Genomic DNA, 449,497 nt, shown 5'->3' on the forward strand with positions numbered 1-449,497 from the left:
TGCGCACGAAACTTGTGACAGGGACAGGACACCGGTCACAGGGGAGCGTCAGGGGCGCGGCGGGCCGGGGCACGCCGGTCAGCCCGACTCGTCGGCGAGGGCCGCCTCGAGCGTGTCGTGGACGCTGAAGACCGCGTCCGCCCCGGTGATTTCGAACACGCGTGCCACCACCGGCTGCATCCCGGCGAGCGCCACGCCGCCACCGGCGGCCTCGGCCTTCAGGCGCGCCCCGAGGAGCACGTTCAGCCCCGTGGAGTCACAGAACTCAAGGCGCGTGCAGTCGATGACCAGGCGCTTGAACCCCTTGGCGAGACAGTCCTCCAGAGGCTCGCGCAACAGATCGGCGGTGTGGTGATCCAACTCACCCGCCGGGGTCACGACGGCACTGGGGCCCTCTTCCCGCACCTCCACCAGAAGCCGGCCAGACTGTGCGCTGCCGACCGTCCCGCGGTCCATGCCGTCTCTCTCTCCCGACGTCGTGGCTGTTGCTGACGCCCTCGAACACTACGCCTTCCTCACACACTCCGACACCCGAACAACCACACACAAACGGACATATGCCCGCAGAACGCACTTGCGGTCGACTCACGGAAGCGGGTAGGCCTAGTAAGGACACGTAACCGACACGGCCGGCTTTGGAGGCGCCGCACACCGCAGTGCACGTACTGGCTCCGGCAGCCATATGCCGAGAACGATGGAGGACATCATGTCACCCCGGCTCGACGCATCGCGTACCCCGAAAGCGACGTCGACACCCCCTCCGGAACATCTGGATCCCATCGAGCAGGACGAGACGCTCGTCACACCCGACGACCTTCTCTCCGGACTTCCGGACATCCCCCCGTACGAGGAAGTCGACGCGGTCGACGCACGGGCCCTGTCGAAGACCCTCTTCGAGCGGCTGGAGTCGCTGGAGGAAGGCACCCCCGAGTACTCGTACGTCCGCAACACGCTCGTCGAACTGAACCTGGCGCTGGTCAAGTTCGCCGCCTCCCGCTTCCGCTCCCGCAGCGAGCCGATGGAGGACATCATCCAGGTCGGCACCATCGGCCTGATCAAGGCGATCGACCGCTTCGAGCTGTCCCGCGGTGTCGAGTTCCCCACGTTCGCGATGCCGACCATCATCGGCGAGATCAAGCGCTTCTTCCGTGACACCTCGTGGTCCGTGCGCGTGCCGCGCCGGCTCCAGGAACTGCGGCTCGACCTGGCCAAGGCCGGTGACGAGCTGGCGCAGAAGCTGGACCGCGCCCCGACGGTGCACGAACTGGCCGAGCGGCTCGGCATCACCAACGACGAGGTCGTCGAGGGCATGGCCGCGTCCAACGCCTACACCGCCTCCTCGCTGGACGCCCAGCCGGAGGAGGACGACTCCGAGGGCGCGCTCGCGGACCGCATCGGCTACGAGGACCACGGACTCGAAGGCATCGAGTACGTCGAGTCGTTGAAGCCGCTCATCGCGGAACTCCCGCCCCGCGACCGGAAGATCCTGTCGCTGCGGTTCGTCGCCGGCATGACCCAGTCGGAGATCGGCGAGGAACTCGGCATCTCGCAGATGCACGTCTCGCGGCTGCTGTCGCGGACGCTGGTGCGGCTGCGCAAGGGGCTGACGGTCGAGGAGTGAGCCTCACCGGGTGATCGTGTCCTTCGGGGGCGGGCCTCAGGGCCCGCCCCCAGGCGCGTGCCGCCGCCCGTCGCTCACCCGTTGAGGATCAGCGCCGCCGTCGGGACGAGCGGAGCCGTCAGGCTCACGGCCCAGTAGGTGCGCGGCGTGAGCGCCGTCCGGCGCCGCAGCGGCGTGTTGGCGAGCCACCAGATCAGCCCGTACAGCGTCACGACGGGGACGACGATCACGAGCCAGAGGGCCATGCCGTCGTTCTCCGTGGGTTCCCGCTTGGTCCAGCCGAGCGCGGCCAGCGGCCCGTTGACCGTGACGTACCAGAGCAGCCAGAACGGCACCACGCCCGGGACGCCGAGCAGCAGGTTCACCAGAAGCGGTGCCGGCCAGTGCCTCGCCATTCGTTCCCGCCCTCTCACACCACGCGCACCCCGCGCCGCCACACCCCGCTCACCAGCGGCACGCCCGGCCGGTAGGCGAGGTGGACGTGGCTCGGCGCGTCCAGGAGCACCAGGTCGGCGCAGGCGCCCGGGGTGAGGCGGCCGACGTCGGTGCGGCGCAGGGCCGCGGCGCCGCCCGCGGTGGCCGACCAGACGGCCTCGTCCGGGGTCATCCCCATGTCCCGTACGGCGAGCGCGACGCAGAACGGCACGGACGAGGTGAAGGACGAGCCGGGGTTGCAGTCCGTGGACAGCGCGACCGTCACGCCCGCGTCCAGCAGCCGCCGGGCGTCCGGCCATGCGGCCCGCGTGGAGAACTCGGCGCCGGGCAGCAGCGTCGCAACCGTCCGGCTGTGCGCCAGGGCGTCGACGTCCGCGTCGGTGAGGTGGGTGCAGTGGTCGGCGCTGGCCGCGTCGAGTTCGACGGCGAGCTGCACGCCGGGGCCGTGCGAGAGCTGGTTGGCGTGGATGCGCGGGTGCAGCCCCCTGGCCTTGCCCGCGGTGAGGATCGCGCGGGCCTGGTCGCCGTCGAAGGCGCCCTGCTCGCAGAAGACGTCGATCCAGCGGGCGTGCGGCGCGCAGGCGTCGAGCATCTCGCCGGTGACCAGGGCGACGTAGCCGGCCGGGTCGTCCGCGTGGTCCGGCGGGACGATGTGGGCGCCGAGGTAGGTGACCTCGTCGGTGTGGGCGGCGGCGATGCGCAGGGCGCGGGCCTCGTCCTCGACGGTCAGGCCGTAGCCCGACTTCGTCTCGAACGTGGTGGTGCCCTGGCGGAGGGCCTCGGCGAGGTAACGGGTGACGTTGGCCTCCAGTTCCCCGTCGCTCGCCGCGCGGGTGGCCGCGACCGTGGTGCGGATGCCGCCGGCGCTGTACGGGCGGCCCGACATGCGGGCGTTGAACTCCTGCGTCCGGTCGCCCGCGAAGACGAGGTGGGAGTGGGAGTCGACGAAGCCGGGGAGGACGGCCCGGCCGCCGGCGTCGACCCGGTTGTCAGTGGCGGGTGCTTTCCTGTGATCACCGGTCCACACGACGCGGTCGCCCTCGATGGCGACCGCCGCGTCGTGGACCAGTCCGAGGGGGGAACCGTCACCGAGGGAGGGGTCGTTGGTGACCAGGGCGGCGATGTTGGTGATGAGTGTGCTCGCGGTGCTCGCGGAGTGGGCGGGGCTGACGGTCGTCGCGTTGCTCATGGCGTCCTTGGTGGCCTGGTCGGCGGTGGGGTCGGGTGCGGGGGCGGAGCCGGGCCACGCGGGCGGGCGGCCCGGGGTCATCCGCGCAGGGCTGCGACGGCTTCGGCGAGGGCCCGCGGCACGTCCGGCACGAGCGTGTGCGCCCCGTCCCGTACGACGTGCCGGCCTGCCACGACCGTATGCGACACGTCCGCTGCCGACGCGGCGAATACGGCCGTCTCGGCCCCGAGCCGCGGAAGCGGCCCTGCCGTCCTGACCGAGTCGAGGGCGATCGTCGTGAAGTCGGCGAGCCCACCGGGCTCCAGGGTGCCCGCCTCGTTCCAGCCGAGGGCGGCGTGGCCGTCGGCGGTCGCGGCCCGCAGCAGGGCGGCGGCCGTCCAGTGGCCCCGGGTGCGGGTGCGCAGGCGCTCGTTCAGCTCCATCGCCCGCGCCTCCTCCAGCAGGTCGATCACGGCGTGGCTGTCGGAGCCGAGGCTGAGCGGGGAGCCCTCGTTCTGCAGGGCGGCGGCGGGTCCGATGCCGTCGGCCAGGTCGCGCTCGGTCGTCGGGCACATGCAGGTGCCGGTGGAGCTGGCGCCGATGAGGGAGATGTCCTCGGCGGTCAGGTGGGTGTTGTGGACGCCGGTGGTGCGCGGCCCGAGGACGCCGTGCAGGGCGAGGAGCTGGGTGGGGGTGCAGCCGTGCGCTTCCCGGCAGGCGTCGTTCTCGGCGGTCTGCTCGGACAGGTGCACGTGGAGCGGGGCCCGCCGCTCCTCGGCCCACCGGGCGACGGTCTCCAGCTGGCCGGCGGGCACGGCCCGCACCGAGTGGATGGCCGCACCGATCCGTGCGTGGTCCCGTTCCTTGAGAAGTGAACAGCGTGCGGCCCAGGTGTCGGCGTCCCCGTCGGAGAAGCGGAGCTGGTGCCGGTTGGGCGGCTGCCCGAAGCCGGAGGAGAGGTAGGCGGTGTCGAGGAGGGTGATCCGGATGCCGGCGTCGGCGGCGGCCGCGATCAGGGCCTCGCCCATGGCGTTGGGGTCGGCGTAGGGGGTGCCGCCGGGGGCGTGGTGGACGTAGTGGAACTCGCCGACGGCGGTGATGCCGGCCAGGGCCATCTCGGCGTACACCGCGCGGGCCAGGGCGTGGTAGCTCTCCGGGGTCAGCCGGTCGGCGACGGAGTACATGACCTCGCGCCAGGTCCAGAAGGTGCCGGAGCCGACCTGGGCGGTGCCGCGCAGGGCCCGGTGGAAGGCGTGGCTGTGGGCGTTGGCCAGTCCGGGGAGGGTCAGGCCGCGCAGGGGTTCGGCGCCGGGGGGCGGGGCGGTCACCCCGGTCCGGACGGCGGTGATGCGGCCGCCGGCGGTGTCCAGGGCGACGCCCGGCTCGACGTGGGTGCCGAGCCAGGCGTGTTCCAGCCAGTACGTCTGCGTCACCTGCACGCGAGTCCTTCCAGTACGTCGGCGAGGGCGAGCACTCCGGCCACGCAGTCGTCCTCGGCGGCGAACTCGGCCGGGGAGTGCGAGACGCCCGTGGGGTTGCGCACGAACAGCATGGCGGTCGGGACGCTCCCGGAGAGGATGCCGGCGTCGTGTCCGGCGCCCGTGCCGAGGACGGGGACGGTGAGCTGCGGGTCCCGGTCCTTGCCGAGGATGCGGGCGAGTTCGTCACGCAGGGCGTGGTCGAACTCGACGACGGGGGTGAACGACTCCCGGGTGACCGCGAGTTCGGCCCCGTGGGCGGCGGCGTACTCCCCCGCGGCCCTCCGCACCCCGGCGACCACGGCGTCCAGGCTGTCCTGGTCGGCGGCGCGCGAGTCGAGCCAGCCGCGCACCAGGGAGGGGATGGCGTTGACGCCGTTCGGCTCCACGGCGACCTTGCCGAAGGTGGCGACGGCGCCTGCGAGTTGGGCCTCGCGGCGGGCGGCGAGGACGGTCTCGGCGTAGGCGAGCATGGGGTCGCGCCGGTCGGCGAGCCGGGTGGTGCCGGCGTGGTTGGCCTCGCCGGCGAAGTCGAACCGCCACCGGCCGTGCGGCCAGATCGCGCTGGCGATGCCGAGCCGGTCACCGGACAGGTCCAGGGCCCGGCCCTGCTCGACGTGGAGTTCGACGAAGGCGCCGATGCGGGCGAGCCGTTCGGGGTCGGGCCCGATGGCTTCCGGGTCGTGGCCGGCGGCCTCCATGGCCCGGGGCAGGGTGGTGCCGTCCCCGTCGGTCAGCCGGTGGGCGTCCGCGACGGTGAGCTGCCCGGCGGTGAGCCGGGAGCCGACGCAGGCGAGGCCGAACCGGGCGCCCTCCTCGTCACCGAAGTTGACGATGCCGAGCGGCCTGGTGGGCTCCGCTCCCCTGGCCCGGAGTTCGTCGAGGGCGGCGAAGGACGACACCACACCCAGGGGTCCGTCGAAGGCGCCGCCGTCGGGGACGGAGTCCAGGTGCGACCCGGTGACGACGGCGTCGCCGCGGGCGGGGTCGCCGAGCCAGGCCCACTGGTTGCCGTTGCGGTCGGTCTCGTAGGTCAGCCCGCGGGACTCGGCCTGCTCCTTGAACCAGGCCCGGCAGTCCAGGTCGGCGCCGGTCCAGGCGAAGCGGCGGTAGCCGCCGGAGGCGGAGCTGCGGCCGATCGGCAGCAGCTCCGCCCACATGCTGTGGAAGGTCACGCCTGGTCACCCTCGCGCATCGGGACGCGGACCCCGCGCTCGGCGGCGACGGACTCGGCGATGTCGTACCCGGCGTCGACGTGCCGGATGACGCCCATGCCGGGGTCGTTGGTCAGGACGCGGCGGATCTTCTCCCCGGCGAGCGGGGTGCCGTCGGCCACGGTCACCTGCCCGGCGTGGATCGACCGCCCCATGCCGACGCCGCCGCCGTGGTGGAGGGAGACCCAGGAGGCCCCGGAGGCCACGTTGACCATGGCGTTGAGCAGCGGCCAGTCGGCGATGGCGTCGGAGCCGTCGAGCATGGCCTCGGTCTCCCGGTAGGGGGAGGCGACGGAGCCGCAGTCGAGGTGGTCGCGGCCGATGACGACCGGGGCGGCCAGCTCGCCGCTCGCGACCATGTCGTTGAACCGCTCGCCGGCCTTGTCGCGCTCGCCGTAGCCGAGCCAGCAGATGCGGGCGGGCAGGCCCTGGAAGTGGACCCGCTCCCCGGCCATCTTGATCCAGCGGGCCAGGGACTCGTTCTCCGGGAAGAGGTCGAGGATCGCCTTGTCGGTCTTGGCGATGTCGGAGGCCTCGCCGGACAGGGCGGCCCAGCGGAAGGGGCCCTTGCCCTCGCAGAACAGGGGGCGGATGTAGGCGGGGACGAAGCCGGGGAAGGCGAACGCCCGGTCGTACCCGGCGAGCTGGGCCTCGCCGCGGATGGAGTTGCCGTAGTCGAAGACCTCGGCGCCGGCGTCCTGGAAGCCGACCATGGCCTCGACGTGCCGGGCCATGGACTCGCGGGCGCGGGTGGTGAAGCCGGCCGGGTCCTTGGCGGCGGCCTCGGCCATGTCCTCGAAGGCGATGCCGACAGGCAGGTAGGCCAGCGGGTCGTGCGCCGAGGTCTGGTCGGTGACGATGTCGATGGGCGCGCCCATGGCGAGGAGTTGCGGGACCAGTTCGGCGGCGTTGCCGAGGACGCCGATGGACAGCGGGCGGCGGGCCTCGCGGGCCTCGGTCGCCAGGGCGAGGGCGTGGTCGAGGCTGTCGGCCTTCACGTCCAGGTAGCGGTGCTCGATGCGGCGCTCGATGGCGCGCGGGTCGCAGTCGACGCACAGGGCGACGCCGTCGTTCATCGTCACGGCGAGGGGCTGGGCGCCGCCCATGCCGCCGAGGCCGGCGGTCAGGGTGATCGTGCCGGCGAGGGTGCCGCCGAACTTCTTCGCCGCGACGGCGGCGAAGGTCTCGTAGGTGCCCTGGAGGATGCCCTGGGTGCCGATGTAGATCCAGGAGCCGGCGGTCATCTGGCCGTACATGGTCAGGCCGAGCTGCTCCAGGCGGCGGAACTCCTCCCAGTTGGCCCAGTCGCCGACCAGGTTGGAGTTGGCGATGAGGACGCGCGGGGCCCACTCGTGGGTCTGCATGACGCCGACCGGGCGGCCGGACTGCACCAGCATGGTCTCGTCCTGCTTCAGGCCCTGCAGCGTGCGGACCATCGCGTCGAAGGAGCGCCAGTCGCGGGCCGCCTTGCCGGTGCCGCCGTAGACGACGAGCTGGTCGGGGTGTTCGGCGACCTCCGGGTCGAGGTTGTTCTGCAGCATCCGCAGGGCGGCTTCCTGCTGCCATCCGAGGGCGCTCGGTTCCGTGCCGCGCGGCGCTCGGACGGGGCGGGGTCCGGACATGGTCTGCCTCCTGGGGGTCTCCCGGCGGATGTTGCTGCTTCTATTCACATCCTGAACTTATGAATAAGGCTAGTCAATACATCAGGGGGTCGGCGCGGCCGCGGGGTGGATGTTTGGCTGGACGCATGGGTGCACACAGGGAAACGGACGAGGCGGACGGCTCAGGGGCCGGGCGGGCGGCCCGGCGGGACGAGGCGGTGCGGGCCGCGGTGGAGCAGGGGCTGCTGGGGCCGGACCGGCCCCTGGTGGGACTGCTGGACGTCGCCGGCATCCGGGAGTCGGCGGCGGAGCTGCGGGCGGCGTTCGAGGCGGTGACCGCGCCGGGCACGCCCGTGCTGCACGCCTTCGCGGTGAAGGCGACCCCGCTGGTGCCGGTGCTGCGGCTGCTGCGGGACGAGGGCGTCGGCGCGGAGGTCGCGAGCCCCGGCGAGCTCGCGCTGGCCCGGGCGGCGGGAGTGCCGGCGGAGATGACCGTGCTCGACTCGCCCGCCAAGACACCGGCCGAACTGCGCGAGGCGCTGGACCTGGGCATCGCGGTCAACGCGGACAACCCGCAGGAGCTGGCGCGCATCGACGCGCTGATGCGCACGCGGCCCGGCCGCTCCCCGCTCGGGATCCGGGTCAATCCCCAGGTCGGCGGGGGTGCCATCGAGGCGCTGTCCACGGCGACGGCCACGTCCAAGTTCGGGGTGGCGCTGCGGGACGAGGGGGCGCGGGAGTGGGTCGTCCGGGCGTATCTGGACCGGCCGTGGCTGACCCGGCTGCACACGCACACCGGCTCCCAGGGGGTCCCGCTGTCGCTGATGGCCCGGGGCGTGGCGGAGGCGTACGCGCTGGCGGAGGAGATCAACGGCAGGGCCGGGCGGCGGCAGGTCGACACGCTCGACATCGGCGGCGGACTGCCGGTCAACTTCGCGTCGGAGGCGACGACACCGACGTACGCGCAGTACGCGCGGATGCTGGCCGGGGAGGTGCCGGGGCTGTTCGACGGGCGGTACGGGCTGGTCACCGAGTTCGGGCGGTCCCTGATGGCGAAGCACGGGACGGTGGTGGCCCGGGTCGAGTACGCGAAGACCTCGGGCGGGCGGGCGGTGGCGGTGACGCACGCCGGGGTGCAGGTGGCGGCGCGGACGGTGTACGCGCCGGGCAGCTGGCCGCTGCGGATCGCGGCGTACGACGCGAAGGGCCGGGTCAAGGAGGGGCCGGCCGTGGTGCAGGACGTCGCCGGTCCGGCCTGTTTCGCGGGGGACCTGCTGGCGCAGGGGCGGTCCATGCCGCTGCTGGAACAGGGGGACTACGCGGCGGCGCTGGACACGGGGGCGTACTACTTCGCGCACCACTACGGGTACAACTCGCTGGTGCGGCCCGGGGTGTACGGGTTCTGGCCCGGGGGGCGGTTCGCGGTGGTGCGGGAGGCGCAGACCGTGGCGGAGGTCGTCGCGGAGTCCGGCGGGGCGCAGGTGGACGCGTTGGCCTGAGTGCCGTGGGAGCGGGGTGGGAGTGCCGTGGCGGGGTGGCCGCGGGGGCGTGGGGGCTGATCGCGCGGTTCCCCGCGCCCCCGAGGCGGCGTGTCCCCGCCGTCGATCAGACGAGGGCCGGCGCCTTCCTCCGCGTTCCGCCGGGGGCCGGGCTCTTCCTCCGCGTTCCGCCGGGGGCCGGGCTCTTTCTGCGCGTGCCGCCCGGGGCCGCGTCGCCCGCCGCGATGCCCGTGCTGCGGAACGCCTTGACCCGCTTGCCCGTCGGGCGGGCCACCCCCGCGCGCAGCCAGTCCACGCGGACCCACAGCAGTACCTCGTCGGCGCGTTCCCGGCGGCCCAGCCAGGCCGCCTTCACCCACAGGCCCACGGCGCAGCCGGCCATCAGCATGCCGCCCGCCGCGGGCAGCACGAGGGAGGTGCCCAGGGCGGCCAGGAAGGCCAGGAGCAGCCACCAGCGGTGCGCGCGGCGCCAGTTGCGTGCCGTGACCGCCCGGTCCTGGAGCACGTCGTGCTTGGCGGCGCGGGCCGCCGAGGCGGCCAGGGCCGTGTAGCGCTTGCGGCGCGCCACGGCGACCACGGCCGCGGCCACGAGGAAGAGGGCCGCCCCCGTCAGCACGCCGATCCGGCGGCCGGTGAGCCCTTCGGGCAGCAGGCCGACGCCGGCCGCCAGGACCCCCAGCCACCACAGCGGGGCGGCACCCGCCCGCACGACGACGGCCACCCGGGCCAGTCCATGTCCTCCGCGCATGTCGATCAGCCTCCGTCCGGTACCCGAAGCGTCTGAAGAGTGTTGTAGGAGAAGGACGTTAGCGGCGCAACGTGAGACGAGGATGAGAAGCCGGGAGCGGGCGCCGTCAGTCGACGAACAGGCCCCGTGCCGCCGCCTTGGCGTCGAACTCCTCCAGCCGGGCCTGGGCGTCGGGCAGGTCGTCGCACATGGCCTCCAGCAGCACCCGGCCCAGCAGCATCGGGGCGCAGGCCGTGTCGAAGGCGAGGCCGGTGCCGACGGCGGCGGGGAGGAGCAGGTCGGACACCTTGGCGACGGGGGCGAAGGCGGAGTCGGCGACCGTGACGACGGTCAGGCCGGTCTCCCTGGCGTGCGCGAGGGCGTCGACGACCTCGCGGGGATGCCGGGGAAGGGCGAAGCACAGCAGCGCCGAGGCACCGGCGCGGACGGCGGCGTCGACGCGGTCGGCGAGCATCGTGCCGCCCTCGTTGAGGAGCCGCACGTCGGGGTGGACCTTGGCGGCGAAGTAGGCGAAGCCGTGGGCCTGGGCGGCCGCCGCCCGCAGGCCCAGGACGGGCAGCGGACGGGAGGCCGCGAGCAGACGCCCCGCCCGTCGCACCGGCCCGGGGTCGGCCAGTGCCTCCGCCAGGTGCCGCAGGTTCTCGATCTCGGCCTCGACGGCCTGCTGGTACTCGTTGGCCGTCCCGGTCTCCCCCGTGGGTTCCACGGGGGAGACCTCGCGCAGGTGGCGGCGCAGGGCGGGGTAGCCGTCGAAGCCGAGGGCGACGGCGAAGCGGGTCACGGAGGGCTGGCTGACACCGGCCAGCTCGGCGAGTTCCACGCTCGACAGGAACGGCACGTCGGCGGCGCGGCGCACCATGCTGTGCGCGATGCGCCGCTGGGTCGGCGTCAGCCGGTGCCCCTCGAAGAGCGCCTGCAGCCGCGCGGCAGGGCTGTCGGTCGCGCTCATGGCGTGCTCCCCCTCGCCTATTCAGTAGCTGAGGATTCTGCATGAGCATATGCAGGGCGGCAAGCGGCGGCGGGCCCGGCGGTGCCGCGGCTGCCGCGCGGACCCGGGCCGGGGCGGCCCCCGCACCGGCAGCCCACCGCCCCGACAGGGGGGCTAACCCCAGTGCGGCCCCCGGCCCGGCTCCCTACCGTGAACGGTATGAGCGGAATCGACGCCCGGGACACCGAGCTGAAGAAGGAACTCGCCGCCACGCTGCACGCCCGCAGCGAGCTGGGCGAGGAGTTCGAGCCGGCGCTGGTGGACTCGTTCCTGGAGAAGGTCGACCAGCGGATCGACGGGGCCGTGGAGCGCCGGGTGCGCCGGCAGCTGGCCGAGCAGCAGATGCAGGAGGCCCGGGACTCCCGGACGCCGAGGGCGACGGACACCTGGGGCGAGCGCTTCGGCTTCGGGATCGTCTCCCTCGTCCTCGCGGTGCCGCTGTCCGCGATCGGCGGGGGCGTGGCCCAGCTGCCCGGTCTGCTCACCGCCTGGGCGGGCATCGTCGGGGTCAATGTCGTGCAGGCCGTCCGGACCAACCCGGGCCTGTTCGGCCGCCGCGCGTCCTCCCGCGGGAGCGACTGGGAGGACTGAGGGCGCCCGGCGGTCAGGCCTGCCGCGTCGGCAGGGCCACGATCTGCCGCAGGTTGACCCGGCGCGGCCGGCTCGTGGCATAGGCGACGAGGTCGGCCAGTTCCTCGGCCGACAGCGCGCCCACCGCGTCCAGCATGCCCTCCACTTGCCGGGACAGCTCCGCGTCTGAGATGTGGGTGCGCAGCTCGCTCTCGACGAAACCGGGCTCGATGTTGGTGACCCGGACGTCCCGCGGCCCGAACTCCCCGCGCAGGGCCTCCGACAGGTAGGTGACGGCCGCCTTGGTGGCGCCGTACACCGCGTAGTTCGGGAAGCTCATGTGCGCGGCGACCGACGAGATGTTGACCAGGTCGGCGCTGCGGCCGGCCTCCGCCGCGCCCACCAGGTCGGCGGTGAAGGCGCCGGTGACGCGCAGCACCCCGGCGACGTTGGTGTCGAGCATCCGCTGCCACTCGTCGGCGCGCCGGGCGTCGACGGGGTGCGGCAGCATCACGCCGGCGGCGTTCACGACCAGGTCGGCGGGTCCGTACGCGGCGTGGATCCGCTCGACGGCGTCGGCGACGGACCTCTCGTCGGTGACGTCCGCGGCGACGGCCAGGGCCTGCCCGCCGTCGGCCCGGATCTTCCCGGCGAGGGCCGCCAGGCGTTCCTCGCGCCGGGCCAGCAGCGCCACCCGGGCGCCCTCGGCGGCCAGCAGCACCGCGACGGCCTCGCCGATGCCGCTCGCGGCTCCGGTCACGACGGCGGTGCGGCCGGCCAGGTTCTCGTACGCCATGGGATCTCTCCTCGGTGGGGCCGGGGCCTGTCCCCGGCTTCGCCCACCACGTTCGGCCGGATCGGCCGCCGTACCCAGGGCGACGGTTTTCCTGGGTCCGGCAGTACCAGGTTCGCCGGGCCCCGGGCGCCTACCCTCGAAGGCATGGACGGAGAACTGGGAGACTTCCTGCGCTCGCGCCGTGCCCGGATCCGCCCGGAGGAGGTGGGGCTGCCCTCCTACGGCCGCCGCCGCGTCCCGGGGCTGCGCCGCGAGGAGGTGGCGCAGCTGGCGGGGGTGAGCGTCGACTACTACGTGCGCCTGGAGCAGAGCAGGGGGCCCGGCGGCCCTTCCCGGACCAAGGCGGGGGGCGTCTCCGACGCCGTGCTGGACGCGATCGCCCGAGTGCTGCGGCTGGATCCGGCCGAGCGGGAGTACCTGCGGGCGGTGGCCCGGCCGCACCGGCACGGCGGGAGCGGTCCGGTCGTCTCCGGCGTGCGCCCGGGGGTCCGGCTGATCCTGGACGGCATGGACCGCAACCCGGCCTACGTGCTGGACCACCGGATGACCGTCCTCGCCTGGAACGCCCTAGCGGACGCCCTGCTCGGCTTCGAGGGGACCGGCCCCGGGGACCGCAGCCTGCCGCGCCGGCTCTTCCTCGACCCGGCCTCCCGCGACCTGCACCCGCGCTGGTCCGCGATCGCCGAGCAGACGGTGGCGCATCTGCGCCTGAACGCGGGTCACCATCCGGGCGACGCGGCCCTCGGCGAGCTCGTCGGGGAACTGACCCGGGACAGCGAGGACTTCCGCCGCCTGTGGGCCGACCACCCCGTCGCGCCCTGCGACCACGGCGTGAAACACCTGCGGCACCCCGTCGCGGGTCCGCTCACCCTTCCGTACGAGACGCTCACCGTCCCGTCGGCCCCGGACCGGACGATCGTGGTCTACACCCCGGAACCGGGCTCGGAGACGGCGGAGCGCCTTGCGCTGCTGGGGAGTTGGGCGACCAGCCGTACCGGCTGACGGCGGCGCGTGCGGCGGGGCGCGGTGAAGGGATTGCGCGGGGACCGCCGCACCCCCGTGAACGGGGGGCGGGACGACGGCGGTCCCCGCGAAGGACGCGGACCTGGTCAGGGCCGGGCCCCCGCGTCCGTGGCGTCGGTGGAGGTCCGGGAGCCGCTCCGGAGGTCCGTGACGCCTACGGCGCCGGCCGGGGCGGGGAGCCGCTCCCGCCCTGCCGACAACCACCACTGTGCAGGGCCCGTGTTAAGCGGGTGCTGCGCCGACGTGACGCCCTCGTACCACTTGCGCGACGCCCGCGAAGATCGCGGACGTCACACGTTCACCCGGTACGCGGGCCGTTCACCTCGCGTCGGCCGTCACTTCCCGCCGCGGGCGAGGAACGACAGCAGGTCCTGCCGGCTGACCACCCCGGTGGGCTTGCCCTCGACCAGGACGATCGCCGCGTCGGCCTTGCCGAGCACGGCCATCAGGTCCGCGACCGGCTCACCGGAGCCGACCTGCGGCAGCGGGGCGGACATGTGCTTCTCCAGCGGGTCGTCCAGCGAGGCGCTCTTGCTGAACAGGGCGTCCAGCAGTTCGCGTTCGACGACGGACCCGACGACCTCGGCGGCCATCACGTCCGGGTGCCCGGCACCCGGCTTGACGACCGGCATCTGCGAGACGCCGTACTCGCGCAGCACGTCGATGGCCTGACCGACCGTCTCCTCCGGGTGCATGTGGACGAGGGAGGGCATGCGGTCGCCCTCCTTGTCGGCGAGGACGTCGCCGACGCGGGCGCTCGGTCCGGTGTCCTCCAGGAAGCCGTAGTCGGCCATCCACTCGTCGTTGAAGATCTTGCTGAGGTAGCCGCGTCCGCTGTCCGGCAGCAGCACCACCACGACGTCGTCCTCGCCGAGCCGCGCGGCGACCTCCAGCGCGGCGACGACCGCCATGCCGCAGGAGCCGCCGACCAGCAGGCCCTCCTCCTTGGCCAGGCGGCGGGTCATCTGGAAGGAGTCCTTGTCGGACACGGCGACGATCTCGTCCGCGACGGTGCGGTCGTAGGCGGTGGGCCAGAAGTCCTCACCGACGCCCTCGACGAGGTACGGGCGGCCGGAGCCGCCGGAGTAGACGGAGCCCTCCGGGTCGGCGCCGATGACCTTCACCCTGCCGTCGCTGGCCTCCTTGAGGTAGCGGCCGGTGCCGGAGATGGTGCCGCCGGTGCCGACGCCCGCGACGAAGTGGGTGATCTTCCCCTCCGTCTGCTCCCACAGCTCGGGACCGGTGGAGTGGTAGTGGGAGAGCGGGTTGTTCGGGTTGGAGTACTGGTCGGGCTTCCAGGCACCGGGCGTCTCACGGACCAGCCGGTCGGAGACGTTGTAGTAGGAGTCCGGGTGCTCGGGGTCCACCGCGGTGGGGCACACCACGACCTCGGCGCCGTAGGCGCGCAGCACGTTGATCTTGTCGGTGCTCACCTTGTCGGGGCACACGAAGATGCACTTGTACCCCTTCTGCTGGGCCACGATGGCCAGGCCCACGCCGGTGTTGCCGCTGGTGGGCTCGACGATCGTGCCGCCGGGCTTGAGCGCGCCGCTCTCCTCGGCCGCCTCGATCATGCGCAGGGCGATGCGGTCCTTCACCGAACCGCCGGGGTTGAAGTACTCCACCTTGGCCAGGACGGTCGCCCTGATGCCCTTGGTCACGCTGTTGAGCCTCACCAGCGGGGTGTTGCCGACGAGGCTGATCATCGAGTCGTGAAATCGCACCGTTGTCTCCGGATGCCGCAAAAGTTTCGGTCGTAGTGGTGCCGCCAGCCTATGACCTCGCCGTCGCCCGTGACGGTCGTTCACTCCCCGTTGAGATTCGGCGACCCCCTGTACGGGGCAAGCACTGGGTACGGGTTCGAGGAGGTGGCGGCGACGCATGTCGAACATGTCGAGGGCGAGGGTGGCCCGGCGGATCGCGGCCGGCGCCGCGTACGGCGGCGGCGGGATCGGTCTGGCCGGGGCGGCCACCGTGGGGCTGGTGCTGGCGGAGGTCCAGCTGGCCCGGCGCCGGGTGGGCAACGGCACGTCGGGGCACGTGCCGAACGCGGACGGGCTGTACGGCCGCACGTACGCCGTCTCCTCCGAGCTGCCGCCGCTGCGGCTGACCATGCTGGGTGACTCCACGGCCGCCGGGCAGGGCGTGCACCGGGCCGGGCAGACCCCGGGGGCGCTGCTCGCCGCGGGTGTCGCGGCACTGGCGGAGCGTCCGGTGGAGCTGCGCACGGTCGCGCTGCCGGGGGCCCGGTCGGACGACCTGGACCGCCAGGTGGCCCTGGTGCTGGCCGGCCCCGGCCCGGTGCCCGACATCTGCGTGATCATGATCGGCGCCAACGACGTCACCCACCGCATGCCCCCGACCCGCTCGGTGCGCTGTCTGGCGTCGGCGGTGCGGCGGCTGCGCACGGCCGGTGCGGAGGTCGTCGTGGGCACCTGTCCCGACCTGGGCACCATCGAGCCGGTCCGGCAGCCGCTGCGCTGGCTGGCCAGACGGGCCTCCCGCCAGCTGGCGGCCGCCCAGACGATCGGCGTGATCGAGCAGGGCGGCCGCACGGTGTCCCTGGGCGACCTGCTGGGCCCGGAGTTCGCCGAGAACCCGCGGGAGCTGTTCGGCCCGGACTACTACCACCCGTCCGCCGAGGGCTATGCGACGGCGGCGATGGCGGTCCTGCCGACGGTCTGCGCCGCGCTCGGCCTGTGGCCGGCCGACGAGGAGCGTCCGGACGCCTCCCGCCGCGAGGGCTTCCTGCCGGTGGCGCGGGCGGCCGCGGAGGCCGCCGCGGAGGCCGGCACGGAGGTCGCGGCGGCGATGCCCACCGGCCCGCGGGGCCCGTGGGCCCTGCTCAAGCGGCGGCGCCGCCGCCGGGTGCCCGAGCAGGAACCGGCGCCCGCCACGCCCACGGTCTGACGTCCGGGCGGCCACCGGGACAAAGCAAGCGCTTAGAAAACTGCGGCCAGGGTCACACCGCGACACCCGTGACCCAGCCCATACGTACGGGTAACTTCCCAGTCAGCCCCGCCAGACCACCCGGTACGTCAATGGAGCCGTGATGCCCGAAGCCGTGATCGTCTCAGCCGCCCGCTCCCCCATCGGCCGCGCCGTCAAGGGCTCCCTCAAGGACCTCCGCCCGGACGACCTCGCCGCCACGATCGTCCAGGCCGCCCTCGCCAAGGTCCCCGAGCTGGACCCGAAGGACATCGACGACCTGATGCTGGGCTGCGGCCTGCCCGGCGGCGAGCAGGGCCACAACCTCGGCCGCATCGTCGCGGTGCAGATGGGCATGGACCACCTGCCGGGCTGCACCGTCACCCGGTACTGCTCGTCCTCCCTGCAGACCTCCCGCATGGCCCTGCACGCCATCAAGGCGGGCGAGGGCGACGTCTTCATCTCCGCGGGCGTCGAGATGGTCTCCCGCTACGCCCACGGCAGCTCCGACATGCCGGGCACCCACAACCCGCTCTTCGCCGAGGCCGAGGCCCGCACCGCCGCCACCGCCCAGTCGGAGGGCTCCACCTGGCACGACCCGCGCGAGGACGGCCTGCTGCCCGACCCGTACATCGCGATGGGCCAGACCGCAGAGAACCTGGCCCGCGCCAAGGGCGTCACCCGCCAGGACATGGACGAGTTCGGCGTCCGCTCGCAGAACCTCGCCGAGGAGGCCATCAAGAACGGCTTCTGGGAGCGCGAGATCACCCCGGTGACGCTGCCCGACGGCACGGTCGTCGCCAAGGACGACGGCCCCCGCGCGGGCGTGACCCTGGAGGGCGTGCAGGGCCTGAAGCCGGTCTTCCGCCCCGACGGCATGGTCACCGCCGGCAACTGCTGCCCGCTGAACGACGGCGCCGCCGCGCTCGTGATCATGTCGGACACCAAGGCCCGCGAGCTCGGCCTCACCCCGCTCGCCCGGATCGTCTCGACCGGCGTCTCCGGCCTCTCCCCCGAGATCATGGGCCTCGGCCCGGTGGAGGCGAGCAAGCAGGCCCTGCGCCGGGCCGGGCTGACCATCGGCGACATCGACCTCGTGGAGATCAACGAGGCGTTCGCCGCCCAGGTGATCCCCTCCTACCGCGACCTGGACATCCCGCTGGAGAAGCTGAACGTCAACGGCGGCGCCATCGCCGTCGGCCACCCCTTCGGCATGACCGGCGCCCGCATCACCACCACGCTCATCAACTCGCTGCAGTTCCACGACAAGCAGTTCGGCCTGGAGACCATGTGCGTCGGCGGCGGCCAGGGCATGGCCATGGTCATCGAGCGCCTCAGCTGAGCGCCGCACCGTAGCCGCCTCGGCACCCACCGTGAGGGCGTGGCCCAGAACCCGGGAAACCCCTGGGTTCTGGGCCGTTTTGTGATCCAATCTCCCCCAGGATGTGACCTATCTCCCTCTGCCCAGGCAGAAGCCCAGGTCACGGCAGCCCCACCCCCTCCCCCGAGACCGAAGCCCTGTCCGTTTCGTGACGTTACGCACTGACAGATGGTTAGTCCGCCCTTCAAGCTGATGTAGGAAGTCGGGGGTCGACTTTGAACCGGGAGTACGTCAGTGAGCGCCATGCCGATCGCGTTGCTGGTCACCACGGCCGCCACGGGCGCCGTGGGCGTCGCCGTCCTGCGCACCGTTCTGCAGCTGCGCCGGCAGGTCGCGGCCCTGCACACCGCGCTGGCCGAGAACCGCGCCGCCACCACACGCGCCCTGCTGCCCGCCGCCCGTAACGCCGACACCGACGAGATACGGGCCGCGGTCGCCGCGGCGCTCGCCGAGGAGCGGGAGCGGGAGCTCGCCGAGGCGCGGGCCTTCTGGGCCGCCCAGGAGGCGCGTGACGCCTCGGACGCGCCGTCCCTGCTGGGCCTGGCCGAGACCGATCTGTTCCTGCCCCGGCAGGCCGACTTCGCGGGCCTGGAACCGGTCGCCGAGTCCGGCGCCGACACCGACACCGACGAGCCGAGCGTGCGGGACACGCCCTCCGAGTCCGCCGAGCTGGCCGCGGCCCGTCGCCGCCACCCCTCCCACCCGGACTTCGTGCCGAACCCGTCGCCGGTCGCGGGCGACCACGAGCGCACGGTGGCCACCCTGGAGGAGCTGGCCGCCTCCCGGGTCCAGCTCACCGACGTCCGCCCGGGCCCCCTGGGCACCCTGGACGTCTACGTCTTCGCCGACGGCACGACCCTGTGCATGACGCCGGGGCACCGCGAGACGGCGGAGCGTCTGGCGGCGGCCCTGCGCGCGGGCGAGACCCCGACCCTGCTGGGCGGCTCGGGCATCTCCGGCGCGTACACGCTGACGTTCGAGTGCGGCGAGGAGAACGTCTACATCTTGGCGGACCGGGTCATCGCGTCGCTGTAGGGACCCGACCCGTCAGGGGCGCGGTCACACCCCGGCCCGCTTCTGGGCCTCCTCGACCAGCCGCACCGCCTCGTCGACCTCGGCGTCACCGGGAACCACCACGGCCAGATCGTGCGCGGCGACCATGATCTGATCTGCGGCCGCGAACATCCCCGCGTCCGGCATCTCCCGGGGCTCCATGCCCTCCAGGACCTGCGCCCTGCGAGCCAGCTCCCGGGCCAGCCCGAGAGCCTCGGCCGCAGCGCCCCGCTGCAGCCGGCTCTGGGGCGCGGCCCTCAAACGATCGGCGAAGTGATCCACCGCACGGGTCAGAGGCTTCGTATCCACCACGCCGCGAGCGTACGCGTCGTACCGGGACTGTTGCCAACGGGCGAACACTCAGGCACGGTGACCTGAAGGACCGGCTTACATCCCAGCGTCCGGAGGCGCCGATGTCCCAAGTCTTCTCCGAAGAGACCCACCGCAACATGCTCGCCCGCATCCCCCACTGCACCGGTCGTGAGATCTCCGACTGGTTGCGCACCGTCGAAGAAGGCCCGGCACTCTTCCGTTTCGAGGAAAAGGTCAGCTGGCTCCGGCACGAACACAACCTGGCGTACGGCCACGCCAAGGCGATCATTCACGAGTACGACCTGAGGAGGGCGGCGCGCAAACTGCTCTAGGCGCGCAACCGCTCCGGGCGCGCGCCCGCCCGGACGACGACGAAGGGCCCCGGCCGGAGCCGGGGCCCTGCGCGCACGACGGGTCGGAGGACTAGTCGTTGCTGTTGAGGATCGAGATGAGCCTCAGGAACTCGAGGTAGATCCAGACCAGCGTCAGCGTCAGGCCGAAGGCGGCGAGCCAGGCCTCCTCGCGCGGGGCGCCGTAGGCGACGCCGTCCTCGACCTGCTTGAAGTCCAGGGCGAGGAAGCAGGCACCGAGGATGATGCCGATGACGCCGAAGACGACACCGAGGGCACCGCTGCGGAAGCCGAGGCCGTCACCGCCGCCGAACACCGCGAACAGCAGGTTCACGGTCATCAGCAGGATGAAGCCGAGCGCGGCCGCCATCACGAAGCCGTAGAAGCGGCGGTTGACGCGGATCCAGCCGGCCTTGTAGGCGATCAGCACACCGGCGAAGACCGCCATGGTGCCGATCACGGCCTGCATGGCAGCACCGTCGGCGATGCGGTTGTCGACGATGTTGGACACCACGCCGAGGAAGACACCCTCGAACGCGGCGTACGTCAGGATCAGCGCGGGCGAGGCCTTGCGCTTGAAGGACTGGACGAACGCCAGGACCATGCCGATCAGCGCGGCGCCGATGCCGATGCCGTAGCTGCGGCTGATGTTGGCGTCGTCGACCGGCAGCAGGGCCCAGGAGAGCGCCGCGGTGAGGACGAGCACGCCGAGCGTGGTCGCCGTGCGCAGGACGACGTCGTCGATGGTCATCCGGCCGGTGGTGGCCGGGGCCTGCGGCGGCGCGCCGAACTGCTGGTCCTGCTGGGCGTAAGGGTTCTGCGCGTAAGGGTTCTGCGCGTACGGGTTGCCCGTCGGCTGCTGCGCGTACGGGTTGCCCTGGGTGGCGACAGCGGGACCCCCGGCCTGCGGCGCGGTGTTGAAGCCCGCGTAGCCGTTGTCGCGGCTGAACCCCCGTCGCGAGAAGACCGGGTTTCTGCTCCTCATTTCACTCCTCCATGGCCACACTGCGTGGCCTTGGCTCAAGAGTAATAGGTAGGCAAAGGAATGACCCTACTGCTTGGGGAGGATCTTTCCCTCGTCGTGCAGCGCAACACGCTACGCCGCTTGCTGATTCCCCTCACCGGAGGGGGTCATTCACCCTCAGGCCAGGGGGAAGCCCGTGTACGCCTCCGCGAGGTCCGTTTCGGCGGCGCGGGAGGAGGCGATCCGTTCCAGCCGGGCGAGCTGGAGCCGGTCCTCGAAGGGCGTGGCCCCGGGGAGGCGGTGCAGCAGGGTCGTCATGTCGTAGGAGAACCGCTCGGCCTGCCAGATCCGGCGCAGGCAGGTGGCGGAGTAGGAGTCGAGCAGCTCGGGTGAGCCGGTCTGCTCCAGGTGGACGAGGGCCCGGGCGAAGGTGACGACGTCGCCGACGGCGAGGTTCAGCCCCTTCGCGCCGGTCGGCGGGACGATGTGTGCGGCGTCGCCGGCCAGGAAGAGGCGGCCGTGGCGCATGGGCTCGTGGACGAAGGAGCGCATGGGGGTGACCGACTTCTGGGTGATCGGGCCGCGCGCCAGGCGCCAGGCGTCGGCGGTCTCGAAGCGGCGCTCCAGCTCGTCCCAGATCTCCTTGTCGCCCCAGGCCCCCGCGTCGGTGCCGTCGGGCACCTGGAGGTAGAGGCGGGAGACGGACGGCGAGCGCATGGAGAGCAGGGCGAAGCCGCGGTCGTGGCGGGCGTAGACCAGCTCGTCGTGGGAGGGCGGCACGTCGGCGAGGATGCCGAGCCAGCCGAAGGGGTACGTCCGTTCGAATACTCGGGTGAGCTCAGCGGGGATCGCCCGGCGGGAGACACCCCAGAAGCCGTCGCAGCCGACGACGTAGGAGCACTCCAGGACGTCCTCGCGGCCCTGGTGCCGGAAGCGAACGCGCGGGGCGTCCGTGTCCACGCCCTCGACGGCCAGTGCCTCCGCCTCGAACAGCAGCGGGCCGCCCTCCTCCAGCTGGAGGGCGATGAGGTCCTTGCAGACCTCGGTCTGGGCGTAGACCGTCACGGACCGGCCGCCGGTGAGGCCGGGGAAGTCGACGCGGTGGCGCCTGCGGTCGAAGCGGAGTTCGATGCCGTCGTGGCGCAGGCCCTCGCGGTCCATGCGCGCACCGGCGCCGGCCGCGCGCAGCACGTCCACCGTGCCCTGCTCCAGGATCCCGGCGCGCTGCCGCCGCTCGACGTAGGCGCGGTCGTGGGTCTCCAGGACGACCGCGTCGATTCCGGCGTTGCGGAGGAGCCGGGCGAGGAGGAGGCCGGCGGGTCCCGCTCCGATGATGCCGACGGTGGTGCGCATCGGGCGCCTACTCTCTCGGGTCCCCGGGGCCCGTCCTTTGTTCGCCTGGTGAAAAATAGTTCACTGCATTCCGGTGTGAGTTTCCGACGGCATGCGGCCGCTGTCAACGGGCATGCGGTGAACAGTCAAAGGAACGGTGCAGGGGTCGGAAGGTGCCCGGAGCCGGACTCGAACCGGCACGCCCGCGAAGGGGCAGCGAGGTTTAAGCTCGCCGTGTCTGCATTCCACCATCCGGGCAGGCCATGGGCTCCGCAACGAGGTTCCGAGACTATCGGGACGGATCCCCCGAACAGCGGAAGGGCGGACCGATGTTGTCTTATTTTATTGACGTCTGAGGGTGCATCAGCACACGGAACGCGCCATCCGCACTTGCCACCAGCCTTACGTGTGCTGGTCGGCGGCGTATGCGGAATGACGGAATTTCACCGCCCGAACGAGGGCACACCACCTGTTCTCGACAGCCGGAAGCACCGGTTCCCGACACGGGACCTCCGTCGGGGGCGTTCGTCATTCCCAGGTATGACACCGCACCGCTCCGTCAGACCCGAGTCGCCCCCCAGAACCAGAACTACGGGTGACTACACGGCGGCATCGGACCCGGACGATGGAAGACGTCCTTCCAGCACACCGCCGTCCGACAGGAGTCCCATCCCGTGACCACCGCATCCCTCGCCGACCGGGCCACCACCGTGGCCGCGCGCGCCACGGATCTGTCGAAGATCTACGGACAGGGTGAGACCCAGGTGGTCGCCCTGGACCGCGTCTCCGTCGACTTCCGGCAGGCCGAGTTCACCGCGATCATGGGCCCCTCCGGCTCCGGCAAGTCGACCCTGATGCACTGCGTGGCCGGTCTCGACACCTTCTCCTCCGGGTCGGTGCGCATCGGGGACACCGAGCTGGGCTCCCTGAAGGACAAGCAGCTCACCAAGCTGCGCCGCGACAAGATCGGCTTCATCTTCCAGGCCTTCAACCTGCTGCCGACCCTGACGGCCCTGGAGAACATCACCCTTCCGATGGACATCGCGGGCCGCAAGCCGGACAAGCAGTGGGTCGACTCGGTGATCCGCATGGTCGGTCTCGCCGACCGGCTGAGCCACCGCCCCGCCCAGCTCTCCGGCGGGCAGCAGCAGCGCGTCGCCGTGGCACGGGCGCTCGCCTCCCGGCCCGAGATCATCTTCGGGGACGAGCCCACCGGCAACCTCGACTCCCGCTCCGGCGCCGAGGTGCTGGGCTTCCTGCGCAACTCCGTGCGGGAGATGGGCCAGACGGTGGTGATGGTGACCCACGACCCCGTGGCCGCGGCCTACGCGGACCGGGTGGTCTTCCTGGCGGACGGCCGGATCGTCGACGAGATGCACCGGCCGACGGCCGACTCGGTCCTGGACCGCATGAAGGAGTTCGACGCCAAGGGCCGCACCAGCTGATCCCCCGTCAGGACCGACAGGACTGAGAACCGCCACCATGTTCCGTACCGCCTTGCGCAACGTCCTCGCGCACAAGGCCCGGCTGCTGATGACCGTGCTCGCCGTGATGCTCGGCGTCGCGTTCGTCTCCGGCACCCTGGTCTTCGCCGACACCCTCTCCAACGCCTTCCGCAACCAGTCGGCGAAGAGCTACGACGACGTCGCCGTCTCCGTCAGCTCGTACGCCGACCCGGACAACCCGAAGGAGGAGCCGGGCCTGACCGGCAAGGTCCTCGACGAGATCGCCGCCGTGAACGGCGTAGCCGGGGTGTACGGCCGCGTCGAGGGCTTCGCCGGGGTCGCCGACCCCGACGGCAAGCTCATCGGCGTCGGCTGGTCCAACAAGGGCTCCAACTTCGCCCCCGGCAAGGACGGCAAGGACCCCGCCTACACCTTCACCGACGGCTCCGGCCCGGTGAAGGACGACCAGGTCGCCCTGGACGAGGAAACCGCCGCCAAGGGCGAGTACCGGGTCGGCGACCGGGTGCGCGTCGCGACCAACGGCCCGGTGAAGGAGTACACCCTCAGCGGGGTGTTCACCACCGAGGACGGCGCCGTCAACGCCGGCGGCAGCCTCGTCCTCTTCGACACCGCCGTCGCCCAGAAGCAGTACCTCTCGCCCGGCTACTTCGAGAGCGCCACCGTCACCGCCGCCCCCGGCGCGCACGACAAGAGGATCCTGGACGCGGTGAAGCCGCTGCTGCCGGACACCGCCGAGGCGCAGACCGGTCAGGCGCTCGCCGACGAACAGGCCGAGCAGATCGAACAGGGCATGGGCAACCTCAAGCAGGTCCTGCTCGGCTTCGCGGGCATCGCGCTCTTCGTCGGGATCTTCCTGATCTCCAACACCTTCACGATGCTGGTCGCCCAGCGCACCAAGGAGATCGCTCTGATGCGCGCCGTCGGCGCGTCCCGCCGGCAGATCACCCGCTCGGTGCTCGCCGAGGCCGCGCTGGTGGGCCTGGTCGCCTCGGCCGTCGGATTCGTCCTCGGCATCGGTCTGGCGGTCGGACTGCGCTCCGGCATGGCCGCGTTCGACATGAAGATGCCGGACGGTCCACTGGTCCTGTCCGCCACGCCGGTCCTCGCGGCGTTCGCGGTGGGTGTGCTGATCACGGTGTTCGCCGCCTGGCTGCCCGGCCGCCGGGCCGCGAAGATCCCGCCGGTGGCGGCCATGAACAGCGTCCACGCGGTCGCCACCACCAAGTCGCTGGTGCTGCGCAACTCCATCGGCGCGTTGGTCACCGCCCTGGGCGCGGCGGGGATCGTGGCGGGTGCCTCGACCGGCGGTGACGAAGGCCGCGTGTACATCGGGGCGGGCGCGTTCCTCGCGCTGGTCGGCGTGATCATCCTGATCCCGCTGCTGTCCCGGCCCGTGATCGCGCTCGTCCGTCCGCTGCTCGTCGGCCCGTTCGGAGTGGCGGGCAAGCTCGCCGGCCAGAACGCGGTCCGCAACCCGCGCCGCACCGGAGCCACCGCCTCGGCGCTGGCGATCGGGCTGACGCTGGTGACCGGCCTGTCGGTGCTCGGCGTCACGGTCGGCACGGCCATCGACAAGATGACCACCGATAACATCAAGGCCGACTACATGGTCTCGATGGCCAACGGCGGTCACCTCGACCGGTCCGCGCTGACGGCGCTGGCGAAGGCCGAGGGCGTCTTGGCCCTCTCGCCGCAGCAGGACGCCTACTTCAAGGTCGGCGGCGACGACTTCGTGTCCGCCTCGGCCGTCACCCCGGGCGACATCGAGAAGGTCCTGACCGTCGACGTCGTCAGCGGCAGCGCGGACTCGCTCGCCCAGGGCCGGATCGCGGTCGCCGAGAAGACCGCGAAGAGCCGCGGCTGGAAGACCGGCGACACCGTCCCCGTCACCTTCGGCGACGACAAGAAGGCCACTTTGACGGTCGGCGCCGTCTACAAGGACAGCGAGTTCCTCTCCCCCGTCCTCATCGACCGGAAGATCGTGGACCGGCACGAGACGACGCCGTCCATCGTGCAGATCTTCGTGAAGATCGACGGCGGCCAGACCGCGGCGAACGAGCAGGTCCTCGTCGACGCGCTGGGCGACAACCCGGCGATCACCGTGATGGACAAGCAGGACATCCGCAACGAGTTCGGCGGCGCCATCAACACCCTGCTGAACGTGATGTACGGCCTGCTGGCGATGGCCCTGATCATCGCGGTGCTGGGCGTCGTCAACACCCTGGCCATGTCGGTCTTCGAACGGCAGCAGGAGATCGGCATGCTGCGCGCCATCGGTCTGGACCGGCGCCGGGTGAAGCGGATGGTCCGGCTGGAGGCCGTGGTCATCTCGGTGTTCGGCGCGGTGGTCGGCATCGGTCTCGGGGCGTTCCTCGGCTGGGCCATCGGCGAGACCTTCGCCGACCAGATCCCGGGCTACGCGCTGGTCCTGCCCTGGGACCGGATCGGGATCTTCCTGGTGCTGGCCGGTCTGGTGGGCGTCCTGGCCGCGATGTGGCCGGCTCGCAACGCCGCCCGGCTGAACATGCTGAACGCGATCAAGGCCGAGTGACCTCGCCGCGCAGCGGCACACCGAAGGGCCGGGATCCCCGCGACGGGGATCCCGGCCCTTCTGCCGCCGCGGACGGGTCAACCGCGACCGGGCGCACCCCAGGTGCGGGCCCTCAACGGCATCCCGGAGGCGCCCGATTCCGGCGTCCGCACGGCCAGGACCTGGTTGACGCCGATGCGGTTGCGCTCGAAGGCCACGGCCGAGGCGGCCATGTAGAGGCGCCAGACGCGGGCGCGGCCGGGGCTGGTCAGCTCGACGGCCCGCGCCCAGTCGGCCTCCAGGCGGGACACCCACCGGCGCAGGGTGAGCGCGTAGTGCTCGCGGATCGACTCCACGTCGCGCACCTCGAACCCGGCGCGCTCCAGCTGCGTGACGGTACTGCCGAGCGGCTGGAGCTCACCGTCGGGGAAGACGTAGGAGTCGATGAACGCGTCGACGCGGTAGGCCGTCTCGTCGCGTTGCGGGCGGCGGGCGATCTGGTGGTTCAGCAGCCGTCCGCCGGGCTTGAGCAGGTCGTACAGGTCGGCGGCGTACTCCAGGTAGCGGTCGGCGCCGACGTGTTCGGCCATGCCGATGGAGGAGATCGCGTCGTACGGCCCGTCGCGGACGTCGCGGTAGTCCTGGACGCGGATCTCGACCTTGTCGGTGAGGCCCTCGTCGGCGACGCGCTTGCGGGCGTACGCGGCCTGTTCCTGGGAGAGGGTGACGCCGACGACGTGCACGCCGTGCTCGCGGGCGGCGTGGACGGCCATCGAGCCCCAGCCGCAGCCCACGTCGAGCAGCCGCTGACCCGGCTTCAGGTCCAGCTTGCGGCAGACCAGTTCGAGCTTGTCGTGCTGGGCCTGTTCGAGGGTGGCGTCCGGGGCGGGCCAGTAGGCGCAGGAGTACACCATGGACGGGCCCAGGACGATCTCGTAGAAGTCGTTGCCGACGTCGTAGTGGTGGCTGATGGCGCGTCTGTCGGTGCGCTTGGTGTGCACGTGGCGGCGGGGGCTGCGGGTCTCCTCGCGCGGCGGGGCGGGGGGCAGCGGGGATCCGGCCAGCCTGACGAGTCCGCGGACGGCGGCGCGGACCTCGGGGTCGCGCAGGGCCTGGGCGAGGGTGCGGGCGTCCTCGCCGCGCTCCCAGATCAGTCCGGACAGCAGGTCGAGGGTGGTGTAGAGGTCGCCCTCGATGTCCAGGTCGCCCGCCACCCAGGCGCGGGCCAGGCCCAGTTCGCCGGGCTTCCACAGCAGGCGGCGCAGGGCGCGGCGGTTGCGCACGACCAGGATCGGCGCGCCCGGCGGGCCCGCCTGCGAACCGTCCCAGGCGCGGATGCGCACGGGAAGCGGTACGTCCAGCACCTGTGCGAAGAGACCCTGCAGCCGCTGCGCGGCGTCTGCCATGGTGTACACCTCCGTGACGGAGATCCCGGAATGTCGACACCACGTAAACACCTGTGCGGCCCCGGCGCAGTCCCCCACGCGCGTCACGACTGGGCAAACCCTGGGAGGGCGTACGCCACCGCGATCGATCGGCTCAGCCCCCGGCCCCCGGGGGGCGTCCGTCGGGGCCTTGTACGTCCGGCGGCGCACGACGAAGGGCCTCCCGCACCACGGACGGTGGGAGGCCCTTCGGCCGGACGGTAACGGACCGGAGGTCAGGAGGCCTTGGCCTTCTCCTCGGTCTTCTCCTTCGGCGCGGCGGCGACCGGGGCCGGCTTGGCGGCCTCGTAGAACTCCTCGCGCGGCGTCTCGATGGCGCCGAGCGAGACGACCTCGCGCTTGAGGAACATGCCCAGGGTCCAGTCGGCGAAGACGCGGATCTTGCGGTTCCACGTCGGCATCGCCAGGCCGTGGTAGCCGCGGTGCATGTACCAGGCGAGACGGCCCTTGAGCTTGATCTTCATCTTGCCCATGACGATCATCGCGACGCCCTTGTGGAGGCCGAGACCGGCCACCGCGCCCTTGTTGGCGTGCGCGTACTCCTTCTGCGGGAAGCCCCGCATGCCGGAGAGCACGTTGTCACCGAGCACCTTGGCCTGGCGCAGGGCGTGCTGGGCGTTCGGCGGGCACCAGGCGTTCTCGTTGCCGGCCTTGCGGGCCGCGAGGTCCGGGACCTGGGCGTTGTCGCCGGCGGCCCAGATGTAGTCGGTGCCCTGGACCTGGAGGGTCGGGGTGCAGTCGACGTGGCCGCGCGGGCCGAGGGGCAGGCCGTAGCGGGACAGGACCGGGTTGGGCTTGACGCCGGCGGTCCAGACGATGGTGTTGGAGTCGACCTCGAGGCCGTTCTTCAGGACCACGTGGCCGTCGACGCAGGAGTCCATGGAGGTCGACAGGTAGACCTCGACCCCGCGGCCCTCCAGGTGCTCCTTGCCGTACTTGCCGAGCTTGGGACCCACCTCGGGGAGGATCTTGTCGGCGGCGTCGACGAGGATGAAGCGCATGTCCTCGCGGGACACGTTCTTGTAGTACTTGGCCGCGTCGCGGGCCATGTCCTCGACTTCGCCGATGGTCTCGGCACCGGCGAACCCGCCGCCCACGAAGACGAAGGTGAGGGCCTTGCGGCGGATCTCCTCGTCGGTGGTGGAGTCGGCCTTGTCCAGCTGCTCCAGGACGTGGTTGCGCAGGCCGATGGCCTCCTCGATGCCCTTCATGCCGATGCCCTGCTCGGCGAGGCCGGGGATCGGGAAGGTGCGGGAGACCGCGCCGAGCGCGACCACCAGGTAGTCGAAGGGCAGCTCGTAGGCCTCGCCGACCAGCGGGGAGACCGTGGCGACCTTGCGGTCCTGGTCGATGGTGGTGACCCGGCCGGTGAGGACCTCCGCCTTGGGCAGCACGCGTCGCAGCGGGACGACGACGTGGCGAGGGGAGATGTTGCCGGCGGCGGCTTCGGGGAGGAAGGGCTGGTAGGTCATGTACGACCGGGGGTCGACGACCGTGACGGTCGCCTCGCCGTAACGCATCTTCTTGAGGATGCGCCGAGCTGCGTACAGGCCTACGTACCCACCGCCTACTACGAGGATCCTGGGACGCTCCGTGGTGCTCATGCCATCGAGTATCCACCCGCCTGAGGGGGGTACCTCGTGCGCCCCTTCACAAGCTTGTGGAGGGGATGTGCTATCCTCCGCCGCCCGCGTGATCCACGTCATGGTGACAAGTGGGAGCGTTTGTGCACGGCCGACCGTTGTCAATGCCGCGTGAGCTGCCTCTCTGAGTCACAGGAGGGTCTGTGAGGCCCCCTCGGAGGGTCGCTCCGGGGGCCTTCCCGGCACCCTCCATACCATGCTTCTGAACATGTTCAAGGGGCTGTTCGGTCCCCGGACGGGTCAACCGGGCCCTTCCGATCGCCCGCAGGGGCCGAATTCCTTGTGAAGAACTTCACGAACTTTCTCGGCGGGCTGTCTCCGGGGGGTCCCCACGGGCCCCCCGGACCCGCTCATTCGTGATCCATGCCTGCTCAGAAGCGGGCTACGCCACCGACCACGCGATGCCGTCGAGGATGTCGTGCTCGCTGACGACGACCTCCTCCGCACCGGTCCGCTCCATGATCGACAGGAGGACCAGGGCCCCCGCCCCGATGACGTCGACCCGGCCCGGGTGCAGGGAGGGCACGGCCGCGCGCTCGGCGTGGGTGGAGCGCAGCAGCCACTCGGTGATCTCCCGGACCTTCGCACGGGAGACCCGGGAGTGGTGGATGGCCTCGGAGTCGTACGCGGGCAGCTCCTGGGCGATCGCCGACACGGTCGTCACCGAGCCGGCCAGGCCGACCAGGGTGCGCGCCTCGCCCAGCGGGACCGTCTCCCCGGCCAGGTCCAGAGCGGCCTCGATGTCGGCCCGCATCGCGGCGATCTGCTCCCCGGACGGCGGGTCGCTCACCACGCCGTCCCGGACCAGGTGCCGCTCGGTCATGCGCACGCAGCCGATGTCCACCGAGCGCGCCGCGCGGACCCGGTCGTCACCGACGACGAACTCGGTCGAGCCGCCGCCGATGTCCACCACCAGGTAGGGCGTGGGCAGGTGGTCCCGCCCGGCCAGCTCCCTGGTGGCGCCGGTGAAGGAGAACTCGGCCTCCTGGTCCCCGGAGATCACCTCGGGCTCGACGCCCAGGATGTCCAGCACCCCACGCACGAACTCGTCCCGGTTCCCGGCGTCACGGGAGGCGGAGGTGGCGACGAAGCGCAGCCGCTCCGCCCCGTGCTCCTTGATGATCCCGGCGTACTCGCGGCAGGCCGCGAAGGTCCGCTGGAGCGCCTCGGGGGCGAGCCGGCCGGTGCGGTCGACGCCCTGCCCGAGCCGGACGATCGTCATCCGGCGGTCCAGGTCGGTCAGCTCGCCGGTGGCCGGGTCGGCGTCGGCGACCAGCAGCCGGATGGAGTTCGTACCGCAGTCCACGGCGGCGACACGGGTCACTGGGCGTCCTCCTCGGCCGTCGTCACGCACGCGCCCTTGCGCCACCACTCCGGCAGCATGGCCAGCGCCTCGTCGCCCAGCGGGTTCACGCCCGGGCCCGCGGCCAGCGAGTGGGCCACCAGGACGTGCAGGCACTTCACCCGGTCCGGCATGCCGCCGGCGCTCGGGAAGTTCTTCAGCTCCTCGATCTCGTCACGGCGCCGGACGTAGTCCTCGTGCGCCGCCCGGTAGGCCGCCGCCAGCTCCGGGTCCGAGGCCAGCCGCTCGGTCATCTCCTTCATCACGCCGTTCGCCTCCAGCGTGCCGATCGCGGAGTTCGCCTTCGGGCACGTCAGGTAGTACAGCGTGGGGAACGGCGTGCCGTCCGGCAGCCGCGGGGCCGTCTCGACGACGTCGGGCTGTCCGCAGGGGCAGCGGTGCGCGATGGCCCGCAGGCCGCGCGGGGGCCGACCGAGCTGCTGCTTGAAGGCCTCGACGTCCGCGTCGGTGGGCTCGGTGCGCGGGGTGGTCGGCGGGGGCGTTTCCATGACTGTCTTCAGGCTGTCTTTCTCTGGGTGTTCCGCTGGGTCACTGGGGCGCGTCACTGGTCGGAGGCGTCGGCCTTGTCGACCCCGTCCCAGACATTGGCGTACCAGGGGCGGTCGGCCGCCCCGAGGTCGGTGCGCGACTGCTTCGCCGCGTGCGGGTCGATCACGATGAAGCCCGTCTCCCCCGGCATGACGTAGTGCAGCCGCCGGCGGATCTGCTGCTCGGCGTACGCGTCGTCCTGCCAGCGCGCCTTGAGGTCGCGCAGGTGCTCGACCCGCTCGCGGGCCTGCTGCTGCTCGCGCCGCAGGTCCTCGATCTCGGCGCGCTGGGAGACGTACTGCCGCATCGGATAGGCCAGGGCCACGATGAGCGAGCACATCACCAGGGCGAGCAGCGCGGCCCGGCCGGTCAGCCGGGAGCGGCGGGCCTGCCGCTTGGTCTGCGAACGGTAGACCCGGGCCGCGGTCTGCTCACCGAGCAGCCGGATCCTGGTCGCGGTGGAGAACCGGTCCCGGTCCTTCACGGCCATGTCTGTCCGCCTCCCGCTGCACCGTCATACGCGCGTACGTCCCCGGACACGGTACGGGACCGAGTACGGGGACGTACGTACGACGCTGCCTCGAACGGGTCGGGCCTTTCGCGGTCAGCCCTTGAAGCGCGGGAACGCGCTGCGGCCGGCGTAGACCGCGGCGTCGTCGAGGATCTCCTCGATGCGCAGCAGCTGGTTGTACTTGGCGACGCGCTCGGAGCGGGCCGGGGCGCCGGTCTTGATCTGGCCGCAGTTGGTGGCGACGGCCAGGTCGGCGATGGTGACGTCCTCGGTCTCGCCGGAGCGGTGGGACATCATGCACTTGAAGCCGTTGCGCTGGGCCAGCTCCACGGCGTCCAGGGTCTCGGTGAGCGAGCCGATCTGGTTGACCTTGACCAGCAGGGCGTTGGCCGCGCCCTCCTCGATGCCGCGGGCCAGGCGCTCGGGGTTGGTGACGAACAGGTCGTCGCCGACGAGCTGGACCTTGTCGCCGAGCTTGTCGGTGATGGTCTTCCAGCCCTCCCAGTCGTCCTCGAACAGCGGGTCCTCGATGGACACGAGCGGGTACGCGTCGACGAGCTCCGCGTAGTACTCGGTCATCTCGGCCGCCGAGCGCTCCTTGCCCTCGAAGGTGTAGACGCCGTCCTTGTAGAACTCGGAGGCGGCGACGTCGAGCGCCAGGGCGATCTGCTCGCCCGGGGTGTAGCCGGCTTCCTTGATGGCCTCGAGGATGAGGTCGAGGGCCTCGCGGTTGGAGCCGAGGTTCGGGGCGAAGCCGCCCTCGTCGCCGAGGCCGGTGGCCAGGCCCTTGCTCTTCAGGACCTTCTTCAGCGTGTGGTAGACCTCGGCGCCCCAGCGCAGGGCCTCGGAGAAGGACTCCGCGCCGATCGGGGCGATCATGAACTCCTGGATGTCCACGTTGGAGTCGGCGTGCGAGCCGCCGTTCAGGATGTTCATCATCGGCACCGGCAGCAGGTGCGCGTTCGGGCCGCCCAGGTAGCGGAACAGCGGCAGGTCGGACGCCTCGGAGGCGGCGTGGGCGACGGCCAGCGAGACGCCGAGGATGGCGTTGGCGCCGAGGGAGCCCTTGTTGTCGGTGGCGTCCAGGTCGAACATCGCCTGGTCGATCAGACGCTGCTCGGTGGCGTCGTAGCCGACGAGCTCCGGGCCGATCTGCTCGATGACCGCGAGGACGGCCTTCTCCACACCCTTGCCGAGGTAGCGGTTCGAGTCGCCGTCGCGGAGCTCGATGGCCTCGAAGGCGCCCGTGGAGGCGCCGGACGGGACGGCGGCACGACCGGTGCTGCCGTCGTCGAGGCCGACCTCGACCTCGACCGTGGGGTTGCCTCGGGAGTCCAGGATTTCCCGGGCTACGACGACGTCGATGGACGGCACGAGCATCTCCTTCTTCATGTGACGCGGGTACGCGGGTCGCGTGGACCCGGCGGGGTGCGGGCCGGTGGCTCGCGACATGAGCCTAACCGGCTCCGGGCGATCGGCCACCGGGTCGCCCACCCCATGGACAGAACCGAGAGTAAATTGTTTCCGAACGGAACAAAGCCGGTTCGCCACATCCGGCCGAAACCTCCGCCGACGGCCCGGCCGGAAAACACCCCGCCCCGGCGTGTACGGCAACACGCCGGGGCGGAGAGCCCGTGGGGACGGGGGTGGGCCGCTGCTTACTTCAGGTGCAGCTGCTGGCCCGGGTAGATGAGGTTGGCGTCCTCGACGATGTCCTTGTTCAGCTGGAAGAGCCGCTCCCAGCCGCCCTTGACCTTCTCCTCGGCCGCGATCGAGCTGAGGGTGTCGCCCTTGGCGACCTTGTACTCGCCGTCGCCCTTCTTGACCTTCTTGCCGGTCGGGGTGGTGACGGTCTTCTTGGCGGCCGGGCGCTCGTCGGAGCGGGAGGCCGGCTGCTGCTGGGTCTCGCGGGTCTCGGTGCTCTGCTGGCTCTGGCTCTGGCTCTGGCTCTGCGAGGAGCTGCCGGAGTCGGTGGAGCCGCCGCCGGTGTAGCCGGCGCTGGACAGGCCCTTGCCGCAGACCGGCCAGGCACCCTTGCCCTGGCCCGCGAGGACCTTCTCGGCGATCTCGATCTGCTGGGCCTTGGTGGCCTGGTCGGCGGTGGAGGCGTACTTGGTGCCGCCGTAGCCGGCCCAGGTGGAGGCGGAGAACTGCAGACCGCCGTAGTAGCCGTTGCCGGTGTTGATGGACCAGTTGCCGCCGGACTCGCACTGGGCGACGGCGTCCCACTCGGACGCGGTGGCGGCGGAGGCGTTGCCGGCCGCCATCAGCGGGGCGGCGACGGCGGCACCGGTGACACCGGCGATGGCGATGGCGCGAGTGGCCTTGGACGGACGGCGGTGCGTGCCCTTGCCGGAAAACAGCATGGAGAGATCCCCTCACCGACGCCTGCGAGGTGAGCTGTCGGGTTCGGGCCGGTTGAGTTGCCCGGCCGCGTCCCTCACGGGACACGGCTTCACCCCAAGCCCTTCCGGCCAACCGGCCGGTCGGGCACCTACCTTGGGTCCCCCGCTCCTGCCTACGGCGCTTGACGCGACGACTGTTCCCGGGCGGCCGCTGGCAGGATTCGGCGTTGCGGCAGCCGGGGCTCGCGGTGACGAGCGATCACGACCGTAGACAGGTGATCCGCCGAATTTCAAAGACGATCAGGGCTTCTGAGATCTATCTCTCACCGCTCTTATATGGGACATTCAGTGCGAAACACGGCGTGAACTCGCGTGGTTTCGGGGCGACTTCCACCGCCGTTTCCGCACTGCCCGAACGACTACCTCTCGCCCGCTTCGTCCGCTTGACCAGGCGTCTGACCGGCGACGACGGCGGCCTCGCCGCCCTCGGCGGCCTGCTCGTCCCCGGCGGCCTGTTCCTGCCATGCGCCGCTGATCCGGAGGGAGTCGGCGATGGACCAGGCGTCGTCGCCGACACCCACGATGTAGGCACCTTCGGACGCCTCGCCGGCCGCCGCGTCGTCGCGCGCCGCATGCCGGCCCGTGGAGCCGGCCGCGGACCCGTCCGCGGATCCGGTGCCCTCGTCGGCGCTGGGGCCGCGATGCCGGCCGGAGCCGGTGTCCGCGAGGCCGGAAGAGCCGCCGTCCGGGCGGGAGTTGCCGGACGCCTCGGCCTCAGGGGACGCCGACGGCGAGCCGCCGGACCCCTCCCGCGCCGAGGGCGAGGAGGAGGCCTCGGGCGACTTGTCGGACTTGGCGGATTCGTCCGGAGCTGCCGACGGACCGTCAGACGGCGCGCCGGACGGGGAAGCCGACGGGGACGCGGTGGACGGAGAGGGCGAGGAGGACCCGGACGGATCCAGCGAGTCGAGCAGCCCGGACGAGCCGGACGAGCCGGATGAAGCGGAGTCACCGGACGAACCGGACTCGCCGGCCCGGTCCGGCGCGCCCTGCTCGAGACCGGAGAGCAGTCCGCAGGTGCGCCACGCGCCGACCCCCTGGTCGGCGAGGATTCTCTCCGCCACGGCTATCTGCTGGGAGCGGCTGGCCAGGTCGGCGCTCGCGGCGTATTCGAGGCCGCCGTGGTTCTCCCAGTCCTCCTGGGACAGCGCGAGGCCGCCGTAGTAGCCGTTGCCGCTGTTCTGGCTCCACGCGCCGCCCGTCTCGCAGTCCGCGACCCGGTCCCAGGTCGAGCCGTCCGCCGCACTGGCACCGGAGGCCCCGAGGAGCGGGATCGCGATGGCGGAGCCGGTCACTCCGGCCGCGACGAGGAGTGCCGGAGCCTGGCGGGGGCGACGGTGCCGACCGTTCCCGGAGAGCATACGGAGACCTTTCGCGAGACAGCAGTGACCCGCTGGCCGGGCGTCCCGGCCGCGTTGATGGGTGAACGTATCGGCAGACGATCACTTGTCACAAGTTCATGCCGCGCAGATCACGTGAAGATCACATTCCTGAGGGTGTGTCACCTGGACACGGGCGTGAACTCCACCGGCAGGGTCCGCAGGCCGCGCATGATGAGCCCGCCGCGCCACCTCAGCTCCTCCGGGTCCGCCGCGAGACGGAGGTCCGGCAGGCGCGTGAGGAGGGTGGCGAGCGCCGTCTGGCCCTCCAGACGGGCGAGCGGGGCGCCCAGGCAGTAGTGGATGCCGTGGCCGTAGCCGAGGTGCTGGTTGTCGCGCCGGGACAGGTCGAGCACGTCCGGATCGGCGAACCGCTCCGGGTCCCGGTCGGCGGCGGCCAGGACGACCAGGACCGGGTCGCCCGCGTCGATCCGCTGCCCGCCGAGGGTGAGCGGCTGCGTGGCGAACCGCCAGGTGGCGAGCTCGACGGGGCCGTCGTAACGCAGGAGTTCCTCGACGCCGGTCTCCAGCAGGCCACTCTCCCCCGCGGCGAGGGAGGCCTGCAGGCGGGCGCGCTGCCCGGGGTGGGTGAGCAGGGCGTAGGTACCGTTGCCGATCAGGTTCACGGTCGTCTCGAAGCCGGCGAAGAGCAGGATGAAGGCCATGGCCGCGGCCTCGTTCTCGGTGAGGTGCTCGCCGTGGTCGGAGGCGCGGATCAGGCCGGAGATGAGGTCCTCGCCCGGGCCGGGTTCGGCGGGGAGCGCCTCCCGCTTGCGGTGGATGAGGTCGGCGAGGTAGCCGCGCATCTTCTTCACCGACCGGGCCACCCCGCCGCGCGGGCCGCCCTGGTGACGGATCATCATGCCCGCCCAGTCGCGGAAGTCGTCCTGGTCCTCGCGGGGGACGCCGAGCAGGTCGCAGATGGCGTAGATGGGCAGCGGGAAGGCGAACTCGTGGATGAGGTCGGCGCCGCCCTTCCCGGCGAACCCGTCGATGAGCCGGTCGGTGAGCTCCTGCACCCGCGGCGCGAACTCGGCGACCCGGCGGGGCGTGAACGCCTTCGACACGAGCCGCCGCAGCCGGGTGTGGTCCGGCGGGTCGATGTTGAGCAGGTGCGTCATCAGCTCGGCCTTGCGCTCCCCGGGGATCCCCGTCTTGCCCTTGGCGTGCGCGGGTTCGTCGTGGTGCGCCGGGTTCTTGGAGAGCCGGGGGTCGGCGAGGGTCTGCTTGGCGTCGGCGTAGCGCGTGACCAGCCAGGCCTCGACGCCGCTCGGGAGCCGGGTCCGGTGCACGGGGCTGTGCTCGCGCAGCCAGGCGTAGGCGGGGTAGGGGTCGCTCGCGAACTCCCAGGTGAACAGGTCGGGGGCGGGGGCCGGGGCGGGCGGGCTGGGCTGGGGCTGGTCGGTCACGCTCCGACCGTATCCGGCCCGCCGGCCCCGTCCTGTCCGGGTCCGCTCAGCCCTCCGCCTGCCGGATCGCGTCCCGGTAGGCGCGCGCCGCCGCTCTCAGGGCCGCCTCGGGGTCCACGCCCTCCGCCTCAGCGCGGACGGCCAGGGCCAGCAGCTCGTAGCCGATGCCCTCGACGGGCGGCAGCGGTATGTCCAGACCGGCTGTGCGGGCCCGGGAGGCCAGCTTGGCCGCGAGGGCCAGGCCGGGCTGGCCCAGCGGGACGCCCTCGGTGACGGACGTGCGCCGCTTCTCGACGGCCTTGGTGCGCAGCCAGTGCTCCTTGACCTCCTCGGGGGTCGTGGCCGTCGCGTCGCCGAAGACGTGCGGGTGGCGGTGGATCAGCTTGGCGACGATGCCGCCGGCCACGTCGTCGACGGAGAACGGCTCGTCGGGGTCCTCCTCCGCGATGCGGGCATGGAAGACCACCTGGAGCAGGACGTCACCGAGCTCCTCGCGCAGTTCGTCGCGGTCGCCCTCCTCGATCGCCTCGACGAGTTCGTACGCCTCCTCGATGCCGTACTTGGCCAGTCCCTTGTGGGTCTGCTGGGAGGACCAGGGGCATTCGGTGCGGATGCGGTCCATGACCTGGACGAGGTCGAGCAGGCGGGCGCCCGGCAGGTCGTAGGAGGCGGGCAGCAGCTCCAGCTCGGGCATCGTGAGGCGGCCGCCGCCGGCCAGGCGCGCCAGGCCGTCGGTGAGGGCCGGCTCGCCCTCGCCCGTCGCCACGACGACCACCGTGCGGCCGCCGGCGCAGGCGTCGACGAGCTCCTGCGCGGTCGGGGACGACTCCTCGACCGCGATCCCCGCCTCGCGCAGATAGGGCAGCTGCGGATGGGCGCCGTCCGCGCACAGCACCCGGTCGGCCGCGTGCAGGGCCTGCCAGGCGGGCCAGGACAGCAGGCCGGGGGCGACGCGGTGGCTGGTGGTGAGCAGGACGATGCGGCCCGCCGCGGCCGCGTCGGGGGCGGCCGGCCGGGGGCCCGGGGTGGCTTCGGGACTGTTGGCGTTCACGGTTCGAAGCTATCCCACGCCGCCGACGGGGCCCGGGGTTGTCCACAGGCCTCGCGCGGGGCCTGTGGACGTCACGTCCGCGGGAGGGGCCGGCCGGGCCCTACATGCTCTGCGGCCGGTTCTGCGCCGCCGTCACGTCCCGCACCCACGGCGTCCGGGCGTCGGCGAGGCTGCTCTTCTTGGCGTCCCAGGTGCCGTACCGGGGGTTGAGGTCGACGTCCAGTTTCTCGGAGGCCTCGGACAGGGCCGTCCAGAACTCGGGACGGGTGGTGTCGGTGCCCAGCTTCTCGGCGAGCTTCTGCGCCTCCAGCTGGAGGCGGAGGTTCTCCTCCAGGCGCTGCGGCGGGATGCCGTACTGCTGCAGCCAGGTCGTCTCCAGCGCCTCGGGGCCGCCGGCCTGCTGCTCCAGGCCGGACCGCATCTTCTGGATCTCCTTGCGGCTGACGGTCACACCGGCGTCCGCGGCGGCGCGATGCAGCACCCGGTCGAGGACCATGGTCTGCAGGGTGTCGCGGGTGAGCGTGCCGGTCCTGGCGACGGCCTGCTGGTACTGGGCGTCGTCACGCACGGCGGCCCGCTGGGCCGCGCGGACCTCTCCGACCCGCTCCTCCAGCTGGGAGACGGTGATCCGCTGCCCGCCGACCACGGCCGCCGCGCCGGGATGCGCGTCGTTCCCGCAGGCGGTGAGCAGCGGCACCGCGGCGATCGCGGCGGTGAGCAGGAGCGCGGTGCGACGGCGGCGGTGCAAGGAGACCTCCCGAGGAGATTGTGCGACGGTGCACAAAGTCTTGCGGTGATCGATGGTAGGCAGTGGCCAGGCTCTGGCCAACCCATTCGACCAACGATTCACCGGGACTTCCGGCACCGCCGCGCCCGCTTCGCGTCCCCGCTCAGCCGCGGACCTGCCCCAGCCACTGCAGCGTCCTGCGGATCTCGGCGCCGAGCGGGTGGCCGGGGCCGTGGGTGCGCTCCACGTCGTGCAGCAGGCGGGCCAGCGTGTCGTGCGCGGCACCGCGGTCGCCGAGGGCGAGCAGGAGGTGCCCGATACGGCGGCGGACGTCGTGCGCGAGCTCGGGGCCGCCCGCGGCGACGTACTGGTTCTCGTAGTACGGCAGCACCGCCCGGTACTCGGCGAGCGCCGCCGCCGGTTCGCCGAGCTGTTCGAGGCACTGGGCGGCCTCGTACCGGAAGCGCAGGGCCTGCGGGTCGGCCTGGCCGGCCTCGGCGGCGCGTTCCCCGGCGAGGCGGCGCAGCTCGGGCAGGGCGCGGCGGAACTGTCCGTCGTCCAGGAGCGTGGCCGCGTACTGCTTGCGCAGGGTGCGCACCACCGGGGAGTGCTCGCCGTGCTGCTCCGCCGCGGCGGGCAGGATCGCGCCGAGGATGTCGACGGCCTGGGTGATGCGGCCCTCCCCGAGGAGGCGTTTGACCTCGTCGACGGCGCGGGCGATGTCCGTCTTCCCCGCGGCCTCGGCGACGGGCGCGGCGGGCGGCGCCGGCTGGGGCGCCGGGGTGCGGGCCCGGTCCGGCCAGGGGGCGTGCGGGCGCAGGAAGGGGCGGGTGGGATCGAGGGGCGCTCCGGTGGGTGTGCCGCGCGCGGGCAGCAGCGGTTCCAAGTGCTCGTAGACCTCCTGTGCGGAGGCGGGCCGGTGCTGCGGGTCCTTGGCGAGCAGGCGCAGGACGAGGGTCTCCAGGGCTTCGGGGACCTCGGGACGCAGGCGGCGCACCGGCAGTGGCGGCTCGTACAGGTGCCGGTGCAGGACGCCGAGCGCCGTGGAGCCGGAGAAGGGCACGTCCCCGCTGAGCAGTTCGTGCAGGACGACGCCGAGGGCGTACAGGTCCGTGTACGGGCCGACCGCGCCGCCCATCGCCTGTTCCGGGGCCATGTAGGCGGGCGAGCCGATGGGGGTGCCGGTGTGCGTGAGGCGGGTGGTGTCGGACTCCATGACGGAGGCGACGCCCAGGTCCAGCACGGTGACCGCGCCGTCCTGCTTCACCATCACGTTCCGCGGCTTGAGGTCGCGGTGGACGATCGGCACGGCGTGCACGGCGCTGAGCACGGCGCACAGCTGCGCCGCGACCGCGACCGCCCACGGCCAGGGGTACGGGTTCCGCTCGGCGAGGTGCCCGGCGAGGTCGGCGCCGTCGATGTACTGCATGACGAGGAACAGTTCCTCGCCCTCACTGCCCGCGTCGTGCACCGTGACCAGGCCGGGGTGGTCGACCTGTGCGGTCACCCGGCACTCGCGCACGAACCGGCGGCGCAGTTCCTCCGCGTCCTGGCCGGCCACCTTGTCGGGGCGCAGCAGCTTCACCGCCACGCGCCGGTCGAGGCGCTGGTCGTACGCCGTCCAGACCTGCCCCATGCCGCCCTGTCCGAGGATCGTGGACAGTTCGTAGCGGCCGGCGACGACGCGTCCCGCCGCGCCGGTCACCTGCCGCCCTCGCGATCGCCGCCCCGCGGGCCGTCGCCTTCCTGGCGGCGCAGGTAGTCGCTGAGTTCGTCGAGTTCGGCGCGGACCTGGTCGATGCGGGCGGGGGCCGGGTGCTGCGGGGCCGGGGGCGGCTGGAGCGGGGCCGGGCCCACGGGCGTGGCGTCGCGGGGCACGGGGGTGTGCTGCGCGGGAGGCTGCGGGACGGGCGTGGACGCCGGGGGGTACGACGAACCGGGGTGCGGATAGCCGTACGGCGTGTGGACGGTCGGCGCGTGGACGGTCGGCGCGTGGGGCGAGGCCGGGTAGCCGGTGAACTGCCGCCGCTCGCCCTGGTGGCCGATGTCCACGATCAGGAAGTAGATGGAGGCGGCCGCGCCGAGCAGCAGGATCAGCCCCAGGGCGACATCGCTGCGCACGTCGTCCTCCGGCAGGGTGCCGACCACGACGAAACAGGTGATGGACAGCGGCAGCGTGACCCAGGCCAGCACCCAGTCCAGGGCGCGGCCGCGCAGGACGGCCACCCGGAACAGCGGGGCGCAGGCCAGCACCCCGCACGTGAGGAGACCGGCTGCGGCGAACAGCACGCGCAGGGAGATGACCGTTGCCGCGCTGCGGGGAGGCGGCGCCGCGCCGTGGCCGTACATGACTGCTCCTGGACCGGTGTAGCCGATGGGGACGGATGTGCGAGTGACAGAGCCCGTTGGGAGTCCGAGCGTATAGCCCGACACGGAGAACCGGTCACGGGTTGTACCGAACCGTTGTCGTGCAGATCACCAGGGCTCCGCCGCAGGGCGTGCACAGCCCCGCAGAGGGCGTGCCGCAGCCGGACGTCGGGCTCCGCGTGCGCCGCGGGGTCGCGCTCCGGCGCACCCCCCCAAGCAGAGGCGCGAACTGACCGGCGCTCAGGTGAAACAGGGCACCGGCCTCAGGCCGCCGGGCACCTCGACGTCGCCCTGGGCGCCGAAGGGCGGGCCGGTCCAGCGGCGCCGGCGGGGCAGCGGGGCGGCCACCGTTATGGACGCCGGGGAGATGAGGGCGTTGGCCGAGCGGGGCGATGGCCGAGCGGGACGACAGCCGAGCGGAACGACGGCCGAGCAGGGCGATGGCCGAGCAGGGCGACGACCGAGCGGGACGACAGCCGATCAGGTCCGTGGCCGGGCCGGCCCGGGCGCGCACGCGCAGCCACGGGGCGCGCCGCGGCCGTTGGGGCGTACCAGGGCGACGCACCTCGCGGAGAGCCTCCGGCGCCCGGGCGTTGTCGCGCGCACCGGCGCGGGACGGGGTCTCAGCCGCCGCACTGCCGCAGCATCGTCTCCTTGTCCGCTGACGTCACGGGCAGGTCGTACTTGAGCGACACCTGGGCGAAGCGCACCGAGTAGGCGCAGCGGATCCGCTTGTCGGGAGGCAGCCAGGACGCCGGACCGGAGTCACCCTTCGCGCTGTTGGTCGGTCCGTCCACCGGGACGAGGTTGAGCGGATCGTTGGCGATGGACTCCCGCTTGTCCTTCGTCCAGCGCGAGGCGCCCATCTGCCAGTCGTAGGACAGCGGCATGACGTGGTCTATCTGGACCTTGATGGCCTGCGACTTGGTCCACTCGATGACCTTGCCGGTGTACGGGTCGTGCAGCGTCATGGACGTGACGACGCAGTCGGATCCCCTCCGGAAGCGCAGGTCCCGGCCGTCGCGCTTGAGGAGGTCGTTGCGCGAGTCGCAGCCGTTGTGGGACCAGGGGACCTCGCGCGGGGCCGAGTCCATCCAGGCGTAGCCGAACTCGTCCCTGTCGTACCCCGTCCTGGGGCCGCGGCCCTTCGTGGCCACCTTCTCGATGAGGGCGCGTGCCCTCGCCCTGTCCTCGGTCGACGTGATCGCCGCCAGCCCCGGCTTGGTGCCGTCGGGGTTGTCCAGCGGGCTCACGGCACGGCCGTCGCCGGCGGCCGGGGCGCCGGATCCGGAGGCTCCGCCGCCGTCCGCCGGAGGTTCCAGTCCCTCGCAGCCGCTCAGCGCCGCACCGGCGACCACCATGGCGACGGCCAACGCCGCCCCGCCCCTCAGACGCGTCACCTGCGCCCCTCCCCTGCTTGCCTGTTCCGCCCGCGCTCGGACGGCCTGTGCCAGGTCCCACGGTAGCGAGGTAGAGGTTCAGACCACACCGGGCCCAAAGGGGCACTCCGCGCGTATCGGCAACGCGCGCGTCAGACCTTGCCTATCCCCAGCGTCGTCTCGGAGGGCAGCAGACCTGACGCCAGTACGGCGACCCAGTAGTCGCCCAGCAGTCCGGCGAGGCGGTCGACGCCGTCCGGGCCGAGCGACTGCCAGGGCCCGGCGGCCAGTTGATCGGTGTGCTCCTCCACCTGCCGACGCAGGGCGCGGCCCGCCTCCGTGGCCGCGCCGTCCGCGTCGACCAGCCCCCGGGCAGCCAGCCGGTCGCGCGCGGCGGCCCATTCGGCGGGGCTCCAGCCCCGGCTCGCGAAGCGCTCCTCGGACGCGGCCCCTATCGCCGCGAAGGAGACGAGCGCCTCCACCGGATCCAGGCCGGCCACGAGCAGGGCCGCGAGGTGGCCGTCACCGCGGTGCTCGCGCAGAATCGTCGCGGCGTGCCACAACTGCAGGTGCGGTGCCCGCGGCCAGGGCAGCGCCGCGTTGGCGGCGGCCAGTGGACGCCCGGCCGTCCCGGCCGCCTCGGCGGCGCGGCGGGCCAGGGCGGCGGCCTCCGCCAGCTCCGAACTGTCCACCCGGTCGCCGAACAGGGCGCGCCAGGCCCGGTCGACCGCCCGCGACCGCGCCTGGAGCACCGCGCCGGGACGCGCGATGCGCCACGCCGGCTCGATGTGCGCGGCGACCATGCGCGGGCTGAAGCTGTAGAAGGCCGAGGCGACCTGCCGGGGGCCGGCCTCGCCCAACGGGGCGGCACGGTAGGGGAAGTAGCTCGGCCAGCGCTCCGCCGTGCCGTACCCGAGGGCGGCGGCCTCCTCGAACGCCTCCGGCGCGTAGTACAGCACCGCGTGCAGGGGCTCCAGCAGGTGCCACATCTGCCGGACGCGAGCGGGCTCGACGCGCGCGTCCGGCGCTACCGCGCGCTCGCCGCCCGCCTCAGGCGCCTCACGCTCAGGCCCCTCACGGGTCTCGCGCATCTCGCCGGCATGCTCCGCCATGACCTGCCTCCGCTCCCCGGCCCACCGCACAACTTGACACTGACAAGATTGCGCGCCGAGACGGCAACTTGTCAATGCCTAGATTCGGCGTAGGCTCCTGACCATGAGTTCCGGCAAGGCTTCGCCGAAGAAGTCCTCAGCAGACGGGGACGGCCCCGGCGGCCGTCCGTATCACCATGGAGACCTGCGCCGCGCCATCCTCACCGCCGCCCTCGACGTCATCGCGGCGGACGGCCCCCTGGGCCTCAGCCTGCGCGACCTTGCCCGGCGCGCGGGCGTCTCGCACGCCGCGCCCGCCCACCACTTCAAGGACCGTGCCGGACTGCTCACGGCGATCGCTGCCGAGGGTTTCGGGCTGCTCGCGACCGCGCTCGGGGAGGCCGCTGACCTCAAGGAGGCGGGTGTGCGCTACGTGCGCTTCGCGCGGGAGCACCCCGCGCACTTCCAGGTGATGTTCACGCCCGAGCTGCTGCGCACCGGCGATCTGGAACTGGCCACGGCTCGCGCCCTCGCGGGTGACGCCCTGCGGGAGGCGGTGGCCACCGTGCCCTCCGAGGGCCGCGGCACCGACGCCCGGCTCGCCGGGGTCGCCGCCTGGTCCCTGGCCCACGGCTTCGCGACGCTCCTCCTCGGCCACAACCTGGACGGCCCGGTGGACGACCGGGATCCCGAGGATGTGTTCAGGGAGCTGGCGGCGATGCTGTTCCGCCACGGCGGGTAGCCCGCCGCCCCGGACGTCGCTGTCCGCGCGAGGCCCCCGGCGGGCGCACTTCGAGTGCCGGGACCGGCGGGACGCACCCCGGATGCGCCACCCTCGAAGGCCCCGGCCCCATCACCTCGACGGGCCTGCCGCCCGGACAGACCCGTCACCCCGGTGGTCACGGTCATCACGACAGGCCCCTCGACAGACCCATCACTCCGGCAGACCCCTCACCACGACGGACCCGTCACCTCGCTGGTCACGTCACCACGACAGACCCGTCCACCCCGGTGGTCACGTCACCACGACAGACCCGTCACCCCGGTGGTCACGCCACCCCGGCAGACCCGTCCCCTCAGGACCCCAGCACCGACGTCAGGAACTCCCCGACCCACGCCAGCAGTTCCCGGCCGACCAGCGGCTTCCCGCCCACCTTCGCCGTCTTCGGGCGCGGCACCAGCACCTGGTGCGCGGCCGGCTTGATGACGGCCCCCGGGTACAGCCGCTTGAGCCGCAGCTCCTGCGACTCGCGCAACTCCACCGGCGCGAAGCGGATGTTGGTACCCTGCAGCACGATCTCGCCGACGCCGCACGCCCGCGCGAACATCCGCAGCCCGGCGACGAGCAGCAGGTTCTCCACGGGTTCGGGCAGCTTGCCGTAGCGGTCGACGAGTTCCTCGCGGACCGCCTTGATGTCCTCCTCCGAGTTGGCGGAGGCGATGGCCCGGTAGGCCTGGAGGCGCAGGCGCTCGCCCGGCGCGTAGTCGTGCGGCACGTGCGCGTCGACGGGCAGCTCGATCTTGACCTCGAGCGGCTGCTCCTCCTCGATCTCGCCGGTCTCCAGCTGGCGCCGGTAGTCCGCGACGGCCTCGCCGACCATCCGCACGTACAGGTCGAAGCCGACGCCCGCGATGTGGCCGGACTGCTCGCCGCCGAGGAGGTTGCCCGCGCCGCGGATCTCCAGGTCCTTCATGGCGACGTACATGCCCGCGCCCATCTCCGTGTGCTGGGCGATGGTCGCGAGCCGCTCGTGGGCGGTCTCGGTCAGCGGCTTCTCCGGCGGGTAGAGGAAGTAGGCGTAGCCGCGCTCGCGGCCCCGGCCGACCCGGCCGCGCAGCTGGTGCAGCTGGGACAGGCCGAAGTTGTCGCCGCGCTCCACGATCAGGGTGTTGGCGTTGGAGATGTCGATGCCGGACTCCACGATCGTCGTGGAGACGAGCACGTCGAACTTCTTCTCCCAGAAGTCGACGACGACCTTCTCCAGGGCCGACTCGGACATCTGGCCGTGGGCGGTGGCGATGCGTGCCTCGGGGACGATCTCGCGCAGCCGGGCGGCGGCCCGGTCGATGGACTCGACACGGTTGTGGATGTAGAAGACCTGGCCCTCGCGCAGCAGTTCGCGGCGGATGGCGGCACCGATCTGCTTCTCCTCGTAGGGGCCGACGAAGGTCAGCACCGGGTGGCGCTCCTCCGGCGGGGTGGTGATGGTCGACATCTCGCGGATGCCGGTGACCGCCATCTCCAGGGTCCGGGGGATGGGCGTCGCGGACATGGTCAGCACGTCGACGTTGGCGCGCAGCTTCTTCAGCTGCTCCTTGTGCTCGACGCCGAAGCGCTGCTCCTCGTCGACGATGACCAGGCCGAGGTCCTTGAACTTCGTCTCGGAGGAGAACAGCCGGTGCGTGCCGATGACGATGTCGACGGAGCCCTCGCGCAGGCCCTCCAGGACCGCCTTGGCCTCGGTGTCGGTCTGGAAGCGGGACAGCGCCTTCACGTTCACGGGGAACTGGGCGTACCGCTCGCTGAACGTGCCGAAGTGCTGCTGCACCAGCAGGGTCGTGGGCACCAGCACGGCGACCTGCTTGCCGTCCTGGACGGCCTTGAAGGCGGCCCTGACCGCGATCTCGGTCTTGCCGTAGCCGACGTCGCCGCAGATCAGGCGGTCCATGGGGATCGACTTCTCCATGTCCTCCTTGACCTCGGCGATGGTGGTGAGCTGGTCGGGCGTCTCCGCGTAGGGGAAGGCGTCCTCCAGCTCGCGCTGCCAGGGCGTGTCCGGCCCGAAGGCGTGCCCGGGGGCGGCCATGCGGGCGCTGTAGAGCTTGATGAGGTCGGCGGCGATCTCCTTGACGGCCTTCTTCGCGCGGGCCTTGGTCTTCGTCCAGTCGGCGCCGCCCAGGCGGTGCAGCGTGGGCGCCTCGCCGCCGACGTACTTGGTGATCTGCTCCAGCTGGTCGGTGGGGATGTACAGCCGGTCGCCGGGCTGGCCGCGCTTGGCGGGGGCGTACTCGACGACCAGGTACTCGCGGGTGGCGCCCTGCACGGTGCGCTGGACCATCTCGATGTAGCGGCCCACGCCGTGCTGTTCGTGGACGATGTAGTCGCCCGGCTCCAGGGTGAGCGGGTCGATGGTCTTCCGGCGGCGGGCCGGCATCCGGGCGCCCTCACGGCCGGATGCCTTCTGCCCGGTCAGGTCGGTCTCGGTGAGGACGGCGAGTCTGAGGGCCGGGTCGACGAAGCCGTGCTCGATCGACCCGCACGCGACGTGCACGAGCGACGGGGAGATCTCGCCGAGGTCCCCGTCGAGGCGGGCGGCGATGCCCTCGCCGCCGAGCACCTCGACCGTACGGGCGGCGGGGCCGTGTCCCTCGGTGACGAACACCGTGCGCCAGCCGTCGGCGAGCCAGCCCTTGGTGTCGGCGAGGGCCTTGGCGGTGTCGCCGCGGTAGGTCTCCGGGGCGTGCATGCCGAGCTTGAGGGTGTCCGCGTCGAGCTCTTCGTCGGCGGCGAACGGCGACACCGACCACCACATCATGTCCAGCTCGCGGGCCCGGTCCCGCACGTCCGCGATGGACCACAGGGAGGCCGCGCCCACGTCGATGGGCGCTTCCCCGCCGCCCGCGGTGGCCGCCCAGGAGGCCTGCAGGAACTCCTGCGAGGTGGCGACCAGGTCGGAGGCGCGGGTGCGGACCCGCTCGGGGTCGCACACCACGGCCATGGCGCCCTTGGGCAGCACGTCCAGCAGCAGCTCCATGTCGTCGACGAGGACCGGGGCGAGGGACTCCATGCCCTCGACGGCGATGCCCTCGGCGATCTTGCCGAGCAGCTCGCCCAGCTCGGGGTGGTCCTCGGCCAGGGCACGGGCGCGGGCGCGGACGTCCTCGGTGAGGAGCAGCTCGCGGCAGGGCGGCGCCCACAGGCCGTGCTCGGCGATCTCCAGGGACCGCTGGTCGGCGACCTTGAAGTAGCGGATCTCCTCGATGTCGTCGCCCCAGAACTCGATGCGCAGGGGGTGTTCCTCGGTGGGCGGGAACACGTCGAGGATGCCGCCGCGCACGGCGAACTCGCCGCGCTTCTCCACCAGCTCCACGCGCGCGTAGGCGGCGGCCGCGAGGGCTTCGACGACCTCGTTCAGGTCGGCGCTCTGCCCGGTCCGCAGGGCGACAGGCTCCAGGTCGCCCAGGCCCTTGACCTGCGGCTGGAGCACGGAGCGGACGGGCGCCACGACGACGGAGACGGGGCCGGTCTCGGGGTCGTCGGGGCGGGGGTGGGCCAGGCGGCGCAGCACGGCCAGGCGGCGGCCGACGGTGTCGCTGCGGGGGCTGAGCCGCTCGTGCGGGAGCGTCTCCCACGAGGGGTACTCCACGACGCCCTCGGGCGGCAGGAGGGAGCGCAGGGCCGCGGCCAGGTCCTCCGCCTCGCGGCCGGTCGCCGTCACCGCCAGCACCGGGCGGCCCGTGTCCCGGGCCAGGGCGGCCACCGCGAAAGGGCGGGCCGCGGGCGGGCCGACCAGGTCGACGTGCATGCGGTTGCCGTCTGCCGCCGCGCTGATCGCTTCGGCGAGGGCGGCGTCCTTGACGACGGCGTCGAGCAGACCGTGCAGGCTCATGGGGGGTGCTTTCCGTCCAGGGGTGGGCAACACGACTGGCCCGACGCGCGCCGCGGGCCGGGGGTCTCCAGCGTACGTCGCCGCGCGGCCCGGCGCCGGGGCCTGGGGACGGCGCCCCGGGGTGTGGGGTGCTCGGCGTGGTCGTCGCGGAAAGCAACCGGCGCCGGAAGTCCACCAGGACTTTCCGGCGCCGGTTCCCCCGCAACCCCCGTGTGCGGTGGTCCCCCGGTGACTACTCCGTCGCGATCGCGTTCAGCACGTTCATCCGGCCCGCCCGGAACGCCGGGATCAGTGCCGCGAACAGGCCCACGAACGCCGAGCCGACGAAGACGCCGATGATGGTCGGCCAGGGGATGTCCAGGACCATCAGGCCCTCCAGCGCGAGCAGCTGCTGCGCGGTGGCGCCCCAGCCCATGCCCAGACCGAGGCCCAGGAGGGCGCCGAAGAGGGCGATGACGACCGACTCCATGCGGATCATGCGGCGCAGCTGGCGGCGGGAGAGGCCGATCGCCCGCATCAGGCCGATCTCCCGGGTGCGCTCCACCACCGACAGGGCCAGGGTGTTCACCACGCCCAGGACGGCGACGATGATCGCCAGGGCCAGCAGGCCGTAGATCATGTTGAGCAGCTGGCCGATCTGGTCCTTCAGGGCGTCCTTGTAGTCGGTCTGGTCGCGCACGGTGTACTGCGGGTAGTCGTGCAGGGCCGACTTCAGGGACGTGTAGGCGGCGTCCTGCTGCCCCTCCTTGGCCGTGGCGAAGACCAGCGAGTCCAGCGGCATCTTGTCGGCCGGGACGTACTTGGCCATCGTCGAGATGGACGTGTACATCGCGCCCGCGTCGATCACGACGTCACTGCTGGTGATGGCCCGGACCGTGAGGTCGGCCGCTGAGCCGTCCCTGAAGGCCACCTTGATCTTCGAGCCGAGCGTGATGCCGTGGTCCTCGGCGAACTTCTCGTGCACGGACATCGAGTCGGGCTTGTAGGCGTCGGTGAGCTTGCCGGTGACGGTCTCGGTGCGCAGGTCGGTCGCGTACGAGGGGTCGGCCGCCGTGATCGCCGTGTCCTTCAGGGTCTTGCCGTCGGGGGTGGTGAAGTCGGCCTCGGTCCACTTGTACTCGGTGATCCGCTCCAGCTCCGTCGTCGCCTTCATGGCCTTGACCGCCTGGGGGGTGATCAGCTGGCCGCTGTCGGACTGGACGATGAAGTCCGTGCCGACGGTCTTGTCGAGCTGGTCGGTGGCGGAGGCCACCATGGAGGAGCCGACCACGGACAGGCACGCCACCAGGGCGAGACCGATCATCAGGGCGGCACCCGTGGCGCCGGTGCGGCGCGGGTTGCGCAGGGCGTTGCGCTCGGCCATGCGGCCCACGGGCCCGAACGCCCGCAGCAGGACCGCGCCGAGGACGCGGACCACCGCGCCGGCGAGCAGCGGGCCGATGACGACGAAGCCGATCAGCGACAGCACCACGCCGATGCCGAGCCACAGCGAGCCGTCCGTGGCCTTGTCGGCCGACCCCGCCAGGTACAGGGCGAAGGCGCCGCCGGCGGTGAGGACCGTGCCGATGATGCCGCGGATCCAGCCGGCCTTGGCGTCCGCCGGGGCACCGGCGTCGCGCAGGGCCGCCATCGGGGAGATCTTGCCGGCGCGCCGGGCGGGCAGGTAGGCGGCGAGCACGGTGACGATCACGCCGAGGACGAGACCGACCACGGGGGTCGTCCAGGCCACGGTGAGGTCGTCGGTGGACAGTTCCATGCCCATCTGGCCCATGAGCTTCATCAGGCCGACGGCGAGGCCGACGCCCGCGCCCACGCCGAGCACGGATCCGACGAGGCCGAGCAGCAGCGCCTCGGCGAGCACCGAGCGGTTGACCTGCTTGCGGGAGGAGCCGATGGCCCGCATCAGGCCGATCTCGCGGGTGCGCTGGGCGACCAGCATGGAGAAGGTGTTGATGATCAGGAAGATGCCGACGAGGAAGGCGATCCCGGCGAAGCCGAGCATCGCGTACTTCATGACGTTCATGAAGCCCTCGACGTCCTTCTGGTTGGCGTCGGCGGTCTCCTTCGCGGTCTTGACCTGGAAGTCGCCGCCGAGTTCGGCCGTGACGTTCTTCTTCAGCTGTGCGTCGCTGACGCCGGCGGCGGCGGTGACGTTGACGTTGGTGTAGACGCCGCCCTCGCCGACCAGGGCCTGCTGGGCGGTCTTCGTGTCGAGGTAGAAGATCGCGGCGCCGGGGTTGGTGACGGTGAAGTCGGCGATGCCGGAGATCTTCGCCTCGTGCGTGCCGACCGCGCTGATCACGCCGATCTCGTCACCGAGCTTCAGACCGTGCTTGTCGGCGGTGTCGGCGTCGACCATGATCTGGTCGGCGCCCTTGGGGGCCGCACCGGAGGTGATCTTCATGGTGCGGGCGTCGTTGGCGTTCCAGCTGCCGACGACGGTCGGGGCGCCGCTGGAGGGCGAGAGGCTGTCCTTGTCGGCGTCGACGACGGTGACCGACGTGGAGAACACCGTGCCCTCGGCGGACTTCACGCCCTGGGCCTTGCGGACCTCCGCGAGCACGGAGGCCGGCATGACCGGCGGCCTGCCGTTGTCGGCGGTCGTCTCACCGCTGTCGGAGGCGCCCTTGGCGCTGACCGTCACGTCGGAGGAGGTGGCCGCGAAGAGCTTGTCGAACGTGGTCGACATGGTGTCGGTGAAGACGAGCGTCCCGCAGACGAAGCCCACCGACAGCAGGACGGCGATCGCCGACAGGGCCATGCGTCCCTTGTGCGCGAAGAAGTTGCGCATGGAGGTCTTCATGACGGTCATGACGTGCGCCCCCGGGCGTCGAAGTCCTTCATGCGGTCCAGGACGGCCTCGGCGGTGGGCTTGAACATCTCGTCGACGATGCGGCCGTCGGCGAGGTAGAGCACCCGGTCCGCGTAGCTGGCGGCGACCGGGTCGTGGGTGACCATGACGATGGTCTGGCCGAGCTCGGTCACGGAGCGGCGCAGGAAGCCGAGGACCTCGGCGCCGGCGCGCGAGTCGAGGTTTCCGGTCGGCTCGTCGCCGAAGATGATCTCCGGCCGGGCGGCGAGCGCCCTGGCCACGGCGACGCGCTGCTGCTGGCCGCCGGAGAGCTGGGTGGGCCGGTGCTTGAGCCGGTCGGCGAGCCCGACGGTCTCCACGACCCGCGCGAGCCACTGCTTGTCCGGCTTGCGGCCCGCGATGTCCATGGGCAACGTGATGTTCTCGAGGGCGTTCAGCGTCGGCAGCAGGTTGAACGCCTGGAAGATGAACCCGATCCGGTCCCGGCGCAGCTGCGTGAGCTTCTTGTCCTTCAGGCCGGTGATCTCGGTCTCGTCCAGGTAGATCTGCCCGCTGGTGACGGTGTCGAGCCCGGCGAGGCAGTGCATCAGCGTGGACTTGCCGGAGCCGGAGGGGCCCATGATCGCGGTGAACTGGCCGCGTGCGATGTCCACGTCGACGTGGTCGAGGGCGACGACCCGGGTCTCCCCGGACCCGTACGCCTTCACGACCTGCCGCGCCCGCGCGGCAACGGCCGTTCGCCCTCCAGTACCCCCGTGCCTGGGAATGGTCACAGCCGAAGTCACGGTATGTCTCCTATATCGGTCAGCAGATGGTGAAAGCGGTCGCCTGGCCGGCACCCGCGGTGTGCGTTGCCGGACCACGGAACCGTCCGGCGCGCCTCGAGTCTCCCTGCGGGGAGGGGTCCCGCGCCCTGGTGTTCAGCGCAGTCTTTTGCTGTGGAAAACCCCACCCCCGCCGGTGTGCGAACCACCCCCCGGCGGCGTAAAGCCAGGTTAAGGAACGCCCCGCGCGCGTCTCGTCCTCCGCCGGTACGAACCCTCCCCAGGTCGTAGTACGGAGGTACCCCTAGGGGCAGTCCACCGAAGGGCGGAGTCCGTCTCAGGGTCGGCTCATCCCCTCGGCCCACCGAGGTTCCACCCTCCCGCGACGTCAGGGTCAAGTGGGAAGCTGTCCGCGGCAGGTAGCTGCAAGGGGCAAACAGACAGCAGGGGGAGGAACCCGGGGTGGGCGGCACCGGTTCGGCAGCGCAGGAGACCGCACGTCCCGTCGCGACCGGCCGGCGCGGCGCCGTGGTGGCCGCGCTGATGCTCTCGATGGCGCTGGCGGCGCTGGACTCCACCATCGTCTCGACCGCCGTCCCGCAGATCGTCGGGGACCTCGGCGGCTTCTCGGTCTTCTCCTGGCTGTTCTCCGGCTATCTGCTGGCCGTGACCGTCACACTGCCCGTCTACGGCAAGCTCTCCGACACCTTCGGGCGCAAGCCGGTGCTGATCGTGGGCTCGGTGCTCTTCCTGCTCGGCTCGCTGCTGTGCGCGCTGGCCTGGAACATGGGGGCGCTCATCGCCTTCCGCATCGTGCAGGGCCTGGGCGGCGGCGCCCTGCAGGGCACGGTGCAGACCCTGGCCGCCGACCTGTACCCGCTGAAGGACCGGCCCAGGATCCAGGCGAAGCTGTCCACGGTGTGGGCGGTGTCGGCGGTGGCCGGTCCCGGGCTCGGCGGGGTGCTCGCCGCGTACGCGGACTGGCGCTGGATCTTCCTGGTCAACCTGCCGGTGGGCGCGGTCGCGCTGTGGCTGATCGTGCGTCACCTGCACGAGCCGGAGCGGGAGAACGCCCCGCACGCGCGCGTGGACTGGGCGGGCGCGCTCGCGGTGTTCGCCTGTGGCGGGGTGCTGCTGACGGCCCTGGTGCAGGGCGGGGTGGCGTGGCCGTGGCTGTCGGCGCCCTCGCTGGCCCTGTTCGGCACGGGTCTCGCGCTGGTGGCGGTGGTGGTGCTGGTGGAGCGCCGCGCCGCGGAGCCGATCATCCCGGGCTGGGTGTGGCGGCGCCGGACGATCGCCGCGGTCAACCTGGCCCTGGGCGCGCTGGGGTTGCTGATGGTCGCGCCGACGGTCTTCCTGCCCACCTACGCGCAGTCGGTGCTGGGCCTGGCGCCCGTGGCCGCCGGATTCGTGCTGTCGGTATGGACGTTGAGCTGGCCGGTGTCGGCGGCGCTGAGCCAGCACGTGTACCGCAGGATCGGCTTCCGCCGCACCGCGATGCTGGGCATCGGGGCGGCCGCGCTGATCCTGCTGGCGTTCCCCTTCCTGCCCTATCCCGGGCAGGCGTGGCAGCCGACGCTGCTGATGCTGCTGCTGGGGGCCGCCCTGGGCCTGTTCCAGCTGCCGCTGATCGTCGGGGTGCAGTCGACGGTGGGCTGGGCGGAGCGCGGGACGACGACCGCGTCCGTGCTGTTCTGCCGCCAGACCGGCCAGACGATCGGCGCGGCCGTCTTCGGCGCGGTCGCCAACGGGGTGCTGGCCGCCCGGCTCGGCGGCGCGGGCGACCTGGACTCGGTGACCCGGGCGCTCGGCTCGGGCACGGCGCCGGAGGCGACCAGGCGGGCGATCGCCGACGCGGTGCACGCCGTCTACCTGGGCGCCTCGGGCGCGGCGGCGCTGGCGTTCCTGGTGCTGCTGTTCCTCGCGCCCAGGAAATTCCCGGTGCTCAAGGACTGACCGTCCGTAGGCTCCGGCCCATGCTGACCCTGGAACGGCTGCGCGCCGATCACGCGGATGCCCTGCTGGCCTTCGAGCGGGAGAACCGCGCGTACTTCGCGCGCACGGTCCCCGACCGCGGGGACGCCTACTTCACACCGGACGGGTTCGCCGCACGCCACCGGGCGCTGCTGGACGAGCAGCACGCGCGCGTGTGCCACTTCCACGTCCTGCTGGAGGACGACGTGCTGATCGGCCGGGTGAACCTGATGGACGCGGCGGGCGGCACGGCCGAACTCGGCTACCGCGTCGGCGAGCGCGCGGCGGGCCGGGGTGTGGCGACGGCCGCCGTCGCCCGGATGTGCCGGCTGGCCGCCGCCGCGTACGGGCTGACGTCCCTCACCGCGCGGACGACCCTGGACAACCCCGCCTCCATGAAGGTCCTGACCCGCAACGGCTTCCTGCCCGTCGGGGAGACGACCCTGAGCGGCCGGCCCGGAGTGCTCTACGCGCGGCGGGAGTTGACCGACACCCCGCCCCCGGCACCCGGAAGCGAGGGTTAACGCGGGTAACACCCGAGGTCACGAAGGTAAGCGCATACCGACCAATCAGTTTGTCCAAACCCTCGCGCAGCCCCGGTACTCCGCAGTAACGTGCGTGGCCGCCCGCCCCCCACCTCCCTGCGGTCCGCCGCACCGGATCCGACCCGCGCGAGGAGCACCGGGATGTCCTACGACCCGCCGCCGTCCCATCCGTACCCACCGCCGGACTCGTCACCGCCGTACGGCACCTACCCCTGGGTGCCGCGGCAGGACAGCGAACCGGCCGCGCGGCGTCCCCAGCGCCACGCCGCCCCCGGGCACCACAGCGACCTGCGGCTCCTGCGCAGCGCCTACCGCTGGCAGCGGCGCGTGGCCACGCTCACGGCCCTCGGCTACTTCGTCCTGTTCCTCATCCTGTCGGCGTTCGCCCCGTCGCTGATGACGAGCACCGTCACCGACGGCCTGCCCACCGGCCTGCTGCTCGCGCTGATCCAGGTCCCGGTGACCTGGCTGGCGATCGCCCTGTACGAGCAGACGGCCCGCCGCCGCGTCGACCCGATCGCGGACCGGATCCGCAGGCAGGCCGCGCTGGACACCAAGCGGGAGGCGACCCGGTGACCACCGAGTTCAGCGGGAACGCCCAGGCGATGTCCCTGGTCGGCTTCTCCGCCGTCGCCACCGTCACGCTGCTGCTGTGCGTGATGACCGGCCCCGACCGCGACGACCTGGACGAGTTCTACACCGGCTACGGCTCCCTTTCGCCCATGCGCAACGGCCTGGCGATCGCCGGCGACTACATCTCCGCCGCGACCGTCCTCGGCACCGGCGGCGTCATCGCCCTGTTCGGCTACGACGGCACCGTCCTGGCCCTGAGCACGGCCCTGTCGCTGATGCTGCTGATGTTCCTGCTGGCCGAACCGCTGCGCAACGCGGGCCGGTTCACCATGGGCGACGCGCTGACCCGCCGGACGCCCGGACGCGCCGTGCGGATCGCGGCCTGCGCGGTGACCCTGGCGGCGCTCATGCCGCTGATGCTGGTCCAACTGGCCGGGACCGGGCAGCTGATGGCGTTCATCCTCGGCTTCTCCGGCGAGTCGCTGCAGACGGGCTGCATCATCGGCGTGGGCGCCCTGATGATCAGCTACGCGGCGATCGGCGGCATGAAGGGCACCGCCCTCATCCAGATCCTGAAGATCGTGATGCTGCTCGGCTCCGGTCTGGTGGTCTCCGTGCTGATCCTCGATCGCTTCGACTGGAACCCGGGGGCACTGTTCGCCGCGGCCGCCGAGAACAGTGGCGTCGGCTCGGCGTTCCTCTCGTCCGGCCTGCAGTTCTCCGGCGGCCCCAGCCCCGGCCTGGACATGATCACCTCGCATCTGACGATCGTCCTCGGCGGCGCCTGCCTGCCCCACGTCACCATGCGCATGTACACCGCCTCCAGCGCCCGGCAGGTGCGGCGGTCCATGTCCTGGGCCGTGTCCGGCGTGGCCCTGTTCGTGCTGGTCATCACGGTCGTCGGCTTCGGCGCGACCGCGCTGGTCGGGCGCGCGGTGATCGCCCAGGTCGACCCGCAGGGCAACACGGCCTACCTGCTCGGCTCACAGGCGGCGTTCGGCGCCGACGTGTCGGCGGCGGAGACGTTCCTGTTCACCACCGTCACCACGGCCGTGTTCCTCACGCTGCTCGCCTCCGTCGCCGGCATGATCCTCGCCTGCGCCAACTCCCTCGCGCACGACGTGTTCGCGGCCCGGGTGCGGGAGATGTCCCCGCGCCGGGAGATGCTCCTGGCCCGCGTCTCGGCGCTGGCGGTGGGCGTGTGCGCGATCGTGCTGGCCACCCTCGTCCAGCACCGCAGCCTGCAGCCCCTGGTGACGCTGTCGTTCTGCCTGGGCGCCTCGGCCGTAGCGCCCGCGCTGGTCTACAGCCTCTTCTGGCGCCGCTACACCCGGGCGGGCCTGCTCAGCACCCTCATCGGCGGCTCGCTGGCCGTGCTGCTGCTGATGCCGGGCACCAATCTGGTCTCCGGCTCACCGGTCTCCGCCTTCCCCGAGGCGGACTTCAACTGGTTCCCGTTCACCACCACGGGCCTGCTCTCCATCCCCCTGGGCTTCGCCTGCGGCTGGCTCGGCACGATGGCCTCCGGCCGCCGCAAGTCGGAGGAGCAGCGGCATCAGTACGAGGCGGTGGAGGCCTGGATCCTGGCGGGCGCGGTGCGCAGGGAGGACTAGGCGGGCCGGCACCGCCTCACCGGCCCAACGCCTCACCGGCCCGACGGCCCGCGAGTGTTCACTCCGCCGCCTGCCCCGCCCATGCCGCCAGGCTGCTGTGCACATGGTCGATGTGAGCGCGCACGCCGTCCAGCTGGTCGGCGTGCGCGCGCAGCAGCCGTCGTGTCTCGCACTCGACCGCTTCCGCCCGGGCCCGGGCCCCGGCCAGCAGCTGTGCCGCACGTGCGTCGGCCTCTTCCGCCAGGCCGCGGGCCTCGGTCTCACCGTCGGCGAGGGCCTGCTCCGCCTCGGACAGTGCCTCTTCGGCGCGCGCCAGTTCCTCCGCGTACCGGACGTCGAGCGCGGCCGCCCGCTCGGCCTCCTCGCGCTCGGCCGCATCCCACCGCTCGGCATGTTCCTTCGCCTGCTCGGCGAGCATCCCGGAGGTGCGCTGCCGCATCTCCCGCAGCGCGGCCAGTGCCTCACCGCGCTGTTCCCCGGCCGCGCGCCCGGCCTCGCCCCGGATGTCGTCGGCCTCGGCACGTGCCGCGAGCAGCCGCTGCCGGGCCCGTTCACCGGCGTCGGCGCGCACGGCGTCGGCGCGCGCCCGTGCGGACTCGCGCACGCCGGCCGCCGACGCCCGCGCCGCTTCCACCTGTTGACGCGCCTGCCGACGCGCCCCCTCCCGGACCGCCGCGGCCTCCTGCTCCCCGAGTTCGAGAAGCCGGCGGGCCCGCTCCCCCAGCGTCTCGTAGGTCTGCGGCCGCAACCGCGCCACCGCGTTCCGCAACCGCCCCAGTTCCTCGTCCATCCGCCGGGCGAGCACGGTCAGCCGGGCGGCCCGCTCCCAGGCCGCGTCACGGTCCGCGGAAAGGGCCTCGGCGCAGGCGTCGACCTGTTCGGGACGGTAACCGCGCCCCCGCACGACCGGGAAGCCGTACGGGGACACCGAAGCGCTGCTCATCCTGGGGCCCCTCTCCACCACACCGACGCGACGCGAAACCGCCCGGGAACGGGACGATTTCGCGCACATCTTGGTGGATCAGACGGAAGTGTGCATAACGCGACACTCCGCACCGGGGTCACGGGCCCCGTCCGGCCCGGGCGGCCGTCAGCCCCACGTCGTGCCGGCGGGCTCCTGGACGGTCGTGTTGATGCGGTTGAACAGGTTCGTCAGCGCGATGGTGAGGATCAGCCCCGCCAGCTCCTTCTCGTCGAAGTGGTCGGCCACCTCGTCCCACAGGGCGTCCGGCACGGACTCCCCCGAGAGGTCCGCCAGCCGCGTCATCGCCTCGGCCAGCCGCAGCGCGGCCCGTTCGGTGTCCGAGAAGAAGGGCGCGTGCCGCCAGGCGGCGACGGCCGCGATGCGCTCCTCGCTCACCCCGGCCTTGCGGAGATTGACGGTGTGCCCGTGCACGCAGGCACCGCAGCCGTTGATCTGGCTGGCGCGCAGCCCGGCGAACTCCGCCACGTCCTGCCGCAGACCGCTCTCCCCGATCGCCTGCGACAGGGCGCCGATGCCCTTCATCGCGGCGGGAAGGACGAACGCCGGGTTCTTCATCCGTGCCTGCATGGTCTCTGCCTCCTGTGTCGGCGGTGCGTCGCTGTCACTGCACTGACGGAGCGAAGGAGGACGGTGTGACAGCCCGGCGGAGAAAAATCTCGTACCCGCGGGAAAAGAGCCGGGCCCGGTCGTACGAACGACCGGGCCCGGCTCCTCACGGCACGTCCGCCGTCACGGCGTCACGGCCTCACGACGTCACGGCGTCACAGCGTCACAGCAAGCCGTCCCACATCTGCTCCAGCAGCACCGACCACCAGCTCTCCGGCGAGCCGAGCGCCGCCGGGTCCAGCGCGGCCAGCTGCGCCTGGAAGTCGACCGTCCAGCGGCCCGCCTGCTCCTGGTTCAGGCCGAACCTGAGCCGCCACATCCGGCCGAGCAGCGCCAGACACCGCGCGAACTCCGGCAGCCCGGTGTTCACGAACTGCGGCGGCACGGGCGCCCCGCCCGGCCCGGCCTCCACCGGCACGGCGACGATGTTGGCGGTGCCGTACTGCACGCAGATCGCCTTGCCGAAGTCGCTGCCCATCACCAGGTACGAGCCCGCGTCCGAGGCCGGCTGCACACCGCGCTCGGCCGCCAGCTCCGCCAGCGTCGGCACGGGCCTGCCCGGCTGCGCCTGCGCCCAGAAGAACGGGCCCATGTCCAGCGGCAGCCCGGCAGCGACCAGCGTGTGCGCCACCACCGGCGGCACGCCCTGCCGGGACACGGCCGCCTGCTCGAACCGGAACACCCCCGGCCCGAACGCCGCCGCCAGCTCCTGCGCGATGGCCTCCGGCGGGATCGGCGGCACCGCCTGCACCGGCGGCAGCGGGGCCCGCACCGGCGCCGGACGCGCCGGCCCGTCCGCCACCTGGTGCAACTCGCCCTGGTGGACCAGCAGTTGCTGCATGCCCTGCTGCCGGCTCGCGTGGTCCGTGCCGTACGGCGCGATCGACGTGATCCGCGCCTGCGGCCACTGCTCCCGGATCATCCGCGCGCAGTACGCGCCCGGCAGCTCGCACGACTCCAGCTCGGTGTGCAGCTCCAGCACCTGGTCCGGCGGCACGTTCATGGCGCGCAGCTCGTGGAAGATCTGCCACTCCGGGTGCGGCGTGCCCGGCGCGGAACGCCGGATCAGCTGCTGCTCGGAACCGTCCTGCGCGCGGTAGCGCAGCACGGCCTGGTAGCCGGGGCCGACGGTCGGCTGCCCGGTGGGCTGCTGCGGGTAGCCGTACGCCGGGGGCTGCCCGGGCACGGGCTGACCGGGCGGCGGCGGCATGGCGCCGGGCGGCATCGCACCCGGCACCCCACCGTGCGGCGCCGGCGGCATGCCGGGGGCGCCCGGCGCGGCGGGGGGTGCGCCGGGGGCCTGCGGCGGCGGAGGCACGCCGGGGCCGCCCGCGGGGGGCGTGGCCAGCATGGTCTCCGCGTGGTGCACGGGCCCCGGACCGCCGGGCACGCCGGGAGCACCCGGCGGCTGCGGCGCGCCGGGCCGGCCGGGCGGAGCGGGCGGAGCGGGCGCGCCGGGTGCCTGCGGGGCGGGAGCCTGCGGCGCACCGAGCGCACCCGGCACACCGGGAGGCCCCGGCGGCTGCGGAGGCCGAGGCCCACCCGGACCCATCCGGCCGGGGTCGGCGAACATCGTGGCGGCGTGGTGAACTCCGCCGGGCGGCGTCCCGCCGGGAGCACCGGGCGCGCCGGGCGGATTCGGGACGCCCGGCGGCTGCGGCGCACCTGGACCACCGGGCGCGCCGGGCGCGTTCGCGGCCCCGGGAGGCTGCGGCGCACCCGGCCCGGAGGGGGCCCCGGGCAGACCCTGACCGCCGTGGCCGCCGAGGCCACCAGGCCCGCCGGGAGCTCCGGGACCACCAGGCCCGCCGGGGGCTTGAGAACCTCCCGGTCCTCCCGGTCCTCCCGGTCCTTCGGGTCCGAGCGCCGACACCATCTGCGTGGGCACGTAACCGCCCGCCGGCGTACCCGGCGCGCCGGGCCCCGACGGCGGAGGCGTGTCGCCCGGCCGCGCACCCGGCGTGCCCGGGGCACCCGGCGGTGGCGGCGTGGCCGGACCCGCACCCCGGCTGCGTCCCGGCGGCGGGGTCGCCTTGCTGGTCACCGCGTCGGCGATGTCCCCGGCGCTCGGCGCGGCGGCCCCCGGCCCGGCCGGCGGCTGCGGCACACCGGCGGGACCGGCGGGACCAGAGGACCCACCGGGCACACCGGCACCCCCGGGCCCCTGCGGATACCCGTACGGCGGGCCGCCCTGCGTGGGCGGAAGCGCGCTGCCGTGCGGCACACCGCCCGGCGGCGTACCCGGCCCGCCGGACGCGGCAGCCCCGGGCGCGTGGCCGTACCCCGGCCCCTCGGCCGCCGCCGCACCGGGCGCGTTCGGATCGTCGACCGCCGGCGACAGCGCCGTCGGCGGAAGCTGACTGCCGCCCGCCATGAGGGCCGTCTTCGCGTCGGGCGTCGTCGACGGCGGCGTACCCCCGTCGCTCTCGCTCAGCGGCGGCGCGAACACCGTCGCGGGCAGCGGTACGGAACGGTCGTCACCGGCATCGCCGTTGGTGTCCGTACCCGCCCACGGAGTCGCCCCGGCAGGCGCACCCGGGGCAGCCGGGCCGGCAGGGACTGCCGGAGCGTCCGGCGCACCCGGCACCTCCGGAACCCCGGACGCGTCCGACGCGACCCCCGCGTCACTCCCCCCGGCGGCCGGCCACGACGCGCCGCTGTCCGGCGCGGCAGGGGCACCCTCACGACCCGGGGCACCCACGGAGGCGCTCCCCGGGGCACCCACAGAGGCACCCTCCGAGGCACCCCCACCGCCGGACGTCGCCGTCCGGCGGTCCGGGATCCCCAGCTTGTCCGCCGCGTCCTGCAACCACTCCGGCGGAGTCAGCAGGAACGACGTCTGGTTCAGATCCACCCGCGCGGGCGCCGGCGCCGGCTCGTCCGCCGCGTCGGAACGGCCGTACTCCTCCTCGTACCGGCGGATCACCTCACCCACCGGCAGCCCGGGCCACAGCGTCGCCTCCCCGCTGTCCCGCGCGATCACCAGCCGCTGCGCGCCGCCGTCCGACCGCGGCCCGTCCGCCCGGTCCTCGGCCCACACCACGAACCCGAGGTCGAACTCCCGCACCCGCACCTCACGATGCTGGTACGACGGCACGTCCCCGTTGATCCACTCTTCCGCGCGCTCCTGCGCCTGTGCGAAGGTCACCATCGCCGCGTCACTCCCCCATACCCGGGGACGGCACCGCGTCCACCGGCACCACACGCGCGAACCCGCCGTCCACCATCAGGTTCGCCACCGTCTCCAACTCCGGCGGATTGCCGGCCAGCCGCGACAGGAAGACGTCGAAGTCGTCCCCGCACGGCAGCAGCAGCCGCTCCACCCGCTCCGCAGGCGGCAGCGAGGGATCCACGTCCCGCGCGTCGTCGTACGCGCAGAACCACACCGAACCGATCCGCTCGCCCTTCACCTTCACCGCGAGCAACCCGCCCTGGACGAAGGAGATCCCCAGGTAGTCCTTGGTGAGATGGTCACGCAGACACTTGTTCACGTACACCAGGTCGTTGACCGCCGCCTCGTCGCGGACCGTGAAGAACGGCTGGTCGACCAGCAGCCCCAGCTCCGCGTCGAGCGCGGCACCCACCGGCGCGCAGCCGCCCGCCGCCTTCAGGAACGACCGGTACGCCCCCGGCAGCCGATACCCCAGCTCCTCCTCGACGCCCTGCACCTGCGACTCCGTCACCGCCACACCCGACTTCGGCAGCCCGAAGTGCGCCGGACGCGTCTCCTGCAACGGCCGCGTCCCCCGCTTGGCGTGGTCGACACCCGACGTGGCCACCCCACCGTGGTGCCGCAGCAGCGCCTTCACCTCGACCGGGACCAGCTCCAGCCGCCGCGAGCCCGCCACGTGGTGCCATGTCCAGCCGTGCGGCGTCGCCACCGCCGGCACCGTGTCCCACAGCTCGTGCCCGGACGCCGCCAGCGCCGTGTTCGCCGACACGTAGTCGGTCAGCCGCAACTCGTCGACACCGAAGCCCTCCGGCGGCTCCGCGATCTCCGCGGCCGCACGCGCATAGGGCGAGAAGTCGGGGTAACCGCGCTCGTCCACCCGTACCCCTCTCGGGTGACGGGCCGCCCGGACCGGATCCGGGAAATGCACGACCTGCCCGGCGTAGGCCGCGTTCGGCGGCGCGGCTTGTTGCCCGAGCCGACCTGTCGTCATGGCGGTTGCCCCCTGCGGCACTCTGTACGACCCGTATTGACCACCCTTGGCGCACTACGGCCCGTATCGACTGTCACGTCCACTGTCTCGACTGCTGTGCGCCGCGGCGCACTTCACCGCACGCGCCCACCTCACGGATCACCCTCCGGTTCACTGCATCGATCTCCGAACGGATCACCGCATCGCCCGCGGTGCCGACAGCCTATGCGGTACGACGACACCGGTCACCGGCACCGGCCCGCACCCCCTTCCGCTTCCGTGACCAGGCGTCACCCCACCGTGACGGCACGCCCCGCTACGGGCGTGTCGCCCCGCCCCAGCTTCCGCACGAGCCACGGCATTTGGCAGTCTGTGACCTCCCGGGGGATGCACGGAGGGGAAGACGATCATGAACGCGACACAGACGGGACCCCACACGGGCCGGTCCGCCGACCCACGAAACGGCGCCCCACGCGCCGGCGACCCCCGCAACGCCGACCCGCGAACCGCCGACCCGCGAGCCGGCGACCCCCGCATCGGCTGGAGCGCCACCGAGGCCCCCCACGCCCCCGTCCTCCGCCACCGCCGCGACGGCATCCTCCCCACCGTCGCCGCCGCCCTCTCCGTCCGCGGCGCCACCCTCACCGGCACCGCCGCCCGCGGCGACACACCCCCCGCCCTCCACCCCCTCGTCCAGGACTTCCTCGACACCCTCACCAGCGACCAACGCGACCGCTTCACCGGCCGCTGCGCCGAAACCATCCTCATCTCCCGCCACATCGCCGCAGCCGACGCCGCCCGCAGCAAACGCGCCGCACGCAAACCCATGACCAACGGCGAGGCACGCAAAGCCCTCAAGCAGGCCAAACTCACCGCCCGCCGCATCCGCGAGGACGGCGACCCCCTCCACGGCAGCTTCGCCGCCCCCTGCCGCGCCTGCACCGCGCTCAGCGCCCACTTCGGCGTCCGCATAGTCGACCCGACACCCCGGAACTGACGCCCGGGCACCCCCATCCCCACCCCCCGCACGACCAGACACCCCGGCACGCCCACCCCACACACACGCGCGCCACCCCATGACCTCGACGAGACGAAGGGCAGATGCACACCGACCGCACCTCGACCACCCGCTTCGCCGTACCCGTCGACGCGGCCCTGCGCGCCGCCGGCTGGCAACCCGGACGCTGGGACATCAAACAAGCCGAGATCTGGGCCGACGCCCTGCGCGACCACGTCTCACCCGCCGGCCACCGCCACACCGTCTTCCCCGCCGCCGTCGAGGCCTGGGCCGAATTCGGCGGACTCCGCATCACCCCGACCGGCCCGGGCCGCCAGGTCGCCCCCGCGGCCCTCCACCTCGACCCGCTCCACGGCCTCCACATGGCCCGCACCCTCGGCGACCTCGGCCGCGCCCTCGGCACCGAGGTCTGCCCCCTCGGCACCGAGACCGACCACCAGGCACTCCTCGCCATCGACAGCGACGGCCGCGCCTACGCCCTCGACCACACCGGCGACTGGTACCTCGGCACCGACATCGACCAGGCCCTGACCACCCTCATCACCGGCGCCGCACCCGCCCGGCTCACCACCGGCTGAGCCGGGCCCCGGAAACAGCCCCGGCTACGACGCCGGAATCACCGCCGACACCCGGAAACCCCCCGCGTCCGTCGGCCCCGACACGAACACCCCGCCCAGCGCCGACACCCGCTCCTTCATCCCCACCAGCCCGTTCCCCCCGGACGGCAACCCCGCCGACGACGCCGCCCCCTCCCCCGGCGGCTCGTTCTCCACCTGCATCGCGATCTCCGACACCCGATGCGCCAGCCGCACGTACGTCTTCGCCCCCGCCGCGTGCTTGTGGACGTTCGTCAGCGCCTCCTGCACCACCCGGTACGCCGTCTGCTCCACCTCCGGCGCGTACGACCGGGCATCCCCCTCCACCGACAGGTCGACCACCATCCCCGCAGCGGCCGACTGCCCCACCAGCTCCTCGATCTCCGCCAGACACGGACCCTCGTCGTCCGCCGTCCGCGAAGCCGCCGCCGCCGCGGCCACCCCCACCGCCGCCAGCGGCGCCGACGCCGCCCGCACCCGCCGCTCGTCCCCGCCACTGCGCAGCACCCCGAGCATCTCCCGCAACTCGGTCAGCGCCTGCCGCCCCATGTCCCCCACCAGCGCGGCGTTCTTCACCGCCTTCTCGGGATCCTTCCGCGCCACCGCCTGCAACGCCGCCGCGTGCACCACCATCAGACTCACCCGGTGCGCGACCACGTCGTGCATCTCCCGGGCGATCCGCGTCCGCTCCTCGTTCCGGGCCCACTCGGCCCGCTCCTCCGCCCGCTCGGCCAGCAACTGCAGCTCCCGCTCCAGGCTGTCCGCCCGCTCCCGCAGACTCTCCATCAGCCGCCGCCGGGCCCCCACGTACAGCCCGAGCAGCACCGGAGGCGCGGTGAAGCCCAGCGACATCGTGATCGCCGCGAACGGCACGAACCAGTCACCCAGGTCCAGATCCCCGCGGACCATGTCCTGCCGCGTCTTCACGAACGTCACGATGAGCGTCCCCACCAGCGACATCCCCGCCAGTGAGGCGATGATCCGCCGCGGCAGCTCCGCCGCGGCGAGCGTGTACAGGCCCACAATGCCCAGCAGGAAACCCATCTGGGCCGGCGTGATGGCGATCGACACCAGCACCACGGCGATCGGCCACCGCCGCCGCACGACCAGCACGGCACCGGCCAGCACACCGAACACCACTCCCGCCGCGACCGGGACCCCCGCGTCCCTGGCGAACGGAATCCCTTCCAGCCCGCACTCCAGCGCGGACACCACGGCCAGACTGATATCGAACACGGCACTGCGCCGCCTGGCCCACCACCACGGCCCTCCCCGGGCCGTCACATGGTCTTCCCCCGTCGCGGTCATGCCTCCAGCCTACGGGCGCCCACCGCCGGTTTTCCGGTGAGTTTCCCGGACCGGCCCCCACCACACTCCGTGACCGATCGACCGCGAAACCACCCGATATCCCTCGAACTGCTGAACCGCTCACCGTTCGACCCCGGAACCCTCCATTCCGCCCGGACGGTATGTGTATGACACATGCCACCGGCAAATACACCGACTTCGAGGGCTTGCGAGAACGGGCGAGCCCCCGCCCGCCTGGACGAAACGCCCGAACGCCAAGGACGACCTCCGCGAGAGGGCGAGGGAGCTACGGCTCCAGGGTTGGACAGCGATCGGCGACCTGTCACCAAGAGAGCTTTTCCTGGCCGGTGTCGTTCTCTACTGGGCCGAGGGCAGCAAGGACAAGATGCACGGTCGGCAGCGCCGCGAGAACCTTCAGTTCATCAACAGCGACCCGAACGTCGTTCGCTTCTACCTGCGCTGGCTGGAGTCACTGGGCGTCGAACGCGAGCGCCTCCGGTTCCGCGTCTACATCCACGAGTCCGCTGACGTGGCGGCAGCCGAGAACTTCTGGGCCGAACTCGTCGGCCCGGACGCCGCAACCTTCCAGCGCACCCCACTGAAGAGGCACAACCCCAGAACCGTCCGCAAGAACGTCGGCGACTCCTATCGAGGCTGCTTGGCCATCTACGTAACCAGGAGCGCCGAGTTGTACCGTCGCATGGAAGGCGCCTGGTACGGCATAGTAGGGGCTGACTCCGCGGCCGATCTACCAAATCGGACATAGCGGTAATCCCGGGTCGTCTAAGGGCAAGACGTCAGATTTTGGTTCTGATCATGGGGGTTCGAGTCCTCCCCCGGGAGCCCATGCTCGGTTCGGGTCCTGACTGGCAAGCCCAGTCAGGACCCGCACTCATGTCGCCCCCAAAACCCCCCGGTATCCTGCGGATGTCACCCCCACCCCATCCACAGCCGAAGGGCATCCCGTGAGCGCCAACCGCCCGGCAGCCGTCGTCGTTCTCGCAGCGGGTGAGGGCACCCGTATGAAGTCGGCCACACCCAAGGTCCTGCACGAGCTCTGCGGTCGCAGTCTCGTCGGGCACGTGCTCGCCGCCGCGGGCGAGCTGGACCCCGAGCACCTGGTCGTCGTGGTCGGCCACGCGCGCGAGAAGGTCACCGCCCACCTCGGCGAGATCGCCCCCGGCGTGCGCACCGCGGTGCAGGCGGAGCAGAACGGCACGGGGCACGCCGTGCGGATGGGCCTGGAGGAGCTGGGCGGGTCCGTCGACGGGACGGTCGTGGTCGTGTGCGGGGACACCCCCCTGCTGACCGGCGCCACCCTGCGGGCCCTCGCCGAGACGCACTCCGCCGACGGCAACGCGGTCACCGTGCTGACCGCCGAGGTGCCGGACGCGACGGGCTACGGCCGGATCGTGCGGGACGAGGCCACCGGTGCCGTCACCGCGATCGTCGAGCACAAGGACGCCACGGACGCCCAGCGGTCGATCCGTGAGATCAACTCGGGTGTGTTCGCGTTCGACGGCCGGCTGCTCTCCGACGCGCTGAAGAAGGTGCGGACGGACAACAGCCAGGGCGAGGAGTACCTGACCGATGTGCTGGGGATCCTGCGGGAGGCCGGGCACCGGGTGGGTGCGTCGGTGGCCGGGGATCACCGGGAGATCGCCGGCATCAACAACCGGGTGCAGCTGTCGGAGGCGCGCCGGATCCTGAACGACCGGCTGCTGAACGCGGCGATGCTCGCCGGTGTGACCGTCGTCGATCCGGCCACGACCTGGGTCGACGTCACCGTGACGTTCGAGCAGGACGCGGTCGTGCACCCGGGTACGCAGCTGCACGGCTCGACGCACCTCGGTGAGGGAGCGGAGGTCGGTCCGAACGCGCGGTTGAAGGACACCCTGGTCGGGGCCGGTGCGCGCGTCGACAACACGGTGGCCGACGGCGCGGAGGTGGGCCCGGAGGCGACGGTCGGGCCGTACGCGTACCTGCGTCCGGGTACCCGTCTGGGTGCCAAGGGCAAGATCGGTACGTACGTGGAGACGAAGAACGCCGCCATCGGTGAGGGGACGAAGGTGCCTCACCTGTCGTACGTGGGTGACGCGACGATCGGTGAGTACACGAACATCGGTGCCGCGAGCGTGTTCGTGAACTACGACGGTCAGGAGAAGCACCACACGACGGTCGGGTCGCACTGCCGGACCGGTTCGGACAACATGTTTGTGGCGCCTGTCACGGTCGGGGACGGTGCGTACACCGCCGCCGGGTCCGTGATCACGAAGGACGTGCCGCCCGGTTCGCTGGCCGTGGCCCGTGGTCAGCAGCGGAATATCGAGGGTTGGGTGGCTCGTAAGCGTCCGGGCAGTGCTGCCGCGAAGGCGGCGGAGGCGGCGTTCCGGGAGCCGGCCGACGAGGGGTGACCGGAAACCGGTGCCTCAAACACGGCGTACGGTGATAAGTGCACACCCGCACCCCCACCAGCTGAGACGGCCTCCGGCAAGCCGGCTGCGAGGTCTCTCGACACCCAGCTGCGACACCTCTGAGGAGACAGTGCTGTGACCGGGATCAAGACGACCGGCGAGAAGAAGATGATGTTCTTCTCCGGCCGCGCCCACCCCGAGCTTGCGGAGGAGGTCGCCCAACAGCTGGGTGTCGGGGTCGTCCCGACGAAGGCCTTCGACTTCGCCAACGGTGAGATCTATGTGCGTTATCAGGAGTCGGCGCGGGGTGCCGACTGTTTCCTGATCCAGAGCCACACGGCGCCGATCAACAAGTGGATCATGGAGCAGTTGATCATGATCGACGCGCTGAAGCGTGCGTCGGCCCGCTCCATCACGGTCATCGTGCCGTTCTACGGTTACGCGCGGCAGGACAAGAAGCACCGTGGGCGTGAACCGATCTCGGCGCGTCTGATCGCGGACATGATGAAGACCGCGGGTGCGGACCGGATCCTGACGGTGGATCTGCACACGGACCAGATCCAGGGCTTCTTCGACGGTCCGGTGGACCACCTGTTCGCGCTGCCGCTGCTGGCGGACTACGTGGGCCGGAAGGTGGACCGGGAGAAGCTGACGGTCGTGTCGCCGGACGCGGGCCGGGTGCGGGTCGCGGACCGCTGGTGCGACCGGCTGGGCGCGCCGCTGGCGATCGTGCACAAGCGCCGGGACAAGGACGTCGCGAACCAGGTCACCGTCCACGAGGTCGTGGGTGAGGTGAAGGGTCGCGTGTGTGTCCTGGTGGACGACATGATCGACACGGGTGGGACGATCTGTGCCGCGGCGGACGCGTTGTTCGCGCACGGTGCGGAGGACGTGATCGTGACGGCGACGCACGGTGTGCTGTCGGGTCCGGCGGCGGACCGGCTGAAGAACTCGCGGGTGAGTGAGTTCGTGTTCACGAACACGCTGCCGACGCCGTCGGAGCTGGGCCGGGACCTGGACAAGATCTCGGTGCTGTCGATCGCGCCGACGATCGCGAGCGCGGTGCGTGAGGTGTTCGAGGACGGTTCGGTGACGAGCCTGTTCGACGAGCAGTAGGGGTCCCTGGTGGGGCTTGTGTAGATCGTTTTGGGTGCGGCCTCCGGGTCCGAGTAGACTGCTGCAGTTGCTCGGCGAGGGAGGCCGTTCCCGTTGTTTGGCGGGATGCGGCGGTCCGTTATCGACGCGCTCTTCGTAGCAGGCCGTTCGTGGCCGGGTGACCACGTCCGTTTCTGACTTCGAGGAGTGAGTGTTATGTCCGAGGTGAAGATCTCCGCCGCCACGCGCACCGAGTTCGGCAAGGGTGCCGCGCGCCGCATCCGTCGTGAGGACAAGGTTCCGGGTGTTCTGTACGGGCACGGTTCGGACCCGATCCACCTGACGCTGCCGGGTCACGACCTGCTGCTGGCGCTGCGTACGCCGAACGTCCTGATCGCGCTGGACATCGACGGCAAGACCAACGAGCTGGCGATCCCGAAGGCCGTGCAGCGTGACCCGCTGAAGGGCTTCCTGGAGCACGTGGACCTGCAGCTGGTCCAGCGTGGCGAGAAGGTCACGGTCGAGATCCCGGTGCAGACCGAGGGTGAGCTGGCCCCGGGCGGCAACCTGCTGGAGCACGTGCTGAACGCGCTGCCGGTCGAGGCCGAGGCGACGCACATCCCCGAGTCGGTGACGGTGTCGGTGGAGGGTCTGGAGGCCGGTGCCTCGATCCTGGCCAAGGACATCACGCTGCCGAAGGGCACGACGCTGGCCGTCGAGGAGGACGCGGTCGTCCTTCAGGTGCTGGCCGCGCAGGCCGAGGAGGCCCCGGAGGGCGAGGAGGCCGCTGGGGACGAGGCCGCCGAGGCCTGATCCTCTTCGTCGTCGTTTCGTCGGCCGCTGTTCCCGTGCGGGGCAGCGGCCGACGCGTATGAAGGAGACATGGACGTGACGACCGATGCCGCCGCTCCCTGGCTGATCGTGGGGCTGGGCAATCCGGGGCCGGAGTACGCGGGCAACCGGCACAACGTGGGCTTCATGGTGGCCGATCTGCTGGCGGAGCGGGTCGGGGGGAGGTTCAAGCGGGCCGGGCGGGCGCAGGCGCAGGTGGTCGAGGGGCGGATCGGGCCGCCGGGGCCGTTGAACCGGCGGGTGATCCTGGCGAAGCCGATGTCGTACATGAACCTGTCGGGCGGTCCGGTGAACGCGCTGCGGGACTTCTACAAGGTGCCGGTGGCGCATGTGGTGGCGGTGCACGACGAGCTGGACATCGACTACGGGACGCTGCGGCTGAAGCTGGGGGGCGGCGACAACGGGCACAACGGTCTGAAGTCGATGACGAAGGCGTTCGGGGCGGACTACCACCGGGTGCGGTTCGGGATCGGGCGGCCGCCGGGGCGGATGCCGGTGGCGGATTTCGTGCTGAAGGATTTCTCGCCGGCGGAGCGCAAGGAGCTGGACTACTTCGTGGACCGGGCGGCGGACGCGGTGGAGTGTCTGGTGATCGAGGGGCTGGAGCGGGCGCAAAGCACGTACAACTCCTGACTTGTCGCCCGGTGAGGTTGACGGGCCGTTGAGGCATGGCCAATGATCCCGGCCATGCCTGCCCATGCCGTCTCCTCTCGTCCGGTCGCGGCCGTCGTGCTGCGGTGCGGACGGTTCGCCGTGATGGGCGTGGTGGCGGTGCTGATCCTGATCGCCGGGGTGTGGGCGTCGTGGGGTACGGCGCAGCACGTGATGCTGACGAAGGGCCGTGAGCAGGGCACGGTCGATGTGGCGCGGTGCGGGGAGCGGTCCTGCTGGGGCCGGTTCGCGCCGCGGACGGCGGGGGCGCAGCCGCGGGCGCGGGTGGTGCTGGAGCGGTCGGTCGCGGTGGAGCAGGGCCGGACGTACACGGTGGTGCTGAAGCCGGGCGGTGCCGAGGCGGTGCGGTCGGGGCCGGCGGGTGTGCTGTACGCGTGGGTCCCGCTGGGTGGCGCGTTGTTGCTGGCGTCGGTCGTGGTGGCGGGTGGGTTGCTGCGGACGCGGGCGGCGTGGGTGCTGGGTCTGTCGGGTGTGGCGTTGCTGACCGCGGCTTTCGTGACCGTCTGAGGGGTCGGGGCGTTCTCCAGGTCTGTGGAGGGGCCCGAGTGTTGTGCGTTCGTGATTGACGTGCGGTCGGGCGAGGCTGGAAGCTGAGCCGCCCCCTCCACATCTTCCCGTCACTTCTCGAAGATGGACGACTTCCCGATGCGAACCCTCTCCCGCTGCGGCGCTGTGTGCGCCGCCGCCTCCGCGGTCCTCCTGCTCGCTCCCGCCGCGCACGCCACCCCGCCCGGTGACAACGGCACGGTCAAGATCCATGACGCCACGACGGGCGAGGAGCTGCGCCGCAACGAGCCGCACGTGTGCACGTTCTACCTGGACGCCTTCGGTTTCGACGGCGGTCAGCAGGTCGACTGGCACATCGACGCGATCCCGCCGAGCGAGAACAAGGGACAGACGGTGAAGTCGGGTGCCCTGACGCTGGACGGCGAGGGGCACGGCCGCAGCGCGGACCTGTCGCTGCCCGACGGGCACTACAAGCTGTTCTGGAACTTCGACGGCGAGAAGGGCGCGGCGAAGCACAAGGTGTTCTGGACGGACTGCGGGGACGAGGCGCCCGGTGGTGGGACGCCGTCCGGGTCGGCGTCCGGGTCGCCGTCGTCCGGGGCGTCCGAGGCTCCGTCGGGCGAACCGGGTGAGCCGGGTGCGTCGGTGTCTCCGGGCGCGTCGGCGGGCGCGGGTGCGTCGTCGTCGCCGTCCCCGCAGGGCGTCGCCGGCGGTGATCTGGCCGAGACGGGCAGCGGGGCGCCGGTGGGCCTGCTGTCGGGTGTGGCGGCGGTGCTGCTGGCGGCCGGCGGGTTCCTGGTGTTCCGTCGCCGGCAGGCGGGTCGCGGCTGAGGTGTGACATGAGCGGTGCCCCCGAGCCGTGTGCGGCTCGGGGGCACTGTTCGTGTGCGGGGCCGGTTCAGCCGGTGTTGCGCAGGCCGGCCGCCACGCCGTTGACGGTGAGGAGCAGGGCGCGGGCGAGCAGCGGGTCGGGGGTCTCGCCCGCGGCGGCCGTGTCGCGCTGCCGCTTGAGCAGGGCGACCTGGAGGTAGGAGATGGGGTCGAGGTAGGCGTCGCGGATGGCGAAGGTCTGCTTGAGGACGGGGGCGGCGTCCAGCAGTTCGTTCTCGCCGGTGACGCGGAGGACCTCGGCGACGGTCAGCTCGTGTTCGGCCTTGATGGTGTCGAAGACGTGCTTGAGGTCGTCGGGGACGAGGGTGTCGACGTAGTGCTGGGCGATCCGCAGGTCGGTCTTGGCGAGGGTCATCTCGACGTTGGAGACGAAGTTGCGGAAGAAGTGCCACTGCTCGTACATCTCGTCGAGGACGGTGTCGAGGCCGGCCTCGCGCAGGGCCTTGAGGCCGGAGCCGACGCCGAACCAGCCGGGGACGATCTGCCGGGACTGGGTCCAGCCGAACACCCAGGGGATGGCGCGCAGGCCGTCGAGCGAGACGCCGGAGCCGGGGCGGCGGGAGGGCCGGGAGCCCAGGTGCAGGTCGGCGAGCTGGTCCACCGGTGTCGACGCGAGGAAGTACGTCGGCAGGTCGGGGTCCTCGACGAGGCGGCGGTAGGCGGCGTGGGCGGCGTCGGAGACGACGTCCATCGCGGCGTCCCAGCGGGCGAGGGCCTCGGTGGACTGGCGGGGCGCGGTGTGCAGGGCGGAGGCCTGCAGGGTGGCGGCGACCGTCAGTTCCAGGTTCTCCCGGGCCAGGGACGGGATGAGGTACTTGTCGGAGATGACCTCGCCCTGCTCGGTCACCTTGATCTCGCCCTCCAGGGTGCCCCAGGGCTGGGCGAGGATGGCGTCGTGGGTGGGGCCGCCGCCGCGGCCGACGGTGCCGCCGCGGCCGTGGAAGAGGCGCAGGCGGACGCCGTAGCGGTGGGCGACGTCGCGCAGGCGGCGCTGGGCGCGGTGGATCTCCCACTGGCTGGTGGTGATGCCGCCGAACTTGGAGGAGTCGGAGTAGCCGAGCATGACCTCCTGGACGTCTCCGCGCAGCGCGACCAGGCGCCGGTAGGAGGGGTCGGAGAGCATGTCCTCCAGGATGGTGTCGGCGGCCTTGAGCTCGTCGGTGGTCTCCAGCAGCGGCACGATGCCGATCTTGGCCCAGCCGGCGTGCAGGTCGATGAGGCCGGCCTCGCGGGCGAGGACGGCGGCGGCGAAGACGTCGTCGGCGCCCTGGCACATGGAGATGATGTAGGACTCGATGACCTCGGGTCCGAAGACCTCCAGGGCCTTCTTGACGGTCTGGAAGACGCCGAGGGTCTTCTCGCCGGGCGCGTCGACGGGCGCGGGGGTGGGGGCGAGGGGCCGGCGGGACCTGAGCTCCTTGGCGAGGAGCTTGGCACGGTACTCGCGGGGCATGTCGGCGTAGCGCCAGGATTCCTCGCCGAGGCGGTCGAAGAGCTGGCCGAGGGCGTGGTGGTGGGCGTCGGCGTGTTCGCGGACGTCCATGGTGGCGAGCTGGAGGCCGAAGGCGGCGAGGGTGCGGATGGTGCGGGCGAGGCGGCCGTCGGCGAAGAGGCCGCCGCGGTGGGCGCGCAGGGAGTCCTGGATGATCCGCAGGTCGGCGAGGAGTTCGCCGGTGCCGAGGTAGTCGCGGCCCTCGACGTGCTGGGTGCCCTCGGCGAGGCGCTTCTTGGTGTTCTCCAGCTTCTGCCGGATGCAGGTGGCCTTGAGCCGGTAGGGCTCCTCGGCGTTGAGGCGCTTGTAGCGGGGGCTGATCTCGGGGAGGTTCTCCAGGTCGGTCTGGAGGGAGGTCAGCAGTTCCTCGGTGGCGCCGGCGTAGCGGATGGAGTTGGACAGGAAGCCGCGGAGCTCGTCGATGGTCTCCAGGGCGTCGTTGATGCCGTGCTCGTGCTGGAGGATGAGGATGTCCCAGGTCACCTGGGGGGTGACGTTGGGGTTGCCGTCGCGGTCGCCGCCGATCCAGGTGCCGAAGGTGAGGGGGCGGGTGTCGTCGGGGAGCTTGACACCGGCGCGCTCCAGCTCGGCGGTGAGGTCCTCCAGGACGTCGCCGACGGCGCCGGCGTGGAGTTCGTCGAGGTAGTAGATGGCGTTGCGGGCCTCGTCGGCGGGCTCCGGGCGTACGACGCGCAGTTCGTCGGTCTGCCAGACGAGGTCGATGTTCTCGGCCAGGCGGATGTCGAGGCGGCGGCGGTCGGACTCGATGACCGGGGTCTCCAGGAGCGCGGCGATGCGCCGGAGCTTGTTGAGGACCGACCGGCGCGCGGCTTCGGTGGGGTGGGCCGTGAAGACGGGCCGGACGTTGAGGTTGCGGACCGTCTCGCGCAGGTGTTCGGGGTCGGCGTCCTTGAGGCGGTCGGCGGTGCGGGCGAGGAGGCCGCCCTCGGCGGCGCGGCGGGCGCGCAGCTCGCGGCCGCGGTGGACCTGCTCGGTGACGTTGGCCAGGTGGAAGTAGGTGGAGAAGGCGCGGACCAGCTTGGCCGCGGTGTCGAGTTCGGTGCCGCGCAGCAGCTCGGCGGCGGCCTCGCCGTCCTCTCGGGTGAGGCGGCGGACCTTCTCGACGAGGTCCAGCAGCTCGGGGCCCTCCTGCCGGACGAGGGTCTCTCCGAGGAGGTCGCCCAGGCGGCGGATGTCGGCACGCAGCTCGCTGCTCGTCGTCGTGGTCTGGTCGTCGGCACTGCTCACAGGTGCGGCTCCTTGCAGTGTTGAAGCTCGTCTGGGAGGGAACCCGGACGGCGTCTCGCGCGGCGGGCGCCGCTTACGGGGCCGGACGTCCGGGAAGAAATCAGAGCGGACCGCGCTGTCCGACCGACTCAAGGATAGGTGTCGGCCGGGACGCGCAGGCTGTCGGGCTCTTGCCGCGAAGCGACGCACTGCCATACTTACGATGCCGTAGGTTACGGAACCGTAGGAAGCACGGCACGGATTCCCGTGGCCCGGCGACTCCTTCTCCATCCACATACCCCCCAGGGGACGCGTATGACCAGTAGTTCCGACGTGATCGAGGACGCCGCGAAGGCGCCCGGTCAGCCCATCGACGCCGCAGCGGAATCCGCCACGCTGGGCGGCGAGAAGAAGCGGTCCATCGAGCAGATCGCCCTCCTCATCTTCATCATCGTCCCGTTCCTCGCGCTGCTGGCGGCCGTGCCGCTGGCGTGGGGATGGGGAGTGAGCTGGCTGGACCTCGGTCTGCTGGTCTTCTTCTACTACCTGGGGTGCCACGGCATCACGATCGGGTTCCACCGCCACTTCACGCACGGGTCCTTCAAGGCGAAGCGGCCGTTGAAGATCGCGCTGGCGATCGCGGGATCGATGGCGGTCGAGGGGCCGCTGGTGCGCTGGGTGGCCGACCACCGCAAGCACCACAAGTTCTCCGACGCGGAGGGCGACCCGCACTCGCCGTGGCGGTTCGGCGAGACCCTGCCGGCCCTGATGAAGGGCCTGTGGTGGGCGCACATCGGGTGGATGTTCGACGAGGAGCAGACGCCGCAGGAGAAGTACGCCCCGGACCTGATCAAGGACAAGACGCTGCGTGCGATCTCCCGCCAGTTCGTGCTGTGGACGGTGGTGTCGCTGGCGCTGCCGCCGCTGATCGGTGGTCTGGTGACGATGTCCTGGTGGGGCGCCTTCACGGGCTTCTTCTGGGGTTCGCTCGTCCGGGTGGCGCTGCTGCACCACGTGACCTGGTCGATCAACTCGATCTGCCACGCGGTCGGCAAGCGCCCCTTCAAGTCGCGTGACCGCTCGGGCAACGTGTGGTGGCTGGCGGTCCTGTCGTGCGGCGAGTCCTGGCACAACCTGCACCACGCCGACCCGACCTCGGCGCGGCACGGTGTGATGCGCGGCCAGCTCGACTCCTCGGCCCGGCTGATCCGCTGGTTCGAGATGGCCGGGTGGGCGTACGACGTGCGGTGGCCGTCACGCTCGCGTATCGATTCTCGGCGTACCACCGGGGAAGGCGGCTCCCGGCGCGGGAAGGAGCCCGTCGAGGCGGCATGATGGTCGCTGTGGCGACCGACTCGAGCAGCACCCCCAGCAATGACAAGCCGCGGCGAGCGCGTCGCACCCGGATGACCGGTGCCGAGCGCCGCCAGCAGCTGCTGGAGATCGGTCGCACGCTCTTCGCCGCCAAGGGGTTCGAGGGCACGTCGGTGGAGGAGATCGCGGCGAAGGCCGGGGTCTCCAAGCCGGTGGTCTACGAGCACTTCGGCGGCAAGGAAGGGCTGTACGCGGTCGTGGTGGACCGCGAGATGCGCCGCCTGCTGGACATGGTGACCAGCTCCCTCACGGCCGGTCACCCGCGCGAGCTGTGCGAGCAGGCGGCGTTCGCGCTGCTGGACTACATCGAGGAGTACACGGACGGGTTCCGCATCCTGGTCCGTGACTCGCCCATCCCCCAGTCCACCGGGTCGTTCGCCTCGCTGATCTCGGACATCGCCACCCAGGTGGAGGACATCCTGGGCCGCGAGTTCAAGAGCCGGGGCTTCGACCCCAAGCTGGCGCCGCTGTACGCCCAGGCCCTGGTCGGGATGGTCGCCCTGACCGGCCAGTGGTGGCTGGACGTGCGCAAGCCGAGGAAGGCCGAGGTGGCCGCGCACCTGGTGAACCTGGCGTGGCACGGCCTGGACGGCCTGGAGGCCAAGCCGCACCTGATAGGGCGCCGCAAGGCCTGAGCCGGCCGGGCGCCGCAAGGCTCCGGCACCTCCTCGGCGCCGTCGTGCGCGTCCTCGTCACCCACCCGGGCCGCACGGGCCGGGCGGCGGTCAGGCCCGCCGCGCCACGGCGAAGATCCGCCGGAACGGGAACGGCGTGCCGTGCGGTCCGGCCGGATAGGCCTCGCGCAGGGCCTCCCGGTACGCGGCGAGGAAGTCCTCGCGGGCCTCGGGCTCGTCGGCGAGCGCGCTCAGCACGGGCCGCAGGCCGGTCCCCTTCACCCAGTCCAGCACCGGGTCCTCGCCCTGCAGCAGATGCAGGTACGTCGTCTCCCACACGTCGGCGGCGCAGCCCAGCGCCGTCAGCCGCTCGTGGTAGGCCGCGGGGGTGAGCACGGCGCCGGCGTGGCGCAGGGTGCCCGCGAGCCGGTCGCGCCAGCGCGGTGACTCGGCGAGTGCGCGCATCAGCCGGTGGCTGGGGGCGTCGAAGTTGCCGGGCACCTGGAAGGCGAGGATCCCACCGGGCTTCAGCCCGGCGACCCAGTCGGCGAAGCGTTCGGCGTGCCCGGGCACCCACTGCAGGGTGGCGTTGCTGACGATCAGGTCATACGGCTCGCCGGGCGTCCAGGTGCGGGCGTCGGCGGGGGTGAAGTCGAGGTGTCCGCCGCCCGGGGTCGGGCCCTCGTGATGGACGTGGGCCCGGTCGAGCATCTCGGGCGAGTTGTCGTAGCCGGTGATCCGGGCGGTGGGCCAGCGGGCGGCGAGCAGCGCGGTGACGTTGCCGGGGCCGCAGCCGAGGTCGGCGATGCGGGCCGGCTCGTCCGGCAGGCCGGGGACGCGGGCGAGGAGATCGGCGAAGGGCCGGGCGCGGGGGCTGGCGTGGCGCAGGTACTGCGCGGGGTCCCAGGTGGGGTCGGCGGCGGGGGGCATGGATCCTCCTGTGTCCTTCGAGGCGGCCGGGCAAGGGCACGGACAGGCGCACACCCAGCGTGATCCGCAAGGTATCTCGATGTCAAGATAATGGACATCAAGAGACTCTACGTCGACACAACCACTACACTGATCGTCATGGAGGACGAGGTCGACCGGCTGGTCGCAGCATGGCGCCGGGAGCGCCCGGACCTCGACGTGGAACCGCTCGAGGTGCTCAGCCGTGTGAGCAGGCTGGCCCGGCATCTGGACCGGGCCCGCCGCCTGGCCTTCTCGGAGCACGGCCTGGAGCCGTGGGAGTTCGACGTCCTCACGGCCCTGCGCCGCGCGGGCACGCCGTACCAGCTCTCGCCCGGGCAGCTCCTGACCCAGACGCTGGTCACCTCCGGCACGATGACCAACCGCATCGACCGCCTGGCGAAGAAGGGCCTGGTGGAACGGCTGCCCGACCCCAGCGACCGCCGGGGCGTGCTCGTCCGGCTCACGGACGAGGGCAGGGACCGCGCGGACCAGGCCCTGGCGGGTCTGCTGGACCAGGAGCGCGCGATCCTCGCCGAGCTCAGCCGGGCCCAGCGCGGCGAACTGGCCGGGCTGCTACGCCAGCTGACCGCCCCGTTCGACAACATCCCCGGCTAGGTCGACGGGCCCGACCCCGGCCCGCCGGGCCAGGGCCACGGCGGCGAGCGTGGAGTGCACCCCGAGCTTGCCCAGGACGTTCTGCATATGGGTCCGCACGGTGTGCGGGGACAGATACAGGCGCTCGGCGACGGCCTTGCGCCCCAGCCCCGCCACCATGCACCGCAGCACTTCCCGCTCACGCGGCGTGAGGGACTCCACCAGCCGCTCGCTCTCCGTGCGGTGCTTGCGGGCGGCGGTGAGCTCCCGCAGGACACCGGTGAGCAGGGCCGGCGGCAGATGCGTCTCGTCCCGCAGCACGCCCCGGATGACGGTGAGCAGCCGGGACAGCGAGCAGTCCTTGGCGACCCAGCCGGAAGCACCGGCCTGCAGTGCGAGCGCGGCCCGCCGGGGGTCGTCCTTCTCGGCCAGCACGACGATCCGCACGTTCGGCTGCGCGGAGCGCACGCCCGTGACGAGGGATATGCCGTCCACGAGCCCGTCCTCGTTGCCCTCCTGCACGGGGACGGCCGGGCGTGCGCCCGGCACCTTGCCGCCCAGGTCGGCGTCGACGAGCAGCACGTCGAACCGGCGCCCCTCGGCGACCGCGCGCTCCAGGCTGCGCAGCGCGGCGGGACCGCTGCCGGCGGCGGAGACGTCGACGTCGGGCTCGGCGGCCAGGGCCGCGGCGAGTGACTCGGCGAAGATGCGGTGGTCGTCGACGACCAGGACTCGGATGCGAACCACGAAACCCCCTTACCCGAGCTCTTGAAGAGCAGGGGATACCCGTCGGGAGTCGACCCGCGCGGGTACGACCCCGGAGTGTGCCGTCGGCTGCGCCTGTCCGTCCGTCCTTGCCGCAGCCGACCCGGGTCGCCGCAGCCGCACGGCCGCCGCCGTGCAGGAACCGCTACCCCCACTCCGGGCGTCGTACCCGGCTGTCTCGCCCCCTGATCGGCACCGGCCCCCACCGGTGCTGTTCATCAGGGTACGGGCGGGGGCCCGGAGCGGAAGGTTATTTGCAGAACTGACTGTCCGGCGCGTTTATGGTGTGCCGCATGTTCCGTCTTGAGACAGAAGTCGACAAAGCCCGACGTGATCTGCTCCGTACGCGCCTGCGGGACACGAACACAGCCGCCTCTCCGGTCCTGCGCGCCCTGCGCGGGACGCCGGACGAACGGGAGGTTCCGTTGCACGTGTGGGCTGTGAACGACTCGGACGGCGAACTGGCCGGCGGCCTGGTCGGCCACACCTGGGCGACCTGGCTCCACGTCACGTACCTGTGGGTGGACGAACGCCACCGGGGCCGGGGGCTGGGCGCCCGGCTGCTCGCCCGGGCGGAGCACACCGCCGCGCGGGAACGCGCCTGCCGCTCGTCCCGCCTGGAGACCTGGGACTTCCAGGCCCCGCGCTTTTATCAGAAGCAGGGCTACGAAGTGGTGTGCGTGGTGCCGGACTATCCGCCGGGGATCACGGAGTACACGCTGGTGAAGAGGCTGTGCCGGCCCACCTCCTGATCATCGCGGGCGGGCGTCCGGATAGCGTGGGTTCGCAGTCACCCCCCACGTCAACGGGAGCACACAGTGAACCGCCCCGCCCGGCTCGTGACAGCCGCGCTCACCGCATCCGCAGCCCTGCTGCTGACCGCCTGCGGCTCGGGGGGAGGTGACGGATCGTCGTCCGACGCGATCGCCGGCGCGGACGCGGGCCGGAAGCCGTCGGCTCCACCCTCGGCGTCTGCTGAGGCGGACGGGGTGGGACGGCCGGAGATCGAGCTGCCCTCGGACATGAAGCTGGTCTTCGAGGGACAGCGGACCGGCGACGCCACGAAGGACGCGATCCTGGCGGACAACGAGCGAACCGTCAGCACGGTGTGGCAGGCCATGGCGCTCGGCGACGTGAAGCAGTCGGGCATGGCCTTCTACTACACCGACGACGCGCTGGCCGGCGTCTACCAGTACGCCAAGGGCGCCATCGCGAAGAAGACCAGCTGGGCCGGCACCCTGCGCTACTACGACCGCCAGGTGACGGTGTTCGACGAGAAGTCGGCGGCTTTGACGTACTGCGTCGACGAGAGCAAGGCAGACCTGAAGAACCGCGAGACGAACAAGCTGCAGGGCACCGAGACCACGTCCGACAGCTACGTCTTCTACAACCTCGGCCTGAAGAAGAACGCGGACGGCGTGTGGCAGACGTGGGACCTGACGGAGGACCGGGGGGCGCAGAAGTGCCAGCCCTGACGCGACGCCTCGGGGTGGCGACGCTGACCACGGTGCTGGTCGGCGTCGGCGCCTTCCCGGCTGCAGCCGGCGGGTTCGACGCGATCGGCAGCCAGGAGCGCGCGACGTCCGGTGGTTCCTCCGGTGCCTTGCTGGAATCCCGCGTCAGCATCACGGTCAAGGGCACCGCACCCGAGGACGGCGGTCCGATCACCTCCACGGCCGTGGACTGGCAGCCGCCCGCCTGCTGGTACGAGCCGTACTGGAAGGCGGAGGACTTCAAGACCTTCACCGAGGCCAAGTGGTCGATGTACGAGTCCGCCGGGGGCGCGCCCGAGGGCATCGCGGACGCCCGGGCGCGCTACAAGACGGGTCATCCCTACAAGGACTTCAACGTCGACAAGAACGACGAGGGCATGTGGTGGGTGGCCGTCAAGAACCCGGAGATGACGGACGACCCGGCAGCCAAGGCCTGCACGCGGGACCCCTTCTGGGTCGACAACGGCCGGACCCCCGACGTCCCCCAGGCCATCGACACCGAGACCCTCGCGGGTCTGGCTCACCAGCGGACCGTCGTGCCGCCGACCAGGATCTCCATGGCGCCGGACGGCAGGTCCACGGTGAACGCCCCCACCTGGCTCTGGCTGGACAAGGGCGCCTTCAAGCCCGTCTCCGTCACGGCGAGCCTGCCCGGCACCGGGCTGTGGGCGACCACGACCGCCGAGCCGGTCAGCCTGCACATCGATGCGGGAACGGACGACGCCGAGACCCTTCCGGCGTCCGGCGAGTGTCTGATCGACGAAAACGGCTCGATCGGAGAGCCCTACGCCAGGGGCAAGGCGGAGCGGACACCGCCGTGCGGGGTGCGGTACCTGCGATCGTCGGGGAACGGCACCTACGCTCTCGAAGCGACTCTCACCTGGGAGATCACCTGGAAGGGCGCGGGCGGAACGGGCGGTGAACTGCCCGAGGGGACGTTCGCCACCACCACCGAGGTGCCGGTCCAGGAGATCCAGGCCGTCAATCGCTGAGGTGGGTGGGACCGGCGTCCTTGGAGGGGGCCGGTCCCGGGGTGGGTCAGTGGAGGCGGCGGGCTCCCGGGGAGGGGACCGCTTCGAAGACGCGGGGGGTGGTGAAGTCCGCCGCGGCGAAGGCCTCCGTCACCGCCTTGGTGATCGCGTCGACGTCCGCCTCCTCCGCCAGGACGATCGCCGAGCCGCCGAAGCCGCCGCCGGTCATGCGGGCGCCCAGGGCGCCGGCCGTCAGGGCCGTGTCGACGACCAGGTCCAGCTCGGGGCAGGAGATGCGGAAGTCGTCGCGCAGGGAGGCGTGGCCCTCGACGAGGACCGGGCCGATCGCGCGGGTCTCGCCGGATTCGAGGAGGGAGACGACCCGTTCGACGCGTTCGTCCTCCGTGACGACGTGGCGGACCAGGCGGCGGACCTCCTCCTCGTCGCCGAGGCGGGCCAGGGCCTCGTCCAGACCGTCGTAGGGGATGTCGCGCAGCGCGTCCACCCCGAGCAGGGCCGCGCCCTTCTCGCAGCCCGCGCGGCGCTTGCCGTACTCGCCCTCGCTGTGGGAGTGCTTGACCTGCGTGTCGACGACCAGCAGGCGCATGCCCTCGGCCGCCAGGTCGAAGGGGATCTGCTTCTGGGAGAGGTCGCGGGTGTCGAGGAACAGCGCGTGGCCGGCCTCGCAGCAGGCCGACGCCGTCTGGTCCATGATGCCGACCGGGGCGCCGACGTAGACGTTCTCGGCGCGCTGGCACAGGCGGGCGAGCTGCCAGCCGCGCAGGCCGAGGGAGTACAGGTCGTTCAGGGCCAGGGCGACCACGACCTCCAGGGCCGCCGAGGACGACAGGCCCGCGCCCGAGGGGACGGTGGAGGCGAGGTGGACGTCCGCGCCGGTCACCGCGTGACCCGCCTCGCGCAACGCCCAGACCACGCCCGCCGGGTACGCCGTCCACTTCTTGTCCGACTCGGGCGCGAGGTCGTCGAGGCGGAGTTCGGCCACGCCGCCCTCGACGTCCGCCGAGTGCAGGCGCAGGACACCGTCCTCGCGGCGGGAGACCGCGGCCACCGCCTGGTGCGGCAGCGCGAACGGCATGACGAAGCCGTCGTTGTAGTCGGTGTGCTCGCCGATGAGGTTGACGCGGCCCGGTGCCGCCCACACCCCGTCCGGCGCGGATCCGTACAGCTCCGCGAACCGCTCGGCGACCGTCTCGGCAACAGCCTCGCTCATGCCCTGACCCCTGACCCTTCCGTATGTACTAGTTGCCGCGCCGCTGCGCGAAGTCCCACGCGTCGGCGACGATTCCCGCGAGATCCGCGCGGGACGGGTTCCAGCCCAGCTTCTCGCGGGCCGTGGCGGCCGACGCCACCAGGACCGCCGGGTCGCCGCCCCGGCGCGGGGCCACGACCTCGGGGATGGGGTGGCCGGTGACGCGGCGGACCGTCTCGATGACCTCGCGGACGGAGAAGCCGTTGCCGTTGCCGAGGTTGCAGATCAGGTGCTCGCCGGGGGTGGCGGCCGCCAGGGCCAGCAGGTGGGCCTCGGCCAGGTCGGCGACGTGGATGTAGTCGCGCACGCAGGTGCCGTCCGGCGTCGGGTAGTCGTCGCCGTACACGGAGATCGCGTCGCGCCGGCCCTGCGCGACCTGGAGCACCAGCGGGATCAGGTGGGACTCCGGGTCGTGGCGCTCGCCGTGGGCGCCGTAGGCCCCGGCCACGTTGAAGTAGCGCAGGGAGACCGCGCCCAGGCCGTGTGCCGCCGCCTCGCCGGTGATCATGTGGTCGACGGCGAGTTTCGAGGCGCCGTAGGGGTTGGTGGGCCTGGTCGGGGCCGACTCGACGATCGGGACCTGCTCCGGTTCGCCGTAGGTGGCGGCCGTGGAGGAGAAGACCAGCTTGCGCACGCCCGTCTCGCGCATGGCGGCGAGCAGGGCCATCGTGCCGCCGACGTTGTTGTCCCAGTACTTCTCCGGCTTCACGACCGACTCGCCGACCTGCGAGAACGCCGCGAAGTGCAGGACGCCGTCGAAGGAGGAGTCCAGCCACTTGGCCGCGTCGCGGATGTCGCCCTCGATGAAGGAGGCACCGGCGGGGACGCCCTCGCGGAAGCCGGTGGAGAGGTTGTCGAGGACGACGACCTCGTGGCCGGCCTCCAGCAGGTGCTGCGCGACCACGCCGCCGACGTATCCCGCGCCGCCCGTCACCAGGTACTTCCCGCTCATGAACTCGCTACCTCTCGCAGTCGCTCGGCCGCGCGCTCCGGCGGCACGTCGTTGATGAACACGTTCATGCCGGACTCGGAACCCGCGAGAAACTTCAGCTTGCCGGAAGTGCGGCGGATGGTGAAAAGCTCGAGGTGGAGCGCGAAGTCCTCGCGCACGACGCCGTCGAACTCCTCCAGCGCGCCGAACGGGGCCTGGTGCCAGGCCGCGATGTAGGGCGTCGGAGGCTCGTTCACGATGCTCTCCCCTCCGTCCCGCCCATCGAAGATCCGGTCGAAGCGCCTCAAGAGTTCCAGATAGACCTTGGGGAACTCTGTGCGCGCGGCCTCGTCCAGGCCGAGCAGGTCGGGCACGCGGCGCCTGGGGTACAGGTGGACCTCGTAGGGCCAGTGCGCCGCGTACGGCACGAAGGCCACCCAGTGGTCACCCTCCAGGACGACCCGCTCGTCGGCGAGTTCGCGCTCCAGGACGGCGTCGAAGAGGTTCTCCCCGCCCGTCATCTCCTTGTGGGCGGCGACCGAGCGGAGCATCAGGGCGGTGCGCGGGGTGGTGAAGGGGTAGGCGTAGATCTGCCCGTGCGGATGCTGGAGCGTCACCCCGATCTCGGCACCCCGGTTCTCGAAGCAGAACACCTGCTCGACGGAGGTGAGATGGGACAGCTCCGACGTACGGTCCGTCCACGCCTCCAGCACCAGGCGCGCCTGCTCCTCGGAGAGGGACGCGAAGGAGGCGTTGTGGTCGGAGGTGAAGCAGACGACCTCACAGCGGCCGGAGTCGCCGGCGAGCGAGGGGAAGCGGTTCTCGAAGACGACGACGTCGTACGAGGAGTCGGGGATCTCGCTGAGCCGGTCGCCCTCGGAGGGGCACAGGGGGCACTCGTCGGCCGGGGGGTGGTAGGTGCGGCCCTGGCGGTGGGAGGCGATGGCGACGCTGTCGCCGAGCAGGGGGTCACGGCGGATCTCGGACGTGGTGACGGTGCGCTCCAGCGGGCGGCGGTCGGCCGCACCGCGCACGCTGTCGTCACGCAGGTCGTAGTAGATGAGCTCGCGACCGTCGGCCAGCCGGGTCGAGGTCTTCTTCACGCCGGACTCCTCATCCTTCAAACATAACCGAACATATCAAAACACCGCCTCGCTCAATCGTCAACATCACAATCCAACAAAGAGCATCACCCGACGTGTTCAATTGCTGAACGCGGACACGTAGATTCCGCGAGGTATCGGTTCGCGCGACAAAGCGAGGGCTCATGCAAACCCCCACATCTCTGGCAGCCGAGCTACGGCTCCCCACCAACTGGCTCGACTACACCATCCTCGGGATCTACTTCGTCGTCGTCCTGGGCATCGGTTTCGCCGCGAGACGCTCGGTGAAGACCAGCCTCGATTTCTTCCTCTCCGGCCGCTCCCTGCCCGCCTGGGTCACCGGTCTGGCGTTCATCGCCGCCAACCTGGGTGCGACCGAGATCCTGGGCATGGCCGCCAACAGCGCCCAGTACGGCGTCTACACGACCCACTGGTACTGGATCGGCGCCATCCCCGCCATGGTCTTCCTGGGCCTGGTGATGATGCCGTTCTACTACGGCTCCAAGGTCCGCTCGGTCCCCGAGTTCCTGCTGCTGCGCTTCGACAAGGCCGCACACCTGCTCAGCTCGGTCCTCTTCGCCTTCGCCGCCATCCTGATCGCCGGCGTCAACCTCTACGCCCTGGCCATCGTCGTCGAGGCGCTGCTGGGCTGGCCGGAGTGGGTGGCGATCGTGGTCGCCGGCTTCTTCGTCCTCGCCTACATCACCCTCGGCGGCCTCTCCTCGGCCATCTACAACGAGGTCCTCCAGTTCTTCGTGATCCTCGCCGCGCTCATCCCCATCACGGTGCTCGGCCTGAAGAGCGTCGGCGGTTGGGACGGCCTGTCCGACTCCCTCACCGAGTCGCGCGGTGGTGACTTCATGACCGCCTGGGGCGGCACGGGCATCGGCAGCGACAACCCGCTGGGCGCCAACTGGCTCACGATCGTCCTCGGCCTCGGCTTCGTGCTCTCCTTCGGCTACTGGACGACGAACTTCGCCGAGGTGCAGCGCGCCCTGTCCGCGAAGAACCTCTCGGCAGCCCAGCGCACCCCGCTGATCGCCGCGTTCCCGAAGATCTTCATCGTGTTCCTCGTGATGATCCCGGGCCTCGTCGCCGCCGTCCTGGTCCCGAAGATCGGCACCGCCGATTCCGACCTCCAGTACAACGACGCCATCCCCTACCTGATGGAACAGCTGCTGCCCAACGGCGTGCTCGGCATCGCCGTCACCGGCCTGCTCGCGGCGTTCATGGCGGGCATGGCGGCCAACGTGTCGTCGTTCAACACGGTGTTCACGACGGACATCTGGGCCAAGTACGTGGTCCGGGACCGCGAGGACGAGTACTACGTGCGCTTCGGCCGGATCATCACCGCGATCGGCGTCCTCGCCTCGATCGGCACGGCGTTCCTGGCGTCGTCCTTCTCGAACATCATGAGCTACCTCCAGACGCTGTTCTCCTTCTTCAACGTGCCGATGTTCGTCGTCTTCATCATCGGCATGTTCTGGAAGCGGGCGTCGATGAAGTCCGGCTTCTGGGGACTGCTCGCGGGCACCACCGCCGCGATGGTCAACTACTTCGTCCTCTACAAGCAGGACATCATCGACATCCCCTCCGACCAGGGCGCCAACTTCGTCTCGGCGATCGCGGGCTTCGTCGCGGGCGCGGTCGTCATGGTGGCGGTGTCGCTCTTCACCGCGCCGAAGCCGGCCGAGGAGCTCCAGGGACTGGTCTACGGCACGACCTCGCCCGGTATGGCGGAGCCTCCGGCGCCGGGGGACGAGGCCTGGTACCGCAAGCCGGCGCTGCTCGGCTGGGGCGCGGTCATCCTGGCCGCGGCCTGCTACATCCCGTTCTCGTTCTGATCCAGGGAGGCTGACGGAACATGTCCGAGTTCTACTCCGAGAAGGACGTGCAGCGGGAAGTCACCGAGCTGCAGGGCAAGTCGGCGACCGCCGCGCGGCTGTTCGACATCCGGCGGATCATCGGCGGGCTGTTCGTGCTGTACGGCGTGATCGTCACGATCGCGGGGCTGACGGCGTCCGACGCCGACATCGACAAGGCCGAGGGGGTGAACATCAACCTGTGGACCGGGCTGGGCATGCTCGCGCTGGGATTGTTCTTCCTGGTCTGGCTGAAGCTGAGGCCGGTGGCACCGCCGCCGCCGGGGGTCGAGCCGGAGGACGACGAGCGGGTGGAGTGACCGGGCCGCGTCGATGCTGAGGCCGGGTGGGTGCGCAACTCGGCGCAACGAGGTACCGCTGCGCCCACCCGTACCGCCCCCAGCGGCACGCATGCCCGCAGCTAGGCCCCCCGGCCCACCACCCACCGTCAGGCGAAGGCGAGAACGCGCCGCTCACGGCTCCCGCTGCTCACGGCTCCCGCCGCACCGGCCCCGCCCGGTCCAGCAACCCCGTCCGGGCCGCCAGGGCCGCTGCCTCCAGGCGGGAGCCGACGCCGAGTTTCATCAGGACCCGCTGGACGTGCGTGCGGGCCGTCGACGGGGCGATGCCCATGCCCGCGGCGATCAGCCGCGTGTCCTCCCCGTCCGCGACGCGGACCAGAACCTCGACCTCCCTCGGCGTGAGCATGGACAGCAGCCGCTGCCCCTCGTCGTCCGGCTGCGCCGCCGGGTTGAGCAATTCGCTGAACGCCCCCTGCAGCAACTGCGGCGCCACCGCCGCCTCCCCCGCCCGGGCCTTCATGATCGCCCGCTCGACACCCTCTATGCGCTCATCGTGCCGGACGTACCCGGACGCCCCCGCCGCGAACGCCGCCGCGATGCCGCGCGGACTCGGCACCGGGCCCAGCACCAGCACCGCCACCTGCGGCCGCTCCCGTTTGATCTTCACCACGGGATCGAAGATCCCCGGCTCGGCCGGCGTCGCCGTCCCCAGCAGGCACACCTCGGGCGCCCGCGTGATCACCAGCTCCGCCGCCCCCGCGGCCGGCGCCGCCGCGGCCAGCACCCGGTGGCCCCGCAGCTTCAGCGCCGAGGCCAGCGCCTCCGCCAGCAGTCGGTGGTCGTCGACCACCATGAGCCGCACTCCCATCGAGCAACCCCCCAGTCACCCCAGTGCCCCTGATGGAAGCCCCCCGGCTCCCCCGCCTTCATGCCCCCGGAAGCTACACGCTTGTTCGACGTTGCGCTTCCCCTACCCGCGAGAATCGCCCCGGATCGCCGAAATTCCTCGCATTCGAGGTTGACTGGGCCAAACGCGAACGGTCCCGCCCCTGAGCAGGGACGGGACCGCACCGGTCACCGGTCGGTCAAGGACCGATCGCGGGATGATCAGCTCGTACCGAAGCCGACCGCGAGGTACTCCTTGTCCCGCCCGGCGGACCGCTTGCTCGCGTACACCTTGGACATGTAGAGCTGCCCGTCGCCGTACAGGAACTCGGAGTAGTCCGGCGACATGCTGGTCTCCACGTCCCGCACCTGCTCCGTCGCGGGGTTCTCCAGCAGCTTCGTCTGCTCGAAGCTGCCGCCGTCGATGCTCACGATCTGCCCGCCCTTGTCGTACGGCGGCCGCTTGTAGGCGAGGATGTTGCCCCCGTCCATGCGCAGCGGCGAGATCGTGTAGCCGTCGCCCGCGTCGGCCCGCTGCCCGGTCTGCTTGCCGGTCGCGAGGTCGAAGGCGACGATCTCGTTGGTCTGGCTGTACTTGCCGGTGCCGTCGTGCTCCTCGGTCGGCAGGTACAGCCGGTCGTTGCCGACGGCCAGCTGGTTGCAGTACTCGATGCGGGTGATGCCCTCGCAGCGGGCCGCGAACTGCTCGCCCGGCGCGGAGATGCGGGTGCGCAGCTTGCCGGTCTTGTTGTCGATGGAGAAGAAGTCGGAGATACCGCTGCCGTCACCGGCGGAGTCGCCGACGTCGGCGGCCACCACGAGCGGGTTGGTCGACACGACGCTGGCGTACTCGATGCCCTCGGCCATCTTGTACTCCGAGATCACCTTCCCGGACTTCGGGTCGATGGTCTGGATGTGCAGCTGCCGCTGCTGGTAGGAGCCGCACTTGCGCACCGCGACCAGCTTCTCGCCGCCGCCGTACCCGGCGTCGTAGCAGGAGTCGCTGGGCTTCGGGCTCCACAGCAGCTTGCCGGAGACGTCGTAGGCGGCGCCGCCGCGGGTGCTGCCCACCGCGATGGTCTTGCCGCTGATCGTGACGTTGTCGAAGCTGATCGGGTCGCCACCGGCCTCGACCGTCTTCGTCCACAGCTTCTTGCCCGCGTCGAGGTCCACGAGGGCGATCTGGCTGCAGCCGTGCGACGGTTCGGCCTTGGTCGGCATCGCGGGCTGGTGCAGGATCGCCGTCAGGCCGTCGTCCGTGACGTGCCGGCTGGTCTGGCAGACCGGGCCGTCCAGCGGGATCGACCAGAGCTTGGCGCCCTTGGTGCGGTCGTAGCCGACGAGCTGGGCGATGCCGCTCTTGACGTACGCCTTGTCGGTGAGCCAGGAGCCGGAGACGACGACCGTGCTGTCGTTCTTCACCTCGGGCATCGGGACCTGGAACAGGACCTCGGCGCCGGGGTCGGAGGGCGCCTTCTCCTTGCCGCCGGAGGAGGTACCGCCCTTGCCCTCGGTCGTGCCGCCGGTGCTGCCGCCGGAGCTGGCCGTGTCGTCCTTCTTGCCGTCGTCCTTGGACGAGGAGTACCAGACACCGCCGCCGATGATCAGGGCGATCGCCACGACCGCGGCGACGATGATGGCCACCTGGGCGTTGAACTTCCCGCCGCCGCCCGGCTGTCCGGGCTGGGGCTGCATCGGGACCGTCGCCTGCGGATAGCCGTACCCGGGCTGCTGCCCGTACCCCGGCTGCCCGTACGGCGCCGTCGGCGGCTGCCCGTACCCCGGCTGCCCGTACGGCCCCGGCTGCTGACCGGGGTAGCCGTAGCCGGGCGGGGCCTGCGGAGGCTGGGGCTGCTGGGGCGCGCCCTGCGGATAGCCGTACCCCGGCTGCGGCGGGGGCGGCGTCTGCGGGGCCTGCGGGTTCGGCGGGGTGGCGGGCGGGGGCGTCTGCGGGGCCTGCGGGTAGCCGTACCCCGGCTCGGGTGCCTTGCCGAGGTTCGGCCCGCCCGCGGGCGGCGGGGTCTGCGGCGGCTGGGGCTGGTCCTGCGGCGGTCCGAACCCGCCCCCCTGCGGGGGCTGCTGGGGCGGCGGCGGAGGCTGGGTCATGACGTGGGCACCTCGGGGAAGGGGACGGAGGACGAGCGAGGTCGAGGGGAAGGAAGGATCACTTGCCGTAGGCGAGCATCAACTTCTCCTTCGTGTCGTCGTTCCCGCTCAGCCGGGTCGTCGAGATGTAGAAGCGCCCGTCGACCCAGTCGATGTCCTTGGAGAAGAACCCGTCCTCGATGTCCGCGGCGCCCTGCGGGTTCTGCAGCAGCCTGGCCGGCTTGTGGCTGCCGCCGCCGGTCGGGATGGCGACGATCTGGCCGCCCGCGTCGTACGACGGCTGCACGTAGGCGATGAGCTTGCCGCCCTCGACCTTCATCGGCAGCATCGATTCGTCGGACGGGGACTTCACCCGCCACTTCTCCTTGCCGTTGGCCAGGTCGACCGCGACGATCTCGTTCGCGCCGGTGGTCGCCTCGGTCGGCAGGTAGAGCGTGTCGCCGGCGACGGCGACGCCCTGGCAGCCCTGGAGGTCGCGCTCCAGGATGGCCCAGCCGCACTCGGGGGCGAAGTCCTCGTCGAAGCCGACCTGGGAGCGGAACTTGCCGCCCGAGGTGAAGGTGGAGATGTTCCAGGCCTTCTTGTCCTCGTTGGTGCTGTAGACGACCAGCGGGCTGACCGAGTAGGTGCGCGCGACCCGCCAGCCCTTGTCGAAGGGCTGGGTCCACCGGGCCTTGCCGGTCTTCGGGTCGAGCTCCTGGACCTCGTCGTGTTCCTTGTCGCTGCCCGCGCCGCAGGAGGAGACGGCGATCAGCTTCTCACCGCCGGCGAAGGCGGTCGGGAAGCAGGAGTCGCCGTAGCGCTTCTTGTCGAAGAGCTTGTCGCCGTTGGTGACGTCGTAGGCGGTGCCGGACTGGGAACGGCCCACCATCAGCGTCGTGCCGGTGATGGACAGTTCGACGGAGAGCGTGGAGTCGAACAGGGCACCCTCGGCGACCTTCTCCGTCCAGCCCTTCTCGCCGGTGTTGAGGTCGATCTCCTGGAGCTGGTTGCACTTGGCGCGGTCGCTGCTGCCGCTCATGTAGGCGACGACGATCTTGTCGTCGGCCGTCTTCTGCGGGGTGGTCGCGCAGATCTTCTGCGGGAAGGTGATGGCGTCCCAGGTGGGCTTGCCGTCACCGACGTCGAACGCGAGCAGCTGCTTGTACGCCGCCTTCACCGCGGTCTTGCCGGTGATCCACATGCCGGGGGCGTCGGCACCGGAACCGGGGGCGTCGGGCGCCTCCTTGTACCAGAGGACCTTGGCCTCACCGGCCTGGCGGCCCTCGTTGAGGTTCTCCGGGTCCTCGCCGCCGTCGCCGTCGCCGTCACCGGGGTTGACCGGGGCGGAGGCGTCGCCCTTGGGATCGTCGCTCTGCTGCGCGACGGGCTTCTTCTGGCCCTCGCCGCTGTCGCCGCCGGTGACGGCCCAGACGGTGCCGCCGACGACGAGCAGCGTGGCGACGGCCGCACCGATGATCATCGCCGGCTTGCCCTTGAACGGGTTGCGGGAGCCGCCGGGCGGCGGGGTGCCGGGCGCGCCGGGGAACGGGGGCTGCTGCGGGTAGCCGTAACCGGGCTGGCCGTACGGTCCCGGCTGCTGCGGCTGACCGTACGGTCCCGGCTGGCCGTAGGGACCGGGCTGCTGCGGCTGGCCGTACGGGCCGGGCCGGCCGTAGGGACCGGGCTGCTGCGGGTAGCCGTAGCCCGGCTGGGGCGGGCCCTGCGGAGGCGGCGGGCTCTGGGGCGGGCCCTGGGGCGGCGGTGGGGTCGGTGCTCCGAAGCCACCGCCCTGCGGCGGCGGATCCTGCGGTGCTCCGAAGCCACCGTGCGGTGGCTGACTGGGCGGCTGAATCATCAGTCGCTCCCCCCGTTTCGCTCACTGTTTTCTAGCCACGCCCTGAGGTACGCGGTGGCTCAGAGTCGCGCCATAAAGTTCTAAGACGGCTCTTTCTATCACCCCGTTCCGGCCGGGCACCGGGCCGTGTCACCCCCTGTTCCCAAGGGAGGACCGGCCCGTGACGCCGCCGTTATGCGCCTTCACGCACCCTTCACGCGTCCTCGGCGAGTTCCAGCCAGCGCATCTCCAGCTCCTCGCGCTGCCCGGCCAACTCCCGCAGCTCGGCGTCCCATTCGGCCACCTTCGCGAAGTCCGTGGCGTTCTCGGCGATCCGGGCGTGGAGCGTGGCCTCCTTCTCGGAGACCTTGTCGAGCTGCCGCTCGATCTTCTGCAGTTCCTTCTTCGCGGCGCGCTGGCCGGCGGCGCTCTTCTCCGGGGCGGCGGACTGCTGCGGCGCGGCGGCGGGGGCCGCGGCGGCCGCGGCCTCCTCCATGCGCTGCCGCCGCTCCAGGTACTCGTCGATGCCGCGCGGCAGCATCCGCAGGGCGCCGTCGCCGAGCAGCGCGAACACCCGGTCGGTGGTGCGCTCGATGAAGAACCGGTCGTGGGAGATGACGACCATCGATCCGGGCCAGCCGTCGAGGACGTCCTCCAGCTGGGTCAGCGTCTCGATGTCGAGGTCGTTGGTGGGCTCGTCGAGGAAGAGGACGTTGGGCTCGTCCATGAGCAGCCGCAGCAGCTGGAGCCTGCGGCGCTCACCGCCGGAGAGGTCACCGACCGGCGTCCACTGCTTCTCCTTGGAGAAGCCGAACGTCTCGCACAGCTGCCCGGCGGTCATCTCGCGTCCCTTGCCGAGGTCGACGCGCTCGCGCACCTGCTGCACGGCCTCCAGCACCCGCGTGTCCGGGTCGAGTTCGGCGACCTCCTGGGAGAGGTAGGCCAGCTTGACGGTCTTGCCGACGCGGATGCGTCCGCCGGCCGGCTGGGCCTCGCCGTCGGTCCGGGCCGCCTGGGCCATGGCCCGCAGCAGGGACGTCTTGCCCGCGCCGTTGACGCCGACCAGGCCGATCCGGTCGCCGGGCCCGAGCTGCCAGGTGACGTGCTTGAGCAGGACCTTGGGACCGGCCTGGACGGTGATGTCCTCCAGGTCGAACACCGTCTTGCCGAGCCGCGAGGAGGCGAACCGCATCAGCTCGCTGCTGTCCCGGGGCGGCGGCACGTCCTTGATGAGCTCGTTGGCGGCCTCGACGCGGAAGCGCGGCTTGGACGTACGGGCCGGTGCGCCGCGGCGCAGCCAGGCCAGCTCCTTGCGGACGAGGTTCTGCCGCTTGACCTCCTCGGTGGCGGCGATGCGCTCGCGCTCGGCCCGGGCGAAGACGTAGTCGGAGTAGCCGCCCTCGTACTCGTAGACCGCGCCGCGCTGGACGTCCCACATGCGGGTGCAGACCTGGTCGAGGAACCAGCGGTCGTGGGTGACGCAGACGAGGGCCGAGCGGCGGTTCTGCAGGTGCCGGGCGAGCCAGGCGATGCCCTCGACGTCGAGGTGGTTGGTGGGCTCGTCCAGGACGAGCAGGTCCTGCTCCTCGATGAGCAGCTTGGCCAGGGCGATGCGGCGGCGCTCACCGCCGGACAGGGGGCCGATGACCGTGTCGAGCCCCTTGGGGAAGCCGGGCAGGTCCAGTCCGCCGAACAGGCCGGTGAGCACGTCCCTCACCTTGGACTCCCCGGCCCACTCGTGGTCGGCCAGGTCGCCGATGACCTCGTGGCGGACGGTGGCCTCGGGGTCGAGGGAGTCGTGCTGGGTGAGCACGCCGATGCGCAGGCCGCCGGAGTGCGTGACGCGTCCGGTGTCGGCCTCCTCCAGCCGGGCGAGCATCCGGATCAGCGTGGTCTTGCCGTCGCCGTTGCGGCCGACGACGCCGATGCGGTCCCCCTCGGAGACGCCGAGGGAAACGCCGTCGAGCAGGGCCCGGGTGCCGTAGACCTTGCTGACGTTCTCGACATTGACCAGGTTGACGGCCATTTCGCTCCTGACGAGGGGGATGGATCGACCCTCCAGGGTAGTCGGGCGGCGGGGTGCTCCGGCCGGGGTGTCCAGGAGCCGGCGGCGGCCTCCCGGTCCTCCCGGGCCAGGGGAGCCCGCGCGCCGGTGACCGGCCTCCGCGCGTGCTCAGTGCCCGGTCACCGTCGCCCCGGGGGCCGGGCCGGACGCGGTCCGCACGGTGCGGCACGTGCCGGAGGCGGCCAGGGCCTGCGCCACCGCCGCCGCCGACTCCGGGTCGCGGACCAGGAACGCCGTGGTGGGACCGGAGCCGGAGACCAGGGCCGCGAGGGCGCCCGCGGCCCGGCCGGTGGCCAGGGTGCCGGCGAGCTCCGGGAAGAGGGAGAGGGCGGCGGGCTGCAGGTCGTTGGAGACGGCCGCGGCGAGGGCGTCCGGGTCGCCCTTGGCGAGGGCGGCGAGGAGTTCCCGCGAGGCGACGGGTTCGGGGATGTCCGTGCCTTCGCCGAGCCGGTCGAACTCCCGGAAGACCGCCGGGGTGGACAGGCCGCGCCCGGCCATCGCGAACACCCAGTGGAAGGTGCCGCCGACCTCCAGGGGCGTCAGCCGTTCGCCCCGCCCGACCCCGAGTGCCGCCCCGCCGACCAGGCTGAACGGCACGTCGCTGCCCAGCTCGGCGCAGATCTCCAGGAGTTCCTCGCGGGAGGCGCCGGTCCGCCAGAGCGCGTCGCAGGCCACCAGGGCGCCGGCGCCGTCCGCGCTGCCGCCCGCCATGCCGCCGGCGACGGGGATGTCCTTGGCGATGTGGATGTGGACGTCGGGGCCGCGGCCGTACCGCCCGGCCAGCGCGATCGCCGCCCGGGCCGCCAGGTTCGTGCGGTCCAGCGGCACCTGGGCGGCGTCGGGGCCCTCGCAGGTGACGCGCAGTTCGTCGGCCGGGGTGACGGTGATCTCGTCGTAGAGGCCGACCGCGAGGAAGACGTTGGCCAGGTCGTGGAAGCCGTCGGGGCGGGCGGCGCCGACCGCCAGCTGGACGTTGACCTTGGCGGGGACGCGGACCGTGACGCTCACGCGCTCTCCTTCTCCTGGTGCCGGTTCGCCTTGTGCTCGGCGATCCGCGCGAACTCCTCCACGGTCAGGGACTCGCCCCGGGCCTGCGGCGACACCCCGGCGGCGACGAGGGCCTCCTCGGCCGCGGCGGCGGAGCCCGCCCAGCCGGCCAGGGCGGCGCGCAGCGTCTTGCGGCGCTGGGCGAAGGCCGCGTCGACCACGGCGAACACCTCGGCCTTCGACGCGGTCGTCTTGACCGGCTCGGCCCGGCGGACCAGGGAGACCAGGCCGCTGTCCACGTTCGGGGCGGGCCAGAACACGTTCCGGCCGATGGCTCCGGCGCGCTTGACCTCGGCGTACCAGTTGGCCTTGACCGAGGGGACGCCGTAGACCTTGGAGCCGGGTGCGGCGGCGAGGCGGTCGGCGACCTCCGCCTGGACCATGACCAGGGTGCGTTCGATGCTCGGGAAGGTGTCGAGCATGTGCAGCAGGACCGGCACGGCCACGTTGTAGGGGAGGTTGGCGACCAGGGCGGTCGGGGCGGGGCCCGGCAGTTCGGCGACGTGCATCGCGTCGGAGTGGACGAGCGCGAACCGCCCGGCGCGCTCGGGCATGCGGGCCGCGATGGTCGCGGGCAGCGCCCCGGCGAGCACGTCGTCGATCTCCACGGCCGTGACCCGGTCGGCGACCTCCAGCAGCGCGAGGGTGAGCGACCCGAGCCCCGGGCCGACCTCGACGACGACGTCCTCGGGACGGACCTCCGCGGTGCGGACGATACGGCGGACGGTGTTGGCGTCGATCACGAAGTTCTGGCCGCGCTGCTTGGTCGGGCGTACGCCGAGGGCCGCCGCGAGTTCGCGGATGTCGGCGGGGCCGAGGAGGGCGTCGGGGGTGGGGCTGGTCACGGGGACAAGGGTACGGGGGTTTCCGGCCCGCCTACCCGCGCAGCCGGCCCCCGCAGTGCGGCCAGGGGCTGGCCCCGCGTCGCACGTACAGCTTCTTCGCCCGGTACGTCTGTTCCGCGGCCGGGGCGTCCTGGGGGCGGCCCCGGCCGCCGAGCGCCTGCCAGGTCCGGGTGTCGAACTGGTACAGGCCGCCGTAGGTGCCGGAGGGGTCGACCGCGTCGGGGCGGCCGCCGGACTCGCAGGCCGCCAGGCCCTGCCAGTCGAGGTGGTCGGCGCCCTGCACGGACGCGGGGCGCGGCCGGGTGCCGACCCTGACCAGCTGGGCGCGGGGCTCGCGCACCACCTCGGTCCCGACCCGGCGCGGCTTCTGCTTGACGCCGTTGACCGTGCGCAGGGCGTAGGTGATCCGGCGCAGGCCCGGCTCGCCCGCCCGCTCCACGACCTCCGTGCCCCGGAAGAGCCCGGGGTCGTCCGTCCGCCGCACCTGGAACGGGATCAGTTCCTCGCGGACCTCCTTGCCCCCGGTGATGCGCAGCACGGTGACGGTCTGCCCGTCGCGCGGGAAGCTCCCCTGCGGCACGGACGTGGTGTCCTGGCCGCGCAGGGTGATCCCGGCCTCCTCTACGGCCTCCCGCACGGTCGCCGCGTTGGTGCGGACGGTGCGGGCCCGGCCGTCCGCCATGACCGTGACGGTGCGCTCGGTCCGCACGTCCAGCGCGAGTCCCTCGCGTCCGATGCGCCGGGAGCGGGCGGTGGACACGTAGGCGCCCTCCTGCCGCACCCCCAGTTGCCGCAGGGCTCCCTCCACCGTGCGGGCGGTGGTCCACACCTGGCGGCGGTGGCCGTCGAGGGTGAGCCGCACCGGGCGGGCGTAGTGCACGGCGATCTCGTCGCCGCTGCCGAGCTCCGTGCCGGGGCCCGGCGCCACCACGTCGTGGGCGCCGAGCTCGACGCCCTCCTCGGCGAGCAGCTCGGTGACGTCGTCGGCGAAGGTGTGCAGCGTGCGGGCCTTGCCGTCGACGGTCAGCTCGACCGCCTTGTCCTTGGCGACGAACGCCGTGGTGCCGCCGGCGAGGAAGGCGACGACCAGGGCCTGCGGGAGCAGCCGTCGCACGGAGCTGTCCGGGCGCTCGATGTACCGCGCCTTGCGCCGGCGCGCGGACCGGCGGTGCGAGCCGGCGCGCGCCGCGGCGCGGGCTTCGGCGCGGGAGGCGGCACGCCCCGCCGGAGCGGGTTCCGGCTCGTCCGCGTACGCGGCAGGCGGCCCCTCCGGGCCGCCGGCGCCCTGGCGGGGCAGACCGGGCAGCCCGGGCGGGGGCGGCGTCTCGTAGGCGGGCCGGTAGGTGTCCCCGGGGGCGGGCGCCCCGGGCGTGCCGTACCCGAGCGTCTCGGCGCTGTGCAGGTCGGCGGGGGGTGTGCCGAAGCCGCCGTACACGGGGTCCGCGTAGGCCGGGCCATACGTCTCGTACGTCTCGTACCGCGAGTTGCTCACGCCGACGCGCTCCAGGGGCCGGAAGGGGGTCCAGAGGGGTCCGGATCGGGCCCCCAGAACCTAGCGGAGCGTTCGTCACTCTCCAAAGCGACGCGACTACGCACAGTCGTACGGCCGGGACGGCGCGAGGGTCAGTATCCGAACGCCCGTGCCGTGTTCGCCCCGAGCGCCGCGGCCAGGGTGTCCTCGTCGATGCCGCGCACCTCGGCCATGGCCCGCACGGTGATCGGCACCAGGTAGGGGGCGTTGGGCCGCCCGCGGTAGGGCGCCGGGGTGAGGAAGGGCGCGTCCGTCTCGACGAGGAGCAGCTCCAGCGGGGCGACGGCCACCGCGTCCCGCAGGTTCTGGGCGTTCTTGAAGGTGACGTTGCCGGCGAAGGACATGAAGTAGCCCGCGGCGGCGCAGATCCCGGCCATCTCGGCGTCGCCGGAGTAGCAGTGGAAGACGGTCCGCTCGGGGGCGCCCTCCTCCTTCAGCACGCGCAGGACGTCGGCGTGGGCCTCGCGGTCGTGGATGACCAGGGCCTTGCCGTGCCGCTTGGCGATCTCGATGTGGGCGCGGAAGGACCGCTCCTGCGCGTCCTTGCCCTCGGGTCCGGTGCGGAAGTAGTCGAGGCCCGTCTCGCCGACGCCCTTGACCTGCTCCAGCGCGGCCAGCCGGTCGATCTCGGCGAGCGCGTCGTCCAGCGCCGCGGGCCCGCCCGGGGCGCGCGCCCCCTGCCGTGACCAGCCGTCGGGGTCGCCGTGGACGATCCGGGGCGCCTCGTTCGGGTGCAGCGCGACCGTCGCGTGGACGGCGTCGTGCGCCGCGGCCGTCTCGGCGGCCCAGCGGGAGCCCTTCAGGTCGCAGCCGACCTGCACGACCGTCGTCACCCCGACCGACGCCGCCTTGGCCAGCGCCTCCTCGACCGTGCCGGACTGCATGTCCAGGTGGGTGTGGGAGTCGGCGACCGGCACCCGCAGGGGATCGGGCAGCGGCGGCGCGGCGTTCTTGTCGGAGTCGTTCGCAGGCATGCCCCCGATCCTACGAAAGGCTCACCGTCGTCCGGACGGGTCAGCTCGCCTTGCGCTGGAAGGGGTGCAGCAGGTCCGACAGGTGCCAGTGGTGGTGCTCGCGCTCCCCGGCCCCGGTGGCGGGTGCCTCCACGGGCCCGGCGGGCGGCGGCACGCGGTGGGACCGGTGGGCCGCGTCACGCGCCGACGCGACCCGCCCGGGCCGCATGATGCGCACCACGTGCCCGTCGCAGTTGTGGCACGTGGGCCTGCTCAGGGGGGAGGGCACGACCTTGCCGTCCGCGACGTAGAGGACGAACTCGTGGCCCGTGGCGTCCGTGTGGTGCTCTATCTCGTACGACTGCTCCCACCCGTGCCCGCACCGCATGCAGGCGAACGAGTAGGACTCGTTGACGACGGCGGTCGCACCGGCGCGGAGCCCGGTCCGCCCTGCGATCTCACTCATGCCGGCTCCTCGTGTTCCGCTGAGGCGTGAGGACGGTTCCGCCCTCGCCCCTCAGTGGACTCCTCAGCGGGCGCGACGGCAGCAGACCTGTCGACTGTTGGCCCCGATTTGGGCGTCCCTTGCCCCGGGCCCCCGGCGCTTTTACCCCCGCATGGGGCGCCCGCTCAAACGACAAGCGCCCTGCTCAGGGGGGTGGCGGGCTCAGCCGGAGTTCTTCGCGGCGACCACGGCGTCGAAGACGACCCGCTTGGGCACCCCGGCCTCGACGGCCACCGCGGCGATCGCCTCCTTGCGCCGCTCCCCCGCCTCCTCCCGCACCCGCACCCGCCGCACCAGTTCCTCGGGCCCGACGTCCTCCGCGCCCTTCTCCGGCGCCCCTTCCACCACGACGGTGATCTCGCCGCGGACCCCCTCGGCGGCCCAGGCGGCCAGCTCGCCGAGCCCGCCCCGCCGCACCTCCTCGTAGGTCTTGGTCAGCTCACGGCAGACCGCCGCCCGCCGCTCGGGCCCGAAGACCTCGGCCATCGCCGCCAGCGTGTCGTCCAGCCGGTGCGGGGCCTCGAAGTACACGAGCGTGCGCCGTTCCCCGGCCACCTCCCGCAGCCGTCCGAGCCGCTCGCCCGCCTTGCGCGGCAGGAACCCCTCGAAGCAGAACCGGTCGACGGGCAGCCCCGACAGCGCGAGCGCGGTGAGCACCGCGGAGGGCCCGGGCACGGCCGTGACCCGCACGTCCCGCTCGACCGCGGCGGCGACCAGCCGGTACCCCGGGTCGGACACCGACGGCATCCCCGCGTCCGTGACGAGCAGCACCCGTGCCCCGCCCGCCAGTTCCTCGACCAGCTCGGGCGTCCGCGCGGCCTCGTTGCCCTCGAAGTACGACACCACCCGCCCCCTGGGCGTGACGCCCAGGGCCTGGGTCAGCCGGCGCAGCCGCCGCGTGTCCTCGGCGGCGACGACGTCGGCGCCGGCCAGTTCCTCGGCGAGCCGGGGCGGCGCGTCCGCGATGTCGCCGATGGGGGTGCCTGCGAGTACGAGGGTTCCGGTCACGTCCCCATCCTCCCAGGGGCGGAGGATGCGGACGCATACCGGCCATGCACGGGACTCACACAGCACGGTTCCCTACGATGGCGCGGTGACCAGTACCGCGTCCTCCACGGACACCCGGCAGGGCCAGGCGCCGCACGAGCAGCGGCCGCCCTGGCAGCAGCGGCTGCGCCGCTTCGGCTACCAGGGGCAGCCCAGCAGCGACGTCCGTGACGTCCGTGACCGCCTGGTGCCGCCGTACACCGAGCCCTCGCCGCGCCTGTGGGCGGCGCTCGGCGTCCCGCACGTCCTGGCGAAGCGGCTGGTGCGCTGGTCGGGCTGGATCGGCCCGCTGCTCGTCACGCTGCTCGCGGGGGTGCTGCGGTTCTGGAACCTGGGCAGCCCCAGGGCGGTGATATTCGACGAGACGTACTACGCCAAGGACGCCTGGGCGCTCGTCCACCGCGGCTTCGAGGTCAACTGGGCCAAGAACGCCAACGACCTGGTCCTGTCCTCGGGCGGGAACGTGAAGCTCCCGACGGACGCGGCGTACGTCGTGCATCCGCCGGTCGGCAAGTACGTCATCGGGCTCGGCGAGCTGATGTTCGGGTTCGACCCGTTCGGCTGGCGGTTCATGACGGCCCTGCTCGGCACGCTGTCGGTGCTGCTGCTGTGCCGGATCGGCCGGCGGCTGTTCCGCTCCACGTTCCTGGGGTGCCTGGCGGGCGCGCTGATGGCGCTGGACGGCCTGCACTTCGTGATGAGCCGCACGGCGCTGCTCGACGGCGTGCTGATGTTCTTCGTGCTGGCCGCGTTCGGCTGTCTGCTGGTCGACCGGGACAAGGCCCGGGAGAAACTGGCCGCCGCGCTCCCGGTGGACGCCGGCGGCCGGGCCCGTCCCGACCGGCACACGGCGGAGACGACCCGCCTCGGGTGGCGCCCCTGGCGCTGGGCGGCGGGCCTGATGCTCGGTCTGGCCATCGGCACGAAGTGGAACGGCCTGTACATCCTGGCCGCGTTCTGCCTGATGGCGGTGGCGTGGGACGTCGCCTCCCGCCGGGTCGCCGGTGCGCGGCACCCGTACACCGCCGTCCTGCGCCGCGACACGGGCCTGGCGTTCGTCGCCACCGTGCCGGTCGCCCTGGTCACCTACCTCGCCTCCTGGACCGGCTGGATCCTCTCCGCGACGAACGGCTCGGGCGGCTACTACCGCAACTGGGCCGCGACCGACGGCAAGGACGGCAACTGGACGTTCCTGCCCGACTGGCTGCGCAGCCTGTGGCACTACGAGAACCAGGTGTACGAGTTCCACGTCGGGCTGTCCTCGCCGCACACCTACGAGTCCAACCCGTGGAGCTGGCTGGTCCTGGGCCGTCCGGTGTCGTACTTCTACGAGTCCCCGGCGCCCGGCAAGGACGGCTGCCCGTCCGGCGCCGGCGAGAAGTGCGCCCGCGAGGTGCTGGCGCTCGGCACGCCGCTGCTGTGGTGGGTCGCCTGCTTCGCGGTGCTGTACGTGCTGTGGCGCTGGTTCTTCCGCCGCGACTGGCGCGCGGGCGCCATCGCCTGCGGCATCGCGGCCGGCTATCTGCCCTGGTTCATGTACCAGGAGCGCACGATCTTCTTCTTCTACGCCGTCGTCTTCCTGCCCTTCCTGTGCCTGACGGTGGCGATGCTGCTCGGCGCGGTCATCGGACCGCCCCGCTCCACCGACACCCGCCGCGTCGCGGGCGCCACGGCCGCGGGCGTCCTGGTCCTGCTGATCGCCTGGAACTTCATCTACTTCTGGCCGCTCTACACCGGCCAGGCCATCCCGATCGACGACTGGCGGTCGCGGATGTGGCTGGATACCTGGGTCTGAGGCTCTATTCGGTCAAAAACTCGAATCAGCCGCCCCCTGTGTCACCACGTGCGCTTAGAGTGCTCGCGGAAAGAGCTTTCTGAACGCGTTCAGTCGAACGCGCGGAGGCTCGACGGGGAGGGGACGGCCCGATGGCCAAGGGGGTCAAGGCCGCCGTCATAGGCGGCGTGTTCGCGGTGATGCTGGGCGGGGCCGGGTACGGCACCTACAACATCGTGAGCGCGCTGAGCGGTGACGGGGGCGGCAGCGCGGCGGCGGCCGAGCGGAAGTCGGGGCCGCCCGGCGAGGACGAGGTCGAGAAGACCACGGCCGGGTTCTTCGCCGCCTGGGAGAGGGGCGCGGTCGCGACGGCGGCGGCGTACACCAACAACGACGCGGCCGCCGAGCAGCTGCTGAGCGCCTACGCGGACGAGGCGCACATCACGGACGTGCGGATCACGCCGGGTGCGGCCCGGGGCACGACCGTGCCGTTCACGGTGCGGGCCAGGGTGGCCCACGACGGGAAGTCCAAGCCCCTGAGCTACCGGAGCCGGCTGACGGTCGTGCGCGGCGTCACCACCGGGCGGGCCCTGGTCGACTGGCAGCCGTCCGTCGTGCACCCGGAGCTGAAGAAGGGTGACACGCTCGTCACCGAGCAGGCGGCCACCCCGCCCATCGAGGCCGTGGGGCGCGACGGCACCGAGCTGACGAAGGAGAAGTACCCCTCCCTCGGCCCGATCCTGGACGCCCTGCGCGACAAGTACGGCGAGAAGGCCGGTGGCACCCCCGGCATCGAACTGGTCGTCCGGCACACCGCCGGGAACGCTCCCGACACCCCGCTGCTCACCCTCGCCGAGGGCGAGCCGGGCAGGCTCACCACCACGATCAGCCCGAGCGCGCAGGCCGCGGCCGAGAAGGCGGTCGAGCGGTTCGCGCAGTCCTCGGTGGTGGCCGTCAAGCCCAGCACGGGCGAGGTCCTGGCCGTCGCCAACCACCGCACGGACGGCTTCAACGCGGCCTTCCAGGGCCAGGCGGCACCCGGCTCCACCATGAAGATCATCACTGCCGCCATGCTCATCGACCACGGTGTGACCTCGATGAACGGCCCGGCCCCCTGTCCCGGCACCGCCGTGTGGCAGAGCCAGACCTTCAAGAACCTGACGGGGATGGAGCCCGACGGGAACGCGACACTCGCCGAGAGCTTCATGCGGTCCTGCAACACCGCCTTCGTCAAGCTCGTCGACGAGGAGCCGCTCACCGACGCCTCGCTGGCCGAGGAGGCCCAGCGGCGCTTCGGCCTCGGGCAGGACAACTGGAAGACCGGCATCGCCTCCTTCGACGGCAGCGTCCCGGCGGTCAGCGGCCCGGACCGGGCGGCCGGCGCCCTCGGGCAGGGGCAGGTCCAGATGAGCCCGCTGAACATGGCCTCGGTGACCGCCACCGCGATCACCGGCACCTTCCGCCAGCCCTACCTCGTCCCGGCCCGGCTGGACGGGCGCCCGTTCGCGCGGGCGCAGGGGCTGAAGGCGAGCACCGCGGCCCAGCTGAAGCAGATGATGCGGCTCACCGCCACCCAGGGCACCGCCGCACCGGCCATGCGCGGACTGACCGGCGACATCGGCGCCAAGACCGGATCGGCCGAGGTCGACGGCAACGCCAAGTCCAACAGCTGGTTCACCGGTTTCCGCGGCGACATCGCGGCGGCGGCCATGACCGAGGAGGGCGGGCACGGCGGCGACGCGGCCGGGCCGATTGTCGCAGCCGTGCTACGAACAGGTGGCTGATCTCACCTCCGCCGGACGGGACTCTAGGGTGGGGGCCGTCGTTGGGACGGCTGAGGGCAACGGGGACCCCGGCACATCGCGGAGGACAGAACAGCAGTGGGCAACAGAAGGCGCGTCGCCGAGCGACGGAAGACGAGACCCGCCGTGATCGGCGGGATGATCGCCGTGGTCGTCGTGGGTGCCGGAGCCGGAGCCTACGCGCTGTACGGCGGCGGCGCCGCGGCCGACGACGGGAGCCGCGCGTCCTCGGACGGCAAGCCCGAGGTGAAGACCGGGCCGCTGTCGGCGGCCGAGGTCACCACCACCGCCCGCGCCTTCCTCACCGCCTGGCAGTCGGGGAAGGTCCCGCAGGCCGCGGCGGCCACCGACGACCCGGCCGCGGCCCGGGCCCTGCTCACCGGCTACGCCAAGGACGCCCACGTCAAGGACGTCACCCTCACCCCCGGCGCGCGCACCGGCGCCAAGGTGCCGTTCACCGCCAAGGGCACGGTGTCCTACAAGGGCACCGAGAAGCCGCTGACGTACACCGGGGCGCTCACCGTCGTCCGCCGCGCGAGTGACGGAAAGCCCCTGGTCGACTGGCACGCGGCGGTGGTCCACCCGGACCTGAGGGACGGCGACCGGCTGGTCACCGGCGAGGCGGGCACGCCCCCGGTCAAGGCGCTCGACCGGGACGGCGGCACGCTGACCAAGGACAAGTACGCCTCCATCGGCCCGATCCTGGACGGCCTGCGCGAGAAGTACGGCAAGACGGCCGGCGGCAAGGCCGGCATCGAGCTGCGGGTCGTGCGCGGCAAGGCCGCCAAGGCGAAGGACCTGTCCGACAAGACGCTGCTGGAGCTCAGCGAGGGCACGCCGGGCACGGTGAGGACCACGCTGGACCCGGCGCTCCAGGCCGCCGCCGAGCGGCAGGTCGCGAAGAAGGCCCGGTCGTCGGTGGCCGTGGTGCGGGTGTCGACCGGCGAGATCCTGGCCGCGGCCAACGCCTCCCCCGGCTTCAACACCGCCTTCCAGGGCTCCCTGGCCCCCGGCTCCACGATGAAGGTCGTCACGGCGTCGCTGCTGATCGAGAAGGGCCTGGCCTCGGCCGACAAGAAGCACCCGTGCCCGCAGTACTTCACGTACGGGCACTGGAAGTTCCAGAACGACGACAAGTTCGAGATCAAGGACGGCACGTTCAAGGCGAGCTTCGCCCGCTCCTGCAACACGGCCTTCATCAGCCAGGCGCCCAAGCTGAAGGACGACGACCTGACCAAGCAGGCCCAGCAGGTGTTCGGCCTCGGGCTGGACAACTGGGCGATCGGGGTGCCGTCCTTCGACGGGGCGGTGCCGGTGCAGTCGGCGGCCCAGATGGGCGCCTCGCTGATCGGGCAGGGCGGGGTGCGGATGAACCCGCTGAACATGGCGTCCGTGTCGGCGACCGTCAAGGGCGGCACCTTCCGCCAGCCCTACCTGGTCTCCCCGGACGTGGACGGGCGGAGGCTCGCGAAGGCCTCGCGCACCCTGTCGGCGGGCACGCTGTCCCAGCTGCGCGAGCTGATGGCGTACACGGCGGCGGCGGGTACGGCGGCCGAGGCGATGGCCGGGGTCGGCGGTGACGCCGGAGCGAAGACCGGCTCCGCCGAGGTCGACGGGCAGAAGAAGCCGAACGGCTGGTTCACGGCCTACCGGGGCGACCTGGCGGCCGCGGGCGTGGTCCAGCAGGGCGGGCACGGCGGCTCCACGGCGGGCCCGATGGTGGCGGCCCTGCTGAAGGCGGGCGGCTGAGCGGCGGGCTCAGTGGGTGACCGGTTCCGCGGCGGCCGTGTACGTCCGCCGCAGGAACCGCAGCAGCGTCTGCCGCTCGAACTGCACCACGGACACGCCCTGCGCGGAGTGGAACTCCACGACGGCCTGCACCCGGCCGCACGGCCACACCCGCACCTCGCCGCTGCCCGCGGGGGCCCGCAGCCCCTCCTCCAGCAGCCGGCGGTCGAAGATCCACTCCCGGCCCCCGGCGCCGGGCAGGCCGACCCGCACGCGGCGCGGGTCGTGCTCGGGGTCGTACCGCAGGGTGACCGGGACCGCCGACGTCTCGTCGGCCGACGGGACCGCCGTGTCCGTGACGATGTGGGCTCGCGCGTACTGCTCGACTACGGACATCGGACGGCCCCTTCACGGTGCGCTACGTATGGGGAGAATGTGCGTCCACCCCTTCTCCAATGTCGCATATTTTCCGTATTGCGCCTGTTGGGGCGCACATATCACGGATGAGATAAAACGAGGAGCACGCTCTTGCATATCGTTCGCATCTAGCCACATCATCGAACGGTGCATGTACCTGACGGATTCATCGACGCCCCCACCTCCGCGGCCACCGGCGTGATCGCCGCGGGCGCCGTCGCCGTGAGCCTGCGCGGCGCACGGCGTGAACTCGACGAGCGCACGGCACCGCTGGCCGGCCTCGTCGCGGCGTTCATCTTCGCGGTGCAGATGCTGAACTTCCCCGTCGCGGCCGGGACCAGCGGCCATCTGCTCGGGGGCGCGCTGGCCGCGATCCTCGTGGGGCCGTACACGGGCATCCTGTGTGTCTCCGTCGTCCTGCTCATGCAGGGCATCCTCTTCGCGGACGGCGGCCTGACGGCGCTCGGCGTCAACATCACCAACATGGGCATCGTCACCGTCGTGGTGGCCTACGCCCTCTTCCGCGGGCTGGTGAAGGTGCTGCCCCGCACCCGCCGCTCGGTCACCGCGGCCTCCTTCGTCGCCGCCCTGGTCTCCGTCCCGGCCGCCGCCCTGGCCTTCACGCTGATGTACGCCGTCGGCGGCACCACCGACGTCTCCCTCGGCAAGGTCGCCACCGCCATGGTCGGCGTGCACGTCCTCATCGGCATCGGCGAGGCCGTGATCACCGCGCTGACCGTGGGCGCCGTCATCGCCGTGCGGCCCGACCTCGTGCACGGGGCGCGCGGGCTGGAGCGGAAGCTGAAGCTGCGCGTGAACGGCGAACTCGTCGACGCACCGGCCGCCGAGCCCGTCCCCGTCGCCGCCCGCACCTCGCGGCGCACCCTGTGGATCACCGGTCTGGTCACCTCCCTCGTCCTCGCCGGATTCGTCAGCTTCTACGCCTCCGCCGACCCGGACGGCCTGGAGAAGGTCGCCGCCGACCACGGCATCGACGAGAAGGCCGAGGAACACGCCGTCGCGGACTCCCCGCTCGCCGACTACGGCGTGAAGGACGTCGACGACGCGCGCCTGTCCGGGGGCCTGGCCGGGGTGATCGGCGTGGGCGTGACGGTCGTCGCCGGCACGGGCGTGTTCTGGGCGGTGCGGCGCCGCCGCACGGCGGACGCCTCGCCCACCGCCGTGGAGACGTCCGTCGCGGAGCCCGCCGGGAAGAGCGTCTGACATGGGCGCCGGGCACGCGCACAAGCTCTACCGGCACGGGCACTCGCCCGTGCACGGCCTGCCGCCGCACACCAAGCTCGCCGCCGTGTTCGGCTTCGTGGTGGTCGTGGTGTCGACCCCGCGGGAGGCCATGTGGGCCTTCGGCCTCTACGCCGCCCTGCTGGGGATCGTCGCGTACGCGGCGCGCGTGCCGGCCGCCTTCCTGCTCAGGAGGCTGCTGATCGAGGTGCCGTTCGTGGCGTTCGCCGTGCTCATGCCGTTCGTGGCGGAGGGCGAGCGGGTCGAGGTGCTCGGGCTGTCCCTGAGCGTGAACGGCCTGTGGGGCGCCTGGAACGTCCTCGCCAAGGGCACGCTCGGCGTCGCCGCTTCCGTCCTGCTCGCCGCCACCACCGAGCTGCGCGAACTGCTGCTCGGCCTCCAGCGGCTCAAGCTGCCCCCGCTGCTCGTCCAGATCGCCTCCTTCATGATCCGCTACGGCGACGTCATCACCGACGAGATGCGGCGCATGCGGATCGCCCGGGAGTCGCGCGGCTTCGAGGCGAGCGGCGTGCGGCACTGGGGCGTGCTCGCCAAGTCGGCGGGCGCGCTGTTCATCCGTTCCTACGAGCGCGGCGAGCGCGTGCACCTGGCCATGATCAGCCGCGGGTACGCCGGTTCCATGCCGGTCATCGACGAGGTGACCGCGTCCCGGGCGCAGTGGTCGTACGCGATGGCCCTCCCGGGCGCGGCGCTCGCGGTCTGTCTGCTGGGATGGACCCTGTGACTGCTTCCCTCGAGGTCTCCGGCCTCGCCTTCGCCTATCCCGACGGGCACCAGGCCCTCTTCGGGGTCGACTTCTCGATCGCACGCGGCGAGCGGGTCGCCCTGCTCGGGCCGAACGGCGCCGGCAAGACGACCCTCGTGCTGCACCTGAACGGCATCCTCACCGGCGGCGCCGGCACGGTGCGGGTGGCCGGACTGCCGGTGGACAAGCGGAACATGGCCGAGGTCAGGCGCCGGGTCGGCATCGTCTTCCAGGATCCGGACGACCAGCTGTTCATGCCGACGGTCCGCGAGGACGTGGCGTTCGGGCCGGCGGCGGCCGGGCTCAAGGGACCGGAGCTGGAGCAGCGCGTGCAGCAGGCGCTGGAGCGGGTCGGCATGGCGGAGTTCAAGGACCGGCCGCCGCACCACCTGTCCTTCGGGCAGCGCCGCCGGGTGGCCGTCGCGACCGTGCTGGCGATGGAGCCGGAGATCCTCGTCCTGGACGAGCCCTCCTCCAACCTCGACCCCGCCTCCCGCCGCGAACTGGCCGACATCCTGCGCTCCCTGGACGTGACCGTGCTGATGGTCACGCACGACCTGCCCTACGCGCTGGAGCTGTGCCCGCGCGCCCTGATCCTCAGCGACGGCGTGATCGCGGCGGACGGCCCGACCGCCGGGCTGCTCTCCGACGAGGAGCTGATGCGGGCCCACCGCCTGGAGCTGCCGTTCGGTTTCGATCCGCGCTCCGTGCCGGCCGCGCCCGCCCGTCCGTGACAATGGGCGCGTGACGAACGAGGAGAGCGAAGCGTCGCTGCTGCTGGACCAGCAGCTGTGCTTCGCGCTGTACGCCGCCCAGCGCGCGGTGACGGCCGCCTACCGGACGCTCCTCGACGACCTCGGCCTCACCTATCCCCAGTACCTCGTCCTGCTCGTGCTGTGGGAGCGCGGCGAGACCCCGGTGAAGGAGCTGGCCGCGGCCCTGCGCCTGGACTACGGCACCGTCTCGCCGCTGCTGAAGCGGCTGGAGGCGGCGGGCCTGGTCCGCCGTGAGCGGTCGGCGCGGGACGAGCGGTCGGTGCTCGTGGCGGTGACCGGGCGCGGGGAGGAGCTCAGGGAGCGCGCGGCGCGGGTGCCCGGGGCGCTGCTCGCGGCGACCGGACTGGACGCGGCCGAGGTGGCGCGCCTGCGCGCGGAGCTGGGCCGGCTGACGGAGCGGGCGGACGCGGCGGCCCACCGGGCCCGCTGATCCGGGCGGCCCGGGGTTACCCCCGGTTTCCTCCCCCCTGGCCATCGAAGCCGTGTTACCGGTCAGTACCTTGTGCACGATCTACTTGCGCGCATCTGTTCCTGGGGAAGGCCCGCCATGACCGAAGCCACCGCCGCCGTCGCCACCGCCGCCGCCGGAGACACCCGGCCCACGAAGATCGTGTACGTCGCCGAGGCCACCGCGCACGGCGGGCGCGAGGGCTATGTGACCAGCCAGGACGGGCAGCTCGACCTCAAGGTGGCGATGCCCCCGCAGCTCGGCGGCGACGGCGACGGCACCAACCCCGAGCAGCTCTTCGCGGCCGGCTACAGCTCCTGCTTCCACAACGCCCTGATCCTGGTCGGCAACCGCGAGGGCTACGACCTCACCGGCTCCACGGTCTCCGCGAAGGTCGGCATCGGCCCCAACCGGCAGCGCGGCTACGGCCTCGCCGTCGCCCTCAGCGTCTCCCTGCCGGTCGTCGACCCCGGCCTCGCGACGCGGCTGGTGGACGCGGCCCACGAGGTCTGCCCGTACTCGAACGCGACCCGCGGGAACATCGACGTGACCATCCTGCTTGGGTGAAGGGGAGCGAACCGGCGCGACGAGGAGGAGTACGGACGTGGACGTGCACGGCACAGTGGCCGAGGGCTTCGAGCCGGTCAGGGAGGCGTTCGTGCGCAACTTCGAGGTCCTCGGCGAGCGGGGCGCGGCCGTCTCCGTCCTCCGGGACGGGCGCCCGGTCGTCGACCTGTGGGCCGGCTCGAAGGACGTCGACGGCACCGCCCCCTGGGAGCGGGGCACCGCCCAGGTGGTGCGCTCGGCGACCAAGGGCGTCGCGGCGGCCGTCCTCCTGCTGCTGCACCAGCGCGGGCTGCTCGACCTGGACGCGCCGGTGGGGCACTACTGGCCGGAGTTCAAGGCCCACGGCAAGGAGCGGGTGCTGGTCCGGCACGTGCTGAACCACCGGGCCGGGCTGCCGGTCCTGGACCGGCCCCTCACCCCCGTGGAGGCCCTCGACCCGCTGCGGGGCCCGCAGGCCGTCGCCGCGCAGGCCCCGGTCTGGGAGCCGGGCACCGACCACGGCTACCACGCGCTGACCTACGGCTGGCTGGTCGACGAACTGGTGCGGCGCGTGACCGGGCAGGGCACCGGCGAATGGCTGGCCGAGCGGATCACCGGCCCGCTGGGGCTCGACCTGTGGCTCGGCCTGCCGGAGCCGGAAGCCGGGCGGGTCGGCCGCGTGGGCCGGGTGGAGGGTCCCGAGCCGGCCGGCGGGCTGCGCGCCCGCCCCAAGCGCTCGGTCACCGAGGCCTACCAGGATCCGCGGTCCCTCACCCGGCGCGCCTTCGCCGCCATCACGCCGTTCCCCGAGCAGAACGACCTCGCCTACCTCGCGGCGGCCCTGCCCGCCACCAACGCCGTCGCGACGGCGGACGGGCTGGCCCGCTTCTACGCGGCACTGATCGGCGACACCGCCGGATCCGCCCGTCTGTTCACGCCGGAGACGGTGGAGCTGGCCCGCGCGGAGGAGTCGGCGGGCCCCGACCGGGTGCTGGTGGTCGGCACCCGCTTCGGCCTCGGGTACATGCTGCACGGCACCGCCTCGCCCTTCCTCGCACCGGGCTCCTTCGGCCACCCGGGCCGCGGCGGCGCCCTGGGCTTCGCCGACCCGGAGACGGGGATCGCCTTCGGCTACGTCACCAACGGCTTCCGCAAGACGGTGACGGCGGACCCGCGGGCCCAGGGCCTGGTACGGGCGGTGCGGGACGTACTGAACCGCCGGTCGTCCTGAGGCCCCGGATCCGTCCTAGACGTGGATCGGGTGGGAGGTGCGCCCGGACGCCTGGTCGATCTCCTCGTGCGCCTTGGTCAGCAGCTGCATGGCGAGTTCGTTGAGCGCCCGGGCCCCGGCGATCTCCTCCCCGACCCGGGGCTGATTCGCGTCGGACCGGTGCCGGCTGGCGTGCCCGTGCGCCCGTACCTCGGTGCCGTCGGGCAGCCGGACCATCGCGGCGGCGCGCGTGTGCTGGTCGTCCTCCATGAACTCCAGCTCGACGTGCCATCCCGTCGTGGTGTGCATCATGTGGATCACCTCCGGAACGTGTAGTTCCAGGGTGCTCCTCCCACCCGCCGCACGCACCCGTCCCACCCGGCCCTATCCGGCGTGCAGCATCAGCCCGATCCCCACGACGAGCAGCCCGGCCGCCGCGATCCGCGGCGCCCCGAACCGCTCCTTGAAGAACACGGCCCCGATCGCCGCGCCCACGATGATGGACGACTCCCGCAGCGCCGCGACGGGCGCCAGGGCGGCGCGGGTCTGGGCCCACAGGACGAGCGCGTAGGCGGCGACGGACAGGGCCGCGCCGAGCAGCCCGAGCGCGGCGAAGGGCCGCAGCACCGCCACGGTCTCCCCGCGCCGGCGCCACACGGCGTACGCCGGGAGCACCACCCCCTGCACCGCCATCAGCCAGGCGATGTACCCCAGCGACGAGCCGGAGGCCCGCACGCCCAGACCGTCGACGACGGTGTACGCGGCGATCGTCAGCCCGGTCGCCAGGGCCGCCCCGATTGCCGCCCAGTCGGGGCGGCGCCCGCGCAGCCCCCACAGGGCGACGCCGGTCAGGCCCGCACAGGACAGGGCGATGCCGGCGGCGGCCCAGCCGTCGGGCACCTCGTCGGCGACCAGGGCGGCGAGCACGGTCACGACCAGGGGCGCGGTGCCGCGCGCGATGGGGTAGGCCTGGCCGAAGTCCCCCAGCCGGAAGGACTTCATCAGCAGCGCGTAGTAGGCGATGTGGACGGCGGCCGAGCACAGCAGGTACGGCCAGGCCGCGGCCGCCGGGAACGCGGCGAACGACGTCAGGGCCAGCCCGATCACCAGTCCGCCGCCCGAGATCAGCGTGAACCCGGCCAGCTTGTCGGTGATCCGGTGGGCGAGGGCGTTCCAGGCGGCGTGGGTCACGGCGGCGAGCAGGACGGCTGCGGTGACCAGCGGCGTCACGAGGGGCGCTCGCGCACGTCCACGAGCGTGCCGCCGGCGTGGGTGACGAGGTCCCGCGGCGCCATCGGGAAGACGGTGTACGGCGTCCCGGCGGCGGCCCAGACGAGGTCGTGGGCGAGCAGGGAACGGTCGGCGAGGACCCGGGTCCTGGTGCGGTGCCCGAAGGGCGGCACGCCGCCGATGGCGTACCCGGTGGTCTCCCGCACGACCTCCGCCTTGGCCCGGGTGACCTTCTCCGCGCCGAGTTCCCGGCGCACGAGCTCGACGTCCACGCGGGAGGCGCCGTCCATCAGGACGAGCACGGGGACCCCGTCCGCCGCGAAGATCAGGGACTTGCAGATCTGGCTCAGTTCGCACCCGAGCGCGGCGGCGGCCTCGGCGGCGGTGCGGGTGGCCTCGGGGAAGCGCCGCACGCGCCCTTCGAGCGCGTCGAGCCCGAGGTCGCGCAGCGCCTGGGCGAACCGGGGGTGGGCTCCGGAGCTGTCGGCGTCAGTGGCGGCTGTCGTCGTCATGCAGGGCACGGTATCGGTGCGTGTATCCGGCACGCGAGTGGGTTCTTCCGCCGCCCCGGGACGACGAGGGGCCGGTGAGGTCCCCGTCCCCACGGAGCCTCACCGGCCGGTTCATCAGGGTGCCGTCAGGCGCGTACCAGCTCCCTGTCCCCGTCGCCGCGCTCGGACGCGGCGCGCAGGCCCTCGCCCTCGACGTCCACGTTCGGCAGGGCCCGGTCCAGCCACCTGGGCAGCCACCAGGCCGTGCGGCCGAGGAGGGCCAGGACGGCCGGGACGACGGCCATGCGGACGATGAACGCGTCGAAGAACACCGCGATGGCGAGGCCGAAGCCGATCATCTTGACCATCGACTCGGAGGATCCGATGAAGCCGGCGAAGACGGCGATCATGATGACGGCGGCGGCGCTGACGACCCGGGCGCCGTGCCGGAAGCCCGTCACCACGGCCTGGGCCGGCTTCTCGCCGTGGACGTAGGCCTCCCGCATGCGGGTCACGAGGAACACCTCGTAGTCCATGGCCAGTCCGAAGACCACGCCGACCATGAAGATCGGCATCATCGACATGACGGGCCCGGTCTGCTCGACGCCCATGAGGTCCGCCAGCCAGCCCCACTGGAAGACCGCGACGACCGCGCCGAGGGCCGCCATCACCGACAGCAGGAAGCCGAGGGCCGCCTTCAGCGGGACGAGGATCGAGCGGAAGACCACGATCAGCAGCAGGAAGGCCAGTCCGACGACCAGGACCAGGTAGGGCACGAGGGCGTCGTTGAGCTTCTGGCTGACGTCGATGTTCATGGCCGTGCTGCCGGTGACCAGGACGTTCGCGCCGGTGTCGGCCTTGATGCCCGTGCCCGCGTCCCGGATGCCGTGCACCAGGTCCTCCGTGCTGACGGAGGACGGCTTGGAGCCGGGGATCACGGTGATGGTGGCGGTGTCACCGGCCTTGTTGGGCGCGGGCGGCGTCACCGTGACGACGTCCTTCAGGCCCTTGATCTCGTCGCCGACGGCGGTGAAGGCGGCCTTCGGGTCGTCGCTGCCCTTGGCGTCGACCACGACCATGAGCGGGCCGTTGAAGCCCGGCCCGAAGCCCTCGGAGAGCAGGTCGTAGGCGCGGCGCTGGGTGGTGGAGGTGGGCTGGGAGCCGTCGTCGGGCAGGCCCAGTTCCAGGCTCGCGGCCGGGACGGCGGCCGCGCCGAGGCCGACGACGCCGAGCAGCAGGACCGCGACCGGGCGGCGGACCACGAAGCTCGCCCAGCGGCTGCCCAGGTTGGGCCTGGCCGGCGCGTCCTGCGCCTTGGCCCGGCCGAGGAGCTTGCCCTTCTCCCCCGCGGGCCTGACCTTGCGGCCGGCGTAGCCGAGGAGGGCCGGGATCATGGTGAGGGCGATCAGCACGGCGATGGCCACGGTGCCCGCCGCCGCGATGCCCATCTTCGTCAGCATCGGGATGTTGACGACGGACAGGCCCACCAGGGCGATCACCACGGTCAGGCCGGCGAAGACCACGGCGGAGCCCGCCGTGCCGACGGCCCGGCCGGCCGCCTCCTCGCGCTCGCGGCCCTCGGCCAGCTCGGCGCGGTAGCGGGAGACGATGAACAGCGCGTAGTCGATGCCGACCGCGAGGCCGATCATCATGGCGAGGGTGGAGGTGGTGCTGCCCAGATCCAGGGCGCTCGCCAGGGCCGTGATGCTGGAGACGCCGATGCCCACGCCGATGAGCGCCGTCAGCAGCGGCAGCCCGGCCGCGACGAGCGAGCCGAAGGTGATGACGAGCACGACGGCGGCGACCGCGATGCCGATGATCTCGCTGGAGCCGGTGTGCGGCACCGCCTGCAGCGCGTCACCGCCGATCTCGACGGTCAGCCCGGCCTCCCGCGCGTCCTGCGCGGAGTCCTCCAGGGCGTCCTTGGAGGCTTCGTCGAGCTCCATGCCGGAGACCTTGTACGACACCTGGGCGTAGGCGATCGTGCCGTCCTTGCTGACGGCCCTGGCCTGGTAGGGGTCGGTGACGCGGGCGACCTCGGAGCCGTCGGACAGTTCCTTGACGGTGTCCCGCACCGTCGCCTTGTTGCCCGGGTCGGTCATCTTCTCGCCGCTGGGCGCCTTGAAGACGACGCGTGCGGTGGCGCCGTCGGCGCTCGTGCCGGGGAAGCGCTGCTCCAGCAGGTCGAAGGCCTTCTGCGCCTCGGTGCCGGGGATGGAGAACGAGCTGTTGCCCGCGGCGGGCGCGCCGGCCGCGCCGACCCCGGCGAGGGTCAGCAGGGCCACCCATATCAGGGCGACGAGGTGCCGCCGCCGGAACGAGAGCCGGCCGAGTTTGTAGAGGAATGTGGCCACGAGGGCGTACTCCCGGTCAGTCGTGAGGTCTTCAGGGCAGGGGTGATCAGCCCGACGACGTGAGCGGTGACGTCAGGTGGGGGGCTAGCCGAGGGGACTAGTCGGTGGTGGGGACGCCGAGGGCGGGGAGGACCACGGCGTCGATGTACGAGGTGAGGAAGGCCGCCGTCGGGGGCTTGTCCTCCAGGACCGCGCAGGTGACGAACGCGCCGAGCATCATGTGCACCACGAACTCCAGCGCGGGGCAGTCCGGACGGACCTCGCCCCGGTCGACGGCCCGCTGGAGCAGGCGGCGCGAGTCCGCGATCTCCGGCTCGATGATCTGGCTCTTGAACTCGCGGTGGAGATCGGCGTTGGCGTGCATGGCCGTGGCCAGTCCGCGCATCAGCGCGCCGTTCTGTTCCATCTCGGCGTCGTCCGCGCGCGCCAGGAGGGCGTGGAAGTCGCCGCGCAGGGACCCGGTGTCGATCTCGTCGAAGTTCTGCACCGGCTTGGTGTGCCGGAGCGCCTTGACGACCAGCTGGGCCTTGCCGCCCCACTGGCGGTAGAGCGTGGCCTTGCTGGACCGGGTGCGAGCGGCCACGGCGTCCATGGTGAGGGCGTCGTAGCCGACTTCGCGGAGCAGGTCGAGCACGGCCGCGTACAGCTCGGCCTCGCGCTCGGGGGTGATCCGACTGCGACGCGCGGTGGCGACCTCAGTCATCGCTCTCACCTTCCTGCTCCGAACGACACGGTTTCGTACACCACGAAGATAGCGCAGCTCACTAAAGAAACGAAACCGTTTCGTACGTGTGCCGGGTCACAGTGATGCCTTTGTCATAACTTGCTGCGGTCCGTGCCCGGGCAAAGCATGGTCGGGTGACCTATCTGCGTCTGCCGCATCTCCATGACGACCTGCTGTGCTTCGTCGCCGAGGACGACCTCTGGCTCGCCCCGCTCGACGGTCCGGGCCGCGCCTGGCGGCTCACCGTCGACCGCACCAAGGTGGGCCACCCCCGCTTCTCGCCCGACGGCCGCCACCTCGCCTGCACCAGCTGGCGCAGCCTGGTGCCGGAGGTCCACCTGGTCCCGGTGGACGGCGGCCCGGGCCGGCAGGTGAGCCACTGGGGCAGCACCGACACCCGCGTGTGCGGCTGGACCCCGGACGGCGAGATCCTGGCCGTTGCCTCGCACGGCGAGCCCTTCTCCTACTTCACCTGGGCCTACAAGCTCTCCCCCGACGGCGACCCGGGCCGCAAGCTGCCCTGGGGGCCGGTCTCCGACATCCAGGTGGCCGACCTGGCCGGGGAGCGCAGGACCCTGCTGCTCACCGGCACGCCCCCGCACGAACCGGCCGCCTGGAAGCGCTACCGGGGCGGGGCCACGGGCCGGCTGTGGCTGCACGGCGAGCGGCTGCTCGAGGGCCTCGGCGGCCATCTGCACTCCCCGATGTTCGTCGGCGGCCGGATCGCCTTCCTCTCCGACCACGAGGGCGTCGGCAACCTCTACTCCTGCGCCCACGACGGCTCCGACCTGCGCCGGCACACCGACCACGACGCCTTCTACGCCCGGCACGCCGCCAGCGACGGCACCCGGGTGGTGTACCAGTGCGCGGGCGACCTGTGGCTGGTCGACGACCTGTCCCCGCACTCCGGGCCGCGCCGGCTGGAGGTACGGCTGGACGGCCCGCGGGCCGGGCGGCGTCCGTACCAGGTGGCGGCCGCCCGGCACCTCGACGGGATCTCGGTCGACGAGACCGGCCGGGCCAGCGCGGTCGTCGTGCGCGGCAGCCTGTACTGGCTCACCCACCGGGACGGCCCCGCCCGCACCCTCACCGACACCCCCGGCGTGCGGGTGCGGCTGCCGGAGATGCTCGGCGCGAGCGGGCGGGTGGCGTACGTGACGGACGCGGAGGGCGAGGACGCGATCGAGATCGCCTTCCTGCCCCGGGCCAGCGGCGACCGCACCCCGCGGCGGCTGCCGGCGGGCGCCCTGGGCCGGGTGCGCGAGCTGGTCTCCGACCCCGAGGGCGAGCGCCTGGCGGTCGCCTCGCACGACGGGCGGCTCCTGCTCGCCGACGTCACGGAGGAGGGCGACGGTGAGGTCACCGAGCTGATCCGGTCGGCCAACGGCCCCGTGCGCGACCTCGCGTTCTCCCCGGACGGGGCGTGGCTGACCTGGTCGCACCCGGGCATCGGCCGGACCCTGCGGCAGATCAAGCTGGCCCGCATCAAGGACTCGTTCGTGGTGGACGTCACCAACGGCCGCTTCGAGGACGAGAACCCGGTCTTCACGCGTGACGGCCGCTACCTGGCCTTCCTGTCCTGGCGCGGCTTCGACCCGGTCTACGACGTGCACACCGGCGACCTGTCCTTCCCGCTGGGCTGCCGCCCCTACCTCGTACCGCTGTCCTCGGCGACGCCCTCCCCGTTCGCGGTGAACCCCGAGGGCCGCCCGGCCGCCGGGGGCCTGGACCCGGTGGAGGACGACGACAACGGGGAGAACGGGGCCGTCACCGTGGAGGTGGAGGGGCTGGAGAGCCGGGTCACGCCGTTCCCGGTGGCCGCCTCCAAGTACTCGGCGCTGCACCCGGTGGCGGGCGGGGGGCTGGTGTGGCTGCGCTGGCCCATCTCGGGCGCGCTGGGCGAGACGTTCGCCAACCCGGACGACACCAGCGGCCGGCCGACCCTGGAGCACTTCGGCATCACCAAGGCCAGGAAGTCCGAACTCGCCCAGCACCTGGACTGGTTCGCGGTCAGCGGCGACGGCAGCCGGCTGGTGGTCGTCGACGAGGGCGAACTGCGCGCGGTGCCCGCCAACGAGCCGGGCGACTCCGACTCGACGGTGTGGATCGACGCGCGCCGCATCCTGCACACGGTCGACCCGGCGGCGGAGTGGCGGCAGGCGTACGCCGAGGCCGGGCGGCTGATCCGGGCCCACTTCTGGGACCCGGGCATGTGCGGCATCGACTGGGACGGGGTGCTGGAGCAGTACCGCCCCCTGGTCGAACGGGTCGCGTCCCCCGACGAGTTCGCCGACCTGCTGCGCGAGGTCCTCGGCGAACTGGGCACCTCCCACGCCTACGTCACCGCCGCCCGGCGCAACGAGGGGCCGCCGCACTACCAGCGCCGCCAGGGCCTGCTGGGCGCCAACCTCGTACGCCGGGACGGCGGCTGGACGGTGAAGCGGATCCTGCCCGGCGACTCCTCCGACTCCAAGGCCCGCTCCCCGCTGGCCGGTACGGGCATCCGGGAGGGCGCGGTCCTCACTCACGTCGACGGCCGCCCGGTCGATCCGGACGCGGGCCCCTCCCCGCTGCTGGCCGGTGCGGGCGGCACGACGGTGGAGCTGACCTTCTCGCCCGCCGAGGGCACCGGTCCGCCCCGGCGCGTCGCCGTCGTCCCGCTGGTCGACGAACGGCCGCTGCGCTACCAGGACTGGGTGGCCAAACGCCGGGCCGTGGTCCACGAGCTGAGCGGGGGCCGCTGCGGCTATCTGCACATCCCGGACATGGGCGGCTCCGGCTGGGCGCAGTTCAACCGCGACCTGCGCATGGAGGTCTCCCGGCCCGCGCTCATCGTGGACGTGCGCGGCAACGCGGGCGGGCACATCAGCGAGCTGGTCGTCGAGACGCTGAGCCGCAGGGTCCTCGGCTGGGACCTGACCCGTGACGCCCAGCCGGTGTCGTACGCCTCGAACGCGCCGCGGGGGCCGGTGGTGGCCCTGGCCGACGAGGCGACCTCCTCCGACGGCGACATGATCACCGCCGCGTTCAAGCTGCTGAAGCTGGGGCCCGTGGTGGGGCAGCGCACCTGGGGCGGGGTGGTCGGCATGACCGGCCGGCACGAACTGGGCGACGGCACGGTGATCACGGTGCCGATGAACGCGGCCTGGTTCGACGCCTACGGCTGGTCGGTGGAGAACAAGGGGGTCTCGCCCGACATCGACGTCCTGCGGACCCCGCTGGACTGGGCCGAGGGACGGCACGCCCAGCTGGCGGACGCCGTCGAACTCGCCCTGGGGCTGCTGGAGTCGCACCCGCCCGCCACGCCGCCCACCTACGGCGACGTGCCGGACCGCTCCCGCCCGAAGCTGCCACCCAGGTCCTGACGGACGCTTCCCCCGGGGGAGGGCCGGCGAAGACCGGGCCTCGCAGGGGAAAGGGGCGCCCCGCACGGGGGCGCCCCGGTCCGCTCAGCGCGCAACGTCAGGCGTCGAAGTCCTGGTCGAAGCGGTCCTCCTGCTCGCGCTGCCGCTCACGGTCGCGCTGCGGCTGCGAGGGGTCCATGTCCTCGTCGCGCCGGCGGTCGCGGCCCGGCACCTGCTCGCGAGCCTGGTCCGCCTTCTGACGGGCCTGGTTCTGCCACTGCTCGGACTTCTCCTGGAACTGGTCCTTCATACCCATGTGGGTTCACTCCCGTTGGGGGTGAGGGGATCTGGCTCGATCAGATTCACACGGGTCGTCACGCTGCGCATGTCGATCACTCACGCACCGTAGTGCGCTGCTGCTCGTCGGCGGCGCCACCGGCTCCGACCAGGCCCGTCCGCATGCCCGTCAGCCGGTCGGCGAACCGCCGCATCTCGCGCTGGCCCACCGTCCCGATGACCGCGGGCAGATACCCGCGCACCCCCTGCATCCCGCGCAGCCACCACTGCCCGTAGACGTGGCTCGACCGGCGCTCGATCCCGGCCACGAGCCGGTCCACCGCCGGGCCCAGCGGGTAGGTCTTGTTGGACGGCCAGGGCAGCCGCTGCCGCAACTCCCGCATGACGTCCTCCTGGTCCGCCCCGCGCACCATGTCGGTGTCGGTCCACGACAGGTACCCGACGCCGACCTGCACGCCCCGGTAGCCCACCTCGGCCCGCAGACTGTGCGCGTACGCCTCCACGCCCGACTTGGACGCGCAGTAGGCGGTCATCATCGGCGCCGGCGTGATCGCCGCGAGGGACGCGATCTGGAGCAGATAGCCCCGGCTCTCCAGCAGCATCGGCAGGAACGCGCGGGCGGTCACCGCCGAGCCGACGAGGTTGACCTCGATGACCCGCCGCCAGGACTCCGGGTCGGAGTCGGCGAACGGACCGCCGGTCGCCACACCGGCGTTGGCGACGACGATGTCGACCCGGCCGAAGCGCTCGCGCACCTCCTGGGCGACCCGGGCCATGGCCTCGTGATCGGTGACGTCGGCGTACCAGTGGTCGCTGTCGCTGTGCAGCCGCGCCGAGACCTGCTTGAGCACGTCCGGCTCCAGGCCGACCAGCGCGATCCGCACGCCCCGCGCGGACAGCTTGCGGGCCAGCAACTCCCCGACGCCGCGTGCCGCCCCGGTCACCACGGCGACCTTGCCCTCAAGGCTCACCCTGCTCATGCGCTCTCCTCGGATCCGACCTGGATGTGTGTGCTGACGAGCTCGCGTATCTTCCCGGTGACCAGCTCGGGCGCCTCGATCGGGGTCATGTGGCCGATGCCGGGCAGCTCGGTGAACCCGGTGCAGTGCGGCAGCGCCTCGCACAGGGCCCGGGCCTGCGCCGGCGGGGTCAGCCGGTCCGCCGTACCGACGACGACGGCCGTGGGCACGGTCAGTTCGCGCACGCCGTGGTCGAGGTCGAGCAGGTCGAGCACCTGCGACCAGCTGTGCCGGACCGCGCGGGGGCAGGCGTGCACGATACGGGCGCACGCCTCCACCATGTGCGGGGCCGAACCGGGGCCCATGGTCCCGTACTTGAGGATCCGGCGGGCCAGCGGCGTGACGGGCCCGAGCGGGGCGCGGGAGCCGAGGATCCGCCGGGTCAGCCAGGTCCGCACCGGCCCGGGCCGCAGCGGGAGGACGGTGGAGCCCGCGACCAGCTGTGAACTCCCCGTGCTGCACAGCAGGACGGCGGCCGCGTGCGCCTTGAAGGCGGCCCGCCCGGAGGCCGCCATGACGGTCATGCCGCCCATGGAGTGCCCGGCGATCACGGCCTGTTCGCCCGGGGAGAGGGTGGCGCCGAGGACGGCTTCCAGGTCGTCGGCGAGCGCGTCGGTGCTGCACGCCGGGCTCGCGGGACTGCGGCCGTGGCCGCGCTGGTCGTAGGCGATGACCCGGTGGTCGGCGGCCAGCGCGCGGATCTGCGCCGCCCAGAAGGCGGTCGAGCAGGTCCAGCCGTGGGCGAGGACGACGGCCGGGGCGAACTCCGGCCCGTGGATCTCGACGTGCAGCCGGGCGCCGTCGGCGGAGACGGCGGTCAGCTCCCGTACGGGGGCGGGCGGCGCGTACGGCCCGGAGTCGACGGCGACGAGACGGCTCACGCGTCCACCCCCGCCTTCCGCGCGGCCCGCGGCTCGCCCCGCCCGGCGGCGGGGGGCCGCAGGACGTCGTACTCGGCGAGGTCCACCCGGCGCGTCGCCCGGCGGAACTCGGCCGTCGTGCCGGGCCAGATGGTCGTGTTGCGGCCGCTCGCGTCCAGGTACCAGCTCGTGCAGCCGCCGGTGTTCCACACGGTCCGCTTCATGCGTTCCTGCACCCGGTGGTTCCAGCCCCGCACGGCCTCGGGCCGGGCGTCGAGGGCGACCCGGCCGCCGAGGACGTCGAGCTGGCGGACGTAGTCGGCCAGGTAGTTCAGCTGGGACTCGATCATCAGGATCATCGAGGAGTTCCCCAGGCCCGTGTTGGGCCCGATGATCGTCATCCAGTTGGGGAAGCCGGCCGCGGAGGCGCCGCGCAGGGCCTCCATGCCGCCCTTCCAGGTCTCCGCGAGGGTCCGGCCGTCGGCGCCCACGACCCGCTCGGCGATGGGCATGTCCGTGACGTGGAAGCCCGTGCCGAAGACGATCGCGTCCACCTCGGCCTCGCTGCCGTCGGCGGCGACGAGGGTCGAGCCGCGCACCTCGGCGAGGCCGCTCGCGACGACGTCCACATTCGGCTGCGCGAGCGCCGGGTAGTAGGTGCTGGACAGCAGGATCCGCTTGCAGCCGATGCGGTAGTCCGGGGTGAGCTTGGCCCGCAGCGCCGGGTCCTTGATGGCGCGGGCCATGTTGCGCTTGGCCAGCTGCTCGACGAAGCCGAGCTCGTTCGGCCGCTTGGTGAACGCCTGGACCTGCAACTCCCGGATGCCCCACAGCAGTCCGCGGCGCAGCTGCGAGGTGAAGGGCAGCTGCCGGTGCAGCCACCGCTCGGCGTCGCTGATGGTCCGGTCCATGCGGGGCATGACCCACGGCGGGGTGCGCTGGAAGAGGGTGAGCCGGGAGACGTCCGGCTGGATGGACGGCACGATCTGGATGGCCGAGGCGCCGGTGCCCACCATGGCGACGCGCTTGCCGCGCAGGTCGTAGTCGTGGTCCCAGCGGGCGGAGTGGAAGACCTTGCCGGGGAAGGAGTCCAGGCCGGGGATGTCCGGCACCTTCGGGTCGGACAGCGGCCCGGTGGCCGACACGACGAGGTCGGCGGAGAGGTTCCCGCTGCTGGTCTCGATGTCCCAGCACAGCCGCTCGGCGTTCCAGGTCATCCGCTTCACCTCGGAGTCGAAGCGGATGTGCGGCCGCAGCCGGAACGTGTCGGCCACGTGCTCCAGGTAGGCGCGGATGTGCTCCTGGCCCGAGAAGGTGCGCGGCCAGTCCGGGTTGGGCGCGAAGGAGAACGAGTACAGGTGCGACGGCACGTCACAGGCGCATCCCGGGTAGCTGTTGTCCCGCCAGGTGCCGCCGACACTGCTCGCCCGCTCCAGGACGACGAAGTCGGTGACGCCCTCCCGGCGCAGCCGTACGGCGGCCCCCAGCCCGCCGAACCCGGACCCGACCACCGCGACGCGCACATGCTCGTGTTCGCGCTCGCCCATGCCGACACCTCCACACACCACGAGAAACCGTGCCAGTGAACACTGGCGCAATGGGAGCGTAGAGCAGTGACGTACTGATGGGTAGGGGGCGGGACGAGGAAGTTACCGGCGGTACGCCTTAAGGTGCCCAGGTGGCCGAGAAGCGTGAATACCGCATGGAAGAGCTGGCCCGCCTGGCCGGGATCACGGTGCGCACCCTGCGCTTCTACCGCGAACGCAAGCTGATCCCGCCACCGCGCAGGGAAGGACGCATCGCCTGGTACGACGACCAGCACCTGGCCCGGCTGCGCACGATCACGGCCCTGCTGGAGCGCGGCCACACCCTCAGCGGCATCGCGGAACTGGCCGAGGCCTTCGACCACGGCCGGGACGTGGGCGACCTGCTCGGCGTGGGCGGCCCGACCGAGGAGGAGCCGGTCCACCTCACCCCCGAGGAACTCGCCGACCACTTCGCCGGCGAGGCCACCCCGGAGAACCTCGCCACCGCGATGGAACTGGGCTACCTCGGCACCGACGGCGGGGAGATCGTCCACATCAGCCGCCGCCTGCTGGACGTCTCCTCGGCGCTGGTCCGCGAGGGCATCCCGCTCGCGGAGGTCCTCGGCGCCGCCAAGCAGGTCCGCGCCCACGCCGATGCCCTGGCCGGCCTCTTCGCCGACCTGGTGCTGCGCCACGCCTCCGCGGACGACCTGCCCCGCCTGCGCCCGCTGGCCCGCAGCGTGGTGGAGGCGGAGCTGTCCCTGGCCCTGGACCGCCGGATGCGGTCGTAGCCGGCTAGCGGTCGTAGACGACGGTCACCGGCGCGTGGTCGGACCACCGCTCCGCGTGCGTGGCGGCCCGTTCCACGAACCCCTTGACCGCCCGCCCGGCGAGTCCGGGGGTCGCCATGTGGTAGTCGATCCGCCATCCGCTGTCGTTGTCGAAGGCCCGGCCGCGGTACGACCACCACGAGTACGGCCCCTCGGTGTCCGGGTGCAGAGCCCGTACGACGTCGACGTACCCGCCGTCGGCCGGGTCGAGGACGCGGCCGAGCCAAGAGCGCTCCTCGGGCAGGAAGCCGGAGGACTTCTGGTTGCCGCGCCAGTTCTTCAGGTCGGCCGGCTGGTGGGCGATGTTCCAGTCGCCGCAGACGACGACCTCGCGCCCCTGCGCCGCGGCCCGCTCCCGCAGCCCCTTGAGGTAGGCGAGGAACTCGCCCATGAAGCGCTCCTTCTCCTCCTGCCGCTCGGTGCCGACCTCGCCGGAGGGCAGATAGAGGGAGGCGACGGTCACGCCCGGCAGGTCGGCCTCCACGTACCGGCCGCTGCCGTCGAACTCGTCCGACCCGAACCCGATCCGCACCCGGTCGGGTTCACGCCGGGTGTACAGCGACACCCCGGCCCGGCCCTTGGCGGCGGCCGGCGCGTGCACCACGTGCCATCCCCCGGGCGCGCGGACGTGCTCGGGCAGCTGCTCCGGCTCGGCGCGCACCTCCTGCAGGCACAGCACGTCGGCGTCGGTCGCGGCCAGCCACTCCACGAAGCCCTTCTTCGCGGCGGCCCGCAGCCCGTTCACATTCACAGAGGTCACAGTGAGCACCCCGGCACGATACCGGCACTCTGGACGGAGTCCAGTTCCGGATCGAATACCGTGGTCGGCATGCACATACGCCGGGTCGCCTTCGACCACCCCGACGCCGTGAAGCTGAACGACCAGGTCCAGGCCGAGTATGCCGTCCGCTACGGGGACGACGGCGATGCCACGCCCATGGCCGCCGCGGACTTCGATCCGCCGAACGGCGTCTATCTGATCGCCTACGACGAGCACGGCAGCCCCGTCGCCTCGGGCGGCTGGCGCACCCAGGACGCGAACGGCGAGGGCAACCTGGACGGCGACGCCGAGCTGAAGCGCATGTACGTGATCGAGCAGATGCGCGGCCGGGGCCTGGCACGCCGCATCCTGGCGGCCCTGGAGGAGGACGCCCGCGCGGCCGGCCGCGTCCGCATGGTCCTGGAGACCGGCACCAAGCAGCCGGAGGCCATCGCCCTGTACACGTCCAGCGGTTACGAGCCGTGCGCCAAGTTCGGCTACTACCGCCACCACGAGGCCAGCCGCTGCTTCGCCAAGCGGCTCTGACGGACCAGCGGCTCTGACGGACCGACGGGCCCCACGGGGCCCGGAAACAGAGCAGAGCCCCTGTCGGCTTTCGCCGACAGGGGCTCGAAGCTGCGTGGACCTGAGGGGATTTGAACCCCTGGCCCCCTCGATGCGAACTACGGGCGGGGCGGTCGCTGAGGGGCATTAAGCCGGTCAGGCAAGTGTTGTGAGTCAGGTACGGCTGGCGGCGGTCAGTGCGGTTGCTGTACTCCGCTGCTGTACAACCCTGCCCGCGTACATCAAGGTCACCAGTTCTAGGACGTCGACGAACGCCCTGACGATGTCGGCGGCAACACGCCAACTGATGACGATGATCACCAGCACTGTGACGACCCACGGTTTCGAGCTGGGGTTTGACTTACCCCATGGGGTAAGGGCCACACTCATCTTTGGACCTCCAAAGGGTTCGCGCCCACTCCGTCGCTCAGGCTTCCCGGCGAGGCGACGGGGTGGGCTTTGTTGTGCGCCCATGATGAGGACGGAAGACGGCGCCTGCCAAGCCGGGAAACTTCGTGAAACTCGGTGGACCCGCAGCAACCATGTCCAAGTTTTTGCGGCGCCCGAAATGCGGAATATTAAGCCGAGGGAAACGCCGCGACCTGCACAGACGCGCACTCACGCGAGCCCTCATATCACACACTTCGAGCCGACCTGATTACAGCAAAAAGCTTCGCGTGTGCACGCTAAGAAGAGTGGTTTGATATAGCGCAACAAATCCCATCATTACGGCGTGACCAAGCTCACACCAAAATGCAGGGGATTCGAATGCACTCAGGTCGGTGTAGCGACTTTGGCCGGGAGCTGCTTTGGGGGGAGTGATCATGGCCCCGTAAGCTTCCGGCGCGTCGGGCAGTCTGTGGACCTGCCCGTTAAAGCACGACGTTGGGGCCATGATCTTCGAGGCTCCCCCCAAAGTGGCTGGCTAAAGTCGCGGAGCCGACCGCCCCAGCCACGGGGCAACGACCCCGGTAGCGAGGTAGCCCGCGGGGAACCGCCGCCGCGATCCGGCCTCATCGGTAACACAACGCGTCGTTGACCTGGTGTGCGGCAATCCCCTGTACCTCATGGCCCGGTGCTGGGTTCTTGGCCGCTGCTGGTGGCGACGGGCGGGCGACGGTGCGCAGCCGGTGGCGGAGACATAGAGGCGGCGCGGCGGCGACCGACCGGCGCCGCCGCGCGTGCGCGGCCCCTCGGTCCCCTTGGATCGATCCCGACTCTGTTGGGCGGCTCGGGTCTCATGGTCTTGATGGGGTGTCTCGTGCTCGTGCGCCATATGGGCCCTACGGGTGCTGCTGGGTCTTCCATCCCTAGGCCGGATCGCGGCGGCGGTTCCCCGCGGGCATACCCGGCATCACCGGAGGAAGATCCCCAGTTCAAAGGGCGGTTGGTGCTCGCGGCCGAAGCCAAGGCGGCCGCGAGCGGAGCGAGCCTTGATGAAGTAGGGAAACTCCCACCGCATCCCGGCGGCAGAGGGCTGGTGATCTACGCGTCGTAGCTAACAGGCCTACTCGTGCGCGTAGCTACACGGCTACGCTTGTGTCGGCCGACATAACCGACGGGAGCGTGCTCAGGGGATGGGACCAAAGTCCGAGCGGGTCTACCGCACGATTCGCGAGTGGATCGCGGCAGGCAAGTACTCGCCAGGCTCCAAGCTCCCGTCAGAGCGGACCCTCACTGAAGAGTTGGACATCGGCCGTACGGCACTCCGGCAGGTACTCGCCAAGCTCGTCAACGAGCGCGTTATCGAGGTACACGGGCGTAGCTCTTACCGCGTTCCCAACCGATCAGCGATCACTGAAGTGCCCGGCGACCTGGAGCCGTGGCAGATCCACGGCGAGCGGACCGTGTACGACAACCGCTGGGTGAAGCTGAGCCTCGTCGACGTAGAGCCTCCGGGTGTCGAGCGATTCGAGCATCACGTCGTGCGGCTGCATCACGTCGCTATCGCTGCCGTCCTCGACGACCAAGAGCGCGTGCTCATGCTCTGGCGCTACCGCTTCGTCGTCGACTCCTTCGGCTGGGAGCTTCCTGGTGGCATTGTGGACGAGGGGGAAGATCCCGCCCAGGCTGCGCTTCGAGAGGTCGAAGAGGAAACCGGGTGGCGACCCGACTCGCTAGAGCATGTGGTCACCTACCAGCCCATGGTGGGCATGGTCGACTCCCCGCATGAGATCTACGTAGGCCGCGGCGCCAAACACATCGGTGATCCGACCGATGTTGAAGAGTCCGGCCACGTGGCCTGGGTCCCGCTCGCCGACATCCCCGGCCTGATGGAGCGAGGCGAACTGCTGGGATCAGGAACCCTCGTTGCCCTTCTTCACGTACTCGCATCACGCACGGCAGGGGCGTCGCCTACAACCGCTGTGTGAGCTGTTCGATGCGCCGCCGATGACGCACCGAGCCGGTTCGGCTAGCCAACAACCGGGCCTCGCGAAGATGTGTGTGCGCCTGGTCGTACTCGCCGCGCGCGAGGTGAGCTTGCGCAAGATCGCACCGCAGTCCGGCTGTGGCCCGGACGAAAGTCGGGTCTGCGGAGTCCAGTGCGACGTACAGGCTACTGACGGCATTGTCGTCCCCAAGCAAGGCGAGCACGTTGCCGTGCCACCTGGCTAGGTGGCCTTGATTCAGGAAGATGCTCAACATGTCCGGGTCCCGAGCTTCTTCGCCGGGCGGGAGCAAGTTCATGGCGTTGTCGAGCGCCCGCCGGCACTCTTCAGGCATCCCGGCCTTGGCACAGATCTCCGCCTCAGCGGCGTATAGCCATGCTTGGAGCCGGGGCGACATCATCTTGCCGCCCTCGCGTTGAGCGTCACGAACGAGCTGCACCGCGACCTCAGGCCGACCAGCATCGCAAAGCACATACGCCTGCTCGGCCATCGCGTGGGCGAGGTACATCGGCTCTTCGGCTTCCTTGGCTGCCCGCTTGCCCAACTCGTAGTGACGCCATGCTCGTTCGACGGCACCAACGTCAAGGGCCTGCCATGCTGCGAGCGTTGCGGCTCCGGCAAGAGCAACCGCGACGGGCCGTCGGGTCTCGGGGAGCACCGCGAAAGTTAGGGCATCTTCCAGCGTGGACAGGTGGCCGGTCATCTGGTCGATGAGGCTCGCGGCTCCCATCTGGCGATCGACGGTCCGCAACAGCTCTGTCTGATCCATGAACGTCTTGACCATGGTCAGACTGACACCTCGTGCCGCATCTATCCGGTTCACTAGCTCGTCGTATCCGTCGGCTTCGATGGCCGCAGTTGGGGCCACGTGCCTGCCGTGCAACTCGTCATCCGTGGCGCCGAGTAGAGCCCTAAGGATCTTGGCGTAGCGCTCGCTGATCGGCCTCTTGCCGTTCTCCCACTCCGAGACATAGACGCGCAAACTCGCCGTCGAAGCAACGGAGAGCATGTGCTGGCGTGCGTACTTCTCGATCTCGTGGACTAAGCGCTCTTGTGACCACTCACGCGCATTCCGCACCGTTCGGAGTCCGCTACTCACGTGCACCGCCCTGCATGTGATTCCTGATCCCTAACACCAGCATGCCCCACATCGACGCAGGTCGGGAGGGGTTAACAGGCGCCTTAACTGTGCTGCCGTGAACCCTTGTTGGCTACCGCGGAGTTGGGCTGCGCGGTTCCCTAGAAGTGTCGCAGCAAAGCGAGTTGAGCAAGCCGAAGCGCGACACCGCTTGACATCTGGTGCGCACCAGATGCAACCTACTGGTGCGCACCAGTTGGGAACGCAACGCCCGCGCCTAGATGGCCGGGCCCAACATCCGCACAGGAGCGGCGACCCACCGCCAAGCAAGTACGCCGCTCCCGCCCCTCTGAAGGGAAGTTCAATCATGCGTCAGATTCCCGTCGACACGAACGGCGCGACCTTGATGGTCGCTCAGCCCCCGCAGACCAAGATGCGTGACAAGCGCAACGGCGTGATCGCTACCGACACCGACACCGGTCACACCCTCGTGACGGTCGACGTGCTGTTCGTGATGAACGGCAACGCGGAGGTCGTCACGGTGACGGTGACCGAGCCGGACATCTCCGGTGACCTGGCCATGGGCACACCGATCGCGATCACTGGCCTGGTGGCTCGGCCGTGGGAGAACGAGTTCAACGGCCAGAAGCGGCACGGCATCAGCTTCCGTGCGGTCGCGATCACCTCACTCGCCGCTGCCGCGTCGAAGCCCAAGGCGGCCTGAGCATGACGACGTGGATAGGGATCGCGCTCGCGGTCCTGGCCGGTGTGGCGCTGCTGCTGAAGTGGCGCCGCCCGGTCTGGTACTGGCTGAGCTTCGGTGTCACCCTCGCCGTGCTGCGGGTGCTCTTCCGCTACGCGGCCGTCATGGAAGCCTGCCGCCTGACCGTGCCCGCCTCGCGAATGCGCCGGGCGCTGGCCCGCTGGATGAAGAAGCCGGTCCCGCAGCAGCGGGTGCCGCGGCTGCTGTGGATCCGCCCCACCCGGACCGGCATCCGGCTGCGGATCCGGCTGTGGCCCGGACAGGACGCGTTCGAGTTCGCCGCCGCGTCGGACCGGCTGCGGCACTCCTTCGCGGTCCATCAGGTCACCTCCCGCGAGATCAAGCCCGGCGTCATAGAGATCGCCCTGACCGGCTACGACGTCCTCAAGCGGGTGCAGATGCCCGCCGACACGGGCCGGAGCCTGTTGAAGATCCCGCTCGCCCTGGTCGAAGACGGCTCGGTGCACTACCGCAACTACCGCGAGGTCCCGCACGCGATCACGGTCGGCGTGACGCAGTCCGGGAAGTCGGTCACCCAGCGCACCGTGATCAAAGAGCTCGCCTCTCAGCCGGTCGCACTGGTCGGGATCGACTGCAAGAAGGGCGTCGAACTCGGCCCGTTCGCCCGCCGCTTCTCCGCGATCGCCGACAACCCCGACGACGCCATGGAACTACTGGAAGCTCTCGTGGCCCGCATGGAGATCACCTACGACACGATCCGCCGCACACAGAGGATCAGCGCCGACACCCCGGATGCGGAGATCGCCGCGAACATCTGGGACCTTCCCGAGGACCTGCGGCCGGTGCCGATCGTGGTCACGATCGACGAGATCGCCGAGCTCGCGCTGAGTACGAAGAAGAACGACCCGCGCCGGGACCGGATCGTTAAGGCCCTGGTCCGCCTCGCCCAGCTCGGCCGCGCGGCGGGGATCTTCCTGGACATCTACGGCCAGCGGTTCGGCTCCGAGCTCGGCGACGGGATCACTATGCTCCGTGCCCAGCTCACGGGTCGGATGGTGCACCGCGTCAACGACGAGTCGACCGCGAAGATGGCGTTCGGGGACATCTCCCCGCACGCGGTGTTCGCCGCCACGCAGATCCCCAACGACCGGCGCGGGATGGCCGTGGTCGGCTACTCCACGGGCGAGTGGGTCCGCATCCGGACCCCGCACACGACCATGCGGCAAGCCGTCGCCGCCTGCAACAAGCACGCGCATCTCACCCCGGATCTCCCGGAGTTGGCCCGCTTCCGCCCGCTTACAGATCTCGCGCCGGTTGAGGCGCCCGCGGTGATCGAAGCCGCCTGACACCCCCTGTTCCACGGTCGGCGCGACCGCCTTCGCGCCGGGTCCCTACCCGTCCCGCCCACCTGCACGACCTCGCCGCCGCTGCCGGGCAATCCGGCTGGAAAGCCTGGGCCTACCCCATCAGCGTTGACCTGCTCCTCGTGGCCGCATGGCGACGGCTCCGCTCGGACGGCCCGTCCCGCCTGGCCTGGTGCTGGTTCCTCATCGCCCTGATCGCCTCGCTCGGCGCCAACGTCGCCACGGCCGGATTCCTCGACCTGGACCAGCCGCCCGCTCTGCTCCGGCTCGGCGTCGCCGGTTGGCCCGCGCTCGCCTTCCTCGGCGGCACGCTCCTCGCTCACTCGCCGACCACGGCCGGGGACCGGGGGCCGGTTCCGCCGGCGCCCGCAGCCCCGGCCCCCGCACCCGACATCGAGCCGGTCTCCGACCCCGCCGCGCCGCCTGCTCCCCTCGCCGCGAGCGAGGACACCCCGGCGCTGCCCGCCGCCGACCCGACCCCGGCCGTGCCTGCCGCGCTAGTGGCTCACGCCCGGAAGGTCGCTGACGACCACCAGGCGCGTACCGGCTCGCCGATCGACACCGACACCCTCCGTGCCCGCCTCGGCGTCCCCGCCCCGATGGCGGACGCCATCGCCGCCCAACTCACCTGACAAGAAAGGAACTTCACCCATGGGCCTGTACCAGATCTGGAACGAGATGCACCGCGTCGGCACCACCGCGATCGGCGGCGGACCCGACCGCAGGACCGGCGAGATGAAGTACGTCGCCGCCTGCGACGCCGAGGACTGCGGCTGGTCGTCCGCCTACGACTCCTACGAGGCCGCCATGGTCGCCGCCCGCGGCCACCGCTGCCCCGTCCGCTGAAGGGAGATCGGCTCATGTCCGTGCCGCTGTGGTTCTTCATCGCCTGCCTCGGGCTGGTCGGCGTCAAGCTCATCCGCCCGCCCTGGTGGCTCGTGATCGTGCTGCTGATCGGCGGCTACCTCCTCGCCGACAGCTTCCTCGCCCCCGCCATCGACACCGCAACCAAGTAAGGAGACCCCGCCATGATCCGACCCAAGATCCCAGTCAACCCGACCCCGACCGGGCTCAGCACCCCGCCCGCCGTGATCCAGCCGACCAGCATCACCCCCGGCAGCGCCGTGCCGCCGCCCGCCCCGATGGCCCCGGCTCCGGCGCCCTCGCGGCCCACGGTCCAGCTCACCCCGGGCGCTGTCGTCGCCGTTGCCGGGATGGGGACCGCGGTCGTGCTCGTGGTCGGCGCCGTCCTGGTCTCCATGCTGCTCGCCGTCGCCATCACGGGCGCCTCGCTCGCCATCTGCGCCCTGGTCATCCGCTCGATCCTCAGCACCGACACCCGACGCTGACCGGCCCCCGGAGCGGTCCCTGGCTACCAACCTTTCGCCGCTCCGGGCGCCGTCCCACTCCGAACCAATGATCCGGAAGGAACCTCCATCATGACCGGCCACACCCCGGCCCCGCACACCGCGGCGCGCATCTGCCCGAACTGCCACGGCTTCGCCACCGCGGCCGTATCCTCCGGCCTCGGCCGTGACCACCGTGGTCACCTGCGCACGATCACCGTCGACTGCCCCACCTGCCACGGCCACGGCACCACCCCGCTCGCCGCCGCCCAGCTCGCCGGGGGCCGCGCATGAGCGACACCGCGACCTTCGCGGGCCTGGACCCGGCCACCCTCGCCGACACACTCAGGGTGGCCGGGTCACCGGGCTTCGACCGCTGGCAAGACCAAATCCGCCGTACGGGCGGCTGCTCCGACCCGATCCACCTGCGCGGATGGGTCCTGCACAAGGACAAGACGACCGGCGCACTCCTGCACCGCTACACCACCGCAAACGAGCCGGGCGGACGGCTGCGCATCGCGTGCGGCAACCGGCGTGCCTCCCGCTGCCCGGCCTGCGCCTGGACGTACGCCGGAGACACCTACCACCTGATCCGCGCCGGACTCGTCGGCGACGACCGCCGCGAAATCCCCGGCTCGGTCCGCGATCATCCCCGCGTCTTCGCCACCCTCACCGCGCCCTCATTCGGCCCAGTCCACAACCGGCCCAAGGCAGGTGTCTGTGCCTGTGGCACCCGCCACAGTGCCGACGATGCCGCGCTCGGTACCGCCCTGGACCCGGCCTCGTACGACTACGCAGGCGCGGTGCTCTTCAACAACCACGCGAGCGAGCTGTGGATGCGCTTCGCCAACCGGCTGCGCCGCGAGATCGCACGCCGGGCCGGGCTCACGCAACGCGAACTCGCGGAGGTCTGCCGGGTCTCCTACGGCAAGGTGGCTGAGTTCCAGAAGCGCGGTGCCGTCCACTTCCACGCGGTGATCCGCCTCGACGGACCCGACGGGCCCGAGTCGGCGCCGCCCGCGTGGGCCTCGGTCGGCCTGCTCACCGACTCGGTCCGGGCTGCCGTCCGGCACACCTACACGACGGTGAGCGTGCCCGCCTCCGGCCACCAGCCCGCCCGCACCTTCCAGTGGGGCCGACAGCTCGACGTGCGCCCCGTCAAGGCCTTTGGGGACGGCTCCGAGCTCACCGAACAGGCCGTCGCCTCCTACGTCGCCAAGTACGCCACCAAAGCCGCGGAGACAACCGGCACCGTCGACCGGCGCGTCGGCAACAAGGAAGTCCTGGAACTGCTGGGCATCCCCGACCACCCCCGGCGACTGATCGAAGCCTGCCTGGACCTGCACGCCTTCTACCCCGACCGCAAGCTGCGCGACTGGGCCCACATGCTCGGCTTCCGCGGTCACTTCAGCTCCAAATCCCGCCGCTACTCCACCACCCTCGGCGCCCTCCGCCAGACCCGCGCCGACTACCGCGCCGCACAGGAACGCCAAGCCCGCGGCCTCGACGACACCGCCCCCGACACCGTCCTCGTCCTCGCCGACTGGCAGTACGCCGGACACGGCCACACCCCCGGCGAATCCGCCCTCGCGGCATCGATCGCCCGAGACCTCCAACTCAACCGCGAAACCGCCCGCGAAGCCCTACAAGACCACCGCGCCCTGGAAGGAGCCGCCGCATGACAACCACCGTGATCGAGAGGAAGTGGTACACCACAGCAGAGGTCGCCGCGATGCTCGGCTACGGCCTCTCCAAGACGAAGATGCTGGTCCTCACCGGGGAGATCCGCTCGATCAAGGACGGCCGCAACCGTCGCATCCTCCCCCGTTACGTTGACGAGTACGTCGAGCGCCGTGCCCAGGAAGCCGAAGCGGCGTGGTCGGCATGAGCGGCAAGCGGGGCAACGGTGAGGGCTCGATCTACCCGTACAAGAACGGCTTCGCGGCCTACGCCTGGGTGACCACCCCCGAGGGCAACCGCAAGCGGAAGTACGTCTACGGCAAGACCCGCGACGAGGTCCACAACAAGTGGATCGAACTGCACGCTGAGGCGAAGAAGGGGCCGGTGGTCACCTCGACACCAACCCTCGCGCAGTACCTCGCACGGTGGCTGAGGGAGGTCGTAGAGCCTGATCTGAAGCCCAAGACAGCCGAGACCTACGCCATGCATGTCCGGCTCTACATCGTGCCGGCGTTGGGCTCGAAACGGCTCGACAAGCTCACCGTGCGCGACGTACGGAGCTGGGTGAACACCCTCCTGGAACAGTGCCAGTGCTGCGCCCAGGGCCTGGACGCGAAGCGGGATACTCCGCGTTGCTGCGCCGCTGGCGACTGCTGCGAGCGCATCCCCTCCCGCCGAACCGTCCAGGACGCTCGTGCGGTCCTGCGGTCGGCCCTGACCAACGCCATGACGGAAGAGCTGATCTCGAAGAACGTGGCGGCTCTCGTCAAGGTCCGGTCGGCGCGGAAGAAGAAGCGGCACCCATGGTCCGTGGAAGAAGCGCGGCAGTTCCTCGAAGCGGCCAGTGCGGCCCATGACCCGCTGTACGCGGCGTACGTCCTCATCCTGGTTCTCGGCTTCCGGCGCGGCGAGGTGCTGGGCCTCACCTGGGAGAACGTGAACCTGGATGCCGGAGAGATCACCGTGCAGATGCAGCTACAGCGGATCAACCGGCGTCTGGTCCACGACGAGACCAAGACCGAGGCGTCTACGGCCACGCTGCCGCTGCCTGAAATCTGCATCACCGCGCTACAACTCCGCCGCAAGGAGCGGGAGTTGGCGAAGCGAGCAGCCGGTGAGCTATGGACCGACTCCGACTTCGTCTTCACGACCCGCTACGGCACCCCGTACGAGCCACGCAACTTCAACCGGCTCTTCGTCGCTCGGTCGGCCAAGGCAGGCGTCCGACGCATCCGTCTGCACGACACCCGGCACACGTGCGGCTCCCTGCTCGCGGCTCTCGACGTGCATCCTCGCGTCGCGATGCAGATCCTCCGACATAGCAAGATCGCGGTGACGATGGAGGTCTACACACACGTCCCGTCCGAGTCGACGCGTCGCGCGCTGCGGAAGCTCGGCAAGCACCTTGGGAAGCAAGATCGGAAGTAGTTGCTGTACTTCGCTGCTGTACGGCATGCCAAAGCCCCCACCGGATCTCCCCGGCGGGGGCTTTGAGCTGCGTGGACCTGAGGGGATTTGAACCCCTGGCCCCCTCGATGCGAACGAGGTGCGCTACCGGACTGCGCCACAGGCCCTTGCAACGAGTGAAACTCTAGCACCCCGATCGGCCTGCATAAAAATCCGTTCCCGGGCGGCGGCCGCTCGCTCGTTCGCGGGTCTACTCGTTGGCGGCCCGGGGACGGTCCCCGTCCTCGTACTGGTCGAACAGCGGCGTCCGGCCGCGCTCGCGGGCCCGCCGTGCGGAGGCCGCAGCCGGGTTGCCGCCGCGCGGGCGCTTCCGGGCGGGGGGCTGGGCGTCACCGCGCCCGTCGCCGCTCGCCTCCTCGTGCGGGGGGTGCTCCGCCGCGGCCGGGTCCGCCGCGCCGGCCGTCTCGTCCGCCGCGTCGGGGGCGACCGTGCTCGACCGGGCCGAACTCCAGGTGTCGGGCGCGCCGAGGTCCACGTCGCTGGTGGCGCGAGGCGCCACCGGGGCGGTCACATAGGTCGGCAGGGGCACCGGCACCGGGTCCCAGCTGTCGCCCTGGCCCGGCCGCCGCTGCCGCTCGCGCTGCTGGTCGACCCACTCCGCGTGGTCGGTCTGCTCGACGAGGGCGCGCCGGTCCGCCGCGAGGGCCGAAAGACCGGGGTCGGTCACCGGCTCGGGTCCCTCCTCCGGCTCGTCGGCCTCGTCCTCGGCCATCGGGCGCCGGCGGGGCTGGCGCTGCCGTTCCCGCAGCCGCTGGGCGGCGGCCTCGGCCCGGCGGCGGTCCATCTGGTAGGTGAAGCGGCGCCGCTCCTGGGCGCGCAGGTAGGCGATGTACACGCTCAGCATCACGGCGGGCACGCCCGGGGCCCACAGGAAGGCCAGGCCGCCGACCGCGGCGACGACCGCGCCGAGGGTGAAGGCCAGGAAGAGCATGGTGGTGGTGCGCCGGCGGCGCGCGAGCACCTTCGAGCGCCGGGCCCGTGCCGCGGCCGCCTGGGCCTGCGGCGACATGTCGGGCCGGGCGGCGGACACCCGGCCCGCCGCGCGTTCTGCGCGCGCCGCGTGCTGTGCCGGCCGGGACGGCTGCTCCGACCCGGGCGACGGGACGGGCACCTGGGTCTGGGGACGGGTCTTGGACACGGCGAAGGCCCGGACGTCCACCGATGCGGTGACGGCGTCCGGGTCGCCGGCGTCCTGCTCCCCCTCCTCGGTGGAGCGCGCCCGCAGGTCCTTGGCGTACCGGCGCTCCATGGCCGCCTTTCCGGACAGGAGCCGGATGGCGGTGCTGAAGCGTTCCGTCGGACGGGCCTCGTTCAGCTCGTCCTGCCTACGGAGCCACATCGGCACCAAGTAGGCGGCCCAGGCCCCGACAATGACTGCGTAGATGAGGCCGCTGCTGCTCACGCCTCACACCGTAGAGGGGTTTGCGTGAGGCCATCTGCCAATTGAGCCGGTGTGTCGCACGATCTGGCTGATATTTCGAACTTTTTTTGCGACTGATGCGATCAGCACACCACCGGGGCCGGGAATTCCTCGCCCCGAGACGGTCATGAGCCGATCAATTTCGAACAAGTATTCAATTTCCGGGGTGGTGCCGGATTCCGGGATTACTCTGCGATCGTGCCCGCTGCCAGCGCCTGAGCAAACCGTCCGGCACCTCTTCCGCGGTGAGCGCGAAGACGAGGTGGTCGCGCCAGGCTCCGTCGATGTGCAGATAACGCGGCCTGAGCCCCTCCTCGCGGAATCCGAGCTTTTCGACGACCCGGCGGCTCGGAGCGTTCTCGGGGCGAATGCAGACCTCGACGCGGTGCAGTCCGACGGTGCGGAAACAGTGGTCGACGACGAGCGCCACCGCCGTCGGCATCACCCCGCGCCCGGCCACCGCCTCGTCGACCCAGTACCCGACGTGCCCCGAGCACATCGAGCCCCAGGTGATGCCGGCGACCGTCAGCTGCCCGACCAGCCGCCCCTGGTACTCGATGACGAACGGCAGCATCCGGCCCGCGTTCGCCTCCGACCTGAGGTGGCGGACCATCTGGCGGAAGGTCGGGCGGTGGGCGATCGGCCCGCCCGGGGTGGGCGGCGGGATCGTCGCCTCCCACGGGCGCAGCCAGTCGCGGTTGCGCCGGTTGACCTCGCGCCATGCCCGCTGGTCGCGCAGTTTTATCGGCCGCAGGACGATGTCGCCGTCCACCAGCTCGACGGGCCAGGAGGGGCTGTTCAGCTCGCACCCCCGCCCGGTCTGGGGTGGTCGCCGCCGCGCAGCTGCTCGACGGCGTGGACCAGCAGCGGCTCCAGCACGGCGAGGCCGTCCTTCACACCGCCGCTGGAACCGGGCAGATTGACGATCAGCGTGCTGCCGGCCACGCCCGCCAGGCCGCGCGAGAGCGCCGCGGTCGGCACCTTCTCCCGGCCGAACGCCCGGATGGCCTCGGCGATGCCGGGCACCTCGTGGTCGATCACCCGGCGCGTGGCCTCCGGGGTGCGGTCGGTGGGCGAGATGCCCGTGCCGCCCGTGGTGACGATGACGTCGTAGCCCGCCTCGACGCCGGCGCGCAGGGCCGCCTCCACCGGGTCGCCGTCGGGGACGACCTGCGGGCCCTCGACCGCGAAGCCGAAGCGCTCCAGGCCGTCGGCGATCAGCGGACCGCCCTTGTCCTCGTAGATGCCGGCGGCGGCCCGGTTGGAGGCCGTCACGACGAGAGCGCGGTACGTCATGCCCGGCTCCAGTCGCCCGACTTGCCGCCCGTCTTCTCCTCGACCCGTACGTCCGTGATGACCGCTCCCTTGTCGACCGCCTTGACCATGTCGATCACGGTGAGCGCCGCGACGGAGACCGCGGTGAGCGCCTCCATCTCGACTCCCGTGCGGTCCGTGGTCTTCACGGTGGCCGTGATCTCCACGGCGTCGTCCGCGACCGACAGGTCCAGTTTCACACCGGAGACCGACAACGGGTGACAGAGCGGGATCAGGTCGGGGGTGCGTTTGGCTCCCATGATCCCGGCGATCCGCGCGGTCGCGAGGGCGTCGCCCTTGGGGACGCCCTCGCCGCGCAGCAGCTCGATCACACGGGGCGAGACGAGGACGCGTCCGCTGGCGCGGGCGGTGCGCGCGGTCACGTCCTTGTCCGACACGTCGACCATGCGGGCCGCGCCCGCCTCGTCGAGGTGCGTCAGCCTGTCCTGCGTGGAGCCGTCCTGCGTGCGTGGGTCCTGCGTGCTCATGCTGTGTGGCGCTCCCGGTCCGGGCCCGTCGCGGTGCGGCGCACGGGCCTGCTGTGCGCGACACGGTACCCCCAACCAGCGGCTATCGGCCGAGCAGGACCACCTCGACCTCGGTCCCGGGCTCGACGGACTCGGTGTCCTCGGGGACGACGATCAGCGCGTCGGCGTGGGCGAGGGCCGCGACCAGGTGGGATCCGGCGCCGCCGACCGGGGCGACCCGGCCGTCCTCGTACCTGCCGCGCAGGAACTGGCGGCGGCCCTTCGGGGAGGTCAGCGCCTTGCCGGCGGCCAGGGTGGCGCGGGTGGTGGGGCGGTGGACGTCCGGCAGGCCCATGAGGGCGCGGATGGCGGGGCGCACGAACAGTTCGAAGGAGACGTACGACGACACCGGGTTGCCGGGCAGGGCCAGCAGCGGGGTGTGGTCGGGGCCGATGGAGCCGAAGCCCTGGGGCTTTCCGGGCTGCATGGCGAGCTTGCGGAACTCCACTCCGCTGCCCGGCTCGTCCTCGTCCGCGACGTGCGACAGGGCCTCCTTGACGACGTCGTACGCGCCGACGCTCACCCCGCCCGTGGTGACCATCAGGTCGGCGCGGACCAGCTGGTCCTCGATGGTGGAGCGCAGGGTCTCGGCGTCGTCGGCGACGGCGCCGACCCGGTAGGCGATGGCGCCGGCGTCGCGGGCGGCGGCGGTGAGGGCGAAGCTGTTGGAGTCGTAGATCTGACCGGTGCCCAGTTTCCCGTCGGGCTGGACGAGTTCGCTGCCGGTGGAGAGCACCACCACGCGCGGGCGCGGGCGCACGCGCACGGTGCCGCGGCCGATCGCGGCGAGCAGGGCGATCTGCGGCGGGCCCAGGATCGTGCCGGCCTCCAGGGCGCGGTCGCCGGCCCGCACGTCACTGCCCTCGGCGCGTACGTGCGCGCGGGCCTGCGCCGGGCGGTACACCTGGACCTGTCCGGTGGCGCCCTCGGGGGCGAGGCTGCGGGCGCGCATCCCGCGCACCGGGCCCTCGCCGAGCCCGCCGTCGGTCCACTCCACGGGCACGACCGTCTCGGCGCCGGGCGGCAGCGGGGCGCCCGTCATGATGCGCGCGGCCTGGCCGGGCCCCACCTGGAGCAGGGCGGACTCACCGGCGGCGACGTCCCCGACGACCTCCAGGGCCGCCGGGAACTCCTCGCTCGCGCCCGCCACGTCCGCGACCCGCACCGCGTAGCCGTCCATCGAGCTGTTGTCGAAGGGCGGCAGGGACACCGGCACCGTGACGTCCTCGACGAGGACGCAGCCCTGGGCGTCGAGCAGGTGCAGCTCGATCGGCTCCAGGGGGCGGACGGTGGCGAGGATGTCCTCCAGGTGCTCGTCCACGGACCACAGGTGGTCGGGGCCCGAGTGGTCCTGGTCCGTGGCGCGGGGCGCGGCGCTGCTCAACGTGCTACATCTCCTCGGCTACGTAACTGCGAAGCCAGGTCCGGAAGTCCGGACCCAGGTCTTCACGTTCGCACGCGAGTCGGACAATGGCACGCAGGTAGTCGCCGCGGTCGCCGGTGTCATAGCGGCGGCCCTTGAAGACCACGCCGTGCACCGGTCCGCCGATCTTCTCGTCCTCGGCGAGCTGCTGCAGGGCGTCGGTGAGCTGGATCTCGCCGCCGCGGCCGGGCTCGGTCCGGCGCAGTATGTCGAAGATGTGCGGGTCGAGGACGTAGCGGCCGATGACCGCGTAGTTGGACGGGGCGTCGGCCGGGTCCGGCTTCTCGACCAGGCCGCCGACCTTGACGACGTCGCTGTCCTCGGTGGTCTCCACGGCCGCGCAGCCGTAGAGGTGGATCTGCTCCGGGGCGACCTCCATCAGCGCGATGACGCTGCCGCCGCGCTGCTCCTGGACCTCGACCATGCGCTGCAGGAGCGGGTCGCGCGGGTCGATCAGGTCGTCGCCGAGGAGGACGGCGAAGGGCTCGTGGCCGACGTGCGGGGCGGCGCACAGCACGGCGTGGCCGAGGCCCTTGGGGTCGCCCTGGCGGACGTAGTGCATGGTCGCGAGGTCGCTGGACTCCTGCACCTTGGCGAGACGGTCGGCGTCGCCCTTCTTCTGGAGCGCCGACTCCAGCTCGTAGTTGCGGTCGAAGTGGTCCTCCAGCGGGCGCTTGTTGCGGCCCGTCACCATGAGGACGTCGTCGAGACCCGCCGCGACGGCCTCCTCGACCACGTACTGGATCGCGGGCTTGTCCACGACCGGCAGCATCTCCTTGGGAGTGGCTTTGGTGGCCGGCAGGAACCGGGTGCCGAGGCCTGCTGCGGGAATGACAGCCTTGCTGATCCGAGGGTGCGACTGAGTCATGCCCGCCACCCTATCCGGTGCCTTTGCAGGGAATCTGCGGCTCCGGTTCATAGGCGCTCATATGAGCGTATTGCGACGGTACGGGAGCAACCATTGAGGCCTATCGCACGTCCGGGCGAGCCTGACAAGCGGAGTATGCGGCGCGAGATCCTCGCGGTGAGGAACAGGTTGACGCCGGATGACCTGCGGGAAACGTCGGCCGCACTGGCCGGGCGGGCCCTGGAGCTGCCCGAGTTGGCGCGCGCCGGCACGGTCGCGGCGTACGTCTCCGTGGGGAGTGAGCCCGGGACGCTCGCGCTCCTGGACACCTTGCGCGCCCGGGGCGTGCGCGTGCTGTTGCCCGTCCTGCTGCCCGACAACGACCTCGACTGGGGCGTGTACGAGGGCGAGGACACGCTCGTGCGGGTCCGGCACGGCGGCCGGATGGCCCTGTCCGAGCCCGCGGGCGAGCGTCTCGGGCCGGACGCGGTGACCGCGGTCGGCGCCGTGCTGCTGCCGGGCCTCGCGGTCGACGGCCGCGGTATGCGCCTGGGCCGCGGGGGCGGTTCGTACGACCGGGTGCTGGCGCGGCTGGAACGGGCGGGGGCACATCCCGCGCTGGTGGTGCTGCTGTACGACGCCGAGGTCGTCGACCGCGTCCCGGAGGAGCCGCACGACCGGCCGGTGCACGCGGTGGTGACGCCCTCGGCAGTGCGGCGGTTCCGGCCGGAGCCCTGACACGGCGAACGGCCCTCCACGCGTGCGTGGAGGGCCGTTCGCCGTGCGTCGCCGCGTTCAGCGGCTCAGGGCTTGAGCACCAGCTTGTCCGCCGTGTCCTCCTCGACCGCCCGGTCCGAGAAGGACCACGGCAGCAGTTCGCCGTCGGCCCACTTCTCGGTCTGGTCGACGTAGTGGGCGCTGTAGGCGTGCCCGGAGGCGCCGGTGAGGTTGATCCAGCGGGACTTGTCGAGGTCGCCGAGGTTCACCACCATCCGCATGGACGGCACCCACACCACGCCGTAGCCGCCGGCGGCGTTCCAGCCGGTCGCGTTCACCGTCGCCTCGCCGCCGCCGAGTTCCCAGGGGCCGCGGTTGAGGGCGTACTGGAGGAAACCGGGGCCCGAGGTGCCGAGGGTCTGGTTCTTCAGGAACAGGCGGTGCAACCGGCCCCAGCTCCAGGTGTCGATGTCCTTGCCGAGCTTGGCGGTCAGCTCCCAGCGGGCGTCGACCATGGCCCGCTTGAACAGCTGGTCCCGGTTGACGGCGCCGTCGCGGGTGCCCACCTCGGGCGTCTTCCACCAGTCGCTCTTCGGCTGTTCCATCAGCTTGCGGACCACCTCGAACCAGCGGTCGCCGCCGTCGGGCTGCGCCCGGTCGGGGGCGCGCTGGCCGCACTCGCGGACCTCTTCGGCCTCGTCCGCCGGGCCGGTGGTGTTGACCGGCTTGACCCACAGGCACTGCCCCCTGGGCCGCAGCTCCTTGGGCAGCTTGTTGCCGAAGGCCAGCTTGAGGACGTTGCGCCAGACGGCGTTGAAGTAGGCGGCGGCCGCCGAGTCGGCGTCCTGGGTGTAGTCCCAGCCCTCCAGCAGCTTCTGCGCCTCGCGGACGTCCTTGTCGCCGGTGTCGATCTTCAGCAGGGTGGGCACCAGCAGCCGGGCGATCTCGCTGCTGTTGTCCAGCTGCATCTGGCGCATGTCGTCCGTCGAGATCTTGCCGCCGTCCTTGATCTTCGACTGGATCAGGTCGGTGATCCGCTGGCTGCGCGTGCCGTAGCCCCAGTCCGTGGTGAGCGTGAGGGCGTACTTGTCCTCGTCGATCACGGCCTGGTTGGCGGTGACGATGTACCCGCGGTCCGGGTTGTACTCGTAGGGCAGCGCGTCCTGCGGGATGTAGCCGGTCCAGCGGTACTCCGGGTCCCAGCCGGGCGCCGGCAGGGAGCCGTCGTAGTCCTCCGCGCGCGTGGGGATCCTGCCCGGCAGGGTGTAGCCGATGTTGCCCTCGGTGTCGGCGTAGACCAGGTTCTGCGAGGGCACCTCGAACAGCGCGGCGGCCTTGCGGAAGTCGGTCCAGTTCTTCGCCCGGTTCATCGCGAAGACGGCTTCCATGCTGGTGCCCGGCTGCAGGGCGGTCCAGCGCAGCGCGACGCCGTAGCCGTCGCCCCGGTCGGGTGCGGCGGTGTCGACGGTGGCCTTCTTGCCGACCTTCACGAGTTCCTCGTCGCGGTCGGAGAGCAGGGGCCCGTTGTTGGTCTCGCGGACGACGATCTTCTTGGCCGGGCCGCCGGCGACCTTGATGGTCTCCTCGCGGGTCTCGAACGGCTTGACCTTGCCGTCGTAGAGGTAGCCCTCGCCGGTGATCTTCTCCAGGTAGAGGTCCGTGACGTCGACGCCGGAGTTGGTCATGCCCCAGGCGATGTCCTGGTTGTGACCGATGATCACGCCGGGCATGCCGGCGAAGGTGTAGCCCGTGACGTCGTACCGGCAGGTGCTGGAGACGCTGCGGCAGTGCAGGCCCATCTGGTACCAGACCGACGGCAGGGAGGGCCCGAGGTGCGGGTCGTTGGCCAGCAGCGGCTTGCCGGTGATGGTGTGCTCGCCGCCGACGACCCAGGAGTTGGAGCCGATGCCGTCGCCGTTCACGCCGACGGCCGGCGGGAGGTCGTCCAGGACCCGGGTGAGGCCGGTGAGCTGGCTGTCCAGGCCCGAGGCGCCGGAGGCGGTGCCACCGGTGCCCGTGCCGGTCCCGGCGGTGCCGGACGTGCCCGCGGTGCCGCTCGTGCCGGACGTCCCGGCGGTTCCGGCGGTGCCCGCGGTGCCCGCGGTGCCGTTCGTGCCGGAGGCGCCGGTGCCGCCGCCGCCCTGCTCGAACACCCCGGTCAGCTCGCTGTACTGGCCTTCCTGGACGATCGCCTTGTTCCGGCTGTACGGGTACTTCGGGTACAGCTCGGCGATCTGCTTCGGGCCGAGGCGGCTGGTCAGCAGGGCGCGGTCGATCTCGTCCTGCATGTTGCCGCGCAGGTCCCAGGCCATCGCCTTCAGCCAGGACACCGAGTCCACCGGGGTCCACTTCTGCGGCTTGTAGTCGTTGGTGAAGCCCAGCGCCGCGTACTCCAGGGAGATGTCCTCGCCGTCCTTGCCCTGGAGGTAGGCGTTGACCCCCTCGGCGTAGGCCTGCAGGTACTTCTTCGTCGCGGGCGACAGCTTGGTGTCGTACTCCCGCTCGGCGACCCGGTCCCAGCCCAGGGTGCGCAGGAACTCGTCGTTGTCGACCTGGCTCTTGCCGAACATCTCCGACAGGCGTCCGGCGGCCATGTGGCGGCGGACGTCCATCTCGTAGAAGCGGTCCTGGGCCTGGACGTAGCCCTGTGCCATGAACAGGTCCGCGTCGGAGGAGGCGTAGATCTGCGGGATGCCGTGGTCGTCGCGCTTGACCTCGACGGGTCCCGAGAGGCCCTTCAGCGTGAGGGTGCCCTTGGTCTGCGGGAAGGACGCCCGGACGGTGCTGATCGACCAGTACGCCCCGAAGGCGACGCCTCCGATGACGGCCAGCACCAGGACGAGCACGATCAGCCGTACTTTGCGCCCCTTTCTCCTGCCGGACTTGCCGGGCTGCTGACCCGTGGAGGCGGTGGTGTCGGTGGGCATCGCTGTCCTTGCTGTCCTAAGTCGAGCGGCAGGTTCGGCTGTGCTTTTAACTGAGCGCTGGAGCAACGATAGGCGCAGGGCCTTGCGCCCCTTGACGCGGAGTCGGGAACCGGCACGGACGGGCGTTCGATCTTGCCCTCCCGAGCGTCAAGAATTCGTCAAGAGTTAGGTAAGGTAACGAAGTAGTCGGCGCGCTGCGCCACCGCTTGTTGTGCGATGTACGTGAGCCCACGCGCGCGTGCGTGCGGGCCAGGGAAGGATTCGGCCGCTGACTGTTCACCACCTCAACCAGCTCCTGCTCGTCTGCTCGCTCGTCCTGCTCGTCGCCGTCGCAGCGGTACGGATCTCCTCGCGCAGCGGGCTCCCCAGCCTGCTCGTGTACCTGGGCATCGGCGTCGCCATGGGCCAGGACGGCATCGGCGACATCCACTTCGACAACGCCGAACTGACCCAGGTCATCGGGTACGCGGCGCTGGTCGTGATCCTGGCCGAAGGCGGTCTGGGCACGAAGTGGAAGGAGATCGAGCCGGTGATGCCGTCCGCCACGGCGCTGGCGCTGGGCGGTGTCGCGGTGAGCGTCGGGGTCACGGCGTCGGCGGCGCACTACCTGGTCGGGCTGGAGTGGCGGCAGGCGCTGATCATCGGGGCGGTCGTCTCCTCGACCGACGCGGCGGCCGTGTTCTCCGTGCTGCGCAAGATCCCGCTCCCCGCGCGCGTGAAGGGCACGCTGGAGGCGGAGTCCGGCTTCAACGACGCCCCGGTCGTCATCCTCGTGGTGTCCCTGTCCACGGCCGGGCCGGTCGAGCACTGGTACGTGCTGCTGGGCGTGATCATGCTGGAGCTGGCGATCGGCGCGGCCATCGGGCTCGCGGTGGGCTGGCTGGGGTCCTGGGGGCTCCGGCGCGTGGCGCTGCCCGCGTCCGGCCTGTACCCGATCGCCGTCATGGCGATCGCGGTGGTGGCGTACGCCGCGGGCGCCCTGGCCCACGGCAGCGGCTTCCTCGCCGTGTACCTCGCCGCCATGATGATGGGCAACGCCCGGCTGCCCCACTGGCCGGCCACGCGCGGCTTCGCCGACGGGCTGGGCTGGCTGGCGCAGATCGGCATGTTCGTCATGCTCGGCCTGCTGGTCACCCCGCACGAACTGGGCGACGACATCGTGCCCGCGCTGGTCATCGGGCTGGTGCTGACCATGGTGGCGCGTCCGCTGGGCGTCTTCGCCTGCCTGCTGCCGTTCCGGGTGCCCTGGCGGGAGGCGGCCCTGATGTCCTGGGCCGGGCTGCGCGGGGCGGTCCCCATCATCCTGGCGACCATCCCGATGGTGAAGGGCGTCGAGGGCAGCGACCGGATCTTCAACATCGTCTTCGTCCTGGTCGTGGTCTACACCCTGGTGCAGGGCCCGACACTGCCCTGGCTGGGCCGCAAGCTGCGCCTCGGCGAGGGCTCGGAGGCCGCCGACCTCGGTATCGAGTCGGCCCCGCTGGAGCGGCTGCGCGGGCACCTGCTGTCCGTCGCGATCCCCGGGGGTTCGAAGATGCACGGCGTGGAGGTGGCCGAGCTGCGGCTGCCGCACGGAGCCGCCGTGACGCTCATCGTGCGCGGGGGCGAGTCCTTCGTGCCGCTGCCGACCACGATCCTGCAGCGCGGGGACGAGCTGCTGGTGGTCGCCACGGACCCCGTCCGGGACGCGGCCGAGCAGCGACTGCGGGCGGTCGGGCACGGCGGCAAGCTGGCCGGGTGGCTGGGGACGGACGGACCGGGCTCCTGACGGGCGATTCATCCCGTTTGGCATTTGTAAGGCGGGCGGGACCAGGGTGCTCGCTTTCACAGGCTCACAAGCCCTTGATCCCTGTAGGATGAAGGCGTACCCACATCGAACCAACTCTGCCTGACGCAGAGCTGGCGCGACCGTATGGCGGTCGGGACACCCCTCCTCACCGGGCCCCGGCATCTACCGCAGTTCCGCGCAAGAGGACAGCTCTCGGCGCCGCCCGCTGACGGGGCCGCGCTACCAGGCGGCAGAAAGGCACGGGCCGTGGCATCCACGGTCACCTCGAAGACGTCGGAGAACCCGCCGGCTTCCGCCCGCCCGGGATACGGCCGGCTGCTGCGCACCCGCGGCGCCTGGACGTTCCTGCTCCCCGGTTTCGCGGCGCGCCAGCCGTTCGCGATGCTGACGATCTCCATCGTGCTGCTGGTGCAGCACACCACCGGCTCCTACGGCGCGGCGGGCGCCGCAGCGGCCGTCACCGGTGTCTCGATGGCCCTGTTCGCGCCCTACAGCGGCCGTCTCTCCGACCGCTACGGGCAGCGCGCCGTGCTGATCCCGGGCGTCCTGCTGCACGCCCTGTCCGGGCTGACGCTGACGGCGCTGGCGCTCATGGACGCGCCGCTGTGGGCGCTGTTCGCGGCGGCCGTCCCGACCGGCGCCTCGGTGCCGCAGATCGGGCCGATGGTGCGCGCCCGCTGGGGCGTCAAGCTGGGGGACTCGCCCCTGATGACCACCGCGGCGGCCTTCGAGTCCGTCACGGACGAGCTGACCTTCGTCGTCGGGCCGCTGCTGGCCACCGCCCTGTGCACGGCCGTCGACCCGGCCGCCGGACTGGTCACGGAGGCCTCGCTGACCCTGGTCGGCGGCCTGCTGTTCGCGGCGCAGAAGAGCACTCAGCCGTCGGTCTCGGGCGGCGGCCACGCGCGCGTGGAGCACGTCTCGGCCCTGCGCGTGCCCGGCGTGCGCGTGCTGATCGTGACCTTCCTGGGCATCGGCACCGTCTTCGGCGGCATGCAGGTCTCGCTGGCCGCGTTCACCGAGTCGATCGGCGAGCCCGGCATGAACGGCGTCCTGTACGGCGTCTTCGCCGCGGGCAACATGCTGTCCGGCCTGGTGTGCGGCGCGATCGCCTGGAAGGTGGCGCCGCAGCGGCGCCTGGTCGTCGGCTACGCCGCGCTCGCGCTGACCGCGTCGGGCCTGTGGGCCGCCCACTCGGTGCCGGTCCTCGCCGGTCTCGGCCTGCTGGTCGGCGTGTGCATCGCGCCCGCCCTGATCACCGGCTACACCCTGGTCGAGAGTCTGGTCCCGCCCGGCGCCCGTACGGAGGCCTTCACCTGGCTGACCGGCGCGGTGGCGCTCGGCCAGGCCGCGGCCGTCACGGTCGCCGGACAGCTGGAGGACCGCCTGTGGGGCGGCGCCGGGTTCCTGGTGCCGATGGGCGGCACGGTCCTGGCGCTGCTGACCCTTCTGTCCCTGCGTTCCCGGCTGTCCGCGCGGGGTTCCGGGCGGACCGTCGCGCGTGGCGTGGGTCACCGCGTGCCGGTGGCAGTGGACTGAGCGGCCGGAATACGTCACTATGGATCGTCGTTAGCACTCATCGAGTGAGAGTGCCAGGAGGAAGACAGTGCCCACCTACCAGTACCAGTGCACCGAGTGCGGCGAGGGCCTCGAGGCGGTGCAGAAGTTCACCGACGACGCTCTGACCGAGTGCCCCAGCTGCCAGGGCCGCCTGAAGAAGGTGTTCTCGGCGGTCGGCATTGTCTTTAAGGGCTCCGGCTTCTACCGGAACGACAGCCGCGGCTCCTCGTCGAGCAGCTCTCCGGCGTCGAAGTCGTCGAGCTCCTCGTCGTCCTCGGACTCCGGCTCGTCGAGTTCGTCGAGCTCCTCGTCGAGCGCGGGCAGCAGCTCCACGAGCAGCAGCACGACGGCCGCGTAAGGCCTGATTCTTCCGGGACCCTGTCGCCCCCGGGGCGACGGGGTCCTCGGCGTTTCCGCGCCCGGTTAGGGTGCGGGCATGGCGAACAACGCGAACGCGGCGACTTCGGCGGACCCGGCGGTCGGGGCGGACCCGGCGGGCAGGGCGGGCGGCAGCGGGGTGGAGGGCGCCGGCATCGGCGTCATCGGCGGCTCCGGCTTCTACTCCTTCCTCGACGACGTGACCGAGGTCCGGGTCGACACCCCGTACGGGCCGCCCAGCGACTCCCTCTTCCTCGGCGAGGTCGCCGGCCGGCGGGTCGCCTTCCTGCCCCGGCACGGACGGGGCCACCACCTGCCGCCGCACCGGATCAACTACCGGGCCAACCTGTGGGCACTGCGCTCGGTCGGCGTGCGCCAGGTGCTCGCGCCCTGCGCGGTGGGCGGACTGCGCCCCGAGTACGGGCCGGGCACGCTGCTCGTCCCCGACCAGCTGGTCGACCGCACCAAGGCCCGCGCGAACTCCTACTTCGACGGACTGCCCCGGCCCGACGGCACGGTGCCGAACGTCGTGCACGTGTCGCTGGCCGACCCCTACTGCCCCACCGGGCGGGCCGTCGCGCTGAAGGCGGCCCGCGGACGGGACTGGGAGCCGGTGGACGGCGGGACGCTGGTCGTGGTCGAGGGGCCGCGCTTCTCGACTCGTGCCGAATCGTTGTGGCACCAGGCGCAGGGCTGGTCCGTGGTGGGCATGACCGGCCATCCCGAGGCCGCGCTCGCCCGTGAGCTGGAGCTCTGCTACACGTCGCTGACGCTCGTCACCGACCTCGACGCCGGCGCGGAGACCGGCGAGGGCGTCTCGCACGACGAGGTGCTGCGGGTGTTCGCGGCGAACGTGGACCGCCTGCGGGGGGTGCTGTTCGACGCGGTGGCCGGGCTGCCGGGCGTGGCCGAGCGGGACTGCCTGTGCGCGCATGCGCTGGGCGGCATGGATCCGGGGTTCGCGCTGCCGTAGGTGACGGGCGGGGGTCCGGGCCGGGGGTCCGGGCCAGCGATCCGGGCCGGGGAACCGGCCGGGCGACAGAGGCCGGGGGTCCGGGCCGGGGGTCCGGGCCAGCGATCCGGCCGGGCGACAGAGGCCGGGGAACCCGGCGGGCGGTCCGGGCCCAGGGGTCCAGGCCGGCGATCCGGGCCGGGGAACCGGCCGGGCGACAGAGGCCGGGGATCCCAGCGGGCGATCCGGGCGGAACATGCCGTTCGGGTGAGTGAGTTGTCCACAGCCCGACGGTGCGTCCACAGGCCCGAGCGGGGTGCGGCGGGACGCCCCATCGTGGGGAGCGCAAGCCGGTCGCTCCTCGCAGGTGGTGGTCTCCCGTGTCCCTCGCTCCGTCTCCGTCGTCCTTCCCCCTCCCCTCCTGGTCTGCTTCGCTCCCGCCCGGGCCGGAGGTGCCCGCGGCGCGTGAAGTGCCGCGGTTCGCACCCGTGCGGGTGGGCGGCGGACGGATCGGGCGGCTGCTCCGGAACCGGGGGCGTGCCCTCGCCGTGGGGCTCGTGGTCACCGCGACCGCGCTGGTGGCGGCCGCCCCGCGGGGCGCCGACGGGGCCCGCGGGCACCCCCGGGCGCAGCCGCCCGCGCACGGGGCGCCGGTCGCCGGGGAGCTCCCCGCGCGGGCCCGCCGTGCCGAGGGAGTCGTGGTGACGGCCCCGGTCCGGATCGCCGACGCGGCGACCGTACGGCTGCTGCGGCCCGGCGACCGGGTCGACGTCATCGCCGCCGAGGAGACGGTGTCGGGCGGGGACGCCCGGGTCGTCGCGCGCGGGGCCAGGGTGACGCAGGTGCCGGAGCCCGGGGAAGGCGCCTCCGACAGCGGGGCGCTGGTCGTGCTCTCAGTCCCCCGTGGCACCGCCGCCCGGCTGGCCGGCGCGAGTGCCACCGCGCGGCTGGCGGTGACGCTGTGGTGAGCGGCACGGCGCTCGGCCGCGCCGTCCCGTCCGGTCGCTCGTCGGAGGGACCCGCGTGCCCGGTTCAGCCCAACGGTGACGTAGGTTGCGGAGCGTTTTGTTCCACGAGCTGCTCGTACGAGGAGAGGCCCCCAGGTGAGCGAGAAGAAGGAGCCGAGTGTCTGGGAGGGCTTCAAGGCCTTCCTGATGCGCGGGAACGTCGTCGATCTGGCCGTGGCGGTGGTCATCGGTGCCGCCTTCACCAACATCGTCAACGCCGTGGTGAAGGGGATCATCAACCCGGTCGTCGGTGCCATCGGCACCAAGAACCTCGACCACTACAGCTCCTGCCTGAGCTCGACCTGCGAGGGCGAGCAGGGCATCCAGATCCTGTGGGGGTCCGTCCTCGGCGCCACCCTGAGCTTCGTGATCACGGCGGCGGTCGTCTACTTCCTGATGGTCCTGCCCATGGCGAAGTACCTGGCCCGGGTGGAGGCCCGCCGGAAGGCGAAGGAGGGCACGCAGGAGGTCATCGAGGTGACCGAGCTGGAGGTGCTGAAGGAGATCCGGGACGCCCTGGTGGCGCAGCGCGGTTCGGGGCACGACCGGCCGTAGCGCGGCGGGCGGCCGCCGGGGCACGGGCCGCGGCGGTCGTCCGGCTGCTTCAGAGGTGGTGCGGCGGCTTCTCGTCGAGGAAGCGCTTGAGGTCGGCCGCGCCACCGCCCGAGTCGGTGCGCTCGCCCCAGCCGCGGTCGGTGTCGTCGGAGGACTGCTGGTCGAGCGGATCGTCGAAGACCAGCGCGGGCTTCGGCGCGCGCGGCTCGGGTTCGGGGGCGGTGCTCATGCGTCCAGGGTACGGTCGCGGAGAAAAACCCGGCGCCTTCTGTTGTGCTGGGAATCATGACCTCCCGCACCCCTCCCCCGCCCGGCCCTTCCGACGCGTCCGGCGGCCGCGGCCGGCCGCTGCGCAGGCTGAGGGCACGCGGCCGCGACGAACAGCACCGGACGGCCTCGCCGCTGGAGCTCTTCTTCGACCTGTGTTTCGTCGTGGCCGTCGCCCAGGCGGGCATCCAGCTGGTGCACTCGGTCGCCGAGGGGCACGCGGGCGAGGGCATCGTCGACTACGCGATGGTGTTCTTCGCCCTGTGGTGGGCGTGGATGAACTTCACCTGGTTCGCCTCGGCGTACGACAACGACGACGTCCTGTACCGGGTGGTCACACTGGTGCAGATCGCGGGCGTGCTGGTCCTCGCGGCGGGGGTGTCCCGGGCGTTCGGGGAGCACGACTACCTCTGGGTCTGGCTGGGCTACCTCGTCATGCGGCTCGCCCTGGTGGCGCAGTGGCTGCGGGCGGCCCGGGCGAGCGAGGGCCCGGAGCGGGCGACGGCCCTGCGCTATGCCGGCGGGGTGCTGCTGTGCCAGGCCGGCTGGCTGGGGCTGCTGTTCCTGCCCGAGGGGGCCCGGCCCTGGTGGTTCCTGGCGATGGCGCTGCTGGAGATGTGCGTGCCGCCGTTCGCGGAGCGGGGCTACACCACGGCCTGGCATCCCCGCCACATCGCGGAGCGGTACGGGCTGTTCACCATCATCGTGCTCGGCGAGACGATCGCGGCGGCGACGGTGGCGGTGAAGTCCGGCGTCGACGACAACGACGCGCTGGGCGAGCTCCTCCCCATCGCCGCGGGCGGGCTGCTGATCATCTTCGCCGCGTGGTGGCTGTACTTCGTGGTGCCCGTCCACGGCCACCTGCGCTCCAACCGGCAGGCGTTCCTGTGGGGTTACGGCCACTACGTGGTGTTCGCCTCGGCGGCCGCGATCGGGGCGGGCCTCGAGGTGGCGGTGGAGCAGACGGTCGGCGAGGCACACATCTCCACGCTCGCCGCGTCGGCCGCCGTGACCCTGCCGACGGCCCTGTATCTGCTGACCCTGTGGGCCCTGCACTCCCGCCACTTCAAGGTGGGCATCGGCCAGCAGCTGGTGCTGCCGACGACGGCTCTGCTGGTGATCTGCTGCACGTTCCTGGGCGACTGGGCGGTGTTCGCGGCGGGCGTGGTGTGCGCGTTGTCGGTGACCGTGGGCGAGACACTGGCGACGCGCCCGGCCAGGACGCCCGCCACGGCGGGCCGAGCGGCCTGACGACGGCATGGGCCGCCGGTTCGGTGGTCCGCGCGGGCCGTCGGCTGGACCAGACTGTGCGCCATGACAGTCGAGGCTCTGGTGGACGCTCTGACGGATGTGGCCGGCCTGCGGGTGGGTCATGCGACCCGCGCCGGTGACGGCTGGCTCACCGGCACCACGGTCGTGCTCGCCCCGGAGGGCGGCGCCGTGGCCGCCGTGGACGTTCGGGGCGGCGGCCCCGGCACCAAGGAGACGGACGCGCTGGACCCGCGCAACGTGGTGCGCAAGGTCGAGGCGGTCGTGCTGACCGGCGGCAGCGCGTACGGACTCGACGCCGCGTCGGGGGTGATGGCCTGGCTGGAGGAACGGGGGCGCGGGATCCGGGTCGGGGCGGATCCGGCGCACGTCGTGCCGGTGGTGCCCGCGGCGTGCGTCTTCGATCTGGGGCGGGGCGGCGACTTCCGGGCCCGTCCCGACGCGGCCCTGGGACGGGCGGCGGTGGAGGCGGCCGCGGCGAGCGAACCGGGCGCCCCGGTGGCGCAGGGATGCGTGGGCGCGGGTACGGGCGCGGTCGTGGGGGTGATGAAGGGCGGCGTCGGCAGCGCGAGCACGGTCCTCGGCTCGGGGATCAGGGTGGCGGCGCTGGCGGTGGCCAACGCGGCGGGATCGGTGCTGGATCCGGAAACGGGGGTGCTGTACGGGGAGTTGTTCCAGGGGCGGGTCGCGTATCCGCCGGCGGAGGTCCACGAGGCGGCGCGGCGGCGGCTCGCCGAGGCGGCCGCGCGGAGTGCGCCGCCGCCGCTGAACACGACGCTCGCCGTGGTGGCCACGGACGCGGACCTGACGAAGGCGCAGGCGCAGAAGCTGGCGGGTACGGCCCACGACGGCATCGCCCGCGCGGTGCGGCCGGTGCACCTGCTGAACGACGGGGACACGGTGTTCGCGCTGGCGACGGGCGACCGTGCCCTGGACGCGGCGGACCCGCTCGCGCTCAACGAGGTCCTCGCGGCCGGCGCGGACGTCGTGACACGGGCGATCGTCCGGGCCGTGCGGGCCGCCGGGCCGGTCGACGGGCCGGGCGGGGCGTGGCCGTCGTACGGCGAGCTGTACCCGGGGCGATGACGGGCGCCGTATCCAGGGCGCTGCGGTGGTGCTCGCGGCGATGATCTTGGCGTTGGGCGGCTGACAGTGACGCCCGGGGGCGCTGACAGCGGCGCTGGGCGCCCCGACGGTGGTGCTCAGTGCGATGACAGCGGCGCTCGGCGCCCCGACGGTGGTGCTCGGGGCGCTCACGAGCCGTGCCTGGCCGAGCCCACGTCGCCGGCCGGGCCGGCCGTGCGTGGTGCTGTCACGGCGGGCCGATTTTTGTCGCGGTTCTGTCACGTGACGGCGTTCACCGCGCACGGGCGGAACCCGGTCGGGTGCCGGTCCCCTCTTCTCCCACGTACTGGAGCGGATCACGCACATCACACGAACTGGGAGCAGCCCGTGACAACGCCGGACATTGCAGCGCGGCGCGTACTGGGGGCCTGTGCCGCCCTGGTGGTCGGCGCCCTGACGCTCACCGCGTGCGGTGGCAGTGCCAACGCCAAGGACGACGAGAAGGGCGGGGGGGGCGCCCCGAAGACGTCCGTGGCCAAGATCGCCATTTCGGCGGAGGACGGTTCGACCGGCGCGTCCATCAACACGACCGGAGTGAAGGTCAGCGACGGCAGGCTGACGGACGTGAAGATGACGGTGGCGGACAGCGGGCAGGCCGTGCCGGGCTCGCTCTCCTCCGACGGCCGGGTGTGGAAGCCGAAGGAGCAGCTGGAGCGCGGGACGAAGTACCGGATATCGGCGACCGCCAAGGACACCGACGGCCGGACGGCCGCGGCCAACTCCGTCTTCACGACGGTCACGTCGTCGAACAGCTTCATCGGGACGTACACGCCGGACCACGGCACCACGGTCGGTGTGGGCATGCCGGTGTCGTTCACCTTCGACAAGGCGATCACCGACCGCAAGGCCGTGCAGTCGCACATCTCGGTCACGTCCAGCAGCGGGCAGAAGGTCGTCGGGCACTGGTTCAACGGGCAGCGGCTCGACTTCCGGCCCGAGGAGTACTGGAAGGCCGGGTCCAAGGTCACGATGAAGATCGACCTGGACGGGGTCGAGGGCGCGAACGGCGTCTTCGGCGTGCAGAAGAAGACGGTCACCTTCACCGTCGGGCGCTCACAGGTCTCCACGGTCGACGCGAACACCCAGACCATGACGGTCGTACGGGACGGCAAGACCCTCAAGTCGGTCCCGATCTCCACCGGTGACGCGCAGCACACCACGTACAACGGGCAGATGGTGATCTCCGAGAAGTTCGTGCAGACGCGGATGAACAGCCGGACGGTCGGGCTGGGCGGCGAGTACGACATCCCGGACGTGCCGCACGCGATGCGCCTGACGACCTCGGGGACGTTCCTCCACGGCAACTACTGGTACGACAAGGGCAACCCGCCGTTCGGCCGGCAGGGCACCAGCCACGGCTGCGTCGGCCTCGCGGACGTCCGGGGCGCCGGGGGCAGCACGCCCGCCAAGTGGTTCTACGACAACTCCCTCATCGGGGACGTGGTGATCGTGAAGAACTCGCCCGACAAGACGGTGGCACCGGACAACGGACTCAACGGCTGGAACATGCCGTGGAGCCAGTGGGTGGCCGGCAGCGCTTCCTGAACTGCCCAAGGACCGCACCAGCAGGGCTTTTTGACGGATCGGCGGGGCCGCGCGGGAACATTTCGCGCGGCCCGCGCGTTTTCCTGGACGTACGTTTTCTCGGTTCCCGGACATGATGTCCGACCGAGGGGCTACGGTATGCACCCACAAGGTGACATGCAGCAACGCCGGGAGAAACCTTGAGCGTTCCGTACGAGACGGCAGCGTACGAACCCCATGACTCGCCCGAGTCTCCGGAGGAGCACCTCGCGCGACTCCTCGGCCGTGCCCTGAACAGTTTCGAGCTACCGGACGAGACGATAAGGCGGCTGGACTGCGCGCTGGCGCACGACGGTTCGCTGCACTCCGCGCACCACAGCGCGGGCCTGCACCGGGAGACCTACCGGCACACGTGGCTGCTGGCCGACGGTTCGGCGCTCACGCTCTGGGAGCTGGTCCACAACACCGCGCCGGGCAGCGAACCGCAGCACGAGGTGTACGTCGACGAGGAGGAGCTGCGTGCCGCGACCTCGCGGCTCCCGCTGCCGCCGGACACGCCGGACTTCGAGCTTCCGGTGACGGTGCAGCTGTCCCCGGCCCCCACGCCCCGGCACGCCTACGCGGCGGAGGACTCGGCGGACCACGCGCGCCGGTTACTGCGCCGGGCGGAGAACGCGGACCGGCCGGGCGCGGCCACGGCGGCCCTGCTGGCCACGGCGTCCGGCCACCAGATCACGCAGGCCTTCGGCCGTCCCTGCCGCGCGGGCCGGGTGGGCCTGGGCTTCTCGCTCTACGAGCACGCTTTCCTGCTGCGCGACGGCGAGGAGCTGTCGCTGTGGGAGGTCGAGCACACGGCGACGCCGGACGGGCGGCACATGTGCGAGGTGTACGCCAGTGAGGACGCGGCGCGCGAGGCGATGGAGCGGCGGGCGGCGCAGTTGTCGTGACGCGGCGCACCACGGTGCGCCGCGGCGCGTGGTGAGTCGTTCGGGCGCGGCTCAGTCGCCGTCGCCGAAACGGCGGATGAGGTCGGCGAAGGCGTCCTGCTCCTCGCGGGTCAGTTCCACGGACTCCGACCGGGAGCCCGTCTGCCGCTGCTGCGGGAGGGCGGGGAGGGAGTGGCCCTCGGGCCACCGGGAGACGTGATCGGGCATGCGCCCCAGTAGACACCACGGCCCGGGACATCGGTCCCGGGCCGTGATTTTCGTGATCTATCTCGCAGGCGGCATGAACAGCTCACACCCCCCGAAAGGGACGCTCCGTCGCGGGTGTCAGGCGGCCACCGGCTGCTTCTGCTCCGCCGCCGGGGCCGCGCCGTCCCTGCCGGGGGCCGGGCCAGCGCCCGGGGCGGGCGTGCGCAGGCCCTTCAGGACGACGACCAGCGCCGTGGTGACGCAGACGCCCGCGGCGATGGCGACCAGGTAGAGCAGCGGGTTGCCGATCAGCGGGACCACGAAGATGCCGCCGTGCGGGGCGCGCAGGGTGGCGCCGAAGGCCATCGACAGGGCGCCGGTGAGGGCACCGCCCGCCATCGAGGCGGGGATGACGCGCAGCGGGTCGGCCGCCGCGAAGGGGATCGCGCCCTCGGAGATGAAGGAGGCGCCGAGCACCCAGGCGGCCTTGCCGTTCTCGCGTTCGGTCTGCGTGAAGAGCTTGCCGCGCACGGTCGTCGCCAGGGCCATCGCCAGCGGCGGGACCATGCCGGCCGCCATCACCGCGGCCATGATCTTCATCGCCGAGTCGCTGGGGCTGGCCACGGCGATGCCGGCGGTGGCGAAGGTGTAGGCGACCTTGTTGACGGGGCCGCCGAGGTCGAAGCACATCATCAGGCCGAGGAGGGCCCCGAGCAGGATGGCGTTGGAGCCGGACAGGCCGCTCAGCCAGTCGGTCATGCCCTTCTGGGCCTCGGCGATGGGCTTGCCGATGACGACGAACATCAGGAACCCGACGATCGCCGAGGAGATCAGCGGGATCACCACCACCGGCATGATGCCGCGCATCGCCGCCGGGATCCGCACCTTCTGGATCGCGATCACCACGCCACCGGCGATGAGACCGGCGGCGAGACCGCCGAGGAAGCCCGCGTTGATGGTGAGGGAGATCGCGCCGCCGACGAAGCCGGGCACGAGGCCGGGCCGGTCGGCCATGCCGTACGCGATGTAGCCGGCCAGGACGGGGACGAGGAAGCCGAAGGCGACGCCGCCGATCTGGAAGAGCAGGGCCGCCCAGCTGTCGGCCTGCGTCCAGACGAAGTGGTCCATCACCGACGGAGCCTTGTTGATCTCGTAGCCGCCGATCGCGAACCCGAGGGCGATCAGCAGACCGCCCGCCGCGACGAAGGGAACCATGTAACTGACGCCGGACATCAGCCACTTGCGCAGCTTGGTGCCGTAGCCCTCGCCGGAGTCGCCGGAGCGCTCGACCGGGGTGGCCGGGGCGGAGCCGGAGGTGATCTCACCGCGGGCGGCCTTCGCGCGGACCTCGGCGATGAGTTCGGCGGGGCGGTTGATGCCCGCCTTCACGCCGACGTCGACGGTCGGCTTGCCGGCGAAGCGTTCCTTCTCCCGTACGGGCACGTCGTGGGCGAAGATCACGGCGTCCGCCGCCGCGATGACCTGCGGGTCGAGCCGGGTGAAGCCGGCCGAGCCCTGGGGTTCGACGGTGAGCTCGACGCCTGCCTCACGGCCGGCGTTCTCCAGCGACTCGGCCGCCATGTAGGTGTGGGCGATACCGGTGGGGCAGGAGGTGACGGCGACGATGCGGAACGGGCGGTCCTCGGGCGCCGCGGAGGCGTCGGTGCCGTCGCCGGTGGCCGTGGCGGTGGCGGTGGCATCGGTGGCGGTGGCGCCAGTGGCCGTGGCCGTGGCGGCGGCGGGAGAGGCCGCTCCCGCCGACGCCACGGGGTCTGCGGGGGCCGCCCCGGCGGGCTGCGCCGGCTCGTCGCCGCGGATCAGCGCCGCCGCGGCCGCCGGGTCGCCCACCGCGCGCAGGGCGTCGGTGAACTCGCTGTTCATCAGCTGCCGGGCCAGGGACGACAGGATCGTCAGGTGGGCGTCGTCGGCGCCGGCCGGGGCGGCGATCAGGAAGATCAGGTCGGCGGGACCGTCCGCGGCACCGAAGTCGACGCCGGCCGCGCTGCGCCCGAAGGCGAGGGTCGGCTCGGTGACGTGGGCGCTGCGGCAGTGCGGGATGCCGATGCCGCCGTCGAGGCCGGTCGGCATCTGGGCCTCGCGGGCGGCCACGTCGGCGAGGAAGCCGTCCAGGTCGGTCACCCGGCCCAGGGCCACCATGCGCTCGGCGAGGGCACGGGCCGCCGCTTCCTTGGTGTCGGCGGACAGGTCGAGATCGACCAGCTCCGCCGTGATCATGTCGCTCATCGCGGGCTCCTTAGCACGCGTATCGCCCGTGCAGTGGGGTGGGCGGAAAGGGGGACGGGGGTGCGGTGGGGGGTGACGAGAGTGACGGGGGTGGCTGCTGTGCCGTGGGCGGCGGTGGGGAGTAAGGGGTAGGTCCGCCGCCCGGGCGTCGGTGGGCGCTGCCCGGCGTACGGCGCGGCGCCGGTCATGACACCGGCTCCGTCAGCTCGCGGTCCGCGGGCAGGTCGGCCGTGACCGTCACCGCCGCCGGGTCCAGGTCGGAGGGCGTGGGCATGACGCTGCCGGGCAGCTGGACGGCCGCCGCGCCGTGGGCGACCGCGGAGGCGAGGGCCTCGGGGCCGCCGCCGCCGGCGATCAGGAAGCCGGCGAGGGAGGAGTCACCGGCGCCCACGTTGCTGCGGACGGCGTCCACCCGGGCGCTGCCGAACCAGGCGCCCTGGTCCGACACGAGCAGTTGCCCGTCGGCGCCGAGGCTGGCGAGGACGGCCCGGGCGCCCATCTCGCGCAGTTCCTCGGCGGCCTTGACGGCGTCGCCGACGGTGGCGAGGGGGCGGCCGACGGCCTCGGACAGTTCCTCGGCGTTGGGCTTGACCACGTCGGGGCGTTCGCGCAGGGCCGCGAGCAGGGCGGGGCCGGAGGTGTCCAGGGCGATCCGGGCACCGGCGGCGTGCGTGCGGGCGACCAGGTCGGCGTACCAGTCGGGGGCGAGGCCGCGCGGCAGGCTGCCGCAGCAGGCGATCCAGGAGGCGTCGCCGGACTGCCGCCGGACGGTCTCCAGGAGGAGTTCCCGTTCGGCGTCGGTGAGTTCCGGGCCCGGCGCGTTGATCTTCGTCAGGACGCCGTCGGCCTCGGCGAGGGCGATGTTGGAGCGGGTGGCACCGGCGACGGGAACGGGCGCCACCTCGATGCCCTGCTGGTCGAGCAGTTCGGCGACGAGCGCGCCGGGGGCGCCGCCCAGCGGCAGGACGGCGACCGTGCGCCGCCCGGCGGCGGCGACCGCGCGCGAGACGTTCACGCCCTTGCCGCCCGGGTCCATCCGTTCGCCGGTGGCGCGGATGACCTCGCCGCGGTCGAGGGACGGCACCTCGTAGGTGCGGTCCAGGGACGGATTGGGGGTGACGGTGAGGATCATGCGCGCACTACTTCCGTGCCGCCGCGCTCGATCGCGACGGCGTCTTCGGGGCTCAGCCCGCTGTCGGTGATCAGCAGGTCCACGTCGCTCAGGTCGCCGAATCGGGCGAAGTGCTCCTGGCCGTGCTTGGAGGAGTCGGCGAGCAGCACCACGCGGCGGGCGGCGGCCACGGCCGCGCGCTTGACCGCGGCCTCGGCGAGGTCGGGGGTGGTCAGGCCGTGTTCGGCGGAAAAGCCGTTGGCGGCCACGAACAGCACGTCGGCACGGATCTCGCCGTAGGCCCGCAGCGCCCAGGCGTCCACGGCGGCGCGGGTGCGGTGCCGTACCCGGCCGCCGACGAGGTGGAGCTGGATGCCGGGGTGGTCGGCGAGACGGGCCGCGATGGGCAGGCTGTGCGTGACGACGGTGAGGGAGGCCTCCAGCGGGAGGGCGGCGGCCATGCGGGCCACCGTCGTGCCCGCGTCGAGGATCATCGTGCCCTCGGCCGGCAGTTCCGCCAGGGCGGCCTTGGCGATGCGGTCCTTCTCGTCGGCGGCGGTGGTCTCGCGCTCGGCGAGGTCCGGTTCGAAGTCGAGCCGCCCGACCGGGATGGCCCCGCCGTGCACCCGGCGGACGAGTCCGGCGCGGTCGAGGGCCTTCAGGTCCCGGCGGATCGTCTCCGCCGTCACCTGGAACTCCTCGGCCAGCGACAGGACGTCCACTCGGCCGCCGTCACGGGCGAGCCGGAGGATCTCCTGCTGCCGCTCCGGTGCGTACATGTCCGTTCGCCTCCGCCTCATGCCCGAACGTGTGGTTTCAGCGGGAGGCTACGCCGAGATTTCCGGGAAGTAAACAGGTTCGGACCCAAACGGGCATGATCGGAAACGTGCGAGGGCCCGGCACCCTCCGGTGCCGGGCCCCTCCCCGCCGTCGGCCGCTCAGACCAGCGCCGGTTCCTCCTCCGTCCGCCCGGCCGACGCCTGCTCGCCCTCCACGTGCTGCGCCGGCCGCTTCGGCAGCGCGAACATCAGCACGAAGATGGCGCCCAGGACCGCGGCCACCCAGCCCAGCGCGTTCTCGAAGGCGTCCGCGAAGGCCGGTCCCACCTGCTGCGGGCGCAGGTGCTCGGCGATCGTGCCGAAGAAGACCACCGAGACCAGTCCGAGCCCGAGCGCGTTGCCCATCTGCTGCACGGTGTTGATCAGGCCGGAGGCCGATCCGGAGTGCTCGCGCGGCACCTCCGAGAGGATCGCGTCGGTCAGCGGCGCGACGATCAGGCCCATGCCGACGCCCATCACCACCAGCGGGGCGGCCATCTGCCACGGGGTGATCGCGAGGCCGAAGTGGTCCGACTCCCAGATGTAGAGCAGCACACCGGCCGCCATCACCAGCGCGCCCGCCTGGAGCACCTTGCGGCCGAAGCGCGGCACCAGCATCTGCACCGACATGCCCGCGGCCGCCGACACGGCGATCGAGAACGGCACCCCGGTCAGCCCCGCCTTCAGCGGGCTCCAGCCGAGACCGATCTGCATGTACAGGGTCCAGACCAGGAAGAACACGCCGAGCGCGACACCGAAGACGGTCTGCACGGCGATCCCCGCCGCGAAGCTCTTCACCTTGAACAGGGACAGTTCCACCAGCGGTGAGCCGTCCCGCGCGGCCTTGCGCCGCTCGTACGCCACCAGCGCCGCGAGGACCACCAGCGAGCCGGCCATCGACAGGTGCCCCCACAGCGGCCAGCCCAGCTCGCGGCCCCGGGTGAGCGGGTAGATCAGCATCAGCAGGCCCAGCGTGACGAGCGCGACGCCCACGAGGTCGAGCTTCAGGGCCCGCGGCGCCTTGGACTCGGTGATGAAACGGCCGCCGAGGACGAGGCCGGCGATGCCGACGGGCAGGTTGATCAGGAAGATGGAGCGCCACTCCCAGCCGAACAGGTTCCACTCGGTCAGCAGCGCGCCGAGCAGCGGACCGGACACGGCACCGAGCCCGACGATGGCGCCGAACAGCCCGAAGACCTTGCCCCGCTCGTGCGCCGGGAAGGTCGCGTGCACGATCGACAGCACCTGCGGCACCATCAGCGCGGCCATGCCGCCCTGCAGGAACCGGGACGCCACCAGCATCTCGGGGTTCACCGCGAGGCCGCACAGCGCGGAGGCGACGGTGAAGCCCCCTATGCCGGCGAGGAAGACGCGCTTGCGGCCGTGGATGTCGCCGAGCCGCCCGCCGGTGATCAGCCCGGCGGCGAACGCGAGGGCGTATCCGGCGGTGATCCACTGGATCTCGCTGAAGGACGCGCCCGCGTCCCGCTGGATCGACGGGATGGCGATGTTGACGATCGTCACGTCGACGAGGTCCATGAAGGCCGCGGTCATCACGATCGCGAGGGCGTACCAGCGGCGCCGGTCCGTGCCCGGAGGGGTCTCGGTGGAGTTCATGACGCGACTGTAGGAGCCCATTAGGTCAGATCGTGTCCTACTCGTGCGCCATCCTCGAACCATGACGACGGACACCCCGGCCCGGCTGCTGACGCTCCTCTCCCTCCTCCAGACGCCCCGCGAGTGGCCCGGCGGCGAACTCGCCGACCGCCTCGGGGTCTCCCGCCGCACGGTCCGGCGCGACATCGACCGGCTGCGCGAGCTCGGCTATCCCGTCCAGGCGACCAAGGGCGCCGACGGCGGCTACCGGCTCGTCGCCGGCAAGGCCATGCCGCCGCTGGTGCTCGACGACGAGGAGGCCGTGGCCATCGCGGTCGGCCTGCGCGCCGGGGCCGGGCACGCGGTGGAGGGCCTGGACGAGGCGTCGGTGCGGGCGCTGGCCAAGCTGGAGCAGGTGCTGCCCGGCAGGCTGCGCCACCGGGTGACCACACTCCAGGCCGCGACCACCCCGCTGACCAGCGGAGACGGGCCCAGTATCGCGCCGGAGACGCTGACCGTCATGGCCTCGACGGTGGCCGGGCGCGAACGGCTGCGGTTCGCCTACCGGGCCGCCGACGGCACCGCGTCACGGCGTCTGACGGAGCCGTACCGGCTGGTGTCGACGGGCCGCCGCTGGTACCTGGTGGCGTACGACCTCGACCGGGACGACTGGCGCACGTTCCGTGTCGACCGGGTCAGCAAGCCCTTCGCCACCGGCGCCCGCTTCACACCGCGCGAGCTGCCGACGGGGGACGCCGCCGAGTACCTGCGCCGGTCGATGCACCGGCAGCAGCGGACCTACGACTTCGTCGTCACCTTCGCCGCACCGGCCGACTTCGTCGCAGCCCGGGTGCCCGCGTGGCTGGGCGCGCCGGAGCCGGTGGACGAGGGCACCTGCCGCCTGCGCGGCTCGACCGGCGACGCACCCCAGTGGGTGGCGCTCCGGCTGGCCATGCTGGAGTGCGACTTCACCGTGCACGAGCCGCGGGAACTGGTCGAGGCGGTGAGGGACTTGGGGTCACGGCTGAGCCGGGCGGCATCGGGAGGGAGTGGGGGTGGAAGGGGGAGTGAGAGTGAGGAGTGAGGTGGGGTGAGGGGGGGCGGGGCAGTGCGGGTCGTGCGGGCCTCGCCGGGCCGGGCGGGGCGAGCCCGCCGGGCCGGGCAGACCAAGGCACGCGGGCCGCGCCTGGCGGGCCGGGCCGGGCTGAGGCTTGCCTGGTCGGGCAGGCCGAGCCGCGCGGGCCGATCCGTGCGGGCCGGGCGGAGCCGGTCGGGGCGGGCCGAGCGCGGCGAGTCAGGCAGGCCGAGCCGGGCACGCCGAGCCCGGCCCCGCGCTGCCCCCCAAGTCGCCGTGCGAGCCAGGCCTCACCCGCCGAACGGAAAGTCCCGCAGCGCCTCGAGGTTGCGCAGGGCCAGTTCCGCCGGGCTTCCGGGCCCTTCCGCCGGTCCGTCGCCCTCCGCCCAGCCTTCGAGCGCGGTCCGCACGGCCGCGCTCGCCACGGCGGCGGCGAAGCGCAGCTGCGGTGTGGCGCAGTCGGATGACACGGCACGGTCAGGACGTTCGGACGCGTCGGCAACGTTGTCGCCGCCGCCCCCCGCCGCCGGGTCCGGGACGGCACCTGCACGTGTCACCCGTTCCGCCAGCACCTCCCCCAGCATGCGCTCCGAGTCCTGGCACACCTCCGCCCACACCCGGCGCAGGGACGGGTTGGCCGCGGCCAGGCGCAGCAGCGTGCGGACCCACTCCCAGGAGGACGCGGAGACGCCGACGCCCGGGGTGAGGGTGTGGCGGACCCCGTCCTCCAGGGCCCGGGAGACGCTCACCGCCGCGGGTGCGGCCCGGACCGCCTCCACCCAGCGCTGCGCTCCGGCCGCGTACAGCGGGGCGACGGCCTCCTCCTTGGTGGCGAAGTACCGGTAGAAGGTGCGCGGGGCGATGCCGGCGGTCTGGGCGATGTCCTCCGCGCGGGTGGCGCGCAGGCCGCGCCGCACGAAGAGGCCGGCCGCCGCACGGGCGATCTCCATGCGTGTCTCGGCCTTGCGCCGCTCGGTCAGCGAGGCCTGCGGGGTCGGGGTGGTGCTGCTCACGCCCGGCAGGCTATGCCCATGTGACACAATCTGCCATCTGGCGGGCCACCCCGTGGTTCAGGTACGGGGTGGCCCGCCCTCCAGCTCCGCCCCGGCACAGGCGGCGGGTGCGCGTACACGAGAAAGCCGGGCCCCGGCGTCCGGGGGGAAGGACGCCGAAGCCCGGCCTTGGGAGAGTCCCGGCGCCGGGGGGAGTGCGGCGGGACTTGGTTCCGTGCGGGGCCGGGGGGTGGCCCCGGGCCCGAACTGGTGGGCCCGGAAGTCTTGTTCCCGGCGCCCTGGGGGTTGAAGCGGCGTTACAACGCCATGTTTGCGCGGTCTTTCGCCACCCGGCGTACGCGGTGACCACCGGGCGCACACGGCCCGTCACCCCCGGACCCCGTGCCGGCGCGCCGAGAGGTCAAGGGGCGGCCGGGAGACGGTCGGCGGTGACCGGCGCGCCGGGGGCGACAGCCCGTCGCTCCCGGGTCAGGCCGCCGCGTCGAAACCGGTGCTGCGGGCCAGCTTCTTCAGCTCGAGCAGCGCGTGCTTCTCGATCTGCCGGATGCGCTCGCGGGTCAGGCCGTGCTCCTTGCCGACCTCGGTCAGCGTGCGCTCGCGGCCGTCCTCGATGCCGTACCGCATCTTGATGATGGAGGCCGTGCGCTGGTCGAGACGGCCGATCAGGTCGTCGAGCTCCTCGCTGCGCAGCAGCGTCATCACCGACTGCTCGGGCGACACCGCCGACGTGTCCTCCAGGAGGTCGCCGAACTGGGTCTCGCCCTCGTCGTCCACGGACATGTTCAGCGAGACCGGGTCGCGGGCCCAGTCCAGCACGTCGGTGACGCGCTCGGGGGTCGAGCCGAGCTCGGCCGCGATCTCCGCCGGCTCCGGGTCCCGGCCGTGCTCGCGGTTGAACTCGCGCTGCACCCGGCGGATCCGGCCCAGCTCCTCCACGAGGTGGACGGGCAGGCGGATCGTGCGGGACTGGTCGGCTATCGACCGGGTGATGGCCTGGCGGATCCACCACGTGGCGTACGTGGAGAACTTGAAGCCCTTGCGGTAGTCGAACTTCTCGACCGCGCGGACCAGGCCGGCGTTGCCCTCCTGGATCAGGTCCAGCAGCGGCAGGCCGCTGCGGGGGTAACGGCGGGCGACGGCGACGACCAGGCGGAGGTTGGAGCGGATGAACACGTCCTTCGCGCGCTCCGCGGCGTCCACGAGGGCTTCGAGCTCCTCGCGGGTCGCGTCCGTCTTGGTCTCCTCGTACCCGTCGAGGACCTGCCTCGCGAACACACCCGCCTCGATGACCTGGGACAGCTCGACTTCCTTGGCTGCGTCGAGCAGCGGTGTGCGCGCGATCTCGTCGAGGTACATGCCGACCAGGTCGCGATCGGCGATCTCGCCGCCATGGGCGCGAACACTGCTTGCCGCGTCGGCCGTCTCGCCGGTGGCGGACTGACGACGGGCGACGGCACGGGTTGCCATGCGTGCTCCCTTGCGATGTGAGGTCAGCGGGTGGTCCTTCGGACGCCTGACTCCGTCTTCCGGACTCTCTCCGGACTCTCCTCGGGTGCCCTGCATCCGATGGAAACAACGACTGGAATCAGGACAGAATTCCCAACCGGTCCCCCGATTTTTCTGATCATGCAGTACCCTGTCCGGCCGCCGCCCGGTCACACGAGGAGACGCGATGCCGTCGGAGCGAACAGAGGTGCAGGTCAGGCCGGGAGTCGAAGACGACCTCAAGGCCCTCACCGCCCTCTACAACCACTACGTACGTGAGACGGCGATCACTTTCGACACCGCGATCTTCACTCCGGAGGAGCGACGCCCTTGGCTGCTCTCCCACCCTGAAGACGGGCCCTACCGCCTGATGGTTGCCACGGAACGGGACTCACAGGAGGTCCTGGGCTACGTCACGTCCAGCCCGTTCCGCCCCAAGCCGGCCTACGCCACCTCCGTGGAGACGACCGTGTACGTCGCCCCGGGCGCCGGGCGCCGGGGCATCGGCACGCTGCTGTACGAGGCGCTCTTCGAGGCGCTGTCGGGTCAGGACCTGCACCGCGCCTACGCCGGCATCGCCCAGCCGAACGAGGCGTCGACCCGGCTGCACGAGCGCCTCGGCTTCCGGCACGTGGGCACCTACCGGGAGGTGGGCCGCAAGTTCGGGCGGTACTGGGACGTGGCCTGGTACGAGAAGCCGCTGCACGGGCGCCGGCCGTAGCGCCCTCCCGGGCCGGCTCCCGGGCGCCCTCGCGGCCGCCCTCGCGGGCTGGCTCGCGGGCGGGATCGCGGGCCGCTCTGGGCGGGCTCGCCGCCGGCCGCCTCAGCCGAACTGCACCGACCGCTTCGCGAGCCCCATCCAGAACCCGTCGATCACCGACTTCTGCGCGTCGAGTTCACCGGTGGCGTCGGCCGCGCCCATCGTCACGAAGAGCGGGGCGAAGTGCTCGGTGCGCGGGTGGGCCAGCCGCCCGGCGGGCGACTTGCGGGCGAAGTCGAGCAGGGCGTCGACGTCCCGCGCCTCCAGGGCCCGCCTGCCCCAGTCGTCGAACTCGGCCGACCAGGCGGGGACGCCGCCCTGCCGGAGCGCCGCCAGGTTGTGGGTGAAGAAGCCGGAGCCGACGATCAGCACGCCCTCGTCCCGCAGCGGGGCGAGCCTGCGGCCGATCTCCAGCAGCCGGACCGGGTCGAGCGTCGGCATGGACACCTGCAGCACGGGGATGTCGGCGTCCGGGTACATCTCGACCAGCGGGACGTACGCGCCGTGGTCGAGGCCCCGGTCGGGGACGTCCTGGACGGGCATGCCCGGGGCGCGCAGCAGCTTCCGTACCGACTCGGCGAGCTCCGGTGCGCCGGGGGCGTCGTAGCGCACCCGGTAGTAGTGCTCGGGGAAGCCCCAGAAGTCGTACACGAGCGGGACGGTCTCGGTGGCGCCCAGGGCGAGCGGGGCCTCCTCCCAGTGGGCGGAGACCATCAGGATCGCCCTGGGGCGCGGCAGGCCGGCGGACCAGGCCGCGAGCTCGCCGGGCCAGACGGGGTCGTCCGCCAGGGGCGGGGCACCGTGGCTGAGGTAGAGAGCGGGCATGCGCTCCTGAGTGGCGGCGGACATGCTGCGGCTCCTTCCGTCCGGGTACTTGAAAACTGTACGACGCACTTGTTTAAAGTTCAAGGAGAGTCCGCGTAGAGTGGAACGCATGAAGGCACCCGCATCCGCACCGGCAACCGGCTCCACCGCGGAGCCCCAGGAACCGCGCTGGCTCACCGACGAGGAACAGCGCGTGTGGCGTTCGTTCATGGAGGGCGTCACCCTCCTCGACGACCACCTCGACCGTCAGCTCCAGCGCGACGCGGGCATGCCGCACGTCTACTACGGCCTTCTGGTCAAGCTCGCCGAGGCGCCGCGGCGGCGGCTGCGGATGACCGAGCTGGCGATGCTGGCGAAGATCACCCGCTCCCGCCTCTCGCACGCGGTCGCGCGTCTGGAGAAGAACGGCTGGGTGCGCCGCGAGGACTGTCCCGACGACAAGCGCGGCCAGTTCGCCGTGCTGACGGACGAGGGCTACGAGGTGCTGCGGCGGACCGCGCCCGGCCATGTGGAGGCCGTGCGCCAGGCGGTCTTCGACCGTCTCACCCCGGAACAGCAGAAGTCCCTCGGCGAGATCATGCGGATCATCGCCGAGGGACTTCAGCCGGCCGGAGCCGGCGCGGACCTGCCCTGGCTCCGCTGAGCCGGGGCAGGTCCTGGATTCCGCGGGTTCGGGGCGTCCCCTTCCCCGTGCCCGCGGATGGCCCGAAGTGCCCGTGGAGGGCTCAGGGGGTGGGCGCCGCCGCTGAGCGGTCGACGCCTCTCCTGGATGCGCCGCTCAGTGCGCGACGACCGGGATCTGCACCTCGTCCGCCGCGCCCTCCTCGGAGCCGGTCACCGCGGTCATGTTCGGACGCCCGGCGTTCACGAAGGTCAGGGCGATCGCGGCGGCCACCACGAGGATGCCGACGGCGAACCAGATGGCGCTGGTGTAGCCCTGCACCATGCCCTCCAGCTGGACCAGCTGCTGCTGGGACCGGCTGGTCGCGCCCGCGATGTGGTCGGCGATGTACGAGGTCGTCGCCGAGGCGGCGATGGTGTTCAGCAGGGCCGTACCGATGGCGCCGCCCACCTGCTGCGAGGTGTTGACCATCGCGGAGGCCACACCGGAGTCACGCGGCTCGACACCCTGGGTGGCGAGCGACATGGCCGGCATGAACGCCGTACCCATGCCCAGGCCGAGCAGCAGCATCGCCGGCAGCAGCAGGGCCGCGTACGAGGAGCCGATCTCCAGCTGGGTCAGCAGCAGCATGCCGAGCGCGGCGACCAGGAAGCCGGGGCCCATCAGCAGGCGCGGAGCGACCCGGGTCATCAGGCGGGTGCCGATCTGGGTGGAGCCCGTGATCATGCCCGCGATCATCGGCAGGAACGCGAACCCGGTCTTGACCGGCGAGTAGCCCTTCACGATCTGCAGGTAGTAGGTCAGGAAGAGGAACAGGCCGAACATCGAGATGATCGCGAGACCGAGGGAGAGGTAGATGCCCCCGCGGTTGCGCTCGGTGACCACGCGCAGCGGCAGCAGCGGGGCCTTGACCTTGGACTCGACGACCACGAAGGCCAGCAGCAGCACCGCCGAGGCGACGAACATGCCGACGGTCACGGCGTCGCTCCAGCCGTCCGACTCGGCGCGCGTGAAGCCGTAGACCAGCGCGACCAGGCCGAAGGTGGACAGGACCACGCCGGGGATGTCGAGCGGGGAGCGGTTGCGGCCGCCCTCCGGCTCACGGATGACGAAGTAGGCACCGGCAGCGGCGACGACGGCGAACGGGATGTTCACGAAGAACGTCCAGCGCCAGTCCAGGTACTCGGTGAGGAAGCCGCCCAGGATCAGACCGACGGCACCGCCACCACCGGCGATGGCGCCGTATATGCCGAACGCCTTGGCGCGCTCCTTGGCGTCGGTGAACATCACCGCGAGCAGGGAGAGCGCGGCGGGCGCGAGCAGGGCGCCGAAGACGCCCTGGAGGGCGCGGGCGCCGAACATCATGGCCTCGTTGGTGGCCGCGCCACCGAGCGCGGAGGCCGCGGCGAAGCCACCCAGACCGACCACGAAGGCCTTCTTGCGGCCCCACAGGTCCGCTATCCGGCCGCCGAACAGGAGCAGACCGCCGAAGGCGAGGGCGTAGGCCGTGACGACCCACTGCCGGTTGCCGTCGGAGATGCCGAGGTCCTGCTGGGCCGAGGGCAGGGCGATGTTCACGATGGTCGCGTCGAGGACGACCATCAGCTGGGCGAGCGCGATGAAGACGAGCGCTTTCCAGCGCCCCGGATCCGGTTCGGCCGGTGAGGCCGGGGTGTTGCGGGCCTTGGAGGCTGTTTCAGACATGGAGGTACCCACTTCGGGACTTCGTGACGGAAAAAGGTGACGAAAGGGAACGGCTCGTCCAAGGGGACGGCCGCAGGGACTGTCGCCTGGTGTTCAGACGGACCGGAAAGGCTGAACCAATCGGTAGTTCGGTCGTTCGGTCAATCGGTTATCGGGTCATGGGGTCATGCCAGTCGGCTGGCCGGCCGGTCCTGTCGACCGGACGGGGGGCCGACAGGTCATGTCGACCGGGCGGCCCGACGGGTCGGGTGGTGGTCGGTCGAGGTCGTAGGTCGGGTGGCCGGTCAAGGCCGTTGGTCATTGGCCGGTCAGGGGCATCGGTCAGGGCCGGCGCAGGTCCTCCAAGGTCACGGCCGTTCCCGGCAGGACCGAGCGGGCCGGAGCCCGCAGCCCGTCCAGGAACAGCTGGAGATGACGGTGGACGAACCGGTCGGCGCTGAAACAGTTCGTTCCGGCCGGGGGCCTGCTGAGCTGGGCCACGGCGATCATGACGTCCCCGACATCCACGTCGGAGCGGAGCTGCCCGGCCGTCCTGGCCCGGTCCATGACCTCCGCGATCAGCCGCTCGATCCGCTCACGCGCGGCCTCCAGGTCCGGGTGGTGCTGGTCGAACGTGCTGGAGACCATCGGGCAGAGCGCGCTGATCCGTTCGTCGGCGGCGGCGTGCACGAAGCGCTCCAGCGCCTCGAACGCGTCGCCGCTCTCGGTGAGCGCGAGCTCGGCCGCGGCGGCCGTCCGGTCCATGACGGAGCAGACGACCTCGCGGACCAGCGCGTCGCGGTCCGGGAAGTTGCGGTACACCGTGGCGTTGCCGACGCCGGCCCGGCGGGCGATCTCGTCGAGCGGCACCTCGGGGCCGTGCTCGACGAACATCTCCCGGGCGGCGGTGACGATCCGCTCCCGGTTGCGCAGGGCGTCGGCACGGGGCCGGGGCGCCTTGCGCGGTGCGGGGGTCGCGGTCTGCACGGCGTACTCCTGATTCCTGGTTCGGTCGGGATCGTGTCGTAGGGCGATCGGTGGTCGTGGTCGGTGATGCGGCTTGCGGTCCTTCGTCCCGCGATCCGGGGAAGGGGTCCCCGTTTCGCTCGGACACATAGCTAAACGGGGAGCGGGTCCCCGGTATTTCCCACCGACGAAGAAAATATCTGTGACCTGGGTCACTCCATCCCGGCCGAGGGCTACCGGCGGGAAACCCACGATCGGTCTCCTCCAACGCGCGTCCCCACCCCCCGCGACGCAGGGTGATCGCAAGGGTGCAGCCGGAGACCGGAGGCTGCCGTGGCGCGGGAGGTCCCTTGCAGGTGCCGGACATGCAGCCGCCCCCACGGAGCCCCCGGCCGAGCAGCGCCGGGCCGCCGGGCCACCGGATACCCCGGCGGCGCCTGGCCGCCCTGGCCTGCGTGTCCGCCCTGACCTTCACGGTCAGCACCTCGGCGGGCACCGCCCATCTCGCCCCCGGCACCTCGGCGGCCGGCGCGGGCCCGATATCCGTCTCCCGCACCTCCGCCCACGCCCCGTGCCTGATCCGCGGCGCCCGGGAGGTCCAGATGTCCGAGGGCATCCCCACCTCCAAGGGCTACTCCCGCTCCACCGGCACCGTCCGCGCCCTCACCCTGATGATCGACTTCTCGGACGCGCCCGGCGAGGGCACCGCCCTGGACCGCTTCCGGGAGTTCTTCCCGCAGACCCGCGAGTGGTTCCGCACCAGCTCCTACGGCCGCCTCGACTACCGTCCCGAGACCCCGATCCCGCAGTGGCTGCGCATGCCGAAGTCGTTCCGGGAGTACGGCATAGAGCGCGGGGCCCCGTTCGAACCCGGCTACCGCGCGCTGGTCCAGGACCTCGTCGCCGCGGCCGACCCGGAGGTGGACTTCGGCGACTACGACCTGCTGAACGTCCTGGTCACCCCGAACGCCGGTCCCTCCGCCCTGGACACGGTCCTGTCCGTCACCTTCGCCGGCAACCCCGAGGCCCCGAGAGCCGACGGCGCCGCCGTGGCCAACGCCTCGTTCGTCTACTCCCGACAGGACGACGGCTCCGGCTCCTACCACCGCACCGGCTACCGGGTCCTCCCCCACGAGAACGGCCACGTCTTCGGCCTGCCCGACCTCTACACCGCCGAGGGCGGGGGCGCGGTCGGGCACTGGGACATCATGAGCGAGGACTGGGGCGCCAACAACGACTTCCTCGGCTGGCACAAGTGGAAGCTGGGCTGGCTGGACGCCGGCCAGGTGCACTGCGCCGCCTCCTCCGGCACGACCGAGTACACGCTGACGCCCCTGTCCCGCGCGGGCGGCTCCAAGCTGGTCGTCGTCCCCCTCGACGGCCGCACCGGCTACGCCCTGGAACTGCGCACGCGCGGCGGCAACGACGAGGCGGTGTGCCGGCCGGGCGTGCTGGTCTACAAGGTCGACGCGGAGGTGGACACGGGCATGGGCCCGGTCTCGGTCCACGACTCCCGCCCCGACAGCGGCGGCTGCACCCGCGCCCCCAACGTCCACGCGGAACTGTCCGACGCGCCCTTCGTCCCCGGGGAGACGTTCAGGGACTCGCGCAGGGGCATCGCGATCGAGGTGACGGGGGCCGACGGGGAGGGGAACCACCGCGTGCGGGTGACGCGGGAGGAACAGGCGAGAAGGAGCTGAGGGGCAGGCGGGGAGGGCGAGGGAGATCAGGTGGGACGAGGAACGCCCCGGGCCCTCCGGGACGCCGGCACCCCGGTTCCGCATTACGGTGGGCCTGCCCCGACCGCCGTACCGGAGACCCGATGCCACCGAAGCCCACGCCCGAGCCCTCCGAGGGTTCCGCCCCACCGGCCGACGCCGACGGGAAAGGGACGCGGGCGGGGACACGGGCGGGAAACCGGGCGTCGCAACGGACGGGAAACCGAGCGCCGGAACGGACGGAAGACCGGGCGCCGGAACGGACGGGGAACCGAGCGCCGGAACGGACGGGAGACCGGGCGCCGGAACGGACGGGAAACCGAGCGGGAGCTGGAACGGGAGGCCGAGCGGGAATCCGATCGGAGGCCGGGGACAGGGACATGTACACCACCACCTCACCCACGGGACAACGCACGGCCCCGGCATCGGCACCGCCTCCGCCGACACCGGCACCGGCGGCACCGGCGGAGGCGGTCACCCCGCTCATCCGCGGCATCGCGGTACTGCGCGAACTCACGGACGCGAACGGCACGCTGAGCCTGAGCGCCCTGGAACGCGCGACGGGCCTGGCCCGCTCCACGGTCGACCGCATCACGGCCACGCTCGCCCGCATGGGCTACGTCCGGGTCGACGGCCGGGACGTCTTCCTGGCACCCCGCCTGATGGAACTGGGCAACGCCTACCTGGCCGCCCTGCGCCTCCCCTCCCTCCTCTCCCCCGCCGCGGACGCCCTGGCCAACGAACTGGACGAGTCGGTCTCCCTGGCGGTCGCCGACCGCGACGGCATCCGCTTCATCCACCAGGCGACCCGCCGCCGCGCGATGTCCCTCAGCTTCCGCATCGGCGACCTGCTCCCCGCCGAACGCACCGCGCCGGGACCGCTGTTCGCGACGGAGTGGACAGCAGCGGACTGGCAGCGCTGGCGCGACCGCAGGGCGGCGGATCCGAGGGACCTGTCCTTCACGGCCGTACCGCCCCGCAGACACGGGTCCGACGCGGCGTACGACCAGGACTTCGTCCGCCGCACGGAGGAGGCGGCGGCGAACGGCTGGTCCCTGGACGACCAGCTCATCGAACCGGGCCTGGTGGCGCTCTCGGTCCCCATCCGCACGGCCGGCACACCGGGAGGAGGGCGGGAACGGGTGGCGTGCGTGGCGAGCGTGGTCAGCCACACCAGCCGCCACACGGCCCGCAGCCTGCGCACCACCCTGCTGCCGAGGCTGCGGTCGGCGGCGACGCGGATGGAGGAGGAACTGCACCGCACGCCACTCCCGGAACCGGGCCCGCGCCCCGCCGGCCTGGCGCTGTGGACGGGCGCGTCGAAGACGCAGCTCGGCCGCGACTTCGTCGAGTCCCTGGCGCGGGGCCTGACGGTCCTCACGGCCTTCGGCGAGGGCAGGCCGGAGCTCACCCTCACCGAGGTGGCCCGGGCGACGGGCCTGGCCAGAGCGACCGCGCGCCGGGCCCTGATCACCTACGAGCACCTGGGCCTGGTGACCACGTCCGACCGCGCCTTCAGCCTCACCCCCCGGGTCCTCTCCCTCGGCTTCCCGCCCCTCTCCCGCACGACCCTCGCGGAGATCGCCCAGCCCCACCTGGCCGACCTGACGACCCGCATCCACGAGTCGACGTCACTGGCGGTCCTGTCCGGCTCGGGAGCGGAGATCCAGCTCGCGGCGAGGGTGACGACGGGCCGGGTGATGAGCGTGAACATCACGGTGGGCACGAGACTCCCGGCCGGCGCGACGGCATCGGGCCGGATCCTCCTGGCGGACGCCGCCGCACAGGAACCGGACGATGCCCTGTCCTCGATCCGCTCCCAGGGCTACGCCCTCGTCGACGAGGAACTGGAGGAAGGCCTCCGCTCCCTCGCGGTCCCCGTCCACGACCGCGCGGGCAGAGTGGTGGCCGCCCTGAACACGGCGATGCACGCGAGCCGCCACTCCCTGCGCGAGTGCGTCACGGACCTCCTCCCCGAACTGACGGCGACCGCCGCCCGCATCGAGTCCGACCTCCACACGGCGAGCCGCTTCACCCACGTCCCCCTGACCTGACCCCACACCCGCCCGACGGCGATCCGGTACGCTGACGCCTGTGGTCCTTCCCGGACCACAGGCACGCGCCGCACCTCGCGTCCGCTGCCACTGCCTTCGTAGCTCAGGGGATAGAGCACCGCTCTCCTAAAGCGGGTGTCGCAGGTTCGAATCCTGCCGGGGGCACAACGCGTTGCCGCTCTGACCTGGGGTTTCTCCCCCAGGGAGGGCTTCTACTCGGCCTCGGACTCCTCGTCCGGGGCCGTTTGCGTGAGCGGTGCGTGAGCGGACGGAGAGTTGATCTCCGAATTTTCTCCCGACGGATCAGCATCATCCGGTACGACCTGCGGCCCGGTCGTCTCGGGGCCATCGGGCTCTGGCTCCCCCTCGGGCGCCCGAGGAGCGCACGAGCGGGCACGGAAGGGTCCCTTCTGCCGTAAGTGGGTTACGCCCCTCCGGAGCGCAGGGCGGATTCCTCGTCGTAGCCGTCCCAACTGTCGGGGTGCGCCACAGGACCGACCCCCTGGCGACGAGTCCACCACGCGGGTCGCCCCCTGTCGTGGGCTTGCTGGTCGGACGTCGGTCGACGGGAGCGAAGCGTGAGCGAGATCGGCGTGACGGAAGGACGGCAGACATTACGCTTGAATCCAGCGGGATCGGGCCCGCGGCACGGTGTCCGGGAGGTGTCTCATGGCGGCCGAGATGGTGGCCCCGGCGTGGATGCATGAGCAGATCACGGCGGAGGAGTACGACTCCTGGTCCGAGGAGCAGTGCGCCGGCATCGAGATCGTGGACGGGATGGTCGTCGTGAGTCCCAGTGCCTCCAAGCGGCACAACCGGCTGGCTCGGATGGTGGCGAACGCCCTGGATGTCGCCGCAGGGCCCGAGTGGAACGCCGACACTGACTTCGACGTCCGGCTTCAGGACGTCCCGCTCACCAACCGCCGCCCGGACGTCATCGTGTACCGCGCGGACACGATCGACATCACCCCCACCCGTCCTGAGCACGTGCTGCTGGTAGCGGAGGTGGTGTCGCCCGGCTCGGAGACCACCGACCGGATCGTGAAGGTCGACCAGTACGCCAAGGCGGGCATCGGCTTCTACTGGCGGATCGAGCGGGCCGTGACAGGCGTTCCTCTCGTATACACCTACGTTCTCGACCCCGCGACGAAGACCTACCGGGACGGGGAGGTCTTCACCGGCGTCCTCAAGGCATCGGCCCCCTTCCCGGTGGAGATCGACCTCGGCCAGGTCTGACCATGCGCTGAGTGGCTTATCGCGCGGTACTGACCAGGGGAAACGGCACCGCCCTGCCGTTCCGGGCGTCCCTACGAGAATTCAATTTCGCTCCTGAAGCGGGTGCCGCAGGTTCGAATCCTGCCTACTCGACCGGGTGCCCGGTGCGAGTAGTGAAGATGTAGCCGGACTCCTGCCACTGCTCCCCTGCGCAACCAGCCACACCCCACACCTCTGGACCACTGGCCGCGCAACCAGCCGCACGTGGCCTGCACCGCGCGCGGAACGCGCTACTGGCGTACTGACCCGCGTGCACCCGCCTCGCCTGACTCCGCCCAACCTGCGCCCTGCTCCGTGCCGGGTCCCTGGCACACGCTGGATGCCCGGAGGCAGGTGAAGCGAACCACCGGCAGGGGGGACGCACCGTGGGTGAGTGGAAGCAGGGCAAGTGCGGTTAGCCGACGGCGGCCGGAGGTCGGTGTCAGAACAGACCTTGAAGGGCACGTCCCGTTGCTATCTCCATCAAGGTGACTGGACGAAACGCGGCAAGGCCGAGCTGAAGAAGCGTGCGAGCCGGCGTCGCAAGAAGTGAGCGCCTGCGGTTCGGGACGGCAGGCGATCCCGTGTTCAGGGGCGTCCTCGGCGCGTTGCGCGCGGCAAGGGCCTTGGATGGGGGTGCAAGGCGTGCAACGGCCCTAGGTTGTCCGCATGTTCGAGACCATCCATTGGCGCTGCTTCGCCCGTGTCGCCGACCGGCACGCTGCCGGGCGTGTGATCGGCCGTGGCGAGACGCTCCTTTCGCACGCGGTCGAGTTGGGGAGTTACGAGCGGTACCGGAAGTTTCCCGAGCTGGCCGAGCTGGGGTTCGTCTCTCCTCTTCGGTGTCCGACTCCCGAGGCGGCGCTTCTGACCACCGATGGAGTTCAGGGTGCAGGTGCAGCCTCGGTGATCGCCCGGAGCCCGGGTCCACCTCGTGCCGACGGCCTGGAACTGCGTCGATGGGGTTGTCGGGCAGCGGGCGGCGCGCCTTCGGTGGGAATGTGACTCTCCTCTCTGCGCGCGGGTTTTCGGGGTGTGCGCCGTGGTGGCGGGTGATGGGCCCGGTGGCGGGGGCCGATGTGCCGTCGGGGGAGGTCACAGCGTTGCGGGGCGGAGTGTGCGGCAGGTAACGGCGCTCCCCCGGAGGGCAATATCTGTGGTCGTGGGTGCAGGTATTGGGGCGGGGCCCGGTGACTATTCCTCGGGCTGCGAAACGGGGGGAATTCGGTGACCGTACGGGGTCGATCGTGCCGTGCTAGTGTCTTTCTCAGTTGCAGGTGTGGTTGCCAGAAGGTTCATTTCCTACGGGGTAATCATCACGGCGACACGGAATTCGCACAGGGCGTTTTCCTGACACCGCCTCCGAAGGAGAAATAACATGGCTACTGGCACCGTGAAGTGGTTCAACGCGGAAAAGGGCTTCGGCTTCATCGAGCAGGACGGCGGCGGCGCCGACGTCTTCGCCCACTACTCGAACATCGCCACCTCCGGCTTCCGCGAGCTGCTGGAAGGCCAGAAGGTGTCCTTCGACATCGCGCAGGGCCAGAAGGGCCCGACGGCCGAGAACATCGTCCCCGCCTGACAGCGCGGCGGTCGACGCATACTTCGCAGCTGGGGCCCGCACCTGATGGGGTGCGGGCCCCGGCTCGCTGCTTTTCGGGGCAGGCATGGGGCGGGCAGGGTTCCGTCTCGTTTTTTTCGGATGCCCGGCGGTGGTACGTCCCCGCCCGTCCGGCCGGCCCCTCATCACATTCGGCTCGTCTCGAGATTCTCTGCGCCGCTCCTCTGCTGCGGGAATTCCTTGCCACGTGCCCGACAAGGAAGGTTTCCGCTCGTATGAAGCGCGCCCGTTTCTCTCGAAATTCCAGTACCTCTCACTCGTCCGGCAGGTCGGGCTCGTCCCGTTCCTATGACAGCTTCGGCGGAAGCGACGGGGGCGGTCGTGGCCGCTCCGGTGGCCCGCGTCGGTCCCAGGCCTACGGGAACCGTCAGGGCGGTCGGCCGCTCCAGGGCGAGTTCGCTCCGCCCAAGACGATCACGCCCGGGTTGCCCGCCGTCGAGGCGTTCGCCGATCTCGACATGCCGGCTCCGCTGCTGGCCACGCTCGGGCACGAGGGCGTGACCGTACCGTTCCCGATCCAGGCGGCGACCCTGCCGAACTCCCTGGCGGGCCGTGACGTGCTCGGCCGTGGCCGTACCGGCTCGGGCAAGACCCTCGCCTTCGGACTCGCGCTGCTGGCCCGTACCGCGGGGCGGCGTGCCGAGCCGCGGCAGCCGCTCGCACTCGTCCTCGTCCCCACCCGCGAGCTCGCCCAGCAGGTCACCGACGCGCTCACGCCGTACGCCCGCTCCGTGAGCCTGCGGCTGGCCACCGTCGTCGGCGGGATGTCCATCGGCCGGCAGGCCGGTGCGCTGCGCGCCGGCGCCGAGGTGGTCGTCGCGACACCCGGGCGGCTCAAGGACCTCATCGACCGGGGCGACTGCCGGCTCGGCGACGTCGCCGTCACCGTGCTCGACGAGGCCGACCAGATGGCCGACATGGGCTTCATGCCGCAGGTGACGGCTCTGCTGGACCAGGTGCGCACGGACGGGCAGCGGATGCTGTTCTCGGCCACCCTGGACCGCAACGTCGACCTGCTGGTCCGCCGTTACCTGTCGGACCCGGTCGTCCACTCGGTCGACCCGTCGGCGGGCGCGGTCACCACGATGGAGCACCACGTCCTGCACGTGCACGGCGCGGACAAGCACCGGACGACCACCGAGATCGCGGCGCGGGACGGCCGAGTGATCATGTTCCTCGACACCAAGCACGCGGTGGACCGGCTCACCGAGCACCTGCTGAGCAGCGGGGTCCGCGCCGCGGGTCTGCACGGGGGCAAGTCCCAGCCGCAGCGCACGCGGACCCTCGCCCAGTTCAAGAGCGGGCACGTGACGGTGCTGGTGGCGACCAACGTCGCGGCGCGCGGCATCCACGTCGACAACCTCGACCTGGTCGTCAACGTCGATCCGCCCACCGACCACAAGGACTACCTGCACCGCGGCGGCCGCACGGCCCGCGCCGGCGAGTCCGGCAGCGTCGTCACCCTGGTGACGCCCGACCAGCGTCGCGGCATGACCCGGCTGATGGCCTCTGCGGGCATCACCCCGCAGGTCGCGCAGGTGCGGTCGGGCGAGGCGGAACTGAGTCGCATCACCGGCGCGCAGGCGCCTTCCGGTGTACCGGTGGTCATCACCGCGCCGCGCGCGGAGCGTCCCGCCGGGGCGTCCTCCCCGTCGCGGAGCCGCCGGGGCCGCCGGGGTGGCACGGGCCAGGGCAGCCCGGCCGGTCAGGGCAGGTCGGCCGGTCAGGGACGGTCGGCTGGCCAGGCAAGGCCCGCTGGTCAGGGCAGGCCTGCCGCCGAGGGGGCACGTCGTGGGTCGCAGCGGCGGCCGGGCTTCGGCTCGGCCGCGTAGCCCGGCTGTACGGCGCGGCTCTGCGGCCCGGCCGCAGAGCCGCCGCCGCCAACAGCGGCTCGACGTCTCCGCGCGACCCGTAGGTCATCAACAGCATCGGCCGCGAGCCGAGCTGTGGCCATGAGCCGAACTGCGGCCGCGCAGCACCTTCTTGACCATGAGCCGACCCCTACCGGTAGGAGGCACCTGTGACGCCGACCGAGACCGCGCACCGTGCGGTGGATCTCTTCCCCACGACCGGGACCGACGACGGGGGCGCGTTCGGGCCCCGGGTCCGTGACGACATGACGGTCGAGGTGGCGCTGTCCCTCATGGCCGGCGCCCGCGTCGATCATCTCGTCCTGTGCGACGGGGACGACCAGAGGACGGGCCTGATCACCCTGGCCCGGCTCGCCGTGATCGGCGGCAGCCCGGCCTACACGGACCGGCTCCGGCTGCGGGACGTCCTCACCGGACCTCTCGTCTAGCCCGCTCCGCCTGTCCTCCGCCGGCCCGTTCCGGGTCCGTGCGGAACGGGCTTCACGACCCGATGAGGGCCCTGCCGACGCGCGTCGGCAGGGCCCTCGTCGTCGTCTTGGGCGCTTCAGGAAATCTACTCTTGTCGCTGTAGACATTTCGCGCTGTCGTGGCTAACATTTTTTTCGTTGACACGATCAAGTGAGACCCGGCAGACATGAACTGCCGGGTAGTGACCCGTAGGTCGGAGGAAGGGAGCAAGACGCCATCAGGATCGCCCGGCCCGGATAGCGCTCGGACCGGGTACCGCAAGACCCCGGAATGGATGGTGGTTCCCGGTCAGGCAGTCGCGATCCCCCTACCCCTCCCTCAGCCGGGCCGGGTAGCGGAAACAGAAGGTCGGCGCAGCATGAGGGCCGACAGATGGTGTTTCATTTCCTTCGGGGCCCTGGTGCCGTACGGCACCAGGGCCCCTCGACGCGTTGCGACAACGAGGTGACATGGCAGCAGATACTCCGCTCAGCGATCGTCTGGACGACGACGACTACCCCGCGTACACCATGGGCCGGGCCGCCGAGATGCTCGGCACCACGCCGGCCTTCCTCCGGGCCATCGGCGAGGCCCGGCTGATCACTCCGCTGCGTTCGGAGGGCGGGCACCGCCGGTACTCCCGCTATCAGCTGCGGATCGCCGCGCGCGCCCGCGAGCTCGTGGACCGGGGCACCCCGATCGAGGCCGCTTGCCGCATCATCATCCTCGAGGACCAGCTGGAGGAGGCCCAGCGGATCAACGCGGAGTACCGTCGCGCCGCGAACAAGACGCCCGGGGGTTCTGAAACCGCCACGGACTGATCCCGCGCAGCGGTCGCACGGGGTCCGGCACGTGACCGGCCGGCCGGACTCGCCCGCGCGACCACGCCACGCGACCACGCCACGCGACCAGGCCACAGCGCGGCAGGCCACAGCTCGGCAGGCCTGCGGCCCGGCCTTCGGGGCGTCCGCCTCGCCGGGCTGATCCGGACGTCGCCCCTCCGACCCGGCCCCGGCCCCGGCCCCGGCAGAGCCACTGAGTGCGATCGGGCTCGACCGCCCGCACCCCGCACCCCGCACTCCGCGCACACCGCTTCCGCTCCGCGCCCACCGCCACCGCCTCCCTCCCGCGCAGGCCCCCGCCACCTCCCCGCCCCGCGCACCCCAGCAGCTGCCGCCCGCATCGCGCGCGCAGCGCCTTCGTCGACTCCCGGCAGAGATCAGTGCGTCGTATCACCCCCGGGGCCGGGCGAAGAGGGTCGCCCCCCTGCCCGCGCCCCTCGCCGCATCCGGTGAGGACGACCAACCGCACCCGCCGCACCGCTCAAGGGCCTCGCCCTCGTCGTCGACAGCCAACTCGTGTCCACGAACGCCGAGTTGACCAAGACCTCCGCGCACCCGGCACGCCACCGATGTGTGCCGCCTCACGCAGCGAAGTGCGGACCGAGTTGCCCAGCTCACTGCGTAAATGTCCCTTTGGCGTACATGCTCGATTCGAGCGGCGCCGGGCTGGAAGTGGAGTACGGCGGCGCCGACTTGGTACGCGCAGTGGTGAAGTGACCCGCGCCACAGCGCTCGTGACGCTCCCTCCCCGCCCTTCAGAAAGGTGCCGACTGTGGCCGCTTACCTGTGCCCGCCTGCCGTGATCCACGGCGAACACACCGTCAAGACCAGCCAGATCGTGGAGGAGGTGCGCGGTCGGCACCCACACGCGGCCTGGGCGCCGCGGATCGACGGCATCGCGGCCAGTACGGGCATAGACGCCCGGGGCTGGATGCTGCCGCTGGAGACCGCCGTCGCGCCCGGCGACGGGAGCGCCCTGTGGCCGGTGGGCACCGGGCCCGCCCGGGAGGCGCTGACCCGGGACGGCTTCGACGAGCCGGACGTGGACCGCGTGATCGCCGCTCTGGAGGCGATACCCGCCCCGCAGACCGTCCAGGAGCGCACCGCTCCGGCCTGGGCCGCCGTGCAGTCCTACGGGGAGCGCGCGGCGCGCGGGGCCCTGCAGATCGCCGGGCTGGACGCGGCGGACGTCGACTGCCTGATCACCAGCAACTCCACCACCCCGGCCCTGCCGGGGCTGGACGTCGCCCTGGCCAACAGGCTCCCGCTCCGCAGCGACGTCATGCTGCTGCCGGCCACGCAGTGGGCCTGCATCGCCGGGACCCGTTCCCTGGCGCTGGCGGCGGACCTCGTCGCCGCGGACCCCGACCGGGTGGTCCTGGTCGTGATCGCGGAGGCACTGAGCACGACCTACCAGCCCGCGGACGACACCCTGGAGTCCCTGATCGTCCGGCTGCTGTTCGCGGACACCGCCGTCGCCGCCGTCGTCACGGGCCGCCCGAGGCCCGAGTCCGTGCTGCGGCTGGACGCCGCCTGGCACCACACCCTGCCCGGTACCCAGGACCTGCACCGCCTGGAGACCCGGGCGGACGGCACGCACTTCGTGATGGACCGGCGCGGGCCGCGGGCCGTGCAGGAGACGGTCACCGCGATGTGGGAGTGGCTGCGCGCCCGTTACCAGGACGACCCCGGCTCCTGGCACCCCGATGTCCTGCTCGCGCACCCCGGCGGCACCCGCGTGCTGGAGTACATGGAGCAGACGATGCCCGGCGGGTGGCCCTCGGGGCTGCTGGACCACAGCCGGGACAGTTACACCAGCGGCAACCGCGGTGGCGCCGCCGTGTTCGACATCATGCGCAGGGCCCACGACGCCGGGCAGGCACCGGGCAGCCGTGCCGTCCTGTACGCGGCGGCCCCCGGCCTCACGGCCACCGCGCTGGAAGGTGAGTGGTTGTAGGCCCGCCCTCGTACACGTCCCCCCTGCAGCACTCGCCTGCCCCAGCGTCTCAGCGCCTCAGCGCCTCAGCGGCCGATCGCCGCCCACACCACCTTCCCGGTGTCCGTCCAGCGGACCCCCCACCGCGTGGTGAGCCGGTGGACGATGTGCAGGCCCCGGCCGGCGTCGGCGAACAGGTCGGTGCGGCCCAGTCGCGGTCTGCCGTTGCCGGTGTCGCCCACCTCGCACAGCAGCCCGTGGCCGGTCCTGATCAGCCGGACCGTGAGGGGGCCGGCGGCGTGGCGGACCGCGTTGGCGACCAGTTCGTCGACCACCAGCACCGCCCTGTCCCGGATGTCGGCCCGGACCTGCCAGCGCTCCAGCAGTGCGAGGACCAGGGCGCGGGCCCGGGTGGCCGCGTCCGCGCGGGCGGGCAGCCGCCAGGTCGCGGTGTCCCCCTTGCGGTGGCCGATCATGCGGGCGAGCAGCAGGGTGACGTCGTCGCGCCGGCGCGCGGGCGCCAGAGTGGCGACCACGTGCCGGGCGGCCTGCGGCAGGGCGTCCCAGGGGTCCACCGCGGACACGGCCTCGGCCAGCCTGGCGATGCCCTCGTCGATCGACAGGGCGGGGTCCTCGACCAGGCCGTCGGTGTAGAGGGCGAGCAGCGAGCCGGGGGGCGCGGCGAAGGAGTGCACGTCGAACGGCTCGCGCAGGGCGAACTCGGCGCCCAGGCCGGGGTGGGGCCGGACGGCGAGGGGGACGGCGGGACCGTCCGGGGGTGCCAGGACCGGGGGCAGGTGGCCGGCGCTGGACAGTGCCACGCGCTGGGCGACGGGGTCGTACACGGCGATGCAGCAGGTCGAGCCGAGGGCGCTGTAACCGGCCGCGAGCCCGGAGTCCGTGTCGTCCAGCAGGGAGACGGTGTCGTCGAGGTGCTCCAGGACCTCGTCGGGTGCCAGCCCGGCGGAGAGCAGGGCGCGGGCCTCCATGCTGAGCTGGCCCATGGTCGCCGCGGCGCCCAGGCCGTGTCCCACGACGTCGCCGACCACCAGCGCGGTACGGCCGTCGGGCAGCGGGAAGCTGTTCACCCAGTCGCCGCCGACGCCCGCGCTGTCGGGCGTGGCGGGCTGGTACACGCTGGCGGTCTCGATGGTGTCGCCGCCGGTGCGGGGCAGCAGCCGGCGTTGCAGGGCCAGCACCTGGGTGTGCTCGCGCTGGTGCTGGCGGGCCAGGTCGACGTGGTGGGAGGTCCTGGCCACCAGTTCCTGGAGGTCGAGCAGTTCCCCGTCGTGGAAGGGGCGGTCCGCGCGCCGCCAGATCTCCGCCACGCCCAGGACGACGGGCGAGGCGTCGCCGTCGAGGACCAGCGGTACGAAGGCCACGGCGGCCGCCTGGTCGCCGGGGACGAGGGCGCGTACCAGCCGGGGAGTGCCGAGGGCCCGTTCGATCGCGTCCCGGTCGGGCATGACGATCGCCTGCGCGGCGTCGTCGCGCCGTATCGCCTGGGCCAGCAGGCGGCTGGCGTCGCCGGGAAGGTCGTGGCCCGGGGTGACGTACCCGTCGGGCCAGGCCCGGTCCGGCACCAGGGCCGCGCGGCGCAGCCGGATGCGCCCCCGCGGGGGTCGGGTGACCGCCTCGCCGGTCCACACGGCGAAGTCGAGGTCGACGGCGGCCACGTCTCCCCAGGCCAGCAGCGATTCCGCCAGGGACTGCGCGGTCTCGCCGATGTCCAGCGAGGTGCCGATCGCGGTCTCGGCGGCGTACAGGTGCAGCCTTTTGGCCATGGCGATCAGGGAGACGGTCAGGCCCTCCTGGGGCGCCGCGGCGGCGAGGATGCTCATCGAGACCACCAGTTCGGAACCGTCGGCGCGCCGCAGGCGCTGGACCCGGGCGACGTGCGGCTCACCGGTCTCCAGGACCTGGCGGAGCCGCCGGGTGACCGTCGGGACGTCGCCGGGGGGCAGCAGGTCGACGAACGGGCTGCCGATCGGGGCCTCGACCCCCGCGAAGACGGGGGCGCCCAGGTTGCGGCGGGTGATCCTCAGGTCGGTGTCCAGGTTGACCGCGCCGAGTATCTGCTCCTGGCGGGCGGGGGCCGCGTCCGGGTCGGTGGACAGGAGGGGGCGGGCGGGCCGGTCGCCCTGCCGGTCGTCCCGCCGGTCCCCGGAATCGGCGGACGGTGCCGTTCCGCCGCGCGGCATGTACTTCCCCAGGGCGCTGCTGATCATGTCGAACGGCGACGAGGACGAGGATCCCGACATTCCTGACCGCACACCTCATTCAATAACAGGTATGGACAATCCGCCCACATCAGCGATCAGGGCCGGGGTGAGCCGTGGCCGGTTTTGTCCGGAAGGGCTTCGAAAGATTCGAGTACCGGAAGCATCCAGTCCGGAGCAGCTGCCCCAGCAGTGACCGGCGACAGGCGGACCATGCCTGCTCAGAAGCCGGTTGAGCTGCGAACTCGGGTCGGGGCGGCGACTCCTGGGACGGCGAATATTTCGAAACTCCTACCGAAACTGTTGACAGTTGTCAGGGCCCGGCCAACACTCCGGATGACTGACGAGGCGAAGGAGGAAGCGCCCCCCATGAACACGCTCTCGAATCGCTTACGGCTGCTCATCAGCGGTGTCTGCGCCCTGCTGATGGTGACTTTCGCAGCCAGTACCGCCCACGCGGACACCGTGATCACGACCAACCAGACCGGCACCAACAACGGGTACTACTACTCGTTCTGGACCGACGCCCCGGGCACCGTCTCCATGACGCTGTCCAACGGAGGCACGTACAGCACCTCGTGGCGGAACACCGGGAACTTCGTCGCCGGCAAGGGCTGGAGCACCGGCGCCCGCCGCACCGTGACGTACTCGGGCAGCTTCAACCCGTCCGGCAACGCCTACCTCACGCTCTACGGCTGGACGGCCAACCCGCTCGTCGAGTACTACATCGTCGACAACTGGGGCACGTACCGGCCCACCGGCCAGTACAAGGGCACCGTCACCAGCGACGGCGGCACGTACGACATCTACAAGACGACGCGGTACAACGCCCCGTCCGTCGAGGGCACGCGCACCTTCGACCAGTACTGGAGCGTGCGGCAGTCGAAGCGCACGGGCGGCACCATCACGGCCGGCAACCACTTCGACGCGTGGGCCCGCGCCGGCATGCCCCTCGGCAACTTCAAGTACTACATGATCATGGCGACCGAGGGATACCAGAGCAGCGGCAGCTCCAACATCACCGTGCGGTGACCATGAGGACGCACCCGCACTCCACGCCGCGCGCCCTGGTGACGAGGCTGGCGGTCCTCGCGACCGCCCTGGCGGCCACCGCCGCCGCCCTCGGCACCACCGCCACCGCCACCGCCGCCCCCGAGCGGGCAGCCGCCTGCACCGGATATGTCGGACTGACCTTCGACGACGGCCCGTCCGGGAACACGACGAGGCTCCTCGACGCGCTCCGCCAGAACGGGCTGCGGGCCACGATGTTCAACCAGGGCCAGTACGCCGCCGCCAACCCGTCCCTGGTCCGGGCCCAGGTGACGGCCGGGATGTGGGTCGGCAACCACAGCTACACCCACCCGCACCTGACCCAGCTGGGCCAGGCGCAGATCGAGTCGGAGATCTCCCGGACCCAGCAGGCGATCGCCGGGGCGGGAGGCGGCACCCCGAGGCTCTTCCGCCCGCCGTACGGGGAGACCAACGCGACCGTGAAGTCGGTCGCGGCCCGTCACGGCCTGACTGAGATCCTCTGGCACGTCGACTCGCAGGACTGGAACGGCGCGAGCACCGACGCGATCGTCCAGTCCGCGGCCCGCCTCACCAACGGCCAGATCATCCTCATGCACGACTGGTCCGCCAACTCCCTGGCCGCGATCCCCCGCATCGCCCAGGGCCTGGCGGCGCGCGGCCTGTGCGCGGGCATGATCTCGCCCCAGACGGGCCGCGCCGTGGCCCCCGGCTGAGCCACGGCCGCACCACCCACCAGGCGCGACGGCCCCCGGGCCGTCGCGCCGCCGGCCGTCGCTTCGAGCCCGGGTGGCGTGGGTGCCGCGGGTGGGCGGGCGTTCCCGGTCCTCACCCGTCCGGGGCGGTCCCCACGGTCCCCACCGGCACCTCACGGCGATAATCGGCACATGTCCGCCCCGCCCCCGGAGTCCGAGCCGATCAGCAGGCTGCTGCGTGATGTGCTCGCGGCGGGCGAGGCCTGTTCGCTGGTCCTCGCCGGCGGCTCCGCGGTGCCGGCGCACGGGCTGCTGGAGCGGGCCGCGCGGGACGTCGACGTCGCCACCGAGCACCCGGCCGGGATGGACGCCATCGCCGGCACCGTCCGCACGGGGCTGGTGGCGCGCGGCTGGCTCGTGCGGACGCTGGAGACCGGGCCGCTGTCCGCGCAGTTCCTCGTCACGGACGCGGCGACCGGTGCGGAGTGCCAGGTCGCCGTCCGCAAGGAGGTGCTGTGGCGGCCGCCAGTCCTCACGGAGCTCGGGCCGGCCCTCTCCCTCGACGACCTCGCCGGCACCCGGGTGCGGGACCTGGCCGACCGCGGGCTCCCACGTGACCTGGTCGACGTGTACGCCCTCGCCACCCGCTGGAGCCACCCCGAACTGGAGGAGCTGGCCCGCCGCCACGCCCCGGACACCTTCGATCTCACCGATCTCCAGGCCCGGTTGACCGGTGTGGACTGGCTCGACGACCGGGCCTTCACCTCGCAGGGCCTGGACGCCGGGGCCGTGGCCGGACTGCGCCGCTGGGCGCAGGAGTGGGCCGACGACATCGCGGAACGGCTCATCGAGGGCGAGGCACCGCAGGACGCCGAGCCGGACGAGGAGTGACGTCGCGGTGGCCCCACGGCGGTGAGAGTCCGCCGGACGCTCACCGGGCCGCAGGCCGCTCCGGCTGTCCCCGGTGCTCCCGGCCTTCCCGCCGGTCCGCCGCCATCAGCGTCAGTGTCGCCACCGCCGACAGCGTGGCCATCACCGTCATCGCCCGCGCGGGAGAGGTCAGTTGGGCCACCGAGCCCGCCAGGGCCGCCGCCACGCCCTGCATCGTGAGCATGCCCGCCGAGTGCAAGCCCAGCGCGTGGCCCGTCAGGTGCTCCGGGGTCAGGGCCACCAGCCTCTCCTGCTGGACGAGACCCGCGCCGAAGCCGGCCGAGGCCACCGTGGCGGCGGCCGCCGCCAGGGGGAGCGGCGGGTGCAGCAGGAACGGCACGTAGGGCAGGGCCAGGAGCAGCAGCAGGGGGTGGCCGAGGCGGGCGCGCAGCCGGGGTGGGAGCACGCGGCCGATGAGGACGTCCCCGGCGAGCATGCCGAGCGCGGCGCACGCGAACAGGGTGCCCGCGGACTCGGGCGCGTAGGAGACGAAGAGGGATTCGCAGCCGACGACCAGGCCGTTGGGGATCCAGAGCGCCAGGTAGACGCGGCGGCGCGGGGTGGACGACCACAGCAGGGCGTTGGCGGCCCAGGTCGCCCCGACCGAGGGGCGGCCCGTCGCGCGGGGCGGGCGGCGGGTCAGGCCCAGCCGGGTCACGGCCGCCGTGAGGACGTACAGGGCGGCCGCCGCCAGGAGGGACAGCCGGGGGGAGAGCAGGGCCACCAGGGCGCCGCCGGCCGCGTAGCCGGCGATCTGCATCAGGCCGCTCATCATGTTGAAGACCGAGCGGCCCAGCAGATAGCCGTCCTTGCTGAGGATCTCGTTCAGCAGGCCCCAGCGCACTCCCCCGCCCACCGACTCCGCGAGCCCCCTGGCCAGCACGATCGCGAAGAGCGACCAGACGGGCAGGCCGGGCAGGGCCAGGGCGGCGGTGGCCGTGGCGAAGAGCAGGGGCAGGGCCGTCAGGGCGGCGCGCGGGGCGAGCCGGTCGGCCGCCGAGAGCAGGAACGTCGCCCCCAGCACCTGCGCGAGGGACGAGCCGAACATGCTCACCGCGGACAGCAGCGGGGACCCGGTCTGCCGGTACACCAGGGTGCCCAGGGCCAGTCCGCCCATGGTCTGGGCGACCGTCTGCGCGGACGCGGCCAGGAAGAAGGGCGTGAACTCGGGGGTGCGGAACAGGTGGCGGTAGCTGCGCATGCGCGGAGTCTCCGGCGGGGCCGCAGACCGGAGACACTGTTTCGCGCACACGCGAAAGGACGGTGCTGACGTGGGCTGGTGGCAGATCAACGCCGACACCCTCGCGGGCAGCCGGTTCGTGATCTCGCCGTTCGCGGAGGCCTTCGGGTGCCTGCGGCTGCTGCACACGGCCCGGGCCGCGCATCCCGGCGAACGCCGGTGGCTCGACGCGCATCTGCCGGACTACCGGCGGCGGCTGGCCCGGGACCCGGTGACCTCGCTGCTCGTCCGCGCGGGCATCGGGGCGGAGTGGACGGCCGACTTCCTCTCCCCCACCCCGCTCGACGGGGAGACGTTCGAGCAGTGCGTCGCGCGCGTCCGGGCGGCCTGCCCGGCGGCGGCGCGCGCCGACCTCACCCTCTCCCTGCCCGGCCCGGTCCCGGAACCGCTGCACCGGGACGACCTGCCCGAGCGCGCCGCGGACCTGCTGACGTACGTGTGGACGACGGCGGTGCGGCCGTACTGGGCCCAGCGGCGGCGGGTCCTGGAAGCGGACGTGGTGGCGCGGACGGCGCAGGTCAGCCGGGGCGGCTGGGCGAGCGCGCTGGACACGCTGCGGCCGGGGACGCGGTGGCTGGGCGAGAACCGGTTACAGGTCAACGCGCACGAGTACCCGCCGCGTGAGATCTCCGGCGCGGAGCTGGTGTTCGTGCCGATCACCACGCAGCGCATCGGCTGGGTGTCGTGGGAGGGGACGGACCGGTACGCCGTGGTCTACCCGTGCGCCGGCGCCCTCGCCGACCCCGGCGGCAGGCCCGTGCCGGCGAGCCTCGCCGCGCTGCTCGGCCCGGCCCGCGCCGGGGTGCTCGTCCGGCTCGGTTCCCCGCTGAGCACCAGCCAGCTGGTGGCCGTGACGGGCCAGGGGCTCGGCTCGGTGGGGCGGCATCTGCGGGTGCTGCTGGACGCGGGGCTGGTGGAGCGGCGCAGGGCGGGCAGGTCGGTGCTGTACTCGCGGACGGCGGCGGGGCAGGTGCTGGTGGAGGCCCAGGACCGGCCCGGCACCCGGCACGGTTAGCATCCGCCCATGACGACTTCCGAGAACACCGCACCCTCTCCCCTCGACGTCGAGATCGGTTCCCTGCAGGGCGGCTCCGCCGACCTGTCCCAGTACGCGGGCACGGCGGTGCTCGTGGTGAACGTCGCTTCCAAGTGCGGCCTGACCCCGCAGTACGCGGGGCTGGAGAAGCTCCAGGAGCGCTACGCCGGGCGGGGCTTCACCGTCCTCGGCGTGCCCTGCAACCAGTTCCTCGGCCAGGAGCCGGGCAGCGCCGAGGAGATCGCCGAGTTCTGCTCGGCGACGTACGGCGTGACCTTCCCGATGACGGAGAAGGTCGAGGTCAACGGGGAGAACCGGCACCCGCTCTACGACCGGCTGACCGGCTTCGCCGACGCCGAGGGGCACAGCGGGGACATCCGCTGGAACTTCGAGAAGTTCCTGATCGGCCGGGACGGCACGGTCGTCGCGCGCTTCTCGCCGCAGACCGAGCCGGAGTCCCCGGAGGTCGTGGCGGCGATAGAGGCCCAGCTGGCCTAGCCGGCCCGGCCGGCCTGAGGGCCGGGCGGCGGGCAGAGGCCGCGGGCACGAGCGGAGCCCTCTCGGCTAGGACGGCGATGCTGGTCGAGAGGGCTCTGTCGGTGGTGCTTGTGCTGCGGTCGATCTCGTGGTCAGGCCTTGACCGAGGCCACGAAGGCGTTCCACGCGTCGGCGGGGAACGCCAGCTTGGGACCCTCGGGGACCTTGGTGTCCCCGAGCTCCAGGGCCTCTTCGACGGTCGACCTGACCATCACGCAGGCGCCGTTGTTGTTGGTGTAGGAGGACGTCGTCCACGTTTCCGTGGCGCCCAGACGAATTGCCATGTTCGCTCCGTAGCCAGTTGCGTTTACGCCAACCCGTGCTGGTGGGTGGCGTGATCGACGCTACTCGCCCGCCTCCTCGTTCGGAGCAGTCATTCACTCGACTGGATGGCATATTCCAGGGGAGACTTCCAGTCAGGCGTGTCAGGGGTGTAGCATCCCGCGCCCTGCCGATTCGCCTCCTTTTCCGGCGCCGGTTCGGCGTGTGCGGTCCTCAGCGTGCGTAGTCCTTCGCCAGACGCTCGATGAGCTGCCGCGACTGGTCCACGTTCAGCGACTGGGCGCGCAGGTGCTCGTACATCACCGTGTACTTCTGCACGTCGAGCGGCTTCTCCAGGTACAGGTCGCTGGTGACGCCCTCGATGTACACGACGCTGGAGTCGGCCGCGTCGGCGAACTCCAGGATGGAGTACTGGCCGTTGATGCCGGCGTGCGCGCCGACCTCGAACGGCAGGACCTGCACGGTGATGTGGGGCAGCTGCGACATCTCGATCAGATGCTCCAACTGCTCGCGCATCACTTCCTTGTTGCCCACGACCCGGTGCAGGGACGCCTCGTCCAGCACCACCCACAGCCGCAGCGGGTCCGTCTCGGCGGTGATACGGCCCTGCCGGCGCAGCCGGACCTCGACGCGCTTGTCGTTGTCCGCCTCGGACGCCTCGGGCGAACCGCCCCGGATGATCGCCTCGGCGTAGGCACGGGTCTGCAACAGGCCGGTGATGATCTGGGGTTCGTAGACGCGGAGCGACTCGGCGTCCGTCTCCAGGCCGATGTAGACGGAGTAGGGGATGTCACCGAAGGCGTGCCACCAGCCCTGCTGGCGCGAGTCCTTGGCCATCTGCATCAGCGAGTCGACGATCCGCTGGTCCTCGACCTCGTAGACCCCGCACAGGTCGCGCACGTCGCGCTGGCTGATGCTGCGCCGCCCGTTCTCCAGGCGGCTGATCTTCGACTGCGACACCAGCAGCCGCTCGGCCACTTCCTCGGCCGTCATGCCCTTGAGCTCGCGGAGCCTGCGGAGCTCCTGGCCGAGCCGGCGCCGCCTGACGGTGGGATTGACATTGGACGCCACGGGACGTGCACCTCCGGCTGCGTGCCTCTACTTTGCGTATCTGCTGCTGAGCAGACTGCCACCAAGGTGCTTCCTACCGCTGGGAAACGGTGGATATGCGACGGGTACACGCCAGTTCGGCACGGCACGGCACGCCGAGCGGGGCGGCGAGAGTTCGCACTCTCGCCGCCCCGCTCGGACAGCGGCTCCCGTGACCGGGTTCGTGGGTCGTACGTCGTGCCCGGGTGGTGCGGTGCGGCTCAGTGGGCCACGGCGCGCGCCATGGATCCGTGGCGCGGTTGCATCGGAACGCCTCGGGCGGGTTCCGGTGCGGGCCTGGCTCCACCGGCGGCCTGGGGGCGGCCGGACGGTGCCGGGCTGCGGCGCGGCTGGGCCGCCACGCCGTTCTGGACGTCCATCACGGCGTGCGCGACGAGACCGCCCATGGGGTCGTGCCTGATCAGGTCCCTGAGCCGGGAGCGAGAGGAACGTCCCTCGTTGCCCGGGTACAGGTGCTTGCCGAGGCCGACCGCGTGTGCCAGTGCGGCGAGCGCCGCGGTCCGCGGGTCCGGCGGAACGCCGGTGCGGATCGCGGAGTCCAGCCGGGCCCTGATCTCCCGGCTGATCTCGGTGTCCGTCGCCTGGTAGCGAGTCGTCGGCAGCACTCCGCACATCTGGCCCGCCACGGCATGCACCATGCCGCACCGCTCCAGATGCGAGAGGTAGGTCTGGCGGAGCCCCAAGCGCGGCCCGCCGATCCAGTGGACCGCCCGTACGGGAGCGCCGCGCCTTCGCAGCAACTCCAACGCGCAGTCCAAGGTCGGATCTCCAGTCGGCCGTGGTACCACCACGGCGATACGATCCCCGTCTGGGGCTATCCGTCCGGCCAGCGCCAGCTCCACTAGCTGTGCTCCGGCCAGACCGAGGTCGAGCGACTGCGGCTGCGCAGTGGTACCCGTGGCCGGGTCCAATGCCAGCAGCAGAAGCTCCTCCGGAAGTGTTCTGCGGCTCCTGCCCATCCATGCCTCCCCGCGTGGATGAATGACAGGGTGACCCCTCTCACATTGGTCTGTCGAGGGTGCGTGACCGGTTCGTAGTGGAACCAGTAGGTATGTCGTTCTCGTCTACCGGATGGGTCCAGTCCGCGCACAGGACACTGGTACATGGTTCGGACAGCGCCGGGGAGCGGTGTCAGGGCGGCGGTTCACGGTTTCGGTACGCGCACGCGGGTGGTGCGGCGCGAGGAGGAGGCATCGGTGGCGGGCGAGTCCCCCGACAGGTCGAAGCAGCGCGAGTCGTCGGCAGAACCGACGTCGGGGAGCGCGGGTCCGGTTCCCGGGGCCAGGAGCGAGTCAGCGGACCCGCGGCTCGCGATGGCGCGGGAGGCGGAGAAGGTCTCGGCGCGCGGGGCCGTCGACACGGCGACCCGCGTGCTGTCGGCGCGGACGGGCGAGGAGCCGCGGGGCGCGGAGCGCGGCGACAGCGACTCCGGCCGTGAGGCGTCCGGCGAGTCCGGGAAGTCCGGGAAGTCCGGGGAGTCCTCCGGCACGGGCGGTACGGGCGGTACGGACGGACGGCTGCGGGAAGCGGTGGCCGCGTGGGTCGCGTCGGCGGACGACGACGAGCAGCGGCCCGGCGCGGAGGACGCGGAGGGCAAGGGCCCGGCGGACTCCGAGGGTGCCGAGGGTCCGGCGGAGGCCGGGACCTCCGAGGACTCCGCGGCGGACGCCGGGCACACGGACGAGTCCACCGCGTCCGGCGACCGCCCGACGTCCGGGAACACCGACGAGCCCGCCGCCGCGGGCACGGACGCACAGGACGCCGGGGCGGCCGGGGACGCCAGGGAGACCGGGGCGGCCAAGGACGCCGGGGCGGCCGGAGGCGCCGAGGACGCCGAGGGCGCCGAGGAGCGTGTCCAAGGCGGCCGGGAGGCGTCCGGCGGCGCGGACGAGCCCGTGGACGCCCGGGAAGACACCGAAGAGCCCTCCGCGGCCCCAGAGGCCCCAAAGGCGGCGTCCACGGGCTCCCTGAGCCGGGACGAGGTCGAGGAGGCCGAGGAGTCGGAGGCGGACCGTTCCGCCACGGCCCCGCGCGACACGGGCACCGAGGAGTCCGGACCGGCCGACGCCGACAAGACCGACGGCGGCACGGCGAGCGGCACCAGCCCCGCCCCGGCCGCCGACCGCACCGGGTCCACCGCCCCGCGCACCCCCGGCGACGACGCCAAGGCCGCCGCGACCCCGGCACCGAAGCCCGGCCCGGACCCGGACGCCGACGCCGACGGCACGGACACCGGCACGGAGCCCGCCACCGGCACCGGCACCGGCACCGGCACCGGCACCGGCAAGACCCCTGCCCCCGCGACCGGCGACGCCAAGCCGGACAAGAGCGCCGAGCCGGACAAGAGCGAGGGCACCGGCGGGAAGGGCACCGCGCCGGTCGTCGATCAGCCCACCGCCGTCTTCAAGGCCGTGCGGCCGCCCGTCGACCAGCCCACCACCATGCTCAAGCTGGGCGGCGCCACCAAGGACGCGGCCGGCAAGGACGCCGAGAAGAAGGACGCCCCCGAGAAGGGCGCTCCCGAGAAGGACGCCGAGCGGACCAGCAAGTTCGTCGCGCTCAAGCCGCTGGACGACCCGGCGGCCCGCAAGCCCGTCGCGCCCGCGGACGCCACCGCCCCGGTCCCCACCGTCGGCCCCGAGCGGACCACCCAGCAGCCGCTGCCGCCGAAGCCGCCGCTGGACCTGCTGGCCGAGCTGACGAACACCCCGCCGCCGCCGGAGACCCCGCTGCGCACGGCCGTGCGCCGGGTGAAGATCTGGACGCCGCTGGTGCTGCTGCTGGTGGTCGTCTTCGGGGTCGTGCAGAGTGTGCGCCCGCTGCCGGCGCCCACCCTCGAACTCACCGCGAAGGACAGCCACACCTTCGAGGGCGGCGAGGTCGACATCCCCTGGCCCGCCAAGGGCCAGGCCGCGCTGGACGTCCAGGGCATCGGCACGTTCGGCTCGTCCGGCGAGCAGAAGCCCGTGCCGATCGCCAGCGTCGCCAAGGTCATGACCGCCTACGTGATCCTGCGCGACCACCCGCTCAAGAGCGGCGCCGAGGGGCCGAAGATCGACATCGACCAGGCGGCCGAGGACCAGTCCGACGCCGGCCAGGAGTCCACGGTCGACGTCACCAAGGGCGACAAGATCACCCAGCGCGAGGCGCTGGAGAGCATCCTGATCGCGTCCGCGAACAACGTGGCGCGGCTGCTCGCCCGCTGGGACGCGGGGTCCGAGAAGGCGTTCGTGGAGAAGATGAACGGCGCCGCCAAGGACCTCGGCATGAAGAACACGACGTACACCGACCCGTCGGGCCTGAACAACACGACCGTCTCCACGGCCGTGGACCAGGTGAAGCTCGCCAAGGCCGCCATGGAGCAGCCCGCCTTCCGCGAGGTCGCGGCGATGATGTCGTACGTCGACTACAAGGGCACCCGGCACGACAACTGGAACCGCCTGGTCGGCTCCAACGACGTCACCGGCATCAAGACCGGCACCACCACCTCCGCGCTCGGCAACCTCGTCTTCTCCGCGAAGAAGGACGTGAACGGCGAGACGCACCGGATCATCGGCGCGGTCGTGCGCCAGCCGGCCGGCGGCCCCGACAACACGATCCTGGGCGCCGCGCTCTACGAGGGCGACCGGCTGATCAAGGCCGCGCAGGGCGCCCTGGAGTCGGCCACGATCCTGAAGAAGGGCACGGTCGTCGGGTACGCCGACGACGGGCTCGGCGGCCGGACGCCGGTCGCCGTCACCGAGGACGTCACGGCCGTCGGCTGGGCGGGCCTGTCGGTGAAGCTGACGTTCGCCGCGGACGACCTGCCGCACACGGCCGAGGCCGGCACCAAGGTGGGCACGCTCACCGTCGGGGACGGCAGCAGCGGCGCGGTGAAGGTTCCGGTCGCCCTGCAGAAGGACCTGGTGGAACCGGGCTTCGGGGCCAAGCTCACGCGCATCGGCTGAGCCGCGGCGCCGCCCCACGCGAGCGCACCCCGTCGGTCACGGCCCGTCCGGGCGCTGCCCGGCGGGGTGCGTGCTAGCGTCGCGAACCGGGGCGGGTCGCCGTGCGCGGCGGCGCGGCCGCGAACCGAGGGCGAACGGTACGCGTCCGGGGGAAGAAGCCGAGAACAGAAGACGGGACACGGGGAGTGCCTTCGAGTGGCCACTGCGGAGCCGACACGCGCAGACGACGCCGACCCGGGCCAGGTGACCGGCCCGCGAATACGCGCGCCCAGAACGCGGGACCTCGGCACACCTGACGGCGCACCCGAAGGCGCCTCCGGAGAAGCGTCCGAGGGCGCTACGGGAACCGCCCCCGAGGGAACCCCCTCCGGGTTCCGGTGGCCGGACTTCGTGCTGGCCCTGCGGGAGCGGATGCTGCGCCATCCCGTGCTGTCCGTGACGGGGCTCGCCGCGGTGCTGCACGTCGTCTGGTTCTTCACGTTCGCGAACAGCGGCGGTGACCTGGCCGCGCAGGACGCGTGGGCGGAGTTCGTCGGCCGGCACCCGGACTCGGCGTACAACCTCGCCTGGTACGGCGGCATGCACCCGGTGTCGTACAGCGTGGTGTCGCCGTATCTGATGTCCGTGCTCGGGGTGCGGACGACGATGATGATCGCCGGGACCGTCTCGGCCGGGCTGCTCACGCTGCTCCTGCTGCGTTCGCGCTCCGTGCGCAATCCGCTGTGGGCGTCGCTGGCGGGCGTGTTCGGGCTGTTCTGCAACGCCGTGTCCGGCCGGGTGACCTTCGGCCTGGGGATGATGTTCGCGCTGGGCGCGGTGGCGGTGGTGTTCTGCTGGCCGTACCGGTGGCGTTACAAGCGCTGGGCGAAGGCCCTGTGCGCGGCGCCGCTGGCCGCGCTGGCCACCATGGCGTCGCCGGTGGCGGGCCTGTTCGTGGGTCTGGTGGCCGTGGCGCTGTTCCTGCAGAAGCGGCGGCCGGGCGCGTGGGCGCTGGGTCTGGCGCCGAGCGCGGTGGTCGCGGTGTCGGCGTGGCTGTTCCCGTTCTCGGGGACGCAGCCGATGATGTTCGGCTCGGTGGTGCTGCCGCTGGCGTTCTCGGTGCTGGTGTTCGTGCTGGTGCCGCGGGACTGGAAGACGGTCCGGCTCACGGCCGCGGTGTACGGCCTGGGGGTCGTGCTGGTGTGGCTGATCAGCTCGCAGATCGGTTCGAACATCACGCGTCTCGCGATGCTGTTCGCCGGGGTCGCGCTGGTCGCCGCGCTGCCGTTCACGGTGCCGCGCAGCCGCAAGTGGTACGCGGCCGTGGTCGCCCTGGCCGGCTTCGCGGTGTGGATCGGTTTCAAGACGGTCGACGACATCGTGCACACGGCCCCGGCGGCCTCCTGGTCGCGCGAGCTCGCGCCGCTCGTCAACGAGCTGCAGGAGGTCGGCGCGGAGAAGGGCCGGGTCGAGGTCGTCCCGGCCCGTTCGCACCGTGAGGCGTCCGCTCTCGCGCCGTACGTCAACCTGGCCCGCGGCTGGAACCGCCAGGCCGACATGGAGCGCAACCCGCTCTTCTACGACGACACCCTGAACTCGGCGAACTACCGCGAGTGGCTCAAGCGCTGGGCGGTGCACTACGTGGTGCTGCCGAAGGACGAGCCGGACGGCGACGGCGGTGAGCGGGAGCGGGCGCTGGTGCAGCGCGGCCTGCCCTATCTGAACCAGGTGTGGGGCGACGCGAACTGGCAGCTGTTCAAGGTCACCGACCCGACCCCGCTGGCCGAGCCGAACGCCGTCGTGGACCGGGCCGAGCAGGGCGAGATGGTCCTTCAGGTGCGCAAGGCGGGCCGGATCCTGGTCCGCGTGCCGTACTCGCCGTGGCTGAGCATCGTCGACGCGGAGGGCAAGAGCCTGAAGCCGCCGCAGGAGACGGAGGCCTCCGAGGACCGCCCGGAGGGCGAGCCGAAGACGTACGTCAACGTCAACGGCTGCCTGCGGGAGACGGAGGAGGACGCGCAGGGCGACCGCTGGACGGAGCTCATCGCCCCGAAGCCGGGCACCTACCGCCTGGCGGCGCCGTACCAGCTGCCGCGCGGGACGCCGTGCCCCGAGGAGCTGCTGCCCTGACCGGGTGGGCGCGGCGCGCCCCGGTCAGCGGAAGCGGGCCGACTGCTCGCGCACCCAGGCGGGATCAGGATTGACGTGCGGACGGCCCGCCACGAGCACGGTCGGGACCGTCTCGTCGCCCCCGGTGGCGGCCCGCACCACGGCGGCTCCCTCGGGGTCGCGCCAGATGTCGACCCAGTGCAGCCGCCCGGCCCGCCGCCCCAGTCGCATACGCAGACGCAGGCAGTACCGGCAGCCCGGGCGCCAGAACACGACCGGCCGGCCGTCGGCGGCGCTGCGGCGTCGCGCTTCCGCGAGGCCGACCGCCCGAGGGAAGACCAGCGGCGAGTGCGCGACCGCGAGCAGCAGCAGGACCAGCGCGCTGGCCAGGGCCGCGGCCGGATCGCCCGCGGCCTTCAGCGCGGCCGCGCCCAGTGCGCCGCTGAGCGCGAAGAGGGCGGGCAGGATCCAGGGGCGTGTCATGACCGCGAGGGTAGCCGCCCGGTGCGGCGCAGGCGGGCGCGGCGGCGTTCCTGGCGTCGGACCGGGCGCGGTCTGGCTTGTGAGAGTCGTCGCTGGTCATCGCCGGGGCGTTGATCGATGGCGTTCATGTAGGTGAACGAGGGCCAGCACGTCGAACATTTTTACCTCCCCTTGACTTAACGCCGACTTGTCGTGCTCACGCAGCAGCGCCCACGATGAGCGCCGGGCTGATCCCTGGGAGGGCGCACATGAACGGTCTCGACTGGGCCGTGCTCATCGGCTACTTCGCCGTGATGGTGGCGATCGGCGTCTGGTCGCACAAACGGGTCGACAACGTCAGCGACTTCTTCACCGCCGGCGGCAAGATGCCGTGGTGGCTGTCCGGCATCTCGCACCACATGTCGGGCTACAGCGCGGTGATGTTCACCGGGTACGCGGGCATCGCCTACACCTACGGCGTCACGTCCTTCGTCACCTGGTCCTTCCCCATCGCCCTGGGCATCGCCATCGGGTCGAAGCTGTTCGCCCCGCGCATCAACCGGCTGCGCTCCCGGCTCCACGTGGCCTCCCCGCTGGAGTACCTGAAGAACCGCTACGACCTGAAGACCCAGCAGGCGCTGGCCTGGTCGGGCATGCTGCTGAAGATCGTGGACGTGGGCGCGAAGTGGGCGGCGATCGCCACGCTGCTGTCCGTCTTCACCGGGATCTCCCTCAACCAGGGCATCCTCATCACCGGCGGCATCACGGCGATCTACTGCACGATCGGCGGCCTGTGGGCGGACGCGCTCACCGAACTCGGCCAGTTCGTCATCCAGTTGCTGGCCGGCATCGCGATGTTCGTGGCGGTGTTCGTGCGGCTCGACGACCACGGCGGCTTCTTCGGCGTCTGGGACTCCCCCGAGCTCCAGGGCCATGAGAAACCGCTGGTCGGCCCGTACGGCACGGTGTTCCTGCTGGCGTTCCTGTTCATCAAGCTCTTCGAGTACAACGGCGGCATGCTCAACCAGGCCCAGCGCTACATGGCGACCCCGAACGCCAAGGAGGCCGAGCGGTCGGCCCGGCTGTCGGCGATCCTGTGGCTGGTCTGGCCGCTGGTGCTGTTCTTCCCCATGTGGATGTCGCCGCTGCTGGTCGAGTCGCAGAAGCCCGACGGCTCCGACTCCTACGCCCTGATGACCGAACAGCTCCTGCCGCACGGTCTGCTGGGCCTGGTCATCGTCGGCTTCTTCTCGCACACCATGGCCATGTGCTCCTCGGACGCCAACGCCATCGCGGCCGTGTTCACCCGGGACTGCGCGCCGGTGATCTGGGCGCGGGCCCGGGCCTGGAGCGAGAGCCAGGGCCTGCGGGTCGCCCGGATCGCCACCGTCGTCTTCCTCGGTCTGTCCATGGCGGCGGCGACGCAGGTCAACTCGCCCACGTTCAACGACATCATCACGGTCGTGATCAAGTGGGTGGCCGGTCTGATGGGCCCGATGGCGATCCCGATGATGCTGGGCCTGCTGCGCGCGTTCCGCAGGTCGGGCCCGACCGCCGCCCTGGTCAGCTGGTCGATGGGCCTGCTCGCCTTCTGGCTGGTGAACTACCCGATCAACTGGAACGTCGAGGGCGGCGTGCCGCTCCAGTACCAGGTGTCGGTGCCGCTGGCGGTGTCGCTGGTGCTCTACGTCCTCATGGGCTACATCAAGCCGGAGGACACCCCGGAGCGGGTGGCGCTCATCGAGAAGATCAACACCGACGGGGACGGGGCCGCGGCGGCCACCGTGCCGGCGCCGGCGGGCGGGGTGGAGGACACCGCCGTGCGCACGACGGTGCAGGACTAACGGCGGCGCCGCCGCGACGCGCGACGACCGTGCGCCCTCCGCCCGCGACGGGCGGAGGGCGTACGGCTGTTCAGTCGTCCTCGGCCAGCGCGCCGGTCACCTTGCGCAGATCGACGAACTTGAAGTCGGTGTTGTCGCGGACCTCCCCGTCGGAGTCCGTCTCGTCCGGGGTGTTGTGCCCGTCCTGCACCACGAGCAGGCCGCCGGGGTAGCGGGAGCCGAGGGGGGCGTTCAGCACGGCGGCGCCGTCGCACTCCTCGGAGCCGTCGACGGTCCCGGCGGTGATCCGGAAGCCGCTCTCGTACTCGTTGCCGTCGGAGATCTCGCGGTCGTAGGCGGCGAAGGTGTCGTCGCCCTGGCTTGAGGCGAGCAGGTAGCCGTCGCCGTCCCCCTCGTCGAGGAGGGTGAGGCCCTCGACGTCGGCGGACAGGTGCGTGCCGCCGTAGCCGGGGTCGGCGCCCGCGACGCACTCCTCGGTGGCCTCGTCGTAGGTGCCGGGGACGCCGTACTCCCGGACCTTGTCGATCAGCTTCGGCTTGCCGCTCAGGTCGGCGGGCAGCCGCCAGATGCCGACGTCCTCCTGACCGGCGTAGAGCACCTTGTTCGCCGGGTCGACGACCATGCCCTCGACCTGCGGGAGGTCGCCGGGGTCGCCGCAGGGGCTCCAGGAGGTGCCGTTCGGGAGGGTGAAGGAGGCGGGCAGGTCGTAGGTGCGCACCTGCCGGTAGGTGACCGCTCCGGCGGCGGTCGTCCTCAGCTCCAGCAGGGCGAGCCGGGTGCGGCTGCGCTGGCTGACGACGGCGTAGGAGCGGCCGGTGGCCTTGTCCTTCCAGGTGGCCAGGCCGTAGGGGGTGGCCTGGTCGTTGACCTCGTCCTGGGTCCGGGAGAAGACCAGCGGGGCGTTCGGGTCGGTGACGTCGGTCAGCGGCCGGGCGGCGCCGGGGGTGATGCGGTAGATCCGCAGGTGGTCGCGGCCGCGGTCGGTGACGACGGCGACGTCGGCGCGGCCGGTCGGCAGCGGGAACCCGGAGATCAGGTCCACGTTGTTGAAGCGGCCCGGCTTGTCGTCCGGGGTGGGCGCGGGCGGCGCCGGGATCGACTGCACCTCCTCGCCGGCCAGGTCGTACACGCGCAGGCCGCCCTCCTTGGCGGTGGCGATCACCAGGCTGGCGTCGGGGTCGGCGGCGTTGCGCCAGATCGCCGGGTCGTCGGCGTCGGCGTTGCCGCCGGCGTCGTCGCCGTACAGGGCCGGGGTCTCGGTGGTGGCGGTCACCTCCGGGAGCCCCGAGCCGGCGGCCCGGGCCGGGGCGGGCAGCACCGCCATGGCCGTGAGAACCGCGGCGATCGCGGCCATCTGTGTCCCGCGCAGCTTGCGCACAGTGCCTCCGTGAAGGGGGATGAACGGACCGGCCCGGTGCAGCGGTCGCGGGACGGTGATCCCACGTCGGGCCGTGCAGATCCTGTGGACCGAAGGTGACGGAACGACCACGGTACGGTGACGTGCCCATGCCATGGGAGTGAGCAATGGGAAGAAAGGTCCTACACGGCGCGCGGGTAGCGGGCCAGCCAGCCCGGGGAGGAGCCCGCCGGGCCGTGCAGGGCGGGGCCCTGGGTCATCTCCATGGCGAAGTCGTCGGCCAGTTCCAGCATCGTGGGGCGCCCCTCCAGCTCGGCCAGCCAGGCCGGCGGCAGGGCCGTCTCGCCGTGCAGGGCGCCGAGCAGGCCGCCGGTCAGCGCGCCGGTGGCGGCGGAGGGGCCGTCATGGTTGACGGCGAGGCACAGGCCGTGGCGGACGTCGGCGGCGACCAGCGCGCAGTACACGGCCGCCGCGACGAGCCCCTCCGCCGAGCCCGCCCCGCTCAGCTCGGCGACCCGTTCGGGTCCGGGCATGCCCTGGCGCACGGCGCCCAGCGCGCGCTGCAGCGCCTCGGCGACGGGCTGGTGCCCGGGGCGGCCGGCGAGCAGCGCGAAGGCGCGCTGCACGGCGGCGTCCAGGCTCTCGCCGAGGGCCAGGCCGTGGACGATCACCGCGTAGGCGCCGGCCGCTAGGCAGGCCGTGGGGTGGCCGTGGGTCTGCGCCGCGCACTCCACCGCGAGCTGGGCGACGAGTTGCGGCTCCCACCCGACGAGCAGCCCGAACGGCGCGGACCGGGCCGCGGCCTCGGGCCCGGTCTCGCCCGGGTTCTTGGGCGCGTCCGGTGTCCCCATGGTCGCGTCGCCGAGCCCGAGGAGCAGCGCCCGGCTCGGGTCGCGGCGCGCGTACAGCCACTCCTCGCGGGCCAGCCAGCCGTCCTCCTTGCGGCGCTCGTCCGGCCCCCAGTCCCGCTGGGTGGCGGCCCAGCGCAGATACGCCCGGTGCAGGTCGGTCGGCGGGTGCCAGGCGCCGGTGTCCCGCCTCACCTGCGCCCTGATCAGCCCGTCCACGGAGAACAGGGTCAGCTGTGTGAGGTGCGTGACGGCGCCGCGTCTGCCGTAGGCCGGGGCGAGGTCCAGCAGGCCCTCGGCCCCGTGCGCCTCCCGGATCGCGTCGATCCCCAGCCCGTCCACCGGCGCGCCCAGCGCGTCCCCGACGGCCACGCCGAGCAGCGTCCCGCGCACCCTGCTGCGGAAGTCCTGCTGCTCCGCACGCCCCCAGACGGCACCGGCAGTCGCACCCACCTCGACCTCCCAGGGCACCGTCCACACGTACGACAGCTCGCCACTGTAATCGAATGGGGACGGTGGGTTCAGGGGGCGGGACGGGGTGGGGGTGGGCCCCAGGATTCCCGGAGCGGGACGGGTCAGCCGTACCAGGTCACGTTGCAGACGTAGACGCACTCGTGGCGCGGCACGGCAAGGAAGCTGATGAAACCGCGCCCACCCAACAGGTCGAACTCACGCAGTCCGGCCTCCCTGTCGAACGGTCTGCCGACTCGCACGGCGTCATGGCCGAGAGCTGCCAGTTCCGCGGCAAGCCGTTCGACCTCCGCCACTACACCGGGCGGCAAGCCGTTCGTCACATAGTCGGCGCTCGGGTTGTAGTCCCAGGACCAGTCCGTCACAGTCCTGCCTCGGCCTCTGCGGCGTCCCGGATGGCGCGGATCTCGGCAATGGCCTCGGTCGGGTCCTGTTCGCCGGCATCGACGATGCGCTCCAGCTCCCGCAGACGCTCGGCCCTGGCGGGGTGGCGCTCGATCGCGACGAAGACGGCCCATGAGTGCACGAAGGCGCGCAGGGGCGCCAGGCTCTGAGTCTGCTGAGCATTGGTCGTGGCCTCGAAGAGGTGCTGCGTCAGCGTCGGGAGACGACTCGGGGCGATCCGTGCCACGGCATCACGCAGTGCGTCCGGAGTCAGCTGAGGCATGGGGATCAGCGGCCCGTACGGGCCGTCGCTCTGAGCGCTCACGGTGACCTCCGGTGCTGGTGATTCGCTCCTCGTACGGTACCGGCGAACGCCGTGGGGAGCCGCTGAGACGGCACAGACCACATGATTCGGACTCGGCATCGTCACGCTGCCCTCTGTGCGGCGGTGCGGCAGTCGCGGCAGTGGCCCGGGTGGGAGGCGCGGAAGGCTCGGTCGCAGCCGTCGCAGGTCTGGAGGGGAGCCGGGCGGACCGGGGGCGGGGAAGGGGGTGGGGCCGCGGGGAGCGGTGGGGGCAGGAGAGCGGTCAGGCGGTGGGCCAGGAACGCCGCCGGGTGCTGGATCGGGGCCGCGGGCAGGCCCGTCGTCAGGGCGCGCCGGACCGCCTCGGGCGGAACCCCGCGCTCCAGCCACGCCGTGACCGCCGGGGCCAGGCGGTGCACGTCACGCTCGCTGAGCAGCAGGCGGGAGTCGAGCGTGCGCAGCCCGGTGAGGACGTCGGAGGCCGCCGATCGGTCCGGCCGCACAGCCGCCGTGTCTTCCGGGCGGGGCGGCGCGGGTTCCGGCCGGGGCTCCGGGGCGGCGGCGGTCCGGGGCTTGTTGTACGAGACCGTGCGGGTTACGACTCGGCCCGATTGAAGACGCTCCCTGGGGCGAGCGAGGTACCCGTGGGCCTCCAGTTCGCGCAGGGCCGCCGCGATGCGGATCTCGCCCTCCGGGAACTTCGCCGTGAGCGCCTTGATGCCGACCGGCGTTCCGGCGGGCAGCGACTGGATGTGGACCGCCAGGCCGATCGCCGTCAGGGACAGCTCGGGGTGCTGGGCGAGGTGGTTGCCGACGACGGTGAAGTGGTCGTCGTGGCGTTCCGTCACGTGCTGGACACCTGAAGTGCCGGACCGCGCGCGCGAGGGCGCGCTAGGGTGCTGCTCAGTCATCGGGAAGGTCTCTTCTTCCTTGGTGATCAGGCCCTCGCAGTGGGATGGCAGTCCCGGCGAGGGCCGTATTCGTTTGTGGGGTTGTCTGCGCCGACGCTGCACCATCGACTGCCCGCCGCGCCAGCCGAGTTGGTGATGTTCACCCCTGCGGGTGAGCCGCGGGGGCGGCGGGGGTGGGTGGGTTCTTTTCCCGGTTCTTTGGTTCTTGGCGTCGGGACCGGCCGGGTCATGACGCACCGCGATGCGGTCACGCCAACGGCAGTTCGGCCCACACGGTCTTGGCGCCGGCCGGGGCCCGCGTCACGCCCCAGCGGTCCGCGTACGCCTCCACGATGCGCAGGCCCCTGCCTCCTTCCGTGTCCTCCTCCACCGGGTCCGGGACGCGCGGGATCCGGTCGCCCCGGGCGTCCGTGACCTCGACGCGGAGCGTGCGGTCGGCGCGCAGTTCCAGCCGCAGCCGGAAGTCCCTGCCGAGCACCCGTCCGTGCCGTACGGCGTTGGACGCCAGCTCGGCCACGACGTGTGCGGCGGCGTCGTAGGGCTCGCCCCACGCGTCGAGTTGGCGTTCGGTGAGCAGCCGCGCCAGTCGCGCACCCCTTCGAGTCGCCGACAGCTGAACGGCGAAGAGGCGGGAGTGCGCGGGGATCCGGGTGGGGGATTTCTGACTCATGTCACCCAGCGTGGTCGCCCGTCCCTACCCTGAACAGCGACGACCCCGGTACGGAGCGTGACTGTCCGGACGCTTGACGGGGTCGTACGGGTCGTACGTCAGGAGGGGAAGGCGTGGAGGACGAGGAAGCGGCGGCCGTGCTCAGGACCGTCGGGCGGCAGATCAAGATGTGGCGCGAGGCGGCGGGGCTGAAGCAGGCGGAGCTGGGCGCGGCCATCGGGTACGGCGAGGAGATGGTGTCGTCGGTGGAGCGGGCCCGCCGCATCCCCAAGCCGGATTTTCTCGACAAGGCGGACGAGGTGCTCCAGGCGGGGGGCAAGCTCGCCGCGATGAAAGAGGATGTGGAGAAGGCTCGGTATCCGAAGACCGTCCGGGACCTGACCAAGCTGGAAGACCAGGCGATTGAGCTTGGCGCCTACTCCGCCTTGCACATTCACGGACTGTTGCAGACGCCGGAGTACGCCCAGGCCCTGTACGCCATGCGGCGCCCCTCGTACTCCCAGGATGAGATCGAGCGACACGTGGCCGCGCGCATGGCGAGGAAGGCAGTCTTCGATCGAGCGCCCCAGCCACTCATCACCTTTGTCCAGGAAGAGATGACGCTGCGGCGCCCGCTCGGCGGCAAAATGGTCCTGCGCCAACAGCTCGAACACCTGTTGCAGGTAGCCGAGATGCGGCACGTGGAGATCCAGGTAATGCCCATGGACAGGGAGGATCACGCGGCCGTCATGGGCTCGTTCCGGCTGCTGAAACTCCAGGACGGCAAGGCACTCGGCCACACGGAGAGCCAGCTGTACGACCGAGTGATCAGCGACCCGAAAGACGTACAGGTCCTCGATATGCGCTATGGCATGATCCGGGCGCAAGCCCTGCCGCCCCGCGAGTCGTTGACCTTCATCGAGAAAGTGCTGGGAGAAGAGACATGACAGCCACTCCCCTGAAATGGTTCAAAAGCAGCTACAGCGGCAACGACGGCCCTGACTGCCTCGAAGCCGCCATATCCCCCACCCCCCACCTCACCCTGCACGTCCGCGACTCGAAGCAACGCGACGGTGCCCACCTGGCATTCACCCGCGCCGCCTGGTCGGAGTTCCTCGCGTTCACGGCAGGTCGCTGACCCGGAGCACCTCCGCCCTGCGGTCCAGCGCCCAGGCGTATCCCGGCCGGAGTTCCACCGCCCGGTCCAGGTCGGCCAGCGCCTCGGCGTGGCGGCCTAGCCGGGTCAGGGACGCGCCCCGGCTCGCGTACGCCGAGGCGTACTCGGGGTCGAGGGCCAGTGCGACATCCAGGTCGGCGACGGCCTCCTCGTCCCGGCCCGCGGCCCGCAGCGCGTCGCCGCGTTCGCACCGGGCCCACGCCCAGTCGGGCGTGAGCGACAGCGCGCGGTCGAGGTCGGCGAGTTGGTGCTCCGGGTCGCCCATGGCCCGCCATACCCGCGCGCGGCGGGCGAGCGCCCAGGCGTAGTCCGGCTTGATGTCGAGGGCCTGGTTCAGGTCGGCCAGGGCCGCTTCCGGGTTCCCGGCGCGTTCGTGGGTGGCGCCCCGGGAAGCCCAGGGGAACTCGTTGGCCGGGTCGAGGCGGACGGCTTCGGTGAGGTCGCGGATCGCCTCGGCGTCGTGCCGCGCGAGCCGGTGGTGCTCGCCGCGCAGGGCGAGGCACCAGGCGTTGCCCGGCTCCAGCGCGACGGCACGGTCGAGGTCGGTGATCGCCGCGTCCAGATCGCCCAGTTGTCCGTGGAGCACGGCACGGTTCCGGTGGGCGGGGGCCAGTTCGGGGTCCAGGGCGACGGCCCGGTCGTACTCCGCGAGAGCCTGTTCGTAGGCGCCGTCGCCGCGCAGGGCGTCGCCTCGTACCAGGCGGGCGCGGGCCCGGGCCGGCGTGTCGAGTCCCGCGCGGCGCAGGAGGAGGCCGAGTGCGGACGCGATGCCGTCCGTTTCGAGTGCCGCGGTGAGTTCCGCGCCCCACGCGGCCACTTCGTCCGCTTCCGCGTCCCGGCCCGCGTCCAGCAGGACCCGTGCCCACCGCGCGGCCACTCCCGCGCCCACCTCGCAGGCGTGCACGGCGTCGTGCAACGCGTCCGGCAGCGCGTCCCGTGTCCCGGCGCACAGGACGTGGTACGTCTCGGCCAGGCGCAGCTCCCGCCACGCCTCGTCCGGCCACAGCGCGCCCGGCTCCCGGTCCGACTCCGCCTCCTCGCGCCAGGTCCGGAACGTGGCGGCCAGCCGCCGGTGCCGTTCGGCCCAGCCGCGCGGCGACCGCCGCCGCTCCGCGCGCAGCATCGGCGCCCGTACGACGTCGTGGTACCGCAGCCGCTGCCCGCCCCGGTCGGTGACGAACGGCATGCCGCGCAGCCACGCGTAGACGCTCTCCGCCTCCTCCGCCGGGCAGTCGGCCGCCGCCCGGAACACGTCCGCGTCGAGCCAGCGGGGCAGCGCGCCGGCCAGCGCGGCGGACCGCCGCACGGGGTCGCGCTCCCAGCGCAGGAAGCGGTCGACGGCCGTGGCGCTCGGGTCGCCGACGTCGTCCGGGTCGACGGGGCGGGACTCGGCGAGGGTCGAGACCAGGACGGGCAGGCCGCCGGTGAGGCGCAGGACCTCCTGGACGACCGGTTCGGCGGTCACCCCCCGGCCCGCGAGCAGGCCGCGCGTCTCCGCCTCCGTGAAGGGGGCCAGGGGCACGTCCGTGACGAAGTCCCGCAGGCCGCCCCAGCGGGCCGGGTCCACCGGGCGCTGCCCGGCCGTGACCACGACCGCCGTGGCGGGCACGGCGCCGTGCCGGTCCGTCGTCATCGTCTCGTGCAGCCAGCCGTCCAGGTACGCCGCGGTGCGCTCGTACGTGTCGAAGAAGAGGGCGATCCAGGGGACCGACCCGGCCGCCTCCGTGAGTTCGCGCAGGAAGACCGGCGTGAGGACCCGCTCCGGGGCGAGGACCAGCTGGGCGTCCTCGTGGTCGCGCAGCCGGGACAGCACCCTCGCCCGCAACCGGTCGGCGCTCTCGGCGAGTTGGTCCGCGTCGAGCAGGCCCGCCAGTGGCCCGGCCACCGGGACCATGCCCAGCGCCACCACACCGGCCCGGGCCGCCAGCCGCCCGCCCGCCGACGGGGCGTCCTCCTCCTCCGTCCGCGCGGCGAGCACGGCCAGCTCCGCCTCGTGCCGCCGCTCGCGGTGGGCGGCGAGGAGGCGGTCCAGCTCCTTCATGCGGCGGCCCTGGGCGGCGAACTGGCGGCTGATCCCGGCCAGTACCTCCGGCAGGCTGCCCGCGCTGTCGTCGACCCGTGCGGTCAGCGCGCCCTGGTCGCGGGCGATCTGCTCCCACTCGCGCAGCAGGAACGTCTTCCCGACGCCCGCGTTGCCGTGCACGTGGAAGCGGAAGCGGTGGCGTTCGTCGTCCGGTTCGGTGGTGAAGTTGGTCCGGAACAGGGCGCGTTCGGCGGCCCTGCCGACGAAACCGGCCCGGGTGCGCCGCCGGATCAGCTCCTGCATCGACGGGCCCGTCCGCGTCATGCGCGCCTCCCCCTCCGCTCGCCTCCGGCCGACCGCTGTCCCTCACCATTCTGTCGCGTGGGGAGCGGCAGTTGGGAAGAATGATCGCCATGGCCACCTCCACAACCCCCCGCGGCGGGCTGCCTCTCGCCGCCACGCTGCTCACCGGGACCATCGCGCTCTACATGGCCCTGGTCGCCTTCGGGAACATCACCGACTTCGGCACCAACCAGCAGTTCGTCCGGCATGTGCTGGCGATGGACACCACGTTCAAGGACGAGGACCTGATGTGGCGCGCCATCACCAGTGAAGGGCTCCAGGACGCCGCCTACGTCGCGATCATCGCGTGGGAGACCGTCGCCGCGCTCGTCCTCATATACGGGACGTGGCTGTGGGCCAGACGGGACGCCGTGCGCGCCCGGCGGATGTCGACGTACGGGCTGCTGATGGTGATGCTGCTGTTCGGGGCCGGGTTCATCGCGATCGGCGGTGAGTGGTTCTCGATGTGGCAGTCGAAGAACTGGAACGGGCTGGACGCCGCGACCCGGATCTTCCTGTTCAGCGGGGTCGTGCTGATCGTCAACCAGCTGTCGGCCCCGCGGACGGAGACGTCCGCTACCTGACCACGGCCACGGTCGTGCCGACCGTGCCGAACGCCCACAGTGCCGTGCCGTCCGCCTTCTTCATCCGGACCCCGCCGGTCTTGCCGCCGGAGGCGGCGGGCGGCGGGGAGGACCCGTCGACCGCGTTGGAGAAGGCGACGGAGACACCGCCCTGCGCGGCGAAGTACATGATGTGCTCGATCTGGACGCCGTCGGAGCCGGTCGTGGCCGCGTTGCGGGACGAGATCGTGTAGGTGCCGGGATCCGGACTGACCGTGCCCGGCCAGACCGTGAACGTGCGGCGGGTCGCCTCACTCGCGTCGACCATCCACACCCGCTTCTCGCCGAGGGAGTAGACGATGCGCCGGCCGGTGCCGGAGCCGTCGGGGACCCGGGCCGGGGCGGACGCCGTGGGCGTGGGCTGCGCGGACACCGGGGCGCTCGGCTTGGCCGAGCTCGCGGTGGGATGCGGGCCCTTGTCCGCCTGCACGGCCAGGACCGTCACCGCGGCTATGGCTCCCACGGTCAGCCCGGACGTCCAGGCCCACGAAGGAAGTCGGGCAGGCACCGGCACGCATCTCCTCAGTCACGGGACCCCGCACAGCACCGGGGTTCCGATCATCGTACTGCGCGCCCGCCGCTCCCCGACGGCCTCGGTGCCCCGGTTCCTCAGGGGTCTCCGGCGGTCTTGCGGACCGGCACGGGGCCGGTGCCGGCGCCGCGCGCGGTACGCCGCGGGGCGCGCACCGGGGCCGGGTAGGCCAGGTGCACCAGCCGGGTCTGCTCCTGCCGCATATGGGTGAGCGACTCCAGGATGTAGCCGACGAGCAGGACCAGCGCGGCGATCGTCATGATCGCGGCGGCGAGGATCGCCGTGGGCACGCGGGGCACGGTGCCCGTGCGGACGAAGTCGGCGATGACGGGGATGCCGAGGATCACCGAGACGAGGGCCAGCACGCCCGCGATCACGGTGTGCACGAGCGAGGGGCGCTCGCGGCGTGCCAGGTCCAGGATGACCCGCAGGATGCGCCAGCCGTCCCGGTAGGTGCGCAGCTTGCTCTCGCCGCCGGCGGGCCGGACCCGGTACTCCACGGGCACCTCGGCCGTGGGCAGCCGCAGGTGCAGCGCGTGGATGGTCATCTCGGTCTCGGTCTCGAACTCGCGGGCCAGCGCCGGGAAGGACTTCACGAAGCGCCGCGAGAAGACCCGGTAGCCGCTGAGCATGTCGGTCACGTCGTTGCCGAACAGCGAGCGCACCGCCCCGGTGAGCACCTTGTTGCCGACCGCGTGCCCGGCCCGGTAGGCCCCGTCGCAGGTGACCCGGCGGGCGCCGACGACCTGGTCGTACGGTCCCTCGAAGAGCAGGTCGACCAGATCGCGGGCGCGGGAGACGTCGTAGGTGTCGTCGCCGTCGACGATGAGCAGGGCGTCCGCGTCCACGTCGGCGAAGGCGCGGCGGATGACGTTGCCCTTGCCCTTGCGGGACTCGTGCCGGACGATCGCCCCGGCCTGCCGGGCCAGCTCCGCCGTGCGGTCGGTGGAGGCGTTGTCGTACACGTAGACGACGGCCTCGGGGAGGGCGGCGCGCAGGTCGCGGACGACCTTGCCGACGGCCGCCTCCTCGTTGTGACACGGCACGACACACGCGATCGTCGGTTCCACGACCACTCCTCACCCGGACCAGGTCCGCTTTCGTGGGTAAATCATGCGATATGCGCGTGTCTGGGGCGCGCGGGGGCGCCGGGTCGTTACGCTCGCCGGGTGCCGGTCCTCGCATCCGTGACGCTGCGTGCGCGCGACGCCGTCAAGGGCGTCTGGCGGGAGGCCGCCAAGTTCGGCGTCATCGGGGCCCTGGCCTTCGTCGTCGACAACGGCGGCTACAACCTGCTGGTCTTCGGCCTGCCCGGTGGCGCCGAGGGCGGGGTGATGCGGACCGCTCCCGTGCAGGCGTCCGTCGTGGCGACGGGTGCGGCGGCGCTCTTCAGCTGGGTCGGCAACCGGTACTGGACCTACCGCCACCAGCACCGCGAGAAGGTGACCCACGAGCTGGCGCTGTTCCTCGTCGCCAACGGCGTCGGGCTCGTCATCACCGCCGGGACGGTCTTCGCCTCGCGGCAGCTGCTCGGGCTCGACTCGCCGCTCAGCGACAACACCGCCCGCATCCTCGGCTGGGTGCTCGCGACGCTGTTCCGCTTCTACGCCTATCGGCGCTACGTCTTCGTCGCCCCCTGAGCGCACCGAGCCGCTAGCATCCGGCATATGTCACATAAGGGACGGATGTCAGGTGGGCAGCGCTGGATCGCCGGTCTTGCCGCCCTCGCCGCCGTCTGCTGCCTGGGCACGGTCCTCGTCTTCGCCCCGGGCTTCCTGAGCCCCGACAGCCTCGACCAGCTCCGCCAGGCCGAGGGCCGCACGCCCCTGACCGACTGGCACCCGCCCGTGCTGAGCCTGGTGTGGCGGGCCCTCATCGCGGTGACCGGCTCGATCGCGTCGATGCTGGTCCTGCAGTCCCTCGTCCTGTGGGGGGCGTTGTGGGTGCTGTCCTGGGCGGTGTGGGAGCTGACCGGGAGCCGGGCCGGTTCGCTCGCGGTGCTCGGGCTCGGGCTGACCCCGTTCGCGCTGACGTTCGCCGGGGTGGTGTGGAAGGACGTGCACGCGGCGTTCGCCCTGCTCGCGGCGTGCGCGGTCGCCCTCACCGGGCTGCGGATCCGGGACGGCGGGACGCGTCCCGCCGTGCGGTGGGCGCTGCTCGGCCTCGGCGTGCTGTTCCTCGCCTACGCCATGCTCGTGCGCAAGAACGCCTTCCTCGCCGCGCTGCCCGTCTTCGTGCTGCTGGTCCTCGCGCTGTGGCGATCCCCCGGGCGCCGTACCTGGGTGACGTGCACGGCGGCACTCGCGGCCGGGCTCCTCGTGCCCGCCACCGCCATCTCCCTGTTCGCCCAGCCGCTGCAGACGAAGCAGGGCGCGCAGATCATGCTCGACGACCTGGTGCACGTGCTCACCGTGGACGAACTGCGCTCGGCGGACGTCCCGCCCGCGCTGCGCGACCGGCTCGTGGCCTCGGCCCGGGAATGCGCCCGCACCGGCGCCCTGTCGGACGCCTACTGGGCCTGCTACGAGCGCCCCGCCGACGGGTTGCGCGGGGACGCGGACGAGATCACCTCCCTGTGGCTGCGGGAGATGGGCGGGCACGTGCCGGGCTATCTCCAGTACCGGCTGCGGCTCTTCGCGACGCTGCTGTTCGAGACGGACTACGTGTACAAGGCGGGCATCACCCGCAACGACCTGGGCATCGAGGTCGCGCACCCTCAACTGGAAGCCGCGCTCGGCACGTACGTCGACGGCATGGCGACGGACCTGCGGTGGCTGTTCCGCGGCTGGTTCTGGCTCGCCGTCGCGCTGGTGCTGGCCGTCCGGCCGGGCAGGGGCCTGTTCGCGATGCCGGTCCGGGCCCTGGGCATCAGCTCGGCCGCCTACATCCTCGGCTATCTGCCGATCATGCCCGCGACGGACTTCCGCTACGTGTACTGGCCCGCGCTGGCCTGCGGCCTCGGGGTGGTGCTGCTGTGGGCGGGCCGGGGCACGCCTCCCCCACGGCCCACGCACCCCGGCGTCACGACCGGCCGGCCCCTGACGGAGCAGCAACCGGCGGACGCCGGGGGGCAGTAGACCCGCCGGCGAGCGCCAAAGGCGGGCAGACCCCTCAGTCCAGCACCGGCAGCAGCTCCGGCAGGTGGCCGTCCGACGCCCGTGCCGCCCGCTGCCGCTCCTCCGGGACCTCGCCGTAGAGCGTGGTGCGGGGCCTGGCCGGACGCCCGGCCGCGTCCGCCACGGCGATCAGGTCCTTGACCGACTTGTACGAGCCGTACGACGAGCCCGCCATCCGGGAGATGGTCTCCTCCATGAGCGTGCCGCCGAGGTCGTTCGCGCCGGAGCGGAGCATCTCCGCCGCGCCCTCCGTGCCGAGCTTGACCCAGCTGGTCTGGATGTTGGGGATCCACGGGTGCAGCAGGAGCCGGGCCATGGCCGTGACCGCGCGGTTGTCCCGCAGGGTCGGGCCCGGGCGGGCGATCCCCGCGAGGTAGACCGGCGCGTTGGTGTGCACGAACGGCAGCGTCACGAACTCGGTGAAGCCGCCCGTGCGCCGCTGGATGCCCGCGAGGGTGCGCAGGTGCCCGAGCCAGTGGCGCGGCTGGTCGACGTGCCCGTACATCATCGTCGAGGAGGAACGGATGCCCAGCTCGTGGGCCGTCGTCACGACGTCGATCCAGTCGGCCGCGGGCAGCTTGCCCTTGGTGAGGATCCAGCGGACCTCGTCGTCGAGGATCTCGGCGGCCGTGCCCGGGATGGTGTCCAGGCCCGCTTCCTTGGCCGCCGTCAGCCACTCGCGCACCGACAGGCCCGTGCGGGTCGCGCCGTTGACGACCTCCATCGGCGAGAAGGCGTGCACGTGCATGCCGGGGACGCGTTCCTTCACGGCCCGGGCGATGTCGAAGTAGGCCGTGCCGGGCAGGTCCGGGTGGATGCCGCCCTGCATGCAGACCTCCACCGCGCCCACGTCCCACGCCTGCTGGGCCCGGTCGGCGACCTGGTCCAGGGAGAGGGTGTAGGCGTCGGCGTCGGTGCGGCGCTGGGCGAAGGCGCAGAAACGGCAGCCGGTGTAGCAGACGTTGGTGAAGTTGATGTTGCGCGTGACGATGTAGGTGACGTCGTCGCCCACGGCCGACTTGCGCACGTCGTCGGCGACCCGGGCCAGGGCGTCCAGGGCCGGGCCGTCCGCGTGCAGCAGGGCCAGCGCCTCGTCGTCGGTGAGCTTCGTCGGATCGTCGGCGGCCGTGCGCAGCGCCTGCCGCACGTCGGTGTCGATGCGCTCGGGTGCCATGCCCGGGGCGGCGGCCTCGCGCAGGGCGCCCCAGTCGCCGTACACCTCGTCGAAGTCGTCCCGGCGGTCCGACGTACGGCCCTCGGTGTCGATCGAGGAGTGCAGGTCCGTGCGGCCCGAGGCGGTGAAGACCTCCTCCGGCTCCTGCCACGGCAGCCCCTGCGGCAGGACCTCCGGGCGGGCCAGGCCGGTCTCCGGGTCGGCCAGGGCCGCCACGTGCGGGCGCAGCCGCGGGTCCAGCCAGGGCTCGCCGCGCTTGACGAACTCCGGGTACACGCACAGCCGTTCGCGCAGCTCGAAACCGGCCGCCCGGGACTTCTCGGCCAGCTGCTCGATCTGCGGCCAGGGGCGCTCGGGGTTGACGTGGTCGATGGTGAGCGGGGAGACGCCGCCCCAGTCGTCGATGCCGGCGCGGATCAGCCGCTCGTACTCGTCGTCGACCAGGTTGGGCGGGGCCTGGATGTTGCCGCCCGGGCCCATCAGGAGGCGGGCTACGGCGACCGCGGCGACCAGTTCGTCCAGTTCCGCGTCGGGCATGCCGCGCATCGCGGTGTCCGGCTTGGCGCGGAAGTTCTGGATGATCAGCTCCTGGATCCCGTGGTAGGCCCGGGACACCTTGCGCAGCGCGAACAGCGACTCGGCGCGCTCCTCGTAGGTCTCCCCGATGCCTATGAGCAGCCCGGAGGTGAAGGGCACGGAGGAACGCCCGGCGTCCTCCAGGACGCGCAGACGGACCGCGGGCTCCTTGTCGGGCGAGCCGTGGTGGGGGCCGCCCGGCTCCGACCAGAGGCGGGTCGCGGTGGTCTCCAGCATCATGCCCATGCTGGGCGCGACGGGCTTGAGCCGCTGGAAGTCGGCCCAGCTCATCACGCCCGGGTTCAGGTGGGGCAGCAGGCCGGTCTCCTCCAGGATGCGGACGGAGACGGCGCGGACGTAGGCGAGGGTGTCGTCGTAGCCGTGCGCGTCGAGCCACTCGCGCGCCTCGGGCCAGCGGTCCTCCGGCTTGTCGCCGAGGGTGATGAGGGCTTCCTTGCAGCCGAGGGCGGCGCCCTTGCGGGCGATGTCCAGCACCTCGTCCGGGGACATGAACATCCCGTGACCCTCCCGGCGCAGCTTGCCGGGGACGGTGACGAACGTGCAGTAGTGGCACTTGTCCCGGCACAGCCGCGTCAGCGGGATGAAGACGCTCTTGGAGTACGTGATGACACCGGGCCGGCCGGCCGCCTCCAGACCCGCGTCCCGCACCCGGGCGGCCGAGGCCGACAGGTCCTCCAGGTGCTCACCCCGCGCCTGGAGCAGGACCGCCGCCTCGGCGACATCGAGGGAGACGCCGTCCCTGGCCCGTTTCAGGGCGCGACGCAGGGAGTTCTCGGTGGGGCCGGTTCCGGAGGTCGCGGGAGTCGTCATCCTTCGAGCATACGAGTGGGCTGATCAAGCCGGGCCGGAGCGGCCGGCCCCGCCTCCGGGCCACTCCCGCAGCGCCGCCCTGGCCGCGTGGTAGCCGCACATGCCGTGCACGGACGGTCCCGGAGGGGTCGCCGAGGAGCAGAGGTAGGTGCCCGGCAGGGGGGTGCGGTAGGGGTTCCAGCGGGGCACCGGGCGGGCCAGCGTCTGCCACAGAGTCATGGCGCCCGAGGCGATGTCACCGCCCACGTAGTTGGCGTTGTACGCGCCGAGCCGCGCCGCCGTGACGCCGCGTTCGGCGAGCACCGTGTCGGTGAAGCCCGGGGCGTGGGCCTCCAGGGCGGCGCGGATCACCGGCAGCGGGTCCCGGGTGTCGCCGTGGGGCACGTGCGCGTAGGCCCAGACCGGTCTCCTGCCGCGCACGGCCCGGGCCGGGTCGGCGGCGGCCGGGTCGACCACGATGATGTACGGGTGCCCGGTCCGCAGTCCCCGGGCCGTCGCCGTCTCGGCGCGGGCCAGCTGCGGGGCCGTGCCGTGCGTGCCGCCCAGGTGGATCGTGGCGGCCCGGGACAGCCGGGGGTCGCTCCAGGGGATCGGGCCCTCGACGAGGAAGTCGGCCTTGGCGGCGCCCGGACCGTAGCGGTAGCGGGACAGCGCGCGGAGGTAGCCGCTCGGCAGGGGGGCGATCCGGGCCAGTTCGCGGGGCGAGACGTCCAGCAGGGTGAGGCGGCGGGCGGGCAGGGCGTGCAGGCTGTCCACCCGGACGCCGGTGTGGATGCGGCCGCCGAGCCGCTCGATGTGCGCGGCCATGACGTCGGCGACGGCTTGCGAGCCGCCCCGCGGGACGGGCCAGCCGGTGGTGTGGGCGAGGTGCCCGAGCAGCAGCGCGACCGCGGCGGCCGCCGGGGAGGGCAGCCGGCCGATGCCGTGGGCGGCCACACCCGTCAGCAGCGCCCGCGCTTCCTCGGTGCGCAGACCGCCGCCCACGCGCAGGGCCTGCGCGGGCAGCCGGGGGGCCAGCACGGCCAGGGCCCGCGGGTTCGGCGGCATGCGCTGGGTGGACAGCATCAGCTCCACCACGTCCGCCGAGCGTTCCATCAGCGGCCGCATCAGCCGCCGCCAGCGCGGCCCGTCCGCGCCCAGTTCCGCGCAGGTGGCCTCGAGGTCGCGCCAGGCCAGTGCGGCCGGACGGCCCTTGAGGGGATGGGCGTAGGCGGCGGGAGAGTGCAGCAGGTGGACCCCGTGCCCCTCCAGCTCCAGGGACCGCATGAACGGCGAGACGGGCGCCATGGGGTGCACCGCGGCGCAGATGTCGTGCAACACCTCCGAGTCGAACAGGGCCTCCGAGCGCAGCCCCCCGCCGATCCGCTCGTGCGCTTCGAACACCTCGACCCGCAGTCCCGCGCGGGCGAGGGTGAGCGCGGCCGCGAGCCCGTTGGGCCCGGAGCCGACGACGACGGCGTCCGTCATGCGAGTCCTCCGAGTGGAGAGGAGTGGACAGGCCGGTGGGTGGCCGGGCCGGTCAGTGGAAGGCCAGCCACCCGATGCCCACGGCACAGGTGAGACCGGCGGCGGCCACGGCGGCCGGGCGGTTGCGGTGCAGCGCCAGCCACGCCAGCGCGGCGGTCACCAGCACCGCGCCGGTGCCGATCGCGGCGCGCAACGGCCCGTCGCTGTAGCCGTACTCGCCGAAGTGCTGCGCCAGCCAGCCGAACCAGGCGATCCTCATGACGTTCCCCGTGCTTCTCTCGGTGGGTGCGGGTGGTCGTGGTCAGTTCTCGCCGCGCGGGGCGGGAGCCGCGAGGAGGGTCTTCCTGGCGAGACTGTCGGTGCCTGCCGGGTCGCCCAGGCGGTGCAGGACGAGCCAGCGGCCGTCGTCGCGCGCCGCCGCCACGACGGACGAACCGCGGGTGGCGCCGTTGTGCCAGGTGATCGACTGGCCCCGCTGCCAGCTGGGCGCGGGCGGGCCCAGCCGTCGCTCGACGAGCAGGCCGACGACGACCCGGGACAGGGTGCGGCAGGTGGACCACAGGCCACCCGCCGGCAGGATCGGTCCGGTCAGCGTCCACAGGGGCCGCGGCCGGCCGAACAGGCCGCGCGGGATCAGCCTCAGTTCCTGCGGCGGCGTGGCGGTGACCGAGCCCGGCTCCAGTCCGAGGGGCGACAGCACCTGCTCGTCGACGAGTTGCTGGTAGGAGCGCCCCGTGACCGACGTGAGCGCGTGCCCGAGCACCGCGTACCCGAGGTTGGAGTACTCCTCCTCGCCCAGCCGGCCCGTGGCCACCCGGTCCAGCTCCCGCAGCGAGGCGCGCAGGGCCTCCTCGGTGAAGGTGGCGTACGGGTCGTCGGGCGGGCCGGAGGGGCCGACGGGCAGGCGCGGCAGGCCCGAGGTGTGCTCGGCCAGGTGTCTCAGGGTGATGCCCGTCCCCGCGGGCACCTCCGGCAGGCACTCCTCCAAGGGGGAGTCGAGGCCGACGACGCCGTCCTCGGCCAGCCGCGTCAGGACGGTTCCGGTGAACACCTTGCTGAGGGAGCCGATTTCGACGAACCGGTCCTGGTCATGGCCGTGGGCGGTCCGGTCGTCGATACCGGGGCCGCCCAGCAGGCAGGTCGGGGTGGGCACGTGGGGTGTCGCTCCTGTCGTCAGACGAGTTCGGCCTCGGGCGCGGCCGGCTTGGTTCCGTTCTCCCCGCTCGGGACATCCGGCGCGGGTGCCGCGGGCTCCGCCTCGGGCGTGCGGGTTCCGGGCAGCAGGTCCCTGACCCGGAGCACCGCCCGGTCAAGGGCGCCGGAGAGGAAGACGAGATCACAGGCGATCATGGTCAACGCGAAGCCGGTCAGGCCCATGAAGAACGCGATCGACAGGTGGAAGCAGATGGACGCGGCGGCCGCCCAGGGGCGCAGCGCCGGGACGAGCACACCCAAGGGGAAGTACACGAGGAAGGCGACCGTGCCGTAGGTGCCGAGCACCACCAGGAAGTCGCTCTCGTACACCAGGTTCGACCAGCCGGGCAGTTCGAACTCCGCGACGCGCATGATGTAGAAGAGCGCGGTGCCGTCCTGCCACTCCTCGCCCATCACCTTGTAGAGGCCGGAGACGACGTAGACGAGGCAGATCTGTGCGGCCACCATGAGGACGCCCAGGTTGTGGAACGGCACGGACACCGCCCGCAGACGCCCGGGGACCCGCTCGGCGAGGCGGCTCGCGAGGCCGGTCGGCAGGGCGAAGCGGTCGTAGCAGCGCGTCAGCAGCAGGAACGGGATGACGACGTAGGCGAGGTTGTCGCCGCCGTCGAGGAGCCCGGGCTGCCGCTGGTAGACGGACCACAACAGGGCCCAGTGCAGCGCGAGTCCGGGCCGGCCGCCGACACCGAGCGTCACGGCCAGCGCCACCGCGATCCCCAGGTGGTAGACGACCTGGAAGAACACCGGTGACGCGGACAGCGCGTAGAAGCTGAAGCCGGTCAGCTGTGCCGTGAACTCGTCGTGCGGCAGTACCCCGTCGGGTCCGAACAGGTAATTCCGTTCCCGGTACTGGCCGACGTAGTACATGAGCCCGACGAAACCGAGGAGCGCGCGCGTTCCCGAGACGCCGGTGACGGCGACCGGGTTCAGCGACCAGGAGTCCAGCCGGCCGGTGACGTTCTTCAGGGCGTTCGTCATCGCAGGTCCCGGGTCTTGAGCCAGGAGAAGTCCTTCACCAGGACCTTCCCTTCGGCGGACGGATCGTGACGCTTGGACCACGGCGGCAGCTCGTGGACGTACATACGGACCTGCACCTTCACGGCTTTTCCGTCGCACGCGTCGGGCATCTGGTCGTAGGCGTACCGGGACAGCCCTTTCACGGCCTCCGCCTCGGTGGCCTTCTCGTAAGGCAGCGGAGGCAGTACCGGTTTCTTGTCGTTGGTCTGCTGCTGCCGCAGTCTGCGCAGGAGTTCCTCACTGCTGGTGATGTTCTGCAGGTGCGCCGAGACGATACGGACTTCACGCGACGGGAAGAACCGGGAACCCTGCGCCTTTTCCACTCCCCGGGCCGATACGTCGTAGTACGGCGATACCGATCCGTCCGCGCAGGTGGCCCGGGCCAGGATGCCGCGGTCGTCGGAGACGGGCGTCGGGGCGAACAACTGCCAGTTCTGCGAGAAGTACGGGTCGAGGTACTCCGCCACCGTGTCGCCGTAGACGAGTTTCGCCGGACTGAGCGGCGCCTGGGACAGGGCGGCCATGGTCATGTGAGCGCCCAGGAGGGCGCCGCCGACAACGAGCGCCGCCCTCCTGGTCGTGCGATACGTGGTCGTCACGTGGTGCTTACCGGTCGAAGACCGAGTCGGCCGTGACTCCCTGCGGCAGGTCGGCCGGAGGGGCGAACACGCTGCCGTGGGACAGCATGTTGTCGGCGTTGCTCTTCGCGACCACGGCCATGCCCTTGCCCACGGCCGTGGCCTTGTTGGCCGCCTTGGTGGCCGCCTTGCCCACGGACTTGGCGGCCTTGCCGACGAGGGAACCGATGGCCTGCGGGGCCTTGTCCTGCGACGGCTGGGCGGCGGCCACAGGCGCGGCCGGCTGGGCCGGGGCGGCCTGGGCGCTGCCCTGGGTGGTGACGAAGAGGGCGACACCGGCGGTGGCGACACCGGCGGCGGTGGCGATCTTCTTGATATTCATCGGGTTTTCTCCCCCATGGTGGTGATCCGGGTACGGACCAGCCATGCGCCCGGTGTGGTGTTCCGGAATGGTGCACACGCATGGCTGACAACGCCGTCGAGCCTGCCATTCGCGGGGCGGGCCCTCCATTGCCTCTTGCGGCATTGCCTCTTGCGGCATTGCCTCTTGCGGCATTGCCTCTTTCGGCATTGCCTGATGCGGCTATGCCTCAGGAGGCGATTGCCTCCTCGGCGAGGGCCTCGTAATGATGGAACGCCACCAGGCCGGCTTCGAATCTCGATCCCAGTTCCAGTTTGCGCACGATGCTGGTGACATGGGCACGGACGGTCCGTTCGGCGATGCCGAGCCTCCGGGCGAGCACGCGGTTCGACTCGCCTTTCGCCAGGTGGCGCAGCACCTCACGCTCGCGGCCTGTCAGCCGCGCCAGCGTCTCCACATCCACGGGAATGTCGAACGGTCGGGTCTCTGCGACCGTGGTCAAGTGCAATCTCCCCCTGTTTACCTGTTCCTGCCGATCCGGAAAACAGCACGACAGGACGAGCCGGTCACACCTCGGGCGGGCGGTGGTCAGTCGCCACGCCGGTGTTCACCCGGCTCGGTTGTTTACTCGCAGTTTAGTAGGGGGAGACCGGCCGGAACCAGCGAGCGTGGGCTGAATCACAGTCAGAAACCATTACTGACCTGCGATATACCGCTCGTACGCCTCCAGGGCCTTCAGTACCTCGCTCTCCCCCGCCGGCGGCAACTGCACCACCACCTCCTCGATGCCGAGGTCGGCGTAGTGGGCGAGCTTGCCCGGGGTCGGGTGAACGGCGTACGGGACGATCTGGAGGGACTCGGGGTCGCGGCCCGCCTCGCGCCAGGCGGTGCGCAGCCTCGGCAGGGACTCCGCCAGGCCCCGCCCGCCGATGGGCAGCCAGCCGTCGGCGTACGCGCAGACGTGGTCGAACAGCTTGGGCCCGGCGGCCCCGCCGACGAGCGTGCGCGGGCCGGTCACGGGACCGCGCGGCTCCCGCACCGGCTTCGGGTGCGCCTCGCTGGCCCGCACCGAGCCGAACTCCCCCTCGTACGCGACCGGTTCCGGCGACCACAGCGCCCGCATCAGCGCCATCCGGTCCTTGACCAGCTCGCGCCGGGTGCGCCAGCGCACGCCGTGGTCGGCGGCCTCCTCGACGTTCCAGCCGAAGCCGACGCCGAGGGTGAACCGGCCGCCGGAGAGGTGGTCCAGGGTGGCGATCCGCTTGGCCAGGTCGATCGGGTCGTGCTGGGCGACGAGCGTGATGCCCGTGCCGAGCCCGAGCCGCTCGGTGACGGCGGCGGCCTGGCCCAGGGCCACGAACGCGTCGAGCGTACGGCCGTACTCGCGCGGCAGCTCCCCGCCCGCCGGGTAGGGCGTGGCCCGCTCGACGGGGATGTGCGTGTGCTCGGGCAGGTAGAGCCCGGCGAAACCGCGCTGCTCCAGCTCCCGGGCGAGCCGGGTCGGGGTGATCGTCTCGTCGGTGAGGAAGATCGTCACGGCGATGCGCATGGACCATCCCTACCCGAGGGGAGTCGGAGTGCCCATACCGACCGGTCGGCTCGGACGGCCGGGGGCCGCGGCCCGTTCCCCTGCTCCCCGCCCCCGGGCCCCCTTCCCTTGCCCGCCGGTTCACGCCTCGATACCAGGGTTGCACGCACCACCTCCGCACCACCCACGCCAGTCAGCGACGACCCTGGGGAGCAGCAGCATGTGCGAGGACAACCACGGCGGGCCCGGCCGACGCGCCCTGTTCGTGACGGGAGCCGCCGCCGCGCTTACGTTGGGGAGCGTGAGCTTCGCTTCAGCGGACGGCCGGGACCAGGGCGACGGCGGCCAGGAGACCAGAACGGTGCGGGGCACGCTGCCGCCCGGGTCTCCCGACTTCGTGTACGTGCCCGTCGAGGTCCCGGCCGGGGTCCGGGAGCTGCGGGTCGCCTACACCTACGACCGGCCGTCCGTGCCGGCCGGCACCCCGGGCAACGCCCTCGACATCGGCGTCTTCGACGAGCGCGGCACCGAGCTGGGCGGCAAGGGCTTCCGGGGCTGGTCGGGCGGGGCGCGCACGGAGTTCTTCCTCCGCGCCGACGAGGCCACACCCGGCTACCTCCCGGGCCCGGTGCGCGAGGGCACGTGGCACATCGCGCTCGGCCCGTACACGGTCGCCCCGCAGGGCCTGACGTACGAGATCACGATCACGCTGACGTACGGCGAGCCGGGCGAGACGGCGCGGCCGGTGTACCCGCCGGAGCGGGCCAGGGGGCGGGGCCGGGCCTGGTACCGGGGCGACTGCCACCTGCACTCCTGGTACTCCGACGGCCGCCGCACCCCCGCCGAGATCGGGGAGCTGGCCCGCGCGGCAGGGCTGGACTTCATCAACTCCTCCGAGCACAACACGCACTCCGCGCACGCCCACTGGGCCGACGTGGCCGGGGACGACCTGCTGGTCATGCTGGGCGAGGAGGTCACGACCAGGAACGGCCACGTGGTCGCCCTCGGCACCGACCCGGGCACGTTCGTCGACTGGCGCTACCGGGCCCGCGACAACCGCTTCGGCCGGTTCGCCCGGCAGATCCGGCGCGCGGGCGGCCTGGTCGTCCCGGCCCATCCGCACGCCACCTGCGTCGGCTGCAACTGGAAGTTCGGCTTCGGGGAGGCCGACGCGATCGAGGTGTGGAACGGCCCGTACACGCCCGACGACGAGGTGGCGCTGGCCGACTGGGACAGCATGCTGGTGGCGTCCGTGCGCGACGGGCGCGACTGGATCCCGGCGATGGGCAGCAGCGACGCCCACCGCTCCCCGGACGCCGTGGGCAGCCCCCAGACGGTGGTGCTGGCCGACGACCTGACCCGGCGGGCGATCCAGGAGGGCATCCGGGCGGGACGGTCGTACGTCGCCGAGTCCGCCAAGGTGACGCTGTCCTTCCGGGCGTCCGGCGGGCGCGGTGAGCACGCGGGCATCGGCGAGCGCCTCGCCGTGGGCCGCGACACCCCCGTCACGGTCCGCCTGGAGGTGACGGGCGCCCCGCGCTGCACGGTCCACTTCGTCACCGACCAGGGCGTACTGCACACCAGCGCCCCGCTGCCGGTGTCCGGCGCGGGCACCGTCGAGTGGCGGACGACGCCGTCGTACGCGGCGTACGTAAGGGCCGAGCTGCGGCACGAGGCGGCGGCCGGTCCGGTGCCGGGGGCGCTTGCGGCCTTCACCAACCCGGTCTTCCTGGGCCGCCGCGCGGACTGAGGTGCCGGATCAGGCCGGGCCCTCCCGGTCCGCCAGGTCGGCCACCACCGCCGCGTGGTCGGAAGGCCACACCCCGTCCACCGGGCCGTCGCAGGCCCGCCGTACCGCCCGTACCCGGCCCAGGCCGCCGGGGCCCGGCGGGCCCACGTGGATGTAGTCGATGCGCACGCTCGGCTCGTGGGTCGCCGCCACGTACGGGTTGGCGGCGTCCCAGGTGGCGGCGGGGGCGACCGGGTCGGCGTACTCCCAGGCGTCGAGCAGCACCTGGCGGGGCACCGCCGGGGCGGTCTTGTAGCCGCCGAGGAGGCGGACCTCGTCGGAATCGGGCCAGGCGTTGAGGTCGCCGGTGACGACGGGCGGGAAGGCGGTGCCGCCGCGGTGCCGGGCGACGAACTCGGCGAGCGCGGAGACCTGGCGGCAGCGGACCGCCGAGGCGTGCACGGCGGAGGTGAAGTGCGTGGTGAAGAAGGGCACTTCGTGACCGGGGGCGGCGATCCGGGCGTACAGGGCCAGCCGGCCGTCGTCCGTGTCGGCGGGGGCGGGCAGCGGCAGCGTGTCCCGGTCGACGACCGGCCACCGGCTGAGCACGGCGTTGCCTATGTCGACCGTGGGATCACCGATCCGTGCCCGCCAGCGCTGCGGGGCGTGCGAGGCGGCCCAGGCGCAGTGCAGGCCCAGCTCGCCGGCCAGCCACTCGGCGAGGTTCTCGCCGTCGGCGGCCCACACCTCCTGCAACCCGACGACATCGGCTTCCAGCTCCCGCAGGGCGGTCAGGACGGCCTTCTGCCGCGCCTGCCACGGCCCGAAGCGCCACCACAGGTTCCAGGTCACTATGCGCACCGCCGGCCACCCGCTCCCGTCCCGCCGCGTCAGGGGATCATCATGGAACAGGGTCCCCAGCGGAAGCGATGAGAACCGTGTGTGAAGGAGTCGCCCGGCCATGTCCCGCCGTACCGATCTGAGGTTCCGCGCCACCACGGCCTTCCAGCGCCGCGTCAACCCGCTCCTGCGGCGCCTGCCGCTGCAGACGGTCCTGGAGACCCGGGGCCGCGTCTCCGGGCTGCCCCGGCGCACGCCCGTGGGCGGCCGCCGCGTCGGCGACTGCTTCTGGCTGGTGTCGGAGTTCGGCGAACGGTCGCAGTACGTCCGCAACATCAAGGCCGATCCGCGGGTGCGGGTGCGGATCCGCGGGCGGTGGCACGAGGGAACGGCCCATCTGCTGCCGGACGACGACCCGGTGGCGAGACTGCGCCGGCTGCCCCGGGTGAACAGCCTGGGGGTGCGGGCGTTCGGGACGGACCTGCTGACGGTGCGGGTGGACCTGGACGGGTGAGCGTCGCGCCCGAACTCAGGTGACGATCCGTCAACTCTCTGAGCGGGGAACGGTTCCGGACCGGATGGCCTGATCGGCGCGGTCCGTTCCCGGGGCGGTGCGGAGACACTGTGCAGACCTCGTGGACTCCCGTGCGCCGCCCTGTGATCGGCGTCTCCCGCGGCTGACGTATCCGCCCGCACAAGGCAAACTGGCGGGGTTGCTCAGGATGTCTAGGGGGACTGCATGGACGGTGTACCGGCCGGTGTACCGCGCGTACCGGAGCAGCGGCGTCCCGGCTCCGCACCGGAGTCACCGGGGCCGGGAGAGCCGGCGGGGGTGGACGGCGCGGTGCCTCCGGTGCCGCTGCGCTTCAGTGTGCTCGGGCCCGTACGCGCCTGGCGCGGCGACGAGCCCCTCACCACCGGGTCCCCCCAGCAACGCGCCCTGCTCGCCGCCCTTCTGCTGCGCGAGGGCCGCACGGCCACGGCCGCCGAGCTGATCGACGCCCTGTGGGGCGAGGAACCGCCCTCGCAGGCCCTGGCAGCGGTACGGACGTACGCCTCACGCCTGCGCAAGGTGCTCGACCCCGGCGTCCTGGTCAGCGAGTCCGGCGGCTACGCGGTGCGGGACCTGCCCGACGGGGCCCTGGACCTGTCCGTCGCGCAGGACCTGGCCACCGAGGCGGACAAGGCCCGGTCGTCCGGCGACCTCTGCCACGCGCGGGAGGTGCTGCGGCGCGCCCTCGCCCTGTGGGACGGGGAGACCCTGGCGGGCGTCCCCGGCCCGTACGCGGAGGCGCAGCGGGTCCGCCTGGAGGAATGGCGCCTGCAACTGCTCGAATCGCGCCTGGACATGGACCTGGAGCAGGGCTGCCACGCCGAGGCCGTCTCGGAGCTCACCGCCCTGACGGCCGCCCACCCCTTGCGCGAACGGCTGCGCGAGCTGCTGATGCTGGCGCTGTACCGCAGCGGCCGGCAGGCCGAGGCCCTCGCGGTCTACGCCGACACCCGGCGCCTGCTCGCCGACGAGCTGGGCGTGGACCCGCGCCCCGGCCTGCGCGAGCTGCAACAGCGCATTCTCCGGGCCGACCCGGGTCTGGCGGAGCCCTCCTCCCCGGCCCCCGAGCCCGCCTCCGCCCCGGTACGGCCGGCACAACTGCCCGCCACCGTCCCGGACTTCACCGGCCGCTCCGCCTTCGTCCGGGAACTCGGCGACCTGCTGGCCGCCGCCGAGGGCCGCGTCATGGCCGTGTCCGCCCTCGCGGGCATCGGCGGCGTGGGCAAGACGACCCTCGCCGTGCACGTGGCGCACCGGGCGCGCACGGCGTTCCCGGACGGGCAGCTCTACGTAGACCTCCAGGGCGCCGGCGCGCGGGCCGCCGAGCCGGAGACGGTCCTGGGCTCCTTCCTGCGCGCCCTCGGCACCGCCGACTCGGCGATCCCCGACTCCCTGGAGGAACGGGCGGCCCTGTACCGCTCGGTGCTGGCCGGCCGCCGCGTCCTGGTGCTGCTGGACAACGCCCGCGACGCCGCCCAGGTCCGCCCCCTGCTGCCCGGCACGGACGGCTGCGCCGCCCTCGTCACCTCCCGCGTGCGGATGGTGGACCTGGCGGGCGCCCACCTGGTCGACCTGGACGTGATGTCCCCGGACGAGGCGCTGGCGCTGTTCACGAGGATCGTGGGCGAGGAGCGGGTGGCGTCCGAGCGGAAGGCCGCCCTGGACGTGGTGGCGGCCTGCGGCTTCCTGCCGCTGGCGATCCGCATCGCGGCGTCCCGGCTGGCGGCCCGCCGCACCTGGACGGTCTCCGTCCTCGCGGCGAAGCTCGCCGACGAGCGCCGCCGCCTGGACGAACTCCAGGCCGGCGACCTGGCGGTGAAGGCCACCTTCGAGCTGGGCTACGGCCAGCTGGAGCCCGCCCAGGCCCGCGCCTTCCGCCTGCTGGGCCTGGCCGACGGGCCGGACATCTCCCTCGCGGCGGCGGCCGCGGTGCTGGACCTGCCCGCCGAGGAGACGGAGGACGTGCTGGAGTCCCTCGTCGACACGTCCCTGCTCGAATCGGCGGCCCCCGGCCGCTACCGCTTCCACGACCTGGTCCGGCTCTACGCGCGTGCCTGCGCGGAACGGGACGAACAGCCGCCCGGCGAGCGGACGGCGGCCGTCTCCCGCCTGCTGGACTTCTACCTCGCGTCCGCGGCGGGCGTGTACGCCATCGAGCGGCCGGGGGACCGGCTGGTGGACCACCTGGCCGTCACGGAGTACCCCGGGCTGCGGTTCGACAGCCGGCACGCGGCGCAGGACTGGCTGTACGCGGAGGCCATCTGCCTCCTGGCGTGCGTACGGCAGTGCGCGGGGCAGCCGGACACCCTCCCGCGCGCCATCGACCTGCTGTGGGCGGCGCACGACCTCTCCGAGTCGGGAGCCAACGCCAGGGAGTACGAGGCCACCGCCGAGGCGCTCCTGGACGCGGCCCGGCTGCACGGCCTCGCCCGCGCGGAGGCCCGGGCCCTGACGACCCTCGTCAACGTCCACCACGTCGGCGGCCGTTTCGAGCGGGCCGACCAGGAGGCCGAGCGGGCCATCCGGCTCGCCCAGGAGGCCGACGACCTGCTGCCCGTCTGCTGGGCGCGCAACGCCCGCGGCATCATCGCGCTGTACCAGAACCGGCACGAGGACGGCGAGGAGCACCTCTCCCGGGCCATCGAGCACTTCCGGGCCCTGGGCGACCGCCCCGGCGAGGCCGCCGCGCTGTGCAACCTGTCCCGGATCCACCTCGCGACCGGGCGGACCCAGAGCGCGGTGGCGCTGGCCCAGGAGGGCATCGACATCTACGACGGCATGGGCAACTCCCTGCGCGGGGCGAACGCCCGCTACGCCCTCGGTCTCGCCCTCACCCAGAGCGGCGAGCTGGGCGACGCCGCCGGCCGGCTCCAGGAGGCGCTGGAGGTGTTCCGCGACAGCCGGCAGCGCCTGTGGGAGGGGATGAGCCTGTTCCGGCTGGCCGAGGTGGATCTCGCCGCCCGGCGCCCCGCCCAGGCGGCGGCCAGGGCCGAGATGGCGCTCACCGTGCTGCGCGGGATCGGCGGGGAGTGGCGGCGGGGCAACGTCCTGACCGTGCTGGGCCGCGCGCTCAGCGGCATAGGGCAGACCGGCCGGGCCCAGGTGTGCTGGCAGGAGGCGGCCGTGATCTACGAGGAACTGGGCTCGCCCGAGGCCGCCGAGGTGCGTGCGCTGCTGACCCCGGTGCGGGCGGCCTGAGGCACCCCGGGGGCGTTCATCATTCGTTTATCGCCCCCCGCCATGCTGGACGTAGTCGATCCGTCGCGTCGGGGGGCAGACGGGTCGCCGCACAGGGCCCGTCCGGTCGGACTCGGGGGAGTGACCGGGCGGGCCCGCCGACCGCACCACTCGATCCACGCCGAGGAGAGTTGACGATCATGGGCGACGAGCTCAAGCCGCAGGATTTGCACGCGACCGGTACGACGGACGGCGAGGCCTCCACGGAGGACCTGCACGCCACGGGTGAGGGTGCGGCGACGACCGAGGACCTGCACGCCACCGGCGAGCCGCTGGAGACGAAGGACCTGCACGCCACGTCGGAGCCGTTCAAGCCGGCGAAGTAAGCCATCACCACACGGGGTTCGGCCGCGGCGGCGCGGAGGGGGAGCCGTCGCGGCCGATGCGTGCGCGCCCGCTCCTCGCCCGGCCCGGCCGGGCGAGGAGCGGGCGTTCGTCGTCGGGCACGACCTCGACAGGCTCACCGGGACCAGCTGACCGCACTCTGGCAGGGCGCGGTGGTCACCCCGCCCGCGCTGTACGTGTACGGCGACCGGGACCCCGTGCCCGCGTTCCCGGGCACGCCCTAACTGATCGGCACCTTGCCCGAGTTGCCGCCCGGCCTGCGCCGCAAGCGCTCGTGCTGCCGGGCTGCGGCCACTGGACGCAGCAGGAGCGGCCCGACGAGGTGACCGAGGCGCTGCCGGACTTCCTGACCGAACTGCGCGGCTGACGCCGCTCAGTCGCCGCCGAGGGCACGTCAGGCGGTGCGTGCCGTGCCCGTGCCCTTCTCGGCGTCCAGCGCGTACACGCAGCGGTCCTTGCTGCACGCGTACACCACCCCGTCCCGGACGACCGGGGAGCCGGTGATCTCGCCGCCGGTGGCGAGCTTCCAGCGCAGCCGGCCGTCGTCGGCCTTCAGGGTGTACAGCAGGTGGTCGGTGGAGCCGAAGTGGATGCGGCCCTCGGCGACCGAGGGGGCGCCCACGATGTCGCCGCCCGCCTGGAAGCGCCACTTGGGCGTGCCGGTGACCGCGTCCAGGGTGTAGAGGCCCTTGCCGCTGCCGACGTGGACGTGGCCGGCGGCGACCAGGACCGGTTCGACGGAGGCGCGGGCCTCGGTGGCGATGCGCCAGCGGTCGCGGCCGTCGGTGGCGTCGAGGGCGTAGACCGTGCCGAGGTAGTCGGCCAGGTAGATGCCGCCGCCGGTGACGGCCGGGCCGGGGACGAAGGTGGGCGGGGAGAGGAAGACGGCCGGGGCCTCGAAGTGCCACCGCACGTGCCCGGCGGCCACGTCCAGGGCGAGGACGCGGGTGCCGGCGCAGACGTAGACGTACCCGTCGGGCGCCTGCACCAGCCGGACCGGGACGCCGCCGCAGGAGGCCGCGTCGCCGATGGGGTACGACCAGCGCTCGTCGCCGGTGCGGGCGTCCAGGGCGCGCAGCCGGGCGTCCTGCCACACGTAGACCGTGCCGTCGTGCAGGGCGGGCCCGGCCTCCGGGGACTCGAAGTCGGTCTGGCAGCCGGTGACCTCCCACAGCTTCCGGCCGCTGGAGGCCTCCCAGCCCTGCACGCCGCCGCCCCGGGTGCCGGTGACGACGGTGCCGCGGCCGGCCTTGAGCGAGTACACCCAGGCGTCCGTCTGCAGCCGCCACAGGTCGCCGCCCTCGCGGGCGTCCAGGGCGAACAGGGTGGGCCCGTCGGAGGCGTGGATGCGGCCGTCCGAGACGGCCATGGACCAGGCGACGTCCCGGGTCTTGAAGCGGCGGCGGCCGGTGGCCACGTCCAGGGCGTGCACCTCGAAGGAGGTGACGTAGACGAGGTCGTCGGCGACCGCCGGGGTGCCCCAGACGTCGTTGGACATGCGGAAGCGCCAGGGCCGCCAGCCGCCGGGCTGCTCGGGCGGCGCGGCCGGGGCCGGGGGCGCGGCGACGGCCGGGCCCACGGCGGGGTCGGCGCCGTTGACGCCGGGGCGGGGCTTGGACCAGGAGGCGGCGAGGGCGGCCTCCGGAGGGGGCGCCTTGACCGCGGCGGCGCGCACGTCGGCGACGCGCGGGCCGGGGCCGATGGGCACCTGGGCCCCGGCCAGCCGCACGGGGCCGGTGTCGGGGCCGCCGACCGGGGCGGGCACCGGCGCGGGCGCCGGGACGACGGGGTCGTGCGCGGGCGGCGGCGGGATGGGCGCCGGGCCGGGACCGGGGCGTCCGCCGCCGCTGCGGACGGGGCCGGCGGCGGGCTTGCCGGCCGGGCGGCCGTTGCGGCGGGACTCGATCAGGTGGACCGCCCGCTCGGGCAGCCACGCGGAAGCCGTGCCGCTGTCGTCGGAGCCGGAGCCGAACAGGTGCGGGGCCAGCTGCGCCTGGAGGTCGGCCGGGTTGGGGCGGGCCGTGGGGTCCATCTGCATACAGGACTCGATCAGCGGACGCAGTTCGTCCGGGAGTCCTTCCAGGTCCGGGCCCTCGCGCAGCAGCATGAAGACGGTCTCGACCGGGTTGGCCCCGTGGAAGGGCGGGTGCCCGGTGGCGGCGAAGACCAGCATCGAGCCGAGCGAGAAGACATCGCTCGCGCCCGTGACGCTGCGGGAGTCCTTCGCCTGCTCCGGGGACATGTAGGCGGGCGTGCCGACCGCCACGTTCGTCATCGTCAAACGTGTGTTCGAAACACCGGACGCGATACCGAAGTCGATCACCCGCGGGCCGTCCTCGACGACCAGGACGTTCGACGGTTTCAGGTCCCGGTGCACCAGACCGGCCCCGTGGATGGACTGGAGCGCCTCGGCCACGCCCGCCGCGAGCCAGCGCACCGCCTGGGCCGGGAGCGGCCCGCAGTCGTTCACTATCTCCTCGAGGGAGGGCGCGGGGACGTACGCGGTGGCCAGCCACGGCACGGCGGCGCGCGGGTCGGCGTCCACGACCGCGGCCGTGTAGAAGCCGGAGACGGCCCGGGCCGCCTCCACCTCACGCGTGAAGCGGACCCGGAACAGCTGGTCCTCGGCCAGCTCCGTCCGGACGGTCTTGATCGCCACGCGCCGGCCGGACGCCGAGCGCGCGAGATAGACCAGCCCCATGCCGCCGGCACCCAGCCGTCCCAGCACCTCGAACGGCCCGATCCGCCGCGGATCGTGCTGCGTCAGCTGATCCACCACTCTGCCTGCCACCTCCCCGTACGAGCCGCGCCAAGCCACATCTTCCACGCGACCCCGTGCAGCGTCTCACCACCGCACCGCCATGGCGGCACGCACCCCGATTCTTCCTGGCCCGGGCCGTGGTGGCGAACCCGGTGACCATTGGGGTGTCTGCGTCCATAAAGGGACGAAACATGACCAGTGGGCGCCCGCTCAGCGGCGCAGCAGCGCGAAGGAGGCCCCCTGGTCGTCCGTCACGACGGCCACGGTGCCGTACGAGGTCTCGAACGGCGGGGCCTGGATCCGCCCGCCGAGCCGGGCCACGTCCTCCAGCGCGGCCGGCACGTCCGCCACCGCGAAGTGCACCAGGAAGTGCGGCGGCATCTCGGCCGGGAAGACGCCGGAGACCGGGGCGCGGCCGAAGTCCGGCTCGGCCTCCGGCCCGAACAGGGCCTCGTGGAAGAGGTCGCCGTAGAAGGTGTTGGCCGCCTCGGTGTCCCGGGCGTACAGCTCCGCCCAGGCGAAGGTGCCCGGCTCGTGCCGCCGGCCGAAGCCGGGGTGCTCCCGCGGCTGCCACAGGGCGAACACGGCCCCCTCCGGGTCGGTGACCAGGGCGGTGACGCCGAGTTCGGCGGCCGGCACCGGCGACTGGACGACCTGCCCGCCGGCCGTCTGGATCCGCCGGGCCAGGGCCCGGGCGTCCGGGGTCGCGAAGTACACCGTCCACACGCTGGGCAGCCGGCCGTCCATCTTGCGGACCAGCGCGGCCACGGGCTCCCCCTCCTTCAGCGCCCGCGTGAAGGGGCCGAACCAGTCCTCGAAGGTCCACCCGAAGAGTTCGCCGTAGAAGCGCTTGCCCGCCTCGACGTCGGGAAGCTGCGCGTCCACCCAGCAGGGGACGCCCTCTGCGTACACCGATGCCCTGTTTTCGGCCATGTCGCCAACGTAACCGCGACGGCCGCACCCCGCAGACCAGGCACACCAGCCTCCGCACTCCCCCACACCCCATTTGCAGTCGGCCGAATCGCGCCTCGATCACGCGTCGGTAAGCTGACGGCATGACAGGACAAGTGCGTACCGTCGACGGCCGCGTGGCCGGCCGGCGTGGGCAGGCGACCCGGCAGAAGCTGCTCGACTGCCTCAGCGAGATGCTCAGCTCCTCCCCGTACCGGGACGTCAAGGTCATCGATGTCGCCCGGAAGGCAGGCACTTCGCCCGCGACCTTCTACCAGTACTTCCCGGACGTCGAGGGCGCCGTCCTGGAGATCGCCGACCAAATGGCGGCCGAGGGCGCGACGTTGACCGAGCTCCTGCAGGACCGCTCCTGGGCCGGGAAGGCCGGCTGGCAGACGGCGCAGGAACTCGTCGACGGGTTCCTTGAGTTCTGGCGCAGGAACGACGCGATCCTGCGGGTCGTGGACCTCGGCGCCGCCGAGGGCGACAAGCGCTTCTACAAGCTCCGCATGAAGATCCTCAACTCGGTGAACAGTTCCCTCGCGGACGCCGTCGCCGAGCTCCAGGCCAAGGGCCGCGTCGACAAGGACGTGAACCCGGCGGCCGTGGCCGGCTCGCTGGTGACGATGCTCGCGGCCGTCGCCTCGCACCAGAAGGGCTTCTCCTCCTGGGGCGTGAAGCAGGCCGAACTGAAGCCGAACCTCGCGCTGTTGGTGCACCTGGGCGTCACGGGGAGAAAGCCGACGAAGTAGCCGGTCACGGCGGTCCTTTTCCTGTACCGAGTCCTGTCTGGCAGGCGGCGGTCCACTTCGGTGGACGGCCGCCTGTCGTGCTTTGCGCGGTGCCGGCGCGAGGCGGCCGACGGCAGTCCCCGGCGGGAACACCACCGCCGAGTCCGGGCGTTGACCCCTGGACCGACTGTTCTGCCGAAGGAGACCGTGGTGGCCCTGTCCCGCGAAGAACGTGAACAGTTCCTGGCCGAACCGCACATCGCGGCGCTCGCGGTCGACGCGGGGGCGGGCCGCGCCCCGCTGACCGTGCCGATCTGGTACCAGTACGAACCCGGCGGCGACATCTGGATCATGACCGGGCGCGATTCCCGGAAGAACGAGCTGATCAGCGCTGCGGGCCGGTTCTCCCTGATGGTGGACCGGGTCGAGCCCACCATCCGGTACGTGTCCGTGGAGGGCCCGGTGGTCGGCACGGCCCCCGCGACCCTCGAACAGCTCCGGGAGATCTCCGCGCGCTACCTGCCGGCCGAGAAGGTCGACGGCTACGTGGACTTCGCCTCGAAGAACCACGGGGAGCAGCTGGTGCTGCGGATGCGGCCGGAACGGTGGGTCTCCTCCGACCTGGGACAGGTGTGAGCCCCGGGGAGCGCCGGCCGCGGTGACAATCGGGTCATGGCAACCGATCTTCACGAGCTGCTGAGGTCGCTGCGGGTGTGGGACCCGGAGACCACGGACCTGCGCCCCTTCGACCCGGCCACCGCCCCCGCGGCCCCCCTCCCCCTGTTCACCGAGTGGTTCGCGCAGGCGGTGGCGGCCGGGCAGCCCGAGCCGCACACCATGTCCCTGGCCACCGCGGACGCCTCGGGTCAGCCCGACGTACGGATCGTGATGCTGCACGGGGCGGACGACGCGGGCTGGTCCTTCGCGTCCCACGCCGGCAGCCGCAAGGGCCGCCACCTCACCGGCCGCCCCTACGCCGCGCTCGGCTTCTACTGGCCGGTGCTGGGCCGCCAGGTGCGCGTCCGCGGCCCCGTCTCCGCCGCCCCGTCCGAGGAGTCCCAGGGCGACCTGCACGCCCGCTCGACCGGCGCCCTGGCCGCCGCCCTGACCGGCCGCCAGAGCGAAGTGCTGGACTCGCTGGAGGAACTGAACCGGGCCTCGGAGTCGGCATGGGAACGGGCCGCGCGGGAACCGCAGGCCCCGGTGCCCTCCTGGACGCTGTACCGGCTGCGGGCCGAGGAGGCCGAGTTCTTCCAGGGCGACGCCCGGCGGCAGCACGTCCGGCTCCGCTACCGGCGCGCCCAGGAGGGATGGACGCGGGAGCTGCTCTGGCCCTGACGGGACCCCGGGACCGTCTCCCCGGCAGGTGCTGCCGGCCACGGAGCGCAGGCGAGACGGACCGCCGGCGCTCTCCCCGGGTGGTGCCCGCCCGGCCGCCTGACGTATCTCACCCCGGCCGGCTACGCGAAGTCGTACACCGCGAAGTCCGCCACCGGCCGGTAGCCGATGCGCTGGTACAGGCCGTTGCTGGTGGGGTTCGCCAGGTCCGTGAAGAGCAGCACCTCGCTCGCCCCGGCGGCGAGGGCGGCGCGGCTGACCTCGGCCGTCACGGCGCCGGCGTAGCCGCGGCCGCGCAGGTGGGCCGGGGTGTAGACCGGGGCGACCCGTACCTGCCCTGCGACCCGCGGGCCCGTGCCGGCCATCGCGACCGGGGCGCCGTCCGGGGTCTCCCAGAGGGTGATGCCGCCGCTGTCGATCCGGGCGTCCGCCCACTCGGCGGAGTCCCGCACGGTGCCCGCGCCGACGGCCTCGGCGAACGCGTCGTGCCAGCGCACGAGGAGGGCGTGGTCCGCCCGCACGGCGAGCCGGGGCCCGCCGGGCGGCAGGGGCCGGGGCGGGGTGAGGGTGCCGAGCCGGTAGAGCCGCTGGCGCTGGCGGAGAGCGGCCGTAGCGCCCGTGCGCCGCTGCCAGGCGGCGACGAACGCGGCGACGGTGTCGCGGTCGGCGCTCACGCCGGGCAGGGGCCTGCCGAGGCCGGCCAGCCGCGCCGCGAGGCCGTCGGCCTCCGCGGGGGTGAGGGCGGTGACGTTGAGCCAGTGCGGCGGGGTGCGGAAGAACGCGGCCCGGACCTCCCCGTCCCGCTCCAGCACCCCGAACTCCGGCTCGCCGTCGCCGTACACGCGCGCCCCGCGGGTGCGCAGGGTCTCCGTGACGGTCAGCGGCACGGTGTGCAGGGCCGGGCGGGACCGCAGGAAGTCCCCGGCGCGGAGCAGGAAGTCGCCGAGGTCGTGGGTGAGGTGCCACGCGCCGGTGGCGGAGCGGGTGCCGTGGCCGGTGCCGGAGTCGGCCTCGTGGTCGGTGCCGGAGTCGGTGTCCATGCCTCATGGTGCCGCCGGTGCGCCGTCCGGCACCTCTGCTTTTCCCCGCCGGTCAGCTCAACGGCCGCTGTCCTCGGCGAGGGTGTGGGCGACGAGGGCGTTGGCGTGCCCGTGGCCCAGGCCGTGTTCGGACTTGAGCCAGGCGACGAGCTCCATGTGGCGGGTCAGCGGGGAGGAACGGATCAGGGCCTGCCAGGCGGCGATCGGGCGGCCGTACTTCTTCTCGATGGAGGGGAAGTAGCTCGCGGGGCCCTTCACGGGTCCGGTCATCTCGGTGGTCCCTTCTGCGTGGTCACCCGATACGACCGCCGGGAAGGGGCGAACTGATCGGCCCGCTCCTGTGACCCGGATCACCCCGCACCGCTCAAGGAGCCGCCGGCACCGGGTCCGTGGCCAGCCGGGCGTGCAGGTGGGCGTCCCGGAACGCGTCGTGCCGGCCCTCCTGGAAGACCGCCCCGCGCAGGGTGCCCTCGTACGCGAAACCGCACCGCCGCGCTATCCGGCACGAGACGTCGTGGCCGACCGCGTGGTCCAGCTCGATCCGGTGGAGGGCGAGTTCGGCGAAGGACCAGCCGGCGGCGAGCAGCAGGGCCCGGGTGGCGACTCCCCGGCCGCGGGCCTCCGGGAGCACCCAGTAGCCGACGCGGGCGACCTTCAGGTGGTACTTGATCTCGTTGACGCCGATGTGCCCCAGGGCCTCGCCGGTCCGGGCGTCCGCGATCCGGAAGGAGACGGAGGTGCCCTCCGTGGCGCTCTGCGCCCGCGCCAGCAGGGACTCACGGGCACTCGCCCGGTCCGTGACCAGCCGCAGCGGCGTGTTCCAGCGGCGGAACTCGGGGTCCCGCATGCCGCGCAGCCAGGTGTCGACGTCGGAGCCGGAACCGGCGTCCCAGGGGCGCAGGGTCAGACCGTGACCGTGGATCTCCGTGTGGGGGCCGGTCAGGGACTGGTCGCGTAAGGAGGTCATGGGGCCATTCAATCCCGGTCGCCGTGGTGTGCGACCGGGGACGGCGCGGTGAAGAGCCGCCGCGGGCGCTCACCGCCCCGACGGGCTGGTCGTCCGCAGCTCTTCGGCGGGCTCCGCGGGATGCGCGGGCTCCGCCGCGGGTCCGGGGCGCGGCTGGGGACGCGCCCACGCCGGTCGCGCCGGGAACCACCAGTTGGCGTCGCCGAAGAGCTTCATGAGGGCGGGTACCAGCAGCGCGCGCACCACGGTGCAGTCCAGCAGCACGGCGAGCGCGAGACCGACCCCGAACACCTTGAGCAGCAGCAGCGAGGACAGCGCCAGGGACACCGCGACGGTCACGAAGACCAGCGCGGCCGAGGTGAACAGGCGGCCGGTGTGCTGAAGTCCCAGCGCCACCGCCATCGACGTCGGGTGGCCGCGGCGGTGCTCCTCGACGATGCGGGAGAGCAGGAACACCTCGTAGTCCATGGACAGCCCGAAGGCCAGGCAGAACATCAGGCTGGGGACGACGACGTCGGTGACCCCGGTGGCCGAGGCGTCACCCAGCAGGCTCAGGAAGTGACCCTCCTGGAACACCAGCACCACCACACCGGACGCGGCGCCCAGCGTGAGGACGTTCAGCAGCAGCGCCTTCAGGGGGATCAGGACACTCCTGCTGAACACGGTCAGCAGGAGCAGCGTCGCCGCGCAGATGATCGCGAGCGCGAAGGGGAGCCGGGCGGTCAGGGCGTCCTCCAGGTCGGCGAGGGCCGCGCCCGGCCCGCCGACCAACGCGGGCGCGGGCGCGGGCACCGCCCGCAGCGCGCGGGCCTGGTCGCTTCCCTCCGGGGCCGACGGGTTGAGCCCGCGCTCCGGCACGACCGCCAGCCAGGTGCCGCCGGCGCGGGTGTACACGGCGGCCGCCGGGCCGGGCGCGGCGGTGCGCCGTCCCTCGCGGTAGGTGCCGGTCGCGGCGTCCACCCGGCGTACGTCCGGCACCCGGGAGAGCCGCTCGGCGTACGCGTCGAGGGCACTGTCCGCCCGCTCTCCGGTGCCGAAGCGGGGCAGGACGACCTGCGCCCGGTCCATCACCGTGGGGTCGAAGTCGGCGCGCAGTTCCCTGGTGACCTGGGCGAGTCGCGTCGACGGCGGCAGGATGCGCTCGTCGTACATGCCCAGCCGTACGTCGGTGACCGGCGCCGCCAGCAGCAGGAGCACGGCGAGCAGGCCGGTGGTCGCCGCGGCCGGGTGCCGCATGGTGCGCTGCGCCAGCCGGAACCACCTGCCGCGGGTCACGTCGGGCACCGGGCGGCGCAGCCGTGCGAAGAGGTCGAAGCGGTCGATGTGCCGGCCCAGCACCAGCAGGAGGGCGGGCAGAACGGTGAGGGACGCCGCCGCCGAGGCGCAGACAACGGCGATGCCGCCGTAGGCCACGGACTTCAGCAGCGGCTGCGGGAACAGCAGCATGGAGCACAGGCAGACGGTGAGGGTCGCCGCGGAGTAGGCGACGGCGCGCCCGGAGGTGCGCAGCATCACCGTGAGTGCCTCGTGGGGCCGGCGTCCCGAGGCGGTCTCCTCCCGGTGGCGCCGCACCAGCAGCAGGCAGTAGTCGACCGCGAGTCCGAAGCCCAGGATGGTGGTGATGTTGAGGGCGAACGCGGACACGGTGACGTGCTCGGCGAGCAGCCGCAGGAAGACCATGCTGACCCCGGCCGCCAGCGCGCCCACGGCAACCGGCAGCAGTGCCGCCGGCAGACTGCCCAGGACCCACAGCAGGATCAGCAGGACGAGCGGTACGGCCATGAGTTCCGCCTGGTGCAGGCTCCGCTCGCTCAGCCTCTCGGTCTCCGACAGGACCAGGGCCTTGCCCGACATGGTCACCCGGAGCGGGCCCACCCGCTCCGGGAAGCGGGCCTGCACGTCCCGTGCCGCCGTGCGCACGGTCTGCTCGTCGCCGCGCAGGTGCACCAGCACCACGGCGGACCGGCCGTCGGTGCTGCGCAGCTTCGGGTCCCGGGCCGGCCAGGCGCAGGTCACCCGGTCCACCCGCGGATCGGCCTCCAGCCGGCGGCACACCTCGCGCCCGGCCGCTGCCGTCCGCCGCGCGTCGAGCGGCCCGGGGGCGTCCGCGCGGACGATGAGCTGCGGCCCGACGACACCGAACCGGGTGGCCAGCGTGGTCTCGGCACGGCTGGACTCGGACGACTCCAGGGTCCAGCCGCCTTGTGACAGCCGCGCGGTGAGCCCCTGCGACGCCACGGCGGACAGGCCACCGAGGAGACAGGCGGCCAGCACCACCATCCAGGCCCAGCGCCTGGCCTTGCGCTCGTCGGGCGAGGCGGTCCCGGCCGGGCTCGTCGTCACTTCCGTACCACTCCCTCCGGGCCGCGGCGGGCCCTGCCTTGTGCCGGGGCGGAATGTCCGCCGCTGCCGTGGGCGAAGCCGGGGCGGGCGGGGAGGCGGAGCCCGGCGGCCCGCATCCCGGTGTCCGCCGCCGGCCGGCACGTCACACGGGCTCCTCGGCCAGGGCCCGGGACACGAGGAGCGCGGCGCGCTCCAGATCCTCCTCGGTGTGCGCGGCGGTGACGCCGAAGCGGAGCCGGGCGCCGCCGATGGGCACCGCGGGCGGGAACAGCGGGCCGACGAGCAGCCCCTGCTCCCGCAGCCGCCGGGTGACCCGGGCGGTGCGGTCGACCGAGCCGACCGGCACCACCACCACGTGGGCGGCCGACCCGGCGATGTCCACGCCCGCCGTGCGCAGGCGCTCGCGCAGCGACCGTGCGGTGCGTGCCAGACGCTCGCGCCGCCGGGGCCCCTCCTTCTCCAGCACCTGGAAGGCGGCGAGCGACGCCCCGATGGCGGCGGGCGGCAGCCCGAGGGAGAGCAGGTAGGCGACCGCCGTGTGCCGCAGCGCGTCCACCACGCGCGCGCCGGCGCAGACGAAGCCGCCCGTGGAGGCGAAGGCCTTGCTGAACGTCCCGGTGATCACGTCGACGCGGTCCAGCACGCCGAGCTGCTCCGCGGCGCCCCGCCCGCGGGGGCCGAGCGGTCCGGCGCTGTGGGCCTCGTCGACCACCAGCACGGCGTCGTGCGCCTCGGCCACGTCGGCGATCTCCCCGAGCGCGGCCAGGTCGCCGTCCGCGCTGAAGAGCCCGTCGACCACGACGATCCGCCGGCCCGGTGCGGTGCTGCGGCGCAGCAACTCGTGCAGATGCTGCGCGTCGTTGTGGCGGAACGGCGCCATGTGGGCTCCGGACAGCCGGATGCCCAGGGTGATGGAGCCGTGGTTGAGATGGTCGGTCAGCACGGTGTCCCCGGGCCGGGCCAGCGTGGCCAGCGCTCCCACGTTGGCCTGCATGCCGGTCGGGAAGAGCAGTGCCGCCGGCTTGCCGAAATAGTCCGCGACGGTCGCCTCCAACTGCTCGTGCAGCGTGGTGAAACCGCCGACCGCCTGGGTGCCGTAGGCGCCGGTGCCGAAGCGCTCGACCGCCTCGATCGCCGCGTGCCTGACCTGGTCCAGACGGGACAGCGCGAGGTAGTCGGCCGAGGCGAAGACGGTGACCGGCTGCTCGTCACCGTCGGCCGTGCGGATACGGGCCGTGGTGTCGCGCGCCTCGGCGACGACGGGGAAGAGGGGGTAGCAGCCTTGGCGGCGCCAGGTGTCGACGGTGTCGAGCGCGCTGTTCACTGCCGGGGAGAAGTCCATCAGAGCCGTCCTCGGGGGATGGGGAGCGGGCACCGCGTTCACGCCGTCGCCGCCGTCACCGACTCGGCGAGCGCGTCGAGCAGGGGGCCCACAGGGAGGGTCGGGTACAGGTGCCCGGCCAGGGACACGATGTCCAGGGCGACGTCGAACTCCTCCTCGACGGCGGCCAGCGTCTCCGACAGCAACAGCGAGTCCAGGCCCACGCGTTCCAGCGTCGCCGCCTCGTCCAGGCTCTGGGGCGTCAGCCGCAGCCGGGCGGCGAGCAGCGCCTTGACCGTCTCGCGCACCTCGTCGCCCACGCCTGAGAGGGTTTCCGTCACGTCGCTCTCCTCGTTCGGTGTGTGCGGGTCATCGGGACACGGCCGTGAGCTCGGCGGTCCGGTTCCAGCACCGGCCGAGCCGGTCCGTGCGCAGTTCCTCGGCCAGCTGCAGCCGCCGCACCTTGCCGCTGGTGGTCCTGGGCAGGGCGCCGCGCCGCCCCACGTAGATCTCCTGCACCGGCAGGCCGAAGTCCCGCAGGACGGCCAGCCGGACGGTGTCCGCGAGCCGGGCCTGCTCGTCCTGGCCGGTGGTGCGCACGACCTCCAGGAACAACACCAGGTCGTCGGCGGTCTCGCGCCGGGCGACGGCCACGGCCGCGGCGGCGCCGAGGAGCGCGGGTTCGGCGGCGAGCGCCGTCTGCTCCACATCGGCGGGCGCGATCGTGCGACCCGCGTGCTTGATGACTTCCTTGATCCGGCCCACCACGTACAACTCGCCGTCGACGAAAGCGCCGAGGTCTCCGGTGGGCACCAGTCCGTCCGGTCCGCGGGCGGGGACCCGGCGTCCGTCGGAGCCGACGATCCACGCGCAGGCGGATGCGCCACCGATGCGGATCTCGCCGACCTCACCGGGCCGCGCCGGGGAGCCGTCGGCCGTGACGATCCGGACCTCGGTGCCCTCCAGCGGCGTTCCATGGCCGATGAGCGGCCTCGCCGGCACCTGCCCGGACGCTGCGGCCGGCACCTCGGTGAGCCGGCCGGCTTCGAGCCGCTCAGGGTCGGCCACGAGGACGGCTGAGGGGGTCAGCGGCCGGCGCAGGGTCACCGCCAGGCAGTTCTCGGCCAGGCCGTAGCCGGGAAGGAGCGTATGGCGGCGCAGGCCGTACGGCGCGAACACGGCCTCGAACCGGTCGCACAACTGCGGCGGGATGCGTTCGGAGCCGACGACGAGCGCCTGCAGGGCGGACAGATCGAGCCCCGCGAGCCGGGCCGGGTCGCGCTCGGCGCGCCGGATCGTCAGGTCGAGGGCGAACGGGGGCCCGCTGGAGTGGGTGGCGCCGAAGGCGGACATCGCCTCCACCCAGCGCAGGGGGTCGCGCACGAACATGCCGGGCGCCAGGGCGTGGAAGGCCGAACCGCCGTACAGGCAGCCCAGGAAGCTGCCGATGAGCCCCATGTCGTGGGAGAGGGGCAGCCAGGTCACGCCCCGGCCCGCGACGAGCCCGATGCGCCGGAGGAACGCCCACACGTTCACCACGAGGTTGCGGTGGCTGAGCAGGATGCCCTTGGGGGCGGCCAGGCTTCCGGAGCTGAACTGCAGCAGGGCCGGCTGTTCCGGCAGCACCGGGGGCAGCGGGTACGGATCCCCTGCGCCGCGTGCGCCCTCGGCGGCCACGTCGTCCACGGACACAACGGTCAGGCGCAGACCGGCGGTTGCCAGCAGATCCGCCCGGGCGCCGGCGTCCCCGCATGTGAGGTAGTGGCGGGCCCCGCTGGAGCGGACGATGCCGGTCACCCGCCGGTTGTCCGTCGAGTCGGGCCGCGCGCTCGTGGCGGGGGCCACGGGCACCAGGACGGCGCCGGCCGCCAGCACCCCCAGCGCCGCGCAGAGCACGGCGGTCGAGGTGCCCGTCTCCACCACGACACGGGCGCCGGGCTCGACGCCCTCCCGGCGCAGCCGCGCGGCGCAGGCCGCCGCTCCGGTCCACAGTTCCGGATACGTGAGCCGGACGTCTTCCGCCGCCCCCACGGTCCTGGACACGCCCGCTTCGGCATGGGCGCGTACCGCGTCGACCAAGGTGTCGTGGGGCGCGGCGACAGTATCGCTGTGCCTCAATGCGCTGCCTCTCAGATCGTCTTCTGCGCCCCGCCGCAGCGTCGGCTGCGCGGAAGGCCGGGCCCCACGGGAACATACACTACGTAATTAGGCTATAGCTCTGTGTAATATCCGGTGTTGCTTCCGCCTCCCCGACCGCAGCGACCCTGGAGGCCCGACTCGATGGCCTACGCGAGGCAGACAGATCCCCCACGCCCCGCCCGCCAACCGCTCACCACCGTGCGGGTGCACGGCGTCGACTCCCGGGCCGACCGCGGCGCCTTCCTGGATCTGCCCCACCGCCTCCACGGCGATCTGCCGCTGTGGGTCCCGCCGTTGCGGGCGGAACAGCGACGGCTGGTGGACCGGCGGGCCAACCCCTTCTTCGAGACCGGCTCGGTGCGGCTCTTCCTCGCCCGGCGGGGACGGGACGTGGTCGGCCGGATCGCCGCGATCGACAACCCCGCTCACAACGCCCACCACGGCACCCGGCACGGCTTCTTCGGTCTGTTCGACTGCGCCGACGATCCGGACGCGGCGCGCCGGCTCATCGCCTCCGCGACCGCCTGGCTGCGCGAGCGGGGCCACGAGCGCGTGATCGGCCCGGTCGACCTCACGACGAACGACCAGTGCGGTGTGCTCACCGAGGGTTTCGACGAGCCCCCGGCCGTCCTCATGCCGTACAACCCGCCCTACTACCCCGAACTGCTGGCGGCGGGCGGGCTGGAACCGGCCATGGACCTGCTGGCCTGGGAGACCCCCCTCGATCTGCACGAACGCCCGCGGGCCGAGCGGCTCGCCCGCCATGTGGCGCGCACCGTCCGGGGCCTGCGCGTACGGCCGGTCGACCTGCGGGACTTCGCCGCCGAGACGGCGGTCCTGCGCCGCCTCTACCAGGAGGCCTGGCAGCACAACTGGGGCTACTCGCCGCCGTCGGAGAAGGAGTTCGACGCCCTGGCGAAGCTGCTGCGCCGCGTGGCCCGGCCCGAGTTGGTGCTGATCGCCGAGGTGCACGGAGAGCCGGCCGCCTTCACGCTGGTGCTGCCGGACGTCGCCCCGGCGCTGCGGGCGGCCCGCGGGCGGCTGCACACCTGCGGCGTGCCGCTCGGGCTGGTGCGGTACCTGCGCGCGGCCCGGCGCGTCACCCGGGTGCGGGTGGTCGCCGCCGGCGTGCTGCGCCAGTACCGCGGCCGGGGGCTGGACACGCTGCTCCACGTGGAGGTGTCGCGCAGGGCGCGGGGCCTCGGCTACCGCACCGCCGAGGTGTCCTGGACCCTGGCGGACAACCAGGCCGCCAACCGGACGCTGGCCGCCTTCGGGGCCCGGGTGTCCAAGCGGTACGCGCTGTACCAGGGCCCCGTGTGACCGGCCGCCGTCGCGTCGGCCCGGGGCCGGGCCCGGGTCCGGCCTCTTCGCTCTCCTTCTCACCCCAGGGACACGTATGACAGCCGAGAGCCCCGCACGCGCCGAGCGGCTCAGCGCCTCGCCGCCCCTCTTCGACTCGCCGTTCCTCGACCGCTTCACCCGCGTGCACCCCGCGCTGCCGGCCGTGCTCTACGGCCCCGCCGCGGCCGTACTCGTGGGCGTCTCGGTGCACGCTTCCGGGTGGCTCACGGCCGTGGCGGCCTTCGTCGCCGGTTACCTGGTGTGGACGTTGACCGAGTACTGGGTGCACCGGCTGATGTTCCACTGGGAGCCGTCCTGCGGCTGGGGCCGCCGGGTGCACTGGACCTTGCACGGCATCCACCACGAACACCCCAACGACGTACGCCGGGTGGTGATGCCGCCGGTGGTGAGCCTGCCGGTCGCCGCGGTGGCGTTGGCGCTGTTCGGCCTGCTGCCCGGCCGGGGTGCCGGACACGCCGTCACCGCGGGCTTCTACACGGCTTACGTCGTCTACGAGACGGTGCACTACCGCGTCCACCATCGCCGCCCGTCCGGCAGGCTCGGCAGGACTCTGCGCCGCAGGCATCTGCTGCACCACTTCGACGACCACGAACGGGGCTTCGGCGTCTCCTGCCCCTTCTGGGATCACGTGTTCGGAACGGCTCCGGTGAGCCGCCCGGGACGGACCGGCGAGCCCGCGCCCCCGCGCGGCGACGGCCCGCCCCGGCCCGCCGGCTGAGGGAACGCCCGCCCGGCCCTCCTCACAGGGGCACGTGGTGCCGCTGCCGCGCCGGTGCCGGGCGCGGCAGTTCGGGCCGGGTCCGCGGCCAGGCCGCGTTGAGGCGCGGTGCGAGGAGCCGTACGGCCACCGCCAGGGCCAGGCCTGCCAGCACGTCGACCACGTAGTGCCACCGCAGGTACAGGGTGGACACGCCGATCGCGACGAGCAGGGGCGACAGCAGCCACAGCAGCGGCCGGCAGTCCCGCCAGGCGAGCAGGCCGACCAGGGTCGTGGTGGCGATGTGCAGACTGGGGAAGGCGTCGACGTTGTTGTTGTGCGCCCGGTAGTGGGCGATCCACCAGTTGCCGTCGATCGAGACGGTGAACCGGTCGGCCAGTTCGTACCAGGGGCCGATCGCCGGCAGCAGGAAGTACCCGGCGAAGCCCGCGCAGTGGCCGAGCGTCAACGCCAGGATCAGGTCGGACAGTTCACGGTGCCGTCGGCATACGGCCAGGACCACCGCGAGCGAGAGCGGCGGCACCCACAGGCAGAAGTAGACCCAGCACAGCGCCGCCGTCAGCGTGGGGTGCATCAGCGGCTCCAGCGACGTCAGCGGGTCGCGGCCGCCGAACAGCCACCGGTCGGCGCCGGCGAGCGCCGCGTCGTAACGGGCCGGGTGCAGCATCGGGACGGCCCAGCGCAGGCTCGGGTAGAGCAGCAGGCACAGCGCCAGGGCGAGCAGGCCGCGGGTGTGCCCGGTCAGGTGTGAGCGCCTGCCGTGCCACACCGGGCACCAGGCCGCGGCCGCGCACCACAGGGTCGCCAGCGCCGCCGACGCGGCCAGCGCGGACCGGGAGTCGGGGTGCCCGACGGCCGACGGGCGCAGGGCGGCGAGCAGGGCCAGGAGAACGAGGAAGGGCAGCACGACGGCTTCCCCGGGCTCCAGCCGGGACAAGGCGGTGCGAGTCCGGTCGTCCGTTCTGGTGGTCGCCGTCCGCATGCGCCGCTCCGTCCCGCTCCATGGCTTCTCGGTCGAATCTCCCTGTATACCCCTATGGGTGCCGAAATCGGTGACCGATGACGAGAGCGACGGCGGGACGGCCGGTGCGGCAGGCGCCACGCCCGCGCCGGGCACGGCCTCCGGCCCCGTGTCTGTCATCGGAGACCGCGCCCCGCCCCGTCCCGCACAGCCGTGATCAATCCGGAACCAATTCCGGTCTTGACCGAGACCCATCAAGCTGGTCCGGGATTACGCTCCCGCTCATGGCCGACTCCACACCCCCCACACACTCCTCCGCGGCACCCGCACCCGACCGCCCCGTCTACGTCATCGGCGGCGGTCCCGGCGGACTCGCCGCCGCGTACGCGCTGCGCTCCCGGGGCGTACGGGCCGTCGTCCTGGAGAAGTCCGACCGGGTCGGAGCGTCCTGGCGCCGCCACTACGACCGGCTGCACCTGCACACCACCCGCCGCTTGTCCGCCCTGCCCGGACTGCCGATGCCGCGCCGGTTCGGCAGGTGGGTGTCCCGGGACAACGTGGTGCGCTACCTGGAGAAGTACGCCGAGCACCACCGTTTGGAGATCGTCACCGGCGTCGAGGTGTCGCGCGTGGAGCGCCTGCCCGACGGCACGGGCTGGCTGCTGCGCGCCAGCGGGGGCCGGGAGCTGACCGGTGCGGCGGTGGTCGTCGCGACCGGCTTCAACCACACCCCGCGCGTGCCGGACTGGCCGGGGCGCGACGCCTACCCCGGTGAGTTCCTGCACGCCTGCGACTACCGCAACGGCGAGCCGTACGCCGGCCGGGACGTCCTCGTCGTCGGTGTCGGCAACACCGGCGCCGAGATCGCCGTGGACCTCGCCGACAGCGGCGCCTCCCGGGTCCGGCTGGCCGTGCGCACCGTCCCGCACATCCTGCGCCGCTCGACCGCCGGCTGGGCCGCCCAGTACAGCGGCATCCTGGTACGGCGGCTGCCCGTCGGCCTGGTCGACCGGCTCTCCCGGCTCCAGGCGAAGGTGGCCACGCCCGACCTGTCGGCGCACGGACTGCCGCGCCCGGACACCGGGTTGTACAGCAGGGTGAAGCAGGGGGCGATCCCGGTGCAGGACGTCGGCCTGATCGACGCCGTGCGCCGGGGCAGGGTCGAGATCGTCGCCGCCGTGGACTCCTTCGAGGACGGCGGCAAGATCGTCCTCGCCGACGGCACCCGGATCTCCCCGGACGCCGTGATCGCCGCGACGGGTTACGTCCGCGCCCTGGAGGGCCTGGTCGGCCACCTCGGCGTGCTCGACGACCGCGGCAGGCCCGTCGTCCACGGCGCCCGCACCCCGCAGGGCGCGCCCGGCCTGTACTTCACCGGCTTCACCAACCCGATCAGCGGCAACCTGCGCGAGCTGGCACTCGACGCGGTACGGATCGCCAAGGCCGTCGCCCGGGACGACTCGGGCAGCATCTCCCGGCTGCCGGTCTAGCCGACGCGCGGACCGGCCCGACGGGCCCCTTCGCCTGCCGCCGTCCACTCCTGACACTCCGTCAGGCGGGGACTGCCACGCCCCCGGCCCGCCGCCTGATCACCAGCGCCATCAGCGCCGCCGCCGCGCACAACGCCCCCGACGCGTACCAGACCACGTCGTACGAGCCGAACGCGTCGCGTGCCACGCCGCCGAGGAAGGCGACGAGGGCCGCGCCCACCTGGTGGGAGGCGAGGACCCAGCCGAAGACGATCGCGCTGTCCTCGCCGTACTGCTCGCGGCACAGGGCGAGGGTGGGCGGGACGGTGGCGACCCAGTCGAGGCCGTAGAAGACGATGAAGAAGATCATCGGCGGATGGACGCTCGGCGCCAGCAGCATCGGCAGGAACAGCAGGGACACGCCGCGCAGCGCGTAGTAGACGGCCAGCAGGCGGCGCGGCTCGAAGCGGTCGGTGAACCAGCCGGAGGCGATCGTGCCGACGACGTCGAAGACGCCGATGACCGCCAGCAGCGAGGCCGCCGCCGTGAGGGGCATGCCGTGGTCGTGCGCGGCGGGCACGAAGTGGGTCTGGATCAGGCCGTTCGTGGACGCCCCGCAGATCGCGAACGTGCCGGCGAGCAGCCAGAACGGGCCGGTGCGCGCGGCCGAGAACAGGACCGTCAGGGCGCGGCGGGCGGCGCCCGGGACCGGCGCCGGCTTCGGCACGAACTCCGGCGCGCCGTACGGCTTCTGGCCCACGTCGGCGGGGTGGTCGTGCAGCAGGAGCCAGACGAACGGCACGACCGCGAGCGCGGCGAGCGCGACGGTCACCGCGGCCGGGCGCCAGTCGTGCTTCTCCACGATCCAGGACAGCAGCGGCAGGAAGATCAACTGCCCGGAGGCCGAGGCGGCGGTGAGGATGCCGCTGACCAGACCGCGCCGCTCGGTGAACCAGCGGTTGGTGACCGTCGCCGCGAAGGCCAGGGCCATGGAGCCGGAGCCGAGACCGACCAGCAGCCCCCAGCACAGCATCAGCTGCCAGGCCGCCGTCATCCACACGGTGAGCCCGGAGCCGAGGGCGATCACGGTCAGGGCGACCGCGACGACCCGGCGGATGCCGAAGCGGTCCATGAGCGCCGCCGCGAACGGGGCGGTCAGGCCGTACAGCGCGAGGTTGACGGAGACGGCCGCGCCGATCGTGCCGCGCGACCAGCCGAAGTCCTCGTGCAGCGGGTCGATCAGCAGACCCGGCACGGAGCGGAAGGCGGCGGCGCCGATGATCGTCACGAAGGTGACGGCGGCGACGAACCAGGCGCGGTGCACGCGCCGGCGACGTCGGGACTTCGGCGGCTGCTCGACGGCCGCGGCTTCGGTTGTCTGGGTCACGACATAGAGCTTCGGGCCCGGGGCCACCCTCAGCGAGTGGCCCGAAGGACAGCGTTCGTTAGGATCGGGCCAGGACCGGCACTCGGCCACCGGACGGGACGGCGTGAGATGAGCGAAGAGACGAGCACCTCCGGCCCCGCGGACGCGGGCACCCGCCCGCACCGCGTCGTCGTCCTCGCCCTCGACGGGCTGCTCCCGTTCGAACTGGGCATCCCGCACCGCATCTTCGGCCGCCCGAAGGACGCCTGCGGGCGGCCCCTGTACGAGGTCCTGACCTGCTCGGTCCGGCCGCCGGGCCCGGTGGAGACGGACGCCGACTTCGCCATCCACGTCCCGCACGGCCCGGAGGCCCTGGCCACCGCCGACACGGTGATCGTCCCGGCGTCGTACGAGCTCGGGCCGGTCTACGAGGACGGCGTGCTGACCGACGAGCTCGCCGCCGCCCTCGCCCACCTCAGGCCCGGCACCCGGCTGGCCTCCATCTGCACCGGCGTCTACGTCCTCGCCGCCGCCGGCCTGCTCGACGGCCGCCCCGCGACCACCCACTGGGCCCAGGCCGAGCATCTGCAGCGGCTCTTCCCGCGGGTCCGGGTCGACCCGGACGTGCTGTTCGTCGACGACGGCGACGTGCTGACGTCGGCCGGGGTCGCGGCCGGGATCGACCTGTGCCTGCACATGGTGCGCCGCGACCACGGCACCGCCGTCGCCAACGAGGTGGCCCGCCGCACGGTCGTACCGCCGCACCGCGAGGGCGGGCAGGCCCAGTTCATCGCGCTGCCGGTGCCGGACCCGCAGCAGGCGTCGACCACCTCGGCCCGCGCCTGGGCCCTGGGCCGCCTTCACGAGCCGATCCAGCTGCGCGACATGGCCGCCCAGGAGTCCATGTCGGTGCGCACGTTCACGCGCCGCTTCCGCGAGGAGACCGGCGTCAGCCCCGGTCAGTGGCTCACCCAGCAGCGCGTGGAACGGGCCCGGCACCTGCTGGAGTCCACCGACCGCTCGGTCGACCAGGTGGCCCGGGACGCGGGCTTCGGCACGGCCCAGTCGATGCGCCAGCACCTCCAGGCGGCGCTCGGCGTCACGCCCACCGCCTACCGGCGGACCTTCCGGGCCGGTGCCGAGGAGCCGGGGACCGGCCTCAGAACGTGAGAAGGGCCCGGGCCGCCGCGACGACGGCGTGCCCTTGGGGCGCCAGGCTGTGGATGCCGGTGCACGCCGCCCGCCTTGTGGAGACGGGCTTGCCGCAGGGCCGGAAGCGGGATCTCGAAAAGTTGTCCACAGCCTGTGGAGGAAGAGCGGCCGTCCGCTGACCGCCCGCACTGAAGCTGGATGGCGGCGCCGCGCTGCTCCCCCCGAGCCCACCGGCGCGCGCCGCCACCCGACTCCGGCGCTCCCGCCCCGGCTTCCACGCCCCGAAGGAAGCCGACGCCGAATCACGACTCACACTCGCCGAGGACCGTCGTCGGTGCGGCCCTCGCCGTCCCCTCACGGCGAATCGCTGACCACAAGCGTGAACATGTGGTCACGCGGCGTCAACAGCGATTCGGGGATTTGCCGCCTATGCGGCTTTTGCCGCAGGCGCGCACGGAAGCACGTCCCGGCGCACCGCCGCATGCCCTGCCGGAACCGGCCGACCCGCGACGCCCCCGTGCCCCGCGCTCGCCGCAAGGCCACGCGGCATGTGCCGCCGTACACCTCCGGGACGGGGGCGGGTCCTACACCGCCTCGTACGCCGCGAGCCCTTCGAGGGCCGCGCCGCCGGCGTCGCCGTACGCGACGGCACCGCCCCCGCACGTCGCCGTCATCTCACGGGCGGCAGCGCACCGGTCCAGTTCGCACCAGATGCGCTTGCCGGTGGCCTCGACGCTCCAGCCCCAGCGGTCGGCGAGACCGTCCACGAGGGCGAGGCCCCGGCCGCCGGTCGCCTCGTCGCCCGCGCACCGGGGCACGGGGGCCCGGCCGCTGCGGTCGGCGACCTCCAGGCGGACCGTGGTCTCCTCGGTCACGGCGGGCGGCAGGGACAGCCGCAGTACGGCGGGGCGGCCGGTGTGCACGACGGCGTTGGTGACGAGCTCGGAGACGAGCAGGACCAGCGTCTCGGCGAGCGGTTCATCGGCCTGTATACCCGACCCGGCCAGGCGGGAGCGGGCCCACCGCCGGGCCCGACCCACCTCTGCGGGGTCGGGCCGGATCTCCAGCTGCACTTGAAGCACCTGCACCGCTCACACCATCCGAACCGGCGGACACTTAGGCTCGCGCCTCACGAGGGCCACGATCGTAGCCATTTTCTGCATGGCCAGAACAATGGCCGGGTCAGGGTTCACAGAACGTGAATCCCTTATGGGACAGCATGGTTGACGTACAGTCACCCCAACAAGCGCTTCGGGCATATTCCAGCGCGAAGGATTACCCGTGCGGCATACTGTGCGACGCTCACCCGGGGCAGTCGAACAGGCGACGCCACCGGGTCGCACTGCGCTCACAGCCACTCGCATCTCACACAAGGTACCCGAGCGTTCCGTCGACTCCGGGCCGTGACGAGTCACGCCGAGGACACAAGCCGGCATCAACGCTCCGTGATCATGGAGTGCCACGATCCGCGACATCCACCCGGCCGGCCGGAGCGATACCGCAGCCCGGCGGGCATGCAGGCGGTTCCGGTCGGCGGATCCGCCGCCACCCTCTCATCACTCTCCGTCACTTCGCCGCCACGGCGGGTTCGAACCCCTGCGCGGGCCGGACGCGGACGGACCCCGGACTCCCAGGTGAAGCCCCTTCCGCCGGGCGCCTGCGGACAGTCGCGGGCACCGCGCACGGCGGCTCCTTCGGCGAGCAGGCGCGCGGCGGCGAGGCCGGCCGGGTCGCCCGTGACCGCGGTCGCGCGCCCCGCCGCACGGGCCGTCCCCGCCCGCAGCGGCATCCCGGCGCACCGGTGTGCCACGGCCGGGAAGGTCCCGACGGAGCGCCCGAACTGCTCGCGCGCCCGGGCGTGTTGCGCGGCCGGCTCGCCGACGCCGCCGGCCGTGCCGACTTGCCCGGCGGCGAGAGGGACGGTGGGCGGAGCGGTGGGAAGGACGGCGGGAAGGGCGGCGGCGCGTCGGCACGGCTCGGTGATGTCCCCTCCCGCTGCGGCTTCCGCAGGCCGGGAGGAGTGCCGGACTGGGGCTGTGGGAGGCCGTGTTGGTGTCCGAGGAGGCCGGGCGGGCGCTGCCGAGGAGCCGGAGAGATTCCGGTGGCGGAACAGCCGCCCGGCGCCGGGGCCTTGACGCCCGGCGCCGTGATCGCGCTACCGGGCGCCGGGGACCATCGGTGCACCGGCTGCCGGAGCGGCTGGGGGCGGGGAAGGCCCTTCCGCGGGGCGAGACCCCGCGGAAGGCGCTGCCGTACATGCCGCGCGAGGGCTTTTCGGGCAGCTGCGGCCCGGGGCGCGCGGCGGCTACTCGGGCACGGTGAAGTAGCGGGCGAAGGCGGGTACGACGTCCGCCTCGCCGACCTTGCCGTCGCCGTCCGCGTCCAGCGTGGCGGCGGCGGGTGCGGCCATCTCCCCCGGGGCGCCCAGGCACTTCAGGACGCGCGCTGCCTCCTCGACCGTCACGGCGGCGTCCCCGTCGGTGTCGGCGACGTCCAGGGCCGCGTGCAGGAAGGGGCGGGCGATCTCGGCGAAGCGGTCGGGGTTGTCGCGCAGGCGCTTGACCGCGCCGTTGACGAACTCCTCGCGGGTGATGCGCTGGTCGCCGTCGCGGTCCGCTATCCCGGCCATGCCCTGCCAGAAGGCCTCGGCGCCGCCGTACAGCGCCTGTCCCTTGTCGGAGCGGGCCGCGACGCCGAACTCCGCGAGCAGCGTCTTGGCCGCTCCGTAGAAGTCCTCGCGGTCGATGTAGCCGTTGCCGTCCTGGTCGAAGGTGGCGAACCGGGCGGCGATCCTGCGCTCGTACTCGCTGCTGACCATGTCTTCTTCAGGCCGCCTTACGTCAGGTGGGGTGCGTCTCGGTCGGAGCGTACGACGGAGGGAGGGGTTCGGGCGCGGGAAAGCGTCACTTGTGCCAAGACCGGGGGAATTCCGGGACGACGGCGTACCGGAACGGCGACACCCGGCTCACCGTGCGGGACGGGCACGGCACGCGGACGTCACGCCGACAGGGGTTCGCCCTCGTCGCCCAGGGCCGCGTCCAGGTCGCCGTACACGTCGAACAGGCGGCGCACGCCCAGCGCGCCGAGCACCCGGTTGACGTGGGAGCCGTCGGCGGCGCCCCGGGCGGGCAGCACCAGGCGCAGCCGGCCCTGGCAGGAGCGGATCAGCCGGCGCGCGGCGATGAGCACGCCGACGCCGCTGGAATCGCAGAAGAACACCTCGGACAGGTCCAGGACGAGACAGTGGTGCCCCTCGGCCACCACGTCGTGCACCCGCTGACGCAGCATCGGCGACGTCACCAGGTCCAGTTCGCCCGACACCTGGAGCAGGGCCCACTCGCCCTGCTCCCCGCCGGTCACTTTGAAGGTCACCACCACGCCCCTCGCTCGCCAAAACGGAAGCAGTCCCTACGCTTCCTTGCAGCGCGGCTGCCCAGCGGCCGTTCCCTGAAACACGGCACGAAAAACGGTCGCCTCGCAAAAGAGGCTTGTTTTAGTCGACTTCGATCCGCTTCGATCCTAATGAGTCATGTCTGATCGGAGGACGGGTGGGTAGGCGCGCCCCAAAGGCACCCGGTGCGGGCGCCGGCGGTCCCCCTACCACCTGCGGCCCGTCAGGGGGCGCACATTGCCACAAAGGGGCGTGCGCCACCGGACGTGCCGACTACATTCGAGGAGACGTGAGGCACAGGCTGGACAGGGCACGGGCGCGGAACACGAGCAGGGGGTGAGGGGGCCGCATGGCGAAGAGGGACGTACCGCCTCGCTGGGACCGCAAGATGCAGCAGCGACTCGCCCGCGGGGAAGCCGCAGCGCTCGGTGAGCTCTACGACCGGTTCGCCTCCCTCGTGCACGGCCTCGCCCACCGCGTCCTCGGCGACGAGAGCGCGGCCGACGGCATCACCCGCGAGGTCTTCGTCCACGTCTGGGAGCACCCCGACGCCTACGACCCCAAGGACGGCCCGCTGCGGACCTGGGTCGCCACCCTGACCCACCGGCTCGCGGTGCAGCGGCTGCGCGCCACCGAGACCGCCGCCCTCGCCCGCGGCGGCTCCGGCAGCGCGGAGGAACTGGAGCGCCGGGTGCGCAGCGCCGCCGTCGCCGCCCGCGCCGACTACATCGTCCAGTCCATGCCCGTCCCGCTGCGCTCCGCCCTGGAGCGCGCCTACTTCCAGCGCCGCGACTACCGCCAGGCCGCCGCCGACCTCGGCATCACCGAGGACGAGGCCCGCCGCCGGCTGCGCCTCGGCCTGCAACTGCTGTCCACCGCCCACGACACCGAGGCCCCGGGCGCCCCGCCCGGATGCGGGGGTGCGGTGTGAACGGGCCGGATCCTTCCGGGGCGTACGACGACCACGAGGGTGCGGGCGGTCCCGGCGGACCCGGACCCGGCGACCAGCCGGCCCCCGCCCCCGGGCGGCCGCCGCGGATACCCCTGCCCCGGACCTCCGTCGAGGACGGCGGGCTGCCCCTGCCCGCGCCACCACCACCGGAACGGCCCGTGTACGACCATCCCGTGCTGAAGTCCCTGCTCGGCGCCTGGGCGCTGGCCGCCTGCTCCGCCGAGGAGGCCGCGGCCGTCGAGGAGCACCTCGGCGCGTGCGGCGGATGCGCCGACGAGGCCCGGCGGCTGCGCGAGGCGGTCGGGCTGCTGCAGCGCCCGGAGAGCCTGGACCTGGACCCCGGCCTGCGCACGCGCGTCCTGGAGACCTGCCTGGAGCGGCGCCCGCCGCGCATCCCGGTACCGGAGTGGGCCGCCGCCTACGACGCCGAGACCGCGCGACTGGACGCCCTGCTGCAGGACTTCGGCGACGCCGAGTGGCACGCGCCGGTACGGCTGCGCTGGTTCCGCGCCGACGAGGCGACGACACGCCGGACGACCGTCGCCGGGGTGATCGCGCATCTGCTCAGCGTCGACGGGCTGGTGGCGGTCGCGCTCGGCCTGGACGACCCGCTCGGCGACGTCCCGGCCGCGCACCCGACCCCGGCGGCGCGCACCGAGGCGTACTGGCGCGCCTCCCACTTCCCGCCCACGCGCGCCGTGCGCGCCCCCTGGCGGGAGCAGAGCCACCACCTGGTCCGCACGGTGTCCTTCACGGGCGGCGGCGCGGGCAGGATGCCGATCCCGTACGGCGACTTCGACCTGCCGCTGCACGACGCGATGCTCGACCGGGCCTTCGAGTGCTGGGTGCACGCCGAGGACATCGCGGACGCGGTCGACTACCCCTACGACCCGCCCTCGCCCCGCCATCTGCACCGCATGATCGACCTGGCGGCGCGCATGCTTCCGGCGGTCCTGGCCCACCGCCGGCAGGCCGGGCTCGCGGCCCCCGCACCGCACCGCCACCTGGTCGCGGCGGGCGAGCCGGGCCGCAGCCTGCGCCTGGAGATCGAGGGCTCCGGCGGCGGCGAGTGGCTGATCCCCCTGGACTCCCCCGCCGCCAAGGGCTCCGCCGAACACGAGGTGGCCCACATCGCCCTGGACGGCGTCGAGTTCTGCCGCCTGGCGGCGGGCCACGTCCCCCCGCAGGAGGCGGCGGCCGGCCAGGTCGGCGACCGAGAGGCGATCAGGGACGTCCTGTTCGCGGCGGCGTCACTGAGCAGGATGTAGAACGCGGCCGCTGGGACGCGCCCTCAGGGGCGCGGGGACCTGCGCGAGCGGTCCCACCCACCCGCACCCGCCACGCGAAGGGAGCCCCCGGGCTCCTAGGCGAACACCACCGTCCGCCGCCCGTTCAGCAGAATCCGGCGCTCGGCGTGCCACTTCACGGCCCGCGCCAGCGCCTGGCACTCCACGTCCCGTCCGATCGCCACCAGCTGGTCCGGCGTGACGTCGTGCCCGACCCGCTCGACCTCCTGCTCGATGATCGGGCCCTCGTCGAGATCGGCCGTCACATAGTGGGCGGTCGCCCCGATCAGCTTCACACCCCGGGCGTGCGCCTGGTGGTACGGCTTCGCCCCCTTGAAGCTCGGCAGGAACGAGTGGTGGATGTTGATGATCCGCCCGCTCAGCTGCTTGCACAGGTCGTCCGAGAGGACCTGCATGTAGCGGGCCAGCACGACCAGCTCCACGCGCTCCTCGCGCACCAGCTCCAGCAGCCGCGCCTCGGCCTCAGGCTTGGTGTCCTTCGTCACCGGGATGTGGTGGAAGGGCACGTTGTAGGAGCCCACCAGCTCGGCGAAGTCGGTGTGGTTGGACACCACACCCGCGATCTCCACCGGCAGCGCCCCGATCCGCGCCCGGAACAGCAGGTCGTTCAGGCAGTGCCCGAACTTGCTGACCATCAGCAGGATGCGCATCTTCTCGTCGCCGCGGTTGATCTGCCAGTCCATCTGGAAGGAGTCACCGATGGCGGCGAAGCTGGCCCGCAGCTTCTCCACCGTCACCGGCGCGTCCGCGGAGAAGTGGACCCGCATGAAGAACAGTCCCGTGTCGTGGTCGCCGAACTGCTGGCTGTCCTCGATGTTGCAGCCGGTCATGAACAGATAGCTCGACACGGCGTGCACGATGCCTTTCCTGTCCGGGCAGGAAAGGGTGAGGACGTACTGGTCGGCCGGGACCGCGGCACTGGTGGACTGCTCGTTCATGCAGGACAGGGTCCCACAAGGGGCGACGCCACCGGCAATCGTCCCGCTAGGCGGACCTCGTCATGATCCGCAGAACCTCCAGGCTCCGCGGCGGCGCGTCCGGCTCCTCGCCGTCACTCGTGGCGAGCTGCACGTGCGCCTCCCGGGCGGCCCGGACCGCGTCCGGCCACGCCTCGTGCTCCAGGTAGGCGGCGACCGGCGCGTCCGGCCCCACCTGGTGCATGATCCGCAGCACCCGCAGCACCGCCGTGTCGACGAGGGCCGCCTCCTGCGCGTCGCGGAAGATCGTGCCGACGTACTTCTCGGCGGACCAGTGGTCCAGCCAGGTGTCCTCGACCAGCCGGTACACCGCGTCGGTCACGTCGCCGTAGCCGTCCACGCCGGCCAGCCAGACGTCCCGCTGGAAGACGGGATCGGAGAGCATGTGCAGCGCCGAGCGCACGTTGCTGCGCCAGCGCCACCACGGCATGTCGTTGACAGGCATGCCGCCCATGGTGGATGAGCGACGGCCACGTCGGGAAGAGTTCTCCGAAGCTTGCACGGTCATCGATCGTACGTTCCCCTCCACATCGGTCACACGGACCCCCGTAATTCACCTGTGCGTCACCGATCGTTGACCGCAGATCACTCACGGGTTAGTCATGTGACGGAATCGTGCGGAACCATGACCGGCAGGCGACGCACCCGCAGCACATCCCTCCCCGGCCTCCTCACCCGTCACGCCAGAAAAGGCGTCCTCTCCGCGGGCACGGCGGTCGCGTGCGCGTCCCTCCTCGCCGGCTGCGGGGTCGTGCCCGGTACCACGGGGGGTGCCGGGGACGAACCCATCACCGTGATGACGTGGGCGCCCGAGAAGACGAAGGCCACCAACAAGCCCGGCATGCCGGCCTTCGCCCGCGCCTACGCCCGCTGGGTGAACGCCAACGGCGGGATCAACGGCCGCGAGCTGAAGGTCCTGACCTGCAACGACCACAACGACAGCGTGGCCGCCGCCAAGTGCGCCCGGCAGGCCGCCAGGGAGAACGTGGTCGCGGTCGTCGGATCCTACAGCCAGTACGCCGACTCCTTCTTCCCGTCCCTGGAGGGCGCCGGCATCCCCTACATCGGCGGCTACGGCATCACCAACGCCGAGTTCACCAGCCCGCTGTCCTACCCCGTCAACGGCGGCCAGCCCGCCCTGCTCGCCGGCCTCGGCAGCGCGCTCGCCGACTGCGGGCCGGTCGCGCTGATCCGGCCCGACACCATCGCGGGCGACCAGCTGCCACCCCTGCTCGACTCGGGCCTGAAGTCGGGCGGGCACGGCCCCTCGCGGGACCAGCGCGCGCCGGAGGACGCCACCGAGTACGACGGCCAGGCCGCCCGGGCGCTGCTCGCGACGACCTCCGACCCGGCGGACGAGGGCTGTGTGGTGCCCGCGCTCGGGGACCGCACCGGCACCTTCATGGACTCCTTCCGCCGGGCACGCGAGGACCATCCCGACGTCCGCACGGCGACCGTCCTCGGCAGCGTCGACCAGACCGTGATCGACGCGACCGGCGGGGCGTCGGGGCCGTACGAGGGGTCGTACATCACCGGCTGGTACCCCGTGGCGAGCGATCCGCGCTGGGACGCGATGAAGCGGGTGATCAAGGAGGAGGCCTTCGGCGACAACCGGATCGACCCCGCCGACGCCGGGGTGCAGACCACTTGGATCGCCTACACCGTCTTCCGTCAGGTCGTCGAGTCGCTCGGCGACGGCGAGGTGAGCGCCGACACCGTGACCGAGTCGCTCGACGACGGCTTCAAGGCCGACACGGGCGGCCTCACACCGACCCTCCGGTGGCAGTTCCAGGACGAACTGGCCTCCGTCGGCTTCCCGCGGCTGGTGAACGCCAACGTGACGCTCCAGGTGGTGCGCGACGGGCGGCTGGTCTCGGCGCGCAAGGGCTTCGTCGACACGACCCGGACCCTGCAGGACGCCGACGTCACCTACTAGGCCGGGCGGACGGGGCGGGAGCCCGGCGGTCCACGCCGGGCTCACCGCTCACAGCTGCGTCGGCTGGCGCTGGGTCAGGCCGTACGTCTTCGCGATGCTGTTCCACAGCGTGGCCGCCTTGGCCTTCTCGGCGCTCGCCACACCGCTGGCCCGGTTGCCTGCCTGCGTCTGGCCGGTGACCCGGGCCTGGCCCTTCCGGCAGCCCTTCTTGCCGGCGGTCTGGTCGGCCCAGGCCGCGTAGTGGTTGTCGGCGGAGGCGGAGGCCTGCCACGCCTTGGTGAGGGCGGTGGTGAGCGCGGCGTGGTCGGGCAGGCGGTCGACCTCGATGCCACCGAGCCGGGTGACCAGCTGGGTGCGCTGCCTGGCCGCGTCGCGGAGGTCCTTGGCGGCCTGGGCGAGGTTGTCGCAGCCCTTGACGTCGGACACCGCCCTGATCACGGCGCTGCGGCTGTCACCGCTGTCGGCGAGCAGCTTGTCCAGCTCGACGGCCTGGGCGCGGACCGGGTCGGCGGACGGCGAGGCGGAGTCGTCCGTGGCGGGCGCGGAGGCGGCCACGGTCTTGTTGTCGTCGCCGCCGTCGTCCCCGCCGCCACCGCCGGCGAGCAGCGCGCCCGCCCCGACGCCCAGGACGGCGATGCCGATGCCGACGGCGGCGATCACGGGGACGCGCGAGCCGGTCCGGCCGCCGCCGCGGGAGCGGCCCCCTGCGGGAGCGGCGTGGGAGGGCTGGGGAGCGCCGTGGGAGGGCTGAAGGCGCTGGTGCTCGACGCGGGGCAGCTGCTGGGTGGACCCGGCCGGGCTCCCGGAGGCCTCGTCGGTGCGGAAGAGGTGGCCGAACTCGGCGGGCGGCTGCTGGTCGGCGCCGGGCACCGGCGCGATGTACTGCGTCGCCTCGGCGTCCGGGTTCGAGGCGGGCGGCAGCGGCCCGGCCCCGGCGCGCGGCCCGGTCCCCAGGAACCGCGTCGCCTCGGGGTCCGCGCCGGTGGCCGACTCGGGCGGCAGCGCCCCCGGTCCGACCGGGGGTATGTACTGCGTGGCCCCCTCGTCGGCGGCCGGCGGGACGGGCGGCAGGTACTGCGTGGCCGCGGCGGACCCGTCCGCGGGGACGGGCGGCAGGTACTGGGTCGCCCCCTCGTCGGACGCGGCGGGCAGGGGGCCGCCTCCGGGTTGGTGCCCGTGCCCGGGTCCGTGCCCGTGCGCCGGCGATGCGTAGGCGCCGGAGGCCGGCGGCATGCCCCCGTAGGCGTCGGCGGCGGGCGGCAGCGGGGCTGCGCCGTACGTGCCGGGGGCCGATGGCAGGCCGCTCCCGTCCGCGGACCCGTAGGACCCGGCGCCCTGCGGCCGGCCGGTGCCTTCCGGAGGCAGCGGGGCTCCCCCGCCGGGAGCGCCGTAGCCGTCTGCGGACGGCCGGGACGTGTCGTAGGGGGCGTGGTGGCCCTGCTGGGTGTAGGCGTGCGGCGGCCGGGCGCCCTCCTGCGGGAGCGCTCCCGGGTCCTGCGGGGCGGGCGCGGTCCGCCCGCCGTCCCAGGCCTGCTGCTGTTCCGGCGCCTGCCACTCCTGCTGCTGTTCCGGCGCCTGCCACTCCTGCTGTGCGGGCGGGGACTGCCAGGCCTGGCCCGGCTGCGGGGGCGTCTGCTGCCCGGGACCCCAGGGCTGGCCCCAGGTCTGGCCCTCCGCGGGGGCCTGCCCCGTGGGGGCCGGGGCGGGGCGACGGCCCGCGGGGGCGTCGGCGGGTCCGCCCGTCATGCCCGGCAGCAGGGGTTCGCCACCGTCCGAGGGCAGCACGATGCCTTCGCGCGCGGGGCGCGCCGAGGGCTCCTCGCCCTGTCCACTCTGCGTCACCGGGACTCCTACTAATGGGGGACCTTGTGAATCGTCGGGTCACGCTACCGGGTCCCCTGAGCCCCGTGCCACGCAGCACAGGGCGCGACCTCCCGCCCTGTGAGCGCGGTAACAGAACCGGGTCACGGCACGCCCTCCACGTCACCTCCCGACCGTCAAACGGCCGTTTCCCGGTTGTTCACGCCTCTGCGGAGCGTGTGTTCACGCCGCCGCCTGGAGGTCGAGCCGCGCGCCGAACTCCCTCACCACCGCCTCGTCCCGGTACGGCTCCAGCCGCTGCTGGAAGTCCTCCAGGTACTCGGCGCCCCGGTTGGACCGCAGGCCCTCCAGCAGTTCGACGGCCCTCATGCCCGTACTGCAGGCCTGCTCGACCTCGCGCTGCTGCACCTGCGCTGTGGCGAGCAACACATAGCCGATGGCCCGGCGGCGGGCCCGGGTCTCCGGATGCCCGGCCAGCGACTCCTGCGCGCAGCGCGCCGCCGCCTCGGCCTGCCCGAGGTCCCGGTGGCAGTGGGCCAACTCGTCGGCCAGGTAAGCCTCGTCGAAGTGCGCGATCCACACCGGGTCGTCCCCGGTGGCCGGGTCGGCCGCCTCCAGGGCGCTCACCGCGCGCCCGGCCGCGACCTGCGCGGCGCGCGCGTCGCCCAGCAGGGCGTGCCCGCGCGCTTCCGCGGCGTGGAACATCGACTCCGCACGCGGCGTGACGCGCCCCCGCGCCCCCTCCTGCGCCGCGCGCGCCAACTGCGCGATCTCCCGCGGGTTCCCGAGCTGCGCGGCGAGGTGGCTCATGGACGCCGCGAGGACGTAACCGCCGTAGCCGCGGTCCCCGGCCGCCTGCGCCAGGCGCAGGGCCTGGATGTAGTAGCGCTGGGCCAGGCCCGGCTGGCCCGTGTCGACGGCCATGTACCCGGCCAGCTCCGTCAGCCGCGCCACCGCGGCGAACAGGTCCCGCCCCACCGCCTCCCGGTACGACCCCGCCAGCAGCCCCGAGACGACGCTGTTGAGGTAGTGCACGACGACCGGGCGCACGTGCCCGCTGCCGTACTGGTGGTCGAGATCCACCAGGGCCTGCGTCATGGCCCGGACGGCCTCCACGTCGGACTGCCCCACCCGCGGCCCGGCGGAGCGCGAGACCTGCGAGTCCGGCGCGGAGATCAGCCAGTCACGGCTGGGCTCGACCAGCGCGGACGCGGCGACGGAGGAGCCGGACAGGAAGTCCCGCCGCCCCACGTCGCTGCGCCACAGCTCGCAGACCTGCTCGATGGCCCCCACCACCGTCGGCGAGAACTGGAGACCGACGCCCGAGGCGAGGTTCTTGCCGTTGGCCATGCCGATCTCGTCGATCGTGACCGTACGGCCGAGTTTGCGGCCGAGCGCCTCGGCGATGATCGCCGGTGCCCGGCCCCGCGGTTGCTGCCCGCGCAGCCAGCGCGCCACGGACGTCTTGTCGTAGCGCAGGTCGAGTCCGTGCTCGGCTCCGCACATGTTGACCCGGCGGGCGAGACCGGCGTTGGAGCATCCGGCCTCCTGGATGAGCGCCTGGAGCCGTTCGTTCGGCTGCCGGGCGACGAGCGGCCTTGCGGCCATGGCGTACCCCCTGTGGCTGCGGTGCCTGCCCACGCACCGAGTTGACGTGTCTTCCGCGGCCGGGGCCTCCCGCGTCCCGGCGAGAGGTTCCGGCCGTGAAGATCAATGCCCCGCCGACCAGGCGAAAATGCGAGGCATGTGAGGATTGCCGGGGTAACGGCTGGTGCCGGCCCCAGACGTGGCTACCCACCTCCGGCCACGGATCCTCCTGCGCGCCCCCGCACATGCACCCATGCGCCCCGGCCCCGGGCGCGGTGCTCCTCCCCGCGCACGTCGAGGGGCGTAACCCCTGGTGACGACCAGAGTTGTGTTCATCGTGGAAGAGACGACGATCGCCGGCACCGAAGCCGCTCAGATCCCGAAGCAGCGCGGGGAATCGCTGCTGGAGACCGCTGTCCGCTACGCCGAGGAGCGCCACTGGGACGTGTTCCCCGGCACCTGGCTGGAAGCGGCCGACGGAAGTCAGCGCTGCTCGTGCGGTGACGCGGCGTGTCCGGCACCCGGCTCGCACCCGGCGCGTCCGGACTGGGCGACGCAGGCGACGGGGAGCGCGACGGTCGCGCGGCGCATGTGGCAGAAGCAGCCGACGGCGTCGATCCTGCTGCCGACGGGGCGGACCTTCGACGCCATCTCCGTGCCGGAGACCGCGGGGTTCCTGGCACTGGCGCGGATGGAGCGGATGGAGCTGACGCTGGGTCCGGTGACCCTCACGCCGGACCGGCGGATGGAGTTCTTCGTGCTGCCGGGGGCCGCCGTGAAGGTGCCCGATCTGGTGCGCAAGCTGGGGTGGTCGGTGTCGTCGCTGGATCTGACGGTGCTGGGCGAGGGCGCGTACGTGGCCGCGCCGCCCACCCGGTTCGGGTCGCGGGGGGCCGTGCAGTGGGCCTGCCGGCCGACGCCTGCCAATCGGTGGCTGCCGGACGCGGAGGAGTTGATCTCGCCGTTGGCGTATGCGTGCGGCAGGGATCGTTAGGCGCCCATTCGTCTGCCCCTTGCGTTGTGTGGCGACTGCGGGCCGTCCGTGGTTGTTCGCGCAGTTTCCCGCGCCCCTGAGGCATCACCGAAACCGTAGGGTGCAAGGTGACGGAGGGAGGCGCGGTGGGATCCAGCGCTGTGCGTGTGCAGGGGCTCTGGAAGCGGTTCGGGCAGCAGGTCGCTGTCGCCGGGATCGATCTGGAGCTGCCCGCGGGCAAGTTCATCGGGCTCGTCGGGCCGAACGGGGCCGGGAAGACCACCACGCTGTCGATGGTCACCGGACTGCTCCGGCCCGACCAGGGCACCGTCGAGATCGCCGGGCACGACGTGTGGCGCGATCCCGTCGAGGTGAAGGCCCGCATCGGGGTGCTGCCCGAGGGACTGCGGCTGTTCGAGAGGCTGTCGGGGCGCGAACTGCTGGCCTATTCCGGCCGGTTGCGCGGGCTGCCCGGCGCCGAGGTCGACAAGCGGGCCACCCAGCTCCTCGACGTCCTCGACCTGGCCGGCGCGCAGCACAAACTCGTCGTCGACTACTCGACCGGCATGCGCAAGAAGATCGGCCTGGCCGCCGCTCTCCTCCACAATCCCGAAGTCCTCTTCCTGGACGAGCCGTTCGAGGGCGTCGACCCGGTCTCCGCCCAGACCATCCGGGGCGTCCTGGAGCGCTACACCGCCTCGGGCGCCACCGTGGTCTTCTCCTCCCACGTCATGGAACTCGTCGAGTCGCTGTGCGACTGGGTCGCGGTGATGGCCGCCGGGCGGATCCGGGCCACCGGCACCCTCGCCGAGGTGCGCGGCGACGCGCCGTCGCTGCAGCGGGCCTTCCTCGAACTCGTGGGCGCTCAGGGCCGGGACGCCGGGTCCGACCTCGACTGGCTGGGCGGCGGGTCCCGGTGAGCGCCGGCGCGATCACCCCCGTCTTCGTCCGGCTGAAGCTGTCCCTGCTGCGCAACGGGCTGCGGCAGTCCGGTGGACGCAAGGCCGCCTACATCACCTCGGCCGTCTTCGCCCTGCTGTTCGCCGCGCTCCAGCTGATCGGCCTGATCGCGCTGCGCGGGCACGCGCACGCCGAGTCGGTCGTGGTGCTCGCGGTGGCGGTGCTCGGGCTCGGCTGGGCCGTGATGCCGCTGTTCTTCCCCAGCGGTGACGAGACCCTCGATCCGACCCGGCTGGTGATGCTGCCGCTGCGGCCCGGGCCGCTGGTGCGGGCGCTGCTCACGGCCTCGCTGGTGGGCATCGGACCGCTGTTCACGCTGTGCCTGCTGGCCGGCAGCGTGATCGCCGTGGCCCGGGGCGGGGCCGCGTTCGCGGTGGGCGTGGTCGCCGTCGTCCTGGCGCTGCTGGTGTGCGTGGCCCTCGCGCGGGCCGTGGCCGCCGCCAACGTACGGCTGCTGACCAGCCGCAAGGGCCGCGACCTCGCGGTGCTGAGCGGACTCGTCATCGCCGTCGGGGCTCAGGTGGTCAACTTCGGCGCCCAGCGGATCGGGGCGTCGGGGCTCGGTGAGCTGGCCCCGGCGGGGGACGTGCTGCAGTGGGTGCCGCCCGCGTCGGCGATCGGCGCCGTGCACGCGGTGAGCGAGGGGTCCTACGGACGCGCCGCGGCCCAACTGGCGCTCAGCGCGGGCGCGCTGGCGGCGCTGCTCGCGGTCTGGTCGCGGCACCTGACCCGGCTGATGACCTCGCCCGACGGCTCCACCCTGCCGACGGCGGACACGTCCGTCCGCGAGCGGTCGTCGACCGGGCTCTCCGGGCTGCTGCCGGCCGGGCGCACGGGCACGGTCATGGAGCGCAGCCTGCGGTACGTCTGGCGCGACCCGAAGACCAAGGCGGCCTGGGTGACCTCGCTGGCCATCGGGCTGATCGTGCCGGTGTTCAACGCCTGGCAGGGCACCGGGTCCGTGTACTTCGCGTGCTTCGCGGCCGGGATGCTCGGCATCCAGATGTACAACCAGTTCGGGCAGGACTCGTCGGCCTTCTGGATGGTCGCGATGACCATCTCCTCCACCCGCGACGCCCAGGCCGAACTGCGCGCCCGGGCCTACGCGCTGCTGCTGATCACCCTGCCGTACGCCACGCTCGTCACCGTCCTCACGACCGCGATGCTCGGCGACTGGCCGCGGCTGCCCGAGGCGCTGGGGCTGTCGTTCGCGCTGCTCGGCGCGATGCTCGCGACCGGGGCGTGGACGTCCGCGCGCTTCCCCTACTCCATCCCGCAGGAGGGCTACAAGAACGTCGCCCCCGGCCAGACCGGGCTCGCCTGGATCTCGATCTTCGGCGGGATGATCGGGGCGGCCCTGCTGTGCGCGCCCGTCATCGCGCTCACGATCTGGCTGAACGTCAGCGCCGACGGCGAGGACCTCGCCTGGCTGCTGCTGCCCGTGGGCACGCTGTGGGGGGCGACGCTGACGGCGGTGGGTCTGCGGCTGGCCGCCCCGCACACGGCCCGGCGGCTGCCGGAGATCCTCCAGGCGGTCAGCAAGGGGTGACGCCCGGCGGACGCGACGGGGCGCGCGGCGCCCCGGGCGGACGGGGCGTGCGGCGCCCCGGGCGGACGGGGCGTGCGGCGCCCCGGGCGGACGGGGCGTGCGGCGCCCCGGGCGGGTGGGGTGGTATGCGGCGCCCCAGGCGGACGAGGTGTGCGGCGGCTCGGGCGGGCGCGGGGAAAGCGTGCGGTGGCCGGGCGGGTGGCGCGGGGCCGGGCGCGGCGGGGCGCCGGGGGGATCGTGCGGTGGCCGGGCAGGTGAAGCGGGGCCGGGCGGGTGGCACGTCCGCCAGCCCGGGCGGGTGGCACGTCCGCCAGCCCGGGCGGGTGGCACGTCCGCCAGCCCGGGCGGGTGGCACGTCCGCCGGCCGGGGCCGGGTGGTGGGGGTGGCGGGCGTCGGGCTCAGGCGTCGCCGAGCGAGTCCAGGAACGGTTCGATCGCCGCGCGCCACGCCTCCGGCTGGTCGTAGTGGACCAGGTGGCCGGCGTCGGCGACCTCCGCGTACTGGCCGCGCGGCAGGACCCGGACCATCTCCTGGGCCTCGGCGCGGCCCAGCTCACCGTCGAGGCCGCGCACCACCAGGGTGGGGCACCGCACCTGCGCCAGCTCCTCCCAGTGGGCGTCGTAGACCCAGGTCTCGCGGGAGCGGAGCATCTGCTCCGGGTCGAAGACGGGGCGCCAGCCGTCCGGGGACTCGGCCATCACCTCGGCGTAGAACTCGCCGCGGGACGGGTTGGGCCGCTCCACCCAGGGGTCGTCCTCGCCGAACCACTTGCGCACGTCGGCGAGCGTGGCGAACGGCAGCGGCCAGGCCGCGAACCACTGGGCCCACTCGCGCTGCGACGCGGCGCCGAGCGCGGAGGCCCGCATGTCACAGATGATCAGGCCCCGGACCAGGTCCGGGCGCCGGGCGGCGAGCTGCCAGGCGGTCAGCGCGCCCATGGCGTGGCCGATCAGGACGGCCGGGGCCAGCCCGAGCTGCTCCAGAGCGGCCTCGGCGTCGTCGACGTAGGCGTCCCGGGTGAAGGCGCCCTGCGGGGGCTTGTCGCTGCGGCCGTGGCCGCGCTGGTCGAGGGCGACCGCACGGTACCGGCCGGAGAGCCACCGGGCGGTGGGCGCCCAGTGCGAGGCGCGGCCCATGAGGCCGTGCAGTAACAGCACCCCCGGGGAGCCGTCGGTCCCGGCCCGCCCGCCATGCCCGTCCTCCGCGCCCGGCGCGTCCTGCGCCGCCGGATCGGTCTTGGGCGGGTCGCCGAACTCCCAGGCCGCGAGGCGTACGCCGCCCGTCCCGGTCACGTCGATGCGTCGCGCCATGTCCGGCACCCCCCAAGCTTCGCGCGGACCGCGGCCTTCCCGGCCGGACGGTCCTGTGAACCGTGTTCTGCCTGCTGTGCCTGTCGTGCTGGGTCGTGACGGGACCCGTGCCCTGCGTCGCCCGCAGACTATCGAATGCGCTTTCGAAGTTGCGGGTCCGGCGGGCAACACCCCTCGTTCGAGTGACCGCCCTCCGGGATTGATCGCCGCTGCCGAGGGGAGATCTTCAGCGGGGGGCGGACCGCTCGGGGAAACCGGTCCGCGGGAAATGACCCTGAGAGCTCGGGGCTCCGGGTCAGCACAGGGGAGGACAGGCCCCGGCGCCGCCAGGCGCCGGGGCCCTCTCCGTCCGTACGGCGCATCCTCCCCGCCCCCTCTCCGGCCGGGTGACATCGCTGTCAGGCCTCGGCCCAGAGCCCCTCAGGTCATATGCCTCACGCGACAGCGTCGCACGGGAAACGGGCGAGCGCTGCCATTCGACGGACTGGGCCCGGGATCCGGTACGGATCACGCCAACGCCGCGAGCGCCCCCGGGCACCCGCGGTCGGCAATGACAGCCGACAGGGTCAGGGCTTGGCGACGAACACGTGGGAGGCCACGTCCGACTCCAGCTCGGCCGCCTCACCGCCGCTGCCCACCAGCACACCGCCCGCCGACTCCGTCACACTCACCACCGAGCCGGGCTGCACGCCCGCCCGCCGCAGCGTGTACATCAGCTGCGCGTCCGTCTGGATGGGCTCGCCGATCCGGCGCACCACGACCGTCTTGCCCTCCGTGCCCGGGTCGAGACTGGCCAGCGACACCATGCCCTCGTCCAGGAACGGATCGGCGCCGTCCTTCTCGCCCAGCTCCTCCAGCCCCGGGATCGGGTTGCCGTACGGCGACTCCGTCGGGTGCCGCAGCAGCTCGAGGACGCGCCGCTCCACGGCCTCGCTCATCACGTGCTCCCAGCGGCACGCCTCGGCGTGGACCTGCTCCCACTCCAGGCCGATCACGTCGACCAGCAGACACTCGGCGAGGCGGTGCTTGCGCATCACGCGCGTCGCGAGGCGGCGGCCCTCGTCCGTGAGCTCCAGGTGGCGGTCGCTCGCGACGGACACCAGGCCGTCGCGCTCCATCCTCGCCACGGTCTGGCTCACCGTCGGGCCGCTCTGGTCGAGCCGCTCGGCGATACGGGCGCGCATGGGGACCACACCCTCTTCCTCCAGCTCGAGGATGGTGCGGAGATACATCTCCGTGGTGTCGATCAGTCCGGACATACGTGCCCCTCGAATGAGATCTGCCGGAGGCTGGACGGCTCACCGGCGCGTGCGCTGGCCCTGCACCCAATTCTGCCGGATGGCACCGACAACCGTGCCGCGGGAGCGAAAGCGGGGGATCACCCAGCCCCGGAGCAGGGTACGGACCTCCGCTTCGGCGCCTCGGGACGCCCGGGGCCGTCGCGGGGCGCGGTACTCACGGCCGTATTGACACCGCACTGGTCCAGACCGCACGGTGATGCGCGACACAACCCCGCGAGGCCCGTCCCGGCCCGTCCGAAGGGATCCCGTATGAGCGACCGCGCGCCGGCCGGCCAGTTCCTCGATGCCGCGATCGAACTGCTGCGGCGGGTCCGCGACGAGGAGGCCGACAGCATCGCGGCCGCCGGGACGCTCCTGGCCGACACCGTCGGGAACGGCGGCCGGCTCTTCGCCTTCGGCGCCGGGCACTCCTCCCTCGCCGCGCAGGACCTCGTCTACCGGGCCGGCGGACTCGCCCTGATGAACCTCCTCGCCGTGCCGGGGGTCGTCGGCGTCGACGTCATGCCCGCGCCGCTCGGCTCCGCCCTGGAACGCGTCGACGGCCTCGCGAGCGCCGTCCTCGACAGCTCCCCGCTCCGCGCGGGCGACGCCCTGCTGATCGTCTCCCTGTCCGGGCGCAACGCCCTGCCCGTCGAGATGGCCCTGCACGCGCGTGCCCTGGGGGTGAAGGTCATCGGCGTGACGTCGGTGGCGTACGCCTCGGAGACGAAGTCCCGGCACGCCTCGGGCACGTACCTCAAGGACCACTGCGACCTCGTCCTCGACTCGAAGATCGCGGTCGGTGACGCGGAACTGACCCACGACAAGGTGCCCGCGCCGTTCGCCCCGGCCTCCACGGTCGTCACCTCGGCCCTCCTCCAGGCGGTCATGGCCACGACCGCGACGATCCTCGCCGACCGGGGCGTCGAACCACCGCTCCTGCGCTCCGGCAACGTCGACGGCGGCCACGAGTGGAACACCCGGGTGATGGAGCGGTACGGGGACCGGATCTTCTACCGGCACTGAAAAATCCGCCGGAGAGCGGAGCCTGCCCTCTCCGGGACCGGGCCCGGCCTTCCCGGGGCCGGGCCGGGCCGGCCGATCGTTCCGGTGCGGGTTCCGGCCGGTCGGCAGTGGTTCCCCGGCGGTCCGGCAGCGGTTCCGTCCGCGGGCCCGTGCCGTCGGGCGCCAGACAGCGGCGGGCGGCCATGCTGCGGCAGGCGACCCCGGCCCCCGCCCCCCGTCTCCGGGACTCCGGGACTCCGGGACCGCAACTACGGGCCACCGCCCAGGTCTCAGAGGGCCGTTCTCGGCGTTCCGGGGCACCGGGGCGGGCCGTGCGCCTGCCGCCGGGCGGGTCAGGTGTGGTCGGGCGGGGCCGTCAGGTTCACCAGGTCCAGTGCCGCCGCGATGCGCAGGGCCACGTCCTCCGCGTACGCCGCGTCGGACCGCTCGAACGCGCTGCGGCCGGCCCCGCGCAGGAACGTCACGACGCCCAGCGTGCGCCCCCGGCTGCGCAGCACCGCGCACAGGGCGTGCACCGCGTCCGGCGGCCACTGCCGTGCCAGTGCCCACGCACGGGCCCGTTCGGCCGGCGCGGCGCCCGCGCTCGCCCGCAGCGCCCCGACGCGCTCCACGCACTGCAGGGCGGGATGGCCCTCCGGGTAGCGCACGGGCAGCCCTGCCCGGCCCGCCAGCCTGCTCGGCCCCGGGGCGCCGGACGGTGTGGCGGCCACCCGCACCAGCCGGACCGGTCCCTCGGCCTCCGGGTCGGTCAGCGCCCCGCCGGCCACCCGGTCGATCAGCGCGTGGTCGGCGAACCCGGCCAGCGCGAAGTCCAGATGGACCGTCGCCGCCTCGGCCGGGTCCTCGCACTCGGCGGCGGCCCGCGACGCCCGGTGCAGTTGCTGGGTCCGGAACCGCAGCAGCGAGGCCTCCTGCTCGGCCTGCTTGGACTCCGTCACGTCCTGGAACAGCCAGCCCACGCCCAGCGGCACGGGCTCCTCGGCGAGCGGCGAGGCCAGCCGCAGGAAACCGCTGCGCCAGCACCGCCGCCGCTCCCCCTCCGCGGTGCGGACGCTCACCCACACCTCCGCCGGCGCCGGGGGCGCGCCCTCCGCCAGGACGTGCTGCAGCGCGCTCTCCAGCTCCTCCACGCCCTGCGACAGCAGCTCCCCGAGCGGCCGCCCGAGCACCGACGTACGGCCCGCGCCCAGCGCGCGGGCCGCGTGCGCGTTCACCACGGCGGGCCGCAGGTCGACGTCGACCAGGACGACACCCCAGGCCGCGTCCTCGAACAGCGCCTCGCTCAGCGCGATCGACCGCTCCAGGTCGATCTGCGCGTGCACCTCGCTGAACGCGCAGTACACCCCCGCCGGCTTTCCGTCGGGTCCGCGCACCGCCGCCGACTGGGTCCGCACGAGCACCCGCCCGCCGTCCTTCGTCAGCAGCGCGAACTCGTGCACCTGCCGGCCCGGCGCGTGCATGGCCGACAGCAGCCGCTCCTCGACCTCCTCGGCGTCCGCGCTGCGCACCGCCCAGCCGGCCAGGCCCCGCTTGCCGACGGCCTCGTCCGCGCTCCAGCCGAGGATCCGCTCGGCCTCGCGGTTCCAGTGCGTGACGACGCCGTCGGCGTCGAAGGCGCACAGCGCCGCGTCCATCCCGTCCAGCAGCGCGGCGAGCAGATCCGAACCGTCCGCACCGTCCCGCCCGGGCTCGTCGGGCCCCAGCTCGTCGGTGGTCCCACTACGCCGGGAAGCACTCACCTGGACCCCCTGCAGGCTGCGTCCGCACGTACGGCACGCCGGTTCGCTCCTTGCCCTCATTCAACTGGAACGTGACCCGGCGCACACCGAGTTCCCACAACATTGAAGGAATCGTTGTACGCGGGCAATCACCACGTCAACGGCCCGTGACACCTCCGCTGCCCCGGCGCGCGTCCACCTCGATCTCGATCTTCATACGGGGGTCCGCCAGACCGCACACCATCATCGTCGCGGCCGGGCGCACCTCGCCGAAGCACGCGCGCAGCACCGGCCAGCACGGTGCGAAGTCCTCCCGGTCGGGCAGCAGGTACCGCACGCGCACGACGTCCGCGAAGGAGCAGCCGGCCTTCGCGAGCGCGTCCCCGATGTTGCGCAGGCACTGCTCGGCCTGCTCCACCACGTCCTCGGAGATCGTCATCGTCGCGTAGTCGAAGCCGGTCGTGCCGGACACGTGCACCCGGTCCCCGTCCACCACGGCCCGGGCGTACCCGATCCGCTCCTCGAACACCGAACCGCTGAGAATCGCCTGCCGTCGCGTCATGGAGTCAAGGTCTCAGAAAAACGGTTGATCCGAGGGCGGGCCGTTTCCTAGGGTTCCAGGTACACGAGAGAGGAGGTGGTTCGGCAGATGTATGGAAACCGGACGCGTGAGGTGGCTGCGGGCTAGCGGCCCGTCACCACACTTGTGCGGTGCCGAGCCAGCGCGTGAGCGACACGTGCAGCCGGCCCAATCTCAAGCAGTCACCCGACCCGCGAGTCGCCGGTACGTCCGGCCGGCTCCTCCCCTGGAGGACCCAGACTCGCGGGTCGCCTGCGTTCTCGGGGAGGGCGATCGTGCCGGAAGCGTGGCAGCGCGACCGGGTGGGCAGTGCCCTGCGCGGTGAGAACCCGACCGTCGTACGGAGACTGGACGGCGGGTTCGCGGCGATCGGCGACGTGCAGTTCCTGCCCGGCTACTCGGTGCTGCTCACCGACGACCCGGCGGCCCAGCGGCTGTCCGAGCTGCCGCGGGAGAGACGGCTGGCCTTCCTGGACGGCATGGACCGGCTCGGGGAAGCGGTCGAGCGGGCCTGTCGCCGGATGGAGCCGGGGTTCCGGCGGGTCAATCTGGAGATCCTCGGGAACACCGACGGGTTCCTGCACGCGCACGTGTGGCCGCGCTACGACTGGGAGCACCCGGAGCACGTACGGCGGCCCGTGTGGCTCTATCCGCGGGGGATGTGGACCGAGGAGCGGTACGCCCTCGGGGCGCGGCACACCCCGCTGCGGGAGGCGATCGGGGAGGAGCTGGACCGGCTCGCGGCCCCGGGCCGGGCCACGGCCCCACCCGGGGGCGGGTAGGGCCGTGGGTGGGGCGGGTCAGTGGGCGATGTCGTCGTAGCCCTCGATCTCGTGGGGGTTGCGGCTGCCCGGGCCGACGTAGCGGGCCGAGGGGCGGACCAGGCGGCCCGTGCGCTTCTGCTCCAGGATGTGGGCGGACCAGCCGGCCGTGCGGGCGCAGGTGAACATGGACGTGAACATGTGCGCCGGGACCTCGGCGAAGTCCAGGACGATGGCCGCCCAGAACTCCACGTTGGTGGCGAGGACGCGGTCGGGGCGGCGGGCGTGCAGCTCCGCAAGGGCCGCCTTCTCCAGGGCCTCGGCGACCTCGAAGCGCGGGGCGCCCAGTTCGCGGGCGGTGCGGCGCAGGACGCGGGCGCGGGGGTCCTCGGCGCGGTAGACGCGGTGCCCGAAGCCCATGAGGCGCTCGCCCTTGTCGAGGGTCTGCTTGACGTAGGCCTCGGCGTCGCCGGTGCGCTCGATCTCCTCGATCATGTGCAGGACCCGGGACGGGGCGCCGCCGTGCAGCGGGCCCGACATGGCCCCCACGGCGCCGGACAGCGCGGCCGCGACGTCCGCGCCGGTCGAGGCGATGACCCGGGCGGTGAACGTGGAGGCGTTCATGCCGTGCTCGGCGGCGCTCGTCCAGTAGGCGTCCACCGCCGCCACGTGCTTGGGGTCGGGCTCGCCCCGCCAGCGGATCATGAAGCGCTCGACGACCGAGTTCGCCTTGTCGATCTCGCGCTGCGGCACCATGGGCAGGCCCTGGCCGCGGGCCGACTGGGCCACGTACGACAACGCCATGACGGCCGCCCGGGCCAGGTCCTCGCGGGCCTGCTCGGCATCGATGTCCAGCAGCGGCTTCAGGCCCCAGACCGGCGCGAGCATGGCCAGCGCGGACTGGACGTCCACGCGGATGTCACCGGAGTGGACGGGGATGGGGAACGGCTCGGCGGCGGGCAGACCCGGATTGAAGGCGCCGTCGACGAGCAGGCCCCAGACGTTGCCGAAGGAGACGTGGCCGACGAGGTCCTCGATGTCGACGCCCCGGTACCGGAGTGCGCCGCCCTCCTTATCGGGTTCGGCGATCTCCGTCTCGAACGCGACGACTCCTTCGAGCCCGGGTACGAAGTCGGACATCAGGCGGCTCCTCGTGATGTAAGCGACAGATGGTGTGATGTGGGGTGGGACGTACGAACCATGTGTCAGTCAGCTGGCGAAGCGGGCGGCCGTCCAGTGGATCCACGGTCGTCTGCGGCGACTCGCGGTCCTGGCCGGTTGCCCCTGTGATGCCCCGAACGGTCGGCGGTCACCCAACCGGAACGGCACGGAAACGATATCTCCGAGTGCCAGGCTTGAGGAGGGTTCGCGGCACTCAGTGCCAGGCAGTGACGAAGGACACCGTCCGTACGGCAAGATGACCGGGTGACCGACCGCGACGACGTCCCCTTCGACCTGGCCTCGATGCGCAAGCAGTACCGGGCGGAAGGCCTCTCCGAGACCGAGCTGGCCGCCACCCCCGTCGAGCAGTTCGCGCGCTGGTTCAAGCAGGCCGCGACGGACGGCGGGCTGTTCGAGCCGAACGCCATGATCGTCTCGACGGCCGACGCCGAGGGCCGGCCCAGCTCCCGCACGGTGCTGCTGAAGCACTTCGACGAGCAGGGCTTCGTCTTCTACACGAACTACGACTCCCGCAAGGCCCGCGACCTGGCGGAGAACCCGTACGTCTCGCTGCTGTTCCCCTGGCACCCGATGGCCCGCCAGGTCATCGTCTCGGGTGTCGCGCGGCGCACCGGCCGGGACGAGACGGCCGCGTACTTCCGCACCCGCCCGCACGGCTCCCAGCTCGGGGCGTGGGCCAGTGCCCAGTCCTCGGTGGTGCCCACCCGGGCCGACATCGACGGCGCGTACGCCGAACTGGCCGCCCGCTACCCGGAGGGCGAGCAGGTGCCGGTGCCGCCGCACTGGGGCGGGTTCCGGGTGGCGCCGCAGACGGTGGAGTTCTGGCAGGGCCGCGAGAACCGCCTGCACGACCGCCTGCGGTACGTGGAACAGCCGGACGGCAGCTGGCGGGTGGAGCGACTCAGTCCGTGACGGGGCCGGGCCTCAGATCTTTCCCTGGACGAACGCCGTGCGGTGCCCGTCGAGCAGCTCGCTCACGCGGCCGCGGAACTCCGGTGTGAGCTCGGGCCAGTTCCAGAACTCGAACCCGAGGTGCGCGAAGGCGAAGTAGTCGTCGGTCCAGGCCCAGTCGCGCAGGGGGACCCGGCGGGCGCAGGCCGGGCAGCGGACCTGGGCCGCACCGGTGGCGGACCAGGTGCTGATGGCGTCCCCGAAGGGCGCCCAGGCCTCATCGATCGTCGCCCACTCGTCGTCGACCAGGCGGGTCGTGACCGAGCAGCGCGGGCATGTCGCCGCCTCCATGCCTCCTGGCCAGCCGTGGAAGACGGTGCGCCCGGTGTGCACGGCGAGGCCGTCCCACAGCTCGTCGTCCGCGTCGGCCTCGGCGACCGCGCGCTCCCACCGCGGGCCCGGCGGGTGCCCCAGGGGCAGGCTCAGGACGCAGTCCGTGCGTTCGGGCAGCACGACGCCCTCGGCCACGAGCCACTGCACGACTCTGCGCGCGAGCGGCTCCGCTTCCGCCGCGTCCGCGTCGAGGTCGACGATCGTCTGGTAGTGATCACCCATGCCGGAACCGTAGTGCCCGGCACTGACACCGCCCTCAGCCCAGCGTCTCGTCCAGCAGCCCCGCCCACTGGGCCACCACCCGTTCGCGGCGGGCCGCGTCGTCCGTGAGGAGGTTGGCCAGGCCCAGGCCGCGGGCCATGTCGAGCAGGCCCTGGACCGTCTCGCGGACGCCGGGGACGGATTCGTCGGCGGCGAGGAGGTCGACCGCGATGCGGTGGGTCTCGCGGCCGACGCGGGATTCGAGCTCGGTGACGCGGGGGCGGAGCTGTTCCTCGTTGGAGGCGGCGACCCAGAGGTGGAGGGCGGCGCGGAACAGCGGGCCCGTGTAGAGGTCGACCAGGGCTGCGACGACGGCGTGGCGGTCCCCGTGCGCGCCCTCGGGGAAGAGGGCGCGCAGCGCGGTGGAGCGTTCCTCGGCGACGTACTCGACGGCCGCCGTGAAGAGGTCCTCGCGGGTCGGGAAGTGGTGCTGGGCGGCGCCGCGGGAGACGCCGGCCCGCTCGGCGACGACGGAGACGGTGGAGCCCGCCCAGCCGTGTTCGGCGAGGCAGGCCACGGCGGCTTCCAGGAGCCGCTGCCGGGTGGCCCGGCTGCGGTCCTGCTTGGGGACTCTCTCCGCACGGTCGACCGTGCTCACACCACCCATGCCGGATCCCGTCGTTCGAGGAAGGCCGTCATCCCCTCGCGTGCCTGCGGGGAGGCGAACAGCCGGGCCGAGAGCGCGGTCAGGTCGGCCGCGTCCCGGTCGAAGGCTTCCAGCACCCTAGCCGTGAGCAGCCGTTTCGTCTCGGCCAGGGCGTCGGGGGCGGCTCGGCGCAGACCGTCGAGGATCGGGGCCAGGGCCGTGTCGACGTCCTCGGCGTACGCGGTGAGCAGGCCCGTCGCGGTGGCCTCGGCCGCGTCGAAGCGTTCGCCGGTGAGGTAGTGGCGGGACAGGGCGCGCGGGTTCGCGCGGGACAGCAGCGGCAGCGAGATGACCGCGGGGGCGACGCCGATGCGGACCTCCGTGAAGGCGAAGGTGGCCGCGGTGGAGGCGACCGCGATGTCACAGGCGGCCAGCAGGCCGAGGCCGCCCGCGCGGACGTGGCCGGTGACCCGGGCGACGACCGGTTTGGGCAGCTCGACGATCAGGCGGAGCAGGGCGACCAGCGCCTCGGGGGCGGGCGGGTCCTTGAGGTCGGCGCCGGCGCTGAAGGTGGTGCCGGTGTGGGTGAGGACGACCGCGCGGACGCCGGTGTCCTGACCGGCGTCCGTGAGCGCCTCGGTCAGTTCGCCGACCAGGGCCGCCGAGAGGGCGTTGCGGCGCTGCGGCGCGTCGAGGGCCAGGGTGTCGACGGCACGCGCGCGGGTGCGGGCGATCAGGGTCATGCGCTCTCCCGGAGCTGTCGGCGGAGGATCTTGCCGGAGGCCGCCCGGGGGACGCCGTCGATGAAGGTGACCCGGCGTATCCGCTTGTAGGGGGCCACGCGCTCGGCGACGTACATCATGATCTCCCCGGCGGTGAGCCCGGCGGCGGCCGGCTGGCGGACCACATGGGCGTGCGGGACCTCGTTGCCGTCGTCGTCGTAGGTGCCGATGACGGCGGCGTCGGCGATGCCCGGGTGGGTGAGCAGGAGCGCCTCCAGTTCGGCCGGGGCGACCTGGAAGCCCTTGTACTTGATCAGTTCCTTCACCCGGTCGACGACGAACAGCCAGCCGTCCTCGTCCACGTGCCCGACGTCCCCCGTGTGCAGCCAGCCGTCGCCGTCGATCATCGCGGCGGTGGCGTCGGGGCGGCCCAGGTAGCCCTTCATGACCTGGGGGCCGCGGATGAGGATCTCGCCGGACTCGCCGGCGGGCAGGTCCCGGGTGGGGTCGTCGAGGGAGACGATGCGCATCTCGGTGCCCGCGATGAGCTTGCCGACGGTGCCGGGCGGCGCGTCGCGCATGGCGTCCAGCGGGACGACGTGGGTGCCGGGCGACAGTTCCGTCATGCCGTAGGCCTGCCCGACGGGCGGCAGGCCGAGGCGTGCGGAGCAGGCGGCGGCGAGGCGGGCGTCCAGGGGCGCGGCGGCGCTGACGATGTACCGCAGGGACGACAGGTCGTACCGGGCGACGACCGGGTGCTTGGCGAGGGCCAGGACGATGGGCGGGGCGACGTACAGCGCGGTGATGCGGTGGTCCCGGATCGCCGCGAGGAACTGCTCCAGGTCGAAGCGGGGCAGCACGACGACCGTGGCGCCCTGCCGCAGGGGCGCGTTCATCAGGGCCGTGAGGCCGTAGATGTGGAAGAAGGGCAGCACCGCCAGGACGCGGTCGCCGGGGCCCGCAGGGATCGCCGGGGCCAGCTGGGCGAGGTTGGTGGCGATCTGCCGGTGGGTGAGCATCACCCCCTTGGGCGTGCCGGTGGTGCCGGAGGAGTACGGCAGGGCGGCGACGTCCTCGGCGGGGTCGATCGGGACCCGGGGCTCCGGGGCGGTGGTGGCCAGCATGTCGATCAGGGAGCGGTGGCCGGTCGCGCTGTCGCAGACGAGGATCTCCCGTACGCCGCCCGCCAGTTCGGCGGCCCGGCGGGCGACGTCCAGCAGGGGTGAGACGGTGACGATCCAGCGGGCCGCGCAGTCGGTGAGCTGCTTGGCGAACTCCTGGGCGGTGGCGAGCGGGTGCACGGTGGTGACGGTGGCACCCGCGCGCGTGGCGGCGTAGAACGCGGTAGGGAAGGCGACGGTGTTGGGGCTGTGCAGGGCGAGGACGTCGCCCTTGCGGACACCGGCCTCGGCGAGGCCGGCGGCGACGCGCCGGTGGAACCGGTCGACCTGCTCGTACGTGAGGGTGGTGCCGTCGGTGCCGTCGATCAGGGCCGGGGCGTCGCCGAACTCGGCGGCCCGGGCCAGGACGGCGTCGTGGATGGGGAGGTCGACGGGCGGGACGTCTGCGTACTCGCTGCGGAACATGGCGGGTTCCTCCTCGCGGCGCGGGAAGCCTCAGGTTCTCAGTACGACTTGGGCAGGCCCAGGCTCTGGTGGGAGACGTAGTTGAGGATCATCTCCCGGCTGACCGGGGCGATACGGGCCACGCGCGCGGCCGTGATCATCCGGGCCAGGCCGTACTCGCGGGTGAGGCCGTTGCCGCCGAGGGTGTGCACCGCCTGGTCGACGGCCTTCACGCAGGCCTCCCCGGCCGCGTACTTGGCCATGTTGGCGGCCTCCCCGGCGCCCGTGTCGTCGCCGGCGTCGTAGAGCGCGGCGGCCTTCTGCATCATCAGGCGGGCCAGTTCGAGGTCGATGTGCGCCTGGGCGAGGGGGTGGGCGATGGCCTGGTGGGCGCCGATGGGGGCGTTCCAGACGGTGCGGTCGCGGGCGTACGCGACGGCCTTGGCGAGGGCGTGGCGGCCCATGCCGATCGCGAAGGCGGCCGTCATGATCCGCTCGGGGTTGAGTCCGGCGAACAGCTGGAGCAGGCCCGCGTCCTCGTCGCCGACGAGCGCGTCGGCGGGCAGGCGCACGTCGTCCAGGACGAGCTCGAACTGCTTCTCCGCCGCCTGGAGTTCCATGTCGATGGGGCGGCGGGTGAAGCCGGGGGTGTCGCGCGGGACGATGAACAGGCAGGGCTTGAGGCGGCCGGTGCGGGCATCCTCGGTGCGGCCGACGATCAGGGTGGCGTCCGCGATGTCGACGCCGGAGATGAACACCTTGCGGCCGGTGAGGATCCAGCCTCCGGTGTCCTGGTCGCGGCGGGCCGTGGTGGTGATGCGGTGGCTGTTGGAACCGGCGTCGGGTTCGGTGATGCCGAAGGCCATCCGGCGGGTGCCGTCGGACAGGCCGGGCAGCCAGGTCTCCTTCTGGGCGTCGGTGCCGAAGCGGGCGATGACCGTGCCGCAGATGGCCGGTGAGACCACCAGCATGAGCAGCGGGCAGCCGGCGGCGCCGAGTTCCTCCAGGACGATGGAGAGTTCGGCGATGCCGCCGCCCCCACCGCCGTGTGCCTCCGGCAGGTTGACGCCCAGGTAGCCGAGTTTGCCCGCCTCGGACCAGAGGTGATCGGGGTCGGCGCCCAGGCCGTGGCGTTTGCCGAGGGCGGCGACGGCCGAGCGGAGGGCCTTGTGCTCGTCGGCTTCGATCATGGGCATGTGACTCCTTCGTCGTGGCTGGGCGCGCAGTTCCCCGCGCCCCTTACGGGGCTTCCTCCACCACGGCCAGCAACGCGCCGGGCTCGACCTGCTGACCGGGTGCGACCGGCAAGGAGGTCAGGGTCCCTGTCACCGGCGCGGTGATCTTGTGCTGCATCTTCATCGCCTCCAGCCACAGCAGGGGCTCGCCGGCCTTCACCGGGGTTCCCGCCGTGAGGCCGTCGGCGACGCGGACGACCGTGCCGGGCATGGGGGCCAGGAGGGAGCCGGGGGCGTGTTGCGCGGTGGGGTCGGGGAAGCGGGGCAGGGCGGTCAGGGCGGTGGTGTTGACGTGGACCCGGTCGCCGTGGCGGGCGACCTCGAACCGGCGCCGGACGCCGTCCACTTCGAGGATCACCAGAGACGCCCCGGCGTGCACCACGCGCACCCCGTCCGCCTCCAGGCCCTGCCGGGTGCACCGGTAGCGGGCCTCGTGCTCCTCCCCCGCCATCAGGTAGCGCTTGGTCTGCGGCTGCGAGGGGACGTTGCGCCAGCCTCCGAAGCCGGGGCGGGCCCGGGCGCTCGCGTCGGCGAGGGCGGCGGCCAGGGGGGCGTGCGGGTCGGGGGCCGGTTCGGCCAGGTCCGCGAGGTGGCGGTCGTAGAAGCCGGTGTCCATGCGGGCGGCGGTGAACTCGGGGTGGCGCAGGGAGCGGACCAGCAGGTCGCGGTTGGTGACGGGGCCGTGGAGCGCGGCCCGTTCCAGGGCGGCGGCCAGCTTGCGCAGGGCCTCCGCGCGGGTGGGCGCGTGCGCCACGACCTTGGCGATCATCGGGTCGTAGTGGACGCCGATGGTGTCGCCGTCGGTGTAGCCGGTGTCCAGGCGGACCGGGCCGGGGACCGCGAGGCGGTGCAGGGTGCCGGTCTGCGGGGCCCAGTCGCGGGCGGGGTCCTCCGCGTACAGGCGGGCCTCGACGGCGTGGCCCCGTGCGCGGGGCGGCTCGGGGGCGAGGGGGTGGCCCTCGGCGACGCGGATCTGCTCCGCGACCAGGTCGACGCCGAACACGGCCTCGGTCACCGGGTGTTCCACCTGGAGGCGGGTGTTCATCTCCAGGAAGTGCGCCGTGCCGCCGGCGACGAGGAACTCGACCGTGCCCGCGCCGACGTAGTCGACGGCCCGGGCGGCCCGTACCGCCAGGGCGTGCAGTTCCTCCTCCAGTCCGCCGGGCAGACCGGGGGCCGGTGCCTCCTCGATCACCTTCTGGTGGCGGCGCTGCAGGGAGCAGTCGCGGGTGCCGAGCGCCCAGACCGTGCCGTGGGTGTCGGCGAGGATCTGCACCTCGACGTGCCGGCCGCGCTCCACGTACGGCTCGACGAAGACCTCAACGTCGCCGAAGGCGCTCGCCGCTTCCGCGCGGGCGGCGGCCAGTTCGGCGTCCAGGTCCGCCAGGCGCCGCACGACGCGCATGCCCCGGCCGCCGCCGCCCGCCGCGGCCTTCACCAGCACGGGCAGGTCGGCCTCGGTGACCTCGGTGAGCGGCTCGATGCCCAGGAGCTGCTTGGCGCGGGTCTTGGACGCCATCGCCTCGATGGCCTCCGGCGGCGGTCCTATCCAGGTCAGGCCCGCGTCCAGGACGGCCCGGGCGAAGTCGGCGTTCTCGGAGAGGAAGCCGTACCCGGGGTGCACGGCGTCCGCGCCGGCCGCGACGGCGGCCTTCACGATCAGGTCGCCGCGCAGGTAGGTGTCGGCGGGCGCCTCCCCCGGGAGGCGGACGCTCGCGTCGGCCACGCGCGCGTGGAGGGCGTGCGCGTCGGCGTCCGAGTGGACGGCGACCGTGCGGATGCCCAGCTCGTGGCAGGTGCGGAAGACACGGCAGGCGATCTCGCCCCGGTTGGCGACCAGCACAGAAGTGATCACTGAGGGTTCCTCACATCCGGAAGACGCCGAAGCCGCCGCGGGCGCCCTCGTAGGGGGCGGTGTGGATCGCGGACAGGCACAGGCCGAGGACGGTGCGGGTGTCGCGCGGGTCGATGACGCCGTCGTCGTAGAGCCGCCCGGACAGGAACATCGGCAGCGACTCGGACTCGATCTGCTGCTCGACCATGGCACGCAGCGCGGCGTCGGCCTCGTCGTCGTACGGCTGTCCCTTGGCCGCGGCGGACTGGCGGGCGACGATCGACAGCACGCCGGCGAGCTGCTGCGGGCCCATGACGGCCGACTTGGCGCTGGGCCAGGCGAACAGGAAGCGGGGGTCGTAGGCGCGGCCGCACATGCCGTAGTGGCCGGCGCCGTAGGAGGCGCCCATCAGGACCGACAGGTGGGGGACCTTCGAGTTGCTGACGGCGTTGATCATCATCGCGCCGTGCTTGATGATGCCGCCCTGCTCGTACTCCCTGCCGACCATGTAGCCGGTGGTGTTGTGCAGGAAGAGCAGCGGGATGTCGCGCTGGTTGGCGAGCTGGATGAACTGGGCGGCCTTCTGGGACTCCTCGCTGAACAGCACCCCCTGGGCGTTGGCGAGGATGCCGACCGGGTAGCCGTGCAGGGTGGCCCAGCCGGTGGCCAGGCTGGTGCCGTACAGCGGCTTGAACTCGTCGAAGTCGGAGGCGTCGACGACGCGGGCGATGACCTCGCGCGGGTCGAAGGGGCTCTTGAGATCGCCCGGGACGATGCCGAGGAGCTCCTCGGCGTCGTACTTGGGCGGCTCGGCCGGGCCCGGATCGCCGTACGCCTTGCGGTGGTTGAGGCGGGCGACCACGCGGCGGGCCTGCCGAAGGGCGTCGTGCTCGTCGGCGGCGAAGTAGTCCGCGAGGCCCGAGGTCCGCGCGTGCATCTCGGCGCCGCCCAGGGACTCGTCGTCGCTCTCCTCGCCGGTCGCCATCTTCACCAGCGGCGGGCCGCCCAGGAACACCTTCGCGCGCTCCTTGACCATGATCACGTGGTCGGACATGCCGGGGATGTAGGCGCCCCCGGCGGTGGAGTTGCCGAAGACGACCGCGACGGTCGGGATGCCGGCGGCCGACAGCCGGGTGAGATCCCGGAAGATGGCCCCTCCCGGGATGAAGATCTCCTTCTGGGAGGGCAGGTCGGCGCCGCCGGACTCCACCAGGCTGATGCAGGGCAGCCGGTTGGCGAGCGCGATGTCGTTGGCGCGCAGGGCCTTCTTCAGGGACCAGGGGTTGCTCGCCCCGCCGCGTACGGTCGGGTCGTTGGCGGTGATCAGGCACTCGACGCCCTCGACGACGCCGATGCCGGTGACCAGGGACGCGCCGACGGTGTAGTCGCTGCCCCAGGCGGCCAGCGGGGACAGCTCCAGGAAGGGCGTGTCGGGGTCGAGGAGCAGCTCGACGCGCTCGCGGGCGAGGAGTTTGCCGCGCCCGCGGTGCCGTGCGACGTACTTCTCGCCGCCGCCCGCGAGGGCCTTGGCGTGCTCGGCGTCGAGGGCGGCGAGCTTGTCGAGCATCGCCTCGCGGCTGGCCCGGAAGTCGGGGCCCGCGGTGTCGAGCGCGGAGGTCAGGACGGTCACAGCAGGGCCTCCGGTATCTCCAGGTGGCGGGAGCGCAGCCATTCGCCGAGCGCCTTGGCCTGCGGGTCGAAGCGGTGCTGGGCGGCGACGCCCCGGCCGAGGATCCCCTCGACGACGAAGTTCAGGGCACGCAGGTGGGGCAGCACGTGCCGGGTCACCTTCAGCGGGCGGCTCTCGGGGATCAGCTCCCGGAACCGCTCGACGGTCAGCTCGTGCGCGAGCCACCGCCAGGCGTCGTCGGTGCGGGTCCAGACGCCGACGTTGGCGTTGCCGCCCTTGTCGCCGCTGCGGGCCCCCGCGACCAGGCCGAGCGGGGCCCTGCGGCACGGCCCGGCCGGCGGCGGCTCCGGCAGCGGTGGCTCCGGGACGTCGTCGAGCACGCGGGTGTCCTGGGGCGGGGGCACCGTGACCCGGCGTCCGTCGGGGAGGACGGCCACATGGTCGACCACACCATGGGGGACATACACATCCTCGAACACCCCATAGGGCGCGCCCTTCCCGGGTGGCGCCAGCACATGGAAGCCGGGGTAGCTGGCCAGCGCCAATTCCACGGCGGCCCCGCTCAGCGCCCGCCCCACGGCCTGCTGCTCCGCGTCCCGCACGACCAGCCGCAGCAGCGCGCTCGCGCACTCCTCGGTGTCGGCGTCGGGCCGGTCGGTTCGGGCCAGCTCCCAGCGGACGTCCGCCACGTCCCGCAGCGCGGGCTCCATCTGGTCGCGCACCAGGGCGGCCTTGGCCTCGATGTCGAGGCCGGTGAGCACGAAGACGACCTCGTTGCGGAAGCCACCGAGCTTGTTCAGCCCGACCTTGAGGGCCGGCGGGGGCGCCTCCCCGCGCACGCCCTCGATCCGCACCCGGTCCGGCCCGTCCTGGCCGAGCCGTACGGTGTCGAGCCGGGCCGTGACGTCGGGCCCGGCGTACCGGGCGCCGGCCGTCTCGTACAGCAGCTGGGCGGTGACCGTGCCGACGTCGACGAAACCGCCGGTGCCGGGGTGCTTGGTGATCACGCAGCCGCCGTCGTCGTGCAGTTCGGCGAGCGGGAAGCCGGGGCGGCGCACGTCGCCGTCGCGGAAGAAGGCGTAGTTGCCGCCGGTGGCCTGCGCCCCGCACTCCAGGACGTGCCCGGCGACGACGGCCCCCGCGAGCCGGTCGTGATCCGCCGGAGTCCAGCCGAAGTGGGCGGCGGCGGGCCCGGTGACCAGGGCCGCGTCGGTCACCCGCCCGGTCACCACGAGGTCGGCGCCCGCGCGCAGACAGGCCGCGATGCCGAAGCCGCCGAGGTAGGCGTGGGCGGCGAGGCTGCCCGGGTGCGCGGCGGTGAGGTCGTCGCCCTCCACATGGGCCACGCGCACGGGGATGCCGAGCCGGCCGGCCAACGCCCGTACGGCGTCGGCGAGTCCGGCCGGGTTGAGGCCTCCCGCGTTGGTGACGATCTTCACGCCCCGCTCGTGCGCGAGTCCGAGGCACTCCTCCAGCTGCCGCAGGAAGGTGCGGGCGTATCCGGCGCCCGGGTCCTTGAGCCGGTCCCGGCCGAGGATGAGCATGGTCAGCTCGGCGAGGTAGTCGCCGGTGAGGACGTCGAGTTCGCCGCCGGTGAGCATCTCGCGCAGGGCGTCGAAGCGGTCGCCGTAGAAGCCGGAGGCGTTGCCGACGCGCAGGGGCTCCGGGCTCGTCCGGCGACCGGGGGGAGCGGCGGTCACGAGGCGGTTCCCTTCGGCCGGCGCCCGCTGCCCGGTGGTCCCGCGAAGGCCTGCGCGAGGTCCAGCCAGCGGTCGGCGCCGGGGCCCTCGGCGCGCAGGGCCAGGTCACCGCGGTGGGCGCGCTGGGTGACCAGGAGGCAGAAGTCGAGGGCGGGGCCGGTGACCCGCTGCGGGGCGTCGTCGGGGCCGTACGTCCACAGGGCGCCGGAGGGTGCCCGGAGTTCGATGCGGAAGGGGTCGCCGGGCGGTGTCAGCCCGTGCACGCCGAAGGCGAAGTCCCGGGTGCGGACCCCGAGCCAGGCCACATGCCGCAGCCGGTCGGTGGGTGGGCGCACCACACCCAGGGCGTCGGCGACGTCCTGTCCGTGAGCCCAGGTCTCCATGAGCCGGGCCGTGGCCATGGAGGCGGCCGACATGGGCGGCCCGTACCAGGGGAAACGCGCCTTCGGTGGAGCGGCGCGCAGGGCCTCCTCCAGCGCGATGCGGCCCTCCCGCCAGCGGGCGAGCAGCGTGCCGGGCGGGAGCACAGCGCCCTCCTCGGCGCCCTCGTCGACGAAGGAGCCCGGCGCCGCGAGAGCCTTCTCGACCAGGGCGTGGAAGGCACCGGCGTCCGTGACCGCGAGCAGGGCGGAGCGGTCGGTCCAGGCCAGGTGGGCGATCTGGTGGGCCACGGTCCAGCCGGGCGCGGGTGTCGCGAGCGCCCAGTGCCGCGCGTCCGGCCCGGCCACGAGCCGGTCGAGTTCCTCGCTCTCCTCGCGCAGGTCGTCGAGCACGGACGTCGGATCGGACACGGGACGCTCCCCTCGGGACACGGCGGTGTGCGGGGTGGTGCGGCGTGCTGAGGAGCATGGCAGCGGCGCCGGAAACAATCAAGCGTGCTTGCATGAAAATGTGCGGGAGGGCGACGGCGGCGCCCGGGCGGGGCGTGACCGGATCAGCCGCACGGCGCGGGCGGCGGGGCGCGCCCGCCCGCGTACGACGGAGGGCGCCCCGCGTACGACGAAGGGCGCCCCGCGTGTGCGGGGCGCCCTCCGGTCAGGTGCGGGAGACGGTCAGAGCTTCTCGATCACGTAGTCGACGCACTTGGTGAGCGCCTCGACGTCCGCCGGGTCGATCGCCGGGAACATCGCGACACGCAGCTGGTTGCGGCCGAGCTTGCGGTAGGGCTCGGTGTCGACGATGCCGTTGGCGCGCAGCACCTTCGCGACGGCGGCGGCGTCGACCTCGTCCGTGAAGTCGATCGTGCCGATGACCTGCGAGCGCTTGGCCGGGTCGGTGACGAACGGGTTCGCGAACTTGACGTCCTCGGCCCAGCCGTACAGCGTCCGCGCGGAGGTGGCCGTGCGGCGCACCGACCAGTCCAGGCCGCCCTGGCCGTTGATCCACTCCAGCTGCTGGTTCAGCAGGAAGAGGGTGGCCAGCGCCGGGGTGTTGTACGTCTGGTTCTTGCGGGAGTTGTCGATCGCCGTGGGCAGCGAGAAGAACTCCGGGATGTGGCGGCCGGAGGCGTGGATCCGCTCGGCGCGCTCGATGGCGGCCGGGGAGAACACGCCGATCCACAGGCCGCCGTCGGAGGCGAAGGACTTCTGCGGGGCGAAGTAGTAGACGTCCGTCTCGCTGATGTCGACGGGCAGGCCGCCGGCGCCGGAGGTGGCGTCCACCAGCACCAGGGCGCCCTCGTCGGCACCGGCCACGCGCTTGATCGGCATGGCGACACCGGTGGAGGTCTCGTTGTGGGTGAACGCGTAGACGTCCACGCCCTCGGCGGCGACCGGCTCGGGGTGCGTGCCCGGGTCGGCGGAGACGACGTCCGGCTCGGCCAGCCACGGAGCGAGCTTGGCGGCCTTGGCGAACTTGGAGGAGAACTCGCCGAAGCTGAGGTGCTGCGACTTGTTCTCGATCAGGCCGTGCGTCGCGATGTCCCAGAACGCGGTGGAGCCGCCGTTGCCGAGGATCACCTCGTAGCCGTCGGGGAGCTGGAACAGCTCGCTGATGCCCTCGCGGACCTGGCCGACCAGGTTCTTGACGGGAGCCTGGCGGTGAGAGGTGCCCAGCAGGGAGGTGCCGGTCGCGGCGAGGGCGTCCAGCGCCTCCGTCCGCACCTTGGAGGGACCCGCGCCGAAACGTCCGTCCGCGGGCTTGATGTCAGAGGGAATCCGGATCTCAGCCACGGAGGGGAGCGTAGCCGTTTCCAGAAACCTGGGCGAAACGTCGTCCGTCGGGTGAGACGGCAGGTGGACGCGGCGATCCGGTCCGGCCGCGGCCGGGGTCGTCACTGACGGTGCTCGCGTGCATGCTGGAGGCATGACGGATCTTCCGCACGGCACGGACCTGACGGCCCGGGACCTGACGGCCCTGGAGGGCGAGTTGCGCGCGGCCGTCCGCGGTGCCGTGGGCTTCGGCGCCCGGGACCGGGCCCTGGTCACCATGGACGCCTCCAACTACCGGCGTGTGCCATACGGGGTGGTGGCGCCGGTGGACGGGGACGACGTCGCGGCCGTGCTGGCGGTGTGCCGGGAGTGGCAGGTGCCGGTGGTGGCACGGGGCGGGGGGACGTCGATCGCCGGGCAGGCCACCGGGACCGGTGTCGTCCTGGACTTCACCCGGCACATGAACCGGCTGGTCGCCCTGGATCCCGCGGCGCGTACGGCCGTCGTGCAGCCGGGCCTGGTGCTCGACCGGCTCCAGGAGGCCGCCGCCCCGCACGGGCTGCGCTTCGGCCCGGACCCGTCGACGCACGGCAGGTGCACGCTCGGCGGCATGATCGGCAACAACTCGTGCGGCGCGCACTCGGTGGCCTGGGGGACGACGGCGGACAGTGTGCGCGAGCTGGACGTGCTGACCGCGCGCGGGCGGCGGCTGCGGCTCGGGCGCGACTGGGCCGGGGCGCCGGACGGCCTGCGGGCGCTGGCCGAGGGCGAACTGGCCCGGCTGCGCACGGGCTTTCCGGACCTGCCCCGCCGTATCTCCGGTTACGCGCTGGACGCCCTGCTGCCCGAGCGGGGCGCCGACGTGGCCCGTTCCTTCTGCGGCAGCGAGGGCACCCTGGGCCTGCTCACCGAGGCGGTCGTGGGGCTCGTCGAGGCGCCGCGCGCGCGTGCGCTGGCCGTGCTGGCGTACGCCGACGAGAGCGCCGCCGCGGAGGCCGCCGCCGGGCTGCTGCCGTACGGGCCGCTGACGGTGGAGGGCATGGCGGCGGACCTGGTGCCGTCCGCCGCGGACCTGCCGCGGGGCGGGGCCTGGCTGTTCGTGGAGACGGGCGGGGAGTCCCGGGCGGAGGCACGCGCGCGTGCGGAGGCGATCGTGCGGGCCGCCGACGTCCTCGACGCGCTCGTGGTCACGGACGAGGCGGGGCAGCGGGCGCTGTGGCGGATCCGGGAGGACGCCAGCGGCACGGCGACGCGGATGCCGGACGGCACCGAGGCGTGGCCGGGCTGGGAGGACTGCGCGGTGCCGCCCGCCCGGCTCGGCGCCTACCTGCGGGACTTCCGGTCGCTGATGGCGGCGCACGGCCTGCGCGGCACGCCGTACGGGCACTTCGGGGACGGCTGCATCCACGTCCGCGTCGACTTCGACCTCCTCACCCCGGCGGGGGTCGCCCGCTTCCGCCGCTTCTCCGAGGAGCTGGCGGAGCTGGTGGTGGCGCACGGGGGTTCGCTGTCCGGGGAGCACGGCGACGGCCAGGCGCGGGCGGAGCTGCTGCCGAGGATGTACGGCCCCGAGATGGTGGGTCTGTTCGAGCGGGCGAAGGCGGTGTGGGACCCGGACGGCCTGCTCAACCCGGGGATGCTCGTCCGGCCCGCGCCCCTCGACTCCCACCTGCGCTTCTCCGCCCTCCCCCGGGAACCGGTCGACGTCGCCTTCGGCTACCCGGCCGACGGCGGCGACTTCGCGGCGGCGGTGCGGCGCTGCGTGGGGGTCGCCAAGTGCCGTACGGCGTCGGTGTCCGGGCCCGCCGTCATGTGCCCGTCCTTCCGGGCGACCGGCGCCGAGGAGCACTCCACGCGCGGGCGGGCCCGGCTGCTGCACGAGATGCTCGCCGGGGAGGTGGTCACGGACGGCTGGCGCTCGGCCGAGGTCCGCGACGCGCTCGACCTGTGCCTGTCCTGCAAGGGCTGCCGCTCGGACTGCCCGGTCGGCGTCGACATGGCCACGTACAAGGCGGAGTTCCTGCACCACCACTACGCCGGGCGGCGCAGGCCCGCCGCGCACTACGCGATGGGCCGGCTGCCGGTGTGGCTGCGCGCGGTGGCCCGCACGCGCACGGCGGTGCTGGTGAACGCCCTCGCCGGGACACGGCCCTTCGCCGCGCCGGCGAAACGGCTGGGCGGGATCGCCCCCGAGCGGGACCTTCCGCGCGTGGCGCGGCGGACGTTCAGCCGGTGGTGGGAGCGGCGGCGGGGCGAGGCGCCCGGCCGGGACACGGCCGGGGACCTGGTCGTCCTGTGGCCCGACACCTTCACCGAGCACTTCTCCCCCGCCGTGGGGCGGGCCGCCGTGCGGGTGCTGGAGGCCGCCGGGCTGCGGGTGGCGCTGCCGCCGACCCTGCACCTGAGGAGACCGCCGGTGGGCGACGGCCGGACGGTGGCCCTCGATCCGCTGTCGCTGCTGCGCGGGAGGGGCCGGGTCTGCTGCGGGCTGACGTACGTGTCGACCGGGCAGCTCGACCGGGCCCGCGCGGTGCTGCGCCGCACGCTAGACCTGATGGAACCGGTGCTGGAGACCGAGGCGCCGGTGGTGGTGCTGGAGCCGAGCTGCGCGGCGGCCCTGCGCACCGACGCGCCCGAGCTGCTGCACGACGACCCGCGCGCGGCCCGTCTCGCGGCGAAGGTCCTGACGTTCGCGGAGGTGCTGGAGCGGCACGCCCCCGGCTGGACGCCCCCGCGCGTGGACCGTCCGGTGGCCGGCCAGACCCACTGCCATCAGCACGCGGTGCTCGGCGACGCGGCCGACCGCCGGCTGCGCGCGGCCGCCAGGCTCTCCGGCGAACTGAGCGGCGGCTGCTGCGGTCTGGCGGGCGACTTCGGTTTCACGCGGGGCCACTACGAGGTGTCCACCGCGTGCGCGGAGGACCAGCTGCTGCCCTCGGTACGCGCCGCCGCGGACGGCACGGTGGTCCTGGCGGACGGCTTCTCCTGCCGGACGCAGCTGGAGCAGCTGGCGGGGGTGCGCGGCAGGCATCTGGCGGAGGTGCTGGCCGAGGCTCTGGAGGATTCCCCTCCCGCGCGCGGGCCCGTGTGAGGCGTTCGGGCCACACGGCGGGCGGACCCGAGTGTCCGGGGCCGGCAGCGGCGGGGCCGCTCCTAGGCTCGCGGCACCAGTCACCGCCCGTGGAGGGCCGCTGCTCGAAGGAGCCCGCGCATGAGCGTCCGCGTCCAGCCGATCACCCGTGACGAGCACCTGGCGTTCGTCTCGGCCCGCCGTTCCGCCAGCCACACCCAGGTCCCGTCCTGGGGCGCGGTGAAGCCCGACTGGGAGGCGGAGAGCCTCGGCTGGTTCGACCTGACCGGGCAGCTCGTCGGCGCCGGTCTGGTGCTGCTGCGCCCGCTGCCGGGGCCGCCGCTGCCCGGGCTGCGGCGGTACCTGGCGTATCTGCCCGAGGGCCCGCTGCTCGACTGGCACGAGCCGGGCCTGGAGCGCCTGCTGGAGCCGATGGTCGCCCACCTGCGGCGGCGGGGCGCCTTCGCCGTGCGGATGGGCCCGCCGGTGGTGGTGCGCCGCTGGAGCGCCGAGACGGTCAAGGCGGCTATCGCGGACCCGGCCGCCCGCCGGCTGCGCGACGTGCGGGCGACGTCGTACGAGCAGCGGGCCGGGCAGGTCGCGGACGGGCTGCGCCGCATGGGCTGGCGGCAGAGCGGGGCCGGCGGGGAGTCCGGCTTCGCCGCGGGACAGCCCCGGTACGTCTTCCAGGTGCCGTTCGCCGGCCGCTCGCTGGAGCAGATCCACGACGGGCTCAACCAGCAATGGCGGCGCAACATCAAGAAGGCGGAGAAGGCCGGCGTGAAGGTCGTGCGCGGCGACGCGGAGGACCTGCCGGCCTTCCACGAGCTGTACGGCGAGACCGCCGAGCGCGACGGGTTCCTCCCGCGCCCGCTCTCCTACTTCCAGCGCATGTGGGAGGCGCTCACCGCCGAGCACCCGGACCGGATGCGGCTCTACCTCGCCCATCACGACGGCGAGGTGCTGGCCGCCGCCACCATGCTGACCGTCGGCGACCACGTCTGGTACTCCTACGGGGCCTCCACCAGCCGCAGGCGGGAGGTGCAGGCGAGCAGCGCCGTGCAGTGGCGCATGATGACCGACGCCCATGAGCTCGGCGCGGCCGTCTACGACCTGCGCGGCATCACCGACACCCTGGAGGAGTCCAGCCCGCTGCTGGGCCTGCTCCGCTTCAAGGTGGGCACCGGCGGCGAGGCCGTCGAGTACCTCGGCGAGTGGGACTACCCGCTCAACCGGCTGCTGTACCGGGCGTTCGAGCTGTACATGTCCCGCCGCTGAGGCCGGGGGCGGGTGTCCGGGCCGGCGTCTCACGGCCCGAGACAGCGGCAAAAAGGCTTCACGCACCTGACCGAGTCCATTACCCTGGACTGCGTAGTACACCGGGATGTACGCGCAGTGCAGGCCGGTGTACGGACAGCCCGCATCCGCGCCGACGAGCAATGGACCGCCCGTGACCCCCGACAGCGTCACCACGCCCCAGCCCACGACCACCGCGTCACCCGCGTCCGGCTCCGCCTCCGGCCCGGGCCGGCTGGGCTCCCTCGGGCCCGTGGGCCTCGTCCTCGCCGGAGGGATCTCGGTCCAGTTCGGCGGCGCCCTGGCGGTGACGCTGATGCCGAGGGCCGGCGCCCTCGGGGTGGTGGCGCTGCGCCTGCTCGTGGCGGCGGTCGTCCTGCTGCTGGTCTGCCGTCCCCGCCTGCGCGGCCACTCGCGCGCCGACTGGGGCACGGTCGTGGTCTTCGGCATCACCATGGCGGCGATGAACGGCCTGTTCTACCAGGCCCTCGCCCGGATCCCGCTGGGTCCCGCCGTCACCCTGGAGGTCCTCGGCCCGCTCGCCCTGTCGGTCCTGGCGTCCCGCCGCGCGATCAACGTCGTCTGGGCGGCCCTCGCCCTCGCCGGTGTGTTCCTCCTCGGCGGCGGGGGCTTCAGCAGTCTCGACCCCACCGGAGCCGCCTTCGCCCTGGGCGCCGGCGCCATGTGGGCGGCGTACATCGTCTTCAGCGCCCGCACGGGCCGCCGGTTCCCGCAGGCGGACGGGCTGGCCCTGGCGATGGCGGTGGGCGCGGTGCTGTTCCTGCCGCTCGGCATCGCCGAGTCGGGGGCGAAGCTCGTGGACCCGGTGACCCTGGGGCTCGGCGCGGCGGTGGCCCTGCTCTCCTCGGTCCTGCCCTACACCCTCGAACTGCTGGCCCTGCGCCGGCTGCCCGCCTCCACCTTCGCGATCCTGATGAGCCTGGAACCGGCCATCGCCGCCACGGCCGGCTTCCTCGTCCTGGACCAGTCCCTCACGGCACCGGAGGCCGCGGCGATCGCCCTGGTCATCGCGGCGAGCATGGGGGCGGTGCGCACCCAGGTGGGACGGGGGCGGGGCAAGACGGCGGCCCTGGAGGGCACGGGGCTGGAGGGCTAGGCGGTTCTAGGGCGGCGCAGCGTGGCCACAGGGCCTCGCTCCCCTGCGTCGGACAGCCGTCACTCCGCGGCCGGCCTCGCGAAGGCTTCCGCCCCGGGCACTGCGATCGGCGTGCCCGGGGCGAGGGGCCCTCAGCAGATGTCGAGGCGATTGAAGTCGTACGTCGCGTAGTCCGGGAAGTTGTAGATGTTGCCGTCCGCGGGGGCGGAGTACGAGTACCTGGGACCCCAGAAACGGACCTGGGCGCCGCCGGTCTGGTTGTTGCGCACCGAGAGCGCGTCGACGAAGTTCGAGAGCGACCGCTCATCGCACTTGAACAGGTGGAAGATGCTGTGCTTGCCGTCGCCCTGACCGACCGCCACACAGGCGATGCCGGATGCCATGGAGCACCAGATCAGCTCATCCCGCCGCTTCTCGGACGTCACATCCCGCTTCACCCACTCGCCTGACAGCAGCGGGTAGATCTGCGGTGTCCAACCGGCCGTTCCGGTCGCGGCGTTCGTCGCCGCCTGGGCCGGCGCCTGCGCCGCCAGCGGGACAAGGGCCGCGGCGATCAGCGTCACGGCCATTGCGGCCGCCCGCTGCCTGATTCCCCTCAACCTCATCTGAGCTCCTCCGTAGTCGCAACCGATGCAGCCGCCGCGACGGCGGGATGCCGTCACCACGGCTGCTGCTGTCACCCGACCGGAGCGCTCACGTCTCCTGCTCCGGATGCCGTAGCAGCCAAGAGCTCCCCCGAGTCAGCGCCTCGAACCGTAGGGCACGCCAGGGACGTCGCGTCCCTGACAGATGTCAGGGTCGGTATGCGGCTTCTGCTGCCGACGCTGCGACCCGTTCGTTCCCCGGTGCGGGAGACGACGACGGCCCGGGGCCGGCCGTCCGGATCAGGCCCGGGGAGTCCGGGCCACCCGGAAGCCCACGTCGTCGATCCGGAACGTCGGATGGCTCCGGCGTCGCACCGACGCCCGGCAGCTCCAGTGCTCGTCGGACCAGCCGCCCCCGCGCAGCACCCGGTAGGAGCCGTAGACCTGGGGGTCGTAGAGGTCCCAGCACCAGTCCCAGACGTTGCCCAACATGTCGTACAGGCCCCAGGCGTTGGGCTGTTTGCCGCCCACCGGGTGGATCCTGTCGCCCGCGTTCCCCCGGTACCAGGCGATGTCGTCGAGGCGGCCGTAGCGCGGGCTGGTGCCGCCGGCGCGGCAGGCGTGCTCCCACTCGGCCTCGGTCGGCAGGCGGTAGCCGTCGGCCGAGGTGTCCCAGTCGACCGTCTCACCGGCCTCGCACACCTGGTACGCGGGGGCCAGCCCCTCGCGCAGGGACAGGGCGTTGCAGAAGTGGACGGCGTCCCACCAGGACACGTTCTCGACCGGCAGCCGGTCACCGCGGCCCGCGCCCGGTGTGCGGCCGGTGACCTCGGCGTACTCCTCCTGGGTGACCGGGACCGCCGACAGCCGGAACGGCGCGACGTCCACCGTCCAGCTGCGCTGGGTCCGCCGGTCCGACAGCGTGACCCGCCCGGCCGGGACGGCGACCGTCCCGTTCTCCGCATCCCCCATGACCGGCCACCCTACGGGGGGGTGCGCCCGGCCACCACCGAGCGCCCCCAGCAACCGGCTGCCGGTCACCGGCCGAGCCGCTACCGGCTGCCGGTCACCGGCCGAGCCGCTGGAACCGCCGTACCGCCAGCGGCAGGAAGACCGCCGTCAGGATCACCGGCCACACCGCGGCCATCAGCAGGGCGTGCTGCTCCACCCAGGAGTCGCCGCCCCCGACGGGCGTGCCGAACAGCTCCCGGGTGGCCGCCGCCGTGGAGGAGATGGGGTTCCAGGCCGCGACCCAGCCCAGCCAGTCCGGCATCAGCTGCGGCGCGACGAAGATGCTGGAGATCATCGTCAGGGGGAAGGCGACCGCGAACAGGCCGCCCGCCGCCTCCGGGTTGGGCACGAGCAGCCCGAGCCAGACACCGATCCAGATCAGTGCGAACCGCAGCCACAACAGCAGCCCGAACGCGGCGAGGAAGCCGAGGCCGCCGTCCGGGCGCCAGCCCATGGCGAACGCGGTGAGCATCATGATGGCCAGCTCGGCGCAGGCCACGATGAGGTCGGTGACCCCGCGTCCGGCCACCACGGCGGAGGACGCCATGGGCATGGAGCGGAAGCGGTCGATGACGCCCTTGGTGGAGTCGTACACCACGACCGTGGCGGTGTTGATGAAGCCGAACGCCATGGTCATCACGAACATGCCCGGCATCAGGAAGTCCTTGTAGTCCCCGCCGCCCGGCACCGTCATCGCGCTGCCGAAGACATAGCCGTAGAGCAGCACGGACAGGATGGGGAAGCCCAGCTGCCAGGCGATGTTGACCGGCTGGCGCTGGTAGTGGGTCAGGCCGCGGCGGACGATGTTCCAGCAGTCGGCGAGCAGCCAGTACGTGCCGCCCCGCGCGCTCGGCGTGCTCAGGTCGACGGCGCTCATGCCGCGGCCTCCTTCTCGGTCCGGTGTCCGGTCAGGCGCAGGAAGACGTCGTCGAGGCTCGGCCTGCGCAGTCCGATGTCCTCCACGCGCACGCCCTCGTCCTGGAGGGTCCGCGCCACCTCCGTGAGGGCCGCGACCCGGTCGGCGACCGGGGCGTGCACCCGCAACTCGGCCTCGTCCGCCTCCGGTTCGCCGTCGGTGACCCGGGCGACGACCTTCACCACCCGCGCGATCTCGGACCGCTCGGCGACCACGACCTCCGGTCGCCGCCGACCCGCCCCTTCAGCCCGTCCGGGGTGTCGTCGGCGATGGCCCGGCCCTGGTCGATGACGGTGATGCGGGAGGCGAGCTTGTCGGCCTCCTCCAGGTACTGCGTGGTCAGCAGCACGGTCGTGCCGCTCGCCACCAGGGCCCGGACGGAGTCCCAGACCTCGCCGCGGCTGCGCGGGTCCAGGCCGGTCGTCGGCTCGTCGAGGAAGAGCACGGACGGGGCGAGGATCATCGACGCGGCGAGGTCGAGGCGGCGCCGCATGCCGCCGCTGTACTTGCCGACGCCCCGGTCGGCGGCGTCGGTCAGGTCGAACTGCTCCAGCAGCTCGGCCGCGCGGAGCTTCGCGCGTGTGCCGCCCAGGTGGAACAGGCGGCCGAACATCTCCAGGTTCTGCCGGCCGGTCAGCACCTCGTCGACCGCCGCGTACTGGCCGGTGAGCCCGATCCTGGCCCGCACCTCGCGCGGCTGCCGGGCCACGTCGAGACCGGCGACCGTCGCCCGGCCCCCGTCCAGCCGGATGAGCGTGGACAGGATGCGCACGGCGGTGGTCTTGCCCGCGCCGTTCGGACCCAGCAGGCCGTGCACCGTGCCCTCGCGCACCGCGAGGTCGAAACCGTCCAGGGCGCGCTTCTCGCCGTACCGCTTCTCCAGCGCCTCGGCGCGCACCGCGTATCCGTCCATGTGGCCCCTCCCGTGGCTCGTGCCGCGTCGCGGCACTGAACTGAGTACAGCGTACCCGATTACGCGTACGCCGTACCCAGTTTTTTGCGCGGGGCCCTAAGCTGGGCTCATGACGAGCGGCACGAGTGGCAGTGGCAGTACGGAGACCAGCGGCAGCGGCGACATCGCCCGCACCCTGGAGCTGCTGTGGGACACCGGCCGGCGCCCGAGCCGCGGGCCCAAGCCGACCCTGACCCTTGACCGGATCGTGGAAGCCGCCGTCCGGGTGGCGGACGCGGAGGGTCTGGAGGGACTCTCCATGCGCCGCGTCGCCGCCGAACTCGGCACCGGCACCATGTCGCTGTACCGGTACGTCCCCGGCAAGGGCGAGCTGCTCGACCTCATGCTCGACCGGGTCCAGCGCCCCTCGGAGAACCCGGCCGACCTCGGCGACGGCGGCTGGCGCGCGGCCCTGGAGGCACTGGCCCGGGCGACCCTCGCCCTGTACCGCCGCCACCCCTGGCTGCTGCACGTCAACCAGTCACGCCCGATCCTCGGCCCGAGCGCCCTGGACGGCATGGAGAAGATCCTCACCCGGATCCGCCCGATGGGGCTGAGCGACCCCGAACTGGTCTCCGCGATCGTCATGATCGACGGGTACGTCGTCGGGGCCGCGCGCACGCAGCTGTACCAGCTGGAGGCGGAGCGCCGGACGGGCCTGACGGACGCCGAGTTCTGGCAGGCGCAGGTTCCGGTCCTGGAGAAGGCCATGGCGTCGGGCCGCTACCCGGTCATGGCGTCCCTGTCCGAGGACACCTTCGGACCGGACTTCGACCACTTCGAGTTCGGGCTGCAGCGCATCCTGGACGGGCTGGAAATCCTGGTGGAACGGCGCCGCCGGTCCCCGGAGCCGGCTAAGGACCCGGCCCCGTAAGGGAGTTAGTCCCGGCGCCTCAGCCTGCGCAGGCCGACCATGACGACCAGGGCGGCGGCAGCGGCGATCGCCCCGGTCTTCAGGTCGCCGCTCAGCCCCTCGCCCCCGGCGCCCTCCCCCGAGGAGGACGAACCGCCCTCGGCCGGGGCCGAGCCGGAGCCCCCGGGTGCGTCCTGCGGCTCCACCGGGCTGTCCGCTCCCTCCGCGCCGAACATGAGCTTCGTCCCGTCGGCGGTGTAGGTGACGGACTCCCCCTGCCCGAGGAACGGCACCCCGAGCCGCTCCTTGCGCTTGATCCGCCCGCCGTTCCAGTCGTAGGCGACCGCCCCGAAGTAGCTGCGCACCACGAGGTGTTCGCCGTCGGGGGAGAGCGTCGCGTCGGTGGCCTCCAGGTCCGGGACGGCCGCGACGGGCCGGAACACGTTGGTGCCGCCCGGCGACAGGGCGGCGGGGCCCTCGTACAGGTGCCCGCCCTTCTCGTCCTTGTCGACGATGTAGACGCGGCCGGTCTTCGGGTGCACGACGAGGGACTCGGCGTCCCGCGCGCCGTCGGAGTACTTCACGACGTACTGCGTGGCCCGGATCGAGTGGTCGCGCAGGGTCTTCGGCTCGGGCAGCCGGTAGATCCACACGTGCGGCCAGGTGCCGCCGAGGTTGTCCCCGATGTCGCCGACCCAGATGCGGTTGTCCGGTCCGATGGAGATGGCCTCCACGTCGCGCGGGCTGCCCACGCCGGTCATGGTGATCGTGGCCACCGTCTCGCCCGTCCTGCTGTCGACGGCGTAGAGGTAGGCCCCGTCGTCGCTGTCGTTGTGCGTCCAGTAGATCCCCGGGTGCTGACGCGAGGCCGCCAGACCGCTGGACTCGGTGATGCGCGGATCCCTGATCGTGAACTCCCCGTCCCCGTCGGCGGCGTGGGCGGGCACGGCGAGGGCGCCCGGGAGGAGGGCCGCGACGAGGAGGGCGAAGGCTCTGCGCATGCCCCAAGCGTGCCATCACACAGGGCGGTTCATCAGGCGGTCCCCCCGGGAGGCCGGCCGGCCGGACAGCGCCCGGGGGCGCGTGGCCCGGCTCACACCCCGTCCGGCGCGCCGATCGTCCATGATGAGCGGATGCTCAGGTTCATGCCCGTCGGTGACTCCATGACGATCGGCAGCGCGGGCGAACACACGTGGCGCTACCGGATGTGGCAGCACCTGTGCCGTTCCCACGGCGGCCCCTTCACCCTCGTCGGCCCCCGCGAGACGCTCTACGACCAGCACGCCGGCGCCCCCACGTCCCACGCGTACGCCGCGCCGGACTTCCCGCGGGCCCACCTCGCCGGCTGGGGCGAGGGCTGGCAGCACATGGCGCCGCTGATCGGCGAGGCCGTGCGGTCCTGCCGGGCGGACGTCCTGCTGGTCTCCCTGGGCCTGATCGACCTGGGCTTCTACACGAACGCGGAGCAGACCGCCGAGAACGTCCGGGCCTTCACGGCCGAGGCGCGTGCGGCGAACCGGCGGGTGCGGATGGTGTGGCTGCCGGTGACGCCGAACGTCCGGGCCCGTACGGACACGGCCTTCGCCGGCGAGGTCGCCCGCTTCAACGAGCTGCTCGCCAAGACCGCCGCGGACCTCGACGAACCGGCCTCCCCGATCCTCCTGGCCTCGCCCCCGCCGTCCTACGACATCTCCGCCGACACCTACGACGGGACCCACCCCAACGCGAGCGGCGAGCACAAGATCGCTGCGGCCTTCGCGGAGGCCATGTACCAGGGCTGGGACCTGGGCGCGCCCTACGCGGGCTGACATTCCGGGTCTCTCCCCCGGTTTCCGGCCCGGGCCCTCCGCCCGGCGCGCGGCGGGTGCTTGCCTTGAGCGCACTCCAAGACGTTGGCTTGGCCGTCATGGAGTACACGCAGCTCGGACGCACGGGACTCAAGGTCAGCCGGCTCGTCCTCGGCACCATGAACTTCGGCCCGCAGACCGACGAGGCCGACAGCCACGCCATCATGGACGCGGCGCTGGACGCGGGCATCAACTTCTTCGACACCGCCAACGTGTACGGCTGGGGCGAGAACAAGGGCCGTACCGAAAGCATCATCGGCACGTGGTTCGCCAAGGGCGAGGGCCGGCGCGACAAGGTCGTCCTCGCCACGAAGGTCTACGGCAACATGGGCGCCGACGGCCCCGCCTGGCCGAACCACGACAAGCTCTCCGCCGTCAACATCCGCCGGGCCGTGGACGCCTCGCTCAAGCGGCTGCAGACCGACCACATCGACGTCTACCAGTTCCACCACATCGACCGGGACACCCCGTTCGAGGAGATCTGGCAGGCGATCGACGTCCTGATCCAGCAGGGCAAGATCCTCTACGTCGGCTCGTCGAACTTCCCCGGCTACAAGATCGCCCAGGCCAACGAGATCGCCGCCCGGCGCGGCGGGACCATCGGGCTGGTCAGCGAGCAGTGCCTGTACAACCTGGCCGAGCGCCGCGCCGAGATGGAGGTCATCCCGGCCGCGCAGGACTACGGGCTGGGCGTCATCCCGTGGTCGCCGCTGCACGGCGGTCTGCTCGGCGGCGTCCTCAAGAAGGAGGTCGAGGGCGGGCGCCGCGCCTCCGGCCGCGCGGCCGACGCCCTCGCCGACCCGGCCACCCGCGCGCGGATCCAGTCCTACGAGGACCTGCTCGACAAGCACGGCGTCGAGCCCGGCGAGGCAGCCCTGGCCTGGCTGCTCACCCGCCCGGGCGTGACCGGCCCGATCGTCGGCCCGCGCACCGCCGAGCAGCTGGCCTCCGCGGTCCGCGCGGCCGAGCTGGAGCTGTCCGAGGAGCTGCTGACCGGCCTGGACGAGATCTTCCCCGGCCCGGGTCCGAGCCCGGAGGCCTTCGCCTGGTAGGACCGCCCCCCTCGGGGAGCGCGGGGCCGGTCCGGCGTGCGGCGTCGCCGCGCGGGCGCGACCGGCCCCGGCGCCCTACCGGCCCAGCACGGAAGCCAGGGCGACGACGAGGAACATCAGCACGAGCACACCGGCCATGATCCGGTTGCGGGTTTTCGGGTCCACGGCACCGAGCCTAACCGGCACTCCCGAGCGCCCAGCGCCCGACCGCCTCGTACCGGGGCTGCTCCCCGGGGACACCGGACGCCGGCAGGTTGCTCCGCACCAGCACCAGCTCGTCGACGGTCCAGGTCCGGCCGGTGAACCCGGCGAGCGCGTCCAGGTACGGCCGCGTGTCCCGTGCCTCCCGGCTGCGCGCCACGGTCAGGTGGGCCTTGTACCGCCGGTGCTCCCCCATCGGCACCCCGGCCTTGCGTGCCGCGGCCTCCGCCCGCTCGGCGAGCAGCCGCAGCGTCGCCAGGTCGCCCTCGGCCCCGGCCCACAGCGCCCTGCCGTGCCCGAACTGCCCGCCGCCCCGCACGGCCAGCGGGAAGGGGGCGGTCCGGTGCGCGGCCCGCTCCAGCCGGGCCGACAGCGCCGGCACGAGCGCGTCGTCGACCTCGCCGTAGAAGGCGAGCGTGAAGTGCCATCCGGCCCGTCCGGTCCACCGCATGCCGTCGGCGCCGGGCAGCCCGCGCAGTCCGTCGACCACGGCCCCGAGCTCACGGCACACCTCGTCGGGGGGCAGCACGGCGGCGAAGAGTCTCATCCGCCCAGTCTGCCCGTCCCCGCCCCGCGGGTCCGGGTGTGCCCTGGTCGCCGTGCGTATCGTTGTACCGCGCGGCCGGATCCATCGTCGGTGCGGCCGCGGAGGAGCGCCACGATGACCGTCCTTGACGACAGGATCGAGAACCGGGGCGAACTGAGCCTGGAGTTCGGAGACCCCTCACGCCGCCGGAGCCAGTTCCTCCGTCCGCTCCCGCGGCACGAACCGCACCCGGGGGTGCCCGCGGTGCCAGCCGACCGACAGGCGGAGGTTGCCCACGCGGGCCAGGACGAGGCCGATCACGGCGGCCGCCGCCACCGCCACCGCGCCGCCCGCCGCGAGGCCGACCCGGGCGCCGTAGGTGTCGGTGACCCAGCCGACGATCGGGGCGCCGACCGGGGAGCCGCCGAGGAAGACCATCATGTAGAGGGCCATGACACGGCCGCGCATGGCCGGGTCCGTGGACATCTGGATGCTGGTGTTCGTCGTGACGTTGACCGTCATGCCGAACAGGCCCAGCGGGACCATGAGCAGGGCGAACATCCACAGGGTGGGGGTCGTCGCGGCCAGGATCTCCAGGGCGCCGAACGCCATCGCCGCCACGATCAGCAGCCGCAGCCGGGCCGTGCCCCGCCGCGCGGCGAGCAGCGCGCCCGCCACCGAACCGACCGCCATCAGCGTGTTGAACATGCTGTAGGCGCCGGCGCCCGCGTGGAAGACGTCGTCGGCGAAGGCCGAGAGGTAGACGGGGAAGTTGAAGGCGAACGTGCCGACGAAACCGACCAGCACGATCGGCCAGATCAGCTCGGGCCGGCCGGTGACGTAACGGACGCCCTCGCGCAGTTGTCCCTTGCCCCGCGGGGCGCGCTCGACGGCGTGCAGCTCGCGGGCGCGCATCAGCAGCAGGCCGGTGAGCGGCGCGATGAAGGACAGGCCGTTGAAGAGGAAGGCGTAGCCGGTGCCGACGCCGGTGATGAGTATGCCCGCGACGGCGGGGCCGACCAGGCGGGCCGACTGGAAGTTGGCCGAGTTGAGGCTGACCGCGTTCTGCAGCTGGCCGGGGCCGACCAGCTCCGAGACGAAGGACTGGCGGGCCGGGTTGTCGACGACGGTGGCGAGTCCGACCGCGAAGGCGGCGACGTACACGTGCCACACCTGGACGTGGCCGGTGAGCGTGAGGACGGCCAGGGCGATCGCGGTGAGCGCCATCGACGACTGGGTGACCAGCAGCGTGGGCCGCTTGCGCAGCCGGTCGACGAGGACGCCGCCGTAGAGGCCGAACAGGAGCATCGGCAGGAACTGCAGGGCGGTCGTTATGCCGACGGCGGCGGAGGAGCCGGTGAGGCTGAGCACGAGCCAGTCCTGGGCGATGCGCTGCATCCAGGTGCCGATGTTGGAGACGACCTGCCCCAGGAAGAACAGGCGGTAGTTGCGCACCCTCAGGGAGGAGAACATCGAGGTCGTGCGGGCGGGCGGGGAGTCGTGGGGTTCAGGCGCGGGGACGGAAGCTGCTCCGGGTCCCGAACTCAAAGGGTTCGCCTCCTTGCTACGTACGGCTTACAGGTGCGCGAGCTTCTCCAGCACGGGGGCGGCGGCGCGCAGTTTCGCCCACTCGTCCTCGTCGAGGTTCTCGACCAGCGTGGACAGGAACGCGTTCCGCTTGCGGCGGCTCTCCTCGAGCATGGCCTCAGCCTGCTCGGTGCGCGTCACGACCTTCTGGCGCCGGTCCTCGGGGTGCGGCTCCAGACGGACCAGTCCCTTGGCCTCCAGCAGCGCCACGATGCGGGTCATCGACGGCGGCTGGACGTGCTCCTTGCGGGCGAGCTCGCCCGGGGTGGCCCGGCCGCACAGGGAGAGGGTGCCGAGCACCGACATCTCGGTGGGGCTGAGCGACTCGTCGACCCGCTGGTGCTTGAGCCGACGGGACAGCCGCATCACGGCGGAGCGGAGGGAGTTCACGGCGGCTGCGTCGTCGCCATGGCTGAGGTCCGGCATGTTCTTTAGCGTAACTCATTACTCTCGCTAAAGACCAGCGGTAACACACCCGGACACCCGTGACCCCCGCCACTGACCCGTGACATCACTCAAACGGGTGATCCGGTGGCGGAACGCGACACACCGGACCGAACCGTGCCGCGACCCTCATGGTCATGGAATCCAGCGTGCTCAGCCTGCGAATAGACCACGACCTGCTCGAACGGCTCCGGCACCACGCCGCCACACGAGGAATGAGCGTCCAGGACTATGTCGTCCGGACGCTCATTCGGGATGACTTCGACCAGCGGTTCCAGGCCGCCGTCGAGGAGACGGAGCGCTTCTACGGCGGCTCCGACGACGAGGATCAGGTCAGACCCAGCGCCGGCATCAGGTAGTAGAACGCGAACACGGCCGCCACCGCGTACATCGCCGGGGGCACCTCCCGGCTCCGCCCGGCCGCCAGCCGCAGCACCACGAAGGTGATGAAGCCCATGCCGATGCCGTTCGTGATCGAGTACGTGAACGGCATCATCAGCATCGTCACGAACGCCGGGATCGCGATCGTGTAGTCGGCCCAGTCGATCTCCTTCACCGACCCGGCCAGGATCAGGAAGCCGACCGCGACCAGCGCCGGGGTGGCCGCCTGGGACGGAACCATCGTGGCGATCGGGGTCAGGAAGAGGGCGACGGCGAACAGGCCGCCCGTGACCACGTTCGCCAGGCCGGTCCGGGCGCCCTCACCGACACCCGCCGTGGACTCCACGAACGCCGTGGTGGCCGAGGACGAACTGGCACCGCCGGCGGCGACCGCGAGGCCGTCGACGAGCAGCACCTTGTTGATGCCGGGCATCTGGCCCTCGCCGTCGGTCAGCTTCGCCTCGTCGGAGACGCCCATGATCGTGCCCATCGCGTCGAAGAAGCACGACAGCAGCACGGTGAAGACGAACAGCAGCCCGGTCAGCACGCCGACCTTCTCGAAGCCGCCGAACAGGCTGACCTCGCCGATCAGCCCGAAGTCCGGGCTGGCGACGGGGTTGCCGGGCCACTTGGGCGTGGTCAGGCCCCAGCTCGGCACCTTCGCGACCGCGTTGATGACCACCGCGACGACCGTCATGGCCACGATCGAGATCAGGATCGCGCCCGAGACCTTGCGGACGATCAGCGCCAGCGTCAGCAGCACACCCAGGACGAAGACGAGGACCGGCCAGCCGTTGAGGTGGCCGTCCCCGCCGAGCTGGAGCGGGACGGTGGTCCGGGCGACGTCGGGGATCCGGGAGACGAACCCGGCGTCCACCAGCCCGATCAGCATGATGAACAGGCCGATGCCGATGGAGATGGCCTTGCGCAGCCCGTGGGGCACGGCGTTCATCACGCGCTCGCGCAGCCCCGTGGCGACCAGCAGCATCACCACGAAACCGGCCAGGACCACCATGCCCATCGCGTCCGGCCAGGACATGCGCGGGGCGAGCTGGAGGGCGACGACGGAGTTGACCCCGAGCCCGGCGGCGAGCGCGATCGGGACGTTGCCGATGACGCCCATCAGGAGCGTGCTGAACGCGGCCGTGAGGGCCGTCGCGGTGACCAGCTGCCCGTTGTCGAGCTGGTGACCGTACATGTCCTTCGCGCTGCCGAGGATGATCGGGTTCAGCACGATGATGTAGGCCATCGCGAAGAAGGTGGCGAGACCGCCGCGGACCTCGCGGGACAGGGTGCTGCCCCGCTCGGAGATGCGGAAGAAACGGTCGAGTGCGCCGTTCGTGGGCCCGGCTCCCGGCTGTTCAGGGGCGGGGACCTTGGCGGGAGCCGAGGAGGACATGTTTTGGCGGTTCCTACGAAGAGAAGTGGTCAGACACAAACCGTTTCAGTATGAACATATAACGCCCCTCTCGGCCATCTCCGCGCGTAGACCCGATCGCCTCGTAAGCTGTCCCCATGGCGAAGTGGACCCCCCGACACGAGGCGCCGGAGCCCCTGGAGGGCCCCGTGGTCGCCACCATCACCGGCGGCACGATCCTGTGGTTCGTCCTCTTCCTCGTCCAGCTGCCCTTCTACGGCTGGTTCGACGACCGCGGGCAGACCTGGTGGGTCTGGACCTGCCTGGCCGGAGGCGGCCTGGGCCTCATCGGCGTCTGGTACGTCCGCCGGCGCGACGCGGCGCTGAAGCGGGCAGCGGCGCAGGAGACGCCGGCGGCGCAGTAGGACCGGCCGGCACGCGTCCCCGCCCCGGCACGACACACCCCCGCCCCCTCCCTACGCTCGGAAGGAGGCGGCGAAACGCTCGCAACCCGTCGCGCGGAACCGCCGCCCGACCGGTGAGGAGCGCAGCCATGACGACGCAGAACGACACGGCCGGGGCCGACCGGGCGCTGAAGGCCAAGCACCGGGCCATGTGGGCCCAGGGCGACTACCCCTCCCTGGCCGCCGAGGTCATCCCCGGCCTGGGAGCGGTCCTGGTCGAGACGTGCGGGGTGCGGCCCGGCCAGCGGGTGCTGGACGTCGGCGCCGGCACCGGCAACGCCGCCGTCCCGGCGGCCCTGGCCGGCGCGGACGTCGTCGCCTCCGACCTCACGCCCGAGCTGTTCGAGGCGGGACGACGGGCGGCCGAGCAGCGCGGGGCACGGCTCACCTGGCAGGAGGCCGATGCCGAGGCCCTCCCCTTCGGCGACGCGGAGTTCGACACCGTGCTGTCCTGCGTGGGCGTCATGTTCGCCCCACACCACCAGCGGGCCGCCGACGAACTCGTCCGGGTCTGCCGCCCGGGCGGCACCATCGGCCTGCTCAGCTGGACCCCGCAGGGGTTCATCGGCCGGATGTTCGCCACCATGAAGCCGTACGCGCCCCCGCCCCCGCCGGGGGCCCAGCCACCGCCGCTGTGGGGCGACGAGGAGCATGTGCGCGCCCTCCTCGGCGACCGGGTCACGGACCTGCGCGCCGAGCGCCGGACCGTCCGCGTCGAGCGCTTCACGACGCCGGAGATGTTCCGCGACTACTTCAAGGAGCGCTACGGCCCCACCATCACCGTCTACAAGAACCTCGCCGACGCCCCCGAACGGGCCGCCGCCCTCGACCGCGAGCTGGCGGATCTCGCCCGGGACGCCGGCCTGGGGACGGGCTCGGGCCGGACGGTGCTGGACTGGGAGTACCTGCTCTGCACGGCCCGCAGGGCCGGCTGACGCACGGGCGGCACCGTGGTCCGACGCCGTACAACTGCCGTACGACCACGGCAGGAAGTGCGTCGTCCCCAGGTCGGATCTTCGCCGCATTCGGCGGGTGGCCCGGCACATCCGCACGTACCGTCGAATGCATGACGCATCTCGACGCGGGTGCCCGGCCCGACTCCGCGCGTCCGGCGACGGTCACCCCACGCGAGACGGGACTGACCGGCGCCCAGGTCGCCGAACGGGTGGAGCGCGGACAGGTCAACGACGTACCGGTGCGCAGCAGCCGGTCCACCGTCGACATCGTCCGGGCGAACGTCTTCACCCGCTTCAACGCGATCATCGGCGTGCTCTGGCTGATCATGCTGGTGGTGGCGCCGATCCAGGACAGCCTGTTCGGGTTCGTGATCCTCGCCAACACCGGCATCGGGATCGTCCAGGAGTGGCGGGCGAAGAAGACGCTGGACTCGCTCGCGCTGATCGGCGAGGTGCGGCCGACCGTGCGCCGGGACGGGGCCGCCACGCAGGTCAGCACGTCCGAGATCGTCCTCGACGACCTGATCGAGATCGGCCCCGGGGACAAGGTCGTCGTCGACGGCGTCTGCGTGGAGGCCGACGGTCTCGAGATCGACGAGTCGCTGCTCACCGGCGAGGCCGACCCGGTCGTCAAGCACCCCGGTGACCAGGTGATGTCCGGCAGCTTCGTGGTCGCGGGCGGCGGGACCTTCCAGGCCACGAAGGTCGGCCGGGAGGCCTACGCCGCACAGCTCGCCGAGGAGGCCTCCCGCTTCACGCTCGTCCAGTCCGAGCTGCGCTCGGGCATCTCCACGATCCTCAAGTACGTCACCTGGATGATGGTGCCGACCGCGATCGGCCTGATCATCAGCCAGCTGGTCGTGAAGGAGAACGCCTTCGACGACTCCGTCGCCCGTACGGTCGGCGGCATCGTCCCGATGGTCCCCGAGGGCCTGGTCCTGCTCACCTCCGTCGCCTTCGCCATCGGTGTGATCCGGCTGGGCCGCAAGCAGTGCCTGGTGCAGGAGCTGCCCGCGATCGAGGGCCTCGCCCGCGTCGACACCGTCTGCCTGGACAAGACCGGCACCCTCACCGAGGGCGGCATGGACGTCACCGAGCTGCGCCCCCTGCAGGGCGCCGACGAGACGTACGTGCGGAAGGTGCTCGGCGCGCTCGGCGCGTCGGACCCGCGGCCGAACGCCTCGCTGCAGGCGATCATCGACACCTGCCCGGCCGCGGAGGACTGGCGCGTCACGCAGGCCCTGCCGTTCTCCTCGGCCCGCAAGTACAGCGGCGCCGCCCTCAGCGAGGGCGACGGGCGCAGCGGTACGTGGCTGCTGGGCGCGCCGGACGTGCTGCTGCCGGAGGACGATCCGGCGCTCGCCGAGACCGGGCGGCTGAACGAGCAGGGCCTGCGCGTGCTGCTGCTGGCCCGGGTCGAGCGGGAGCTGGACGACCCCGAGGTGGCGCAGGGCGCGCGGCCCACCGCCCTGGTCGTGCTGGAGCAGCGGCTGCGGCCGGACGCCGCCGACACGCTGCGCTACTTCGCCGACCAGAACGTCCGGGCCAAGGTCATCTCCGGCGACAACGCGGTGTCGGTCGGCGCGGTCGCCGCCAAGCTCGGGCTGTCCGGGACCGCCGTGGACGCCCGCCGGCTCCCCGCCGACCAGGACGGCATGGCGGACGCCCTCGACGGCGGCACGGTGTTCGGGCGGGTCACCCCACAGCAGAAGCGGACCATGGTGGGCGCGCTCCAGTCGCGCGGGCACACCGTCGCGATGACCGGTGACGGGGTGAACGACGTCCTCGCCCTGAAGGACGCCGACATCGGTGTCGCGATGGGCTCGGGCTCGGAGGCGACACGGGCGGTCGCGCAGATCGTGCTGCTGAACAACAGCTTCGCCACGCTGCCGTCGGTGGTGGCGGAGGGGCGCCGGGTCATCGGGAACATCACGCGGGTGGCGACGCTGTTCCTCGTCAAGACGGTCTACTCGGTGCTGCTGGCCGTCCTGGTGGTCTGCTCGCAGGTGGAGTACCCGTTCCTGCCGCGCCATCTGACCCTGCTGTCGACGCTGACCATCGGTGTGCCGGCGTTCTTCCTCGCCCTCGCGCCGAACAAGGAGCGGGCGAAGCCGAACTTCGTGCGGCGGGTCATGCGGTACGCGATCCCCGGCGGGGTCGTGGCGGCGGTGGCGACCTTCGCGACGTATCTGATCGCCCGGGAGCACTACACGGGGGCGCAGGCACTGGACGCGGAGACCAGCGCGGCGACGCTCACGCTCTTCCTGATCTCGATGTGGGTCCTGGCGATCATCGCCCGCCCGTACACCTGGTGGCGGATCGCCCTGGTCGCCGCGATGGGCGGGGCGTTCCTGCTCGTGCTGGTGGTGCCGTGGCTGCAGGACTTCTTCGCGCTGAAGCTGGTCGGGATGACGATGCCGTGGATCGCGGTCGGCATCTCGGTGGCAGCGGCGGCCACCCTGGAACTCACGTGGAGGTGGGTGGACCGCCGCTTCCCGGCCTAGCCGGACTTACTGCACGTCGACGAAGTCACCCGTGGCGTTGACCGCCGGGGTCGTGGTCGTGCCCGCGAAGGACCAGCGGAAGTAGCCGTCGGTCGACGCCGTGGTCGTGGTCTTCAGCTCACCGGTGCTGTTCGACTTGATGGTCTTCAGGGTGGTGTAGGTGTCGCTGCCCTTCTTGCGGAACTGCAGCTTCACCGACTGGTTGGTGTAGCCGTGGTACTTGTTGTCGTCCCAGTTGGCGCGGGACAGCTTGCCGGTGACCGTGATGGTCTTGCCCTTCTTCACCGGCTCCGGCGAGGCGTTGACCGTCAGCTTCGAGTAGCGCTGGAGCTTGAAGCTGTTGGTCGGGTCCGTCACCGCGACACCGACGTTGTCCAGGTTCGGGTCGTCCGGGTTCTCGCCGTTGAACGCGACCGCGAAGCCCGCCGCCTTCCAGGAGCCGGCGTCCTCGTTGAGCAGCGCGAACGGGTCGATCTCGACGGTGGCCTTGCAGCTGGCGACGGTCGCGGAGGAGTCCGTGCAGGTCGCGTCGTTGCTGTCGAAGTAGAAGATCGACTCCTCGAAGGAGGCGCCGCGGTAGAGCTCGATGCCCGCGAAGAAGTCCGCGGCGTGGATGTTCACTTCCTTGCCGTGGGTCAGCGTGAAGGACACGGGGACCTTGACCACGTTGGTGGTGCCGACGGCGATGTTCTTGCCGTTGTTGACCTTCACCGAGGAGAAGGTCGCGTTCATGGCGTACGGCAGGCCGTCCTCGGCGGCGGCGAACGCCGACCGGCCGGAGTCGGCGTGGACGACCTCGCTGGCCGCGGCGATGTCCGCGGGGACCTTCGGCTCGGCGGCCTGCGCGGCCGGCACGGCGAGGGCGGAAAGGGCCAGGGCGCCGGTGACGGCGGCCACGGTGGCTCGGATACGCATGCGTTCTCCAGGTGGAGAGGGGCCCCGGTGCTCGTCGTCGGCTCTCGGGGCCCAAGTGATCGTGGAGTCTGTTGACTCACGTGATCAGATTCGCGAGCAGGCCGCTTGGTTGTACGACAGGTGAAAAATTTGTGCGGGAATTCTCGCCGGCCGGGTGAACGCCGTTCCCGGCCCGGCCGGATCCCGTCACCGGCTCAGTCGAACCACCGGTCCCGCGCCAACTCCTGTGTGCGGGACGGGTCCTCCAGCAGCGCCGCGACCTCGAACCGGCGCGGCCACTGCCCCGCCGCCCAGGCCAGCCCCGCGGCGACGCCCTCCAGGGTCGCGGCATGCAGGACGCCGTCGTCGGTGAGACGCCAGTCGATCTCCACGCCGTCCACGACGAGTTCGTCGTGCTCCACGTAGGAGGCCGGGGTGCGCGGGCCGAGCAGCACCCGCACCGGCTCGGGCACCTCGTGCTCGGCGCCCTCGGAGTCGATCCGCCCGGTGACCGACTCGCTCAGCCGCCGCACCTGGAACAGTTCGGCCAGGTCGGCGGCGCGCGACGGCCGTACCGGGAGCAGCGGGACGCCCTCGGTGAACGGCAGCAGGTCGGGCGAGTCGCACACCACGGCGTCGGCCGCGTCCACGACCTCCACCCGGCCGTCGACCACGGCCCGCAGCTCGTCCGGCAGGGTCACCTGCTCCGGGTCGAGCTCGGCCAGCGCGCCGTACAGGGCGTGCAGCCGGGCCTCCGTGACCTCCCGCTCGGGGTCGGCGAGCCGGTCGAGCAGCTCGGCGGCGCCGCCGGGCTCGTCCAGCAGCGCGGCGACCGAGGTGCGCACGCCCAGCGCGCGCAGCACCTGCTCGTCCTCGAAGCCGGTGGCGTCGGCCTCGTCGTAGAGGCCGCGCAGCAGCGGGTCGCCGCCGGCGGCGCGCAGGCCCGCGGGGCGGCGGCCGTCCAGCACCGGGTTCCCGCGCAGCCACCAGGCGGTGTAGGGGCGGACGACCTCGTGCGTGCCGTCGTGCAGCAGGATCCGCACGGGCTGCACGATCGCGTCCCGGAACGGCGGCCGGGACAGCAGCGCCAGCGCCTGCGCCCACTTGTCCTCGTCCACCAGGTCCAGGTCCCGCACGGCGACGATCTCGGTGGCGACCGGCGGCACGGGGCTGTCCGGGAAACGGTCGAGGACGTCCTCGCACCACACGTCGACGGCGTCCAGCAGGCCCGCGTCGTCGGGCTCGGCGAAGTCGCCCTCGCGGGGCTCCAGTTCGTCCGGGTCGAGGACGACGTCGGTGGCGCGGACGAGCGCGAAGTCCACCAGCACGCCACAGGCGGCCAGCGGCTGCTCGCCCCACTTCGCGGCCAGCTCGGCGTCCACGGCCGCCAGTTCGCCCTCGCGCATGACCTGCGCGAAGGGGCCACCGGGGAAGACCAGTTCGCAGGCCGGGGCCGGTTCGCCGTCCTCGTCGGGCAGGGCGAGCGCGCCGAGCCACGGCTCGTCCCCGGGTTCCAGGCCGGCGTCCCGCACCAGGGCGAGCACGGTGTCGGCCAGCTCCTCGGCGTCGAGGGTGTCGTCCTCCCAGTTGACCCCGCCCTCGTCGTCGAGCGACGCGGCGACGGCGGCCCGCACCTGCGGGGTGGTGAGGACGGCCCGCGGGGTCGCGGGCAGCGCGCCCAGCTTCTCCAGGATCGGGTGGGCGGCGTCCGGGTGGGCGACCTTCAGACCGAGCCGGGCCAGCACCTCCGGGTCGATACGGGCGCCGTCCGCGCCGGGCAGCAGCACCTGCCGGGGCCCGATGGTCGTCCGCCCGTCGGCCAGCGGCACCGGCAGACCGGACAGCCGGTCCGGGTCGACCCCGGCCAGGCTGTCGTAGAGCCGCCGCCACCACTCCGGGTCCTTCTCCAGGCCGGCCAGCCGGTCGATCGCGTCGGTCAGCGGAACCCGGGCGACCGCCAGGGTCCGCAGCTCCGGGCGGCGCTCCAGCCCGGCGGGCAGCAGGGTGGGCAGCACCTCGGCGAGGACCCGCACGGTGTCCGCGCCGGCGCCCTCGACGAGTTCGGCGTCCCGCGGACGCAGGGACTGCGGCAGGTCGTCGCCGTCCTGGGGCGGGACCGCCGGCGGCAGGAAGGAGGTGCGGGGCAGCCGCTCCAGGACGGCCAGGCGCAGGGCGCCGTCCAGTTCGCCCTTGCCGAGCGGTCCGGGCACGAGGTCGACGATCCCGGCGGACACCGGGCGCCAGTCGCCGAGCAGTTCGGCATAGGCGTCGGCCGCGCGCTGGACGAGGAAGTCGGTCAGCGGGCCGGGGGCGGCGTGCCGGCGGGTGGAGTCCAGCGGGAACGAGGCGATGAGCAGGGCGGGCACGCCGAGCGGTTCGTCGCTGGGGGTCGGGGCGTGCACGACCGGGGTGGTGCGCGGCCGGACCGGGCTGCCGTCGCTGTCGACGGGGACGGCCCAGGTGACGGACCAGTGGGGCCGCAGCCGCTCCTCGACGGGCCGGTCGGCCAGCAGGTCGGGCGTGAGCGGGCCGTTCGCCGCGGCGGTGCGCCAGTGGGTGACGCCCTCGGCGGAGTCGTCGACGACGGTGAAGGGGCCGTCGGTCCGCCGGGTGAGGGTGCGGGGCTCCTCGCCGCCGATCTCGACGACCACTTCCTCCAGGCCGGGCAGGGCGAGCAGCAGGGCGTCGTCGACGGCCCGCAGCAGCCGCTCGGCCAGATCGGCGGCGGCCGCGTCCCGCAGCGGCAGGATGACGGCGGTGTCGTACGGGTCGGGGGCGGTGCCCTCGGCGGCGAACGGCAGCCGCAGCAGCGGCACGTGCCCGTCCCGCCGCCGGATCTCGTCGCCGAGGCCGGGGCTGTGCCGGGCGGTGCCGGCGGCGAGTTCGCGCGCCTCGGCCAGGGACCAGCGGACCCCGCCGTGCCGGCCGACGACGGCGGGCTCGTCCGTCACGGACAGCACGGCGGCGAAGCCGACGCCGAACCGGCCGACCGAGGGCGTGTCCCGCTTGGCCGAGGCACGCAGCGTGGCCAGCGACTCGACGCCGGCCGCGTCCAGCGGGGCACCGGTGTTCGCGGCGACCAGCACCCCGTCGCGCAGGGTGAGCCGCAACCGCCCCGGGGCTCCGGCCCGGGCCGCGGCGTCGGCGGCGTTCTGGGCGAGTTCGACGACGAGCCGGTCCCGGTAGCCGCCGAGGACGAGGTCCTCCTCGGCGTTGGCGTCCTCGCGGAACCGGGCGGGGCTGGTGGCCCAGGCGTCCAGGACTCCGCGCCGCAGACGTGCCGTACCGAACGGGTCGGCACCTTCGGCGGCCGGACGCACGAACTTGCTCACGTTGACTCTCCTCATCGGCGGCGGGGGCCGTGAGGTCGAAGGTACCGCGCCCCGCGGGGGCCCCCGGACCAGGTGCGGGCGGCGTCCCGGCCACGGAGCGGCTCGTGCCGGGCGGCCGCGGGCGCGGCACCATGACGGCCTCGGCCGGACGTCACGGCCGCGCCCGGCGCGGGCGGAGACGGCGGCGACCGGCCGCCGGGGCGCGGCCGCGGCCCAGGGCCTGCCGGGAAGGGCCGGACGGGCCCTAGGAGTGCCCGAGCTCCGCCGTCGACTCGTCCTCGGTATCCGGCACGGAGCCCGAGTCGGACGCCGGGCGCAGCGGGAACGGGTCCACCCGCGTCTCGTCGATGACCGGTGGGGCCGGCTGCGGGGGGCGCGGCATGACGGCGGCCTCGGAGTGGCCGCCGCAGCCGTAGGCCAGGGAGACCATACGGCCGTCGGCCGGGGAGAACTCGTTGGCGCAGACGCCGAAGGCCTGCCCCAGGGAGCCGCCGACGGGCACGAGGAAGCCGCAGCTGACACAGGCGGCGGGGGCGGACTGGGCCATGGGCGTCTTGGGGCCGAACGCCTCCTCCCAGCGGTCGGCCGCGGTGTGCAGGCCGTAGCGGGACAGGACGCGGGCCCGGCGCATGCCCAGTTCCTCGGCGACCGCCGCGATGGAGCCGCGGGACGGCGTGACCGCCAGGCGGGACGGGGGCCCCTCGGTGACGTCCGCGTCCTCGGCCTCCACCAGGTCGGCCATCTCGTGGGAGACCGGCGAATCGGGCGCCGGCTCGTCCTCGCCCGAGTAGCCGGGCTCCAGGCGCAGGTCCTCGGCGTCCGTGGGCAGCAGGTCGCCCGGGCCCATGTCGCCGGGGCGCAGCCGCTCGCTCCACGGCACCCACTCGGGCGCGAGCACCGCGTCCGGGCCGGGCAGCAGCACCGCCTCGTCCACCGTGACGACCTTCGCGCGGGAGGCCCGGGCCACCGTCACGGCCCAGCGCCAGCCCCGGTAGCCGAGCTCGCGGCATGCGAAGAAGTGCGTGACAACGCGGTCGCCCTCGGAGACGACGCCCACGTGCTCACCGACGATCCCGGGCGCGGCGGCCTCCTCGGCTGCGGCCCGCGCGAGGTCGACGGCCTCGGCGCACAGACGGTCGGGGGTGCGGCTTCGCGTTGTCGCTGCGCTCACAGGTATCGCTTCTCTCCATACGCCGTCTCGAGTGCGCCACTCCCAGCGCCAAGGCGGGACGGAGCGGACCAGGGGACCGCGTCGACGTCCTTCATCCATTCTGCGGGATGGCTGAGATACGCACGCTACCCTTCCGCCCCACCGCGCGTACACCGACCGGTTCCACGAGCGACAACCCGGACAGTCACCCCACAGGCCCTATACAAGCGGTAATGGCACTACCCACAGCGTTCTCGGGGCACTATGACGTCGTGGCAGCCGCGAAGACGCCCCAGGACGCCACCGGGACCGGTGGGTCGAAAGGGGTCAAGGGAAGCAGCCGACCGAGCGGACCGGGCCGTGTGGGCGGCCCCCTCCGCGCGGTCGGCCGCGCCCTGCACTTCCCGGTGACCGGCACCGCCCGCGGCATCCGCAAGGCCACCCACGCGCACGGCGCCGGCGAGTCGGGCCTCGGCAAGCTGATCGAGCTGCACGGCGTGAACGGCGCCGGCGACGTGATGATCACCGTCGCGCTCGCCTCGACCGTCTTCTTCTCCGTCCCGACCGACGAGGCCCGCGGGCGCGTCGCGCTGTACCTCGCCATCACCATGGCGCCCTTCACGCTCCTCGCGCCGGTGATCGGCCCGCTGCTGGACCGCATCCCGCACGGCCGCCGGGCCGCGATGGCCGGGGCGATGCTGGCCCGGGCGCTGCTCGCGCTGGTGCTGTCGGGCGCGGTGGTCAGCGGCAGTCTGCAGTTGTACCCGGCCGCGCTCGGCGTGCTCGTCGCGTCGAAGGCGTACGGCGTGGTCAGAAGCGCCGTCGTGCCCCGGCTGCTGCCACCGCGCTTCTCCCTGGTGAAGGCCAACTCGCGCGTCACCCTCGGCGGGCTCCTCGCCACCGGCATCGCCGCGCCCATCGGCGCCGGGCTCCAGCAGATCGGCCCGCGCTGGCCCCTCTACGGCGCCTTCGTGATCTTCGTCGCGGGGACGGTGCTGTCGTTCACGCTGCCGCCGAAGGTCGACTCCGCCAAGGGCGAGGACCGGGCGCTGCTGGCGGCGGACGAACAGCACCTGCACGGACCGCACCGCAAACCGGTCAAGCGCCCCGGACTGCGCACCGTCGGCCCGGCCGTCACCCACGCCCTGGGCGCCAACGCCGCCATCCGCTGCCTCACCGGCTTCCTGATCTTCTTCCTCGCCTTCCTGCTGCGCGAGCACCCGATCTCCGGCCAGAGCGCCGCCGTGTCGCTGGGGATAGTGGGCGTCTCGGCGGGCGCGGGCAACGCGCTCGGCACGGCCGTCGGGGCGTGGCTGCGCTCCCGGGCGCCGGAGATCATCATCGTGACGGTCGTGGCGTGCGTGCTGGGCGCGGCGATCACGGCCGCGGTGTTCTTCAGCGCGGTGCTGGTCGCCGGCCTGGCCGCGATCGCCGGCTTCGCCCAGGCCCTGGCCAAGCTGTCCCTGGACGCGCTGATCCAGCGGGACGTGCCCGAACTGGTCCGCACCTCGGCCTTCGCCCGCTCCGAGACGCTGCTGCAGATGTCCTGGGTGCTGGGCGGGGCGGTCGGCATCGCCATGCCGCTCAACGGCACGCTGGGGCTCGCGGTGGGGGCGGCGATCGTCGGCACCGGGTGGCTGACGACCGTGCGCGGACTGGTCGGCTCGGCGCGGCGCGGGGGCTCGGGACGGGCGCGTGTGGCGTAACCACGCGGTCACGTCACACCCCGCGTGGGAGCTCCGCCCGGCAGGCCCGATAGCCTTCCGCCATGAACACGTTGCAATCCGCTGTGCGACGCCGCCGCGCCGTCGCCGTCGCCGGTGTCGTATCCGCCGGACTGCTCGTCCTGTCGGCCTGTGACAAGCCGACGCCGATGGCCACGGTGACCGTGGGCAGCGACTCGGTGAACACCGAGGCCACCTGTGGTGGCGAGGGCGACGCCCTGAAGCAGTCCGACCTCTCGCGATGCCTGAAGGACAACGGCATCCAGAGCATCTCCGTCGACCCGGACGAGACCGTCCGCTTCGGTGTCGACCCGGAGATCGCCGACAAGGGCTGGACGATCCTGATGAACGGTCAGCCGCTGACCGACGCCAGCAAGAAGACGTACCGCACCATTCCGGGCAGCGTGTTCTTCAACGCCCAGTACGGGGCGCAGGGCAACTCGACGCTGGTCTCCATCAAGGAGGGCGACAAGGAGCCGTCGGGGCTCTGGAACTTCAAGCTCAAGAAGGACGCCTGATCACTGCCGCCGGGCCCGGCCGGGTGCTGGTCGCCACCGCGGTTCCCGTGGAGCGGGACGCGGTGGTGGCGGGTCTTCCGGCCGCCCAGGCCGGTGGCGAGGCCGGCGAGGCCCCGCTCGACGTGATCGCCGCCGGTGTGGGGCCCGCGTCGGCCGCCGCCTCCACCGCCTCCGCCCTCACCGCCGCCGCCCTGCGGGGCAGGCCCTACGGCCTCGTCGTGTCCGCCGGGATCGGGGGCGGGTTCCAGCCGGACGCGCCCGTGGGGTCGCTGGTCGTCGCCGACGAGGTCGTCGCGGCCGATCTGGGGGCGGAGACCGGGGACGGGTTCCTGCCGGTGACCGAGCTGGGGTTCGGGACCGTCCGGCACCGGACGCCGCCGGAGCTGGTGCGGCGGGTCGCCGAGGCCACCGGGGCGAGGGCCGGGGCCGTGCTCACGGTGTCCACCGTGACCGGGACGGCCGCCCGTGCCGCCGCCCTCCGTGAGCGGCACCCCACCGCCCTCGCCGAGGCCATGGAGGGCTTCGGGGTCGCCGAGGCCGCCGTCGCGCAGGGCGTGCCCGTGCTGGAGATCCGGGCGATCTCCAATCCGGTCGGCCCCCGGGACCGGGACGCCTGGCGCATCCCCGACGCCCTGGCGGCCCTGACCGAGGGGTTCGGGAAGCTCGTGCCCGTACTGGAGGGTTGGAACCGGCATGACCGCTGAACAGCTGCAGATCGCGTACTCCCCCTGCCCGAACGACACCTTCGTCTTCCACGCCCTGGCCCACGGCCGCGTCCCCGGCGCCCCCGCGCTGGACGTGACCTTCGCCGACATCGACCTCACCAACGCCATGGCCGAGCGCGGCGAGTACGACGTGCTGAAGGTGTCGTACGCCGTGCTGCCGTACGTGCTGGACGACTACGCGCTGCTGCCCTGCGGGGGCGCGCTCGGGCGGGGCTGCGGGCCGCTGGTGCTGACCCGCGAGGCCGGTGCCGACCTCACCGGGCGGACCGTCGCCGTGCCGAGCGAGAAGTCCACCGCGTACCTGCTGTTCCGGCTGTGGGCCGCGGACACCCTGGACGGCGGGGTCGGCGAGATCGTCGTCATGCCGTTCCACGAGATCATGCCGGCCGTGCGGGACGGGAAGGTCGACGCGGGGCTCGTGATCCACGAGGCGCGCTTCACCTACCGGAACTACGGGCTGCACAAGCTCGCCGACATGGGCGAGCACTGGGAGCACACCACCGGGCTGCCCATCCCGCTCGGCGCGATCATCGCCAGGCGGTCGCTGGGCGAGGAGCGGCTGCGGCTGCTCGCCGACTCCGTCCGGGCGTCGGTGCGGGCCGCGTGGGAGGACCCCGAGGCGTCCCGGCCGTACGTCATGGAGCACGCCCAGGAGATGGACCCGGCCGTGGCCGACCAGCACATCGGGCTGTACGTCAACGAGTTCACGGCCGACCTCGGCGAGGACGGCTACGCCGCCGTACGCGGGCTGCTGACGCGCGCGGCGGCCGAGGGGCTCGTCCCGCCCCTCGGCCCGGACGCGCTGCGGTTCCCCTGAGGCTCAGACGTCCAGCTGGTCGGCGACCGCGCGCAGCAGACCCGCGATCTTCTTCCCGGCGGTCTTCTCGGGGTAGCGGCCGCGCTCCAGCATCGGCGTGATGTTCTCCAGGAGCGTGGTCAGGTCCTGGACGATCGAGGCCAGTTCGTCGGGCTTCTTGCGGGTCGCCGCGGCGACGGACGGGGTCGGGTCCAGGATCGTCAGGGACAGCGCCTGGTCGCCGCGCTGTCCGGCCACGACGCCGAACTCGACGCGCTGTCCCGGCTTGAGCGTCTCGACTCCGGCGGGGAGGACCGAGGAATGGACGAAGACGTCACCGCCGTCGTCGCGGGAGAGAAAGCCGAAGCCCTTCTCGCTGTTGAACCACTTGACCTTGCCGGTAGGCACGTCTGTCCTCGTCCTCGTACTCGTCGGAAAACTGCTTCTGAAACGGCTCTTGATAGCACTCGGGCGGGTCGTACGACCCGCCGGTACCAAGGCTAATGCTCTTGCAGCCCGTGACAAGACGTCACCGGGTTGTTCCTTCGCGCTGGGAACTACCCTGGTCGGGTGCGTGACAAAACCCAAACGAATTCCGCCGCGCCCGGTGACCGCCTGGTCCGTGCCGGAGCCGTCGTCTTCTTCATCGGTGCCGTGGCCACACTGGTCACGGTCGCCCCGTTGTTCCTCGGGACGACGCCCTTTCCGACGTACATGTTCGGATTGAGCATGCTCATGGCGGTCGGATTCCTGATGGCCGGTGCGGGCGTGCTGCGTTCCGTCTCGGCCGGCCGGCGTCAGGCGCGCGCGGGGCGGTAGTCCGAAAGCCACCCGGGGAATTCGCCCAAGCCGGTCAGGACGACGTCCGCGCCCGCCGCGCGCAGTTCCTCCGGGGAGCAGGGGCCGGTGGCCACCGCGACGGAGAGCGCCCCGGCCGTGCGGGCACCGCGGACGTCCCCGACGTGGTCGCCGACGTAGACGGCCGCGTCGTGCTCGCGCAGGGCCTCGGCCTTCTGCTCGGCCCACAGGTCGCCGATGACCGCGTCGGGCTCCAGGCCCAGGTGGGCGAGGTGCAGCTTGGCGTTCGGCTCGTACTTGGCGGTGACGACGATGGCCCGCCCGCCGGTCCGCCGTACGGCCGCGATGGCCTCCCGGGCGCCGTCCAGCGCCGGGGTCGCCGCGATGGCGATCGTCGGGTACATCGACCGGTACAGGTCCGCCACGGCCTCGACCTCCTCGGCCGGGAACCAGTTGACCAGCTCCTCGGCGAGCGGCGGCCCGAGCCGGGTGACCGCCAGGTCGGCGTCGATGTACGTCCCCGTCCGCTCGGACAGCGCCTGGTAGCAGGCGCGGATGCCGGGGCGGGAGTCGATGAGGGTCATGTCCAGGTCGAAACCGACGGTGAATGCCATATGGGTCATTGTGCCCAGCCGGTGCGCACGGCAGACGCCCGCCCGGGACGGCTAACGACGGCGCTGGGAGCGCCACACCAGGAACAGCGCCGACGTCACCGCCGCGCCCCGCACCACCCAGGGCCAGGTCTGCCCCACCGCGGCGTTCATCGCGCCCTCGGCGATCGGCTCGCCCCAGCGGCCGTTCATCCGTCCCCACAGCCACACCAGGCCCGCCGCCACGGCCGTACCGGGCAGGATCACCACCGCCCACTTCGTCTCCGCCGGGGAGAGCCGGCGTGAGGCGTAGGCGATGAGCCAGCCGAGGAGCAGGACGAACCAGTTGCCGAGGACGGCGCCCGCGACGAGGAGGACGGCGGCGCCCAGCAGCAGCGGGTTGTTCCAGCTTCCGGCGGCGGGCAGGCCCGGGAGACGGCGGCGGCCCTTCTTCCCGGTCTCCGCCACCGGCTCGGCCGCCTCGACGGCGGGTGCGGGCGCCTTCTCCGGCTCGGCCTTCCGCTGCGGCGGGGGTTTCAGCAGGTCCGGCAGCTCCACCCCGCCGACGAAACCGGGCACCTCGTCGCCCACGCCGAAGGGGCTGCTGTCGACCCGCCACCAGTCCGGCTGGACCGCGCTGTCGCCGAGCTCGTGCCCGGCGGCCAGGTGCGGCGGGGCCGGGCCGTCGGAGGGCGCGGGCTGCGCCTGCTCGGCGGGCCGCGCCGGGCGGGGCCGCGGCACGACGCGCCGCACCACCCCCTTGGGCCGCTCCTTCCCCTGCGGTTCGCGGTCGGGCTGCACGGGGACGGCGGCCGGGGCGGTGGCCTGCGGCTGCCGCCCGTCGGCCGCGGCCGCTACGACCTCGTCGGGGCTGCCCAGGCGGGTCAGGATGCGGCGGACGGCGGCGGGCGAGTCGACGGTGGCCCTGGCGCGGCGCCGGTCGATCTCGTTGCGCAGGTCCGCGACCAGGCGCATGCGGGTGGCCGACGACAGCTGCTGTTGCTGGGCCACGTCGCCGACGCGGCTCAGATACTCGTAAACGACCTGGTCGCTCTCAATCCCCACGAAGTCCCCTCCGGGGCGGGTGCGTTGCGTGACGCCGTCGGACGACGGTACCGCGCGGACCGGCGCGGCTTCCAAAAGCCCGTGGGGTGTTCGGGTGCGAGCCCGCGCACAGTGGGCCCGGCCGCCGGAGGCGACCCGCTACCGTGGACCGGATGAGCACCGAGGACAGGCCCGTGGCCCCCCGCTCCCTGGCGGAAGCGCTCCGCGCGCGGGGCGACGCCGCGCTGGGCGCGCTGCTGCGCAGCCGACCGGACCTCATCACGCCCGTGCCCACCGACCTCACGCAGCTCGCGACCCGCGCCGGCACCCGCGCCTCGGTGGTGCGGGCCCTGGAGCGGCTCGACCGGTTCACGCTGCAGACGGCGGAGGCGCTGGCCGTGGCGGCGGACCCGGCGGCCTACGACGAACTGCTCGGGCTCATGGCGGGCGACGCGGCCGACCCGGCCGTGGTGGCGGCCCTCCCGCACGCCCTGGGCACCTTGCGCGAGCAGGCCCTGGTGTGGGGCGGCGACGACCGGCTGCGACTGGTCCGCACCGCCCGTGAGCTGCTGGCGCCCTCGCCGCAGCACCCCTCCCCGACGGGGCTCGGCCCGACGGTGCAGGAGGCCACCTCGGGCATGTCCCCGGGGCGGATCCAGGAGATCGTCGCGGCGGCCGGGCTGCCCACCACCCACGACCCGGTCTCCGCGGTGACCGCCCTGACCGGGCTGTTCGGCGACCGCGCGCGGATGGCGGCGCTGCTCGCGCAGGCCCCGGCCGACTCCCTGGAGGTGCTGGAGCGGCTGGTGTGGGGGCCGCCGTACGGGCAGGTCACGGCCGATCCGGCGCCCCGGCTGCGCTGGCTGCTGGACCGTGGGCTGCTGCTGCCGACCGCGCCCGGGACGGTCGTCCTGCCGCGCGAGGTGGCGCTGCACCTGCGGCGCGGCCTGGCCCACCGGACGCCCGAGCCGGTGCCGCCCGCGGTGGAGGTGGCCGCGGGCCACCGTCCACAGGTTGTGGACAGCACGGCGGCCGGGCAGGCGTACACCGCCCTCGCGACCGTCGAGGAGCTGCTGAAGGACTGGGACGAGGGCGGTCCGGCGGTGCTGCGGGCCGGGGGCCTGAGCGTGCGGGACCTGAAGCGGACCGCCGTCGCGCTGGACGTGCCGGAGCCGGTGGCCGCGTTCTGGGTGGAGCTGGCGTACGCGGCGGGTCTGATCGCCTCCGACGGGGAGGCCGACGAGCGCTACGCGGCGACCCCCGCCTACGACGAGTGGCGCGAGCAGCCGCCCGCCGAGCGCTGGTCGGTGCTGGTCACGGCGTGGCTCACGGTGACCCGGACGGCCGGCCTGGTCGGCGGGCGGGACGCGAAGGACCGGACGCTGTCCGCGCTCGGGCCGGGCCTGGACCGGTCGGCGGCCCCGGAGGTGCGGCACCGGGTGCTGGCCCTGCTGGCCGCGCTGCCGGAAGGGGCCGCGCCGGACCCCGAGTCGGTGCTGGCCCGGCTGCGCTGGGAACGCCCGCTGCGCGGCGCGCGGCCCGAGGACGACCTGCGCGGCCGGCTCGCCCGCTGGACGCTGTCCGAGGCGGAGCTGCTCGGCGTCACCGGCCGGGGCGCGCTGTCGGCCCACGGCCGGGCCCTGCTGGGCGCGCCCCCGGCTCCCGCCCAGGGCCCGGAGACGGGACCCTCGGGCCCGGCGGAGTCCTCGGGGCCGGGGGACAAGCTGCCCGTCCACCACCACCGCCCCGCCCCGCCGACGCCCCTGTCCCCGGCCGAGCAGGCCGTCGCCTCGGCCGCGGCGGCCCGGGTCCTCGCGCCGCTGCTGCCCGAGCCGCTGGACCACGTGCTGCTCCAGGCCGACCTCACGGCGGTGGCGCCCGGGCCCCTGGAGCGGCCGCTGGCCGACATGCTGGGCGTGCTGGCGGACGTGGAGTCCAAGGGCGGGGCCACCGTCTACCGGTTCACGCCCGGGTCGGTACGGCGCGCCCTCGACGCCGGCCGCACCGCCGCCGACCTGCACGCCTTCCTCGCCGAGCACTCCCGTACGCCGGTGCCGCAGCCGCTGTCGTACCTCATCGACGACGTCGCCCGCAGGCACGGGCAGCTGCGCGTGGGGGCGGCCTCGGCGTACGTGCGCTGCGACGACGACGCGATGCTGGGCGAGATCCTCGCCGACAAGCGGGCCGCCTCCCTGGGGCTGCGCCGGCTCGCCCCGACCGTGCTGGCCGCGCAGGCCGATCCGGCGGGGCTGCTGGAGGGGCTGCGGGCGATGGGGTTCGCGCCGGCCGCCGAGTCCGCCGAGGGCGATGTGCTGATCACCCGTGCCCTGGCCCGCCGCACCCCGCCGCGCTCCGCGCCCGAGCCGGTCCCGGACGGCCCGCCCGTCCCCGACGACACCCTGCTCGCGGCGGCGCTGCGCGCCATCCGCGCGGGCGACCTCGCCTCCACCGCGCCGCGCAAGCCCGGCACGGTCCCGGCCGCCGACGGGGAGCTGCCGCGCACGGGCTCCGCCGAGACCCTCGCGACGGTGCAGGCCGCCGTCCTGACCGGCGAGGCCCTGTGGATCGGCTACGTCAACGCCGAGGGCGCCGCCAGCCAGCGGGTCATCGCCCCCATCCGCGTGGAGGGCGGATTCGTCACGGCCTACGACCACACCGCGGACGAGGTCCGTACGTATCCGCTGCACCGGATCACCGGGGTCGCGGAGCTGGCGGACGACGGGGACTGACGGCCCGCCGCCGGGCCTCTCACCCGTTCGGGTGCACGACGGCGTTCATGCACGCCACGCCGGGGATGTCCCACCCTCGGGCGACCTTGCCGTACCCGCCGCATCACGCGGGGTGCCGGGGGGCAGCCACGGGGTGTCCCTGTGAGCGCTGTCGAAAGGAACTCCCCGCATGCGCGCTGTTCGCCGAGTCGCCGCCGTCCTGGCCACCGCCGCCCTGATGACGTTCGGGGGGCTGGCCACCCCGGCCGCCGCGGTCAGTATCGATGTCGCCGGACTCGTCCTGGAGACGCCGCAGATCTGACCGCCCCCGCGCGCCCGTCGGGCCGGTCCCGTCCGCGGGCCGGCCCGGGGCGGTCGCGTCCGCGGGCCGGCCGTGGGCGGTCGCGTCCGCCGCTGGGCCGGAAAGGTCCCGTCCGTCGTCCCGGAGCCGTCTCAGAAAGGCACTGTCCGCATGCGTGAAAAGCTGCCCGCCGCCGCCCTCGCCGCCGTCGCCCTCGTGACCGCGCTCGCGCCGTCCGCGGCGGCGGCCGGGGCGCTGCCCCTGCCGTTGCCGGCCGCCGGGCCCGAGTCGCTGGTCACCGAAGGGGTCACCGTCGAGGGCCCGTTGATCCAGAACGTCAGTCTGCCCACACTCCGGTAGCCCCCCGGGTCCGGTAGCTCTCGCCGTCGAGCCGCACGATCTCGGCGTGGTGGGCGAGGCGGTCGGTCAGCGCCGGCGCGGACGCGCCGAAGACCTCGTGCCAGCGGCCGAGGGGGCGGTCGCTGGTGACGATCAGGGAGCCGCGCTCGTAGCGGTGGGCGACCAGCCGGAAGAAGAGCCCGGCGGTGTCCGGGTCGAAGGGCGTGTAGCCGACCTCGTCGACGATCAGGAGGGGGTGTTCGTCGAGCGCGGCCAGCTCCGCGTCGAGCCGCCCGGCCGCCCGCGCGTCGGTCAGCCGGGCGGCCCACTCGGCCGCGGTCGCGAACAGCACCCGGTGCCCGGCCCGGCAGGCCCGCACGCCGAGGGCGACGGCCAGGTGGGTCTTGCCGGTGCCGGTCGGGCCGACGAACACCACATTGCGCCGGGCCGCGACGAACTCCGCCTTGCCGAGCCGGGCCACCGTCTCCCGGTCGAAGCCCCGCGGGTGCCGTTCGTCGAAGTCCTCCAGGAGCTTGCGGGAGGGAAAGCCGGCGGCGCGGATCCGGGCCTCCGCCTCGCCGTCCGGGTCGGGCTGCCGGGGCACGGCCGGGGTCTCCGCCGCCGTCTCGGGCCGGGGCTCGGGGAGGTGGTCGTGCCGGGGGTGTTCCACGGGGGTCCGGGCGGCGTGCCCGCGGTCGCCGTGCGCGGCCATCGGCCCGGACATGTACGCGAGGATCGCCGCCGAGAAGATGAACGCCATGTGGATCACGGTCCCCCACAGCAGGGCGTGCTGCGAGGTGTGGTGCACGTCCACGAACATCTGGAGCAGATGGACCGACGAGATGCCCACGATGGCCGTGGCGAGCTTGACCTTCAGCACGTTGGAGTTGACGTGCGAGAGCCATTCGGGCTGGTCGCGGTGGCCCTGGAGGCCGATGCGGGAGACGAACGTCTCGTAGCCGCCGACGATCACCATGATCAGCAGGTTGGCGATCATGACGACGTCGACCAGCTTCAGGACGGCGAGCATGACGTACGTCTCGGTGGCGTGGCCGCCCACGCACATGAGGATTAAGGTCCACAGCTCCTTGAAGAACTTGTAGACGTAGACGCCCTGGGCGGCCACCAGCCCGAAGTACAGCGGGGCCTGGAGCCAGCGGGTGGCGAACAGGGCGTATCCGAGCGTGGTGGTCGGCGGGTTCTGCACCTGCGCCATTCTTCGGGGCCGTCATGGAAAAACTGAATTCACACCACACGTTGGGATGAATAGGCATTCAGTACGACCGGAGCCCTTCCGGGGACGTCCACGTCACACCACCGCACGCGGACGATCAGGCACACTGGACGTTTGGCCGAGCACTCGTGCCAGGGTGCTGCCTCCAGAAAGGGACCCGCGTTGAACGGACCTCTCATCGTCCAGTCCGACAAGACCCTGCTCCTGGAAGTCGACCACGAGCAGGCCGACGACTGCCGCCGGGCCATCGCGCCGTTCGCGGAGCTGGAGCGGGCACCGGAGCACATCCACACCTACCGGGTGACCCCGCTGGGCCTGTGGAACGCGCGCGCGGCCGGGCACGACGCGGAGCAGGTCGTGGACGCGCTCGTGCAGTACAGCCGCTACCCGGTGCCGCACGCGCTGCTGGTCGACGTCGCCGAGACGATGGACCGCTACGGCCGTCTCACCCTGTCCAAGCACCCGGCGCACGGCCTGGTCCTGACCACGACCGACCGCCCGGTGCTGGAGGAGGTGCTGAAGTCCAAGCGGATCGCGCCGCTGGTCGGCGCCCGGATCGACCCGGACACGGTCGCCGTGCACCCCTCCGAGCGGGGACAGATCAAGCAGACGCTGCTCAAGCTGGGCTGGCCGGCCGAGGACCTCGCCGGGTACGTCGACGGCGAGGCGCACGCGATCGAGCTGGCCGAGGACGGCTGGGCACTGCGGCCGTACCAGAAGCAGGCCGTCGAGAACTTCTGGCACGGCGGGTCCGGGGTCGTGGTGCTGCCCTGCGGCGCCGGCAAGACCCTGGTCGGCGCCGGGGCGATGGCGCAGGCCAAGTCGACCACCCTGATCCTCGTCACCAACACGGTCTCGGCCCGGCAGTGGAAGCACGAGCTGGTGAAGCGGACCTCGCTCACCGAGGACGAGATCGGCGAGTACAGCGGGACGAAGAAGGAGATCCGGCCCGTCACGATCGCCACGTACCAGGTGCTCACGACCCGGCGGAAGGGCGTCTACCCGCACCTGGAGCTGTTCGACTCGCGGGACTGGGGGCTGATCCTCTACGACGAGGTGCACCTGCTGCCCGCGCCGGTGTTCAAGTTCACCGCCGACCTCCAGGCGCGGCGGCGGCTCGGGCTGACGGCGACCCTGGTCCGGGAGGACGGGCGCGAGTCGGACGTGTTCTCGCTGATCGGGCCGAAGCGGTTCGACGCGCCGTGGAAGGAGATCGAGGCGCAGGGCTACATCGCGCCCGCCGACTGCGTGGAGGTCCGGGTCAACCTGACGGACTCCGAGCGGCTCGCGTACGCCACGGCCGAGACGGAGGAGAAGTACCGCTTCTGCGCGACGACCGCGACCAAGCGGAAGGTCACGGAGGCGATCGTGCGCCGCTTCGCCGGGCAGCAGATCCTGGTGATCGGCCAGTACATCGACCAGCTCGACGAGCTGGGCGAGCACCTCGGGGCGCCCGTGATCAAGGGCGAGACGTCGAACGCGCAGCGGGAGAAGCTCTTCGACGCCTTCCGCCAGGGCGAGATCAGCGTGCTGGTGGTGTCCAAGGTCGCGAACTTCTCGATCGACCTGCCGGAGGCGACGGTGGCGATCCAGGTCTCGGGCACCTTCGGCTCCCGGCAGGAGGAGGCCCAGCGCCTCGGCCGGGTGCTGCGGCCCAAGTCGGACGGCCACCAGGCGCACTTCTACTCGGTGGTCGCCCGGGACACGATCGACCAGGACTTCGCCGCGCACCGGCAGCGCTTCCTGGCTGAGCAGGGGTACGCGTACCGGATCATGGACGCGGACGAGCTGCTCGCGGAGAGCTGAGACCGGCCCGGCCGCTCACTTGCGGCGGACCAGGCCGGCTTCCTCTCCGTACTCACCGAGGACGATCACCTCGAAGGCGGCGCCCGCGAAGACCCGGACGGCGCGCAGGGCGTCGCCGAGGCGGTGGCGGTGACTGCCGGAGACGGCGGTGGCGCCGGGCGGGCGGCCCGGTGCCGGGGCGGGGTGGATGGTTGCTGCGCTCATGTCTCCATGGTGCGTTTCGTCCCGTAAGACCCGCGTCGGTCCCGGGGCCGAACCTCGCGGGGGCGCGCGTACGTCCCGGGGCGGACACGGGCCCCTCGGGAGGAGGGCGGCGTCCCCTAGGGGACGAGAAAAGCGTTGGCGCCCGCCGCCCGCATTCACCTAGGATCTCCGCTCTTGCCCGCCTCCCTCGACGGAGCGCGGCCGACCGGACGGAAACCGGCCGGCATCCCACCGCCCTTTCCCAGCAGGTCCCTTCCGGAGGCACTCCCTTGTCCACGCCCGTCGACGACCCGCTCGCGCGTGAGCGCTCCCACCTCGCCGCGTCCCGTTCCGCCCTGCGCGCCATGCGCGAGGACGTCGAAGCCCTCGACATCCGGGACGTCACCGCGAACTGGGTCAACGCCGCAGCCCTCGCCCACCAGATCGACGAGCGCATCAAGGCGCTGGCCGACCTCAGCGACACCCCGCTGTTCTTCGGCCGGCTCGACTACCTGCACGCGCCGGGCAGCGAGCGGGCCGAGGGCGCCGAGGGCGAGCGCTTCTACATCGGGCGGCGGCATGTGCACGACCACGACGGCGACCCCATGGTCATCGACTGGCGCGCCCCGGTCTCACAGCCGTTCTACCGGGCCTCCAAGAAGGACCCGATGGACGTCGCGCTGCGCCGCCGCTTCGGCTACACGGGCGGTGAGCTCACCGCCTACGAGGACGAGCACCTGTCGGACCCCACGGAGGCGGCCCGCACCAGCAAGCTGCTCCAGCAGGAGATCGAACGGCCGCGCGTCGGCCCGATGCGGGACATCGTCGCGACGATCCAGCCCGAGCAGGACGAGATCGTGCGCTCGGGGCTGTCCGGCACGGTGTGCGTGCAGGGCGGCCCCGGCACGGGCAAGACCGCCGTCGGCCTGCACCGGGTCGCCTACCTGCTCTATGCCCACCGCGAGCGCCTCGCCCGGACCGGCACGCTGGTCATCGGGCCGAACCGGTCCTTCCTGCACTACATCGAGCAGGTGCTGCCCGCGCTGGGGGAGCTGGCCGTCCAGCAGGCCACCGTCGAGGACCTGGTGGCACACGTCGAGATCAGGGGCACCGACGACGCGGCGGCCGCGGTCGTCAAGGGCGACGCCCGCATGGCCGAGGTGCTGCGCCGGGCGCTCTACTCCCACGTCACGCCGCCCACGGAGCCGGTCGTGGTGGTGCGCGGCTCGCGCCGCTGGCGGGTTCCGGCGTACGAACTGGAGGACATCGTCCGGGAGTTGCTGGACCGCGACATCCGTTACGGCGCCGCCCGCGAGGCCCTGCCGCAGCGCATCGCGCACGCCGTGCTGGTGCAGATGGAACGCTCCGGGGAGGCTCCCGACGACCGGGTGCAGGACGCGGTGGCCCGCAACAGTGCGGTCAAGGCGGCGGTCAAGGCGATCTGGCCGCCCGTCGACCCGGCGAAACTCGTGCTGCGGCTGCTGTCGGACCCGGAGTTCCTCGCGGCACACGCGGAGGGGGTCCTCGAGGCGGACGAGCAGAAGGCGATCCTCTGGGCGAAGCCTGCGCGCAGTGTGAGGTCGGCCCGGTGGTCGACGGCGGACGCCGTCCTGATCGACGAGGCCACGGACCTGGTCCAGCGCACGCACTCCCTCGGGCACGTCGTCCTCGACGAGGCGCAGGACCTCTCCCCCATGCAGTACCGGGCGGTGGGCCGCCGCTGCACCACGGGCAGCGCGACGGTCCTCGGCGACCTGGCGCAGGGCACGACGCCGTGGGCGACACGCAGCTGGGAGGAGGCGCTGACCCACCTGGGCAAGCGGGACGCCGTGATCGAGGAGCTGACGGCCGGTTTCCGCGTCCCGACGGACGTCATCAGCTACGCCTCACGCCTGCTGCCGCACATCGCGCCGGGCCTCACGCCCGTGGTGTCGATCCGTGAGAACCCGGGCCACTTCGAGGTCCGCCCGGTCTCCGGCACCGCCGACGTGGTCACCGCCTGCCGCGAGTCGCTGCGCCACGAGGGTTCGACGGGCCTGATCGCGGCGGACGCCCGCGTCCCCGCACTGGCCGAGGCCCTCAAGGACGCCGGCATCCCGTACCTGGGCCCCGGCGAGGAGACCACCCGCGAGACCCGCCTGACCCTGGTCCCGGCGTCCCTGGCGAAGGGCCTGGAGTACGACTACGTGGTCCTGGACGAGCCCCGCGCGGTGGTCGACGGCGAACCGGACGAACGCACGGGCCTGCGCCGCCTGTACGTGGCCCTGACCCGGGCGGTCTCGGGCCTGACGGTGACCCACGCGGCCGCCCTGCCGGAGCAGCTCGGGTAAGCGCCGGGCACCCGTCAGGAACCGTCCACCGCGGCCCGCCACTCCGCCACGGCCCCGGCCGACACCGGCTCGTCCCATCCCCCGGGACGAGCCGCACCGCCGACGTGGAACCCGTCGACCCCGGCCTTGCGCAGCACCGGCACGTGGTCGAGCCGCAGCCCGCCCCCGACCAGCAGCCGCTGCCCGTACCCCGGCTCCCCGGCCCGCCCGGCCTCCGCCAGCAGCACGGGCAGCCCGTCGTCGACCCCGGCCGCCGACCCGGCCGTCAGGTACGTGTCGAGCCCCGGCATGCCGTCCAGCTGCTTGCGCAGGGCGTCCCGGTCGGCGGCCCGGTCGATGGCCCGGTGGAACGTCCAGGGGCACCCGTCCAGCGCCGCCACCACGCGTTCCACGGCCGCCAGGTCCACCGCGCCCCCGTCGTCGAGGAAGCCCAGCACGAACTCCTCGGCCCCGGCCTCCCGCAGTTCCGCCGCGGCACCGGCGAGCCGGTCGACGTCCCCGGCCGCGAATCCGTCCGCCAGCCGGATCATCACCCGCAGGGAGATGTCCACGGCACGCCGGATCCCGGCGACGGTGGCGGCCGACGGGGTGAGTCCGTCGGCCGCCATGTCGGTGACCAGCTCGAGGCGGTCCGCGCCTCCCTCCTGGGCGGCGACCGCGTCCTCGACGCCGAGGGCGATCACCTCCAGGACTGCACGCTTGCTCATGGGGCCCCTTCGTCGGCACGGCGTCGGCGTTCGATGACAGGTCTAGTCCAATCAAAGACTACGCTGCCCACTCCGGCCGGCTCCCAAGCACCCTCCGGGGCCCGGCTCGTCACCCGTAGATGTTCAGCTCGGCCGCCTCGACGCCGGCCAGCTCGAAGGCGGGCACGCCGTCCACCGGCCGCCCGGTGTACAGCCGCACCAGGGTCGGCCCGTCCCCGATGAACCGCCCCGGGGGCCGCTCGCCGCCGCTCTCGCCCAGCCGCAGCGGTTCGTCCAGGTCGTCGAGGTCGGCGTGGAGCGGCACGTGCCCCCGCTCACGGGTGAGGCGCGCCAGCAGGGCGAGCGCGTCCGGCAGCCCGGCCCCGCCGTACGCGCCCGGTTCCCCGAGGGCCTCGCGCACGTCACCGGCGTGCACCCACTCCCCCAGGGCGAGGCCGTCCAGCTTCCCGTCCGCTCCGGCGATCACCGGCCCGGCCTCGGTCATCCCGCGCTCCAGCTCGTCGACGACGCGCGCGTCGCTCCAGCCGGCCCGCTCGGCGATGTCCCGGTCGTTGGACCCGGGCGAGAACGCGCCCGGTTCGAACCGGCCCTGCGCCACCCGCGTCAGGGCGGCCGAGCAGTGCGCCAGCACGTCCCGCACCGTCCAGCCCGGGCACGCGGCGACGGGCCGCGCGAAGTCCTCCCCGGCCCTGCCCCGCAACAGCGGGATCAGCGCGTCACGCTCGATCGTGAGCAGCCGCCCGGGCTGCTCGGGGTCCCGTACGTCATGCACATCCGCAGGAGTCGTCATGCACCCCACGCTAGGTGCCCCGCCCGGGTCGGCGGGAGAATGACCCCATGGCCGATCTCGACACCCTGCGCATCCGTTTCGCCCGCGCCCTGGAAGCGGCCCGGGGCCCGGCGGACGGCCCGGATCCGGCGCCGTACGCCGAGAACCTGCTCACCCGCTGGCGGGAACCGCAGCGCCGCTACCACACGGCCGGGCACCTCGCGGCGGTCCTGGACCGCGTCGACGACCTCCAGGAGTACGCGCGGGACCCGGACGTGGTCCGGCTGGCGGCCTGGTTCCACGACGCGGTCTACCTGCCCGACCGCTCCGAGAACGAGGAGCGCTCCGCCCGGCTCGCCGAACGGGCCCTTGCCGAGGCCGGTGTCCCGGACGCGAAGACGGCCGAGGTGGCCCGTCTGGTCCGGCTGACCGTCACGCACGACCCGGCGGACGACGACCCCGACGGCCAGGTCCTGTGCGACGCCGACCTGGCGGTCCTGGCCTCGCCGCCGTCGGCGTACGCGGCGTACACGGCAGCGGTCCGCGAGGAGTACCACTTCGTCCCGAACGACGCCTTCCGCGCGGGCCGGGCCGCGATCCTGCGCCAACTGCTCGGCCTGCCGCGGCTGTTCAGGACGCCGTACGGGGCGGAGCACTGGGAGGCGACGGCCCGGTACAACCTGTCCTCGGAGCTGGAAATGCTGTCGCTCACGCCCCTGGAACCCTCGTAGCCTGCCCCTCATGTGGACAACGGGCGCGGAGCAGGTGGAGCAGGCCGTCGACGAGTGCGTCGGGCTGCTGGGGACGGTCACCGGGCGGGACTGGCACGGGCCCCGGGCCGGACGGCTGGAGTGGAGCTGCCGGGAGGCCGCCGAGCACATCGCGGACGATCTGATCGCGTACGCCGGGCAGTTGGCGGGGCGGGAGTCCGAGGCCTACAGCCCGTTCGAGATCTCGCTGGAGGAGGGGACCGACAACGCGGGCGTGCTGCGGGTGATCGGCGCGACGGGCACGCTGCTGGCCGCCGCCGTCCGGACCACCCCGCCCGAGGTGCGGGCCTTCCACCCGTATCCGTTCCGCAGCGCGAACCGCGAGGGGTTCGCCGCCATGGGCGTGGCCGAGGTGCTGCTGCACACCCACGACATCGCCGAGGGACTCGGCGTCACGTACGAGCCCGACCCGGCGCTGTGCGACTTCGTGCTGCGCCGGATCTTCCCGCACGTCCAGCCGGGCCCCACACCGTGGCGCACCCTGCTGTGGGCGACCGGCCGCGGCGAGCTGCCCGGCCGGCCGGCCCTGACCGAGTGGCGGTGGAGCAACAACCTGGTGATCGACGCGGAACGGCTCACCCTCCAGGGCGTCACCCCGGCGGCGGCCGCCGATCTGTCCACGGTCGGCGACGGCGGCTTCGCGTGGCTCGGCGGAGCGCCGGCCGACGGCACCCGGGTCGGGGCCGGGCTGGTGTACAAGCAGTACGAGGACGGCGTCCACCGGCCGGAGTGGGGGATGTACGCGCTGGTCCGCCGCGAGGACGGCCGCGCGCTCGGCGCCATGGGGTTCCACGGCGTCCCGGACGAGGCGGGCCGGGTGGAGATCGGTTACGACCTCGTGGCGGCGGCCCGGGGCCACGGCTACGCCACCGAGGCCCTGCGCGCGCTGTCCGCCTGGGCCCTGGACCGGCCGGAGACACGGGTCGTCGTCGCCGTCGTCGAGCGGGGCAACCGGCCCTCGCAGAACGTCCTGGCGCGGGCCGGTTTCACCCGGGTCGCCGCGGATCCCGAGCACCTGACCTACGAACTGCGCGCCTCCGGCGACCGGTAGCTCCCCTTGCGCCGCCGCAGCCCCGAGCCGTGCAGCAGCCGCACCACCTCGCGGCTGCTGACCTCCACGGCCCCGGCCCGCACCACCTCCGCGTACCGCTGGGCGGGGATGTCGTAGTGGTCGCGTTCGAAGGCGCGGCGGGGCACGCCCACGCGGGCGGCGAAGGCGTGGAGCTCGTCGTAGGAGACGTCGCTGACCAGGTGGGACCAGAGGCGGCCGTGGCCGGGCCAGGTGGGCGGGTCGATGTAGATCGTCACGCCGGCCTCACGAGGACGCCGGCCCGCCGAGGGCCTCGCCGAGCGAGCCCACCGCCGCGACCTTCACCCCGGCCTCGGTGCACACCCAGTGCGGGTCGGGGCCCAACTCCGGTTCCACGTCGAGCGCGTGCGGCCCGCCCGTGCCGCACACCGGGCACAGCGGCCAGCGGCCGTACCGCTCCAGCAGGGCGTCCTGGACGTCCTGCGCGACCAGGCCGGCGACGAACTGCGCGCCCTCCGGCCACTGCTCGACCCACCACCGCCGCTGGGTGACGGACTCCTCCACCAGCGACACGACGTCGGCGTCCGCGACGCGTCCGGCGACCAGGTCGGCGAGCACGAGGGCGCGCGCGGCGTGCAGCGTCTGCTCCAGGGGGCTGATGGGGTCCATGCCCCCATTGTGCGCACTCTTGACCGCGACGCCGAGCCGAAAATATCTTTCAGGGGTGACCCAACGAGTGAAGGAAATTTTCGCGCGGGAGCGTGGCGGCCCGGGCGGCACCCCGCCCGCCCCCGCCGCCCTGGCGGCCAAGGTCCGCACGCTCGCCCCGTCGATGACGCGCTCCATGCAGCGCGTCGCCGAGGCCGTCGCCGGCGACCCGGCCGGCTGCGCGGCCCTCACGGTCACCGGCCTGGCCGAGCTCACCGGCACCAGCGAGGCGACCGTCGTACGCACCGCCCGGCTGCTGGGCTATCCGGGTTACCGGGACCTGCGTCTGGCCCTCGCCGGCCTCGCCGCGCAGCAGCAGTCCGGCCGCGCCCCGGCCATCACGACGGACATCGCGGTGGACGACCCGATCTCCGACGTGGTCGCCAAGCTCGCCCACGACGAGCAGCAGACCCTCGCCGACACCGCCGCCGCGCTCGACACCGTCCAGCTGGGCGCGGCCGTCACCGCCCTGGCCGGCGCCCGCCGCACCGACGTGTACGGGGTCGGCGCGTCCGGGCTCGTCGCCCAGGACCTCACCCAGAAGCTGCTGCGCATAGGGCTGATGGCGCACGCCCACAGCGACCCGCACCTGGCGGTCACCACCGCCGTGCAACTGCGCGCGGGCGACGTCGCGATCGCCATCACGCACTCCGGCTCGACGGGGGACGTCATCGAGCCGCTGCGGGTGGCCTTCGAGCGCGGGGCGACGACGGTGGCGATCACCGGCCGCCCGGACGGCCCGGTCACGCAGTACGCCGACCACGTCCTGACCACCTCCACCGCGCGCGAGAGCGAGCTGCGCCCCGCGGCCATGTCGTCCCGGACGGGGCAGCTCCTCGTGGTGGACTGCCTGTTCGTGGGAGTGGCGCAGCGGACGTACGACACGGCGGGGCCGGCGCTGTCGGCGTCGTACGAGGCGCTGGCCCACCGGCACCGCTCCTGAGGCAGCCGCCCCGCACCGCACCGGAAAGACACGGAAATGAGCCGTCCATGACCTCCACCTCCAACCCCCGTGACGTACGAGCCGAGTTGGAGTCCCTCACCACCGAGGCCTTCCGGCCGGACCGGGCGGACATCGACCGGCTGCCCACGCTGGAGATCGCGCGGCTGATGAACGGCGAGGACGCGACCGTCGCCGGGGCGGTCGCGGAGCGGCTGCCCGAAATCGCCGCCGCGATCGACGCCGTGGCGCGGCGGATGGCCCGGGGCGGCCGCCTCCTCTACGCGGGCGCCGGCACGGCGGGCCGGATGGGCGTCCTGGACGCCTCCGAGTGCCCGCCCACCTTCAACACCGACCCCTCCCGGGTCGTCGGCCTGATCGCGGGCGGCCCGGGGGCCCTGGTCACCTCGGTCGAGGGCGCGGAGGACTCCCCGGAGCTGGCCCGTGCCGATCTGGAGCCCCTCGGCCCGGCCCCCGACGACACGGTGGTCGGCATCTCGGCGTCCGGCCGCACGCCCTACGCCCTCGGCGCGGTCGAGTACGCCCGCGCCCGCGGCTGCCTCACCGTCGGCCTGTCCTGCAACCCGGGCAGCCCGCTCGCGGCCGCCGCCGACCACGGCATCGAGATCGTCGTCGGCCCCGAACTGCTCACCGGCTCCACCCGGCTGAAGGCGGGCACGGCACAGAAGCTCGTCCTGAACATGCTGTCGACGATCACGATGATCCGGCTGGGCAAGACCTACGGGAACCTGATGGTCGACGTCCGCGCCTCCAACGACAAACTCCGCGCCCGCTCCCACCGCATCGTCGCCCTCGCCACCGGCGCCGGTGACGAGGAGATCGAACGGGCCCTGGCCGCCACCGACGGCGAGGTGAAGAACGCGATCCTGACGATCCTGGCCGGCGTGGACGGCCCGACGGCGGCCCGCCTGCTGGAGGAGTCCGGCGGACACCTGCGGGCGGCCCTGGAGGCCCGGTCGTAGGACCCGCTCAGCCGGAGAGCCGGACGACCTCTTTCCGCTCCTCCCCCTGCTGCTCCCGCTCCGCCGCGGCCCGGTCGGCCAGGGCGTTGACGGCCGCGTTGAAGCGGTCCATGGAGGTGGGGTGGTCCGGGCCCAGCACGTACTCCTTGAGGACGCGGCGCTCCGGTGCCATCGGGTCGTGCAGGGGTGCGCGGACCGCGCGGAGGATCTCCGGCAGCCGGACGCACTCCCGGTCCAGCAGGTAGGCGCCCCCGGCGGTGGTGTAGGCGGCCCGGAAGGCCTCGTCCGGCAGGTCGTCCGCGTTGGTCAGGACGTACGGCTTCAGGCTCGCCACGAAGTCCGCGACCACGGAGGACACGTCGCTGACGAGCAGGTCGGCCTGGTCGAAGCAGTCGTACAGCGTGGGCAGTTGCTTGAGGATCACCTGGTGCCGGACGGCGCCCCTGCTCTCCCAGAAGAGCCGGTGCCACTCGGCCCGCAGCTCGTGCCACTCGGCCTCGCCGCTCAGGTCGGGCAGTCGGGCCTCGCGGGTCTGCTGGGCGTCGTCGCCGCCGAGCCGCCCCGACAGCTCGGCGAGCCGGGCCTGGATCTCCGCGAGCCGCGGCCGGGCGGCGGCGACGGCGGCCTCCACGCGCTCCCGGTCGCCCCGTTCCCCGTCGCGCCGCTCGTTGTCCGCGCGCAGCAACTCCCGGACGGCCCGGTCGGCTTCGGCCGCGGCGCGGGAGCGCTTGCCGGTCAGCGGATGCGGCTTGTAGAGGACCCGGACGTTCTCCGCGAGCAGCTTCCCGACCAGCGTCACGCCCATCGGGATCAGGGACGTGTGGCAGTCGTCGTCGCTCCAGCCCTCCCAGGTCGGCGCGTACAGGACGGTCGGCAGCGGCCCGGGCACGTGGTCCGCGTGCAGCCGGATCGACGACAGCTGCGGACGGCCCACCTCGACGATCGCGGAGTCGCTGATGGCGTGCCGCACCCGCTGGTACCGGTCGCGACCGGCCCGCCCGGCGACCCAGATCTCGTCGTACACCTTGCTCACCCGGTTGCTGCTGGCGAGCTTGTCGCTGTCGCCGTGCCCGATGAAGACGTGCTTGGCCTCCGCGACCCGCAGCATGTGCACGTTCTTGCCCGCGTTGCCGGGGTAGAGCACGACCCGCAGCTCCGGCAGTTCCAGCTGGGCCACGTCGTCGGCCTTCGGCACGCACAGCACCGGGATCGAGGTACGGCTCAGATAGCGGAACGACGCCCGCTCGCGCAGGATGATCAGCGGCCGCCGGTCGAGCCGCTCCAGCGTCTCGATCCACATGTTCACCTGGTACATGAAGTCCCGGGAGACGGACGCGAAGCTGAAGTACAGGGCCACCTCCGGCCGGTACCCGGCGAGCTGCCGGTTCACCTCGGCGATCACCTCGTCGTCCGACGGCATCCGCCGCGCCCGGCGCAACTGCCCCAGCAGCGCCAGCACGGCGGCGACCGTGAGCCCGGCGGTCAGCGCGAATCCGGCAGCGGCGGGCCGCCACGCCCCCACGGCGAGCGCGGTGAGCACTCCGGCGTGCGCCGGCAGGTCCAGGTGCAGCAGCTTGCGCAGGAAGCGCCGGTAGAGGAGGGCGGGCGGCGCCTCGGGGATGCCCGCCCCGCTCATGTCGAGGTTGCGCACGACCACCGGCAGCACGCGCCGCCGCCGGATCGCGTGATGCACGGCCGTGTACAGCACGACCAGCGCGAAGTGCACGCTGAACACGGCCAGCGCGGTCACCAGCACGGCGCCCGGCGCGTCCATCCGGTCGGCCAGGGCGAGCAGCATCACCGTCCGCACGGCGAACCGCATGGTGCGCGTCAGCTGCAACGCCGCCAGCCGCCGCACGAAGGCGGGAGCACGGGTGTGCAGCACCTCGTCGGCGGCGTAGCTCACGGCCGAGGCGGCGGCGAAGCCCCACAGCGACGGGAGCAGCGCGAAGACGGGCAGGGCGGCGAAAGCGGCGGCGAACAGGAGTACGAGAAACAGGTCGGTCTTCCCACGCACACGCAGGACACCGCACCACCAACGGAGCGTCATGGCAGGCTTTCTCTGAGGGAATCGGTCTTCCGGAGTGGCGTGCGGTGGGGCGGACGCCGGGGTGTACGCGCGATACGCCTGTTCGACGACGATGCCGGGCCAATGGTTGTAGTCCACCCGCCGATCACTGTCATTTCACCGCGACTTCACCTCCCGATTGACCTGCCGCACGCGGGCCCGCAGCGCCTCCCCGACGGGCAGCGACCGCAGCACGTCGGTCAGGTGCTCGGCCGTCCGTACGTTGCACCGCCCCAGATCCACCAGGGCGAACGGCTCGTCCCGCGCGGCCGTGACGGGGTCGACGCACAGGGACGGCAGTACGACACCGACTCCCGCGAGTGCGTCCCGCAGTGACTCCACGATCTCTTCGGTCGAGCGCACGCTTCCCTACCTCCACGCTGAGTTGGCGATTCACCACCCAGCGTGTCCGAGACGCCTCTAACCTGGCCAGATACGGCGGTCCAACAACCCGATGTGTACGACAGGGAGTTGCCCATGCCCGGACCCAGGGATCTCGACCCGTCCTCCTCACCGCGGGCCCTCCTGGGCGCCGAACTCCGCCACGCCCGCGAGAAGGCCGGCCTCAGCCAGGAGGAACTCGGCCAGCGGCTCTTCGTGAGCGGCTCGTTCATCGGCCAGCTGGAGGCGGGCACGCGCAGGATGCAGCGGGAGTACGCGCGTCTGCTGGACGAGGCGCTGGGGACGGAGGACTTCTTCCAGCGGCACTGCGGGGCGGCGGCGAAGTCGAGGTATCCGGAGCATTTCGCGGAGGCGGCCGAAGCGGAGGCGCAGGCCACCGAGATCCGGCAGTACGCGCCGCTCCTCATCCCCGGGCTGCTGCAGACTCCCGCGTACGCGCGAGCCGTGTTCCGCGCCTACCGGCCCACGGCACCGGCGGAGGTCATCGAGGAACTGGTGGCTGCCCGGATGGACAGGACGGCCCTCCTCGACGATCCAACAGGCCCCCTGTTGTGGTCGGTGCTGGACGAGGCCGCCCTGCGCCGGCAGACCGGTGGCCGGGAAGTGATGGCAGAGGCACTGCGTCACGTCGCCGGCCTCGTGCGCCGCAACCGGGTCATCGTGCAGGTGCTGCCGTTCGGCGCGGGCGCCCACGCGTCGATGGAGGGCTCCATGAAGCTGATGGACTTCGAGGACGCCCCTCCACTGCTGTACTTCGAGGGGGTCGGGACGGGACGGCTGGAGGACGACCCGGCCACCGTCCGGTACCAGCGGCACACCTTTCAACTCCTCACGGCCTGCGCCCTCTCCCCGGCCGACTCCCTGGCCCTCATCGAGGACATCGCGCAGGATTACGGCCATGAGGAGCATCACTGAGGTCACCTGGCACAAGTCCAGCTACAGCGGCGGCAGCGGCGGCGACTGTCTGGAGACGGCCGACGGCCAGGGCCCATTCGTCCCCGTCCGCGACTCCAAGGTCCCCCACGGCCCGAAGCTCGTGTTCCGGGCCACCGCCTGGGCCGCGTTCGTCGCGCACCTCAAGGACGAGACGGCCTGAGCTTCGGGACCCGGGCTTCGAGCCCTGTTTTCAAGGAATGGGTGGAGGGCCTCAACCCGCCCTCCCACCCCGAGAGTTGACGGGCAGCGTTCGGCTTGCCACGGACGGTGACCAACCTCTAGCGTTCCCGCATACGCAACAGCCCCCGCCCGGTGCGCCAACACCTGCGGGGGCTTAACCAACGAGATCGAAGAGACCGATCCCATGGCTGACGCCCACTTTAGTGCTGCCCTCCCGTCCGCGCACCCCATGGCCAACCCCGGCTACGGCAAGCGCTCCACTCCCAGCCAACTCCGCGCCGCAGCGCACGACTTCGCACACCTCCCACCCCGCGAAGCCGCCGTCGCCGCCTACCTCGACCGACTGCCCGACGGCGCCGACATCTCCGTGAAGACGCTGGCCAAACACCTCCCGTACGGCCAGTGCGCCCTGAGTACGGCCCTCAACCGCATCCAGCAGGCGGGCCACCTGCGCCGGGGCCGGGAGTGCGTCACGGCCGACGACGGCAGCTCGCGCTGGATCACCCGATCGTGGTGGTCCCGCACGGCCCGGGACGATGACTGGTGGGCGGCGTTCACGCGCGGGGACGTGCCGAAGGAACCGCGGCGCCCCACCCGCTCCCGGGCGCAGATCCTCCTGGCCGCCCTCGGCCGCAGCGCACCCGTGCTGTCGCTGTCCCAGGCCGACTGCGTGGCACTCGCCCCGCTGGTGACGGAGTGGTTCGAGCGGGGCGCCTCCGAGGACGACGTCCTGCAGGCCCTCACGGCCGGTCTGCCGACACCCGTCCACCACCCCGCCGCCCTGGTCCGCACCCGCCTGACCGGCAAGCTCCCGCCCCCACCGGCCCCACGTCCGCCCCTGCGGGTCCTGGAGTGCGCGCACTGCGGCGCGCCGGGACGCCCGGAGTCCCTGCCGGGAGGGCGTTGCGGCGCCTGCCGGGGCGAAAGCGCCCCCGCGCAACCCGTCGCGCCCCTGCCCGCCCCGTCCGTACACGATCACGCGGCCCGCATCCGCGCCGCGATGGACCAGCGCCGCCGGGAGAAGATTTCGCCGGCTGAGGACAATGGACGGTATGAACCACGCCCAGCTGACCGCACTCGGCCGCGCCCTCCGGCTCCTCGGTGAACACGGGGAGGCCCTCACCGCCGACACCCCGGACGCCAAGCTGCACGAGGTGAGGGCGGATCTGCGGCGTGCCCTTGACCTGCTGGAGGAGAGCGTCTCGAACGCCGCGCCCAGCACCCGGTGCCCCGAGCACCCGAACGGCCCGGTCGACGAGGCCGCGCCCGACCTGTGCCTGCTGTGCGAGACCCGGCGCCGGGCGGCCCGCCGGAACGAGTTCAACGGGCCCGCTCCCCACCAGCCGCCGTCCGAGCCCGCCCCGTCGCGGTACGGCGTGCGCGGCGACCGGCCGCAGCCCCAGCAGCGCTGGCTGCCGGAGCTGTGGAACGGGCAGACGTGGCAGCTGTGCGGCACCCCGCGCCGGGACCGCCGCGAGGCCGAGCTGTACATCGCCGCCCAGCGCCGCGCGCCCCGGGCCGCCATGGCGTACCGGCTGGTGCACGAGTTCACCGACTACGAGGTGCTGCGGGTGTGGGGGACGCCCGTGCGGACCGACATCGAGCCGATGGGCAACCTGTAGCCGCCCCGGGAGGGCGGGCCGCGCCCCCGCGCTCCTGACATCTGTCAGTACCGGCACCACCACCGGATCCCTAGGTTCTCCAGCGTCCGCACGACCAGGACGAACCCGAAGGAGAAACGGTGGCGAAGTGGCGGTCTTTGCAGGCGCTCGCTGTGGCGTCGGCGGCGGTGGCGGCGCTGTTCGCGTCGTCCGGTACTGCCGGTGCGACGGACGGCGCGGGATGCCCCAGCGACGAGGTCATGTGCTACGGCTGGAGCGGCAATTGGAACAAGGACGGGGGAGCGATCAGCTACTTCCGTGGTAACGCCTGGGACCTGAACCTCGACCGGTACGTGGGCAGCGGCACCGGCTCCGGCGAGGCCATCGGCAACAACAACGGGTCCCTCTTCGTGAACGCGCTCGACCGTACCCGCACCATCTACTACAACCCCTCCGTCGGTGGCGCCCGTCCCTCGGGCTACAACATCACCTACGGCTTCGGTGTGCGCACCTGCAACAACCACACGGGCACGACCAACTGGGGCGTTCTGCCCTGGTACATCTGCAACAACGCCCGTGCGCACTTCGCGAACTGAGTGAGAGCGGTGGGCGCCGGAGGCCGTCCAGCGGCCCGGCGCCCACCGCGTCCCGGACGCGCCGCACACGAAGGAGAACCAGGCCGATGAGCGTCACAGGGCGTTCGACACGACGGACCGGCGCATGGGTGCTGTGCGGTCTGCTGCCGCTGCTGACCGCGCTCGGGTGTTCCTCGCCGGACGGAGACGGGTCCGCGCAGGACGGGCCCCCGCCGATCGAGGTGACCCGGATCAGCGACCCCGCGAACATAGAGCAGCCGTTGAACAAGTACATCCTGACGCAGCGTCAGACGCAGTTGATGTTCGCGGCGGAGCAGCGCCTGCGGACCGCGTGTGCGCAGCGCTTCGGACTGAGCTGGGAACCGCCCCCGGTCGATCTCGACGTCCCGGACACCTTCCGCTACGGCGCCGACGCGTACATCCGCTACGACGAAGACGCGGCCCGCCGGGACGGCTACCACGCCGCCGCCGGGAGCGGCGAGCAGGACGCCCCCGACGGGGGATCCACGACCGGCACCGCCGGCGACGAGCCGTCCGGGCCCCGGATGTCACCGCAGCTGCGCACGGTCCTCACGGGTCAGGGCAGCGGCACCGTCGGGGGCAGGAAGGTCCCGGACGGGGGCTGTGTCGAGGAGGCCCGCCGCACCCTGCGCAAGGGCACCGACCCGCACTGGGACGAGAACTATCCCAACAGCCTCGCCATCAACCTCCAGGGCAAGATCGACGAGGACCCCCGGGTGGTCAAGGTCCTGGCGAAGTGGAGCGCCTGCATGAAGCGGGCCGGTTTCGACTACGCCAGGCCCAAGGACGCCTGGGCGGACCCCCGGTGGGAGGCGTCGGACACCCCCACCGCGCAGGAGCGGGCGGTGGCGGTCGCCGAGGTCCGGTGCGGCCGCACGGCACGCGTCGCCGAGACCATGGCGGCCGTCGAACGGGCCTACCAGGAACGCGTCGCCGACGACAAGAGCCAGGAGCTCGCGGAGTACGACCGGGGCAAGGAAGCCGTCATGCGGCGGGTCGCCGAACTCCTGGGCCGATGACCCGGACACGCCGGAAGGAATGAGGAGCGTGCCCAAGAACACCCTGCGCCACAGGCGCCGGGCGCTGGCCGGCAGCACGGTCGCCGCGGCGGCCCTGATCGCCGTCGGCTTCGCCGCGGGCTCGGCCATCCGCTCCCCGCAGCAGGTCGCGGCGGACGCGGCGGGACCCGGGCTCACGACGCTGACGACGCCCGTCGAGCGGCGCGTGCTGACGTCCACCGTCCTGCTGCGCGGAGACGTCACCGCCTCCAGGACCGTCGACGTCACACCGTCCTCCAAGGAGGCCCAGGCCATTGTCACCGCCGTCAAGGCCGAGCAGGGACAGGAGATCGGGCCCGGCCGGGTCATCCTCGAGGTCTCCGGCCGGCCGCTGTTCGCCCTGCCGGGCGGCAAGCCCGCCTACCGCGACCTGAGGCCCGGTGCCGAGGGCGAGGACGTGGCGCAGCTGCAGGCGGCGCTGAAGAAGCTGGGACACGACCCGGGCGAGTACGGCGGCACGTTCGGCCCGGGCACCAAGAACGCGCTGCGGGCCCTGTACGACGCCATCGGCTACGAGGTGCCCACCACCGGCGACGACCAGGCGGTGTCGGCCGCGCAGGACCGGGTGGCCGAGGCCGAGGACGCGCTGGCGGCCGCCCGGGGCACCGGCGCCCGGCGTGCCGGGGAGCGGCTGGAGCGTGCCCTGCGCGACCTCGCCCAGGTACGGGCCCGGTCCGGCCCGATGCTGCCCGTGGGCGAATTCGTCTTCCTGCCGTCCTTCCCCGCCCGTGTCGCCGCCACGCAGGCGGTGCTCGGGGCTCCGGTCAAGGCACCGCTGGTCACCTTGTCCTCGGGGCGGCTGGAGATCAAGGGCAGCCTCAACCCCGGGCAACGCGACCTCGTGCGCAAGGGGCAGACCGTCCGCATCCTCTCCGAGACCACGGGCAGGTCCGCACAGGGCACGGTCACCTCGGTGGGCGCGCTCGTCCAGGACAAGGACACCGGAGCGTCGAGCCATCCGCTGACCGTGACACCGGCCGGCGCGCTCGACGCCGGGTTCGCCGGGACCAACGTGCAGCTGAGGATCGAGGCGGCGGCCAGCCGCGGCAAGGTCCTGGTCGTGCCGGTCTCGGCCCTGTTCGCCACCTCGGACGGCACCACCAACGTCGTGCGCGTGCTGCCCTCCGGGGAGCAGCGGACCGTGCCCGTCACGGCGGGCATGTCCGCGGGTGGCATGGTCGCCGTCACCCCCGAGCGGGGCGGCACCCTGCGCGACGGCGAACGGGTGGTGATCTCCCGTCCCGAGGACGACGAACTGTCACCCGGCGGCGCGGCGGCCTCCACGAGGGGAACCGGGCAGTGAGCGTCCCGCCGCCCGCCCCGCCCGTCGTCGAACTGGACGGTCTGGGGCTCACGTACCCGGTCGAGCCGCCGGTCGCCGCGGTCCGGTCCTGCGACCTGACCGTCCGCGGCGGGGAGTACGTCGCGGTGGTGGGCGCGTCCGGCTCCGGCAAGTCGTCGCTGCTGAACGTCATCGGGCTGCTCGACCGCCCCACCTGCGGCCGGTACGCCCTCGACGGCATCGACACCACCGGCCTGTCCGACGCCGAGCGCACGGCGCTGCGCGCCCACCGCATCGGGTTCGTCTTCCAGGCCTTCCACCTCCTGCCGTACCGCACGGCCGTCGAGAACGTCACGCTGGGCCTGATGTACTCGGGCGTCCCCCGGCGCCGCCGGCCCGCCGTCGCGGCCGAGGCGCTGGAACGGGTCGGGATGGCGCACCGGCTGCACGCCGAGCCCACCACCCTCTCCGGCGGTGAGCGGCAACGCGTGGCGATCGCCCGCGCGCTCGCCGTGCGGCCCTCCCTGCTGCTGTGCGACGAACCCACCGGCAATCTGGACTCCGCCACCGCCCGGACCGTGCTCGACCTCATCGCGGGCCTGCACGCCGACGGCGTCACGATCGTCATGATCACGCACGACACGTCCGTGGCCGACGGCGCCGGGCGGGTCGTACGCATGCGGGACGGCGTCCTCACCGAAGACCACGCCACGAGGACGAACTCCGTATGACGCCTTTCCGCCCTTCCGACTCCGGCCGGTCCGCGGTCGGCCCGTCATCGACCCTGTCGGCCGCGGACCTGCTCGGCGAGGCGCTCGCCGGTGTCCTGCAGCGGCCCGTCCGCACGATGCTCACCATGCTCGGCGTCGTGCTCGGCGTCGGCACCGTGGTGGCCGTGCTGGGCCTGACCGCCAGCGCCTCCGGACAGATCTCGGAGCGCTTCAACGCGCTCACCGCGACCGAGGTGACGGTCCGCCCGTCGGCGGGCGGCCTCCCGAGTGAGGACGTCACCCCGGCCGGCTCCGCGTTCCCGGCCGACGCCGACGCCAGGGCGGGCCAGATCAAAGGGGTCCGCAGCGCGGGCACCTACTACGCCCTCGCCTCCGAACGCGTGGGTGACATCACCGGCGTGCCCCTGCCCGGCGCGTCCGCACGGCAACTGCCCGTCATCGCGGCCTCCGCGGGAACCCTGCCCGCGCTGCGCGCCACCCTGGACGGCGGACGGCTCTTCGACGCCGGTCTGGACCGCCGGGCCGAGCCGGTCGCGGTCCTCGGTGCGGGCGCGGCACGGCGGCTGGGCATCAGCCGGCTCGACCGGCAGCCCGTCGTCTTCCTGGGCGGGACGCCGCTCACCGTCATCGGCATCGTCGGCGACGTGGACCGCAAGTCGGAGGTCCTCGCCGCGGTGATCGTGCCGCGCGGCACCGCGGAACGCCTGTGGGGAACGCCCGGAAAGCGCGACGAACCTGCCCGGATGATCGTCGACACGGACCTGGGCGCCGCCGCCGACGTGGCCGCGCAACTCCCCCTCGCCCTGCGCCCGGACCGGCCCGACGCACTGCAGGCCGTCGCGCCGCCGGACCCCCGCTCCCTGAAGGACGACGTCACCACCGACCTGGACAGCCTCTTCCTGCTGCTCTCCGGCGTCAGCCTCGCGATCGGCACGGTCGGCATCGCCAACACCACACTGATCGCCGTCCTGGAACGCACCGGGGAGATCGGCCTGCGCCGGGCCCTGGGCGCCCGGCGCCGGCACGTCACCGCGCAGTTCCTCACCGAGAGCGCCCTGATCGGCAGCGTCGGCGGCCTCGTCGGCGCGGCCGTGGGTGTCCTCGCCGTCGTGACCGTCGCGCTGTTCCAGCGGTGGACCCCGGTCCTGCCGACGACCGTCGCCTTCCTGGCCCCCCTGATCGGGACGCTGACCGGCCTCGTCGCGGGCGCGTACCCCGCGCTGCGCGCCTCGCGCGTCGAACCGGTGGACGCCTTCCGCCACTGATCTACAGCAGCGGCAGGGCCGCGAAGCCGTGCCCCTCCCACAGCCGCCGCGAGGCCTCCTCCGGGTAGGCCGTGACCACCGGCTCCGCGTCCAGCACCTGCACCAGCCGCCGCTGATCGTCGTACGCCGGCCAGCCCGGGTCGCCCGTCCTCGCGAACGCCGTCCAGGAGGAGCGGAAGCGGGCGGACAGCGCCAGGGCCTCGGCGGACGGCTCGGCGCCCGCGAACAGCAGAGCGCCCAGGTCGGCGCCGTACGTGCCGAACAGCAGCGGGACGTCCAGGCCGTGGCAGGCGCCGAGCGCGCCGCCGTCGCCGGGGGCGGGCCAGGTCAGTTCGTAGACGTGCGCCCTGCCGCCGCCCGCGCGGTGTGCCTCGGCCAGGTGCAGGGAGGGCATGGCGAACAGCCAGTCCGTCTGGACGCGTTCGTACAGTTCGCTCGCGGAGGCGCCCGGGAAGGCCGTGCGGTAGGCGGCCTCCCCGTCGGGGCCGGGGGCGAACAGGCGCAGGGCCGCTCCCGCCCGCTCGTCGGTGACCTGCCCGAGCTGCCCGGCCAGGGCGGCGAAGAGGCGGTACTCGTCGCGGTTGTGGCCGACGAGGAGGTCGACGTCCTTCGCCGCTCCGGAGGCCAGGGCCTGCCACGGCGTCGCCGGAAGGACCTCGCCGTCGACCACCGGCGAGAAGGGCGTCACGGTGGGTGCCGCCTGTCCCCACCGGCCGAGGTGCTGCGGCATCTTCGGGCCCAGGGTCTCCCCCGCCGACGTCAGCCGCCGCGGGTCCACCGACGACAGGTCGGCGGCCGTGGGGCGCAGGCCCACTTCGGCGGCGAGGGCGGTGCCGATGTCCCGGGCCAGCGCGGCGGAGAAGAACGGGCCCGGCACGCTCTGCGCGATCGCCCGCCGGAACAGCCCCGCCGCCCGGTCCATCACCATCAGCGAGGCCACCGACCCCGCGCCCGCCGACTCGCCGAAGACCGTGACCTGCCCGGGGTCGCCGCCGAACGCCGCGATGTTGTCGCGCACCCACTCCAGCGCGGCCACCTGGTCGAGCAGGCCGCGGTTGGCGGGCGCGCCCTCGATGTGCGCGAACCCCTCCATGCCGACGCGGTAGTTGAAGGTGACGACCACGACGTCGCCGTCGGCCGCGATGCGCCGGGCGTCGTAGCCGGGGCTGCCGGCGTGGCCGAGCTTGTAGGCGCCGCCGTAGATCCACACCATGACCGGGCGGTGGGCGGCCGGGTCCGGGTCGGGGGTCCAGACGTTGACCGTGAGCCAGTCGTCGCCGCCGGGGACGCGGAACAGGTTCGGGCCGCCCATCAGGCCGAGGTCCTGCGGGGGCGGCGGGCCGAAGGCGACCGCGTCCCGGACGCCGTCCCAGGCGTGGGCGGGCCGCGGCGCCTGGAAGCGGGCCTCGCCCACCGGCGGTACGGCGAAGGGTATGCCGCGGAACACCGCGAGTCCCTCCGCACGGCGTCCGCGCACCGCGCCGGCGGTGGTGCGCACCACCGGCCCGGGCTGCTCGGAGGGGCCGTCCGCGGGCGGGCGGGACTCGGTCGTCGTCATCTGGGTCTCCTCACGGATGCCGGTGATCAGGCGCTCGGCCAGTGTCCTTGACCGGGGCAACCGGATCCAGGCACCCGTGGGCGGACCTCCGGATCAGCTGAGGGTCTTCAGCGACGCCGCGTCGTACGGCGCCAGCTCGTCCAAGCGGCCGGCGAGGACCTTCTCGGCCCACCGCGGGTCCTGCAGCAGGGCGCGGCCGACGGCGACCAGGTCGAACTCGTCGCGCTCGAAGCGGTCCAGCAGGTTGTCGAGGTCGCCCAGCTCGGCGCCCTGGCCCTGGAAGGCCTTGACGAAGTCGCCGTTGAGGCCGACGGACCCGACCGTGATGGCGGGCTTGCCGGTGAGCTTCTTGGTCCAGCCGGCGAGGTTCAGGTCGGAGTCGTCGAACTCGGGCAGCCAGTAGCGGCGCGTGGAGGCGTGGAAGGCGTCGACACCGGCCGCGGCCAGCGGGGTGAGGATGGACTCCAGCTCCTCCGGGGTCTCGGCCAGGCGGGCGCCGTAGACGTCCTGCTTCCACTGCGAGTAGCGGAAGATGACGGGGAAGCCGGGCGAGACGCTCTCCCGGACGGCCGCGACGATCTCCGCCGCGAACCTGGTGCGGGCGACCCGGTCGCCGCCGTAGGCGTCGGTGCGGCGGTTGGTGCCCTCCCAGAGGAACTGGTCGAGCAGGTAGCCGTGGGCGCCGTGCAGCTCCACGCCGTCGAAGCCGATGCGCTCGGCGGCCGCGGCGGCCTCGGCGAAGGCACCGATGACGGCGTCGATGTCGGCCTGCGTCATGGCCTTGCCGGTGGGCTCGTCCTCACCGATGCGCAGCCCGGAGGGGCCGACGGCCGGGGCGTCCGCGACGGGCGGCTCGCCCTGCTTGCGGACCATGCCGATGTGCCACAGCTGCGGCACGATCGTGCCGCCCGCGGCGTGCACCGCCTCGGCGACCTTCGCCCAGCCCGCGAGCTGCTCCTCACCGTGGAACCGCGGCACGCGGTCGCTCTGCCCGGCCGACTCGTGCCCGACGTAGGTGCCCTCGGTGACGATCAGGCCGACCCCGGCGGCGGCGCGGCGGGCGTAGTAGGAGACGACGTCCTCGCCGGGCACGCCGCCCGGGGAGAACATGCGGGTCATGGGCGCCATCACGATCCGGTTGGGGACGGTCAGGCCGCCCAGGGTGACGGGCCGGGACAGGATTTCGGCGGCACGGGAGGCGACGGTCACGTGGGGGCTCCTTCGGATACCGGACAGGACACACATACCCGACAGTATGTGCACGTGCATCGGACCCCAGGTTCAACCATGTGGCCCGCCGCCGCCATCCCGAGCCCCCTGTGATCCCGCACACGCCGGAGGGCGGCACCCCCTGCCGGAGCAGGGAGTGCCGCCCTCCGAAAGGACGTCGACCGACTCAGTCGATCAGAAGTCCATGTCACCGCCCGGCATGCCGCCGCCGGCCGGCGCGGCGGCCTTCTCCGGCTTGTCGGCGATGACGGCCTCGGTGGTGAGGAACAGCGCGGCGATGGAGGCGGCGTTCTGCAGCGCGGAACGGGTCACCTTCGCCGGGTCGATGATGCCCTCGGCGATCATGTCGACGTACTCACCGGTCGCGGCGTTCAGGCCGTGGCCGACCTGGAGGTTGCGGACCTTCTCCACGACGACGCCACCCTCGAGACCACCGTTGACGGCGATCTGCTTCAGCGGGGCCTCCAGCGCGAGCTTCACGGCGTTGGCGCCGGTCGCCTCGTCACCGTCGAGCTCCAGCTTCTCGAAGACCTGGGAGGCCTGCAGCAGGGCCACGCCACCACCGGCGACGATGCCCTCCTCGACGGCCGCCTTGGCGTTGCGCACGGCGTCCTCGATGCGGTGCTTGCGCTCCTTGAGCTCCACCTCGGTGGCGGCACCGGCCTTGATGACCGCGACACCGCCGGCGAGCTTCGCCAGGCGCTCCTGCAGCTTCTCGCGGTCGTAGTCCGAGTCGCTGTTCTCGATCTCGGCGCGGATCTGGTTGACCCGGCCCTGCACCTGCTCGGCGGAGCCGGCACCGTCGACGATGGTGGTCTCGTCCTTGGTGATGACGACCTTGCGGGCCTTGCCCAGGAGGTCGAGCGTGGCGTTCTCCAGCTTGAGGCCGACCTCCTCGGAGATCACCTCGCCGCCGGTGAGGATGCCGATGTCCTGCAGCATCGCCTTGCGGCGGTCACCGAAGCCCGGGGCCTTGACGGCGACGGACTTGAAGGTGCCGCGGATCTTGTTGACGACCAGGGTCGACAGGGCCTCGCCCTCGACGTCCTCGGCGATGATCAGCAGCGGCTTGCCCGACTGCATGACCTTCTCCAGGAGCGGGAGCAGGTCCTTGACGTTGGAGATCTTGGAGTTGGCGATCAGGATGTACGGGTCGTCGAGGACGGCCTCCATACGCTCCATGTCGGTGGCGAAGTACGCCGAGATGTAGCCCTTGTCGAAGCGCATACCCTCGGTGAGCTCCAGCTCCAGACCGAAGGTCTGGGACTCCTCGACGGTGATGACGCCTTCCTTGCCGACCTTGTCCATGGCCTCGGCGATGAGCTCGCCGATCTGGGTGTCGGCGGCGGAGATGGAGGCCGTGGAAGCGATCTGCTCCTTGGTCTCGACGTCCTTCGCCTGCTCCAGCAGGGCGGCGGAGACGGCCTCGACGGCCTTCTCGATACCGCGCTTGAGGGCCATCGGGTTGGCACCGGCGGCCACGTTGCGCAGACCCTCGCGCACCAGGGCCTGGGCGAGGACGGTCGCCGTGGTCGTACCGTCACCGGCGACGTCGTCCGTCTTCTTGGCGACTTCCTTGACCAGCTCGGCGCCGATCTTCTCGTACGGGTCCTCGAGCTCGATCTCCTTGGCGATGGAGACACCGTCGTTGGTGATCGTGGGCGCGCCCCACTTCTTCTCGAGGACGACGTTGCGGCCCTTGGGGCCGAGCGTCACCTTCACGGCGTCCGCGAGCTGGTTCATGCCGCGCTCGAGGCCGCGCCGCGCCTCCTCGTCGAACGCGATGATCTTGGCCATGTGAAGTGGTCCCTCCAGGACTGGGGGTGATTACTTCGGACCGCGCCCGCGCCCGCGACGGACGGCCCCCGACCGGCGGTTCCTTGCCCCACCTGGTCCGTGGCCTCACCGACCCGGTCCTTACGTTGTCACTCTCACCTTCAGAGTGCTAACGCAATGATTAGCACTCGGGCATGGCGAGTGCAAGCGCCTCCGGGGGATCGGCCGGGGGCGTCAGCCCCCCGCGAACACCCCCACGCACCCCCCGCGAGCAGGCCGAAGGGCCCGCACCCCGGGGGGTACGGGCCCTTCAGAGAAGACCTGTCGCTTGCGCGTTGGTCGTGGTGCGCGTTCAGGCGGTGACGCGAACCATGTCGGCCTGCGGGCCCTTCTGACCCTGCGAGATCTCGAACTCGACCCGCTGGCCCTCTTCCAGGGTGCGGTAGCCGTCCATCTGGATCGCGCTGTAGTGGACGAAAACATCCGCACCACCGTCGACCGCGATGAAGCCGTACCCCTTCTCCGCGTTGAACCACTTGACGGTGCCCTGAGCCATGCCTAACTCCCCTATTACTGGCCCTTGCACAGATCCACACTTCGCGGACCCGGGTCAGACCTCACCCCCCACGGTTGGGGGCGTGCGCCGGAACGCGTCGACCGCGGCTGAATGTATCTGTCCAACTGCCGTCTGCAACAGGTCAATCGGACGAGAATTCTGGACTCGCGGGGTCCGGAATGTGGGGAGAGTTCACCCGAATTCAGGGCAAGTCGGGCCACAGAAAAGCCACAAAAGCCGCGAAAGACGCGCACACTTTGGCTACATCTTGTCGGGCTCGCGGCAGGAATGCAGGGTTCCGATCAGCGGATCGGGATCGCGTTCCCCAACTCTACCGCGCTCAATCACACAGAATTGCCCCCTCCGCTTCTCTCACGGTGGGGGCAATTCGCTGAACGCTCGGTAACCGGCATTACTCCAGGTAACGCCGAGGCCGGTTCACCCTCCGGCGACGGCCGGGATGATCGACACTCCGGCACCGTCCGGGGTGGCCGTCTCCAGCCCCTGCTCGAACCGCACGTCGTCGTCGTTCACGTAGACGTTGACGAAGCGGCGCAGCTTCCCCTGGTCGTCCAGCACCCGGGCGGCGATCCCGGTGTGGTTCTTCTCCAGGTCGGCGATGACCTCGCCCAGGGTCGCCCCCTCGGCGGCGACCTCGGCCTGCCCGCCGGTGTAGGTACGCAGGATGGTGGGGATGCGAACGGTGACGCTCATGACTTCAGAACCTCCGGTTTGGTGACGGACCCAGGGGCGCGGGGAACTGCGCGAACAACCCCCACCGGCCCGCAGTGAACAACGATCAGACGAGCCCAGCTGCCCGGAACGACTCCAGACTCGGGCGAATGGTCGCGGTGAGCCCCGTGCCCGCCACCGCGTCCAGCGTCTTCAGACCGTCCCCGGTGTTCAGCACCACGGTCGTCCTCGCCGGGTCGAGGAGCCCGTTCTCGACGAGCTTCTTCGTCACGCCCACCGTCACACCACCGGCGGTCTCCGCGAAGATCCCCTCGGTCCTGGCCAGGACCTTGATCGCCTCGACGACCTGCTCGTCCGTCACGTCCTCCACCGCACCGCCCGTACGCCGCGCGATGTCCAGCACGTACGGCCCGTCCGCCGGGTTGCCGATCGCCAGCGACTTGGCGATCGTGTCCGGCTTCTGCGGCCGCACCACGTCGTGCCCGGCCTTGAACGCCGTCGACACCGGCGAGCAGCCCAGCGCCTGCGCGCCGAAGATCTTGTACGGCTTGTCCTCGACCAGCCCGAGCTTGATCAGCTCCTGGAGCCCCTTGTCGATCTTCGTGAGCTGCGAGCCGGAGGCGATCGGCACCACGATCTGGTCGGGGAGCTGCCACCCGAGCTGCTCGCAGATCTCGTACGCCAGCGTCTTGGAGCCCTCGGCGTAGTACGGCCGCAGGTTGACGTTGACGAAGCCCCAGCCCTCGCCGGCCGGGTCGCCGATCAGCTCGGAGCAGAAGCGGTTCACGTCGTCGTAGTTGCCCTCGATGCCGACGAGCTCACCGCCGTAGACCGCGGCCATGACGACCTTGCCCTGCTCCAGGTCGTGCGGGATGAACACGCAGGAGCGGAAGCCGGCGCGGGCCGCTGCGGCGCCCACCGCGCCGGCCAGGTTGCCGGTGGAGGAGCAGGAGAGGGTGGTGAAGCCGAAGGCGCGGGCCGCCTCCAGGGCCTGCGCGACGACGCGGTCCTTGAAGGAGTGCGTCGGGTTGCCGGAGTCGTCCTTGACGAAGAGCTTGCCGGCGTCGACACCCAGCTCGCGCGCCAGGTTGTCGGCCTGCACGAGCTTGGTCCAGCCCGGGTTGAGGTTCGGCTTGTCCGCGACGTCGGCCGGGACCGGCAGCAGCGGGGCGTAACGCCAGATGTTCGCGGGTCCCGCCTCGATCTTCTTCCGCAGCTCCTCGGCGTCGTAGGCCGAGAAGTCGTAGGCGATCTCCAGCGGGCCGAAACACTCCTCGCAGGCGAAGACCGGGCCGAGGGGCACGCGGTGACCGCACTCACGGCAGCTCAGCGCGGCGGCCGGGCCGAGGTCTACGGTGGAGTTCGTGGTGCTTGCAACAGTCTGCACAGCCATGTGAGGCGAGGCCCTTTCTCCTCATCTTCCTCACGACGCATCTCGCCGTGAGACGGATTTGGCACCTTCCCTAGCCGGGAGCCTCGCGCTGTGGTCGCCAGTGACCTACGAGAACCGACTGGAGGGTTGCCGGGGCTTCATCGGGCCGTTTCCCTCTGCCCCTCTGGATGAGCTGTATGTGGTTGTAGGCGGCGGCCGACCTCGGACATGCGATGGTCACCCGCGTTGTTCAAGACTGTAACCGACGACCAGGACAGTTGAGATAGTCGTCCGAACCGCGAGATGGCTCACAGTCGTCCCGCCGAGAGAACGAAGGAGCCGCCACGGTGCTGGAAGAAGTCGAGCGCTGGCTGGGCACCCGTTCCTGGTCCGCCACCGAGCGTCCGCTCCACCGGATCCTCGCCGCCAAGCAGCGCGCGGGCCGGACGGTGAGCGTGGTGCTGCCCGCCCTGAACGAGGAGGAGACGGTCGGCGACATCGTCGCCGTCATCCGCCACGACCTGATGCTGCAGGTCCCGCTCGTCGACGAGCTGGTCGTCGTGGACTCGGGATCGACCGACCGCACCGCCGAGGTGGCCGCCGCCGCGGGCGCGACCGTGGTGCACCGCGACGCGATACTCCCGCGCGTCCCGGCCGTGCGCGGCAAGGGCGAGGTGCTGTGGCGCTCGCTGCTCGTCACGCGCGGCGACATCGTCTGCTTCATCGACGCGGACCTGCGGGACTTCTCGTCCGACTTCGTCTCGGGGATCGTCGGCCCGCTGCTGACCGACCCGGACGTGGCTCTGGTGAAGGGCATGTACGACCGTCCCCTCGGCGGCGCCGCCGGGCAGGGCGGCCGGGTCACCGAGCTGATGGCCCGCCCGCTGCTGAACATGCACTGGCCGCAGCTGGCCGGCTTCGTGCAGCCGCTGGGCGGGGAGTACGCGGCCCGCCGCTCGCTGCTGGAGCGGCTGCCGTTCCCCGTCGGCTACGGCGTCGAACTGGGCATGCTGGTCGACGCCCTGCACCTGGTGGGCCTGGACGCCCTCGCCCAGGTGGACGTCGGGGTGCGCAAGCACCGGCACCAGGACGGGCAGGCGCTGGGCCGGATGGCCGCCGAGATCTACCGCACGGCCCAGCTGCGGCTGGCCCGGGGGCATCTGATCCGGCCGTCCCTGACGCAGTTCGAGCGGGGCGGTGACGGCTTCGAGCCGCGGACGTACTCCGTCGACACCGAGGAACGTCCGCCGATGGTGGAGATCGCCGAGTACCAGGCGCGACGGGCCGCCTGACCGTGACCGTTTTCGGCCGGACGCGGCAGGTCCGTACGTTTGAGCGTTTACAGCCGGGCTAGGTTGAGGCCTATGGGTTCGACGCACGGTTCTGCACGGGTACTGGTGGCCTCCAACCGGGGCCCGGTCTCCTACACGGTCGGTGAGGACGGTTCGCTGGACGCCAAGCGGGGCGGCGGCGGGCTGGTCTCGGGGCTCTCCGCGATCGGCTCGGACGCCGACGCGCTGTGGGTCTGCTCGGCGCTGTCCGACGGCGACCGCGAGGCGGTCCGGCGCGGAGTCGGGGAGGACGGCGTGCGGATGCTGGACATCCCGGCCGACGTGCACGCCGACGCCTACAACGGCATCGCCAACTCGGTGCTGTGGTTCGTGCACCACATGCTCTACCAGACGCCGCTGGAGCCGGTCTTCGACGCGGAGTTCCGGCGCCAGTGGGCGTCGTACGAGACGTACAACCGGGCGTTCGCCGAGGCGCTGGCCGAGGAGGCGGCGCAGGGCGCGGCGGTCGTGGTGCAGGACTACCACCTGACGCTGGTGCCGGGCATGCTGCGCGAGCTGCGCCCGGACCTCAGGATCGGCCACTTCTCGCACACGCCGTGGGCGCCGCCCGAGTACTTCCGGATGCTGCCGGACGACGTGGCCGGGCAGGTGCTGCGCGGCATGCTCGGCGCGGACCGGCTCGGCTTCCTCACCCAGCGCTGGGCGGACGCGTTCACCGCGTGCGCCGAGCGGTTCGCGGGCGGGCTCGGCGGCACCCGCGTCGGCGTGCACGGGCTGGGCGCCGACGCGGACTTCCTGCGCGAGCGCGCGCACCGGCCGGACGTCGAGGAGCGGATGGCCGCGCTGCGCGAGGAGATCGGCGAGGGCCGCCGCACCATCGTCCGCGTCGACCGCACCGAGCTGTCCAAGAACATCGTGCGCGGCCTGCTGGCCTACCGGCGGCTGCTCCAGGCGCACGGCGAGTGGCGCGAGCGCGTGGTGCACGTGGCCTTCGCCTACCCCTCGCGGCAGGACCTCGCGGTGTACCGGGACTACACGGCCGAGGTGCAGCGCCTGGCCGACGAGATCAACGCCGAGTTCGGCACACCGGGCTGGACGCCGGTCGTGCTGCACGTCAAGGACGACTTCGCCCGCTCCCTGGCCGCCTACCGGCTGGCCGACGTGGCCCTGGTCAACCCCATCCGCGACGGCATGAACCTGGTCGCCAAGGAGGTCCCGGTGGTCTCCGACGCGGGCTGCGCGCTGGTGCTGTCCCGGGAGGCAGGGGCGCACGAGGAGCTCGGCGAGGACGCGATCACGGTCAACCCCTACGACATCACGGGCACGGCCGCGGCCCTGCACGAGGCGCTGTCGATGCGCCCGGAGGAGCGGGCCGAGCGCAGCAAGCGCCTCGCGGCGGCGGCCACGGCGCTGCCGCCGGCGCGGTGGTTCGTGGACCAGCTGGAAGCGCTGAAGGGATGAGCGGCCCGATGCCCGCCTCGCAGCCGCTGCCCACGCCCGTCACGAAGGAGGGCCTGGAGGGTCTGGAGGCCCTGCTCGCCCGCCCCGGCAAGGCGCTGATCGGCCTGGACTTCGACGGGACGCTCGCGCAGATCGTCGCCGACCCGGAGCTGGCCCGGGCCCACGCGGACGCCGTGCCCGCGCTGGCCGCGCTCGCGCCGGAGGTCGCCGCCGTGGCGGTGATCACGGGCCGGCCGGCCGCGGTCGCCGTGCGCAACGGCGCCTTCGCCGGCGTGCCCGGCCTGGAGCACCTCGTCGTCCTCGGGCACTACGGCGCCGAGCGGTGGGACGCCCGCAGCGGCGAGGTCCGCACCCCCGAGCCGCACCCCGGTGTGGCGGCCGTCCGCGCCGAGCTGCCCGCGCTGCTCGACGGGACCGGGACCTTCGTGGAGGACAAGGGCCGGGCGGTGGCCGTCCACACCCGCCGGGCACCCGATCCGCAGACGGCCTTCGAGGCGCTGCGCGCACCGCTGACCGAGCTGGCGGAGCGCCACGGCCTGATCGTCGAGCCGGGCCGTTTGGTCCTGGAGCTGCGCCCGCCCGGCATGGACAAGGGCGTCGCCCTGCGCGCCCTCGCCCGGGAGATCGGCGCCGAGTCCGTCCTGTACGCCGGTGACGACCTCGGCGACCTGCCCGCCTTCGGAGCCGTGGACGCCCTGCGCGCGGAGGGCACCCCGGGCCTGCTGGTGTGCAGCGGCAGCGACGAGGTGATCGAGCTGCGTGAGCGCGCGGACGTGGTGGTGGACGGCCCGGAGGGCGTCGTGGCGCTGCTGCGCGAGCTGGCCGGCCGGCTGGGCTGAGCCCTCCCGCCCCCGGTCAGCGTTCCGACCGGCGCCGGTCCCGGATCCGCCGCAGCCGGTTGACCGTCACCGGGTCGTGGGCCAGGGCCCGCGGGTCGTCCAGCAGGGCGTTGAGGAGCTGGTAGTAGCGCACGGGTGCCAGTCCCAGCTCCTCGCGCACGGCCCGCTCCTTCGCGCCCGGACCGGGAAACCCGCGGCGCTCCAGCGCGAGGATGTCCCGCTCCCGGCGCCCGAGCCCCCGGCCGTCCGTGTCGTCGTCGGTGTGCTCGTCCATGGGGGGCACCGTAACGCCCCCCACCGACAGCGGGACTACTCCGCGCTCTCCGCCCGGACCGCCGCCGCCTGGAGGTGGCCGAGGACACCGGACGGGCTGCCCCCGGGAGCGACCGCCTTGCCGATCTGCGTCTTGACCTGGGCGCTGACGTCGGCCCAGGAGGTCTTGCCGACCGGGTACAGCTCCGACGACGGCAGCTCCTCCAGGAACGGCCTGAGGTGCTTGTCCTCCTCGGCGGCGGTCATGGTCGCGGACGCGGAGGAGGTGACCGGCAGCAGGTCGTACTCGCGGGAGAAGGCCAGCACGTTCTCCTCGCTGTAGACGAAGTCGAGGAAGTCGCCGATCTGGTCGCGGTGGCCGTGCTCGCGGAAGGCCGTCATCCAGTCGGCGACGCCGAGCGTGGACTTGCTCGGGCCGTCCTTGCCGGGCATGGGCACCATGCCGTACTTCACGCCCTTGTCCCCGGCGATCTTCATCAGGGAGGGGTGGCCGTTGAGCATGCCGACCTGGCCCTTGGCGAAGGCCGCGAAGGCGTCCGCCCGGTTGAGCTCACCCGGCGCGACCGGCCCGGTCAGGTCCTTGCCGACGAGTTCGTTCTTCAGCCAGGCGAAGGTGTCGATGTTCTCCGCGGAGTCGATGCCGTAGCTGTCGACGCTGTCGGTGTAGCCGCCCCCGCCGCTGAGCATCCACTGCATGGTCTCGGCCTGCGCCTCCTCGGGGCCGAGGGGCAGCGCGTAGGGGTACTTCACGCCCTCCGCCTTGAGCGCCCCGGCGGCGTCGGCCAGGTCGTCCCAGCTCTCGGGCGGGGTGATGCCGGCCTTCGCGAAGAGCGTCTTGTTGTAGAAGAGCACGCGGGTGGAGGAGGCGAACGGCATGCCGTACTGCACGCCCTTGACCTGGCCCGCCGAGGCCAGCTGCCCGACGAAGTCGGCCTGCACGGGTATGGAGAGCAGCTCGTCGGCCTTGTAGAGCTGGTTCCGCGCCGCGTAGTCCGCGTACGCGCCGATCTGCGCCATGTCCGGCGGGTCCCCGGCCGCCACCATCTCCCGGACCTTGCGGTCGACGTCGTTCCAGGAGTAGACGCTGACGTCGATCGTGACGTCCGGGTGCTCGGCCTCGTACTCCGCGGCGAGCTTGTCCCAGTACTTCTTCGAGCTGTTCGCCGCGCTGTCGCCGTAGTCCGCGGCGACCAGCTTCAGGGTGACGTCCCCGGAGCCGCCCGTGACGCCGCAGCCGCCCAGGACCGCCGTCATGCCCAGTGCGGACGCCACCGCGATCGTTCCTGCCATTCGCCGACGCTGCACCGCTGCTCTTCCCCAACCCTGGCGTCCCGCACCGCACTCCGGCACGGTCCGCCACCCGAAACTTTTCGATATCCGGATTAAGGTCTACACCACGTGAGTGGACTAGACCTCTTGCGGGTCCCCGGGCACACTGTCCTCCGTGAGACATGTCATCGCCCTCGACGTGGGCGGCACCGGGATGAAGGCCGCCCTGACCGGGCCGGAGGGCGAGGTCCTGCACCGCGCCCGCCGGGCCACCGGGCGGGACCGGGGCCCGGACGCCGTCGTCGCCGGCATCCTCGACTTCGCCGCCGAGCTGCACGCCTACGGCGCCGAGCGGCTCGGCACGCCCGCGTCCGCCGCCGGCGCGGCCGTCCCGGGCATCGTCGACGAGGCCGGGGGCGTCGCCGTCTACGCGGCCAACCTCGGCTGGCGCGACGTCCCGCTGCGCGCGCTGCTGGCCGAGCGGCTGGGCGTCCCCGTCGCCCTCGGGCACGACGTGCGCACCGGCGGCCTCGCCGAGGGCCGGGTGGGAGCGGGCCGGGGCGCCGACCGCTTCCTGTTCGTGGCCCTGGGCACCGGCATCGCGGGCGCCATCGGCGTCGACGGCCGCGTGGAGGCGGGCGCGCACGGCTTCGCGGGCGAGATCGGCCACATCGTCGTACGCCCCGGCGGGACCCCCTGCCCGTGCGGCCAGCGCGGCTGTCTCGAGCGCTTCGCCTCGGCCGCGGCCGTCAGCGAGGCCTGGGCGGCCGCCTCCGGCACCCCGGGCGCGGACGCGGCGGACTGCGCCAAGGCCGTGGACGCCGGCGACCCGCGGGCCCTCGCGGTCTGGCAGCAGGCCGTCGACGCCCTGGCCGACGGCCTGGTCACGGCCCTGACCCTGCTGGACCCGCGCACGCTGATCATCGGCGGCGGTCTCGCGGAGGCGGGGGACACCCTGTTCACACCCCTGCGGGAAGCGATCCGCAGCCGCATCACCTTCCAGAGGCAGCCGTCCCTCGTCCCGGCGGCGCTGGGGGACGGTGCCGGCTGTCTGGGGGCGGGCCTGCTGGCCTGGGATCTTCTGGCATCGACCGACCGTACGGAGGTAACGCCCTGATGGCAGCCCACCCAGGGGCGCGGGGAACTGCGCGACCAGCCACCCACCACCCGCACCCCGCCACGGCCGACCGCCCCACGGTCCTGACCGGTGCGACCGTGGTCCTGCCCACAGGAGCCGTCGAGAACGGCCGACTGGCCGTCGACGGCACCCGCATCACCGCCGCCGCCCCCGAGAACGCCCAGGTCATCGACGTCTCCGGCCACTACGTGGTCCCCGGCTTCGTCGACCTGCACAACCACGGTGGCGGCGGAGCCTCCTTCACCTCCGGCTCGGTCGACGACATCCTCAAGGGCATCCACACCCACCGCCTGCACGGCACGACCACCCTGGTCGCCTCCACCGTCACCGGCTCCATGGACTCCCTGGCCCGGCGCGCGGGCCTGCTCAGCGAACTCGCCGAGCAGGGCGAGATCGCGGGCATCCACTTCGAGGGGCCGTTCATCTCCCCCTGCCGCAAGGGCGCCCACTCCGAGGAGCTGCTGCGCGACCCGGACCCGGCGGAGGTCCGCAAGCTGATCGACGCGGCCCGGGGCCGGGCGCGGATGGTCACCCTGGCCACCGAGCTGCCCGGCGGCCTGGACTCCGTACGCCTCCTGGCCGACCACGGCGTGATCGCGGCCGTCGGCCACACGGACGCGACCTACGAGCAGACCGTCGAGGCCATCGACGCGGGCGCCACCGTCGCCACGCACCTCTTCAACGCGATGCCGCCGCTCGGCCACCGCTCCCCCGGCCCGATCACCGCGCTGCTGGAGGACGAGCGGATCACGGTCGAGCTGATCAACGACGGCACGCACCTGCACCCGGCCGCCCTCCAGCTGGCGTTCCACCACGCGGGCGCCCACCGGGTCGCCTTCATCACGGACGCGATGGACGCGGCCGGCTTCGGCGACGGCCGCTACTGGCTGGGCCCCCTGGAGGTGGAGGTCGCCGACGGCGTGGCCCGGCTGGTGGCGGACGGCACCATCGCCGGCTCGACCCTCACGCTGGACCGGGCCTTCCAGCGGGCGGTCACCGTCGACGGCCTGTCCGTCGAGGACGCGGTGGCGGCGCTCTCGGCGACTCCCGCCCGGCTGCTCGGCATGGCCGACACGATCGGCTCACTGGAGCCCGGGAAATCCGCCGACCTGGTGATCCTGGACTCCGCGTACGAGCTCAAGGGCGTGATGCGCCGGGGCGAATGGGTGGTCGGTCCCCAACTGGGCTGATACATCCACCAGTAGGGAGACGGTGGCCGACTCCAGGACTGGGCCGGCCGCCGTCTCTTTGGCATGATCGGGCTTCCGGACCGTTCATGTCAGCCAGCACATCGGGGGAGGTCGGCCCAGGTGATCCTCACGGTCACACTGAACACCGCTCTCGACATCACCTACCGCGTCCGGTCCCTCAGGCCGCACGCCTCCCACCGCGTCTCCGAGGTGATCGAACGCCCCGGCGGCAAGGGCGTCAACGTCGCCCGGATCCTGGCGGCGCTCGGGCACGAGGTGACGGTGACCGGCTTCACGGGCGGGGCGACGGGCCGGGTCGTCCGGGAGCGGCTCGCGGCGGTCACGGGAGTGGCGGACGCCCTGGTCCCGGTCGCGGGCGCGACCCGCCGCACGATAGCCGTGGCCGACGCGCACACCGGCGACACGACCCAGCTGAACGAACCGGGCCCGACGATCACCACCGCCGAGTGGTCCGCCTTCCAGGAGGCCTACGAGGACCTGCTGCACGGCGCCTCGGCCGTGGCCCTGTGCGGCAGCCTGCCGCCGGGCGTGCCGGTGGGCGCCTACGCCGGCCTGGTCCGCACCGCGCGGGCCGCCGGGGTCCCGGTCCTGCTCGACACCAGCGGCGAACCGCTGCGCCGGGGCGTCGCCGCCCGGCCCGACATCATCAAGCCGAACGCGGACGAACTGGCGGAGCTGACCGGCTCCCACGAGCCGCTGCGCGCCACCCAGGACGCCCGCCGCCGCGGCGCCGGCGCGGTGGTCGCGTCCCTCGGCCCGCAGGGCCTGCTGGCGGCCACCCGCGAGGGCCGCTGGCGCGCCGCCCCGCCGGCTCCGCTCCGGGGCAATCCGACGGGCGCCGGGGACGCGGCGGTGGCGGGCCTGCTGTCGGCCCTGACGGAACACCTCCCCTGGCCGGACCGCCTGACCCGGGCGACGGCCCTGTCGGCGGCGACGGTGAGCGCACCGGCGGCCGGGGAGTTCGACCGGGGGCTGTACGAGGAGCTGCTGGAGAAGGTGGCGGTGACGGCGGAGGTCAGCGCGGCGTGAGCGCGCCGGGCGGGCTCAGTCCTTGACCTGGCCGGCCTTCAGCCGGAGCTGGTCCAGCAGGACGTTGCACTTGTCGCCGGCCTCGCAGGAGACCGTGATCGTGTTCGTGCCCTTGTTCAGGGTCGGCCAGGCGTAGGTCTCGGTCCAGCCCTTGGCGAAGTCGCCGCCCTTGGCCCCGGTGAAGTTGCCCATGTTCAGCTTGCTGCCGAAGGGCTTGCCGTTGACGGTCAGCGTCATCTTCTGGTCCTCGTCGACCGTGCTGTACCGGGCGAAGACCGTGTACACGCCGTCCTCGGGGATGCCGTTGACGGTCCACGTGACGGAGGAGCCGGGCTGGTTGAGGTTGCCCACGTAGATGCCGCCGTCGGACTGGGCGCCCTGCACGTCCTGAGCCAGTGCCGCGCCACCGCCGAGGCGCAGCGCCTTGGCGTCGATGGTCGGCAGGTCGGCCTCGCTCCCACCGTCGGCCTCGCTGGCCGAGGGGCTCGGCCTCGACTCCTCGGACTGGGTCGGGGCCGTGCCCGACGCGCCGTCCGACTCGTCCTTGTCCTTGTCGCCGCCGACCATCGCCACGCCGATGCCGATCACGACCGCGGCGACCACCGCGATCGCGCCGATCAGCAGGCCCTTCGTGTTGGGCCCGCGCCCGCCCCGGCCGCCGCCGTGGCCGCCGGACGCCATCGCCGTCTGGGTCGTGGGCGCGCCGCCGGGCAGCGTCTCCGGCGCCGCGTAGTGCGCGCTGGGCTGCCCGTAGGCGCCCTGCTGCTGCGGGACCTGCCCGTAAGCCGCCTGCTGCTGCGGCTGGCCGTACTGACGCGTGCCGACCGCGCGTACCCGGTTGACCGAGTTCGGGTAGCCGTATCCGCCGGACGGCGGCTGGGCTCCGTTGGCCTGCCCGTCGGCGTAGAGATAGCCGAACGGGTCGTCGTCCTCGGGCGTGCTCGCGCCGTTGTTGCCGGGCGTCATCCCTTGGTCTCCTCAATCAGGTGCGGTGCATGCGGTACGGGTCGTGAGAACGCGAGCCTACCCGCTCCCAGTGACCCAAACAGGTGACTCAGACCGCATCAACTCGCTGACCAGGGGTTCACCCCGCGCGTCTGTGTTGTTTGGGACGAGATCGTTTCTCGACGTACATCCGCTCGTCGGCGGATTTCAACACTTCGTCCGCCGTCATTCCACAGTGTGCCCATCCGATGCCGAAGCTGGCGCCCACCCGGACGGCCCGCCCCTCGGCGCGGATGGGCTGGATGATCTCGTTGCGCAGGCGGACCGCGAGGTCCTGCGCGTCGGCCCGGCCGAGCCCGTCGGCCAGGATGACGAATTCGTCACCCCCGAGCCGGGCGACCGTGTCACCGTCGCGCACGCCGTTGCTCAGCCGCCGGGCGACCTCGATGAGCACCGCGTCACCCGCGTTGTGCCCGAACCGGTCGTTGATCGACTTGAAGCCGTCGAGGTCGCAGAAGAGCACCGCGAGCCCCTTGGTGCCGTCGTCGTGGTCCCCGTCAGGGGCGACGGTGTGCACATGGTGGTCGTAGGCGTCGTACGGCTCCACGCCCTGCCGGAAGTCGAAGCCCGGCCCGACCACGTCGAAGGCGGGGTGGCCGTAGGCCGCGTCGTGGGACTCGGCGACGGCGGAGTGCGGGGTGGTGCGCTGGCACAGGCGCGCGGAGAGCCGGGAGCGCAGCTCGGCGGAGTTCGGCAGGCCGGTGAGCGAGTCGTGCGAGGCGCGGTGGGCGAGCTGGAGCTCGCGGCGCTTGCGCTCCTCGATGTCCTCGACGTGGGTGAGCAGGAAACGCGGCCCGTCGGCGGCGTCCGCGACCACGCTGTTGCGCAGGCTGACCCAGACGTAGGTGCCGTCCCGGCGGCCCAGGCGCAGCTCGGCGCGGCCGCCTTCGGCGGAGGTCCGCAGCAGGGTGCCTATGTCCTCGGGGTGGACCAGGTCGGAGAACGAGTAGCGGCGCATCGCGGAGGCCGGGCGGCCCAGCAGCCGGCACAGGGCGTCGTTGGTGCGCAGGATCCGGCCGTGCTGGTCGCCGCCCATCTCGGCGATGGCCATGCCGGACGGGGCGTACTCGAAGGCCTGCCGGAAACTCTCCTCGCTCGCCCGCAGCGCCTGCTGCTCGCGCTCCAGGCGGACCAGGGCGCGCTGCATGTTGGCGCGCAGCCGGGCGTTGCTGATCGCGATGGCGGCTTGGAAGGCGTACATCTGCAGCGCCTCGCGGCCCCAGGCGCCGGGCCGGCGGCCGTTGCGCGGCCGGTCCACGGAGAGCACGCCGATCAGCTCGCCGCACGTACCGCTGCCCTTCGGGGCGGGCGCGTACATCGGCGCGAAGAGGCGGTCGGAGGGGTGCCACTCGTCCTCGAAGCGGGGGGCGGGGCCGTCGGTGTACCACTGCGGGACGTCGTCGTCGTCCAGGACCCAGCCCTCGGTGTGCGGTATGAACACCAGGTCGCCCCAGTGCTCACCCATGCCGAGGCGGCGCTCCCAGGACTCGCGCGAGCCGACCCGGCCGGTGATGAGAGCCTCGGCGGCGGGGTTCCCGGCGAAGGCGGCGACGACGAGGTCGCCGTCCGGCCGGACCAGGTTCACGCACGCCAGCTCGTACCCCAGGGCGGCGACGACGCCCTCCGCGACGGTCTGCAGTGTGTCCGCCAGGCTGCGGGCCGTGTTCATGTCGGCCATGACCTGGTGCAGTTGCCGCAGGGAGGCAAGGCGGACGTAGGGCTCCGACTCGGTCTCCATGCTCGCCCTCCCCCCGAGTACCTCGCAGCGAATCAAGAATCAAGGGTTCTCATCGGCGTACTGTCCTGGCAGCTTCCCCGCCACTGAATCACAGCGCGCTGCCCACTCGGTACACAGGGTCAACAATTCCTGCCCCTTGTGACTCAAGTCACAGGCAAACCTGAACAATTGAGTGGAGTTTCTGCGTTCTTCACGTGCGTCTACCGAACGCAGCCTTTGTCAGGTTGCGCACATCTTCTTCCCGGGTGTCCGCCGTGGCCGGCCGGGGTCGGTCGCGAGTCCTAGGACCGCTACCGGGACCGTGATCGGGCGGGAGCCCGATGCGGAGCGTGCGGGACGGAGACTAGCGTCTGTCCCGTGCCGAACTCTCCCGCCGCCCCGTCCCCGGTCATCCCGCCGCCCGCCTCCGGGCATCCTGAGGGGGTGAGCAACGACGAGTTCCGCGCCGCCATGTCCCAGCTGGCCTCGGGTGTGGTCCTGGTGACCGCGCAGGAGCCGCCGCTCGACCCGGACGACCCCACCGCGCCGGGCGGCGAGGACGTGGGCATGACGGCCACGGCCTTCCTCTCGGTGTCCCTCGACCCGCCCCTGGTGCTGGTGAGCCTGCGCAACGGCTCCCGCATGGACGAGCTGCTGGAGGAGCAGGAGCTGTGGGCGGTCTCGGTGCTGTCCGAGAGCCAGCGGCACATCGCCGGCCGCTTCGCCATGAAGGGCCGCGTCAGCGACCGGCTGCTGTTCGCCGACATCCCGTACACGCGCGGCGCGTACACCGGCGCGCCGCTCGTCGGCGGCGCCCTGGCCGTCCTGGAGTGCCGCACCGAACAGCGTGTGCCGTCCGGCGACCACACGCTGGTCATCGGGCGCGTCCTCACCGCCCGCGTGCCGAGCGCGGAGGGCGGCCCGCTCACGTACTTCCGCGGCCGCTACCGGCAGTTGGGCTGATAAACCGTTTCTCCGGCCCGGGCCGCGCGTCTAGGGTGCGCCCATGACCACGACCGGCCCGCGTCTCGAGGAGATCACCCCGGCGAACCTCGACGCCGCCCTCGGCATCCGCGTCCACTCCGCCCAGGAGCACACGGTCGCCCCGGTCGTGAAGTCGCTGGCGGAGGCGTACGTCCACCCGGAGGTCGCCTGGCCGCGCCTGATCGTCGACGGGGACCGCCCGGTCGGCTTCCTCATGGCCTTCCTCGACATCGACTGGTACGAGGACGGCAGCGTCCGCCGCTCCGGCCTGTGGCGGCTGAACATCGCGGCCGCCGAGCAGGGCATGGGATACGGCCGGTTCGCCGTCGAAGCGGTCGCCCGGGAACTGCGCCGGCGCGGCACCGGGCAACTCTACGTCTCCTGGCACCCGGGCCCCGACGGCCCCGAGGACTTCTACCTGGGCCTCGGCTTCCGCCCGAACGGCGAGAGGAGCGGCGGCCAGACGGTGGGGGTGCTGGAGCTGTTCTAGGGCCTGCCGTTCGGATCGGGTCGCGGGAGAGTGACCTTGCTGTTCCACGCCGGTGAGCGTGGTGCGTGCCGGATCACGCGTCCGCGGCGTGATCCGAACGACAGGCCCTAGCTCCAGTTCTGCGGGGAGCGGCCGCGCTTGGTCTCCGAGCGCTGCTTCTTCTCCCGCAGCCGGCGTTCGTTGATGCCGCGCGGGATGCGGGTCGGCCTGCGCGGCTTGGGCGGGGGCGCGGTCGCCTCGGCCAGCAGGGCGGCCAGGCGCACGGCGGCGGCCTCGCGGTTGCGCCACTGGGAGCGGTGCTCGGAGGCCCGTACGGTGACGACCCCGTCCACCAGGCGCCCGGCCAGGCGCTCCAGCGCCCGCTGCTTCCACACCGGGGGCAGGGCCTCGGTCCCGGCCAGGTCGAAGCTCAGCTCGACCTTGGAGTCGCTGGTGTTGACGTGCTGCCCGCCGGGCCCCGAGGACCGCGAGAAACGCCACATGAGCTCGGCCTCGGGCAGGAGGACGGAGCCGCGGATGACATGGGGACCGGACATGCCGTCCATGTTCCCGTTCCCGTCGGGTCCACGTCACCCGAATATCCGAGGTAAAGAAAGTAAAGGACCTGGAACCTCGCGTACCCCTCTCCACGTTCAAGGGGGTAGCTGTAGCTTCGTTGCCGCAGCTTCTTTGCCGCACGTAAACGAGGGAAGGGACTCCCAACAATGGCTGTAAGCCTGTCCAAGGGTGGCAACGTCTCGCTCACCAAGGAGGCTCCGGGCCTGACCGCCGTCACCGTGGGCCTCGGCTGGGACGTCCGCACCACCACCGGCACGGACTTCGACCTCGACGCCTCCGCGATCGCGGTCAACAACCAGGGCAAGGTCTACTCCGACGCCCACTTCGTCTTCTTCAACAACAAGCAGACGCCGGACAACTCCATCGTCCACACCGGTGACAACCGCACGGGTGAGGGCGCCGGCGACGACGAGGCGATCAACGTCAACCTGGCCGCGCTCCCGGCCGACATCGACAAGATCGTCTTCCCGGTCTCGATCTACGACGCCGAGAACCGCAGCCAGAACTTCGGCCAGGTGCGCAACGCCTACATCCGCATCGTGAACCAGGCCGGCGGCGCCGAGATCGCCCGCTACGACCTGTCGGAGGACGCGGCCACGGAGACGGCCATGGTCTTCGGCGAGCTGTACCGCAACGGCGCCGAGTGGAAGTTCCGCGCCGTCGGCCAGGGCTACGCCTCGGGCCTGGTCGGCATCGCCCAGGACTTCGGCGTGAACGTCTGATCCACGCCCGAGCCAGGTGAGGAAAGCCCCCGGACCGGACGACCGGCCCGGGGGCTTCACCCCCTCAGGGGCGCGGGCCGCTTCCTTCCCGGAGGCCCGGACGGCTTCTCGCTCAAGGGCGCGGGGAACTGCGCGGCAAGCCCCCACCAGCTTCAGCACGGCACGGAGCACCCGAGCCACCGCGATGCCCGTACCGCCGCCAGGGCGCCGCGCGTCAGGGCCGCTCCGGCCTGCCCTCCCCGTACAGCCAGTCGTCCCAGACGCCCGCCCAGTCCTTGCCGGGCGCCCGCCGCTCCACGTACGCCGTGAAGTCGGCCGTGCCGGCGTTCCCGTGCCGGTACTCGGCCGCCCAGCCCTTCAGGATCGCCCGGAACCGCTCGTCGCCGACGGTCCGGCGGACCTTGTGCAGCACCATCGCGCCCCGCCAGTACACCGGCGGGTCCGAGATCCGCGCGGCGCTCGGCGGATCCGCCGGGGGGAACGCCCAGACGGCCTCGCCGGCCTCCGCCGTGGCGAAGTACTCGCCCGAGTACAGCGCGTCGAAGGTCTCCTGCGCGCTCCGCCCGCCGTGGTCCTCCTCCCAGAGCCACTCCGCGTACGTCGCGAAGCCCTCGTTGAGCCACATGTCCCGCCAGCTCTCCGGCGAGACGGAGTCGCCGTACCACTGGTGCGCGAGCTCGTGCACGAGGAGCGTGATGTCCGGGGCGCCCGGGAAGACCGGCCGCGTCTGGGTCTCCAGCGCGTAACCGAGGTCGGGCGCGTGGTCGACGATCGCGCCGGCAGTGGAGAAGGGGTAGGGACCGAACCGCCGCTCCGCCCAGCGCAGCACCTCCGGGATCCGCCCGAGCACCGGCCGGCTCGCCGCCGCCTCCGACGGGTCGACGGCCGTGTACACGGGCAGCCCGCCCCCGGCCCGGGAACGGCTGATGTCGAAGCGGCCGATCGCGAGCGTGGCGAGGTAGCTCGCCATCGGCTCGGAGGTCCGCCACACGAACGTCGTACGGCCCCGCGCGGTCGTCTCGCCCCGCAACTCCCCGTTGGACACGGCCCGCAGTCCCCGGGGCACCGTCACCGACAGGTCGTACGCAGCCTTGTCGGAGGGGTGGTGGTTGCCGGGGAACCACGTCATCGACCCGGTCGGCTCGCCCACCGCCAGCACCCCGTCCGCGGTGCGCAGCCAGCCCTCCCGGGAGCCGTCCGGGTCGGTGACGGTCCCGGGCGAGCCGGAGTAGCGGACGCTCACCCGGAACGTCTCGTCCCGGCCGATGTCCCGGCCCGGCCGGACGGTGAGCTCCTGCCCCGCGCGGTTGAACCGGGCCACCTCGTCGTCGACGGTGACCTTCCCGACCTCCAGGCCGAGCAGGTCGAGGGTGAAGGCCGAGAGGTCCTGCGTGGCCCGCGCGGTGAGGGTGGCCGTGCCGGTCAGGTGGTGCGCGTCCGGGTCGTAGGCGAGGCGCAGGCCGTAGTGGGAGACGTCGTAGCCGCCGTTGCCCGCCTTCGGGAAGTACGGGTCGCGTACGCCGGAGCCGCCCGGGGTGCCGTGCACTCCCCCGCCGCACCCGGTGAGGACGAGAAGGCAGGCGAACAGGGCGGGGACAACAGGTACAGATCGGGCCACGCCCGCGATCCTACGGTCGCGTGACACCATCACCTGCGTGCTCGACATCGGCTACGCCCTCTCCAACCGCTTCCCCGACCCGCCGCAGACCGACTACCGCCGCGCGGACGTCCGCGCCCTGCGGCACGACCTGTTCTGCGGTGACGTCTACCTGGCGGACACCACGACCGACCACGAGGTGTCCACAGCCTGGGGATGGGTGCCGGTGCTCGACTTCGCGTGGGCGCTGTGCGACATCGTGGAGCGGATCGACCGCGACCCGGCGGGCTCCCGGGCGTCCCGGCCCCAGCGGGCCGAGCTGGACTTCACCGAGTCGACCGACCGGATGCTCTTCGAGCGCCGCTTCGGGTGGGTGGACATCGAGGCCGACTGGATGCGTGCGGAGGAGCCCCCGCTGACCGTCTCCCACGCCGAACTGCGCCGTGAGGCGCGGGACTTCCTGCACGACCTGATCGCCGACCTGACCGACCTGCACGACGACCTCGCGGAGAACCCGGCGATCTGGACCCTCCAGGCCCGCTTCCCGCGCCTGCCGTAGCGGCCGGACGCCCCGCTCCGCGCCCTCGCCGGCCCTTCCCGCCGACTCGGCGACGATCAGCCCTCCACCCTGATCCCCCACTGCGCCGCCAGCGCCGGTGCCAGGTCCAGGAGCTGGGCCGGGCTGATCACCGCCCCGGCGAGCCGGTCCAGGCCCCGGCTGATCTCCACGGACGCGGCCCCGCGCAGATCGACGTCCACGAGGGTCGCCGCGTGGAGGTCCGCCCCCTTCAGCGCGCAGTCCACGAACTCCACCCGCTCCAGACGGGCCCCGCCGAAGTCCGGCTCGACGAGCACGCAGCCCTCGAACACGACGTCTCTGAGCCGGGCCGTCCGCAGGTTCAGATAGTCGATCTTGCCGCCGCGGATCAGCACCCGCTCCAGCACCGCCCCGTGCAACTGCGGCCCCCCGAGGCGCGTGTCGGTCAGCTCCACGTCCCGCAGGGTCGCCTCGGCGAGATCCGTACCGACGCCCCGGACGCCGCCGAGGACCGAGTCCAGGATCCGGGCGTGCCGCAGCCGCGTCCCGTCCAGGGCGCAGTCCGTCACCGCGCAGTCCATGAACCGCGCGCCCGAGCCGTCCTGCCCGGTGAGGTCCCGCTCCCGGAAGTCCAGCCCGTCGTAATCCCCGTCCGGCTCCAGCCCACCTCCCTCGTACGGCTCCAGCACGGGCAGCCGCACCTGCGGGCGCCTCGCCCCCTTCACACCCGGACCGCCCGCCGCTCTCCTCGCCATGCCCCCATGCTGCACCCCGCCACTGACAACGCCCCCGGCCTGCGCGGACACCGGCGGGACACCCCCCATGTCACATTCCGCGCCCCTCACCCGGTCGTCCTACCGGAAGGCCATCACGACCCGAGGGAGACGCCCAGTCATGCACCGCATCACCGTCATCGGCGGCGGCTTCGCCGGACTGACCGCGGCCATCACCGCCGCCGAGGCCGGCGCCGAGGTCACCGTCCACGAGGCCCACCACACCCTCGGCGGCCGGGCCCGCACCGCCGAGGGCCCCTACCGCACCAACGAGGGCCCGCACGCCCTCTACAACGGCGGCCCGCACTGGGCCTGGCTCAAGCAGCGCGACCTCATCGGCCCGCTCGCCCCGCTCCCGCCCCTGGAGGCGGCCCGCCTCCGGCTGCGCCACCAGGGGGTACTGCGCCGCACCCCACCCTTCGCGATGCTGAAGCTGCTGCGCCGGACCGCCGCGCAGGCGCCCGTGGACGCCGACTTCCTCACCTGGGCTGCCGGCATCGCGGGCGAGGAGGGCGCCCGGGCCGCCGCCCACTACTCCGCCGTCGCCCTCTTCCACCACGACCCCGGCTTGCTGTCGGCCGCGTTCGTGCAGGAGCGCCTGCGCCGCGCCACCAAGCTGCCGCCCGAGGCGCACTACCCGCGCGGCGGCTGGGCGAGCGTCATCGACCGGATGGCGGCCCGCGCCTGGAACCTGGGCGTCCGCATCGAGACGATGTCCCGCGTCGACACGCTCCCCACCGACACGCCCGTGGTCGTCGCGACCTCTCTCGACGCCGCCCGGCGCCTGCTCGGCGACGACTCCCTGACCTGGCCGAGCGGCCGTACCGTCCTGGTCGACCTGGCCGTCCGCACCCGCCGCGGGGACGCCTTCGCGGTCTCCGACCTGGACGCGCCCGGCTGGCTTGAGCGGTTCACCGCCCAGGACCGCACCCTGGCCCCGGCCGGCGAGCAGCTGATCCAGGGCCAGATCCCGATCGCCCCGCACGAGTCGAAGTCCGACGGCACCGCCCGCGCCGAGCAGCTGCTCGACCTGGGCTTCCCGGGCTGGCGCGAACGCGTCACCTGGCGGCGCGAGGCCGTGGCGAACGGCCGTACGGGCGCGGTCGACCTGCCCGGCACCGGCTGGCGCGACCGGCCGGCCGTGGACCGGGGCGACGGTGTCTATCTCGCCGGCGACCAGGTCGCGGCCCCCGGCGTGCTGTCGGAGGTCTCCTTCAACAGCGCCCTGACGGCGGTGTCCCTGGCCCTCGGGCGGCGGGAGCTTGACCTCGAGCAAGCTTGACGTTGAAGGCTGGGTCCGCCCACGACGGGCAGACCGACCGACACGAGGAGCCCACCATGCGCGCCGTCCGCCTGCACGCCTTCGGCCCGGCCGAGAACCTCACCTACGAACGGGTCGAGGACCCCCGGCCGGGCCCCGGCCAGGTCCGCATCGCCGTACGGGCGGCGGGCGTCCACCTCCTGGACGCGGCGCTGCGCGAGGGCATGCCGGGCGGACCGGCGAACGAGCCGGCGGCCCTGCCCACCGTCCCCGGGCGCGAGGTCGCCGGCGTCGTCGAGTCCCTGGGCGCGGACACCGACCCGGACTGGCTCGGCAAGCGGGTCGTGGCCCACCTGGGCTTCGTCCCCGGCGGCTACGCCGAACTGGCCGTCACCGACGCGACCCGTCTGCACGAGATACCGGGGAACCTGGACTTCGCCGAGGCCGTCGCCATGATCGGCACGGGCCGTACGGTCATGGGGATCGTGCAGTTCGCCGACCTGGGGCCCGGCTCGGTGGCCGTCGTCCCGGCCGCCGCCGGAGGCATCGGCACCCTCCTCGTGCAGTACGCGAAGAACGCCGGCGCCACCGTCGTCGGGCTGGCGGGCGGGCCGGAGAAGGTCGCACGGGTGCGGGCGGGCGGCGCCGACCTCGCCGTCGACTACACCGACCCGGGCTGGCCCGGCAAGGTCCGCGTCCACCTCGGCGGCCGGACCGCCACCGTCGTCTTCGACGGCGTCGGCGGCGCCGTGGCCCGCGAGGCCGTCGCCCTGCTCGGCCCCGGCGGCCGGCACATCGTCTTCGGCTGGTCCGGCGAGGGCATCCGGCAGGGCGGTCCCTACCTCGTCGACGGCGTCTCCGAGCAGGTCCTGGGTCCGGTGATGCTGGAGAGGGCCGGCGGCCCCGACCCCGTCCGCACCCTCGAACTGCGCGCTCTCACCGAGGCCGCCGCGGGCCGGCTCACCCCGGCCGTGCAGCGCTTCCCCCTCGCCGGGGCCGCGGCGGCGCACCGCGCGCTGGAGAGCCGGGGGACGATCGGCAAGGTGGTCCTGGAACCCTGACCGCGACGGCCCTCCCAGCACCGGAGGGCACCGTTCCCCGCTCAACTCGCATGACAGCCCGGCACACTCCCACTACCGTGCCGGACGTGATCGAGATCCCCCCGGACCTTGCCGCCGCGCAGGAGAAGTACAACGGCGAGGCGGGCCGCGCCTTCATCGCCGGGCTGCCGGACCGGACGGCCCGCTTCCTCGACCACTGGGCGCTGACCCCCGACGGTCCGCCCATGCACGGCGTGTCCGCCCTGGTCCTCCCGGTCCGCGGCCGGGACGGCACGCCCGCGGTCCTCAAGCTCCAGATCCTCGACGAGGAGAGCGAGGGCGAACCCGTCGCCCTGCGCTGCTGGAACGGCGACGGGGCCGTCCGCCTCCTCGACCACGACGAACCCACCGGCACGATGCTGCTGGAACGCCTCGACGAGACCCGGATGCTCTCCCACGTCCCGGACGCGCACCGGGCCGTCACCACGATCGCCGAACTCCTCGCCCACCTCACCTCGTTCGCGGCCCCGCCCGGCCTGCGCGGCCTCGGCGACATCGCCCGGGACATGCTCGACCGGACGCCCCGGGCACTGGCCCGCATCCCGGACCCCGAGGCCCGCGGCCTGATCGCGGACTGCGCGGCAGCCGTCCGCGAGGTCGCCGGCGAACCGGGCGACCGGCTCCTGCACTGGGACCTGCACGACGAGAACGTCCTGGCCTCCGACCGCGCCCCCTGGCTCGCGATCGACCCCAAGCCCCTGGCCGGCGACCCCGGCTTCGACCTGTGGCCGGCCCTCGACAACCGCTACGACCCGGACGACATCCGCTGGCGCTTCGACGCGATGACCGACATCCTCGCCCTGGACCGCGCCCGCGCCCACGCCTGGACCCTCGGCCGCCTCCTCCAGAACGCCCTGTGGGACATCGAGGAAGGCCGCCCGCTCGACGACACCCAGCTGGAAACGGCCCGCCGCCTGAACACCCTCAGACCCGGCCGCTGAAGCCCCGCCCCCCGGCCTACCGCGCCACCTCATCGACCCGCCACCCGACGGCCCCGGAAGCCCCCTCAACCCCGTCGACGTCGATCCCGACCCGCGCGGGGACGTCCACGACCCGCCGCCGCACCGGAACCCCGTCGCAGTCGACGAACAGCTCACCGACGGTGTCCACCTCCTCGACCCCCAACGCCTTTTCCACCCGCTGCTCCAGGACCCTCATCCGGTCGGGGGGCGCGGACGGCGAGGCACTCGTCCCAGAGGCCGCGGACGGCCTCCCCCTGCCCTCGGAACCGCCGCCGCATCCGACGATGAAGGCGGCACACAGGACCGGAACGACCAGGGCCGCACCGCCCCGCGGGCCCCTCGATGACGCCATCCGGCCGCGCCCCTCCCCCTCAACCACGAAACCCCAGGTCAGAACACATCCGACCTGGGGTTTCAGCAGAGCCCCCTGTCGGATTCGAACCGACGACCTACGCATTACAAGTGCGTTGCTCTGGCCAGCTGAGCTAAGGAGGCGCGCGCACGGTGGTGCCGTGCGCGAAGCGGCACCACTGTACACAGAGCCCGTCACCCCGAGCCACGAAGTTCCCACCGGCCCGGTCTCACTCGATCTCGTAGGAGAACCGGTACGCCACAGCCGTCTCGCCGTGCCGCGCGGTGAAGCCGCCCTCCCCCTTCAGCCCGGCCAGTTCCCCGCTGCCCGACCCCGGCACCACCTCGAACGAGCAGTGCACCGTGCCGTCCTCGTCGAACCGGCCCCGCTCCTCCACCGCGAAGCTCCCCTCGCGTCCGTCGACGCGGCCGGTGAGCAGTTCCATGCCGCTGAAGGAGCCGGTCTTCGCGGTGACGTAGACGATGGAGTACTCGCAGTGCGTCCCGGCCGCCTCGATGCCGCCGCTGAACGTGTTGCGGACGGCGGCGTGAGCGAGCCGCGGGGCCGTTCCCCCGTCCGCCCCCTCCGGGCCGATCAGGCGTTCCTGCCAGTCGGCGAAGGTGAAGTGGCCGGTCGTGGTGGTGGTGCGGGTGGTGGCGGGCATGGTGGTCCTCTCGTCCGTGGGTGGAGGGCGGCCGGGCAGCCGGTGCGCGCGTGTGCGGAGCTCCGGTGCAGCCGTTGCCGCCCGCTGCCGTGATCAGCTCCGACCTGACCAGCCTCGGCCCCGTACCTGACACCTCCTGTCAGGTACGGCCCACCCGCCCCGACAATGGCCCCATGCGCGCCGACCGGCTCCTCTCCCTCCTCCTGCTGCTGCAGAACCGCGGGCGGATGACCGCCCCCGAGCTCGCCGCCGAGCTGGAGGTGTCGGTGCGGACCGTCTACCGGGACGTCGAGGCGCTGGGCGCGGCCGGGGTGCCGGTGTGCGCGGACCGCGGTCCCGAGGGCGGTTACCGGCTGGTGGACGGGTACCGGACACGGCTGACCGGCCTCACCGACGCCGAGGCGGGCTCGCTGTTCCTCGCCGGGATGCCCGGCCCGGCGCGCGACCTCGGGCTCGGGGCGGTCCTGGCCAGTGCCCAGCTGAAGGTGCAGGCGGCCCTGCCCGCGGGGCTGGCCGAGCAGGCGCGGCTCGTGCAGGAGCGGTTCCACCTGGATGCTCCGGCCTGGTTCCGCGAGGCCGACCCGGTGCCGTGGCTGGAGGCGGTCGCCGCGGCCGTCTGGGAGCGCCGGGTGCTGCGCGTGCACTACCGGCGGTGGCGGGGCGAGGTGCGCAGGGAGCTGCGGCCGCTGGGGCTCGTGCTGAAGGGCGGCATCTGGTACCTCGCCGCCCTGACGGAGGAGGCCGTGCGCACGTACCGGGTCTCGCGCCTGCTGGCCGTCGAGGACACCGGGGAGCGCTTCGACCGCCCGGCCGGGTTCGACCTGGCCGCCTACTGGGCGGAGTCGTCCCGGCGCCTGGAGGCCGCCCTGCACCAGCAGACGGCCCGGGTGCGGCTGTCGCCGCGGGGGCAGCGGCTGCTGCCGATGCAGTTCGGGACGGCGGGCGTACGGGCCCTGGAGAGCGCCGGCGCGCCGGACGCGGACGGCTGGGTGGAGGTGGAGCTGAGCGTGGAGGCGGAGCCGGTGGCCGTCGGGGACCTGCTCCGGCTGGGCCCGGAGGCGGAGGTGCTCGGGCCGCCGGGGCTGCGCCGGGCGGTGGCCGCCGCGGTGACCGGGCTGGCGGCCCGTTACGCCCGGGCGTGACCGTGCCTTCCGAGGGCAGGCCGCCGCTTCGAAAATTTCCGCGAAGTTCACACGGCCGGAACTACTGACAGACGTGTGAACGCCAGGTACCGTCCTGAGCCAGTTCACACGCGTGGACTACACCACAACGGAACACCGTCGTGGCACCACCTTCCTACTCGGATCGTCCGGCACGTTCCTGCCGGTAGAAGGGGTTCATTCACCATGGCCACTGTGCAGTTCGACAAGGCGACCCGGATCTACCCGGGTTCCACCAAGCCCGCCGTGGACGCGCTCGACATCGACATCGAGGACGGCGAGTTCCTCGTCCTCGTCGGCCCGTCCGGCTGTGGCAAGTCCACCTCGCTCCGCATGCTCGCGGGGCTCGAGGACGTCAACGCCGGCGCCATCCGCATCGGTGACCGCGACGTCACGCACCTGCCGCCGAAGGACCGGGACATCGCCATGGTGTTCCAGAACTACGCGCTGTACCCGCACATGACCGTCGCCGACAACATGGGCTTCGCGCTCAAGATCGCCGGCGTCAACAAGGCGGAGATCCGGCAGAAGGTCGAGGAGGCCGCGAAGATCCTCGACCTCACCGAGTACCTGGACCGCAAGCCGAAGGCCCTCTCCGGTGGTCAGCGCCAGCGTGTCGCCATGGGCCGTGCCATCGTGCGTGAGCCGCAGGTGTTCCTCATGGACGAGCCGCTGTCCAACCTGGACGCCAAGCTCCGTGTCTCCACACGTACGCAGATCGCCTCGCTCCAGCGCCGCCTGGGCATCACGACCGTCTACGTCACCCACGACCAGGTCGAGGCCATGACGATGGGCGACCGCGTCGCGGTCCTCAAGGACGGTCTGCTCCAGCAGATCGACACCCCGCGCAACATGTACGACCGGCCCGCCAACCTCTTCGTGGCCGGCTTCATCGGCTCCCCGGCCATGAACCTGGTCGAGGTGCCGGTCACCGACGGCGGCGTGAAGTTCGGCAACTCGGTCGTGCCGGTGCAGCGTGACGCGCTCTCCGCCACCAGCGACAAGACCGTCACGGTCGGCGTCCGCCCGGAGCACTTCGACGTGGCCGGCCCCGAGTCCGAGCAGGGCCTCGCGGTCACCGTCAACGTCGTGGAGGAGCTCGGCGCCGACGCCTACGTCTACGGCACCGCCAAGCTCGGCGACGACGCGAAGGACCTCGTCGTCCGCGTCAACGGCCGTGACGTCCCGGAGAAGGGCAGCCAGCTGCGCGTCGTCCCGCGCTCCGGCGAGACCCACGTGTTCTCCACGTCGACCGGCGCGCGCCTGTCCGACTGATCAATCAGCGAACGCACAACCCCGGGTGAATCACCCAGGTTGACGAGAAGGGCCCCGTGACCTGCCGCGGGGCCCTTCTCGTTGTCGACAAATACCCCGGCAGACCGGACGTTTCGAGCGTTGTGCGTCAACCCTGTACCCAAAAAGGGGCACTTCCTCATCCCCCGAACCGGTGACTAAATGTCTACAAACCATTACCGGGCGCTACCCTCACACGCGTGAAGCACTCCAACAACCCTCAGACGCGACGCGGCCGGGGCCCCGCCCGCCGGATCGGCCGCACCCTCGCTTTCGTCCTGCCCGTCGTCCTGGTGCTCTCCGGGACCCTCGCGGTCACCCGAGTCAACTGGTCGGGCAACTCCACCGACCCGGTGCTCACCGCAGCGGACACCGCCACGTCCGCCGGCGCCTCCCGCGCCGCAAAGCGCGCCCCGCAGGACGTCCTGCGCGACAGACTGCTGACCGAACTGCAGGAGGAGAACCCGGGCGTCGCCCTCACCCACCTCCAGCAGGCCGTCAACGGCCGCCCGTCGCTGGCGAAGCACTGCAAGTCCATCGCCCGCGCCCTCGGCCAGGCGGCCGTCCGGGTCTACGGCCCGACCCGCGCCCAGTCCTACGCCCGCCCGGTCTGCGACACGGCCTTCGCCACAGGTGTCGCCGCGGCACACAGCTGAGCGCGCGGCCCCGGCGCAGGCCGCCGGACGCGGAAGGCCGCAAGCCGGTAGCAGCCGACGCGGGAAGCCTCTTCCCCCCGTCATCCGGGGCGGGACGCCACGTACAGTTCGGTCTCATGAGCGATCCGAACGCCGCGTCCCGCCCCGTTCAAGCCGTCGTTCTGGCCGGCGGCCAGGGCTCCCGGCTGCGTCCGTACACCGACGACCGGCCCAAGCCGATGGTGGAGATCCCCGGGACGGGGACTCCGATCATCGGCCATCAGCTGTCCTGGCTCGCCGAGGAGGGCGTGACCGACGTCGTGGTCTCCTGCGGCCACCTCGCCGATGTGCTGCAGAAGTGGCTGGAGACGGCCGACCTGCCCCTCTCCGTCACCACCGTCGTCGAGCCCGAGCCCCTCGGCCGCGGCGGCGGTCTCAAGTACGCGGCGGCGCGTCTTCCCCACCCCGACCGCCCCTGGTACGCCACCAACGGGGACATCTGGACGCGGTTCTCGCTGCGGGACATGGCCGGCTTCCACGCCGAGCGCGACGCCATCGCGACGGTGGCCCTGGCGCGGCCCCGGCTGCCGTGGGGCGCGGTGAAGACCGACGGCTTCGGCCACATCACCGACTTCATCGAGGCCCCGCCCTCGACGTTCGAGATCAACGCGGGCGTCTACGTCTTCTCCCCCGAGTTCGCGGGGCTCCTGCCGCAGCGCGGTGACCACGAACGCACGACGTTCCCGCACCTGGCCCGCGAGCGGCGCCTGGCCGGGTTCACGATCCCGCAGGGGTCGTACTGGCGGGCCATCGACACGGCCAAGGACCTGACGGAGGCGGCCAGGGAACTGGCGGCGCTGGGACGCTGAGAGCGCCGCGTGTGCCCCGGGCACGCGGAAGGGCCCCGCACCTCGTGGTGCGGGGCCCTTCCCGTTGCCCGTGGGTGCCGGCCGGTCAGCCCAGCAGCCCGCCCACCAGGCCGGGGCGGCCCGTGGACGAGGAGCCGTCGCCGCCGGTGCCACCGCCGCCGGTCGAGCCCGAGCCGCCGGTGGCGCTGCCGCCGGACGTGGGACCGGAGGTCGTGGTCGGGGCCTGGTCGACCGGGGAGGACTGCTGGGGCGGGGCCTGGCCCCCGGTGCCCTGGGTCTGGCTCGGGGAGCCGCCGGTGACCGTGCCGCTGTCGCGGGTGGCGTCCGGCCGGGTCGTGGTGCCCGCGCTGGGGCTGGCCGATCCGGCCGTGGCGCCCTGCGTGGGCGAGGTGGAGGCCGACGGGGTCCGCTTCTCCTGCCGCTTGCCGCCGGGCTCGCCGGGGAGCGGGGAGCCGGGCAGTTCGTTGCGCGGGGCCTCGCCGGGGCCCGGGACGACGACCCGGTCGGCGTCGCGGACGGCTCCGCCGAGCAGCGAGCCGACGAGCAGGGTGAGACCGACGGCGACGGCGGTGACCAGGGCGCCGCGGCGCAGCACGTAGCGGCGCAGGTCCCAGATGTCGGCGCGGGGGCCGAGACGCCGCCAGGCGCTGCCGGCCAGACGGCCGTCGACGGAGTAGACGGGGGCACCGGCGATGATCAGCGGGGACCAGGCGGCGAGGTAGATGATGTCGGGCGTCTCGTAGGCCGGGACGCTCTTCCAGCTGACCGTGACCAGCAGCGCCGCGGAGAGCAGGGCGCCGAAGGCCGCGGCGACGCGCTGCCAGCAGCCCAGGACCGTCAGCACGCCGACGACGACCTGCGCGAAGGCGATGACCAGACCGGAGCCCACCGGGTGTTCGAGCGCGAACTGGCGCAGCGGCTCGGCGACTTCCCAGGGGTGCAGGGTGTTGAGCCACTTCACCATGGAGCCGCGCTTGCCGCCGTCGAAGTAGACGGGGTCGCACAGCTTGCCCATGCCGGCGTAGATGGAGATGAAGCCGAGGAAGACGCGCAGCGGGAGCAGGACGACGCCGAGGTTCATCCGGCGGCCCGGGTAGTAGGCGTGCCGCGCCGGATCGTCGCCGTGCCGCCTGGAGCGCCGCCCGACCGTCTCCTCCTCGGCGCCGCCGTCCTCGAACTCGCCCTCTTCGTACGGGGCTTCGTCGTAGGAGGCGTCGTCGTAGGCGGCTTCGTCGTAGGCGCTGCCGACCGTGCGCATGGGGGGCAGCAGCCGGGTGCCGTCGGCGGGGTCGTGGGAGCGCTGGGGGCCGACGACGGGGGTCTCGACGGTCTGGACGAGGTCGTCCTCGTAGCCGTCGCCCTCGTATCCGGTGGCGTAGCCCGCGCCCTCGTGGCCGGCGTTCACGCGGGAGATGACCCGGGTGGCCCCGGTGTCGGCAGGGGGCTCCTCGGCGTGCCGGACGCTTTCGTGCCGCACGGCCTGCAGGAGCCGGTGGGCGCCGGTGTCGTCGGGCGCGGATCTGCCGCTCCAGACGACCGGCCGGCGCCGGGCGGTGGCCCCGTCCGCCGCGCCCCCGGCGGTGACGACGGGGATGCGGGCGGTGTCCTCGGTGGCGTTCAGATGCCGTGCGACCCGGGGGGACTGGACGCGACGCGCCGAACCGCCCAACTGCACGCGGAAACTCGCGTGGTTGACGATCACCTGCGCCGGGTCGCTCGGCACCTTCACCATGCTCAGCGCGGGAGCGTCGTCGAGTCCCGACGAGCGGTCCCCCGTGGGTGTGCGGGGTGTTCTGGTGTCCACACTCATCTAACCGAGTGACGTCGGGTTAGGACACTGCTTTGACCCGCCCTATCTGTCCGGACCCCGTCAAGCTTGTCCTCGTCGCCCCGATCACCCCGGAATTACCCCGCACGGGTGAGGTTCCGGACGCGTGTTCAGGCGCGTCGGCGGGCCGCCTCGTAGAGCACGATGCCCGCCGCCACACCGGCGTTGAGCGACTCGGCGCCGCCCGGCATCGGGATCCGCACCCGGAAGTCACAGGTCTCCCCGACCAGCCGGGACAGGCCCTTGCCCTCGCTGCCGACGACGATCGCGACCGGGCCCTCCAGGGCCTCCAGCTCGGTCAGTTCGACGTCGCCGTCGGCGGCGAGCCCGACGACCACGACACCGGCCTTCTTGTACGCCTCCAGCGCGCGCGTCAGGTTGGTGGCACGGGCGACGGGCGTCCGGGCGGCCGTACCGGCGGACGTCTTCCAGGCACCGGCCGTCATCCCGGCGGCCCGGCGCTCGGGCACCACCACGCCGTGTCCGCCGAACGCGGAGACGGACCGCACGACCGCGCCCAGGTTGCGCGGGTCGGTCACACCGTCCAGCGCGACGATCAGCGGGTCGGCGCCCTCGTCGGCGGCGGCGTCGAGCAGGTCCTCGGGGTGGGCGTACTCGTACGGCGGGACCTGGAGCACCAGGCCCTGGTGGTTCAGCCCGTTCGTCATCCGGTCGAGCTCGGGACGCGGCGCCTCCATGAGGTTGATGCCGCCGCGCTCGGCCGCGAGCTGCAGGGCCTCGCGCACGCGCTCGTCGTTGTCGATGAACTGCTGGACGTACAGCGTCGAGGCGGGCACGCCCTCGCGCAGGGCCTCGTAGACCGGGTTGCGGCCGACGACCAGCTCGGAGGCCGACTTGCCGCCGCGGCCGCGGGCCGCGGGGCGGCGCGAGGTCTGGCGCGCCTTGGCGTTCGCGAGCCGGTTCTTCTTGTGTCCCTTGCGCATCTCGGCGGGCGGGGTGGGGCCCTTGCCCTCCAGGCCCTTGCGCCGCTGGCCGCCACTGCCGACCTGCGCGCCCTTCTTGCCGGACATGCGGCGGTTGTTGGCTGCCATGACCTACCTGTCTCTGCTGTCGCCGTGAGGCGGTGAACTGCGTACGTCTATGAAGTGTGCCGCCCGGGGGCCCGGACGGCACAATCGATCTTCCGGCCGCGGCCGGGCTAGCGCGGGCCGAGGCTCCAGCGCGGGCCCTGCGGGCTGTCCTCGATGACCAGGCCGGACTGGCCCAGCTGGTCGCGGATGGCGTCCGCGGTCGGCCAGTCCTTGCGGGCCCGGGCGGCCTCGCGCTGGTCGAGGACCATGCGCACGAGCGTGTCCACCACGCCGTGCAGGTCCTCGCCGCGGTCGCCCTCCCCGGCCCACTGCGGGTCCAGCGGGTCGAGGCCGAGCACGCCGAGCATCGCGCGGACCTCGGCGAGCCGGGCCACGGCGGCTTCCTTGTCGTCGGCGGCCAGGGCGCTGTTGCCCTGCCGGACCGTGGTGTGCACGACGGCGAGGGCCTGCGGCACGCCCAGGTCGTCGTCCATGGCCTCGGCGAAGGCGAGCGGCACCTCGGCGGCCGGCTCGACGACGCCGGCCTTCTCCACCACGCGCTGCACGAAGCCCTCGATCCGCGCGAACGCCGACTCGGCCTCGCGCAGGGCCTCCTCGCTGTACTCGATCATCGAGCGGTAGTGCGGGGTGCCGAGGTAGTAGCGCAGCACGATCGGGCGCCAGCGCTTGACCATCTCGCTGACCAGGACCGAGTTGCCGAGCGACTTGGACATCTTCTCGCCGCTCATGGTGACCCAGGCGTTGTGCACCCAGTACTGCGCGAAGTCGTCGCCGTACGCCTTGGCCTGCGCGATCTCGTTCTCGTGGTGCGGGAAGACCAGGTCGAGGCCGCCGCCGTGGATGTCGAAGGCGGAGCCCAGGTACTTGTGGGCCATCGCCGAGCACTCCAGGTGCCAGCCGGGACGGCCGCGGCCCCAGGGCGTCTCCCAGTCGGGCTCGCCCGGCTTGGTCGCCTTCCACATGGCGAAGTCGCGCGGGTCGCGCTTGCCCGAGACGCCCTCGTCGGGCTGGCGCAGGTCGTCGATGTCCTGGTTGGACAGCGCCAGGTACTCCGGGAAGGAGCGGACGTCGAAGTAGACGCTGCCGTCGGCGACGTAGGCGTGCCCGCGCTCGATGAGGCCGCGCATCATCTCGACCATCTCGGTGATGTGGCCGGTGGCGCGCGGCTCGTAGGTCGGGGGCAGGCAGCCGAGGGCGCGGTAGCCGTCGTTGAACGCCCGCTCGTTCTCGTAGCCGATGGCCCACCAGGGGCGGCCCTGGTCGGCCGACTTGGCGATGATCTTGTCGTCGATGTCGGTGACGTTCCGCACGAAGGTGACGTCGTAGCCGCGGTACTCGAACCAGCGGCGCATGATGTCGAAGTTCAGACCCGAGCGGATGTGCCCGATGTGCGGGGCGGCCTGCACGGTGGCGCCACACAGGTAGATCGAGACACAACCCGGCTTGAGCGGGGCGAAGTCACGGATCTGCCGGGCGCTGGTGTCGTACAGGCGAATGGTCACGGTTCCTAGGGTAGTGGGCCGTGGGGGGGTGCGCGGCCCCGGCCGGCCCGGCTCGCTCAGCCGGCGCGCACCACCAGGGCCGTCGCCACCGCCATCAGGCCCTCCTCGCGTCCCGGGAAGCCCAGGCCGTCCGTGGTCGCGCCCGACACCGACACCGGGGCGCCGGCCGCCTCCGACAGGATCTTCTGCGCCTCGTCCCGGCGCTTGCCGATCTTCGGCCGGGGGCCCACCACCTGGACGGCGACGTTGCCGATGCGGAAGCCCGCCGCGCGCACGATCCGGGCCGCCTCGGTGAGCAGCGTGACCCCGGAGGCGCCCGACCACTCGGGGCGGCCGGTGCCGAAGTGCTGTCCGAGGTCGCCGAGGCCCGCCGCGGAGAACAGGGCGTTGCAGGCGGCGTGGGCGACGACGTCCGCGTCGGAGTGGCCCGCCAGCCCCGGGCCCTCGCCCTCCCACTTCAGGCCGGCGCACCACAGGTCGCGGCCCTCCTCGAAGGCGTGGATGTCGGTGCCGATGCCCACCTGGGGCAGCGGGAACGCCTCAGAAGCCATCGTTGAGCCTCCTGCGGGCCAGGACCGCCTCGGCGAGGACCAGGTCCAGCGGGCGGGTGACCTTGAAGGCCTCCTCGTGGCCGGGGACGGCCACGACCGTGAGGCCGAGCTGCTCGACCATGCCGGCGTCGTCGGTGACGTCACCGGTGACCGTCTCGTGCGCCCGGACCAGCGTGGCCCGGTCGAAGCCCTGCGGCGTCTGCACCGCCCGCAGCCGCGCGCGCTCCGGCGTGGCGATCACGGGCTCCGGCTCGCCGGGGGCCCGCGCGGGCTCGACCTGCTTGACCGTGTCGGCGAGCGGCAGCGCCGGAACCACGGCCGGGGCGCCGTCGCGCACGGCCTCGATCACGGCGTCGACCGTGTCGACCGGGACCAGCGGCCGGGCCGCGTCGTGCACCAGCACGATGTCGATGCCCTGCGGCAGCGCGTCCAGGCCGAGCTTCACGGACTCCTGGCGGCTCTGCCCGCCGGGGACCACGAGGAAGTCGGTCCGCTCGGGCAGCGTGTGCGCGTCGAGCAGCGACCTGACCTCGGCCGCGCCGTCGGGCGGGGCCACGACGACGACCAGGGAGACGGCGCGGGACGCGGCCATCGCGCGGACGGCGTGGATGAGCATGGGGGTGCCCCCCAGCACGCGCAGCGCCTTCGGAGCGCCCGGGCCGAGCCGTACACCACGGCCGGCGGCCGGGATCACGACCGCCGTACGGGCCGTCGCGGAGGCGGCGGGCGGCGAGGGAAGCGAATCGTCAGACATCGGTTCCTGTCAGGTTTGTGTGCTGGCCTGGCGTGGGTATGGCCTGGAGGAGTGCCGGGCGCGACGCGCTCGACCGGACCCTTCCGTGACGCTGGTCGAGCCGGCTGCCCGGGCCCGGCACGCCAAGCACCGGGTCGTGAGTGATAACACATCCCGGGAGACGGCGCACCGGCGAGAGCACGAACATGCCGCAGCGCCCGGCGACAAGGAATTCGTCATCGGGCACCGCGGCATTTCGATGTGCAGAGTTGATCAGCGCGGACGTGATCAGTCTTGACAGCTCAGTCTTGATCAGCAGAGCGCCGAGCGACTCACCTCAGGAGGCGAGAACCTCGTCGAGCAGGGCCTCGGCCTTGTCCTCGTTGGTGTTCTCCGCGAGCGCGAGCTCGCTCACCAGAATCTGGCGGGCCTTGGCGAGCATGCGCTTCTCACCGGCGGAGAGTCCGCGCTCGCGCTCACGACGCCACAGGTCACGCACGACCTCCGCGACCTTGATGACATCGCCGGAGGCGAGCTTCTCCAGGTTTGCCTTGTAACGACGGGACCAGTTCGTGGGCTCCTCGGCGTACGGCGCGCGCAGCACCTCGAAGACCCGGTCCAGCCCGTCCTGACCGACCACATCACGCACGCCGACGAACTCCGCATTGTCCGCTGGCACACGTACCGTCAGGTCACCCTGGGCGACCTTCAGCACCAAGTAGGTCTTGTCCACGCCTTTGATCTGGCGAGTTTCGATGGCCTCGATCAGCGCGGCCCCGTGATGGGGATAGACCACGGTGTCGCCAACCTTGAACGTCATGTGACAGGTACCCCTTCCGTGGCTATCCAGGGTAACACGGATACGGCGTCTTCTGAATGACGTTTTCGCAGGTCAGGGCATATCTCGGGGCTTGACAACTCCGACAGGAACGTGCTTCGGACAGCGAGCGGAGGAAGGTATTCGCAGGTGGGAGCGGCTCTCCGGGCCGAGTGAAACGCGTACGTTACACGCATCCGGCGGCCCCTCCGGGCGGCCGAAGAGCCTGAAATGTCCGGTTCCAAGTGATCGACTTCCGCTACTCCGTTCGGCGGCCCGAGCCGGCTTCCGGCCGATTCCGGAATTGATCACGCGCCTCCGGCGAGCCGCCGGTGATCGATTTTCCCGGGCCACGCGCGCATTCCTTCACGGAAGTTTTGCGGTACTGCCCGGGGCTCTTATGTGAATGCCGGACGAGCATCCGGCAATGTGACGTACGCGTCAGGCAATGTGACGCACGAGTCACTCGTGCCGCACGAGTCGCTGTGACGCAGGTGGGATCGGTGGCGCCGGGGGGTCGGGTGCGTCCACGCGGGAACGGCTCGGTAACCTAAGGCCCGCTGACAGACCCTTAGGGCGGCTTTATCGGCCGCTCCGTACGAGTCAAGGAGTTGCCGCCGCCGTGAGCAGCAGCCTTCGACGCGGCGCCCTCGCCGCTGCCGCCATCGCGTTCTCGGTCGCCTCGCTCGCCGCGTGCGGAGCCGGCCACAACGCCCAGACGCTGGAGATCAAGCCGGACAACGCGGCCACGAGCGTCGGCGACATCAAGATCCAGAACGCGATCGTGATCACGCAGCCCGACCTCGAGTCGACCGGCCCTGCCGCGATCTCCGCCACCTTCTTCAACGAGGGCCGCACCGACCAGACGCTGGAGTCCATCACCCTGCCCGGCACCGGCAAGACCGCCGAGCTGAAGCCGGCCAAGGGCGGCAGCCTGACCATCCCGGCCGGCGGTTCGCTGATCCTGGGCGGCAAGGACAACGCCACGGCCATGCTGCCGAGCAGCCGCGAGGCCGTGCGGGACGGCAACGCCCAGAAGGTCACCTTCACCTTCAGCAAGACGGGTGACGTGAGCCTGCGCGCGTTCGTCGTCCCGGCCGAGCACTACTTCAAGGAGTGGGGCCCGACCGAGGTCCCGGCCGCCCCGGGCGCCTCGGCCTCCCCGTCCGGCTCGGCGTCGGGCAGCCCCTCGGGTTCGCCGGCCGGCTCCGAGAGCCCCGCGGCGGGCGAGACCCCGGGCGGCGAGGAGTCGCCGGCCACGCCGACCGACGCCGCCTCCGCCAGCGCGACGGCCGGCGCCGGGCACTGACCCCCGCGCCACCGGCACCACGAAGGGCGGGACCTCTCCGGGAGAGGTCCCGCCCTTCGTCGTTCGTGCCGCGCCGGTCTACGGCTCGAACTTGTAGCCCAGGCCGCGGACCGTCACCAGGTAGCGCGGGGCCCCCGGGTCCGGCTCGATCTTGGCGCGCAGGCGCTTGACGTGGACGTCGAGGGTCTTCGTGTCACCGACGTAGTCGGCGCCCCAGACCCGGTCGATGAGCTGCATGCGGGTCAGCACGCGGCCCGCGTTGCGCAGCAGCATCTCCAGCAGGTCGAACTCCTTCAGCGGCAGGTCGATCTTGGTGCCGCCGACGGTGACCACGTGCCGGTCCACGTCCATGCGGACCGGGCCCGCCTCCAGGGCGGCCGGGGTCACCTCCTCCGGCTCGCCGCGGCGCCGCAGCACGGCGCGGATGCGGGCGACCAGCTCGCGCGAGGAGAACGGCTTGGTGACGTAGTCGTCGGCTCCTATCTCCAGGCCGACCACCTTGTCGATCTCGCTGTCCTTGGCGGTCACCATGATGACGGGGACGTTGGAGCGGCCGCGCAGCTGACGGCAGACCTCGGTGCCCGGCAGGCCGGGCAGCATCAGGTCGAGGAGGACGAGGTCGGCGCCGTTGCGCTCGAACTCGTCGAGTCCGTCGGGCCCGGTGGTCGCGACGGCGACCTCGAAGCCCTCCTTGCGGAGCATGTACGACAGGGCGTCGGAGAAGGACTCCTCGTCCTCGACGACGAGCACACGGGTCACGGAAGGACCTCCGGGGCGGGAAGCGTTTCGTACGCGGTGGAATCGGGGGATGTGGGGGTGGACCGCCCGGCCTCCTCGTCGAGGCCCGCGCCTCCAGCGCGTGTCTCCCGGGCGGTCTGCTGATGTGCGCGGTCGCGGGCCGTGGCGGCCTCGGGCAACCGCAGGGTGAAGGTGGAACCCTGGCCTTCGGCGCTCCACACGGTGACCTCCCCGCCGTGCGAGGCGGCCACGTGCTTCACGATCGCCAGGCCGAGACCCGTGCCACCCGTGGCACGGGAGCGGGCCGGGTCGACGCGGTAGAAGCGCTCGAAGATGCGCTCCTTGTCCTTCTCGGAGATGCCGATGCCCTGGTCGGTGACGGCGATCTCGATGTGCTCCCCGCCGGGCGCGTTCACCCTGCGGGCCGCTATGCCGACGCGGGTGCGGGCGGGCGAGTAGTTGACGGCGTTCTCGACGAGGTTGCCGAGGGCGGCCGCGAGCTGGCCGCGGTTTCCCCACACCCGCAGGTCGGCGGTGCCGCCGGCGGCCATGGTGATCTGCTTGGTGCCGGCCTGGTGCCGGCAGCGGTCGATGGCCTCGGCGACCAGTTCGTCGACGCGGACCGGCTCGGCGTCCTCCAGGGGGTCGTCGTTCTGCACCCGCGACAGGTCGATGAGCTCCTGCACCAGGTTGGTCAGCCGGGTCGCCTCGATCTGCATGCGCCCGGCGAACCGCTGCACGGCCTCGGGGTCGTCGGAGGCGTCCATGACGGCCTCGGACAGCAGCGACAGGGCGCCGACGGGCGTCTTCAGCTCGTGGCTCACGTTGGCGACGAAGTCGCGCCGGACCGCTTCGATGCGGCGGGCCTCGGTCAGGTCCTCCACGAGCAGCAGCACCAGCCGGGAGCCGAGCGGCGCGACCCGCGCGGAGACGGCCAGGGCCTCTCCGCGTCCGGTGCCGCGCCTCGGCAGATCCAGTTCGACCTGGCGTATCTCCCCGTCCCGGCGGGTGTCCCGGGCCATCTGCAGCATCGGCTCGACGGCGAGCTTGCCGCCGCGGACCAGACCGAGGGCGTACGCCGCCGAGCTGGCCTTCACCACGCCGTCGGCCTCGTCGAGGACCACGGCGGAGGACCTCAGGACCGACAGGACGGTGTCCACGCCCGGCGGGAGCACCGCGTCCGTGTGCAGGGAGCTGCGGGTCGGGCGCTTCTGCTCGCGCTCACTCCAGCGGAACGCCAGCATGGCGATGACGCCGGTGAGCACCCCGGCGATCGCTGCCACTGCGGCGACCGCCGCGTTCACGTCCATGCACCCAGGTTAGGCATGGCTCGGGCACCCTCCACAGCCGTCGGGCTGCGAGCTCGAACACTCGTCGCCCAGAGTTCACCTTGGAGCCAGTATTGGTTCATTTGGGATGCCGGAAACGGACGCGTACGGGCCGGAACGTGGGAGCGTGGGGTGCGGACCGTCACTCGTACGACGGTCGTACCGCCGGTTTGTCGGTGGGGGCCCGGCCCTTGAACCCCCGACTTGAACGCACGAGAGGGAACCCTGATGCGGGACGCGTACCACGAGGAACTGGACTCGATCGGCGACGGTCTGGTGGAAATGGCCCGGCTGGTCGGGTCGGCGATCGGGCGCGCCACGACCGCCATGCTCGACTCCGACCTGAAGCTGGCCGAGAACGTGATCGAGGCCGACCAGAGGGTCGACGAGCTCCAGCACGAGCTGGAGGCCCGGGCGATAGCCCTGCTGGCGCGGCAGCAGCCGGTCGCGACGGACCTGCGCATCGTCGTGACGTCGCTGCGCATGTCCGCCGACCTGGAGCGCTCGGGCGACCTCGCCCAGCACGTGGCGAAGCTGGCACGTCTGCGCTACCCGGACCGCGCGGTCCCGAGCGACCTGCACGCCACGATCCTGGAGATGGGCCAGCTCGCGCAGCGCCTGATGGCGAAGGCCGCCGAGGTGATCATCACCAAGGACGTCGACCTGGCGCTCCAGCTGGAGCAGGACGACGACGCGATGGACCTGCTGCACCGCACGCTCTTCCAGCACCTGATGGACGACCGCTGGAAGCACGGCATCGAGACGGCCGTGGACGTCACGCTGCTGGGCCGCTACTACGAGCGGTTCGCCGACCACGCGGTGTCGGTCGCCAAGCGCGTGGTGTACCTGGTGACGGGCGAGCACGCGGACGAGCTCCAGGCGGACGTGCAGCCGGAGATCCAGGCGGTGGCGGGGGCGGAGGGGGCCTGACCTCCGGGTCTGCCGGTTGCGGGGCGTGAAAAGGGCGGGCGGGGTTCCGCCCTGGCGCGCGGGCGCCTCCGTGCGCCGTTGATGCGCCCAGAGCACCGGGCGTCCAATGGGCACAGGCACCAGCCTCGAGGAGGGACCCATGGCCGAATCCCCCAGCACCGCGCCCGACCCCACGCAGCAGCGCGAGACCGAGCAGCCCGCCGAGCTCAGGAACCTGCCCCTGATCGCCGCGTGCGGCTGCGGCTCGGGCTGTGGCTGCGGGTGTCAGTCGGGCAGCCCCTGCCAGTGCGGCTGACGCCGGCACGTCGTTCGTACGACTCGCGGGGCCCCGGTGGTGAACCGGGGCCCCGCGGCGTTGCGGTCGCCCTCGGGGCGGTGCGGGCGGAGCATGGGGAGTACGGGGGTGAGGGTGACGGGCGTGGAGTGCCGTACGGGAAGGAGGCACGGGCCATGGCCAAGTTCATGGATGTCCACCACAGCATGAAGGGCATCACGGAGGACCAGCTGCGCGAGGCCCACGACGCGGACCTCGCCCTCCAGGGCGAGGAGCAGGTCAGCTTCGAGCAGGCCTGGGCGGACCCGGAGTCCGGGCTCGTCTACTGCCTCTCGGAGGCGCCGTCGGCCGAGGCGGTCCAGCGGGTGCACGAGCGGGCCGGGCACAAGGCGGACGAGATCCATCCGGTGCCGTTGACGGTGACCTGAGGTACGTGAGGTACGTGAGGTCCTCAGTACTCGAGTGGCCTGTGCGTGGCCTGCGGGGCAGGGCGCTGAGCGGTGACCGCCGGGTGTCGGCCGGGCGTCGGCCGGGTGTCGGCCGGGTCCCGGGTGTCCGTCACTGCCCGACGCGGCCGTCGATCCGCTCGCGCAGGAGGTCGGCGTGGCCGCAGTGGCGCGCGTACTCCGCTATGTGGGCCAGCAGGACGTCGCGCAGCTGGTGATGGCCGCCCGGCTCGGGACCGAGGTCGGAGAAACCGGCGTTGGTGGCGCCGAGGTCGGTGGCACCGGCCAGGTAGCGGTCCGTGCGTTCGGCTTCCGCGCGCCAGTGGTGCCAGGCGTCGTCCACGACCGACTGGTCGGGCAGCGCGCCGTGGAAGGCGGCGTCGCGGTCCTCCGCGGTGCGGTACAGGGCCGGGGCGTCCTCACCGGCCACGACACGACGGAAATGCCGTTCCCCGTCGGCCAGGTGCCGCACCAGCCCCAACAGGGACATCGAGGACGGCGGAACGGACCGCCGGGCCATCTGCTCGGCGTCCAGCCCCGCGCACTTCATCTCCAGGGTGAGGCGGTAGGTGCGCAAGTAGTCCAGCAGGAGGGCGTGTTCGCCGACGGGCTCGGCGCCGGTCCCGGCGCCGGTCTCGCGCGGATCGTCGTCGGGGTCGACCCACATGTCGGGGTAGACGGTCGATGCGGTCCACCGGGTCGTGCCGCGGTCGTCGGTGTGCTCGTCCGGGGTCATGGGGGCATGCTGGGGGGCGAGGGGGGCGTGCCGCCACCGAATTCCCGGCTCACCGATGATCGTCCGGGGAGGGAAAGCCCAACTCGTCCAGCAACGCGTCGAAGAGATCCTCCACGAAGGTCTCCTGGGAGCGCAGCAGTTCTTCAATCCGGGTCTGCCGCGCGGTGGCCGGGACGCCGGCCGTGGCGGCCCAGAGGAGGGCGCCCGCGGCGTCGGCCGGGACATCCGCCTCCAGCTCCGCGCGCTTGCGCTGCACGGCCTCGTCGCACTCCGGGGTCCCGAACCACAGGCTCATGTCGTCCACGTCGTCGGGTGCCTCGGTCAGGAGCGCGGCAACGCCGTCGAGGTTGAGCCACGCCTGCCACTGCCGCCCGTCGGTTCCCAGTCCGGTCACCAGGGCCGTGTCGCTGTCGGAGACGGCCGCGACACAGGCCGGTGCGCCGGTCCACCCGACCAGGGCGGACAGGTGCCCGTCCGCCCACAGCCCGGGTCCGAGCTGCAGCGTCTGCCACCCGCCCGGTCGCGGAGACCAGTCGTCCACGGCGTCCTTCAGCTCGTGATCGAGGCTGCCGAACACAGGCGCCTCCAGCAGCGGGTGCTCGCTGCGAGCAAAGACCAGGTGCCCCGAGAAGCCCACGGCAGTTCCCCCTTCGATACGGTGCGCGAAGCCTATGACCTGCCACTGACAGGGCGGGCTGGGACGGTCGGGCCGATGGCTGCGCCGGCGCGGGCGGGCTGCTGCGGGCGCCTGGGGGCGAGAGCGACGAGGTGCCTTACAGCAGGCGCCCGGCCTTCAGGTAAGGGTGGGGCGGCTGCTTGAAGTGCCACCCGTAGACTCCTGCCGCCGCCGGGACAGGACTCGGACGAACCAAGACCTCCTGCGCCGACCACAACTGGTCGGGACTGACGAGAGCGGTAGCTTCCACGGCATCTCCAGGCGCGCGACGGCTGATCGTCGCAGGCTACTGGTCGCCGCTGACAGAACGTTCCTGGCCCGCGCCTGCGTGACAGGATCCTCCTGTGAGCCAGTCCCTGCCGCAGTTGCCGAAGCCCGAGTTCGTCTCGATCGTCATCGAGGCGCCACCCGAGGTGCCCGCCCAGATTGCTGCCGGCCTCAGCGAGACCGGCGTCCCGGGCGGGTTGATCGGACACGAGTACCGGCCGATGAGCCAGCCGGTGCACTTCGGGGGGATCGGCGAACGGGGGCTGGTCGCCATCGCGACGAGTGGCCTGTTCGGACGCATCGCCATCGACGTGGCTAGTGGTTACGTGGTGCAGATTCCCAGTGTCGAGTCGACGACGGCCGGTCACGTGAACAGAGACCTCGACTCCTTCAACCGGTGCGTCGCGGCCGTGATCGCACGCTTCCCGTTCTATGCGGAGGGCGACGAGGAAAGGTGCGGAGAGGTGGCAGAAGAGCTGCGCGATCTCGTCTCCGGCATCGACAAGACCGCTCTTGCGGACAACGGATTCTGGGAGACCTTCTGCGACGACGTGGCGATGGGGGACTATGCGGACTGGGATGCGTGATCCGGAACCGGTCGCCGACATCGGTCACCCGTCCAGGCTCAGGCCGGTGGCAGCGATGCAGCCGTCGACGAGGTCAGGGCGGTACTGGATCTTCTTGAGCGGACATTTCACGGCCCTGGTGATCTCGCCGAGGTCCGCGGCGGCCAGGTTGCCCAAGTCGCGCTTCACCAGCGCCCAAAGGCCCTCGGTCGGATTGAGGTCAGGAGCGTAGGCCGGGAGCTGGAACACGGTCAGCCACTCGGCGTTCGCCTCGATGAACTCCTTCATGCCGATCGTCAGGTGGAGGCGGACGTTGTCCCAGACCAGCACGATCGGGCCCCCGAGCTGGATCCGGGCACGGACGACCAGGTCGCGGAAGTCGCGCCAGCCGAAGCCTTTCGGCTCGTCCTTGCGGCCCCGGTACTCTCGGATCACCGGCCCGGCTTGAGGCAGGCCATGCTTGCCATCGACACTCGCCCGGAGCCCCAGCACCTCACCCTCACGACCGGGTCTGTCCCATCCGGCCCCAGGTCCTGGCACGCGGCGGAGTCATCGACTGGCCGGCCTCGTCCTCGAAAACGATCCAGGCACCGCGCTCCGCCGCGGTGGTCTTACCCGCGGCCAGGTCTCCTTCTTCCACACCTCGACCGCGTCGTCATCGCGCTCGATGGCGCGCCGGGCCGGCTGATGCCAGCTCCAGCCGTGTCGCTTCAGCAGTCGCCAGGTGCCCTCGACGGTGCAGGAGACGTGGAACAGCCGACCGATCAACGTCTTGCTCCGCGCCAGCGCCCATCGCTGGTCCGCCCAGCCGTGGCCCAGCGGGCCACGCTCCAACTCCCGCTCCAGCCTGGCGATCTGCGTTTCGCTGAGCCGGGACCGCCCCGGAGAACCCTGCGACAGGACCCCGGCCTCGCCGCGCTCGCGCCAGGCCCGGCGCCACCGCTCCACCGACCGCTCGCTCAACCGCAGCACGGTGGCGATCTCGCGGTTCCTCTCCCTGCCCTCGAAGCGGACGACAGCCTGCAACCGGATTCGCTCCCGCGCGGCTCTCTCGGCGTCGGTCAGCCCACCGCCCTGCGCGTATCTCACCCCCCCCCGGAGCTACCGGAGCAAGCAGGTCGCTGTCAGGCGAACCGCCCCGACATCACTCAATCAAGTTCAGTAGTCAGGTTAGGCGTAGTCCGCTTGCAATCCGCTTCGCTATTCAGCGAAGCGGTATACGTGATAGCTGTCAGCGAAGAAATTAACAGGCTCGCTAGCTAACTTTCATGGAAGATAGATAAGCCACCTTTCAGGGCAGATAGATAAGTCATCGAGAGTACGCAGTCAGGAGGTTACTGCCGGGTAGCATTTCGAGGGAGAAGCCAGCTGACCTGGGAATATACTCCATCCGTGGATGATCTTGTTCCATCCATGGAAGGAAGGTAGCCGCACCGCCCAAGAAGGACTTTCGCATCCTGGGCGGCAGCTGGGGCGATACCCAAGGAAGACGCTTAGCAGGCCATTTGTGATGCACCCTCAGAAGAGGGTAGCGTCCTGCCTGCTGAATGGTGAGAGCCACCCCGGGCAGGGGGTGGCTCTCGTCTCCATCGGCGCATTGCAAAAGATCCGTAGCAGGATGCCGATTCCGTTCATCTTCGTCGGCGGCGCGATCGGCGCCCTCGGCGTTTGGTCCGCAGCACCGATGGCGGCCGCTGCCATGATGGCGTTCTTGGCGGCCTTCCAGGTGAAGGTCGAGATCCTGACGAAGCCTCGCTCATGATCGAAGACGGCCCAGCGACGGCCCAGAGGTGACGAAAGCCCCCTGCCGACGGAGAACCCGCAGGCAGGGGGCCTGTTCGTGGGCGCTTACTTCTTCTTCCCCTGGTTCTTGACCGCCTCGATCGCCGCCGCGGCCGCCTCCGGGTCCAGGTACGTGCCGCCCGGGTTCACCGGCTTGAAGTCGGCGTCCAGTTCGTAGGAGAGCGGGATGCCCGTCGGGATGTTCAGGCCCGCGATGTCCGCGTCGGAGATGCCGTCCAGGTGCTTGACCAGGGCCCGCAGGGAGTTGCCGTGGGCGGCGACCAGGACCGTGCGGCCGGTCAGCAGGTCGGGGACGATCGCGTCGAACCAGTACGGGAGCATGCGGACGACGACGTCCTTCAGGCACTCCGTGCGCGGGCGCAGCTCCGGCGGGAGGGTCGCGTAGCGCGGGTCGGCGAACTGGGAGTACTCGGCGTCGATGTCCAGCGGCGGCGGCGGGGTGTCGTAGGAGCGGCGCCACAGCATGAACTGCTCCTCGCCGAACTCGGCGAGGGTCTGCGCCTTGTCCTTGCCCTGGAGGGCGCCGTAGTGGCGCTCGTTCAGGCGCCAGGAGCGGTGGACCGGGATCCAGTGGCGGTCCGCGGCCTCCAGCGCCAGCTGGGCCGTGCGGATCGCGCGCTTCTGGAGGGACGTGTGGACCACGTCGGGCAGCAGGCCGGCGTCCTTGAGCAGCTCACCGCCGCGGACCGCCTCCTTCTCGCCCTTCTCGTTGAGGTTCACGTCCACCCAGCCGGTGAACAGGTTCTTCGCGTTCCACTCGCTCTCGCCGTGGCGGAGGAGGATCAGCTTGTACGGTGCGTCGGCCATGCCTCAGAGCGTAATCCACGCTTTCGCCCGTTCGCGTGGCTGCCCGGCAGGCGGACGTTTGACGGGATCTGTTAATTGAGTGGCCCCCGACAAGCGCCCGATCGTAACGTGCGCCTACTGCCAGCGCCGCTTACATCTCGGTGCCGTCCGCATCCTGTCGCCTCCGGGGGAGACCATGCCGTACGCCCTGCGTGCCCGACGTGCCGTCCGGGAGACGGTCTCAGGTCTGCCCCGGGAGTTCTGGTGGCTGTGGACCAGCACGCTCGTCAACCGGCTCGGCGCCTTCGTCGCGACCTTCATGGCGCTGTACCTGACCCTCGACCGCGGCTACTCCGCGACCTACGCCGGTCTGGTCGCCGCCCTGCACGGGCTCGGCGGCGTGATCTCCTCACTCGGCGGCGGTGTGCTGACCGACCGGCTGGGGCGGCGCCCGACGCTGCTGATCGCGCAGGTCTCGACCGCCCTCTCCGTCGCCCTGCTCGGTTTCGTGCGCGACCCGGTCGCGATCGCCGGCGTCGCCTTCCTCGTCGGCATGGCGAGCAACGCCTCGCGCCCGGCCGTGCAGGCGATGATGGCCGACATCGTCCGGCCCGAGGACCGCATCCGCGCCTTCTCCCTCAACTACTGGGCCATCAACCTGGGGTTCGCCGTCTCCTCGATGGGCGCCGGGTTCATCGCCGAGGTGAGCTACCGCGCCGGTTTCCTCATCGAGGCCGCGATGACGATGGTCTGCGCGGTCCTCGTCTTCCTGCGGCTGCCGGAGTCCAGGCCGGCCGAGCCGGTGAAGACCGCCGCGGGCTCCGGCAGTTCGGTCGGCCTGGGGACCGTACTGCGCGACGGGCGCTTCATGGGCGTCGTCGGGCTGTCCTTCCTCATCGCGCTGATCTTCCAGCAGGGGGCGGTGGGACTGCCCGTGGCGATGGGCGCGGCCGGGTTCACTCCGGCCGAGTACGGCATGGCGATCGCCGTCAACGGCGTGCTGATCGTCGTGCTCCAGATCCCGGTCACCCGCTTCATCGAGCACCGCGACCCGCGCCGGCTGCTCGTCGTCTCGTCCCTCCTGGCCGGGTACGGCTTCGCGCTGACCGCCTTCGCGGGGTCGGTCGGGGTCATCGCGCTGACGGTGTGCGTGTGGACGCTCGCCGAGATCGTGAACGCGCCGACCCAGACCGGCCTCGTCGTACGGCTGTCCCCGACCCACGGGCGTGGGCGCTACCAGGGCATGTACACCATGTCCTGGTCCGTCGCGGCCCTCGTCGCCCCGCTGCTGTCCGGGTTCGTGATCGACCGGTACGGGGCGGAGTGGCTGTGGGGGTTCTGCGCGGTGGTGGGGACGGTCGCCGGCGCGGGGTACGGCGTGCTGATGCGGCGGCTTCCGCAGGACGTGGCCGGGGTGGAGGCCGACGCCGTGCCGGTGCAGCCCGCGCAGGGGCCCGTGCGGCAGCAGCCCGAGGTGGGGGCGGGGTGAGCGGCGGCGGCCCGGCGGGGCAGCCGCGCGGCGTCCTTCCCGGTGCGGCGGCGTCTTACCTCCGACGTAATCGACGGCCGGCTCCCCGACCGGCCAGGCTGGCCCCATGACGACCACCGCAGAAGACACCCGCTCCACCGTGCAGGAGTTCCTCCGGCTCCGGCTCGCCGGCGACACCGAAGGGCTCACCGCGCTGTTCGCCGACGAAGTCGACTGGATGCTCGCCGAGAACCCCGTCGTGCCCTGGATCCGGCCCCGGTCGACGGCCGCCGAGTGTGCCGCCCAGGGCGAGGAGCTGGCGCGGTACACCGTCCCCGAGGACGCCCGCGCGTCCGTCGACACCTTCCTCGTCGACGGGGCCGATGCCGTGCTGATGGGGCATCTCGCCGGGACCGTCCGGGCGACGGGGAAGTCCTTCTCCGGGCCCTTCGCCCTGCGGCTCACCGTGGAGAACGGCCGGATCACCCGGCACCACCTCTACGAGAACAGCGTGTCGATCGCGGCCGCCTGCACTCCGTGAGGCGGCCGCCCGCCCCGCCGCTCAGGGGTGCATGCGCGCCCCCTTCACCACCTTGTCCACCGCGTTCCTCGGGCCGTACACAGCGAGCCCCACCAGGTCCAGTTCCGCCGTCGGCACCGCCCGTACGGCCGCGCGGTTGTCGCGGTCGTTGCCCGTGGCGAAGAGGTCGGAGGTGAAGACCGAGCGGGGCAGGGAGCGGGACAGGGCGCGGGTGTGGGCCGTGGTGAGGACCTCCTTCGTGGCCTCGAAGACCAGCACCGGCTGACGGAACATCGGCAGGTAGGGCACACCGTCCGCGTCCTCGTACGGGTCCCCGATCACCTCGGGGATCTGTGTCCCCAGGCCGCTGACCAGGAACGACGTGACGTTGAGGCGCTGCCAGGGCTCCAGGTCGGCGCGCAGCAGCACGGCGATCTTCGTGTCGAAGCGGATGGGCTCCGGCCCCGCGGGTTCGGTGATCGTGTTCATGATGCGAGCGTGCCCGGCGGTCCCGGACCGGGTCTTGTACGTTCTTTGCATGGCCTCACAGCCCGCCCGCACGACCCCGGACCGGCAGCGGGTCGTCTCCGCCTGGCGGCCGGCCGTCCCGGGGGTCGTCGAGGTGTTCCACGCCCGGTTCACCGAGTACGCCTATCCGATGCACGTCCACGACGCCTGGACGCTGCTGATAGTCGACACCGGCGCCGTACGGTACGACCTGGACCGGCACGAGCACGGCACTCCGCACGACACCGTCTCGCTGCTGCCGCCGCACGTGCCGCACAACGGCTCCCCCGTCACCGAGGAGGGCTTCCGCAAGCGGGTGCTGTACCTCGACGGCACGTATCTCGGGCACGAGCTCATCGGGGCCGCCGTCGACCGGCCCGATCTGCGCGACCCGCTGCTGCGGCGGCGCGTCGGCCAGGTGCACGGGGCGCTGGGCCGGCCCGGGGAGGAACTGGAGGCCGAGAGCAGGCTGACGTTCATCGGGGAGCGGCTGCGGGACCATCTGCGGGGCGAGGACGGCAGGCCCCGCCCGGCCGACCCCGTGCTCGCCCGCCGGCTGCGCGAGCTGCTGGACGAGCGGGTCGTCGAGGGCGTCGGGCTGCGGGAGGCCGCCGGGCTCCTGGGCGCCCATCCGGCCCACCTCGTACGGGCGTTCAGCACCGCCTACGGCATCGCCCCGCACCAGTACCTGACGTCCCTGCGCGTGGGCCGCGCACGCCGGCTGCTGCTGGAGGGCCGGTCACCGAGCGAGGTCGCGGTGGCGGCCGGGTTCTACGACCAGTCCCATCTCACCCGGCACTTCAGGAAGCTGGTGGGCGTCCCGCCGGGGAGGTACCGGGCGGCCCGCTAGCGCTCCGGGCGCCGTGTCAGGTGGGCGAAGGCGTCGAGGTTGCGCGTGGACTCGCCCCGGGACACCCGCCACTCGTACTCCTTGCGGATCGCCGAGGCGAAGCCCAGTTCCAGCAGGGTGTTGAAGCTGCCGTCGGCGGCCTGGAGGACCTGGCCGAGCAGGCGGTCGATCTCCTCGGCGGTGACGGCGGGCAGGGAGAGGCGGCCGGTGACGTAGACGTCGCCGTGCTGGTCGACGGCGTAACTCACGCCGTACAGCTTGAGGTTGCGTTCCAGCAGCCAGCGGTGGACGCCCTGCTCGTTCTCGTCGGGGTGGCGGATGACGAAGGCGTTCAGCGACAGGGAGTGGCGGCCGACGATGAGGGAGACGGTCGTCTTCAGCTTGCGGATGCCGGGCAGTTGCGCGACGTACGTGCCGGGCTGCGGACTCTCCCACTCCAGGCCGGCGTCCTTCAGCACTCCCTCGATGACCTGTGCCGCGCGCTGTTCCAGCTCGGTTTCACCCATGCAGCGAGCGTACGCGACGGCGGTGCGCGGCCACCGCGGCCGTGTAGACGTCGGCGGTCGCGGCCGCCGCGGTGTCCCAGCCGAAGGACTGGGCGTGGCGGGCGGCCTGGCCGCCGAGCCGGGGCGTCAGGTGCGGGTCGTCGGCGAAGGCGCCCAGCACGCGCGCGTAGTCGGCCGGGTTGTGGCCGCGGACGAGGAAGCCGGTGTGGCCGTCCCGCACGGCGACGGGCAGGCCGCCGACGGCCGCCGCGAGCACGGGCGTGCCGGTGGCCTGCGCCTCTATGGCGACCAGGCCGAAGGACTCGCTGTAGGACGGCATCACCAGCACGGAGGCGGCGCGGAACCAGTCCGCGAGCTGCTCCTGGCCGACCGGCGGGCGGAACCGTACGACGTCCGCGATGCCGAGGCGCGCGGCGAGCTTCTGCAGGCCCTCGGGCTTGGCGAGGCCGCTGCCGCTGGGGCCGCCGACGACCGGCACGAGGATGCGCGAGCGCAGCTCGGGGCGCTCGTCGAGCAGGACGGCCACGGCGCGCAGCAGCACGTCGGGGGCCTTCAGGGGCTGGATGCGGCCCGCGAAGAGCGGGATCAGGGCGTCCTGGGGCAGACCGAGGCGGGCCCGGGCGGCGGCGCGGCCGTCGGCGGGCGAGAAGCGGCGGAGATTCACGCCGGGGTGGACCACGGCGACCTTGCCGGGGTCGGCCGCGTAGTGCCGCACGAGTTCGTCGGCCTCTTCGGTGGTGTTGGCGATGAGCCGGTCGGCGGCGTCGACGATCTGGGTCTCGCCGATGACGCGGGCGGCGGGCTCGGGGGTGTCGCCGTCGGCCAGGTTGGCGTTCTTGACCTTGGCCATGGTGTGCATGGCGTGCACCAGCGGGACGCCCCAGCGCTGGGCGGCGAGCCAGCCGACGTGGCCGGAGAGCCAGTAGTGGGAGTGGACCAGGTCGTAGTGGCCGGGGCGGTGACCGGCCCAGGCCTGCATCACGCCGTGCGTGAAAGCGCACAGCTGGGCGGGGAGGTCCTCCTTGTTGAGGCCCTCGTAGGGTCCGGCGTCGACGTGCCGGACGAGCACGCCCGGGGCCAGTTCGACGGTGGGCGGCAGGGCGGCGGCGGTCGCGCGCGTGAAGATCTCGACCTCGATGTTGATCGCGGCGAGGCGCTGCGCGAGCTCCACGATGTAGACGTTCATGCCGCCGGCGTCGCCGGTGCCCGGCTGGTGGAGCGGGGAGGTGTGCACGGAGAGCATGGCGACCCGGCGGGGCCTGCGGTGCAGCCGGAGCCGCGCGGGCGAGGACGCCGAACGCCGCCCGAGCCTGCCGATGTACTGGCTCACGTGGCGTTCCTCCTCGCTCCGGGCATGCCTTTCGCAGGGCGCACGGTGCCCTCCGACGTGGTCCAACACCGGAGGAAGGCGCTCCATTTCCCGGTTCGCGAGTTTTACCGAAACATTACCGCTGGTCGCTCAACCGTTCGACGGTCGGGCCCGCCCGGGTCCGCCCGCCGCCCGGGCGCCGCATACCCTCGTAGGCATGACCACCCGCTCCGCCACCCGCCCCCTGGGAACGGTGACGCGCGGGACGACCAACCCGAACCGGCTGCGCCGCATGGACCGCTGGATCGCGGCCACCCACGGCGCCGAGCTGCGCCGCGCCGCCGACCCGGTGGCGGTGGACCTCGGGTACGGCGCCGCCCCCTGGACGGCCGTCGAGCTGCTGCGGCGGCTGCGCGCGGTCGCACCCCGCACGCGGGTCGTGGGCATCGAGATCGAACCGGCCCGGGTCGCGGCGGCCCTGCCCTACGAGCAGGCGGGGCTGGTCTTCCGCCACGGCGGCTTCGAGGTCCCGGTCCCGCAGCGGCCCCTGCTGGTCCGCGCCGCGAACGTGCTGCGGCAGTACGAGGAGCACGAGGTCGCGGCCGTGTGGGAGCGGCTGTGCGGGCGGCTCGCCCCGGCCGACCCCGCGACCGGCTCGCGCGGCGGGCTGCTCGTGGAGGGGACCTGCGACGAGATCGGACGCCGGCACGTGTGGGTCGCGCTCGGCCCGGAGGGGCCCCGCACGGTCACCTTCGCCGCCCGGCTCGGCTCCCTGGACCGCCCCTCCGACCTGGCGGAACGCCTGCCGAAGGCGCTCATCCACCGCAACGTCCCGGGCGAGCCCGTGCACGCGTTCCTGCGCGACTTCGACCGCGCCTGGGCGGCCGCCGCGCCCTACGCCTCCTACGGAGCCCGGCAGCGCTGGATCCGGGCGGTGCGCGATCTGACCGCCGGCTGGCCGGTCGTGGACGGGCCGGCGCGGTGGCGGCAGGGGGAAGTGACCCTCCGCTGGGAGGCGTTGGCGCCGCGCGGGTGAGGACCGCCCGGCGGGTGCGGGCGCCCGGGGGGCGAAGGGGCCCGTGCCGGGCGCGCCCGGCACGAGGGAACGATCGCCGTGAGTCGTTCGTCACACACGGGGGGAGAGCGCGGGGCGGGGGCATGGCGGGGCGGGAGTGGCGGGAAGTACTCCCTCTGTCGTTTTGCCCGCCGGCATGGCAACATCCCTGGCGAACCGCATGTTACTGACGGTTAATCAGTTGGGGGACGACATATGGGAACGGGCAAGCGTGGCCTGATCGCGACGGCCGTGGCCGTGGTCTGCGCGATCACGGTGCTGGCAGCGCCGGGCACGGCATTCGCGAGTCCCCACCCCGACCCCGAATCGACCTCCACCGCGAGCCCGGCCCGCACCCCCGGCCCGGACCTGGTGGCCGTCCGCGAGAAGCTCGACAAGCTCTACCGCGCCGCCGCCCGAGCCACCGACGAGTACAACGCCGCCGAGGAGAAGGCCGACCGGCAGTCCGCCGAGATCGTCAAGCTGGCCAAGAAGATCGTCACGGGCAAGGAGCGGCTGGAACAGCTCAAGAAGCGCGCGGGCGCCGCTGCCGCCGCCCAGTACCGCGGCGGCGGGCTGCCGCCCGAGGCCCGTCTGATGCTCAGCGACGACCCGCAGGAGTTTCTCGACGGCACGGGCCGGGTCCGCCAGGGCCATCACGCGACCAAGGGCCTGATCGGCGAACTGACGCGTACCCAGCAGGACTTGGAGCAGTACGCCCAGGACGCCTCGGCCCAGTGGAAGAAGCTGGAGGCGGGCCGCAAGGCCAAGGCCGCCGCCCAGAAGAAGATCGAGAAGCAGATCGCGCAGGCCGAGAAGCTGGAGTCCGAGCTGCGCGCGGAGGAGCAGGAGCGCCTCGCCGAGCTGGAGCAGGAGGCGGCGGACGAGGCCCAGACCGCCTGGCTGGACTCCGGGATCCTCGCCGAGATCGACGGCAGGGCCACCGAGCAGGGCAGGAAGGCCGTCCAGTACGCCACGGCCCAGGTCGGCAAGCCGTACCAGTGGGGCGCCGAGGGACCGAAGAGCTACGACTGCTCGGGGCTGACCTCACAGGCCTGGCTGTCCGCCGGCCGCGGCATACCGCGCACCTCGCAGGAGCAGTGGAAGCGGCTGCGGCACATCGACGTCCGGGAGATGCGGCCCGGCGACCTCATCATCTACTTCGACGACGCCAGCCACGTCGCGATGTACATCGGCGACGGGGCGATGGTGCACGCCCCGCGCCCCGGGCGGACCATCACCATCGCCGGGGCGGGATCCATGCCGATCCTCGGCGTGGTCCGGCCGGACGCGGGCTGAACCGCCCACCGCGCACCGGATATCGGACAGCGGGGCACCGGGCGGCGGGCACCGGGTCCCGGGCAGCGGGTCCCTGCCGCAGGCCGCCGAACCCGGGGGTGACCTGCGACACGTGACCCACTCCACGCCGAACACCCCCACGAACAGCGCGCCGACGTGACGTTCGTCATCCCCGCAGCATCACGGGCCTGTCCAACTGCGGGGCATATCGCGGCATATGACACCGGCCGATGGCACAGCGGCGTGGCCCACACCATTCCTATGCGGCGCCGACACCCGCTATGGTCCCGGTCGGTGGGTCGAGGTCCCTCGCCCCCGCCATGCCCTCGGGGGGAGGGAAGGAACCCAAGACGATGCCCGCACCCATACCGCGGCAGAGAGCGATCCCGGCCGTGGAGAGTGGTCAGGCGCAGGCCGCGTCCGTGTGCGGCGGCTCCGCCGAGGACTCCGTGAAGGACGCCTCGGCGCGGACCCCGCGCACCCCGGACACCGCCGGAAACCCCACGGACAAGGTGGAGCACCACACCGCCCACACCAACCTGACGCTGCTGCTCATCGAGGACGACCCGGCGGGTTCGCCGATCGTGCCGGACCTGCTCGACCAGGCCGGCAAGCCGATCCGCGTCCGCACCGCCCGCAACCTCACCGAGGCCGAGCGGCTGCTGACCGACGACGTCCACTGCATCCTGCTGGACCTCGCGCTGCCCGCGCCGGGACACGGCGACTCCGACGACGAGCTCGCCGTGCTCCGGCACGTGCTGGAGCTCGCGCCCCGGCACGCCGTCCTGGCGCTCACCGCGTCGGGCGACGCCGAGCGCGGCGCGGAGGCGGTGCGTGTGGGCGCCCAGGACTACCTCTTCCGCGACGAGCTGGACGGCCGGCTGCTGAGCCGCGCGATCCGCTACGCCGTGGAGCGCAAGCGCTCCGAGTCGGCCGAGCGCCGGCTCGCCGAGGGCAAGCTGCGCGCCCAGGAGAACCGCCGCCTGGAGCGCGGCCTGCTGCCCACCCCCCTGCTGGAGGGCTCCTCCCTGCGGTTCGCCGCCCGCTACCGCCCGGGCCGCTCGCGCGCCCTGCTCGGCGGTGACTTCTACGACGTCGTACGCACCCCGGACGGCACCGTGCACGCCATGATCGGTGACGTGTGCGGCCACGGCCCGGACGAGGCCGCGCTCGGGGTGGAGCTGCGGATCGCGTGGCGCGCGCTGACGCTGGCGGGCCTGTGCGGCGACCAGCTGCTCGGCACGCTCCAGCAGGTGCTGGAGCACGAGCGGGCCGACGACGAGATCTTCGCGACCCTGTGCACGGTGGACATCGCACCGGACGGCCGCCGCGCCGGCCTGTGCCTGGCGGGTCACCCCTCGCCGCTGCTGGCGAGCCCCGGCCGGCCGGCCCGGCTGCTGCCGTACGACAACAACGGCCCGGCCCTGGGGCTGCTGCCCGGGGCCCGCTGGCCGCGGATGCAGGTGGAGCTGGGCGCCGAGTGGAGCCTGATGCTCTACACCGACGGGCTGATCGAGGGCCGCGTGGGTGAGGGCGGGGAGCGCCTCGGCCAGGAGGGCATGACGGAGATGGTCCGCCGCCAGTTCGCCGAGGGCCTGCGGGGCGAGCAGTTGCTGCGCGCCGCGGTGAACGAGGTCCGCGACCTCAACGGCGGCGAGCTGACGGACGACGTGGCGGTCCTGCTGCTGGACCGGGTGCCGTAGCGGGAGGCCGGACGCCGGACGGACGAGGCGCGCTACGGACGAGGCGCCGGGCGACGGGAGTCGCCGGACCGGAGGCGGGCGGCTACCGGCCGCCGTTCCACGGGCCGTAGGGGCCGTCGCTGCTGGAGCCGCGGTTGCTGCGGCCCCCGCCCGGCAGCGCCCGGATCGCCGGGCGTACGTCGACCATGTACACGATCGTCGCGACGAGGCCGATGATCGGCAGGAACGACAGGATCGGGAAGAGCAGGTTCACCACGAAGGCGAGCCCCAGGACGATCAGCCAGAACGGCTTGGTCTTCTTGTCGGCCGCGCGGTAGGCGTCTTCCCTGCGCACGGCGGCGTCCAGCAACGCGAAGCCGCTGAAAACGATCAGGGCCATGCTCAGAAGCCACATAAACCCTGCGAAGCCCTGCATCAGCACAACGTCCACCACCCGACTCGGCTCGTCCCTACGCGGTCACCGTACCCGTACAACGGGCCGGGCACCCTCGGGGTGCCCGGCCCGCGTCGGCCTCCGGCTCACTTCGCCGGGGGTGTCTGCTTCTTGGCGGTGGTGGTCTTGCGCGCCGGGGCCTTCTTGGCGGCGGGGGCCTTCTTCGCCGCCGCGGCGGCCTTGGCCTCGGAGGCGATGACCTGGGCGGGCTTCGGCTCCTCCTTGACCTCGACCGGCTCGGACTTCGGCTCGACCGCGATCGCCAGCTCCTCGACGCTCCCGGCGACGTCCTCGATGCTGTCGGCGGCCTCGCCGCGCCAGGTGCGGACGGCCTGCTCGCCGTGCTCGGCGACCTTCTCGTAGGTCTCGCGGGCCTTGACCGCGTACTCGGCGGCCACGCCGACGCCGCGCAGCGCGAAGTCCTGGGCGCTCTCGCCGAACTTCTTCAGGTCCGCGTCGATCGTGCTGCCGATCTTCTTCACGTCGAAGGTGCCGATGAACTCCGTGACCTTGTTCTGCAGGGCCTCCTGCGTCTCCTTGACGCGGGCGGAAGCCTCCTTGGCCCGGGCGGAGGCCTTCTCCTGCACGGCCTTGGTGTCGGTGTTGCGCACGGCGTCGAGCCGGGCCGGCGCCTGCGACCGCAGCTGCTCCACCAGGGCCGGCACCTTCTTGGCCTGCTGAAGGGCGAGGTCGGCGGTGCCCGCCGCGAAGTAGAGCGGGGTCGGGTCGCTGAGGGTCTTGCGCAGGTCGTCGGTGATGGCCATGGTGATGGTCCTCCCGGATTTCTCTGAGGGTTCGGCTGAGGGTTCGTGTGATCCGTGGCGGCGGCCGGTGCCCTGGTCCGGCTCAGCCGGCCGTCTGCCGCGGATCGGTGTCGCTTCCATCGGTGTCGCTTCCGCCGGTGCCCTTGCGGGTGCGGCGGGCGGCGGGCTCACCGCCGTCGTTCGTGCGGGTACGGCGCGCCGGCACGGCGCCGGCCGGGCCGTCGCCGTCGGCAGGGGACCCGGCGGGCAGGTCCGCGTCGGCCGCGCGGGGCCGGCGTATCTCCGCGCCGGCGCCGGAAGCGTCCGCGGCCGCCGCCTCCCCCTCGCCGTCAGCGCTGCCGAACCCGTTCTCCTTGCGGAAGGACTCGTAGATCTGCAGCAGCACCTGCTTCTGCCGCTCGTTCAGCGTGGGGTCGGCGAGGATGACCGCGCGGGTCTCCACCTCGTCCCGGTCCCGCTCGGCGTCGAGGATCCCGGCACGGACGTACAGCGTCTCGGCGGAGATCCGCAGGGCCTTGGCGACCTGCTGCAGCACCTCCGCGCTCGGCTTGCGCAGCCCGCGCTCGATCTGGCTGAGGTACGGATTGGACACCCCGGCCGCGTCGGCGAGCTGCCGCAGCGACAGCTGCGCGGTGCGCCGTTGCTCGCGCAGGTAGTCACCGAGGTTGCCGACGTTGAGCGATGCCATGACTCCACAGTGCAGCACCCCGCTAACTATTGCAAGCACCCGCTTGCAATAGTGCGCCACACCACGCGGCCGGCCCTGTGCCGCCCGACCGGCCCGGCGTGTCGCACCGCCCCGCCCGGTACCCGGCGAGGCGGAGAGGATGCCCGGCCGGTCGCGGGAAGTCGGGCGGCACCCCGCGTCAGCCGCCGGGCCTGTACGCCAGGAACGTGCCCGACCGCCTGGTGGAGGTGCCCTCCGGTTCCCGCACCATGCGTGTCCTGACCTCCAGCCCCGCCTCCGCCAGGAGTCCGGCGATGCGGTCCGGCGGGAGGAGGTACGACTCGTAGGAGACCGGATGGCCGCCGTAGGCGCCGGCCGGGCGCAGGTGCTCGCCCTCGCCCACGTGGCCGGCGAGCATCAGCACGCCGCCCGGCGCGAGCGTGCGGTGGATCTCGGCGAAGACGGCGGGCAGGTGCCGGGGCGGGGTGTGATGGGTGGAGTAGTACGCGAGGACGCCGCCGAGTTCGCCGGTGGCGATGTCCAGGGCCGTCATCGAGCCCGCGGTGAACCGGAGTTCCGGGTGGGCCGCCCGGGCCAGTGCGACCATCCGCGGCGAGAGGTCCACGCCGAACACCTGGACTCCCAGGGCGGCCAGGTGGGCCGTCACCTTGCCGGGACCGCAGCCCAGGTCGGCGACCGGCCCCAGGGGGCGCACGAGTTCGGCGAAGGCGGCCAGCATCGCACGGGACACCGGGTCCAGTCCGGCCGGTGCGGGAACGCGCCGCGCGTACGCGTCGGCGACCGTGTCGTAGGACTCCCGGATCGCGGCGAGGTGCGGGGGTTCGGTCATGTCCCGACGCTATCCGGCGCCACGGCACCGCGGCCGTACGCCCGTGTCGGTACGCCGGGTTACTCCCGCCGTCGGACGTGCCCGGCGGCGCCGCACGGCACCGTGGGCCGGGTGAAAACCACCACCTCGAAACCGAAGCTCGGCCGGTCCGCGCGGCGGGCCGTGCTCGTCGTGCACGTCATCGCGTCCGCGAGCTGGCTCGGGCTCACGCTCGGGCTGCTCGCGCTCGGCACCACCGCCGCCACGACGGGTTCCGCCGTGAGCGTGGAGGCCTCCGTGCGGACCATGAAGCTCTTCGCCGACTGGCTGCTGCTGCCCGTGGCGTTCCTGACCCTGCTCAGCGGCCTGGTGCTGTCCCTGGGCACGGCGTGGGGGCTGGCGCGGCACCGGTGGGTCGTCACCAAGTTCTGGCTGACCCTCGCCACGACCGCCGCCACGGCGTTCGCGCTGCGCCCCGGGGTGAACCCGGCCGTCACCGCCGTCGCCGCGGGCGGGCCGCTGCCCGACGCCGGGGACGTGCTGTTCGGGCCGCTCGTCTCCCTGTCCGCCTACGTCTTCATGACCGTGATCTCCGTCCTGAAGCCATGGGGCCCGACCCGCCGGGGAAGAAGGCTGCGGGCGCTCGCCCGGACGTCCCCGCAGAGCGCCTAACAGTGACGTGCACTTGCCTAATAGCTTTAGGCAAGTGCACAATCCCTTTTGGAAGGCAGAAGGGAGCGCCTCATGGCACGCGTGGGACTGACCCCGGAGCGACTGACCCGGGCCGGTGCGGAACTCGCCGACGAGGTGGGGTTCGACCAGGTCACCGTCTCGGCCCTGGCGCGACGGTTCGACGTCAAGGTCGCGAGCCTGTACTCGCACGTGAAGAACTCGCAGGACCTGAAGACCCGGATCGCCCTGCTCGCGCTCACCGAACTGGCCGACCGCGCCGCCGAGGCCCTGGCCGGACGGTCCGGCAAGGACGCACTGGCCGCCCTCGCCAACGTCTACCGCGACTACGCCAGGGAACACCCCGGCCGCTACGCCGCCGCCCAGCTGCGGCTGGACCCCGAGACGGCCGCCGCGAGCGCCGGGGTGCGGCACGCCCGCATGACCCGGGCCCTGCTGCGCGGCTACGACCTGACGGAACCCGACCAGACCCACGCCGTCCGGCTGCTGGGCAGCGTCTTCCACGGCTACGTCAGCCTGGAGCTGGGCGGTGGTTTCAGCCACAGCGCCCCGGACACCGACGTGACGTGGGCCCGGATCCTCGACGCCCTCGACGCGCTGCTGCGCAACTGGCCCGCGCAGGACGACTCCCCCACGGACCCCCGAGGCTGACACCATGCACACCGAGCCCGACTGGATCGCCACCCCCCTCACCGCGGACCTGCTGCGCGGCGCCCTCGACCTGGAGCGCACCGAGCACGGCCTGCTCCCGCACCGGCTGCCGGCCGGGGCCCGCGCCCAGAACACCGACGAGCAGCTGGCCATGGCCGAGTCCCAGCCCTCCGGCGTACGGCTGGCCTTCCGCAGCGCCGCGACCGCCGTCGAGCTGGACATCCTGCGCACCAAGCGGGACTACACCGGCTTCCCGTCCCGCCCGGACGGCCTGTACGACCTGCTCGTCGACGGCCACCCGGCCGGCCAGACCCCGGCGAACGGCGGCAACGTCCTCACCATCGACATGACCACCTGGAACGGCACGATGACCGAGGGCCCGGTCGGCACCGTCCGCTTCACCGGTCTGCCCGCGCGCGAGAAGGACGTCGAGATCTGGCTCCCGCACAACGAGACCACCGAGCTCGTCGCCCTGCGCACGGACGCGCCGGTCGCGCCCGCCCGGGACCGGGGGCGCAGGGTGTGGCTGCACCACGGCAGTTCGATCAGCCACGGCACCGACGCCGCGAGCCCGACCGGCGTGTGGCCCGCTGTCGCGGCGTCGCTCGGCGGAGTGGAGCTGATCAACCTGGGGCTGGGCGGCAGCGCGATGCTCGACCCGTTCACCGCGCGGGCCATGCGGGACACCCCGGCCGACCTGATCAGCGTCAAGATGGGCATCAACATCGTCAACCAGGACGCGATGCGGCTGCGTGCCTTCGGCCCGGCCCTGCACGGCTTCCTCGACACGATCCGCGAGGGCCATCCGGACACCCCGCTGCTGGTCGTCTCCCCCATCCACTGCGCGATCCACGAGGACACCCCCGGGCCGACGGCCCCCGACCTGAGCGCGATCGGCGAGGGACGGCTGCTGTTCGCCGCCATGGGCGACCCGGCGGAGGTCCCCACCGGGAAGCTCACGCTGCGCACGGTCCGCGAGGAGATGGCCCGCATCGTGCGGCAGCGCGCGGCCGACGACCCGAACCTGCACTACCTGGACGGGCTCGACCTCTACGGCGAGAGCGACGCGGCCGCACTCCCGCTGCCCGACCGCGTGCACCCCGACGCCGCCACCCACCGCCACATCGGCGAGCGCTTCGCGGAGCGGGTCTTCACCGGCGACGGCGCCTTCGCGCGGTCAACCCGTCCGGCCGGCTGAGCAGGGCGGGCGGTGACGTCCGGGCGGGCGCCCGCCGGGATCCGGACCCGCCCGCCCGGGATCAGAACGGCAGCGGCCTTGCGTGCACCACGTCCAGCCGCGTCACCGCCCGTGTCAGCACCACGTACAGCCAGTGCAGTCCCCGCTCCTCCGCCTCGGCGACGGCCGCCGGCTCGACGGCCACGACGTGGTCGTACTCCAGGCCCTTGACCAGGCTCGCGGGCACCAGAGAGACCCGCGCGCCGAGTTCCTCCGGGCCCGCCGCCGCGACGCCGGCCGCGTCCAGTGCCGCCCGCACCCGGGGCACGTCCACGTCCGCCGCGACCACCCCGACCGAGCCCGGCCGCCCCAGCGCGTCCCGTACGGCCGCCACGACCGCGGCGGGCACCGCGTCCGGGGCCGTCTCCCGCAGGCGCAACTCCCCGTCCCCGCGCAGCGACCGGGCCTTCGGCACGTCCACGTCCAGCCGCTCCAGCAGCCGGTTGGCGAGCTGGACCACGGCCCGCGGCACCCGGAATCCCGTGCTGAGGGCGACCACGGCCGCGTCCGGCTTCCCCAGGTGGGCGAGGACCTCGGGCCACGAGCGCGCCGCCCACGGCGTCGTCCCCTGCGCGAGGTCGCCCAGCACCGTCAGGGAACCGAACCGGGCCCGGCGGGCGATGGCCCGGCACTCCATCGGCGACAGGTCCTGCGCCTCGTCCACGACGACGTGCCCGTACCCCTCCGGGTGCTCGATCAGCCCGGCCACCTCGTCGAGCAGCACCAGATCGGCGGCCGACCAGCGGGCCGACTTCCACGACCGGGGCGGCTTCGCCCACAGCAGCGCCCGCTGCTCCCCGGCGTCCAGCAGCCCGCCGGCCGCCGCCGCCAGCGCCTCCGGGTCACCGAGCAGTCCGGCGACGACCTCCTCGGGCCGCACCCGGGGCCAGACGGCGTCCAGGTACGCGGACACCGGCCGCACCCGCTCGACGCGGCGCACCCAGGCGTTCGGGGGCGGCCCGGCCCGCCGCTCGGCCTGCTCGCGCAGGCTCCGCACGATCCGCGCCCGCACCCGTTCCCGGCCGACCGCGTACGGCGGTTCCTCCTCCCGCACGCCCGCCACGATCGCCGCCAGCTCCGCTTCCGGCACCCGCCACCGGTACGAGCCGTCGGGCACGGTGAGCGGACCGGCCCCCTCGGTGCGCACGCGCGCGTACAGCGCCCGCCGCAGCACCCGGGCCATGCGGGCGTCGTGCTTGACGACGGCGGCGGCGACGTCGTCGACGGCGCACACCGGCCGGTGGGCGATCTCCTCGGCGAGCGTCGACTGCCGCACGCCCGTCTCGCCGAGCGCCGGCAGGACCTCCGCGATGTAGGACAGGAACGTGCGGTTGGGCCCGAGGATGAGCAGACCGCCGCGCCGGATGCGCTGCGGGTGGGTGTAGAGCAGGTAGGCGGCCCGGTGCAGGCCGACGGCGGTCTTGCCGGTGCCGGGAGCGCCCTGCACGCACACCGACAGCGCCAGGTCCCCGCGGACGAGGTCGTCCTGCTCGGGCTGGATGGTGGCGGCGATGTCCCGCATGGGACCGACCCGGGGCCGTTCGATCTCCCGGGCGACGATCGCGCTGGCCCGGCTCTCCCCCTCCCCGAGGTGCTCGTCCTCGAGACCGGTGAGGTCGGCGGAGTCGCCCCGGCTGCCGGGCGCCCAGCCGAACCTCCGCCGTACGGCGACGCCCTGCGGGTCGCGGGCGGAGGCCTGGTAGAAGGCGCGTGAGACGGGTGCGCGCCAGTCGACGACGAGGGGCGGTTCGGCCGGGTGCTCGGAGATCCGCAGCCGCCCGATGTGCAGCTCGCCCTCCTGTCCGCGCAGGGCCCCGAAGAACAACGGCCCCTCGGGCAGTTCCCGCAGCGCCTTGGCCCGGGTGCGCAGCCGGCGGCCGAGGACCTCGGCGTCGGCGCCGGACGCGGAGACGTCCTCGCCGGTGACGACCTGTTCACCGGCGCCCTCGACCATCGCGGCGAGGGCGTCCCGGCAGCGGTCGTGGTGGGCGCGTTCCTGGTCGAGGGCGTGCTGGAGGGCGGGTTCAGTGGACGTCATTCCACCGAGCGTACCGAAGAAAGGTAACCGAGTTAAATTTATTACCGAGTCACACCCGGCTCGCCTCCCGGCCACCCGGCCGCCAGCCGGCCGAAGGCCCGTTCCGCGGCCGCCACCGCGTCGGGCCGCACGTCCGCCACCCGCTCCCCCGCGGCGATCCGCCGCCAGTTCTCCAGCGCGAGGACCCGCAGCACGGCCATGACCTGCCCGGCCGCGAGCCGCGCGTCCAGATCACCGCCGAGCACCTCGGCCAGCGCCGCCTCGGACCGCTCCTGGTGCGCGTAGGCCCGGGCGACCAGGGAGGGCGTGCCGTAGAGCAGGGAGTGGAAGGCCAGCACCTGGGGGTGGTCGTTCAGCCCGGTCACGGGGTCGCACCGCTCCAGCCCGGCCAGGACGTGCCGCCGCAGCGCCTCCACGGGCGGCTCGGCGGACTCCGCCACGACCCGCGCGGCCTCCCCCTCGTGGTCGGCGATCCGGTGCAGCACCAGATCCTCCTTCGCCGGGAAGTACCGGAACAGCGTCGGCTTGGAGATCTCGGCCGCCGCCGCCACCTCCGCGACGGACACCGCGTCGAACCCCTTCTCCAGGAAGAGCCGGATGGCGATGTCCGACACGGTCTCGTACATCCGCTGCTTCTTGCGCTCACGCAGGCCGGGGTGGGTCATGAGGGGAGCCTACGATCCGTGCCCGACGGCAGCGGCACGGTGTCACACCCCGGAACCCCACACCCCCTCCACCAACGGGCCGTAGGACGTGACCACCATCGCGGCCTCCACATCGCACAGCGCGCGGACCTTGCGCTCGTTGCGTCCGTAGCCGACGAACTCCACACCGGCCCGTGCCGCCGCCTGGACGTCCGTGGGCGTGTCGCCGATCATCACCGCGTCGTCGGGGTCGAGGCCGAGGACGCGCAGCGCGCGAAACAGGACATCGGGGTGTGGCTTCATCGAGCCGGGGTCTTCGGGGCGGCGGCCCTGGACCGTGGTGAAGAACGGGAGCAGTCCGCGCCGGTCGAGATGCGCCTCGGCCGCCAGCGGGGAGTTGTTCGTGACAACGGCCAGACTCGCCCCTCGGCGCGCCAGTCCGCGAATGAGGTCGTCGGCGTACGGAGTGTGCCACTCGTGGTGGGCGGCGACGAGCTCGGCGGCAGCGACTTCACCGGCCGTGAGACGCTCCTCCAGGACACGCAGCAGCTCTCGCAGGCCGGGCGCCCCGGCCCGCCGGGCTCGATGGACCGCACCCAGGACCACATGCGGGTCCTTGTGGGTCCGTTCCTCCGCGCCGAGGACGGGGGAGGCACCGTAGGCATCGACCTCACGCCGGAGTTCGTCCGCGATCGGTTTCGATCCGTCCTCGGGGAACAGCCGGCAGATCGGGCCGTCGAAGTCGAAGAGCACCCCGCGGGCCCCGGCCAGCACCCCGCGTACGTCCGTGAACACGTCGACACCGGCAACCATGACCCCTCCCGCCCGCTTTCCGCTCGGTCCCTCTCAGCTCCGTACGCCCGTCGGTTCCCTGCGCTCCGCAGCGGCCGGACGCGGCGTCCGGACACGGAGTCGCTGCCTTCGAGGGCGCCGGGTTATGTCGTCCGGCGTGATCGCGTCGCCCCCGGGCAGGTCCTTGGCCGACCGGGTACGCCATTCCCGGTCCGCGGCATGCCACCGGCGCAGCGCCTCTCCGACCTCGCTCTCGTCCCGGGGAACACCCGTGAGCCCCAACGGCCTCCAGGCCCGGTGCAACGCACGGCACACCCGGTCGGCCGCCTCGGACAGTTCACGTTCGGCGGGACGCTCGGACAGATACAGAGCGGCCCGCATCACGTCCGGATAGAGCGACTGGACGTGCTCGAAGTCGCGGTACGTGCGCAGACCCCGGTCCAGGTCGGCGGTCATCTCACCGTGCCCACCGCTGCGCATCGCCTGAGCCCACAGGTCGATCATCACCTCGCGCTCCTCCTTGACGTAGTCCATCCGGACCAAGTGGGTCGCGAGGTCGTGCAACGGGTCACCGAACAGGGCGAGTTCCCAGTCGATCACCGCCAGGCGCTCGCCTTCCCCGGCCGGCAGGACCAGCACATTGGCCCGGTGGACGTCCGTGTGCAACAGCGTGAACGGGCGCTGGGCGGGGGCCCGGAGTGTGCCGAGGAAGCGTTCCACGGCGTCGAATGGAATGCCCACCGCGTCGAACAGCATGCCGAAACGGGGCCGATTGGCCTGGTGCACGCGCTGCTCCGTGAACCGGGCGAGCCACGCCAGGAAACCCTCACTGTCGCCGTCGTCCGGCCAATCGTCGGGCAGTGGCGGGAGATCGGCCCTCGGCACCCCGGCCAATTCGGCGAAGAAGGCGGCGAGTGCAGTCAGCCGGTCAGGGCCGACCCGCTGCCCGGGAGGAGCCACCTCGGCGAGGGTGGGGCCCGGCAGATACTCGTGCAGAGACCATGCTCCGAAGTCCGCCAGGCACCGCGGTACATGAGACACCCGGCCGTCGAGCACGCGCAGCAGTTCGGACTCCTGCCGCCACAGCCGCGGCACCACTTCGACCGCCTGCCTCGGTGTGCGGAACTTGGCGAGAGCGCCTGCCGACCGCTGCCCCAGCAGCCAGGCCAGCGGAGTTCCCAGAGGCAGGACGAGGTTCGTGTTGTGATGGCCGGAAACCACCTCCCCGTCGGGGCTGCGGCGCCTTGCCTCCGCGAGTCGGCGCACCAGCGGATGGAGCGCTCTGCGGTGCAGAGGGGACGACATGGGCGCACAGAGTAGTACGAAGGCCGGTGAGACTCACCGCGTGTCACTATGTGGACAGGCATCCTCACGTTGAGTGCCGGGCACTTCACTTCTCTCCCTGACTCGTTGATCCCAAAACATCCCAAGCCGACTGGAACCAGTCACTTTTCTCTTCGAAGAACGCCACTTCCCGGGCATCCGCGGACCGGCTGTGGAAGTAGTGGAGCCTTGAGAAGCCGCCGAGCACGTCCACCGCTTCGACCTGGGTCTCGGCCTCGTCGTCGAGCGTGATGACGGTCTCCTCCGGCAGGTACATCCCGTAGAGCATGTGCTGCTTGTTGAGGACGTACAGCTTGAACGCGGGCGTCAGCAGCACCCGCCTGACCTCCAGGCGGGCGTCCACACCCGCTTTCGCGAGTTGCTTGACCAGCTTGTCGGTCTCTCTGGCGTACTTGCGTGCCATCGCGCGCCATCGCTGATGGATCCGGGAGTCGCCCGGATCCTTCGCCCGGGGATAGGGCAACGGCTGGTCCTCACTCGGGACGAGCATGCGGATGCTCAAGGACCGCGGCGGCGTCTTCTTCTCGACGATGATGCGCTCGGCCTCCCTCTTGAGGTGGCCGTACAGCGTCTCCGAGGTCAGCGTGAAGACATCGAGGCTCACCTCCCCCGCCTCCCGGAAGGCGCGCTCGATCCACGCGCCCAGAGCAGGCTGGGCCGCCACATCGTCGACGACCCCCTCGGGGGGCACGTCCGGCACGGCCCGGACCCAACTGCCGCTGCCCTGCCGGACGTCGAGCAGGCCCTCCTCGGCGAGCCGTTTGAGGACGCGCTGCAGCGTGTCCCGGGAGACGCCCAGGTCCGCGGCCAGCTCACGTTGGGGCGGCAGCGCACTGCCGACCGGGTAGGCCCTTTCCGCGATGCGCCTCCGCAAGAGCTCCTCCACCTGCTGGAACCTGCGGCCGGCGCCTTCCCTGTTCGCTGAGCTGGTCATGCTCAGAACCTACCGCCCTCGTACCGGAAGCACACCATCCCCAGGCAAGTCCCTCCGAACAAGCGAGCCGCCAATTGGACTGAGGATTAAGGATCTCACTTCACGGTTAGACCAATTTTAGTCCACCAGTCCAATTGATGGATCGGCCCTGCGACCGACGACCCATAAGGGGAACACCATGGTGATAGCGCCGGCTCTGCAGCTCGTGGGTGTGGTGTTCGTGCTCGGTTTCGAGCAACTCGTGCAGTGGAAGCTCGGAGCGATGGGGCTGATTGCCCTGTTCCTCCTGGCCGTTGGCCTGAAGGCGCGAAACTCGACGTGCGCGTCCCTCGGCGCCGTGATCCTGCTGCTCCTCATGACGGACCGCTGAACGCTAGCGGGAGCTCAGCTCCGCAGCAGCTTCAGCAACGGCTCCAGCGACACCAGGACGACCTCGGCACCGGCGTCCCGCAGCGAGGTGAGCGTCCGGCCGTTGCGCGCGTATCCCAGGAACGGCACGCCGGCCTTCTTGGCGGCCAGGAAGTCGGTGGGGGTGTCACCGATCATGAGAGCCGACGACGGGGCGGCACCCGTCGCGCTGAGCGCGCGGTTCAGGCAGTACGGATCCGGCTTGAGCAGCTGGAGGTCTCCGGTCCGGCCGTACACATGCGGCGCGAAGCAGGAGAGGAGGCCACGGCTCGTGAGGTATTGCCGTATGACCTGCGGCGAGTTGTTGCTGGCGACGGCCAGGCGGACGCCTACAGCGGTCCAGGTACGGATCAACGGGTCCGCGTACGCGGTGGGCATGGCGGTGGTCGCGGCCTGCATCTCCAGCTGGGTCAAACGCTCCTCCAGCTCCACGGTCAGGTCACTGCCGGGGTGACGGTGGCCTACGGCGCGCAACATCACATGAGGGTCGAGCGACTCGCGCTCCGCCTCCGTGAGCACGCCCTGCCGACCTCGGTCAGCCAGCCAGGACATCAGGTCGTGCGCCACCCGCTCCGCCGAGTGGCCCGCGAACAGGCGGCAGATGGGTCCGTCGAAGTCCCACAGCACGACACGGGCCCGTCTGACCAGACTGCGGAGTCCATACGGATCGTCTTCGGCCGTGATGCTCACCGAACCAGTCTGCGTCGCATCAGAAGTCACTAGGAGAGTGTCAGGTCCGTGGGGATGGTTTCCCAGAGGGCGTCGAACCACTTCTGGCATTCCCCAGGGTGTCGCGCGTGGCGAGCATCGTCCCGCCCAGGCTCACACCGAAGACTTGAGAAGCCCGAGAGGTTCGTCCAGCGAGCCCACGATGTGCGACGGGTGAACGCCCGCGGTAAGCAGCGACTCCCGTTTCCGCTGGTTGCGTGCGTAGCCGAGGAAAGGGACGCCCAGTGCCAGGGCCGCCTGGTAGTCCGTCCCCGTGTCGCCCAGCATCAGGGCCTGCGACGGCTGCGCGTCCAGCGACTCCAGGGCCAGGGAAAGGCAGTGTGGGTCGGGTTTCATCCGGGCGAGGTCCTCGGTGCGGCCGTGGATGTAAGGGAAGCAGCCCGTGAGCTGCCGGGTCTCCACATAAGCGGCCGCTGCGCGCGCCGAGTTGTTCGTGGCGATGGCGAAACGGGCACCCAGCGCCGACCACGTCCTGATGAGTGGGTCGGCGTACGGCGTGGGCAGCGCCCGAGGGACCGCCATGAGCTCCTGCTCGGTGAGCCACTGCTCCAACCGCGCGATCGCAGCGCTGTCGGCATGCCGCTCGGCGACCAGGAGCAGCACGGCCAGGGGGTCGGGGCCGAAACGCTCCTCTTCGGCGAGGAGCCCGTCCAGCCCGAGACGTTCGAGCTCCATCACGAGGTCCCGTGCCACCGCGTTCGCCGGATGGCCCGCGAACACCCGGCAGATCGGCCCGTCCAGGTCCCAGACGACGTAGCGAACCGGAGCAAGCAGTTCACGCAATTCCTGAGTCACTAGGAAAGTGTCAGGTCTGTCGTGATGGTTTCCCAGAGGGCGTCGAACCACCTCTGGGACTCCTCCACGAAGGACGCGTCCCGTCGGCCCGCCTGCTTCAGGAAGGAGAACAGCAGGGAGTGGGAGCCCAGCGCGTCCCACATGTCCAGGGCCCGGCCGCCCCACTCCTCCTCGCGCCGGATCAGCATGTAGTAGCCGATCAGCGCCTCCTGCTCGTTGAGCAGGTACAGCTTCACCGGCGGGGTGAACGGCAGCGCCCGGAACCGCACCCGTACGTCCATGCCGTGCGTGGAGCGCAGCGTCAGCAGGTTGTGCTCCAGGACCCGGAGCTGGGCGTTGCGCATCTCCAGCCAGCGCTGGTGCACGGGATCGTCCGCACCGTCCTCCTCGACCAGGCGCGGGAACGCGAGGTTGATCTCCCGGGACGGGAGCAGGACCCGCAGGTCGATCGACTTGGGGCGGGCCCCGCCTCCGTGGATCCGCCGCAACGGCTCCCCGAGCGCCACCATCAGCGTCTCCGACGTGTGGCAGACCACGTCCACGTGGACGGCCGTCGCCGAGAACGCCTCCGTCAGCCGTGGCGCCAGGCCCACCATCGTCGGCTGGGGCTCGTCCCGGGCGGGGGCGGGGGCGGCGACGCGCGGGGGGCTGCCCTTGGAGACGTCGGTGAGCAGGCCGTCCTCGTGGAGCACCCGCAGGGCCTGGCGCACGGTGCCGCGTTCCACGCCGAACCGGTCCGCGAGTTCGGCCTGGGTGGGCAGGCGGTCCCCCGGCCTGAGCTCACCGGCACGGATGCGTTCCCGCAGGTGATCGGCGATCTCCTGGGGCGAGTGCCTTCTGCTGCCGTTCACTGCCACGTTCTCCGCCACGCTCTCCTGAGTCACGACCAGACGCTACAACTCTGCCTTATCTGGCGGCAGTTGCCTGAAAGTTGTTTATGACAGACGACCAAGTGGGGACAACTTAATCAGAGTTGGTTGCCAACTTCTCGGAGTTGGCGGAAGTTTTGCTTCCGAAGTCCCGGCCTCCCGGACTTCCGGCTCCCGAAGGGGGAATCCGATGCCCGCCCTCGCGCTCCTCTCCGCCGCCTTCGTCGTCGCCTTCGAGCAGCTCGTGCAGTGGAAGTACGGCCCGGCCGGCATCGTCGGCCTGGTCCTTCTCACCGTGGGCATCAAGGCCAAGAGCCCGGCCGTCAGCTCCGCGGGAGCCGTCGTCCTCGCACTGCTGATGACGGGGCCCGCCCTCTGAGTCACCCCGCCTGCCGGGACCGACCCCCGTGGGAGACCTCAGCTCGTGAGCACCAGCTCCGAACTGATCGTCTCCCACAGTGCGTTGAACCACAGGTGGGACTGCTCCACGAAGGTCGTGTCGCGCTGGCCGGGCCCCTGCCGGAAGGAGAACAGCATCGACCGGGTGCCCTGGGCGTCGTACATCTCCAGCTGCTCGTGGTCGAACCGGGCCTCCCGGCGCGTCAGCGTGTAGTACGCGAACAGCGCCTCCACCCCGTTGAGCAGGTACAGCTTCACCGGCGGCGTGAAGGGCAGTGCCCGGAAGGTGACGTGCACGTCGATGCCGTGCGTGGCGCGCAGGGCCAGCAGGTTGTGCCGGAGCACCTGCCCCTGGGCGTTGCGCATCGCCAGCCACCGGTCGTGCACCCGGTCCTCGCCGCGCCCCCCGACCGGCACCGGGAAGGCGAGGTCGATGTCCCGGCTCGGCAGCAGGACCCGGACGTCGACCTTGGCCGGTTTCAGCCGTCCCGCGTGGATCTGGCGCAGCGGCTCACCGATGGCGAGGGTGAGGGACACGGACGTCAGGCAGACCGCGTCGATCTCCACGTGCTCCGCCGCGAACGCCGCCGCGATCCGGGGCGCCAGTGCCACCGTCGTGGGCAGCGGCGGGGCCTGTGGGCCGGTCAGCGCCCCGGCCGGGTCCGCGGCGACGGTCGCCGGACTGCCCTTGGAGACGTTGGTCAGCAGCCGCTCCGACTGGAGGATGCGCAGCGCCCGGCGCACCGCGCCGCGCTCGACGCCGAACTCGTGGGCCAGCTGGGCCTGGGTGGGCATGCGCTGCCCCACGCGCAGCTCCCCTGACGTGATCCGGGCGCGCAGTTCGTCGGCCACCTCGCGATGTGTCCGCTGTGGCCGCTGCGACCTCGTCCGTCCAGTGGCGGAGGCGTGTTCGGGGTCCACATCTCCACGCTACAACTTCCCGCCATCTTGCGGCAGTTCACGGAGGGGTGGTTATGAGCCGCTTCCAAGTGGAGATAAGTACAGAGAAGTTGGTCACCAACTTGCGCAACCTGGACCGGCCTTCAGGGGGTTGGCCAGCCGGTTCGGGGGCTCCCTTCCGGAGGGGAGCCGGGAGCCCCGCCGCACGACCACACAACCGAACAGCTCGCTACGGATGCGGGTCCCCGTCCACCGGCAGAAGGGAGCGGCTCAGAACAGGTCCGGGCACCACGGCCGCCTGGACGTACGCAGCAGGGCGTCGGCCTTCCGGGCGGCGCCCGCTCGTTCTTCCCGCACCCGCCCCAGCGCCGCCAGCCGCACCGCCGACGCGTCCCCCAGCCACAGCGCCCCGAGTTCGCCGACGCCCAGCGTCAGGTCCGCGCTCGCGGTAGTGGACGCGCACACCGCCCCGCCGGGCGAGGCCTCCAGCCGGTAGCGCCCGCCGGTCAGCCCGTCCACGCCGGCCACCTCCAGCACCAGCGTCCCTTCCCCCTCGTACGTCCGCGCCTGAAGGGCCCGTTCGACGTCGAGGATCCGCACCCACAGCCAGTCCGCCAGGGACGTGATCGCGGCCGCCCGCGGGTCGGGCAGGAGGTGCGGGAGCAGGTCGTCGGGGGCCCGCCGGCCGCTCTTGACCTTCACCACCCAGTCGACAGAGCACAGGTACTCCCACAGGGCGCGCTCCGCGGCCGGGGTGACGCCGGTCAGCCACCGCACCGAGGCCGTGTTGAGCGGCTGCTTGGCGTCGCCCCAGTTGTCGTCCACGTCGTAGGCGACCATGCCCTCGACCTCGCCGGACGCCGAGCGGTACACCGCGTGGAAGGGGTCCTTCCAGGACGGGTCGACCCGCACGGCGCCGGTGTTCCACTTCCACCACAGCTCGTCGCGGTCGATGGCGCCGGGCTGCACCCGGCACAGCCGCTCGTGCAGCTCGGGGCCGAGCTTGCGGACCTCCGCGCCGTCCACCAGGTCGATGCGCCCGCCGTCCGCCGGGCCCGCCCAGCGGGCGTCGAGACCGGCGCGCGGCACGTCCACCGTCCACTCGGCCGTCGAGGTCGCCTGCCCGAAGCCGTAGCGGCCGTAGATCGGGTACTCCGCCGCGATCAGCGTGGCGACGACGTCCCCGCGGTCCTTCGCCGCGGCCAGGTCCCGGGCCATCATCCGGCTGAGCAGCCCCCGGCGCCGGTGGGTGGGGTGGACGGTGACGCCCGAGACGGCGTCGGCCGCGCCCCGCCCACGGCCGTGAGCCGCTGGCCGAAGGAGCGGAAGGTCGCCACGCACCGGCCGTCGTCGAAGGCGCCGAGGTACCGGCCGGCGACGAACCGCTCGCGGCGGCCCTCGATCTCCTCCTCGGACAGTGCCGGCACCCGCAGGAAGCCGGTGTTCACGGCACGCAGCCAGTCCTCGAACTCGGCTTCCGTGATCGGGCGTACGTCGATGCCGTCGGCGCGGGGGGCGGAGGTCATGGCCTCACGCTAGGCGGCGGGCCGGCCCGGTGTCGCGTCGATATCCGACCGGCCTCCCCCGCGCCGCCCGGGGCGGCTCACACCAGCAGGTCGTCGATCTGCGCCTCGCCCTCGCGGTAGCGGCGCGCGATCTCGGCGCCGCACTCGTCGGCCCTGCGCTGCAGCCGCTGACGGCGCCGGGAGACCTGCTGCTCGTGGCGCACGAGTCTCCCGATGCCCGTGTTCAGCTCCGCGTCCGTGCGGGCCGCAAGGTCGGACAGCTCCACCTCGTCGAGCATCTCCGCGGCCAGCCGCCGGAACTCCTCGCCCTGCGGGGTGCCCAGCGTCACGTGCCGGGCGGAGGAGCGGTGCCGGGCCGGGCCGTCCCGCAGGATCTCCGCCAGCCGCTCCACCACGGACGGCTCCGCGCGAGCGTCCGCGCAGGCCGCCTCCGCCGCCGGGGCACGACGCGCCAGCTCCGCGCGCAGGATGTCGATGCGCCCCTGCAGCAGCCGCCGCAGGTAGCTGAGGTCGGCCTCGTCGCGCTGGGCCTCACCGCGCAGTGCGCGCAGCTCGGGCAGGCTCAGCGCGGCCAGATCGGGCTCGGGGGCGTCCGAGGGCAGCCGCGGGCTGTCCGTGCGCTGGATGGGCGGCCGGTGGTACTCCGACGTGCCGACCCCCGGGTACGCCGACCGGAAAACCCCCGGGTACTGCCCGGTGCTTGGTGTGCTCATGTGCCTCAACCGTCCCCTCGACCGGTGTGTGAATGCATCGTGCCACCCCAAGTGGCCGCTATGGGAACGAGTGCCCCCGATAGACCCCAGATGGGCGGTTAAGCAGCAAAATACGGTCCAGCACCGGCAGTTGGCGTCCGGCGCAAACCACCCTTTCGGGCCATGCGCGCACCGGTCACGGCACTGACGTCACCTCCCGGCATGATGGACACATGCGAGCTGTGGTGCAGAGGGTGGACGGCGCGAGCGTCGTCGTGGACGGCGAGACGGTGGGGTCGATCGAGGGCGAGGGGCTGTGCGTCCTCGTCGGCGTGACCCACGAGGACACCAAGGAGAAGGCGGCCCAGCTGGCCCGCAAGCTCTGGTCGATCCGCATGCTGCACGACGAGAAGTCCTGCAGCGACATCGACGCCCCGCTGCTGGTGATCAGCCAGTTCACCCTCTACGGAGACGCCCGCAAGGGCCGCCGCCCCACGTGGAACGCGGCCGCCCCGGGGGACGTCGCCGAGCCGCTGGTCGACGAGGTGGTCGCCCAGTTGCGCTCGCTGGGAGCGACGGTGGCCACGGGCCGCTTCGGGGCGGCGATGAGGGTATCGCTCACGAACGACGGCCCGTTCACCGTGGTGATCGAAATCTGACCCGAAAGATCTACAAGTCCTACGGCTCGACGACGACTTCCTGGGCCGCGGCCGTGTCACCGGCCACCAGGGGCGCGTCCACGGGCACGTTCCGCTTCACCAGGGCGAGGGCGACCGGACCCAGCTCGTGGTGGCGCGCGGAGGTCGTGATGAAGCCGATCTTCCGTCCGTCGGGCCCGTCCTGCGCGAGCCGCAGCTCGGTCCCGGCCACCGGCAGGTGCACCTCGCTGCCGTCCAGGTGCAGGAAGACCAGGCGGCGCGGCGGCTTGCCCAGGTTCTGCACCCGGGCGACCGTCTCCTGGCCGCGGTAGCAGCCCTTCTGCAGGTGCACCGCCGAGCCGATCCAGCCCAGCTCGTGCGGGATGGTGCGGTGGTCGGTCTCGAAGCCGAGCCGGGGCCGGTGCTGCTCCACGCGCAGCGCCTCGTACGCGAGGATCCCGGCGGGCGGACCGGCCTGCGCGGCGAACGCCTCCAGGTCGGCGCGCGGCAGGAACAGGTCCCGGCCGTGCGGGGTCTCACGGACGGCGGCGCCCTCGGGAACCTCGGCGATGGAGCCGGCCGGCAGGTGGACGACCGCGACGTCCGCGGTCCGGTCCGCGACCTCGACCCGGTAGAAGAACTTCATCGACTCCAGGTAGGCGATCAGCGCCTCCTGGGTGCCCGGCTCGACGTGGGCCCAGACCGTCTCCCCGTCGTCGACCAGGTACAGGGCGTGCTCGATGTGGCCGTTCGCGGAGAGGATCAGCGCCTCGGTGGCCCGGCCCGGCGGGAGCTCGCTGACGTGCTGGGTGAGCAGCAGGTGCAGCCAGGCCAGCCGGTCCTCGCCGGTGACGGTGACGACCCCTCGGTGCGAGAGGTCCACGAAACCGGCGCCGTCGGCGAGGGCGCGCTGCTCACGGAACAGATCGCCGTAGTGGGCGGCGACGCCTTCGTCCACGCCCTCGGCGGGGACAGCGCCGGGCAGGGTCAGCAGAGGGCTCTTCATGTCCCCAAGCCTACGACTCGGTAGTTGAAGCCTTGAGCGTGCAGTCCCGGCACCGGCCGAAGATCGCGAAGTGCTTCATGTCCGTGTCGAACCCGAAGGTCTCGCGCAGCTTGGCCGTGAACTCGGCGGCCACGGAGACGTCCGCCTCGATCACGTTCTGGCAGTCCCGGCACACCAGATGGATGTGGTGGTGCCGGTCCGCGAGGTGGTACGTCGGCGCCCCGTGGCCCAGGTGCGCGTGGCTGACCAGACCGAGCTCCTCCAGGAGCTCCAGCGTCCGGTACACCGTGGAAATGTTGACCCCCGACGCCGTCTTCCTCACTTCCACGAGGATGTCGTCGGGGGTCGCGTGTTCCAGGGTGTCCACGGCTTCGAGCACGAGTTGCCGCTGCGGGGTCAGCCGGTAGCCGCGCTGCCGCAGATCGCTCTTCCAGTCGGTGCTCACCACACGGACGAGTCTAGGACTACTTGAAGAAAGCGATGCCGTCGTCCGGCATGTCGTCGGGCAGGGCCTTGGCCCAGCGCTCGACCTCCTCCGGCGTGACGACCTTCTTCAGGTGGGCCGACATGTAGGGGCGGAGCTCGACGTCGGGGGTCTGCTTCTCGCCGACCCACATCAGGTCGCTCTTGACGTAGCCGTACAGGCGCTTGCCGCCGGTGTAGGGCTGCGAGGAGGCCGTGCGGGCCACCGCGTCCGTCACGAGGTCGATCTGCGGCTTCTTGTCCGCCAGCTCGCCGTACCAGATCTCGATGACGCCGTCGTCGCGGGTCATCGTGACCTCGACCTTGCGGTCGGCGTCGACGCGCCAGTAGCCGTGCTCGGACTCCAGCGGGCGGACCTTGTTGCCGTCGTTGTCCAGCACCCAGGTGTGGGACCGGTACTCGAGGAAGTCCCGGCCGTCATGGGTGAAGGCGACCTCCTGCCCGAAGTTGCACTTCTCGGAGCCGGGGAAGTCGTGCACGCCGGCGCCCGCCCAGTTGCCGAGCAGGAAGGCGAGCGGGACGAGGTCCTTGTGGAGGTCGGACGGGATCTCGATCATCAGAACTTCCTAGAGGTGGGTCAGCGCTGGCCCTGGTACAGCTTCTTCACGGTCAGTCCGGCGAACGCGAGGACGCCGACGGCGACCAGGACCAACAGGATTTCGAAGAAAAGCTCCACGGGGTGCTCCTTGAGCGGGGTGCGGATGTAAGCACAGGGCCGGCCCCAGCTTACGCGGGCCCCTGCGGCACTACGATTCCGGCTATGGCGAAGAAGCTGGTGATCAAGGTGACGGCCGGGGCGGACGCCCCCGAGCGGTGTTCCCAGGCGTTCACGGTCGCGGCGGTGGCCGTGGCGAGCGGCGTCGACGTCTCCCTGTGGCTGACCGGCGAGTCCGCCTGGTTCGCGCTGCCCGGCCGGGCGGCCGAGTTCGAGCTGCCGCACGCGGCGCCCCTGCCCGACCTGCTGGAGTCGGTCCTGGCGGCCGGCCGCGTCACCCTGTGCACGCAGTGCGCGGCCCGGCGCGAGATCACGGAGAAGGACGTCATCGAGGGCGTGCGCATCGCGGGCGCCCAGGTCTTCGTGCAGGAGGCGCTGGCCGACGGGACGCAGGCGCTCGTCTACTGAGACGCGTCCGTGGCCTCGGTGTAGAGGCAGAACGGGTGCCCGGCCGGGTCCAGCAGCACCCGGACGTTCTCCTGCGGCTGGAAGTCCGCGAGCCGCGCCCCCTCGGCCACGGCCCGCGCGGTCTCCCGTTCCAGGTCGTCGACCTCGATGTCCAGGTGGAGCATCATCTGCTGCCGGTCCGGGCGGCCGGGCCAGACGGGCGGCACGTAGGCGGTCTCGGTCTGGAAGGCCAGGCCCGCACCGCCGCCGGGCGGCCGGATGCGCACCCAGTCGGGGTCGCCCTCGTCGCGCCACACGCCCCAGCCGGGCAGCAGCCGTAAGTAGAAGTCCGCGAGTGCCCGTGCGTCGGGTGCGTCCAGCACCGTCTCCGTCAGCCTCATGCAGGCGGGATACCCCACTCGGCCGGGAGGACTCCCTCACCGCGGCCGTTTCCTGCCGTCCAGCTCGTCCCACCACTCGTCGGACTGCGGGTCTCCGGAGGGATCGTCCCACCAGTGGTCCTCGGGGCCCCGACGGTTGGCCACGATGGCCGCGACGGGCGGGATGACCATCGCGACGACGCACATGCCGACGGCCACCGGGACGGACCACAGCCGCACGACGCCCCAGGCCAGGACGAACAGGCCGATGCAGAGGCCCATCAGGGCGAAGTACCTGCGCCGCCGCCGTGCGTACATGTCTCCAGCGTAGGTCCGGGCAGGCCGGAGGGCCGCACCCCAGGCGTCCAACCCGGTGGGTGCGGCCCTCCGAGGACCGGTCGCCGTCAGACGGCGATCGCGACCTCCGCCAGTCCGCCCTGCTGGGCGACGACCGTGCGGTCGGCGGTGGCGCCGGGCACGAGGGCACGGACGGTCCAGGTGCCCTCGGCCGCGTAGAAGCGGAACTGTCCGGTCGCCGAGGTCGGCACCTCGGCCGTGAACTCGCCGGTCGAGTCCAGCAGGCGGACGTAGCCCACCACGGGCTCACCGTCCTTGGTCACCTGGCCCTGGATGGTGGTCTCACCGGGCTTGATCGTCGAGGCGTCGGGGCCGCCGGCCTTCGCACCACACATGTCGTACTCCTGAAGAGGTTCGGGGAGGTCGGTCGGGGTCGCTTACTTGTCGGCGCCGAGCTCGATCGGCACGCCCACGAGGGAGCCGTACTCGGTCCAGGAGCCGTCGTAGTTCTTGACGTTCTGGACGCCGAGCAGCTCGTGCAGGACGAACCAGGTCAGCGCGGAGCGCTCACCGATGCGGCAGTAGGCGATGGTGTCCTTCGCCAGGTCGACGTTCTCCTCCTCGTAGAGGGCCTTGAGCTCCTCGTCCGACTTGAAGGTGCCGTCGTCGTTGGCGTTCTTGGACCACGGGATGTTGCGGGCGCTGGGCACGTGACCCGGGCGCTGCGACTGCTCCTGCGGCAGGTGGGCCGGGGCGAGCAGCTTGCCGGAGAACTCGTCGGGCGACCGGACGTCGACCAGGTTCTGCGCACCGATGGCGGCGACGACGTCGTCCCGGAAGGCGCGGATGGACGTGTCCTGCGGCTTGGCCTTGTACTCCGTCTTCGGGCGCTCCGGCACCTCGTCGCCCGCGACCAGCTCGCGCGCGTCGAGCTCCCACTTCTTGCGGCCGCCGTCGAGGAGCTTGACGTTCTCGTGGCCGTACAGCTTGAAGTACCAGTACGCGTAGGAGGCGAACCAGTTGTTGTTGCCGCCGTACAGGACCACGGTGTGGTCGTTGGCGATGCCCTTCTCCGACAGGAGCTTCTCGAAGCCCTCCTGGTCGACGAAGTCACGGCGGACCGGGTCCTGGAGGTCCTTGGTCCAGTCGATGCGGATCGCGTTCTTGATGTGGTTCTTGTCGTACGCGGACGTGTCCTCGTCGACCTCGACGATCGCGAGGTTCGGGTCGTCCAGGTGCTCCTGAAGCCAGTCGGCGTCTACCAGGACGTCGCTGCGGCTCATGCTCTTTCTCCTCCGGGGCAGTTGCGGCGGGGCGTGCGAGTTCTGCGGGGCGCGCGCCCAGGGCGAGGGCGGCGCACGGGTGCCCTTGATGCAGGGCGGCGGGGATGCGCGCACCGGCTCACGGGCCGGCGCGGTCGCTCAGAAGGTGCGACAGAGCATGGCGGCGACGCGGCACAGGTCTACTGCCCGCCGCTTCGTGAGGTCCGCCTGTCGCTTCATGCCGTCGATCGTAGGGACGGTCGGGCGGGCATGTCACCGGTGTGTCGCATGCTGAGACAGGAAAATCCGCATAGTGGGATCGGGAGCCCACCGGGCCGGTCACCGCACGGCGCCCGGCCGCGTGTATCCGCCGTCACATCTACGCTGCGGACGACGCCGTCTCGCTCCTCGGACAGCCCTGGTACGGCCCGGATGCGTTCTACCCGGCGAGCCGGACGTCGGAACCCTTCACCGTGATCTCGACGCCGTCCGGGGCGGCCTGCACCGTGTCCAGCTTGATGCCGCCGGGCAGGCCGTCGATCTGCTGCTGGAAGTCGGTGATGGTGCGGACCCGGTTCTCGGCGAGGTCGACACCGGCGAACTCGGGCAGGCCGTCGGCCTTCACCCGCACGGTGTCGCCGTCGACCACGGTCACGGTGGAGAGCACGGAGACCGGCTCGGGCAGCTTGGTGCCGAGCACGGTGGCCTCGACGGTGACCTTGATCTTGCCGTTGCCGCCGTCGGAGAGGCCGACGACGTGGGCGGTGACGCCCGGGGCGACCTGGGTGGGCTCCGACTTCGCCGTCTTCAGCAGCTCGTCGTAGGCGATGGTCGCGGTGCCGGTGGCCGTGCCGGCGGTGGCGGAGCTGTAGTCCCCGGAGAACTCGACGTTCTTCATGTCGGCCCGGAGGTCGTCGATGCGGATCTTCCGCGCGCCGTCGCCCGCGGCGGCCTCGTAGTTCTCGATGCCGACCTCGACGTCGTCCAGGGAGCCGCCGGCGACCTGGGTCAGGAACGGGAAGCCCTTGATGGAGACGTCGGGGGTCGCGGTGAGGTTCTCGGTGGTCCGCAGCCGGTCGGCGACCTCGTCCTCGGCGAAGTTCACGGCGAGGCGGTCGGCTATGACGAAGAGCCCGCCCAGTACGACGACGAAGATCAGCAGTATGCGCAGTGCTCGCATGCGGTGTTGTCCCCCACCCGGTTGTCTCTGACGGCGATCCCCCTGCGCGAGGGTAACGCCGAGTAGGGCCAGGGCCCGAGGTTTGTCGATCAGCTGTGACAGGTCACGCCCACCGGCACGCCCCGGGCCACCACCGCGGGAGGGGGACGACGGGCTAGGCCACAGCCCGTCCGAGGACGTACACGGCCGGTGCCGCGGCGGCCAGCGGCAGCGCCACGCCCGCCGTGAAGTGCACGAAGCGCGACGGGTAGTCGTAGCTCGCGACCCGGTGCCCGATCAGGGCGCACACCGTCGCCCCCACGCCCAGCAGCGCGCCCGGCGTGCCCAGGCCGGTCAGCGATCCGGCCGCGACACCGCCGCCCGCCCCCGCGAGCAGCGCCGCCACCACCGACGCCACCGTCGGCAACGGCAGCGCGCGCACCACGATCGCGACCGCCACGGCCACCGCGCCCACCGTCACCGCGTCCGCGTCGGCCGCGAGGTACCCGCCCGCCACGATCGCCAGCGCCGACGCCGCGACCGTCGCCATCAGGCCGTACATCCGCTCGTCCGGGTCGGCGTGCGACCGCAGCTGGAGGACCAGCGCGAGCAGCACCCACACCCCCAGCGTCCCGAGGATCGCCGACGGCGACCGCCCCGACGCCAGCAGCGCCGCGTCCGCGGCCAGCGCCCCGGCGAAGCCCAGCGCGATGCCCTGCCGCGCCGGCCACATGCCGTTCAGCCGGAACCATCCCGCCGCCGTGACGGCCTGGAGCGCGACCAGCGGCACGAGCAGCGCGTACGTCCCGGCCGCCGCCGCACCGGCCAGCAGCAGCCCGAGCAGCGCGGTCAGCGCGGCCGGCTGCATCCCGGGCTCGATGATCGGCGACCGTCCTTCCGCCCGGGCCCGCTGCGCGTCGGTCAGCCGCTTGTTCCCGCCGACGGTGGCGGGGCCGTACCCGGGCGCGGGGCCGGTTCCCGCGGCGGGATCCGGCGCGGGTGCCGGCGCCGCGGGCGTCTGTCCCACCGGCGGCAGATACGCCGTCTCCGCGGCGGCCGGCGCGGAGACGGGCTGCTGCGTCTGCGTCTCCCAGGTCTGCCCCTGCCACTGCTGGGTGTACTGCTGCGCGGCGTAGGGGTCCTCGTACCCGTACTGCCCCTGCCCGGGCCACCCCTGCGGCTGCTGCCCGTACGGGGCGTCGTGGCCCTGGCCGTCGTAACCGCCCTGGTAACCGTCGTACGGCTGGTTGGTCATCGCTCATCCTCCTGCGAACGGCGGGAGCACCTCGACCGTGCCGCCGTCGGCCAGCCGTACCGTCTCATGGGCGCGGGTGCCCACCGGGTCACCGTCCACGAGGAACGAGCACCGCCGCAGCACGCGCTCCAGTTCGCCGGGGTGCCGCTCGCGCACCCCGTCGAGCGCCTCGGCGAGCGTGGCCGCCTCGTACGCCTCCTCGGCCACCCCGGCCGCGGCCTTGGCGGCGGCCCAGTAGCGGACCGTGACCTCTGGCATCTGCTTCCTCACTCGGGACTCACAACGGGCTCACCCGACGGTGAACCCCGTCAGGCTAGCCCGCCCGGCCGGCGCCCCACTCCCCGATCCGGGCCAGCAGCCCCTCGCCCGCCGCGTGCTCGGCATGCCCCATGCCCGGCTCCAGCCACAGTTCGCCCTGGTCACCGGCGGCCGCGGCCAGCATCCGCGGATGGTCGACGGGAAAGTAGCCGTCGGCCTCGCCGTGCACGATGAGCAGCGGGGTCGGGGCGATCCGCGGCACCGCCTCGACCGGGGAGAGCGGGACCGGGTCCCACTCCCGGTGGTGGATGCGGGTGCGGAACCCGTACCGGCCCAGAACCCGCCCCTCGGGCCGGGTCACCAGCCAGTGCAGCCGCCGCATCGGCGCGGTCCCGCGGTAGTACCAGCGGGCCGGGGCGCTCACCGACACCACCGCGTCCGTGCGCCCCGGGTGCAGCGCCGCGTGCCGCAGCACCACCGAGCCGCCCATCGAGAAGCCGACGGTCACCACGCGCGCGTGCCCGCGCTCGCGGGCCCACTCCACCGCCGCCGCCAGGTCGAGCACCTCCCGGTCGCCGACCGTGGAGCGCCCGCCGGACATCCCGTGCCCGCGGAAGGAGAAGGTGACCACCGCCCCGAACCGGGCGAACGCCCGGGCGATGCGCCGCACGTGCGGGCGGTCCACCGCGCCGGTGAAACCGTGGGCGACGACGAACACGGGATGAGCGGAAGGTGTCCCCGCGGGGTCGTATACAACCGCTCCCGGCTCGTATACGGCGTCGATCGCCACCCCGTCGGACGTGCGGAGAAACGTCCTCACCGGCGCCCGAACAGCCTTTCCCGCGGTCGTCTCGGAGTGCGGACGATCGGTGGAACGTGCCACATGACCTGCCGGAGAAGAGCTCATGTGGGCTATTGTGCTGGGCAGAGGACTCGGGCAGCGAAGCCCCCGGGTCCTTTTGTGCTTTCGGAAGCGTTGTATACGAAGCGGGAAACCGCAGGTGTACGGGCCTTCGGGATCGCAGAGCGGTGCTGTGCCAACAAACGTCCTCGCAGGGACCGAGGAGGAACCAGACGTATGAGTTCTCTGCTGCTCCTGACCAATGCCCTCCAGCCGTCGACGGAGGTGCTCCCCGCCCTCGGACTGCTCCTGCACAACGTGCGCGTGGCCCCCGCCGAGGGCCCCGCCCTGGTCGACACCCCCGGTGCCGACGTCATCCTGGTCGACGGCCGGCGCGACCTGCCGCAGGTCCGCAGCCTGTGCCAGCTGCTGCGCTCCACCGGGCCGGGCTGTCCGCTGATCCTCGTCGTCACCGAGGGCGGTCTCGCGGCCGTCACCGCGGACTGGGGCATCGACGACGTCCTGCTCGACACCGCCGGACCCGCGGAGGTCGAGGCGCGCCTGCGGCTGGCCATGGGACGGCAGCAGATCGTCAGCGACGACTCCCCGATGGAGATCCGCAACGGCGACCTGTCGGTCGACGAGGCCACCTACTCCGCCAAGCTCAAGGGCCGGGTCCTGGACCTGACCTTCAAGGAGTTCGAGCTGCTGAAGTACCTCGCGCAGCACCCCGGCCGCGTCTTCACCCGCGCCCAGCTGCTGCAGGAGGTGTGGGGCTACGACTACTTCGGCGGCACCCGCACGGTCGACGTGCACGTACGGCGGCTGCGGGCCAAGCTCGGCCCCGAGCACGAGTCGCTGATCGGCACCGTCCGGAACGTGGGTTATCGATTCGTTACGCCGGAGAAGGTGGAGCGCGCCGCCGAGGAGGCGAAGGCCAAGGCGGCCACGGCAAAGCCGGACGACGCGGACGAGTCGGCCGCCCTGGACGCCGCCGAGGCCCGCGCCCAGGCATAGCGCGCGTGTCCCGGCGCCGTCCCGGGCGCCCCTCCCCGCACGGGAGCGCCCCGGACGGCGGTCGGGATATCGTACGGAACCCCCTTTACGCCCTGCCCAGAGCGGGTATATCCGCGTAGACTCCGCGCGTGGCCAAGGTGACTCGGGATGATGTGGCGCGGCTGGCAGGGACCTCCACTGCCGTGGTCAGCTATGTCATCAACAACGGACCCCGGCCGGTCGCCCCGGCCACGCGCGAGCGTGTCCTCGCCGCGATCAAGGAACTGGGGTACCGGCCGGACCGGGTCGCCCAGGCGATGGCCTCCCGGCGCACGGACCTCATAGGCCTGATCATCCCGGACGCCCGCCAGCCCTTCTTCGGGGAGATGGCGCACGCGGTCGAGCAGGCCGCCTCCGAGCGCGGGAAGATGGTCCTCGTCGGCAACACCGACTACGTGGGCGAGCGCGAGGTCCACTACCTGCGGGCGTTCCTCGGGATGCGGGTCTCCGGCCTGATCCTGGTCAGCCACGCGCTGAACGACCTGGCGGCCGCCGAGATCGACGCCTGGGACGCCCGGGTGGTGCTGCTGCACGAGCGCCCCGAGGCCATCGACGACGTCGCCGTCACCACGGACGACCTGGGCGGCGCCGAACTGGCCGTCCGGCACCTGCTGGAGCACGGCTACGAGTACGTCGCCTGTATGGGCGGCATAGCCGAGACGCCCGCGGTCGGCGACCCGGTCTCCGACCACGTCGAGGGCTGGCGCCGCGCGATGGACGAGGCCGGGATCTCCACCGAGGGCCGCCTCTTCGAGGCCCTGTACAACCGCTACGACGCCTACCAGGCGGCTCTGAAGATCCTCTCGGGGCCCCGGCGCCCGCCGGCGATCTTCTGCTCCACCGACGATCAGGCGATCGGCCTGCTGCGGGCGGCGCGCGAGCTGCGCATCGACGTCCCCGGCGAGCTGGCGGTGGCCGGCTTCGACGACATCAAGGAGGCGGCGCTCGCCGACCCGCCCCTGACCACGATCGCCTCCGACCGCCAGGCGATGGCCCGGGCGGCGGTGGACCTCGTGCTGGACGACGGGCTGCGGGTCGCGGGGGCCAGGCGCGAGCGGCTGAAGGTCTTCCCGTCGCGGCTGGTGGTACGCCAGTCCTGCGGCTGCCCGTAGCCCCTCGTACCCCCCGGGCCGAGGCGTCTTTATATCGGGCATACGCGGTTCTGCCGGGCTTCTCAGCCAGGACTCAGGAAGCTCTCATGGTCGGGCGGCAAGCTCGTTGCCATGACCGAGAGCTTCCACCGCAGTGGCGAGTACCAGCACCCGCACGAGGGTCGGCAGCAGGCCCCGGTGAACCCCGAGTGGCCGCCCCCGCCGGCGTACACCCCGGCGCATGCTCCGCAACCGAAGAAGCGCACCCGTGGCCCCGTCGCCCTGATCGCCGCCGTGGCGATCGTGGCGGCGGCGATAGGCGGCGGCACCGCCTACGGCATCCAGGAGCTGACCGGCAGCGACACGGTCGCCGCCGGTACCACCGGCACCGCCGTGGTGCCGACCGGCCAGAAGGGCACCGTCGCCGGGGTCGCGAAGGCGGTCAGCCCCAGCATCGTCGAGATCAGCGCCCAGTCCAGCGCCGGCTCCTCCACCGGCTCCGGCGTGATCATCACCAGCGGCGGCGAGATCATCACCAACAACCACGTCATCTCCGGCGCCTCGCAGATCAAGGTGACCACCAGCGACGGCACGTCCTACTCGGCGAAGGTCGTCGGCACCGACAGCAAGAAGGACCTGGCGCTGATCGAGCTGGAGAACGCCTCCGGCCTGAAGGCCGCCACGCTCGGCGACTCCTCCGGCGTCCGGGTCGGCGACCAGGTCGTCGCGATCGGCTCACCCGAGGGCCTGTCCGGCACGGTCACCAGCGGCATCATCTCGGCGCTCGACCGGGACGTGACCGTCCCGACCGAGGAGGACCAGGGCCAGAGCCAGCAGCAGGGGCAGCCGGACGGCGGGTGGCCGTTCGAGTTCGGCGGACGGCAGTTCAACGGCGACACCGGCGACGACACCACGACGTACAAGGCGCTGCAGACCGACGCGTCCCTCAACCCGGGCAACTCCGGCGGCGCGCTCATCGACATGAACGGCAACATCATCGGCATCAACTCCGCGATGTACTCGCCGACGGGCAGCGCCTCCTCGTCCTCCGCTGCGGGCAGCGTGGGCCTGGGCTTCGCCATCCCGATCAACACCGTCAAGGCCGACCTCGCGAAGCTGCGGGCCGGGGCCACCGGCTGAGTCCGGACAGCGAGCATCCGAGGAGCACGGCGATGATCCAGCAGGTGACACACACGCAGCCGGGCGGGGACCCGGCGGACACCGGACTGGCACTGGCGGTGGCGTACGCACTGCACGTCCCCACCGGCAGGGCGCCGGAGGTGCCGGCCGGGGCGGGCCGGCGCACGGGCCGGCCGGCACCGGCCAGGCGCCGCGTGGTACGGGGCTGACGCTCCTGCCGGCACTCCCCGGTGACGTGCGACGCTGAGAGCGTCAGACGCACCCCCGTCCCCATCACACCCGAGGACCCCGGACCATGAGCCCCGCAGACGGCGACCGTGACCCCCAGCGCATCCTCATCGTCGACGACGAGCCGGCGGTACGCGAAGCACTCCAGCGCAGCCTCGCCTTCGAGGGGTACGGCACGCAGGTCGCGGTCGACGGCGCGGACGCCCTGGAGAAGGCGGCGGCCTACCGCCCCGACCTGGTCGTCCTCGACATCCAGATGCCGCGCATGGACGGCCTGACGGCGGCGCGCCGCATCCGCGCCACCGGCGACACGACCCCGATCCTCATGCTCACGGCCCGCGACACGGTCGGCGACCGGGTCACCGGGCTCGACGCGGGCGCCGACGACTACCTGGTCAAGCCCTTCGAACTCGACGAACTCTTCGCCCGCATCCGCGCCCTGCTGCGCCGCAGCTCCTACGCGGCGGCCGTGGGCGCGGGCGACCCGGCCGACGAGGACGTGCTCACCTTCGCCGACCTGCGCATGGACCTGTCCACGCGGGAGGTCACGCGGGGCGGCCGCCCGGTGGAGCTGACGCGCACGGAGTTCACGCTCCTGGAGATGTTCCTGGCCCATCCGCGCCAGGTCCTCACCCGGGAGCAGATCCTCAAGGCGGTGTGGGGCTTCGACTTCGAGCCGTCGTCGAACTCCCTGGACGTGTACGTGATGTACCTGCGCCGCAAGACCGAGGCGGGCGGCGAGCCGCGCCTGGTCCACACCGTGCGGGGGGTCGGCTACGTGCTCCGCCAGGGCGGCGCCGAGTGAACAGGCTCGTCCGCCGTTTCCGCTCCCTGCCGATCCGCTCGCGCCTGGCGCTGCTGGTCGCGGCGGCCGTGGCGTTCGCGGTCGCAGCGGTGTCGGTGACGTGCTGGTTCATCGTGCAGGGGAAGCTGTACGACCAGGTGGACGGGGACCTGAAGTCGTCCTACCGGACCATCCAGGACGACGAGTTCAAGGCAGTGGTCTCGGCATGCCCCCAGACGCCCTCCAGCACGCTCGGCGGCGGTCCCCGCCCGCAGACGTACGCACAGCTGGTGCGGGTGGACGGCAGGGTCTGCCTGTTCAACAACAGCATGCCGCAGGTGAAGGTCGCGAGCGCCGACAAGGCCGTGGCGGAGGACCCCGACCCCAGGACGGCCCGGCTCCGCAACGGCACGGACAGCGACGGCAACTCGGTACGGGTGCTGACCACGGCGGTCATCGTCCAGCAGAGCCCTCTCGACAAGGCCGTCGCCGCCGACTACGCGCTGGTCATCGCGGTCCCCCTCAAGAGCACGGAGTCCACGCTCAACGAACTGGCGCTGATCCTGCTGCTGGTGTCGGGCATCGGGGTGGTGGGCGCCGGGGCGGCCGGTCTGACGGTGGCCCGGGCCGGGCTGCGCCCGGTCGACAAACTGACGGAAGCGGTCGAGCACGTGGCCCGCACGGAGGACCTGGACGTCCGCATCCCGCTGGACGAGGACAGCGACGACGAGGTGGCCCGCCTGTCCCGCTCCTTCAACTCCATGACCTCCGCCCTGGCCAGCTCGCGCGAGCTCCAGCAGCAGCTCATCGCGGACGCCGGCCACGAGCTCCGTACGCCGCTCACCTCGCTGCGCACCAACATCGAGCTCCTCACCCGCAGCGAGGAGACGGGCCGCCCCATCCCGGAGGCCGACCGCAAGGCGCTCCTCGCCTCGGTGAAGGCCCAGATGACGGAACTGGCCGCGCTCATCGGCGACCTCCAGGAACTGTCCCGCCCGGACACGGGCCAGCACTCGGGCCGGACCCAGATCGTCGCCTGGCACGACACGGTCGAGTCGGCGCTGCGGCGGGCGCGGCTGCGCGGCCCGGAGCTGACGATCACGGCGGACGTCGAGCCGTGGTTCGTCCGCGCGGAGCCGGCCGCGCTGGAGCGGGCGGTGGTCAACATCCTGGACAACGCGGTGAAGTTCAGCCCGGAGGGCGGCACGGTCGAGGTCCGGCTGACCGGTGGCGTCCTCACGGTCCGCGACCACGGCCCGGGCATCCCCGCGGACGAACTCCCCCACGTCTTCGACCGCTTCTGGCGCTCCCCGAGCGCGCGGGCCCTGCCGGGCTCGGGCCTGGGCCTGTCGATCGTGGCCCGCACGGTCCAGCAGGCGGGCGGGGAGGTGTCCCTGTCCCCGGCGGAGGACGGCGGCACGGTCGCGACGATCCGGCTGCCGGGGGCGTCGGTGCCTCCCCCGGAGACCCCGACCGCTACTTCTTGAGAGACGTGAGAAACGCCGCCCAGGGGTTCGTGCGGAACACGAGTACCGGGCCGTGGGGGGTCTTGCTGTCGCGGACCGGGATCATGTCCGGGTGGTGGTCCGCGACTTCGAGGCAGTTGTTGTCCCCACCGTCGCTGTAGCTGGACTTGCGCCAGACGGCAGTGCCGACGTCAGATGTCTGCTTCACGATCTGAGCTCCTCCAGTACGTCCCTGATGAACGTCAGCGAGTCCGGCGGTGACAGTGCCAGGTCTCGCAGCCGATCGTAGGACAAGATGTGTCGCATGACGTCCTCCGGATCGTCCATCAGCAGGCCGCCGCTGTCGCCTTCCGTATAGGCGACGCAGCTTCCGTCTTTCTGCCACAGCAGGGTCAATGAGCCCTTCCCCATGAGCTCGTGGACACCCACGGAGAACGGCAGCACTTGCACGACGACGTTGGTCCACTGGGCCACGGCCTCGATGTGCTGCAACTGAGAGACCCAGGTCTCCGCACCGGCCGAGGACCGCCGAAAGGCCAACTCGTCGATGATGAACCGGACACTCGGAACCGGGCCCCTGCTCAGCAGCAGCTGCCTCCCTAGGCGTGCGGCCATTTGTTCCTCGATCGCTTCGGCATCCGTTGCCTCGGCGTCAGAAAACACCTCACGGGCGAAGTCCTCGGTCTGCAGCAGCCCGGGTACGCCCGGTACGTACTTGTGCATGATCCGCGCCGTCGCCTCGAGCCGCATGAACTCCTTGTACTTGTCCTTGAAGACGTCGTACCTCGCGATCCGCCAGAGGCTGACCAGCAGGTCACCGGACCCGTAGTAGCTGTCGAGATCCTCCATGACCGCTGCTTTCGACAGCCGTTCACCGGTCTCCAGGCGACTCAAGTAGCTCTTGTCGTAACCAGTCTCGTCGGCCAACTGACCCAGGGACTTGCCCGCCTTCTCACGCAGAACTCGCAGCGCGCTCGCGAGAACAGTCCGCCCTGAGTCAACGACTCGCTCCACGTCACCCCTCCCCGTTGCCTGAGAGGCCAGGCAACACCTGGCACCTTCCGCAGCGTAGGGGCAGTCGGTGACCATGTGGGCACGAACGGTGATCTCCGCTCGTCAGACCCCCTATTCCCCTGCCCTGAGAAGGGACACCCCCGTGCGCCTGCGTATCACCGAACTCTGCGAGTCCCTGCTGCTCGCCCTTGTCGACACCCGCCTCGTACGGCCGTACCTCGCCGCCCTGGAGGTCTCCTGATGAGGCTGCTCCCCTGGACCGGTGCCGACGGCAAGCCCTGTTACCTCAGCACCGACGATCCCCACAGCCCGCTGTCCCGGCTCGCCGACGACATCGAGGACCTGCAACTGGCCGACGCCGCAGGGGTCCTGGAAGGGGCGCGAGCCGTGCTCGACGACCCCGGGGCCGGCGAGCACGCCGTCCGCTTCGCGCTGGCCAGGGCCGTGGAGTCGCTGGGTGACACCCTCCGCGTCGCGGTCAGCCGGGGCGAGCGCGTCTAGGGGAAGCCGAGCATGCCGGGAGCGTGGCGAACGCGGCAACCTTCGCCCCCGCCGCGGCGACTCCCCACCGAACCACCCGCACCCCGTCCCCCCACCAGCAGAACGGATCGCCGCATGAGTGAGCTGTCCTCTCCGCCGCGTCAGCCCCGCAGAGCGCGTCACCGCCGCAGCCGTACCGCCCTCGCCGCCGGGACACCCCTGGCGCTCGCCGCCGCCTGCGCCCTCGCCTACGGCCTCGCCCCGGGCACCGAGACGCGCGCCTCCGCCGCCGCCCCTTCGTGGGCCTCGGACACCGCCGACGGGTTCGCCTCCGTCAACTCCCTGGGGCAGAACGGGACCTACGGCGGCCGGGGCGGCGAGACCGTCACGGTGAAGACGCAGGCCGAGCTGGAGAAGTACGCCACCGCGACGGAGCCGTACGTCATCGTCGTCGCCGGGACGATCTCCATGAACCCCGTCGGCAAGGAGATCAAGGTCCGGTCCGACAAGACCATCGTGGGGCAGGGGATCTCCGGGCACATCGTCGGCGGCGGGTTCTTCCTCGGCCAGGGCGTGCACAACGTGATCATCCGGAACCTGACCGTCCGGGACGCGTACCAGGGCGTCTGGAACGACAAGGAGCACGACTTCGACGCGATCCAGATGGACGGCGCCCATCACGTCTGGATCGACCACAACGACCTGCGGCACATGGCCGACGGGCTCATCGACGTCCGCAAGGACAGCACGAACGTCACCGTCTCCTGGAACAGGCTGAGCGACAACAACAAGACCTTCGGCATCGGCTGGACCGAGAACGTCAGGACCGACATCACGATCCACCACAACTGGATCCGCGAGACCGAGCAGCGCAACCCGTCCACCGACAACGCCGCCCACGCGCACCTCTACAACAACTGGCTGGAGGACGTCCCCGGGACGGGCATCAGCTCCTCGTACGGGAACTACTCGCGCGGTGCCACGAAGATGGTCCTGGAGAACTCCTACTTCCAGGGCGTGAAGAACCCGGTCATCAAGGACAGCGGAGCCGCGATCGTGCAGCGCGGCAGCGTCTTCTCCGGGACCAGCGGACGCAACGAGAGCGGCGGGACCGCCTTCGACCCGAAGGCCTTCTACCCGTACACCCTCGACCAGGCCGCCGACCTGCCGTCGGTCCTGAAGTCCGGTGCCGGGCCCCGCGCCACCCTCGGCACGACCGCCGCCACCACCAAGGCCGCCGCCGCGACCACCCTCACCGTCGCCAAGGACGGCACCGGGCAGTACACGACCGTCCAGGCCGCCGTGAACGCCGTGCCCGCGAACAATCCCTCCCGCGTCGTCATCGCCGTCAAGCCGGGAACGTACCGGGAGCTGGTGAAGGTGCCGGCCGACAAGCCGCACGTCACCCTCCAGGGCACCGGCGGCAGCCGCAAGGACACCACCATCGTCTACAACAACGCCTCGGGCACGCCCAAGCCCGGCGGCGGGACGTACGGCACGAGCGGCAGCGCCACCGTCGCCGTCGAGGCCGACGACTTCCAGGCGCGGAACCTGACCATCTCCAACGACTTCGACGAGAAGGCCAACCAGGGCCTCAGCGGCCACCAGGCCGTGGCGCTGCGGACCGCCGCCGACAAGGTGTTCCTGGACGGGATCATCGTCAGCGGCGACCAGGACACGCTGCTGCTCGACACCGCGGCCAAGGACCGGCTGGGCCGCGTCTACATGAGCAACAGCTACGTCATCGGCAACGTCGACTTCATCTTCGGCCGGGCCACGGCCGTCGTCGACAGGTCCGTCATCACGCTGAAGAAGCGCTGGGACGGCACCTCCGCCGGGTACGTGACCGCGCCGAGCACGGCCGCGAACCGCAAGGGCATCCTGATCGCCAACTCCACGGTGAACGGGGACGTCGCGGCCGGCAGTTTCCACCTCGGCCGGCCCTGGCACGCGGGCGGGGACGCCTCCCTCGACCCGCAGACCACCGTCCGCGACACCGCTCTCAGCGCCGCGATCAAGTCCGCCCCGTGGACCGACATGAGCGGCTTCTCCTGGAAGGACGACCGGTTCGCCGAGTACCGCAACACCGGAGCGGGCGCCGGTCCGGCGAGTACGAACCGGCCGCATCTGACCGATGCCCAGGCCGCCGGCCAGGAGGTCGCGGACTGGCTCGCGGGCTGGACGCCCTCGGCGTCCTGACGGCTCCCTCCCGGGTTCGGCTGACCATCGCCGCCGAACCCGGGAGGGTCACCATCCCGCTCACCCGAGGTCGTGGGTGAGCGGCGGGGCCGGTCCCGGGTGTGCGATCTAGTTCACGACGGTGATCCGGTCGGCCTTCGGCGGCGCGATCGGGTTCGCCGCCGAGGAGTTGGCCGTCAGGTACTGCTCCAGCGCGGTCAGGTCGTCGGCGCCGACGACGTCGTTCGTGCCCTGGCCGAGCGTCGGGAAGCCGTCGCCGCCGCCCGCGAGGAAGCTGTTCGTCGCGACGCGGTAGGTGGCGGCCGGGTCGATGGCCGCGCCGTTCAGCCTGATGCTGTCCGTGACCACGCGGTCGGCCCCGGACTTGGTGAGGTCCAGCGTGTAGGTCAGGCCGGACGAGACCTGGAGGATCTTCGGGGCCGCCGCGTTGGCGCCGGACACCTGCTCCTTGAGGGCCTGGACCAGCTGCGTGCCCGTGAAGTCCTGGAGGTTCACGGTGTTGGCGAACGGCTGGACCGTGAAGCCCTCGGCGTAGGTGACCACACCGTCGCCCTCACCGGCCTTGGCCGCGTAGGTCAGCGGGGCGCGGATGCCGCCCGGGTTCATCAGCGCCAGGTCCGTCTCCGGGTCCAGCTGCTTGCCGTGCGCGAGCTGGGCGTCGGCGATGAGGTCGCCGAGCGGGGACTCGGTTCCGGTGTTGCCGATGTCGCCGGAGATGTAACCGATCGGCCGGTTGCCGATGGGCGCGGCCAGGGCGTTCCACTTGCCGATCAGCCCGGTCATGTCGGGCGCCTTGGGGACGTCCCGGGTGACCACGCGGTTCGCGGACTTCACCGCCGTACGGGCGATGTCGCCGGTGAGGCGGTCGTAGGTCAGCGTGGTGTCGGTGTAGAGGCGGCCGAAGGACGCGGCCGAGGTGACCATGCGGGGCTTGCCCGACGGGTCGGCGATGCTGCACACGTAGGCGCTGTGCGTGTGGCCGGTGACCAGCGCGTCCACCTGCGGCGTGACGTTCTTGGCGATGTCGACGATCGGGCCGGATATGCCGTCGCCCGCGCCCGGGGAGTCACAGTCGTAGTTGTACGACGTCGACGCCGGGAAGCCGCCCTCGTGGACGAGTGCCACGATCGACTTCACGCCCTGCTTCTGCAGCACCTTGGCGTACTTGTTGATGGTCTCGGTCTCGTCCTTGAAGGACAGGCCCTTGACGCCCTCGGCGGAGACGATGTCCGGGGTGCCCTCCAGGGTCACGCCGATGAAGCCGACCTTGACGCCGTTCTTCTTCCACACCCAGTAGGGCTTGAGGATCGGCTTCTTCGTCTTCTCGTCGAGGACGTTGGCGGCCAGGTAGGGGAAGTCGGCGCCCTCGAACTCCTCGTCCGTGTAGCAGCCGTCCTTCGGGTGGCAGCCGCCGTTCTGCAGGCGGCCCAGCTCCCCGGCACCCTCGTCGAACTCGTGGTTGCCGACGGAGGTGACGTCGAGGTCGAGCTTGTTCAGCGCCTCGATGGTGGGCTCGTCGTGGAACAGCCCGGAGATCAGCGGGGAGGCGCCGACCATGTCGCCGCCGGCCGCGGTGATGGAGTACTTCTCGCCCTGGCGGGCCTGCCGCAGGTGCGTGGCGAGGTACTCGACGCCGCCCGCGTCGATGGTCTTCGTGGTGCCGTCGGGCTGCTTCTCGGTGACGCGGCCGGAGGAGCCCGCCGGGGGCTCCAGGTTGCCGTGCAGGTCGTTGAAGGACAGCAGCTGCACGTCCTGGTAACGGCCGGGCCAGTACCCGCCCGTGCGCTGGTCCTCGTCGGCGGTCGCCGCTCCCGGCAGCGCGGCGGCGGCCAGCGCGCCGGCGGTGACGACTCCGGCGGCGAGCGCGAGGAAACGGTTCGTACGGCGTCTCCGGCGCTCCGGATGCGCCGGTGAAGTGGCTGGCATACGCCCCCCTGAGGGTCTGCTGGGACAGTGATGTCGTCCGGCGCAGCCTAGAGTCAACGCGCGTAGCGCGACAGGCCTTTCCGGGTTACGACCTGGTTGCTTCTTTGCCACCGAATCGGCGGTGGCGCCCCGTACCCTCGTACGCATGACCAGCGACGACACCGTACGGCCCGGACGCCCCCGCTCGATCGAGACCCTTCCCGCGCTGACCGCGGAGCAGACCGAGGCCGTGCTCGGGCTGCTCGCTGAGGCGGCCCGGACCGACGGTCAGCAGGCGGTGTCCGAACAGGGCCGGTTGCAGCTCCGTGGCGGCGAGCGGGCGGGCGTGTCCCATCTGCTGCTCACCGTCGACGGAGAACTTGTCGGTTATGCCCAGTTGGAGGACACGGACGAGGTGGAGCCACCGGCCGCCGAGCTGGTCGTGCACCCCGGGCACCGCGGGCACGGGCACGGGCGGGCGCTCGGCGCCGCGCTGCTGGCGGCCTCCGGCAAGCGGCTGCGGGTGTGGGCGCACGGCGGGCACTCCGCCGCCCGTCACCTCGCCCAGGTGCTGGGGCTGACGCTGTTCCGGGAACTGCGCCAGATGCGCCGCCCGTTGACCGGCTTCGACGCACCCGAGCCGGTGCTGCCGGAGGGCGTCACGGTCCGCGCCTTCGAGCCCGGCCGGGACGACGCGGCCTGGCTCGCGGTGAACGCCGCCGCCTTCGCCCACCACCCCGAGCAGGGCTCCCTCACCCAGCGCGACCTCGACGACCGCAAGGCCGAGCCGTGGTTCGACCCGGCGGGCTTCTTCCTCGCCTTCCGCGGCGAGGAACTCGTCGGCTTCCACTGGACCAAGGTGCACGCCGAGGAGGGCCTGGGCGAGGTGTACGTCCTCGGGGTCGCCCCGGGCGCGCAGGGCGGCGGCCTCGGCAAGTCCCTCACCACGATCGGGCTGCGGCACCTGGCGGCGCAGGGGCTGCCGACGGCGATGCTGTACGTCGACGCCGACAACAAGGCGGCCGTGTCGGTGTACGAGCGGCTGGGGTTCACCACGCACGAGGTGGACCTGATGTACCGGACGGAGACCTGACCGCCGCGGTGGCCCACGACGGGCGCCACAGCTCACCCTCCGGCGGGCGGGGCCGGGTCGCCGTCAGGTAGTCGCGCAGGGCCGCCAGGCCCGGGTGCGGGTTGTCCGCGCGCCAGAGCAGGGAGTGCGGGTAGACGGGGGTCGGGTCCGTCAGCGGAACGAGCCGCAGATCGTGGCCGACGGGCCAGACGTGCGGGGTCCGTTCGCTGAGGATCGTCGCCACGGCCGGGGAACCGGCGATCGTGTCCAGCAGCGCCTCAAGGCCGAAGTCGGGCCCGATGGTGTCGACGGCCGGTCCGAACGCGTCGGCGAAGGCCTCGTAGTAGGCGTGCCACTCGGTGCCCGGCACATTGCCCGGCATCCAGATCCGGTGCCCGGCGAGCTGCGCGGGCGTCACCGAGTCGGCCCGGGCGAACGCGTGGCCGGGGCCGACGCACAGGCTGAGCGGCTCGTCGAGGACGGGCAGGGCCTCGACGCCGTCCGGCAGCCGGTGGCCGGGCATGGTGACGGCACGGAAGGTGGCGTCGACGGCCCCGTCGCGCACGGCGGTCACGGCCGTGCCGACGTCGAACAGCGTGACGACGTCCAGCGCGATCCGCGGACGGGCCCGGTGGAAGTCCCGCACCAGTCCCCCGGTGGCGACCCGGCGCCCCACGACGTCCACCCGCAGCGCGCGGCCCCCGGGCCGCACGGCGGCCACCGCCCGCTCCTCCGCGCCCAGCAGGACCCGGGCGTGCGGCAGCAGCGCCTGCCCGTCGATGGTGAGTTCCGCCCCGCGCGGCGTACGGACGAACAGCCGCACCCCGAGGTCCCTCTCCAGCGCGGCGATCCGCTTGGACACGGCCTGCTGGGTCAGCGCCAGGTCCACGGCGGCCTTCTGGAACTGCCCGGCGTCGGCGACCGCGACGAAGGCCCGTACGGCGTTGAGGTCCACGACGGCAGCCTATTTCCCCGCGGCGACGCGGGAGTGCCCCACGGCGACGAGACGAGCACCCCGCGGCAACGCAGGAGCACCCCACGGCAACGAGACAAGCACCCCGCCGCGACGCAGGAGCACCCCACGGCAACGAGACAAGCCCCCGCGGCGACGCGGGAGTGCCCCGGGCGTCGGCCGCCCGGGGCACCCGCCTGTTCACCCCTTCCGGGGCCACCTCGGGACCCGGCGCCGCAGCGGCTCCCGCGCGCAGAGCGCGCCCGCGAGCGCCGCCACCGCCAGCAGCACGGCCCACCGGTCGTGCGCCGCCGCCCAGCGCTCGTCGTCCACGGGCACGAACAGCGCCCAGCGCTCGGGCCAGAGCAGGATCGCCAGCACGGCCGTGGTCAGCAGCCCGGCCGCCACCGGCAGCCCGGGCCGGGCCGCCTCGGTGAAGCGCACCGCGGCCGCCGCGCCGGTCACCGCCAGGACGAAGGCCGCGCCGGCCTCCAGCGTGAGATCGCCGACCGGGGGTCGCACGTCCGGCGGCACGAGCAGCAGCGCCACCGTCCACCAGGCCGCCGCGGCCGGGAGCACCAGGGCCGTCCGCAGGGCGACGCGCAGCGGGCGCGGGGCCGGCACCGTGGCCGTGGTGTGCCGGGCCGGGTCGTCCAGCAGGAACACCAGGCCCAGCGCGAAGGCCAGGACCGCGGCCCGCAGCAGGGGCAGCGAGAGCTGTTCCGCCGTCTCGCCGGTCCGGGTCAGCGCGGCGAGCAGCAGCCCCGCCGTGCCGGCCGCGCCGATCGCCCCCCACGGCAGGGTCCGGTGGACGGGGAGCAGCAACTGCCGGGTCACCGGCACTTGTCCTCGCCGTCCGGTGCGGGCAGGCCCAGCAGCCGCGCGGCTCCGGCCGCCGTCACCTTCGGCTTCGTCAGGCCGGCCCAGTGCTCCTTGACGCGTGCCGTGGCCTCCTTGCGGGGCAGGTCGAGCAGCGCGCGCAGCACCTGGGTCTGGGCCTCGGTCATGTAGAGGCCGTTCGTGGGCTGCAGCACGGAGTCGGAGCCGGTGATCGTGTCGTTGAGGCGGACGCGACGCAGGGCGTCGAGGGGCTCGGACTCCCAGCCCACGGCCAGCCACATCACCGGGACGATGCGGCCGTCGCAGATCGACGTCGCGGCCTCCTCGTCGCCCGCGACCAGCACGGCGGCCACGGCGGCCGAGAACTCGGGGACCCGGTTCCCGCCCCACTGCGTGCCCACCGTCACCTCGTACGGACGCGTCAGGGACGGCAGCGCCGCGTCACCGTCGAGGCCGTACCGGGCCTCGATCCGCTGCCGTACGGCGACGTCCCGCTCGTGCGCCGCGCCCCCGGCCAGCGACCGCACCCGGTCCACCACCCGGGCCCACTCCGTGACCCGCGGTCCCCACTCGGGGAAGGCGCAGTACGTGGACCCCTCGCGCCGGACGCAGGTCTGCACCTGCTCCGGGTGCGCCGAGGCCCGTTCCCGCGCCTTCGCCACCGCCGGGGACAGACCCTGCGACTGGCCGGTGCCGCCCACCGCCGTCAGGGCCAGCGCCCCGGCGAGCGCGGCGAGGACGGCCGGTCTGCGGCCGCCCGCCACGAGGACCGCCAGCAGTCCGAGGGTGAGCCCGAGCCCGGCCAGGTACAGGGCGTGCCAGGCGGCGGGCCGGCCGATCAGCTCCGTGGGCAGGGTGTTGCTGCTCGCCTCGCCGACGACGGGCATGAGCCACTGCGCCCCGCCGTCGCCCGCCCCGGTGCCCAGGAGGAACACGAACAGGCAGAACACGATGACGAGCGGCGCGACGAGCGCCGACCGCACCAGGGTCGCCGCCAGCAGCCCGAGCAGCCCGGCCAGCAGCACCGTCAGCGGTCCCACGAGGAGTTCGGCCACCGACCCGTGCCCGATCGCGCCGGGCCTGAGCGCCTCCCGGCCGAACTGCGCGGCCACGCACACGGCGGTCACCAGCGCCGCGGCCAGCACCGACAGGGCGTGGGCGGCCGTACGGCGCCACGGCGGCAGGACCAGCACCGCGAGGTGCGCCTCGGTGTGGTGCCGGTGGGAGCGCAGCGCGGCGTGGTTCACGCACAGCAGCACCGCAAGTCCGACGAGCATCGGGGCGCCCTGGGTGGCGCGGTCCGTGTCCTGGAGCGCCGGGAACTCGCCCCAGGACCGCCCGCCGCGCCACACGGTCCAGCCCACGTACACGGCGAAGGCCACGAGCACCGGGACCCGGGTCAGCAGACGCCGGGACTCGAACAGGGCGAGCGCCCACACGGCGGCCCGGGAGCCGCCCGGCTCGGTCCGCGGCCCGGCCGCGACCCGCGTGTCCAGCACCGCGGTCATGCCGCCACCTCCGCTCCGGCCGCGTCGAGCGTGAGCAGGTAGCCGTCCTCCAGGGTGGGTTCGAGGAGTTCGGCTCCGTCCGGCGGGTCCCCGACGTTGCGGAAGGACCCGGTGCCGGTGCGCCATCCGGCCCGCGCCCCCGGATCGCGCTCCGCGCTGCGCCACACCCGTCCGGCGGCCCGCGCGGTCAGTTCGGCCGGGGTGCCCTCGAAGCGGATCCGGCCGCCGGCCATCACCAGCACCCGGTGGCAGAGCATCGCCACGTCCTCCGTCTGGTGGGTGGACAGCAGCACCGTGCGCCCCTCCCCGGCCCCGGCGATCAACTCACGGAACCGCATGCGCTGTTCGGGGTCGAGACCGACGGTCGGCTCGTCCAGCACCAGGAAACCGGGGTCCCCGACGAGGGCGGCCGCGAGGGCGGCCCGCTGCCGCATCCCGCCGGACAGCTTGCGCATCCGCTTGCCCCGCACCTCCGCCAGGCCCACCTCGTCCAGCACCCGCCGCACCTCCCGGTGGCGCACGCCCCGGTCGGTCATCTCCTTGAGGATGGCCACGTAGTCGACGAACTCGAAGGCCGTGAAGTCCGGGTGGAACCCGGGCGTCTGCGGCAGGTAGCCCAGCCGGCGCCGCACCTCCAGCCGTCCCCGGGCGGTCGCCGGGTCGTGGCCGAGCACGGTGAAGGCCCCCCGGTCGGCGGGCAGGGCGGTCGCCAGCACCCGCAACAGGGTGGTCTTGCCGGCCCCGTTGGGCCCGAGCAGCCCGGTGACACCGCCGCTCAGGCGCAGCGACACGTCGTCGAGGGCGCGGGTGCCGCCGTAGCGGAGCCCGATCCCGGAGGCGGACACGGTCGGATTCATACGGCACGTCCCTGGAAGAGGTCGAAGCGGTCACGGAGGAGGAAGAGCAGCCCGGCGGCGAGCGCGGCGACCACGGCGGCCACGCCCTGCCCGGCGGCGGTGAACGGCGCGAGCGGCACGTCGCCGCCGGCCCGCGCCGCGTGGGCCAGCACCAGCAGGCCCACCCAGGCGCCGCCGACCAGCGACGGCGCGAGCACCGGCCCGAGCCGGGGGGTGAGCGCGAGCCCGGTCGCGGTGAGCGCCAGCGCGGGCAGCAGCCAGGCCAGCGCGTGCAGCCCGTAGGCGGGCAGGGCGAGGGTCGCCAGCCCGTTCAGCCCCAGCACGACGGTCAGCACCGCCACGGTCCGGATCATCAGCAGCCGGAACCCGTGCATCGGCGCGACGACGGCCATCTCGTACGTCGGATCCAGCGCGGGCCCGTACGACAGCGCCACCCCGGCCAGCGGCAGCAGCGGCGCGAGGGCGAGGAAGAGGGTCGGGGACTGCCCGCTGCGCACGGCGTGCCCGGCGGCCACCCCGAGCAGCAGCACGGCCACGACGGCCCCCAGCCAGGAGCGCCGCAGCACGGGCGCCGCCGCGAGCAGCCGGGCGGTGTGCCCGGCGACCCCGAGCCGCACCAGCAGCCCCTCCAGCAGTCCCGGGCGCGGCACGTCCAGCTCGGCGTCCAGCCGCTCCCACCCCGCGTCGAGCGCGACCGGGTCGCTGACGCCGGCCAGCACCTCCCGGCAGCGGGCGCAGGAGGCCAGGTGGGCGTCGGCGGACCAGAGCGCGGGCGCCGCCAGCCCGCCGTGCGCGTAGGCGCGCAGATCGTCCTCGGGTACGTGCCAGGTCATGCCAGTGCCTCCCGCAACTGCTTGCGGGCCCGCATGGCCCGCGTCTTGACCGTCCCCGGGGGGATCCCCAGCAGGACGGCGGCCTCGCGGGTGGTCAGCCCGTCGATGACGGTCGCCTGCAGCACCGCCCGCAGCTCCGGCGACAGCCGGACCAGGGCGCCCGCGAGGTCCCCGTGCTCCACCCCCGCGAGCACGCGTTCCTCCGCCGACACCTCGTCGCGGTGGCGCAGCCGCGCCAGGGCCTGCCGCAGCCGGCCCCGTGCCCCGTCGCCCCGCAGGGCGTCCACCAGCCGCCGCGACCCGATGCGCCACAGCCACCCGGCGACGTCCCCGGACCCCTCGTCCCGGTAGCGGGCCTTGCCCCGCCACACCGCGAGGAAGGTCTCCTGCACGACGTCGTCGACGACGCTCACATCGGCGCACCGTCCCCGCAGGCGGGCCCGGAGCCACGGCGCGTAGCGCCGGTACAGCTCCTCGAAGGCGCCCCGGTCGGCGTCCGCCGCGACGGCCCGCAGCAGCTCCCCGTCGCTTCTCGTCTCGCTCACGTCTCCTCATCGGACCGGCCCGCTCGAACGGTTCACGAAAGCACGCCCGGTTTCCGGCCCCGGGCGGGACGGACGCGCGGCCCGGCGCCGGAGACACTGGGCGCGCCGTCGGCACGGCACCGCCCACAGCCTGTGGACGACCGGCCCGGCCGCCGCCCCGGGGCCCGGGCACCCCCGCGGTCCGCCCCCCGGTGTCCCGGACGTCATGTCTCCGTAACCATTGATTCAGACGGGCTTGCGACGCTCGGCCAATGAATCCCGCCGTGCCCGAGCCTTCCCCGCCCCGCGAGGGGCCCGAGGGAAACGGGAGCACTCGTGTGACACCGCCGCTCCCGCCCGCGCTGTCCGACGCGCCCGTGATGCTCGCGGCGCGGAAGAATGGGTCCATGAGCCAGCCGAACACCCAGGCACAGGTCCAGCACGCGCAGCCCTCCGTGGGCTCCATAGCAGCCCACCGCCCGCACACGGTGGCGGCGGTGGTCTCCGATCTGGAACCCGACATCGACGCCGACCTCGACGGCTACGAGGAGTCGCCGTACGACGGGCCGGAGCTGCCCCAGGGCCGCTTCCTCGACCGGGAGCGCAGCTGGCTCGCGTTCAACGAGCGCGTGCTCGAGCTCGCCGAGGACCCGAACACGCCGCTGCTGGAGCGGGCCAACTTCCTGGCGATCTTCGCCAGCAACCTGGACGAGTTCTTCATGGTCCGGGTGGCCGGTCTGAAGCGCCGCATCGCCACCGGCGTGGCCACCCGCTCCGCCTCCGGTCTGCAGCCCCGCGAGGTGCTGGAGATGATCTGGGCCCGCTCCCGCGAGCTCATGGCCCGGCACGCCGCCTGCTACCACGAGGACGTCGCCCCCGCACTCGCGGAGGAGGGCATCCACCTGGTCCGCTGGAGCGAGCTGCAGGAGAAGGAGCAGGCCCGCCTGTTCACCCTGTTCCGGCACCAGATCTTCCCGGTGCTGACGCCGCTGGCGGTCGACCCGGCGCACCCCTTCCCGTACATCTCCGGCCTGTCCCTGAACCTGGCCGTCGTGGTGCGCAACCCGGTCACCGGCCACAAGCACTTCGCCCGGGTGAAGGTGCCGCCGCTGCTGTCCCGCTTCCTGGAGAGCTCCCCGGGCCGCTACGTCCCCATCGAGGACATCATCGCCGCCCACCTGGAGGAGCTGTTCCCGGGCATGGAGGTCCTGGAGCACCACGCCTTCCGCCTCACCCGCAACGAGGACCTGGAGGTCGAGGAGGACGACGCGGAGAACCTGCTCCAGGCCCTGGAGAAGGAGCTCATGCGGCGCCGCTTCGGCCCGCCGGTGCGCCTGGAGGTCGAGGAGTCCATCGACCGCGAGGTCCTGGACCTGCTGGTGCGCGAGCTGAAGATCAGCGAGGCCGAGGTGTACCCGCTGCCGGGCCCGCTCGACCTCACGGGCCTGTTCCGGATCGCCTCGCTGGACCGGCCGGAACTGAAGTACCGCAAGTTCGTCGCCGGCACCCACCGCGACCTCGCCGAGGTCGAGTCGGCGTCCGCGCCGGACATCTTCGCCGCGCTGCGCGAGCGGGACGTGCTGCTGCACCACCCGTACGACTCCTTCTCCACCTCCGTGCAGGCCTTCCTCGAGCAGGCGGCCGGCGACCCGGACGTCCTGGCGATCAAGCAGACCCTGTACCGCACCTCCGGCGACTCCCCGATAGTCGACGCCCTGATCGAGGCCGCCGAGTCCGGCAAGCAGGTGCTGGTCCTGGTCGAGATCAAGGCCCGGTTCGACGAGCACGCCAACATCAAGTGGGCCCGCAAGCTGGAAGAGGCCGGCTGCCACGTGGTCTACGGCCTGGTCGGGCTGAAGACCCACTGCAAGCTGTCGCTGGTGGTCCGCCAGGAGGGCGAGACACTGCGGCGCTACAGCCACGTCGGCACCGGCAACTACCACCCGAAGACGGCCCGGCTCTACGAGGACCTCGGCCTGCTCACGGCCGACCCGCAGGTCGGCGCGGACCTGTCGGACCTGTTCAACCGGCTCTCCGGCTACTCGCGCCGCGAGACCTACCGCCGCCTGCTGGTGGCCCCGAAGTCGCTGCGCGACGGCCTGGTCTCCCGGATCACCAAGGAGATCCAGCACCACCGCGCGGGCCGGCCCGCGTACGTCCGCATCAAGGTCAACTCGATGGTCGACGAGGCCGTCATCGACGCCTGCTACCGGGCCGCCCAGGCGGGCGTGCCGGTGGACATCTGGGTGCGCGGCATCTGCGCGGTGCGCCCGGGCGTCGCGGGCCTGTCGGAGAACATCCGGGTCCGCTCGATCCTCGGCCGCTTCCTGGAGCACTCCCGGGTCTTCGCCTTCGGCAACGGCGGCGAGCCCGAGGTGTGGATCGGCAGCGCCGACATGATGCACCGCAACCTCGACCGCCGGATAGAGGCCCTGGTCAGGGTCACCGACCCGGCCCACCGGGCAGCCCTGAACCGGCTGCTGGAGACCGGCATGTCCGACTCCACCGCCTCCTGGCACCTCGGCCCGGACGGCGAATGGACCCGGCATGCGACCGACGCGGACGGCCAGCCCCTGCGCAACGTCCAGGAGATGCTCATAGACGCCCGGAGGCGCCGGCGTGGCACAGCAACACCTTGACCCGGCGGATCCCCGGACCGGGCCCGTCGGGACCGACCCCACCGGTGACACCCTCGCGGGCTACCTGCGGGACCAGGCCACGGAGTTCCTCCGGGCGCTGCGCCTGCACCGGGAGACGGGGTCGGGGACGCACGGTTCCGAGGCGTCCGCGGAGGCGGCCCGCGCCCTGCGCCGCTCGGCCCGCCGCATCAGCGCCAGCCTGCACACCTTCCAGCCGCTGCTGGACTCGGACTGGTGCGAGAGCATGCGCCCGGAGCTGGCCTGGGTCTCCGGCACGCTGGCGATGGAGCACGCGTACACGGCCCGCCTGGAACGCCTGCTGACGGCCCTGCACCGGCTGTCGGGGTCGACGGCGTTCCCGTCCCAGGCGGCGGGCGCGGACGGGCCGGCGAGCCCGCGCGCCCGGGACGCCGGGGCGCGCGCCACCGCGACCGCCGCCACCGCCGCGCCCGAGCGGGGCAACCTCACCGTGGGAGCGGCCAAGGCGGGCGCCCTCCTGGACCGCCAGCTCACCCTCGCCCGCACCCGGGCCCACTCCACCGCCCTGCAGGCCCTGGGCAGCAGCCGCTTCCACGCCGTCGCGGACAAGGTCGCGGTCCTGGCCAGCGAGGTCCCCCTGCGCACCACGGCGGCCGCGACCGACCTGCGCCCGCACGCCACGGCGGCGGAGGAACGCCTGCGGGACGCCGTGACCGCCCTGCCCCTGGTCACCGCGGGCCATCCCTACAACGCCGCGGCCCTCGTCCACGGCCTGTCCCCGGACACCGTCCCGCACCCCCAGGACGCCCCGTGGCACCAGGTCCGGCTGCTGCTGCGCCTGCACCGCTACGCCCGCGAGGCCCTCACCGGCCCCAAGGGGAACGCGGTCGTCGACCTGCGCCTGCTCTCCGCCGGCCAGGCCCTGAACCGGCACCGCGACGCCTCGGAGGCGGCAGCGGCGGCGGCCCAGGCGGCCCGCACGCCCAGGATCGCCCCGGCCACGGCGTACGCCCTCGGCGTGCTCCACGCCGACCAGCGGCACGAGGTGGAGGCGGCACGTTTCGCGTTCCAGCAGGCCTGGCAGAAGGAGACGGTCAGCGCGTCATGACCGGCACGGCACCCGGAAGGCGGTGAAGGCGGTGGGCTCACCCGAGGACACCACCGTCCAGGCCGCGGGCTGCGTCCTGTGGCGCCGCTCGCCCGGCTCCGGCGAGGTGGAGCTCTGTCTTGTGCACCGGCCGAAATACGACGACTGGTCGTGGCCGAAGGGCAAGCTGAAGCGCGGCGAGGACGCGCTGGCCGGCGCCCTGCGCGAGGTGGCGGAGGAGACCGGCTGCCGGGCCGTGCCCGGTACGGAGCTGGCGACCCTGCGCTACCTGGCCAACGGCCGGCCCAAGCAGGTGCGCTATTGGGCCGCCGAGGCGGTGAGCTGCGCGTTCAGCCCGAACGACGAGGTCGATCACCTCGCGTGGCTGTCGCCGGAGGCGGCCCGCGCCCGGCTGACCCAGCCCCACGACCGGCCCTTGATCGACGCGCTGCTGGCCGCGCCGCACGGCCCCCGGCCCGCCGGCGGAGCGGACTGAGACCGTCCGCCGTTGTCCAGACGGACGCGCGCGAGAAGCGGAATCCTCACGTGCTCTCCCCGTGAGCATTCCGTGACCTAACCACACCGTCGGCAGGGGTTCACCCCTCGTTCATGTGCGGCCATCGGCGGCTTCATCTGATCTGCCTACTTTCGGCCGTACCGGATGCGAGACGCGCCTGCCGCGCGTTCGCGTCGGCCAGTCTTCGCACGCCGCCGATTCAGGACGGCGGCTCCTGGAAGGAACTCAAGTGAAGCTTCAGCGCATGAACCGGCGGGCCCTCGCTCTCGGTGCTCTCGCCGTCTCCGGCGCCCTGGCCCTCACGGCGTGCGGCTCCGACGAGACCGGAGGTGGCAGCGACGGCTCCTCGTCCAACGCCGCCGCGCCCGGCAACATCAAGTGTGACGACGCCTCGGGCCAGGTCCTCGCCGACGGCTCCTCCGCGCAGAAGAACGCCGTGGACGCGTGGGTCAAGCAGTTCTCGGCGGCCTGCAAGGTGGAGATCAACTACAAGGCCGGCGGTTCCGGCGCCGGTGTCACCGCCTTCACCCAGGGCCAGGTCCCGTGGGCCGGTTCGGACTCCGCCCTGAAGCCCGACGAGGTCGAGGCCTCCAAGAAGGTCTGCTCCGGCGGCCAGGGCATCGACCTGCCCATGGTCGGCGGTCCGATCGCCGTCGGCTACAACGTCCCGGGCGTCGACAAGCTCGTCCTGGACGCCTCGACGATCGCCAAGATCTTCGACAGCAAGATCACCAAGTGGAACGACCAGGCCATCGCGAAGCTGAACCCCGACGCGAAGCTGCCCGACCTCAAGATCCAGGCGTTCCACCGCTCGGACGAGTCCGGCACCACGGACAACTTCACCAAGTACCTGATCGCCACCGCCAAGAAGGACTTCCCCTACGAGGGCGGCAAGGCCTGGCAGGCCAAGGGCGGCCAGTCCGCTCCGCAGTCCTCCGGCGTCGCCGCGCAGGTGAAGCAGACCGCCGGCGCGATCGGCTACTTCGAGCTGTCGTACGCCAAGGACGGCATCAAGACCGTCGCCATCGACACCGGCGCGGCCGAGCCGGTCGAGGCGAACGTCGAGAACGCCACCAAGGCCATCGCCGACGCCAAGGTCGTCGGCACCGGCAAGGACCTCGCCCTGGAGCTGAACTACGCGACCAAGGCCGACGGCGCCTACCCGATGGTCCTGGTGACCTACGAGATCGTCTGCGACAAGGGCAACAAGGCCGAGACGCTCCCCGCGGTCAAGGCGTTCCTGCGCTACGCGGCCTCGGAGGACGGTCAGAAGATCCTCGCGGAGAACGACTACGCGCCCATGCCCGAGGACATCATCGCCAAGGTTCGGACCACCGTCGAGAGCCTGAGCTGACCTGAGCGTGCGGTCCGGTCCCCGCGCGGGACCGGGCCGCACCGTCCGGTGCACCGCCGCCAAGAGCCGCACAGCCGTTGCGGTTCCGCAGACCGGAGAACCCGATGGACACCACACAGATAGCTGACGCACCTCCCCCCACCCCGACGCCCTCGCCCGAGGAGAAGCGCGCCGCCCGTGGGGCCACCCGCCCCGGCGACCGGATCTTCCTCGGCCTCTCGCGCGGTTCGGGCATCCTGCTGCTGGTCATCATGGCCGCGATCGCGGGCTTCCTCACCTACCGCGCCGTCCTCGCCATCAGCAAGGACGAGGGCAACTTCCTCACGACCTTCGAATGGAACACCGGCGTCAACCCGCCGGTCTTCGGCATCGCGGTCCTGGCCTACGGCACGATCGTCTCCTCGATCATCGCCATGATCATCGCGGTCCCGATCGCCGTCGCCATCGCCCTGTTCCTCACGCACTACGCCCCGCGCCGGCTGAGCGGTCCCATCGCCTACGTGATCGACCTGCTCGCCGCCGTGCCGTCCATCGTGTACGGCCTGTGGGGCGCCCTTGTGCTCGTGCCGTACATGAACGGCCTCTTCGGCTGGCTGAACGACTACCTCGGCTGGACCGGCATCTTCTCCTGGCAGAACGGCGCCCCGCGCTCGATGCTCACCGTGGGCATCCTGCTCGCGATCATGATCCTGCCGATCATCACCAACGTGAGCCGCGAGGTCTTCCGCCAGGTCCCGCAGATGCACGAGGAGGCCGCCCTCGCTCTCGGCGCCACCCGCTGGGAAGTGATCCGCATGTCGGTCCTGCCCTTCGGCCGCTCCGGCGTGATCTCCGCCTCGATGCTCGGCCTCGGCCGCGCCCTCGGCGAGACGATGGCCGTCGCCACCGTGCTCTCCCCGGACTTCCTGATCCACACCAGCCTGCTCGACCCGGGCGGCGGCACCTTCGCCCAGAACATCGCCAGCAAGTTCAGCGAGGCGACCGAGTTCGGCCGTGACGCGCTGATCGCCTCGGGTCTGGTCCTGTTCGTCATCACCCTGCTGGTCAACGGCGCGGCCCGCGCGATCATCGCCCGCCGCAAGGAGTACTCGGGGGCCAACGCATGAGCACCGCAACCATCACCCCCAAGCGCCCCAGCACCCTGCAGGGCGCCCGCCTGCCCAAGTGGGCCCCGTGGGCCATCGCCGCCGGGTCCGTCGCGGCCGGCCTCGGCATCAGCGCCGCCGCCGGCCTGCACAGCGACATCCAGTGGGCGCTGATCGCCGCCCTGCTGTACATCGTCGGCACGTACGTCATCGCGGCGAAGGTGGAGAACCGCCGCCAGGCCAAGGACCGCGTGGTCACCTCGCTGGTGTGGGTCGCGTTCCTGCTCGCCGTGGTGCCGCTGGCCTCGCTGGTGTGGTCGACCGTGGAGCGCGGCACCAAGGTCCTCGACGTCTACTTCCTGACCCACTCGATGGGCGTGGTCGCCGACTCCGAGACGGGCGGCGGCATCTACCACGCCATCCTCGGCACGCTGCAGCAGGTCGGCCTGGCCACCCTGATCGCCGCGCCGGTCGGCGTGCTCACCGCGATCTACCTGGTGGAGTACGGACGCGGCAACCTCGCCCGGGCCGTCACGTTCTTCGTCGACGTCATGACCGGCATCCCGTCGATCGTCGCGGGCCTGTTCATCCTCAGCCTCATGCTGATGTTCGACATGCAGCCCTTCGGCTTCGCCGGCTCGCTCGCCCTGGCGATCCTGATGATGCCGGTCGTGGTCCGCTCCACGGAGGAGATGCTCAAGCTCGTCCCGAACGAGCTGCGCGAGGCCTCCCTGGCGCTCGGTGTGCCGAAGTGGCGCACCATCCTCAAGGTGGTCCTGCCGACCTCGGTCGGCGGCATCACCACCGGCATCATGCTGGCCATCGCCCGCATCGCCGGTGAGACCGCGCCCGTGCTGCTGCTGGTGTTCGGCA

General features: G+C 72.6%; 424 protein-coding genes, 5 tRNA genes, 4 pseudogenes and 2 riboswitches (1 of these 435 cut by a window edge). Of the genes and pseudogenes, 198 read left to right on the forward strand and 235 right to left on the reverse strand.

Translation table 11 applies throughout. The features are described from left to right. Positions 1–78: 78 nt before the first annotated feature. Positions 79–456, reverse strand: a complete 378-nt coding sequence (locus tag ACF07N_RS25770; RefSeq protein ID WP_383330119.1) for an STAS domain-containing protein — start codon at positions 454–456, stop codon at positions 79–81. A 238-nt stretch (positions 457–694) separates the two neighbouring features. Here ACF07N_RS25770 and ACF07N_RS25775 point away from each other — a divergent pair, with 238 nt between their 5' ends. After that, positions 695–1,621: an RNA polymerase sigma factor SigF gene (locus ACF07N_RS25775; protein ID WP_392117154.1), complete on the forward strand. Its 927-nt coding sequence runs from the start codon at positions 695–697 to the stop codon at positions 1,619–1,621. A gap of 74 nt (positions 1,622–1,695) precedes the next feature. On the opposite strand, the gene ACF07N_RS25780 is transcribed toward ACF07N_RS25775, so the two are convergent. From ACF07N_RS25780 to hutU, 5 genes are read right to left on the reverse strand one after another with little or no spacing between them, the layout of a single operon-like run. Beyond that, positions 1,696–2,016 carry a hypothetical protein gene (locus ACF07N_RS25780; RefSeq protein ID WP_392117157.1) on the reverse strand — a complete coding sequence of 107 codons (321 nt, stop codon included), beginning with the start codon at positions 2,014–2,016 and terminating at the stop codon, positions 1,696–1,698. Between the two features lie 14 nt (positions 2,017–2,030). Then, the gene (gene hutI / locus ACF07N_RS25785; RefSeq protein ID WP_392117160.1) at positions 2,031–3,326 is read right to left on the reverse strand and encodes an imidazolonepropionase; all 1,296 of its coding nucleotides are present in this window, start codon (positions 3,324–3,326) and stop codon (positions 2,031–2,033) included. Next, positions 3,323–4,663, reverse strand: a complete 1,341-nt coding sequence (locus ACF07N_RS25790; protein ID WP_392117163.1) for a formimidoylglutamate deiminase — start codon at positions 4,661–4,663, stop codon at positions 3,323–3,325. Before ACF07N_RS25790 ends, hutI begins: the two co-directional genes overlap by 4 nt. Continuing rightward, the gene (locus ACF07N_RS25795; RefSeq protein ID WP_392117165.1) at positions 4,654–5,877 is read right to left on the reverse strand and encodes an allantoate amidohydrolase; all 1,224 of its coding nucleotides are present in this window, start codon (positions 5,875–5,877) and stop codon (positions 4,654–4,656) included. The genes ACF07N_RS25790 and ACF07N_RS25795 overlap by 10 nt, the downstream gene beginning before the upstream one ends. Continuing rightward, a complete protein-coding gene (hutU, locus tag ACF07N_RS25800; RefSeq protein WP_392117168.1) occupies positions 5,874–7,538 on the reverse strand; it encodes a urocanate hydratase in 1,665 nt (554 codons plus the stop codon). Before hutU ends, ACF07N_RS25795 begins: the two co-directional genes overlap by 4 nt. Before the next feature lie 125 nt (positions 7,539–7,663). Between hutU and ACF07N_RS25805 the strand changes: the two genes are divergently transcribed. After that, positions 7,664–9,016, forward strand: a complete 1,353-nt coding sequence (locus ACF07N_RS25805; RefSeq protein ID WP_392117171.1) for a diaminopimelate decarboxylase — start codon at positions 7,664–7,666, stop codon at positions 9,014–9,016. Between the two features lie 106 nt (positions 9,017–9,122). On the opposite strand, the gene ACF07N_RS25810 is transcribed toward ACF07N_RS25805, so the two are convergent. Both ACF07N_RS25810 and ACF07N_RS25815 read right to left on the reverse strand, forming a co-directional pair. Further along, positions 9,123–9,764, reverse strand: a complete 642-nt coding sequence (locus ACF07N_RS25810) for a hypothetical protein (protein ID WP_392117174.1) — start codon at positions 9,762–9,764, stop codon at positions 9,123–9,125. 106 nt (positions 9,765–9,870) lie between these two features. After that, positions 9,871–10,713, reverse strand: coding sequence for a MurR/RpiR family transcriptional regulator (locus ACF07N_RS25815; protein ID WP_392117177.1), 843 nt, complete (start codon positions 10,711–10,713; stop codon positions 9,871–9,873). A 198-nt stretch (positions 10,714–10,911) separates the two neighbouring features. Between ACF07N_RS25815 and ACF07N_RS25820 the strand changes: the two genes are divergently transcribed. Then, entirely contained in the window at positions 10,912–11,343 is a 432-nt protein-coding gene (locus ACF07N_RS25820) for a hypothetical protein (RefSeq protein ID WP_392117179.1), read from the forward strand. 13 nt (positions 11,344–11,356) lie between these two features. Here the strand turns inward: ACF07N_RS25820 and ACF07N_RS25825 are convergent, their stop codons facing one another. Further along, complete coding sequence (locus tag ACF07N_RS25825; RefSeq protein ID WP_383330090.1) at positions 11,357–12,118, reverse strand: SDR family oxidoreductase; 762 nt, start codon at positions 12,116–12,118, stop codon at positions 11,357–11,359. 144 nt (positions 12,119–12,262) lie between these two features. Between ACF07N_RS25825 and ACF07N_RS25830 the strand changes: the two genes are divergently transcribed. After that, entirely contained in the window at positions 12,263–13,120 is an 858-nt protein-coding gene (locus ACF07N_RS25830) for a helix-turn-helix transcriptional regulator (RefSeq protein ID WP_383330087.1), read from the forward strand. A 356-nt stretch (positions 13,121–13,476) separates the two neighbouring features. On the opposite strand, the gene ACF07N_RS25835 is transcribed toward ACF07N_RS25830, so the two are convergent. Next, positions 13,477–14,865 (reverse strand): cystathionine beta-synthase, encoded by a 1,389-nt coding sequence (locus tag ACF07N_RS25835; protein WP_383330084.1) that lies wholly within the window; start codon positions 14,863–14,865, stop codon positions 13,477–13,479. A 157-nt stretch (positions 14,866–15,022) separates the two neighbouring features. Here ACF07N_RS25835 and ACF07N_RS25840 point away from each other — a divergent pair, with 157 nt between their 5' ends. The 3 genes from ACF07N_RS25840 to ACF07N_RS25850 all read left to right on the forward strand — a co-directional run bounded on the left by ACF07N_RS25840 (position 15,023) and on the right by ACF07N_RS25850 (position 18,485). After that, a complete protein-coding gene (locus ACF07N_RS25840; RefSeq protein ID WP_383330081.1) occupies positions 15,023–16,051 on the forward strand; it encodes an SGNH/GDSL hydrolase family protein in 1,029 nt (342 codons plus the stop codon). A gap of 142 nt (positions 16,052–16,193) precedes the next feature. Further along, entirely contained in the window at positions 16,194–17,411 is a 1,218-nt protein-coding gene (locus tag ACF07N_RS25845; protein WP_383330078.1) for an acetyl-CoA C-acetyltransferase, read from the forward strand. Between the two features lie 273 nt (positions 17,412–17,684). Beyond that, entirely contained in the window at positions 17,685–18,485 is an 801-nt protein-coding gene (locus tag ACF07N_RS25850; protein ID WP_392117183.1) for a hypothetical protein, read from the forward strand. Positions 18,486–18,509: 24 nt separating this feature from the next. Here ACF07N_RS25850 and ACF07N_RS25855 read toward each other — a convergent pair whose 3' ends face one another. After that, entirely contained in the window at positions 18,510–18,815 is a 306-nt protein-coding gene (locus ACF07N_RS25855) for a hypothetical protein (protein WP_383330072.1), read from the reverse strand. 101 nt (positions 18,816–18,916) lie between these two features. On the opposite strand from ACF07N_RS25855, the gene ACF07N_RS25860 reads away from it, so the two are divergent. After that, complete coding sequence (locus tag ACF07N_RS25860) at positions 18,917–19,147, forward strand: DUF4287 domain-containing protein (protein WP_059424410.1); 231 nt, start codon at positions 18,917–18,919, stop codon at positions 19,145–19,147. A 91-nt stretch (positions 19,148–19,238) separates the two neighbouring features. On the opposite strand, the gene ACF07N_RS25865 is transcribed toward ACF07N_RS25860, so the two are convergent. The 3 genes from ACF07N_RS25865 to ACF07N_RS25875 form a co-directional block, all read right to left on the reverse strand. Continuing rightward, complete coding sequence (locus ACF07N_RS25865; RefSeq protein WP_383582466.1) at positions 19,239–20,150, reverse strand: Bax inhibitor-1/YccA family protein; 912 nt, start codon at positions 20,148–20,150, stop codon at positions 19,239–19,241. Between the two features lie 156 nt (positions 20,151–20,306). Further along, positions 20,307–21,482: a 4-hydroxybenzoate 3-monooxygenase gene (locus ACF07N_RS25870; RefSeq protein ID WP_392117188.1), complete on the reverse strand. Its 1,176-nt coding sequence runs from the start codon at positions 21,480–21,482 to the stop codon at positions 20,307–20,309. A gap of 153 nt (positions 21,483–21,635) precedes the next feature. Further along, positions 21,636–21,719, reverse strand: a tRNA-Leu gene (locus ACF07N_RS25875). A gap of 416 nt (positions 21,720–22,135) precedes the next feature. On the opposite strand from ACF07N_RS25875, the gene ACF07N_RS25880 reads away from it, so the two are divergent. After that, positions 22,136–22,906 carry an ABC transporter ATP-binding protein gene (locus tag ACF07N_RS25880; protein WP_344539293.1) on the forward strand — a complete coding sequence of 257 codons (771 nt, stop codon included), beginning with the start codon at positions 22,136–22,138 and terminating at the stop codon, positions 22,904–22,906. Positions 22,907–22,943: 37 nt separating this feature from the next. Next, positions 22,944–25,478, forward strand: coding sequence for an ABC transporter permease (locus tag ACF07N_RS25885; protein ID WP_392117191.1), 2,535 nt, complete (start codon positions 22,944–22,946; stop codon positions 25,476–25,478). Between the two features lie 77 nt (positions 25,479–25,555). On the opposite strand, the gene ACF07N_RS25890 is transcribed toward ACF07N_RS25885, so the two are convergent. The 15 genes from ACF07N_RS25890 to ACF07N_RS25960 form a co-directional block, all read right to left on the reverse strand. Next, positions 25,556–26,863, reverse strand: coding sequence for a class I SAM-dependent methyltransferase (locus ACF07N_RS25890; RefSeq protein ID WP_392117193.1), 1,308 nt, complete (start codon positions 26,861–26,863; stop codon positions 25,556–25,558). A gap of 254 nt (positions 26,864–27,117) precedes the next feature. Next, positions 27,118–28,506, reverse strand: a complete 1,389-nt coding sequence (locus ACF07N_RS25895; RefSeq protein ID WP_383330054.1) for an NAD(P)/FAD-dependent oxidoreductase — start codon at positions 28,504–28,506, stop codon at positions 27,118–27,120. A 421-nt stretch (positions 28,507–28,927) separates the two neighbouring features. Next, positions 28,928–29,869 carry an exopolyphosphatase gene (locus ACF07N_RS25900; protein WP_392117196.1) on the reverse strand — a complete coding sequence of 314 codons (942 nt, stop codon included), beginning with the start codon at positions 29,867–29,869 and terminating at the stop codon, positions 28,928–28,930. Next, positions 29,866–30,396: a DUF501 domain-containing protein gene (locus tag ACF07N_RS25905; RefSeq protein ID WP_306966285.1), complete on the reverse strand. Its 531-nt coding sequence runs from the start codon at positions 30,394–30,396 to the stop codon at positions 29,866–29,868. The genes ACF07N_RS25900 and ACF07N_RS25905 overlap by 4 nt, the downstream gene beginning before the upstream one ends. Before the next feature lie 53 nt (positions 30,397–30,449). Next, positions 30,450–30,926 (reverse strand): septum formation initiator family protein, encoded by a 477-nt coding sequence (locus tag ACF07N_RS25910; protein ID WP_094053532.1) that lies wholly within the window; start codon positions 30,924–30,926, stop codon positions 30,450–30,452. A 114-nt stretch (positions 30,927–31,040) separates the two neighbouring features. Continuing rightward, positions 31,041–32,321 (reverse strand): phosphopyruvate hydratase, encoded by a 1,281-nt coding sequence (gene eno, locus ACF07N_RS25915; RefSeq protein WP_094053598.1) that lies wholly within the window; start codon positions 32,319–32,321, stop codon positions 31,041–31,043. Positions 32,322–32,605: 284 nt separating this feature from the next. After that, positions 32,606–33,313: a transglycosylase family protein gene (locus tag ACF07N_RS25920; protein WP_392117200.1), complete on the reverse strand. Its 708-nt coding sequence runs from the start codon at positions 33,311–33,313 to the stop codon at positions 32,606–32,608. Positions 33,314–33,317: 4 nt separating this feature from the next. Continuing rightward, a riboswitch (cyclic di-AMP (ydaO/yuaA leader) is annotated at positions 33,318–33,483 on the reverse strand. 228 nt (positions 33,484–33,711) lie between these two features. Next, positions 33,712–34,713, reverse strand: a complete 1,002-nt coding sequence (locus ACF07N_RS25925; RefSeq protein ID WP_392117203.1) for a transglycosylase family protein — start codon at positions 34,711–34,713, stop codon at positions 33,712–33,714. Positions 34,714–34,853: 140 nt separating this feature from the next. Next, the gene (locus ACF07N_RS25930; protein WP_392117206.1) at positions 34,854–36,140 is read right to left on the reverse strand and encodes a cytochrome P450; all 1,287 of its coding nucleotides are present in this window, start codon (positions 36,138–36,140) and stop codon (positions 34,854–34,856) included. A 46-nt stretch (positions 36,141–36,186) separates the two neighbouring features. Continuing rightward, positions 36,187–37,191: a nucleoside triphosphate pyrophosphohydrolase gene (locus ACF07N_RS25935; protein WP_383330037.1), complete on the reverse strand. Its 1,005-nt coding sequence runs from the start codon at positions 37,189–37,191 to the stop codon at positions 36,187–36,189. Between the two features lie 100 nt (positions 37,192–37,291). Next, the gene (locus ACF07N_RS25940; protein ID WP_383330034.1) at positions 37,292–37,939 is read right to left on the reverse strand and encodes a SurA N-terminal domain-containing protein; all 648 of its coding nucleotides are present in this window, start codon (positions 37,937–37,939) and stop codon (positions 37,292–37,294) included. Positions 37,940–38,081: 142 nt separating this feature from the next. Further along, complete coding sequence (locus tag ACF07N_RS25945) at positions 38,082–39,581, reverse strand: protein kinase (RefSeq protein WP_392118046.1); 1,500 nt, start codon at positions 39,579–39,581, stop codon at positions 38,082–38,084. Between the two features lie 38 nt (positions 39,582–39,619). Continuing rightward, positions 39,620–40,267: a hypothetical protein gene (locus ACF07N_RS25950; protein WP_392117211.1), complete on the reverse strand. Its 648-nt coding sequence runs from the start codon at positions 40,265–40,267 to the stop codon at positions 39,620–39,622. Between the two features lie 641 nt (positions 40,268–40,908). Then, a complete protein-coding gene (locus tag ACF07N_RS25955) occupies positions 40,909–41,685 on the reverse strand; it encodes an HNH endonuclease family protein (protein ID WP_392117214.1) in 777 nt (258 codons plus the stop codon). A 131-nt stretch (positions 41,686–41,816) separates the two neighbouring features. Further along, entirely contained in the window at positions 41,817–42,653 is an 837-nt protein-coding gene (locus ACF07N_RS25960; protein WP_392118049.1) for a hypothetical protein, read from the reverse strand. A 226-nt stretch (positions 42,654–42,879) separates the two neighbouring features. Between ACF07N_RS25960 and ACF07N_RS25965 the strand changes: the two genes are divergently transcribed. Next, on the forward strand, positions 42,880–43,497 hold the full coding sequence (locus ACF07N_RS25965; protein WP_392117217.1) for a TetR/AcrR family transcriptional regulator: 618 nt from the start codon (positions 42,880–42,882) through the stop codon (positions 43,495–43,497). Positions 43,498–43,831: 334 nt separating this feature from the next. On the opposite strand, the gene mfd is transcribed toward ACF07N_RS25965, so the two are convergent. From mfd to ACF07N_RS25980, 3 genes are all read right to left on the reverse strand, one after another. Then, on the reverse strand, positions 43,832–47,365 hold the full coding sequence (gene mfd, locus ACF07N_RS25970) for a transcription-repair coupling factor (protein WP_392117220.1): 3,534 nt from the start codon (positions 47,363–47,365) through the stop codon (positions 43,832–43,834). Between the two features lie 232 nt (positions 47,366–47,597). Continuing rightward, positions 47,598–50,177 carry an ABC transporter permease gene (locus ACF07N_RS25975; RefSeq protein WP_392117223.1) on the reverse strand — a complete coding sequence of 860 codons (2,580 nt, stop codon included), beginning with the start codon at positions 50,175–50,177 and terminating at the stop codon, positions 47,598–47,600. Beyond that, positions 50,174–50,962, reverse strand: coding sequence for an ABC transporter ATP-binding protein (locus tag ACF07N_RS25980; RefSeq protein ID WP_383330015.1), 789 nt, complete (start codon positions 50,960–50,962; stop codon positions 50,174–50,176). Before ACF07N_RS25980 ends, ACF07N_RS25975 begins: the two co-directional genes overlap by 4 nt. Positions 50,963–51,403: 441 nt before the next feature. On the opposite strand from ACF07N_RS25980, the gene ACF07N_RS25985 reads away from it, so the two are divergent. The 4 genes from ACF07N_RS25985 (at position 51,404) to ACF07N_RS26000 (ending at position 55,646) form a co-directional block, all read left to right on the forward strand. Next, on the forward strand, positions 51,404–52,897 hold the full coding sequence (locus ACF07N_RS25985) for an MFS transporter (RefSeq protein WP_392117226.1): 1,494 nt from the start codon (positions 51,404–51,406) through the stop codon (positions 52,895–52,897). Positions 52,898–52,917: 20 nt separating this feature from the next. Next, entirely contained in the window at positions 52,918–53,439 is a 522-nt protein-coding gene (locus ACF07N_RS25990) for a GNAT family N-acetyltransferase (RefSeq protein ID WP_392117229.1), read from the forward strand. 162 nt (positions 53,440–53,601) lie between these two features. Further along, the gene (locus tag ACF07N_RS25995; RefSeq protein ID WP_392117232.1) at positions 53,602–54,036 is read left to right on the forward strand and encodes a DUF485 domain-containing protein; all 435 of its coding nucleotides are present in this window, start codon (positions 53,602–53,604) and stop codon (positions 54,034–54,036) included. Beyond that, a complete protein-coding gene (locus ACF07N_RS26000) occupies positions 54,033–55,646 on the forward strand; it encodes a cation acetate symporter (RefSeq protein WP_383345289.1) in 1,614 nt (537 codons plus the stop codon). The genes ACF07N_RS25995 and ACF07N_RS26000 overlap by 4 nt, the downstream gene beginning before the upstream one ends. Positions 55,647–55,704: 58 nt before the next feature. Here ACF07N_RS26000 and ACF07N_RS26005 read toward each other — a convergent pair whose 3' ends face one another. The 4 genes from ACF07N_RS26005 to ACF07N_RS26020 form a co-directional block, all read right to left on the reverse strand. Next, positions 55,705–56,589, reverse strand: coding sequence for a cellulose-binding protein (locus ACF07N_RS26005; protein WP_392117235.1), 885 nt, complete (start codon positions 56,587–56,589; stop codon positions 55,705–55,707). A 147-nt stretch (positions 56,590–56,736) separates the two neighbouring features. After that, positions 56,737–57,198, reverse strand: a complete 462-nt coding sequence (locus ACF07N_RS26010) for a carboxymuconolactone decarboxylase family protein (protein WP_392117238.1) — start codon at positions 57,196–57,198, stop codon at positions 56,737–56,739. Between the two features lie 202 nt (positions 57,199–57,400). Next, complete coding sequence (locus ACF07N_RS26015) at positions 57,401–60,388, reverse strand: SUKH-4 family immunity protein (protein ID WP_392117241.1); 2,988 nt, start codon at positions 60,386–60,388, stop codon at positions 57,401–57,403. Positions 60,389–60,395: 7 nt separating this feature from the next. Further along, positions 60,396–61,400 carry an SMI1/KNR4 family protein gene (locus ACF07N_RS26020; protein ID WP_383345280.1) on the reverse strand — a complete coding sequence of 335 codons (1,005 nt, stop codon included), beginning with the start codon at positions 61,398–61,400 and terminating at the stop codon, positions 60,396–60,398. A gap of 388 nt (positions 61,401–61,788) precedes the next feature. Here ACF07N_RS26020 and ACF07N_RS26025 point away from each other — a divergent pair, with 388 nt between their 5' ends. Together ACF07N_RS26025 and ACF07N_RS26030 are read left to right on the forward strand one after the other, a co-directional pair. Beyond that, positions 61,789–62,376 carry a YwqJ-related putative deaminase gene (locus ACF07N_RS26025; protein ID WP_392117244.1) on the forward strand — a complete coding sequence of 196 codons (588 nt, stop codon included), beginning with the start codon at positions 61,789–61,791 and terminating at the stop codon, positions 62,374–62,376. 104 nt (positions 62,377–62,480) lie between these two features. Further along, the gene (locus ACF07N_RS26030) at positions 62,481–62,975 is read left to right on the forward strand and encodes an SUKH-3 domain-containing protein (RefSeq protein WP_392117247.1); all 495 of its coding nucleotides are present in this window, start codon (positions 62,481–62,483) and stop codon (positions 62,973–62,975) included. A gap of 24 nt (positions 62,976–62,999) precedes the next feature. Here ACF07N_RS26030 and ACF07N_RS26035 read toward each other — a convergent pair whose 3' ends face one another. Next, on the reverse strand, positions 63,000–64,301 hold the full coding sequence (locus ACF07N_RS26035; RefSeq protein ID WP_392117250.1) for a sensor histidine kinase: 1,302 nt from the start codon (positions 64,299–64,301) through the stop codon (positions 63,000–63,002). A 163-nt stretch (positions 64,302–64,464) separates the two neighbouring features. Between ACF07N_RS26035 and ACF07N_RS26040 the strand changes: the two genes are divergently transcribed. The 8 genes from ACF07N_RS26040 to ACF07N_RS26075 all read left to right on the forward strand — a co-directional run bounded on the left by ACF07N_RS26040 (position 64,465) and on the right by ACF07N_RS26075 (position 70,672). After that, positions 64,465–65,067: a hypothetical protein gene (locus tag ACF07N_RS26040; RefSeq protein ID WP_392117253.1), complete on the forward strand. Its 603-nt coding sequence runs from the start codon at positions 64,465–64,467 to the stop codon at positions 65,065–65,067. A 6-nt stretch (positions 65,068–65,073) separates the two neighbouring features. Beyond that, positions 65,074–65,144, forward strand: a tRNA-Gln gene (locus ACF07N_RS26045). 122 nt (positions 65,145–65,266) lie between these two features. Continuing rightward, positions 65,267–66,715 (forward strand): bifunctional UDP-N-acetylglucosamine diphosphorylase/glucosamine-1-phosphate N-acetyltransferase GlmU, encoded by a 1,449-nt coding sequence (gene glmU / locus ACF07N_RS26050; protein ID WP_392117256.1) that lies wholly within the window; start codon positions 65,267–65,269, stop codon positions 66,713–66,715. A gap of 135 nt (positions 66,716–66,850) precedes the next feature. Continuing rightward, positions 66,851–67,831, forward strand: coding sequence for a ribose-phosphate diphosphokinase (locus tag ACF07N_RS26055; RefSeq protein WP_094053509.1), 981 nt, complete (start codon positions 66,851–66,853; stop codon positions 67,829–67,831). 195 nt (positions 67,832–68,026) lie between these two features. Next, positions 68,027–68,623 carry a 50S ribosomal protein L25/general stress protein Ctc gene (locus ACF07N_RS26060; protein WP_383329974.1) on the forward strand — a complete coding sequence of 199 codons (597 nt, stop codon included), beginning with the start codon at positions 68,027–68,029 and terminating at the stop codon, positions 68,621–68,623. A 69-nt stretch (positions 68,624–68,692) separates the two neighbouring features. After that, a complete protein-coding gene (gene pth / locus ACF07N_RS26065; protein WP_392117260.1) occupies positions 68,693–69,295 on the forward strand; it encodes an aminoacyl-tRNA hydrolase in 603 nt (200 codons plus the stop codon). A gap of 54 nt (positions 69,296–69,349) precedes the next feature. Next, positions 69,350–69,841: a hypothetical protein gene (locus ACF07N_RS26070; RefSeq protein WP_392117262.1), complete on the forward strand. Its 492-nt coding sequence runs from the start codon at positions 69,350–69,352 to the stop codon at positions 69,839–69,841. A gap of 138 nt (positions 69,842–69,979) precedes the next feature. Further along, entirely contained in the window at positions 69,980–70,672 is a 693-nt protein-coding gene (locus tag ACF07N_RS26075) for an LPXTG cell wall anchor domain-containing protein (protein WP_392117265.1), read from the forward strand. A gap of 67 nt (positions 70,673–70,739) precedes the next feature. On the opposite strand, the gene ppc is transcribed toward ACF07N_RS26075, so the two are convergent. Beyond that, complete coding sequence (gene ppc, locus ACF07N_RS26080) at positions 70,740–73,472, reverse strand: phosphoenolpyruvate carboxylase (protein ID WP_392117268.1); 2,733 nt, start codon at positions 73,470–73,472, stop codon at positions 70,740–70,742. A gap of 294 nt (positions 73,473–73,766) precedes the next feature. Here ppc and ACF07N_RS26085 point away from each other — a divergent pair, with 294 nt between their 5' ends. Both ACF07N_RS26085 and ACF07N_RS26090 read left to right on the forward strand, forming a co-directional pair. Then, positions 73,767–74,786 (forward strand): acyl-CoA desaturase, encoded by a 1,020-nt coding sequence (locus tag ACF07N_RS26085; RefSeq protein ID WP_392117271.1) that lies wholly within the window; start codon positions 73,767–73,769, stop codon positions 74,784–74,786. Continuing rightward, entirely contained in the window at positions 74,783–75,460 is a 678-nt protein-coding gene (locus ACF07N_RS26090; RefSeq protein ID WP_383329957.1) for a TetR family transcriptional regulator, read from the forward strand. The genes ACF07N_RS26085 and ACF07N_RS26090 overlap by 4 nt, the downstream gene beginning before the upstream one ends. A 90-nt stretch (positions 75,461–75,550) precedes the next feature. Here ACF07N_RS26090 and ACF07N_RS26095 read toward each other — a convergent pair whose 3' ends face one another. Further along, positions 75,551–76,369 (reverse strand): trans-aconitate 2-methyltransferase, encoded by an 819-nt coding sequence (locus ACF07N_RS26095; protein WP_392117274.1) that lies wholly within the window; start codon positions 76,367–76,369, stop codon positions 75,551–75,553. Between the two features lie 138 nt (positions 76,370–76,507). Here ACF07N_RS26095 and tamR point away from each other — a divergent pair, with 138 nt between their 5' ends. Then, on the forward strand, positions 76,508–77,005 hold the full coding sequence (gene tamR, locus ACF07N_RS26100; RefSeq protein WP_030242768.1) for a MarR family transcriptional regulator TamR: 498 nt from the start codon (positions 76,508–76,510) through the stop codon (positions 77,003–77,005). Here the strand turns inward: tamR and ACF07N_RS26105 are convergent. Next, a complete protein-coding gene (locus ACF07N_RS26105; protein WP_031117914.1) occupies positions 76,964–77,731 on the reverse strand; it encodes a response regulator transcription factor in 768 nt (255 codons plus the stop codon). The two genes, tamR and ACF07N_RS26105, sit on opposite strands and share 42 nt — an antisense overlap. A gap of 299 nt (positions 77,732–78,030) precedes the next feature. Here ACF07N_RS26105 and ACF07N_RS26110 point away from each other — a divergent pair, with 299 nt between their 5' ends. From ACF07N_RS26110 to ACF07N_RS26120, 3 genes are all read left to right on the forward strand, one after another. Beyond that, complete coding sequence (locus tag ACF07N_RS26110) at positions 78,031–78,501, forward strand: GNAT family N-acetyltransferase (RefSeq protein WP_392117278.1); 471 nt, start codon at positions 78,031–78,033, stop codon at positions 78,499–78,501. 66 nt (positions 78,502–78,567) lie between these two features. After that, positions 78,568–79,224, forward strand: coding sequence for a hypothetical protein (locus tag ACF07N_RS26115; protein ID WP_392117281.1), 657 nt, complete (start codon positions 78,568–78,570; stop codon positions 79,222–79,224). Continuing rightward, positions 79,212–80,234: a hypothetical protein gene (locus ACF07N_RS26120; protein ID WP_392117284.1), complete on the forward strand. Its 1,023-nt coding sequence runs from the start codon at positions 79,212–79,214 to the stop codon at positions 80,232–80,234. The genes ACF07N_RS26115 and ACF07N_RS26120 overlap by 13 nt, the downstream gene beginning before the upstream one ends. 46 nt (positions 80,235–80,280) lie before the next feature. On the opposite strand, the gene galK is transcribed toward ACF07N_RS26120, so the two are convergent. From galK to galT, 3 genes are read right to left on the reverse strand one after another with little or no spacing between them, the layout of a single operon-like run. Next, positions 80,281–81,444: a galactokinase gene (galK, locus tag ACF07N_RS26125; protein WP_392117287.1), complete on the reverse strand. Its 1,164-nt coding sequence runs from the start codon at positions 81,442–81,444 to the stop codon at positions 80,281–80,283. A gap of 28 nt (positions 81,445–81,472) precedes the next feature. Beyond that, positions 81,473–82,435, reverse strand: a complete 963-nt coding sequence (gene galE, locus ACF07N_RS26130; protein ID WP_392117290.1) for a UDP-glucose 4-epimerase GalE — start codon at positions 82,433–82,435, stop codon at positions 81,473–81,475. Next, positions 82,432–83,517 (reverse strand): galactose-1-phosphate uridylyltransferase, encoded by a 1,086-nt coding sequence (gene galT, locus ACF07N_RS26135; protein ID WP_392117293.1) that lies wholly within the window; start codon positions 83,515–83,517, stop codon positions 82,432–82,434. The genes galE and galT overlap by 4 nt, the downstream gene beginning before the upstream one ends. Positions 83,518–83,681: 164 nt before the next feature. On the opposite strand from galT, the gene ACF07N_RS26140 reads away from it, so the two are divergent. Together ACF07N_RS26140 and ACF07N_RS26145 are read left to right on the forward strand one after the other, a co-directional pair. Further along, a complete protein-coding gene (locus tag ACF07N_RS26140; RefSeq protein WP_383329936.1) occupies positions 83,682–85,361 on the forward strand; it encodes a sodium:solute symporter family protein in 1,680 nt (559 codons plus the stop codon). A gap of 20 nt (positions 85,362–85,381) precedes the next feature. Further along, entirely contained in the window at positions 85,382–85,699 is a 318-nt protein-coding gene (locus ACF07N_RS26145) for a hypothetical protein (RefSeq protein ID WP_383329933.1), read from the forward strand. A gap of 169 nt (positions 85,700–85,868) precedes the next feature. Here ACF07N_RS26145 and ACF07N_RS26150 read toward each other — a convergent pair whose 3' ends face one another. The 10 genes from ACF07N_RS26150 to rsmI all read right to left on the reverse strand — a co-directional run bounded on the left by ACF07N_RS26150 (position 85,869) and on the right by rsmI (position 98,442). Further along, complete coding sequence (locus ACF07N_RS26150) at positions 85,869–86,549, reverse strand: LuxR C-terminal-related transcriptional regulator (protein WP_383329930.1); 681 nt, start codon at positions 86,547–86,549, stop codon at positions 85,869–85,871. A gap of 239 nt (positions 86,550–86,788) precedes the next feature. After that, complete coding sequence (locus ACF07N_RS26155) at positions 86,789–88,672, reverse strand: PQQ-binding-like beta-propeller repeat protein (RefSeq protein WP_392117297.1); 1,884 nt, start codon at positions 88,670–88,672, stop codon at positions 86,789–86,791. Positions 88,673–88,730: 58 nt separating this feature from the next. After that, complete coding sequence (locus ACF07N_RS26160) at positions 88,731–90,509, reverse strand: PQQ-binding-like beta-propeller repeat protein (protein WP_392117300.1); 1,779 nt, start codon at positions 90,507–90,509, stop codon at positions 88,731–88,733. Between the two features lie 193 nt (positions 90,510–90,702). After that, positions 90,703–92,514: an ABC-F family ATP-binding cassette domain-containing protein gene (locus ACF07N_RS26165; RefSeq protein WP_392117303.1), complete on the reverse strand. Its 1,812-nt coding sequence runs from the start codon at positions 92,512–92,514 to the stop codon at positions 90,703–90,705. A 147-nt stretch (positions 92,515–92,661) separates the two neighbouring features. After that, positions 92,662–93,561, reverse strand: coding sequence for a 4-(cytidine 5'-diphospho)-2-C-methyl-D-erythritol kinase (locus ACF07N_RS26170; RefSeq protein ID WP_392117307.1), 900 nt, complete (start codon positions 93,559–93,561; stop codon positions 92,662–92,664). Beyond that, a complete protein-coding gene (rsmA, locus tag ACF07N_RS26175; protein ID WP_383329916.1) occupies positions 93,558–94,445 on the reverse strand; it encodes a 16S rRNA (adenine(1518)-N(6)/adenine(1519)-N(6))-dimethyltransferase RsmA in 888 nt (295 codons plus the stop codon). Before rsmA ends, ACF07N_RS26170 begins: the two co-directional genes overlap by 4 nt. Positions 94,446–94,476: 31 nt before the next feature. Next, a complete protein-coding gene (locus ACF07N_RS26180) occupies positions 94,477–95,937 on the reverse strand; it encodes a ubiquitin-like domain-containing protein (RefSeq protein ID WP_392117310.1) in 1,461 nt (486 codons plus the stop codon). A gap of 131 nt (positions 95,938–96,068) precedes the next feature. After that, entirely contained in the window at positions 96,069–96,950 is an 882-nt protein-coding gene (locus tag ACF07N_RS26185; RefSeq protein WP_383329910.1) for a TatD family hydrolase, read from the reverse strand. Between the two features lie 40 nt (positions 96,951–96,990). Then, positions 96,991–97,395 (reverse strand): hypothetical protein, encoded by a 405-nt coding sequence (locus ACF07N_RS26190; RefSeq protein WP_383329907.1) that lies wholly within the window; start codon positions 97,393–97,395, stop codon positions 96,991–96,993. Positions 97,396–97,596: 201 nt separating this feature from the next. Beyond that, positions 97,597–98,442: a 16S rRNA (cytidine(1402)-2'-O)-methyltransferase gene (gene rsmI, locus ACF07N_RS26195; protein WP_383329904.1), complete on the reverse strand. Its 846-nt coding sequence runs from the start codon at positions 98,440–98,442 to the stop codon at positions 97,597–97,599. Positions 98,443–98,527: 85 nt separating this feature from the next. Between rsmI and ACF07N_RS26200 the strand changes: the two genes are divergently transcribed. The 3 genes from ACF07N_RS26200 (at position 98,528) to ACF07N_RS26210 (ending at position 103,806) form a co-directional block, all read left to right on the forward strand. After that, positions 98,528–100,276, forward strand: coding sequence for a dolichyl-phosphate-mannose--protein mannosyltransferase (locus ACF07N_RS26200; protein WP_392117315.1), 1,749 nt, complete (start codon positions 98,528–98,530; stop codon positions 100,274–100,276). Positions 100,277–100,407: 131 nt separating this feature from the next. Next, positions 100,408–102,039, forward strand: a complete 1,632-nt coding sequence (locus ACF07N_RS26205) for a penicillin-binding transpeptidase domain-containing protein (RefSeq protein ID WP_392117318.1) — start codon at positions 100,408–100,410, stop codon at positions 102,037–102,039. Positions 102,040–102,135: 96 nt separating this feature from the next. Continuing rightward, on the forward strand, positions 102,136–103,806 hold the full coding sequence (locus ACF07N_RS26210; RefSeq protein WP_392117321.1) for a penicillin-binding transpeptidase domain-containing protein: 1,671 nt from the start codon (positions 102,136–102,138) through the stop codon (positions 103,804–103,806). Positions 103,807–103,815: 9 nt separating this feature from the next. On the opposite strand, the gene ACF07N_RS26215 is transcribed toward ACF07N_RS26210, so the two are convergent. After that, entirely contained in the window at positions 103,816–104,181 is a 366-nt protein-coding gene (locus ACF07N_RS26215) for an SsgA family sporulation/cell division regulator (RefSeq protein WP_383329892.1), read from the reverse strand. A 168-nt stretch (positions 104,182–104,349) separates the two neighbouring features. Here ACF07N_RS26215 and ACF07N_RS26220 point away from each other — a divergent pair, with 168 nt between their 5' ends. The 6 genes from ACF07N_RS26220 (at position 104,350) to ACF07N_RS26245 (ending at position 109,211) form a co-directional block, all read left to right on the forward strand. Then, positions 104,350–105,426 carry an energy-coupling factor ABC transporter permease gene (locus tag ACF07N_RS26220; protein ID WP_392117324.1) on the forward strand — a complete coding sequence of 359 codons (1,077 nt, stop codon included), beginning with the start codon at positions 104,350–104,352 and terminating at the stop codon, positions 105,424–105,426. 1 nt (position 105,427) lies between these two features. Then, complete coding sequence (cbiQ, locus tag ACF07N_RS26225) at positions 105,428–106,189, forward strand: cobalt ECF transporter T component CbiQ (protein ID WP_383329887.1); 762 nt, start codon at positions 105,428–105,430, stop codon at positions 106,187–106,189. Beyond that, a complete protein-coding gene (locus ACF07N_RS26230) occupies positions 106,177–106,944 on the forward strand; it encodes an energy-coupling factor ABC transporter ATP-binding protein (RefSeq protein ID WP_392117327.1) in 768 nt (255 codons plus the stop codon). The genes cbiQ and ACF07N_RS26230 overlap by 13 nt, the downstream gene beginning before the upstream one ends. Positions 106,945–106,954: 10 nt before the next feature. Further along, on the forward strand, positions 106,955–107,416 hold the full coding sequence (locus ACF07N_RS26235; RefSeq protein ID WP_392117330.1) for a MarR family winged helix-turn-helix transcriptional regulator: 462 nt from the start codon (positions 106,955–106,957) through the stop codon (positions 107,414–107,416). 117 nt (positions 107,417–107,533) lie between these two features. Continuing rightward, positions 107,534–108,001 (forward strand): organic hydroperoxide resistance protein, encoded by a 468-nt coding sequence (locus ACF07N_RS26240; RefSeq protein WP_383345196.1) that lies wholly within the window; start codon positions 107,534–107,536, stop codon positions 107,999–108,001. 37 nt (positions 108,002–108,038) lie between these two features. Then, on the forward strand, positions 108,039–109,211 hold the full coding sequence (locus tag ACF07N_RS26245; RefSeq protein WP_392117333.1) for a serine hydrolase domain-containing protein: 1,173 nt from the start codon (positions 108,039–108,041) through the stop codon (positions 109,209–109,211). Between the two features lie 15 nt (positions 109,212–109,226). Here the strand turns inward: ACF07N_RS26245 and ACF07N_RS26250 are convergent, their stop codons facing one another. The 5 genes from ACF07N_RS26250 to ACF07N_RS26270 form a co-directional block, all read right to left on the reverse strand. After that, positions 109,227–109,502, reverse strand: coding sequence for a DUF1876 domain-containing protein (locus ACF07N_RS26250; RefSeq protein ID WP_311681621.1), 276 nt, complete (start codon positions 109,500–109,502; stop codon positions 109,227–109,229). 72 nt (positions 109,503–109,574) lie between these two features. Next, positions 109,575–110,420, reverse strand: coding sequence for an EamA family transporter (locus tag ACF07N_RS26255; protein WP_392117336.1), 846 nt, complete (start codon positions 110,418–110,420; stop codon positions 109,575–109,577). Further along, positions 110,417–110,932, reverse strand: a complete 516-nt coding sequence (locus tag ACF07N_RS26260) for a YbaK/EbsC family protein (RefSeq protein ID WP_311681617.1) — start codon at positions 110,930–110,932, stop codon at positions 110,417–110,419. Before ACF07N_RS26260 ends, ACF07N_RS26255 begins: the two co-directional genes overlap by 4 nt. Before the next feature lie 125 nt (positions 110,933–111,057). Continuing rightward, positions 111,058–113,265, reverse strand: coding sequence for an MMPL family transporter (locus tag ACF07N_RS26265; RefSeq protein ID WP_392117339.1), 2,208 nt, complete (start codon positions 113,263–113,265; stop codon positions 111,058–111,060). A 97-nt stretch (positions 113,266–113,362) separates the two neighbouring features. Next, entirely contained in the window at positions 113,363–113,968 is a 606-nt protein-coding gene (locus ACF07N_RS26270) for a TetR/AcrR family transcriptional regulator (protein ID WP_383329863.1), read from the reverse strand. Between the two features lie 155 nt (positions 113,969–114,123). On the opposite strand from ACF07N_RS26270, the gene ACF07N_RS26275 reads away from it, so the two are divergent. Then, positions 114,124–117,354, forward strand: coding sequence for a S41 family peptidase (locus ACF07N_RS26275; RefSeq protein ID WP_392117343.1), 3,231 nt, complete (start codon positions 114,124–114,126; stop codon positions 117,352–117,354). A 97-nt stretch (positions 117,355–117,451) separates the two neighbouring features. Here ACF07N_RS26275 and ACF07N_RS26280 read toward each other — a convergent pair whose 3' ends face one another. From ACF07N_RS26280 to ACF07N_RS26295, 4 genes are all read right to left on the reverse strand, one after another. Further along, positions 117,452–117,649: a hypothetical protein gene (locus tag ACF07N_RS26280; protein WP_383329857.1), complete on the reverse strand. Its 198-nt coding sequence runs from the start codon at positions 117,647–117,649 to the stop codon at positions 117,452–117,454. Positions 117,650–117,725: 76 nt separating this feature from the next. Beyond that, entirely contained in the window at positions 117,726–118,610 is an 885-nt protein-coding gene (locus ACF07N_RS26285; protein ID WP_392117346.1) for an SDR family oxidoreductase, read from the reverse strand. After that, complete coding sequence (locus ACF07N_RS26290) at positions 118,607–119,530, reverse strand: alpha/beta fold hydrolase (RefSeq protein ID WP_392117349.1); 924 nt, start codon at positions 119,528–119,530, stop codon at positions 118,607–118,609. Before ACF07N_RS26290 ends, ACF07N_RS26285 begins: the two co-directional genes overlap by 4 nt. Then, positions 119,527–121,056 (reverse strand): flavin-containing monooxygenase, encoded by a 1,530-nt coding sequence (locus ACF07N_RS26295; RefSeq protein WP_383329848.1) that lies wholly within the window; start codon positions 121,054–121,056, stop codon positions 119,527–119,529. Before ACF07N_RS26295 ends, ACF07N_RS26290 begins: the two co-directional genes overlap by 4 nt. A 131-nt stretch (positions 121,057–121,187) precedes the next feature. Here ACF07N_RS26295 and ACF07N_RS26300 point away from each other — a divergent pair, with 131 nt between their 5' ends. Then, the gene (locus tag ACF07N_RS26300) at positions 121,188–121,826 is read left to right on the forward strand and encodes a MerR family transcriptional regulator (protein WP_383329845.1); all 639 of its coding nucleotides are present in this window, start codon (positions 121,188–121,190) and stop codon (positions 121,824–121,826) included. 4 nt (positions 121,827–121,830) lie between these two features. Here ACF07N_RS26300 and ACF07N_RS26305 read toward each other — a convergent pair whose 3' ends face one another. Then, positions 121,831–122,634, reverse strand: a complete 804-nt coding sequence (locus tag ACF07N_RS26305; protein WP_392117353.1) for an exodeoxyribonuclease III — start codon at positions 122,632–122,634, stop codon at positions 121,831–121,833. Between the two features lie 60 nt (positions 122,635–122,694). Between ACF07N_RS26305 and ACF07N_RS26310 the strand changes: the two genes are divergently transcribed. Further along, positions 122,695–123,171 (forward strand): GNAT family N-acetyltransferase, encoded by a 477-nt coding sequence (locus ACF07N_RS26310; RefSeq protein ID WP_383329839.1) that lies wholly within the window; start codon positions 122,695–122,697, stop codon positions 123,169–123,171. A gap of 192 nt (positions 123,172–123,363) precedes the next feature. Here ACF07N_RS26310 and ACF07N_RS26315 read toward each other — a convergent pair whose 3' ends face one another. Beyond that, the gene (locus tag ACF07N_RS26315) at positions 123,364–123,510 is read right to left on the reverse strand and encodes a hypothetical protein (protein WP_392117356.1); all 147 of its coding nucleotides are present in this window, start codon (positions 123,508–123,510) and stop codon (positions 123,364–123,366) included. Positions 123,511–124,766: 1,256 nt separating this feature from the next. Here ACF07N_RS26315 and ACF07N_RS26320 point away from each other — a divergent pair. After that, positions 124,767–125,561, forward strand: a complete 795-nt coding sequence (locus ACF07N_RS26320; RefSeq protein ID WP_392117359.1) for an NUDIX domain-containing protein — start codon at positions 124,767–124,769, stop codon at positions 125,559–125,561. Here ACF07N_RS26320 and ACF07N_RS26325 read toward each other — a convergent pair. Beyond that, the gene (locus ACF07N_RS26325) at positions 125,545–126,588 is read right to left on the reverse strand and encodes an XRE family transcriptional regulator (RefSeq protein ID WP_392118052.1); all 1,044 of its coding nucleotides are present in this window, start codon (positions 126,586–126,588) and stop codon (positions 125,545–125,547) included. The genes ACF07N_RS26320 and ACF07N_RS26325 overlap by 17 nt on opposite strands. Positions 126,589–127,024: 436 nt before the next feature. Between ACF07N_RS26325 and ACF07N_RS26330 the strand changes: the two genes are divergently transcribed. The 10 genes from ACF07N_RS26330 to xerC all read left to right on the forward strand — a co-directional run bounded on the left by ACF07N_RS26330 (position 127,025) and on the right by xerC (position 133,199). Beyond that, entirely contained in the window at positions 127,025–127,381 is a 357-nt protein-coding gene (locus tag ACF07N_RS26330) for a hypothetical protein (RefSeq protein ID WP_392117362.1), read from the forward strand. A 2-nt stretch (positions 127,382–127,383) separates the two neighbouring features. After that, complete coding sequence (locus ACF07N_RS26335) at positions 127,384–128,727, forward strand: FtsK/SpoIIIE domain-containing protein (protein ID WP_392117365.1); 1,344 nt, start codon at positions 127,384–127,386, stop codon at positions 128,725–128,727. Then, positions 128,724–129,377: a DUF2637 domain-containing protein gene (locus ACF07N_RS26340; protein ID WP_392118055.1), complete on the forward strand. Its 654-nt coding sequence runs from the start codon at positions 128,724–128,726 to the stop codon at positions 129,375–129,377. The genes ACF07N_RS26335 and ACF07N_RS26340 overlap by 4 nt, the downstream gene beginning before the upstream one ends. A gap of 19 nt (positions 129,378–129,396) precedes the next feature. Continuing rightward, positions 129,397–129,591 carry a mobile element transfer protein gene (locus tag ACF07N_RS26345; RefSeq protein WP_392117368.1) on the forward strand — a complete coding sequence of 65 codons (195 nt, stop codon included), beginning with the start codon at positions 129,397–129,399 and terminating at the stop codon, positions 129,589–129,591. Between the two features lie 14 nt (positions 129,592–129,605). Continuing rightward, positions 129,606–129,761 carry a hypothetical protein gene (locus ACF07N_RS26350; RefSeq protein WP_266438188.1) on the forward strand — a complete coding sequence of 52 codons (156 nt, stop codon included), beginning with the start codon at positions 129,606–129,608 and terminating at the stop codon, positions 129,759–129,761. A gap of 12 nt (positions 129,762–129,773) precedes the next feature. Then, positions 129,774–130,094 (forward strand): SpdD-like protein, encoded by a 321-nt coding sequence (locus tag ACF07N_RS26355; RefSeq protein ID WP_392117372.1) that lies wholly within the window; start codon positions 129,774–129,776, stop codon positions 130,092–130,094. Between the two features lie 90 nt (positions 130,095–130,184). Continuing rightward, positions 130,185–130,385, forward strand: a complete 201-nt coding sequence (locus ACF07N_RS26360) for a hypothetical protein (RefSeq protein WP_392117375.1) — start codon at positions 130,185–130,187, stop codon at positions 130,383–130,385. After that, positions 130,382–131,773, forward strand: coding sequence for a replication initiator protein RepSA (gene repSA / locus ACF07N_RS26365; RefSeq protein ID WP_392117378.1), 1,392 nt, complete (start codon positions 130,382–130,384; stop codon positions 131,771–131,773). The genes ACF07N_RS26360 and repSA overlap by 4 nt, the downstream gene beginning before the upstream one ends. Then, complete coding sequence (locus tag ACF07N_RS26370) at positions 131,770–131,979, forward strand: helix-turn-helix domain-containing protein (protein ID WP_392117380.1); 210 nt, start codon at positions 131,770–131,772, stop codon at positions 131,977–131,979. The genes repSA and ACF07N_RS26370 overlap by 4 nt, the downstream gene beginning before the upstream one ends. Further along, the gene (gene xerC, locus ACF07N_RS26375) at positions 131,967–133,199 is read left to right on the forward strand and encodes a tyrosine recombinase XerC (RefSeq protein WP_392117382.1); all 1,233 of its coding nucleotides are present in this window, start codon (positions 131,967–131,969) and stop codon (positions 133,197–133,199) included. Before ACF07N_RS26370 ends, xerC begins: the two co-directional genes overlap by 13 nt. Positions 133,200–133,271: 72 nt before the next feature. On the opposite strand, the gene ACF07N_RS26380 is transcribed toward xerC, so the two are convergent. The 7 genes from ACF07N_RS26380 to galU all read right to left on the reverse strand — a co-directional run bounded on the left by ACF07N_RS26380 (position 133,272) and on the right by galU (position 138,790). Continuing rightward, a tRNA-Ala gene (locus ACF07N_RS26380) sits at positions 133,272–133,345 on the reverse strand. A gap of 83 nt (positions 133,346–133,428) precedes the next feature. After that, a complete protein-coding gene (gene glpR / locus ACF07N_RS26385) occupies positions 133,429–134,640 on the reverse strand; it encodes a gephyrin-like molybdotransferase receptor GlpR (protein ID WP_392117384.1) in 1,212 nt (403 codons plus the stop codon). A gap of 172 nt (positions 134,641–134,812) precedes the next feature. Further along, complete coding sequence (locus tag ACF07N_RS26390; RefSeq protein ID WP_392118057.1) at positions 134,813–135,433, reverse strand: GNAT family N-acetyltransferase; 621 nt, start codon at positions 135,431–135,433, stop codon at positions 134,813–134,815. A 23-nt stretch (positions 135,434–135,456) separates the two neighbouring features. Then, complete coding sequence (locus ACF07N_RS26395; protein WP_392117386.1) at positions 135,457–135,954, reverse strand: molybdenum cofactor biosynthesis protein B; 498 nt, start codon at positions 135,952–135,954, stop codon at positions 135,457–135,459. Further along, the gene (gene moaC / locus ACF07N_RS26400; protein WP_392117389.1) at positions 135,951–136,460 is read right to left on the reverse strand and encodes a cyclic pyranopterin monophosphate synthase MoaC; all 510 of its coding nucleotides are present in this window, start codon (positions 136,458–136,460) and stop codon (positions 135,951–135,953) included. Before moaC ends, ACF07N_RS26395 begins: the two co-directional genes overlap by 4 nt. 82 nt (positions 136,461–136,542) lie before the next feature. Continuing rightward, entirely contained in the window at positions 136,543–137,883 is a 1,341-nt protein-coding gene (gene glp / locus ACF07N_RS26405) for a gephyrin-like molybdotransferase Glp (protein ID WP_392117392.1), read from the reverse strand. Between the two features lie 4 nt (positions 137,884–137,887). Next, the gene (gene galU / locus ACF07N_RS26410; protein WP_094053452.1) at positions 137,888–138,790 is read right to left on the reverse strand and encodes a UTP--glucose-1-phosphate uridylyltransferase GalU; all 903 of its coding nucleotides are present in this window, start codon (positions 138,788–138,790) and stop codon (positions 137,888–137,890) included. Positions 138,791–138,925: 135 nt separating this feature from the next. Here galU and ACF07N_RS26415 point away from each other — a divergent pair, with 135 nt between their 5' ends. Continuing rightward, positions 138,926–139,507 carry a 5-formyltetrahydrofolate cyclo-ligase gene (locus ACF07N_RS26415; RefSeq protein WP_392117395.1) on the forward strand — a complete coding sequence of 194 codons (582 nt, stop codon included), beginning with the start codon at positions 138,926–138,928 and terminating at the stop codon, positions 139,505–139,507. A 65-nt stretch (positions 139,508–139,572) separates the two neighbouring features. Here the strand turns inward: ACF07N_RS26415 and ACF07N_RS26420 are convergent, their stop codons facing one another. Next, a complete protein-coding gene (locus ACF07N_RS26420) occupies positions 139,573–142,413 on the reverse strand; it encodes a penicillin acylase family protein (protein ID WP_392117398.1) in 2,841 nt (946 codons plus the stop codon). Positions 142,414–142,651: 238 nt separating this feature from the next. Between ACF07N_RS26420 and ACF07N_RS26425 the strand changes: the two genes are divergently transcribed. The 6 genes from ACF07N_RS26425 to mscL all read left to right on the forward strand — a co-directional run bounded on the left by ACF07N_RS26425 (position 142,652) and on the right by mscL (position 148,654). Then, a complete protein-coding gene (locus ACF07N_RS26425) occupies positions 142,652–144,181 on the forward strand; it encodes a potassium/proton antiporter (RefSeq protein ID WP_383329818.1) in 1,530 nt (509 codons plus the stop codon). Positions 144,182–144,448: 267 nt separating this feature from the next. Further along, positions 144,449–145,741, forward strand: a complete 1,293-nt coding sequence (locus ACF07N_RS26430; protein WP_392117401.1) for an MFS transporter — start codon at positions 144,449–144,451, stop codon at positions 145,739–145,741. Positions 145,742–145,808: 67 nt separating this feature from the next. Further along, positions 145,809–146,120, forward strand: a complete 312-nt coding sequence (locus ACF07N_RS26435) for an FmdB family zinc ribbon protein (protein ID WP_392117404.1) — start codon at positions 145,809–145,811, stop codon at positions 146,118–146,120. Between the two features lie 159 nt (positions 146,121–146,279). Continuing rightward, positions 146,280–147,113, forward strand: a complete 834-nt coding sequence (locus ACF07N_RS26440; protein WP_383330264.1) for an S-methyl-5'-thioadenosine phosphorylase — start codon at positions 146,280–146,282, stop codon at positions 147,111–147,113. A gap of 359 nt (positions 147,114–147,472) precedes the next feature. Further along, a complete protein-coding gene (locus ACF07N_RS26445; protein ID WP_392117407.1) occupies positions 147,473–148,060 on the forward strand; it encodes a hypothetical protein in 588 nt (195 codons plus the stop codon). A gap of 135 nt (positions 148,061–148,195) precedes the next feature. Further along, entirely contained in the window at positions 148,196–148,654 is a 459-nt protein-coding gene (gene mscL, locus ACF07N_RS26450; RefSeq protein WP_383329806.1) for a large conductance mechanosensitive channel protein MscL, read from the forward strand. Between the two features lie 49 nt (positions 148,655–148,703). Here mscL and ACF07N_RS26455 read toward each other — a convergent pair whose 3' ends face one another. Next, the gene (locus ACF07N_RS26455; protein WP_094053445.1) at positions 148,704–148,883 is read right to left on the reverse strand and encodes a hypothetical protein; all 180 of its coding nucleotides are present in this window, start codon (positions 148,881–148,883) and stop codon (positions 148,704–148,706) included. Between the two features lie 56 nt (positions 148,884–148,939). Between ACF07N_RS26455 and ACF07N_RS26460 the strand changes: the two genes are divergently transcribed. The 4 genes from ACF07N_RS26460 (at position 148,940) to ACF07N_RS26475 (ending at position 153,786) form a co-directional block, all read left to right on the forward strand. Beyond that, positions 148,940–150,172: a low temperature requirement protein A gene (locus ACF07N_RS26460; RefSeq protein WP_392117411.1), complete on the forward strand. Its 1,233-nt coding sequence runs from the start codon at positions 148,940–148,942 to the stop codon at positions 150,170–150,172. A 63-nt stretch (positions 150,173–150,235) separates the two neighbouring features. After that, a complete protein-coding gene (locus tag ACF07N_RS26465) occupies positions 150,236–151,276 on the forward strand; it encodes a P1 family peptidase (RefSeq protein WP_392117414.1) in 1,041 nt (346 codons plus the stop codon). A gap of 366 nt (positions 151,277–151,642) precedes the next feature. Then, positions 151,643–152,860, forward strand: a complete 1,218-nt coding sequence (locus ACF07N_RS26470; protein ID WP_392117417.1) for an Ig-like domain-containing protein — start codon at positions 151,643–151,645, stop codon at positions 152,858–152,860. 179 nt (positions 152,861–153,039) lie between these two features. Continuing rightward, positions 153,040–153,786 (forward strand): DUF6227 family protein, encoded by a 747-nt coding sequence (locus ACF07N_RS26475; protein WP_383329794.1) that lies wholly within the window; start codon positions 153,040–153,042, stop codon positions 153,784–153,786. 51 nt (positions 153,787–153,837) lie between these two features. Here ACF07N_RS26475 and ACF07N_RS26480 read toward each other — a convergent pair whose 3' ends face one another. From ACF07N_RS26480 to ACF07N_RS26500, 5 genes are all read right to left on the reverse strand, one after another. Beyond that, the gene (locus tag ACF07N_RS26480; protein ID WP_383329791.1) at positions 153,838–153,993 is read right to left on the reverse strand and encodes a hypothetical protein; all 156 of its coding nucleotides are present in this window, start codon (positions 153,991–153,993) and stop codon (positions 153,838–153,840) included. A gap of 117 nt (positions 153,994–154,110) precedes the next feature. Next, on the reverse strand, positions 154,111–156,216 hold the full coding sequence (locus ACF07N_RS26485) for a fructose-specific PTS transporter subunit EIIC (protein ID WP_392117421.1): 2,106 nt from the start codon (positions 156,214–156,216) through the stop codon (positions 154,111–154,113). 184 nt (positions 156,217–156,400) lie between these two features. Beyond that, on the reverse strand, positions 156,401–157,348 hold the full coding sequence (gene pfkB / locus ACF07N_RS26490) for a 1-phosphofructokinase (protein WP_392117424.1): 948 nt from the start codon (positions 157,346–157,348) through the stop codon (positions 156,401–156,403). Then, on the reverse strand, positions 157,345–158,106 hold the full coding sequence (locus tag ACF07N_RS26495; protein ID WP_383329782.1) for a DeoR/GlpR family DNA-binding transcription regulator: 762 nt from the start codon (positions 158,104–158,106) through the stop codon (positions 157,345–157,347). The genes pfkB and ACF07N_RS26495 overlap by 4 nt, the downstream gene beginning before the upstream one ends. A gap of 159 nt (positions 158,107–158,265) precedes the next feature. Next, positions 158,266–159,762, reverse strand: coding sequence for an MFS transporter (locus ACF07N_RS26500; RefSeq protein WP_392117428.1), 1,497 nt, complete (start codon positions 159,760–159,762; stop codon positions 158,266–158,268). 61 nt (positions 159,763–159,823) lie between these two features. On the opposite strand from ACF07N_RS26500, the gene ACF07N_RS26505 reads away from it, so the two are divergent. Then, positions 159,824–160,825 carry a helix-turn-helix transcriptional regulator gene (locus tag ACF07N_RS26505; RefSeq protein ID WP_392117431.1) on the forward strand — a complete coding sequence of 334 codons (1,002 nt, stop codon included), beginning with the start codon at positions 159,824–159,826 and terminating at the stop codon, positions 160,823–160,825. A 281-nt stretch (positions 160,826–161,106) separates the two neighbouring features. Here ACF07N_RS26505 and ACF07N_RS26510 read toward each other — a convergent pair whose 3' ends face one another. After that, entirely contained in the window at positions 161,107–161,829 is a 723-nt protein-coding gene (locus tag ACF07N_RS26510) for a TetR/AcrR family transcriptional regulator (protein ID WP_392117434.1), read from the reverse strand. A 468-nt stretch (positions 161,830–162,297) separates the two neighbouring features. Beyond that, positions 162,298–163,296, reverse strand: a complete 999-nt coding sequence (locus ACF07N_RS26515; protein WP_383329770.1) for an RNA polymerase sigma factor RpoD/SigA — start codon at positions 163,294–163,296, stop codon at positions 162,298–162,300. Positions 163,297–163,501: 205 nt separating this feature from the next. Here ACF07N_RS26515 and ACF07N_RS26520 point away from each other — a divergent pair, with 205 nt between their 5' ends. After that, a complete protein-coding gene (locus ACF07N_RS26520; protein WP_392117437.1) occupies positions 163,502–164,035 on the forward strand; it encodes a GNAT family N-acetyltransferase in 534 nt (177 codons plus the stop codon). A gap of 102 nt (positions 164,036–164,137) precedes the next feature. Here the strand turns inward: ACF07N_RS26520 and ACF07N_RS26525 are convergent, their stop codons facing one another. Beyond that, complete coding sequence (locus ACF07N_RS26525; protein WP_392117440.1) at positions 164,138–164,923, reverse strand: dioxygenase; 786 nt, start codon at positions 164,921–164,923, stop codon at positions 164,138–164,140. An 85-nt stretch (positions 164,924–165,008) separates the two neighbouring features. On the opposite strand from ACF07N_RS26525, the gene ACF07N_RS26530 reads away from it, so the two are divergent. After that, on the forward strand, positions 165,009–165,542 hold the full coding sequence (locus ACF07N_RS26530) for a MarR family winged helix-turn-helix transcriptional regulator (protein ID WP_392117443.1): 534 nt from the start codon (positions 165,009–165,011) through the stop codon (positions 165,540–165,542). A gap of 135 nt (positions 165,543–165,677) precedes the next feature. On the opposite strand, the gene ACF07N_RS26535 is transcribed toward ACF07N_RS26530, so the two are convergent. Continuing rightward, the gene (locus ACF07N_RS26535; RefSeq protein WP_383329758.1) at positions 165,678–167,225 is read right to left on the reverse strand and encodes an MFS transporter; all 1,548 of its coding nucleotides are present in this window, start codon (positions 167,223–167,225) and stop codon (positions 165,678–165,680) included. Positions 167,226–167,546: 321 nt separating this feature from the next. Further along, positions 167,547–168,191 (reverse strand): TetR/AcrR family transcriptional regulator, encoded by a 645-nt coding sequence (locus ACF07N_RS26540; RefSeq protein WP_383329754.1) that lies wholly within the window; start codon positions 168,189–168,191, stop codon positions 167,547–167,549. 344 nt (positions 168,192–168,535) lie between these two features. Here ACF07N_RS26540 and ACF07N_RS26545 point away from each other — a divergent pair, with 344 nt between their 5' ends. The 10 genes from ACF07N_RS26545 (at position 168,536) to ACF07N_RS26590 (ending at position 179,934) form a co-directional block, all read left to right on the forward strand. Then, a complete protein-coding gene (locus ACF07N_RS26545) occupies positions 168,536–169,870 on the forward strand; it encodes a M6 family metalloprotease domain-containing protein (protein WP_392117447.1) in 1,335 nt (444 codons plus the stop codon). Positions 169,871–170,268: 398 nt separating this feature from the next. Beyond that, positions 170,269–171,942, forward strand: a complete 1,674-nt coding sequence (locus tag ACF07N_RS26550; protein WP_392117449.1) for a helix-turn-helix domain-containing protein — start codon at positions 170,269–170,271, stop codon at positions 171,940–171,942. A gap of 92 nt (positions 171,943–172,034) precedes the next feature. Beyond that, a tRNA-Arg gene (locus tag ACF07N_RS26555) sits at positions 172,035–172,107 on the forward strand. A gap of 504 nt (positions 172,108–172,611) precedes the next feature. Then, entirely contained in the window at positions 172,612–173,178 is a 567-nt protein-coding gene (locus ACF07N_RS26560) for a Uma2 family endonuclease (RefSeq protein WP_392117452.1), read from the forward strand. 687 nt (positions 173,179–173,865) lie between these two features. After that, positions 173,866–174,201, forward strand: coding sequence for a hypothetical protein (locus ACF07N_RS26565; protein WP_392117455.1), 336 nt, complete (start codon positions 173,866–173,868; stop codon positions 174,199–174,201). 373 nt (positions 174,202–174,574) lie between these two features. Further along, positions 174,575–174,778 carry a cold-shock protein gene (locus ACF07N_RS26570; RefSeq protein ID WP_070024256.1) on the forward strand — a complete coding sequence of 68 codons (204 nt, stop codon included), beginning with the start codon at positions 174,575–174,577 and terminating at the stop codon, positions 174,776–174,778. Positions 174,779–175,032: 254 nt separating this feature from the next. Then, entirely contained in the window at positions 175,033–176,649 is a 1,617-nt protein-coding gene (locus tag ACF07N_RS26575; RefSeq protein WP_392117458.1) for a DEAD/DEAH box helicase, read from the forward strand. A gap of 218 nt (positions 176,650–176,867) precedes the next feature. Further along, positions 176,868–177,116: a CBS domain-containing protein gene (locus ACF07N_RS26580; protein ID WP_392118059.1), complete on the forward strand. Its 249-nt coding sequence runs from the start codon at positions 176,868–176,870 to the stop codon at positions 177,114–177,116. Between the two features lie 489 nt (positions 177,117–177,605). Beyond that, complete coding sequence (locus tag ACF07N_RS26585) at positions 177,606–177,956, forward strand: helix-turn-helix domain-containing protein (protein WP_392117461.1); 351 nt, start codon at positions 177,606–177,608, stop codon at positions 177,954–177,956. 793 nt (positions 177,957–178,749) lie between these two features. Further along, positions 178,750–179,934, forward strand: a complete 1,185-nt coding sequence (locus ACF07N_RS26590) for a type III polyketide synthase (protein WP_392117464.1) — start codon at positions 178,750–178,752, stop codon at positions 179,932–179,934. Between the two features lie 65 nt (positions 179,935–179,999). Here the strand turns inward: ACF07N_RS26590 and ACF07N_RS26595 are convergent, their stop codons facing one another. Further along, the gene (locus ACF07N_RS26595; RefSeq protein ID WP_392117467.1) at positions 180,000–182,174 is read right to left on the reverse strand and encodes a SpoIIE family protein phosphatase; all 2,175 of its coding nucleotides are present in this window, start codon (positions 182,172–182,174) and stop codon (positions 180,000–180,002) included. 327 nt (positions 182,175–182,501) lie between these two features. Between ACF07N_RS26595 and ACF07N_RS26600 the strand changes: the two genes are divergently transcribed. The 3 genes from ACF07N_RS26600 to ACF07N_RS26610 all read left to right on the forward strand — a co-directional run bounded on the left by ACF07N_RS26600 (position 182,502) and on the right by ACF07N_RS26610 (position 184,747). After that, on the forward strand, positions 182,502–183,164 hold the full coding sequence (locus tag ACF07N_RS26600) for a glycoside hydrolase family 11 protein (protein WP_392117469.1): 663 nt from the start codon (positions 182,502–182,504) through the stop codon (positions 183,162–183,164). Between the two features lie 2 nt (positions 183,165–183,166). Continuing rightward, positions 183,167–183,877, forward strand: a complete 711-nt coding sequence (locus ACF07N_RS26605; protein WP_392117472.1) for a polysaccharide deacetylase family protein — start codon at positions 183,167–183,169, stop codon at positions 183,875–183,877. Positions 183,878–184,048: 171 nt separating this feature from the next. After that, a complete protein-coding gene (locus ACF07N_RS26610) occupies positions 184,049–184,747 on the forward strand; it encodes a nucleotidyl transferase AbiEii/AbiGii toxin family protein (RefSeq protein ID WP_392117475.1) in 699 nt (232 codons plus the stop codon). 40 nt (positions 184,748–184,787) lie between these two features. Here the strand turns inward: ACF07N_RS26610 and ACF07N_RS26615 are convergent, their stop codons facing one another. Then, positions 184,788–185,987, reverse strand: a complete 1,200-nt coding sequence (locus ACF07N_RS26615; protein ID WP_392117478.1) for an MFS transporter — start codon at positions 185,985–185,987, stop codon at positions 184,788–184,790. Between the two features lie 70 nt (positions 185,988–186,057). Here ACF07N_RS26615 and ACF07N_RS26620 point away from each other — a divergent pair, with 70 nt between their 5' ends. Continuing rightward, positions 186,058–187,041, forward strand: a complete 984-nt coding sequence (locus tag ACF07N_RS26620) for an ArsR/SmtB family transcription factor (RefSeq protein ID WP_392117481.1) — start codon at positions 186,058–186,060, stop codon at positions 187,039–187,041. A gap of 9 nt (positions 187,042–187,050) precedes the next feature. Further along, complete coding sequence (locus ACF07N_RS26625) at positions 187,051–187,560, forward strand: glutathione peroxidase (RefSeq protein WP_383588660.1); 510 nt, start codon at positions 187,051–187,053, stop codon at positions 187,558–187,560. A gap of 131 nt (positions 187,561–187,691) precedes the next feature. Here ACF07N_RS26625 and ACF07N_RS26630 read toward each other — a convergent pair whose 3' ends face one another. The 3 genes from ACF07N_RS26630 to ACF07N_RS26640 form a co-directional block, all read right to left on the reverse strand. Next, entirely contained in the window at positions 187,692–187,883 is a 192-nt protein-coding gene (locus ACF07N_RS26630) for a DUF397 domain-containing protein (protein WP_114253634.1), read from the reverse strand. 211 nt (positions 187,884–188,094) lie between these two features. Beyond that, entirely contained in the window at positions 188,095–188,952 is an 858-nt protein-coding gene (locus ACF07N_RS26635; RefSeq protein ID WP_311681551.1) for a helix-turn-helix transcriptional regulator, read from the reverse strand. Between the two features lie 239 nt (positions 188,953–189,191). Beyond that, the gene (locus ACF07N_RS26640; protein ID WP_383329711.1) at positions 189,192–189,950 is read right to left on the reverse strand and encodes a GPP34 family phosphoprotein; all 759 of its coding nucleotides are present in this window, start codon (positions 189,948–189,950) and stop codon (positions 189,192–189,194) included. Positions 189,951–190,187: 237 nt separating this feature from the next. On the opposite strand from ACF07N_RS26640, the gene ACF07N_RS26645 reads away from it, so the two are divergent. After that, positions 190,188–192,938: a D-alanyl-D-alanine carboxypeptidase gene (locus ACF07N_RS26645; protein ID WP_392117486.1), complete on the forward strand. Its 2,751-nt coding sequence runs from the start codon at positions 190,188–190,190 to the stop codon at positions 192,936–192,938. A gap of 195 nt (positions 192,939–193,133) precedes the next feature. Next, a complete protein-coding gene (locus ACF07N_RS26650) occupies positions 193,134–195,047 on the forward strand; it encodes an MFS transporter (protein ID WP_392117488.1) in 1,914 nt (637 codons plus the stop codon). 24 nt (positions 195,048–195,071) lie between these two features. Here ACF07N_RS26650 and ACF07N_RS26655 read toward each other — a convergent pair whose 3' ends face one another. Continuing rightward, positions 195,072–195,509, reverse strand: coding sequence for a glutaredoxin domain-containing protein (locus tag ACF07N_RS26655; protein ID WP_392117491.1), 438 nt, complete (start codon positions 195,507–195,509; stop codon positions 195,072–195,074). A gap of 248 nt (positions 195,510–195,757) precedes the next feature. Between ACF07N_RS26655 and ACF07N_RS26660 the strand changes: the two genes are divergently transcribed. Then, a complete protein-coding gene (locus ACF07N_RS26660) occupies positions 195,758–197,332 on the forward strand; it encodes a sodium:solute symporter family protein (RefSeq protein WP_392117494.1) in 1,575 nt (524 codons plus the stop codon). A gap of 70 nt (positions 197,333–197,402) precedes the next feature. Here ACF07N_RS26660 and ACF07N_RS26665 read toward each other — a convergent pair whose 3' ends face one another. From ACF07N_RS26665 to ACF07N_RS26690, 6 genes are all read right to left on the reverse strand, one after another. Further along, the gene (locus ACF07N_RS26665; protein ID WP_392118061.1) at positions 197,403–198,686 is read right to left on the reverse strand and encodes a phytase; all 1,284 of its coding nucleotides are present in this window, start codon (positions 198,684–198,686) and stop codon (positions 197,403–197,405) included. Between the two features lie 185 nt (positions 198,687–198,871). After that, positions 198,872–199,990, reverse strand: a complete 1,119-nt coding sequence (locus tag ACF07N_RS26670) for an ADP-ribosylglycohydrolase family protein (RefSeq protein WP_383345092.1) — start codon at positions 199,988–199,990, stop codon at positions 198,872–198,874. Positions 199,991–200,112: 122 nt separating this feature from the next. Beyond that, positions 200,113–200,373, reverse strand: a complete 261-nt coding sequence (locus ACF07N_RS26675) for a hypothetical protein (RefSeq protein ID WP_392117499.1) — start codon at positions 200,371–200,373, stop codon at positions 200,113–200,115. Further along, a complete protein-coding gene (locus ACF07N_RS26680; RefSeq protein ID WP_392117502.1) occupies positions 200,370–200,717 on the reverse strand; it encodes a DUF6247 family protein in 348 nt (115 codons plus the stop codon). Before ACF07N_RS26680 ends, ACF07N_RS26675 begins: the two co-directional genes overlap by 4 nt. A 101-nt stretch (positions 200,718–200,818) precedes the next feature. After that, complete coding sequence (locus tag ACF07N_RS26685) at positions 200,819–201,544, reverse strand: helix-turn-helix domain-containing protein (RefSeq protein WP_392117505.1); 726 nt, start codon at positions 201,542–201,544, stop codon at positions 200,819–200,821. 310 nt (positions 201,545–201,854) lie between these two features. Beyond that, positions 201,855–202,277, reverse strand: a complete 423-nt coding sequence (locus ACF07N_RS26690; protein ID WP_392117507.1) for an ATP-binding protein — start codon at positions 202,275–202,277, stop codon at positions 201,855–201,857. A gap of 113 nt (positions 202,278–202,390) precedes the next feature. On the opposite strand from ACF07N_RS26690, the gene ACF07N_RS26695 reads away from it, so the two are divergent. Next, positions 202,391–203,203: a helix-turn-helix domain-containing protein gene (locus ACF07N_RS26695; protein WP_392117510.1), complete on the forward strand. Its 813-nt coding sequence runs from the start codon at positions 202,391–202,393 to the stop codon at positions 203,201–203,203. Continuing rightward, positions 203,200–203,394, forward strand: coding sequence for a DUF397 domain-containing protein (locus ACF07N_RS26700; RefSeq protein ID WP_392117513.1), 195 nt, complete (start codon positions 203,200–203,202; stop codon positions 203,392–203,394). The genes ACF07N_RS26695 and ACF07N_RS26700 overlap by 4 nt, the downstream gene beginning before the upstream one ends. On the opposite strand, the gene ACF07N_RS26705 is transcribed toward ACF07N_RS26700, so the two are convergent. Then, on the reverse strand, positions 203,378–205,780 hold the full coding sequence (locus ACF07N_RS26705; protein ID WP_392117516.1) for a tetratricopeptide repeat protein: 2,403 nt from the start codon (positions 205,778–205,780) through the stop codon (positions 203,378–203,380). The two genes, ACF07N_RS26700 and ACF07N_RS26705, sit on opposite strands and share 17 nt — an antisense overlap. An 89-nt stretch (positions 205,781–205,869) precedes the next feature. Between ACF07N_RS26705 and ACF07N_RS26710 the strand changes: the two genes are divergently transcribed. Then, positions 205,870–206,382: a DUF2165 domain-containing protein gene (locus ACF07N_RS26710; protein WP_392117519.1), complete on the forward strand. Its 513-nt coding sequence runs from the start codon at positions 205,870–205,872 to the stop codon at positions 206,380–206,382. Here ACF07N_RS26710 and ACF07N_RS26715 read toward each other — a convergent pair. Together ACF07N_RS26715 and ACF07N_RS26720 are read right to left on the reverse strand one after the other, a co-directional pair. After that, on the reverse strand, positions 206,375–206,929 hold the full coding sequence (locus tag ACF07N_RS26715; RefSeq protein ID WP_392117521.1) for a hypothetical protein: 555 nt from the start codon (positions 206,927–206,929) through the stop codon (positions 206,375–206,377). The genes ACF07N_RS26710 and ACF07N_RS26715 overlap by 8 nt on opposite strands. A gap of 101 nt (positions 206,930–207,030) precedes the next feature. Further along, positions 207,031–208,029: a glycosyltransferase family 2 protein gene (locus tag ACF07N_RS26720; RefSeq protein WP_383329675.1), complete on the reverse strand. Its 999-nt coding sequence runs from the start codon at positions 208,027–208,029 to the stop codon at positions 207,031–207,033. 93 nt (positions 208,030–208,122) lie between these two features. On the opposite strand from ACF07N_RS26720, the gene ACF07N_RS26725 reads away from it, so the two are divergent. Next, the gene (locus ACF07N_RS26725; protein WP_383345072.1) at positions 208,123–208,593 is read left to right on the forward strand and encodes a GtrA family protein; all 471 of its coding nucleotides are present in this window, start codon (positions 208,123–208,125) and stop codon (positions 208,591–208,593) included. A gap of 45 nt (positions 208,594–208,638) precedes the next feature. Next, positions 208,639–210,030 carry a hypothetical protein gene (locus tag ACF07N_RS26730; RefSeq protein ID WP_392117526.1) on the forward strand — a complete coding sequence of 464 codons (1,392 nt, stop codon included), beginning with the start codon at positions 208,639–208,641 and terminating at the stop codon, positions 210,028–210,030. A gap of 34 nt (positions 210,031–210,064) precedes the next feature. Here the strand turns inward: ACF07N_RS26730 and ACF07N_RS26735 are convergent, their stop codons facing one another. From ACF07N_RS26735 to ACF07N_RS26775, 9 genes are all read right to left on the reverse strand, one after another. Beyond that, positions 210,065–212,650: a bifunctional FO biosynthesis protein CofGH gene (locus ACF07N_RS26735; RefSeq protein WP_392117529.1), complete on the reverse strand. Its 2,586-nt coding sequence runs from the start codon at positions 212,648–212,650 to the stop codon at positions 210,065–210,067. 24 nt (positions 212,651–212,674) lie between these two features. Continuing rightward, positions 212,675–214,117, reverse strand: coding sequence for a phytoene desaturase family protein (locus ACF07N_RS26740; RefSeq protein WP_392117532.1), 1,443 nt, complete (start codon positions 214,115–214,117; stop codon positions 212,675–212,677). A gap of 52 nt (positions 214,118–214,169) precedes the next feature. Beyond that, positions 214,170–214,376, reverse strand: coding sequence for a hypothetical protein (locus tag ACF07N_RS26745; RefSeq protein WP_392117535.1), 207 nt, complete (start codon positions 214,374–214,376; stop codon positions 214,170–214,172). A gap of 42 nt (positions 214,377–214,418) precedes the next feature. Beyond that, complete coding sequence (locus ACF07N_RS26750; protein WP_392117538.1) at positions 214,419–215,270, reverse strand: serine hydrolase domain-containing protein; 852 nt, start codon at positions 215,268–215,270, stop codon at positions 214,419–214,421. A 20-nt stretch (positions 215,271–215,290) separates the two neighbouring features. Beyond that, a complete protein-coding gene (locus ACF07N_RS26755) occupies positions 215,291–216,310 on the reverse strand; it encodes a hypothetical protein (RefSeq protein ID WP_392117541.1) in 1,020 nt (339 codons plus the stop codon). After that, positions 216,307–216,948: a DUF5819 family protein gene (locus ACF07N_RS26760; protein ID WP_392117543.1), complete on the reverse strand. Its 642-nt coding sequence runs from the start codon at positions 216,946–216,948 to the stop codon at positions 216,307–216,309. The genes ACF07N_RS26755 and ACF07N_RS26760 overlap by 4 nt, the downstream gene beginning before the upstream one ends. Positions 216,949–216,955: 7 nt before the next feature. Then, the gene (locus ACF07N_RS26765; RefSeq protein ID WP_383329648.1) at positions 216,956–217,309 is read right to left on the reverse strand and encodes a hypothetical protein; all 354 of its coding nucleotides are present in this window, start codon (positions 217,307–217,309) and stop codon (positions 216,956–216,958) included. Between the two features lie 208 nt (positions 217,310–217,517). Beyond that, positions 217,518–217,790: a response regulator transcription factor gene (locus tag ACF07N_RS26770; protein ID WP_383329646.1), complete on the reverse strand. Its 273-nt coding sequence runs from the start codon at positions 217,788–217,790 to the stop codon at positions 217,518–217,520. Between the two features lie 192 nt (positions 217,791–217,982). After that, the gene (locus tag ACF07N_RS26775) at positions 217,983–218,837 is read right to left on the reverse strand and encodes an LLM class F420-dependent oxidoreductase (protein ID WP_392117546.1); all 855 of its coding nucleotides are present in this window, start codon (positions 218,835–218,837) and stop codon (positions 217,983–217,985) included. A 199-nt stretch (positions 218,838–219,036) separates the two neighbouring features. Here ACF07N_RS26775 and ACF07N_RS26780 point away from each other — a divergent pair, with 199 nt between their 5' ends. Next, positions 219,037–220,566 carry a CehA/McbA family metallohydrolase gene (locus ACF07N_RS26780; protein WP_392117549.1) on the forward strand — a complete coding sequence of 510 codons (1,530 nt, stop codon included), beginning with the start codon at positions 219,037–219,039 and terminating at the stop codon, positions 220,564–220,566. A gap of 9 nt (positions 220,567–220,575) precedes the next feature. Here ACF07N_RS26780 and ACF07N_RS26785 read toward each other — a convergent pair whose 3' ends face one another. Next, positions 220,576–221,406 carry an endonuclease/exonuclease/phosphatase family protein gene (locus tag ACF07N_RS26785; protein WP_392117552.1) on the reverse strand — a complete coding sequence of 277 codons (831 nt, stop codon included), beginning with the start codon at positions 221,404–221,406 and terminating at the stop codon, positions 220,576–220,578. Between the two features lie 100 nt (positions 221,407–221,506). Here ACF07N_RS26785 and ACF07N_RS26790 point away from each other — a divergent pair, with 100 nt between their 5' ends. The 4 genes and pseudogenes from ACF07N_RS26790 to ACF07N_RS26805 all read left to right on the forward strand — a co-directional run. Next, a complete protein-coding gene (locus ACF07N_RS26790) occupies positions 221,507–221,899 on the forward strand; it encodes a nitroreductase/quinone reductase family protein (RefSeq protein ID WP_383329633.1) in 393 nt (130 codons plus the stop codon). A gap of 225 nt (positions 221,900–222,124) precedes the next feature. Beyond that, positions 222,125–225,136: a BTAD domain-containing putative transcriptional regulator gene (locus ACF07N_RS26795; RefSeq protein WP_392117556.1), complete on the forward strand. Its 3,012-nt coding sequence runs from the start codon at positions 222,125–222,127 to the stop codon at positions 225,134–225,136. 179 nt (positions 225,137–225,315) lie between these two features. After that, the gene (locus ACF07N_RS26800) at positions 225,316–225,501 is read left to right on the forward strand and encodes a hypothetical protein (RefSeq protein ID WP_383329627.1); all 186 of its coding nucleotides are present in this window, start codon (positions 225,316–225,318) and stop codon (positions 225,499–225,501) included. Positions 225,502–225,645: 144 nt separating this feature from the next. Continuing rightward, positions 225,646–225,887: pseudogene (locus tag ACF07N_RS26805) on the forward strand (alpha/beta fold hydrolase); the annotation flags it as partial. Positions 225,888–225,914: 27 nt separating this feature from the next. Here ACF07N_RS26805 and ACF07N_RS26810 read toward each other — a convergent pair. Together ACF07N_RS26810 and ACF07N_RS26815 are read right to left on the reverse strand one after the other, a co-directional pair. Next, positions 225,915–228,299: a PQQ-binding-like beta-propeller repeat protein gene (locus ACF07N_RS26810; RefSeq protein WP_383345049.1), complete on the reverse strand. Its 2,385-nt coding sequence runs from the start codon at positions 228,297–228,299 to the stop codon at positions 225,915–225,917. A gap of 192 nt (positions 228,300–228,491) precedes the next feature. Then, positions 228,492–229,214: a VOC family protein gene (locus ACF07N_RS26815; protein ID WP_392117559.1), complete on the reverse strand. Its 723-nt coding sequence runs from the start codon at positions 229,212–229,214 to the stop codon at positions 228,492–228,494. Positions 229,215–229,348: 134 nt separating this feature from the next. On the opposite strand from ACF07N_RS26815, the gene ACF07N_RS26820 reads away from it, so the two are divergent. The 3 genes from ACF07N_RS26820 (at position 229,349) to ACF07N_RS26830 (ending at position 231,301) form a co-directional block, all read left to right on the forward strand. Continuing rightward, entirely contained in the window at positions 229,349–229,984 is a 636-nt protein-coding gene (locus tag ACF07N_RS26820; RefSeq protein WP_392118064.1) for a TetR family transcriptional regulator, read from the forward strand. A 189-nt stretch (positions 229,985–230,173) separates the two neighbouring features. After that, complete coding sequence (locus ACF07N_RS26825; RefSeq protein WP_392117562.1) at positions 230,174–230,599, forward strand: pyridoxamine 5'-phosphate oxidase family protein; 426 nt, start codon at positions 230,174–230,176, stop codon at positions 230,597–230,599. A gap of 36 nt (positions 230,600–230,635) precedes the next feature. Then, entirely contained in the window at positions 230,636–231,301 is a 666-nt protein-coding gene (locus ACF07N_RS26830; protein ID WP_392117565.1) for a pyridoxal 5'-phosphate synthase, read from the forward strand. A 122-nt stretch (positions 231,302–231,423) separates the two neighbouring features. Here ACF07N_RS26830 and ACF07N_RS26835 read toward each other — a convergent pair whose 3' ends face one another. The 7 genes from ACF07N_RS26835 to ACF07N_RS26865 all read right to left on the reverse strand — a co-directional run bounded on the left by ACF07N_RS26835 (position 231,424) and on the right by ACF07N_RS26865 (position 239,015). Continuing rightward, the gene (locus tag ACF07N_RS26835) at positions 231,424–232,341 is read right to left on the reverse strand and encodes a GNAT family N-acetyltransferase (RefSeq protein WP_392117568.1); all 918 of its coding nucleotides are present in this window, start codon (positions 232,339–232,341) and stop codon (positions 231,424–231,426) included. Between the two features lie 57 nt (positions 232,342–232,398). Continuing rightward, on the reverse strand, positions 232,399–232,611 hold the full coding sequence (locus tag ACF07N_RS26840) for a DUF4287 domain-containing protein (RefSeq protein WP_392117570.1): 213 nt from the start codon (positions 232,609–232,611) through the stop codon (positions 232,399–232,401). Positions 232,612–232,705: 94 nt separating this feature from the next. Next, positions 232,706–233,308: a GNAT family N-acetyltransferase gene (locus ACF07N_RS26845; RefSeq protein WP_392117573.1), complete on the reverse strand. Its 603-nt coding sequence runs from the start codon at positions 233,306–233,308 to the stop codon at positions 232,706–232,708. A 69-nt stretch (positions 233,309–233,377) separates the two neighbouring features. After that, a complete protein-coding gene (locus tag ACF07N_RS26850; RefSeq protein WP_392117576.1) occupies positions 233,378–235,651 on the reverse strand; it encodes an MMPL family transporter in 2,274 nt (757 codons plus the stop codon). 142 nt (positions 235,652–235,793) lie between these two features. Continuing rightward, positions 235,794–236,993 (reverse strand): aminotransferase class I/II-fold pyridoxal phosphate-dependent enzyme, encoded by a 1,200-nt coding sequence (locus ACF07N_RS26855; RefSeq protein ID WP_392117578.1) that lies wholly within the window; start codon positions 236,991–236,993, stop codon positions 235,794–235,796. Positions 236,994–237,031: 38 nt separating this feature from the next. Beyond that, positions 237,032–237,313 carry an acyl carrier protein gene (locus ACF07N_RS26860; RefSeq protein ID WP_392117581.1) on the reverse strand — a complete coding sequence of 94 codons (282 nt, stop codon included), beginning with the start codon at positions 237,311–237,313 and terminating at the stop codon, positions 237,032–237,034. Between the two features lie 28 nt (positions 237,314–237,341). Continuing rightward, positions 237,342–239,015, reverse strand: a complete 1,674-nt coding sequence (locus ACF07N_RS26865; protein WP_392117584.1) for an AMP-binding protein — start codon at positions 239,013–239,015, stop codon at positions 237,342–237,344. Positions 239,016–239,252: 237 nt separating this feature from the next. Here ACF07N_RS26865 and ACF07N_RS26870 point away from each other — a divergent pair, with 237 nt between their 5' ends. Beyond that, positions 239,253–240,434, forward strand: coding sequence for a GNAT family N-acetyltransferase (locus tag ACF07N_RS26870; RefSeq protein WP_392117587.1), 1,182 nt, complete (start codon positions 239,253–239,255; stop codon positions 240,432–240,434). 76 nt (positions 240,435–240,510) lie between these two features. Beyond that, positions 240,511–241,194, forward strand: a complete 684-nt coding sequence (locus ACF07N_RS26875) for a sterol desaturase family protein (protein ID WP_392117590.1) — start codon at positions 240,511–240,513, stop codon at positions 241,192–241,194. A gap of 22 nt (positions 241,195–241,216) precedes the next feature. Here the strand turns inward: ACF07N_RS26875 and ACF07N_RS26880 are convergent, their stop codons facing one another. After that, a complete protein-coding gene (locus ACF07N_RS26880) occupies positions 241,217–242,176 on the reverse strand; it encodes a phosphatase PAP2 family protein (RefSeq protein ID WP_392117593.1) in 960 nt (319 codons plus the stop codon). Positions 242,177–242,439: 263 nt separating this feature from the next. On the opposite strand from ACF07N_RS26880, the gene ACF07N_RS26885 reads away from it, so the two are divergent. Continuing rightward, positions 242,440–243,645: a flavin-containing monooxygenase gene (locus ACF07N_RS26885; RefSeq protein WP_392117596.1), complete on the forward strand. Its 1,206-nt coding sequence runs from the start codon at positions 242,440–242,442 to the stop codon at positions 243,643–243,645. A gap of 61 nt (positions 243,646–243,706) precedes the next feature. On the opposite strand, the gene ACF07N_RS26890 is transcribed toward ACF07N_RS26885, so the two are convergent. Next, entirely contained in the window at positions 243,707–245,011 is a 1,305-nt protein-coding gene (locus ACF07N_RS26890; protein ID WP_392117598.1) for an MFS transporter, read from the reverse strand. A 108-nt stretch (positions 245,012–245,119) separates the two neighbouring features. Here ACF07N_RS26890 and ACF07N_RS26895 point away from each other — a divergent pair, with 108 nt between their 5' ends. After that, on the forward strand, positions 245,120–246,160 hold the full coding sequence (locus ACF07N_RS26895) for a GlxA family transcriptional regulator (RefSeq protein ID WP_392117600.1): 1,041 nt from the start codon (positions 245,120–245,122) through the stop codon (positions 246,158–246,160). A gap of 566 nt (positions 246,161–246,726) precedes the next feature. Here ACF07N_RS26895 and ACF07N_RS26900 read toward each other — a convergent pair. From ACF07N_RS26900 to ACF07N_RS26915, 4 genes are all read right to left on the reverse strand, one after another. Next, the gene (locus tag ACF07N_RS26900) at positions 246,727–247,215 is read right to left on the reverse strand and encodes an ATP-binding protein (protein ID WP_392118067.1); all 489 of its coding nucleotides are present in this window, start codon (positions 247,213–247,215) and stop codon (positions 246,727–246,729) included. Positions 247,216–247,577: 362 nt separating this feature from the next. Further along, positions 247,578–248,255, reverse strand: coding sequence for an acyl-CoA dehydrogenase family protein (locus ACF07N_RS26905; protein ID WP_392118070.1), 678 nt, complete (start codon positions 248,253–248,255; stop codon positions 247,578–247,580). Between the two features lie 192 nt (positions 248,256–248,447). Then, on the reverse strand, positions 248,448–248,960 hold the full coding sequence (locus ACF07N_RS26910) for an EF-hand domain-containing protein (protein ID WP_383329584.1): 513 nt from the start codon (positions 248,958–248,960) through the stop codon (positions 248,448–248,450). A gap of 179 nt (positions 248,961–249,139) precedes the next feature. After that, entirely contained in the window at positions 249,140–249,520 is a 381-nt protein-coding gene (locus ACF07N_RS26915) for an STAS domain-containing protein (RefSeq protein WP_383329581.1), read from the reverse strand. A gap of 362 nt (positions 249,521–249,882) precedes the next feature. On the opposite strand from ACF07N_RS26915, the gene ACF07N_RS26920 reads away from it, so the two are divergent. Next, positions 249,883–250,464, forward strand: coding sequence for a sigma-70 family RNA polymerase sigma factor (locus tag ACF07N_RS26920; RefSeq protein ID WP_392117604.1), 582 nt, complete (start codon positions 249,883–249,885; stop codon positions 250,462–250,464). Further along, a complete protein-coding gene (locus tag ACF07N_RS26925; protein WP_392117607.1) occupies positions 250,446–251,753 on the forward strand; it encodes a maleylpyruvate isomerase N-terminal domain-containing protein in 1,308 nt (435 codons plus the stop codon). Before ACF07N_RS26920 ends, ACF07N_RS26925 begins: the two co-directional genes overlap by 19 nt. A 95-nt stretch (positions 251,754–251,848) precedes the next feature. Here ACF07N_RS26925 and purU read toward each other — a convergent pair whose 3' ends face one another. After that, the gene (gene purU / locus ACF07N_RS26930; protein WP_383329572.1) at positions 251,849–252,730 is read right to left on the reverse strand and encodes a formyltetrahydrofolate deformylase; all 882 of its coding nucleotides are present in this window, start codon (positions 252,728–252,730) and stop codon (positions 251,849–251,851) included. Between the two features lie 46 nt (positions 252,731–252,776). Continuing rightward, a complete protein-coding gene (locus tag ACF07N_RS26935) occupies positions 252,777–253,277 on the reverse strand; it encodes a hypothetical protein (protein ID WP_392117611.1) in 501 nt (166 codons plus the stop codon). Positions 253,278–253,394: 117 nt separating this feature from the next. On the opposite strand from ACF07N_RS26935, the gene ACF07N_RS26940 reads away from it, so the two are divergent. Continuing rightward, positions 253,395–254,705, forward strand: a complete 1,311-nt coding sequence (locus ACF07N_RS26940; protein ID WP_383329566.1) for an ABC transporter substrate-binding protein — start codon at positions 253,395–253,397, stop codon at positions 254,703–254,705. A gap of 48 nt (positions 254,706–254,753) precedes the next feature. Here the strand turns inward: ACF07N_RS26940 and ACF07N_RS26945 are convergent, their stop codons facing one another. Beyond that, complete coding sequence (locus ACF07N_RS26945) at positions 254,754–256,547, reverse strand: hypothetical protein (RefSeq protein WP_392117614.1); 1,794 nt, start codon at positions 256,545–256,547, stop codon at positions 254,754–254,756. 201 nt (positions 256,548–256,748) lie between these two features. Further along, entirely contained in the window at positions 256,749–258,134 is a 1,386-nt protein-coding gene (locus ACF07N_RS26950; RefSeq protein ID WP_392117616.1) for a transcriptional regulator, read from the reverse strand. 307 nt (positions 258,135–258,441) lie between these two features. Between ACF07N_RS26950 and ACF07N_RS26955 the strand changes: the two genes are divergently transcribed. From ACF07N_RS26955 to ACF07N_RS26965, 3 genes are all read left to right on the forward strand, one after another. Next, complete coding sequence (locus ACF07N_RS26955) at positions 258,442–259,107, forward strand: bifunctional DNA primase/polymerase (RefSeq protein WP_383330249.1); 666 nt, start codon at positions 258,442–258,444, stop codon at positions 259,105–259,107. A gap of 107 nt (positions 259,108–259,214) precedes the next feature. Then, entirely contained in the window at positions 259,215–260,006 is a 792-nt protein-coding gene (locus ACF07N_RS26960) for an ABC transporter ATP-binding protein (RefSeq protein ID WP_383345018.1), read from the forward strand. Next, positions 260,003–261,595 (forward strand): transporter, encoded by a 1,593-nt coding sequence (locus ACF07N_RS26965; protein ID WP_392117620.1) that lies wholly within the window; start codon positions 260,003–260,005, stop codon positions 261,593–261,595. The genes ACF07N_RS26960 and ACF07N_RS26965 overlap by 4 nt, the downstream gene beginning before the upstream one ends. Before the next feature lie 399 nt (positions 261,596–261,994). Here the strand turns inward: ACF07N_RS26965 and ACF07N_RS26970 are convergent, their stop codons facing one another. Further along, the gene (locus ACF07N_RS26970) at positions 261,995–262,906 is read right to left on the reverse strand and encodes an alpha/beta fold hydrolase (RefSeq protein ID WP_392117623.1); all 912 of its coding nucleotides are present in this window, start codon (positions 262,904–262,906) and stop codon (positions 261,995–261,997) included. A gap of 566 nt (positions 262,907–263,472) precedes the next feature. Beyond that, the gene (locus ACF07N_RS26975; RefSeq protein WP_114253712.1) at positions 263,473–264,165 is read right to left on the reverse strand and encodes a metal-dependent transcriptional regulator; all 693 of its coding nucleotides are present in this window, start codon (positions 264,163–264,165) and stop codon (positions 263,473–263,475) included. 291 nt (positions 264,166–264,456) lie between these two features. Between ACF07N_RS26975 and ACF07N_RS26980 the strand changes: the two genes are divergently transcribed. Then, on the forward strand, positions 264,457–265,212 hold the full coding sequence (locus tag ACF07N_RS26980; RefSeq protein WP_383345009.1) for an SIS domain-containing protein: 756 nt from the start codon (positions 264,457–264,459) through the stop codon (positions 265,210–265,212). A 332-nt stretch (positions 265,213–265,544) separates the two neighbouring features. Here ACF07N_RS26980 and ACF07N_RS26985 read toward each other — a convergent pair whose 3' ends face one another. Both ACF07N_RS26985 and ACF07N_RS26990 read right to left on the reverse strand, forming a co-directional pair. Beyond that, positions 265,545–267,011 carry a PAS domain-containing protein gene (locus tag ACF07N_RS26985; protein ID WP_392117627.1) on the reverse strand — a complete coding sequence of 489 codons (1,467 nt, stop codon included), beginning with the start codon at positions 267,009–267,011 and terminating at the stop codon, positions 265,545–265,547. 76 nt (positions 267,012–267,087) lie between these two features. Continuing rightward, the gene (locus ACF07N_RS26990; protein ID WP_383329541.1) at positions 267,088–267,492 is read right to left on the reverse strand and encodes a RidA family protein; all 405 of its coding nucleotides are present in this window, start codon (positions 267,490–267,492) and stop codon (positions 267,088–267,090) included. Positions 267,493–267,785: 293 nt separating this feature from the next. Between ACF07N_RS26990 and ACF07N_RS26995 the strand changes: the two genes are divergently transcribed. Continuing rightward, positions 267,786–268,292: a diadenosine tetraphosphate hydrolase gene (locus ACF07N_RS26995; protein WP_392117630.1), complete on the forward strand. Its 507-nt coding sequence runs from the start codon at positions 267,786–267,788 to the stop codon at positions 268,290–268,292. A gap of 18 nt (positions 268,293–268,310) precedes the next feature. Here the strand turns inward: ACF07N_RS26995 and ACF07N_RS27000 are convergent, their stop codons facing one another. Further along, positions 268,311–269,411, reverse strand: coding sequence for a citrate synthase 2 (locus tag ACF07N_RS27000; RefSeq protein ID WP_383329538.1), 1,101 nt, complete (start codon positions 269,409–269,411; stop codon positions 268,311–268,313). Positions 269,412–269,696: 285 nt separating this feature from the next. Here ACF07N_RS27000 and pdxH point away from each other — a divergent pair, with 285 nt between their 5' ends. Next, positions 269,697–270,365, forward strand: a complete 669-nt coding sequence (gene pdxH / locus ACF07N_RS27005) for a pyridoxamine 5'-phosphate oxidase (protein ID WP_383329535.1) — start codon at positions 269,697–269,699, stop codon at positions 270,363–270,365. A 12-nt stretch (positions 270,366–270,377) separates the two neighbouring features. Here pdxH and ACF07N_RS27010 read toward each other — a convergent pair whose 3' ends face one another. The 10 genes from ACF07N_RS27010 to serC all read right to left on the reverse strand — a co-directional run bounded on the left by ACF07N_RS27010 (position 270,378) and on the right by serC (position 282,441). Further along, positions 270,378–270,959: a hypothetical protein gene (locus ACF07N_RS27010; RefSeq protein WP_392117634.1), complete on the reverse strand. Its 582-nt coding sequence runs from the start codon at positions 270,957–270,959 to the stop codon at positions 270,378–270,380. 34 nt (positions 270,960–270,993) lie between these two features. Then, positions 270,994–271,605 carry a TetR/AcrR family transcriptional regulator gene (locus ACF07N_RS27015; protein ID WP_392117637.1) on the reverse strand — a complete coding sequence of 204 codons (612 nt, stop codon included), beginning with the start codon at positions 271,603–271,605 and terminating at the stop codon, positions 270,994–270,996. Beyond that, positions 271,593–272,327 (reverse strand): enoyl-CoA hydratase family protein, encoded by a 735-nt coding sequence (locus ACF07N_RS27020; protein WP_383329528.1) that lies wholly within the window; start codon positions 272,325–272,327, stop codon positions 271,593–271,595. The genes ACF07N_RS27015 and ACF07N_RS27020 overlap by 13 nt, the downstream gene beginning before the upstream one ends. Beyond that, on the reverse strand, positions 272,324–273,892 hold the full coding sequence (locus ACF07N_RS27025) for a 4-coumarate--CoA ligase family protein (protein WP_392117640.1): 1,569 nt from the start codon (positions 273,890–273,892) through the stop codon (positions 272,324–272,326). Before ACF07N_RS27025 ends, ACF07N_RS27020 begins: the two co-directional genes overlap by 4 nt. A gap of 38 nt (positions 273,893–273,930) precedes the next feature. Further along, positions 273,931–275,067 carry an acyl-CoA dehydrogenase family protein gene (locus ACF07N_RS27030; RefSeq protein WP_392117643.1) on the reverse strand — a complete coding sequence of 379 codons (1,137 nt, stop codon included), beginning with the start codon at positions 275,065–275,067 and terminating at the stop codon, positions 273,931–273,933. A 43-nt stretch (positions 275,068–275,110) separates the two neighbouring features. Continuing rightward, the gene (locus tag ACF07N_RS27035) at positions 275,111–276,961 is read right to left on the reverse strand and encodes a biotin carboxylase N-terminal domain-containing protein (RefSeq protein ID WP_392117646.1); all 1,851 of its coding nucleotides are present in this window, start codon (positions 276,959–276,961) and stop codon (positions 275,111–275,113) included. A gap of 10 nt (positions 276,962–276,971) precedes the next feature. Next, positions 276,972–278,570 carry an acyl-CoA carboxylase subunit beta gene (locus tag ACF07N_RS27040; protein ID WP_392117649.1) on the reverse strand — a complete coding sequence of 533 codons (1,599 nt, stop codon included), beginning with the start codon at positions 278,568–278,570 and terminating at the stop codon, positions 276,972–276,974. Beyond that, positions 278,567–280,270: an acyclic terpene utilization AtuA family protein gene (locus ACF07N_RS27045; protein ID WP_392117652.1), complete on the reverse strand. Its 1,704-nt coding sequence runs from the start codon at positions 280,268–280,270 to the stop codon at positions 278,567–278,569. Before ACF07N_RS27045 ends, ACF07N_RS27040 begins: the two co-directional genes overlap by 4 nt. After that, positions 280,267–281,061, reverse strand: coding sequence for a TIGR03084 family metal-binding protein (locus ACF07N_RS27050; RefSeq protein ID WP_392117655.1), 795 nt, complete (start codon positions 281,059–281,061; stop codon positions 280,267–280,269). The genes ACF07N_RS27045 and ACF07N_RS27050 overlap by 4 nt, the downstream gene beginning before the upstream one ends. A 261-nt stretch (positions 281,062–281,322) precedes the next feature. Continuing rightward, positions 281,323–282,441 carry a phosphoserine transaminase gene (gene serC, locus ACF07N_RS27055; RefSeq protein WP_392117658.1) on the reverse strand — a complete coding sequence of 373 codons (1,119 nt, stop codon included), beginning with the start codon at positions 282,439–282,441 and terminating at the stop codon, positions 281,323–281,325. Positions 282,442–282,574: 133 nt separating this feature from the next. On the opposite strand from serC, the gene ACF07N_RS27060 reads away from it, so the two are divergent. From ACF07N_RS27060 to ACF07N_RS27070, 3 genes are all read left to right on the forward strand, one after another. Further along, entirely contained in the window at positions 282,575–285,511 is a 2,937-nt protein-coding gene (locus ACF07N_RS27060; RefSeq protein ID WP_392117661.1) for an FAD-binding and (Fe-S)-binding domain-containing protein, read from the forward strand. Between the two features lie 120 nt (positions 285,512–285,631). Then, on the forward strand, positions 285,632–286,768 hold the full coding sequence (locus ACF07N_RS27065) for a lipid II:glycine glycyltransferase FemX (RefSeq protein WP_392117664.1): 1,137 nt from the start codon (positions 285,632–285,634) through the stop codon (positions 286,766–286,768). Between the two features lie 106 nt (positions 286,769–286,874). Further along, the gene (locus tag ACF07N_RS27070) at positions 286,875–287,903 is read left to right on the forward strand and encodes a DMT family transporter (RefSeq protein ID WP_392117667.1); all 1,029 of its coding nucleotides are present in this window, start codon (positions 286,875–286,877) and stop codon (positions 287,901–287,903) included. A 131-nt stretch (positions 287,904–288,034) separates the two neighbouring features. Here the strand turns inward: ACF07N_RS27070 and ACF07N_RS27075 are convergent, their stop codons facing one another. The 4 genes and pseudogenes from ACF07N_RS27075 to ACF07N_RS27090 all read right to left on the reverse strand — a co-directional run bounded on the left by ACF07N_RS27075 (position 288,035) and on the right by ACF07N_RS27090 (position 291,327). Next, positions 288,035–288,508 carry a hypothetical protein gene (locus ACF07N_RS27075; RefSeq protein WP_392117670.1) on the reverse strand — a complete coding sequence of 158 codons (474 nt, stop codon included), beginning with the start codon at positions 288,506–288,508 and terminating at the stop codon, positions 288,035–288,037. Between the two features lie 279 nt (positions 288,509–288,787). Further along, on the reverse strand, positions 288,788–289,459 hold the full coding sequence (locus ACF07N_RS27080; RefSeq protein ID WP_392117673.1) for a formylglycine-generating enzyme family protein: 672 nt from the start codon (positions 289,457–289,459) through the stop codon (positions 288,788–288,790). Positions 289,460–289,553: 94 nt separating this feature from the next. After that, positions 289,554–290,375, reverse strand: coding sequence for an ABC transporter permease (locus ACF07N_RS27085; protein WP_392117676.1), 822 nt, complete (start codon positions 290,373–290,375; stop codon positions 289,554–289,556). Beyond that, positions 290,372–291,327, reverse strand: a pseudogene (locus tag ACF07N_RS27090) (ATP-binding cassette domain-containing protein). The gene ACF07N_RS27085 and the pseudogene ACF07N_RS27090 overlap by 4 nt, the downstream one beginning before the upstream one ends. A gap of 109 nt (positions 291,328–291,436) precedes the next feature. On the opposite strand from ACF07N_RS27090, the gene ACF07N_RS27095 reads away from it, so the two are divergent. After that, positions 291,437–292,240, forward strand: coding sequence for a TetR/AcrR family transcriptional regulator (locus tag ACF07N_RS27095; RefSeq protein ID WP_392117679.1), 804 nt, complete (start codon positions 291,437–291,439; stop codon positions 292,238–292,240). A 5-nt stretch (positions 292,241–292,245) separates the two neighbouring features. Here ACF07N_RS27095 and ACF07N_RS27100 read toward each other — a convergent pair whose 3' ends face one another. Next, positions 292,246–293,220, reverse strand: coding sequence for a WD40 repeat domain-containing protein (locus tag ACF07N_RS27100; RefSeq protein ID WP_392117682.1), 975 nt, complete (start codon positions 293,218–293,220; stop codon positions 292,246–292,248). A gap of 132 nt (positions 293,221–293,352) precedes the next feature. Between ACF07N_RS27100 and ACF07N_RS27105 the strand changes: the two genes are divergently transcribed. Together ACF07N_RS27105 and ACF07N_RS27110 are read left to right on the forward strand one after the other, a co-directional pair. Continuing rightward, a complete protein-coding gene (locus tag ACF07N_RS27105; protein WP_392117684.1) occupies positions 293,353–294,027 on the forward strand; it encodes an SGNH/GDSL hydrolase family protein in 675 nt (224 codons plus the stop codon). 98 nt (positions 294,028–294,125) lie between these two features. Further along, positions 294,126–295,118 (forward strand): aldo/keto reductase, encoded by a 993-nt coding sequence (locus ACF07N_RS27110; protein ID WP_392117687.1) that lies wholly within the window; start codon positions 294,126–294,128, stop codon positions 295,116–295,118. A gap of 175 nt (positions 295,119–295,293) precedes the next feature. Here the strand turns inward: ACF07N_RS27110 and thpR are convergent, their stop codons facing one another. The 3 genes from thpR to ACF07N_RS27125 all read right to left on the reverse strand — a co-directional run bounded on the left by thpR (position 295,294) and on the right by ACF07N_RS27125 (position 297,858). Beyond that, on the reverse strand, positions 295,294–295,866 hold the full coding sequence (thpR, locus tag ACF07N_RS27115; RefSeq protein ID WP_392117690.1) for an RNA 2',3'-cyclic phosphodiesterase: 573 nt from the start codon (positions 295,864–295,866) through the stop codon (positions 295,294–295,296). A 177-nt stretch (positions 295,867–296,043) separates the two neighbouring features. Continuing rightward, the gene (locus ACF07N_RS27120) at positions 296,044–297,393 is read right to left on the reverse strand and encodes an MFS transporter (RefSeq protein WP_383344949.1); all 1,350 of its coding nucleotides are present in this window, start codon (positions 297,391–297,393) and stop codon (positions 296,044–296,046) included. A gap of 27 nt (positions 297,394–297,420) precedes the next feature. Then, entirely contained in the window at positions 297,421–297,858 is a 438-nt protein-coding gene (locus tag ACF07N_RS27125; RefSeq protein ID WP_383335435.1) for a MarR family winged helix-turn-helix transcriptional regulator, read from the reverse strand. A 155-nt stretch (positions 297,859–298,013) separates the two neighbouring features. Here ACF07N_RS27125 and ACF07N_RS27130 point away from each other — a divergent pair, with 155 nt between their 5' ends. After that, positions 298,014–298,235 (forward strand): ribbon-helix-helix protein, CopG family, encoded by a 222-nt coding sequence (locus tag ACF07N_RS27130; RefSeq protein WP_383584619.1) that lies wholly within the window; start codon positions 298,014–298,016, stop codon positions 298,233–298,235. Here ACF07N_RS27130 and ACF07N_RS27135 read toward each other — a convergent pair. Beyond that, complete coding sequence (locus ACF07N_RS27135) at positions 298,205–299,656, reverse strand: NCS2 family permease (protein ID WP_392117695.1); 1,452 nt, start codon at positions 299,654–299,656, stop codon at positions 298,205–298,207. The two genes, ACF07N_RS27130 and ACF07N_RS27135, sit on opposite strands and share 31 nt — an antisense overlap. A 116-nt stretch (positions 299,657–299,772) precedes the next feature. Between ACF07N_RS27135 and ACF07N_RS27140 the strand changes: the two genes are divergently transcribed. From ACF07N_RS27140 to ACF07N_RS27150, 3 genes are all read left to right on the forward strand, one after another. Continuing rightward, the gene (locus tag ACF07N_RS27140; RefSeq protein ID WP_392117698.1) at positions 299,773–300,039 is read left to right on the forward strand and encodes a DUF2530 domain-containing protein; all 267 of its coding nucleotides are present in this window, start codon (positions 299,773–299,775) and stop codon (positions 300,037–300,039) included. A 128-nt stretch (positions 300,040–300,167) separates the two neighbouring features. Next, a complete protein-coding gene (locus tag ACF07N_RS27145; protein WP_392117701.1) occupies positions 300,168–301,013 on the forward strand; it encodes a class I SAM-dependent methyltransferase in 846 nt (281 codons plus the stop codon). A gap of 131 nt (positions 301,014–301,144) precedes the next feature. Beyond that, positions 301,145–303,538: a cation-translocating P-type ATPase gene (locus tag ACF07N_RS27150; protein ID WP_392117704.1), complete on the forward strand. Its 2,394-nt coding sequence runs from the start codon at positions 301,145–301,147 to the stop codon at positions 303,536–303,538. 6 nt (positions 303,539–303,544) lie between these two features. On the opposite strand, the gene ACF07N_RS27155 is transcribed toward ACF07N_RS27150, so the two are convergent. From ACF07N_RS27155 to ACF07N_RS27165, 3 genes are all read right to left on the reverse strand, one after another. Further along, entirely contained in the window at positions 303,545–304,453 is a 909-nt protein-coding gene (locus tag ACF07N_RS27155) for a hypothetical protein (RefSeq protein WP_392117707.1), read from the reverse strand. Between the two features lie 194 nt (positions 304,454–304,647). Next, positions 304,648–307,764, reverse strand: a complete 3,117-nt coding sequence (locus tag ACF07N_RS27160) for a sacsin N-terminal ATP-binding-like domain-containing protein (protein WP_392117710.1) — start codon at positions 307,762–307,764, stop codon at positions 304,648–304,650. 244 nt (positions 307,765–308,008) lie between these two features. Further along, entirely contained in the window at positions 308,009–308,935 is a 927-nt protein-coding gene (locus tag ACF07N_RS27165) for a DUF3027 domain-containing protein (RefSeq protein ID WP_392117713.1), read from the reverse strand. Positions 308,936–309,186: 251 nt separating this feature from the next. Here ACF07N_RS27165 and ACF07N_RS27170 point away from each other — a divergent pair, with 251 nt between their 5' ends. The 4 genes from ACF07N_RS27170 to ACF07N_RS27185 all read left to right on the forward strand — a co-directional run bounded on the left by ACF07N_RS27170 (position 309,187) and on the right by ACF07N_RS27185 (position 312,698). Continuing rightward, a complete protein-coding gene (locus tag ACF07N_RS27170; RefSeq protein ID WP_392117715.1) occupies positions 309,187–310,620 on the forward strand; it encodes an MFS transporter in 1,434 nt (477 codons plus the stop codon). Between the two features lie 62 nt (positions 310,621–310,682). Further along, entirely contained in the window at positions 310,683–311,156 is a 474-nt protein-coding gene (locus ACF07N_RS27175) for a DUF2771 domain-containing protein (protein WP_392117716.1), read from the forward strand. Further along, complete coding sequence (locus tag ACF07N_RS27180) at positions 311,126–311,860, forward strand: futalosine hydrolase (RefSeq protein ID WP_392118073.1); 735 nt, start codon at positions 311,126–311,128, stop codon at positions 311,858–311,860. The genes ACF07N_RS27175 and ACF07N_RS27180 overlap by 31 nt, the downstream gene beginning before the upstream one ends. Continuing rightward, positions 311,850–312,698: a 1,4-dihydroxy-6-naphthoate synthase gene (locus ACF07N_RS27185; RefSeq protein WP_392117718.1), complete on the forward strand. Its 849-nt coding sequence runs from the start codon at positions 311,850–311,852 to the stop codon at positions 312,696–312,698. Before ACF07N_RS27180 ends, ACF07N_RS27185 begins: the two co-directional genes overlap by 11 nt. A 3-nt stretch (positions 312,699–312,701) precedes the next feature. On the opposite strand, the gene ACF07N_RS27190 is transcribed toward ACF07N_RS27185, so the two are convergent. After that, entirely contained in the window at positions 312,702–313,085 is a 384-nt protein-coding gene (locus ACF07N_RS27190) for a cold-shock protein (RefSeq protein ID WP_010035896.1), read from the reverse strand. Positions 313,086–313,247: 162 nt separating this feature from the next. Here ACF07N_RS27190 and ACF07N_RS27195 point away from each other — a divergent pair, with 162 nt between their 5' ends. Continuing rightward, positions 313,248–313,496 carry a hypothetical protein gene (locus tag ACF07N_RS27195; RefSeq protein ID WP_094055574.1) on the forward strand — a complete coding sequence of 83 codons (249 nt, stop codon included), beginning with the start codon at positions 313,248–313,250 and terminating at the stop codon, positions 313,494–313,496. Here ACF07N_RS27195 and ACF07N_RS27200 read toward each other — a convergent pair. Continuing rightward, positions 313,475–314,098 carry an HAD family hydrolase gene (locus ACF07N_RS27200; RefSeq protein ID WP_392117720.1) on the reverse strand — a complete coding sequence of 208 codons (624 nt, stop codon included), beginning with the start codon at positions 314,096–314,098 and terminating at the stop codon, positions 313,475–313,477. The two genes, ACF07N_RS27195 and ACF07N_RS27200, sit on opposite strands and share 22 nt — an antisense overlap. Before the next feature lie 42 nt (positions 314,099–314,140). After that, positions 314,141–315,130: a hypothetical protein gene (locus ACF07N_RS27205; RefSeq protein WP_392117722.1), complete on the reverse strand. Its 990-nt coding sequence runs from the start codon at positions 315,128–315,130 to the stop codon at positions 314,141–314,143. A 152-nt stretch (positions 315,131–315,282) separates the two neighbouring features. On the opposite strand from ACF07N_RS27205, the gene ACF07N_RS27210 reads away from it, so the two are divergent. The 3 genes from ACF07N_RS27210 (at position 315,283) to ACF07N_RS27220 (ending at position 318,478) form a co-directional block, all read left to right on the forward strand. Then, entirely contained in the window at positions 315,283–317,838 is a 2,556-nt protein-coding gene (locus tag ACF07N_RS27210; RefSeq protein WP_392117725.1) for a helicase-associated domain-containing protein, read from the forward strand. 169 nt (positions 317,839–318,007) lie between these two features. After that, positions 318,008–318,139: a hypothetical protein gene (locus tag ACF07N_RS27215; protein WP_256984351.1), complete on the forward strand. Its 132-nt coding sequence runs from the start codon at positions 318,008–318,010 to the stop codon at positions 318,137–318,139. A gap of 150 nt (positions 318,140–318,289) precedes the next feature. Next, positions 318,290–318,478, forward strand: a complete 189-nt coding sequence (locus tag ACF07N_RS27220; protein ID WP_392117728.1) for a hypothetical protein — start codon at positions 318,290–318,292, stop codon at positions 318,476–318,478. Here the strand turns inward: ACF07N_RS27220 and istB are convergent. Continuing rightward, positions 318,456–319,664 carry an IS21-like element helper ATPase IstB gene (gene istB, locus ACF07N_RS27225; protein ID WP_392117731.1) on the reverse strand — a complete coding sequence of 403 codons (1,209 nt, stop codon included), beginning with the start codon at positions 319,662–319,664 and terminating at the stop codon, positions 318,456–318,458. The genes ACF07N_RS27220 and istB overlap by 23 nt on opposite strands. A gap of 189 nt (positions 319,665–319,853) precedes the next feature. Here istB and ACF07N_RS27230 point away from each other — a divergent pair, with 189 nt between their 5' ends. Then, entirely contained in the window at positions 319,854–321,497 is a 1,644-nt protein-coding gene (locus ACF07N_RS27230) for a DNA repair helicase XPB (protein WP_383335419.1), read from the forward strand. Positions 321,498–321,512: 15 nt separating this feature from the next. Here ACF07N_RS27230 and ACF07N_RS27235 read toward each other — a convergent pair whose 3' ends face one another. After that, positions 321,513–321,701, reverse strand: coding sequence for a hypothetical protein (locus ACF07N_RS27235; protein ID WP_392117734.1), 189 nt, complete (start codon positions 321,699–321,701; stop codon positions 321,513–321,515). A gap of 269 nt (positions 321,702–321,970) precedes the next feature. On the opposite strand from ACF07N_RS27235, the gene ACF07N_RS27240 reads away from it, so the two are divergent. After that, complete coding sequence (locus ACF07N_RS27240; RefSeq protein ID WP_392117737.1) at positions 321,971–324,010, forward strand: HelD family protein; 2,040 nt, start codon at positions 321,971–321,973, stop codon at positions 324,008–324,010. A gap of 14 nt (positions 324,011–324,024) precedes the next feature. On the opposite strand, the gene ACF07N_RS27245 is transcribed toward ACF07N_RS27240, so the two are convergent. After that, positions 324,025–324,717, reverse strand: coding sequence for a copper homeostasis protein CutC (locus ACF07N_RS27245; RefSeq protein WP_392117740.1), 693 nt, complete (start codon positions 324,715–324,717; stop codon positions 324,025–324,027). 109 nt (positions 324,718–324,826) lie between these two features. Beyond that, positions 324,827–325,507, reverse strand: a complete 681-nt coding sequence (locus ACF07N_RS27250; protein ID WP_392117743.1) for a maleylpyruvate isomerase family mycothiol-dependent enzyme — start codon at positions 325,505–325,507, stop codon at positions 324,827–324,829. Positions 325,508–325,554: 47 nt separating this feature from the next. Between ACF07N_RS27250 and ACF07N_RS27255 the strand changes: the two genes are divergently transcribed. Further along, a complete protein-coding gene (locus ACF07N_RS27255) occupies positions 325,555–326,217 on the forward strand; it encodes a hypothetical protein (RefSeq protein ID WP_392117745.1) in 663 nt (220 codons plus the stop codon). A gap of 34 nt (positions 326,218–326,251) precedes the next feature. Continuing rightward, complete coding sequence (locus ACF07N_RS27260; protein WP_392118076.1) at positions 326,252–327,307, forward strand: GNAT family N-acetyltransferase; 1,056 nt, start codon at positions 326,252–326,254, stop codon at positions 327,305–327,307. Here ACF07N_RS27260 and ACF07N_RS27265 read toward each other — a convergent pair. Both ACF07N_RS27265 and ACF07N_RS27270 read right to left on the reverse strand, forming a co-directional pair. Next, the gene (locus tag ACF07N_RS27265) at positions 327,277–327,564 is read right to left on the reverse strand and encodes a DUF4031 domain-containing protein (protein WP_392117748.1); all 288 of its coding nucleotides are present in this window, start codon (positions 327,562–327,564) and stop codon (positions 327,277–327,279) included. The two genes, ACF07N_RS27260 and ACF07N_RS27265, sit on opposite strands and share 31 nt — an antisense overlap. A 7-nt stretch (positions 327,565–327,571) precedes the next feature. Then, positions 327,572–327,955: a hypothetical protein gene (locus ACF07N_RS27270; protein ID WP_392117751.1), complete on the reverse strand. Its 384-nt coding sequence runs from the start codon at positions 327,953–327,955 to the stop codon at positions 327,572–327,574. A 55-nt stretch (positions 327,956–328,010) separates the two neighbouring features. On the opposite strand from ACF07N_RS27270, the gene ACF07N_RS27275 reads away from it, so the two are divergent. Both ACF07N_RS27275 and murQ read left to right on the forward strand, forming a co-directional pair. Next, positions 328,011–328,937: a MurR/RpiR family transcriptional regulator gene (locus ACF07N_RS27275; RefSeq protein WP_392117754.1), complete on the forward strand. Its 927-nt coding sequence runs from the start codon at positions 328,011–328,013 to the stop codon at positions 328,935–328,937. Between the two features lie 47 nt (positions 328,938–328,984). Continuing rightward, positions 328,985–329,917 carry an N-acetylmuramic acid 6-phosphate etherase gene (gene murQ / locus ACF07N_RS27280; protein WP_392117757.1) on the forward strand — a complete coding sequence of 311 codons (933 nt, stop codon included), beginning with the start codon at positions 328,985–328,987 and terminating at the stop codon, positions 329,915–329,917. A gap of 7 nt (positions 329,918–329,924) precedes the next feature. Here the strand turns inward: murQ and ACF07N_RS27285 are convergent, their stop codons facing one another. Next, a complete protein-coding gene (locus ACF07N_RS27285) occupies positions 329,925–331,967 on the reverse strand; it encodes a hypothetical protein (RefSeq protein ID WP_392117760.1) in 2,043 nt (680 codons plus the stop codon). A gap of 189 nt (positions 331,968–332,156) precedes the next feature. Next, a pseudogene (locus tag ACF07N_RS27290) lies at positions 332,157–332,348 on the reverse strand (hypothetical protein); the annotation flags it as partial. Positions 332,349–332,462: 114 nt separating this feature from the next. Between ACF07N_RS27290 and ACF07N_RS27295 the strand changes: the two are divergent. From ACF07N_RS27295 to ACF07N_RS27335, 9 genes are all read left to right on the forward strand, one after another. Continuing rightward, a complete protein-coding gene (locus ACF07N_RS27295) occupies positions 332,463–333,302 on the forward strand; it encodes a Scr1 family TA system antitoxin-like transcriptional regulator (protein ID WP_392117763.1) in 840 nt (279 codons plus the stop codon). Beyond that, positions 333,286–333,483, forward strand: coding sequence for a DUF397 domain-containing protein (locus ACF07N_RS27300; protein WP_392117766.1), 198 nt, complete (start codon positions 333,286–333,288; stop codon positions 333,481–333,483). Before ACF07N_RS27295 ends, ACF07N_RS27300 begins: the two co-directional genes overlap by 17 nt. 249 nt (positions 333,484–333,732) lie before the next feature. Further along, entirely contained in the window at positions 333,733–334,608 is an 876-nt protein-coding gene (locus ACF07N_RS27305) for a hypothetical protein (RefSeq protein ID WP_392117769.1), read from the forward strand. Then, positions 334,556–335,125, forward strand: coding sequence for a hypothetical protein (locus ACF07N_RS27310; RefSeq protein WP_383344898.1), 570 nt, complete (start codon positions 334,556–334,558; stop codon positions 335,123–335,125). The genes ACF07N_RS27305 and ACF07N_RS27310 overlap by 53 nt, the downstream gene beginning before the upstream one ends. A gap of 119 nt (positions 335,126–335,244) precedes the next feature. Then, a complete protein-coding gene (locus tag ACF07N_RS27315) occupies positions 335,245–335,700 on the forward strand; it encodes a hypothetical protein (RefSeq protein WP_365089841.1) in 456 nt (151 codons plus the stop codon). A gap of 86 nt (positions 335,701–335,786) precedes the next feature. Further along, positions 335,787–336,740, forward strand: coding sequence for a hypothetical protein (locus tag ACF07N_RS27320; RefSeq protein ID WP_392117772.1), 954 nt, complete (start codon positions 335,787–335,789; stop codon positions 336,738–336,740). A gap of 28 nt (positions 336,741–336,768) precedes the next feature. Then, a complete protein-coding gene (locus ACF07N_RS27325) occupies positions 336,769–338,082 on the forward strand; it encodes a peptidoglycan-binding protein (protein ID WP_392117775.1) in 1,314 nt (437 codons plus the stop codon). Further along, complete coding sequence (locus ACF07N_RS27330; RefSeq protein ID WP_383335389.1) at positions 338,079–338,792, forward strand: ABC transporter ATP-binding protein; 714 nt, start codon at positions 338,079–338,081, stop codon at positions 338,790–338,792. Before ACF07N_RS27325 ends, ACF07N_RS27330 begins: the two co-directional genes overlap by 4 nt. Then, positions 338,789–340,057, forward strand: a complete 1,269-nt coding sequence (locus ACF07N_RS27335) for an ABC transporter permease (protein WP_392117779.1) — start codon at positions 338,789–338,791, stop codon at positions 340,055–340,057. The genes ACF07N_RS27330 and ACF07N_RS27335 overlap by 4 nt, the downstream gene beginning before the upstream one ends. 1 nt (position 340,058) lies before the next feature. Here ACF07N_RS27335 and ACF07N_RS27340 read toward each other — a convergent pair whose 3' ends face one another. The 6 genes from ACF07N_RS27340 to thrC all read right to left on the reverse strand — a co-directional run bounded on the left by ACF07N_RS27340 (position 340,059) and on the right by thrC (position 347,263). Continuing rightward, positions 340,059–341,615: a carboxylesterase/lipase family protein gene (locus ACF07N_RS27340; RefSeq protein WP_392117782.1), complete on the reverse strand. Its 1,557-nt coding sequence runs from the start codon at positions 341,613–341,615 to the stop codon at positions 340,059–340,061. A 93-nt stretch (positions 341,616–341,708) separates the two neighbouring features. Then, positions 341,709–342,860 (reverse strand): NADH:flavin oxidoreductase, encoded by a 1,152-nt coding sequence (locus ACF07N_RS27345; protein WP_383335450.1) that lies wholly within the window; start codon positions 342,858–342,860, stop codon positions 341,709–341,711. Positions 342,861–343,019: 159 nt separating this feature from the next. Beyond that, positions 343,020–344,642 (reverse strand): chaperonin GroEL, encoded by a 1,623-nt coding sequence (gene groL / locus ACF07N_RS27350; RefSeq protein WP_333935309.1) that lies wholly within the window; start codon positions 344,640–344,642, stop codon positions 343,020–343,022. A 331-nt stretch (positions 344,643–344,973) separates the two neighbouring features. After that, complete coding sequence (locus tag ACF07N_RS27355) at positions 344,974–345,177, reverse strand: cold-shock protein (protein WP_004986573.1); 204 nt, start codon at positions 345,175–345,177, stop codon at positions 344,974–344,976. A gap of 438 nt (positions 345,178–345,615) precedes the next feature. Continuing rightward, positions 345,616–345,891 (reverse strand): ubiquitin-like small modifier protein 1, encoded by a 276-nt coding sequence (locus ACF07N_RS27360; protein WP_010035955.1) that lies wholly within the window; start codon positions 345,889–345,891, stop codon positions 345,616–345,618. A gap of 85 nt (positions 345,892–345,976) precedes the next feature. Further along, complete coding sequence (gene thrC, locus ACF07N_RS27365) at positions 345,977–347,263, reverse strand: threonine synthase (protein ID WP_392117785.1); 1,287 nt, start codon at positions 347,261–347,263, stop codon at positions 345,977–345,979. 18 nt (positions 347,264–347,281) lie between these two features. Beyond that, a riboswitch (SAM riboswitch) is annotated at positions 347,282–347,437 on the reverse strand. 152 nt (positions 347,438–347,589) lie between these two features. On the opposite strand from thrC, the gene ACF07N_RS27370 reads away from it, so the two are divergent. The 3 genes from ACF07N_RS27370 to otsB all read left to right on the forward strand — a co-directional run bounded on the left by ACF07N_RS27370 (position 347,590) and on the right by otsB (position 350,834). Continuing rightward, complete coding sequence (locus ACF07N_RS27370) at positions 347,590–348,534, forward strand: glucosyl-3-phosphoglycerate synthase (RefSeq protein ID WP_392117788.1); 945 nt, start codon at positions 347,590–347,592, stop codon at positions 348,532–348,534. A gap of 72 nt (positions 348,535–348,606) precedes the next feature. Beyond that, the gene (locus ACF07N_RS27375) at positions 348,607–349,995 is read left to right on the forward strand and encodes a trehalose-6-phosphate synthase (RefSeq protein WP_383584211.1); all 1,389 of its coding nucleotides are present in this window, start codon (positions 348,607–348,609) and stop codon (positions 349,993–349,995) included. A gap of 8 nt (positions 349,996–350,003) precedes the next feature. Continuing rightward, positions 350,004–350,834, forward strand: a complete 831-nt coding sequence (gene otsB / locus ACF07N_RS27380) for a trehalose-phosphatase (RefSeq protein ID WP_392117792.1) — start codon at positions 350,004–350,006, stop codon at positions 350,832–350,834. Between the two features lie 16 nt (positions 350,835–350,850). On the opposite strand, the gene ACF07N_RS27385 is transcribed toward otsB, so the two are convergent. Further along, the gene (locus ACF07N_RS27385) at positions 350,851–351,108 is read right to left on the reverse strand and encodes a DUF3263 domain-containing protein (RefSeq protein WP_383335374.1); all 258 of its coding nucleotides are present in this window, start codon (positions 351,106–351,108) and stop codon (positions 350,851–350,853) included. A 35-nt stretch (positions 351,109–351,143) separates the two neighbouring features. Then, complete coding sequence (locus tag ACF07N_RS27390; protein ID WP_392117796.1) at positions 351,144–352,397, reverse strand: ABC transporter substrate-binding protein; 1,254 nt, start codon at positions 352,395–352,397, stop codon at positions 351,144–351,146. 154 nt (positions 352,398–352,551) lie between these two features. On the opposite strand from ACF07N_RS27390, the gene ACF07N_RS27395 reads away from it, so the two are divergent. The 3 genes from ACF07N_RS27395 to ACF07N_RS27405 all read left to right on the forward strand — a co-directional run bounded on the left by ACF07N_RS27395 (position 352,552) and on the right by ACF07N_RS27405 (position 355,754). Then, positions 352,552–353,493, forward strand: a complete 942-nt coding sequence (locus tag ACF07N_RS27395) for an ROK family protein (protein ID WP_392117799.1) — start codon at positions 352,552–352,554, stop codon at positions 353,491–353,493. After that, complete coding sequence (nagA, locus tag ACF07N_RS27400; RefSeq protein WP_392117802.1) at positions 353,493–354,704, forward strand: N-acetylglucosamine-6-phosphate deacetylase; 1,212 nt, start codon at positions 353,493–353,495, stop codon at positions 354,702–354,704. The genes ACF07N_RS27395 and nagA overlap by 1 nt, the downstream gene beginning before the upstream one ends. A 120-nt stretch (positions 354,705–354,824) precedes the next feature. Beyond that, positions 354,825–355,754 carry a 1-phosphofructokinase family hexose kinase gene (locus ACF07N_RS27405; RefSeq protein WP_392117804.1) on the forward strand — a complete coding sequence of 310 codons (930 nt, stop codon included), beginning with the start codon at positions 354,825–354,827 and terminating at the stop codon, positions 355,752–355,754. A gap of 15 nt (positions 355,755–355,769) precedes the next feature. On the opposite strand, the gene ACF07N_RS27410 is transcribed toward ACF07N_RS27405, so the two are convergent. Then, positions 355,770–356,720: a carbohydrate-binding protein gene (locus ACF07N_RS27410; protein WP_392117807.1), complete on the reverse strand. Its 951-nt coding sequence runs from the start codon at positions 356,718–356,720 to the stop codon at positions 355,770–355,772. 118 nt (positions 356,721–356,838) lie between these two features. Beyond that, complete coding sequence (cdgB, locus tag ACF07N_RS27415) at positions 356,839–358,497, reverse strand: diguanylate cyclase CdgB (RefSeq protein WP_392117810.1); 1,659 nt, start codon at positions 358,495–358,497, stop codon at positions 356,839–356,841. A gap of 357 nt (positions 358,498–358,854) precedes the next feature. Between cdgB and ACF07N_RS27420 the strand changes: the two genes are divergently transcribed. Beyond that, positions 358,855–359,439 (forward strand): flavin reductase family protein, encoded by a 585-nt coding sequence (locus tag ACF07N_RS27420; protein WP_392117813.1) that lies wholly within the window; start codon positions 358,855–358,857, stop codon positions 359,437–359,439. 43 nt (positions 359,440–359,482) lie between these two features. Further along, complete coding sequence (locus ACF07N_RS27425; RefSeq protein ID WP_392117816.1) at positions 359,483–359,950, forward strand: GNAT family N-acetyltransferase; 468 nt, start codon at positions 359,483–359,485, stop codon at positions 359,948–359,950. 107 nt (positions 359,951–360,057) lie between these two features. On the opposite strand, the gene arfB is transcribed toward ACF07N_RS27425, so the two are convergent. Beyond that, complete coding sequence (gene arfB / locus ACF07N_RS27430; protein ID WP_392117819.1) at positions 360,058–360,495, reverse strand: alternative ribosome rescue aminoacyl-tRNA hydrolase ArfB; 438 nt, start codon at positions 360,493–360,495, stop codon at positions 360,058–360,060. Between the two features lie 159 nt (positions 360,496–360,654). On the opposite strand from arfB, the gene ACF07N_RS27435 reads away from it, so the two are divergent. After that, positions 360,655–361,230 (forward strand): TerD family protein, encoded by a 576-nt coding sequence (locus ACF07N_RS27435; RefSeq protein WP_031113707.1) that lies wholly within the window; start codon positions 360,655–360,657, stop codon positions 361,228–361,230. A gap of 214 nt (positions 361,231–361,444) precedes the next feature. Here the strand turns inward: ACF07N_RS27435 and ACF07N_RS27440 are convergent, their stop codons facing one another. Then, complete coding sequence (locus ACF07N_RS27440) at positions 361,445–362,878, reverse strand: M1 family metallopeptidase (RefSeq protein ID WP_392118079.1); 1,434 nt, start codon at positions 362,876–362,878, stop codon at positions 361,445–361,447. 7 nt (positions 362,879–362,885) lie between these two features. On the opposite strand from ACF07N_RS27440, the gene ACF07N_RS27445 reads away from it, so the two are divergent. Beyond that, a complete protein-coding gene (locus tag ACF07N_RS27445) occupies positions 362,886–363,386 on the forward strand; it encodes a hypothetical protein (protein WP_383344851.1) in 501 nt (166 codons plus the stop codon). A 56-nt stretch (positions 363,387–363,442) separates the two neighbouring features. On the opposite strand, the gene ACF07N_RS27450 is transcribed toward ACF07N_RS27445, so the two are convergent. Next, positions 363,443–364,189, reverse strand: coding sequence for a pentapeptide repeat-containing protein (locus tag ACF07N_RS27450; RefSeq protein WP_392117822.1), 747 nt, complete (start codon positions 364,187–364,189; stop codon positions 363,443–363,445). 70 nt (positions 364,190–364,259) lie between these two features. Here ACF07N_RS27450 and ACF07N_RS27455 point away from each other — a divergent pair, with 70 nt between their 5' ends. From ACF07N_RS27455 to ACF07N_RS27465, 3 genes are read left to right on the forward strand one after another with little or no spacing between them, the layout of a single operon-like run. Then, positions 364,260–365,420, forward strand: coding sequence for an FAD-dependent oxidoreductase (locus ACF07N_RS27455; RefSeq protein WP_392117825.1), 1,161 nt, complete (start codon positions 364,260–364,262; stop codon positions 365,418–365,420). 56 nt (positions 365,421–365,476) lie between these two features. Then, a complete protein-coding gene (locus tag ACF07N_RS27460) occupies positions 365,477–366,460 on the forward strand; it encodes a zinc-binding dehydrogenase (RefSeq protein WP_392117828.1) in 984 nt (327 codons plus the stop codon). Positions 366,461–366,510: 50 nt separating this feature from the next. Then, positions 366,511–367,440: an aminoglycoside phosphotransferase family protein gene (locus ACF07N_RS27465; RefSeq protein ID WP_392117830.1), complete on the forward strand. Its 930-nt coding sequence runs from the start codon at positions 366,511–366,513 to the stop codon at positions 367,438–367,440. A gap of 16 nt (positions 367,441–367,456) precedes the next feature. Here the strand turns inward: ACF07N_RS27465 and ACF07N_RS27470 are convergent, their stop codons facing one another. The 3 genes from ACF07N_RS27470 to ACF07N_RS27480 all read right to left on the reverse strand — a co-directional run bounded on the left by ACF07N_RS27470 (position 367,457) and on the right by ACF07N_RS27480 (position 368,477). Continuing rightward, positions 367,457–367,636 (reverse strand): hypothetical protein, encoded by a 180-nt coding sequence (locus ACF07N_RS27470; RefSeq protein ID WP_392117833.1) that lies wholly within the window; start codon positions 367,634–367,636, stop codon positions 367,457–367,459. 246 nt (positions 367,637–367,882) lie between these two features. Further along, positions 367,883–367,956 (reverse strand) — tRNA-Thr (locus tag ACF07N_RS27475). An 86-nt stretch (positions 367,957–368,042) separates the two neighbouring features. After that, positions 368,043–368,477, reverse strand: coding sequence for a DUF3224 domain-containing protein (locus ACF07N_RS27480; RefSeq protein ID WP_392117840.1), 435 nt, complete (start codon positions 368,475–368,477; stop codon positions 368,043–368,045). 173 nt (positions 368,478–368,650) lie between these two features. Here ACF07N_RS27480 and ACF07N_RS27485 point away from each other — a divergent pair, with 173 nt between their 5' ends. From ACF07N_RS27485 to ACF07N_RS27500, 4 genes are all read left to right on the forward strand, one after another. Then, positions 368,651–369,619, forward strand: a complete 969-nt coding sequence (locus tag ACF07N_RS27485; protein ID WP_392117843.1) for a helix-turn-helix transcriptional regulator — start codon at positions 368,651–368,653, stop codon at positions 369,617–369,619. Positions 369,620–369,823: 204 nt separating this feature from the next. Beyond that, on the forward strand, positions 369,824–370,912 hold the full coding sequence (locus ACF07N_RS27490; RefSeq protein ID WP_383335334.1) for an ABC transporter ATP-binding protein: 1,089 nt from the start codon (positions 369,824–369,826) through the stop codon (positions 370,910–370,912). A 218-nt stretch (positions 370,913–371,130) separates the two neighbouring features. Then, positions 371,131–371,586 carry a hypothetical protein gene (locus ACF07N_RS27495; RefSeq protein ID WP_383335332.1) on the forward strand — a complete coding sequence of 152 codons (456 nt, stop codon included), beginning with the start codon at positions 371,131–371,133 and terminating at the stop codon, positions 371,584–371,586. Between the two features lie 116 nt (positions 371,587–371,702). Next, complete coding sequence (locus tag ACF07N_RS27500; RefSeq protein WP_383335330.1) at positions 371,703–372,434, forward strand: NDP-sugar synthase; 732 nt, start codon at positions 371,703–371,705, stop codon at positions 372,432–372,434. An 85-nt stretch (positions 372,435–372,519) separates the two neighbouring features. On the opposite strand, the gene ACF07N_RS27505 is transcribed toward ACF07N_RS27500, so the two are convergent. From ACF07N_RS27505 to ACF07N_RS27530, 6 genes are all read right to left on the reverse strand, one after another. After that, positions 372,520–374,244 (reverse strand): DoxX family membrane protein, encoded by a 1,725-nt coding sequence (locus ACF07N_RS27505; protein ID WP_392117847.1) that lies wholly within the window; start codon positions 374,242–374,244, stop codon positions 372,520–372,522. Positions 374,245–374,372: 128 nt separating this feature from the next. Continuing rightward, a complete protein-coding gene (gene rlmB / locus ACF07N_RS27510) occupies positions 374,373–375,314 on the reverse strand; it encodes a 23S rRNA (guanosine(2251)-2'-O)-methyltransferase RlmB (RefSeq protein WP_094055622.1) in 942 nt (313 codons plus the stop codon). A gap of 107 nt (positions 375,315–375,421) precedes the next feature. After that, the gene (cysS, locus tag ACF07N_RS27515) at positions 375,422–376,816 is read right to left on the reverse strand and encodes a cysteine--tRNA ligase (RefSeq protein WP_383335326.1); all 1,395 of its coding nucleotides are present in this window, start codon (positions 376,814–376,816) and stop codon (positions 375,422–375,424) included. A 56-nt stretch (positions 376,817–376,872) separates the two neighbouring features. Beyond that, the gene (gene ispF / locus ACF07N_RS27520; protein ID WP_383335324.1) at positions 376,873–377,367 is read right to left on the reverse strand and encodes a 2-C-methyl-D-erythritol 2,4-cyclodiphosphate synthase; all 495 of its coding nucleotides are present in this window, start codon (positions 377,365–377,367) and stop codon (positions 376,873–376,875) included. Next, positions 377,357–378,121 carry a 2-C-methyl-D-erythritol 4-phosphate cytidylyltransferase gene (gene ispD / locus ACF07N_RS27525; RefSeq protein WP_383335322.1) on the reverse strand — a complete coding sequence of 255 codons (765 nt, stop codon included), beginning with the start codon at positions 378,119–378,121 and terminating at the stop codon, positions 377,357–377,359. The genes ispF and ispD overlap by 11 nt, the downstream gene beginning before the upstream one ends. A 316-nt stretch (positions 378,122–378,437) precedes the next feature. Beyond that, positions 378,438–378,920, reverse strand: coding sequence for a CarD family transcriptional regulator (locus tag ACF07N_RS27530; RefSeq protein WP_003953493.1), 483 nt, complete (start codon positions 378,918–378,920; stop codon positions 378,438–378,440). 619 nt (positions 378,921–379,539) lie between these two features. Between ACF07N_RS27530 and ACF07N_RS27535 the strand changes: the two genes are divergently transcribed. Next, the gene (locus ACF07N_RS27535) at positions 379,540–380,226 is read left to right on the forward strand and encodes a DUF461 domain-containing protein (protein WP_383588170.1); all 687 of its coding nucleotides are present in this window, start codon (positions 379,540–379,542) and stop codon (positions 380,224–380,226) included. A gap of 78 nt (positions 380,227–380,304) precedes the next feature. Here ACF07N_RS27535 and ACF07N_RS27540 read toward each other — a convergent pair whose 3' ends face one another. Both ACF07N_RS27540 and ACF07N_RS27545 read right to left on the reverse strand, forming a co-directional pair. After that, positions 380,305–380,985 carry a response regulator transcription factor gene (locus ACF07N_RS27540; RefSeq protein ID WP_030243122.1) on the reverse strand — a complete coding sequence of 227 codons (681 nt, stop codon included), beginning with the start codon at positions 380,983–380,985 and terminating at the stop codon, positions 380,305–380,307. Continuing rightward, the gene (locus ACF07N_RS27545; protein ID WP_383335318.1) at positions 380,982–382,274 is read right to left on the reverse strand and encodes a sensor histidine kinase; all 1,293 of its coding nucleotides are present in this window, start codon (positions 382,272–382,274) and stop codon (positions 380,982–380,984) included. Before ACF07N_RS27545 ends, ACF07N_RS27540 begins: the two co-directional genes overlap by 4 nt. A gap of 246 nt (positions 382,275–382,520) precedes the next feature. Here ACF07N_RS27545 and phoU point away from each other — a divergent pair, with 246 nt between their 5' ends. From phoU to ACF07N_RS27560, 3 genes are all read left to right on the forward strand, one after another. Further along, positions 382,521–383,222 carry a phosphate signaling complex protein PhoU gene (phoU, locus tag ACF07N_RS27550; protein WP_383335316.1) on the forward strand — a complete coding sequence of 234 codons (702 nt, stop codon included), beginning with the start codon at positions 382,521–382,523 and terminating at the stop codon, positions 383,220–383,222. A gap of 139 nt (positions 383,223–383,361) precedes the next feature. Then, positions 383,362–383,517, forward strand: a complete 156-nt coding sequence (locus ACF07N_RS27555; protein ID WP_309097406.1) for a hypothetical protein — start codon at positions 383,362–383,364, stop codon at positions 383,515–383,517. A 155-nt stretch (positions 383,518–383,672) separates the two neighbouring features. Continuing rightward, on the forward strand, positions 383,673–383,924 hold the full coding sequence (locus tag ACF07N_RS27560; protein WP_392117854.1) for an SCO4226 family nickel-binding protein: 252 nt from the start codon (positions 383,673–383,675) through the stop codon (positions 383,922–383,924). 130 nt (positions 383,925–384,054) lie between these two features. Here ACF07N_RS27560 and ACF07N_RS27565 read toward each other — a convergent pair whose 3' ends face one another. Together ACF07N_RS27565 and ACF07N_RS27570 are read right to left on the reverse strand one after the other, a co-directional pair. Beyond that, positions 384,055–384,678, reverse strand: coding sequence for a DinB family protein (locus ACF07N_RS27565; protein WP_392117857.1), 624 nt, complete (start codon positions 384,676–384,678; stop codon positions 384,055–384,057). 49 nt (positions 384,679–384,727) lie between these two features. Continuing rightward, positions 384,728–385,315, reverse strand: a complete 588-nt coding sequence (locus ACF07N_RS27570; protein ID WP_392117860.1) for a hypothetical protein — start codon at positions 385,313–385,315, stop codon at positions 384,728–384,730. Between the two features lie 383 nt (positions 385,316–385,698). On the opposite strand from ACF07N_RS27570, the gene ACF07N_RS27575 reads away from it, so the two are divergent. Further along, positions 385,699–386,208 (forward strand): SUKH-4 family immunity protein, encoded by a 510-nt coding sequence (locus tag ACF07N_RS27575; RefSeq protein WP_392117863.1) that lies wholly within the window; start codon positions 385,699–385,701, stop codon positions 386,206–386,208. A gap of 24 nt (positions 386,209–386,232) precedes the next feature. Here ACF07N_RS27575 and ACF07N_RS27580 read toward each other — a convergent pair whose 3' ends face one another. Together ACF07N_RS27580 and ACF07N_RS27585 are read right to left on the reverse strand one after the other, a co-directional pair. Continuing rightward, the gene (locus tag ACF07N_RS27580; protein WP_392117866.1) at positions 386,233–386,622 is read right to left on the reverse strand and encodes a transposase; all 390 of its coding nucleotides are present in this window, start codon (positions 386,620–386,622) and stop codon (positions 386,233–386,235) included. 114 nt (positions 386,623–386,736) lie between these two features. Next, entirely contained in the window at positions 386,737–387,276 is a 540-nt protein-coding gene (locus tag ACF07N_RS27585) for a winged helix-turn-helix domain-containing protein (RefSeq protein ID WP_392117869.1), read from the reverse strand. 484 nt (positions 387,277–387,760) lie between these two features. On the opposite strand from ACF07N_RS27585, the gene ACF07N_RS27590 reads away from it, so the two are divergent. Next, positions 387,761–387,949 carry a hypothetical protein gene (locus ACF07N_RS27590; protein ID WP_392117872.1) on the forward strand — a complete coding sequence of 63 codons (189 nt, stop codon included), beginning with the start codon at positions 387,761–387,763 and terminating at the stop codon, positions 387,947–387,949. Positions 387,950–388,035: 86 nt separating this feature from the next. On the opposite strand, the gene ACF07N_RS27595 is transcribed toward ACF07N_RS27590, so the two are convergent. After that, a complete protein-coding gene (locus tag ACF07N_RS27595) occupies positions 388,036–388,797 on the reverse strand; it encodes a phosphoglyceromutase (RefSeq protein WP_383335866.1) in 762 nt (253 codons plus the stop codon). Positions 388,798–388,972: 175 nt separating this feature from the next. On the opposite strand from ACF07N_RS27595, the gene ACF07N_RS27600 reads away from it, so the two are divergent. Together ACF07N_RS27600 and ACF07N_RS27605 are read left to right on the forward strand one after the other, a co-directional pair. Continuing rightward, on the forward strand, positions 388,973–390,265 hold the full coding sequence (locus tag ACF07N_RS27600) for an MDR family MFS transporter (RefSeq protein ID WP_392117875.1): 1,293 nt from the start codon (positions 388,973–388,975) through the stop codon (positions 390,263–390,265). A 106-nt stretch (positions 390,266–390,371) separates the two neighbouring features. Then, positions 390,372–390,785, forward strand: coding sequence for a nuclear transport factor 2 family protein (locus ACF07N_RS27605; protein WP_392117878.1), 414 nt, complete (start codon positions 390,372–390,374; stop codon positions 390,783–390,785). A gap of 21 nt (positions 390,786–390,806) precedes the next feature. Here ACF07N_RS27605 and ACF07N_RS27610 read toward each other — a convergent pair whose 3' ends face one another. Continuing rightward, positions 390,807–391,253: a DUF2000 family protein gene (locus ACF07N_RS27610; protein ID WP_383335869.1), complete on the reverse strand. Its 447-nt coding sequence runs from the start codon at positions 391,251–391,253 to the stop codon at positions 390,807–390,809. A gap of 49 nt (positions 391,254–391,302) precedes the next feature. On the opposite strand from ACF07N_RS27610, the gene ACF07N_RS27615 reads away from it, so the two are divergent. After that, the gene (locus ACF07N_RS27615) at positions 391,303–392,121 is read left to right on the forward strand and encodes an AraC family transcriptional regulator (RefSeq protein ID WP_392117881.1); all 819 of its coding nucleotides are present in this window, start codon (positions 391,303–391,305) and stop codon (positions 392,119–392,121) included. On the opposite strand, the gene ACF07N_RS27620 is transcribed toward ACF07N_RS27615, so the two are convergent. Both ACF07N_RS27620 and mshA read right to left on the reverse strand, forming a co-directional pair. Beyond that, entirely contained in the window at positions 392,118–392,627 is a 510-nt protein-coding gene (locus ACF07N_RS27620) for a YbjN domain-containing protein (RefSeq protein WP_392117884.1), read from the reverse strand. The two genes, ACF07N_RS27615 and ACF07N_RS27620, sit on opposite strands and share 4 nt — an antisense overlap. Beyond that, positions 392,620–393,957 carry a D-inositol-3-phosphate glycosyltransferase gene (mshA, locus tag ACF07N_RS27625; RefSeq protein WP_383344787.1) on the reverse strand — a complete coding sequence of 446 codons (1,338 nt, stop codon included), beginning with the start codon at positions 393,955–393,957 and terminating at the stop codon, positions 392,620–392,622. The genes ACF07N_RS27620 and mshA overlap by 8 nt, the downstream gene beginning before the upstream one ends. A 196-nt stretch (positions 393,958–394,153) precedes the next feature. On the opposite strand from mshA, the gene ACF07N_RS27630 reads away from it, so the two are divergent. The 3 genes from ACF07N_RS27630 to ACF07N_RS27640 all read left to right on the forward strand — a co-directional run bounded on the left by ACF07N_RS27630 (position 394,154) and on the right by ACF07N_RS27640 (position 397,992). Continuing rightward, positions 394,154–394,972, forward strand: a complete 819-nt coding sequence (locus ACF07N_RS27630; RefSeq protein ID WP_392117887.1) for a class I SAM-dependent methyltransferase — start codon at positions 394,154–394,156, stop codon at positions 394,970–394,972. 234 nt (positions 394,973–395,206) lie between these two features. Beyond that, positions 395,207–396,289: an NlpC/P60 family protein gene (locus ACF07N_RS27635; protein WP_392117889.1), complete on the forward strand. Its 1,083-nt coding sequence runs from the start codon at positions 395,207–395,209 to the stop codon at positions 396,287–396,289. Between the two features lie 353 nt (positions 396,290–396,642). Continuing rightward, a complete protein-coding gene (locus ACF07N_RS27640) occupies positions 396,643–397,992 on the forward strand; it encodes a PP2C family protein-serine/threonine phosphatase (RefSeq protein WP_392117892.1) in 1,350 nt (449 codons plus the stop codon). Between the two features lie 82 nt (positions 397,993–398,074). Here the strand turns inward: ACF07N_RS27640 and ACF07N_RS27645 are convergent, their stop codons facing one another. The 4 genes from ACF07N_RS27645 to ACF07N_RS27660 all read right to left on the reverse strand — a co-directional run bounded on the left by ACF07N_RS27645 (position 398,075) and on the right by ACF07N_RS27660 (position 400,706). After that, a complete protein-coding gene (locus ACF07N_RS27645) occupies positions 398,075–398,407 on the reverse strand; it encodes a DUF2516 family protein (protein ID WP_392117895.1) in 333 nt (110 codons plus the stop codon). A 104-nt stretch (positions 398,408–398,511) separates the two neighbouring features. After that, positions 398,512–399,189 carry a hypothetical protein gene (locus tag ACF07N_RS27650; protein ID WP_392117897.1) on the reverse strand — a complete coding sequence of 226 codons (678 nt, stop codon included), beginning with the start codon at positions 399,187–399,189 and terminating at the stop codon, positions 398,512–398,514. 82 nt (positions 399,190–399,271) lie between these two features. Beyond that, complete coding sequence (locus ACF07N_RS27655; RefSeq protein WP_392117900.1) at positions 399,272–399,877, reverse strand: helix-turn-helix domain-containing protein; 606 nt, start codon at positions 399,875–399,877, stop codon at positions 399,272–399,274. 178 nt (positions 399,878–400,055) lie between these two features. Next, a complete protein-coding gene (locus ACF07N_RS27660) occupies positions 400,056–400,706 on the reverse strand; it encodes a class I SAM-dependent DNA methyltransferase (RefSeq protein WP_392117903.1) in 651 nt (216 codons plus the stop codon). Positions 400,707–400,817: 111 nt separating this feature from the next. Here ACF07N_RS27660 and ACF07N_RS27665 point away from each other — a divergent pair, with 111 nt between their 5' ends. From ACF07N_RS27665 to ACF07N_RS27675, 3 genes are all read left to right on the forward strand, one after another. Beyond that, positions 400,818–401,357: a DUF2269 domain-containing protein gene (locus ACF07N_RS27665; RefSeq protein ID WP_392117906.1), complete on the forward strand. Its 540-nt coding sequence runs from the start codon at positions 400,818–400,820 to the stop codon at positions 401,355–401,357. A 72-nt stretch (positions 401,358–401,429) separates the two neighbouring features. Further along, complete coding sequence (locus tag ACF07N_RS27670) at positions 401,430–402,026, forward strand: TetR/AcrR family transcriptional regulator (RefSeq protein WP_383335880.1); 597 nt, start codon at positions 401,430–401,432, stop codon at positions 402,024–402,026. 4 nt (positions 402,027–402,030) lie between these two features. Continuing rightward, the gene (locus ACF07N_RS27675; protein WP_392117909.1) at positions 402,031–403,224 is read left to right on the forward strand and encodes a GDSL-type esterase/lipase family protein; all 1,194 of its coding nucleotides are present in this window, start codon (positions 402,031–402,033) and stop codon (positions 403,222–403,224) included. Positions 403,225–403,285: 61 nt separating this feature from the next. Here the strand turns inward: ACF07N_RS27675 and ACF07N_RS27680 are convergent, their stop codons facing one another. From ACF07N_RS27680 to ACF07N_RS27700, 5 genes are all read right to left on the reverse strand, one after another. Further along, on the reverse strand, positions 403,286–405,301 hold the full coding sequence (locus tag ACF07N_RS27680; RefSeq protein WP_392117912.1) for a HelD family protein: 2,016 nt from the start codon (positions 405,299–405,301) through the stop codon (positions 403,286–403,288). 41 nt (positions 405,302–405,342) lie between these two features. Then, positions 405,343–405,966, reverse strand: a complete 624-nt coding sequence (locus tag ACF07N_RS27685; RefSeq protein ID WP_392117914.1) for a TetR family transcriptional regulator — start codon at positions 405,964–405,966, stop codon at positions 405,343–405,345. Positions 405,967–406,008: 42 nt separating this feature from the next. Beyond that, positions 406,009–406,758 carry an HAD family hydrolase gene (locus tag ACF07N_RS27690; protein WP_392117917.1) on the reverse strand — a complete coding sequence of 250 codons (750 nt, stop codon included), beginning with the start codon at positions 406,756–406,758 and terminating at the stop codon, positions 406,009–406,011. Positions 406,759–406,791: 33 nt separating this feature from the next. Further along, entirely contained in the window at positions 406,792–408,042 is a 1,251-nt protein-coding gene (locus ACF07N_RS27695) for a phosphotransferase family protein (RefSeq protein WP_392117919.1), read from the reverse strand. An 85-nt stretch (positions 408,043–408,127) separates the two neighbouring features. After that, a complete protein-coding gene (locus ACF07N_RS27700) occupies positions 408,128–409,015 on the reverse strand; it encodes a GntR family transcriptional regulator (protein ID WP_392117922.1) in 888 nt (295 codons plus the stop codon). A gap of 178 nt (positions 409,016–409,193) precedes the next feature. Between ACF07N_RS27700 and ACF07N_RS27705 the strand changes: the two genes are divergently transcribed. Then, complete coding sequence (locus tag ACF07N_RS27705) at positions 409,194–409,385, forward strand: hypothetical protein (protein ID WP_392117925.1); 192 nt, start codon at positions 409,194–409,196, stop codon at positions 409,383–409,385. Between the two features lie 14 nt (positions 409,386–409,399). Here the strand turns inward: ACF07N_RS27705 and ACF07N_RS27710 are convergent, their stop codons facing one another. From ACF07N_RS27710 to ACF07N_RS27720, 3 genes are read right to left on the reverse strand one after another with little or no spacing between them, the layout of a single operon-like run. Then, positions 409,400–410,194 (reverse strand): HAD family hydrolase, encoded by a 795-nt coding sequence (locus ACF07N_RS27710; RefSeq protein WP_392117928.1) that lies wholly within the window; start codon positions 410,192–410,194, stop codon positions 409,400–409,402. A gap of 51 nt (positions 410,195–410,245) precedes the next feature. After that, the gene (locus tag ACF07N_RS27715; protein WP_392117931.1) at positions 410,246–410,947 is read right to left on the reverse strand and encodes an HAD family hydrolase; all 702 of its coding nucleotides are present in this window, start codon (positions 410,945–410,947) and stop codon (positions 410,246–410,248) included. Further along, positions 410,947–411,837, reverse strand: a complete 891-nt coding sequence (locus ACF07N_RS27720; protein WP_392118082.1) for a GntR family transcriptional regulator — start codon at positions 411,835–411,837, stop codon at positions 410,947–410,949. Before ACF07N_RS27720 ends, ACF07N_RS27715 begins: the two co-directional genes overlap by 1 nt. A gap of 169 nt (positions 411,838–412,006) precedes the next feature. On the opposite strand from ACF07N_RS27720, the gene ACF07N_RS27725 reads away from it, so the two are divergent. Then, positions 412,007–412,195: a hypothetical protein gene (locus tag ACF07N_RS27725; RefSeq protein WP_383335885.1), complete on the forward strand. Its 189-nt coding sequence runs from the start codon at positions 412,007–412,009 to the stop codon at positions 412,193–412,195. A gap of 38 nt (positions 412,196–412,233) precedes the next feature. Here ACF07N_RS27725 and ACF07N_RS27730 read toward each other — a convergent pair whose 3' ends face one another. The 3 genes and pseudogenes from ACF07N_RS27730 to ACF07N_RS27740 form a co-directional block, all read right to left on the reverse strand. Next, the gene (locus ACF07N_RS27730) at positions 412,234–413,136 is read right to left on the reverse strand and encodes a FadR/GntR family transcriptional regulator (protein ID WP_392117934.1); all 903 of its coding nucleotides are present in this window, start codon (positions 413,134–413,136) and stop codon (positions 412,234–412,236) included. Positions 413,137–413,385: 249 nt separating this feature from the next. Further along, positions 413,386–414,641: pseudogene (locus ACF07N_RS27735) on the reverse strand (GNAT family N-acetyltransferase). A 77-nt stretch (positions 414,642–414,718) separates the two neighbouring features. Further along, on the reverse strand, positions 414,719–415,354 hold the full coding sequence (locus tag ACF07N_RS27740; RefSeq protein ID WP_392117937.1) for an aerial mycelium formation protein: 636 nt from the start codon (positions 415,352–415,354) through the stop codon (positions 414,719–414,721). 212 nt (positions 415,355–415,566) lie between these two features. On the opposite strand from ACF07N_RS27740, the gene dtd reads away from it, so the two are divergent. Next, positions 415,567–415,992 (forward strand): D-aminoacyl-tRNA deacylase, encoded by a 426-nt coding sequence (gene dtd / locus ACF07N_RS27745; protein WP_383335889.1) that lies wholly within the window; start codon positions 415,567–415,569, stop codon positions 415,990–415,992. Between the two features lie 19 nt (positions 415,993–416,011). Here the strand turns inward: dtd and ACF07N_RS27750 are convergent, their stop codons facing one another. Genes ACF07N_RS27750 through ACF07N_RS27760 form a run of 3 tightly spaced genes read right to left on the reverse strand, consistent with a single transcriptional unit; the run spans position 416,012 to position 418,017 of the window. Next, positions 416,012–416,977: a YgfZ/GcvT domain-containing protein gene (locus ACF07N_RS27750; RefSeq protein ID WP_392117941.1), complete on the reverse strand. Its 966-nt coding sequence runs from the start codon at positions 416,975–416,977 to the stop codon at positions 416,012–416,014. A 10-nt stretch (positions 416,978–416,987) separates the two neighbouring features. Further along, positions 416,988–417,425, reverse strand: a complete 438-nt coding sequence (locus ACF07N_RS27755) for a Fur family transcriptional regulator (RefSeq protein ID WP_383335891.1) — start codon at positions 417,423–417,425, stop codon at positions 416,988–416,990. Between the two features lie 16 nt (positions 417,426–417,441). Further along, positions 417,442–418,017: an FABP family protein gene (locus tag ACF07N_RS27760; protein WP_094055664.1), complete on the reverse strand. Its 576-nt coding sequence runs from the start codon at positions 418,015–418,017 to the stop codon at positions 417,442–417,444. Between the two features lie 203 nt (positions 418,018–418,220). Here ACF07N_RS27760 and ACF07N_RS27765 point away from each other — a divergent pair, with 203 nt between their 5' ends. Next, positions 418,221–418,583: a DsrE family protein gene (locus ACF07N_RS27765; protein WP_309097648.1), complete on the forward strand. Its 363-nt coding sequence runs from the start codon at positions 418,221–418,223 to the stop codon at positions 418,581–418,583. On the opposite strand, the gene ACF07N_RS27770 is transcribed toward ACF07N_RS27765, so the two are convergent. The 9 genes from ACF07N_RS27770 to ACF07N_RS27810 all read right to left on the reverse strand — a co-directional run bounded on the left by ACF07N_RS27770 (position 418,577) and on the right by ACF07N_RS27810 (position 424,080). Continuing rightward, the gene (locus ACF07N_RS27770; RefSeq protein ID WP_392117945.1) at positions 418,577–418,963 is read right to left on the reverse strand and encodes a VOC family protein; all 387 of its coding nucleotides are present in this window, start codon (positions 418,961–418,963) and stop codon (positions 418,577–418,579) included. The genes ACF07N_RS27765 and ACF07N_RS27770 overlap by 7 nt on opposite strands. A 36-nt stretch (positions 418,964–418,999) precedes the next feature. Beyond that, complete coding sequence (locus ACF07N_RS27775) at positions 419,000–419,260, reverse strand: DUF3099 domain-containing protein (RefSeq protein ID WP_392117948.1); 261 nt, start codon at positions 419,258–419,260, stop codon at positions 419,000–419,002. Positions 419,261–419,346: 86 nt separating this feature from the next. Beyond that, positions 419,347–419,634, reverse strand: a complete 288-nt coding sequence (locus ACF07N_RS27780; RefSeq protein ID WP_003991226.1) for a DUF1416 domain-containing protein — start codon at positions 419,632–419,634, stop codon at positions 419,347–419,349. A gap of 42 nt (positions 419,635–419,676) precedes the next feature. Further along, positions 419,677–420,522, reverse strand: a complete 846-nt coding sequence (locus ACF07N_RS27785) for a sulfurtransferase (RefSeq protein WP_392117951.1) — start codon at positions 420,520–420,522, stop codon at positions 419,677–419,679. A 138-nt stretch (positions 420,523–420,660) separates the two neighbouring features. After that, complete coding sequence (locus ACF07N_RS27790) at positions 420,661–420,741, reverse strand: putative leader peptide (protein ID WP_350310325.1); 81 nt, start codon at positions 420,739–420,741, stop codon at positions 420,661–420,663. A gap of 199 nt (positions 420,742–420,940) precedes the next feature. Then, complete coding sequence (locus tag ACF07N_RS27795; protein WP_392117954.1) at positions 420,941–421,681, reverse strand: DUF2993 domain-containing protein; 741 nt, start codon at positions 421,679–421,681, stop codon at positions 420,941–420,943. A gap of 154 nt (positions 421,682–421,835) precedes the next feature. Continuing rightward, positions 421,836–422,915 carry a hypothetical protein gene (locus ACF07N_RS27800; protein ID WP_392117957.1) on the reverse strand — a complete coding sequence of 360 codons (1,080 nt, stop codon included), beginning with the start codon at positions 422,913–422,915 and terminating at the stop codon, positions 421,836–421,838. A gap of 3 nt (positions 422,916–422,918) precedes the next feature. After that, entirely contained in the window at positions 422,919–423,173 is a 255-nt protein-coding gene (locus tag ACF07N_RS27805; protein ID WP_094055671.1) for a MoaD/ThiS family protein, read from the reverse strand. A 55-nt stretch (positions 423,174–423,228) separates the two neighbouring features. Next, entirely contained in the window at positions 423,229–424,080 is an 852-nt protein-coding gene (locus tag ACF07N_RS27810; RefSeq protein ID WP_392117960.1) for an alpha/beta hydrolase, read from the reverse strand. Positions 424,081–424,251: 171 nt separating this feature from the next. On the opposite strand from ACF07N_RS27810, the gene ACF07N_RS27815 reads away from it, so the two are divergent. From ACF07N_RS27815 to ACF07N_RS27840, 6 genes are all read left to right on the forward strand, one after another. Then, positions 424,252–425,031, forward strand: a complete 780-nt coding sequence (locus ACF07N_RS27815; RefSeq protein WP_383335899.1) for a response regulator transcription factor — start codon at positions 424,252–424,254, stop codon at positions 425,029–425,031. 128 nt (positions 425,032–425,159) lie between these two features. Further along, on the forward strand, positions 425,160–426,182 hold the full coding sequence (locus ACF07N_RS27820) for a LacI family DNA-binding transcriptional regulator (protein WP_383335900.1): 1,023 nt from the start codon (positions 425,160–425,162) through the stop codon (positions 426,180–426,182). A 111-nt stretch (positions 426,183–426,293) separates the two neighbouring features. Beyond that, positions 426,294–427,301: a S1C family serine protease gene (locus ACF07N_RS27825; protein WP_392117964.1), complete on the forward strand. Its 1,008-nt coding sequence runs from the start codon at positions 426,294–426,296 to the stop codon at positions 427,299–427,301. Positions 427,302–427,333: 32 nt separating this feature from the next. Continuing rightward, positions 427,334–427,510 (forward strand): hypothetical protein, encoded by a 177-nt coding sequence (locus ACF07N_RS27830; RefSeq protein ID WP_392117967.1) that lies wholly within the window; start codon positions 427,334–427,336, stop codon positions 427,508–427,510. Positions 427,511–427,596: 86 nt separating this feature from the next. Then, entirely contained in the window at positions 427,597–428,334 is a 738-nt protein-coding gene (locus ACF07N_RS27835) for a response regulator transcription factor (protein WP_383335903.1), read from the forward strand. Then, complete coding sequence (locus tag ACF07N_RS27840) at positions 428,331–429,800, forward strand: sensor histidine kinase (RefSeq protein WP_383335904.1); 1,470 nt, start codon at positions 428,331–428,333, stop codon at positions 429,798–429,800. Before ACF07N_RS27835 ends, ACF07N_RS27840 begins: the two co-directional genes overlap by 4 nt. On the opposite strand, the gene ACF07N_RS27845 is transcribed toward ACF07N_RS27840, so the two are convergent. Together ACF07N_RS27845 and ACF07N_RS27850 are read right to left on the reverse strand one after the other, a co-directional pair. Continuing rightward, positions 429,790–429,987 carry a DUF397 domain-containing protein gene (locus ACF07N_RS27845; RefSeq protein ID WP_392117970.1) on the reverse strand — a complete coding sequence of 66 codons (198 nt, stop codon included), beginning with the start codon at positions 429,985–429,987 and terminating at the stop codon, positions 429,790–429,792. The two genes, ACF07N_RS27840 and ACF07N_RS27845, sit on opposite strands and share 11 nt — an antisense overlap. Continuing rightward, positions 429,984–430,793: a helix-turn-helix domain-containing protein gene (locus tag ACF07N_RS27850; protein WP_392117973.1), complete on the reverse strand. Its 810-nt coding sequence runs from the start codon at positions 430,791–430,793 to the stop codon at positions 429,984–429,986. The genes ACF07N_RS27845 and ACF07N_RS27850 overlap by 4 nt, the downstream gene beginning before the upstream one ends. A 240-nt stretch (positions 430,794–431,033) precedes the next feature. Here ACF07N_RS27850 and ACF07N_RS27855 point away from each other — a divergent pair, with 240 nt between their 5' ends. Together ACF07N_RS27855 and ACF07N_RS27860 are read left to right on the forward strand one after the other, a co-directional pair. Continuing rightward, positions 431,034–431,294: a hypothetical protein gene (locus ACF07N_RS27855; RefSeq protein ID WP_392117976.1), complete on the forward strand. Its 261-nt coding sequence runs from the start codon at positions 431,034–431,036 to the stop codon at positions 431,292–431,294. A gap of 114 nt (positions 431,295–431,408) precedes the next feature. Next, complete coding sequence (locus ACF07N_RS27860; protein ID WP_392117979.1) at positions 431,409–433,472, forward strand: pectinesterase family protein; 2,064 nt, start codon at positions 431,409–431,411, stop codon at positions 433,470–433,472. A gap of 108 nt (positions 433,473–433,580) precedes the next feature. On the opposite strand, the gene ACF07N_RS27865 is transcribed toward ACF07N_RS27860, so the two are convergent. Beyond that, positions 433,581–435,398, reverse strand: coding sequence for a bifunctional metallophosphatase/5'-nucleotidase (locus ACF07N_RS27865; protein WP_392117982.1), 1,818 nt, complete (start codon positions 435,396–435,398; stop codon positions 433,581–433,583). Between the two features lie 145 nt (positions 435,399–435,543). Here ACF07N_RS27865 and mshD point away from each other — a divergent pair, with 145 nt between their 5' ends. Continuing rightward, positions 435,544–436,470, forward strand: coding sequence for a mycothiol synthase (mshD, locus tag ACF07N_RS27870; protein WP_392117985.1), 927 nt, complete (start codon positions 435,544–435,546; stop codon positions 436,468–436,470). Here mshD and ACF07N_RS27875 read toward each other — a convergent pair. From ACF07N_RS27875 to ACF07N_RS27900, 6 genes are all read right to left on the reverse strand, one after another. Continuing rightward, positions 436,427–437,404 carry a LysR family transcriptional regulator gene (locus tag ACF07N_RS27875; protein WP_392117988.1) on the reverse strand — a complete coding sequence of 326 codons (978 nt, stop codon included), beginning with the start codon at positions 437,402–437,404 and terminating at the stop codon, positions 436,427–436,429. The two genes, mshD and ACF07N_RS27875, sit on opposite strands and share 44 nt — an antisense overlap. A gap of 198 nt (positions 437,405–437,602) precedes the next feature. Continuing rightward, positions 437,603–438,238 carry an ABC transporter gene (locus tag ACF07N_RS27880; protein WP_392117991.1) on the reverse strand — a complete coding sequence of 212 codons (636 nt, stop codon included), beginning with the start codon at positions 438,236–438,238 and terminating at the stop codon, positions 437,603–437,605. Next, positions 438,235–439,749, reverse strand: a complete 1,515-nt coding sequence (locus ACF07N_RS27885) for an ABC transporter permease (RefSeq protein WP_392117993.1) — start codon at positions 439,747–439,749, stop codon at positions 438,235–438,237. Before ACF07N_RS27885 ends, ACF07N_RS27880 begins: the two co-directional genes overlap by 4 nt. Further along, positions 439,746–440,606 carry an ABC transporter ATP-binding protein gene (locus ACF07N_RS27890; RefSeq protein WP_392117996.1) on the reverse strand — a complete coding sequence of 287 codons (861 nt, stop codon included), beginning with the start codon at positions 440,604–440,606 and terminating at the stop codon, positions 439,746–439,748. Before ACF07N_RS27890 ends, ACF07N_RS27885 begins: the two co-directional genes overlap by 4 nt. After that, positions 440,603–441,439 (reverse strand): zf-HC2 domain-containing protein, encoded by an 837-nt coding sequence (locus ACF07N_RS27895; protein ID WP_392117998.1) that lies wholly within the window; start codon positions 441,437–441,439, stop codon positions 440,603–440,605. The genes ACF07N_RS27890 and ACF07N_RS27895 overlap by 4 nt, the downstream gene beginning before the upstream one ends. Further along, positions 441,436–441,984 carry an RNA polymerase sigma factor gene (locus ACF07N_RS27900; protein ID WP_383335916.1) on the reverse strand — a complete coding sequence of 183 codons (549 nt, stop codon included), beginning with the start codon at positions 441,982–441,984 and terminating at the stop codon, positions 441,436–441,438. The genes ACF07N_RS27895 and ACF07N_RS27900 overlap by 4 nt, the downstream gene beginning before the upstream one ends. A 251-nt stretch (positions 441,985–442,235) precedes the next feature. Here ACF07N_RS27900 and ACF07N_RS27905 point away from each other — a divergent pair, with 251 nt between their 5' ends. The 6 genes from ACF07N_RS27905 to pstA all read left to right on the forward strand — a co-directional run. Continuing rightward, entirely contained in the window at positions 442,236–444,602 is a 2,367-nt protein-coding gene (locus ACF07N_RS27905) for an RNA degradosome polyphosphate kinase (RefSeq protein ID WP_392118001.1), read from the forward strand. After that, entirely contained in the window at positions 444,583–445,689 is a 1,107-nt protein-coding gene (locus tag ACF07N_RS27910) for a CHAD domain-containing protein (RefSeq protein WP_392118004.1), read from the forward strand. Before ACF07N_RS27905 ends, ACF07N_RS27910 begins: the two co-directional genes overlap by 20 nt. A 31-nt stretch (positions 445,690–445,720) precedes the next feature. Continuing rightward, the gene (locus ACF07N_RS27915) at positions 445,721–446,164 is read left to right on the forward strand and encodes an NUDIX hydrolase (RefSeq protein WP_383335919.1); all 444 of its coding nucleotides are present in this window, start codon (positions 445,721–445,723) and stop codon (positions 446,162–446,164) included. Between the two features lie 250 nt (positions 446,165–446,414). Continuing rightward, a complete protein-coding gene (gene pstS / locus ACF07N_RS27920; RefSeq protein WP_383344700.1) occupies positions 446,415–447,539 on the forward strand; it encodes a phosphate ABC transporter substrate-binding protein PstS in 1,125 nt (374 codons plus the stop codon). A gap of 104 nt (positions 447,540–447,643) precedes the next feature. Next, on the forward strand, positions 447,644–448,645 hold the full coding sequence (gene pstC / locus ACF07N_RS27925) for a phosphate ABC transporter permease subunit PstC (protein ID WP_383344697.1): 1,002 nt from the start codon (positions 447,644–447,646) through the stop codon (positions 448,643–448,645). Further along, positions 448,642–449,497, forward strand: the 5' portion of a protein-coding gene (gene pstA / locus ACF07N_RS27930) for a phosphate ABC transporter permease PstA (protein ID WP_383581576.1). Its footprint extends 200 nt past the window's final position; the window shows 856 of its 1,056 coding nt (coding positions 1–856); its start codon is at positions 448,642–448,644; its stop codon lies off the right edge, out of view. The genes pstC and pstA overlap by 4 nt, the downstream gene beginning before the upstream one ends.

This window comes from Streptomyces sp. NPDC015242, from assembly GCF_043079125.1.
GTDB lineage: Bacteria > Actinomycetota > Actinomycetes > Streptomycetales > Streptomycetaceae > Streptomyces.

What these genes read in the sequence shown, in the direction of transcription:
- ACF07N_RS25770 (WP_383330119.1), bottom strand. Translation starts at nt 456, where the DNA reads ATGGACCGCGGGACGGTCGGCAGCGCACAGTCTGGCCGGCTTCTGGTG.
- ACF07N_RS25775 (WP_392117154.1), top strand. Translation starts at nt 695, where the DNA reads ATGGAGGACATCATGTCACCCCGGCTCGACGCATCGCGTACCCCGAAA.
- ACF07N_RS25780 (WP_392117157.1), bottom strand. Translation starts at nt 2,016, where the DNA reads ATGGCGAGGCACTGGCCGGCACCGCTTCTGGTGAACCTGCTGCTCGGC.
- hutI (WP_392117160.1), bottom strand. Translation starts at nt 3,326, where the DNA reads ATGACCCCGGGCCGCCCGCCCGCGTGGCCCGGCTCCGCCCCCGCACCC.
- hutU (WP_392117168.1), bottom strand. Translation starts at nt 7,538, where the DNA reads ATGTCCGGACCCCGCCCCGTCCGAGCGCCGCGCGGCACGGAACCGAGC.
- ACF07N_RS25805 (WP_392117171.1), top strand. Translation starts at nt 7,664, where the DNA reads ATGGGTGCACACAGGGAAACGGACGAGGCGGACGGCTCAGGGGCCGGG.
- ACF07N_RS25810 (WP_392117174.1), bottom strand. Translation starts at nt 9,764, where the DNA reads ATGCGCGGAGGACATGGACTGGCCCGGGTGGCCGTCGTCGTGCGGGCG.
- ACF07N_RS25815 (WP_392117177.1), bottom strand. Translation starts at nt 10,713, where the DNA reads ATGAGCGCGACCGACAGCCCTGCCGCGCGGCTGCAGGCGCTCTTCGAG.
- ACF07N_RS25820 (WP_392117179.1), top strand. Translation starts at nt 10,912, where the DNA reads ATGAGCGGAATCGACGCCCGGGACACCGAGCTGAAGAAGGAACTCGCC.
- ACF07N_RS25825 (WP_383330090.1), bottom strand. Translation starts at nt 12,118, where the DNA reads ATGGCGTACGAGAACCTGGCCGGCCGCACCGCCGTCGTGACCGGAGCC.
- ACF07N_RS25830 (WP_383330087.1), top strand. Translation starts at nt 12,263, where the DNA reads ATGGACGGAGAACTGGGAGACTTCCTGCGCTCGCGCCGTGCCCGGATC.
- ACF07N_RS25840 (WP_383330081.1), top strand. Translation starts at nt 15,023, where the DNA reads ATGTCGAACATGTCGAGGGCGAGGGTGGCCCGGCGGATCGCGGCCGGC.
- ACF07N_RS25845 (WP_383330078.1), top strand. Translation starts at nt 16,194, where the DNA reads ATGCCCGAAGCCGTGATCGTCTCAGCCGCCCGCTCCCCCATCGGCCGC.
- ACF07N_RS25860 (WP_059424410.1), top strand. Translation starts at nt 18,917, where the DNA reads ATGTCCCAAGTCTTCTCCGAAGAGACCCACCGCAACATGCTCGCCCGC.
- ACF07N_RS25865 (WP_383582466.1), bottom strand. Translation starts at nt 20,150, where the DNA reads ATGAGGAGCAGAAACCCGGTCTTCTCGCGACGGGGGTTCAGCCGCGAC.
- ACF07N_RS25870 (WP_392117188.1), bottom strand. Translation starts at nt 21,482, where the DNA reads ATGCGCACCACCGTCGGCATCATCGGAGCGGGACCCGCCGGCCTCCTC.
- ACF07N_RS25885 (WP_392117191.1), top strand. Translation starts at nt 22,944, where the DNA reads ATGTTCCGTACCGCCTTGCGCAACGTCCTCGCGCACAAGGCCCGGCTG.
- ACF07N_RS25890 (WP_392117193.1), bottom strand. Translation starts at nt 26,863, where the DNA reads ATGGCAGACGCCGCGCAGCGGCTGCAGGGTCTCTTCGCACAGGTGCTG.
- ACF07N_RS25895 (WP_383330054.1), bottom strand. Translation starts at nt 28,506, where the DNA reads ATGAGCACCACGGAGCGTCCCAGGATCCTCGTAGTAGGCGGTGGGTAC.
- ACF07N_RS25905 (WP_306966285.1), bottom strand. Translation starts at nt 30,396, where the DNA reads ATGGAAACGCCCCCGCCGACCACCCCGCGCACCGAGCCCACCGACGCG.
- ACF07N_RS25910 (WP_094053532.1), bottom strand. Translation starts at nt 30,926, where the DNA reads ATGGCCGTGAAGGACCGGGACCGGTTCTCCACCGCGACCAGGATCCGG.
- ACF07N_RS25920 (WP_392117200.1), bottom strand. Translation starts at nt 33,313, where the DNA reads ATGCTGTTTTCCGGCAAGGGCACGCACCGCCGTCCGTCCAAGGCCACT.
- ACF07N_RS25925 (WP_392117203.1), bottom strand. Translation starts at nt 34,713, where the DNA reads ATGCTCTCCGGGAACGGTCGGCACCGTCGCCCCCGCCAGGCTCCGGCA.
- ACF07N_RS25950 (WP_392117211.1), bottom strand. Translation starts at nt 40,267, where the DNA reads ATGTACGGCCACGGCGCGGCGCCGCCTCCCCGCAGCGCGGCAACGGTC.
- ACF07N_RS25960 (WP_392118049.1), bottom strand. Translation starts at nt 42,653, where the DNA reads ATGTGGCACCTGCTGGAGCCCCTGCACGCGGTGCTGTACTACGCGCCG.
- ACF07N_RS25965 (WP_392117217.1), top strand. Translation starts at nt 42,880, where the DNA reads ATGAGTTCCGGCAAGGCTTCGCCGAAGAAGTCCTCAGCAGACGGGGAC.
- mfd (WP_392117220.1), bottom strand. Translation starts at nt 47,365, where the DNA reads ATGAGCCTGCACGGTCTGCTCGACGCCGTCGTCAAGGACGCCGCCCTC.
- ACF07N_RS25975 (WP_392117223.1), bottom strand. Translation starts at nt 50,177, where the DNA reads ATGACCGTCATGAAGACCTCCATGCGCAACTTCTTCGCGCACAAGGGA.
- ACF07N_RS25990 (WP_392117229.1), top strand. Translation starts at nt 52,918, where the DNA reads ATGCTGACCCTGGAACGGCTGCGCGCCGATCACGCGGATGCCCTGCTG.
- ACF07N_RS25995 (WP_392117232.1), top strand. Translation starts at nt 53,602, where the DNA reads ATGTCCTACGACCCGCCGCCGTCCCATCCGTACCCACCGCCGGACTCG.
- ACF07N_RS26005 (WP_392117235.1), bottom strand. Translation starts at nt 56,589, where the DNA reads ATGAGCAGCGCTTCGGTGTCCCCGTACGGCTTCCCGGTCGTGCGGGGG.
- ACF07N_RS26010 (WP_392117238.1), bottom strand. Translation starts at nt 57,198, where the DNA reads ATGCAGGCACGGATGAAGAACCCGGCGTTCGTCCTTCCCGCCGCGATG.
- ACF07N_RS26015 (WP_392117241.1), bottom strand. Translation starts at nt 60,388, where the DNA reads ATGGTGACCTTCGCACAGGCGCAGGAGCGCGCGGAAGAGTGGATCAAC.
- ACF07N_RS26020 (WP_383345280.1), bottom strand. Translation starts at nt 61,400, where the DNA reads ATGACGACAGGTCGGCTCGGGCAACAAGCCGCGCCGCCGAACGCGGCC.
- ACF07N_RS26025 (WP_392117244.1), top strand. Translation starts at nt 61,789, where the DNA reads ATGAACGCGACACAGACGGGACCCCACACGGGCCGGTCCGCCGACCCA.
- ACF07N_RS26030 (WP_392117247.1), top strand. Translation starts at nt 62,481, where the DNA reads ATGCACACCGACCGCACCTCGACCACCCGCTTCGCCGTACCCGTCGAC.
- ACF07N_RS26035 (WP_392117250.1), bottom strand. Translation starts at nt 64,301, where the DNA reads ATGACCGCGACGGGGGAAGACCATGTGACGGCCCGGGGAGGGCCGTGG.
- ACF07N_RS26060 (WP_383329974.1), top strand. Translation starts at nt 68,027, where the DNA reads ATGTCCGAGGTGAAGATCTCCGCCGCCACGCGCACCGAGTTCGGCAAG.
- pth (WP_392117260.1), top strand. Translation starts at nt 68,693, where the DNA reads ATGGACGTGACGACCGATGCCGCCGCTCCCTGGCTGATCGTGGGGCTG.
- ACF07N_RS26070 (WP_392117262.1), top strand. Translation starts at nt 69,350, where the DNA reads ATGCCTGCCCATGCCGTCTCCTCTCGTCCGGTCGCGGCCGTCGTGCTG.
- ACF07N_RS26075 (WP_392117265.1), top strand. Translation starts at nt 69,980, where the DNA reads ATGCGAACCCTCTCCCGCTGCGGCGCTGTGTGCGCCGCCGCCTCCGCG.
- ACF07N_RS26085 (WP_392117271.1), top strand. Translation starts at nt 73,767, where the DNA reads ATGACCAGTAGTTCCGACGTGATCGAGGACGCCGCGAAGGCGCCCGGT.
- ACF07N_RS26090 (WP_383329957.1), top strand. Translation starts at nt 74,783, where the DNA reads ATGATGGTCGCTGTGGCGACCGACTCGAGCAGCACCCCCAGCAATGAC.
- ACF07N_RS26095 (WP_392117274.1), bottom strand. Translation starts at nt 76,369, where the DNA reads ATGCCCCCCGCCGCCGACCCCACCTGGGACCCCGCGCAGTACCTGCGC.
- tamR (WP_030242768.1), top strand. Translation starts at nt 76,508, where the DNA reads ATGGAGGACGAGGTCGACCGGCTGGTCGCAGCATGGCGCCGGGAGCGC.
- ACF07N_RS26110 (WP_392117278.1), top strand. Translation starts at nt 78,031, where the DNA reads ATGGTGTGCCGCATGTTCCGTCTTGAGACAGAAGTCGACAAAGCCCGA.
- galK (WP_392117287.1), bottom strand. Translation starts at nt 81,444, where the DNA reads ATGAGCGAGGCTGTTGCCGAGACGGTCGCCGAGCGGTTCGCGGAGCTG.
- galE (WP_392117290.1), bottom strand. Translation starts at nt 82,435, where the DNA reads ATGAGCGGGAAGTACCTGGTGACGGGCGGCGCGGGATACGTCGGCGGC.
- ACF07N_RS26140 (WP_383329936.1), top strand. Translation starts at nt 83,682, where the DNA reads ATGCAAACCCCCACATCTCTGGCAGCCGAGCTACGGCTCCCCACCAAC.
- ACF07N_RS26145 (WP_383329933.1), top strand. Translation starts at nt 85,382, where the DNA reads ATGTCCGAGTTCTACTCCGAGAAGGACGTGCAGCGGGAAGTCACCGAG.
- ACF07N_RS26150 (WP_383329930.1), bottom strand. Translation starts at nt 86,549, where the DNA reads ATGGGAGTGCGGCTCATGGTGGTCGACGACCACCGACTGCTGGCGGAG.
- ACF07N_RS26155 (WP_392117297.1), bottom strand. Translation starts at nt 88,672, where the DNA reads ATGACCCAGCCTCCGCCGCCGCCCCAGCAGCCCCCGCAGGGGGGCGGG.
- ACF07N_RS26160 (WP_392117300.1), bottom strand. Translation starts at nt 90,509, where the DNA reads ATGATTCAGCCGCCCAGTCAGCCACCGCACGGTGGCTTCGGAGCACCG.
- ACF07N_RS26165 (WP_392117303.1), bottom strand. Translation starts at nt 92,514, where the DNA reads ATGGCCGTCAACCTGGTCAATGTCGAGAACGTCAGCAAGGTCTACGGC.
- ACF07N_RS26185 (WP_383329910.1), bottom strand. Translation starts at nt 96,950, where the DNA reads ATGCCTGCGAACGACTCCGACAAGAACGCCGCGCCGCCGCTGCCCGAT.
- ACF07N_RS26190 (WP_383329907.1), bottom strand. Translation starts at nt 97,395, where the DNA reads ATGAGTGAGATCGCAGGGCGGACCGGGCTCCGCGCCGGTGCGACCGCC.
- ACF07N_RS26205 (WP_392117318.1), top strand. Translation starts at nt 100,408, where the DNA reads ATGGCCAAGGGGGTCAAGGCCGCCGTCATAGGCGGCGTGTTCGCGGTG.
- ACF07N_RS26215 (WP_383329892.1), bottom strand. Translation starts at nt 104,181, where the DNA reads ATGTCCGTAGTCGAGCAGTACGCGCGAGCCCACATCGTCACGGACACG.
- cbiQ (WP_383329887.1), top strand. Translation starts at nt 105,428, where the DNA reads ATGGGCGCCGGGCACGCGCACAAGCTCTACCGGCACGGGCACTCGCCC.
- ACF07N_RS26230 (WP_392117327.1), top strand. Translation starts at nt 106,177, where the DNA reads ATGGACCCTGTGACTGCTTCCCTCGAGGTCTCCGGCCTCGCCTTCGCC.
- ACF07N_RS26240 (WP_383345196.1), top strand. Translation starts at nt 107,534, where the DNA reads ATGACCGAAGCCACCGCCGCCGTCGCCACCGCCGCCGCCGGAGACACC.
- ACF07N_RS26250 (WP_311681621.1), bottom strand. Translation starts at nt 109,502, where the DNA reads ATGATGCACACCACGACGGGATGGCACGTCGAGCTGGAGTTCATGGAG.
- ACF07N_RS26260 (WP_311681617.1), bottom strand. Translation starts at nt 110,932, where the DNA reads ATGACGACGACAGCCGCCACTGACGCCGACAGCTCCGGAGCCCACCCC.
- ACF07N_RS26270 (WP_383329863.1), bottom strand. Translation starts at nt 113,968, where the DNA reads ATGACTGAGGTCGCCACCGCGCGTCGCAGTCGGATCACCCCCGAGCGC.
- ACF07N_RS26280 (WP_383329857.1), bottom strand. Translation starts at nt 117,649, where the DNA reads ATGGGTATGAAGGACCAGTTCCAGGAGAAGTCCGAGCAGTGGCAGAAC.
- ACF07N_RS26285 (WP_392117346.1), bottom strand. Translation starts at nt 118,610, where the DNA reads ATGAGCAGGGTGAGCCTTGAGGGCAAGGTCGCCGTGGTGACCGGGGCG.
- ACF07N_RS26295 (WP_383329848.1), bottom strand. Translation starts at nt 121,056, where the DNA reads ATGGGCGAGCGCGAACACGAGCATGTGCGCGTCGCGGTGGTCGGGTCC.
- ACF07N_RS26310 (WP_383329839.1), top strand. Translation starts at nt 122,695, where the DNA reads ATGCACATACGCCGGGTCGCCTTCGACCACCCCGACGCCGTGAAGCTG.
- ACF07N_RS26320 (WP_392117359.1), top strand. Translation starts at nt 124,767, where the DNA reads ATGGGACCAAAGTCCGAGCGGGTCTACCGCACGATTCGCGAGTGGATC.
- ACF07N_RS26325 (WP_392118052.1), bottom strand. Translation starts at nt 126,588, where the DNA reads ATGCTCTCCGTTGCTTCGACGGCGAGTTTGCGCGTCTATGTCTCGGAG.
- ACF07N_RS26330 (WP_392117362.1), top strand. Translation starts at nt 127,025, where the DNA reads ATGCGTCAGATTCCCGTCGACACGAACGGCGCGACCTTGATGGTCGCT.
- ACF07N_RS26335 (WP_392117365.1), top strand. Translation starts at nt 127,384, where the DNA reads ATGACGACGTGGATAGGGATCGCGCTCGCGGTCCTGGCCGGTGTGGCG.
- ACF07N_RS26345 (WP_392117368.1), top strand. Translation starts at nt 129,397, where the DNA reads ATGGGCCTGTACCAGATCTGGAACGAGATGCACCGCGTCGGCACCACC.
- ACF07N_RS26350 (WP_266438188.1), top strand. Translation starts at nt 129,606, where the DNA reads ATGTCCGTGCCGCTGTGGTTCTTCATCGCCTGCCTCGGGCTGGTCGGC.
- ACF07N_RS26355 (WP_392117372.1), top strand. Translation starts at nt 129,774, where the DNA reads ATGATCCGACCCAAGATCCCAGTCAACCCGACCCCGACCGGGCTCAGC.
- ACF07N_RS26360 (WP_392117375.1), top strand. Translation starts at nt 130,185, where the DNA reads ATGACCGGCCACACCCCGGCCCCGCACACCGCGGCGCGCATCTGCCCG.
- repSA (WP_392117378.1), top strand. Translation starts at nt 130,382, where the DNA reads ATGAGCGACACCGCGACCTTCGCGGGCCTGGACCCGGCCACCCTCGCC.
- ACF07N_RS26370 (WP_392117380.1), top strand. Translation starts at nt 131,770, where the DNA reads ATGACAACCACCGTGATCGAGAGGAAGTGGTACACCACAGCAGAGGTC.
- ACF07N_RS26395 (WP_392117386.1), bottom strand. Translation starts at nt 135,954, where the DNA reads ATGACGTACCGCGCTCTCGTCGTGACGGCCTCCAACCGGGCCGCCGCC.
- moaC (WP_392117389.1), bottom strand. Translation starts at nt 136,460, where the DNA reads ATGAGCACGCAGGACCCACGCACGCAGGACGGCTCCACGCAGGACAGG.
- galU (WP_094053452.1), bottom strand. Translation starts at nt 138,790, where the DNA reads ATGACTCAGTCGCACCCTCGGATCAGCAAGGCTGTCATTCCCGCAGCA.
- ACF07N_RS26415 (WP_392117395.1), top strand. Translation starts at nt 138,926, where the DNA reads ATGCGGCGCGAGATCCTCGCGGTGAGGAACAGGTTGACGCCGGATGAC.
- ACF07N_RS26420 (WP_392117398.1), bottom strand. Translation starts at nt 142,413, where the DNA reads ATGCCCACCGACACCACCGCCTCCACGGGTCAGCAGCCCGGCAAGTCC.
- ACF07N_RS26455 (WP_094053445.1), bottom strand. Translation starts at nt 148,883, where the DNA reads ATGAGCACCGCCCCCGAACCCGAGCCGCGCGCGCCGAAGCCCGCGCTG.
- ACF07N_RS26460 (WP_392117411.1), top strand. Translation starts at nt 148,940, where the DNA reads ATGACCTCCCGCACCCCTCCCCCGCCCGGCCCTTCCGACGCGTCCGGC.
- ACF07N_RS26465 (WP_392117414.1), top strand. Translation starts at nt 150,236, where the DNA reads ATGACAGTCGAGGCTCTGGTGGACGCTCTGACGGATGTGGCCGGCCTG.
- ACF07N_RS26480 (WP_383329791.1), bottom strand. Translation starts at nt 153,993, where the DNA reads ATGCCCGATCACGTCTCCCGGTGGCCCGAGGGCCACTCCCTCCCCGCC.
- ACF07N_RS26485 (WP_392117421.1), bottom strand. Translation starts at nt 156,216, where the DNA reads ATGAGCGACATGATCACGGCGGAGCTGGTCGATCTCGACCTGTCCGCC.
- pfkB (WP_392117424.1), bottom strand. Translation starts at nt 157,348, where the DNA reads ATGATCCTCACCGTCACCCCCAATCCGTCCCTGGACCGCACCTACGAG.
- ACF07N_RS26495 (WP_383329782.1), bottom strand. Translation starts at nt 158,106, where the DNA reads ATGTACGCACCGGAGCGGCAGCAGGAGATCCTCCGGCTCGCCCGTGAC.
- ACF07N_RS26500 (WP_392117428.1), bottom strand. Translation starts at nt 159,762, where the DNA reads ATGAACTCCACCGAGACCCCTCCGGGCACGGACCGGCGCCGCTGGTAC.
- ACF07N_RS26505 (WP_392117431.1), top strand. Translation starts at nt 159,824, where the DNA reads ATGACGACGGACACCCCGGCCCGGCTGCTGACGCTCCTCTCCCTCCTC.
- ACF07N_RS26515 (WP_383329770.1), bottom strand. Translation starts at nt 163,296, where the DNA reads ATGGCAACCCGTGCCGTCGCCCGTCGTCAGTCCGCCACCGGCGAGACG.
- ACF07N_RS26520 (WP_392117437.1), top strand. Translation starts at nt 163,502, where the DNA reads ATGCCGTCGGAGCGAACAGAGGTGCAGGTCAGGCCGGGAGTCGAAGAC.
- ACF07N_RS26525 (WP_392117440.1), bottom strand. Translation starts at nt 164,923, where the DNA reads ATGTCCGCCGCCACTCAGGAGCGCATGCCCGCTCTCTACCTCAGCCAC.
- ACF07N_RS26530 (WP_392117443.1), top strand. Translation starts at nt 165,009, where the DNA reads ATGAAGGCACCCGCATCCGCACCGGCAACCGGCTCCACCGCGGAGCCC.
- ACF07N_RS26535 (WP_383329758.1), bottom strand. Translation starts at nt 167,225, where the DNA reads ATGTCTGAAACAGCCTCCAAGGCCCGCAACACCCCGGCCTCACCGGCC.
- ACF07N_RS26545 (WP_392117447.1), top strand. Translation starts at nt 168,536, where the DNA reads ATGCAGCCGCCCCCACGGAGCCCCCGGCCGAGCAGCGCCGGGCCGCCG.
- ACF07N_RS26550 (WP_392117449.1), top strand. Translation starts at nt 170,269, where the DNA reads ATGTACACCACCACCTCACCCACGGGACAACGCACGGCCCCGGCATCG.
- ACF07N_RS26560 (WP_392117452.1), top strand. Translation starts at nt 172,612, where the DNA reads ATGGCGGCCGAGATGGTGGCCCCGGCGTGGATGCATGAGCAGATCACG.
- ACF07N_RS26565 (WP_392117455.1), top strand. Translation starts at nt 173,866, where the DNA reads ATGTTCGAGACCATCCATTGGCGCTGCTTCGCCCGTGTCGCCGACCGG.
- ACF07N_RS26570 (WP_070024256.1), top strand. Translation starts at nt 174,575, where the DNA reads ATGGCTACTGGCACCGTGAAGTGGTTCAACGCGGAAAAGGGCTTCGGC.
- ACF07N_RS26575 (WP_392117458.1), top strand. Translation starts at nt 175,033, where the DNA reads ATGAAGCGCGCCCGTTTCTCTCGAAATTCCAGTACCTCTCACTCGTCC.
- ACF07N_RS26585 (WP_392117461.1), top strand. Translation starts at nt 177,606, where the DNA reads ATGGCAGCAGATACTCCGCTCAGCGATCGTCTGGACGACGACGACTAC.
- ACF07N_RS26595 (WP_392117467.1), bottom strand. Translation starts at nt 182,174, where the DNA reads ATGTCGGGATCCTCGTCCTCGTCGCCGTTCGACATGATCAGCAGCGCC.
- ACF07N_RS26600 (WP_392117469.1), top strand. Translation starts at nt 182,502, where the DNA reads ATGAACACGCTCTCGAATCGCTTACGGCTGCTCATCAGCGGTGTCTGC.
- ACF07N_RS26605 (WP_392117472.1), top strand. Translation starts at nt 183,167, where the DNA reads ATGAGGACGCACCCGCACTCCACGCCGCGCGCCCTGGTGACGAGGCTG.
- ACF07N_RS26610 (WP_392117475.1), top strand. Translation starts at nt 184,049, where the DNA reads ATGTCCGCCCCGCCCCCGGAGTCCGAGCCGATCAGCAGGCTGCTGCGT.
- ACF07N_RS26615 (WP_392117478.1), bottom strand. Translation starts at nt 185,987, where the DNA reads ATGCGCAGCTACCGCCACCTGTTCCGCACCCCCGAGTTCACGCCCTTC.
- ACF07N_RS26625 (WP_383588660.1), top strand. Translation starts at nt 187,051, where the DNA reads ATGACGACTTCCGAGAACACCGCACCCTCTCCCCTCGACGTCGAGATC.
- ACF07N_RS26630 (WP_114253634.1), bottom strand. Translation starts at nt 187,883, where the DNA reads ATGGCAATTCGTCTGGGCGCCACGGAAACGTGGACGACGTCCTCCTAC.
- ACF07N_RS26640 (WP_383329711.1), bottom strand. Translation starts at nt 189,950, where the DNA reads ATGGGCAGGAGCCGCAGAACACTTCCGGAGGAGCTTCTGCTGCTGGCA.
- ACF07N_RS26655 (WP_392117491.1), bottom strand. Translation starts at nt 195,509, where the DNA reads ATGACACGCCCCTGGATCCTGCCCGCCCTCTTCGCGCTCAGCGGCGCA.
- ACF07N_RS26660 (WP_392117494.1), top strand. Translation starts at nt 195,758, where the DNA reads ATGAACGGTCTCGACTGGGCCGTGCTCATCGGCTACTTCGCCGTGATG.
- ACF07N_RS26665 (WP_392118061.1), bottom strand. Translation starts at nt 198,686, where the DNA reads ATGGCCGCGATCGCCGCGGTTCTCACGGCCATGGCGGTGCTGCCCGCC.
- ACF07N_RS26690 (WP_392117507.1), bottom strand. Translation starts at nt 202,277, where the DNA reads ATGAGTCAGAAATCCCCCACCCGGATCCCCGCGCACTCCCGCCTCTTC.
- ACF07N_RS26700 (WP_392117513.1), top strand. Translation starts at nt 203,200, where the DNA reads ATGACAGCCACTCCCCTGAAATGGTTCAAAAGCAGCTACAGCGGCAAC.
- ACF07N_RS26705 (WP_392117516.1), bottom strand. Translation starts at nt 205,780, where the DNA reads ATGACGCGGACGGGCCCGTCGATGCAGGAGCTGATCCGGCGGCGCACC.
- ACF07N_RS26710 (WP_392117519.1), top strand. Translation starts at nt 205,870, where the DNA reads ATGGCCACCTCCACAACCCCCCGCGGCGGGCTGCCTCTCGCCGCCACG.
- ACF07N_RS26730 (WP_392117526.1), top strand. Translation starts at nt 208,639, where the DNA reads ATGTCAGGTGGGCAGCGCTGGATCGCCGGTCTTGCCGCCCTCGCCGCC.
- ACF07N_RS26735 (WP_392117529.1), bottom strand. Translation starts at nt 212,650, where the DNA reads ATGACGACTCCCGCGACCTCCGGAACCGGCCCCACCGAGAACTCCCTG.
- ACF07N_RS26740 (WP_392117532.1), bottom strand. Translation starts at nt 214,117, where the DNA reads ATGACGGACGCCGTCGTCGTCGGCTCCGGGCCCAACGGGCTCGCGGCC.
- ACF07N_RS26745 (WP_392117535.1), bottom strand. Translation starts at nt 214,376, where the DNA reads ATGAGGATCGCCTGGTTCGGCTGGCTGGCGCAGCACTTCGGCGAGTAC.
- ACF07N_RS26755 (WP_392117541.1), bottom strand. Translation starts at nt 216,310, where the DNA reads ATGACGAACGCCCTGAAGAACGTCACCGGCCGGCTGGACTCCTGGTCG.
- ACF07N_RS26765 (WP_383329648.1), bottom strand. Translation starts at nt 217,309, where the DNA reads ATGAATATCAAGAAGATCGCCACCGCCGCCGGTGTCGCCACCGCCGGT.
- ACF07N_RS26775 (WP_392117546.1), bottom strand. Translation starts at nt 218,837, where the DNA reads ATGCGCATCGCCGTGACGATCTTCCTCACCGACGAGACGATCACCCCG.
- ACF07N_RS26780 (WP_392117549.1), top strand. Translation starts at nt 219,037, where the DNA reads ATGTGCGAGGACAACCACGGCGGGCCCGGCCGACGCGCCCTGTTCGTG.
- ACF07N_RS26790 (WP_383329633.1), top strand. Translation starts at nt 221,507, where the DNA reads ATGTCCCGCCGTACCGATCTGAGGTTCCGCGCCACCACGGCCTTCCAG.
- ACF07N_RS26795 (WP_392117556.1), top strand. Translation starts at nt 222,125, where the DNA reads ATGGACGGTGTACCGGCCGGTGTACCGCGCGTACCGGAGCAGCGGCGT.
- ACF07N_RS26800 (WP_383329627.1), top strand. Translation starts at nt 225,316, where the DNA reads ATGGGCGACGAGCTCAAGCCGCAGGATTTGCACGCGACCGGTACGACG.
- ACF07N_RS26815 (WP_392117559.1), bottom strand. Translation starts at nt 229,214, where the DNA reads ATGGCCGAAAACAGGGCATCGGTGTACGCAGAGGGCGTCCCCTGCTGG.
- ACF07N_RS26830 (WP_392117565.1), top strand. Translation starts at nt 230,636, where the DNA reads ATGGCAACCGATCTTCACGAGCTGCTGAGGTCGCTGCGGGTGTGGGAC.
- ACF07N_RS26835 (WP_392117568.1), bottom strand. Translation starts at nt 232,341, where the DNA reads ATGGACACCGACTCCGGCACCGACCACGAGGCCGACTCCGGCACCGGC.
- ACF07N_RS26840 (WP_392117570.1), bottom strand. Translation starts at nt 232,611, where the DNA reads ATGACCGGACCCGTGAAGGGCCCCGCGAGCTACTTCCCCTCCATCGAG.
- ACF07N_RS26845 (WP_392117573.1), bottom strand. Translation starts at nt 233,308, where the DNA reads ATGACCTCCTTACGCGACCAGTCCCTGACCGGCCCCCACACGGAGATC.
- ACF07N_RS26855 (WP_392117578.1), bottom strand. Translation starts at nt 236,993, where the DNA reads ATGGACTTCTCCCCGGCAGTGAACAGCGCGCTCGACACCGTCGACACC.
- ACF07N_RS26870 (WP_392117587.1), top strand. Translation starts at nt 239,253, where the DNA reads ATGGCCTACGCGAGGCAGACAGATCCCCCACGCCCCGCCCGCCAACCG.
- ACF07N_RS26875 (WP_392117590.1), top strand. Translation starts at nt 240,511, where the DNA reads ATGACAGCCGAGAGCCCCGCACGCGCCGAGCGGCTCAGCGCCTCGCCG.
- ACF07N_RS26880 (WP_392117593.1), bottom strand. Translation starts at nt 242,176, where the DNA reads ATGCGGACGGCGACCACCAGAACGGACGACCGGACTCGCACCGCCTTG.
- ACF07N_RS26885 (WP_392117596.1), top strand. Translation starts at nt 242,440, where the DNA reads ATGGCCGACTCCACACCCCCCACACACTCCTCCGCGGCACCCGCACCC.
- ACF07N_RS26895 (WP_392117600.1), top strand. Translation starts at nt 245,120, where the DNA reads ATGAGCGAAGAGACGAGCACCTCCGGCCCCGCGGACGCGGGCACCCGC.
- ACF07N_RS26910 (WP_383329584.1), bottom strand. Translation starts at nt 248,960, where the DNA reads ATGGTCAGCAGCGAGTACGAGCGCAGGATCGCCGCCCGGTTCGCCACC.
- ACF07N_RS26920 (WP_392117604.1), top strand. Translation starts at nt 249,883, where the DNA reads ATGGCGAAGAGGGACGTACCGCCTCGCTGGGACCGCAAGATGCAGCAG.
- ACF07N_RS26925 (WP_392117607.1), top strand. Translation starts at nt 250,446, where the DNA reads ATGCGGGGGTGCGGTGTGAACGGGCCGGATCCTTCCGGGGCGTACGAC.
- purU (WP_383329572.1), bottom strand. Translation starts at nt 252,730, where the DNA reads ATGAACGAGCAGTCCACCAGTGCCGCGGTCCCGGCCGACCAGTACGTC.
- ACF07N_RS26935 (WP_392117611.1), bottom strand. Translation starts at nt 253,277, where the DNA reads ATGACCGTGCAAGCTTCGGAGAACTCTTCCCGACGTGGCCGTCGCTCA.
- ACF07N_RS26940 (WP_383329566.1), top strand. Translation starts at nt 253,395, where the DNA reads ATGACCGGCAGGCGACGCACCCGCAGCACATCCCTCCCCGGCCTCCTC.
- ACF07N_RS26950 (WP_392117616.1), bottom strand. Translation starts at nt 258,134, where the DNA reads ATGGCCGCAAGGCCGCTCGTCGCCCGGCAGCCGAACGAACGGCTCCAG.
- ACF07N_RS26970 (WP_392117623.1), bottom strand. Translation starts at nt 262,906, where the DNA reads ATGGCGCGACGCATCGACGTGACCGGGACGGGCGGCGTACGCCTCGCG.
- ACF07N_RS26975 (WP_114253712.1), bottom strand. Translation starts at nt 264,165, where the DNA reads ATGTCCGGACTGATCGACACCACGGAGATGTATCTCCGCACCATCCTC.
- ACF07N_RS26980 (WP_383345009.1), top strand. Translation starts at nt 264,457, where the DNA reads ATGAGCGACCGCGCGCCGGCCGGCCAGTTCCTCGATGCCGCGATCGAA.
- ACF07N_RS26985 (WP_392117627.1), bottom strand. Translation starts at nt 267,011, where the DNA reads ATGAGGGCAAGGAGCGAACCGGCGTGCCGTACGTGCGGACGCAGCCTG.
- ACF07N_RS26990 (WP_383329541.1), bottom strand. Translation starts at nt 267,492, where the DNA reads ATGACGCGACGGCAGGCGATTCTCAGCGGTTCGGTGTTCGAGGAGCGG.
- ACF07N_RS27000 (WP_383329538.1), bottom strand. Translation starts at nt 269,411, where the DNA reads ATGTCCGACTTCGTACCCGGGCTCGAAGGAGTCGTCGCGTTCGAGACG.
- ACF07N_RS27010 (WP_392117634.1), bottom strand. Translation starts at nt 270,959, where the DNA reads ATGGGTGATCACTACCAGACGATCGTCGACCTCGACGCGGACGCGGCG.
- ACF07N_RS27015 (WP_392117637.1), bottom strand. Translation starts at nt 271,605, where the DNA reads ATGGGTGGTGTGAGCACGGTCGACCGTGCGGAGAGAGTCCCCAAGCAG.
- ACF07N_RS27020 (WP_383329528.1), bottom strand. Translation starts at nt 272,327, where the DNA reads ATGACCCTGATCGCCCGCACCCGCGCGCGTGCCGTCGACACCCTGGCC.
- ACF07N_RS27025 (WP_392117640.1), bottom strand. Translation starts at nt 273,892, where the DNA reads ATGTTCCGCAGCGAGTACGCAGACGTCCCGCCCGTCGACCTCCCCATC.
- ACF07N_RS27030 (WP_392117643.1), bottom strand. Translation starts at nt 275,067, where the DNA reads ATGCCCATGATCGAAGCCGACGAGCACAAGGCCCTCCGCTCGGCCGTC.
- ACF07N_RS27060 (WP_392117661.1), top strand. Translation starts at nt 282,575, where the DNA reads ATGACGGATCTTCCGCACGGCACGGACCTGACGGCCCGGGACCTGACG.
- ACF07N_RS27065 (WP_392117664.1), top strand. Translation starts at nt 285,632, where the DNA reads ATGAGCGTCCGCGTCCAGCCGATCACCCGTGACGAGCACCTGGCGTTC.
- ACF07N_RS27070 (WP_392117667.1), top strand. Translation starts at nt 286,875, where the DNA reads ATGTACGCGCAGTGCAGGCCGGTGTACGGACAGCCCGCATCCGCGCCG.
- ACF07N_RS27075 (WP_392117670.1), bottom strand. Translation starts at nt 288,508, where the DNA reads ATGAGGTTGAGGGGAATCAGGCAGCGGGCGGCCGCAATGGCCGTGACG.
- ACF07N_RS27080 (WP_392117673.1), bottom strand. Translation starts at nt 289,459, where the DNA reads ATGGGGGATGCGGAGAACGGGACGGTCGCCGTCCCGGCCGGGCGGGTC.
- ACF07N_RS27085 (WP_392117676.1), bottom strand. Translation starts at nt 290,375, where the DNA reads ATGAGCGCCGTCGACCTGAGCACGCCGAGCGCGCGGGGCGGCACGTAC.
- ACF07N_RS27095 (WP_392117679.1), top strand. Translation starts at nt 291,437, where the DNA reads ATGACGAGCGGCACGAGTGGCAGTGGCAGTACGGAGACCAGCGGCAGC.
- ACF07N_RS27100 (WP_392117682.1), bottom strand. Translation starts at nt 293,220, where the DNA reads ATGCGCAGAGCCTTCGCCCTCCTCGTCGCGGCCCTCCTCCCGGGCGCC.
- ACF07N_RS27105 (WP_392117684.1), top strand. Translation starts at nt 293,353, where the DNA reads ATGCTCAGGTTCATGCCCGTCGGTGACTCCATGACGATCGGCAGCGCG.
- ACF07N_RS27110 (WP_392117687.1), top strand. Translation starts at nt 294,126, where the DNA reads ATGGAGTACACGCAGCTCGGACGCACGGGACTCAAGGTCAGCCGGCTC.
- thpR (WP_392117690.1), bottom strand. Translation starts at nt 295,866, where the DNA reads ATGAGACTCTTCGCCGCCGTGCTGCCCCCCGACGAGGTGTGCCGTGAG.
- ACF07N_RS27125 (WP_383335435.1), bottom strand. Translation starts at nt 297,858, where the DNA reads ATGCCGGACCTCAGCCATGGCGACGACGCAGCCGCCGTGAACTCCCTC.
- ACF07N_RS27130 (WP_383584619.1), top strand. Translation starts at nt 298,014, where the DNA reads ATGGAATCCAGCGTGCTCAGCCTGCGAATAGACCACGACCTGCTCGAA.
- ACF07N_RS27135 (WP_392117695.1), bottom strand. Translation starts at nt 299,656, where the DNA reads ATGTCCTCCTCGGCTCCCGCCAAGGTCCCCGCCCCTGAACAGCCGGGA.
- ACF07N_RS27140 (WP_392117698.1), top strand. Translation starts at nt 299,773, where the DNA reads ATGGCGAAGTGGACCCCCCGACACGAGGCGCCGGAGCCCCTGGAGGGC.
- ACF07N_RS27145 (WP_392117701.1), top strand. Translation starts at nt 300,168, where the DNA reads ATGACGACGCAGAACGACACGGCCGGGGCCGACCGGGCGCTGAAGGCC.
- ACF07N_RS27150 (WP_392117704.1), top strand. Translation starts at nt 301,145, where the DNA reads ATGACGCATCTCGACGCGGGTGCCCGGCCCGACTCCGCGCGTCCGGCG.
- ACF07N_RS27155 (WP_392117707.1), bottom strand. Translation starts at nt 304,453, where the DNA reads ATGCGTATCCGAGCCACCGTGGCCGCCGTCACCGGCGCCCTGGCCCTT.
- ACF07N_RS27175 (WP_392117716.1), top strand. Translation starts at nt 310,683, where the DNA reads ATGAACACGTTGCAATCCGCTGTGCGACGCCGCCGCGCCGTCGCCGTC.
- ACF07N_RS27185 (WP_392117718.1), top strand. Translation starts at nt 311,850, where the DNA reads ATGACCGCTGAACAGCTGCAGATCGCGTACTCCCCCTGCCCGAACGAC.
- ACF07N_RS27200 (WP_392117720.1), bottom strand. Translation starts at nt 314,098, where the DNA reads ATGACCCATATGGCATTCACCGTCGGTTTCGACCTGGACATGACCCTC.
- ACF07N_RS27210 (WP_392117725.1), top strand. Translation starts at nt 315,283, where the DNA reads ATGAGCACCGAGGACAGGCCCGTGGCCCCCCGCTCCCTGGCGGAAGCG.
- ACF07N_RS27215 (WP_256984351.1), top strand. Translation starts at nt 318,008, where the DNA reads ATGCGCGCTGTTCGCCGAGTCGCCGCCGTCCTGGCCACCGCCGCCCTG.
- ACF07N_RS27220 (WP_392117728.1), top strand. Translation starts at nt 318,290, where the DNA reads ATGCGTGAAAAGCTGCCCGCCGCCGCCCTCGCCGCCGTCGCCCTCGTG.
- ACF07N_RS27235 (WP_392117734.1), bottom strand. Translation starts at nt 321,701, where the DNA reads ATGAGCGCAGCAACCATCCACCCCGCCCCGGCACCGGGCCGCCCGCCC.
- ACF07N_RS27245 (WP_392117740.1), bottom strand. Translation starts at nt 324,717, where the DNA reads ATGAGCAAGCGTGCAGTCCTGGAGGTGATCGCCCTCGGCGTCGAGGAC.
- ACF07N_RS27250 (WP_392117743.1), bottom strand. Translation starts at nt 325,507, where the DNA reads ATGACGACTCCTGCGGATGTGCATGACGTACGGGACCCCGAGCAGCCC.
- ACF07N_RS27255 (WP_392117745.1), top strand. Translation starts at nt 325,555, where the DNA reads ATGGCCGATCTCGACACCCTGCGCATCCGTTTCGCCCGCGCCCTGGAA.
- ACF07N_RS27270 (WP_392117751.1), bottom strand. Translation starts at nt 327,955, where the DNA reads ATGGACCCCATCAGCCCCCTGGAGCAGACGCTGCACGCCGCGCGCGCC.
- murQ (WP_392117757.1), top strand. Translation starts at nt 328,985, where the DNA reads ATGACCTCCACCTCCAACCCCCGTGACGTACGAGCCGAGTTGGAGTCC.
- ACF07N_RS27285 (WP_392117760.1), bottom strand. Translation starts at nt 331,967, where the DNA reads ATGACGCTCCGTTGGTGGTGCGGTGTCCTGCGTGTGCGTGGGAAGACC.
- ACF07N_RS27295 (WP_392117763.1), top strand. Translation starts at nt 332,463, where the DNA reads ATGCCCGGACCCAGGGATCTCGACCCGTCCTCCTCACCGCGGGCCCTC.
- ACF07N_RS27300 (WP_392117766.1), top strand. Translation starts at nt 333,286, where the DNA reads ATGAGGAGCATCACTGAGGTCACCTGGCACAAGTCCAGCTACAGCGGC.
- ACF07N_RS27305 (WP_392117769.1), top strand. Translation starts at nt 333,733, where the DNA reads ATGGCCAACCCCGGCTACGGCAAGCGCTCCACTCCCAGCCAACTCCGC.
- ACF07N_RS27310 (WP_383344898.1), top strand. Translation starts at nt 334,556, where the DNA reads ATGAACCACGCCCAGCTGACCGCACTCGGCCGCGCCCTCCGGCTCCTC.
- ACF07N_RS27320 (WP_392117772.1), top strand. Translation starts at nt 335,787, where the DNA reads ATGAGCGTCACAGGGCGTTCGACACGACGGACCGGCGCATGGGTGCTG.
- ACF07N_RS27335 (WP_392117779.1), top strand. Translation starts at nt 338,789, where the DNA reads ATGACGCCTTTCCGCCCTTCCGACTCCGGCCGGTCCGCGGTCGGCCCG.
- ACF07N_RS27340 (WP_392117782.1), bottom strand. Translation starts at nt 341,615, where the DNA reads ATGACGACGACCGAGTCCCGCCCGCCCGCGGACGGCCCCTCCGAGCAG.
- ACF07N_RS27345 (WP_383335450.1), bottom strand. Translation starts at nt 342,860, where the DNA reads ATGTGTGTCCTGTCCGGTATCCGAAGGAGCCCCCACGTGACCGTCGCC.
- groL (WP_333935309.1), bottom strand. Translation starts at nt 344,642, where the DNA reads ATGGCCAAGATCATCGCGTTCGACGAGGAGGCGCGGCGCGGCCTCGAG.
- ACF07N_RS27355 (WP_004986573.1), bottom strand. Translation starts at nt 345,177, where the DNA reads ATGGCTCAGGGCACCGTCAAGTGGTTCAACGCGGAGAAGGGGTACGGC.
- ACF07N_RS27360 (WP_010035955.1), bottom strand. Translation starts at nt 345,891, where the DNA reads ATGAGCGTCACCGTTCGCATCCCCACCATCCTGCGTACCTACACCGGC.
- thrC (WP_392117785.1), bottom strand. Translation starts at nt 347,263, where the DNA reads ATGGCTGTGCAGACTGTTGCAAGCACCACGAACTCCACCGTAGACCTC.
- ACF07N_RS27375 (WP_383584211.1), top strand. Translation starts at nt 348,607, where the DNA reads ATGGGTTCGACGCACGGTTCTGCACGGGTACTGGTGGCCTCCAACCGG.
- otsB (WP_392117792.1), top strand. Translation starts at nt 350,004, where the DNA reads ATGCCCGCCTCGCAGCCGCTGCCCACGCCCGTCACGAAGGAGGGCCTG.
- ACF07N_RS27385 (WP_383335374.1), bottom strand. Translation starts at nt 351,108, where the DNA reads ATGGACGAGCACACCGACGACGACACGGACGGCCGGGGGCTCGGGCGC.
- ACF07N_RS27390 (WP_392117796.1), bottom strand. Translation starts at nt 352,397, where the DNA reads ATGGCAGGAACGATCGCGGTGGCGTCCGCACTGGGCATGACGGCGGTC.
- nagA (WP_392117802.1), top strand. Translation starts at nt 353,493, where the DNA reads ATGGCAGCCCACCCAGGGGCGCGGGGAACTGCGCGACCAGCCACCCAC.
- ACF07N_RS27410 (WP_392117807.1), bottom strand. Translation starts at nt 356,720, where the DNA reads ATGACGCCCGGCAACAACGGCGCGAGCACGCCCGAGGACGACGACCCG.
- cdgB (WP_392117810.1), bottom strand. Translation starts at nt 358,497, where the DNA reads ATGGAGACCGAGTCGGAGCCCTACGTCCGCCTTGCCTCCCTGCGGCAA.
- ACF07N_RS27425 (WP_392117816.1), top strand. Translation starts at nt 359,483, where the DNA reads ATGACCACGACCGGCCCGCGTCTCGAGGAGATCACCCCGGCGAACCTC.
- arfB (WP_392117819.1), bottom strand. Translation starts at nt 360,495, where the DNA reads ATGGACGGCATGTCCGGTCCCCATGTCATCCGCGGCTCCGTCCTCCTG.
- ACF07N_RS27435 (WP_031113707.1), top strand. Translation starts at nt 360,655, where the DNA reads ATGGCTGTAAGCCTGTCCAAGGGTGGCAACGTCTCGCTCACCAAGGAG.
- ACF07N_RS27440 (WP_392118079.1), bottom strand. Translation starts at nt 362,878, where the DNA reads ATGGTGTCACGCGACCGTAGGATCGCGGGCGTGGCCCGATCTGTACCT.
- ACF07N_RS27450 (WP_392117822.1), bottom strand. Translation starts at nt 364,189, where the DNA reads ATGGGGGGTGTCCCGCCGGTGTCCGCGCAGGCCGGGGGCGTTGTCAGT.
- ACF07N_RS27455 (WP_392117825.1), top strand. Translation starts at nt 364,260, where the DNA reads ATGCACCGCATCACCGTCATCGGCGGCGGCTTCGCCGGACTGACCGCG.
- ACF07N_RS27460 (WP_392117828.1), top strand. Translation starts at nt 365,477, where the DNA reads ATGCGCGCCGTCCGCCTGCACGCCTTCGGCCCGGCCGAGAACCTCACC.
- ACF07N_RS27465 (WP_392117830.1), top strand. Translation starts at nt 366,511, where the DNA reads ATGACAGCCCGGCACACTCCCACTACCGTGCCGGACGTGATCGAGATC.
- ACF07N_RS27480 (WP_392117840.1), bottom strand. Translation starts at nt 368,477, where the DNA reads ATGCCCGCCACCACCCGCACCACCACCACGACCGGCCACTTCACCTTC.
- ACF07N_RS27485 (WP_392117843.1), top strand. Translation starts at nt 368,651, where the DNA reads ATGCGCGCCGACCGGCTCCTCTCCCTCCTCCTGCTGCTGCAGAACCGC.
- ACF07N_RS27490 (WP_383335334.1), top strand. Translation starts at nt 369,824, where the DNA reads ATGGCCACTGTGCAGTTCGACAAGGCGACCCGGATCTACCCGGGTTCC.
- ACF07N_RS27500 (WP_383335330.1), top strand. Translation starts at nt 371,703, where the DNA reads ATGAGCGATCCGAACGCCGCGTCCCGCCCCGTTCAAGCCGTCGTTCTG.
- ACF07N_RS27505 (WP_392117847.1), bottom strand. Translation starts at nt 374,244, where the DNA reads ATGAGTGTGGACACCAGAACACCCCGCACACCCACGGGGGACCGCTCG.
- rlmB (WP_094055622.1), bottom strand. Translation starts at nt 375,314, where the DNA reads ATGGCAGCCAACAACCGCCGCATGTCCGGCAAGAAGGGCGCGCAGGTC.
- ispF (WP_383335324.1), bottom strand. Translation starts at nt 377,367, where the DNA reads ATGGCTTCTGAGGCGTTCCCGCTGCCCCAGGTGGGCATCGGCACCGAC.
- ispD (WP_383335322.1), bottom strand. Translation starts at nt 378,121, where the DNA reads ATGTCTGACGATTCGCTTCCCTCGCCGCCCGCCGCCTCCGCGACGGCC.
- ACF07N_RS27530 (WP_003953493.1), bottom strand. Translation starts at nt 378,920, where the DNA reads ATGACGTTCAAGGTTGGCGACACCGTGGTCTATCCCCATCACGGGGCC.
- ACF07N_RS27545 (WP_383335318.1), bottom strand. Translation starts at nt 382,274, where the DNA reads ATGGACGTGAACGCGGCGGTCGCCGCAGTGGCAGCGATCGCCGGGGTG.
- phoU (WP_383335316.1), top strand. Translation starts at nt 382,521, where the DNA reads ATGCGGGACGCGTACCACGAGGAACTGGACTCGATCGGCGACGGTCTG.
- ACF07N_RS27555 (WP_309097406.1), top strand. Translation starts at nt 383,362, where the DNA reads ATGGCCGAATCCCCCAGCACCGCGCCCGACCCCACGCAGCAGCGCGAG.
- ACF07N_RS27560 (WP_392117854.1), top strand. Translation starts at nt 383,673, where the DNA reads ATGGCCAAGTTCATGGATGTCCACCACAGCATGAAGGGCATCACGGAG.
- ACF07N_RS27565 (WP_392117857.1), bottom strand. Translation starts at nt 384,678, where the DNA reads ATGACCCCGGACGAGCACACCGACGACCGCGGCACGACCCGGTGGACC.
- ACF07N_RS27595 (WP_383335866.1), bottom strand. Translation starts at nt 388,797, where the DNA reads ATGGCCGACGCACCGTACAAGCTGATCCTCCTCCGCCACGGCGAGAGC.
- ACF07N_RS27600 (WP_392117875.1), top strand. Translation starts at nt 388,973, where the DNA reads ATGCCGTACGCCCTGCGTGCCCGACGTGCCGTCCGGGAGACGGTCTCA.
- ACF07N_RS27605 (WP_392117878.1), top strand. Translation starts at nt 390,372, where the DNA reads ATGACGACCACCGCAGAAGACACCCGCTCCACCGTGCAGGAGTTCCTC.
- ACF07N_RS27610 (WP_383335869.1), bottom strand. Translation starts at nt 391,253, where the DNA reads ATGAACACGATCACCGAACCCGCGGGGCCGGAGCCCATCCGCTTCGAC.
- ACF07N_RS27615 (WP_392117881.1), top strand. Translation starts at nt 391,303, where the DNA reads ATGGCCTCACAGCCCGCCCGCACGACCCCGGACCGGCAGCGGGTCGTC.
- ACF07N_RS27620 (WP_392117884.1), bottom strand. Translation starts at nt 392,627, where the DNA reads ATGGGTGAAACCGAGCTGGAACAGCGCGCGGCACAGGTCATCGAGGGA.
- ACF07N_RS27630 (WP_392117887.1), top strand. Translation starts at nt 394,154, where the DNA reads ATGACCACCCGCTCCGCCACCCGCCCCCTGGGAACGGTGACGCGCGGG.
- ACF07N_RS27635 (WP_392117889.1), top strand. Translation starts at nt 395,207, where the DNA reads ATGGGAACGGGCAAGCGTGGCCTGATCGCGACGGCCGTGGCCGTGGTC.
- ACF07N_RS27640 (WP_392117892.1), top strand. Translation starts at nt 396,643, where the DNA reads ATGCCCGCACCCATACCGCGGCAGAGAGCGATCCCGGCCGTGGAGAGT.
- ACF07N_RS27645 (WP_392117895.1), bottom strand. Translation starts at nt 398,407, where the DNA reads ATGCAGGGCTTCGCAGGGTTTATGTGGCTTCTGAGCATGGCCCTGATC.
- ACF07N_RS27650 (WP_392117897.1), bottom strand. Translation starts at nt 399,189, where the DNA reads ATGGCCATCACCGACGACCTGCGCAAGACCCTCAGCGACCCGACCCCG.
- ACF07N_RS27655 (WP_392117900.1), bottom strand. Translation starts at nt 399,877, where the DNA reads ATGGCATCGCTCAACGTCGGCAACCTCGGTGACTACCTGCGCGAGCAA.
- ACF07N_RS27660 (WP_392117903.1), bottom strand. Translation starts at nt 400,706, where the DNA reads ATGACCGAACCCCCGCACCTCGCCGCGATCCGGGAGTCCTACGACACG.
- ACF07N_RS27670 (WP_383335880.1), top strand. Translation starts at nt 401,430, where the DNA reads ATGGCACGCGTGGGACTGACCCCGGAGCGACTGACCCGGGCCGGTGCG.
- ACF07N_RS27675 (WP_392117909.1), top strand. Translation starts at nt 402,031, where the DNA reads ATGCACACCGAGCCCGACTGGATCGCCACCCCCCTCACCGCGGACCTG.
- ACF07N_RS27680 (WP_392117912.1), bottom strand. Translation starts at nt 405,301, where the DNA reads ATGACGTCCACTGAACCCGCCCTCCAGCACGCCCTCGACCAGGAACGC.
- ACF07N_RS27685 (WP_392117914.1), bottom strand. Translation starts at nt 405,966, where the DNA reads ATGACCCACCCCGGCCTGCGTGAGCGCAAGAAGCAGCGGATGTACGAG.
- ACF07N_RS27690 (WP_392117917.1), bottom strand. Translation starts at nt 406,758, where the DNA reads ATGGTTGCCGGTGTCGACGTGTTCACGGACGTACGCGGGGTGCTGGCC.
- ACF07N_RS27695 (WP_392117919.1), bottom strand. Translation starts at nt 408,042, where the DNA reads ATGTCGTCCCCTCTGCACCGCAGAGCGCTCCATCCGCTGGTGCGCCGA.
- ACF07N_RS27700 (WP_392117922.1), bottom strand. Translation starts at nt 409,015, where the DNA reads ATGACCAGCTCAGCGAACAGGGAAGGCGCCGGCCGCAGGTTCCAGCAG.
- ACF07N_RS27705 (WP_392117925.1), top strand. Translation starts at nt 409,194, where the DNA reads ATGGTGATAGCGCCGGCTCTGCAGCTCGTGGGTGTGGTGTTCGTGCTC.
- ACF07N_RS27725 (WP_383335885.1), top strand. Translation starts at nt 412,007, where the DNA reads ATGCCCGCCCTCGCGCTCCTCTCCGCCGCCTTCGTCGTCGCCTTCGAG.
- ACF07N_RS27740 (WP_392117937.1), bottom strand. Translation starts at nt 415,354, where the DNA reads ATGAGCACACCAAGCACCGGGCAGTACCCGGGGGTTTTCCGGTCGGCG.
- dtd (WP_383335889.1), top strand. Translation starts at nt 415,567, where the DNA reads ATGCGAGCTGTGGTGCAGAGGGTGGACGGCGCGAGCGTCGTCGTGGAC.
- ACF07N_RS27750 (WP_392117941.1), bottom strand. Translation starts at nt 416,977, where the DNA reads ATGAAGAGCCCTCTGCTGACCCTGCCCGGCGCTGTCCCCGCCGAGGGC.
- ACF07N_RS27760 (WP_094055664.1), bottom strand. Translation starts at nt 418,017, where the DNA reads ATGATCGAGATCCCGTCCGACCTCCACAAGGACCTCGTCCCGCTCGCC.
- ACF07N_RS27765 (WP_309097648.1), top strand. Translation starts at nt 418,221, where the DNA reads ATGGCGAAGAAGCTGGTGATCAAGGTGACGGCCGGGGCGGACGCCCCC.
- ACF07N_RS27770 (WP_392117945.1), bottom strand. Translation starts at nt 418,963, where the DNA reads ATGAGGCTGACGGAGACGGTGCTGGACGCACCCGACGCACGGGCACTC.
- ACF07N_RS27775 (WP_392117948.1), bottom strand. Translation starts at nt 419,260, where the DNA reads ATGTACGCACGGCGGCGGCGCAGGTACTTCGCCCTGATGGGCCTCTGC.
- ACF07N_RS27780 (WP_003991226.1), bottom strand. Translation starts at nt 419,634, where the DNA reads ATGTGTGGTGCGAAGGCCGGCGGCCCCGACGCCTCGACGATCAAGCCC.
- ACF07N_RS27785 (WP_392117951.1), bottom strand. Translation starts at nt 420,522, where the DNA reads ATGAGCCGCAGCGACGTCCTGGTAGACGCCGACTGGCTTCAGGAGCAC.
- ACF07N_RS27790 (WP_350310325.1), bottom strand. Translation starts at nt 420,741, where the DNA reads ATGAAGCGACAGGCGGACCTCACGAAGCGGCGGGCAGTAGACCTGTGC.
- ACF07N_RS27795 (WP_392117954.1), bottom strand. Translation starts at nt 421,681, where the DNA reads ATGCGAGCACTGCGCATACTGCTGATCTTCGTCGTCGTACTGGGCGGG.
- ACF07N_RS27800 (WP_392117957.1), bottom strand. Translation starts at nt 422,915, where the DNA reads ATGACCAACCAGCCGTACGACGGTTACCAGGGCGGTTACGACGGCCAG.
- ACF07N_RS27805 (WP_094055671.1), bottom strand. Translation starts at nt 423,173, where the DNA reads ATGCCAGAGGTCACGGTCCGCTACTGGGCCGCCGCCAAGGCCGCGGCC.
- ACF07N_RS27810 (WP_392117960.1), bottom strand. Translation starts at nt 424,080, where the DNA reads ATGAGCTCTTCTCCGGCAGGTCATGTGGCACGTTCCACCGATCGTCCG.
- ACF07N_RS27815 (WP_383335899.1), top strand. Translation starts at nt 424,252, where the DNA reads ATGAGTTCTCTGCTGCTCCTGACCAATGCCCTCCAGCCGTCGACGGAG.
- ACF07N_RS27825 (WP_392117964.1), top strand. Translation starts at nt 426,294, where the DNA reads ATGACCGAGAGCTTCCACCGCAGTGGCGAGTACCAGCACCCGCACGAG.
- ACF07N_RS27830 (WP_392117967.1), top strand. Translation starts at nt 427,334, where the DNA reads ATGATCCAGCAGGTGACACACACGCAGCCGGGCGGGGACCCGGCGGAC.
- ACF07N_RS27835 (WP_383335903.1), top strand. Translation starts at nt 427,597, where the DNA reads ATGAGCCCCGCAGACGGCGACCGTGACCCCCAGCGCATCCTCATCGTC.
- ACF07N_RS27855 (WP_392117976.1), top strand. Translation starts at nt 431,034, where the DNA reads ATGAGGCTGCTCCCCTGGACCGGTGCCGACGGCAAGCCCTGTTACCTC.
- ACF07N_RS27860 (WP_392117979.1), top strand. Translation starts at nt 431,409, where the DNA reads ATGAGTGAGCTGTCCTCTCCGCCGCGTCAGCCCCGCAGAGCGCGTCAC.
- ACF07N_RS27865 (WP_392117982.1), bottom strand. Translation starts at nt 435,398, where the DNA reads ATGCCAGCCACTTCACCGGCGCATCCGGAGCGCCGGAGACGCCGTACG.
- mshD (WP_392117985.1), top strand. Translation starts at nt 435,544, where the DNA reads ATGACCAGCGACGACACCGTACGGCCCGGACGCCCCCGCTCGATCGAG.
- ACF07N_RS27885 (WP_392117993.1), bottom strand. Translation starts at nt 439,749, where the DNA reads ATGACCGCGGTGCTGGACACGCGGGTCGCGGCCGGGCCGCGGACCGAG.
- ACF07N_RS27890 (WP_392117996.1), bottom strand. Translation starts at nt 440,606, where the DNA reads ATGAATCCGACCGTGTCCGCCTCCGGGATCGGGCTCCGCTACGGCGGC.
- ACF07N_RS27895 (WP_392117998.1), bottom strand. Translation starts at nt 441,439, where the DNA reads ATGACCTGGCACGTACCCGAGGACGATCTGCGCGCCTACGCGCACGGC.
- ACF07N_RS27905 (WP_392118001.1), top strand. Translation starts at nt 442,236, where the DNA reads ATGAATCCCGCCGTGCCCGAGCCTTCCCCGCCCCGCGAGGGGCCCGAG.
- pstC (WP_383344697.1), top strand. Translation starts at nt 447,644, where the DNA reads ATGGACACCACACAGATAGCTGACGCACCTCCCCCCACCCCGACGCCC.